The organism is Sphingomonas faeni (genome assembly GCF_040407565.1).
In the GTDB taxonomy this organism is placed as follows: Bacteria; Pseudomonadota; Alphaproteobacteria; order Sphingomonadales; family Sphingomonadaceae; genus Sphingomonas; species Sphingomonas faeni_F.
This window is the reverse complement of record NZ_JAPZPR010000001.1, coordinates 115,344-576,716: the sequence shown is the minus strand read 5'-3', so window position 1 is coordinate 576,716 and position 461,373 is coordinate 115,344. Positions and strand designations below refer to the sequence as shown.

The following is a 461,373-nucleotide window of genomic DNA, read 5'->3' as shown; positions in this document are numbered from 1 at the left end:
ACGTCGAGCAGGATCGCGTCCCAATCCCCCTCCGCGATCGCCGCGGCGACGTCGCCCTCGATGATGCGGGTTCGCGGATCGGTCAGGCTGTCGCCGTGGAACGACGCCATCGACCCGCGCGCCCATTCGATGACCGCGGGGACGATCTCCGCAACCGCTACACGTGCGTCGGGGCCGAGCCGCGCGAGTGCCGCGCGCAGGGTGAAACCCATGCCGAGCCCGCCGATCAACATCCGCACGCCGGGCCGACAACCGATCCGGTCGCACGCCTGCTCCGCCAGCGCCTCTTCCGACCCGCTCAGCCGACTGTTCATCAACTCGTTCGCGCCGAGCATGATCGAGAACTCCGCGCCACGTTGCAGCAACCGGAGTTCACCCCCGCCCGGCACCTGCGCCGTCCCAAGAAGCACGCGCGAAATCATGCCGACCACGCCGCGATGTCGTCCTGCTCGCCGATCAAGGCCAGCCCGTGCGCGATCGAGGTCAGCTCGCCACCGCTCATGATCGCCGCCTCGCCGAACCGCTCGACGAAGATCCGCCGGATACGCGGGATCAGCGACGACCCGCCCGTCAGGAACACCCGGTCGATATCGCCGCCCCCGACGTTCGCCACCGCCAGCGCCCGATCAACCGCCGCCTCGATCCGCACGACGTCGTCGGCGATCCAGCCCTCGAACTGCGCGCGCGTCACGTCCGCCTCGATCTCCAGCCCCGCACCCGCGAAGTGGAAATGCGCATCCTCGCCGCTCGACAGCGCGCGCTTGAGCGACCCGACCGCATCGTACAGCGGATAGCCGAGTTCGTTCTCGATCACCGCGATCATCCGCCCGATCGCGTCGGGGTCGACCGCGGTCTTCTGCAACCGCTCGAGCTCGGTCATCGTCTTGCGGTTGCGCATTAACGCCAGCCGCGACCAGTCCGCGAAATCGGCGAAATAGGCGCGCGGAATCTCCAGCTCCTTGTCGAACGACTTGTACGCGCCGCCCTTGCCGAGCATCGGCAGCACCAGCCGGTCCAGGATCCGATAATCGAACCGATCGCCCGCGATCCCGACGCCCGCATGCCCGAGCGGCGTGCACCGTCGCGCAGCACCCGGCTCGGCGACGCGCACCACCGAAAAGTCGCTCGTACCGCCGCCGAAGTCCGCCACGAGGATCGTTGCCGGCTCGGTCAGCCGCGTCGCGTAGCTGTACGCGGCGCCGAGCGGTTCGTAGACGTAATGGATCTCCGCGCCGAAGCCCTTGAACATCGCGTCGTAGCGGGTGCGCGCCAACGCTTCGTCGGGTCGCGCGCCGGCATATTCGACCGGCCGCCCGACGACGATCCGGTGCGGCCGCGTGTCGAGCTTGCCGCCCGCGTGCGCGATCAGCTTTTCGAGGAACAGCTGCCCCATTTCCTCGAACCGGTAACGCTTGTCGAAGACCGACGCCTGCTCAAACGTCTTCATCGCCGCGACCGACTTGAACGACTGGATGAACCGGCTGTCCAGCGGGTACTCCATATATTCGGCGATCGCCCACGGCCCCGCGTCCGACGCGAGGCCCTTGCCGCTGTCGTCCTGCCAGAAGCACAACGCCGAGCGGAACACCGGGCTCGTCTCTGCGGGAGCGGCGAAGGTCACGAGTTCGGGCGTCCCGCCGCGCGTCCCCAGCGCCACGACGCTGTTGGTCGTGCCGAAATCCAGCCCCAAAGCGGGGCCGCCAGCGTTCGTGTGCATCGCATGTTCTCCGTGAACGCGCGCCTATGGCGATACGGGGTGCGTGATGGCAACCCCGTGCAGGCAAAGTGCGACCACGGACGCGACCATAATCAGCAGCCCCGGCCGTCTGGTCTGAGGGATCAGGACAGATCGACATCCAATCCCACTGCGTCTGCACAACTCTTCTCTCCCCTCCCTAAAAGGGAGGGGTCGGGGTTGGGTCGGGTTCCGGATCATGGAACGGTTGCGGCCAGAGCCGGCCTACCCACCCCCAAGCCCCTCCCTTTCAGGGAGGGGAGAGATCGATGGCGATCTGCCCTAAAGTCGCTTGAGCCGCACCAACGCCGCATCGAGCGCGGAGAGGAAGCTCGACCGGTCGGTCTTGGAGAACGGCGCCGGCCCGCCGATGATGTCGCCGCCCGCGCGCAGGTCCGCCATGATCGCACGCGTAGCGATCGCGCCGCCGATCGAACTGGTGGTGAACGGCTTGCCGGTGTTGGCGAGCACGGTCGCGCCCGCCTTCACACAGCGGTCGGCGAGCAGGATGTCGGCGGTGATCACGACCGACTTCGCATCGGCCTGTTCGGCGATCCAGTCGTCGGCGGCGTCGAACCCGTCGCTGACCACGACGCGCGCGATCAGCGGGTGGACGGGGATGCGGAAATGGCTGTTGGCGACGATCGTCACGGGGACTTCGTGGCGCCACGCGACCTTGTAGATCTCGTCTTTGACGGGGCATGCGTCGGCATCGACGAGTATGCGGATCGGGGTGTCAGTCATTCACAATCCTCCCCCGCCAGGGGGGGGTGGCAGGCGTAGCCTGACGGAGGGGGAGGCACCCACCACATCTGTCGCGTATCCTCCCCCTCCGTCACCTTCGGCGACACCTCCCCCTTGCGGGGGAGGATCGTTCCAACTCAGCTACGCTCGCGGTTACCACGGTACGGCGGCTTCCGCGTCGGAGCCGGGCCGCCACGCGGAGCGGCGCGGTGCAGCGTCGAGCGGGGGCCGCTCGCATTGCTGCGACCACCGCCGCCGCCATCATGCCGCGCGCCGCTCTCCGGCGCACCCTGCATTGCCTCGATCGCCACGCCGCTCTCTTCCTCACCAGCTTGCGCCGTACGCTGGATCGCCGCCGAGAACCGCGACGCAACCGCGCGCGGAATCTCGAAAGCCGTCTCGTTCGGACCGATCCGGATCGCACCGATCTCCGACTTGGTGATGTGCCCGCGACGGCAGATCAGCGGCAGGATCCAGCGCGGATCGGCGTTTTGGCGACGACCGATGTCCATGCGGAACCACACCGTGTCCTCGAAGCCGGCGCGCGGCCCCTGCGAACGCTCGTCCTGAGTCGGCTGCTTGCTCTGGTCGATCAGGTCCTCGGCCTGCGGCATCGTCGCACGGTGCATGTGCACCAGCGCGGCGGCGATGTCCTCCGGGGTCTTCTCGGCCATCAGGCGGACGGCGAGTGCGCGATCCTCCTCCTCGACCTCGACCGGCTGCAACAGCATGCCGATCAGCCGCTCGTGATCATTCTTGCGGATGTCCTCCGCGGTCGGGGCGTTGACCCACTCCGCGTTGATCTTCGCACCACGGAGCATCATTTCGACGCGACGACGACGCGGGAACGGCACGATCAGGACGGCGGTGCCCTTCTTGCCCGCACGACCGGTACGACCCGAGCGATGCTGGAGCGTCTCGGCATCGCGCGGCAGTTCGACGTGAACGACGAGGCTCAGCGTCGGCAGATCGATGCCGCGAGCCGCGACGTCGGTTGCGACGCAGACGCGCGCACGACGGTCGCGCAAAGCCTGAAGCGCCGCGTTACGCTCGTTCTGCGAATGCTCACCCGACAGCGCGACGGCGGCAAAGCCACGCTCGACCAGGCTCGCATGCAGGTGACGCACGTTGTCACGCGTGGCGCAGAACAGCATCGCCGTCTCCGCCTCGTGGAAGCGCAGCAGGTTGATCACCGCATGCTCGATCTCGGACGGCGAGACCGTGACGGCCTGGTACGAGATATCGCCATGACCGCGATCCTCGCCAACGGTCGAGATCCGCAGCGCATCCTTCTGGTAGCGTTTGGCGAGCGCGACGATCGGCCGCGGCATCGTCGCCGAGAACAGCAGCGTGCGACGTGCTTCAGGCGACGCGTCGAGGATCTGCTCAAGGTCCTCGCGGAAACCCATGTCGAGCATCTCGTCGGCTTCGTCGAGCACGGCGACCTTGAGAGCCGACAGGTCGAGCGCGCCACGCTCGAGGTGATCGCGCAGACGGCCCGGCGTGCCGACGACGATATGCGCGCCGTGGGCGAGCGAACGACGCTCCTTCGAGGCGTCCATGCCGCCGACGCAGGTCGAAATGCGCGCACCGGCCTTGGCATAAAGCCACATCAGCTCGCGGCTGACCTGGAGCGCGAGCTCGCGAGTCGGCGCGATGCAGAGGACGAGCGGCTTGTGCGGCGCGGGCAGGCGCTGGACGCCGTCCTCGCCGGCTTCACCAAGCAGTTCGCCGGCCATTGCCAGGCCGAACGCCACGGTCTTGCCCGAGCCGGTCTGCGCCGACACGACGAGATCGCGACCGATCGCATTGTCCTCGATCACATGAGCCTGGACGGGGGTGAGCGCGGTATAGCCGCGCGCTTCGAGCGCCTCGGAAAGAAGCGACGGAATATTTGTAAAAGGCATGTACGTCCTAATTGGTGGCCGGCTTACGCAACGGCAAGGCACTGGCGTGGTGGTCCCTACAGGACTTGACCCGCGGCCCACCCGCTCGCCCATGCCCATTGGAAGTTGTAGCCGCCGAGCCACCCTGTGACATCGACCGCTTCGCCGACTGCATACAGCATTGGTACGCGTTTGGCTTGCATTGTTTGCGAAGAGAGTTCCGCGGTGCTGATTCCGCCCGCGGTGACCTCGGCCTTGGCATAGCCTTCGGAGCCGTTTGGCGTGAATTGCCAATGGCTTAGCGCGCGTTCAGCGTCTTGAAGCTTGCGATCGGTGAGCGTGGAAATCTCGCCGACCAGGCCCAAACGCTCGCTCAAAGTCTCCGCGAGTCGGTCCGGGAGCGTGTTGCCGAGCAGTTTCCGGAGAGTCGCGCGCGGCGTGGTACGCTTGGCGGCGGGGAGCCAACCGGACTCGTGATCGGGGAGGAAATCAATGCCGACGGGCTGGCCGTTGCGCCAATAGGACGACACCTGGAGGATCGCGGGGCCGGACAGGCCACGGTGCGTGAACAGCGCGGCCTCGCGGAATGCGGTCTTGCCGGCGGTCGCGACGACCTCGGCAGCGACTCCGGACAGTTCGCGGAACAGCGTCTCGTCGCCGCCGAGTGTCAGCGGGACGAGTGCGGGGCGGGGCTCGACGACCTTCAGCCCGAACTGCCGCGCGAGGTCATAGGCGAACCCGGTCGCGCCCATCTTCGGGATCGACGGGCCGCCGGTGGCGATGACGAGCGCAGGCGCGGTGACGGTGCGGCCGTCTAGCGACACGCGGTAGCGACCGTCTGCGTGGTCGACTCCGGTGACCGCGCGGCCGAGCGACAAATCGACTCGCCCCTTGTCGCATTCGTCGAGCAGCATCTCGACGATCTGGCGTGCCGAGCCGTCGCAGAAGAGCTGCCCGAGCGTCTTCTCGTGCCACGCGATGCCGTAGGATTCGACGAGCGCGAGGAAATCCTGTGCGGTGTAGCGGCCGAGTGCGGACTTGGCGAAATGCGGGTTGGCGGAGATGTAGCGGTCGGCAGCGGTGTGGACGTTGGTGAAATTGCACCGTCCGCCACCAGAGATCAGGATCTTCTTGCCCGCCTGGTCGGCGTGATCGACGAGCAGGATTTTTCGCCCGCGCTGGCCTGCGACGGCGGCACACATGAGACCGGCTGCGCCGGCGCCGAGGATTATCGCGTCGTATTCGGACAAGTGTGGCTCCGTGCGGCTTCGGTCAGCAGCCGCCAATTAAGAGTGTTTCCCCGCGAAGGCGGGGAACCAGACTGGGCTCCCGCCTTCGCGGGAGGACAAGGGGTGGCCGCTGTAGCGTGTTCGGGATTGGCCACAAAGGTAGTGATCTGCAATCAGCGAAACATCCCGATCCGCCGGCTAACACCCCCCCGGCGAAGGCCGGGGCCCAATTGGGAGACGGCAATGGCCTAGGTCGCGGACCGTTACTCCGACCTTTCCAATTGGGCCCCGGCCTTCGCCGGGGGGGTGCCATATGAGCGGGGGTGGTGCCTATCGCGGCAATGTCTCTCACGGTGGTGCTGTTCGAAATGGCGCCATGCGGGGGCGCGGAAGCGTCCGACGGCGTGGAGGAGCGCGATAACGCCCCTTCTGCTCCCTCTCCCCTTCGGGGAGAGGGTCGGGGTGAGGGGTAGCCAAGCGGTACACCACCCAGAACAGCCCCTCACCCAACCCTCTCCCCGTAGGGAAGAAGGCTAAGCCCGCACAAATTACCGCAGCTTGGCGATATTCAACGAGTCTTCCTTCGCCCGCACCTTCACCGACTCCTCGCTCCGCGTCAGCGCCTTCGCGATCGCCTTCAACGCCATGCCCTTCTTGGCAAGCGTGTGCAGCTTCTGGATCTCGTCCTGCGTCCACGCCTGACGGTGCCGTTCGAATTTCGCTTCAGCCATCAGCCGTCATCCTTGTCGATCGCCAGAACCTCGATCGCGTCCGCCTTGCCAGCAAACGCGACCATCTCGCCAACCGCAGCCCCCATCAGCGCGCGCGCCAACGGTGCCGAGAACGCCAGCCGATCCTCGCCGGGCTCCGCCTCGTCACCACCGACGATCGCGATCACGCGCTCAACCCCGTTCATCCGAACGCGGACACGCGAACCGATCCCGACCTCATCCTCTTCCGGCGAAGGCGCGAGTTCGGCGGTCGTTTGGCGCGTGTGCCAATAGCGCAGGTCGCGCAGAAGCAACTTCCGCGCCTCCTCGTCCGTCTCCGCCGCAACCGCAGCCTCGATCTCGGTCACCCGCTCGCCAAGCAACCGCAGCCCCCGCGCCGTGACCAGATTAGGCCCCGGCGCGATCGGCTGTTCGAACTTCGGCTCGAGATGTTCCTCGTCACTCTCGCGACGGAAGGCAACGCTCATGCCCTTACTTCAGGCACGCGACGATTCCGGCGATCGCCGCCAACGTGCCATCGACGTTCTTCACCTTCACGACGTCGAGCCCAAGCTGCTCCGCCGGATAATCATTCCCGCCTGGGAAGATCGCGTCGCCGATGAACATCATCTTGTCGAGCGCGATGCCGCTCGCCTCGTTAAGCTTCTTCAGGCCATACGCCTTGTCGACACCCTCACGCGTAATGTCGATCGAGGTCGCGCCGCCCATGTTGATCGACAGCCCCGGCAGGCGCTTCTGCAAATCCGCCTGGATCACTTTCCGCTTGGCGAAATCCGGATCCCAGCTGTGCTTGGCGTCGATCGGCGCTTCCTGCCCCAAGGCAGAGAACGTGATCTGGCTGCCACGATCCTCGATCCGCTCGCCCCAGGTCTTCTCCGGCACGAACCCGGTAGCTTCCAACGACTCGTCGAACGCCTTGAGGATCTTCTGCTTCTCGTCGTCCTCGAACAGCTCGGCATACACCGCGCGCCATTCGCCATCGAACCGGTACAGCTTGGTCCCCGTCGTCGGCATCAGCCACAGCTTGGTACGATCGGCACGCTCGGGCAAGCGCGACGCGACCTGCTTCTCGAACTGTGGCCAGTCGCCGCCCGAGATCACCGCGACATGCGCGACGTCTAGCAGGTTCGCCAGAGCCTCGCCCATCGGCTCCTGCAAGGGCTGCTTGCTCTCGGCCAGCGTTCCATCGAGGTCGAAGGCAACCAACTCTTTCATGCGGAAACTCCAGTAAGGATAAACGTGTCGATCGCGTGGGCGACGCCGTCGGCATCGTTCGCGCTGGTAATCTCGTGCGCGACGTCGCGGACAGTCTGCGGTGCGTTGCCCATCGCGATCGCCAGCTTGGCGCGCTTGAGCATCGCGATGTCGTTGGCCTGATCGCCGATAGCCGCGGTCTGCGTCAAGCTGATGCCGAACGCGTCCGCCAGTTCCTCGATCCCGCTGCCCTTGTTCCCGGCCACCGGCGTGATGTCGAGATAATAGGTCTGCGACTGGACGATCGTCGCCTTGGTATCGAACTTCGCCGCGACCTTCGCGTGCAGGTCGCGCAACAGGTCTTCGTCGTCGCTGACGAACGTCACCTTGTCCGCCTTGGCGAGCAAGTCGGTGAAGTCGGAGACGATCACCGGATCCTGCGCGGAGGCCTTCTTCTCGCTGCCGACATGGCCGCCCTGGTCGGTGCTCGCGTACCAGACGTCGTCCGCGAAGAACCACGTGTCGACCGGCGCGTCACCGATGATCTCCATCGCGCCGCGGACGACGTCGACGTCGATCATGTGGTGCTCGATCACGGTGCCGTCGCGCTTGAACACGATCCCGCCGTTGAACGCGCCCATCGGCTCGTCGATGCCGAGCAATTCCGCGATCGGCATCATCCCCGAGCGCGGCCGCGCGCTAATGATCGTGAAGCCGAGGCCGGCCGCCTTCAGTCGCTTGACCGCGTCGACTGTGGCGGGCGTGACCTTCTTCTCCTTGTCGACGAGCGTACCGTCGACATCGGAAACGAGGAGCTTGATCGCCCCGCTCATGCCACCGCTCACTGGGGCATCTCGACATGACCGCCAAAGCCATAGCGCATCGCCGACAACAGCTTGTCGCCGAACGTGTGGTCCACGCGGCTGCGATAGCGTGCATACAGCGCCGCGCTCAGCACGTTGGCCGGCACCTTCTCTTCCATCGCCGCGTCGATCGTCCACTGGCCCTCGCCCGAGTCCGCGACGCTGCCGCTGAAGCCTTCGAGCGTGCCGTCCTTCGCCAACGCGATCGCCGACAGGTCGAGCAGCCACGACGAGATCACGCTGCCGCGACGCCAGACTTCGGCGACGTCGGTCAGGTTAATGTCGAAGCGCTCCTCCTCGACGACATGCTCGCCGGACTTGCCCTTGAGGATGTCGAAGCCCTCGGCATAGGCCTGCATCAGGCCGTATTCGATGCCGTTATGGACCATCTTGACGAAGTGGCCGGCGCCCGAGGGGCCTGCGTGGATATAGCCCTTCTCGGCGCGCGGATCGGCCTGGCCTTCGACGCGGCCCGGCGTGCGGACGATCGTTCCCATGCCGGGCGCCAGCGTCTCGAAGATCGGATCGAGCAGGTCGACGGTTTCCTTGTCGCCGCCGATCATCATGCAATAGCCGCGCTCGAGGCCCCACACCCCGCCCGACGTGCCGACGTCGACATAGTGGATGCCCTTCTCGGCCAGTTCCTTCGCGCGGCGGACGTCGTCCTTATAGAAGCTGTTGCCGCCATCGATGATGATATCGCCCGAATTCGACTTCGCGGCGATCGCCTGGACGGTGCTCTCGGTCGGCTCGCCCGCCGGGACCATCACCCACCAGATCGCCGGGGTGTCGAGCTTGGCGTGCATGTCGTCGAGCGAGTCCGCACCGATCGCGCCATCGGCGGCGAGCTTCTTCACGGCTTCGGCGTCGCGGTCGAACGCGACGACTTCGTGGCCGTTCTTCATCAACCGGCGCGCGATGTTGCCGCCCATCCGGCCGAGGCCGATCAGTCCGATCTTCATGGGGAATTCCTTGCTTACCCCCTCTCCCCGCCGGGGAGAGGGTTGGGGTGAGGGGCAGTTGGGGAGGGTAGCGCTCGCGGCGCCCCTCACCCGGGCCCTCTCCCCAACGGGGAGAGGGAGCAGAAGTTTACGCCGTCGCGGGCTGCTTCTGCGCGATCGAGCCGAGCAGGTCGTCGAACGCCTTGACGAACGACGCGACGCCCTCCTCGACCAGCTTGCCGGTCACGCCGTTCAGGTCGAGGCCCAGCCGCTCGGCTTCGGCCAGAATGTGCTTGGCGCCCTCGACATCCTGCGTGATCGTCTCCGCCGCGGTGCCATGGTCGCGAAACGCGTCCATCGTCTTCGGCGGCATCGTGTTGACCGTATCCTTGCCGATCAGCGTGTCGATGTAGAGCGTGTCGGGATAGCTCGGGTCCTTCACGCCGGTCGACGCCCACAACAGCCGCTGCGGCTGCGCGCCCTTGGCGGCAAGCGCCTGCCAGCGATCCGACTTCAGGAAGTCGAGATACCATTGATATGCCATCTTGGCGTTGGCAATCGCGACCTTGCCGCGCACCGCCTTCAGCGCTTCGGCCTCGGCATCGCCCTTCTCCAGACGCGCATCAATCTCCTTGTCGATCGACGAATCGATCCGGCTGACGAAGAAGCTCGCGACGCTGGCGATCTTGTCGATCGGCTGCCCCTGCTTGACGCGCTCTTCCAGCCCCGCCGCATACGCCTCGGCAACGCGAATGTACGCGTCGAGCGCGAACAGCAGCGTGACGTTGACGTTGATCCCGCTCGCGATCGTCGACGAGATCGCCGGACCGCCCGCGAGCGTCCCCGGGATCTTGATCATCAGGTTCGGCCGGTCGACCATCCCCCACAGCTTCTTCGCCTCGGCGATCGTCGCATCGGTATCGTCCGAGATGTACGGCGACACCTCAAGGCTGACATAGCCGTCCTTCGCGTCGAGCTTGTCGTAGACCGGCTTCAACGTCTCCGCCGCCGCCTTGATGTCCTGGATCGCCAGATGCTCGTAGCGGTCGATCGTCGCCGCGCCGGCATGCTGCTTGTCATACTCGGCCAACGTCGAGTCATAGGCATCGCCGTGACCCATCGCCTTTTCGAAAATCGACGGGTTCGACGTGACGCCGGTCAGGCCGTCCTCGTCGACCAGCTTCTGGAGGCCACCGGCCTCCAGGAACTTCCGGTCGACGAAATCGAGCCATACCGCCTGGCCGAAGCCTTCGAGATCGTTGAGCGCACCCATCACTTGGTCTCCATCACTTGGCGGGCGACCTTGACGACATTGTCGACGGTGAACCCGAACTTGTCCTGCAGCTTGGCGAGCGGTGCCGAAGCCCCGAAGGTCGACATCGTCACGGTCGCGCCGTCGAGCCCGACATAGCGGTCCCAACCGATCGACCCGGCCATCTCGACCGCAACGCGCGCCCGCACTTCGCGCGGCAACACACTTTCCTTGTACGCGGCGTCCTGCAGTTCGTAGCGATACCAGCTCGGCATCGACACGACCCGGCTCTTCACGCCGTCCGCGGTCAGCTTCTCGTGCGCCTCGACGACCAGCGACACTTCGCTGCCGGTCGCGATCAGGATCACGTCGGGCGTGCCATCACTGTCAGCCAGCACATAGCCACCCTTCTCGAGCCCATCGGCGCTTGCGTACTTGGTCCGGTCGAGCGTCGGCAGAGCCTGGCGCGACATGATCAGCGCGGCTGGCGTGCTAGCGTCCTTGAGGACCGCCTTCCATGCCGCGACGACTTCGTTCGCGTCACTTGGACGGATCGTGTCGAGGCCGGGGATCGCACGCAGCGTGGCGAGATGCTCGATCGGCTGGTGCGTCGGGCCGTCCTCGCCGACACCGATCGAGTCGTGCGTGAACACCCAGATCGCGCCGACCTCCATGATCGCCGACAGGCGCACCGGCGCGCGCATGTAGTCGGCGAACACCAGGAAGGTGGAGCCGTACGAACGCAAATGCGACAGCGCCATGCCGTTGACGATCGCGCCCATGCCGTGTTCGCGGATGCCGAAGTGGAAGTTCCGGCCGGCGTAGTTCTCCGCCTCGAACGAGGGCTGACCCTTGATGTCGGTCTTCGTCGACGGCGCGAGATCGGCCGAACCACCGATCAGCCACGGCACCTTGGCGGCGATCGCGTTGAGCACCTTGCCGCCCGAATCACGGCTGGCGACGCCTTTGGCGTCCGCCTCGAAGGTCGGGATGTCGGCATCCCAGCCCTCGGGCAGCTCGTCCTTGAGCAGCAGATCGAGTTCCGCGGAAAGCTCTGGATAGGCACCGCGATACTTGTCGGTCAGCGCGACCCACTCGTCACGCAGCTTCGCGCCACGCTCGGCGATCGCACCGTTGAAATGCTCGATCACGCCGTCGGGCACGTAGAACGACTTGTCCTCGGGCCAGCCGTAAGCCTGCTTGGTGAGACGGATATTCTCCTCGCCGAGCGGCTCACCGTGCGCCTTCTCGCTGCCCGCCTTGGGGCTGCCGTAACCGATCACCGAATGCACGACGATGAAGGTCGGCTTGTCGTTGGTCGCCTTGAACGTCTCGATCGCGCGACTCAGCGCGGCGGTGTCGTTCGCGTCGTCGATGTGGATGACGTTCCAGCCATACGCATCGAAGCGCAGGCCGACATCCTCGTCGAATGCGAGATCGGTCGCGCCCTCGATCGAGATGTGGTTGCTGTCGTAGATCCAGCACAGGTTGCTGAGCTTGAGGTGCCCGGCGAGGCTCGCAGCCTCGGCCGAGACGCCCTCCATCATGTCGCCGTCGCCACAGATCGTGTAGACGTCATGGTCGAACAGCGTGAAGCCATCCTTGTTGTAGCGCGCCGCGAGCCAACGCTCGGCAATCGCCATGCCGACCGAGTTGCCGCAACCTTGGCCGAGCGGCCCCGTCGTGGTCTCGACGCCCGTCGTGTGGCGATATTCGGGGTGACCCGGCGTCTTCGAGGACAGCTGGCGGAACTGCTCGATATCGGCGAGGCTGACGGCCTCCTTGCCGGTCTTGTTGCCGTCCGCGTCGATCTCCTCGATCTTGGCGAGGTGAATCAGCGAATAGAGCAGCATCGACGCATGGCCGACCGACAGCACGAAACGGTCGCGATTGGGCCAGTCGGCATGCTTGGGATCATAGCGCAGGAACTTCGACCAGAGCGTGTAGCCGACCGGCGCGAGCGCCATCGGCGTGCCGGGATGGCCCGAATTGGCCTTCTGCACCGCGTCCATCGACAGCGTGCGGATGGTATCGATCGCCAGACGCTCGGGGGAGCCGTCCTCGTGCAGCATAGGGTCCGCCTTGGTGGGGGCGGTTGCGGTATCGGTCATGAAAGAAGCCTCGCTCTAGACGGTGACCGAACGCCGCGCATCCGATCTGGTTGCCAACATAGGATGCCTTTAGTCGGATGCACCCATCCGTTCCAGTCGCGTAACGACGCCGTTCGTTGCAATATATGCGGCATTGACCTCGTCGAGGAACAGTCCGTGGCCGAGAATGCCAGGGATCGCGGCAAGGGTCGCGGCGGTTGCGCGGGGGTCTTCGAGGGTCGCGAAGTGGCAGTCGACGACGAGATTGCCTTGGTCCGTCCGGTAGTTGTCGCGGACCGTTGGGGCGGCGCCGAGGTCGGTGAGAACGCGCATGACGTAGGCGATGGCGAATGGGAGTACCTCGACGGGCAGCTTCGCCGCGCCGATCCGGTCGACGCGCTTGGAGCCGTCGGCGATCACGACCATCCGTGCCGAGGCTGCGGCGACGATCTTTTCGCGCAGCATCGCCCCGCCTGCGCCCTTGATGGCGAAACACCGCGAGTCGATCTCGTCCGCGCCGTCGATCGTTAGGTCGACTTGGGCGATGGTGGCGAAGTCGAGGATCTCGATGCCGAGTTCGCGGGCGAGTTTGCCGGAGGCTTCGGAGGTGACGACGGCGCGGATTTGCAGGCCCTCAGCGACTCGTTCGCCGAGCGCCTGGATTGCGAACGCCGCGGTCGAGCCAGTCCCGAGTCCGACCAGCATCCCGTCCCGAACTTCCGCCACAGCCGCAACGGCAGCCGCCTTCTTGTCATCATCGATCGAGGCCATCAGCCCACCCCATCCGTCATGCCGGGCTCGTTCCGGCGACCACTGCTCAACGCCCTGGCGATAATTTGGTTTGGAGGACTCCCGCACAAAGCACCACCCCGGCGGAGGCCGGGGCCCAGTTGGAAAGGTCGCAGTAACGACGGACCGCCCTCCGTTAACGGCGCCTCCCAACTGGGCCCCGGCCTCCGCCGGGGTGGTGTAATGGTTGGGGCGCCCGCCCGCTCCTTGTTCTCCCGCGAAGGCGGGAGCCCAGTCTGGGTCCCCGCCTTCGCGGGAGAACAATCTTCGGCATCGAAGCGCAACGAACGCGAAAAACACCCCCAAACAATCAAACAGGTTACTCTTTCTTCCCTATTTCTCACCCCCGCTTTTCAACTGACATACTTCTGGTACATCCTCGTGGTTTAGGCCGACCAACAGCTGCCACCACCGATCGCGAGCGGATACCAAACTTGATAGCCACACGATTTTCTGCGCGGCAGTGCGCCATCCTGCTGGTGCCCGCACTGGCGCTCGCCGCCTGCTCCGGCGGCGGCGACAAAGCCCAAGGCAAGGCGGGCCGCGGTGGCCAGCCCGGCCAAGGCACCCCCACCGTCGGCTACGTCGTCGTCCAGCCGACCAGCGTCGCGATGACCACCGAACTCAGCGGCCGCACCACCGCGTTCGAAAGCTCGGACGTCCGGCCCCAGGTCACCGGCATCATCCGCCGCCGCTTCTTCACCGAGGGTACGCTCGTCAAGAAGGGCCAGCCGCTCTACGAGATCGACCCGCGCCTCTATCGCGCTGCCGCCAACGAAGCGCAGGCCAACCTCCAGAGCGCACGCGCCAACCAGCAGGCGCAGACCATCCTCGCACAGCGCTACAAGCCGCTCGCCGAGATGGAGGCGATCAGCAAGCAGGATTACACCAACGCGGTTGCCACCTCGCGCCAGGCCACCGCCTCGGTCGCGCAGACCCGCGCCGCGCTGGAGACGGCGCAGATCAACCTCAAGTTCACGACCGTCCCCGCGCCGATCACCGGCCGCATCGGCCGTTCGCTGTTCACCGTCGGCGCGTTGGTCTCAGCGACGCAGACCGATCCGCTAGCGCAGATCCAGCGACTCGATCCGATGTTCGTCGACATCCAGCAATCGTCCGGCGACCTGCTCGCGCTGCGTCGCTCGCTCGGCCAGAACGGCATCGTCGCGACCCGCGCCGAAGTCCGCCTCACGCTCGAGGACGGCAGCGAATACGGTGCGACCGGCACCGTCGAGTTCGCCGAAGCGCTGGTCAATACCGAGACCGGCACCGTGACGCTGCGCGCGCGCTTCCCCAATCCGCAGGGCCTGCTGCTCCCCGGCATGTTCGTCCAGGCGAAGTTCGCACAGGCGATCAACCAGCGCGCGTTCCTCGTGCCGCAGGCGGGCGTGTCGCGCGACGCCAAGGGCAATGCGACGGTCTATGTCGTCGGTGCGAACAACAAGGCGGTGCAAAAGAAGATCAAGGCGGACCGCACGCAGGGCGCGTTCTGGGTGGTCACCAGCGGGCTCAACCCCGGCGACAAGATCATCACGCAGGGCCTGTCGAAGATCGCACCGAACCAGGGCGTGAAGCCGGTGCCGGAAAACACCGCGCAGAAGATCGAAGCGCCCAAGGGGGACTCCTCGGGTGGCGACTCCAGCCAGAAAAAGGCCGGCTAAGCCCTTATGTTATCCCGTGTCTTCATCGATCGCCCGATCTTCGCCTGGGTGCTCGCGATCATCGTGATGCTTGGCGGCATCGGCGCGATCATGAGCCTGCCGATCGCGCAGTACCCCGACGTCGCGCCGCCGCAGGTGACCGTCCGCGCATCCTTCCCGGGTGCCAACGCGCAGACGATCCAGAACAGCGTCACGCAGGTCGTCGAGCAGTCGCTGACGGGTATCGACGGGCTGATCTATTTCAGCTCGTCCTCGTCGTCGCGCGGCTCGGTGAACATCACGGTGACGTTCGAGAAGGGCACCGATCCCGATATCGCGCAGGTCCAGGTCCAGAACCAGGTCCAGCAGACGCTGTCCCGCCTGCCGCAACAGGTCCAGCAGCAGGGCCTCGTCGTCCGCAAGTCGAATCCGGACAACCTCCTGATCGTCGGCGTCTATGACGAGACCGACAAGCTCACCAACCAGGACGTCTCGGACTATCTCGTCTCCAACCTGCAGGACCCGCTCGGCCGTATTCCGGGGATCGGCGACAGCAACGTGTTCGGCGCGCAATACGCGATGCGGATCTGGCTGAACCCGAACAAGCTCGCCAGCTACCAGCTGATTCCGAGCGACGTGACGACCGCGATCCAGGCGCAGAACACCGAAGTCGCGGCCGGCGAACTCGGCGGCCAGCCCCAGCCCGACACGCAGATGCTCAACGCGACCGTCACCGCGCAGTCGCGCCTCCAGACGCCCGAGCAGTTCGCCAACATCATCCTGAAGACCACCAACGACAGCGCCGTGGTCAAGCTGCGCGATGTCGCCCGGATCGAGCTGGGCGCGGAGAACTACAACGCGCGCAGCCGCGTCAACGCGCATCCCGGCGCCGGTATCGCGGTGCTGCTCGCGCCCGGCGCCGACGCGCTCAAGACCGCCGAACTGGTCAAGGCGTTCGTCGCCAAGTCCGCCAAGAGCTTCCCGCCCGGCCTGAAATTCGCCTACGCCAACGACACCACCGACTTCATCAAGCTGTCGATCGACGAGGTCGTGAAGACGCTGATCGAGGCCGTCATCCTCGTCGTCATCGTCATGTTCGTGTTCCTGCAAAGCTGGCGCGCGACGCTGATCCCGACGATCGCCGTCCCGGTCGTGCTGCTCGGCACGTTCGGCGTGTTCTATCTCGCCGGCTTCTCGATCAACACGTTGACGCTGTTCGGGCTCGTGCTCGCGATCGGCCTGCTGGTCGACGACGCGATCGTCGTGGTCGAGAACGTCGAGCGCCTGATGGAGGAAAATCCCGAGATGACGCCTCGGGAGGCGACGATCGAATCGATGAACGAGATCACCGTCGCGCTGGTCGCGATCGCGCTGGTGCTGTCGGCGGTGTTCCTGCCGATGGCGTTCTTCGGTGGATCGACCGGCGTGATCTACCGCCAGTTCTCGCTGACGATGGTGTCGGCGATGGTCCTGTCGGTGCTGGTCGCGCTGATCCTCTCCCCCGCCCTGACTGCGACGCTGCTCAAGCAGAAGAAGAAGGACGCGGACGGCAACACCGAGAAGAGCTGGGGCGAGCGCAAATTCCCCAAGGTCGCGCATTTCTTCACGCGCGCGGGCGACAAGTTCAACGACGGGTTCGAGAAGGGCACGCAGAAATACACCAGTGCGGTCCAGTCGGTGATCGACCGCAAATGGCTGTTCCTGCTCATTTACGCGGTGATCGTCGCGGTGCTCGCGGTGCTGTTCCTGCGGCTGCCGACGGGCTTCCTGCCGACCGAGGACCAAGGCTCGGGTATCGTCCAGTTCCAGCTTCCCGCAGGCGCCACGCAAGGCCGTACCTTCGCGCTGCAGAAGCAGATCGAGCAATATTACTACACCAACGAGAAGGCCAACGTCCGCACGATGTTCACCGTCAGCGGTGGCGGCGGCGGCGGCGCAAGCGGTCAGAATACGGGGCAAGGCTTCATCGCGTTCGCGCCTTGGGACGATCGCAAGGGCAAGGAAAACACCGCGGAGGCGATCACCGGTCGCGCATCGAAGGCGTTCGCCGGGTTCCGCGACGCGCAGGTCTATTCGCTGGTGCCACCGGCGGTCCGCGGTCTTGGTTCGTCGAACGGCTTCACGATGGAGTTGCAGAACGCCGGCGGGCTTAGCCAGATCGAGTTCAACGCCGCGCGCGACAAGCTGCTCGCGCTCGCCCGCGCCGACTCGTCACTGACCGCGATCCGCCTGACCGAACTGCCCGACGTCGCCACGTTGCGCGTCGATGCCGACCAGCAGAAGCTGTCCACGCTCGGCCTCACCCACGCGAACGTGAACTCGACGCTGTCGACCGCCTGGGGCGGGCAATACGTCAACGACTTTATCGACCGCGGCCGTGTGAAGCGCGTCTATGTCCAGGGCGACGCGCAGTTCCGCGCGCAGCCGTCCGACCTCAGCCAGTGGTTCGTGCGTGGATCGAATGGCCAGATGGCGCCGTTCTCGTCGTTCGCGAAGACCAGCTGGGGCCAGGCACCGACGACGCTGTCGCGCTTCAACGGCATCGCCTCGTACGAGATCCAGGGCTCGGGCGCGCCGGGCGTCAGCTCGGGCGATGCGATGAACCGGATCGCCGAGCTTGCTGGGCAGATCCCCGGCACGTCGGTCGCATGGTCCGGCCTGTCGTATCAGGAACGCCTGTCCTCGGGTCAGGCACCGATCCTCTACGGCCTGTCGCTGCTGGTCGTGTTCCTGTGCCTCGCCGCGCTGTACGAGAGCTGGTCGATCCCGATCGCGGTGCTACTCGTGATCCCGCTCGGCCTCGTCGGCGCGATCCTCGCGGTGACGCTCCGCGGGCTGATCAACGACGTCTATCTCCAGATCGGCCTGCTGACGACGATGGGGCTGGCCGCGAAGAACGCGATCCTGATGATCGAGTTCGCCGAGCAGGAGGAGAAGAAGGGCAAGCGCGTCATCGAGGCGGCCCTGTCCGCGGCGAAGATCCGATTGCGCCCGATCCTGATGACGTCGTTCGCGTTCATCCTCGGCGTGTTGCCGCTGGCGCTGTCGACCGGTGCGGGCGCGAACAGCCGCATCGCGATCGGGACGGCCGTGGTCGGCGGCATGCTGACTGCGACGATCCTCGCGATCTTCTACATACCGTTGTTCTTCGTCCTCGTCCGCCGTGGCGCGCGCGACGGCATCGCCAAGCTGCGGGGCAAGCCGACCGGCTTCCAGGGTCATGATGACCATGACGGCGATCATAACGAACCGCTCGGACCACCCGAACCACAGGGCCCTCACCGGCCGGAGCCCGCATGATGCGCTCGCTAGTCCTGATCCTCGCCGCCTCGACCGCACTCGCCGGCTGCTCGCTCGCGCCCAAATACGCACGGACCGAACTCCCCGTGCCGCCGTCGCTCCCGGTCGGCGACGCGTATCTGCGGCAATCCGAAGCGACGCTTCCCGCGATCACCTACCGCGACGTCTTCAAGGACCCGCGCCTCCAGCAGATCATCGTCCAGGCGCTAGCCAACAACCGCGATCTCCGCGTTGCCGCCGCCAACATCGCGTCGACCCGCGCGCAATACCGCATCCAGCGCGCCGACCTGTTGCCGCAGGTCGATGCCAGCGGCCGCTACAGTTATTCGGGTGGCGGCAACGGCACACGCAACACCGTCACGAGTGGCGGAACAGGCGGCAATACCGGGACCGGAACGGGCACCGGTACCGGGACTGGTGGAACGGGTACCGGGACCGGGGGAACCGGTACGGGTACGGGCGGCGTCGGAACCGGCACCGGTTCGACCGGATCGGTGGTCAGTTCCTCCAGCTCGAACAGCTCCTTCTCGGTCGACCTCGGCACGACGGCGTTCGAGCTCGACCTGTTCGGCCGCATCCGCTCGCTCACCAGCGCCGCGCTCGACCGCTATTTCGCGACCGAAGCCGCCGCGCGCGCCACTCGCCTGACACTCGTCGGCGACATCGCCGATGCGTGGCTCACCTATGCGTCGGACCAGAGCCTGCTCAAGATCGCGCAGGACACGGTGACGAGTTCGCAGCGCAGCGTCACGCTGACCAACGCGCGGCTGCGCGGCGGCGTCGCGCCGCGCACCGATCTTCGGCAGGCGCAGCAGATCCTGTTCACCGCGCAGTCCGACCTCGCGCAACAGCGCACCGCGCTCGCGCAGGACGTCAACGCGCTGCAACTGCTCGTCGGCGCGCCGGTCGACGCCAGCCTGTTGCCCACGTCGATCGAGCAGGCGCTACCGACCGTCGCCACGCTGCCGGCCGGGCTCGACAGCAGCATCCTCCTGCGCCGTCCGGACGTCGTCGAGTCCGAATACCAGCTCCGCGCCACCAATGCCGAGATCGGCGCAGCGCGCGCGGAACTGTTCCCGAAGATCTCGCTGACCGGCATCCTCGGCTTCGCCAGCACGTCGCTGACCTCGCTGTTCAGCGGCGGCGCGTTCAATTATTCGGTCGCGCCCTCGGTCAGCTATCCGATCTTCCGCGCAGGGGCCGGGATCGCCGGGGTCGCCTATTCGAAGGCGCAACGCGACGCCGCGCTCGCGACCTACGAGAAGACGATCCAGACCGCGTTCCAGGAGACCGCCGACGCGCTGGCGCGCCAAGGCACGATCGCCGACCAGTTGAAGGCGAACCAGAACTTCTCGGCTGCGGCGCAAGACACGTACCGCCTCACTGACGCGCGTTATCGCGGCGGCATCGACACGTTCCTGAGCTCGCTCGACGCACAGCGCTCGCTCTACACCGCGCAACGCAACCTCGTCGCGACGCAGCTCGTCGGCGCGAGCAACCGCGTAACGCTGTACCGCGTGCTGGGCGGCGATTCGACGCTGGAGGCCACCGCGGATGGACCGCGCCCGGTCAGCGCGAACGGTACGCCAAGAGCAGAGACGAACTAAGCCAAACCGCCACGTCCGGCGAGGTTTGCCGTACCGGCGGCGATTTTTTCGTCAGGCTCCAGTATCTTACGATATCTGCAAGATATTGAAGCCAGAACGGGTGCATGTATGCGCCTCTTCCCGTTGCCGATCGCCGTGCCCGCGATAGATCTCCCTCGCCTGCCCTGTTCGGGTTGGGTGCAAGCTCCCGCGATCAGATGGCGGAGGTGCTGGAACGTACGCTGACGCAATTGGCGGCGGTATGGCCGCTTGCCATCGCGGTGCAGATGCTGGCCTGCGCCGTACCGTTGCTGGTCGGCATCGCTGGCCCGCACACCGGGCCGCTCCATGCGTTGTTTCCCTCGATCGGGCTTCATGCAGCGATCCTTGCAGTCCTGTCGGTGGCGATCGCCAGCACGCTGCGGCTCGGGGCGTCACGCGGATGGCGCGCCTATCGCCGCAACCGTATCGTGATGCCGTGCGTCGCGGCGATCGCCGCGGTCCTGGTGTCGCTGTTGTGGCAGATCGCGCATCTGCCGGCGGACCCGTCGCACCTTGCCAGTGTCGTCGCGCTGGCAGGCGCGTTCGTCGTCACCGCCGCCGCCGTCCAACCGCTCCGGGCCGCGACGTTCGGCTTCGGTGTGGGCGCCGTCGCGATGGTCGCAATTCTGTCGGGTATCGGCCTGCCGTTCGGCGTAGCGATCCTGGCGCTCGGCTGCCTCGGGATCGTCACCGAGCGGTTCGCCCGGATCGATCATCAGCTGGATCTCGATCGGGCCGAACAGGCGCGCGAGGGACGGCTTGCAGTTCGCATGATCGCCGAGTTCGAAGCCCATGGCGCGGGCTGGTTCTGGGAAGCCGATCGCCAAGGCCGCCTGACCTATCTTTCCGCCAAGGTCGCGGGGGAACTGGGGATCGCCGACGACGTGATCGGCCGCCCGCTGATCGAGCTGTTCCGGATGGACAGCGATGCGCCCGGCACCGAGCGTACGCTCGCCTTCCATATCGCGTCGCGCACCTCGTTCGCGGACTATTCGGTCTGCGCCGCCGCCGACGCGTCCTGCGAACGCTGGTGGTCGATCTCCGGGCGCCCCGTGGTCGACGAACTCGGCAGGTTCCAGGGATTCATCGGTTCGGGCAGCGACCTCACCGAAAAGCGCAAGTCCGAGGCGGAGATTACCCGGCTCGCGCTGTTCGACGGCCTGACCGGGCTTGCCAACCGCCAGCGGATGCGGCTTTCGCTCGACAAGACGCTGGCGCAGAATACCGGGCCGTACCGGGCGACCTCGCTGTTCCTGATGGATCTCGATCGGTTCAAGGCGGTCAACGACACGCTCGGCCACCAGGCCGGCGACGCGCTGCTGCAGCAGGTGGCGCAGCGGCTGCAGCGCGGTATCGCCGATGCGGGACTGGTCGGGCGACTGGGCGGCGACGAATTCCAGGTCGTGCTACCGGGAATTGACAATCGGGAGATGCTTGCCGCGCTCGCCCGCGAGGTGATCGCGTCGCTGTCCGAACCCTATTTCATCAGCGGGACGTCGGTCACGATCGGTTGCTCGATCGGGATCGCGATCGCCCCCGACGACGGCGCCACGTCGGAGACGCTGGTGCGCAACGCCGATCTTGCTCTGTATGCCGCCAAGGCCGACGGCCGCGGCGTGCATCGTTTCTACTCGGATTCGATGCTGACCGGCGCGCGGACGCGCAAGCTGCTCGAAGACGATCTACGCACCGCGGTCGCGACCGGCGCGTTCCACCTCTGCTACCAGCCCGTGGTCAGCACCAAGACGACGCGGATCGTCGGTTATGAAGCGCTGATCCGCTGGGATCATCCGACCCGCGGCCTCGTCTCGCCCGCCGACTTCATCCCGGTCGCGGAGGAATGCGGGCTGATCGAGTCGATCGGCGAATGGGTGCTGCGGACCGCGTGCAACGAGGCCGCGCGCTGGCCCGGCAACGTCCGCGTCGCGGTCAACGTCTCGCCGATCCAGTTCGCCAACCCGGTGCTGCCGGCGCTCGTCACCAGCGCGCTGGCGCAGTCGGGGATCGCCCCCGGTCGGCTGGAGCTGGAGATCACCGAGGGCGTGTTCCTCGACGAGACGACGTCGTCGGAGCAGATGTTCAAGGCGCTGAAAGGCGTCGGCGTCCGCCTCGCGCTCGACGATTTTGGCACCGGCTATTCGTCGCTTGGCTACTTACGCAACGCGCCGTTCGACAAGATCAAGATCGATCAGTCGTTCGTGAAGGGCGCTGCCGAGGCCGGCAACCGCAACGCCGCGATCATCAAGGCGATCGTCACGCTGGCCGACACGCTCGGCATGGAGACGACCGCGGAAGGCGTCGAGATTCAGGACGAGATCGACCTCGTCCGCGAACTCGGGTGCAGCCACATCCAGGGCTATGTCTATGGTCGACCGGTGCGCGCCGACGAGGCCTTGCGACAATTGGGCGTCGAGGACGGCGTCGCCACCGCCAGCGGCTTCAAGGTCAGCCGCGCGCCGCGCACCAAGATGCTGCGCTCGGCGCGTATCCTGATCGACGGCGTCCGCGGCGACGTGCGCATCCGCGACATCTCGACCTCCGGCGCGATGCTCGACGGCCTCACGATCGACGGCAATCCCGACGGAGTCGAGATGCAAATCGAGTTGATCGAGGACCAGATGACCCCTGCCCGCGTCCGCTGGGCGCGCGGCGGCAAGGCCGGGATCGAGTTCCACGAGGCGTTCAGCCTGGAGCGGCTGAACCAGGGGTATGCCTCCCGCATCCGCCGCACCGGCTGATCCGATAGCCGAGGGGGGAGCAATCCGCTTCGCCCCCTGCTGGCGCCGGGCCCCAGTTGCGCAGCACCAGCGCGCATCATCCGCGGTGCGCGTCTTCGTTCCAAACAGGTCCTGATGGTACAGTATCTGTAGCAGTGGCTGGAACCAACCACCCTCGCTTGCCGTCTTTCCTCCATGGCTCACCGCTCCCCGATCAAAGCGCTCGCGTTCGACGTGTTCGGCACCGTGGTCGATTGGCGTTCGGGCATTGCGCGCGACGCCGCCCCCGTCCTCGCGCGCCTGCACCGAAGCGACATCGATCCGCATGCGTTCGCCGACGGCTGGCGCAAACGCTATCAGCCGGCGCTCGAAGAGGTCCGTAGCGGCCGTCGGGCGTTCGTCGTCCTCGATACGCTGCACCGCGAAGCGCTGGAAGACCTGCTCCGCCACCACGCCATCGATCCCGGCGAATTCGACGAAGAGACGCTGGTTCACCTTACCCATGCCTGGCATCGGCTGGATCCGTGGGCGGATTCAGTCGAGGGTCTCACCCGCCTGAAGACCTGTTACCCGGTCGTCACGCTCAGCAACGGCAACATCGCCCTGATGCTCGCAATGGCTCGCCGTGCGCAGTTGCCGTGGGACGCCATTCTCGGCGCCGAAGTCAGCGGCGTCTACAAGCCGCTCCCCGAATCCTACCGTGCCACCGCCCGCATGCTCGCCGTCGAACCCGCCGAACTCTGTCTCGTCGCGGCGCACCACAGCGATCTCGCCGCGGCGCGGGCCGCCGGTCTGCAAACCGCCTATGTCGACCGGCCGCAGGAATATGGCGGCCGCCCCGCGCCCGACGCGAGCGCGGCGCAGGACTGGGATTTCAGCGTCGCCAGCCTGACCCAACTGGCCGACGAATTGTGCCGATGACCCGCCGACCCGACGCCGAACCGGTAGCAACGGGCTTCACCGCGCCGTATCGCGTGCCTGCCGAGGTAAAATTCGGCCCGGTGTGCGACCCGGCAGGATATTGATATGACTTCAGACACGGCCGAAGCCGATTTCCTGACCGGCGGCGGCGAGATGGCCGCGATGATGCGCACGCATGACTGGTCGCGCTCGCCGCTCGGCCCGATCGAGGGCTGGCCGCAATCGCTGCGGTCGATCGTGTCGCTGATGCTCGCCTCCGAATTCGCGATGTGCGTCGCCTGGGGGCCGGAACTCGGCTTCCTCTACAACGATCATTACGCGCGCATTCTGCATGACAAGCATCCTGCCGCGCTCGGCGGCAAGCTCGACGTCGTCTGGGCCGAACTCTGGTCGGATATCGGCCCGCTGGTCGACCGCGCACTGGCCGGCAAGGCGTCGTATTTCGAGAATCTGCCGCTCGTCACCGACAGGAAGGGCTATGACGAGCAGACCTGGTTCACCTTCTCATACTCACCGGTCCGCGATGAAAGCGGCGCGGTGGCGGGCATGTTCTGCTCGACCTACGAAAGCACCGAGAGCGTCGTGGCCGAACGCGCGCTGCGCGACGAGCGCGAGCGGATGGGCCAGATGTTCGCGCAGGCACCGACCTTCATGGCAATGTTGCGCGGTCCCGAGCATCGGTTCGAGCTGACCAATCCCGGCTACGACAAGCTGATCGGCCACCGCGAGGTACTGGGTCGCACCGTGGCGGAGGCGCTACCCGACGCGGTCGAACAGGGGTTTCTCGACCTGCTTGACGGAGTATTCACCAGCGGAGAGGCGTTTACGGCGCAGGGCATGCTCTTTGCGGTCCGGGCCGAATCCGACGGACCGATCGACAATCGCTACGTCGATTTCGTCTATCAGCCGATCCGCGACGCGAGCGGTGCGGTCGTCGGGATCTTCGTCGAAGGCGCCGATGTCACCGATCGCAAGATGCTCGAACGTGATCTGCAATCGCTCAACGCCGACCTCGAACAGCGCGTCGCCGATCGCACGCGCGAACTGGTCGAGGCGCAGGAAGCGCTTCGCCAGGCACAGAAAATGGAGGCGGTAGGCCAGCTTACCGGCGGCATCGCGCATGACTTCAACAATCTGCTGCAGGGCATCACCGGCAGCCTGGAGATCGTCCAGCGCCGTGTCGCACAGGGGCGGGTGGGCGAGTTGGACCGCTTCATCACCGGCGCAACCGCCGCCGCCAACCGTGCCGCGTCGCTGACCCACCGGCTGCTCGCCTTTGCGCGTCGCCAGCCGCTCGATCCCCGCCCGGTCAAGGTCAACCCGTTGGTCGCCTCGCTGGAGGATTTGCTGCGCCGTACGATCGGCGAGCAGATCGAACTGGAAATGGTGCTCGCGACCGGTCTCTGGACCACGTTGTGCGATCCCAACCAGCTCGAAAATTCGCTGCTCAACCTCGTCATCAACGCGCGTGACGCGATGCCGCACGGCGGCAAGCTGACGATCGAAACCGACAACGCGCTGCTCGACGACCATTTCGCCGCCAGTCAACGCGACGTCCGGCCGGGTCACTATGTCTGCATTTCCGTCTCGGACACCGGCACCGGCATGTCGGCCGCCACGATCGCCAAGGCGTTCGAACCATTCTTCACCACTAAGCCGATCGGGCAAGGCACGGGGCTTGGCCTGTCGATGATCTACGGCTTTGCGCGGCAGTCCGAAGGCTATGCGAGGATCTACAGCGAGGTCGGCCAGGGTACGACGATCAAGCTGTACCTGCCGCGCCACTACGGTGCTGCGGAGCAGGACGAGGCGCTGCCTGGCCTGACCCAGGCGCATGCGACCGACGACGGCGAGATCGTGCTGGTGGTCGAAGACGATTCAGTCGTTCGCGCGCTGATCGTCGAGGTGCTGGGCGAACTCGGCTATCAGGCGGTCGAGGCGCATGACGGTCCGGCCGGACTCGACCGCCTGCGGACGATGGAGCGCGTGGATCTGCTCGTCACCGACATCGGCCTGCCCGGCCTGAACGGGCGGCAAGTCGCCGACGCCGGTCGTGCGCTGCGCCCAGATCTGCGCGTGCTGTTCATGACGGGCTATGCGGAGAACGCCGCGCTGGCATCGGGTTTCCTGGAGCCGGGGATGTCGATGATCACCAAGCCGTTCGCGATGGAGGCGTTGGCGACGCAGATCCGGACGATCATCGAGGGCTGAGGCGGACAGGACGCGCCAACCAATCGCCACCACCCCGGCGAAGGCCGGGGCCCAGTTGGAAAGGTCGCAGTAACGACACGCATCGCTCAGTTGGCAACGTCCCCCAACTGGGCCCCGGCCTTCGCCGGGGTGGTGAGGTTTTGGCGGGGTGGCTAGGTCCTGGCGGGGCGGTGAGGTTTTGGCGGGGTGGTGCTCTCGTTTTGGAAGTGGAAGAACGCCCCATCCCGTTCCCCCGCGAAGGCGGGGGTCCAGGAACCAAGCAGGACGACGTTCGTGGTTCCTGGGCCCCCGCCTTCGCGGGGGAACTAGAGCGGCCCCCCATATCCAGTGCCCCACTCCGACACCTTCCTCGAAGCAACATTTGCCATCTTCCGCCCTTAAATAATTTTTCGTTCCCGCTTCGCCCCCTTGCGCTTCGCGAACCCCGCAGAAGTCCACGCGTCGCGAATATCCCGCTCGCCCAACCCCGCGATGAACGCGACGAACCGAGCCCCCGATCACCCCCGCACCCCCTTGCGTCTCTTCGCGCTTTGGCACAATCTCTTGGGGTTGCGTTCGGGGGCGGACCCAATCGCTGGTAGAACAACCCTCGCATAGCCATATGCGATATGACCATAAGCGCGCCTTCCACCGCCGCGATGGTCACTTTTTGTTCTCCCGTTCGGGGCCGTCCGATGGTAGCATGGCGACATGACGCCGATTCGAACGAATACAGAACACTAGGAGCGGTTTCGATGGATTTCAGAGACAGCAGCCGGGATAGCGACATGACCACAGACACGATCGAACAGACCACCGCCACGCCCGCCGCCGAGGCTCCGAAGGCCCCGCGCCAGGCGCAGGACAGCCACTCCGTGCGCGCGCAGATCTACCCGGTCGAGGTCGATCACAGCCGCGACGCGCTGCTGACCGAATTCGGCAAGGACACGCTCAAGGATCGCTACCTCCTCCCGGGCGAAAGCTACCAGGACCTGTTCGTCCGCGTCGCCTCCGCGTACGCCGACGACGCTGGCCACGCGCAGCGCCTCTACGACGCGATCTCGAAGCTCTGGTTCATGCCCGCCACCCCCGTTCTCTCGAACGGCGGCACCGGCCGCGGCCTGCCGATCTCGTGCTACCTCAACTCGGTCCCCGACAGCCTCGGCGGCATCGTCGACACCTGGAACGAGAATGTCTGGCTCGCCTCGCGCGGCGGCGGCATCGGCACCTATTGGGGCAACGTCCGGGGCATCGGCGAGCCGGTCGGCCTCAACGGCAAGACCAGCGGCATCATCCCGTTCGTCCGCGTCATGGATTCGCTGACGCTCGCGATCAGCCAGGGCTCGCTTCGCCGTGGTTCGGCCGCGGTCTATCTCGACGTCTCGCACCCCGAGATCGAGGAATTCCTCGAAATCCGCAAACCCTCGGGCGATTTCAACCGCAAGGCGCTCAACCTCCATCACGGCGTGCTGATCACCGACGACTTCATGGAAGCCGTCCGCAACGGCGACGAATGGCACCTGCGCTCGCCGAAGGACCAGGCGATCCGCGCCACCGTCGACGCGCGCTCACTGTTCCAGAAGCTCGTCGAGACCCGCCTCCAGACCGGTGAGCCGTACATCGTCTTCGCCGATCACGTGAACAAGGCGATGCCGAAGCATCACCGCGAGCTCGGCCTCAAGGTCTCGACCTCGAACCTGTGCTCCGAGATCACGCTGCCGACCGGCAAGGATCACCTCGGCAACGAGCGGACCGCGGTCTGCTGCCTGTCGTCGCTGAACCTCGAGACATGGGATCAGTGGAAGGACGAGAAGGGCCTGATCGAGGACGTCATGCGCTTCCTCGACAACGTCCTGCAGGATTACATCGACCGCCACGAGCCCGGCATGGAGCGCGCTGCGTATTCCGCGGGCCGCGAGCGCTCGGTCGGGCTCGGCGTGATGGGTTTCCACAGCTTCCTCCAGGCACGCGGCATCCCGTTCGAGGGCGCGATGGCGAAGTCGTGGAACCTGCGCATGTTCAAGCACATCAGCAGCCAGGCCAACGAAGCCTCGATGCAGCTCGCGATCGAGCGCGGCCCCTGCCCCGATGCCGCCGACGTCGGCGCGATGGAGCGGTTCAGCTGCAAGATGGCGATCGCGCCCACGGCGTCGATCTCGATCATCTGCGGCGGCACGTCGGCGTGCATCGAGCCGATCCCGGCGAACATCTACACGCACAAGACGCTGTCCGGCAGCTTCTCGATCAAGAACCCGTATCTCGAGAAGCTGCTGAGCGAGAAGTCGAAGAACAGCGACGCGGTGTGGAACTCGATCCTCGAGCAGGGCGGTTCGGTCCAGCATCTCGACTTCCTCTCGGTCGAGGAAAAGGATTGCTACAAGACGTCGTTCGAGATCGACCAGCGCTGGCTGCTCGAACTCGCCGCCGATCGCACGCCCTATATCGACCAGGCGCAGTCGCTCAACCTGTTCATCCCCGCCGACGTCGAGAAGTGGGACCTGCTGATGCTCCACTTCCGCGCATGGGAACTCGGCATCAAGTCGCTCTACTACCTCCGCTCGAAGTCGGTCCAGCGCGCGGGCTTCGCCGGCGGCGTCGAGGCGGACAACACCATCGACCTGCGCCAGATCGACGTCGAGTCGAAGGATTACGATGAGTGCCTTGCCTGCCAGTGAGGTAAAACGGGCGAGGTGATGCAAGGTGCGCCACTCTCACCCTCCCATTGCCGATGCAATGGGCCCCTCCCTCTCCCAGAGGGAGAGGTGTGAAGCCCCTCTCCCTCTGGGAGAGGGAGGGAGCGGCGAAGCCGCGGAAGGGTGAGGATGGCCATGCGTCTCTACGACAATAAGCAGTCCGGCACCGTGCTCCGCGCGCGAGCCCTTCGCCGCAACGCGAGCGCCCCTGAAAAGCGCCTGCTTCGTGGCCTGCGTGAAGCGTTCCCCGACCTGAAATGGCGCCACCAGGCACAGGTCGGTCCGTTCTACGCCGACATCCTGTGCTTCACCGCCAAGCTCATCATCGAAGTCGATGGCGACACGCACGCACAAGCCGACGACTACGACACCCGCCGCACGCAGTTCCTCAAGCACGAGGGCTACAATGTCCTCCGCTTCGGAAACCCAGACGTCATGACCAACTTGGAAGGCATCCTAACCCAGATCTCCTTCTCCCTCCGGGAGAAGGAACGGGCCCGCGCGGCGCAGCCTTGTGGGAAGGTTGAGGGCGACCAATACGACCACGCAAAAGAAAAGAGCGCCCTGGTATGACCCAGAACGCCCTCACCCTTCCGGTCCTGCGGACCTACCTCCCTCTCCCAAAGGGAGAGGGATTTAGCGCCTCACTCTTCTTCTTCGAACGTCACCGCCACGTCGGCGTTGGCGGAAAGCCGGACCTTGCCGTCCTCGATATCCGCGACCAGCCCGAGCGAGATGAAGTGATGATGCCCTTCATGGCTGCCCGTGCCCTCGACGACCTGCGGACCCGAGTCCTTCTTGGTCAGCTTGATGCGGTTGCCTTCGACCTTGTCGACGGTGCCGACATGGACGCCGTCCGCGCCGATGACTTCGGCATGTTCCTGGATCTTGGTTGCATCGACCATGGTCGTTCTCCTGTGTTGGGTTCGGGTGCTGAACGCGCGCCGGGCGAGTTGGTCGCATGACGTATGGTTCAGCTATCATGTTCGTGGTCGCAGGCGTGCTCGGAATCGTCGGCACCGCGATGCTGCTCCGTTTGCGCAGCCCGAGCATCACCGAGCAACAGACCTACGCGTTCCGCATGATCGGCATCATGCTCACCTCCGGCGCGATCGTCCTCGCCATGTCCGCCGCCGCGATGTGGCAGTGGAGCACGGAAACATGACCGCGTTCGTCGATTGTCCTTCACGCGACCGCGGCCATCCCGCGCGCCTCCACGAGGAAGCCCCGACATGGAAAGCATAGCAAAGCTCATGATGGGCATCGGCGGCACGATCGCCCTGCTCGGCGGCGTGGCGATCCTCGTCTTCGGCGACCGGATGCGCGAACGCGACGCGCAGGCCGGGCGCGTCAACGCCGCCTACCCCACGCGCGAAAGCCAGCGCCGCACCGCCTTCATCATCGCCGCCATCGGCGCGATCGCTCTTATCCTTCTCTTCGTTTTTTAGTCCGAAAGGCTTACCCCATGTCCCTCCTTCACGCCTCCAAGCAGTACAAGCCCTTCGAATACCCCTGGGCGTTCGAGTTCTGGAAGCGCCAGCAGCAGCTTCACTGGCTCCCCGAGGAAGTGCCCCTGGGCGAGGATTGCCGCGATTGGGCGCAGAAGCTCAGCGACCACGAGCGCAACCTGCTCACGCAGATCTTCCGCTTCTTCACGCAGGCCGACGTCGAGGTGCAGGATTGCTACCACGAAAAGTATGGCCGCGTGTTCAAGCCGACCGAGATCAAGATGATGCTGACCTCGTTCAGCAACATGGAGACGGTCCACATCGCCGCCTACAGCCATCTGCTCGACACCATCGGCATGCCCGAGAGCGAGTACGGCGCCTTCCTCGAATATGCCGAGATGAAGGAAAAGCATGACTACATGCAGCAGTTCACCGTCGACAACGACGAGGACATCGCGCGCACGCTCGCCATGTTCGGTGGCTTCACCGAGGGCGTCCAGCTGTTCGCGTCGTTCGCGATGCTGATGAACTTCCCGCGCTTCAACAAGATGAAGGGCATGGGCCAGATCGTCACCTGGTCGATCCGCGACGAGAGCCTCCACTGCGAGGGCATCATCAAGATGTTCCACACCTTCTGTCAGGAGCGCCAGTGCCTGACCAAGGCGGTCAAGGACGACATCGCGGACGTCTGCCAGACGACGATCCGCCTCGAGGACAATTTCATCGATCTCGCCTTCGAGATGGGCCCGGTCAACGGCATGACCCCCAAGGAGATCAAGAAGTACATCCGCTTCATCGCCGACTGGCGCATGACGCAGCTTGGCCTGAAGCCGATCTACATGATCGACGAGCACCCGCTGCCCTGGCTCGCCCCGATGCTCAACGGCGTCGAGCACGCCAACTTCTTCGAACAGCGCGCCACCGAATATTCGAAGGCCGCAACCAAGGGCCAGTGGAACGACGTCTGGGACTCGTTCGACAAGCGCCAGACCGCGAAGAAGGGGCCTGCGGCGAATGTGGACCTGAGTGAGGTTCGGGACATGTTCAGCGACTCGGTTGCAGCAGAGTAAGTCGCACCGCGCGAGGGTTTAGCGAAAGCTAAACCCCGCTCCCCGCGGCGCGACCGGCCGGCGGCGCTACAGGCGCCGTCCGACGGCATGGGCTTTGCCCATGCCCGCCATGAAGCTTAATACTCGTAAATCGTTGGGGACTGGAAAGTCATGGATGACCAGATCCCCATCGAGATCCGCCAGACGGCAATCTTCACCCGCTGGTTTACAGATGTCCGCGACATCCGCGCCAAGGCCCGGATTACCGTACGCATCCGCCGCCTCTCGCTCGGCCAGTTCGGGGACATTAAATCGCTCGGTGGCGGCATCGGCGAACTCCGCATCGACTACGGTCCTGGTTACCGCGTCTATATCGCGCGACGCGGCGCCACCCTGGTTCTCCTACTGACGGGAGGTGACAAATCCCAGCAAAGCGCGGATATTGAGCGTGCACGCGATATCGCCAAGGCTTGGGAGTCCAAATGATGGCCGTCGAAACGACAGGCTGGAACGCCACCGACCACCTCGACAGCGATGCCGCGATCCTCGCCTATCTCGATGCGGTTTTCGAAGATGGCGACCCAGTGTTGATCGCCGCTGCGCTCGCCGACGTGGCAAAGGTCCGCGGTATCGCCGAACAGCCCACGCCCCAACCCGATATCGCGCTAGACTCGGTCATCCGAACGCTAAAGGCTCTCGGCCTCGAACTGACCGCAAAAGCAGCGTAATCCCATACCAGATGCGGCCTCGACCTGTTACCGCTGGAGATGGTCGCCGGTGCAAACCTCGATAGAGTCAAGCTCGTACGCCGCCGTGGTTAGTGACGACCGCCTGCAGCTCGTATTTCGGACAGCGCTGCGGCGGTCTGGTGCGCCGCCGATCTCATCGCACACGCCACCGTCATGACGCGGCCAATCGCCGATCCCGCGTATTTCGCGCTCGACCGCACAGCAGCGGCTTGACTCGCTGAAGTCACTGACGGCACCACGTCCATGGGAGAACGCAACGATGCCAGACGTCTACAAAATCTTCATCGGAGGTGGCGGCGACGACTGGTTCAGTCACATCGTCGAAAGCTATGCGGAGCAATACCGCAAGAGCAATCCGACGTATCAATGTCCGTATTTCAGCTGGACTGCCGGTAGCGGAATCGTTTCTACGCTAGAAAACGCTGCAAAGGGCAGCTTCATCACAGTGATCGGTCATAGCTACGGCGCTGATACCGCATTTTCCGCAATCCAGCGTGGGCGCCCGGTCAACACGTTGATCAGCATCGATCCGGTCGGCCGGTTTCGACCTGCTTGGACAACAATCAGCGGACGCTGCCTCACCTGGCTAAACGTTCGAGCGGAACCGTCCGAAGGGAACCGCTCGACCGACGATACGATCGCAAGCCTTGGCGGCAAATACCCGCCCCCACCCGCATCGGGCCAACCGGGCGCTCCCACCTATGCCTTGACGGCGGACGCGACCCATGGTGCGTTCTCGCAAATGATGCGAACTTCCACCTCGAACGGTATCAGCGGAAAGTCGCTGCTCGGCGGCCATGGCGTCTAGTCGCATGGCGCGTGTCGCACGTATCGTAGCTGTAGCGCTGGCATTGCTGGCGGCGGCGCTGGTGATAGCAATCGCCTTGCTGTTCCCTTGGGGACCCATTTCCGGACTGACAGTAGAGAACGCTCGTCGCACTACCGCACCGCCACGGATCGTGGTCATCTTCTCGACACCGACCCCGGTCGAGGCGATACTGAAGCGCAAGCGTGCCGGGTTCATCAGAGCAAAGTTGTCGGACTGCCGCAGCGGCGACACCTTGGCGAGCGAGGTCGCGGCCCAGCGGGCAGGCTATCTTCGCGACGATGGTCGCGTTCAACGCCGGCCCCGCCCCTCTTCGCCGGCCAGCTACGTGGCGATCTTCGACGACGTTGCCGATCGACGAGGGCAATTATGCTTCTCGCTTGATGGCGGCAGCATGTGGGCCGGCAAACTCTGGTCGGACCAGATACCGCTGGCGCTTACACCGGGCTGATCGCGCACCACCCGGACCGTTTGCCACCGCCATAGTGACGCGCGAGTCCGTGGCGGACCAGCATCGCCCCCAATGACTCCCCGCCCCGCTCGACGATACGCAGCTTGCGGCCGTAGCGGTCGACGTCGCGCTTGATCGGGGTCAGCGTGAAGGGGCCGGCGTTGAGCAGCGCCTGCATCTTCACCGTCGCCGCCTGCCCCAGGCGCGCTTCGCGGGCGCAGCGCGGCGGGTGGGTTTCCGGCGTGTCGATGTCGGCGATGCGGATCTTGGTGCCCGCCATCCAGAACGTGTCGCCGTCGACCATGCAGTCGATCCGCTTGGCGTGGCCGCAGATCGTGAAGCGCGCGGACACCGCCTTGCCGCCCGACAGCGCGGACGCCGCCGCCGCAACGGTCGTCGCCGCACTGGCGACGCCCGCCGCGGTCGCCAGCGCGCCGGTGGCAGTGGTGGGGGCACCGGCCGTGGTCGCCGATCCGGCAGCCGCGGCCGACGCCTCCGCCTTGGCCGCATCCGCCCCCCAACCCCAGCCACCCGGCACGCGCAGATGCCCGGCGGGCCAGGCGATGCCGAACCCGGTCGGCCATTCGATCTTCAATCCAGGCGGCACCAGCGCCGACCAGTCGATCTGGCGGATCACCGGCATCATCAGCCCGAGCAGCACGCCGTAGAAGACCAGGCGGAGCTGCAGCAGCACGCCCGGCGCGGCACTCCGCCCCGCCCCGCCGCGACCACGCGTGGCGCCTGCGCGGTCGCCACTCAGCAACCGCATGAAATCAAACACATACTCCATCGTCCGTCGCGCGTACGCGCGCGCGCGACGATGTCACCTCGTGATAGCGGCAGTTGCGGTAGCCGGAGTCGGAAACAAGGCGAACGCATCGTGAACATCGACAGGACGCGTATCCCGGACGCGATCGCCCGGAAGTGTCACTGCGGGGTTGTCGCAGCACACTGGGCTCACGCTCGCGATTGCCACCCCGACCAGACGTCCAGCCAGGCCATAGCGGCCTGAACGATCGCCCGTTCCTAAAGCACCACCGCGATGCGTCCCGGTCGATGCATAGTTTGGAGGACAAGGGCGAAACCACGGTCCTACAGTGGCCAGGCCGTGATCGGATGCATCGTGAACCAGCATCGATTAGCATCCCGAACGGCCGGTCGCGGCGCGCCCCGCGATCTGCACGACCGCGCCGGCATTCGAACTTCGTCCACTCTCGCGCGCCGTCCAGGCTCGGTCGAATCCGCGATGAAACGCGCGCTGACCAATCGATTGCGAGCCGTGAAACCGGGACGCTCTCAGACGCACGAAGGGCGGGAAATGGCCCTAGCCACTCCCCGCCCCCGTTACGCGTCCAGCTTTTACCTCGCGTGAGGCAAAGGCTTAGAAGTGCGTGATGACGCCGAGCATCGGACGCAGGCTCTGCGCGTCGCCGAAGGTGTTGACCTCGGCGCGGATGCGGAAGCCGGCGTTGCCGGTGATGCCCTTCAGGCCGATGCTCTGCGGACCGACTTCTGCGCCGATGCCGTAGGTGATCGCGCTGTAATCACGACCGGTGTCTGCGACCATGTTCGAACGACCCGAGAAATGGTCGAAATTGACCCACTGGTAGCCGACCTTGCCGTAGATGATGCCGCTGTCGCCAGCGCGGAAGCCGAACCGGCCTGCTGCGCCATATTCCCAATCGATGTTGCCTTCGATGCCCTTGATCGCGTTGCCTTCTGCACCGATGAACACGGGGCCGAGCGGGATGTTGACGCCGACGACGCCCTGCACCAGCGAACCCGATGGCTTGTAGTTGTTACGGAGCGTGCCGTTGGCGTTCACAGCCTGCGGGATGCCGTGGCCGCGCTCGTTGTCGAACTGCTCCCAACCGCCCATGATGCCGAAATACGGCTCGATGCCGAACGCCTTCGAGCCGTCCGGTGCGGCGGCTTCGCCCATTGCCGCGCTGTTGTCGGCAGGAGCAGGCGCCGGTGCCGACATGTCCTGCGCGAATGCGGGAACTGCGAGCGTTGCGGCGGCGAGGGCGACTGCCAGGGAAAGCTTACGCATGAAGATTTGACCTTATATCGTGTGTTGCGTGGGCCCCCGACTGCACGGTGCGTCGGCTTGGTCCAGGCAAGTCGAAACCGGTTGGCGGGCGGTTTGTTGCATAAAAAAGATACGTGCCGTGGAACTCTACCGAAGTGTTGCGTTGCAGCAACGGTTCCTGACGTTTGGATGAACGAAGCGCGGCAATTCAAGGGCATTGATGGCGAAATTGCAGCGGAATATCGGCGCAATGCATTCCGCGTCCGCGTTAAGCACGAATGTTCACGCGACCCGAACGGAGTCCGTGCAACCATCGATCATGGGATTTTCGCGACTGTTCCGAAGCCGGTGGGCGGCGCTGTTCTGGGCGGCCGGAATCGTGTGGACGGCGTATGACGTCGCGTCGGACTCGCCGGAGCCCGCGCCGAAACCGGGCGCCAAGGCAATTGTCGGGCAAGACGCCACGGGCGCCGAGTTCGACGCCAACGATCTCGCTGTACTTGCCAATATCGGTAACTGACGGCACCGCGACCCGCTCGCTTGCCCCCGGCGACAGCTCGGTCGCCCGATCGAGCCTGGTCCGTCACGTCTCCGCCGATCGTCCTTCAACAGACGATCGGCGGGAGTACGACGCGTCAGTGCTCAGGGCTTCAGCGCGATGTCGTCCGCATCGTCGAGATCGTCGTCATCGATGCTGCCATCGTCCAGCTCGTCCTGAACGTCGTCCTCGTCCATGTCGGCTTCGTCCATCGTGACGGACGAGTCGGTCTCGCCGACGTCTTCCGAGTCCATCTTGGTCTCGTCGATCGACTCGTCGTCGACGTCGTTCTCGCCGAGATCGGGGTCGAGATCGGTCAGGATGATGCCGTCGGTCGGGCCGCTACGCGTGGCTTCGAGAATTTCCGCGCGCTGGCTCTCGTCATAGCCTTCTTCGTCATAGCCGTCGTCGCCCGAACCGGCACTCGGCACCTGATGTCCGCCCATGGTCACACTCCCTCGTTCCAGGACGCCCGCGATATGCAGGCTTACCGGAAGCGAACGGTGGACGTGCGCGGTGGTTCCTTCAAGCGCGGACCGGCGCCGTCGACGCCGGCCGGAACAGCCGGCCGCGTTCGGTCACGAGAATGGCGACCAGCGCCGCCAACCCTGCGAGCAGGAACCCGCCGACCAGTGGCACCGTCGTGCCGTTGAAGGCCTGCCCGATCAGCGCGCCGAACACCGCACCGACGGTGACGCTCAGGAATCCCTGCACGCTCGACGCAGTCCCGGCGATCCGCCCCATATTCTCCATCGCCATCGCCGAGAAGTTCGACGTCGCGAGCCCGAAACAGCCGAGCGTCAGCGCCTGGAATACGGCGAAACTGACCAGCGTCTCGAACCCGATCTCGATCGCGAACAGATGGACCAGCGACACCAGGATCAGCACCGACAGCGCGCCGTGGCTGATCAACCGAGTCCCCAGCCGCATCACGATCCGCGAGTTGAGCAGGTTGCACGCCGCCATCGTCACCGACGTCGTCGCGAAGATCAGCGCGAGCAGCGTCGGCTTGTGGAACACGTCCGCCATGATCTGCTGGATCGAATTGAGATACCCGTACAGCGCGCCCATCAGCGCGGTCGAGGCGAGCGTGTAGCCGAGCGAATTGCGATCGCCGAGCGTCTGCCGCCAGTCGCTCAGGATCCGCCCCGGCGTGATCGGCAGGACGTTCTCGGGTGCGAGCGTCTCGGGCATCCGCAGGTAGAACCAGACCAGCACGCCCAGCGTCAGCACCGCGACCGTCCAGAAGATCGCGCGCCAGTCGCCGAACTGGAGCACCGTCCAGCCGAACGTCGGCGCCAGGATCGGCACGATCATGAACACCATGAACGCGATCGACATCACCCGCGCCATCGCCCGCCCGTGATAGCAATCGCGGACCAGCGCGATCGTCGCGACCCGCGCGGCCGCGATCACCGCCCCGCCGGCGACGCGCGCCGCGAGCAACATCGCGAAACTGCCCGCAGTCGCGCACAGGATGTTGGCGATCACGTACAGGCCGAGCGACCACAGCAACACCGTGCGCCGCCCGAACCGGTCAGCCAGCGGCCCGTGGACCAATTGCGCGACACCGAACCCGACGACGAACGCGGTGACGACATATTGCCGGCTGTTGTCGCTGACGACACCGAGCGAGTCGCCGATCGCCGGCAATGCTGGCAGCATGGAGTCGATGCCGAGTGCGGTCAGCGACATCAGCGAGGCGACGAGCGCGACGAATTCGACAAAGCCGATCGGCGCGCCGCGCATCGCCGGCGCGTCGGATTGGGGATCCTGGATAGACATGATGCCAGCGCCCTTACCCGCTCGGGCCGTCGCGCGAAACCCGCTAACCGGCGCTTACCGTAGGGGATTGCCCGATCGCACCGTCAGCCCTATCTGTATTGTGGATGCAATACACCCGGGAGATCCTCATGTTCCGCCCCCTGTTTCTGGTCACCGTCGGCATTCTTGCGCTGTCCGGCTGCAATCGCTCGAACGAGGGCGCGTCGGTCTCGATCAACGCCGATGGCGGCAACGTGCTTGGCGCGATCAACGGCGAGACCGGCGAGATGAAGATCGACGTGCCCGGCTTCCAGGGTTCGGTGAAGCTGCCGAAGATCAAGATCGACACGGGCAATTTCGATCTCAACGGCGTGCGGCTATATCCGGGGTCGTCGATCAAGACGCTCAACATCGTCGGCGACGACAAGGCGGGCGGGTTGCGCGTCGCCTTCGCCAGCCCAGCCACCCCCACGATCGTCCGCGACTGGTTCGCCCAGCGGCTCGCCAAGGTCGGCTATCAGGTGCATGCTGAAGGCGCGAACCTGATCGGCACCACCGACGAGAACAAACCCTTCCGCCTGGAGCTCGCCCCCGACGGCAAGGACAAGGCGACCGGCACGATCGTCATCAGCGGCTGAGGCTCAACCTTCCGTCATGCCAGGCCGGCGGACTGCAATCCTCCCCCGCCAGGGGGAGGTGGCTGGCGCTTGCCAGACGGAGGGGGAGGCATGCGCAACGTGTGCACCGTGTCCTCCCCCTCCGTCACCTGCGGTGCCACCTCCCCCTTGCGGGGGAGGATCGAAATCTCGCCCTGCACTAACCCAGGCATTTGGCACCGCCTCGCCAATCCCCTATATCGGGCGTCCCCCAATCCGGACACGAACCCCATGCTCGACACCCCCGCCGCCCAGGTCCCGACGCTCAGCCTCGCCACGCAGGACACCGACCCCGATGGTTTCGCCGCCGCGTTCGGCGAATCGTTCGAGCGCTACGGGTTCGCGATCGTCGCCGATCACGGCATCCCCGCCGACCTGATCGAGCGCGCCTGGACCGAGACCAAGCTGTTGTTCGACCTCCCCGAGGACGAGAAGCGCGGCTACCACATCCCCGGCGGCGGCGGCGCGCGCGGCTACACGCCGTTCAAGACCGAGATCGCCAAGGACGCCAAGGTCGTCGACCTCAAGGAATTCTGGCACGTCGGCCGCGAGCTCCCCGAGGGGCATCGTTACGCGGACACGATGGCGCCGAACGTCTGGCCGACGCGGCCCGAGGGTTTCAAGCCGGTCTTCCTCGAACTGTTCGCCGCGTTCGACCGCGCCGGCGACAAGCTGCTCTCGGCGATCGCCCGCCACCTGAAGCTCAAGCCCGACTGGTTCGATCCAGCGGTGAAGGACGGCAACAGCATCCTTCGTTTGCTGCATTACCCCCCGATCCCCGCCGATGCGGAAGGCGTCCGCGCCGGCGCACATGAGGATATCAACCTCATCACGCTGCTGCTCGGTGCTGAGGAAGCCGGCCTCGAACTGCTCGACCGCGCCAACGGCCGCTGGCTGTCGATCAAGCCGCCCGAGGGCGCGATGGTCGTCAATGTCGGCGACATGCTCCAGCGGCTGACCAACAACGTGCTGCCCTCGACCACGCACCGCGTCGTCAACCCGCCACCCGAGCGCCGCGGTCATTCGCGCTATTCGATGCCGTTCTTCCTGCACCCCGCGCCGGACTTCCTGATCGAGACGCTGCCGGGCACGATCACGCCGGACAATGCGAACCGCTATCCGACCCCGATCACCGCGCATGATTATTTGTACGAGCGCCTCGTCGAGATCGGGCTGATCAAGAAGTAGGAGGGCTTCAACCGCGCTTATACTTCCTCTCGAATCGAAGAAGCATGTTTCCCCGCGAAGGCGGGGACCCAGACTGGGCTTCCGCCTTCGCGGGAGAACAAGGACGCGTTGGCCCTGACCATTGCACCACCCCGGCGGAGGCCGGGGCCCAGTTGGAAAGGTGGTCGTGACGACGCGCACCGCTATGTTATCGCCGTCCCCCAACTGGGCCCCGGCCTCCGCCGGGGTGGTGTATCTCTCGGGAAAGATAGAGCGCGGGTCATCCCCCACCGCTTTTCTCCCCACCTGATACCCAACAACCACGCTTCGCCCATTGGTGCGCGCCCCCGCATCCGCTAGACCGCGCGCGATGCCCCATCTCTATCTCGTCGACGGCTCCGGCTATATCTTCCGCGCCTATCACCGGCTGCCGCCGCTCACCAACAAGCATGGCGAGCCGGTCGGCGCGGTGTATGGCTATACGACGATGCTGTGGAAGCTCGCAGACGAGGTCCACGCCGCCGACGGCCCCACGCACATGGCGGTCATCCTCGACAAGTCGTCGAAGACCTTCCGCAACGATCTCTACGACAAGTACAAGGCGCAGCGTCCGCCGCCGCCCGAGGATCTCGTCCCCCAGTTCCCGATGATCCGCGACGCCACGCGCGCCTTCTCGCTGCCGTGCATCGAGACCGAAGGACTCGAAGCCGACGACATCATCGCGTGCTACGCAAAGGCCGCGCTCGCGCAAGGTTGGGAAGTCACGATCGTCAGTTCCGACAAGGATCTGATGCAGCTGATCGAGCCCGGCCTCGACATGTACGACACGATGAACAACCGCCGGCTCGGCGCGGAGCATGTCGCGGAGAAATTCCACGGCGTTTCGCCCGCGCAGCTCGGCGACGTGCTCGCGCTGATGGGCGACAGCGTCGACAACGTCCCCGGCGTCCCCGGCGTCGGCCCCAAGACCGCGGCAAAACTGATCCTCGAACACGGCGATCTCGAATCCGTGCTGGCGGCTGCCGACGGCATGAAGAAGGGCAAGCTGCGCGACAATCTGATCGAGCACGCCGAGATGGCGCGCCTGTCGAAGGTCCTCGTCACGCTCAAATGCGACGTCGCGCTGCCCGAGCCGCTCGAAGATCTCGAACTCAAGGGTATCCCCGACGCGCCCTTGCGTGCGTTCCTCGAACATCACGGCTTCAAGTCGCTGATCGCCAAGCTCTCCGCGGTCGCCGAAGCCCCCGTCGCGGAACCGGCAAGCACCGCCGAGTTCGACGAGGACGAGCCCTGCAAGCACGACGACTATGAAACCGTCGTCGACGAAGCCGCGCTCGATCGCTGGATCACGGTGGCGAAACACCAGGGCTGGATCGCGATCGACACCGAGACCACCGGGATCGACGCGACACGCGCCGATCTCGTCGGCGTGAGCATGGCGTTGCATCCGAACCTCGCCTGCTACGTACCTATCGCGCATGGCGGGACGGATTTGCTCGCGGAAAACCCGGTCCAGCTCGACCGTGCGCTCGTGCTAGAGAAACTGAAGCCGTTGCTAGAGGATCCGAGCGTCCTGAAGATCGGCCACAACCTCAAATACGACATGATCGTCCTCGGCCGCGCCTATGCGTCGACCGGCGGCGTGCAGATCGCGCCGTTCGACGACACGATCGTGATGAGCTTCGATCTCGACGCCGGGCTGCACGGTCACGGCATGGACGAACTCGCCGCCACGCATCTCTCGCACAGCTGCATCGCGTTCAAGGACATCGTCGGCACCGGCAAAACGCAGCGGACCTTCAACGAAATCGACCTGAAGGCCGCCACGCGCTACGCCGCCGAGGACGCCGACGTTACGCTGCGGCTGTGGCGCCGGTTCAAGCGCCGCCTGCCCGCGGAGGGCTCGACGCGCGTGTACGAAATGGTCGACCGCCCGCTCGTCCCTGTCATCGCGCAGATGGAGATGCACGGGATCAAGGTCGACGCCGCCAAACTGTCGAAACTCTCGACCGAGTTCGCCGGCCAGATGGCGAGCCTCGAAACCGAAATCCACGCGCTCGCCGGCGCGCCGTTCACGATCGGCAGCCCCAAGCAATTGGGCGACGTGCTGTTCGAGAAGATGGGCATCAAGGGCGGCCGCAAAGGCAAGTCCGGCGTCTATTCGACCGACGTCAACGAACTCGAGCGGATCGCGGCGGACAAGGACTCGCCCGGAGCAGTGATCGCGAGGAAGGTCCTCGACTGGCGGCAATTGTCGAAGCTGAAATCGACCTACACCGATGCGTTGCAGGCGCAGATCAACCCGGCGACGGGCCGCGTGCACACGTCCTACTCGCTGACCGGTGCGCAGACCGGGCGGCTGTCGTCGACCGATCCCAATCTCCAGAACATCCCGATCCGTACCGAGATCGGCCGCCAGATCCGCGACGCGTTCGTGGCCGAGCCCGGCAACGTCATCCTCGCCGCCGATTACTCGCAGATCGAACTGCGGCTGGCGGCGCATATGGCGAACGTCCCCGCGCTGAAGGCCGCGTTCGCGAACGGCGACGACATCCACAGCCTCACCGCGCAGGAGCTGTTCGGCGAGGTCAACCGCGACACCCGCGGCCGCGCGAAGACGATCAACTTCGCGATCCTCTACGGCATCTCGCGCTGGGGCCTCGCCGGTCGCCTCGACGTTTCGGCGGACGAGGCACAGGCGATGATCGACCGCTATTTCGACCGCTTCCCCGGTATCTCCAACTATATCGTCGAGACCACCGAAAGCGTCCGCGCGAGCGGCTTCACCACCACGCTGTTCGGGCGCAAAACCCACTTCCCGCGCATCCGCTCGAAGATCCAGCACGAACGCCAGGGCGCGGAGCGCGCGGCGATCAATGCGCCGATCCAGGGGACGAGCGCCGACATCATCAAGCGCGCGATGGTGCGGATGGGGCCGGCGCTGCTCGAAGCGGGTCTGCCCAATGTCCGCATGCTCCTCCAGGTCCACGACGAACTCGTGTTCGAACTGCCGGAAGGTGACGTCGCCGCGGCCAAGCCCGTTATCGAACGCGTCATGGCCAACGCCGCGCAACCTGCGGTTACGCTCGACGTACCCCTCGGTATCGAGATCGGCACCGGCGTCAGCTGGGGCGCGGCGCATTGATCCAGTCGATGCCCGAAAACCTTCCCCCCTCCCTGGAAGGGAGGGGCCGGGGGTGGGTCGGCTCGAGGCAGGCGCAACCGAACCTCACGGGCCAGCCCACCCCCTACCCCTCCCTTCCAGGGAGGGGGGAAGAGTGACCGAGGCCACGCAGGATATCGACACGCTCGCCAAGGGCGGTCGGACCAACATTGCCGGCTTCGTCCTCCGCCTCGCCGCGCGTATCCCGTTCCTGTTCATCGCCGGCCGCATCTACGGCCCTGACCTCGTCGGCCGGTTCGCGATCGCGGTCGTGGTCGTCGAACTCGCCGCACTCCTCGCAACGCTCGGCCTGAAGCGTGGTCTCGCCCAAGCGCTCAGCAGCGCCGACCGCCCGCACGCCAACGTCGTGTGGGACGCGATGGCAGTCGCGTTCATCGCGTCGCTCATCGCCAGCGCGGTACTCTGTACGTTCCCGCAGATCATGTATCCGAACAGCGCGATCACCGGGCTCGACCGGTTCCTGCCGCTGATCATCGTCGCGATCGCCTGGTCGGACGTCAGCCTCGCCGCGCTCGCCTACCGCCTCAACGTCAAGGCCGCCGTCACCGCCCGCGCAGTCGTCGAGCCCTGGACGATATCGATCGCCGCCTGGGCGTTCTCCTATTTCACGATCCGCGACGGCCTCGTGCTCAGCTACGTCGCGTCGATGACCGCGGCGCTGATCGCCAGCCTTGTGCCGTTCCTGCGTAGCTACGGCATCCCCCGTGGCTGGTCGCCGCATTTACGCCCGCTCTACGCGCTCGCCCGCGCGAACGTGCCGCTCGCCGGCGCCGACATCCTCGAATGGGGCAGCCGCAACGTCGACCGCTTCATCCTCGGCGTGATGTTCGAGCCCAAGGTCGTCGGCATCTATTACATGGCGCAACAGGTCGCGAGCCTGCCGCAGAAATTGAAGACCAGCTTCGACCCGATCCTCGGACCCGTCATCACCCACAGCCTCGCGATCAACGACCGTGCGGCCATCGCCAACCAGGTGCGGCAAGTCGCGTTCTGGATCATGGCCGCGCAAGGGGGCCTCGCACTAATGGGCTCGATCCCCGGCGAAGCGGTGATGGGCGTGGTCGGCCCGCAGTTCGTCGCCGGCACCGCCGCCCTCGCGTTCCTGCTGACCGCCGAAGTGCTCGCCTCGACCGGCGCGGTCAGCGAATCCGCGCTTGTCTACATCGCCCGCCACCGCAACCTGATGATCTCGGCGGCGATGCTCGCATTCCAAGTCGGCCTCAGCTTCGCACTGATCTTCACGATCCGAGCGCTAGGCTATCCGGTCAATTACCAAGCGGCCGGCCCGGCGATCGCGCTGATGCTGTCGGTAGGCCTAACCTCGATCATCAAGTCGAAGCTGCTTGGCCATCTGCTCGGCGCGAACGTGTCGCCGTGGCGCTGGCCGCTGGTATGGGCTGCGCTCGCCGCGATCGTCGTCGGGGCGGGGTTCACCGCACTCCCCAAGCGTTACGAATGGGTCGAACTCGCGATTGGCGAACCCGCGATCGCCGCGACCTATCTCTACATCCTGTGGAAATACGCGTTCGGCCCCGCCGACCGCGCGCTGTTCGCCAAGAAGCCGAAAGCCGATGACGCCGCCCTGCCCAACGCGGGCGCGCCGGTCGCCTAGAGCATCCCGTACAGCAGCGTGCCGTTCAGCCCGATGATCACCGCGGCGATCACCCAGGCGAGGATCTTCAGCCAGACCGGGCTGACTAGGTCGCCCATGATCGTGCGGTCGCCGGTGAACTTGACGAGCGGCACGACCGCGAACGGGAGTTGCAGGCTGAGCACGACCTGGCTGAGCACCAGCAGCTTCGTCGCGCCAGCATCGCCCGATGCACCGACCACAAACACTGCCGGGATGATCGCGAGCGCCCGTGTCACCAGCCGCCGCGCCCAGACCGGCATGCGCAGGTTGAGGAAACCCTCCATTACGATCTGGCCGGCGAGCGTGCCGGTCACCGTCGAGTTCTGCCCCGACGCGAGCAGCGCGACCGCGAACAGCACACTCGCCGCGCCCATGCCGAGCATCGGGGCGAGTAGCTCGTACGCCTGGTCGATCTCGGCGACATCGGTGCGGCCAGCGACGTGGAAGGTCGCCGCCGCGAGGATCAGGATCGCCGCGTTGATGAAGAACGCCAGCCCCAGCGCCACGGTGCCGTCGATCGTCGCCATCGTGATCGCGTCGCGCTTGCCGGCGGTGTCCTTGGCGAACGCGCGCGTCTGGACGATCGACGAGTGCAGGTACAGATTGTGCGGCATCACGGTCGCGCCGAGGATGCCGATCGCGATGTAGAGCATCGCCGGGTTGGTGACGATCTGCGTCGTCGGCACGAGCCCGCCGAGCACGCCCGCCCATTCGGGTCGCGCCAGGAACAGTTCGAAGATGAAGCAGCCGGCGATGATCACGAGCAACGCGACGACGAACGCCTCCAGCTTGCGGAAGCCGAAGCGTTGCAGCGCAAGGATCAGGAACACGTCCAGCGCGGTCAGGACGACGCCGTAGACCAACGGCAGCCCGAACAGCAGCTTCAGCGCGATCGCGGTGCCGAGCACTTCGGCGAGGTCGCAGGCAATGATCGCGATCTCGCACAGGAACCAGAGCGCGACCGAGACCGGCTTCGAATACTGCGCGCGGCAGGCCTGGGCGAGGTCTAGCCCTGCGACGATGCCGAGGCGCGCGGAGAGCGCTTGCAGGACCATCGCCATCAGGTTCGACAGCAGGACGACGGACAGCAACGTGTAACTAAACGCGGAGCCGCCGGCAATGTCGGTCGCCCAGTTGCCGGGGTCCATATAACCGACTGCGACGAGATAGCCGGGGCCCACGAACGCGAACAGGCGACGCCAGAACGACGCGCCTTCGGGGACGACGACGGTGCGGTGACTCTCGGCGAGCGAGTTGGCGAAGCCGGACGCGGGGAGATTGGGGGCTGACATCGGGGGGTGCTTTGCCGGAACGAGGGAGAGGCGACAAGGCGTGGCTGGCGAGACGGGTGACAATGCACTCACCTCCGTCCCGTCACTCCAGCGATAACTGGGGCATTCCGGTTGGCGGGTGTAGCCATTCGAATGGAGATGCCGGCTTTCGCCGAGCCGACGTGTGCGTGCGTACACAACGAATATGGGAAGCGCCTCCCCTCCCTGGAAGGGAGGGGCTGGGGGTGGGTCGCCCCGCTTGAGCCATCACCGTCGAACACGTGGAAACCGACCCACCCCCGCCCCCTCCCTTCCAGGGAGGGGAGCAAGGAAGGTCAGACGACCTTCATGTCCGCCTGATAATGATGCCACGCGAAGATCGCCGCCGCGCCGCGGTGCGGGCGCCAGGCCTCCGCCACCTCGCGCGTCAGTTTCTCGTTCGGGCGGGTTTCGTGACCGAGAATGCGTCCGACTTCGATCTGGATCGCGAGGTCGCCCGCCGGCCAGATATCCGTCCGCCCTTCCGCGAACAGTAGGTAGATTTCCGCCGACCAGCGACCGATGCCCTTCACGCGGACCAGCGCGGCGATCGCCTCCTCGTCGTCCTCGGGCAGGTTGGTGAGGTCGAGCCGGCCGCTCGTCACCTCGTCGGCGAGGCTGCGGGCATAGCCGAGCTTCTGACGCGACAGGCCTGCGCTCTTCAACAGCTCGTCGCTGGCGGCGGCGATCTTAGCCGGGTCGCCCGCCCCGCCGACCACCGCGTCGAGCTTGTTCCAGACCGCCGCGGCCGAGGCGACGCTCACCTGCTGCCCGACGATCGTCCGCAGCAACGTCGCAAACCCGCGCTCGCTGATCCGCGGCGCAGGGTGCCCCGCATTGCCGACCGCGACCGCGAAAGCCGGTTCGATTTCGCACAACGCCGCCATCGCTGTTTTGAGTTGCTCTGCGCTCAGGCCCATGATGCTTGATCCCAGCGCCGCGCAACGGCATGAGCACACGAAGATTTTTCGGAGAATGACATGCCCAAGCTTATCGTCGTGACGCGCGAAGGGGAAGAACGCGAGATCATCGGCGAGGCGGGCCTTTCGGTGATGGAAATCATCCGCGACGCCGGGATCGACGAGATCCTGGCGCTGTGCGGCGGCTGTTGCTCGTGCGCCACCTGCCACGTCCATGTCGACCCGGACTTTGCGGCCAAACTGAAGCCGATGGGGCCGGACGAGGATGATCTGCTTGATTCGACGAGTGATCGTGATGAGTTTTCGCGCCTGTCTTGCCAGATCGAACTGACTGACGGGCTGGATGGCCTGAAGGTAAAGATCGCAGCGGAAGACTAATCCCCTCGCCCCTCCGGGGAGAGGAAGGGAGGAGCCGTAGGCGACGGAAGGGAGAGGGGCTGTTGGGATCGAAGTCCCTAGCCTCACGCCCCTCTCCCTTCCCACCGCAAAGGCGGCGGGCCCCTTCCCTCTCCCCGTAGGGGCGAGGGAGTTCAGGTCACCGCGTCGTTATGGCGTAGAGCGCGATCGCCGCGGCGTTCGAGACGTTCAGGCTCTCCACCTTCTCCGAGATCGGCAGTTTCGCCAACTCGTCGCAATGCTGCTCGGTATTCTGGCGCATGCCCTCGCCCTCGGCGCCGAGCACGATCGCGATCCGCTGCGTGCCCATCGCTTCCGACAACGTCTGCGTCGCGTGACCCGTAAGCCCGATCCGCCAGAACCCCGCCGCAGCGATCTCTTCCAGAGCACGCGCCAAATTCACCACCCGGATCCAAGGCACCGACTCAAGCGCACCAGACGCCGCCCGTGCGATCGTCCCCGACTCAGGCGGTGCATTCCGGTCCGGCGTAATGATCCCCAGCGCATCGAACGCCGCCGCCGAGCGCAGGATCGCACCGACGTTATGCGGATCGGTCACGCCGTCGAGGATCACCAGCGGCCGGTTGTCGTCCTTGCCGTGCTCGAGCAGGTCGGCGAGCCACATGTCCTCGAGCGGCTCGACCTCGATCACCACGCCCTGGTGTGGCGCGTCGCCCGGCACCAGCCGCGCCAGATCCATCGCCTCGGCATAGGTCACCGGCACATCGGCCGGCAGGTCGAACCCGGCCAGCGCCTCGCGCGTGCCGAGGATTTTGCGCACCGTGCGCTCCGGATTGGCGAGCGCCGCGCCCACCGCGTGCTTGCCCCAGAAGCGGGGGCGGCCTGCCGGTGCCTTGCTCGGCCTGTGTCCCTTGCGTGCCATATTCGCTCTCTATCGTAGCCAGTGTAAGTGGGGTGTGTATGCCGCGTCCTTGTCGGCATTCCGCTCCCGCGGCAACTATGAACCACGAAACTTCGCAAAACCCGCGTTGACAGGCGGGGCGCGCTTCGCCATTGAGCCGCCTCGCTTGAAAGAGCGGCGCTTGCAAAAGCGGCCTGGACAGGTGGCCGAGTGGTTAAAGGCAGCAGACTGTAAATCTGCCGGAGTTTCTCCTACGTAGGTTCGAACCCTACCCTGTCCACCACCGCCCCAGCGCGGTGATGGATCATCCCAAATTCAAAGCATTGATCGACAACCTTCTTTTCCGACCGCGGAAGGAAGTCCGCGTGACATCGGCTCGCGGGAGGCTAGGATCGCCGCGACCGTAACGATTTCGGAAACCGCGTGACCTCAGATCCTGCCGTACAGCCGCCCGTTCAAGCACCCGTCATCCAGGATCTGGCCGACTCGATCCTCGACACGCTGGTCCACCGCATCGGCAAGGATGCGCAGGCCGCCCGCACCCACGACTGGCTCGCCGCGACGATCCTGACCGTCCGCAACGACATCGTCGAACGCTGGATGGCGTCGACCAAGGCGGCGCACGCGGCCGGCGCCAAGCGGGTCTATTATCTCAGCCTCGAATTCCTGATCGGCCGGCTGCTCCGCGACGCGGTGACCAACCTCCAGCGCAACGACGAAGTCACGCAGGCGCTGAAGCTCCACGGCGTCGACCTCGCCGAACTCGAAGAGATCGAACCCGACGCGGCGCTCGGCAATGGCGGTCTCGGCCGGCTCGCCGCCTGCTTCATGGAGAGCATGGCGAGCCTTGCGCTGCCCGCCTACGGCTACGGCATCCGCTATGTGAACGGCATGTTCCGCCAGCGGATCGACGATGGCTGGCAGGTCGAGATGCCCGAGAACTGGCTCGCGCACGGCAACCCCTGGGAGTTCGAACGCCGCGAGAGCGCCTATTTCGTCGGCTTCGGCGGTGAAGTGACGGTGGCGAATAACGGGCAAGTTCATTGGAGCCCGTCCGAGGCAGTCGAGGCCACCGCCGTCGACACCCCCGTCGTCGGCTGGCGCGGCAAGCACGTCAACACGCTCCGCCTGTGGACTGCCCGCGCGTTCGATCCGATCAAGCTCGATCGCTTCAACGCCGGCGATTTCACCGGCGCGCTCGCCGACCAGTTGCGCGCGGAAACGCTGACCCGCGTTCTCTACCCCAACGACTCCACCGCCGCCGGTCAGGAGCTCCGCCTGCGCCAGGAGTATTTCTTCTCGTCCGCGTCGATCCAGGACATCGTCCGCCGCCACGTCCAGTATTTCGGCGACATCCGCACGCTGCCCGACAAGGCCGCGATCCAGCTCAACGACACGCACCCCGCGGTGTCGGTCGCCGAACTCATGCGGCTGCTGATCGACCACCACGAATTCGCGTTCGACGAGGCGTGGAAGATCACGCGCGCCACCTTCGGCTACACTAACCACACGCTGCTGCCCGAGGCGCTGGAGAGCTGGCCGCTGCCGCTGTTCGAACGCCTGCTGCCTCGGCACATGCAGATCGTCTACGCGATCAACGCCAAGCTTCTGCGGGAAGCGCGCGGCACGGATGGCATAGATGATCGCGCGATCGCCGCGATCAGCCTGATCGACGAGGGCGGAGAGCGGCGCGTGCGGATGGCGAACCTCGCCTTTGCCGGTTCGCACAGCGTCAACGGCGTCGCCGCGCTCCATACGCAGCTGATGAAGAAAACGGTCTTCGCCGATCTCCACAAACTCTACCCGACGCGGATCAACAACAAGACCAACGGCATCACACCGCGTCGTTGGCTCCAGCAGTGCAACCCCGGCCTCACCGCGCTGATCCGCGATGCGATCGGCGACGGCTTCCTCGACGACGCCGAAAAGCTGGTCGATCTGGATGTTTTCGCCGACGATTCCGGTTTCAGGGAGCGCTTTGCGAGCGTGAAGCGTTCGAACAAGGTGGCACTGGCTAATCATATCAAGGAGACGATGGGGCTCCGCGTCGATCCGGATGCGATGTTCGACGTCCAGATCAAGCGCATCCACGAGTATAAGCGCCAGCTACTCAACATCATCGAGACGGTCGCGCTCTACGACCAGATCCGTAGCCATCCCGAACGAGACTGGACGCCCCGCGTGAAGCTGTTCGCGGGCAAGGCGGCTTCGAGCTATCACAACGCCAAACTCGTCATCAAGCTGGCGAACGACGTTGCGCGCCGGATCAACGCGGACCCTTCCGTCGGTGGCCTGCTCAAGGTCGCGTTCCTGCCCAACTACAACGTGTCGCTGGCGGAGAAGATCATCCCCGCCGCCGATCTCAGCGAACAGATCTCGACCGCCGGCCTCGAAGCGTCGGGCACCGGCAACATGAAGTTCGCGATGAACGGCGCGCTGACGATCGGCACGCTCGACGGCGCGAATATCGAGATCAAGGATCGCGTCGGCGACGACAACATCTTCATCTTTGGCATGACTGCAGACGAGGTCGAGGCGAAGCGCGCCAATGGCTATGATCCGCGCAGCGTCATCGACGGCTCGAACGAACTGCGCCAGGCGGTCTCCGCGATCGCGTCCGGCGTGTTCTCCCCCGACGACAAGACGCGCTACGCCGGCTTGATGGGCGGGTTGTACGAGGGCGACTGGTTCATGCTCGCCGCCGATTTCGACAGCTATGCCACCGCCCAGCGTGCGGTCGACACACGCTGGAACGACCGCGACGCATGGGTCGCCTCGACCGTCCGCAATGTCGCGCGCGTCGGCTGGTTCTCGTCCGACCGCACGATCCGCGAGTACGCACGCGAGATCTGGACGGTGATGTGAAGCCACCCGAAGGCGCCATCGTTGCCCTGCTGGAGGGCCGTCACGACGATCCGTTCTCGCTGCTCGGCGTCCACAGCGGCCCGACCGGCGTGTTCGCGCGCGTCTGGCTGCCGGGCGCGGATACGGCGGAGGCGCACGCACTCGACGGCACCGCGCTCGGCACCCTCCCCCGGATCGACGATCGCGGCCTGTTCGAGGGCCCGATCGACGGCACGCAACAGCCGGTGAAATACCACGCCGAGGCGGGCGACACGTCGTGGTGGGTCACCGACCCCTATAGCTTCGGCCCCGTCCTCGGCCCGATCGACGACCTGCTGATGGCGGAGGGCACGCACCGCCGCCTCCACGACAAGATGGGCGCGCACCTGATCGAGCACGAAGGCGCGCACGGCGTCCACTTCGCGCTATGGGCCCCCAATGCGCAGCGCGTCTCGGTGGTCGGCGACTTCAACGACTGGGACGGCCGCCGCCACGCGATGCGCAAGCGTGGCGACGTCGGCGTGTGGGAGATCTTCATCCCCGACATCGCCGAATACCGCGCCTACAAGTTCGAGATCGTAGGCCCCGACGGCCAGCTACAACCGCTCAAGGCCGACCCGTTCGCCTTCGCCAGCGAACTACGCCCCGCCAACACCTCGATCACGCGGAAACTCGCGCACGACTGGGCCGACACCGATCACCGCAAGCATTGGGCGTCGGTCGATCCGCGTCGCGTGCCGATCAGTATCTATGAGGTGCACGCCGGATCGTGGGACCGCGACGCCGACGGCTGGTTCCTGACCTGGGACGCGCTCGCCGATCGCCTGATCCCGTACGTGGTCGAGATGGGCTTCACGCACATCGAATTCCTGCCGATCAGCGAACACCCGTACGACCCGAGTTGGGGCTACCAGACCACCGGTCTCTACGCGCCGTCTGCCCGCTTCGGCGACGTCGATGGCTTCGCACGGTTCGTCGATGGCGCGCATCTCGCCGGGATCGGCGTGCTGCTCGACTGGGTGCCCGCGCACTTCCCGACCGACGCGTTCGGGCTGGCCAAGTTCGACGGCACCGCGCTGTACGAACACGAAGACCCGCGGCTAGGCTTCCACCCCGACTGGAACACCGCGATCTATAATTTCGGGCGTCGCGAAGTGGCGTCGTTCCTCGTCAACAACGCGCTGTTCTGGGCCGAGCGCTATCATATCGACGGCCTGCGCGTGGATGCGGTCGCGTCGATGCTGTACCGCGATTACTCGCGCAAAGCCGACGAATGGATCCCCAACGCGGACGGCGGCCGCGAGAACTGGGAGGCTGTCGCGTTCCTCCGCGACATGAACCGCGAGATCTACGGCCAGCACCCCGGCGTCTTCACGATCGCCGAGGAATCGACCTCGTGGCCGGGCGTCTCCGCACCGGTAAGCGACGACGGCAAGAGCGGCGGCTTGGGGTTCGGGTTCAAGTGGAACATGGGCTTCATGCACGACACGCTCCAGTACATGGCGCGCGATCCGCTGCACCGGAAGCACCACCACGGCGAGATCAATTTCGGCCTCGTCTACGCGTTCAGCGAGAATTTCGTCCTGCCCTTGAGCCATGACGAAGTGGTCCACGGCAAGGGCTCGCTGCTCACCAAGATGCCCGGCGACGACTGGCAGCAATTCGCAAACTTACGCGCCTATTACGCGTTCATGTGGGGCTATCCGGGCAAGAAGCTGCTCTTCATGGGGCAGGAATTCGCGCAGCGCCGCGAATGGTCCGAAGCGCGCGCGCTCGACTGGGACCTGCGCAACGCGCGCAGTCATGAGGGCATCCGCAATCTCGTCCGCGACCTCAACACCGTCTACCGCGAGAAGCCGGCGCTGCATGCGCGCGACTGCGAGGCGGAGGGTTTCGAATGGCTGGTCGCCGACGATGCCGCCAATTCGGTGTTCGCGTGGTTGCGCAAGGCCCCCGGCGCGAAGCCGATCGCGATCGTCGCCAACATGACGCCGATCGCCCGCGCGCCCTACCGCGTGCCGCTGCCGCTCGACGGCCGCTGGTGCGAGATCATCAACAGCGACGCGCACGATTATTGGGGCAGCGGGCTCGGCAATCTCGGCGGCGTCGTCGCTAAGGACGGTGCGGCCTGGGTCACCCTGCCCCCGCTGGCGACGATCATGCTCGAATACGAAGGCTGATCGAGTTCGAAGACCGATCCGGCGCAACGACGGAACAACCGGCGGGTGACGGCGCGTTATACTGCTGAATATTAGGGAGAGACTGACATGGTGGAACGGCGGGGACAGCCATTGGCGCGCGACGCGATGGCGTATGTGCTGGCCGGCGGCCGCGGCAGTCGCCTGATGGAGCTGACCGATACGCGCGCGAAACCCGCGGTGTATTTCGGTGGCAAGGCGCGCATCATCGATTTCGCGCTGTCCAACGCAATCAACTCCGGCATCCGCCGGATCGGCGTCGCGACGCAGTACAAGGCGCATTCGCTGATCCGCCACCTGCAGAGCGGCTGGAACTTCCTGCGCTCGGAGCGCAACGAGAGCTTCGACATCCTGCCCGCGTCGCAGCGTATCAGCGAGTTCCAATGGTACGAGGGCACCGCCGACGCGGTCTACCAGAACATCGACATCATCGAGAGCCACGCGCCCGAATACATGGTCATCCTGGCGGGCGACCACATCTACAAGATGGATTACGAGCTGATCCTGCAACAGCATTGCGAGACCGGCGCGGACGTCACCATCGCCTGCCTCGAAGTGCCGCGAATGGAGGCAGTCGGCTTCGGCGTGATGGCCGTGGACGAGCACGACAACGTCACCGCGTTCGTCGAGAAGCCCGCAGATCCGCCCGCGATCCCCGGCAACCCGGACATCGCGCTGGCATCGATGGGGATCTACGTCTTCACGACCAAGCTGCTGTTCGAAGAGCTTCGTCGCGACGCCGCAACCCCCGGATCGTCGCGCGACTTCGGCAAGGATATCATCCCGTACCTCGTCAAGCACGGCAAGGCGGTCGCCCACCGCTTCTCCGACAGCTGCGTCCGCTCGGGGCTCGAGGTCGAGGCCTATTGGCGCGATGTCGGCACGGTCGACGCGTATTGGGAGGCGAACATCGACCTCACCGATGTCGTGCCCAAGCTCGACCTCTACGACCGCAGCTGGCCGCTCTGGACTTATTCGGAGGTCACGCCGCCGGCGAAGTTCGTCCACGCCGACGACGGCCGCCGCGGCGAGGCGGTGTCGTCGCTGGTATCGGGCGACTGCATCATCTCCGGCTCATCGATCCACCGCAGCCTGATCTTCACCGGCACCCGCGCGCACAGCTACTCGATGCTGGATCAGGCGGTGATCCTGCCGCACTGCGAGATCGGTCGCGGTGCACGCCTGTCGAAGGTGGTGGTCGATCGCGGTGTCGTGATCCCCGACGGGCTGGTGGTCGGCGAGGATGCGGAGGCGGATGCACAGCGCTTCCGCCGAACGGACAACGGCGTCGTGCTGGTGACCAAAGCCATGATCGACCGGCTCACCGCGTGACGCACTTGGCGATACCTGCCCCCCTCCCTGGAAGGGAGGGGTTGGGGGTGGGTCGGCCCGTTGGCAGTCGGCTCGCACGCCCCACACCGACCCACCCCCGGCCCCTCCCTTCCAGGGAGGGGAGCAGCCACCCCATACCAACCGGAGCGCCCCGATGATGCGCGTCCTCTCTGTCGCCTCCGAAGCCTACCCCCTCATAAAAACCGGCGGTCTCGCAGACGTCGTCGGCGCGCTCCCGGCCGCGCTCGCGCCGCATAACGTGGCGCTGACCACGTTCCTCCCAGGCTACCCCGCGCTCGCCGCCGTCACCAAGCGCGCGAAAGTCGTCCACCGCTACACCGACCTGCTCGGCACCGAAGCCCGTATCCTCAAAACCAAAATCGGCGACCACGCGCTGCTGGTCCTCGACGCCCCCGCGCTGTTCGCCCGAGGCGGCGGCCCGTACGGCGATGCGACCGGCGCGGACTGGTCCGACAACTGGCGCCGCTTCGCCGCGTTCAGCCGCGCCGCCGCCGACCTCGCCTCGGGCGCAATACCCGGTTACGATTTCGACATTCTCCACGCGCACGACTGGCAGGCGGCGATGGCCCCCGCCTATCTCCGCTACGCCCCCGGCCCCGCCAAACCCGCCAAGACGGTCGTCACGATCCACAACATCGCGTTCCAGGGGCGCTACGGCCACGACATCTTCGCCGACCTCGCGCTCCCCGACGAAGCCTTCGCACTCGACGGCGTCGAATATTACGGCGGTGTCGGTTTCCTGAAAGCCGGTCTCGAAGCCGCCGACGCGATCACCACCGTCAGCCCGACCTACGCCGCCGAAATCCGCCGCCGCGAATTCGGCATGGGCCTCGAAGGGCTCATCAACGACCGGGCCGGCCGCGTGACCGGGATCGTCAACGGCATCGACCCCGCCGTCTGGAACCCGGAGACCGACGCGTCCCTCCCCGCCCGCTACACGGCGCGAACGCTAGCCCGCCGCCGGACCAACAAACGCGCGATCGAAACCCTGTTCGGTCTCGATACCGAAGACGGTCCGCTCTTCACCGTCATTAGCCGCCTCACCGGACAAAAGGGCATGGACGTGCTCGCTGGCGCGCTCGACGAACTCGTCTTACTCGGCGGCCGTCTGGCGCTGCTGGGTTCAGGCGACACAGCGCTCGAACGCGCATTCCTCGAGGCTGCAGAACGCCACCCCGGCCGCATCGGCGCACGCATCGGCTATGACGAACCCGTCTCGCACCTGCTGCAAGGTGGCGCCGACGCAATCCTGATCCCGTCGCGGTTCGAACCGTGCGGCCTGACGCAACTCTACGGCCTCGCTTACGGCTGCATTCCGGTCGTCGCGCGAACCGGCGGGCTTTCCGACACCGTGATCGACGCCAACGAAGCAGCAATCGCCGCAGGCGTCGCCACCGGCGTCCAGCACGACGGCGTCACGCCCGAAACGCTCAGCCACGCGCTGCGCCGAACGACGGCCCTCTATGCACGCCCCGATCGCTGGTCCATGTTGCAGCGCAACGCGATGCGCGCGGACTTCTCGTGGGACGAGAGCGGCCGCCGCTACGCAGACCTTTACGCAAGCCTGACGGGGACCGCATGATCCGCACCGTATCGACCACGCCCTACACCGATCAGAAGCCCGGCACGTCGGGCCTGCGCAAGAAGGTGAAGGTCTTCCAGCAGCCCAACTACGCCGAGAATTTCGTCCAGAGCGTGTTCGACGTCGTCGCGGACAAGTCCGGCGCGACGCTGGTCATCGGTGGCGACGGCCGCTTTCTCAACCGCGAAGTCATCCAGGTCGCGATCCGCATGGCAGCGGCGAACGGCTTCGGCCGCGTGATCGTCGGCCGCGGCGGCATCCTCTCGACCCCCGCCGCCAGCCACATGATCCGCAAGCGTGGCGCGATCGGTGGCCTCGTCCTCTCGGCAAGCCACAACCCCGGCGGTCCCGACGAGGATTTCGGGATCAAGTACAACATCGCCAATGGCGGTCCCGCGCCCGAAGTCGTCACCGACGCGATCAATGCGCGCACGCTCGAGATCGACCGCTGGCTGACCATCGACGCCGACGACATCGACCTCGACACCGACGGCGAAGTCACGGTCGGCGATATGCCCGTCGAGGTGGTCGACCCGGTCGAGGATTATGCCGCGCTCATGGAGACGCTGTTCGACTTCGACGCGATCCGTGCGGCAAAGCTGACGATGGCATTCGACGCGATGAGCGCCGTCACCGGGCCGTACGCCACCGAGATCCTCGAACGCCGCCTCGGCTTCGCGCCCGGCACGGTGCGCAATGGCCAGCCTCTCCCCGACTTCGGCGGTCACCACCCTGATCCCAACCTCGTCCACGCGCACGAATTGTACAAGACGATGATGGCACCCGACGCGCCGGATTTCGGCGCAGCGTCGGACGGCGACGGCGACCGCAACCTGATCATCGGCAGGCACCGCTTCGTCACCCCGTCGGACAGCCTCGCGATGCTGGCTGCCAACGCGCACCTCGCGCCCGGCTACGCAGGCGGTCTCAAGGGCATCGCGCGCTCGATGCCGACCAGCGCCGCCGCCGACCGCGTCGCGCAAGCGCTCGGCATCCCAGCCTACGAAACTCCGACCGGCTGGAAATTCTTCGGCAATCTGCTCGACGCCGGCATGGCGACGATCTGCGGCGAGGAAAGCGCGGGCACCGGCTCCGACCATGTCCGCGAGAAGGACGGCCTGTGGGCAGTCCTCCTGTGGCTCAACATCCTCGCAGTCCGCGGCGAAAGCGTCGACACGATCGCGCGCGATCACTGGGCGAAGTTCGGCCGCAACTATTACGCGCGCCACGATTACGAAGGCGTCGAAACCCCGCGCGCCGACGCGTTGATGGCGGCGTTGCGCGCCAGCCTCGCCACCCTCCCCGGCCAGCAATTCGGCGACCTCACCGTCGAGACCGCGGACGAGTTCGCCTATACCGACCCGACCGACGGCTCGATCAGCCGCAACCAGGGCGTCCGCATCCTGTTCGAAGGCGGCAGCCGCGTCGTGTTCCGCCTCTCGGGCACCGGCACCACCGGCGCGACGCTGCGCGTGTATCTCGAACGCTACGAGCCCGTCGGCGGCAACCTCGACCGCGACACCGGAGAGATGCTCGCCAGCATAGTCTCCGCGGCGGAAACGATCGCAGGCATCGCCGTGCATACCGGCCGCACCGCTCCGGACGTGGTGACGTGATGCGCCGCGCTGCCCTGCTCGCGCTGTCGACGCTGCTCGTCGCAGCCTCGCCCGTTCCGCAGTCGCCTGCCCAGCTCTTCGGCCCGCTCTATAGAGCGGTGCAGATGCGCGGGCTGTTCCCGGATTCGAAGACCTTCGCCGACGCGACGCCAAAGCGACCGGCGAAGGCGATCCTGGCCGACTACGCCAAATGCCGTTGCGACGCCGAGCCGGCGCTGCGGCAGTTCGTCGCGGCGAACTTCACGATCCCGACGACGCCCGCCGCGCCACCGTCTGCCGAACGTCTCACGCTCACGGCGCATATCGATGCGCTGTGGCCGCAACTCACGCGCACCCAAACGAGCGTTCCCGCCGGCTCCTCCGCCCTCTCGTTGCCGAAACGCTACGTTGTCCCCGGCGGCCGTTTCCGCGAGATGTATTACTGGGACAGCTATTTCACGCTACTCGGCGTCCAGCGTTCCGGCCGGCAGGACCTCGTCGAGGACATGATCGTCGACTTCGGTAGCCTGATCGATCGCTACGGGCACATCCCGAACGGCACGCGCACCTATTATCTAAGCCGATCGCAACCGCCGTTCTTCTACCTGATCGCCGGTCTCTCACGCGATCCGAAAACTCTCGCCACCCGCACTCGGCAGCTTCGCGCCGAACACGCGTTCTGGATGGCGGGCGCGGATGCACTCAAGCCCGGCCAGCAGTCCCGCCGTGCCGTCCGCCTGCCTGACGGCGCGCTGCTCAATCGCTACTGGGACGACCGCGACGACCCCCGCGACGAGAGCTACCGCGAGGACGCCGCGCTCGCCGACCGTACGCCGTCGCGTAATCGCGGCGAACTTTTCCGCGACCTGCGAGCCGCCGCCGAAAGCGGCTGGGATTTCTCGTCGCGCTGGCTCGCTGACGGTCGCACGCTCGCGACCATCCGCACGACGCGGTTCGCACCGGTCGATCTCAACAGCCTGATGGTCGGCTTGGAACAGGCGATCGCCGCCAACTGCCGGACACTCGGCGACACGTCTTGCGCAACGTCCTACACCTCCCAGGCGACCGCCCGCGCCACCGCGATCCGCCAGCATCTGTGGAACGGCCACTTCTTCGCCGACTACGACCTCGACACCAACCGCGCGAACGCCTTCGCGAGCGCCGCGATGGCGTTCCCCCTGTTCGCCAAGGTTGCCACGCCCGACCAGGCCAAGGCGACCGCCACCGCCCTACGCCCATTCATCGGCGAAGGCGGCCTGCGCACCACCCTGATCGGCAGCGGCCAGCAATGGGATGACCCCAATGGCTGGGCGCCGCTCCAGTGGATCGGGATCGAAGGCCTGCGGAACTACGGTGAAACCGGTCTGGCCGAGCAGATCACAAAGGCCTGGATCGCGTCGGTCGAGCGCGAATATCAGGCGAGCGGCAAACTCCTCGAGAAATACGACGTCGTCGAACGCAAGCCGGGCGGCGGTGGCGAATATCCCAACCAGGATGGCTTCGGCTGGACCAATGGGGTGACACGAGCGCTGATGGCGGGTCGGCCGTGACGCTCCGTCGGCGCCGCAGCGCGCTCTACATGCCTGCCTCGAACGCGCGGGCGATCGCCAAGGCGCGGATGCTCGATTGCGACGTCGTCATCCTCGATCTGGAGGACGCGGTCGCGCCGGATGAAAAAACGGCTGCCCGCGACCGGGTGGTCGAGACGGTCCGCGAAGGAGGGTTCGGCAAGCGCGAACTGGTCGTGCGGGTCAACGGCCTGGATACTCCCTGGTATGCCGAGGATGTCGCCGCGATACGCGCGATAGGTATCGCCGCGGTCCTCGTCCCCAAGGTCTCGTCTGTCGCCGATCTGCGCGCGGTCCGGGCATCGCTCGGCGAAGACGGCCCGCCGATCTGGGCGATGATCGAGACCTGCGCCGCGATCCTGGCGCTTCCCGCCCTATCCGCAACGGCTGCCGAAACACGCCTCACGGCGCTGATCGCCGGGACCAACGATCTTGCCAAGGAGATGCGTTGCCGGCTCGGCGCCGATCGCATGCCGCTGATCCCGGCGCTCACATCCACGATCATGGCTGCCCGCGCCGCCGGCATCGTCGCGCTCGACGGCGTCTGCAACGCGCTGGACGACCCGACCCGGTTCGCGGCGGAGTGCGACCAGGGCGTCACGCTGGGGTTCGACGGGAAGACTCTGATCCACCCTTCCCAGATCGATGCGGCGAATGCCGGTTTCGGGCCGAGCGAGGAAGAGCTGGCATGGGCGCGCCAGATTGTCGCTGCATTCGCGAAACCGGAAAATGCCGACAAGGGTGCCATCCGCCTCAATGGCCAGATGGTAGAGCGCCTGCATCTAGCGGAGGCTGAAGCGACGCTGGCCTGCTGACGCGCCGACAAGCATGATTCGCAAATACCGTCCGTCATCCTGACGAAAGTCAGAATCCAGGGTAACGAGTGCCACGCTTGTGGCTCTGGATCTCGACTTCCGTCAGGATGACGGTTCGCTCCGACCATGCGCCCCAGCTTTACTCGGCTTTTTTCCGCCGGGTCTCCCAACCCTTCTTCGCAGCCGCAGACTTCGCCGCCGCGCTACGCCCAGCCGCCTGCTTCCCGACCTGATGCGAAGACGCGTGCGTATCCGGCTTGTCACGACCCGAGCCGGACAAATTACCCCCGCCCGAATCCTTGTTCACCGCAGCCCAGGCCCGTGCCTCGGCTTCCTTCTCGGGAACGCCGCGCTCTTCGTAGCCGTCCGCGATATGCGCGGCCTTGCGCTTCTGCTTGTTGGTGTACGCGCTCTTGTCGCCCTGTGGCATCGCGGCTCTCCTTCTCGGACAGCCTTAACGCTCAGGCCGACGCCGCGTTCAGAGCGAAGGGGCGTTCACCGACCGATCCAGTCCGCCACTTCCGTCGCAACCTGGTTCGCCGCCTGGTTGATCCCGGCCGCCGCCGAGGGCGCATCGATCGCCGAGACCGGCACGCGCGCCTCGAAGCGGCGCTTCTCGACCGTCGTCTTGCCGACGCGGGTCAGCGACGCATCGAACGTCACGACCGCTTCACGCGTCGTCGCATCGAGACCGAACGACCGCAGCTCGCCACCGAGCAACCCGCCCGGATCGCCGATCGACTGTGCCGTCGACAGCACCACCAGCCCGGTACGCGCCGCGACCGTATCCGACACCAGCCGCGAGAACAGCCGCGCCGGTGGCTCGGCCCACTGCGCGTCGGTCACGTACGCGATCGAGGTCGGCGTCGCCTGCACCGGTACGCGCGCGGTCGCCAGCGACTGCGGCACGACCGGGACCTGGATCGTGATCGACTTCGCGGTCGCCGAATCCTGGTTCTGGCCGACCGGCACCGACGATGCGCTCGTCAGCGTCAACAGCGTGGGGGGCGGTTTCGCGCCGAAGCTGATGCATCCGGCGAGGGGCAGCATCGCGATCAGGATGAGCGGTGTCTTCATGGCGTGCCTCACTTACCCTTGTAATCCGGGAGCTTCTGCTGCCCGATCAGCGAACTCGCACCCTGCTGGTCGACCTTCTCGGCGACCGACGACAGCGCTGCCGCAGTCGTCCGAAGATCGCGAACCAGACGGTTGGCCTCGGGGATCGTCGTCTTGGAGAAGGCCTGCAAGCCTGGTCGAGCATCGCCGATCGCGGCGTTCAACGTCTCCGCGCTCTGCTGTGCGGAGGTGATCGCCTTGTTCAGGTTCGCCATCGCCGGCTTCACGTCCTCGGACAGCACGCCGTTGGTGGTCTTGGCGAGCACACCGAACTGCTGCGCGGCATCGCCCGCCTGCTGGATCGCAACCCGCGTCTGCGCAAGCGTCGCGGCGATCTCGGGACCGCGATCCGCGAGCGCATCGGTCAGGCGATTGGTGTTCTCGAGGATACCCGCGATCGACGCCTGGTTACGGTCGGTCAGCAAGCCCGTCAGGCGCTCGGTCAGCGTCGACAGACGCTCGAGCAACTGCGGTGCCGAGTTCAGGATAGCGCCCAGGCCACCAAGCTTGGTCGGGATCACCGGCACGCCGTACGGGCATTCGGTCGGCGTCTTCGTGTCGGGGCAACCGATCGCCGGCGCACCCTTGCGCGCGCCATCAAGCGAGATCTGGCTGACGCCCGTGAAGCCGACGCCCGAGATCGACGCGGTCGTGCCCTGCAGCACCGGCGTCTCGTCGTTGACGCTGATCCGGACGCGGACGAACTGCGGATCGTTCTTCCACAGTGAAATCGTCTTCACCTGCCCCGACGGGACGCCGGAGAACACCACGGCGGAGCCGCGCGCCAGCCCATCGACCGACTGGCGGAAGAAGATGTCGTATTCCTTCTCCTCCTTGCCGCCGATCCGCGCGATCCACACGGTGAACAGCGCCAGCAGGGCCAGCAGGATCAGCACGACGGCGCCGACTAGGACGTGGTTCGAACGGGTTTCCATCAGCGCGTCCTTGCTTCTTTCTCGGCGTATGTCGCGTCGGCGTCGTCCGGCGCGGACTGCTTGGACTGGACTTCAGTAGGATGTCGGGCTGCTTCTTCGTCGGCGCGCTCGTGCGCCTCCTGAGTCGCGACCGCGGCACGACCGCGTGGCCCCTTGAAATACTCTTCGATCCACGGATGATCGAGCGCGATCAGTTCGTCGATCGTGCCGACCGCGATAACCTTCTTATCGGCCAGCACCGCGACCCGGTCGCAGATCGCGTACAGCGTATCGAGATCATGCGTGATCAGGAACACCGTCAGCCCGAGCGTCTTCTGCAACGACTGCGTGAGCCCGTCGAACGCCGCAGCACCGATCGGATCGAGCCCCGCGGTCGGCTCATCAAGGAACAGCAACTCCGGGTCGAGCGCCAGCGCACGAGCAAGACCCGCACGCTTCTTCATGCCACCCGACAGCTCGGCCGGAAACTTGTTCGCGGCATCGGCGGGCAAGCCCGTCATCACCACCTTGTACGACGCGATCTCCGCGAGCAGCGCCGGCGACAAATCCGGATAGAATTCGCGCAACGGCACTTCGACGTTCTCGGCCACCGTCAGCGTCGAGAACAGCGCACCGCCCTGGAACAGCACGCCCCAGCGCTTGCGGATCTCGGTCGCCTCGGTTTCTTCGCGGCCGATATTGGGCTCGCCGAACACCGTGATCTCACCCGCGACCGGCGTCTGCAGCCCGATGATCGAGCGCATCAGCACCGACTTGCCGGTACCCGACCCGCCGACCACGCCGAGGATCTCGCCACGCCGCACGTCGAGGTCGAGCCCCTCGTGCACCACCGAATCGCCGAACGCGTTCTTCAGCCCCTTCACGGAGATGATGAAATCGTCTGTCTTGTTGTCCGTCTTGCGGGGCATCAGTCCCAACCCAACCAGGTGAAGAACACCGCGAAGAACGCGTCGAGCACGATCACCAGGAAGATCCCCTGGACGACCGCCGAGGTGGTGCGCAGCCCGACCTGCTCGGCATCCGATTCGACCTGCATCCCTTGGAAGCAGCCGGCGATCGCAATGATCGCGCCGAACACCGGCGCCTTGATCAACGAGATATAGAGATCGGTGATCGGCACGACTTCGCGGATGCGCGCGATGAACGTCACCGGCGGGATCCCGAGCTGCACCCAGCACAGCAGCCCGCCGCCGATGATCGCGATGATCGACGCATAGAAGCCGAGCAACGGCATCATCACGATCGCGGCGAGCACGCGGGGCAGCACCAGCGCCTCCATCGGCGACACGCCGATCGTCCGCATCGCGTCGATCTCTTCGGTGAGCTTCATCGTGCCCAACTGCGCCGCGAACGCCGAACCCGAGCGCCCCGCGACCATGATCGCGGTCATCAGCAGGCCGAGTTCGCGGATCGTCAGGCGACCGACGAGGTTGATCGTGAACACCTCCGCGCCGAACTGCCGCAGCTGGACCGCGCCCTGTTGCGCGATGACCATGCCGATCAGGAAGCTCATCAGCCCGACGATGCCGAGCGCGGCGACGCCGACGACCTCGAACCGCTGGACCACGGCGTTGAACCGGAAGCGGCGCGGGTGGCGGATGACGCTGCCGAATGCGATCGTCGTCGCGCCGAGAAACCCGAGCAGGCCGAGCATCGTCTTGCCCGACAACACGACCGCGTCGCCGATCTCGCCGGCCACGCGGGAGACCGCGCCGACCTTCGCAGGCCTGGCGGCGATCGGCTGGTCGGAGGCGACGACCTGGTCGAACAGCGCCTGGTCGTTCTTGTCGAGCCCATCGATCGTCGCATCGTTGCGTGCCGCGAACCGGTGGACGACCCAAGCGCCGATCGTGTCGATCCGGTCGACGCCGCTCAGGTCGACATGCTTCACCGACGCCGCGTCGATCGCCTCGAGCCGATCGGGCAGATTGCCGATCTTCGCGAGCGACAGATCGCCGGTAAAGCGAAGCGTGCCGGTATCGGCACCGTCCTGCTGGAAATCGGCCATCGCGCTCATCGGGGGCACCTTTGCGGCAAAGTGACTGGATCGGCAAGATGAATGCGGCGTAAGTCGCGACGATGACCGAATTGCCTTCCGCCTCCCCGTCCATCCGTCTCGCGATCTACGACATGGACAAGACGATCACGCACGCGCCGACCTGGACGCCGTTCCTGCTCCACACCGCGAAGAAAAGCGGCGCACCGTGGCGGCTGGCGCTCGTCCCGTTCGCCGGAGTCGCCGCGCTCGGCTATGTCGGCAAGCTGATCAGCCGCGGTCGGCTCAAATACCTGATGCAGCGGATGATGCTCGGCAAGCGCATGACCCCCGCCGAAGAACGCCGCGCGGCCGAAGCCTTCGCCGACCGCGTGATGCGCGACGGCGTCTTCACCAGCGCCCGCGCGCAGATCGAGGCCGACCGCGCCGCCGGCTACCGGCTGGTCATGGCGACCGCATCGTACCGATTCTACGTCGAGGCGATCGCGCGACGATTGGGTTTCGACGCGGTGATCGGCACCGAGAGCGTGCGCGACCGCGACGGCGTACTGCTCGCCGGCATCGAAGGCGAGAATTGCTACGGCCCGGCCAAACTACGGATGATCCAGTCCTGGATGGACCGCGAAGGCATCCCCCGAGACGGCGCGCACGTCCGTTTCTATTCCGACCACGTCTCGGACGCCCCGACCTTCGAATGGGCCGACGAACCCTTCGCGGTGAATGCGCATGGACCGTTGCGGCTGTTGGCGAAGGCCAAGGGTTGGCCGATGCCGGATTGGGAACGGTAGCTCTGCCGTGCGGCGAGTGACGAGGTAAGAAAGCTCGGCCGCAAACTAGGCCCACATCCGGACGCGCGGAATAGCAAGCGCGGCTCTCAAGAACAGCCATTCTTTCCGGGATAACGATTCCCTTTTTCGATCCACAGACGTCGGTTCTGTCAAGGAGCATCTGGAACAGCTTCTCCGAAAGACGATGCTCCTGAGGTCTGTCAGCGTGGTCGGCTTAGCTACTGCTTTGGGATAGGTTTACAATCGGACAGGTCGCTGCACCGACTACCCATCACGTCGGGCGTGTTCTAAAGTCGGGGGGGGGGGGGACAGGGGAAGCAACAATGCTGCGGAAGCAACAATGCTGCGACAGTTCGGGGAAGAAATATGGACGGCTACCGGGCCGACCGTTTCTGTTGCAGGGTTTTCATACCCAACGCGGATGATCGTCATCCGGCTAACAAACAGCGAATTATTCGTCTGGTCCCCCACGGCACTATCCGGCGAACTCAGAGCAGCGATCGATAGCCTTGGGCGAGTGCGTCACATCATAGCGCCGAATACCTTGCATCATATGTTCGTTGACGAGTGGCAAACGGCGTACCCGGCAGCAAAATCCTATGCGGTACCAGCCTTGCGCGCCAAGCGGCCCGACTTGAATTGGGATTGCGCCCTAGAGGATACACCCCCGCCGGAATGGTCAAGTGAGATCGATCAGGTGGTAGTTGGGGGAAACAGGATCACGACAGAGGTCGTATTCTTCCATCGTCCAAGCCGAACAGCAATCTTTACCGACCTCATCCAAAATTTTGAGCCGGGCTGGTTCAAGGGGTGGCGAGCCATCGTTGCAAAGCTCGATTTACTTACCGCTATCCGGCCAACCGTTCCGCGGAAGTTTCGAATGACGTTTCGCGATCGAGACGATGCCCGAAACGCGGTGCAGCGGATTTTGTCATGGAATACAGTTTCGGTGCTGACGGCTCATGGCGCGCCAATCACGCATGATGGTTGCGATGCGATCGCTCATGCTTTCGAGTGGCTGCTCCGCAAATGATACGCTCTGGCGATCCCAGTCAGGGTCGCTGTCATTGTTTCGATCCTACCGTCCTTTTCGGGAATGATGGGTCGATCCCTTTTTAACGCGAAATACGTATTACTCCATGATTTGCCAGCTTGGATGGGTCAGAGGTGATGCAGCGACGTACGATCCTTAGATCGTGACCAAACCGCAGTATTCAGCCATCTCTGCTGCACGGTATTGGCGCGCACGAGGACTCAACAAGCGCAGCGCGCGGGAGCTAAGCTATCCACAATTCTATACGTTGGTGGGACGCGTCATTACAGCCCATCTGGAAGCTCGCGCTCGGTGGCAGGCGTACCAGCGCGCATGGGATGCCCTTGGCGGAAGGAGTGTGAAGCGATGAAGATTTGGTTGGCACTGTTGAGCTTTATGGCGGTTGGCGCCGATAAAGCACCGAACACGGGCAAGACGGTTTTCTTGTGCTCGCTTGGGCAGAAGCAGGTGTCAGTACACGCGCTTGGCAATCAGCTCGTGTACAAGTTCGGAACCAAAGCAAAAGCGGAATTGACGATATTCGGCAGCGTTGCGCGCCATAACGTGTTTTTTCGGACCGCGCGATACGCCAACATCGAGAACCAGCTACGCTTTATCAATGGACGCTTTAGCTACATCGTGTTCAGCGTCGGCGGAAACCCGTCTGTAGGCGCGCAGGCAGTGTCGGGTCTGACGGTAATGAATGGCACTAAGCCTGTGTCGCAGTTGACCTGCCGCCGTTGGACGGAACTGGACAGCAGCATTTTCAACTCCTCGGCGCTCCCAAATGATGACGAAGAATTTTCTGCTTTATAGCCATAGCGCTAGCTCGATACGCAAATAAAATAGGGTTGCAGCCGCCAGTTTACGGCAGTGCAGCGCAAACTGACGACGTGGCTCTACAAAGCTTATCGTTTGTACCATACACAGGACGATGAGAACTGGTGCATTCCCACAGAACTCTAACTTATGCACGGTGGTTGGATTTAGTCAGGTGGCATGATTTCGCTAAATAACTTGCTCACCGCCAGCCTGATACCGACTACCAGTCTATACTCGGAAACACTTGGCGCCCCGAATGACATCGGACAACCCTACACCGTCCCCATCACAACAGCACATCGACGCTGTGGATCACCAGCCCGACCAGTCCGCCGACGATCGTCCCGTTCACGCGGATATATTGCAGATCGCGGCCGACGGCGTTTTCCAGGCGGCGGGTGATCGTGTCGGCGTCCCAGCTGCGGACCGTTTCCGAGACCAGCTTGACGATGCCGTCGCCGTAGTCCGCCGCCGCGCCGACCGCCGCACGCCGCACGAACCGGTTGATCGTCCGCGACATGCGCGGATCGTGCTGCAACGTCTCGCCCAGTTGGCGGAGGATGTCGCCGAGCTTGCCGGCCATCGCCCGCTCGGGGTCGCGCGCGATCGCCAGAAGCGCGCCGCGTGCCTGCTCCCACAGCCCGTCGAGCCAGCGTTGCATCGCCGGATTGTCGAGCAGGTCGTTCTTCATCGTCTCGACGCGCTCGCGCATCCGGCGGTCATATTGCAGGTCCCAGGCGAGCCGATCGAGCCCCTCTTCTGCCTTCAGGCGCAGCGGATGCTCGGGGTCTTCCGCCATCTCCGCGAGCAGCTTGTCGAAGCCGCTGATGAGCTTGTCCGCGACGGTCGAGTCGAGCCCGGTCCAGCGCAGGATCGAGCCGGCCTTGTCATGGACCATCGCGCGGACGAGGTGGTCGTTCGCGGCCAGCGTCTTGGCCGTCCAGCGGATCGCGCTTTCGAGCAGCGGCGCGTGGCGGCGCTCGGCGATCGCGGCCTTGAGCAACTGGCCGAGGATCGGCGACACCTCCGTCGCGCGCAGGCGGGCGCCGATCCCGGCCTTGACCATCCCGCCGAGCCGCGCCGGATCGAGACCTTCTAGCACTTGCGCGACCAGCTTCGACGCGCCCTGGCGGAAGCGCCCCCCTGCCCCCTCCGGCGGATCGGTCAGCCAGCGGGCGATCGCACCCGCCACGTCGAGGCGGCGGGTTCGCCTGGCGATGACGACGGGGATCAGGAAATTCGCGCGGAGGAACTGCGCGAGCGTGTCGCCGATGCGGTCCTTGTTGCGCGGCACGATCGCGGTGTGCGGGATCGGCAGGCCGAGCGGATGGCGGAACAGCGCGGTCACCGCGAACCAGTCCGCGAGGCCGCCGACCATCGCCGCCTCGGCGAACGCGCGGACGAACGCGAAGGCGGGGTGGACCGGAACGAGCGCGCGGCTGACGAAGAACGTCGCGGCCATGAACACCAGCAGGCCGGTTGCGACGATCCGCATCCGGACGAGCGCTGGCGGGGGGGCTTCGCCGACTGGGCGCGTGCGGGGTAAAAGCGTCATACCCGAAACAATCCCCCAGCGCGCCGAATGTTCATGCGCGTGGGGCGGTTCGGATACTCGAGTGTCGCGAAGCGCGCCGTTCGTGTCTCACTCGGCGGGCTGCGTGCCGTCCCCCTGATCGCGGCCATGACCGAGCTTGCCGGTCGCCGGCCCGAGCAACGGCCCCGGATTGGGACCGGCGATCCCGATCACGTCGTCGCCATTGTCGCCCGGGCGATAGGTGAGCAGACGACGACCGAGCCGCGGCCCGACATAGCGCTCGATCCCCACCGCGAGGCTGAACGCCGCGGGGATGATCAGCAGGGTCAGCAGCGTCGACAGCGCGAGGCCGCCGATCACGACCGTGCCCATCGGCGCGCGCGACGACGAATCGCCGCTGAGCGACATCGCGGTCGGCACCATGCCGGCGACCATCGCGACCGTGGTCATCACGATCGGCTGCGCGCGCTTGTGCCCGGCGTCGATGATCGCGGTGAACGCATCGACGCCCTTGCTCATCTCGTCGAGCGCGAAATCGATCAACAGGATCGAGTTCTTGGCGACGATTCCGAGCAGCATCAGCAGACCGATATAGACCGGCAGCGACAGCGGCTGGCCGGTCGCCCACAGCGCGAGCAACCCGCCGAGTGGCGCGAGCAGCAGCGAGCCCATGTTGACGAACGGCGGCAGCACGCGGCGGTAGAGCAGCACCAGCACCGCGAACACGAGGAACGTCCCCGAGATTACCGCGGTGATGAAGTTGACGATCATCTCGGCCTGCCACTTGCTCTGGCCGAGCGTGAGTTCGCTGACGCCGACCGGCAGGTTTTTCATCGCGGGCAGTGCATGGACCTGCTTCATCGCGTTCGAGATGACGACGCCGGGCGCGAGATCGGCGCCCAGCGTGATCTGGCGCTGCTGGTTGACGCGGTCGATCTTGGTCGGCCCAGAGCCCAGACCGATATCCGCGACCAGGTTGAGCGGTACCGAGCCACCCGACGCGGTCGCGACAGGCAGGTTCTGGATCGTCGACAGGCTGGTCCGCGCCGACTGGTCGAGCGCGACGCGGATCGGGATCTGCCGATCGGAGAGCGAGAAGCGTGCGGAGTTCTGGTCGATATCGCCGAGCGTCGCGATCCGGATCGCCGACGATAGCGCCTGCGTCGTCACGCCGAGATTGGCGGCAAGATCGAAGCGGGGGCGAATGACGATCTCGGGACGCTGCATCCCACCCGAGACGCGCGGCGCGGTCAGCGACTTGAGCGATCCCATCTCGCCCACGATCTTGTCCGCCGCCTCCTGTAGCCTGGCGGGATCGCTGCCGCCCAGGACGATCGTCACGTCACGCCCGCTGCCGCCCCAGCCGGACTGCGAGCGGAACGAGACGCGCGCGTCGGGGATCGCGGTCAGTTGCGGCGCCAGGCGGCGTTCGAAGTCGACCGACTTCTCCTTGCGGTCCTCGCGCAGATTGGCGGTCACGGTGCCGCTGCCGACACGCGTGCGGGCATACACCGTGCTGACCACGGGTTGCTGGCCGAGCAGGGCGCTGACCCGTGAGACCACCGCATCGGTCTGCGCCAGCGTGGTGCCGGGCACCATCTCGATCTGCGCGGTCGCGTCGTCCTCGTCGCGGGTCGGCTGGAACTGCGAGGGGATGACGGTGAACATGAACAGCGTAAGTGCGAACGCAAGCACGCCCGCACCGATCGCCCACATGCGGTGATCCACCACGCGGTTGAACATTTTCCGGATGCCGCCGCGCGCGCGCCAGGCCGCGGCCTTGCGGCTGTCGAGCGTCCAGTGGAGCGTGCGGACGTACCAGTCCATGACCTTGCCCTCGCCGTGACTGGCATGGCCGAACGACTTGAGGAAATATGCCGCGATCATCGGCGTGACGAGACGCGCGACTGCAAGGCTCATCAGCACCGCGGCGACCACGGTAAGACCGAAATTCTTGAAGAACTGCCCGGCGATACCCGGCATCAGCGCGACCGGCAGGAACACCGCGACGATCGCCATCGTCGTCGCCAGCACGGCGAGACCGATCTCGTCGGCGGCGTCGATCGACGCCTGATAGGCGGACTTGCCCATTCGCATATGCCGGACGATGTTCTCGATCTCGACGATCGCGTCATCCACCAGCACGCCTGCGACCAGACTGAGCGCTAACAGCGTCATCCCGTTCAGGTCGAAGCCGAGCAGGTCCATGAACCAGAAGGCGGGAATCGCCGACAGCGGAATCGCCAGCGCGGAAATAGCGGTCGCACGCCAGTCACGCAGGAAGATGAACACGACGATGACGGCGAGGATCGCGCCCTCGATCATCGCGTGGATCGCGCTTTCATACTGCGCTTCGGTATAGTCGGTGCTGGTATAGCGCTGGACGAACTTGACCGACGGATTGCGCTTTTCCAGCGCGCGCAGCTTCTCGACCGCGGCGTGATAGACGGTGACGTCGGACGCACCCTTGGCACGCTGGAAATCGAAGGTGATCGCCTGGCGCCCGTCGACGGTCGCGCGGCTGCGCTGCTCGGCGTAAAGGTCGCGGACCTGCGCGATGTCCGCCAGGCGCACGGTGCGGCCGTTGCCCACGTTGATCTGGGTCTGGCCGAGGTCGGCCGCGTCGCGGGCATTGCCGAGCACGCGGATCGACTGTTCGGAGCCGGCGATTTCTGCACGACCGCCGGCCGCGTTCAGATTGACCTGGCGCAACTGCGCGTTGACCTGGCTGGCGGTCAGGCCCTGGCTCTGGAGCTTGAGCGGATCGAGGATCACGCGGATCTCGCGGCTGACGCCACCGTTGCGGCTGATCGTCGCCATGCCGGGAATCGACAACAGGTCCTTGGTGACGGTGTCGTCGATATACCAGGAGAGCTGTTCGACGGTCATGTCGCTGGTGATCGCCGCGAAGCTCGCGACGTCGTTGCCGCTGGTGTTCGCTCGGTACACCTGCGGCTCGAGGATTCCCTCGGGCAGGTCGCTGCGGATCTGCGCGATCGCGTCGCGCACGTCGTTGACCGCGCGGTCGATCGGCGTGCCGATCGTGAGCTGGATCACCGTTTCCGAATTGCCTTCGGTAACAGTCGAGTTGATTTCGTCGATGCCCTGAAGCGAGCGCACAGCCGCCTCGACGCGTTGCGTGACCTGCGTCTCCATCTCGGTCGGCGCGGCGCCCGGCTGGTTGACGACGACGACCGCGATCGGGAAATCGATGTCGGGATCGCGGTTCACGTCCATCCGCATGAAGCTGACGACGCCCGCAAGCATCAAGGCCAAGAACAGGACGATCGGCGGAACCGGGTTGCGGATCGACCAGGCCGAGATGTTGCGGAAGTTCATGAGCTCAGCTCGCCTTCTTGGTGATCGGCTTGACCGTCTGTCCGGGCGCGAGGAAGCCGCCCGCGGACTGTACGACGCGCTCCGAGCCGTCGAGGCCGCCGATGATCGTCACGCCGGCGTCGGACACTTGGCCGATCTTCACGTTGCGCCGCACGATCTTGTCGCCCGGACCGACGATATAGACATAATTGCCCTTCTCGTCGCTCTGCAGCGCGGAATCAGGAAGCAGTGGTGCCTGCGTCACGCCGCCGACGATGGTCGCCGCGGCGAACCCACCGGGGCGCAGAGCCGGATCGTACTTGACCGCGATGCGCGCGATACCCTGGCGGGTCTGCGGATCGATCACGGGCGAAACCTGCCATACCTCGCCGGGATAGCCCTGCGTGGTACCGACCGGCACGACGGTCGCGCGGGCGCCGACATGCAGCCCGGTCAGATCGGCTTCGCTCAACTGCGCGCGCATCTCCATCTGGCCGCCCATCGCCATGCGGAACAGGACGCCCGCCGATGGCCCGACGATCTGGCCGGCCTCGACGCCGCGGGTCAACACCAGTCCGGCGGCGGGGGCGCGGATATCGAGCCGGCCGTTGCGCGCGCGCGCCTCGCCGAGCGTCGCCTGTGCCACCTTCACGCGCGCCGCCGCGGCATCGCGAGTCGCCGCCTTGCGCTGGAGATCGGCCTTCGAGATGAAGCCGCGATCGACGAGTTGCTTCGCGCGATCGAGTTCGGCCTGCGCGATCGTCTCGTCCGAACGCGCGACGCTGATCGAGGCGGCGAGCGACGCCGCCGTCTCGTTTTGGACCGAGCGATCGACCGTCGCGAGCACCTGGCCAGCACCGACCCACGTACCGGGTTCGACCAGTACGCGCGTGATCATACCGCCCTCACCCGCGACGCCGACCGGCATTTCGCGTCGCGCCGCCAGCGTGCCCGTGGCGGAGATCGTCCGGTCGACCGATTGACGGCCCGGCACGACGACCGACACGGTCGGCAACTGCGCGCCCGGCGACGCCGCCGCGACGTCCTTCTTGCCGGACTTAAGAGCATAGACCGCCACCGCGATCGCCAGCACGACAAGAATGATAATGATGATGTTGCGGCGGCGATGCGAAGGCGCGGTGTAATCCGGCAACGCCAGCTGCTCTTCACCCTCGCCGCCGACCATCTTCGTCTCGTAATTCATGCGCGTCACAATCCCAAATCCGACCGGTCTTGTCTCGACCCGCACCATCGTTCGCAAGCTGTATTATCTGAATAAGTCACCGCGCTCAAGCCCCCCGACGAACGCAGGGCGAATACATGCTTCGAATTCGATCCATCCGCAATGGCGTTCAGCTTGCGTTGCGGCGCCCACCGTCACACGCAGACGCATCGTTTCTGGGAGACCCACGCAATGAACACCACCTCGCTACTGATTGCTATCGCCGTACTGCCCCTCGCCACGGCGGCGACCGCTCAGATGACGCCGACGACCGTCGAGCCGATGGTCCCCGCCGCTGGCACCGTGCTGGACGTGACCGCTGAGGGTCGCACAACCCGCGTACCTGATCTGGCGACGATCCGGGCCGGCGTCGTCTCGCAGTCGCCGACCGCGGCCGCCGCGCTGTCGGACAATGCGCAGCGGATGGCGAAAGTCCTCGCGGCGCTGAAACGCGCGGGCGTCGCGCCCCGCGACATCGCGACGTCGTCGGTCGGCCTCGCGCCACAATATCGCTATGCCGACAACCAGCCGCCGGTCATCACCGGCTACCAGGCGACCAATACCGTTTCGATCAGGTTCCGCGATGTCGCGAAGTCCGGCACGATCCTCGACGCGCTGGTGGCGCAGGGTGCGAACCAAATCGACGGGCCGAACCTGTCGATCGACCAGCCCGATGCCGTGCTCGACGAAGCCCGGACCGATGCGATCGCGCAGGCCAAGCGTCGCGCCGATCTGTACGCGAAGGCCGCTGGCTTGCGAGTCTCGCGGATCGTCTCGATCGCCGAATCGGGGCAGGACACGGGTGGCTCGCCGCAACCGATGATGATGATGCGCGCATCGATGGCCAAGGACAGCACGCAGATCGCGCCTGGCGAAAAGGATGTCACCGTAACGGTGTCGGTGCGCTTCTTGTTGAATTGACAAAAAAAGGGCCGCCCGGTTGCCCGGGCGGCCCCTCTTCAACTTCGCGTGACGAAGCGAACCTTAGCGAACGCTACCGCGACGCACGAGGTTCACGATCGCGAGCAGGACGATGGCGCCCAGCAGCGACACTATGAACGAGGTCAGCGTGAGCGGGGCGTTGTTGATCGAACCACCCGACAGGATCAGGCCGCCGATGAACGCGCCGACGATGCCGACGATGATGTTCAGGAAAATGCCCTGCTGCGCGTCGGTGCGCATGATCATGCTAGCGATCCAGCCGATGACGCCGCCGATGATCAGCCAAAGAATGAGACCCATGATATTTTCCCTCCGTTGAACCCGTATCCGGGCGATGGCGGAAAGACGTGCGAGCGGCGTTTTTTGTTCCGCTCGCGTTTTGAGTTTTAGATCTCAGTATTTTTGCTGGCGTTCGTACAACGACTTGTAGTGCTGGATCCGGGTCACGCGCAGCCCCGGCATCCCCGACCGATCGATCGCGCGCTGCCAGCTCGCGAATTCCTCGACGGTCAGGCCATAGCGGGCGCAGACGTCGTCGACGCTCAGCAAACCGCCATTCACGGCGGCGACCACCTCGGCCTTGCGCCGTACCACCCACCGGGTCGTGCTGGGCGGTGGCAGGGTATCGAGCGTCAACTGCTCGCCGAGCGGCCCGATGACTTTGCCGGGACGGATTTTCTGGTTCTCGATCATTTGAAACCTCTGATCGGGGCGGGGGGCCCCCTCACGATACGCACACACGACCTGTACGCACAGGTCTTGAAGATCGGCTGAAACGCCGCGGTAAACAGCATCTTCATTCGTCCTTCCACCGGGTTAAAGCTGTCGCCATCGGCCCGTTGAACGCACCGTGCAGCGGCGCGAACAATTTTGGGTCGATCGCCGACCTTGCGAAGCTGGCCTGCACCACCGCGGTCGGGCTCGCTGCCTGCCGGGCGGCGATACCGACGATCAGGACCGCGAGATCACCCGGAAGGACGGTGACCTCGGCATCGCGATCGAAACGGGGAAAACTCAGGTCCAACGGGGTACTCGCGACAACTCTTGGGATGGCCGGTATAGCGCGAGGGGGTGAAGGGACCGTAAAACCCGGCGAAAGAGTTCGTGAACTTGTCGCTTTTTTCCAATCGTCGGTCGCGTTTTCTGCTCGACTCGTCCTGATCCACGTCAACCCGCGCATCTTTTTGCAACGTCGCCCCGTCGCGCCTATGTGACCTCCATGGAACAGCGTGATTTTCAGCTCGGCCCCGATCTGGCCGGGAAGCGCATCGTCGTGGCGATGTCCGGTGGCGTCGACAGCTCGGTCGTCGCCGCGCTCGCGCATGCCACCGGTGCCGAGACGATCGGCGTGACCTTGCAGCTGTACGATCACGGCGAGGCGGTCGGCCGCGCGGGATCGTGCTGCGCCGGCCGCGACATTCGCGACGCCCGCGCGGTGTGCGACCGGCTGGGCATCGCGCATTACGTGTTCGATCACGAAACCAGCTTCCGTGAGCAGGTGGTCGACAAGTTCGCCGACGAATACCTCGCCGGCCGCACGCCGATCCCTTGCGTCCAGTGCAACATGGGCCCGAAGTTCACCGACCTGCTGAAGCTCGCGCGCGATCTCGGCGCGGACTGCCTCGCGACCGGGCATTATGTCCGACGGGTCGAGGGCACGCACGGAGCCGAACTGCACCGCGGTGCCGATCCGGCGCGGGACCAGAGCTATTTCCTGTTCGCGACCACGCAGAGCCAGTTGGATTACCTCCGCTTTCCGTTGGGTGGCCTGCCCAAGGCGCGGGTGCGCGAGATTGCGGCGGAACTCGGCCTCGGCGTCGCGGCCAAGCCGGACAGCCAGGATATCTGCTTCGTGCCGGATGGCGATTACGCCGGGCTCGTGAAAAAGCTACGGCCCGAGGCGGCGGAGACCGCGGGGGATATCGTCGATCTCGGCGGCACGAAGCTCGGCGAGCATCGCGGGCTGATCCACTTTACCGTCGGCCAACGCCGCGGGCTGGAGATCGGCGGCAGTCCCGAGCCGCTCTATGTCGTGCGCGTCGAGCCGGAGACGAAGCGAGTCGTCGTCGGCCCCCGTCGCGCACTCGCCGTCGAGGCGGCGCGGATGACGGACATCAACTGGTTGGGCGGCGATTTCACCGGGCCGCTGACGGCCAAGGTACGGTCGATGGCAAAGCCCGTCCCTGCCCGTCTGATCGGCGACCGCGTGGTGTTCGATGCGCCGGAATACGGCGTCGCGCCGGGGCAGGCTGCTGTGTTATATGCAGGCGAGCGCGTGCTTGGCGGCGGCTGGATTGCGGACACCGAGGCGGCACTGGTCGCCGCCTGACGCGTTCAGGGCGGATGGATATCGAAGATCTACGCCGCCAGATGGAAGCCGCCGCCGCGGCGATGGATTTCGAGACCGCGGGAAAGTTGCGCGATCAGATCAGCGTGTTGCGGGGCGGTGGCGAAGTGGCGGACACTGCTGGTCTGACCCGCCAGCAGCCGGGGGCGATGGGGCTTGGCACAAGCCAGCAACGCATGACGCCGCCGCCGGGTTGGGTGAAACCGAAGAAACCCGATCCGATGACCAAGGGGCGGAAGCGGTAAGGCTACCCCGTCATCCTGACGAAAGTCAGGATCCAGGATATCAAACGATGACGTTCGTCGCTCTGGATCCTGACTTTCGTCAGGATGACGGAGGTATTTTGGCTGCGTTTACGGCAGCAGGAACGTGCCTTCGATCGTCGTCACGCACGATCCGCCCAGCACCACCCGGTCGCCCTCAAGACGACACGTCAGCTTCCCGCCACGCGCACTCGCCTGATACGCGGTAAAGCTGTTCCCCAAGGTCGGCGCCCAATACGGCACCATCACCGCATGCGCGGAACCCGTCACCGGATCCTCGTCGATCGCATAGTACGGCGTGAAGACGCGACTGACGATGTCGGTCGCTTCGCCGCGCGCGGCGACGATCGCGACGATCGGGAATGCCGACAGCGCGGCGAAATCCGGCTTGAGATTGCGCACGACGGCCTCGTCCTCGACGATCACGAGCGCATAGCCCTTGTCGTGCCACAGGGTTTCGACGGGCTCGGCGACATTCAGCGCCGCGACGATCTCCGGGATCGACTTCGGGCTTGGTCCCCATGCCGGCAACTTGAGCGTGTAGCCGCTGCCCGCCCGCGCGACCTCCAGTATCCCAGCCTGCCGCGTCCGGAACCGCACACGGTCAAGCGCGGTGTCCGATGACAGCACGAAATGCCCGCTCGCCAGCGTCGCATGACCGCACAGCGCGACCTCTGCGCCCGGCGTGAACCAGCGCAGGTCGAAATCGACGCCCTCGTCATCAGACGCGACGATGAACGCGGTCTCGCTCAGGTTGTTCTCCTGCGCGATGTTGAGCAGCACGGCGTCGTCGAGCCAGGTCGACAGCGGCATCACCGCCGCCTGGTTGCCGCCGAACGGCGTGTCGGAAAACGCATCGATCTGCGCGAACGGTATTCTCATGCCTTAAGCCCCTTAGACGCGCGTGCCGAACCCTGGTTCAAACCCGCTTGCCGAACCAATGCGGCGTCACGTCCGCTTCGACCAGCGGATTGTCGGTGTCGACATGTCCCTCGGGATCGAGATGGATCAACACCTCGACCTTGGGGAAGGCGGTGCGCAGGTTGCGCTCGACCGCTTCGACGATGTCGTGCGCGTTGGCCACCGTCAGGTCGCGCGAGACTTCCATGTGGAACTGCGCGAAGTCGTGGCTCCCCGAGCGCCGTGTGCGGAAATCGTGGATGCCGCGGATGCCGGGCTGGCGCGCGGCGACGTCGAGGAATTGCGTGCGCAGATCCTCCGGCCATTCCTTGTCCATCAGCTGGTCGATCGCGTTCGACGACGCCTGGAACGCGCCCCAAGCCAGCCACAACGCGATGACGATGCCGAAGATCGGATCCGCCCCGCTCCACCCCACATATTGATCGAGCACCAGCGCGACGATCACCGAACCGTTGAGCAGCACGTCGGATTGATAGTGCACGTTGTCCGCGAGGATCGCGACCGAACCCGTCTGGCGGATGATGCGACGCTGATAGGATAGCAGGAACACCGTGGCGACGATCGCGATCACCGACACCCCGATACCGAAATCGGCGCCGGTGGTCGGCTGCGGGTCACCGAACGCGAGGATCGCGCGCCAGGCGATGCCGACCGCCGACGCGGTGATCAGCATGACCTGGAACAGCGCCGCGAGCGCCTCAGCCTTGCCATGGCCGAAGCGATGGTCGTGATCCGCCGGCGTCGCCGCGAGCCGCACACCGTACAGCGTAACCAGCGACGCGAGCAGGTCGAGCGCGGTATCGGCGAGCGAACCGAGCATCGCGACCGAGCCCGTCGACCACGCCGCAAAGCCCTTCAACAGCAACAGGAAACACGCCATCGCAACGCTGGCGAGCGCCGCGCGGGTTGCCAGGGGTATGACCTTGCGGCGTTCGTCCTGTGTCATGGGAACAACAGCCCTTCGTTCCAGTTGCCGCTTTCGCGCGTGAACAGCCGCCGTTCGTGGAGCCGATGCGCACGGTCCTGCCAGAACTCGATCCGCGTCGGCGTCACGCGGTAGCCACCCCAATGCGGCGGCCTTGGCACGTCCTGCCCGTCGAACTTCGCGGTCATTTCGGCAAAGCGCTGCTCGAAGGTTTCGCGAGTGTCGAGCGGGCGCGACTGCTCCGATGCCCACGCACCCAGCTGCGAATCACGACCGCGCGACGCAAAATAGGCATCCGATTCGGCGTCGGTCACGTGCGTCACCGGGCCCTCGATGCGGATCTGACGGCGCAGCGACTTCCAGTGGAACAGCAGCGCACCCTGCGGATTGGCCGCCAGTTCGCCCGCCTTGCGGCTTTCGCGGTTGGTGTAGATCACGAAGCCATCGGGGCCGTGGCCCTTCAGCAGCACCATGCGCACCGACGGTCGCCCCTCGGCATCGGCCGTCGCGAGCGCGACTGCGTTCGGGTCGTTCGGCTCGGACTGCTTGGCTTCGGCGTACCAGCTGTCGAACAGCGTGAAGGGATCGTCTGACATGGCGCGCGCCATAGCGGGATTTGGCGCGGAACGAAACTTTGGAACGACTCGACCTCGCCGATGATTGATCCAGGTAATCGAATCGTTTCCGCAACGAAGGAACACGCAAGGTGGCAGCGCGCGCGTATTGGCAGGGGCAGATCCGTCTGGCTCTCGTCTCGATCCCGGTCGAGATCTATTCCGCGACCAAGTCCGGTGCGGCGGTGTCGTTCAAGCAGATTCACGAGCCTTCTGGGCAGCCGATCCATTACGACAAGGTCGTTACTGGCGTCGGCCCGGTCGACGCCGACGAGATCATGAAGGGGTATGAGGTCTCGAAGGGCGAATATGTCCTGTTGGAGCAGGACGAGATCGATGCGGTGAAGCTCGAATCGAAGAAGACGCTGGAGCTGACCCAGTTCGTCGATGCGAGCGAGATCGACGTGCTCTATTACGAGAAGCCGTATTTCGTGGTGCCCGCGGATGATCTCGCGGAGGAGGCTTTCATCGTTCTGCGCGAGGCGCTGAAGCGGACGAAGAAGGTCGGGCTCGGCCAGCTTGCGATGCGCGGGCGCGAATATGTCGTCAGCCTGAAGCCGTGTGGGCGCGGGATGGTGCTGGAGACGCTGCGCTACGCCGACGAGGTGCACAAGGCGCAGGGGTATTTCCGCGAGATCCCCGACGACAAGCCTTCCGAGGAACTGCTGGAACTCGCGGAGGCGCTGATCGAGAAGCGCAGCGCTGACTTCCATCCGCAGGAGTTCCACGATCGCTATGTCGATGCGCTGAAGGACCTGATCGAACGCAAGCGCAAGGCGAACGGGAAGAAGATCATCGAGGACAAGGACACCGGCGGGAAGACCGGGTCGAACGTGGTCGATCTGATGGCGGCGTTGAAGAAGTCGATGGAGAAGAGTGGGGGTGCGGAGAAGGCGCCGGCGAAGAAAGCCCCCGCCAAGCGCGCACCGGCAAAAACCGCTGCCAAAGCTCCCGCGAAGAAACGTGCGTAACCCCCTCCCTTGTTCCCCCGCGAAGGCGGGGGCCCAGACTGGACTCCCGCCTTCGCGGGAGAACAAACTTCTTCAAGCGACCGAACCCTGCCCCGTCATCCCAGCGAAAGCTGGGATCTCCCGGTTGCAGCCCACCCCCTCGCCGCGCGAGGTCCCGGCTTTCGCCGGGATGACGAAGACGGGACGCTATTGATGGCCACGCCCCCGGATCCCCTCGCCCTCTACAATTCCAAGCGGAACTTCACCAAGACCGCCGAACCCGCGGGCACGCTAGCCCCCGACAACGGCAATTCGTTCATGGTCCAAAAGCACGACGCCACCCGCCTCCACTGGGACTTCCGCCTCGAAATCGACGGCGTCCTGAAAAGCTGGGCGGTTACCCGCGGCCCCAGCCTCGACCCCAACGAGAAGCGCCTCGCCGTCCGCACCGAGGACCACCCGCTCAGCTACGCCACCTTCGAAGGCACGATCCCCGCGGGCGAATATGGCGGCGGCACGGTGATGCTGTGGGACCGCGGCACATGGTCGCCGATCAAGGGCAAGTCGGCCAAGGACCTCGACAAGGGCCACCTCCACTTCGTCCTCGATGGCGAGCGGATGAAGGGTGAATGGCTGCTGATCCGCCTGAAGCCCCGCGCGAAGGAGAAGCGCGAGAACTGGCTGCTCAGGAAGATCGACGATGCGGCAGCCGGCGGCACCGACACGCTGGTTGAAGAAGCGCTGACCAGCGTCTCGACCGGCCGCACGATGATCGAGATCGAAGAGGGCAAATCCTCCCCGGCACGGGGAGGGGGACCAGCGAAGCTGGTGGAGGGGGCGGCCCGCAAGAGTACCGCCAGCCGTAAAGGTATCGCCAGCAACAAGCCCCCCTCCACCCCCGCGAAAGGTCGCGGCGGTCCCCCTCCCCGTGCCGGGGAGGAATTTCAGGACCTCCAACTCTGCACCTTGGTCGACGCCGTCCCCACCGGCTCCGCATGGCTCCACGAAGTCAAATACGACGGCTACCGCGCGCTATTCTCCGTCGCCGGCGGCAAGGCGAAAGTCTTCACCCGCACCGGCCTCGACTGGACCGACAAGTTCGCCGCGATCGCCGAGGCCGCCGCAAAACTCCCCGTAAAATCCGCGCTGATCGACGGCGAAATCGTCGCGTTCAAGGACGGCCACCCCGATTTCTCGACGCTGAAGGACGCGATCTCCGCGGGCGGCGACATGACGCTGTTCGCGTTCGACCTGCTCGCGCTCGACGGCGAAGACCTGACCGGCCTCTCCAACCTCGACCGCAAGGCACGGCTGCAACCGCTGATCCCCGAGGACGAAGACCGCCTCCGCTACTCCGACCACGTCATCGGCGCGGGCGAGCAACTGTTCGAGACGATGTGCCGCGAAGGCCTCGAAGGCATCGTCTCGAAACGCGCCGACGCACCCTATGCGGGCAAGCGGACCAAGGCATGGCTCAAGGTCAAATGCACGCACCGCCAGGAATTCGTGATCGTCGGCTGGCTGCCCTCCGACAAGAAGCGCGGGTTCAAGTCGCTGTTGCTCGGCGTCCGCGAGGGCAAAGGGTATCGCTATGCGGGGAAGGTCGGCACCGGGTTCGACCAGGCGTTGATGGACGAGATCCGCGACAAGCTCGACGCACTCGATCGCAAGACGCCGACGGTCGAGGCGCCCAAGGCGGCGGTCCGCGGCGCGAAATGGGTGACGCCGAAACTGGTCGCGGAAGTTGCGTTTGCCGAGGTCACCCCCGACGGCGTACTCCGCCATTCGAGCTTCATCGGCCTGCGCGAGGACAAGGCTGCGAAGGACGTCGTCGCCGAAACGCCCGCGCCACTGCCCGATGTGGAGGAGAGCGCCGCGCCAGCAACCAGTATCAAGGTCAGCAGCCGCGACCGCGTGATCTTCGACCAGTCGGACGTCACTAAGGGCGATCTCGCGGACTATTACGTCGCGGTCTCGGGGATCATGCTGCCGGTCGCGGGCAATCGCCCGATCAGCCTGGTCCGATGCCCCCAGGGCCGGTCGCGCGCGTGCTTCTTCCAGAAACACGACGCGGGGAGCTTCGGCGACGCGGTGCACAACGTGCCGATCCGCAAGAAGGACGGCTCGACCGAGGACTATCTTTACGTCGACGACGCGGACGGGCTGGTCGCGTGCGTGCAGATGGGGACGATCGAGTTCCACGGCTGGGGCTCGTCGAACTCCGCCTTGGAGAAGCCCGACCGACTGATATTCGATCTCGATCCCGACGAAGGCCTCGACTTCGGCGACACCAAAAAGGCGGCCGAGCATCTTAAGAACCAGCTCGCCGAACTGGGACTGGTCAGCTTCCCGATGCTGTCCGGTGGCAAGGGCGTCCACGTGGTCGTGCCGCTGACTCCGGAGGCGGAATGGCCGGCGGTGAAGGACTTCGCGGATCGTTTCGCGCGGGCGATGGCGGGGGCGGATCCCGAGCGCTTCGTGGCAACGATGGCGAAGGCCAAGCGCAAGGGGCGGATCTTCATCGACTGGCTCCGCAACCAGCGCGGGGCGACCGCGGTGATGCCGTACTCGGCGCGGGCTCGGGCTGGGGCGCCGGTGGCGGCGCCAGTGTCGTGGACTGAGTTGCGGGATATCGAGACTGCGGCGCGGTGGGGCGTGAAGGATGGGGCCGAGTTGATCGAGCGGGCTGGGTCGCGGGCGCTTGCGGGGTGGGGGGTGGCGGATCAGGTTTTGCCAGATTTGTGAGCTGCCCCCTACTTTAGCTGCGACCCCGGCGGAGGCCGGGGCCCAATTGGAAAGGTGGTGGTAACGGAGCGATGCCCTCCATTATCGCCATCCCCCAATTGGGCCCCGGCCTTCGCCGGGGTGGTGGTTTGTGGAGGCGGCAGCTGGCCCCCTTACTGTTCCCTCGCGAACGCGGGGGTCCAGGATAACTGAACGCAGCGCCTGGGATTCCTGGCCCCCCGCGTTCGCGAGGGAACTGCAGTAAGGTATAGCCCCCGCGACAATTTATGTTGCACCGCCGCGTCGAAAGGTGAAACACCACCGCCTGTATTCGGGGGCTTGAGGCATTGAACACGGCGGACACGGCGACGCACACCGCGCCCCTTTTCGACGCGACGGTTCATGCCGAGCGCTGGATCGCCGACTATTGCGCGCGCAGCACCAGTGCCGACGTGCTCTGCGAAGATGCCGACCCCGCCTGGGCGGCGATGTTCGCAGAACTCGCGATGGTCGCCTCGGACGACCTCGGCCACATCCGCGAACGCGTCCAGCGGCATGCGGTCGACATCGGCACCGGCTTCCGCATCGCCGACGAACCCGATGAGCGCCCCTGGCCCGTCTCGCCCGTACCCTTGCTGATCGAGGCCGGCGAATGGGCGGGGATCGAGCGCGGCGTGATCCAGCGCGCGACGTTGATGGAGACGGTGATCGCCGACCTCTACGGCGAGGGAAAGCTGGTCGCCGATGGCAACATCCCCGCCGCGCTCGTCACCGGCAGTCCGTTCTTCCTGCGGCCGATGGTCGGGCTCGACCCGCCCGGCGGCCGCCATCTCGATTTCATCGCGATCGATCTCGGCCGCGGCCCGACCGGTGAGTGGCGCGTGCTCGCCGATCACCTCCGCGCACCCGCCGGCGCCGGCTATGCGCTGGAGAACCGGATCGCGGTCAGCCGTACGCTCGGCGGGTTGCAGGATCGGCTCAACGTCCAGCGGCACGCGCCGTTCTTTGCCGCCTTCCGCGCCGGCATCGCGGCGATGTGCAAGCGAACCGACCCGCGGATCGGGCTGCTTACACCCGGCCGGTTCAACCCGAGCTATCCCGAACAGGCGCATCTCGCGCGGTATCTCGGGCTGTTGCTGGTCGAGGGCGCCGATCTCGCCGCGCTCGAGGACAAGGTGTATGTCCGCACCATTGGCGGGCTTAAGCGGATCGATGCGTTGTGGCGGCGGCTCGACCCGCGGCTGCTCGATCCGCTGGCGTTCGACACGCATTCGCAGATCGGCGTGCCCGGGCTGATCGATGCTTACGCCGCCGGCCACGTCGTGCTGTCGAACGCGCCGGGCTCGGCCGTGCTGGAGGCGCCCGCGTTCTCGGCATTCCTGCCACAGCTCGCGAAGTCGCTGCTCGGCGAAGATTTGCTCCTCCCCAATATCGCGACGTGGTGGTGTGGGCAGGACGGCGCGCGCGCGCAGGTCGAAGCCAATTTCGATCGCCTGCTGATCGGTCCGGCGTTCCACTCGCGTCCGCTCGGCATGACCGGCGGCCCGATCGCTGGCGCCGACATCGCCGGCGAAGACAGGACGCGCCTGCTCGCCGACATGGCGAATCGGCCGCAGGATTACGTGGGGCAAGAGCTGGTCCAGCTCTCGACGATGCCGGTCGTGGTCGGCGATGCACTCGTCCCTCGCCCGTTTACTCTGCGCGTCTTCGCAGCGCGTAACGGCGACGGCGAATGGACCGTCCTCCCCGGCGGGTTTGCGCGGATCGGCGAGCATCCCGACGCGCGGGCGGCGGTGATGGGCGAAGGCATCTGGTCCGCCGACGTCTGCATCTATGGCGCCGAGCCAGTCGCGCCCGTGTCGCTGCTGACCGCCGCGGACTCGCTCCAGGTCCGCCGCAATCCGGGGACGTTGCCGAGCCGGGTAGCGGACAATTTCTACTGGCTCGGGCGCTATCTGGAGCGCGGCGAAGCGCTGCTCGGCGCGATCCGGGTGATGCTCGGCAATTCGATCGACGTCGACGGCGGCGCTGTTTTGTCCCCTACCACGGTCGGCAAGCTGGTAGGGTTGATCGTCGGGGCGGGCAGCGCGCCACATCCGCCGAGCTTGCGCCGCGCCGACCTGACCGCGCTCGCCCGCACCGCGATGGAGGACGAGCGCTGGCAGTCGATCCTGACGCTCAACCGCCACGCGCGCGAGATCGGCGAAGGCTCGCGCGATCGGTTGTCGGCGGACATGGTGCGGCTGCTTGAGGCGCCCTTCCCGACGCATCGCGGAATGCTGGAACGGGCTGGCTCGCTGCAACGGCGCTATGCCGCGATCGCCGGGTTGTCGGCGGAGCATATGGGGCGGACGGCGGCGTGGCGCTTTCACGATCTCGGGCGGCGGATCGAGCGGGCGATGGCGATGGCGCGCGCGATCCGATTGTTCGGGATGCCGGGCGCGTCGCCGGACGATCTGTCGGTGCTGCTCGACCTGGCCGATAGCCAGATCAGTTATCGGCAGCGCTATCCGACGGGGATCGCGCGGGTGCCGGTGATAGATCTGGTGGCGCTCGATCCGGGCAATCCGCGCAGCCTCGCGTTTTCGGCGGAGCGGATTGCGGCGCGGTTGGCGGAGTTGCCGGTGCTGAGCGACGACGAGATGGCGGAGCCGCAACAGGCTCAAGCGACCGGGTTGCAGGCGATCGTGATGACGTCGACCGCGGCGGAGCTGGATGCGGAGACGCTGGGGGATATCGAGCGGCGGCTCGGCGCAGTGTCGGATGCGCTGGCGCGGCGGTATTTCTTGCAGGGTGCGGAGCCGTTGCGGACTAGTGGGCTGACGTTGGCGTGAGGGGCGTGACCGTGCGCAACCTACTCCCTCTCCCCTCCGGGGAGAGGGTCGGGGTGAGGGGCAGCCAAGCAATGCTGTGCCCGGAACAGCCCCTCACCCCAGCCCTCTCCCCGGAGGGGAGAGGGGGCAAGAAAAGCGCTTCCCTCTCGTCGATGGGCAGCGGGTTCCGTTCATGATCTACGATATTCGCCACGTCACGACGTTCGATTACGGCGCGAGCGTGAAGTTTGCGCGGTGCAATCTGCGGTTGAAGCCGATCGACTGGCCGGGGCAGCATCTCGATAGCTATGCGCTGTCGGTGCATCCGGCCGGGCGTACCAGCGCGGCGCGGGCAGAGGCGGGGCTGGCCAACGTGACGCGATTGGTCGTCGACAGCCCGGTTCGCCACCTGACGATCGAGAGCAGGTCGCGGATGACGGTGGATCGGCTCGTGCCGGTGCCCGACGCGAGCGATCCGACGCTTGGGGAGATCGCGGCGATGGCGCGGGCCAGCACCGACCTCTCCGCGGCGAGTCCGGCGAACTACATCTATCCCTCGCCGCTGATCCCGCTCGACCAGGCGATCGCCGACTATTGCGCGGTCGATCTCGATCCTTCGCGCGGCGCACTGGAGGCGGGGATCGCGCTCGCGCGACGGATCCAGGTGGAGTTCGAATTCGACGCCGACGCGACGCTGGTCGATACGCCGCCGCACGAGGCGTTCCTCCAGCGCAAGGGCGTGTGCCAGGATTTCGCGCAGATCATGATCACAGGCTTGCGAGCGGCGGGGCTGCCGGCGGCGTATGCGTCCGGGTATATCCGGACGATCCCGCCCGAGGGCCAGCCGCGGCTGGTCGGGGCGGATGCGACGCATGCGTGGGTGCTGCTGTGGTGCGGACCGGTGCGCGGCTGGGTCGGGGTCGATCCGACCAACGGGATCTGGATGGCAAGCGATCACATCGTGATGGCGGTGGGCCGCGATTATGCGGAGATCGCGCCCGTCGACGGAGTCGTCCTGGGGTCGGGCGCGCAACACATGGACGTCAGTGTCGATGTGGCGCCCTCATACGGTCCGTAGCGATTGCAAATACGAGGCCCTGCCAAATCGGAGAAGCGCCACAAGGCAATCAACGCCAAAAACAACAAAGCCGGCCCCTTTCGGAACCGGCTCGTCGTCAACTGATTTGGCCACTCCTTTCGGAGTCGGCCAGGAAATCAGTTGCTGTCGGAGTTGTCGTCCTTGACGATCGCAACGATGCCGATAGCAGCAACGCCTGCTGCGATCAGGATCGCGAAGATGCCGCCGCCGCCGGCGAGTTCGCTCTTGTCCGTCGTCACCGAACCGGCGCGCACGGAAACAGGAGCAGCCGTCGCTGCAACCGAAGTGGTCATCATGGCAAGTGCAAGCGCACCGCCGGTAAGTGCCTTAAGCTTCATATACATCTCCAGAGTTATTCCCACGTCCGTGCATTGCAACGCAACATTTGTCAATTCGTTCCGCGACTAAAGCGTATCCAATCGGACAGTGTTGCTTTCGTATCACGCTGTGCCTTCGACCATCTCGGCGAGGTCGAGCCAGCGTAATTCGGCGGCTTCCTTTTCCGCGCGTGCAGTCTCGATCGCCTTGGTCAGCCTAGCAAACGTCGCATGGTCACGCATGTACAGGTCGGGCTTGGCGAGCTTCACCGCATCGCTGGCCATCTGCTTGTCGAGCTCCTCGATCCGCTTCGGCAGCAACTCGTAATCGCGCTGGTCCTTGTACGTCAGCTTTGCACGAGGCGCCGCAGCGACCGGAGCCGTCGCCGCGACCTTCTTCGACGCCCGCTTGCCAGTCGTCGTCGAGACGCGGCGCTTTTCCCAATCCTCGTAGCCGCCCGCGACCACGTCGACCGTGCCCGAGCCATCAAGCCCGAGCGTGATCGTCACGGTTCTGTCGAGGAAGTCGCGGTCGTGGCTGACGATCAGCACGGTGCCGTCGTAATCGCCAATCACCTCCTGCAACAGGTCGAGCGTCTCGAGATCGAGATCGTTGGTCGGCTCGTCGAGCACCAGCAGGTTCGACGGCTTGGCGAACTCGCGCGCCAACAGGAGTCGCGAGCGCTCGCCGCCTGACAGCGAACCGATCTTCGCATCGACCATGTTAGGGTCGAACAGGAAGTCCTTCAGGTAGCCGTGGATGTGCTTGCGCACCCCGAGCACGTCGATCCATTCGCCGCCGTCGACGACGACTTCGCGGACCGTCTTCTCTGGTGCCATCAGGCTGCGCTGCTGGTCGATCACCACCGCATCCAGGGTCTGGGCGAGCTTGATCGTTCCGCTGTCCGGCTGGATCTCGCCGGTCAGCAGCTTGAGCAAGGTCGACTTGCCCGCGCCGTTGCGGCCGACGATGCCTATGCGGTCGCCTCGCGTCACACGAAGCGTCAAGTCGCCGATGATCGTGCGGTCGCCGTACACCTTGGTGACGTTCTTCGCGTCGATCACGACCTTCGACTTGGTGTCGTCGCTCGCGGTCGTCAGGTTCGCCGAGCCCTGCGGCCCGATCATCGACGCGCGTTCGGCGCGCATCTCGTGCAGCTTGGTGAGGCGGCCCTGGTTGCGCTTGCGCCGCCCGGTGACGCCGCGGAGCAGCCAATGCTCCTCCAGCTTCAGCCGCGCATCGAGCTTCTCGGCCTGGCGCTGTTCCTCGGCATAGACCTGCTCGGTCCACGCCTCGAACCCGCCAAAGCCGATCTCGGCACGTCGGATCGCACCGCGATCGAGCCACAGCGTCTGCTTGGTCAGGCGGGTCAGGAACGTACGGTCATGGCTGATGACGACGAAGGCGCCGCGGAAGCGTTTGAGCCAGTCCTCGATCCATTCGATCGCGCCGATGTCGAGATGGTTGGTCGGCTCGTCGAGCAGCAGCACATCGGGGTCCTGCGACAGCGCCCGGACGATCGCCGCGCGACGCCGCTCGCCACCCGAGGCGGAGGCCGCCTCGCGCGACAGGTCGATGCCGAGCTGGTCGGCGATCGAATCCGCCTCGTAGTTCACCGGCGCATCGTCGCCCGCCATCACGTAATCGCGCAGCGTCGCGAAGCCGCGCAGATCGGGCTCCTGCTCAAGGATGACGACGCGCGTGCCGGGGACGATCGTCCTGCGTCCCTCGTCCGCCTGGACGCTGCCGCCGAGCAGCTTGAGCAAGGTCGTCTTGCCGGCGCCGTTGCGGCCGATCAGCGCGAGCCGGTCGCGCGGTCCGATATGGATGTCGAGATTGCGAAAGAGCCATCCCGAGCCCTGGACGAGTCCGAGGCCTTCGAATGCTAAGATTGGTGCTGCCATGTTCGCGCCACGTAGGGGTGCGAAGTGATGCAGGCAAGTTACACCGTCATGGTAACGTGCCTCAGTACCGGGGGCCGCCCCATTCACAGGCTGTTCAATGCCGGGCCGCTATGCCACGCCCATGAAGATGCTGCTTTTCCTTGCAACCCTGGCCGCGGCGCCCGTGCTGATCGGTGCCGCTCCTATGGGAGCGGGCGCCGAACAACGCCGCAGCGATCAGATGTCCGCGTTCGAGGGGCGCAAGACGGGTCGCCTGCTGTCGGTCCGCGAGATCGAGGCGCGCGTGCGTCCGACCATGGGAGACGCGCAGTATCTCGGCTTCGACTATGATTCGGGCAGTGCCATTTACACGCTCAAATACCTGCGCAATGGAACCGTCATCTGGGTCGACGTAGATGGCCGTACCGGCCAGATCGTCGGCCGCACGGGTCGCTGAAAACCCCAATAGAGAGGAGAATCATGCGCGTTCTGATCGTCGAGGACGAGCCGAATCTCGGCCAGCAATTGAAGAACACCCTCGAAGGTGCCGGCTATGCCATCGACCTCGCCGTTGATGGCGAAGAGGGGCATTTCCTCGGCTCGACCGAGAATTACGACGCGGTCGTGCTCGATCTCGGCCTGCCCGAGATCGACGGTTTGACCGTGCTCGATCGTTGGCGGAAAGAGGGCAAGGTCATGCCCGTCCTTGTCCTGACCGCGCGCGACAGCTGGTCGGACAAGGTCGCGGGCCTCGATGCGGGCGCCGACGACTACGTCGCCAAGCCGTTCCAGAGCGAGGAACTGATCGCGCGTCTGCGGGCGCTGATCCGCCGTGCGTCGGGCAATGCGTCGTCCGAGCTGACCGCGGGCGACATTCGCCTCGACACGCGCAGCGGCAAGGTGACGCGCGCCGGCGAGCCGGTGAAGCTGACTGCGCAGGAATACAAGCTGCTGAGCTACCTGCTGCACCACAAGGGCAAGGTGGTCAGCCGTACCGAGCTGATCGAGCATATCTACGATCAGGATTTCGATCGCGATTCGAACACGATCGAGGTCTTCGTGACGCGCATCCGCAAAAAGCTTGGCCAGGACGTGATCACGACGATCCGCGGCCTCGGCTACAGCCTCGAAGATCCGGACGCCTGATCGTCTGACGATGGATACTGCACCGCCGACAGATGTACCGATCCGCGTACCGGCGGCCGTGAAAGGATCGCTGTCGCGGCGGATGATCCTGATCGCCGCGGTGTGGATCGTCGTGCTGCTCAGCGGCGGCGGGTTCGCGCTCGACCGCGTTCTGTCGCAGGCAGTGACACGCAATTTCGACGATCAGCTCGAATACGTCCTGCGCTCGCTGCTGAACTCCTCCGAGATCGGCCCCGATGGCGAAGTGATCTTCACGCGCGACGCCGCCGCCGACCAGCGCTTCGTCGAGCCCTATTCGGGGCTGTACTGGCAAGTCTCCGGCAAGGGTCGCGAGGATTTCCCGTCGCGTTCGCTCTGGGATCGGCGGCTCGCGTTCGGCGGGACGCATGACGACCGCAATGCGCATTTCTACGACAGCACACAATTCCCGGACGAAAAACTGCGGATCGTCGAGCGCGACGCGGTCATCCCCGGCTCCAAGGTGCATTGGCGGTTCCAGGTCGCGCAAAGCCGCGACGGTCTCGACGCGCAGATCACCACCCTGCGCCGCACGCTCGTCCGCAGTTTCGCACTGCTCGCGCTCGGACTGATCGTGATGGCCGCGCTGCAGACCTTCTACGGACTCTGGCCCCTGCGCCGCGTCCGCGAGGAAATCGCCCGGATGCGCGCCGGCCAGTCGAACCGCGTGTCGAGCGCGATGCCCGTCGAGGTCGCGCCGATGGTCGAGGAACTGAACGCGCTGATCGAGCATAACGAGCGCCAGGCGGAGGAGGCGCGGCGCCACGCCGGCAACCTCGCGCATGCGCTCAAGACGCCGCTGACGGTGATCATGAACGCCGCCACCGCGCAGTCCGACGACCTCGCCGATACGGTGATACGCGAGGCGCGGACGATGCGGCGGCAGGTCGACCATCATCTTGCTCGGGCGCGGGCGGTCGGGCGCCGCGGGTCTGCGCATAGCCGTGCCGACGTGTGGCCGAGCCTCGAATCGGTCGAGCGCGCCGTCGGGCGTCTCTATCGCCACGTCCGCATCGACGTGACCGGCCCGCGCGGGCTCCAGGTCCACGTCGAGCGGCAGGATCTCGACGAGATGCTCGGCAATCTGATCGAGAACGCCGCGAAATACGGCGGCGGCAGCGTGTTCGTGACGGTCGGCGCGCAATCGGGTTTCGTCGAGTTCCTGGTCGAGGACGACGGCGTCGGGATTCCGGAAGAGGAACGGGTGCGGATTTTCGACCGGGGCGTACGGCTGGATACGGGCAAGCCGGGGACTGGGCTCGGCTTGGCGATCGTGCGCGACGTGGCGGAGATCTACGAAGGGACCGTTGCGCTCGAAGAAAGCGAGGACCTCGGTGGATTGCTTGTGCGGTTGCGGTTGCCGGCAGCGAACTGAGGTCGCTTCAATCCTCCCCCGCAAGGGGGAGGTGGCTGGCCCTTGCCAGACGGAGGGGGAGGCAGGCGCCACGCTTGCTCCGCGCCCTCCCCCTCAGTCGCCTACGGCGCCACCTCCCCCTGGCGGGGGAGGATCAGGATCGCATCACCCCCGAGGCCGCGCCTGCCGATACGTCCCCAGCACCCGCAGCCATTTCGAGTGGAACCCCAGTTCCTCCAGCGCATGATCGAGATTCGCGTCGCCCGGCTTCCCGACCACGTCCGCGTAGAACTCCGTCGCGGAGAAGCTAGCGTTGCGCTGGTAGCTCTCGAGCTTGGTGATGTTGACGCCGTTGGTCGCGAACCCGCCAACCGCCTTGTACAGCGCGGCGGGCACGTTCTTCACCTCGAAGATCAGCGTCGTCATCCAATCCCCGCCGACCGGGTCCTGCGCCGCGGGCGGCTTGCCGCCACGCGCCAGCACCACGAACCGCGTCGTGTTGTGGTCCGCATCGGCGATGTCGGTCGCCAGCAACTCAAGCCCGTAAAGCCGGGCGGCGGCAGGCGGTGCGAGTGCAGCGATCGCCGGGTCGCCTAGCTCCGCCACCACCGCAGCAGCGCCTGCGGTGTCGGGATAGCTCACAGGCTCGATACCATGCGCCTTCAACCAATGCCGGCATTGGCCCAAGGCCTGCGGATGGCTCATCGCCTGGCGAATACCGTCGCGGGGTCCCGCCCCCATCAGCGCGTGACGGATCGGCAGGAAATGCTCGCCGGTGATGACCAGCCCCGATTCGGGCAGCAGGAAATGGATGTCGGCGACGCGGCCGTGCAACGAATTCTCGATCGGGATGATCGCGCAGTCGGCACGGCCGTCCTTCACCGCGTCGATCGCATCGGAGAAATCGAAACAGGGGAGCGGCAGGCCATCGGGGAATGCCTCGACCGCCGCGACATGGCTGTTGGCACCCGGCGCACCCTGGAACGCGACGGCACGCGCGGGCTCGGCGGCGGCGGCCTCGGTCATCCGCGCGACGATCGGGCGGGCGGGTACGGCGAAGTTTTCCATGAGCCGGGCGCCTAGAGAGCGGAGAGGCCATGTTCAAGCGCGGCTTGCGGTGCGCGCTCGCGTTTTCTATGGCTATCCCAAACAGAACAGGGCGGATGCGCAAGATGGACAATCGGACCAATACGATCGCCGGCTGGGTGCTCGCAGGCTGTGGTGCGGCGCTCGGGCTGTCGATCGTCGGCGGGATGATGTTCCACGGCGAGCGCCCCGAGAAGATGGGCTATGCGATCGAGGGCGTCGTCGCCGAGGGCGGCGAGGGCGCGGCCGCCGAAGTGCCGATCGCCTCGTTGCTGCCGACCGCCGACGCCGCCAAGGGCGCCGAAGTGTTCAAGAAGTGCGCCGCCTGCCATACCATCAACCAGGGCGGCGCGAACGGCGTCGGCCCGAACCTGTACGGCACGGTCGGCGAGGAGATCGCCAAGGGCAAGGCCGGGTACGCCTTCTCGTCGGCGCTGGCCGGGGTCGGCGGCAAGTGGGACTTCGACAAGCTGAACGCGTGGCTGACCTCGCCGCGCAAGTTCGCGCCGGGGACGAAGATGACGTTCGCCGGGCTCGGCAACGCGCAGGACCGGGCGAACGTGATCCTGTATCTGAACCAGCAGGGTTCGAACCTGCCGTTGCCGGCGGCGCCTGCGGCTGGCGCTGCTCCTGCGGCTAAGGATGCGGCGGCGAAGGATCAGCCGGCGACGGCGAATGCGGCGGAAGCTGCTGCTACGAAGGGCGCGCCGACCGCGGACATCGCGAACACCGGGACCCCCGCCTCGGGTGCACCGTCGGTGGATCCCGAAGCAGCACGCAAGGGCGCCCGCTCGGAGAAGTAACCTTCCTACTCCCTCTCCCCTCCGGGGAGAGGGTCGGGGTGAGGGGCTGCCAAGCAGTACAGCGCCTGGAACAGCCCCTCACCCCAGCCCTCTCTTCGCAAGGGAGAGAGGGAGCAGAATTGCCGTTATGGCTAGAATGGTCGGCGAGGCTCATCCTCTTCGTCAGGTCTTCCCCCGCCCCGGGGGGGCTGAAAACGGCGGAAGAAGACGGAACAAGGGTGCCGCTTACCGCCCCCCCCGTCATCCCGGCGGAAGCCGGGACCCACGGTTGCGGTCCGCGTCATAAGCGGGCGCTCCGTGTCCATGGGTCCCGGCGTGCGCCGGGATGACGGATTTGAGGTGGTTGTTAGAAAAAGGGAAAAGCTCAGCCCTCGGCCGCTTCCTTCTCGGCCCGCTCGCGGTAGAACGACTGCACCGCGTCCCAGGCCTCGTCCGCGGTCTCGACGTAGCGGAAAATCCCGAGGTCCTTCTCGCTGACGACGCCTTCCTCGACCAGCGCGTCGAAGTTCACGACCCGCTCCCAGAAAGCCCGCCCGAACAGCAGCACCGGGATCGGCTGGATCTTCCCCGTCTGGATCAGCGTCAGCAGCTCGAACAGTTCGTCGAACGTCCCGAACCCACCCGGAAACGCAGCGAGCGCGCGCGCGTGGAGCAGGAAGTGCATCTTGCGCAGCGCGAAATAGTGGAACTGCACCGACAGCGACGGCGTGACGTACGGGTTCGGCGCCTGCTCGTGCGGCAGGACGATGTTCAGCCCGATCGACTCGGCGCCGACGTCGTCCGCGCCGCGATTGGCGGCTTCCATGATCGACGGACCGCCCCCCGAACACACCACGAACTGCCGCCAGCCACGCTCGTCGCGCGGCAGCACGCTGACCTTCGCGGCCAGCTCGCGCGCGACGTCGTAATATTTCGACTTCTCGACCAGCCGCTCGGCGATCTTCTTCGACTTCTCGTCCGTGGCGAGCGTCAGCAACGCCTGCGCCTTCGATGGCTCGGGAATGCGCGCGGAGCCGTAGAACACGAACGTCGAGCCGATCTTCGCCTCGTCGAGGACGAGTTCGGTCTTCAGCAGTTCGAGCTGGAACCGCACCGGCCGCAGGTCTTCGCGCAACAGGAAATCCATGTCCTGGAAGGCGAGCCGGTAATGCGGGTGCTGCGTCTGGGGGGTGGAAACGGAGTCGCGGGCGGACTCGGCATCCTGGCTGGCGTTCGGAAAAACGCGCGATGGTACTCGTGTATCGGTCATTCAGGCGAGATTAGAGGAAACGCGAGAGGAGGGCTAGAGCGGTGCGCTAGCGGCAGAAATTGGCATGATCGTCTTCGAGGTGGAGGTGGTTGCGGTGCGCGGCGTTGTAGTCCGGGCTGAGCACCGTGCCGAACCGCTTGCACGCCGACGCGCGGATCGTCTGGAGGAATTGCCGGACCTGCGGGTCGGGCGAGTTCCAGTCGTTGAGCACCGTGATTCGCCGGCCGTCCTTCAGTACGAACCCGCCGATATCGATCGCGTTGGCGATCGCGTGGCCCGAGCGGCGGACAGGACCCCGCGTGGAGCCAACGACGTTGCGACATGCGTAGCTCCCCATGCTGTCGACCCGCGCGAGTTCGCTGCCGAGCATCTGGTACGCGGCCGGCGCAACCGCGTTACGCGTCCAGCCGATGAACGCGCGCGCTTCGCCGCAGCGGACCGCGGTGAGGTTGGCGACGGGCACGCCGATATCGACGAGCTTCACAGTGCCGGCGAGGCCGCAACCGGGCCCGGTCTCGCGGTCGGGGAGGACCTGGAACGACACGTGCAACTCGCGCAGGTCGGCAAGGCAGTGCGCGGTCTCGCGGTTGCTCGGGACGGAGAGATTGGGGCGGGTCGTGGTCGGCACCGTGGGGCGATCTGCACGTCCGCAGGCGGCGAGCGCGAGGATGACGAGAAGGGGATAAAATACGCGATACATGCCCGTATAATCCCTGCCTTGGCCCTGCTTGTCACCCTTTCTCCGTTCGTGCTGAGCGAAGTTGAAGCACTTGGCTGTATGGGAAGGTACCCTTCGGCTTCGCTCAGGGCGAACGGACAAGGGAAGGTTGACACCCCCGCGAACGCCGTTAGGGCCGGCGACGGGCCACGCGGTCCCAACGCCGCGCGTGCTCTCTGTGAGGAGAGATACATGACTGATACGACCTACGCACCCGCTACAGGTGCGCCTGCGCTGCCTGCTACGAAGCCGGCACGTCCCTTTTTCAGCTCCGGTCCTTGCGCGAAACCTCCGGGTTGGTCCGCGGACAAGCTCGCTACCGCATCGCTCGGTCGCTCGCATCGCTCGAAGATCGGCAAGACCCGCCTTCAGTACAGCATCGACCTGATGCGCGAACTGTTGAAGCTCCCCGATACGCACCGCATCGGCATCGTCCCCGGCTCCGACACCGGCGCGTATGAGATGGCGATGTGGACGATGCTGGGCGCCAAGCCGGTCACCGCGCTGGCGTGGGAAAGCTTCGGCGAAGGCTGGGTCACTGATGCCGTGAAGCAGCTCAAGATCGACCCCACGGTGGTGCGCGCCGATTACGGCCAGCTGCCCGATCTGGGTTCGGTCGACTGGTCGAACGACGTGCTGTTCACCTGGAACGGCACCACCAGTGGCGTGCGCGTGCCGAACGCGGACTGGATCCCGGACGACCGTGAAGGCCTATCCTTCGCCGATGCGACCTCCGGAGTGTTCGCGTACGACATCGACTGGACGAAGATCGATGTCGCGACTTTCTCGTGGCAGAAAGTGCTCGGCGGCGAGGGCGCGCACGGCGTGCTGATCCTCGGGCCGCGCGCGGTCGAGCGGTTGGAGAGCTACACGCCGGCGTGGCCGTTGCCGAAGGTGTTCCGCCTCGTCTCGAAGGGCAAGCTCACCGAGGGCGTGTTCAAGGGCGAGACGATCAACACGCCGTCGATGCTGGCCGTCGAGGACGCGATCTTCAGCCTCGAATGGGCGAAGTCGCTCGGGCAGGACGGGCTGATCAAGCGTTCGGATGCGAACGCGGCGGCTTTGGACAAGATCGTGGCGGAGCGCGACTGGCTCGGCCATCTTGCGATTGATCCGGCGACGCGGTCGAAGACCAGCGTGTGCCTGACGGTCGAGGGTGCCGACGAGGCGCTGATCAAGGCGATGGCCTCGGCGCTCGAAAACGCTGGCGCGGCGTACGACGTGGCGGGTTACCGCGACGCGCCTCCGGGCCTGCGCATCTGGTGCGGCGCGACCGTCGACACCGCCGATATCGAAGCGCTCGGCCCCTGGCTCGACTGGGCCTACGCGACCGCCAAGGCCGCTTAATTTTCTCGCTCCCTCTCCCCTCCGGGGAGAGGGCTGGGGTGAGGGGCTGCCACGCACGCCACCTCCCCGTACCACCCCTCACCCCGACCCTCTCCCCGGAGGGGAGAGGGAGAAGAAAGAAATCCCATGCCAAAAGTCCTCATCTCCGACAAAATGGATCCCCGCGCGGCGCAGATCTTCCGCGAGCGCGGCGTCGAGGTCGACGAGATCACCGGCAAGACGCCCGCCGAACTGATCGCGATCATCGGCGAGTATGACGGCCTCGCGATCCGCAGTTCGACCAAGGTTACCAAGGAAATCCTCGAGCACGCCACCAACCTGAAGGTCGTCGGCCGCGCCGGCATCGGCGTCGACAACGTCGACATCCCCGCCGCCTCGGCGAAGGGCGTGGTCGTGATGAACACGCCGTTCGGCAACTCGATCACCACCGCCGAGCACGCGATCGCGCTGATGTTTGCGCTCGCCCGGCAACTCCCGGAAGCTGACGCTTCGACGCAGGCCGGCAAGTGGGAGAAGAACCGCTTCATGGGCGTCGAGCTGACGTCGAAGACGCTCGGCCTGATCGGTGCAGGCAATATTGGTTCGATCGTCGCCGACCGTGCGCGCGGCCTTAAGATGAAGGTCGTCGCGTTCGATCCGTTCCTGACGCCCGAGCGCGCGATCGAGATCGGCGTCGAGAAGGTCACGCTCGACGAACTGCTCGCGCGCGCCGACTTCATCACGCTGCACACCCCGCTGACCGACCAGACGCGCAACATCCTCTCGGCCGAGGCGCTCGCCAAGACCAAGAAGGGTGTCCGCATCATCAACTGCGCGCGCGGCGGCCTGATCGACGAGGTCGCGTTGAAGGCGGCGCTTGATTCGGGGCAGGTCGGCGGCGCCGCGCTCGACGTGTTCGTCGAGGAGCCCGCCAAGACTTCGCCGCTGTTCAACACGCCGAACTTCGTCAGCACGCCGCATCTCGGCGCGTCGACGACCGAGGCACAGGTCAACGTCGCGATCCAGGTCGCCGAGCAGATGGCCGATTTCCTGATGTCGGGCGGCGTCACCAATGCGCTCAACATGCCGTCGCTGTCGGCGGAGGAGGCGCCGAAGCTCAAGCCGTACATGGCGCTGGCGGAGAAGCTGGGGTCGCTGGTCGGGCAGCTCACCACCGGCGCGGTGTCACGGATTTCGGTGCATACCGAGGGCGCGGCGGCCGATCTGAACGCGAAGCCGATCGTGAGTGCGGTGCTGGCGGGCTATCTCCAGACGCAGACGGCGACCGTCAACATGGTCAACGCGCCGGTGCTGGCGCGTGAGCGTGGTCTTGAGGTGCGTGAAGTGCGTACCGAGCGTGAGGCGGATTACCATACGCTGCTGCGCGTTTCGGTGAAGACCGAGGATGGCGAGCGGTCTGTCGCCGGCACGCTATTCGGTGATTCGGCACCTCGGTTGGTTGAGCTGCTGGGGATCAAGATCGAGGCCGATCTGGCGGGGCCGATGCTGTACGTCGTCAACGAGGATGCGCCGGGGTTCATCGGTCGTCTCGGGACTGCGCTTGGCGAGGCTGGGGTGAATATCGGGACGTTCCACCTCGGGCGTCGCTCGGCGGGTGGCGAGGCTGTGCTTCTCCTCTCGGTCGACGAAGCCGTGACGCCCGACCTGCTGACCAAGGTCCGCGCGCTCCCCGGCGTAAAGACCGCAATGGGCCTGAACTTCTAACAAGACTCCCTCTCCCCTTGGGGAGAGGGTAGGGGAGAGGGGCAGTACCGGGCGGCGGCGTTTGGGGCGGCCCCTCTCCCCGGCCCTCTCCCCAAAGGGGAGAGGGAGTCGTGCCCAAAACCTATGACAGCATGTTGGGCCGGGCGAAGGCGATGCGGTCCGGGCAGACCGGGCCAGAAATGCGGTTCTGGTACGAAGTTCGCGCCAAGCGCTTCCAAGGGGTGAAGTTCACCCGCCAGGTCGTGATCGGCGCGTTTATCGCCGATTTCGTCGCGCGTTCGCACATGCTGGTCGTCGAGCTTGACGGCGATACGCACACCGACCAAGCACGCGACGCCCGCAGGACGGCGTGGCTGGAAGAGCAGGGATATCGGGTGATCCGTTTCGCCAATACCGATGTGATGACCAATCTCGAAGGCGTGTTGCAGGTGTTGGGCGATGCACTTGTGACACGCATGGACCTGATACGATGACCGCACTCCTCCCCGAAGGTTTCCGAGATCGCCTCCCCCCGGTCGCCGATTCGGCAGCGGCACTTGAAGCCCGCGTGCTCGAAGCCGCGCGTCTCCATGGCTACGAGCGCGTCGATCCGCCGCTCGCCGAATTCGCCGACGGGCTCGAGATGCGCCTCAAAGCGGGTGGCCTCCACGACGCAGTGCGCTTCGTCGATCCGGTGTCGCAGCGCACGCTCGCGATCCGGCCGGACATTACCGCGCAGGTCGCGCGGATCGCCGCCACTCGGATGGGGCACCACCCTCGGCCGGTTCGGCTGAGCTATGCGGGGTCGGTGCTTAAGCTGCGGGCGTCACAGCTCGCGCCCGCGCGTGAGACCCGGCAGATTGGCTGCGAGTTGATCGGCTTGGACTCGGTCGCCGCCGCGCAGGAACTCGTCGCGGTCGCGGTCGACATGATCGCGGCCGCCGACGTTACCGGTGCGTCGATTGACTTCACGCTGCCCGACCTAGTGCCGACGCTCGCCGCTGGGCCGTTGCCGGTCGCGGATGACCTCGTCGCAACCTTGCGCGATCGGCTCGATGCGAAGGACGCCGGTGCCGTCGCGGCACTCGCGCCCGCCTACCTCCCGCTGATCGAAGCCGCAGGGCCGTTCGACCAGGCGATGGACCGCCTTCGCGCGTTCGACACGACCGGCGCGCTCGCCTCCCGCCTCGACGGCCTTGCGCGAATTGCTGAAGCGATTGACGGCCGCGTTGCGCTGACGCTCGACCCGACCGAGCGGCACGGCTTCGAATACCAGACCTGGCTCGGCTTCTCGCTCTTCGCCGACGGCAGCGCACGCGAAGTCGGCCGCGGTGGCACCTACACCATCGTTCACGAAACCGGCGCCGAGGAAGCGGCGACGGGCTTCTCGCTGTTCGCCGACGCCTTGGTCGAGCGGGTTGCCACCGTCGATCGCCGTCGCCTCTTCCTTCCGTTCGGCACGCCAGCCACCGAAGGCGCCGCCATGCGCGCGCAAGGCTGGATTACCGTCGCCGCGCTCGAAGCCGGCGACACCCCCGAAGCACAAGTCTGCACGCATCTATGGGTGGCGGGCGAGCCCCGCGCGCTGTAGGCGCTGCGCGTAATTTCAGGAGATAGAGTTTGGCCAACGTAGCAGTCATCGGCGCGCAATGGGGCGACGAAGGCAAGGGCAAGATCGTCGACTGGCTCGCCGAGCGCGCCGACATGGTCGTGCGGTTCCAGGGCGGCCACAATGCCGGCCACACGCTGGTCGTCGGCGACAACGTGTACAAGTTGTCGCTGCTGCCGTCGGGCATCGTGCGCGGGACGCCGTCGTTCATCGGCAACGGCGTGGTGCTCGATCCCTGGGCGCTGAAGGACGAGATCGCGCGGTTGGGTGCACAGGGCGTCGTCGCGACCCCGGAGACGCTGCGGATCGCCGACACCTGCGCGCTGATCCTCCCGTTCCACCGCGATCTCGACGGCCTGCGCGAGGACGCAAGCGGCGCGGGCAAGATCGGCACGACCCGCCGCGGCATCGGGCCTGCGTATGAGGACAAGGTCGGTCGCCGCGCGATCCGCGTCTGCGACCTCGCGCATCTCGACGATCTCGGGCCGCAGCTCGATCGCCTCACCGCGCATCACGATGCGCTGCGTGCCGGCTTCGGCGAGCCGCCGATCGATCGCGCGCGCCTGATCGCCGAATTGCGCGAGATTGCCGGTTTCGTCCTCCCATTCGCCAAGCCCGTCTGGCGCGACCTCAACGCCGCGCGTTCGGCCGGCAAGCGCATCCTGTTCGAGGGCGCGCAGGGCGTGCTGCTCGACGTCGACCACGGCACGTATCCGTTCGTTACCTCGTCCAACACCATCGCAGGCGCCGCGGCGGGCGGGTCGGGCCTCGGGCCATCGGCGGTCGGCTTCGTGCTCGGCATCGCCAAGGCGTACACGACACGCGTTGGCTCGGGGCCTTTCCCGACCGAGCTCGAGAACGAGACCGGCGAGCGCCTTGGCGTGCGCGGGCATGAGTTCGGCACCGTCACCGGGCGTAAGCGCCGCTGCGGCTGGTTCGACGCGGTACTGGTGCGTCAGGCGGCGGCGGTCGGTGGCATTACCGGGATCGCACTCACCAAGATCGACGTGCTCGACGGGTTCGAGACCGTGTCGATCTGCACCGGCTACAAGTTGCGCGGCGAGACGCTCGATTATTTCCCGGCGCATGCGGCGGATCAGGCGCTGGTCGAGCCGATCTACGAGACGATGGAAGGCTGGCAGGAAACGACTGCGGGTGCACGCAGCTGGGCCGACCTTCCCGCACAGGCGATCAAGTACATCCGCCGGATCGAGGAGCTGATCCGCTGCCCGGTGACGCTGGTGTCGACCAGCCCGCAGCGTGCCGACACGATCCTCGTCCGCGATCCATTCTCGGACTGATACGAAAAAAGCCGGGCGATCACTCGCCCGGCTTTTCAGTTACTCTATGACGGTGGGATCAGCGCGGAGTGGTCGTGCCGGTCGTCCCGCCCGTGGTCGAGCCCATCGTCCCAGTGGTCGTGCCACCCATCGTGCCCGTGGTGCCCATGGTTCCGGTTGAGCCACCCATCGTGCCGGTGGTGCCCATCGTACCAGTCGTGCCGCCCATCGTGTCGGCGCCCATCGTGCTACCGGTCGTGCCCGACATCGTGCTGCCCGTCGTGCCGGTGCCGCTCATGGTGCCCGACGTCGTGCCACGCGTACGGCTGCGAGCCTTGGTGCCACGCTGCGTGCGCGTTGTGGTCGAACGGGTGCTGGTCGAGGGGTTGGCCTGATTCATCGTGCCGGTCGACATGCCGCCGGTCGTGCTGCCTGCGGTCGAACCGCCCACGGTGCCGCCGCTCATCGTGCCACCCGTGGTGCCGCCCATCGAGCCGCCGGTGCCCGTCTGTGCCAGTGCCACGCCTGGAATAATCAACGCTGCCGCTGCGATCGAAGTCAGAATACGCATTTCGCTCTCCTATGTTATTGAAGAGCAAGCGCTTAAGTCCTGCTTATGTTCCGACGTCAGCCGCACTGGCCCCGATGCAGCAGCGCCTGGTCGGCGAGCACCAGCGCCACCATCGCCTCGACCACGGGGACACCGCGAATGCCCACGCAAGGGTCGTGACGCCCCTTGGTGGCGATCGTCGCGGCCTCGCCGGTCGGGCTGATCGTCTCGACCGGGGTTAGGATCGAGCTGGTCGGCTTGAACGCGACGCGGAGCCGGATCGGCTGGCCTGTGGCGATGCCTCCAGCAATGCCGCCCGCATGGTTGGCGAGAAACTCCGGGCCATCGACACCGGGACGCATCGGGTCGGCATTCGCCTCACCCGACAGTGCGGCAGCGGCGAACCCGTCGCCGATCTCGATGCCCTTGACCGCATTAATGCTCATGCAGGCGGAGGCGAGTTCGGAATCAAGCTTGGCATAGAGCGGCGCCCCCCAGCCGGCGGAGACGCCGGTCGCCTCGCACGCGATCACCGCGCCGAGGGACGACCCGGATTTTCGTGCCGCGTCGACGAGCGCCTCCCAGCGAAGCGCGGCCTTGGCGTCGGGACAGAAAAACGGGTTTTGGTCGATCTGTGCATCGTCGAAGTTTCCCGGATCGATCGCATCGCCACCGATCGCCTCGACCCACGCGCGGACACGGACCTGCGGGACAACAAGCCGCGCTAACGCACCAGCGGCAACACGCGCCGCCGTCTCGCGCGCCGACGAGCGACCACCACCACGAAAATCGCGAAACCCGTATTTCGCATCGTATGCATAGTCGGCATGGCCGGGGCGATAGGCCGTGGCGACGTCCGAATAGTCCTTCGAACGCTGGTCGACATTCTCGATCATCAGGCTGATCGGCGTGCCCGTCGTGCGCCCCTCGAAAACCCCCGAGAGAATGCGCACCGTATCCGGCTCGCGCCGCTGCGTCGTGAAGCGCGAGGTGCCGGGGCGGCGCTTGTCGAGCCAAGGCTGGATGTCGGCTTCGGTCAGCGGAATGCCAGGTGGGCACCCGTCGACGATCGCCCCCAGCGCAGGCCCATGCGATTCGCCCCAGGTCGTGAAGCGGAACAGCCGTCCAAACGTATTGAAGCTCATGCGGCGTTGCGGTTCGTGCGTGTCATGTCACCACGACCGGCAATCAGGCCCTGGACCGAGATATCCTCGTCGAGCTCGTCCCAGTGCAAACCGCTCGGACTGATCCAGACCTTGCCGCGATCGGCGGGCGAGCCGTGCAGCAATCGCGGATACCAGGCGAGTGGCACACCCAGCGTGCGGCCATCGTCGAGCCGGACCCACATCTGGTCCTCGTCGAATTCAACGCTCGTCGGGCGTACCGAAATGCTCATGCCATGCGCTCACGATCTCTGGCCTGCGACGACCTATCTGCTCGGTGAGCCATCGCAGGGTGCGTGCATCCAGTCCACGGTTATCGGCCATCGCCACTTCGGGATAAAGCCAAAATTTCGCATCGCCCTCGCCGCGCTTTGCGACGTGGACGTGCATAGGCTCGCGCGGATCGCCTTCGCTGGAGTAGAAATGGAAGCGAAACCCGCGATCGGAGAAGATCACGGGCATCGCTAAACTTTATGCCAAAGCGATATCAGGCGCGTCTTCGGCTTTCATGCCGATCACGTTGTAGCCGGCGTCGACGTGGTGCGTCTCGCCCGTCACGCCCGAAGCTAGGTCGCTCAGCAGGTACAACCCAGCGCCGCCGACGTCGTCGATCGTCACGTTGCGCTTCAGCGGCGAGTTCAGTTCGTTCCACTTCAGGATCAGCCGGAAATCGCCGATCCCGCTCGCTGCCAGCGTCTTGATAGGCCCCGCCGAGATCGCGTTCACACGGATGTTGTCGCGACCCAGATCGACCGCGAGATACTGCACGCTCGTCTCCAGCGCCGCCTTCGCCACACCCATCACGTTGTAATGCGGGATGACCTTCTCGGCGCCGTAATAGCTGAGCGTCAGCATCGCGCCGCCCTCGGTCATCATCTTGGCAGCACGCTGCGCCACCGCGACGAACGAATACACCGAGATGTTCATCGTCATCAGGAAATTGTCGAGGCTGGTATCGACGAACCGCCCGCGCAGCTCGTTCTTGTCCGAAAAGCCGATCGCGTGGACGACGAAGTCGATCGTCGGCCATTCCTCGGCCAGCTTGTCGAAGGTCGCATCGAGCGCGCCCATGTCCGAAACGTCGCAGTCGAACAGCCGCGCTACGCCAAGCTGCTCGGCGAGCGGGCGGACGCGCTTCTCCATCGTCTCGCCCTGGTAGCTGAACGCGAGCTCGGCGCCCGCCTCGGACAGCTTCTTGGCGATCCCCCAGGCCAGCGACTTGTCGTTCGCCAAGCCCATGATCAGCCCACGCTTGCCCGCCATCAAACCGTTCACGCCGTCCCCGCCTATACCTGCATATCCGTAGCAGGCTGCTCTAGCGTTGTTTCGGGTGGTTCCGCCAGTGCTGCGTTGAGATGCGCGCCGAATACGAGCCCGAGCCCGATGACATAGAAAAATAACAGCATGATGACGACGCCCGCCAAGCTGCCATAGGTGAGGTCGTAGCCGCCGAGCCGCGACAGGATCACCGGCAGCAGCGCGGTCGCGCTGACCCACCAGGCGGTGGTGAACAGCGCGCCCGGCCATTTGCGGCACTTCGAATAGCGATAGCGCGACGGCGTCACCGAATAGAACAGCAGGTACAGCGCGCCGAACATAAGCAGGCCGGGAATGAGTCGCGACAGCCCCACCCAGCCGGCGGCGTCCTGCGCGAAGGGGACGAGGCGGTAGATGAACTGCTCGGCCGCCGTCAGAATACCCTGGACGAGGAACGACAGCAGCGCGATCACCACCGACAGGATGATCACCGCGGACGATCCAAGCCGCGATTTCCAGAACGGCGCGGTCGCCTTGATCCCGTACGCGCGGTGGAAGATGTCGCGGATCGTCTCGACGAAGCTGCCGACCGTCCACAACCCGACGAGTGCGCCCAGCCACAGCAGCGACCCGGTCCGCGCGGCGAGCACATCGGCGATCGGCTTGCGCAACAGGTCGCCGACATTGGGCGGCAGGACGTTGAGGAACGACTCGACCGCGCGAACGGTCTCGACGCTCTGCCCGAAGATCGACAGGATCGCCGCCGCGACGATGAAAAACGGAAACACCGTCATCAACGCGAGATAGGCGAGGTTCCCCGCGTGGATGAACCCGTCGTTGAACACGCCGACGGCAGCACGTTTGAAAACTTCGAACGCGTAGCTGCCCGGCCTGACCTTCGCCATACCGCGGGTGAGACGGGCGCGCGTCGCACCATGATCGTGCGCGCGCGCTTCGGGCGTTAGGGTATTATCATTCACAAGGCGTTCAGACGCCCATGGCCCCCCGCGGGTTCCCCGCTTCGCGACCATCCCAGCTTTCGACGAACGCGGTCAGCGCCGCATCGCTCGCGGGAATGTCGATCATGAGGGTGACCAACTGGTCGCCCCGCGTGCCGCCCTTCTTGTGAAAACCCTTGCCCTTGAGGCGCAGCGTCTTGCCCGAGGTCGTACCCTTGGGGATGGTCAGCATCACCGGCTTGTCGACCGTCGGCGCCTTGACCGAACCACCCAGCACAGCTTCGGCAAGCGTGATCGGCAGGTCGAGGCGGACGTCATCGCCGTCGCGCGTGAAGAACTTGTGCGGCTGGACCTCGATCGTCAGGAGCGCATCGCCCGCGCCGCCCGGACCCTGCTCGCCCTTGCCGGCCAATTTCATCTGCGTGCCGGTCTCGACCCCGGCGGGCAGCTTGAGGTCAAGCGTCTTGCCGTCCGCCAGCGTCACGCGCTGCGGCTCCAGCGTCGCCGCCTCGACGAACGGGACCTGCAGGCGATACGCGGCATTCTCGCCCTTGGGCTGCGGGCGCCGACCGAAGCCGCCGGAGAACCCGCCGCCGCCGCCCCGCTGCGCGCCGCCGAACAGCCCTTCGAAGATGTCGCTCATGTCGGCCCCGCCCGCGCCGCTCTCATAGCCTTCGCTGCGGAAGCCTCCGCCGGGCTGCGGCCGCCCGCCGCCGCCACCGCCGAACCCGAACGGCGATGCGGGATTGCCGTCCCCGTCGATCTCGCCGCGATCGAACCGCGCGCGCTTGTCCTTGTCGTTCAGCAGGTCGTACGCGTTGGTGACCGTGCTGAACCGCTCCGACGCCTTCGGATTGTCCTTGTTGCGATCGGGATGAAGCTCTTTGGCGAGCTTGCGGTACGCCTTCTTGATGTCGGCTTCGGTCGCGTCGCGCGCTACACCCAGAGTCTTGTACGGATCGGCCACTTACGTCCCCATTCTAACTTGCGCGTCTATGTGGGGCGAGCGCCCGCCCAACGCAATTGCGCGCGAGGTTTTGCGGAGCGCCGATCCGCCCCCGTCAGAGCGACTTGCCTGCCCTGCCCGCCAGATCGACAATGAACTGCCAGGCCACGCGACCCGATCGGCTGCCGCGGCGCGTGGCCCACCCGATCGCCTCGTGCGGATCGAACGTCAGGCCATGCGCCTGTGCATAGGCGGCGACGATCGCAACGTAGCCGTCCTGGTCGAGCGCATGAAAACCGAGGCTGAGGCCGAAACGATCCGCCAGCGCGAGGTGGTCGTCGATCGAGTCGCGTGGATTGATCGCGCTGTCCTGCTCGGCGATGTCGCGCGGCGCAAGATGACGACGATTGGCAGTGACCGCCAGCCGGACATTGGCGGGCCGCGGCTCAGCCCCACCTTCCAGCATCGAACGCAGCGTACGTGCCTCCGCAGGCTCGTCGAACCCGAGATCGTCGACGAACAGAACGAACGCGCGATCCACCGGAGCCAGCGCCGCGAACAGCGCCGGCAGGCCACCGAGATCGGACACGTCGACCAGCCCGAGATTGCCGCCGTCCGCCTGCACAGACGCAACCGCGCTCTTGACCAGCGCCGACTTGCCGGTGCCGCGCGCACCCCAGAGAAGCACGTCCTGCGATGCATGCCCGTCCGCCAGGCGACGCAGGTTGGCGACCAGCACGGCCTTTTGTCGATCGAGGCCGATCAGCATCGCCAGCGGCAGCGGCGCGAAGGCGCGGGCGGGCCGGAGCGCGTCACCACGCCAGACATAAGCGGGATGCGCCCGCGGATCGGCGGCAGGCGGCGGCGGCGGGAAAAGGCGCTCCAGCGCGGCAGCGATACGGTCCAGCGGGTCGATCATGGCAGGGCTTCTGGCGCGCGCCCGCCATCCAGGCAAGCAGGCAGTCGGCCAGCGCCTCCTGGTCTGGCTTCTATCCGAGTTGCCGCAGATGCGCGGCGATCGTCGCGTTCGCTGGTGCCAGCCGCGTGGCCTTGACGAGCAACTGGCGCGCGCCGTCGATATGTCCCTGGGCCGCAAGCGCGACGCCGTAGGCATCCGCCGCCGCCGGGTTCATCGGTGACAGGTAATAGGCCGCGCGGCCGTAGCGGACCGCGATCTCGCCGTCGTCGCTACCCGCATAGGCGAGCGCCAGATCGGTCAGCACGCCGCCGTCGCGATTGCCGACGCGGCGGCGGACGCCTTCCAGCGTCTCGATCGCACGATTCCAATCGCCCGACGCGACCTGCCAATGCCCCAGCAGCCGCTGGCCGGCGAGGCTCTGCGGGTTCTGCGACAGATATACGGCGAGCGATGCCGAGGCGTCCCGCGCCCGCCCTGCCCGCCCCAGCGCATCGACAAGACGCAACATCGTCGGCTCGTCGAACGACAGATCCGCCGCCCGCGCGTAGACGTCCGCGGCTTCCGCATAGCGCCCGGCGGCGGCGAGCGTGTCGCCGAGCGCGAGTTGAGCCGCGGGAGCGCCCGGGCCGGCAACCGCCAGCGACCGTGCGCGCGCGATGGCGCCAGCATTATCGCCGGCGGCAACCTGCCCGCGGATCACGCCAAGGACATAGGTCGGGTCACCCGCCGCGGCATCCGCCCCAGCCATGAGCGCGCCGACCGCGTCGTCGGTAGCGAAGATCGTCGCCGACGCCGCGGGACCAGCGGCGGCGCGGTCGAGGAACTGCGCGGCGAGCACACGATCGCCGACCGCTTCGAACGCCCGCGCGATCAGGGTCAGCGAATAGCTGTCGGCATCGGCCCGCAACCCGATCGGGCGCAATAGATCCAAGGCACCTTGAGCATCGCCCGAGCGGAGCAACGCCGCACCGAGCAGCCGTCGCGCCGTCACGTTCAGCGGTTGGGCGTCGACCATCTGGCGCCACGACGCGACCGCCTGCTCGGATTTCCCCTCGGCATAATCCAGGCTTCCCGACACCAGAAGCGTACCCGGCAAGCCGGCGACCGCGCCGCCGGTCCGCAGCAACAGCGCGCGCGACAGCTCGGTCCGCCCGGCCCGCGCGGCAAGCACTGCCTGGAGATACAGTGCCTGCGCGCTGCCGGGCCGTGCCTGCAGCGCACGACGCGTGGCGGCGAGCATGTCGGCGTTGCGCCCCGCCTCGCCCAGCGTCGCGGCATATTCGATCAGCGCCGGGTGATAATAAGCATCGCTCGCCAGCGCCGCCTCGAACCAGGGAAGCGCGGCGACCAGCCCGTAGCGGCTGCGCACCACTTCGCCCTGCAGTGTCAGCGCGGCCGGTTCGCGCGGTGCGAGTTGCGCAGCCCGCGCCGCCGCGTCGCTGGCGCCGCCGATATTCCCTGCAGTCAGCCGGATCCGGCCGAGATCGGTCCAACCCGCGGCGTCATTGGGGGCACGGTCGAGCAATGCACCAAGCACCGCCTGCGCCTGCACGCCGTCGCCCTGCGCGGCAAGTGCGCGCGCTCGGATCCGCGCGGCATAGCCAGCATAGCGCGGCAGGGCCTTGGCAGCCGCATCGATTGCCCCGTCCGGATCGCCCTGCAACAGCCGCGCATGCGCCTGGAGTTGGTGGAGTCGATCCACCGACAGTCCCGCATCGACGGCGCGCGTGAGTTCAGCCTCGGCGGCCAGCCCGTCACCTAGCTCGAGATAGGCGCGCGCCAACACCGCGTGCGCGATGCCAAGCGTCGGCGCCGCCGTAATCGCAGCCTGCGCATTGTTTCGCGCGGCGCTGTAGTTGCCCGCCTCCAGCGTCGTCAGCGCACCTTTAATGGAACGCCGTGCGTCGGGACGTGGCGATCGCTGGCTCAGCGCGATCGCCCCGGTCACGACGATCAGGCACAGCAGGCAGATCGCGAGCAGGCGGCCACGGTTGCCCGCCAGCAGGGCCGGCATCTTGAACCGCCGGCGCCGGCGCCGGCGCAACATCGGATAGCGCGCGCTCCGTTGCGCAGCGTCAGACATGCCGGTCACGAGGCATGCAGATCGTAGCTCTTGAGCAGATCGTACAGCGTCGGCCGGCTGATCCCAAGCAAGCGCGAGGCGCCCGAGATGTTGCCGTCGGCGCGCGCCAGTGCCTGGCGAATGGCCTTCCGATCGGCGAGTTCGCGGGCCGCACGCAGGTTGAGCGCGGCGGTCTCCTCGGCCTTGCCGTCGAGATCGAGGTCGGCGGCGGTGACCAGCTTGCCGTCGGCCATAATCACCGCGCGCTTGATGCGGTTTTCCAGTTCGCGGACGTTGCCCGGCCAGCCCCACCCGTCGATCGCAGCGCGCGCGTCGGGAGCGAGGCCGGTGACTGCTGGGTTCATCGACACTGCGTAGCGCGTCACGAAGTGGCGCGCGAGCAATACCGCGTCGCCGGTCCGCTCGGCGAGCGCCGGGATGCGCACCACGATCTCGGCGAGGCGGTAATACAGGTCCTCGCGGAACCGTCCGTCGGCGACCATCGCGTCGACATTCTGGTGGGTGGCGCAGACGATCCGGGTGTCGACCGGGATCGCTTTCCGCCCGCCGACGCGTTCGATCACGCGCTCCTGGAGGAAGCGGAGCAATTTGACCTGGAGCGCGAGCGGCACGTCGCCGATCTCGTCGAGGAACAGCGTGCCCCCGGCGGCCTGTTCGATCTTGCCCTCGGTGGTCTTTACAGCCCCCGTAAACGCGCCCTTCTCGTGGCCGAACAATTCGCTTTCGAGCAGCGTCTCCGGGATCGCGGCGCAGTTGATCGCGACGAAATTGCCACGCGATCGCGGCGATGCGTCATGCAACCCGCGGGCGAGCAGTTCCTTGCCGGTACCGCTCGCGCCGAGCAGCATCACCGAGACGTTGGCGGGCGCGACCCGTTCCAGCATGCGCGTGACGACGGCCATCTCGGGCGACGCCGTGACCAAGCCGCCGAACCCGCCTGCACCCACGCGTGCGGCCAGCCGCCGGTTCTCGGCCTCCAGCGCGTGGACGTGGAACGCGCGGCTGACGATCAGCCCGAGCGCGTCGATGTCGATCGGCTTGGCATAGAAATCCCAGGCCCCGTCGGCGATCGCCTGCAACGCGCTTTCGCGCGCGCCGTGGCCCGAGGCGACGATCACCTTGGTATCGGGCTTCATCGCCAGGATGTCGCGGAGCGTCGCAAAGCCTTCGGTGACGCCGTCGGGATCGGGCGGCAGACCGAGATCGAGCGTGACGACCGCGGGCTCGTGCAAGCGGACCGCGTCGAGCGCCTGCGTCCGATCCGCCGCGACGACGATCTCATAGCCCTCATACGCCCAGCGAAGCTGGCGTTGCAGCCCGGTATCGTCCTCGACGATCAGCAGGACCGGCCGGTCCTTTTTCGGCATTTCGGTCATGCAGCAATATCCATCTCGGTGGCGATCGGCAGCAGGATGCGGAACCGCGTCCCCCGGCCTTCACTACTCGTCACGTCCAGCGCGCCGCCCATCGCGTGGACGAGCTGCCGCGTCTCGAAGGCGCCGATCCCGAAGCCGGTCGGCTTGGACGAAACGAACGGACGGAACAGCTGATCGCGCACGAAAGCGGGCGTCATCCCGCAGCCGGAATCGATCACGTCGATCGCCACCCGGTCACCCAGCCGCTTGACCGACAACAGGATCGGATCGTCTGCCATGCTTGCCTCGATCCCGTTCTGGACGAGATGCCCCAGCACTTGTTCGAGCCGTGCGCCATGCGCCTGTGCGAACAGCGGCGACGTTGCGGCGCTCCCGTGCGCGACGATCGGATGCTGTCCTCGCCGGGCAGTGGCGACGCGGGCGACCAGCGCCGCGACATCGACCGGCATCAGCGGTTCGGACGGCGCCGCATGGTGCTGCGACAGACGGGCGAGCAGCACGTTCATGCGATCGGAGGAGTCCTTGAGCGTGGCGACCATGTCGACGCGGAAATCGGGATTGTCGGCATGGCGCTCGGCATTGCGTGCCACGAGGGTCAGCTGGCTGACGAGGTTCTTGATGTCGTGCAGGATGAACGCGAAGCGGCGGTTGAACTCGTCGAACCGCGCCGCATCGGCCAGCGCCGCGTGCGCGCGATCCTCCGCCAGATAGCTCGCGGCTTGTCGTCCGGCGACGCGGAGCAGGTCGAAATCCTCCCAATCGAGCGCTCGATCGACCGGGGGCCGCGCGAGGACGATCGCACCGACCAGGCTGCCGCCGTGGAGCAGCGGCACGATCGCCCAGGCCTCGGGACAGGTCCGCAGCCACGCGGGGACGCTGGCGAATTCCTCGTCGCCCCCGCGACCGGCCCGGACCGGATCGAGTTCGACGATCCGGGCACCGCCAGCCAGATAGCGGGCCAGCACCTCGCCGCCGCCCTCGACCGCGCCCGTCCAGTTCCAGGTTGCACCGCATTCGAGCGATCCGCCCTGCGCCACCAGAAGGAGACCACCGGGCGAATCGGTGAGATCCGCGACTGCCTTCACGACACGGGTATCAAGCGATTCCGCGTTGTCGTCCGGGGCGGCGCTCGGCTTGCCCAGCGTATCGGTGAACCGCTGCCACTCGGCGCGATAGTCGTAGCGGTGGCGGAACAGGTGCTTGGCGACCTTCACCTTGGTCCAGGCGCGGAGCCACGGCGTCGACAACAGGGTGAGCACTGCGGCGGTCGCGCCGAACACGATCGCGGTCTGCGCGATCCGCGCATAGGGCCCGGCATAGCTCTCCGCGAGACTGGTCGCGAGAATGGTCAGGCCGACATACAGGACGAACCCGACCGCCGAGAGCGCGCGTACCGCGATCGGTCGAGACAGCGCCAACGTCCAGTCGCCGCTGCGGTGGACGGCGACGACCAGCAGCGCGGCACAGCCGATCATCGTGACGCCGCGCAGCACCGCCAGCGACGGCGCCCACTGAATCTCGAAATAGCGCGCGGTGAACAGCAGCAGGTCGATACTCCACATCGCCGCCAGCGCCAGGACGACCAGCCGGATCCCGCCGCGCGACGCGGGCGCCGCCTGATAGAGATGATGGATCAGGACCAGCGCGCTGACCGCTGCCATCATCCGGAACACCAGCCGCGCGGAACCGATCGCCGTCAGCGCCTCATGCTCCATTGGCACGCCCTGCACGACCGCAAGCAACGCGCTGGCGGCCGCGATTGCCATGACGACGAAATAGACAGCACCGAGCGCATAATTCCCCGCCCGGTCGCGCCGGACCAGCGCCAGCATGAAGCCAAGCCAGGCGATGTTGCGCGCGCTTTCGGCGATCCGCGGCGCGACGTCCTGCGAATCGAGGCCCGCCACCGCGAGCGCCCAAAGGCTGGTCGCGACGAGCGCGGTGACGAACGCACCGTGCGGCCATAGCCCCTCCCCGCGCCGCACCTGCGACAGACCGAGCGCGCCGAACAGCAGGGCGGCGAGCGCATGGCTCCAGAGGATGAGTGTTGCCGTCACCGTTCGCTCAGCGCGCGCCGGCCGGCCACAGCACCACGCGCAGCGTTTGCAGCAGGATCAGCATGTCCAGGAACGGTGAATAATTCTTCGCGTAATACAGGTCGTATTCGAGCTTGTGCCGGGCATCCTCGATCGACGCGCCGTAGGGATAGTTGATCTGCGCCCAGCCGGTAATGCCGGGCTTCACCATGTGCCGCTCGGCATAGAAAGGCAGCTGCTCCTCGAGCTGATCGACGAACTGCGGGCGTTCGGGGCGCGGGCCGACGAAGCTCATCTCGCCCTTCAGAACGGTCCAGGTCTGCGGCAGCTCGTCGATCCGCACCTTGCGGATGAACCGGCCGATGCGGGTGATCCGCGGATCGTCTTCCGCCGCCCAGACCGCCTTGCCCGACACCTCGGCGTCCTGCCGCATCGAGCGCAGCTTCAGGATATCGAACCCCTGATTGTACAGCCCGACGCGGCGTTGGCGGTAGAATGCGGGGCCCTTCGATTCGAGCTTGATCGCGATCGCCGTCAACAGGATCACCGGCAGGGTGATCGCCAAAAGCAGCCCGCTCGCCAGGATATCGAACGCGCGCTTGAAAACGCTCGACAGCATCCGGCTCGAGGCAAAGCCATCCGAAAAGATAAGCCACGACGGATTGACGCTTTTGAGGTCGATCCGCCCCGTCTCGCGCTCGAGAAATGACGATATCTCGCTGACCTGCACACCCGTCGTGCGCACCCGCAGCAAGTCCTTCATCGGCAGCGCGTTGCGGCGTTCGTCGAGCGCGAGGATCACTTCGCTCGCATTCTGATCGACGATGTGTGCCGCCAAATTAGGGATGTCGCCGCGCGGCGTGGCGTTGGCGACGACCGGATCCGCCTCGCCCATCGACACGAACCCGGCGACGACGAAATTGATGCCGGGCTGTTCGGACAGTTCGAGGATGCGCGCCGCCCGCTTGCCGGCCCCCAGCACGACGATCCGACGCTTGAACGTCTCGCCGCCGAGCGTCTTGCCGAGCAATGCGCGGACGGTGACGAGCAACAGCGTCGCGATGATCGTGGAATAGAGGAGGTTCGAACGCCAGAAGCTGAGCGCGGGCACCAGAAAGAAGATCAGCGACAGGAACATGACGCCAAGCGCCAGCGCCACCGCGAGACGCGCGGCGGCGAAGCGGAGCGACAGGAACGACGCGACTCCGTACGCACCGACCGCGACCAGCGACACCTGCAAGGCCATCGCGAACGTCAGCAACTGGGCGAAGCGGGTATCGATCGGCTCGACGACCATGCCGATCTGGTGCGCACGCACGACCCAGCCGAGCTCCGCGGACACGAGCAGCAGGACGAGATCGACCAGTCCGAGCAACAGCACCGCGTGCGGCACATAGTGTTTGAAGAGCCGTATCATGCCACGCTATCCCGACACAGGGTTGTAAATGCCACCGACACCCGCGTGACGGTTTCGCAGCAAAACACCAAAAAAGCCTGAAGACCGCCGCCGAGTTAGCATAATTCGCCGATTGGCACGCGAGCCTACCGCGCTATAGATCGCGGTCCCAGGAGGCTTCATGACCGCACGTTCGATCATTCCCGTAATACTCTCAGGCGGTTCCGGCACACGCCTCTGGCCGATGTCGCGGCCCGAAATGCCCAAACAGATGCTCGCGCTGACCGCGAACGAGACGATGCTCCAGCTTACTGCAGGTCGCGCGCAGGGCGAACGCTATGCCCCGCCGATCGTGGTGGCCAACGCACGCCATGCCGATCTGGTCGAACAGCAGCTTGCCGACGCCGGCGCGACTCCGCAGGCGCTGATCCTCGAACCCGCCGGGCGGAACACCGCCCCGGCGATCGCGCTCGCGGCCATCGCTGCAGGTGGCGGCGGCGATGCATTGCTGGTGATGCCGTCCGATCACGTCATCGGCGATCTCGCGGCCTTCCACGCGGCGATCGAAGCGGCGATGCCGCTGGTCAAGCAGGGCTGGCTCGTGACCTTCGGAATCGCCCCCGACGCGCCCGAGACCGGCTATGGCTGGATCCAGATCGGCGACGAACTCCAGCCCGGCGTCCACCGGGTCGCGCGGTTCGTCGAGAAGCCCCCGCTCGACAAGGCCGAGGCGATGCTCGCGAGCGGCGATCATGCCTGGAACGGCGGCATCTTCCTGTTCCTCGCCGACGCATATCTGGAGGCGCTGGCGCAGTTCGATCCCGGCATTCTCATCGCGACGCGCGAAGCGATGGACAAGGCGCGGGTCGAGGGCGCGCGAATCTATCCCGACGCCGTCGCCTTCGCCGCGTCGCCCGACGATTCGATCGATTACGCGGTCATGGAAAAGGCCGATCGGGTCGCGGTGGTCCCGGTCGACATGGGCTGGAACGACGTCGGCAGCTGGGACGCACTGCACGCGATCAGCGATGTCGACAGCGATGGCAACGCGCATCGCAGCCAAGGAGACGGCGGCGTGCTCGCGATCGACACCAAGAACTGCTTCGTGCGCAGCGACGGCATCCGTGTTTCGCTGGTCGGGGTCGAGGATTTGATCGTGGTGGCCAGCGGCAACGACGTGCTGATCATGCCGCGCGGCCGCAGCCAGGAGGTCAAGAAGCTGATCGAGGCGATGAAGGCGAAGGGCTGACGCCTGCGCCTGGGACCACGACCGCGCCGGTTTTGGACAAGCCGATCCGGCGCTTGCGAACCTTGGCGAGCGCCGCGAGTGGAGCAACCGGCAGACGGTAGCGGCTACCGACCTCTCATGGCCGGTTGCGTCGTTTCGGCACTTTCGAGAGCAGCGTGAGCAGGGTCGGCAGATCGTCCGTGATCATCGTGTCGGTCGGGGTTTGCCACGAGGTTCGCAGGGTCTCCCCCACCTCGTCCAATCGCACGTCGCGCGAGCGTCTCAATTTCTCGTCTCGCACTGCTACCCTCGATACGCCTACGGAATACCCGGCGGGTCCTGGGGGACGAGGACACCGCCGGGCTTATCGAAAGAAACCGGTGGCGGCACCGCTGGTTCCCTCGACCGGACGGAATACCATGTGAAACTTACGGGGCTTTCCCCACTGGCGTCGGGAGATCGGGTTCGCCTAGTATGATGTTCATCATCCGGGAGTTTTCGTCATGGATCGTCGCCACTTCCTCGCATCCGGGGGCGTCGCCGCACTCGCCACCACGCTGCTTCCATCGGGCGGTTTGGCGCAAGCTCTCGCGCAACCGGCGGGCGATACCGGGCTGAACGCCGAATTCGAGCGGATATTCCAGCGCAGCGTAGCGCGGTCGCCCGAGCTTGCCACGTCACTGGGTCTCGACAAGGGGCCGCTCGCGGGTTTGAAAAGCCAGCTTTCGCCACGCACGCCCGACAAGCGCGCGCGCGATGTTGCGGAAACGAAGGCGGCGTTGGCGAGCCTTGCACGCTACGACGGCGCGGCGCTGTCGCCAGCCGCCAAGCTGAACCTCGAAGTGGTGCGCTACTCGCTGAACACGCAGATCGCCGCGCCCGAAAAATTCGGCATGGACAGTCCGATCCGCCCCTACCGCATCTTCCAGCAGGGCGGCGCCTATTTCCAGGTGCCCGATTTCCTCAACACCGCGCACACGATCGCTGCGACGGCGGATGCTGAGGCGTATCTGGCGCGGCTCGACCAGTTCGGTACGGTGCTCGACCAGGAAAGCGCGATGCAGCAGGCGGAGGCAACGCGCGGCCTGCTCGCGCCCGGCTGGTCGCTCGATCTGACGCTCGGCCAGATGCGAAAATTGCGGGGTCAGCCAGCGGCGACGTCGAGCATCGTCCAGTCGCTGGTAAAGCGGGCCGCCGCCAAGGGCCTCACCGGCGACTGGCAGGCACGTGCGGCGAAGATCGTCGACGACAAGGTGTATCCCGCGCTCGACCGCCAGATCGCGCTGATCGAGCGGCTGAAGCCGACCACCAAGCCCGGCGACGGGATCTGGCGCGTGCCGAACGGCGACGCGATCTATGCGATGGCGCTCAACCAGGCGACGACCACGACGATGAGCCCCGACGAGGTCCACCGCATCGGCCTCGCGCAGGTCGCCGAGATCACCGCGCAGCTCGACACGATCCTGAAGTCGCAGGGCTACACGACGGGCACGGTCGGCGAACGGCTCGCCAAGCTGAACGTCATGCCCGATCAGCTCTATGCCAATACGGCTGAGGGCCGGACCGAGCTGATCGCCGGACTGAACGACGGCATCAAGGCGATGTACACCAAGCTGCCGCAAGCCTTTTCGGAGGTGCCGACGCAGCCGCTGGAGATCCGCGCGGTGCCGGTCGAGATCCAGGACGGCGCGTCGAACGGCTACTACAACCGCGCCTCGCTGGATGGCAGCCGCCCGGCGATCTACTTCGTCAATCTAAAGGACGTCGGCGACTGGCCGAAATACACGCTGCCGTCGCTCACCTATCACGAGGGCGTGCCGGGGCATCACCTCCAGATCAGCCTCGCGCAGGAATCCAAGGACATTCCGACGCTGCGGAAGATCGGCTTCTTCTCGGCCTATTCGGAAGGCTGGGCGCTGTATGCCGAACAGTTGGCAGACGAACTCGGCGCCTATGCGACGCCGCTCGAGCGCGCGGGGTATCTCCAGTCGTTCCTGTTCCGCGCGACGCGACTGGTGGTCGATACCGGCATCCATGCAAAGCGCTGGAGTCGCGAGAAGGCGACCGACTACATGGTCGCGACGACCGGCTTCGCACGGCCCCGGACGCAGCGCGAGATCGAACGCTATTGCACGCAGGCCGGGCAGGCGTGCAGCTACAAGGTCGGCCACATGGCTTGGACGCGCGCGCGGGTGAAGGTGAAGACGGCGCTGGGCGACAAGTTCGACCTGAAGCAGTTCCACGACATCCTGAAGGAAGGCGCGATGCCGCTGACCATCTTGGAACGCCGCGTGGACGAACGGATCGCGGTGATGAAGGCGCGGGGATAAGCGAGATCCGCCGGTTTTCGCGAGATCGGGAACCGGCGGCGGCCAGTGCTAATCGTGAGCGAGCTTGAGCCGAAAGGGCAAACTCAAGTCGTTATCGCTCGCCTGATCCAGCGTATCAACGAAAAACGGTCTGCAAATAGTCGTCATTAACCCGCCGCAACCCCTCCCTTGCCACCAGCATGTGCGGTTCTTTCAACCCCCACACCAATCCTGCCCGCCGCAGAATCAGGAGCACCCACCAACCCGGATCATGCTGGCCCGGTTCGATGCCCAGCCCAGCAGATTCGGGCCAAGCGTGATGATTTCCATGCCACGCTTCTCCAAAGGTAATGAGCGCCGCAGCGGGCAGGTCGTGCCCCTGAACGGCAACACTATCGACACTCCAACCTTGTGGTCCACTGCGATGCGTGATGTGGCCGACCAGCCAATGGCCGGTCACGCCGACCGCAATACGCACCGGCACCCCCCAGATCAGCCACGGCAGCCCGCCAACCAAAAAGAACAGCAGCGCCCATGGAAGCTGTTGCGCCATCCATGTGCGTTCGAGGAACCGCAGCACGCGATCCTCGCGTAGATGCGGATCGAGTTCGAACCGAGGCGGATGATCAAGGTCAAGACGACAGTGCATCTGCCACCAGGCGTCGCGGAGAAACGATGCACGATGTGCGTGCAGATCGTGGCATTCCGCCTGTCGCTGCGCCCAATCGCGCGTGTCGTGCAATCGTACCATGCCGAGCGGTCCTGCCATGCCGACGAGCGTGCCGAGATAGGCGAGGATGCGCTCAAACCAGCGCGGTGCATCGAGACTCCGGTGGATCAGCAGCCGGTGTAGCCCAATCGAATGGCCGAGACAAAGCGTGACGGCCGAAGTGACTAGCCAGAGCAGCACTGCACCGGGCGTGACGTATAACGGCGCCAGCAGCAGCGCAGATCCCGTCATACCAGTAATCCACAGCGAGCGCACCGGAGACCATTTCACTTTGCCGTGCCGCGCATCGGTCAACGGGAATGGAATGATGCGCGCGGTAGACAGGCAAACCATCGAACGTCCTTTCGGCAATTAGGTATATTCCTAAATATCGATTTCGGTTTGTCAATGCTTAGCTTACCGCCTAAATGATCAAGGATGCAGCGTGTCTTTGAAGCTCTCTCGTCGTCGGTACGGCGCAAGATTCTTGCCTATCTGGCTCATGCCGAACTGAGCGCGGGCGAAATCGCTTCGCGCTTCTCCATGTCGAAACCCTCGATCTCGCAGCATTTGTCGATTCTAGAATCCGCAGGGCTAGTAGTTAGCGAGAAGCGCGGCCAATTCGTTTTCTATCGCCTTGTACCGGAAAGCGTTGCCAACACGCTCAATGGCTTCGTGCAGGAAGTCTGCCCCGTGGCACGTCCGCTAAAACGCGAGAGCGCAACACTAGCTCGCAAGGCTGGGGACGAACCCTGATTATATCCCCGCCTGCCGTTCGTGCTGCGAAATACACAATCTTGCGTAATCCGAGGCGGAGTGCTCGATCACAGTCAGTTTCCGAAATGACGTAGCGCTTCCCATGCATGGCGGGTCTTCTTACCCGCCGCGCTTCAGCGTCAACCCCGCCTACTTGCCGCTCGCGCCGAGCGTTTGCGCCGCCACGCGGACCGTCGCCGTCTGCACGATGTCCGCTGCCGAGGTCGCCAGCATGACCTTGTAGTCGCCGCCGGCGATCTTCCAGCCGCCGCTGGCGACGTCGAACGTCGCGAGCAGGCGCGGGTCGATCGTTACCGACACCGTCTGGCTCTTGCCCGGTGCGAGATCGACCTTGCGGAACGCGCCGAGCCGCTTGGGCGCTTCCCAGCCCGCGCCGGACACATAGACCTGCGCGACCGCCTTGCCCTGTACCGCACCGGTGTTCTGGACGGTGAAGTCCGCCTTGATGCCCTTGCCGGCGGGTGCCGCGGTCAGGCCTCTCATTGCGAAGTTCGTGTAGGACAGGCCGTAGCCGAACGGAAACAGCGGCTTCGCGCCGGTCTTGTCGAACCATTTATAGCCGACCGCGGCGCCCTCGATGTCGTAATTGCCCATCGGATGCGAATCGCGGTCGAGCTTGGGATCGCCCTCGAGCTTGGGCCGTGGGGTCTGCGCGAGCGACGCCGGGAACGTCGCCGGCAAGTGGCCCGACGGATTGACCTCACCGGTCAGCACGCGCGCGATCGCCTCGCCGCCTGCCGTACCAGGGTACCACGCCTCCAGCACCGCGCCGACCTTGCCGAGCCACGGCATCACCACCGGACCGCCGGTTTCGAGCGCCACCACCGTCTTCGCGTTCGCGCGCGCGACCGCGTCGATCAGCGCGTTCTGGTTGTCGGGCAGGTTCAGGTCGGGAACGTCAAATGACTCGCCCGTCCACTGCTCGCCGAAGACGACGACGACATCCGCCGTGCGCGCCGCCGCAGCCGCCGCCTTCACGTCCTTGCCGTCGAGGTAGGTGACGGTCGCGCCGGTCCGCGCCTGCAACGCCTTCATCGGTGACGAGGCATGGTAGGTCTTGGGGCCAGGGAAGCCGCTCGGGAATTCGTCGGGTACGACCAAGCCGTTGGTCGGCGCATTGTGCGAATAGACCTGGCTCGACCCACCGCCCGACAGCACGCCGACATCGGCATGCGCGCCGATCAGCAGAATCGACTTGGCCGACTTGGCGAGCGGCAGCAGCCCCGCGGTGTTCTTGAGGAGGACGATGCCCTCCTCCGCATCCGCGCGGGTCACCGCGGCATGCGCGGCATAATCGATCTTGGTTGCCTGATCGCCGTTCACGACGGTGTCGAACGCGCCGACCGACACCATCCCCCACAGCACGCGGCGCGCCATGTCGGTCGCGCGCGCTTCGCTGACATGGCCGTTGTTGACCGCCTCGCGCAGCGCATCGGCAAAATACGCCGAGCGATCGAACGCCCAGCCCGACTGCTGGTCGAGCCCGGCATTGGCGGCTTCGCTGGTCGAATGCGTCGCGCCCCAGTCGGACATGACATAGCCCTTGAAACCCCAGTCGCGCTTCAGGACTTTGTTGAGCAACCAGTCGTTCTCGCACGCATAATGGCCGTTCACGCGGTTGTACGAGCACATCACCGAGCCGGGCTGGCCGACCTCGTTGGCGATCTCGAACGCGAGCAGATCGGACTGGCGTGCCGCCTGTTCACCGATCTTGTGATCGATGTTGTTGCGGTTCGTCTCCTGGCCGTTGAACGCGTAGTGCTTCATCGTCGAGACGACGTGCTGTGACTGGATTCCCTTGATCTCGTGCCCGGTGATGACGCCCGCCAGCAGCGGATCCTCGCCGGCATATTCGAAGTTGCGCCCGTTGCGCGGCTCGCGCGTGAGATTCATGCCGCCCGCGAGCTGCACGTTGAAACCCGACAGGAACGCCTCCCGGCCGATCATCGCGCCGCCGGCCTGCGCCATCTCGGGGTTCCAGGTCGCCGCGGTCGCGATCCCCGACGGCAGCGAGGTGCGGAGGCGCGGCGTCGGCCCGCGTTGGCTGGCAACGCCGACGCCGGCATCGGTCTCCCACTGGTTGGGGATGCCGAGCCGCGGGATACCGGGGACGATCCCGGCGGACGCGGGCAGGCCGTCCTTGGGATAGACCCAGTTCTTGACCGGCGTCTTGAGCCAGTCGGCGTTGGTCGCGAAATAGCCGAAGGTGAGCTGCAATTTCTCGTCGAGCGTCATTTCCTTCAGGAGCAGGTCGACGCGCGCATCTGCGCTCAGCGTGGTCTTCATCCACGGTTGCGCCTTGGGCGCCTCCATCCGTGGCGCCGCCGCACCTGGCGCATTGTTCGTCGTCTGCGCAGCAATCGGCGCCGATAGCGCGCAAGCACACCCCGCCAGCGATCGAAGCAACAAAGCGCGGTTTCGGCGTGCGATCATCGGGCATCTTTCTGTTGGCAGCAAAGCATACCGGTGTGTGTCGTGTCTCTCCGCGCCGCGCAACTGCGCAGCGGCGAAGGCGTCCGCCAAGCCGCGCTTCATCGGACGGCAAAGGAGCTATCGGTCGTCAGCCGAGCAATCGCGCCATCCACGCCGCCGCTTCGCTCCAGGCGACCTTGCGCTCTTCGAGCCACGCATCGTGATAATAAGTGCAGCCATAGCGGTCACCGCCATCGCACAACAGCGTGACGATGCTGCCCGTCTCGCCCGCCGCCGCCATCTCCTCGATTAGTTGTGCACAGGCCCAGAGGTTGGTGCCGGTCGAACCACCGACGCGACGGCCGAGCCGGTCGGACAGCGCGCGCATCGCACCGATGCTGTCGGCATCCTCGACCGCGATCATCCGGTCGATGACGCTCGGCACGAAGCTCGGCTCGACGCGCGGCCGCCCAATCCCCTCGATCCGCGACGCGCACCCCTCGGGCAACGCGACCACCGAGCGGTCCTCGAAATGGCGGTGAAACACCGAGTGCATTGGGTCCGCGACGCAGAGTTTCGTGTCGTGCCGGCAATAGCGGATGAACCGCCCGATCGTCGCCGAGGTGCCGCCGGTCCCCGCGCCGCAGACGATCCAGGACGGGCACGGATGCTCCTCCTCGGCCATCTGCGCGAAGATGCTTTCGGCGATGTTGTTGTTGCCGCGCCAGTCGGTCGCGCGCTCGGCATAGGTGAACTGGTCGAGATAATGCCCGCCGGTTTCGGCCGCGAGCCGGTGCGACACCGCGTAGACGGTGCGCGGATCGTCGACCATGTGGATCTCGCCGCCGTGAAAGCGGATCGCGTCGAGCTTCGGCTTGGCGGTCGTCGCCGGGACCACCGCGATGAACCGCAGTCCCAGCATCCTGGCGAAATACGCCTCCGACACCGCGGTCGATCCCGACGAGGATTCGATCACCGTCGTCTCCGGCCCGATCCATTCGTTGCACAGCGCGTACAGGAACAGCGACCGCGCAAGCCGATGCTTGAGGCTGCCGGTCGGGTGCGAACTCTCGTCCTTCAGATACAGCACGATGCCGGGGTACCGCGGCAGGTCGACGCGGATCAGATGCGTGTCGGCGGACCGGTTATAGTCCGCCTCGATCCGCCGCACCGCCTCCGACAACCAGCGTCGGTCGACGCGCTTCGTCACCCTTGCAGCCCGTGGCGGACCAGCATCGCGGTAGGCTCGGGATCACGCCCGCGGAATGCACGGAAGCTCTCCGCCGCCGGCCGCGTCGCGCCACGCGCGAGCACTTCCTCGCGGAACCGGTCGCCGGTCTTGCGATCGACCAACCCCGCTTCCGCGAACGCCTCGAAGCCGTCGGCCGCCAGCAGTTCAGCGTAGAGATAGCTGTAATAGCCCGACGCATAGCCCCCTGCGAAAATGTGGCTGAACGCGTGCGGGAAGCGGTGCCATGCAGGCGGGCGGATCACCGCCACCTCGTCGCGCACCGCCTCGATCACCTCGATCGGATCGCTGCCCATCGTGCCGAGATGCAGGAGCAAGTCGAACAGCGCGAACTCGACCTGGCGCAAGATGAACATCCCCGCCTGGAAATGCCGCGCCTTCACCATCCGCTCGAACAGGTCGGCGGGCAGCGTCTCGCCCGTCTTGTAATGCCCCGACATGCCGGTCAGCACGTCCTTGTCCCAGGCGAAATCCTCCATCAGCTGGCTCGGCAGCTCGATCGCGTCCCATTCGAAGCCGTTGGTGCCGGCGATGCTCGGCCGGTTCACCTTGGTGAAGAGCAGGTGGATGCAGTGGCCGGTCTCGTGCAGCAAGGTCGTCACGTCGTTGTGGCTCAGCAGCGACGGCGTCTCACCGCCATCCGGCGCGAAATTGCAGACGAGATACGCGACCGGCACCGTCACGGTATTGCCGTCGTGCAGCCGCGGCCGCGCCTGCGCCATCCACGCGCCGCCACGCTTGCCGGTCCGCGCGTGGAGATCGAGATAGAGCCCGGCGAACACCGTCCCGCTCTCGTCCACCACGTCGAAGAACCGCGCATCGTCATGATACAGCGACACGTCGGCGCGCTCGACGAGCTTGATGCCGAACAAGCGCTGCATCAGAGTCTGCCAGCCCTCCATCACGCGCTCGACCGGGAAATACGCCTTCACCACCTGCGCATCGACCGCATAGCGATCCTGCCGCAGCCGGTTCGACACGAAGCCCGCATCCCACGGCTCGAAATCGGCGATCCCGAGCTGCTCGGCGGCAAACGTCTTCAGCTCGGCAAGGTCGCGCTCAGCCGCCGGCTTCGCACGCCGCGCCAGATCGCGCAGGAACGCGATCACCTCGGCACCATTCGGCGCCATCTTGGTCTCCAGCGACCACGCGACCGGATCGGTGAAGCCGAGCAGCTTCGCGCCCTCGTGCCGCAGTTCGAGGATCCGCGCGATCCGCGCGCTGTTGTCGAACTCGCCCGCGTTCGGCCCCTGGTCCGACGCACGCGTCGCGAACGCGCGGTACATGCGCGCGCGCAACTCGCGGTTCTCGGCGAAGGTCAGCACCGCGTTGACGCTCGGCTGTTGCAGCGTGACGAGCCAGCCCTCCTGCCCCTTCGCCTTGGCGGCATCCGCGAACATCGCCTTGTCCGCATCCGAGATCCCCGCGAGGTCAGCCTCGTGCGTCACCAGCTCCGACCAAGCATCGGTCGCATCGAGTACAGCGCTGCCGAACTCGTTCGACAACCCCGAAAGCTCGACCGAAATCTCGCTGAACCGATCGCGCGCCTCGGGCTCCAGCGCGACACCCGACAACGTGAAGTCGCGGATCGCCTGCTCGACCGCGACCCGGTCTTCGACGGGCAGGTCGGCAAACTCGGGCGACACGCTCAACGCCACGAACACCTCGTACAGGTCGCGGTTCTGCCCGACCTTCATGTCGTTCTCGACGAGCCGCTTCTGCCCCTCGGAATACGCCGCGCGCAGCTCGGGCGTGTCCGCAACGCCATGCAGATGCGACACCGCCGACCAGATCGCGCCGATCTCGGTATTCGCGCGCTCGTACGGCAGCCACGCACCCGCGAAATCGGTCGGCCGCGCGGTCGTCAGAGCCTCGACCATCGCCTCATGCCGCGCGATCGCCTCGTCGAGCGCAGGCGCGATCTGGTCGGGCGACAGTTCGGCGAAACGGGGCAGCGACAGCGTATCGAGAAGCGGGTTCGTCGGGGCAGTCATGGATAATCCTTCAGCATTCGACGACGTTGACGGCCAGGCCACCAAGCGACGTCTCCTTATATTGCGAGCGCATGTCCTCACCGGTCTGGCGCATCGTCTCGATCACCGCATCGAGGCTGACGATATGGCGACCGTCCCCGCGCAGCGCCAGATACGCGGCGTTGATCGCCTTGATCGCGCCCATCGTATTACGCTCGATGCAGGGAATCTGGACCAGCCCGCCGATTGGATCGCAGGTCAGGCCGAGGTTGTGCTCCATGCCGATCTCGGCCGCATTCTCGATCTGCGCATTGGTCCCGCCCAGCGCCGCGACCAGCGCCCCCGCCGCCATCGAGCACGCGACGCCGACCTCGCCCTGGCACCCCATCTCCGCCGCCGAGATCGACGCGCGCTTCTTGTAGAGGAACCCGATTGCGGCCGCGGTCAGCAGGAAGTCGTGCGCGCCCTTCGCCGTCGGGCCCTTCGTAAACGTCTCGTAAAACCGCAGCACCGCCGGCAACACGCCCGCCGCGCCATTGGTCGGCGCGGTCACGACGCGGCCCCCCGCGGCATTCTCCTCGTTCACCGCCAGCGCGTACAGGCTCACCCACTCGAACACCGCGGAGGGATCGGCCGCGGTATCGCGCGCCTGCAACCCCTCGAACAGCGCCTTCGCCCGACGCGGCACCTTCAGCCCACCCGGCAGGATACCGCCCTGCCGACACCCGCGATCGATCGAAGCGAACATGGCCGCGCGGACGGCATCGAGGAACGCATCGGTCTCGCTCTCCGGCCGCCAAGCGATCTCGTTCTCGCGGACGATATCGGCGATCGTCATCCCCGTCGCATCGCCGGTCGCGAGCAGCCCCGCCCCCGACGAAAACGGCCGCGGCAATAGGATGTTGGCCTTGACCGGCCCCGACCCCGCCTCGACGATCGCCCCGCCACCGATCGAGAAATAGGTCCGCTCGACGCTGTGTCCGTCACCGAACGACGCGGTGAAGGTCACCGCGTTGGGATGCCCCGGCAGGAACGTCTTCGAATGAAATAGGAGGTGCTGGCTCTCCTCAAACCCGATCTCGACCCGCTCCGCCAGCATCAGCCGTCCGCTCGACCGGATCGCCGCCAGCCGCACCGGGATCAGGTCGGGATCGATCGTCTCGGGCTGCGCGCCACTCAGGCCCAACATAACCGCACTGTCGGTCGCATGCCCGCGCCCGGTCAGCGCCAGCGAACCGTACAGGTCGACGCGCACCGCCACCGGCTTATCGTCGGCGACCAGATCCGCGAACAACCACGCCGCACGCATCGGCCCGACGGTATGCGAACTCGACGGCCCAATCCCGATCGTGAACAGGTCGAGTATGCTGATCGCCTGATGGCAATCGGGGCGGGCACGCGTTTGTTCGTCCGCACGATCGAGCGTCAACGGAGTCACGCGGAGGCACCCGTGCTTGGTTGGGCATCATGGTGGACGACCGCAGCGCCCGCGCCGGCGCGCCTCGCGAAAACGTCCATCGGGCTCATGTCTTTCATACCATCGGCGATCATGACGATGCTCTTAGCCACATCGTTCGAAGACCGCATGCACATTGCGCGATCCGGGCGCGATCCGGGCGCGATCCGGGCGCGATCCGGGCGCGATCCGGGCGCGATCCCGACGCGACGCAGGCGTGATCCTGATCATCGTGCAGAAGCGAATTCGTGCGGACTGGACGTCGGGCGTTGCTGCAGACTTTCCGGCGGGCGGGGGTGCCGAAACGGCTCGCGCGAGAAAAGGGAATAACGCGTGCGAGCCGCAGTCCAGCACCTCGGTACGGTCTTGGGACGTACGCTAGGCTCAGGCGGCATGCACCCCATAACGGATTGGATCAAGTGAATATTTGAACATGAAGTATGCCGGCTCGCCTGGGTGACGAGCCGCATGGATTGGCAAACCGACATACCCCCTCATCAACCCGCGACGCTGCAGAACGGGCGCAATCCCTGGCGGCCCCTGTGACATGATCCGATCGTCATCCCGGTACTCGGCGCAGTGCTCGGCGCAGTCCTCTCGGCGGTCCGCGTCGCGGCTCAGATCAGCGCGTCCAGCAGGCCGATCAGGGGGCGGTCGGCGGGCGGCATCGGCAAGGCATGCATGTCCGCCGGCCGAACCCACCGCAACGCGGTTGCCTCGATCGCGCGGGGTACGCCGCTCCATTTGCGCGTGATATAGAGCAGCAACAACAGGTGGCGGTCGCCCAGCGGCGCGCTCGCGAACGCAGCAGGCGCGAGACAGGCATGCGGGACCGCGATCGCGAGTTCCTCGCCGAGCTCCCTGATCAACGCGGCCTCGGGAGTCTCGCCAGGTTCGACCTTGCCGCCCGGAAACTCCCACAATCCCGCCAGCGACTTGCCCTCCGGACGCTGCTGGAGCAGCACGCGGCCCTCCAGGTCGACCAGCGCCGCCGCCACGACGGGTAGCAGCAGGGGCGCGGCCGGAATGGTTCGATCGTTGGTCATTCTTTAATTCCGCCCGACTAGAGTGCCGGCCATGAGGCCAAAATTTTCCGTGACGACCACGGTCGCCAGAACGATGTCCCGAACGATCTTTCGTGTCTGGCGCGACACGCGCGGCGCGACCGCGATCGAATACGGTCTCATCATCGCGCTCGTGGTGCTGGCGCTGATCGTCGGCCTGACCGCACTCGCCAACACGACGGTGGGGATGTGGGGCAACGTCAATGACAAGGTCGCCGCCGCACGCTGAACATATCGATAAACCGCGTGGCCCTTAAACCTTTCTCAACTCACCGCTTCTAAACGTCGAACTGCTGATCCGGCCCGTCCGGTCCAGCCGGGTGACACTGAAGCAATCCAATGATGGAGACCGGAATGAAGACGATTCGCAACTTTTTCAAGAATTCCAAGGGCGCAACCGCAATCGAGTACGGCCTGATCGCCGCGCTGATCGCCGTTGCCGCTATCGCCGCAATGCAGGGCCTGGGCACCAGCCTGAACAAGACGTTCAACAACGTCAGCTCGCAGATGAAGGCCGGCTGATCGTTAGCGCGCCGCAAGGCGCGCAACGTGACGACAGGGCGGCGAAACTCCGGTTTCGCCGCCCTTTTTCGTGCCCGCAGTAGAACGGGATTTTACAGGCGACCCATTTTGAGAAACTTAGCCTGACGATCCTTGCGCAGATCCGCCGGCGACAACGCCACGAGCGCCGCGAGCGACTCGTCCAACGCTGCCCCAAGCGACTCGATCGCGCGCGCCCGATCGCGGTGTGCGCCACCCAGCGGCTCCGCAACGATACCGTCGATCACCCCGAACGCCTTCAGGTCCTGCGCGGTGATGCGCATCGCTTCGGCAGCCTCGGGCGCCTTGTCTGCCGTGCGCCACAGGATCGAGGCGCAGCCTTCTGGGCTGATCACCGAATAGACCGCGTGTTCGAACATCAGCACGCGATTACCCGCCGCGAGCGCGACCGCGCCGCCCGAGCCCCCCTCGCCGACGATCGCCGCGACGATCGGCACGCCGGCGTTGAGGCACGCTTCGGTCGAACGGGCGATAGCCTCGGCCTGGCCGCGCTCTTCGGCCTGGATGCCGGGAAATGCGCCCGAGGTGTCGACCAGCGTCACGATCGGCAGGCCGAACCGGTTGGCGAGTTCGACCAGGCGGATCGCCTTGCGATAGCCCTCGGGCTTGCCCATCCCGAAATTGTGGCGAAGGCGGCTCGCGGTGTCGTCGCCCTTCTCGTGGCCGAGCACCATGATTTTCCGCCCGCGGAAGGTTGCGAAGCCGCCGAGGATAGCCTGGTCGTCACCGAATGCGCGGTCGCCCGCGAGCGGTACGAACTCGTCGAACAGCGCGGCGACGTAATCCTTGAAATGCGGACGCTCCGGGTGACGCGCGACCTGCGTCTTCTGCCACGGTGTCAGCCGCGCGAAGGTATCCTTCAGCAGCTTGTCGGACTTGGCCTGCAGACGGGCGATGTCGGCGGCAAGGTCGACGCTGCCTTCGGCGGCGGTGTCGCGGAGTTCGTCGATCCGGCCCTGAAGTTCGGCGATCGGTTTCTCGAAGTCGAGGAAGCTTGGCATAGGCGGCGGTTACGGTGCGGGCGGGCTCGCGTCAACGCGGCGGCAGGTCTGACAGCGGATGACGCGTGTTGACGAGTTCGACGAGCCGGCTCGAATCGACGTGCGTGTAGATTTCCGTCGTGGCGATATCGGCATGGCCGAGCATCGACTGGAGCGCGCGCAAATCTGCCCCCCCCGCCAGCAGATGCGTGGCGAAGGCGTGGCGCAGGACGTGCGGGCTGACTCGGTCGGGCGGGATACCGGCCTCGGCAGCGAGCGCCTTCACGATCTGGTACAGGCGGATGCGCGAGAGATGACTCTTGCCGGACGGAAACAGCCAGAGCCGATCCGCCGCGACGTGCGTCCGCCAGACCGCCACCGCCGCGCGTGCGCGATCGGAGATCGGAACGAGCCGCTCGCGCCCGCCCTTGCCGCGTAGGATCAGGAAGGGCCGGTCGGGGTGGACCGCGTTGCGCGGCAGGCTCACCAGTTCGGTCGCGCGCAGGCCCGAGCCATATAGGAGTTCGAACAGTGCGGACAGCCGCAGGTCGTTGGGATCGAGCGGATCGCGCGCCGCGCGCGTCGCGATTTCGGCGAAGAGGCGGTCGACATCGGCATGGCTGAGGATCCTGGGCAGCGCGCGCGCGGTGCCTGGACGCGGAAGCGCCTGCCCCGGATCGTCGGCGCGGTGGCGTTCATCGGCCAGGAACGCGAAGAAACGCCGGAGCGACGCCGACTTACGCCCGACGGTCGATCGCGACAGCGCGGACCAGCCATTGGCAAGAATCGCCAGCGCGTCCGCATCCGCCTCGACCAGACCCCCATCGAGGATTTGCGACGCAAGCGTCAGATCGCTCCGATACGCGGCGACGGTATTGGCCGCCGCCCCGGCTTCCGCAGTCATCATTTCCAGGAACCGATCGATCAGCGCGCGATCGCCAGCATGGCTCACGCGCGCGCGATCGCCTCGGCCGCGAGCATGCGGGCGTCGCCATCGAGCCCGACCGCGCGCAACGCGCCGACGATCCGGTACAGCGCCTCAGGGGGTATGTCCTTCCAACCCGACGCCTGCATGCCGACAGCGGCGAGCAGCACCACGGTGCCCGACTGCCCGGTCCGCGCGGCGCGATCGAGCGCGCGCGTCCAGGCATTCGCCGCGCCGATCCGCACGTCGAGCGCCGCCGCTGCGCGTTCTATGTCACCAGAAGCAAGGCGACCGAGCCCGGCGAGTCCCGCGAACAGCATGCGTTGCTTCAGCGCTGAATCGCCCTCGCCGCCCGAATAGGCGGCGAGATCGGCATAGCTCATCCGCCGATAGGCGTCGGGATCGCTGAGCATGATCATCGCCCACGCGTCGCCGCCGGCAGGAACCGTGCCGAGCCACCGTGCCGCCGTGCGATCGAGCCCCGCGGCCAGCATCGCGGCGACCAGATGATCGGCCTCGTCCTTGCCCGTAGCAGGATTCATCCGGGCCGCCGCGCGCGCGGTGAGCACCAGCCGCGCATAGGCGGGTCTGGCCGCCGGACCGCCCCAGAGCTGGCGAAGCGCAGTCATACGGGCCTCGGCGTTGCGATCGGCATAAGCGGTCTGAAGATCGTTGGCGGTGGCGCTCACCGCGCTCGACGTGTCCTCGTCCTCCGCCGCGGCGGCGTAGAGATCGACCAGCGCGGCGCTGGAGAGCACCCCCTGTGCGGCCGCCGCCTCGGCAGGCGCCAGCCGATCGCCGAGCGTCACCGATGGCGACAGGGCCTGCCAGTATTTCACCTGCCGGCCCGCGCTCGCATAGAGTTCGTCGGGTACGGCTACTCCGGTCGCCATCGCCAGCCCGAACCGCCACGCGGTCAGCTGATCGACGCCGTCCCACTCGATCGTGACGGCCTGGCGACCCTGTGCGCCGGCGCCGACCACCTTCTGCGCGAGCAGCAGATCGACGCCGCTCGCGACATTGCGGCGCTTGGCGGTCGCGATCAGCGGACTCGCCTGCGCCGGGTTGCCCGACAGACCCGCACACATCGCCTGCGCCATCGTCCAGCCGCGCGCCGGAGCGTACCGCATCGCCCCCGTCACCAGCGGGCAGAGCCCAGCCGGATCGCCGGTCGCGAGCGAGGCGTTCATCGCGACCTGATAGAGCTTCGGCGTGTAATTGTCGGTATCGACGCCCTGCACGACCGCGCGCGCGGAGACCGATTCGCCCATCCGCAGCAACAGCCAGGCTCGCTCGGCGGCGAAATCCGCGCCGTTGGTGTGGCTGGGTGTATCGACCCGCGACACCAGCGCGCGCCGCAGCAGGATCGACATCCAGCGCGACGGCAGAGGCGCGGTCAGCCGGCGCATCAGCGTCTCGACATACTGGCCATCGGCCTCGCCGAACGCATCCGTTTCCAGCCCGCCCTCACTCGCGGTGACCGGTCCGACCGTCTCGAGCGAACGCCGCGCGGATTCGGGCATCTCGTACCGCGCGAGCACGGTCGGGTCGATCGCCGCCGGGGTGGCGACCGGCGTCGGGGTCGGCACCCCGTCGGGCGTCGCCGACGGCAGCGGCTGGATCATCGCGCTCGGCGGCAGCGCTTGCGACGGTGACGTCGTCGGGCGCGCCGGTTGCGGACCCGACGCAGGCGTCGTCGGGCGCGGCACAGCGGGAGCCGGCGCGGGGGTCGGTTCGCCGAAGCCCGGCGGCAGGATCGATTCGGGACGATCCTGGCCGATTGCCGGGGCCAGCGCTCCCAGCGCTCCGACGGCAACCGCCGCCGTCAGTGTGGCCTTAAGAGAGGTTCGCAAGCGTCACGGCCTTCTCGACGCGGCTCTGCGGACGCTCGGTCGCGCGACCGGCCAGCAGGAACAGGCCGCCGACCACGACCACAAGAACGACGACGACCGAAACGATGAAACGGGACATACGACGTAACCTTGCAGTGAATAGAACAAACCGGGCGCCAAGAGCTTTTGCCCTCGCGCGGAGCCGCTGTATAGCGCGGGCTACGATGTTGCAAAGCCACAACCCTTCAGGCGGACCTGCCGGCGGCCGCCGCCCCGCCCCGATCGATCGCCCGATCGTGCTCGTCGGGCTGATGGGCGTCGGCAAGACCACCGTCGGCCGCCGTCTCGCGCTGCGCATGAACCTGCCGTTCGTCGATGCCGATCACGAGATCGAGGCCGCGTCGGGCATGAGCGTCGCCGAGATCTTCGCCAAATACGGTGAGGACTATTTCCGCGATGGCGAGCGCCGCGTGATCGCGCGGCTGATCGACGGCACGCCCAAGATCATCGCGACCGGCGGCGGCGCGTTCATCAACGACGACACGCGGGCGCTGATCCTGCGCGATGCGGTGTCGGTGTGGCTTAGCGCGCACCCCGACATCCTGGTCGAGCGCGTGGGCCGGCGCGACACGCGGCCTTTGCTGCGTAACCGCGACGCGGGGAAAGTGCTCGCCGAACTGGCGCGCGTGCGCAACCCGATCTACGCGCAGGCGCACATCCATATTGTCAGCAACAAGACGCCGCACGAAGCGACCGTCGCCGCTATCCTGAGAGCGCTTGGCCGATGAAGACCGTTATCGTTGAACTGGGTGCGCGGACCTATCCGATCCATATCGAAGCTGGCATTCTCGCGCGGGCTGGCGAGTTCCTTGCGCCGCTCGCGAAGGGCCGGCGGGTGGCGATCGTCACCGACGAGAATTTGTCGTTTCACCTCGCGACGTTGCAGACCTCGCTGACCGCTGCGGGGATTGCATCCGAGGCGATCGTTCTGGCACCCGGCGAGGGCAGCAAGAGCTGGGCGACGCTGGAGATGCTGTGCGACCGGTTGCTCGAACTCGGCGTCGAGCGCGGCGATCACGTCGTGGCGCTGGGTGGCGGCGTGATGGGGGACCTGGTCGGGTTCGCCTGCTCGATCCTCAAGCGCGGGTGTAACTTCGTCCAGATCCCGACGAGCCTGCTCGCGCAGGTCGACAGCTCGGTCGGCGGCAAGACCGCGATCAACACGAAGGCCGGCAAGAATTTGATCGGCGCGTTCCATCAGCCGGTGATGGTGCTGATCGACCCGCAGGTGCTCGACACGCTGCCGATCCGCGAACTCCGCGCGGGCTATGCCGAGGTCGTGAAATACGGCCTGATCGACGACTTCGCGTTCTTCGAATGGTGCGAGGCGAATGGCGCCGCGTTACTCGCGGGCGACATAGGCCTGCGCGAATACGCGATCGCGCACAGCGTTTCAGCCAAGGCGCGGATCGTCGCGGCGGACGAACATGAGACTAACGGAACGCGGGCCCTGCTCAATCTCGGGCACACATTCGGGCATGCACTGGAAGCGGAGACCGGGTTCTCGCAGGCGTTGATCCACGGCGAGGGCGTCGCGGCAGGCTGTTCGCTCGCCTTCGGGTTCTCGGCATCGCAGGGCATCTGCTCGGGTCAGGATGCCGAGCGCGTAGCGGCGCATTGGCGGGACGTCGGGCTGCCGGATAGTCTGGCGGCTACGAAGATCGGCGCGAGCGGTGCGCGGCTTGTCGATCATATGCGCCATGACAAGAAAATGGCGGCGGGCACCCTGCCCTTCCTGCTCGCGCGGGGGATCGGCCAGACGTATCTCGACAAGACCGTCGACCTCGCCGACGTCGAGACCTTCCTCGACGCGCAGCCCCGCTGATGCCGAACGGTGTCGCCAAGCAGAACCTGCCGACCAAGGTTTGCCCAGCGTGCGAGCGGCCGTTCACGTGGCGGAAGAAATGGGCGCGCGACTGGGACAGCGTGATCTACTGCTCCGATGCGTGCCGGAAGAAGCGATGATTCTTCGATCCTCCCCCGCAAGGGGGAGGTGGCTGGCCCTTGCCAGACGGAGGGGGAGGCAAGTGAAAACTGCTGTTGCGCGTTCCTCCCCCTCCGTCACCTGCGGTGACACCTCCCCCTGGCGGGGGAGGATTACGGAGGTCAGGGGCGAGCCGCGCTCCAAGCCAGCCACAACCAGCCTCCGATCAACAGTGCGCCACCGATCGGCGTGATCGCTCCGAACCAGCGCGGCGCGCCCAGCGCCATCGCGTACAGGGTCAGCGCAAAAATCGCGGCGCCAACCACGAACAACCAAGCCGGCCCCCGCGCCTCCATCCGGATCGCGACCAGTGCCGCGACGACGTGGACGAGCTGATACTGCGCGCCGGTCTTCAACCACTCCGCCGCCGACCCACTCGCGCCATGCGCCCCGAAAGCCCCAGCCGCGACCGCGATCGCGCCTGACAGAGCGGCAAGAATGGCAATAATCATTGCGTATCATTCCCCCAGGGAAAGCGTTTCGCGGTCTCGGCCCGCGCCGCGCGCATGTCGCCGGAATCGATCTGCAACTGCAACCGCTCCTTGTCCCGCGCGCGGTATTGCTCCTCCGCGCGATCGATATCGGCCGGTGCGATCTCGAGCCCGCGCATGACCAGGCGCGCCATCTTCACCGCGGACTCCATCACTTCGCGCACAACCGCGGTCGCCGACGTGTTCTTCAGCTTCACCAGCGCGCGGCGATCGAACGCGCGGACATAGATCGCGGCGTCCGGGAACGCCTCGTGCACGCCCTCGATCGTGTCGGGATCGAGTTGGTCGCCGTCCATGCAGAAGCAGATGATCTCCGCCTCCGACGCGCCCGCTTGCCGCAACAGGTCGAGCCGCGTGCCGTCGCCGTAATAGACCTTCGCGCCGAACTCGCCGGCGATGTCGATCATCTCGATATCGGTGTCGATCAGCGTGACCGGGATATCCTGCGCGAGCAGCATCTGGCCGACCGTCTGGCCAAACCGCCCATAGCCGACGATGATCGCATTCGCGCCGTCGACCTTGGGGCCATCGCGCTCCTGCCCCTCGGCGATCGGCTCAGTCCGGAAGCGCCGCGTGATCCCCATCAGGAACGGCGTCGTCGCCATCGACAGCGTGATGATCGCGCCGAACAGGCTGGCCGCCTGCGGTTCGATCAGCAGCCCTGCCTGCGCCTGCGCGAACAGCACGAAGCCGAACTCGCCGCCCTGGCTGAGCAACAGGCCGAGCGCGAACGCCTGCCGCCACGTCATCTTGAACGCCATGCCGATCAGCATGATGACACTGGTCTTGGTCGCGATCAGCGCGGCCGCCATCGCCATCACGAAGAGCGGGCGTTCGGCGATCGCGCCCAAGTCGAGCACCATGCCGACCGCGAGAAAAAACAACCCGAGCAGGATCGAGCGGAACGGCTCAACGTCTGCTTCGAGTTCATGCCGATACGGGCTGTCCGCGAGCATCACGCCGGCGATGAACGCGCCGAGCGCGGTCGACAGCCCGAGCCATTCCATGATCGCGGCGCTGGCAATGACCGTAAAGAGGCCGGCAAACACGAACATCTCGCGCTCGCCCAGATTGCCGATCAGCCGGAAGAACGGGCGCAACAGGAAGCGCCCTGCGACGACGAGCCCGACCACCGCGAGCACGGTGTAGATCGCGAGCAGCCAGCCGGGAGGTGCGTTGGCGTCCGCGGGATTGCGGCTCATCGCCGCGACGATCGTGATCAAGGGTACGATCGAGAGGTCCTGAAACAGCAGGATCGAGAAGGCCCGCTCGCCGAACGGCGTCCGCATCCGCCCCGACGAGCGCAGCATCGGCAGCACCTGCGCGGTCGACGACAGCGCGAGCGGCAGGCCGAGCGCGAGCGCGGCGGGGAGCGAGAACTTCGCGCCGACCCAGACGATCGCGGTGATCGCGAGGCCGCAAATCGCGACCTGGAGCAGGCCGAGACCGAAGATTTCCTCCTTCATCTTCCACAGGCGTGACGGGTTCAATTCGAGGCCGACGATGAACAGCAGCAGCGTGATGCCGAGTTCCGCGAACCCGAGCTTCGACTCAGCATCGCCGACTAGGCCGAGCACATGCGGCCCGACGACCGCGCCCGCGACCAGATACCCCAGCGTCGCACCTAGCCCGAGACGCCGGAACAGCAGCACGAACATCAGCCCGAACCCGAGCAGTACGACGCCGTCGCGGAGCAGCGACGGCGACGTGCCCTCTGCCATCAGACTTTCGCCTTTGCAGCGGTATCGGCAGCTTCGGCCGCCGCTTCGAACGCCAGCCGGATCGAGGGGTGGCGCGCGGTATAGTCGAGCGCGGGGGTAAAGATATCCATCCCCGGCCAATCGGGCGCATCGCCCTCGCGTGCAAGCCATGCCGTCAACGCGTCGCGGGCTGCGGCGAGTTCCGCGGGGGTGCGGCCGAGGATGTTCGACGCCAGCAGCGACGACGAAGCCTGGCCAAGCGCACAGGCACGGACCAGCAGGCCGATCTCGCTGACTTTGCCCTCATCGTCGACCGCGACATCGATCGTCACGCGGCTTCCGCAGATCGGCGAGCGCTTCTCCGCGGTCGCCATCGGCTCGAGCAGGCGTTCGTGGTGCGGGATCGTCGCGGCGAGGCGCAGGATCTCGGCATTGTAGAGGGGCGCGCTCATGTCGTCGGCTCGCTTGCGTTATCGGAAGGGGAAGGCGGCGTGCTCGCGCCAAAGACGGGTTTGCCGCGACGACGACGGTCGACGAAATCGGCAATGCTGGCGCTGGTGGCGTTGAGCAGCGGGTAGGTGCGCGATCCCGTCATCCAGGTTGGACGATGCGAGCGTCCGCCGCCCATCGTGTCGAGGACGAGCGTGGCGAGCAGGAAGACGAGGCTGGCGAGGATCAGGCCCTTCAAAGCCCCGAACCCGAACCCAAGCGCACGGTCGACCGGGCCGAGGATCGAGGTCCGCGTCCGCGCACCGATGGCGTTGGCGACCAGTCGACCGCCGATATAGGTCACGCCGGTAATGATCGCGAACGCGAGCACGGCTGCCCCACCGACCGTGCCGATCATCGGCGATAGGGCGGCAGCGAGCGGGATGTGGAACAGCTTGAGCATCGCCACCATCGCCACCCAGGCGAACATCGACAGCACTTCGGTCACGAACCCGCGTACCAACCCGAGCACCGCGGAGCCGGCGACGGCAATCAGGACGACGATGTCTAAGGCGGTCAGGTTCATGCCGTCTGGAATAGGGACGCGCGGCGCGAACCGCTAGTGCGAGTGATGTTTCGGCCGTATCCGCCGTCGTCATTTGGCGCAGACGGGGCGCCGTACCGACGGTCCGCGCGTGCCGGCCTTGCGAGGTCTTGGCTCCCGACGTCGCAGGGATAACGCGGCAAGCGGCGTCGGCGTCGGACGCGTTACGTCGACGAGAAGTGAACCAGGACGCGGTGGTCCGGCAGGATCAGCGCGAATCCGGTCGAGTAGAGGTCGGAGGCGAACGGCCTCCCGGCGGAGACGGGATGCTCGAAGACATAGTCCGATCCGTGCCTGAACCTGGCGAGGTTCACGTCGGCCAACAGCCAGGCTGGCGGCGCGCTCACCGTGATCGGCCGGCCCGCGTCGTCTGCTCGCAGCGCGCGCGAAACCGCGGTGAAATCCGCCTCCGAATAACGCACCACCGCCCAAATCGTCGTGTCCGAAGGCCCGGGAACGGCGTCCGTGCCGATCTTGGCAACCGACCATTTCGCTTCGATCGGTGTGGGTTGCAGCGTCACGAATTTGCGCAAGGTGGCAATGTCGGTCTGCGGTCCTTCAACCATGTCTGCCTTGCTCCCTGAACAGCTGACTGCACTTATCATGGCCAGCACGCCCATGACCACTACGCGCGCAAGCGCGTTCACAGCTTGTTCCTCAGCCGCCGGTTATCGGCGGGGTGCCGCTGCCGTAAAACGGGGACCATGGATACCGTGAACGAGGTTGTAGGCGGGCCCGACCATGCGACACGTCGGGTAAGGGTTGCGGCGTTCATGTATTGCTTCGCCAGCCCGGTTATCTCGAACACGCCATTTTCGTCATCGGGTATGCCGGTGGCGATATCGGCTGCACCGGGATTGAAGTTGTAGCGATCCTCGGCGTGGATGACGAGTGTCAGCGTGAAATGCGGCGTGCCCGACTTAACGTCCGGCTCCACCGCGACATCGCCGCTGATCCAGATCGAATGAGCGCCGATCGCCTTTTGCCAGTTCTCCGTCGCGGGGTAGGGAAAACCACCGGTCGTGCCGCCGCAGCCGATCGCGCTCCCGGTAAAACTGAAGCTGCCGCCGTCGGCCGCCGCCCCGGCGCGATGGAGATCGTACGCCGCGGCCATCGCTTCGAGGATTGCCGACCGGAGCGTGGTCCGGCCCGAGGCGTCGTTCGCCACGTAGCGTTCGTAGCTGAAGGTTCGCGCGGCCCCCCGTCCGGTAAGGAAATGTCGATAGGCCGCCAGTGCGTCGGGAATGTCGTTCTTAGGCGCGAACGGCACGCCTTGCGCTGCTTCGGCAAGCTCGAGTCGGCCCTGCCAGGTCGCGTAATGCCGACGGTCCGCAGGTGTTGGACTGCGCGGCGGGAAGCGGCCGAGGAAGCCGTTGTCGTGCCGTATTTCCGGCCGGCGCGGAGACCCCACGAAATATACGGCGTACGTCATGTTCCAGCTCTCAACCGTAACGCGCAGACATATTGCAGCACGGCTATCACTACGCAAACGAATCTGTTGCCGGTAGCTTGGCCACGGTCGGGCTATCGTGTGTGACGAACCGATGCCCGTCGCCGCCGATCAGGCACCTGACAGCCGCTTTGCCCGCTTGAGGTAAAGACCGGAACCGATCGGCATGAGGCACGACCCGCCGTCACCCCCGCCCCATCATGTGATCGACGAACGAGGTGAGCGTCTTGAAGCCCGACAGCGTCATGCCGCTCTTTTCCCCGGTCATCGAGGCTGGCACCAATGCGCGTTCGAAGCCGAGCTTGCTCGCTTCCTTCAACCGCAGCGCGCCGTGCGCGACGGGACGGATTTCCCCCGACAGCGCGACTTCGCCGAACGCCACCGCATCGACCGGCACCGGGCGCTCCGACATCGCCGAGATCAGCGCCGCCGCCACCGCCAGATCGGCCGCCGGGTCCTGCACGCGGTAACCCCCGGCGATGTTGAGATAGACTTCGGCGTTCGAGAAGCTCAGCCCGCACCGTGCCTCCAGCACCGCGAGGATCATCGCCAGACGCCCCGAATCCCAGCCGACTACCGCACGCCTCGGCGTTGCACCCGATGCAAGCCGCACAGTCAGCGCCTGAATCTCGACCAGCACCGGCCTTGTCCCCTCCAGCGCCGGAAACACCGTTGCCCCCGTCATCGCATCGTCGCGGTGCGTCAGGAACAGCGACGACGGATTGCCGACCTCCGCCAGCCCTTCGGTCTGCATCGAGAACACGCCGATCTCGTCGGTCCCGCCGAAGCGGTTCTTGATCGCGCGGAGGATGCGGTACTGGTGGCTGCGCTCACCCTCGAACGACAGCACCGTGTCGACCATATGCTCGAGCACGCGCGGGCCCGCGATCGAGCCGTCCTTGGTGACGTGCCCGACCAGAACGACGGCGGTCCCGCGCTCCTTGGCGAACCGGATCAGTTCCTGCGCCGACGCGCGCACCTGGCTGACGGTGCCGGGCGCACCTTCGATCAGGTCGGAGTGCATCGTCTGGATCGAATCGATCACGAGCATCGCTGGTGGCCGCGTCTGCAACGTCGTCAGGATGTCGCGCGTCGAGGTCGCCGCTGCGAGCTGCACCGGCGCGTTTCCGAGGCCTAGCCGCCGCGCGCGCAGACGGACCTGATCCGCCGCTTCCTCGCCGGAGACATACGCGACCGACTGTCCCGCCAGCGCCATCTTCGCCGCCGCCTGCAACAGCAGCGTCGACTTGCCGATCCCGGGATCGCCGCCGATCAGCGTCGCCGAGCCCTCGACGAACCCGCCCCCCAGCGCACGATCGAGTTCCGCGATCCCGGTCGCCATACGGTCGGGCAGCTTGATCTCGGCATCGAGCCCGACGAGATGGATCGCGCGGCCACCGGTCTGCAGATTATGCTTCGAATGGAACGGGGTGGCGGCGGTGTTCGCCTCCTCGACCAGCGTGTTCCACTCGCTGCAATCGGCGCATTGCCCGGCCCAGCGGTGCGACACCGATCCGCAGGCCTGACATACGTAACGCTTCTGGGGTTTTGCCATGCCGCTGATGTACGAGAACGATACGGGAACATCAATGACTGGTGCGCGAGACAAGTTGCGGATTTAGTGGCGCTTGGCGGCGCGCGGCGTTATCCGCGCGACGATGAATGCCACCGACCTGCGCGTTGCCCTGTTCAGCGGCAACTATAACTATGTTCGTGACGGCGCGAACCAGACGCTGAACTTGCTTGTCGGCCACCTGCTATCGAAGGGCGTGACGGTCCGCGTCTATTCGCCAACGAATACACATCCCGCATTCCCGCCGATTGGCGATCTGGTTTCCGTACCATCGCTGCCGCTGCCTGCGGGACGCGGCGAGTACAAGATGGCACGCGGGCTGCCGGCCGCAATCCGGCGCGACCTGGACGCGTTCGCGCCGAACATCATCCACGTATCCGCGCCCGATTTCCTGGGTCACCGCGCGGTCAGCTATGGCCGTCGCCGTGGTCTCACGACGATCGCGTCGTTTCACACCCGGTTCGAGACGTATTTCCGCTACTACAAGATGGCGTTCTTCGAGCCCGTGATGGTGAGGATCCTCACGCGCTTTTACAACCGGGTCGACGAAGTGCTGGTGCCGGGGCGCGGCATGGCGGAGATCGTGCGCGACTGGGGCGTGACGACGCCGACCGCGATCTGGTCGCGCGGCGTGAACCACGATCGCTTCACGCCGACACGCCGCGATCTCGAATGGCGACGTGCGCACGGGATAGCGGACGGCGAGGTTGCGGTCGGGTTTCTTGGGCGACTGGTGAAGGAAAAGGGGCTCGACGTCTTCGCCGACGTGATCCGCGAGCTGGAGCAGCGCGGCGTGCCCCACAAGGTGCTGGTGATCGGCAAGGGGCCGGCGCGCGAATGGTTTGCGAGCCGGGTGCCGGGTGCGGTGTTCGCGGGGTTTCAGTCTGGCGACGATCTCGGCCGCGCAGTCGCGTCGATGGACGTGTTCTTCAATCCGAGCGTGACCGAGACGTTCGGCAACGTGACGCTGGAAGCCATGGCGGCAGGTGTGCCGGTGGTCGCAGCGCGCGCTTCGGGTGCGGTCGGACTGGTCGACGATGGCGTGACGGGGTTCCTGGTGCCGCCGACGGATATCGGCGGGTATGCGGATGCGATCGGGCGGATCGTTTCGGAGCCGGGCCTGCGCGAGACTATGGGGTGGGCCGGGCACGACAAGGCTGCCGGGTATCTTTGGGATACGATCAACCAGACCGTGCTGGATACGTATCTCCAGGTGATGGCGCGGCGGGGGGCTTAGGCCGGGATTCAGCGTACCGGCCGGGCGATCCTCCCCCGCAAGGGGGAGGTGTCACCGAAGGCGACGGAGGGGGAGGATACGAAACAGCGGTTTCGCTTACCTCCCCCTCCGTCAGGCTGCCGCCTGCCACCTCCCCCTGGCGGGGGAGGATTGATTCAAGCCGTCGCCCAGTCGAACGTCAGCGGTGCCTCGCGGAAGGCGAAGCGGTCTAGATGGCTCGATACCACCTCGCGCATCCGGTCGACGTCCTCACCCTCAGGTACGGTCAGCGCGACATCGAGCGTTTCGCTGTCCGCGCGCATCTCCAGCACGGCGCCGTTCGGGAAGGCGATGCGGCCCTCTTCCTCCGAGAAGGTGACCTCCATCTTGTGACTCCAGTGCTTGGCGAGCTGCTGGAGATACTTGCTCGCCGAATGCGTCGGCACGCGCGCGACCGAGACGCTCACTTGAGCCGCTCGATCTTCTGCGCGGCCTCGTCGAGCAACGCCGCGACTTCGTGCAGCGTATCCTCGTTGACGTCCTCGCGCATCAGCCGGTGCTGGAGCACGTGCCGCAGATTACCCATCGCCCGCCGGATCGGCGCGCCATCGGTCCGCTCGGACTCCGCCCCGACCGCGGCCAGCCGCGCGAACAGCCCGTCCACCACGACCGCATTCTCGGCCAGATGCGCGCGCCCCTCGTCGCTCGCCGCAAAGCGCTTCTTCGCGCCTTCCGACTGCTGCTCCTCGATCAGCCCCATCTCGTCGAGCATGCTGAGCGTCGGATAGACGACGCCCGGGCTCGGTGCATAGCCGCCCCCGGTCAGACCCTCGATCTCGCGGATCAAGTCGTAGCCGTGCCGCGGTGCGTCCGCGATCAGCTTCAGCATGACGAGCTTCAGCTCGCCGCCATCGAACAGCCGCCGCCGACCACCAGGGCCGCCGCGTCCGTGTCCGTGGCCGTGTCGACCATGACCTTCGTGACCCGGCCGACCCCGGCCTTCGCCATCGGCCCGCGGGCCACCGGTCCAGGCTCCATATCCCATACCAAAACGCATTTGAGTGTTATCCGATATATCTTCATTCATGAGTTGCGATATATCGCAGACTGTTTCGAGTTCAAGAGGTGCCGGCAAATTTCATGTTTCCTCCCTCTGTCATCCCCGCGGAGGCGGGGACCCAGACCCTCGGACCACGCGAGTTGCATTGCCGTCAGCCAATATGGATCCCCGCCTGCGCGGGGATGACGATGCATGTGACGCTGACGATGCTTGTGACGACGACGATGCTTGTGAGGAGGACGTTACGTCTAAGAATGGCGAGCGCGCTTGGATGGCGGACGGATGGGCAAACCGGCCCCCCGCCCCTATCTTGCCGGGATGGCCGATCTCTTCGCGGGCTTCGAACCCGCCGCCCCCACCGAAACGCATCCCGAAAACGCGCCGCTCGCCGACCGCCTGCGCCCGCGCACGCTGGACGAGGTGGTCGGGCAGGATCACATCACCGGCCCCGAAGGCGCGATCGGCAGGATGGTTTCGGCCGGCCGCCTGTCCTCGATCATCCTGTGGGGCCCGCCCGGCACCGGCAAGACGACGATCGCGCGCTTGCTCGCCGACGCGGTCGACCTGCGGTTCGTCGCGATCTCCGCGGTGTTCTCGGGCGTCGCGGATCTCAAGAAGTCGTTCGCCGAAGCACGCGAGCACGCCAATATCGGCAAGCGCACCTTGTTGTTCGTGGACGAGATACACCGCTTCAACCGCGCGCAACAGGACGGCTTCCTGCCCTATGTCGAGGACGGCACGGTGACCTTGGTCGGCGCGACCACCGAGAACCCCTCGTTCGAACTCAACGCCGCCTTGCTCAGCCGCGCACAGGTGCTGATCCTCGAACGCCTCGGTCGCGGCGCGCTCGAACAGCTGCTCGACCGCGCCGAGACGGAGATGGAGCGTCCCCTGCCCCTCACCCCGCCCGCCAAGGATGCGCTGATCGCCAGCGCGGATGGCGACGGCCGCTTCCTGCTCAACCAGGCGGAGACGCTGTTCTCGGTCAACCTGCCAGAGCCGCTCGACCCCGCAGGTCTCTCGAACTTCCTGCAACGCCGCGTCGCGGTGTACGACAAGGATCGCGAGGGGCATTACAACCTCATCTCCGCGCTCCACAAATCGATCCGCGGGTCGGACCCTCAGGCTGCACTCTATTATCTCGCGCGGATGCTCACGGCGGGCGAGGAACCGCTGTTCCTGCTCCGTCGCCTGACGCGTGCCGCGGTCGAGGATATCGGGCTCGCCGACCCGCAGGCGCTGGTCCAGTGCATCGCCGCGAAGGACACCTACGACTTTCTCGGCAGCCCCGAAGGCGAACTCGCGATCGCGCAGGCGTGCGTCTATCTCGCCACCGCGCCCAAATCGAACGCGGTCTACAAGGCGCAGAAGGCGGCATGGAAATCGGCGCGCGAGACGGGCTCGCTGATGCCGCCAGCGTCGATCCGCAACGCACCGACCAAGCTCATGCGCGATATCGGCTACGGCAAGGGCTATGCCTATGATCACGACGCGGAGGATGCGTTCTCCGGATCGGATTACTGGCCAGACGAGATGAGCCCGCAGACCTTCTATACCCCGACCGAACGCGGCTTCGAGAAGCGCCTCTCGGAACGACTCGCCTATTGGGACGGCCTGCGCGCGGAAAAGAGGTCGTGAAGGATTGGGCTGCGGTCGCTGAGTATGCGCTGTCGCTGCCCGAGACCGAGGCGTCGACCTCCTACGGCCAGCCCGCGATCAAGACTCGCGGGAAAATGTTCGTCAGCGCCGGCCATGTCGATGGCAGCTTCCACGTCCGCAGCCCGCATGACGAGAAGGCCGTCCTGATCGCGACCGATCCCGACAGTTTCTGGCAGACGGCGCATTACGAGACCTGGCCCGGCCTGCTGGTCCGCTACGGCGCGCATGATGCCGAGCGCGTTGCCCGCGTGATCGCCCGCGCGCGGTGGGATCAGGCATCGGCCAAGCAGCGGAAGGCGTATGGCGATCGCCCCTGACCGCTTTAGCTATTTCGCCGCGATCGACTGGTCGGGCGCGGTCGGTCCCCGGCAATCCGGGATCGCCGTAGCGATCTGCGCGCGTGGATCCGCTGCGCCGACGCTGGTCGCAGCCGAAGACGGCTGGTCGCGCACCGCCGCGCTCGACTGGCTGGCGAATGCGATGCCGCCGGATACGCTGGTCGGGCTCGATCTCGGGCCGTCGCTGCCATTCGTCGATTGCAGCGCCTTCTTTCCGGGGTGGGCGGAAAGTCCGGCCGATGCCCGCGCGCTCTGGGCGCTGGTCGAGCGGATCTGCGCGGACGATCCGCATCTGGGGGCGAGCAGCTTCGTCGACCATGACGAGGTCGCGCGGCATCTGCGGCGTCACGGCGGACGCAAGGGCGAGTTCTTCGAAGGGTCCGGCCGCCTCCGCTCGACCGAGGAGGAACAGCGCCGGCAAGGGCTCAGCCCGACCAGCAATCTCAATCTCGTCGGCGCGGCGCAGGTCGGCAAGTCGAGCCTGACCGGCATGCGCGTGCTGCACAGGCTAGCCGGCCACGTGCCGGTATGGCCGTTCGATCCGGTGCCGTCGCATGGTCCGCTGATCGTGGAGATCTACACCACGATCGCCGCACGCGCCGCCGGCATCCGCAAGGGGCTCAGCAAGATCCGCGACGCCAGCGCGCTCGACGCGGCGCTGGCCGCGATCGGCAGCGAGACGCACGCACCGCTCGCGCGCTACGACGATCACGCCACCGACGCGATCCTCACCGCCGCCTGGTTGCGCGCGAACGCACACCGCCCGGAACTCTGGACACCAACCACGATGACGCCGCATATTGCACGCACCGAGGGCTGGACCTTCGGCGTATCTTGAAGCATTGGGCGATCACGCCCGACGCGCACCGGGCCGGTTTAGCTCAGTTGGTAGAGCGCCAGTTTTGTAAACTGGATGTCGCGGGTTCGATTCCTGCAACCGGCACCACCCTGAACCTGCAGTTGAAACTGCGCGGCGTTGCCGGGCGATCGTCACGCTGCGCTCGCCGAAACCGGGGTGAGGGAATATTTCCGAGGCGGCGCGTCGTTCGCGCTGACCCCGATGGCGCATTCACTCGTTAGGCGAGCATGACACCAAGAATATTGTCCGTCCGTGCGTTTCCCCTGCTGATCATGTTGTCGACCGGGACCGCCCAAGCCCAAACCGCAACGATCGGAACTGTCGCGCGACCGGCGGATACCGTAGTCGCGATCGACCAACGCGACGTTACGAACCCCGGCCTCCGGACGCTCTACGCCAAGTCGAAATGGCGGGCGCTCTGGTCGGCCGATAGCACGGCGGCGCTGGAATCCGCGCTGGCGGACCGAGGTCGTCACGGTCTCGATCGCCTCACGTTCGAGATCGCGGCATCACCTGGGGCGAGCGCGGCGGCGATGGACGTAGCGCGCTCGCAGGCCGCGCTTGACTATGCCGAGGCGCTCGCCAACGGGCGGGTCGATCCGGCGTCGCTGCACGAGGTCTACACCGTCCCCCGCCCGAAGACCGATGTGGTCGCCGGGCTCGGCGGCGCGCTTGCGACCGGGCGACTGGACGAATGGCTGCAGTCCCTGGCGCCGCAAGACGCGGAATATCGCACCTTGTCGGACGCGTATGTGCGCCTGAGCCGGGCGGCCGCGGCGGCGGGGCCGGTATCGCCGATCGCGGGCGGCCTCATCCGGGTCGGCGATCGCGATGCGCGCGTCGCCGTGATCGCGGACCAACTGATGGAAAGCGGGTACCTGCCCGCGACCACGGCCGCTACTTCAGCAGATGCAGCGCAGGCCTCGGTGTCGCCATCGCCCCAACCCCTGATCTACACGCAAGCCCTGGCCGACGCGCTGAAGGGTCTGCAGAAGGACTACGGTATCGCCGCGGATGGCGTGGTCGGTCCGGAGACGCTCAAGGTCCTCAACCTCGGTGCCGGCGATCGGGCGCGGGCGCTTGCCGTGGCGCTCGAACGGCGCCGCTGGCTCGCGCGTACGCCGCCCGCGACGCGGATCGACGTCAACACCGCGGCGGCACAGTTGCGCTATTATCGCAACGGCACGATGGCGGACGAGCGCAAGGTGGTGGTCGGTGAACCCGGACACGAGACGCCGGCGCTCGGCTCGCCGATCTTCAGGCTGGTCGCCAATCCGACCTGGACCGTGCCGAAATCTATCCAGAACGGCGAGATGGCGAACGTCGACGACGCCTACCTGCAGGCGCACAACATGGTCCTGCGCGACGGTTGGATCGTCCAGCAACCGGGCCCCGACAATGCGCTGGGCCTCGTCAAGTTCGACATGGCCAACGATCAGGCGATCTATCTGCACGACACCTCTGCGCCGGCCTTGTTCGACCGCAGCCAGCGCCATCTGAGCCACGGGTGCGTTCGCGTCGAGGACGCACTTGGCTTTGCTCAGATGCTGGCGGACGACGAAGGCGTTGCCGACGCATGGCAGGCCGCGCAGGCGAGCGGCGAGACGACCTTCGTGCCGTTGCCGAACCGTATTCCGGTCCGGCTTCTGTACCACAATGTCTATGTCGGCGAAGATGGTACGGTCGCATTCCGGACCGATCCCTACGGCTGGAACGATGCGGTTGCCGAGCAGCTGGGTTTTGCCAAGGCGTCGGCACGCCGGGCGGAAGCGCTGGCGATAGACGTCGGTCCGTAACGCCGATTCTGCCGGAGTAGCGGCGTCCCGACCGGGGGTCACGGGGAGGGAATTAGCGAGGGGCAGCGCCAATTTCCCGAAATACCCGATCGATCACAGCGCATTACGACATGAATCAGCGGTGGGCACTGGCATCTGTCGCGAACCCGGATACAAGTCGGACGATGACCTATGGTGGCGTCGCGCGGAAAGCTTCGATCGGACTGCTGGGATTGCTGCTGCTCGCCGCGATCGGGCTCGCGACATGGGAGCCGCTGCTGGCCACGTCCTCGCCGGGGCCACCGCCGCAGCGATACGACAGCGTGATCGCGCGCGACACGTTCGGGGTGCCGCATATCTTCGGCAAGACCGATGCCGATGTCGGATACGGGATCGCCTACGCGCATGCCGAGGACGATTTCTCGACGCTGCAGGATGTGCTGGCCATGACGCGGGGCCGGCTTGGCGCGATCTCCGGTCAGGACGGCGCGAAGTCTGATTATGTCCTGCATCTGCTCGGTGCGCGCGAAACGGTCGATCGCGATTATCTGAAGCAACCCGCCGACGTGCGGGCGCTGCTCGATGGCTATGCGTCGGGCATGAACCGCTACGCCGCCCGCCATCCGGGCGAAGTGAAGCTCGCCAAGCTCTTTCCCGTCGACGGCAAGGACGTCGCGGTCGGCTTCGTGTTGCGGTCGCCGTTCTTCTTCGGTCTGGACCAGGTGCTGGGGGCCTTGTCCGGCGACAAGCCCCTGCCGCCGGAAACCGCCGGTGCCGAACCCGACGCGCCGGACCTGAGTCCGGTCGGCCCCCACGGCAACCAGAACGGATCGAACGCGTTCGCGGTCGCCCCCAAGCGATCGGCGGATGGTTTCACGCGGCTCATCTCCAACGCGCACCAACCGTGGCGCGGCGGCGTCGCCTGGTACGAGCTCGTCGTCCATTCGGGCACCGGCTGGAATTTCGCGGGGGCGACCTTTCCTGGCGCGCCGTTCCCCCTGCTCGGACATAATCGCACGCTCGGCTGGACGAACACCGTCAACCGGCCCGACCTGACCGACGTCTACAAGCTGGTGGTCAGTACCGATGGCACCCGCTACCGGTTCGACCACGCTTGGCGCCCGCTCGAGCGGAGGCGCGTCTGGCTGCCGGTGAAGCTGTGGGGCCCGTTCGTCCTCCCTGTTCCCAAGACCGTTCTCCGCGCGGTCCAGGGGCCCGTGATCGCGACCAAGGCGGGCTCATATGCGATCCGCTATGCCGGCGCCGATCAGGTGCGGATGGTCGAGGAATATTACCGACTCAGCCATGCGACCGATTTCGCGGCGTGGCGGCGCGTGCTCGCGATGCAGGCGATCCCGGCGACCAACTTCGTCTACGCCGATGCAGGCGGCACGATCGCGCTGGTCTATAATGCGAGCTTCCCCAACCGGAAGCCGGGCTATGATTATCGGCACATTCTGCCGGGTGACACGTCGCGGGATCTCGCACCGGGAACGGTGCCGTGGGCGCGGGTACCGCAGAACGTGAACCCGGCCTCGGGCTTTCTGATGAACGCGAACAACACGCCGTTCCAGGCGGCGGGGACCGGCTCCGAACTGCGCCCAAGTGATTATTCGCCGTTGCTGGGGATAGAGACCGACACCACCAACCGGGGGCGCCGCGCGCTGGAACTCATGGGCGCCAACCCGTCGATCAGCGCGACAGACCTGGACCGGATCAAGTTCGATACCGGCGTCAGCCGCGCGAGCTGGGCGGGCCGCTGGTACGCCGACATCGCCGCCGTAGACCCGCGCGGCGATGCGACGTTGATGAAGGCGCAGGCGCTCATGAAGACATGGGACTGGAATTTCGACGGGCGCGGCGGTGCCGATGCGTTGGCCGTGCTCTTGATGCGGGCCGGGCAGAAATGGCACTATCAGCGCCTGGCCGAACTCGATCCGCGCGACGAACTCCAGAACGCCGCAACCTATCTCCAGACGCATTTCGGGAAGCTCGATCCCGCGCTCGGTACCGTGTTGCGGTTGCGCCAGGGGAGCGTCGACCTGCCGATGGACGGCGGTCCCGATACGTTGCGCGCCGCATCGCTGTGGGACGAAGCTCCAGACGGGCGGCTGGTCGTCCGCCACGGCGACAGCTTCGTCATGGTCATGGCATGGGACAAGGCCGGCCGTGTCGCCTCGCAGTCGATCCAGCCATACGGGGCCGCGATCACGCGGCCGGCGTCCCCGCATTACGCCGATCAGGCGCCGTTGTTCGTCCGGCATCGGCTCAAGCCCGTGTGGTTCGAACCGGCGCAACTGCGCCGCCATGTCGAGCGCGTCTATCGGCCTTAACCTCGGGCTGCGCCGTTCACGATCGTCTCCCCGGCTGACTTCGGGGAGTACGGCCGGTAGCTTCGACCGAGGTTCGTCCGAAGCGACTGGCCGGCGGCCGGTTCCAGTCTTTGTCATCGGACCTGCCGGCTGGTGTTTTGGACCTAGGCGCCGCACGTCGTAGCTTGGCGGAGCGACCAATCGGGCGCAGACTATTGCGATGCTGTTTCCGATCCTGCTCCTGCTCGCTCAGGTAGCCGTCACCCCGACACCCCCGCTGACCGCGGCGACGTCGCCTGCGAAGACTGCGGCAAGCTGGCCTGCGCGCGATGCGCAATTCACGCTGCGCAAGTTTCGCTTTCGCTCGGGCGAGAGCCTCCCCGAACTGCGCATCAACTACACCATGCTCGGCCAGCCGCATCGCGATGCGAAGGGCGAGATCGACAATGCGGTGATGATCCTGCACGGCACAGGTGGCACCGGCCGTCAGTTCCTCAGCGCGCAGTTCGCCGACGAACTCTACGGCCCGGGACAACCGCTGGATATCGCCCGCTACTGGATCATTCTCCCGGATGGCATCGGCCACGGAAAATCGTCAAAACCGTCCGATGGACTGCACATGCGGTTTCCCCATTACGACTATGACGACATGGTCGAGGCGCAGTACCGGCTTCTGTCCGAAGGGCTCGGCATCCGGCGCATGCGGCTGGTGATGGGCACGTCGATGGGCTGCATGCACAGCCTCGTCTGGGGCGAGACGCACCCCGCTTTCGTGCGGGCGATGATGCCGCTCGCGTGCGAACCCGTCGAGATCGCCGGTCTCAACCGGATGTGGCGGCAACTGGCGATCGACGGGATCGAGGCCGACCCCGCCTGGGCAGGCGGCGAATATCGAAGCCCCCCCGTCCAGGGTCTGCGAACCGCCGCCAGCCTGTTGTTCGTCGCTGGGGCCGCGCCGCTGTATTTTCAGGCGCAATACCCGCGTCGCGAAGACGCCGAGGCGTTCGCCCGCCAGCGCGTCGCGGCGTCGATCGCGCAGACCGATGCCAATGATCTGATCTACCAGATCAATGCGTCACGAACGTACGCGCCGTGGTCGAAGCTCGACGCGATCACCGTGCCGACGATGTGGATCAACTCGGCCGACGACTTCATCAACCCGCGCAACCTCGACCTTCCGAACCGCGCGGTCGCGCGGATGAAGGATGCGCGGTTTCGATTGATCCCGGAAAGCGACGACACGCGCGGGCACGGCACGCACACCGCAGCCCGATTCTGGAAGCAGGATCTTGCCGACCTGCTGCAGCGGACCCGATGATCCGGAACGGACCAGCGGTGATCGGTCCGTGGTTCGCGGCAGTTCTCACGGAGCGGGTTCGACAGGGTTCGACACCGTGAGCAAAATCCTCATACCGATCGCGTTGCTGCTTCTCGCCTGTATAGCACCAGCGGCGCCGGTGGCCGCGCGGGATCCCACCGCGGCGAGCCTGGCGCGCTGTCTCGACGACCCCGCCAAGGCCTCGACCGGGGCACAGACCGACTGTGAGGCGACCGCCACCAAAGCCTATGATCGCCGCATGAACACGGCATTTGCCGCGCTGGCGACACGGCTACCCCCGGAGGCTCGGGCGCGGCTTCGGCAAGCGCAACGCGCGTGGCTTGTCTTCCGCGACGCAGAAGCAAACGCCCGTAGCGCGCTGTATGCCACTCGGCAGGGCACGATGTACGTGCCAATGGAAGCAAATGCCGAGACTCGGCTCACGCGCGACCGGGCCCTCCAGTTGGAAGCGTATCTCCGCACGCTGGCTATAGATTCCTGATACAGGTTCCCGAGACGGTCTTGGGCGGATCGACCTTGGCGAAGGTCTGGCGATGGCGCTTCCGCCCGTGAAAGCGGGGCATCGCCGTAGACTTGGTCGATCAGGCGATCCCCATACGGCTACGCGCACCTGCGCCGACGATCGTCACAAACCGGGACATTGCCCCCGCCTCACGCCGCGATACGCCGCACTTTCGCCAGTGTCGCCGCGATCGGTCGCAACACGGATTCCGGCAAGGGCAGATCGCCGCTGTCGATCGGGTCGTGATAGGGCACGATCGGTCGCCCGACGAGATACCCTTGGGCGGCGTCGCAGCCGATATCGCGGAGCAGATCGAGTTGCTCCCTGGTCTCGACCCCCTCGGCATGAGTCAGGACGCCGAGCTCCTTGCCGATGCTTACGGTGCCCCGCAGCACCGCCATGCTCTGCCGATCGGTGCCCGCACGCACCACGAAACTCCGATCGATCTTGATTCGGTCGAACTGGAAATCACGGAGATGCGCGAGCGACGACTGGCCCGTGCCGAAATCGTCGAGCGCGACCTTGATCCCGATCTTGCGGATCCGGCGCACCATCGCCGCGGTCCGCGCCGCGTCGTCGATCAGCGCGGTCTCGGTGATCTCGACCTCGATCCGCTCCGGCGCGATCCCGTGGACCATGATCGCCTGGGTCAGGTGCTGGAGCAGCGCCTCCGACTTCAGCTGCGCCGCCGAGATGTTGATCGCGACCTGGAGATGCGGCGACCATCCCGCCAGCTGGCGGCACGCGTCCATGATGACCCACCGCCCGATTTCCTCGATCAGGCCACATTCCTCGGCGATCGGAATGAACACATCGGGCGCAACCCAGCCGCGCACGCGGTGGTTCCAGCGGATCAGTGCCTCATACCCGGTCGTCGCGCCGTTCGACAATTGGATCACCGGCTGGAACGCCAGCGCGAAGCCGCCATGCTGCACCGCATCGTACAGATCGTCGATCATGTGTTGCCGTTCGGCGAGGCGTTCGGCGAGGCCGGGAAGATAGGGTTGCGCCCGCCGGCGCCCGAGCCGCTTGGCTTCGTACAGCGCCATGTCGGCGCGCTTCATCAGGTCTTCCGGCGTCAGGTCATCGGCGAAGCACGAGATGCCGATGCTGCAGCTTGGCAGCAACCGGCGCCCATCCATGTCGACCGGCGTGCTCAGTCGACTGACGATCGCGTCGGCCAACGCAACCGCCGCGTCGCCGGTCTGCACCGCGATGATCGCGATCTCGTCACCCCCCATGCGGGCGACGAAGCTGTCGCTCGGCAGCATCTGCGAAAGCTCGGCCGCGACATGCACCAGCAGACGGTCACCGACCGCGTGGCCGAAGGCGTCGTTGATCCGCTTGAAATCGTCGAGATCGATGAGCAGCAACGAAAACGGGACGCCGGTCGCGATCCGCGCCGTCTTCTCCTCGCGCAGCGACCGCCGATTGCCGAGCCCGGTCAGCGGATCGTGATAGGCCTGATGCCGCAGCTTGCCGAGCGCCCGCCGTTCGGCGCTCACGTCGTTGAACGTCAGCACGATACCCTGGCGCAGCACCGATCGGCAGCGCATCTGATAGGTGCGGCCGTCTTCCATGTCGCATTCGCGATCGAACCCGGCATCGACCGCGACCCACTGCTTCATCGCGCCGCCGACCAGCGCACGCTTGTCGGGTGTCCAGTCGCGGTGACGCGCGACCGCATCGAGAAACGCGTCGATCGTCAGACCGGGGGCGATCGCGTCGGCGGGCGTGTCGAACAGTTCGAGAAAGCGCCGGTTGAAATGACGCAGCCGCCCGCCGCGATCGATGAAGACGAGGCCGTCCGAGATGCTTTCCATGACCGCCCGCAACGCGCGCGCTTCGTCCTCGCGGGTCGACTTGAATCGTGAGAAGGTCAGCAGGCTGCCGAGACAGGTCACCGAGACGGCGAAGGTCATGCACGCGGCGACCAGCCCCGGCGACAGCACGCGTCCCTTGATCTCGTTGACGCTGGCGATGACAATGTCACCCGACAGCGAGACGAAATGGGTCAGCGTCACCGCGAGCGCGAACAGCAGGCATCCGGCAGGACGCGATCGCGACCAGCCAGGTTTGCCCTGCCACGACGACAGCACGAGCATCCCCAGCACCAGGCCGGCGGCATTGGTCTGCCAGGAAAAGAAATGGGCGCAGTCCATCATGCCGGTCAGCCCGACCGCGTGCATGCACCAGATGCCCGCTCCCGCCACTGCAGCCGAGGCGATCCGCCCCCGCCGCGTAGGCGCGCGGGTCACTGCGACGATCGGCAGGCCCACCGCCACCACGCCGACGATCGCCGAGAATATCGTCGTCAGCGCATCGTATCGGAGCAGCAGATCGGGACGGTAGGCGAGGATCGCGATGAAATGGGTCGCCCACACGCCTAGCCCCGCGGCGAGCGCGAGCGCAACATGCCGCCAGCCAATCGGCTCGTGCTCCTCGGCTTGCGCCAACTCGGTAGCCAGTAGCGCGACCGACCAGCCCGCCGTCAGACAAATCCCGACCGCGACCGCGACCAGATAGCCGGAATGCTGGAAATGGAGATTGAAAAAAATGGGCACGATCTTCGCTCTGACGGTTTTTTATCCCGTCGCATGAAGACGTTAAGGAATCGCACCCATTTTGGGTCTGTTGTGGTTGCGTTAGAAGCCCGCGGCCCTGAGCTGCGATTGCAGGTTCAGCCGGTTGCTCTCGGAGATCGGCGGCAGCGACTTTGCGGGCTTCCCCTTGCGCAAGCGGTCGCGGTCGCTTTCCGACGGTTCGGCGAGGCGGACGCGCACTGCGGCGGAACCGCCGGCGCGCATCCCGAGTCGCTCGGCGGCACCGCGCGACAGGTCGATGATCCGGGCGCCCCCGGCGAACGGCCCGCGGTCGTTGATCCGTACGACGATACGCCGTCCGGTCTCCAGCGCCGTCACCTCGACATAGCTCGGCAACGGCAACGTCGTATGCGCCGCGGTGAGCCAGTCGGCGCGAAAACGCTCGCCGCTGGCGGTTCGCTTGCCGGATTCGTTACCGTACCAGCTCGCATAGCCCAGCACGTCATAGGTGGGATCGGCCGCGGGTACGTAGGTCGTGCCGCGGACGCGGTATGGGCCACCGAGCCTTACGGGTGCGTCGCTGACCGGGCGGAACGAACCGCCTGCACAGCCGCTCATCGCGAGCAGCAGGACTAGAGCGATACCGCTGGCGGCGCGCGACGAGTTCGGCATGAAATCTCCCGATGGGGCAAGGGCGTGCGGCACCGATCTCACCGCCGCTGATAGAAGATGTGTGACTCCACCGTCGCGACCTTTACCAGCGACGACCGCCAATAGGGCACCATCCAGTCGGTATGATAGTGGGTCGCGCGCCCGACGCGGGCATAGACATAGCCACCGAGCGCACGGCGGGCCGCGAGACGCGCCTGCTCCCAGCCGACACGCTCGGGCCGGCGTGTCCGCGATCCGTCGCACGAGAACGAGAATTGGCAACCGGTCACGCGTTGCGCACCTTGATAGACGACGCCGCAGACGGTCTTGGGAAAGCCGCGGGCGCGGACCCGGTTGAGCACCACCTGGATGACCGCACGCTGCCCGTTTCGATCGTCGCCCGCCTCGTACAGCGCCACCGTCGCGAGGCATTCGGTGGCCTGCAGCCGCGCGGCCGGGCCGCCACGGAACCGGAAGGGTTCGGCGGGGACGCGCTTCCCCGTCGCGATCGGCACGAGCGCGTTCGAGATTCGCGCCTGCTCCATCGTCAATGGCCGCGACGGCGCGCGGTGGGCGGGGCCGATCGGTAGCCGTATCAGCGAGCCGCAGACCGACGCGACCGCTACCGAGACTCCGAGCAGGAGCAGCCAATGCTCCGACGACGGCCGGCGCGCCTGTCCGCGTGCCCGTCCGCGGGAGCGCCGGCGCGAGGGAGAGGATCGAGCGCGGCTAATCGACATCGCCCGCTCTTACCGGGGGAATATTGCACGGGGAAACGGTCAGTCCCTTCCGCGGTCGGAGACGGCGCGGTCACGCTTCCAGGCTGCAATCGCCCGATCATAGCTCGCGCGCAACGAGTCGCGTGCGGTGGTGGCCTCCGTCAATTCGGTCGCCTGCCTGGCTTCGAGGTCGCGGCGGCGACGGGCGAGTTCGGCCTCCTCGCGATCAAGGCGCTTCGTTGCCTCGCGCTGTTCCGTCTCGATCGCCGATAGCGCGTCCTCGGCATCGTCGAGTTCGTGCCGACCGGGCCGCGGAACAGGTTTCGGCTTGGGCTTGGGCTTGGGCTCGGGCTTGGGCTTGGGCTCGGGCTCGGGCGGCTGTGGCTCCGAAGAATCGGCCAAGTCTGCGGTCGTGCTCGTGCGTGTCCGACGCCGGGGAGCCTCGGGCACCGCGGCCAGTTGCTCGGCATCGGTTCCCCGCGATCGCCGGATGATCGTACCGGGCGATGCCATCGGTTCGGCGATCAGCGCCGCGTCGGTGACGACCTCGGCGATCCCACGCGCGAACAGGTCCTTGTCGCTCCCCCACGCTGCGAGCGCCGCCTTCTGGCTGGGCGCCGCGACATAGGCGTCGTGGAAACCGGCCACCGTCCGGTACACTTTGAGCTTTGCCGCGCGCGCCATGGTCCCACGCTATCGTCTGCCCCCGCAAACGGGAAGGTCGAACGCATCGCGACACTCCCGATCGACCTTCCCGCGCCACGCAAGCCACTCTGGCCGCTGATATTTTTACCTACGTCGCTAGTCCTTTCCGATCACGCGGGCTGCAGCATCGGCGGCTAAAGACGACCATCAACCAAGAGGGCGAAGGCCGTGATCGATGACGAAAACGTTCGCGCCGCGAACGATGTAGACGAGCGAACCTATCTGCAAATGCGCGCGCAGTGGCATCGAAATCGGGCCGACGGGACGTCCGATAGCTCGGCGCGCCTCCTGCACACCAAATTTGCAACACTGTATGAAGCACGCGCACAATCCTGAAATGGTACAGTAGTTTCAGCTGCTTAATGCGAAAATACCAGGAACCGGATGGCCGTTTCGAAGTTTATGCGTCCAGTCCGATCGCACGGTCGCCCTGGGTTCACCACCGGAGCTTCAATGCCAGATAATCTGGAGGGTTCCATCGCTGGCACGCGTGTCGGCGATCGACGTTCCTTGGGCCGACCACGGCCTGCCGGCATCCGGCGGGCAGCTTCTGAAGTCTGAACGCCATGCTCCGAACATGATCGGTGACCGGCGCTCACGCCATCCGGCGAGACAATCGTTTGTTAGAAGGACACGACCATGAACAAGGACGAATTCCAGGGCGGTGCCCGTTATGTCGGCGGCAAGGTCGAGAAGGCAGTCGGCGACACCGTGAATAGCCGTGACTGGCAGGTCGACGGCGTCGTTGATCAGGTCGCGGGCGGCGCGCAGAACCTGTACGGCCGGGCGAAATCGGCGATCGACGATATCGTCGACGGCGCGCCCGAACTGGCCGACAAGATCAGCAGCGAAGCGCGGGACGCCAGCGAACGCGCCGCCGAAGCTGCACGACGCGGCGCGCGATCGGCGCAGGAATCGGCAAAGGATGCCCCGGTATTGTGGGCACTCGGCGCGGCGGCGATCGGCTACGGCATCGCCTGGCTCGTTCACGGCCAACGCGACTAAACCCTTGGCCGACGTTCTCCCCCTGAAGTCGCTTCGCGATTCCGCGGATCTGCGCCATCTGCGCCAGATCATCACCGGACTCGACGAAGGCGTCATCCTGGTCGATCCCGACCAGTCCATCCTGTGGGCCAACGATGCGGCGCTCGGGATGCACGGGGTGGAGTCCGTCGGCGCATTGGGCGCCACGGTCGACGAATATCGGCAACGCTTCCAGCTGCGCTACCGCAACAATCACCGGCTCGAAGACAATGACTATCCGATCGAGCGCGTCGTATCGGGCGAGCGGTTCTCGCAGGTCGTCGTCGAGGTGGCCGTCGCCGGCGAGGACGCGCCCCGCTGGGTACATCAGGTCCGTAGTCTCGTGCTGACCGACGATCAGGACGAGCCCGAATGTCTCGTCATGATCATCCAGGACGTCTCGGCGCAATTCGAGGCGGAGGATCGGTTCGAACAGTCGTTCAACGCCAACCCGGCGCCTGCCGTCATCTGCCGGTTGTGCGACCTGCGGTTCGTGAAGGTGAACCAGGGGTTCATCGACATGACTGGCCATGATCGTCAGGCGGTGCTGTCGCGGACGGTGTACGACATCGACGTGCTGGCCCGCGCGGAGAAGCGCGACCTCGCAAAGGAACGGCTGTGCGAAGGTCGCACCATTCCGCAGATGGAAGCGGAACTCGATCTGCCCGCGGGCGGGACCAAGCTGGTCATCGTCGCCGGTCAGCCGATCGACATGGGCGATCAGCCCTGCATGCTGTTCACGTTTGCCGATCTGGAACCGCGGCGCAAAGCCGAAGGCGAACTTCGCCAGAGTGAGGAACGGTTCACCCGGACCTTCTCGCTGGCGCCGGTCGCGCTGGCGATCGGCACGCTCGACGGTCATCGGCTGTGCGACGTGAACGAGGCATTCGCGGACCTGACAGGGTACGCGCCGGCCGAGATCGTCGGGCGGCCGCTCGACGAAGCGGAGCTGTGGGAAACCCCTGCGCTGCGCCACGCGATCGAGGCCGAGATCGAGGCGGGCGTGGCGATCCGCGACCGCGAGGTTCGGATCCGGGTCAAGGACGGCGAGGTGATCGACTGCATCGTCTCGACCGAGCCGATCAGCCTCGGCGGCGAGGCCTGCGTGCTGTGGGCGATGCGTGACATCAGCACGCGCAAGGCGTCCGAACGCGAACTCGTCCACGCGATCGAGGCGGTGATGAAGGACACCAGTTGGCTGAGCCGCTCGATCATGGAAAAGCTCGCGCGTATCCGGGCCCCACAGCTGGAGCCGCAGGGAGTCGGGCTCGACGAACTGACCCCGCGCGAGCGCGAGGTGCTGGCGCTGATCTGTCGCGGGCTTGACGACAAGTCGATCGCCCGGACGCTCGACGTGTCGGGCAACACCGTGCGCAACCATGTCGCACGGATCTATTCGAAGATCGGTGTCAACCGCCGCAACGCCGCAGCCGCATGGGCACGTGCACGCGGATTCGACGGCGATTCAATACCCGTGCCGCACCATGACGGCCAGTTTTCCAGGGAAACCGCAGCATGACGCGTAACCGCGACGACGAACGCGTCGGGAATGCCGACGATGGCCGCTCGCGCCAGGCCAAGGGCTCGGTCCTGGAAGCGATCGGCAAGATCATCGGCGATCCAGCCGTGGAGACGCGTGGCCAGCGCGAGACCGAAGCCGGTGTCCGACAGGCCAAGCGCGAACGCCCTTCGCTCGATCGGGCGGCCGAACGGAAGGCCGGCGGCCCTCCCATACCCCCGATCAACCCACCCATCGATAGCGACGGCAAAGACTGACGCCGCCGCTCGAAGACCTACCGATAACAGGAGTGAATATGGCTACCCACATGACACCCGGCGTTTTGCCGGTCGACGACATCCGCCACCCAAAGACGGCGACCCGCATTTCCTGGGGCGCGATCTTCGCGGGCGTCGTGCTCGCGATTGCGGTTCAGCTGGTGCTCGGCATCCTCGGCACCGGCATCGGCCTCAGCCTGGTCGATCCGGTCGAGGGAACGACGCCCGGTGCGGCAGGATTCGGCATCGGTGCCGGGATTTACTGGATCATCACCACCGTCATCGCGCTCGGCGCAGGCGGCTATGCCGCGGCACGCGTTGCCGGCGTGCATGACCGGTTCGACGGGCTTGTCCATGGTCTGGTGGTATGGGGCGTCACGCTGATCCTCACGCTGTACCTGCTCACCTCCGCGGTCGGCGGCATCATCGGCGGCGCCTTCCGTACCGTCGGGTCGGTGGCCAGCGCAGCCGGTACCGGCATCGGTGCAGCGGCACCCAAGGTTGCGGACGTCGCCAATGTCGATGTCGGCGATGTGCGCCAGGAAGCCTCCGCCTATCTGTCGGACGCGCCGTCGGATCCCGCCCAGATGACGCCCGAGCAGGCTCAGAAGGAAATCGCCAAGGAATTGCCCGCGCTTGCTCGCGGTGGCCAGGACGGCGCCCGTGCTGAAAGCCGCATCGTCGATATCGTCGCGGCCCAGCGCAAGATCAGCCGTCCCGAGGCACAGGCCCAGGTGACCCGTGCCAAGGCGCAGTTCGTCGAGACCAAGAACAAGACGATCGCGACCGCGAAGTCGGCTGCCGATTCGGCTGCTGGTGCCGCTGCCGGAACGTCGTTCATGGTGGTCATCGCGTTGCTGATCGGTGCTGCAGCAGCAGGCTTCGGCGCCACCGCCGCCACCCGCCGCCGGGTCTGATCCTCGGACAGCGACCCGCACAGCGAACCGCCGGTCTGCCGACGATAGCGAACTCCACCGGACGGTCACAGACCGCCCGGTGGACTCCGGCCATTATTCCAGGCTGCCCCCCCACCCCGGTTCGCATGCTTCGAGCCCGTACGGTGCAGCATACCCTATCGAGAAGACGACGATGACCGACTCCCAGGACAACCGTCAGGATAATCGAGAGCCGCTGCGTACGGCGATCGAGCAGGCTTTGCGCGTGGCCGACAAACTGGGCGATCAACTCGTCGCCGCGCTGTTGTCGCATGCACTGGACGCAGTCGATCGGCCGCTTGCCAACTGCTCCTCAGAACAGCCGCTTTAACAATCCGACGTTGGTCTTGCCGAGTTCGATCACCTCGTCGCCGCGACCGCTTATGATCGCCTTCGCCATGTAGAGCGTGAAGCCCTTCATCTGCTCGAGCGTGATCTTCGGCGGCATCGACAATTCGGTCCGCGCCGTGACCGCATCGAGCAGCGCCGGCCCCGGATGCGCCAGCACCTCTCGTACGCCTGCCTCGACATCGCCCGGATCGGTGACCCGCACGCCGTGCAACCCGATCGCCCGCGCCATTGCGGCGAAATCGGGATTGTCGAGCGCGACGCCCGTCTCGATCAGGCCCGCCGCCTTCATCTCCATCTCGACGAAGCCGAGCGTGCCGTTGTTGAAGACGATGATCTTCACCGGCAGGCCCAATTGGCGCACCGTCAGCAATTCGCCCATCAACATCGCCAGCCCGCCATCGCCCGACAGCGTCACCACCTGCCGCGCGGGATAAGCGGACTGCACGCCGATCGCCTGCGGCAACGCGTTGGCCATCGATCCGTGGTTGAACGACCCGATCAACCGACGGCGACCGTTCATCGCCAGATAGCGCGCGGCCCAGACGGTCGGCGTCCCGACGTCGCAAGCGAACACCGCATCGTCGTCCGCCAGTTCGCTGACGACCCGCGCGACATGCTGCGGATGGATCACGCCACTGCCTGGCGTACCCTGCGCGAGATCGTCGAGCCCCTTGCGCGCCTCCGCATAATTCTCGCGCGCGGATTTCAGGAACGCGCCGTCGCGTCCACCGATCAGCCGAGGAGTGAGCACCGCGAGCGTCGCGCCGACGTCACCGACCAGGCCGATATCGATCGCCGTCCGCCGCCCGAGATTTTCGGGAATCAGGTCGATCTGCGCGACCTTCGCCTTTTCGGGGTAGAATTGCCGGTAGGGGAAATCGGTGCCGAGCATCAGCAGCACGTCGCACGCCATCATCGCGTCATAGCCGCTGGAAAAGCCGATCAGTCCGGTCATGCCGACGTCATAGGGATTGTCGTATTCGACGAACTCCTTGCCGCCGAGCGCATGGACGATCGGCGCCTGCAGGACTTCGGCGAGGCGGACCAGTTCGGCATGCGCGGTCCGGCACCCTCTCCCGGCAAGTATCGTCACCTTGCCCGCGCCGTTGAGCAGCGCGGCGAGCGAATCGATATCCGCATCCGCCGGGATCGTCACCGGCGACGGCGGCAGCAGCGCGGCCGCCGATCGCGCGCGCTGGCCGGTGGTGGTGCGCAACGCCACGTCACCGGGCATCGCCACGACGGAAACGCCGCGGTGACCGACCGCCGCCCGGATCGCGGTGTCGAGCGTCCGCGGCATCTGATCGGCATCCGAGATCGTCTCGCAATACACGCTGCATTCGCGGAACAGCGCCTCGGGTCGCGTTTCCTGGAAATAGTTCGAGCCCACCTCGCCGCTCGGCACCTGCGCGGCGATCGCCAGCACCGGCACGCGCGTGCGGTGGCAGTCGTACAGCCCATTGATCAGGTGCATGTTGCCCGGACCACACGACCCCGCACAGACCGCCAGCTTGCCGGTCAGTTGCGCCTCCGCACCCGCGGCGAACGCCGCCGCCTCCTCGTTTCGGACATGTACCCATTCGATCTTGCCCTGCCGGCGCAGGCTGTCGGTCAGCCCGTTGAGGCTGTCGCCGACGACCCCGTAGATCCGCTCGACACCCGCTAGGTGCAGCGTTTCGGCGAACAGGTCGGCGATGGTGGTCTTGGACATGAGGCGGCTCCGAATGGCGTTGGTCGATCCCTCGACGAGCAAGGTACGGGACGCAAACGCCTTGCCGTCAGGTCGGGATGCATGATTTGCAGCCACGGATCGGGCTTTCGCCTAGCCGGGCGGTCGGGCGTCGCCATCGACACGCAGCTGCAAAGCGCGCATTCCGCGCCGGCATGCAACATCGAACCGCGCTTTCAGACACGCCTTGCGCGGTATCACGATGCCGCTGGGCACAGTCCGATCCGCTGCTCGCCGCCTATCATGACGTGGAATGGGGCGTGCCGGAGCGAGACTCGCGGGCGCTTTGGGAAAAGCTGATGCTCGACGGGTTCCAGGCCGGGCTCGCCTGGATCACGATCCTGCGCAAGCGCGATGCGTTTCGCACGGCATTCGCAGGGTTCGAGCCGGAGACGGTCGCACGGTTCGGCGCCTCCGAGGTGACTGCAATGCTCGACAACGCCGGCATCGTGCGGTCGCGTGCCAAGATCGAGGCGACGATCGGCAATGCCCGCGCCTATCTGGCGATGCGTGACGCCGGCGAGGATTTCGCCGATTTCGCCTGGGGCTTCGTCGACGACACGACGATCGTCGGCGACGGCAGGAAACACCTGACCCGCTCGCCCGCATCCGAAGCGCTATCGGCAGCGCTCAAGCGACGCGGGTTCAAGTTCGTCGGCCCGGTGATCGTCTATGCCTGGATGCAGGCGTGCGGACTGGTCGACGACCACGAGACCCTCTGCTTCAAGCGGGCTGACGCGGACACCGATCCGAAACCGCATGGTCCTCGATACTGATCGACGTTGTGACGATCTCCAGGACATTTCCGTGAGGACATCGCGTTGACGGGTGCCACCAAAGGCATGCGGAGAGAGATGAAAATGGCCGTTAAATTTGCAGGAACGATGAACGCGATCAATCGCGGCATCGATGCGACCAAGCCCGCCAAGGGTGCGAACATGGTCGAGGACTGGGAAGCGGCATTGGCTGAAATCGATACGCCGGGTGCGAAGGGCATCCTTCGCGACCTCGGATCGCTGCGCAAGCAACTCGAGCGCGACGAACCCGATGCGGACCGGGTCCATGCCCTGCTCCACCGCCTCGGCACGGCGACGACCAAGATCGCGGACAAGGCCGACACGTCGCAAGACAAGCTGAAGGCACTGGGCGAGGCACTCACCGAAGCTGGCGAGGATGCGCCGGACGAGGAAGAGGATGTCGCTGCTGCCGCCAGCCCGAAGCGCGCGCGTAAGAAGACCTGAATGAAAAACGGACCGGCGATCATGAGATTGCCGGTCCGTTTTATCAGTAGGTTACGAAAGGATCAGCCGGTGACGGCTTCCGCCTCCGGGTTGACCTTCGACGTAGCCATCGCGGTCAGCTTGTCGTCGGTCGCATATTCCTCGTCGAGCGTTTCCTTCAGGATCGCCGCGATCTCGCTGCGACCGAGCTGGTTCGCCCAGGCGATCAGCGTGCCGTAGCGGGTGATCTCGTAATGCTCGACCGCCTGCGCCGACGCGATCAGCGCCGCGTCGAGCACCGCCTTGTCGGCGATCTCGCCGGCGACCTCGTTGGCTTCCTTGATGATGCCGTCGATCGCCGGGCAGGTGACTGCCTTGGCCTTCTCGCCCAGCAATTCGAAGATGCGCTCGAGCCGAACGATCTGCCCTTCGGTTTCACGCAGGTGCGTCTCGAAGCCCGCCTTCAACGCAGGCGCAGTCGCCTTGTCGGTCATCTTCGGCAGCGCCTTGGTGATCTGGTGCTCTGCATAATACACGTCCTGCAACTGGTGCAGGAAAAGGTCTTCGAACGTCGCGATATCCTTGGAAAACAAGCCCATGATAGTCCTCGCATAGCTGGTAGCCGCGAAGCGAACTGCTCCGGCGACGAGGAAACGTCCCGGCCTGGGCGGAAGTTTCGTTGCGCGACCTTGCGGATAACGGTGCGGTGCGAAAGGATGCCAGGCGAACGGATCGGATCGATCGGCCCGCAGAGGCCGGGTCCGATCGATGGCAGAGAGGATATCGGCATGAGCGATGCGCCGCTGACGGGACTCCGCGTGATCGAGATCGCCGGGATCGGCCCCGGTCCGTTCTGCGGCATGATGCTGGCGGATCACGGCGCGGACGTCATCCGGATCGAGCGACCAGGGCCGCAGCAGCGGATTCCCCCGTCGCGCGATCCACTACTGCGCTCGCGTCGCACGATCGCGCTGGACCTGAAACAGCCGCTGGCGATCGCTGCGGTGCGCCGGATCGCCCAGAGCTGCGACGGCCTGATCGAGGGGTTTCGCCCGGGCGTCATGGAACGGCTCGGGCTTGGACCCGACGAGCTGCTGCGCGACAATCCCCGCCTAGTCTACGGCCGGATGACCGGGTGGGGACAGACCGGTCCACTGGCCGACACGCCCGGCCATGACATCAACTACATCGCGATTTCGGGCGCGCTCCATGCCTTTGGCCGGGCCGGCGAGAAACCGACTCCGCCGATCAACATGGTCGGCGATTTTGGCGGCGGCGGGATGATGCTCGCGTTCGGGATGGTCTGCGCGCTGCTGCACGCGCAGCGCACCGGCGAAGGACAGGTCGTCGACGCGGCGATGAGCGACGGGTCGGCGACCTTGATGAGTATGATCTGGGGCTTTCGCGGCAACGGCCTGTGGAATGCCGAGCGGGGCGGCAACATGCTCGATACCGGCGCGCACTACTACGACACCTACGAAACGGCGGACGGCAAGTGGATCTCGCTCGGGGCGATCGAGCCGCAGTTCTACGCTACGCTTCGTCGCATCATGGCGCTCGACGAGGCCTGCTGGGATGCGCAGCACGATCCCGCGGCATGGCCGGCACTGAAGACGGCGCTGGAGGCAAAATTCCGGACGCAGACACGTGACGCCTGGGTCGCGGCATTCGCAGGCCAGGAGGTCTGCTTCGCACCGGTACTCGATTTCGACGAGGCGGTCGCAAATCCGCACAACGCGGATCGGGGCGTGTTCCTCGACGTAGGCGGAGTTGTTCAACCCGGACCTGCTCCGCGCTACTCCGCAAGCGCGACCGTGGCCCCGTTCGTTTCCGACCACGCCGTACTCGGCGATCTCGGCTTCGACGCCGACGAGATCGCAGCGCTGGGCCTGTGAGGGACCTGTAGGCCGACCACGTTGCCGGGACCGACGATGAACCGTCGATCCCGGAGCCTCGAGAATCAGCCCTTCAGCTTGGCCGCCGTCTCGGCGATCCGCTTGCCCTGGTAGCGCGCACCGTCGAGTTCCTCCTTGCTCGGCTGCCGGCTGCCGTCACCGTCCGACAAGGTCGACGCGCCGTACGGGGTGCCGCCCTTGACCGCATCAAGGCCCATCTGCGCCTGGTAGCCATAGTCGAGCCCGACGATCGTCATCCCGTGATGCAGCAGGTTGGTGATGATCGAGAACAACGTCGTTTCCTGACCGCCATGCTGGCTGGCGGTCGAGGTGAACGCACCGCCGACCTTGCCGATCAGCGCGCCCGAGAACCATTGGCCGCCGGTCGTATCCCAGAACTGCGCCATCTGCGCGGGCATCCGGCCGAAGCGGGTCGGCGCACCGACGATGATCGCGTCATACTGCTCGAGCGCGGCGGGGCCTTCGATCTCGGCGTGCGCGGTGTCGGTCTTGAAGTGCGCGGCCTCGATCACCGCCTGCGGGGCGGTTTCTGCGACGCGACGAATGTCCACCTCGGCCCCACCGGCGCGCGCGCCCTCGGCGACGGCATCCGCCATCTGCTCGATATGGCCGTAGGACGAGTAATAGAGCACGAGAACCTTGGTCATATGTGTTTCCTTTAAGTTCCCCTCCCGCTTGCGGGAGGGGTTAGGGGAGGGCAGTTCCGGGCGGGATCGCGGGAGGAAGCCCCTCCCCCGACCCCTGCCGCAAGCGGGAAGGGTGTCTTACTCCGAGTCTACCAGAACGATCTCGGCGTCCTCTTGAGCCGTGATCGTCACCGTCTGGCCGCCCAGCAGCGCCGCTCCGTCGCGCGCACCGAAGGCGTCGTCGCCGATCGTGATCGCACCGGTCGCCGGCACCAGATACACGTGCCGCCCCTCGCCGACCGCATAGTCGACGCTGTCGCCCGCCTTGAGCGTCGCCGCCAGCACCCGCGCATTCGCCCGGATCGGCAACGCATCGCCGTCGCCCTCGAACCCGCTCGCCAGCGTCACGAACTGCCCCGAACGCTCGCCCTTAGGAAACGGCTTGGCACCCCAGCTCGGCGCGCCGCCCTTGCGCGACGGCTCGATCCAGATCTGGAAGATCGTCGTCGTCTCCGCCTCAAGGTTATACTCGGCATGCCGCACGCCGGTCCCCGCGCTCATCACCTGCACGTCGCCAGCCTCGGTACGACCCTTGTTGCCGAGCGAGTCCTGGTGCGTGATCGCACCGCTGCGGACATAGGTGATGATCTCCATGTCCTGATGCGGATGCGGCGGGAACCCTGAGTTGGCAGCGATCTGGTCGTCGTTCCACACGCGGATCGCGCCCCAGCCCATCCGGGCCGGATCGTAATAGCTCGCGAACGAGAAATGATGCCGCGCATTCAGCCAGCCATGATCGGCATGGCCAAGGGTGTCGAAGGGGCGGCGTTCGACTTTCGAAAGGGTCGTGGTCGTCATGATAGGTCTCCACTGGTTGAACCCAAGATAGGCGTTGCGATTACGCCGTAAATAGAAACGCTGGAAACCGATCGTTTCGGTGGCTAACATACTCCTTCTTACCCCCCTCCCTGAAAGGGAGGGGTTGGGGGTGGGTCGGCCGCTTGGCGAACGCATCATTCCCTCGATAGCGACCCACCCCCAGCCCCTCCCTTCCAGGGAGGGGGGAAGACCTGGAGACCCACATGCGCCTGCCCGATCTCGAAGCCTGGGCGATCTTCGCCAGTGTCGTCGAGCACCGCTCGTTCAGCGCCGCCGCCGACGCAGTCGGGCTCAGCAAGGCGACCGTCTCCAAGGCGATCACCCGCCTCGAAGCGCATCTCGGCCAGTCGCTCTTCCACCGCACCTCGCGCCGCCTCGCGCTTACCGAAGCCGGCAAGCCGCTCGCCGAGCACGCCGCGCGTATCCTCGCCGAAGCCCGCGCCGCCGAAGAATCCGCGCACGACGCCGCCAGCGCGCATACCGGCCGCGTCCGCCTCGCCGCCCCGATGAGCTTCGGCGTCACCAACGTCGCGCCGATCCTCGCCGAGTTCCTCGTCGCGCACCCGGGTATCGAGGTCGATTTCCACCTGTCCGACGCGCGCGTCGACATCGTCGCGGAAGGGTTCGACGTCGCGCTGCGGATCGCCGAGCTGCCCGACAGCTCGCTCCGTGCCCGCCGCCTGTGCAGCATCCAGGCGCACACCGTCGCCGCACCGAGCTACCTCGCCAAACACGGCACCCCGACGCACCCGGCACAGCTCGGCGAGCACCAGTTGGTCGGTTATTCGAACGTCGTCGGCCCGTGGCGCTTCCACGGCCCCGGCGGCGCCGATGTCTCGGTCCGCCTGCAAGGCCAGCTCACTGCCAACAGCGGCGAGGCGATCGTCCCCGCGCTGATCGCCGGGCTCGGCATCGCGCGCCTGCCCGACTTCATCGTCGACCGGCATATCGCGTCCGGCGAGCTCGTCATCATCCTGGAGGACTGGGCGCCCGCGAAGATCGGGCTCCATCTCCTCACCCCGCCGAGCCCCCTCCGCCCGGCGCGCGTCGAGGCCCTGATAGACTTCCTCGCCGCACGCCTCCGCGATCCGAACGCAGGGCAAGCCTGACGCGGCGACCTTGCGCAAAACCGGGTCGGATGCCATGTAAGAGGCTGGATAGACGCTCGAGTTTGCACCCCAGCGCGATCCCAACGACACCCGATACCGGGATGAGGACTTTGAGCAGCGGCCGCGCTCAGTCGGTAGTATGTGTATCGATTTTACGTAATTTCCGCGTGGCTGACCCGATAATCCGGTCATGGATTCTCGTCGTCTTCGGCCTGTGTCGGGACAGCGGACCATGCCGAAACGAAAAGGCATGACCATGCGGCCAGACGCTAACGACACGATCTCCCCAGAAACCAAGACCGGCGTGACCCGCCGCAACCTGCTCGGCTCGGCGATCGTCGCCGGCGGTGCAGCCGCGCTGCCGATCGCGCACGCCGACGCCGCGACCACCACGCGGACCGTCGACGTCCTGCTGATCGGCGGCGGCATCATGAGCGCGACGCTCGCCGTCCTGTTGCGCGAGCTCGAGCCGACCTGGACGATCGAGATGGTCGAACGCCTCGACAAGGTCGCGGACGAGAGCTCCAACGGCTGGAACAACGCCGGCACCGGCCACTCCGCGCTGTGCGAACTCAACTACACGCCGGTCAACAAGGCCGACGGCAAGGTCGAGATCGCCAAGGCGGTCGAGATCAACGAGCAGTTCCAGGTCACGCGCCAGTTCCTCAGCCACCAGGTCGATACCGGCATCCTCGCCAACCCGCGCTCGTTCATCAATTCCACGCCGCACATGAATCTGGTGTGGGGCGATGCCAACGTCGCCTTCCTGCAAAAGCGCCACGCCGCGCTCCAGGCGAGCCCGCTCTTCTCGGGGATGGAATTCACCACCGACCCTAAGCAGATCTCGCAGTGGGTGCCGGTGATGATGGAAGGCCGCGCGCCCGGCACGAAACTCGCCGCGACACGCTCGCCGCTCGGCACCGATTGCGACTGGGGCGAAGTCACGCGCCAGTACATCGCCTCGCTCGCCAAGCAGGACAATTTCACGCTGACCACGGGCCATGAGGTCCGCTCGCTCGAACGCGAGACGATCGGCGGCAAGAAGGCACGCTGGCGCGTCACCGCGCGCGACATGAAGACCGACGAGAAGCAGGTCATCAAGGCGCGCTTCGTATTCGCGGGTGCCGGCGGCGGCGCGCTGCCGATCCTCCAGAAGTCCGGCATCCCCGAGGCCGAGGACTATGCCGGCTTCCCGGTCGGCGGCTCGTTCCTCGTCGCGGACAAGCCCGCAATCACCCACCGCCATCTTGCGAAGGTCTACGGCAAGGCGGCGGTCGGCTCGCCGCCGATGTCCGTGCCGCATCTCGACACGCGCTTCCTCGACGGCAAGCAGGCGCTGTTGTTCGGCCCGTTCGCGACTTTCTCGACCAAGTTCCTCAAGGAAGGCTCGTATTTCGATCTTCCGGCGTCGGTCACGCTCGACAATTTCCGGCCGATGCTCGCGGTCGGCTGGGACGATTTCGACCTCGTCGAATATCTCGCGGGCCAGCTCATCATGTCGGACAGCGACCGGATGGATGCCCTGCGCGAGTATTTCCCGGGTGCGAAGGACGGCGACTGGCGCCTGTGGCAGGCTGGTCAGCGCGTCCAGATCATCAAGCGCGATCCCGGAAAGGGCGGCGTGCTGCGCCTCGGCACCGAGATCGTCGCGTCGAAGGACGGCTCGATCGCCGCGCTGCTCGGCGCTTCGCCGGGTGCCTCGACCGCGCCGTCGATCATGCTCAACCTGCTGAAGAAGGTGTTCCCGAACCACCTCGCCACCGCCGGCTGGCAGGCGAAGATCCGCGAGATCGTGCCGACCTACGGCGTGATGCTCAACGAGACCCCCGACGTCCTCGCAGAGCATTGGGCCTCGACCGCGGACACGCTGCAACTTGCGGTGCCTTCGCCGACGATCAAGGTGTCGGCCGGGGCGAGCCCTGCGGCGATGCGCGTCAAGCCGGACCGGAGCCCCGACCTGGCACTGTGAGGACGGCAACCGACCGACACTCTCCGGGCGGCGTCGTACGGTGCGGCTCGCACGGACCTCAATACGGCGCCAGTCCGACGCCGAAGTCTCGCGCTTGCCCAGGCCCCGGGGTCGATACTGCGATCCGGCATAGCCCGGGCGCGAACCTCGTCCAGGGACAATGAATTGTAAGGAAGAGAAGCAGTTAATCGGAATCCGGGCGATCGCTCCACCCACGCTTAAATCGAAATTAACCTTTTGCCTTCAGATGTTGTGTGGTTAATGAATCGAAGTCGAGCTGCTGGCATGGGGTGCCGAGTGGTCTCGCGAACAGGGGACGACGCATGCGGGTGCTGCTGATCGAGGACGAGCCGACGACGGCCAAGGCTATCGAGCTGATGCTGACGACCGAAGGGTTCAACGTCTATATCACCGATCTCGGGGAAGAAGGCCTCGATCTGGGCAAGCTGTATGATTACGACATCATTCTGCTCGATCTGAACCTTCCCGACATGCACGGCTACGACGTGCTCAAGCGCCTGCGGGTCGCGCGCGTGTCGACGCCGGTGCTGATCCTGTCGGGCGTCAACGAGATGGACTCCAAGGTGCGCAGCTTCGGGTTCGGCGCGGACGATTACGTCACCAAGCCGTTCCACCGCGAGGAACTGGTCGCGCGCATCCACGCCGTCGTCCGCCGTTCGAAAGGCCACAGCCAGTCGGTCATCCGCACCGGCAAGCTGGCGGTCAATCTCGACGCGAAGACGGTCGAAGTCGATGGCAGCCGGGTCCATCTGACCGGCAAGGAATATGCGATGCTGGAGCTGTTGTCGCTCCGCAAGGGCACCACCTTGACCAAGGAAATGTTCCTCAACCACCTCTACGGCGGGATGGACGAGCCCGAATTGAAGATCATCGACGTGTTCATCTGCAAGCTCCGCAAGAAGCTCAGCCTGGCATGCGATGGCGAGAATTACATCGAGACCGTCTGGGGTCGCGGCTATGTGCTGCGCGAACCTGACGAGGTGCTCGAAGCCCAGGTCGCGTAACTCCCCTGTATTTTTCGGGAGCATGAAGGCCGCGGTACCGGGGGGTGCCGCGGTCTTTCTTGTGCGTGGGAGGTTTTATCCTCCCCCGCCAGGGGGAGGTGGCTGGCGCTTGCCAGTCGGAGGGGGAGGACACGGAACAGATGTGGCGCCGGCCTCCCCCTCCGTCACCTTCGGTGCCACCTCCCCCTTGCGGGGGAGGATCAAAGATCGGACCTACTTCTTCCGCCGCCAGCGCCGGAACAGCCCGCGCTTGCTGAGCGACTCGAACATCTCCTCCGGCCCTTCCGGATCAAGCACCTCGTTGTCTGCGAGCCATTCCTCGACCGAAGTCAGATCGGGAACCTCGTAGGGCTGGACCGTCTTTCCCTCTCCGCGCAGCCGCTCGAAGGTCGCAATCAGCGATCCCGTCTCGGCGATCAGATCGGTCACGACCGAGACCTCGACCCCCAGATGCTCGGCGATCAGCCCATCCCGGATCGCGGCTATACCCCGCGACGTCGCCTCATCGTTTGCGCGGATTGCAAGATCGCATTCGGTGTCGAGCCGGAGCGAGCGGTTGTTCATGTTCGACGAGCCAAGCCGGAACACGTCGTCGTCGGCGATCAGGATCTTCGCGTGGCAGTAGATCGCCTCGCCGCGCTTGGTGAACGGATGATACATGCGCAGCCGCTGGTGTTTGTCACGCCGGTGCAGCGCCTCCATCAGCCGCGCACGTGCGGTATCCATCGCAATCGGCTCGAGCCAGCCCTGCGCCGTCGTCGGGTTGATGATGACGATCTCGGGACCGTCCGCCTCGTCGAGCCGCTTGGCGATGGCCTCGGCGATCCTGCGCGAGGCGAAATACTGGCTCTCGATATACAGGTGTTTCTTCACGCGCGCGATCTGGCCGAGGAACAGTGCCTCGCTCTCATGCACGGGGACCTGATCGGGCATTTCGGGCTCGCTGCGCGCGATCGCGACGTCGACGTCGCGGAAATCGACGTCAAGCCCCTCGGGCCAGAATTTGCCCCCCGGTTCGCCCGCCGCCAGCTTCATCCCGCCCGCCAGATGCCACCGGCGGCGGAACAGCTCGCCCAGCGCGTGCGCGACGGGCCCCTGCACCGCGCTGATCGCGTCGTGCCACGGCTTGTACGGCTTGCCCGATGGCTGGACCCGGTGCGGCTCGTCGTCGCGGTGCTCGCGCGTATCCCAGCGGTCGCCGGTCATGTCGATCCCGCCGCAGAACGCCAGCGCATCATCGATGATGACGATCTTCTGGTGATGCGACGCCGCGGTCGGATGATGCCCGTCGAGCTTGGTGTGAATACGCTTGTGCCGCATCCATTTCATCATCGTGATGATCGTCGAACCGCGGAACAGCGACTTGATCGCGCCGGTATCCCAGCGCAGCACGAAGATCTCCAGGCCCGGCTCGCGCTCGACCAGCCACAGCATGAACTCACCGAGCGTCTTGGGCTCGCCGGGCCGGTCGACGCCGGGTTCGAGTTGGATGCGCGCGTCGAAGTCCCAGCCGATCAGCAGGATACGACGCTTGGCGCCCATCATCGCAACGCGCGCGGTCCGGAAATAGTCCGCGGCATCGACGATCACCGCCATCTGCTCGGCGCGCTCGACCTTCCAGCATTCCGTCCCGACCTGCATTCGCGTCCCTTCGTTTGCCCAACGCTACAGGGGTTTGCCCGTCGGCAGTATGCGCGGACACGCATTTGGTTGCGCCCGCGCCCTGTATCGTCGCCCTCGCCACGCCTATCTAACGCGTAAATGGTCGCCCCTCCTACCCAGCCGCCCGCCCAGCGCAAGGTGATCCATGTCGACATGGACGCCTTCTATGCGTCGGTCGAGCAGCGAGACGACCCCTCGTTGAAGGGAAAACCCGTCGCCGTCGGCGGGTCGCGGGCGCGTGGCGTGGTGGCGGCGGCGAGCTATGAGGCGCGCGCGTTCGGGGTACGCAGCGCGATGCCGTCGGTCACCGCGATCCGCCGCTGTCCCGACCTCGTCTTCGTGCCGCCGCGGTTCGACGTGTACCGCGAAGTCTCCGACCGGATCCGCGCGATCTTCGCCGACTACACCGATCTGATCGAGCCGCTGTCGCTCGACGAAGCGTATCTCGACGTCACCGAGGACATTCGCGGCCTCGGCACCGCGTCGGCGATCGCCGAGGAAATCCGCGCGCGGATCAAGGCGGATACCGGGCTGACCGCGTCGGCCGGGGTCAGCTACAACAAGTTCATCGCCAAGCTCGCCTCGGACCAGAACAAGCCCGACGGGATCTGCATCATCACGCCAAGGCGCGGTGCGGCGTTCGTCCAGTCGCTGCCGGTCAAGCGCTTCCACGGTGTCGGACCGGTGACCGCGCAGAAGATGGAGCGGCTCGGCATCCTCACCGGCGCGGACCTGTTCGAGCGGAGCCTCGCCTTCCTCCAGGCCAATTTCGGCAGCTATGCGGACTATCTCTACGGCGCGGCGCGCGGGATCGATCATCGTCCGGTAAGGGTCAACCGCGCCGCCAAGTCGGTCGGCGCGGAGCGGACGTTCGAGACCAATCTCTCTGCCGCGGAAGATCTGCGCGCAGCGCTGCACCGGGTCGCGGACGCGGCGTGGGTGCGGATCGAGCGGCACGGCACGCGCGGCCGGACGGTGACGCTGAAGCTGCGCCACGCCGATTTCCGGACGATCACGCGCGCGCGCTCGTCTCAGGCGGCGGTGACGGACAAGGCGGCGTTCCTGGCGGCCGGCCTGGAGTTGCTGATGATGCAGTTGCCGGTACCCGACGGGGTGCGGTTGCTGGGTCTGACGCTTTCGGGGATCATGGGCGACGACGACGAGGTTCAGCCGAGCCTGTTGTGAAAGCGGCGACGCGCGTTGCTAGGCCGCTTGCGCCACCCCGGCGTCGCAGGCATCCAGCGTCAGGATCGCGACCGCGCCGAGCCCCGGTCCGTCGCTCTCCACCCGTAGCGTGCCATTCATCGCGTTGACCGAATTCGCGCACCAATGCAGCCCCAATCCGCCCGACTTGTGCGTGCGCGTGGAGAAGCCGCGCTGGAACAGCGTAGTGCCGACATCGGCGGCAAAGCCTTCGCCGTCGTCGCGGATCGCGATCGTCACACGCCCGTCGCCCTGCGTGATCGCCGCCGAGATCGATCCCGTTCCCAGCCCGCGCGCGGCAATCGATTCCACCGCATTGCCGAACAGATTGCCGATCACCTGGCTCAGGATCACGCGGCTGCCGAGTACATAGACCGACCCGGCGGGGAAGCTGAACGCGATCGACGCGCCTTGCGCATAACGGACGATCGTCGCGTTGCGGGCGATGATGTCGGTGACGTCGCACACGTCGAGCCGAGGTCGCTCGTGCGCGGCTTGCTGCTGCCGGCCGATGATTTCCAGCACGTGCGCCATCGCCTCGCGACCGATGGTGAGCTCGTCGCGCATCGCCGCCCGGCTAGCCGCTTCGGCCGCGACCGAGGCGGTGACGAAGGCAGTGAGTTTCAGCCGGCGCATGTCCGGCAGGTCGCTGCGCGCGAGTTCGCGGATCGCACGGTCGAGCGCGATGCGGTCGATCGGCGGCGCCTGCGCGATTCCCTGGCTGAGGATCGTGCTGATCGGGTTCAGCGCGTTGCGGACGTTGTGCATGACTGCGACCGCGCTCTCGCTGCGCCCGAGATCGAACGACTGGACCTCGATCTGTTCGCGCAGATCCTGCAACTGCCGCAGCATCGCGTTGAAGCTGCGGCCAAGCGAGCCGATTTCGTCGCGCCGGCCATCCTCCTCGAGCAGCGCGAGCGAGCCAGAGGCACGGACCCGCTGCATCTGGCGTTCGACGCGGTGCAGCGGGCCCAGCACGAGGCGCGCGATCATTCGCCGCAACGCGATCAGGACGAGCAGCAGCAGCACCGTCGAACCCGCCACCGCGAACATGAGCATGCGGCGACCGAGCAGCGACACCTCGCGCGGTACGGTGACCCGGGTCGTCGCGACCGCATGGCCATCCGCCCCGATCATCGGCACCGCGATCGTCATCTGCGTCGCGGTGGAGGTCACCGTCTGGGTGTCGCCGTCCGCTGCGACGTCGACCCGAGCGTCGAGCCCGAGCATATCGGACACCCGCTGCGAGGTGATGACACGCGCGAGCAGCACGTAGCCACGCGGACTGCCGGTCCCGTCGGATCGACGAACCTGCGCGATGCCGATCGCGGCGACGCTGTCACCCAAGCGAGCATAGAAATGTCGCGACCGACGATCGGCCAACACGCGGGTCGGATCGATCCGGCCGATCGTCGCGAGCAGCCGCTGGCGCTTGGCGGCATTCTCCAGACCATTCACCGGATCGCTCCAGCGGGCAATCACTACGCGCCCCTGCGGCGTGACGTAGGCGATGCCGTCGACGCCGATATTCGCCATCGCGGACGAGGAGACGCTCGCGCGTTCGAACCGGGAGTCGGGATGCGCCATGTACGCATAGCTGTCGTTCCAGTCGCCGTAATCGCGCACGGTGCCGGCGATCTTGTCCGCATAGTCGGCCAGAACCTGGCGGGTGCGATCGACATGGCCCGCGATCGCCTTGTCCTCCAGCTTGGTGAAGCTGGGCGTGATGATCGCGGCGAGCAGGAGCGAGATCGCAATCGCCGCGACGATGCCGACCGCGGTCATGATCAGTATCAACTTTGCTCCCAGCGACGCCGAGCTTCGCATCCGCCCCCATCGTCGCGCGAGGCTGGCAGGCAGCGCGATCACCCCCGGACCCCGAGCCCCAGTCGCCCGAGCGGCGCGGAATCTCCGGCAATATCGTCCTTGCCGTCCAGGATGCCGGCACGCGCCATGTCGAGCGCGATGTCGGCGGTCACCGGCCGCGAGAAGAAATAGCCCTGGAGATGACTGGCGCCGGCAAGACGCAGCGCCTGGACCTGTGCCTCCGTCTCGACCCCCTCGGCGATCACGCCCAGCCCGAGCGCGCGGCCCAGGTGGATGATCGAGTGGACGATCGCCGCGCTCTCGCGCTCGCGCCCCATGCCGTCGATGAACGAGCGGTCGATCTTCAGGCAGTCGAGCGCGAACTTGCGGATATTGTAGAGGCTCGAATAGCCCGTCCCGAAATCATCGAGCGCGATCCGGAAACCCATCTGGCGCAACTTGTAAAGCGTATCCGCCGCCCGCTCGGCATCGTCGAAGATCGCGGTTTCGGTGATCTCGATCTGCACGCGCGCAGGCTCGATCCCGGCGCGCTGGACGCTCTGCATGATATGACCGACGAAGTTGTGACGGCGAAACTGGCGCGGCGAGAAATTCACCGAGACATATTGTCCGGGCCATTGTTTCAACACCTCGAGCGCCTCGCGCAGCACCCAGTCGCCGAGTTCGTGGATGAGGTTCGATTCCTCCGCGATCGGGATGAAGGTCGCCGGACTCATCAGCCCGTATTCCTGCGTGTTCCAGCGGACCAGCGCCTCGAACCCGACCACATCGATCGCATCGCGCGAGACGATCGGCTGATAGACCAGGCTGAGTTCGCCCTTCGCGATCGCCTGGCTGAGGCCCCCCTCGACCCGCCGGCGGAACCGGATCCCTTCGTCCATGCTCTCGTCGAAGACACGAACGATGCCCCGGCCGCCGCGCTTGGCGTCGTTGAGCGCCAGATCGGAACGCCGCAGCACGTCGACCGGGTCGTATCCCCGCCCCCCTTCGGTGACCACCAGCCCCGCGGACGCACCGCCCTGTACCGAATTGCCGAACACCTGGACGCTGACCGAACAGGCCACGACGATCCGGTCGCAGGCCATCACCGCGGCGGCCTCGCTCTCGGCATCGAACATGATCCCGAATTCGTCGCCACCGAGTCGCGCGACCAGCGCATCGTCGGGTGCCGAGCGGTGAAGAATCGCGCAGACTTCGCGGATCAGCGCGTCGCCTGCCAGATGACCAAGCGTGTCGTTGACCAGCTTGAACCGATCGAGGTCGACCATGACGGTCGCGAACAGCCCCCCTACGCGCGTGCGTTCGGCGAGCGCACGCAGGAATGCGAGCCGGTTGGGCGCATCGGTCAGCGAATCGTGCGTGGCGATGTGGATCGCGCGGCTTTCGTTCGCGGCCAGCTCGGCGGCCTGCTCGCCGAGCTGGACGACCTGCGCCGCGAGCGTATCGCGCACGGCAACCAGTTCGCGATCGACCTGCCAGCGCCGAACGAGCGCGGAGGCGATTTGCGTGATCTCGGCGACCTCGAACGGCTTGGCGATGTAGAAGATCTTGTCGACAGGCCCGGCGACCTTGCCGATCTCGACCGGCGAGAAATCGGAAAAGCCGGTGACGATGACGAGATTGATCTCCGGATCGAGCGCGCGGATACGCTTCGCGGTTTCGCGGCCATCGAGACCGGGCGGCATACGAACATCGATGAACGCCACGGCGAACGGATCACCGTCCACCTGCGACCGCGCGACCGCCGCCACCGCGTCCAGCCCCTGATCGACATAGGTCAGATCGAACTCGGGGCGATCGTCGATCTCGGCTAGCCTGGTGCCGAACAGTTCCGCCGCCATCGCATCCAGCGCGTCGCCACTGCCCGAACGCTGCCGGGCAAAGCTGCGCCGGTAGCTGTCGTGCATCGCCGGCTCGTCATCCACGATGAGAATACGCATCCGATACCGCTCCCTGTAGGCGACAGCATCCGCGGTTCGTGCGGGTGCGCTGCATTGCCGTTCGCTGTCGGTATCGAGCGGTAACCGGACGCCGTTAAGACGGCGTAAATGACGTTTCGAGCTGGTGTCCCAAGGCCTGCGCGCCCAGCACGATCGCACCGAGCGGGCCGGCATTGTTGCCGAGCGCGGGCGGGACGATGAAGGTGTCGGTCAACGCTACTTCGGGTAGCGTGATATACCCGCCGAGGCTGCGCGTCATCGCCGCCCGCACGCGCGGGAACAGGTGCGACGCCCCCATCACGCCGCCGCCCATGACGATCCGGCGCGGGATCCCGGTCAGCACCAAAGTGTGGCACAATTGGCCGAGCGCATCGGCGACGCCGTCCCATACCGGATGGTCGGCCGGCGCCTCGTCGGCGGGATGGCCGATCCGCGCGGCGATCGCGGGGCCCGCCACGAGGCCCTCGATGCAGGCGCCGTGGAACGGACAGTTGCCGACCCATTCGTCGCCGTGGAAACGTGCCGGGCGGATATGGCCGAGTTCGGAATGCGTCAGCCCGTCGACCGGACGGTTGTTCGCAATCATGCCGGCACCCACGCCAGTCCCGACGGTGACATAGGCGATGTCGGGCAACCCCTTGGCCGCGCCCCAGCGCGCCTCCGCGAGCGCGGCGCCGACGACGTCGCTATGAAACCCGGTCGGCACGCCGTAGCGGCGCTGGAGCCGGCCAGCGATGTCGGTGCCTGCCCAGCCGGGCTTGGGCGTCGTGGTGATGTGACCATAATCGTGCGAATGACGATCGATCGAGACCGGCCCGAAGCTGGCGATGCCGATCGCGACGAACCCGCTCCACCGATCCAGCACCGCCTCGATCGCCGCCAGCGTCTCTTCGGGACGCGTCGTGGGAATCCGCACGGTTTCCTCGATCTGGTCGGGTCCGCGCGCCAGGATGCAGATGCATTTCGTTCCGCCAAGCTCGATGCCTGCCACGAGCGGTGCTTCCGTCATCCTCAACTCCCAATTTGCTTTCCGAATTCCTCCCCCGCTTCCCTTGCCGATGCCGATCCGTCAAGGGCCGCGCGCGGAAGGGAGTGATCCCCGATCACGGTGAACGATGATTTCGCATTTGGCCGATCGTCGTCGCTGTGCGTTATGGTGGCTCTGGTACGGCGAGACTCGACCCGAACGGTCGGGCATCGCTCGCCCCCTGCAGATCACTCAAGCGGATAGGATAGTCCCATGGCCAAGAAACCCGCAAAGCTTCCCAAGGCGCTCAGCGCGACCGACGTATCGGTCGAGGCACAGCCGCAGTACAAGGTCGAGTACCGCGAAATCCAGCCGTTCGGCACGCTCAAGCGTCTGCCGATCGCGCTGGAGGACAACGCCCGCGCGCAGAGCGTCAGCATCCTCAATCAGGTGCTCGCGGACACGATGACGATCCGCGACATGTACAAGAAGCATCACTGGCAGATGTCGGGTGCGACCTTCTATCAACTGCACCTTCTGCTCGACAAGCATTACGAGGAGCAGGCCGCGCTCGTCGATCTTATCGCCGAGCGGATCATGGCGCTCGGCGGCATCTCGATCGCGATGGCGCACGACGTCGCCGAGATGACGACGATCCCCCGCCCGCCAAAGGGTCGCGAGGACGTTCCGACGCAGCTCGCCCGCCTGCTCGAGGCGCACGAGATCATCCTGCGCCAGGCGCATGAGGGCGCCGAAGCCGCCGATGAATCGGGCGACGACGGCACCAACGATCTGCTGGTAAGCAACATCGTCCGCACGCACGAGCCACAGGTGTGGTTCCTCGCCGAGCATCTTGCGGAAACCGAACTGGTCCGCAGCGACAAGTAACGAAAAAGGCCCGCTCCCCTTCCGGGGGCGGGCCTTTCGCTATCCTGCAGTTGCGCAGACCGGGTCAGCGGGTCGCGTTGTACTTCAACTGGTCGTCGGTAAGCTGGAAGCCGACCAACGCCTCGAAGCTCGCGCGCAGCACGGCCTGCCGTACTTCAGGCGTGCTCAACGGATCGACCGCCGCGTCCTGATCGCCGGCCTTGCGCTTGCGGGTCAGCTTCTCGCGAACATCGTCGGGCAGCGTCGCTGCCGAGCGTGTCACCGTCGACGATGCGGTGCCCGATGCGGTGGCCAGCGCCTGGCCTGCATCGAAATGCAGTGCGATCCGACCGACGCGCTTGGCGACGACGGCGCTGCCACCGCGAACCACGGTCATGAAATACGGCAGCGTCACGTCGCGCGGCCCCTCGGTGCGGCTGCGGCGCGCGCGCACGTCGAAGGTGATATTGGTGAGGACCTGATCGGTCGCGTCGGCGCAGGTCGAGCGGACGTTGGTCATCAGCGCGACGACGTCGATCGCCGACTGGTCGCGGCTGGTGATTGGATCGAACAGCGTGATGTCGCCGGTCGCGGCAGGGATCGCGACGGGCGGGCAGACCGAGCGGACTGCGGAGATGCCGCCGGTCGCGTCGACTTCGCCCTTGCCGGCGCACCCGCCCAAGAGGATCGCAACTGCCGAAACGGCGAGGATGGGGGCTTTCACGGCGACGCTTACCTTCTCGAACGAGCGAAAGGGCCACCGCATGTCGCAAGCGGCCCCTGTCGCCGCGCACCATAGGAACCGGCTATCGTCCAGGCAAGCAATCGCGTAGAGGCAGGCGCATCATGAGCCCAATCGACAAGCCGCCGCTCGAACTGCTGATCGCAGCACCCCGAGGCTTTTGCGCCGGCGTGGACCGCGCCATCCGGATCGTCGAACTGGCGATCGAGAAGCATGGCGCGCCGGTCTATGTCCGCCACGAGATCGTCCACAACAAGTTCGTCGTCGACACGCTGAAGGCGCAGGGCGCGGTGTTCGTCGAGGAGCTGGACGAAGTGCCAGACGGCGCCCCGGTCGTATTCTCCGCGCACGGCGTACCCAAGTCGGTGCCGCTCGACGCGCAAAATCGCGGGCTCGAGTATCTCGACGCGACCTGTCCGCTGGTGTCGAAAGTGCACCGCCAAGCCGAGCGCCTGGTCGGCGCGGGCCGGCATATCGTGTTCATCGGTCATGCCGGGCATCCCGAGGTGATCGGCACGTTCGGGCAGGTGCCGGAAGGCGCGATGTCGCTGATCGAAACGGTCGAGGATGCCGAGGTCTTCGCCCCCGCCGATCCGAGCAACCTCGCCTTCCTGACGCAGACGACGCTGTCGGTGGACGACACCGCCGCCGTCGTCGCGACGTTGCAGCGACGCTTTCCCCAGATGCTGCCGCCGCGCGGCGAGGACATCTGCTACGCGACGTCGAACCGCCAGACCGCGGTCAAGGCGATCGCGCACAGCTGCGATGCGATGCTGGTGATCGGTGCGCCGAACTCGTCCAACTCCGTCCGGCTGGTCGAGGTCGCCGAGCGCGAGGGGACGCCGGCGATGCTGATCCAGCGGGCGAGCGAACTCGACTGGGACTTCCTGACAGGCGTCGGCACGCTGGGGATCACCGCTGGCGCCTCCGCCCCCGAACTGCTGGTCCGTGAACTGGTCGACCGGCTGTCCGAGCGCTTCACGGTGTCGGAGCGCGAGGTCGAGACGAACCGCGAGACGATCGCGTTCAAACTGCCCCGCGGGCTGGAGGCCGCCGCTTAGCATGGCGGTGTATACGCAGGTTTCGGCGGAAGCGCTGGGCGACTTCCTCGCGCGCTTCGATCACGGCAGCCTGCTCTCGGCCAAGGGCATCGCCGAAGGGGTGCAGAACAGCAACTACCTTGTCGACACCACCGCCGACCGCTTCATCCTGACGCTGTACGAGGAGCGCACGTCGACCGACGACCTGCCGTTCTTCCTCGCGATGCTCGATCATCTCGCCGACGACGGCAACCCGGTGCCGCGCGCGCTGCCCGATCGCGACGGTGCGGCGATCCAGCAGCTCGCCGGACGGTCGGCGTGCCTGATCGAGTTCCTCACCGGCGTCTCGGTCTCGCATCCGACGCCCGCGCAAGCCCGTGCGGCGGGTGCGGCGTTGGGACAGTTGCACGAGAGTCTCGCCGGGTTCACGCAGACCCGTGCGAACCCGCTCGGCGCGGATACGTGGCGGCCGTTCCTCGAACGCTGCGGTCGCGACATCGATACGATATCGCCGGGCCTGTTCGACCGGACCGAGGCGGCGCTGACCGCTGTGCTGGCGGAATGGCCGCGCGACCTGCCGATGGCGGCGATTCATTCGGACTTGTTCCCCGACAACGTGCTGATGCTCGGCGACCGCGTGACCGGTGTGATCGACTTCTATTTCGCCTGCACCGATATCCGCGCCTACGACCTGGCGGTGATGCACACGTCGTGGGCGTTCGACGGCGATGGCACGACCTACGATCCGGCGATCGGGAAGGCGCTGATCGACGGCTATGCGAGCCGCTTCCCGCTATCCGAGGCGGAACGTGCAGCGCTGCCGATCCTCGCGCGTGGCGCGTGCCTGCGGTTCCTGCTGACGCGTGCGTGGGACTGGCTCAACACGCCCGCCGATGCGCTGGTGACGCGCAAGGATCCGCTCGCCTATTGGCGGCGGCTCGAGACCTATCTCAAGGACGATCTGTTCGCATGACCGACGACGCCGAAGCTCCCACCATGACCAAGGTCGAAATCTTTACCGACGGCGCGTGCAAGGGCAATCCCGGTCCGGGCGGCTGGGGCGCGGTGATCCGGATGGGCGCGCACGAAAAGGAACTGTCGGGCGGCGAAACCCCGACGACCAACAACCGCATGGAGATGACCGCAGCGATCGAGGCGCTCAACGCGCTGACCCGGCCGTGCGCGGTGACGCTGTATACCGACAGCAAGTACGTGATGGACGGTCTTACCAAATGGGTGAAGGGCTGGCAGCGCAACGGCTGGAAGACCGCCGACAAGAAGCCGGTCAAGAACGCCGAACTCTGGCACGCGCTGCTTGCCGCGGTCGGTCGCCACCAGATCGTCTGGCAATGGGTCAAGGGCCATGCCGGCCATCCGGAAAACGAACGCGCCGACAAGCTCGCAAGCGACGCCGCGGTCGCAGCCGGGCGGCGCTGATTTCACGATGACCGGGGAGCGGCGCCCCGCCCCCCGGCGTCGATCACTTGGCAGGCATCGCCTTCATGCCTGGCATCTTCGCCATCCTGGCGTCGTCGCAGCAGTCCTTCTTGCCGTCCTTGCAGCAATCAGCACCGTCCTTGCAGCACGCCATCGTGGCACAGCAGGGTGCAGCGGCGAGCGCAGCGGTCGACACGGTAAGCGCCAGGGCGGCGGCGATCAGCTTGAGAGTCATGGTCTGGATCTTTCTGGAAATGTGATGCGGTAAACGTCTGCGTCACATCTCTCGCGGCGGCGGCGGCGATGGGCCCGACGCGAAGCCGGTCAGCGTCAGCGGCGCAAGCGGCCAGGCCGACATCGTCGGCACATGGCCCCCGCCGCACTGGTCCAGCGCGGCTGTTTCCACTGCGATGCAATTGACGCCGCACATGCTGGCAGCGACTTTTCTGGCCGAACCGGGCTCGACCGGCGCCGCCGCGTGGTCGCAGTCGGCCATCGTCGACGCGGCAGGAGCGGCCGCGCTGGCAACCGATTCGCAGAGCGGACCGACGCGCATGAACAGCAAGACTGCAAAGATCGCGACGAGCATGGTGCGCAGTGTACGCGCAAGGGACCTGCGAAAACCTGTCATAGTAACAACGACCTAGGCCTCATTGGCGCCGTCGCCAAGCGCCGATTACGCGCCGACCACGTCGCCGAACTGCGTGTCGGGATGGACCGAATCGCGCCATGACTGATCGCGGTTCAGCGTCACGTTGATGATGACGACCCCGGCGTGCGACGGCCTTGGTGGGCGCGGCAGGCGGATGACGCGACGGCTCGAGCGATAGGCGGCAAGCGTCGTGTCCTTCGCGCGGCGGGCGGCGTCGCTCGCATGCCAGCCGACCACCGCCACCGCGACATGCGCCGCGTCGGTCAGCGCGGTCGCCGACTTCTGCCCCCGCTCGCGCATCCGCGCCCAGGATTGCTGCAGCCAGGACGGTTGGTCGAACGCCGACACGTCAGCCGAGCGCCACGCCACGCGAAACCCTTCGGGCACGCTGGTCCAGCTATCGGCTGCTTCAGAGCCGGCCGCCAACCGCGCGGAGCGGATCAGGTCGTGCCGGCAACGCTGGCACCGGCTGAACAGAAATCCCTGATTTTCCAGGACGAGCGGCGCGGCGACGTGCCCCGAGGCGTGACAGAGCAGGTTCATGATGTCCCTCCTTGATAATCGACGTGTTGAGATGCAGCGCGGCAAGCACGATCAGGTCGCCCGGCCCCTGTTCGAGGACCTGATCGAGGTTCCACACTTCGAAATGCCGGCCCATGCCGACCAGCAACGCGCGTTGGCGGACCCCGCGCCGCGCCCGCATCCACGATGCGATCCGCAGCTTCCCCTTGCCGTCCATCTGCGCCGGCGCGACGAACCCGAGCCGACGCCGCAACAGCGTATCGCGCGCCCCCCGCTCCCAGTCGGCACCAACCGCGCGTTCCGCGAGCGTAGCATGCTCCTCGGCAACGCTGTGGCGATCGTAGACGAGCATGCACGGATCCTCCGCGTGCAGCCCGATGAACAGTTCGTCGCGCGCGGATCGCGCTTGGATCGCAACACAGAAATGATCGGGGAGTGCCAACTCGCCGCGCGCGCTGATCGTAGAAACCGCGCTGCCTACAAACAGGTTTTCCATAGGGCTCCACCATCATCCACACCGTGGTAGCGAGCAGTATCGGCGCCGCATTCGCTTATGGAATACGGGCTCAAGTGCTTGCCTACATGGAGTTTTATGGCGCGTTAACCAGATCTAAAAACTAACATTTCTCTATTTCTGCCGATGCAGTCAAATTCGTTGAATTCTTGCCGCGATCTCGGCAGAATTATTCAATGAAACGGCAGAATCGGACGCCAGATTGGCATACGAAACCTTGTCCATATCCAAAATGGACGATTGCGCGGGAGCGCGGCAACAGCGGTGTCGGCACGATGCACCTGCTCTGTTCGCCGACAAGGGCGCAACGACTCGGGTCTGGCGGTCGCGACGCTGATCGACCCGGTCGGTATCGTCAGGCGTCTTCGATCGATGCGGTCGGGCCGTTCTTGATGATCGACTCGATCGCGTTCTTCGCGCCTGCCCTGCTCGAATAGCCTTCGGTCCAGAACATCACTTCGCTATTGTACTTGAACTTGGCGACATACTCGCCGGCCTTGTTCCGCTCGATCACGAACTTGTGCGCCATCCCGGATACTCCTCGTCGAAAACCCTCATCGAAAGCGGTTCGAGGCTAGCTCAAAATCGGCGAGGCGAATAGCGGCCGGGATCGATCGCCGCGACCGCCGGATCTGGCGCGGTCCCGAGGAGTTCGCCGGCCGCGAGCAAGGCGGCGGCGGGTGCGGTCTGGATGCCGAAACCGCCCTGCCCCGCGCACCAGAAGAATGCCGGCACACGGGGATCGAAGCCGTAGATCGGCAGGCGATCGGGCGCGAACGTACGCAGCCCCGCCCAACGCCGTTCGACCGCGTCGACGCGCCAGTCGACAACGCGCTCGAACCTGTCGATCGCCAGCGCCACGTCGATCTCCTCGGGCGCGGCGTCGCACGGCGCGGTCGGGATCTCGTCATGCGGCGTCAGCCAGATACGGCCACCGGGTTCGGGTTTGAAATAGAAGCGACCCGCGACATCGGCGACATGCGGCAGGTCCGAGGGTGCGCCGGGATCGGTCCGCACCTGCGCCATCGTCCGGCGATACGCCTGCAACCCGAGCGGACGCACCCCCGCTCGGGCGGCGACGACATCGCTCCAGGCACCGGCCGCATTCACGAGCAGACGAGCCCGGTATCCGCCGGCGGCGGTGTCGATGGTCCAACGGCCGTCGGCGTGCGTGGCCGCGATCAACGCAGCGCCGGTGATGAAGTCGGCGCCGGCATTTCGAGCCATGGCGATGCTCCAGGCGTGGAGGGCCGCAACGTCGATATAGGCGCTGCTGGGCTCGTGCACGGCGAGGGTCCAATCCGCGCGCAGGCCCGGCACGAACGCGGCGGGATCGACGCGGTGAAGCATGACGTCGCTCCCGGCGAACGTAGCAAGCAATGCCTCGATCGCGGCTTCGTCCTCGGCCCGTCCGATGTGCAGCGAACCAAGCGGCGACAGATGGCCGCCGGCATGGAGAAACGGGCCCGACGCGGTGGTGAGCGGCTGGATATCCGGACCGCCATAGGTTTCCGACCAGAAGGCTGCCGAGCGCCCGGTGGCATGATACCCAAACGCATCCTCGGCTTCGAGCACGACGACCCGGGCATGCGGCGCAACTACTGCGGCCAGGCTGGCACCCGCCATGCCGGCGCCGACTATCGCGACATCGTATGTGGTCGTCATCGTCGCGTCGGCAGGCACGCCGCAAGGAAGGATGCGATCGCCGACATGGCACGCCCCCGGACGCCGTCGGCCTCGCGCAGGATCTCGTGCGCGGATTCGCGGCCGAATCGCATCACCTGCACGTTCGGCAACCGCGCGGCGAGGCGGAGCGCGGCACGCGAATCGACGAGCTTATCGGTCTCGGCGATCAACATGAGGATCGGCGTGTCGATCGATTCGACGGCCGGATCGATCGCCAGCGCGGCGGCACCGGCAAAACCCTGGGCAAGCCACGACCAGCTCGGCGGTCCGAGGCGAAGTTCCGGATTTCGCGCCTGCCACCAGCGCTCGTCGCGATAGCGATCGACGTCATGCGTCAGCAGCGCCTGTCGCGAGGCGACCGATCCGGGGCGCTCGTTGGTCCGCCATGCCGCGCGGGCAGGGTCGCCGTGGCGCGCCATCCATGCCGCGATCCGGCCGCTAAAGGCTGAACCCAGCGGGGATTTAAGGCCGATCATCGGCGCGACGAGAATCGCCGCATCTGGGCGGATCGTCCGATTCGCCAGCGCGCGCATCACCATCATGCCGCCCATCGAATGGCCCATGATGACGCTGGGACCAACCGCACCGACATCTTCGGCCTGCCACGCCGACCAGAACGCGGCGAGGTCGGAATCGAACACGCCGAAGTCGCTGGCATGGCCGACATTGGGATTGCTCGAAAGCCGGCCCGAGCCGCCCTGGCCACGCCAGTCGAAGGCCGTCACCGACCACCCCATCGTGCGCAATTCCGCCAATGTTTCCAGATATTTCTCGAAGATATCGCCGCGACCGGTCTGGAACAGCAGGCGTCCGCGTGGCGCCTCAGCCGGCCAGTCGAAGCGGCGCAGCTTCCAGCCATCGGGTGCCGTCCAATAGCCGATACGCGCATCGGCCGGGATCGTCCGGCGAAACGCGGCGGGGCCGACCGGGTGCCCTGCCTCGGATGGCGCGCCGGGGGCATCGGAAGGCGATGCAGGAATACGCTTACCGGGGACGGTTACTTTTTCGAAAGCCATCTCGGTTAGGACCTAGCCGATGGGGTGGAACATTGCTCTTCCAATTTTGATTCTTTCGCTCGGAGGCCTGCTGGTCTCCGCGGGCATCGAAGATGCACGAACGCGTGAGATCGCCAATTGGAAGACGGCGACCGTCGCGTTGCTGGCGCCGCTGTGGTGGTATGCGAGCGGGCTGGCGATCTGGCCCGACATGGCGTTGCAGATCGGCGGTGCGCTTGCGGTGTTCGCGGTGTTCCTGGTCGCCTTCCACATAGGCGCGATGGGCGGCGGCGACGTGAAGCTGATCGTCGCGCTCGCCTTGTGGCTGCCGTTCCCGGCGTTCCTGTCGATGCTGATGGTAATGTCGATCGCTGGCGGACTCGTCACGATCGTCATGATGATCGAGCGCGCCTACAAGAAGAGCTCCGGCCAGATCGAGGTTCCCTACGGCGTCGCAATAGCAATCGCCGGACTTCTCGCTCTGCGCGAACCACTCCTTAATCAGTTTCAGTGATGATTAATGCCGGAACACACTCCCGGCGCCTGAAAGGCACGATGTAGTCATGGATAGTCGCAAGATCGTATTGCTGGTTGGTGCGCTGATAGTTGCAGCCATCACGGCATTCTTTGCCAGAACCTTGATCGCCGGGAGTTCGGCGCCGCAAGCCGGTGCCGTCGCCATGGCCGCGCCGGTCGTCGACGGTCCCGAAGTGCTGGTGGCCACGCGCTCGCTGCCGGTCGGCACGATCCTCGATGCCACCGCGCTGAAGTTCCAGCCCTGGCCGAAGGAACTGGTCGACAACGCCTATTACCTCCGGGACAAGACCAACCTCCAGTCGCTGCAGGGCACGGTGGTGCGCAGCATCATCACCGCCGGACAGCCGGTGACGCAGGGGTCGCTGGTGAAACCCGGCGATCGTGGGTTCCTGGCGGCGGCACTCGGGCCAGGCATGCGCGCCGTGACCGTGCCGGTGTCGGCGCAGGCGGCGGTCGCGGGCTTCGTGTTCCCGGGCGATCGGATCGACCTCGTTCTCACACAGACCGTGGCGGGGGGCGGCGACGGCCAGCCGCTCAAGGTGTCCGAGACGATCATGCGCAACATTCGCGTGCTCGCCACCGACCAGCGCACCGACAATCTCGTCGGCGAAGACGGCAAGACGCAGGTCCGCACCTTCTCGAACGTGACGATCGAGGCGACGCCGAAAATGGCGGAGCAGGTCGCCGTCGCGCAGACGCTCGGGTCGCTATCGCTGTCGCTGCGCTCGATCGCCGACAATTCAGCCGAGCTCGAGGAAGCGATCGCGTCGGGCGCGGTGAAGGTGCCCGACGGCAACGATCCGAAGGCGGAGAAGGCGATGATGGTGCGGCTCGCGAGCCAGCCGTCCGCCGGTGCGTCGAGCTACCAGACCGGTGCCGACGTCTCGCGCTACCAGCGCAGCACGGTGCCCGGCAAGACCGTCGAAGGCGGCGGCCAGGCGATGCAGGGCGTGCCGGTTGCACCGGCCGCAGGGGGTGGTGCCGTCGCGGTGCAGGGCCCGGTCGTGCGGGTTGCACGCGGCAATTCATTGACCGTCGTTCCGGTCGGGGGGAAGAATTAAGATGCGTATCTCCACCACGCTTCTCGGCATGCCCCTGGGCTGGCCGATCGCGGTCGCCCTGGTCGCCGCGAGCGCCGCCCCGTCCGTTCCCGCCCTTGCGCAGCGCGCCCGGTCCGCCAGCCGCAGCGTCGCGGTGCCGTCGGGGTCGCCGGTGGTGCAGATCAATACCGGTCGCGGCCGGCTGGTGACGCTAGCCCGGCCGATGACCGACCTGTTCGTGGCGGACGACTCGATCGCCGACGTCCAGGTCCGCTCGCCGACCCAGCTCTACGTGTTCGGCAAGAAGACCGGCGAGACGACCATCTCGGCAACCACGAAGGGCGGCGGCGTCGTCTATGCGGCCACCGTCCGCGTCGGCAACAATTTCGACTCGGTCCAGCAGATGCTGGCGCTCGCGATGCCGGAAGCTCAGGTCGTCGCGACGCCGATGAACGGCCTGATCCTGCTCACCGGCACGGTTGCCGCGCCGGAGGACGCCGCCGAGGCGGAACGTCTGGTGCAGGGCTATGTCGGCGAGTCGACCAAGGTCCTGTCGCGTCTCAAGACCGCGACGCCACTGCAGGTGAACCTGCAGGTCCGCGTCGCCGAGGTGAGCCGCACGTTCATCAAGAACATCGGCGTCAACCTGCTGACCCGCGACCGGGGTGGCTCGGGCTTCCAGTTCGGCAGCACCTCGGGCACACCCGGCACGATCACCTACGACCCGACGACCGGCGTGAAGACGTCGACCTATGCCGCCGGGGCGCAACGCACGACGCTCGGGATCGCCGGCCGGCTGCTGGGGACGGACCTGCTTGCCGCGATCGACCTCGGCGAGACGACCGGCCAGGTCACGACGCTGGCCAATCCGAACCTGACCGCGCTTTCGGGCGAGACGGGTACGTTCCTGGCGGGCGGCGAGGTTCCGATCCCGCTGGCGCAGGCGCTCGGCACGATCTCGGTCGAATACAAGCAGTACGGCGTCAGCCTGGCCTACACGCCGACGGTGCTGTCGGACGGGCGGATCTCGCTTCGCGTGCGGCCCGAAGTCTCGCAGCTCGACTATTCGAATGCGATCACGATGAACAACACGCGCGTTCCCGGCCTGACCACCCGGCGAACCGAAACGACCGTCGAGCTCGGCTCCGGCCAGAGCATGATGATCAGCGGCCTGCTGTCGAACAACCACAACAATTCCTACGACAAGACGCCCGGCCTTGCGAACCTGCCGATCATCGGCGCGCTGTTCCGCTCCAACGCGTTCCAGCGCAACGAGACCGAACTGGTGATCGTCATCACGCCGTATCTCGTGAAGCCGGTCAACAATGCGAGCGACATCGCACTGCCGACCGATGGGGTGCGTGCGCCGTCCGATCTCGACCGGGTGCTGCTGGGTACGCTGAACGCGGGCAACGGCGGACCGCGGCCGGTGCCGACCGTCGCGCCACCGACCTATGCCCAGCCCTCGATCGGCGCCGCGGCGCCGGTCCTGACGGTGCCGCGCAGCGATGCGCGCCGCAACGAGGACGACGCACGACCCGCCGCGCCCGACAAGGGCAAGAACAGCGACGGAAAGAAGGGCAAGAAGCCCGCCGTGCCCGCCCCCGGCTTTTCGAACTGAACACGTCATGCGCCTCACGCATCAAGGATTTCCGATGATCAACAAATCGATCCTAGCGTCCCTCGTCCCCGCGTTGCTGCTCGGCGGCTGCGTCGGGACCGAGAATCGCGGTCTCGAATCGGTCCACCAGCCGGTCGTGAGCCGTGCCGACTATGCGCTGGACCTCGGTGTGACGGGCGGCGCGTTGGCGCGTGGCGAGCAGCAGCGGCTGGCCGAATGGATGACGACGATGCGGCTGGGGTACGGCGACCGTGTCGCGATCGACGATCCTGCAGCGGAAGGGCCGCGCGCACGCGCCGACGTCTCCGCCGTCGTCGCACGGTATGGCTTGTTGCTGGCCACCGACGCCCCGGTCACGCCCGCGCCGATCACGCCGGGATCGATCCGCGTGGTCGTCAGCCGGATGCGCGCGGACGTGCCACGCTGCCCCGACTGGTCACGCGACGGCAGCAACGAATTCGAATCGAACACCTCGTCCAATTATGGCTGCGCGACCAACCGCAACCTGGCAGCGATGATCGCCAATCCGGCCGATCTGGTACGCGGTGCGCCGGGTACCGAGACCAGCGACACCGCGCTCTCGTACAAGGCGATCGACGCCTATCGCAAAAAACCGCCGGGCGGCGGCGGTGGCGGCGCCGTTGCGGCCCCGAGCGCCTCGGGAGGGAAGTGATGAACGCACCCTGGAAACCAGCCGGCATCGCCCACCGCGAACCGTTCACCGCCTATGTCTGCGACGAAACGACCGCCGAAGCACTCCGCCCGATCGCGAGCGAACTCGGCTGGTCGGTCGAAAAGATCCACAAGGGCGGCCTGCGCAACGCGATCCAGTCGCTGTCGGTGTCGGCCAGCCCGCAGATCCTGTTCGTCGATCTCGCCGAATCGGGCGATCCGCTCAATGACATCAACGCGCTCGCCGAAGTGTGCGAGCCCGGCACCGTGGTGATCGCCGCGGGGCAGGTGAACGACGTCCGGCTGTACCGCGACCTGGTCGCCAGCGGGATCCAGGATTACCTGCTCAAGCCGCTTCATCCCGACATGCTGCGCGAGGCGTTCGTGCATGCGCAGACGATCCTGAACGCGCCAAAGCACGTCGAAATCTCGCCCGACCGTCCGCATTGCTCGGTCGCGGTGATCGGCACCCGGGGCGGCGTCGGCGCATCGACGATGGCGACCTCGCTCGCGTGGCTGCTGGCCGACAAGGAGAAGCGATCGACCGCCTTGCTCGACCTCGACGTGCATTTCGGTACCGGTGCGCTCAGCCTCGATCTGGAACCGGGCCGCGGCCTGACCGACGCGATCGAGAATCCCAGCCGCATCGACGGACTGTTCATCGAACGCGCGATGGTGAAGGCGTCGGAAAAGCTGTCCGTGCTGTCGGCCGAGGCGCCGATCAACGCGCCGCTGATCACCGACGGCTCTGCCTTCTACCAGCTGCAGGAGGAGATGCGATCGGCGTTCGAATGCACCGTCATCGATCTACCGCGGGCGATGCTGATCCAGCATCCGCACCTGATCAGCGACGTCCGGCTGGTGGTGATCGTCACCGATCTGACGCTGGCGGCTGCACGCGATACGATCCGCATCCTGTCATGGCTTAAGACGAACGCGCCGCAGATCCAGGTCTATGTCCTCGCCAATCGCATCCATGCGGGCGGCCAGCTCGAGATAAACCGCAAGGATTTCGAGGGTTCGATCGAGCGCAGGATCGATTATCTGGTGCCGTTCGATCAGAAGCTGGCGGCACAGGCGGCCAAGCTTGGCAAGCCGATCGTCGAGGCGGGCAAGAATTCGAAGACGATCGCGCCGATCGTCGCGCTGGCGACGCAGCTTGCCTGCGCGGTGGCGGAAAGCGGCCCCGATGGCGTGAAGGCGATCAAGGGCCGATCGCTGATGGGCAAGTTCGGCGAGTTGAAGGGGTTGATCCCGAAGCGCGCGCCCAAGCCGGTGCAAACGAAATGACCAGTTGTGCCCCGGCCCTGCCGGTCGCCGCGATCGAAAGGCGGTAAGCCGTGATGGAGATCTTGCCGCTGCTGCTCGTGATGACCGGTGCCTGCGTCGTGCTGGGCATGCTGGTGTTCGCGTTTGCCGTACCGTCCGGCGGGCGCGTCAAATCGCGCCGGATCGCATCCCTCCGCGAACGCCACGGCGATGCGATGGTCGTCGCCGAAGCGCAGTTGCGCCGCATCTCGAACACGCGCGATACCAAAATGGACGTCGCGTTCGGTCGCATCCTGCCCAACCCGGCGTTGCTCGCCAAACGGCTGGCGATGACCGGCAAGACGTGGACGGTCGGCCAATACGGCATGGCGACGGCGGGCCTGACGCTGGTGGTCGCGCTGCTGATGTTGCTGAAGGGCATGCCGATCGCGCTCGCAGTGCTGTTCGGTCTGTTCGTCGGAATCGGCCTGCCGCACCTCGTGGTCGGCAAGACCATCCAGCGACGGATCGGCAAGTTCACCGCCAAATTTCCCGACGCGATCGACCTGCTGGTGCGCGGGCTCCGGTCCGGCTTGCCGATCAGCGAGACGATCGGCGTCGTCGGCCAGGAGGTGGACGGTCCGGTCGGCGAGGAATTTCGTTCGGTCAGCGACAAGATGAAGATCGGCCGGACGATGGACGCCGCGCTGCAGGAGACCGCGGACCGGCTCGGCACGCCGGAATTCCAGTTCTTCGTCATCACCATCGCGATCCAGCGCGAGACCGGCGGCAACCTGGCCGAGACGCTGGCGAACCTCGCGCACGTGCTGCGGATGCGCGGCCAGATGAAGCTGAAGATCAAGGCGATGTCGTCGGAGTCGAAGGCGTCCGCGTACATCATCGGTGCGCTGCCGTTCATCGTGTTCGGGCTGATCTGGTTCATCAACGGCAAGTACATGCAGAATTTCTTCATCGACGAACGCCTGATGGTGATCGGCATGGGCGGCATGGTGTGGATGGCGATCGGCGCCTTCATCATGGCCAAGATGATCAATTTCGAGATCTGAGGGACATTTGCGATGGGCGAGACCGCCGGACCTACCCTGCTCGGATTCGACGTACTCTGGGTCGCGACCATTCTCTCGGGCATCGCTGCGTTCGCGGTGATGATCGCGATCTACGCGGTGACGACCGTCCACGATCCGATGGCCAAGCGCGTCAAGGCGCTCAACGACCGTCGCGAACAACTCAAGGCGGGCATCACCGCCTCCACCAAGCGTCGCGCGAAGCTCGTCCAGCGCAATGACACCGCCGACAGGATGCGCGGCATCCTGTCGACGCTGAAGGTGCTGCAGGATAGCCAGGTCAAGGCGGTCCAGGTGAAATTGATGCAGGCCGGCATCCGCTCGAAGGAGTGGGCGCCAGCGGTGATCTTCGGCCGGCTCGTGCTGCCGATCATACTCGGCAGCGCGATGCTCTACTGGGTCTACGGCACCGATGGCTTCGCGACGTGGTCGCCGTTGAAGAAATACGGGCTCGTCGCGATGACCTTCATCCTGAGCTACAAGGCGCCGGATTTGTATCTCGATAACAAGATCACCAAGCGGTCGGATGCGATCCGCAAGGGCCTTCCCGACGCGCTCGACCTGCTCGTGATCTGCGCCGAGGCCGGGCTGACCGTCGACGCCGCGTTCCACCGCGTCGCGCGCGAGTTGAGCCGCGCCTATCCCGAGCTGGGCGAGGAGTTCACGCTGACCGCGATCGAACTGGGCTTCCTGACCGACCGCCGCAGCGCGTTTGAGAATTTCGCGTTGCGCGTGAAGCTGGACGCAGTGAAGGGCGTCGTGACGACGATGATCCAGACCGAGAAATACGGCACGCCGCTCGCCTCTGCCCTGCGCGTGCTGTCGGGCGAATTCCGCAACGAACGGATGATGCGCGCCGAGGAAAAAGCCGCAAGACTGCCGGCGATCATGACCGTGCCGCTGATCCTCTTCATCCTGCCGGTGCTGTTCGTCGTCATTCTCGGCCCTGCCGCCTGCTCAATCTCCGACGCGCTGCTGAAGGGCTGAGGCAACCGCTGGGCGAACCAATCGTTGTGCCCCCGTAACAGGAGGGTTTTTCGATGCCGTTGTTTTCCACACCTACGCAGTTCGCGGCGCTTGCGCTGGTTTTCGTTGCCGGCTGGCTGTTCGGATTGGCAAGCCATCCGGGCGGGAAGAAGTGGAAGGCGCGGTATCTCGCCGAGCGGGACGCGCATGCTGCGGTGAAGAAGGATGGCGATATTCGGGCGGCGGCCGCGGAGAAGCGGGCGGTCGAGGCCGAGCGGGAAAATGCCCGGTTGGTGAAGGAGGTCGAGGCGGCGCGGGTTGCGGCGCCGGTGGTCCAGCAGCGCGTGGTCGACGATCGCCCAGTAGCGGTTCCGGTTGCGTATCAGAGTGCGGCTTCGGCGGCGCGGCCGGCTTATGCCCGGCCGGCGTATAATGCCGATGGGACCAAGCGGGGTTGGTTCGATTTCGATCAGCGTCGGTGAGGTTTGGGGGCTGGGCTAGGTCGGCCCCTGCCCCTTGTTCTCCCGCGAAGGTGGGAGCCCAGTCCGGGTCCCCGCCTTCGCGGGGAGACATTGTTGGTTTACGATAACCCAACCAGTTAGCCACCACCCCGGCGGAGGCCGGGGCCCAGTTGGGAATGCCGAGTAACTGGGGACGGTCCTTCGTTACATCGGACGTTCCAACTGGGCCCCGGCCTTCGCCGGGGTGGCAGCCCCTATCGGGGTGGTGCTACTTTTGAGCGAGCGTTACTTCTTCGATAGTGCCGCTTGTGCCGCCGCCAGGCGGGCGATTGGAACGCGGTAAGGGCTGGCCGAGACGTAATCCAACCCGACCTTTTCGCAGAACGCGATGCTCGCCGGATCGCCACCGTGCTCGCCGCAGATGCCGAGCTTGATGCCCGCCCGCGTCTTGCGGCCGCGTTCGGCGGCGATCTCGATCAGTTCGCCGACGCCTTCGACGTCGATGCTGACGAACGGGTCCTTCGCGTAGATGCCCTGCTCGACATACGCGCCGAGGAAGCGCGAGGCGTCGTCTCGGCTGACACCCAAGGTGGTCTGAGTCAGGTCGTTGGTGCCGAACGAGAAGAACTCGCCGACTTCCGCGATCTCACCGGCGCGAAGTGCGGCGCGGGGGAGTTCGATCATCGTGCCGACGAGATACTCGATCGTACGGCCCTTTTCGGCGAACACGGCCTGCGCTGCCTTGTCGACGACCGCCTTCATCAGCTCCAGCTCGCGGCGGGTGGCGACGAGCGGGATCATGACTTCGGGGATCGGGGCCGCGCCGGACTTCTCGGCGACGTCGACCGCCGCCTCGAAGATCGCGCGGGCCTGCATCTCGTAGATCTCGGGATAGGTCACGCCGAGTCGGCAGCCGCGATGGCCGAGCATCGGGTTGAACTCGTGCAACTCCGCCGCGCGGCGCTTGAGCGTGTCGACGTCGACGCCCGCTGCGGTCGCGACTTCGGCGAATTCGGATTCCTCGTGCGGCAGGAATTCGTGGAGCGGCGGATCGAGCAGGCGGATCGTCACCGGCAGGCCCGCCATGACCTCGAGGATTTCGGTGAAATCCTTGCGCTGTTCGGGGAGCAGCTTCTCCAGTGCGACGCGGCGGCCCTTCTCGTCGCTCGCCAGAATCATCTGGCGGACGTTGGTGATGCGGCTGCTCTCGAAGAACATGTGCTCGGTGCGGCAGAGACCGACACCCTCGGCGCCGAACTCGCGCGCGACGCGGCAATCTTCCGGCGTCTCGGCGTTGGCGCGGACTTTCAGGCGGCGGACCTCGTCGGCCCATACCATCAGCGTGGCGAAATCGCCCGACAGCTCGGGCTGCACGGTTGCGACCGCGCCGATCATCACTTCGCCGGTGGTGCCGTCGATGGTGAGCAGGTCGCCCTCCTTCACCTCGCGGCCGCCGCAGCGCATAATCTTCGCCTTGGCGTCGATGGAGAGCGTGCCGGCGCCGGAAACGCAGGGGCGGCCCATACCGCGGGCCACCACTGCCGCGTGGCTCGTCATCCCGCCGCGCGCGGTCAGGATGCCCTTGGCGGCGTGCATGCCGTGGATGTCGTCGGGCGAGGTCTCGGTCCGGACGAGGATCACGGCGACGCCATCCGCCGCTTTCTTCTCGGCGGCATCGGCGTCGAACACGACCGCACCCGAGGCTGCGCCCGGCGATGCGGGGAGGCCCTTGGTCAGCACGTCGCGGTGCGCCTTGGGGTCGAGCGTCGGGTGGAGGAGCTGATCGAGCGCCATCGGCTCGATGCGCAGGATCGCTTCCTCGCGGGTGATCAGACCCTCGTTCGCCATGTCGACGGCGATCTTGAGCGCGGCCTTGGCAGTACGCTTGCCGGCGCGGGTCTGGAGCATCCAGAGCTTGGTCTTCTCGACCGTGAACTCGATGTCCTGCATGTCGCGATAGTGGTTTTCGAGCGTGTCGAACACGTCGGCGAGCTGGTGGTAGACCTCGGGCATCGCCTCTTCCATCGAGGCGGGCTTGGCGCCGGCGTCTTCACGCGCGGTCTTGGTCAGATACTGCGGGGTGCGGATGCCGGCGACGACGTCCTCGCCCTGCGCGTTGATCAGGAACTCGCCGTAATAGGCGCGGTCGCCCTTCGACGGGTCGCGCGTGAACGCGACGCCGGTCGCCGAGGTGTCGCCCATGTTGCCGAACACCATCGCCTGGATGTTGACCGCGGTGCCCCAGCCGCCGGGGATGTCGTTGAGGCGGCGATAGACTTTCGCACGCTCCGACTGCCACGAACCGAACACCGCGCCGACCGCGCCCCAGAGCTGGTCGTGGACGTCCTGCGGGAAGGGCTTGCCCCAGAGCTTCTCGACGAGGCCCTTATACTCCGCGACGAGTTTCCGGAGATCGTCGGCGGAGAGTTCGGTGTCGAGCGTGAAGCCCTGGTCTTCCTTGGCGATCTCCAGCGCTTCCTCGAACGCGCCGTGATCGAGTTCGAGCACCACGTCGGCGTACATCTGGATGAAACGGCGATAGCTGTCCCACGCGAACCGCGCGTCCTCGGACTTGGCGGAGAGGCCTTCGACGGTCTGGTCGTTGAGGCCGAGGTTGAGGACGGTGTCCATCATCCCCGGCATCGACGCGCGGGCGCCCGAGCGGACCGAGACGAGCAGCGGGTCGGCGGGGTCGCCGAACTTTTTGCCGGTGACGCCCTCGATGTGCGCGAGGCCGGTGGCGACCTCGTCGCGCAGGCCTTGCGGGAACTGGCCGCCCTCGTCGTAATAGACCGCGCAGAAATCGGTCGAGATCGTGAAGCCCGGCGGGACCGGCAGGCCGATCGACGCCATCTCGGCGAGGTTCGCGCCCTTGCCGCCGAGCAGGTTCTTGTCGCCCTTGCCGCCATCCGAAACACCGCCGCCGAAGCGATACACATATTGGGTCATGGTCGGTCCTCTAAGTGCCTGTTTTTATACGTTGGGCGGGAGCGAAGTTCACAAAGTTCACACGCTGGCGCGATGTGTGTACTTCCTCCAGTCAGCCCTCGATCTTCGAAAAATCTGCGACATTGTGCACTGCGGCACGGACTCGCTCAAGTAGCGCGAGACGGGCGGAGCGCTTGGTGGGATCGGAATCATTGACGATAACGCTATCAAAGAACGCGTCGATCGGCGCGCGGAGGCTTGCAAGGGCAGCCATCGCGGCGGCGAAGTCTTCGCGCGCGATCGCGGCGGTGGCGCGGGGTTCGGCGGAGTCGAGCGCGGTCATCAGCGCGGTCTCTGCCGGTTCGGGCGTGTAGGACAGCATCTTCTCCCTCTCCCCTGCGGGGAGAGGGTCGGGGTGAGGGGCAGTACCGGGCGCTGCACTGCTTGGCAGCCCCTCACCCCTACCCTCTCCGCGCCCATCTCTTTGGGGGGGAGAGGGAGCATAAGGCGCTTCCTTCTTCAGGATATTGGCGGCGCGCTTGTAGCCGGCGAGCAGGTTCGCACCGTCCTCGGTGGTCACGAACGCCTGGAGCGCGTGGACGCGCGCGAGCAGCCGGACGAGATCGTCCTCGCCACCGAGCGCGAACACCGCGTCGATCAGGTCGTGACGGACGCCGGCTTCGCGTTGCTGGACTTTGAGGCGGTCGGCGAAGAATGCAGCGGTTGCCGTAGGTAACTCGTCGTTACCTTTTAGACTATCCAAAGCCTTACCCAGGTCGACAAAGCGCCGAGATCTTTTTGGTTTTGGAGCCAACTCTCGTAACGGACCACGCATCAACTCAAACTTATTTTTAACAGCAAAGCGCGATATCTTCGCAAGCTGCTTTAGAAAATCTATCTGCGACTCAAGTTCATCACCGTATCTCTCGGTTTCTTTAACCGTTTGCTCCAACATATTAATTTGGGAAACGATGACCGGGAGTTTTACCGGAAGTCTAATCGCATTTTTGTTAATTAGACTAATAACAGACAGCGCGGCACGCCGAAGAGCAAAAGGATCCTTTGACCCTGTAGGAAATTCCTTAATTACAAAGAAGGAAACAAGCGTATCCAGCTTGTCCGCTAAGCTTACGGCCACCGTTACCGGGTCGGTGGGGACGTCGTCGCCTTGGCCTACCGGCTTGTAGTGGTCGCGGATGGCGGTGGCGACGGACGGGTGCTCGCCCTGCGCGGCGGCGTAGTAGCCGCCCATCAGGCCTTGGAGCTCGGGGAACTCGCCGACCATGCCGGTGACGAGGTCTGCCTTTGCGAGGCGGGCTGCGCGTTCTGCTAGGTCGGCCAATTCACTGCTCCCCTCCCGCTTGCGGGAGGGGTCGGGGGAGGGGTTGGCCTCAAGCGCGGCGGTGGTGGTTGTGTCAGGCCCTCCCCCGACCCCTCCCGCGAGCGGGAGGGGAGCAGGGGCAGAAGTGACGATGCCCTCTTCTACCAGCCAGCGGGCGAGCTTCGCGACGCGGTCGACCTTGTCGGCTACGGTGCCGAGCTTTTCGTGGAAGACGATCTTCGATAGCTTCTCCGCCTGCTCTTCGAGCGGGACCTTGAGATCGGTGTCGTAGAAGAATTTCGCGTCCGACAATCGCGCGGCGAGGACCTTGCGATTGCCCTCGACGATCTTCGCGCCGCAGTCGTGCGCGGCGATGTTAGCGGTACAGACGAACGCGTTCGCCAATTTTCCTTCCGCGCCGCGGCAGACGAAATATTTCTGGTTCACGCGGGCAGTCAGCTGGATGACCTCGGGCGGGACGTCGAGAAATGCGGGGTCGAACTGGCCTAACAGCGGAATCGGCCATTCCGTCAGGCCTGCGTTCTCCGCGACGAGGCCCTCGTCCTCGATCAGTTCGAGGCCGGCTTGGGCGGCGGCTTCGCGCGCTTGGTCGCGGATCAGCGTGGCGCGTTCGTCGTGGTCGACGATGACGTGGCAGGCGCGCAGTTTCTCGACATAGTCGTGCGCGCCGCCGATCGTGATCTGGTACGGGTGGTGGAAGCGGTGGCCGAGCGTGGCGGCACCGCTGGCGATGCCGGCGATCTCGAACGGCACGATCTCTTCGCCGAGCAGCGCGACGATGCCTTGCAGCGGGCGGACCCAGCGGAGCGACTCGGTGCTGGCGGAGGCGTCGCCCCAGCGCATCGACTTCGGCCACGGGAACGCGCGGACGATCGCGGGGATCGCCTCGGCGAGCACGGCGGCGGTGGCGCGGCCGGGCTTCTCGGTGACCGCGAACAGCGTGCCGTTGCGGTCTATGAGCTGCTCGCGGGTTAGGCCGGTCTTGCGGAGGAACCCTTCGAGTGCCTGGGGGGGGGCGGAGGTCTTGGGGCCCTTGGTTTCCTCGGAGACGGCGGCGGTCTCAAGCGGCAGGTCGCGCGCGATCAGCGTCAGGCGGCGCGGGGTCGCGTAGGTGACGATGGCGCCGGTGGCGATCCCGGCCTTGGCGAGCTCGGCGGTGAACAGCTTCGACAAATCTTCGCGCGCACGCGCTTGCATGCGTGCCGGGATTTCTTCGGAGCGGAGTTCTAGGAGGAAATCAGTCACGCGGAACGCTCCATCTTCGCGCCATCGCGCCTTTGCGTGAACAAGATTTTCTCACGCGAAGGCGCAAAGGCGCGAAGAGATAAGAAGGATTGATTTAGGCCTGCGGCGCGGGGGCGCGTCATGCCGCCCATCCGTGCTTGTCCATCCAGGCGGCGCAGGCGCCTTTGGCCAAGTCTCGGACACGGCCCATATAAGCTTGGCGTTCGGCTACCGAGATTACGCCGCGGGCCTGGAGCAGGTTGAAGATGTGGCTGGCTTTGATCGCTTGCTCGTAGGCTGGGATCGGGAGCTTGGCGGACAGCGAGTTCTCGCATTCCGCTACGTGCTTGCGGAACTGGTCGAACAGGGAGTCCGTGTCGGCGATCTCGAAGTTCCACTTCGACATCTCCTGCTCATTCTCCAGGAACACGTCGCCGTAGGTCACGCCGGCATCGTTGAACGCGAGGTCGTACACCGAGTCCTTGTCCTGGATGTACATTGCCAGGCGCTCCAACCCGTAGGTGAGTTCGCCGGCGACGGGCTTCATGTCGAAGCCGCCCATCTGCTGGAAATAGGTGAACTGAGTCACCTCCATGCCGTCGCACCAGACCTCCCAGCCGAGACCCCAGGCACCGAGCGTCGGGCTTTCCCAGTCGTCCTCGACGAAGCGGATGTCGTGCTTCAGCATGTCGATGCCGATCGCCGCGAGGCTGCCGAGGTAGAGTTCCTGGAGGTTCGCGGGACTCGGTTTCAGGATGACCTGATACTGGTAGTAATGCTGGAGCCGGTTGGGGTTCTCGCCATAGCGGCCGTCGGTGGGGCGGCGACAGGGCTGCACGAACGCGGCGTTCCACGGTTTCGGCCCGAGCGCGCGGAGCGTGGTGGCGGTGTGGAAGGTGCCCGCGCCCATTTCCATGTCGTAGGGCTGCAGGATCAGGCATCCGTGTTCGCTCCAGTAATCGTGGAGCGTGAGGATCATGCGCTGGAAGCTAAGAGGCTTTAACGTTGGCTGGATCTGGGGCTGGGTCACGCGCGGGCTTTGGCGGATGGGGGTGCGGGAGGCAAGTGGTGCGTTGCGGCCGGGCGTCCTACATGGGCTGCACCAACGATAAGGATGCCATCACCTTGAAGCTGTTTTCGAAGATCGTTTCGTTCCGATCCGCGCTCTCTGCCATCGCCATGGCGTTCGCCCTGCCCGCCTGTGCGCAGGTCGCGCCGAAGCCTGTGCAAGCCGCGAACGATGCCGATCCGGCGCTCTGGGTGGTGAAGGACAAGGACACGACGATCTACCTGTTCGGGACGATCCATGTGCTGAAGCCGGGCATGACGTGGTTCGACGAGGCGGTAAAGACCGCGTTCGATCGCTCGCAACAGGTGGTGCTGGAGCTGGTGATGCCGGATCCCGCGAAGATGCAGTCGCTGGTGATGGCGACGGGGGTGTCGAAGGACGGCCCGACGCTGACCGAGCAGCTGCCGGCGGACAAGCGTGCGGCGTATGCGAAGGCGGTGACCGACCTGGGCTTGCCGGCGAATGCGTTCGATCGGTTCAAGCCTTGGCTGGCGGCGACCAACCTGTCGATCGCTCCGCTGTCGAAGCTTGGGTACGACTCGGCTAACGGGCCGGAGCAGGTGATCACGGCGGCGGCGAAGGCTGCGGGGAAGCCCGTGATCGGGCTGGAAACGGCGGAGCAGCAGCTCGGGTATTTCGGAGGGCTGTCGCAGAAGGCGCAGATCCAGTTTCTGGGGAGCACGATCGACGAGCTACCTAAGCTGGAGAGCACGATGGCGACTATGGTGGACGAGTGGGCGAAGGGGGATCCTGAAGCCCTCGCCAAGGAGATGAACGATAGTTTGAAGGACTCGCCCGAGGTCGCGAAGGTGTTGCTTGTGGATCGTAACGCGCGGTGGGCGGAGTGGGTCGCCAACCGGATGAAGTCGCCGGGGACGGTGTTCATCGCGGTCGGTGCCGGGCACCTCGCGGGCAAGGATAGCGTCCAGGCGCAACTGGCGAAGCTTGGCGTGAAGGCTGAGCGGGTCAGGTATTGATGCCCGAGTCCCTCTCCCCTCGGGGAGAGGGAGGGAGGAGCCCTTGCGACGGAAGGGTGAGGGGGAGTTGGGATAAAACGTCCCGAGCCTCACCACCCCTCACCCTCCCACCCGCAAGCGCACGCGGGCCCCTCCCTCTCCCCGGAGGGGCGAGGATTCGGGTTTAGTTGATTCTAACGCCGCTTTCCGCTATGCGCCCGCGCTTCCGGTCCATGGTCATCCCTGGAGGCGTGGGCGGGAAGGACAACAAACGAGTTTCGGAGAATACAGATGAGCGACCAGTTGACGCTCGCAGCCGAGACGCGTGACCGGGTTGGCAAGGGAGCCTCCCGGGCGCTGCGTCGTGATGGCCGCGTGCCTGCCGTGATCTACGGCCTGAACCAGGAACCAACCTCGGTTCACCTCGAGGAAAAGGCGCTGATGAAGGCGCTGATGACCGGCCACTTCATGAATTCCGTCGTGATGGTCAACGGCGTGCGCACGCTGCCGAAGGACGTGTCGTTCCACCCGGTTTCGGATCGTCCGATCCATGTCGATTTCCTGCGCATCGGCGAGCATTCGACCGTCACCGTCGCGGTGCCGATCGCGTTCACCGACGAGGACGACGCACCAGGCATCAAGAAGGGCAAGGGCGTCCTCAACATCACGCGCCACGAGATCGAGCTGGTCGTCGACGCTTCGGACATCCCGAGCGAGATCACGATTTCGCTCGCCGGTCTGGAGATCGGTGATTCGATCCACATCAGCGACGTGAAGCTGCCCAAGGGCGCGACGCCCGCGATCGACGACCGCGACTTCGCGATCGCCACGATCGTGCCGCCGACCGTGCCGACCGTCGAGGACGAGATCCTCGAGGCCGAGGTTGCCGAAGCTCAGGCAGCCGAGGCTGCTGCCGAGGAAGAACCGGTCGTCGAGCCTAACGACGATGACAACGATGACGACAAGATCACGCCGCAGAAGAAGGACTAACCTCCTTCGTCTTCGGATGATCTGGCGGGCGGGAAAGCTAGGGCTTTCCCGCCCGTTTCGTTTTATCTGCTGTTCCCTCGCGAACGCGGGGGTCCAGGATCAAGCAGCGGTGTCGCCCGTTACCCTGGGCTCCTGCGTTCGCAGGAGAACACGGTTAATTGGCCGACGCGGTCTTTTGGAGAATCACACGTGCAGATCTGGGCGGGACTCGGCAATCCGGGGGCGCAATATGCGATGCACCGGCACAATGTCGGGTTCATGGTCGCCGACGCGATCGCCGAGGTGCACGGCTTCGGCGCGGTCAAGAAGCAGTTCCAGGGCTGGACCCAGGAGGGGCGGATCGGCTCGACCAGGATCCTGCTGCTCAAGCCTGCGACCTTCATGAACGAGAGCGGCCGCGCGATCGGCGAGGCGCTGCGGTTCTACAAGCTCGGCGTCGAGGCGCTGACGGTGTTCCACGACGAACTCGACATCGCGCCGTTCCGCGTGAAGGTGAAGACCGGCGGCGGGACCGCGGGGCATAATGGCTTGCGCTCGACCGACCAGCATCTGGGACCGGAGTTTCGCCGCGTGCGGCTGGGGATCGGGCATCCGGGGCACAAGGATCGCGTGACTGGATACGTGCTGGGCAATTATGCGAAGGCCGAGATCGAGCCGCTCTCCGACATGCTCGGCGCGGTCGCGGCGGAGGCCAAGTGGCTGGCGGAAGGCGACGACGTCCGCTTCATGAACGATGTCGCGTTGAGGATGCAGCCATGACTACCCGCTCTTTGTTTGCCACGCGGTTCTACGAGGCCGATCTCGGCGACGACGATCTGGTCGAGGAACTCGAGGACGCCGCGCTCGAACTGGCGAAGGCGGATCGCGCCGGGGTCGCGTGGTCGAAGGCGCATGGGTATCGCGGGTATACGTCGTATGCGTCGCTGAACGACCTGCCGCTGCGCGATCCGCGGTTCGGGGATCTGGTGCGGGTGCTGAACAAGCATGTCGCGCATTTCGCGAAGGACTGTGCGTTCGATCTGGGCGGGCGGAAGTTGAAGCTCGATAGCCTTTGGGTGAACGTCCTGAAGCCTGGGGGCGCGCATTCTGGGCATATCCATCCGCATAGCGTCGTGTCGGGGACCATGTACGTGGCGATTCCGGAGGGGGCTGGGGCGTTGAAGCTGGAGGATCCGCGGTTGCCGATGATGATGGCGGCGCCGACCCGGCTGGAGGATGCGGCGGAGTATCTGCGGACGTTCGTTTATGCCGAGCCTAAACCGGGGAGTGTTTTTCTCTGGGAGAGCTGGTTGCGGCATGAGGTCGTGCCGAATGCTGCCAAGGGCGAGCGGATCAGTATTAGTTTCAATTATCGGTGGTGATGGGGGCGGCTGAGACAGCTCGGCATGCAAAATACCACCCCGGCGCAGGCCGGCGCCCAATTGGGAAACGTAGCTAACGAAGGGCCGCCCTTCATCAGATTGGCCTTCCCACTTGGGCCCCGGCCTTCGCCGGGGTGGTAGTGTTCGTGGAAGCGTTCGGCACCTTCTTACCCCCTCCCCTTAAGGGGAGGGTTGGGGTGGGGCTTGGCCGCAAATGCATGTACTCGTGGCACTGCCCCACCCCGACCCTCCCCTGAAGGGGAGGGAGTTTGGGGCGGCACTCGTTGAGACCCGCCCCCTGCTAGATCAGGCCGTCTTCATCGAGGCCATGTCGATGACAAAGCGGTACTTCACGTCGCTCTTCACCATGCGCTGATACGAGGGCTCGATCTCGTCCATGCGGATCATCTCGATGTCCGACACGAGGCCATGCTCGTTGCAGAAATCGAGCATCTCCTGCGTCTCGGCGATGCCGCCGATCAGCGAGCCGGCGATCGCGCGGCGCTTGAAGATGAGGTTGCCGACCGAGGGCGACGGATGCGCGTGCTCGGGGACGCCGACCAAGGTCATCGTGCCGTCGCGCTTGAGCAAAGCGGTGAACGTGTCGAGGTTGTGGCTGGCCGCGACGGTGTTCAGGATGAAGTCGAAGCTGTTGGCGTGCTCGGCCATCGCGGCTTCGTCCTTCGACACGATCAGGTCCTTCGCGCCGAGACGCTTGGCGTCGTCGCGCTTGTTCGGCGAGGTCGAGAAGACATAGACCTCAGCACCCATCGCGTTGGCGATCTTGACGCCCATGTGGCCGGGCCCGCCGAGACCGACGATGCCGACCTTCTGGCCGGGGCCGACCTTCCAGTGCTTGAGCGGCGAATAGGTGGTGATGCCGGCGCAGAGCAGCGGCGCGACCGCGGCGAGGTCGGCTTCGGGATGCGAAACCTTCAGCACGAAGCCTTCGTCGACGACGATCTTGTCCGAATAGCCGCCGAAGGTGTGGCCGCCGAGCACGGGATCGGGGCCGTTATACGTGCCGACGAAGCCGGTGGTCTCGCAATATTGCTCCTCGCCGTCCTTGCACGACGGGCACTCGCCGCAGCTGTCGACCATGCAGCCGACGCCGACGACGTCGCCGACCTTGAACTTGGTGACGTCGCTGCCGACCGCGGTGACGTGGCCGACGATCTCGTGGCCGGGGACGCAGGGGTAGAGCGTGCCTTCCCACTCGCCCTTGGCGGTGTGAAGGTCGGAATGGCAGACGCCGCAGAACGCGATGTCGATCGCGACGTCGGTCTTGCCGGGTTCGCGGCGCTCGAAGCTGAACGGTGCGAGCGGGGTTTCGGGGGATTGCGCGGCGTAGCCGTTGGCGGTCGTGGTCATGGAATTCCTGGAATATCTGGAGAGACAGCTATCATAACCGTCGGGCTCCCAGTTCTCTACCGAGCGGTATGATTATTTTGCTGCACTGCGGCAATCGAGTGGGTCGATTAGGCCAGCTCTTACTAATCCTCCCCCGCCAGGGGGAGGTGGCGCGAAGCGACGGAGGGGGAGGAACACGGAACAGCGGTTGCGCCGGCCTCCCCCTCCGTCAGGCAAGTGCCTGCCACCTCCCCCTTGCGGGTTAGGATCAGCGCGCACGTTGGGCGAATGCTGGCCTTCCGGACCGCCCTGCCCTAAAGCGCCCGCACATTCTTATACCAAGGGCATATCATGGGTTTTCGCTGCGGCATCGTGGGGCTGCCGAACGTCGGCAAGTCCACTCTCTTCAACGCGCTGACCGAGACGGCCGCGGCGCAGGCGGCGAACTATCCGTTCTGCACGATCGAGCCGAACGTCGGTAACGTCGGCGTGCCCGACAAGCGTCTCGACGCGCTCGCGAAGATCGCCGGATCGCAGAAGATCATCGAGACGCAGCTCGGCTTCGTCGACATCGCCGGCCTCGTGCGCGGCGCGTCGAAGGGCGAAGGGCTCGGCAACCAGTTCCTCGGCAACATCCGCGAGGTCGACGCGATCGTCCACGTGCTGCGCTGCTTCGAGGACGGCGACGTGACGCATGTCGACAACAAGGTCGATCCGATCGCCGACGCCGAGACGGTCGACACCGAGCTGATGCTGAGCGACCTCGAAAGCCTCGAGAAGCGCGTGCCGAACCTCGCCAAGAAGGGCATGCAGGGCGACAAGGAAGCCAAGATCGGCGCCGCCGTGCTCGGCCAGGCGCTCGAGCTGCTTCGTGAAGGCAAGCCCGCGCGGCTGACCGTGCCGAAGGACGAGGACGAGGCGCGCGTGTTCGCGCAGGCGCAGTTGCTGACGGCCAAGCCCGTGCTGTACGTGTGCAACGTCGACGAGGGCGATGCGGCGAACGGCAATGCGCTGTCGGCGCGGGTGTTCGAGAAGGCGAAGGCCGAGGGCGCCGAGGCGGTCGTGGTGTCGGCGGCGATCGAGGCGGAGATCGCGACGATGCCCGCCGAGGATCGCGGCGAGTTTCTCGGCGAACTGGGGCTGGAGGAGACCGGCCTCGCGCGCGTCATCACCGCCGGGTACAAGCTGCTGCACCTGCTGACGTTCTTCACGGTCGGCCCGAAGGAAGCGCGCGCCTGGACCGTCCACGAAGGCGCGACCGCCCCGCAGGCGGCGGGCGAGATTCACGGCGATTTCGAAAAGGGCTTCATCCGCGCCGAGACGATCGCGTTCGACGACTTCATCGCGCTGGGTGGCGAATCCAAGGCACGCGAGGCGGGCAAGCTGCGCGCGGAAGGCAAGGCCTACGTCGTCCACGACGGCGACGTGATGCACTTCCTGCATAGCTGATCGACAGGCGCGAGGCCTAGTGGCGATAGCCCTCGCAGGCGACCCCGTCACCGTCGCCGTCCATGCCCTCACGGTAGCCGGGCGAGCCGCGGTGCAGCGGTGTCGCCCCGGCCGCGCGCGCTTCGCGGCAGCCGGCGTAATAGACCGAATTGTCCGTCCCCACCCGGCGGGAAACCTGGTGCGTATCTCCGTAGGGAGATCGGACGACGTTATAGGGTGCGGTCGCCTCGGCGGAGCGCGGCGATCCGATGCGAGGCGCCGAGGCCGGTCGCTCTGGCGCCATAGCAGCGATTGCCGCGACGGGCACCGCTGGCTCGGGCATGGCAGCGACCGGTTCGGGTGCGGTAGCGGTCCAGACACCGGCGAACATCAGCATCGAAGCCGCGGCGGTCGCGAGGATGAACGGTCGTCCCATGAAACCCAGGTTAGATGCAGACCGATGACAAAAGCTTAACGCAACCGCTGCTTTCTCTTGGCCGCCGCACCGCGTAAGGACCCGCGCGAACCTGCTCGGGACGACCAGTCATGAAGAGACGTATTGCGGCGACCCTGTTCGCGCTGATGCTCACCGGGTGCGCCTATCCTGCCACGCCCCCTTCCCTCGCACCGATCACCGCTCCCGCACCGATCGCCGTGGCAGCCGCGACGATGCCGGGCGAGACGCGCGCGCCGGTCACGATCCTCGTGTCGATCGACGGCTTCCGACCGGATTATCTCGATCGCGGCGTGACGCCTAATCTCAACCGGTTGCGGGCCGCGGGCGTCTTCGCGAGTATGCGGCCTTCGTTCCCGAGCATCACTTTCCCCAATCACTGGACGCTCGTCACCGGGCTTCGTCCCGATCGCAACGGAATCGTCGGCAACAGGATGGAGGATCCGGCGCGGCCGGGCGAGACCTTCACGATGGCGACCGACGATCCGTTCTGGTGGAGCGAGAGCTCGCCGATCTGGGTCGACGCCGAGAAGGCGGGGATCCGGACGGCGACGATGTTCTGGCCGGGCGCCAACGTCGCGGTCGGCGGCACGCTGAAGCCCAACAGCCACGGTGCGGTCGACGGCGGCACGCGGCCCGAGGACTGGCAGCAGTTCAACCAGCAGGTGAGCGGCACGCAGCGGGTGAACGTCGTGCTCGACTGGATGCGGCGACCTGCGACGATACGGCCCAAGCTGGTGACGCTGTATTTCGATACGGTCGACACGGCTGGCCATGACGGCGGCCCGGCCAGCGCGGGGGTCACGCAGGCGGTGGCGAATGTCGATGCGAGCATCGGCATGCTGGTCGACGGCCTTGCCGCCCTCGGCCAGCCGGCCAACCTCGTGATCGTCGCGGATCACGGCATGGCGGCGACCAGCAGCACGCGGGTCGTTGCGCTCGATACGGTCGCGGACAAGGCGGACTACCGGACCGTCGAGACCGGCCCCTATGCCAGCCTGTTCGCGGTGCCGGGGCATGAAGCAGCGCTCGAGGCGCGGTTGCTGCAGCGCCACGATCACTTGCAATGCTGGCGCAAAAGCGAGATCCCGGCGCGCTTCCATTATGGGCGCAACCCGCGCGTGCCGAGCTATTTGTGTCTTGCCGATGTCGGCTGGAAGGTCGAGCCAAGCGCACCGACCAAGGCATCGACCGGCGGTATGCACGGCTACGACAACATGGCGCCGGAGATGCGTGCGCTGTTCATCGCCAACGGTCCCTCCTTCGCGCGCGGCAAGACGATCGCGAGCTTCGACAATGTCGCGATCGAACCACTGTTGCGCGATCTGGTCGGATTGCCCAGAGAAGCAGGGCTCGACGGCGACGATGCTCCCTTCAAGAAGGTGATGATGCCATGACGACGCCGAACATTCAGTATTTCGAGGATATCGCGGTCGGTAGCAAGGCGTCGTTCGGTCGCTATCAGGTGACGCGCGAAGAGGTCATGCGGTTTGCCGCGAAATACGATCCGCAGCCCTTCCATCTCTCCGACGAAGCCGCCGCGCAGACGCATTTCGGTCGGTTGTCCGCCAGCGGCTGGAACACCTGCGCGATGGTAATGTCGATGGTCGTCGCCAATCTGCGCGACAATCAACAGGCTGGCCTCGGATCGCCGGGGCTCGACGAACTGAAATGGGTCAAACCGGTGTATCCCGGCGACACGCTGCGCTGCGAGACCGAGATCCTGGAAAAGCGCGTATCTGCCAAACGGCCGGACATGGGGATATTCAAGAGCCGGATGAACGTCTTCAATCAGGACGATGTGCTGGTGATGACGTTCATCTCGAACGGTTTGGTGTCGACGCGCCCAAACGACACGCCGGACACCCGACCCGATTGAGACCGCCGGTTATTTCGGCGTCGGAATCACGCCACCGCGGTTTCCGCCCCCACGGTTTCCGCCGCCCCCACGAAAACCGCCGCGGCCACCGCCATTGCCGCCGCCGCGGTTCTGACGGAACTCCTGACGGTCCTGGCGCGCCTGACCGCGATATTCCTGGCGCGCGTCACGACGTTCGCCGCGATATTGGTCCGGCGTGATCTGGCCGTTGCGGAACTGCCGGCGATCGTCGCGGCGATCCTGACGGAAATCGCGATTGGCCTCGCGGCGGTCGCCGCGATATTCGCGCGCGGCGGGATTGTTGCCGCGGGCGAAATTGCCCCAATTGCCATTGCCGCGGTAATTGCCGCGACGACCCTGCCAGTAGCGCTGCTGGTTGCCGTTCCAGCGGAATGGCCGGCGATACTGATCGTATACGTACACGCCCGAACCGGGGTAATAATAGCCGTTGTTCCAGCCATAATACGACCCCAGCCCGCCATAGCCGGCGAAGCCGTCATAGCCCGCTCCGTAATAGCCGTCGCCATAGCCACCGCCGTAATAGGGGTCGCTGGCGTAGCCGACACTAGCCCCGCCATAGCCATAGCCATCGGTACAGCCCGCTACGCCTAGTCCCAGACCGAGAGCGAGGCCGATAATCCCGAAGCGCTTCATAAACATGAGGAAATCTCCCGTACGTGGAGAGCGGACACAACGCGCCGCCATTCATCGCACAACGGAGTCCTTATGTCGCAAGTTCCATGAATGGGGTCTGACGGGTTTTGGGGCTGTCGCGAGCGCCTGTGCGGGTGAGGTGCCCCCTGTTTACTGTTCCGTCGCGCACGCGGGGGAACGAGGCCGGAGGGCTTTCGCGGCAAGCGCGCGGTCAGTGCCCGGGAAAGTGGATCAGGGCGGTTGCTTCGATGCCGTCGGTGCGGAGCGCGTCTGCACCGCCCAGGTCCGGCAGGTCGACCAGGAACTGGGCTTGCGTGACCACCGCGCCGGCTTTGTGGAGCAGTCGGACGGCGGCGCGGGCGGTGCCGCCGGTGGCGATCAGGTCGTCGACCAGCAGGACGCGCGCACCGGGCGCGAAGGCGTCGGCGTGGATCGCAATACGGTCGGTGCCGTATTCGAGCGCGTAGTCCTCGGCGATGGTCGCGCCGGGCAGCTTGCCGTCCTTGCGGATCAGCAGGACGCCGGCCTTTAGCGGTGCGGCGAGCGCGGCGGCGAACAGGAAGCCGCGAGCTTCGATGCCGGCGACGAGATCGACCGGGCCGGAAACCGCCGCGACCATCCGCTCGATCGCGGTCGCCCAACCCTGCGGGTCGAGCAGCAGCGTGGTGATGTCGCGGAACTGGATGCCAGGCTTGGGGAAGTCCGGGATGGTGCGGATCAGGGCTTTGAGATCGGCGTTGCGCTCGTTGGTATCGGACATGGGCGTTCCCTTTTCGCACGGAGCGGCGGCCGTATCGCGACGCTGCACTACGGCCAAAACGAAAGCGGCGGATCAGGCTATTTGCCCGTCCGCCGCTCCTTCTATCCATGCGCCCTTACCGCGGGCGCACCGCAATCATCAATGCTTAACGTCGCGCCAGACGTTCTGGTAGGCGCCCCAGGCGAGGCCGCAGAAGATCAGGATGAAGATGATCGACGCGAACCCGGCGGCATGACGGGCCTCGAGATTGGGCTCGGCGGTCCAGGTCAGGAACGCCGCGACGTCGGTCGACATCTGCTCCTTCGTCGCCTTGGTCCCGTCCGCGTAAGCGACCTGGCCATCCGACGTTAGCGGTGGCGGCATCGCGATGTTGAGGTTCGCGAAATACGGATTGTAGTGGAGCCCGGTCGGCGTCTTGATATCCGGGAATTCCTTCAGCAGCGCGGCGGGCTGCGTCGTGTAGCCAGTCAGCAGCGAATGGACATACGCGGTGCCGTCCTCGCGCGCCTTGGTGATCAGCGAGAGATCGGGCGGCAGCGCGTTGTTGTTCGCGGCGCGCGCGGCGATCTCGTTGGCGAACGGCGACGGGAAACGATCCGACGGGATGTTCTTGCGTGTCGCGGGCTCGCCGGTTTCCGGGTTGATCGACGGCTGCTCGATCACCCATTGGTTGGCGATCGCCTTAACCTCGGGGTCGGTATAGCCAATTTTGGTCAGGTCGCGGAACGACACGAGCCGCAGCGAGTGGCAGGCCGAGCAGACCTCCTTGTAGACCTGGAACCCGCGCTGGAGCTGGCGACGGTCGAACTTGCCGAACACGCCGTTGGAGGCGAGCTCGAGTTCCTTGGGGTGCTTGTGCGCGACGCTTTCCGCGGTCGGCGCGACGGGGTCGGTGATGACCCCCGACACGCTGCCGAAGAGCGCGATGCCGAGCACCAGCACGAAGGCCGCGCCGACGATGGATGCGATGAGACGAACCATGTGTGTGTCCTCGAGTTCGTATCAGTGCGCGGCGTGCGGCGCGGAGGGCGCACCATGCGACGTGGGCGCCGTCGACAGAGCGGTGTGGGCCGGGCTGGTGCCGCCATGCTTCGACAGCACGGCCTCGGTGATCGAGTTGGGCAGCGGCCGTGGACGCTCCGAGCGCGAGATGAGCGGCAGGATGATCAGGAAGTGCGCGAAGTAATACGCCGCGCAGATCTGGCTGAGGATCACGTAGAACGCGTTCGCTGGAGCGCCACCGCAATAGCCGAGCACGAAGATGTCCGCGACCAGCACCCAGAACGCGATCCGCGCCTTGGGACGATAGTTCATCGAGCGGACCGGCGAGCTGTCCAGCCAAGGCAGGAAGAACAGCAGCAGGATCGAGCCGAACATCGCCAGCACGCCCCAGAGCTTGGCCGGCAGGATGAAGTCCGCGGTGAAGGCGCGCAGGATCGCGTAGAACGGCCAGAAATACCATTCGGGGACAATGTGCGCGGGCGTCGAGAGCGGGTTCGCCGGGATATAGTTATCCGGGTGGCCGAGATAGTTCGGGAAGAAGAACAGCAGACTGGCGAAGATCAGCATGAAGATGCCGAGCCCGAAGCCATCCTTGGCGGTGTAATAGGGGTGGAACGGGACGGTGTCCTGCTCGCCCTTCACGTCGACGCCGGTCGGGTTGTTCGAGCCCGGGATGTGCAGCGCCCAGATGTGCAGGATGATGACGCCCGCGATCACGAACGGCAGCAGGTAATGCAGCGAGAAGAAGCGGTTGAGCGCGGCATTGTCGGGCGCGAATCCGCCGAGCAGCCAGATGCGGATGGTGTCGCCGACCAGCGGGATCGCCGAGAAGAACCCGGTGATGACCTGCGCACCCCAGAAGCTCATCTGGCCCCAGGGAAGGACGTAACCCATGAACGCAGTCGCCATCATCAGCAGGAAGATGACGACGCCGAGCAGCCAGACCATCTCGCGCGGTGCCTTGTACGAGCCATAATACAGCCCGCGGAAGATGTGCGTGTAGACGACGATGAAGAACATCGAGGCGCCGTTGGCGTGGGCGTAGCGCAGGAACCAGCCGGCGTTGACGTCACGCATGATGCTCTCGACCGAGTCGAACGCGACCGCGCCGTTGGCGGCGTAGTGCATCGCCAGCACGATGCCGGTGATGATCTGGATCGCCAGTGCAGCGCCGGCGAGCACGCCGAAGTTCCAGAAATAGTTGAGGTTGCGCGGGACGGGATAGCCGCCGCCGAGTGAATTATAGACGAGCCGGGGAACGGGAAGCCGCTCATCCAGCCACCGCGTCAGCGGCAGCTTCGGTTCGTATTGCTTGGCCCAGGGAAAGCTCATGGTCGTTCCTCAGCCTACCGTGACGACGGTGTCGGAGTTGAAGGCGTAGTCCGGAACGTGGAGGTTCGACGGAGCGGGGCCTTTGCGGATGCGGGCGGCGGTGTCGTAGGCCGAGCCGTGGCACGGGCAGAAATAGCCGCCGAACGGGCCTTTGTTTTCGCCCTCGCCCGCGCCGAGCGGAACGCAGCCGAGATGCGTGCAGACGCCCAGCGTGATCAGCCAGTTCTTCTTGCCCGCCTTGGTGCGCTGCTCGAGCGTCTGCGGATCGCGCAACGTTGAAATATCGACCGCGTCGGCTTCCGAGATTTCCTTGGGCGTCAGGTTGCGCACGAACAGCGGCTGCTTGCGGAAGCTGGTCTTGATCGCCTGACCGGGGAGGATCTTCGACAGGTCGATCTCGGTGGTCGACTGTGCGAGCACGTCTGCGCTCGGGTTCATCTGGTTGATCAGCGGCAGGACGATCGCGACCGCGCCGACACCGGCGAACGAGACGGCGGCGATATTGATGAAATCACGGCGGCGAGGATCATGGGCCTCTTCGTGAAACGGCTCTGGCGATTCGCCGGGAGGAACCATGTCGTCGACTGTCGCCATTCATCTCGCCCTTGCACGTTATTTTTTTCGTGGCCTGGCGGGGTTTTCGGTTTCGACGAACCGTTGCCCACCCTGCCCGACCGTCCCCACGGAGGCTGGCCTTTGATAGACGGCGGGGGCCGGGTTTGCCAACTGCATTTTGCTCTGGGTTACCACCTGGCCCCCGGCGCGCTAAGGGATCGGGCATGAGAATTGCCCTCTATCAGCCCGATATCGCCGGAAATGTCGGCGCGATCCTGCGGACCGCCGCGTGCATGGGGATCGGCGTCGACCTGATCGAACCGATGGGATTCACCTGGAGCGAGAAGGCGGTGGCGCGCTCGGGGATGGATTATGTCGGCGTGGTCGACGTGGTGCGGCATGTCGATTGGGAGGCGTTCCTGGCGCAGGTGAGCGGGCGGATCGTGTTGCTGACCACGAAGGGCGCGGTTCGACTGGATGTTGCCGAGTTTCGCGAGGACGATGTGTTGCTGATGGGCAGCGAGGGGGCCGGGGTGCCGGAGGAGGTCCACGCGCGCGCCGATGTGCGCGTGCTGATCCCGATGCGGCCTGGGTTGCGGTCGATGAACATTTCCGTGGCGACGGGGATCGTCGCGGCGGAGGCTTTGCGGCAGACGGGCGGCTGGCCCGACTAGAGTCCTCCCCCGCCAGGGGGAGGTGGCAGGCGCAAGCCTGACGGAGGGGGAGGTAAGAGGTCACCCCTGTTTCGCGTCCGCCCCCTCCGTCGCTCCGCGCCACCTCCCCCTTGCGGGGGAGGATCGCCAGGGCGGATGTCGATCCAGGCTAGCACCCCCTCCCCGTTCCGGGGAGGATTTGGTAGAGACTCGCGCATGATCGATCTCGACCCCCAGCAAGCCGCCGCCCGCCACTGGTTTGAATCGCTGCGCGATCGCATCTGCGCGGAGTTCGAGGCGATCGAGCGGGAGGCGGGTTCAAACGCAAGCTTCGAATACACGCCGTGGGACCGAATCGATCCGTCGGGCGAACCCGGCGGCGGCGGCGTCCGCGGAGTCATGAAGGGCAAGGTCTTCGAGAAAGTCGGTGTCAACGTCTCGACCGTCGGCGGCACGTTCGAGGGCGACTTCGCCAAGTCGATCCACGGGGCGGGCGAAGACCCGCGTTTCTTCGCGACCGGGATCAGCCTGGTCGCGCACATGACCAACCCGCACGTACCGGCGGTGCACATGAACTGCCGCTTCCTCAACACCACCAAGCGCTGGTTCGGCGGCGGCGGCGATCTCAACCCACCCTTGCCGATCGAGGAGGATACGGCCGACTTTCACGCAACCATGAAGGCGGCGTGCGACGCGCATGACCCGGCGCATTACGAGCGGTTCCGGGAATGGGCGGAGACCTATTTCTACATTCCGCACCGAAAGGTCAGCCGCGGCGTGGGCGGGATTTTCTTCGATCATCTCGACGGCGATTTCGAGACCAACTTCGCGTTCACGCGCGACGTCGGCGAAGCGTTCCTAGACTCCTATCCGCGGATCGTCCGTCGCCGGATGGACACGCCGTTCGATGCCGCCGACGAAGCGAAGATGCTCGAATGGCGCGGCCGCTATGCCGAGTTCAATCTCGTTTATGATCGCGGCACGCTGTTCGGCCTCAAGACCGGCGGCAACATCGACGCGATCCTGATGAGCCTGCCACCGCGCGCGACATGGTCGTAAGATGGCGCTGATCCCGGTCGCGGACGACACGCTCGCCACGATCGTCACCACGCTGGAGATGCGCCAGCGTCCACCGCTACGGCCGAGCCCGGGGTCGCGGCTACGGCTGGTGCGCTGGGAGAAGCCGGCGCTGGAGAAATACCGCGCACTGTTCCGCCGCGTGGGGAGCCCGTGGCTATGGTTCTCGCGACTGGTGATGGCCGACGACGCGTTGACCGCGATCGTCCACGACCCCGGCATCGCGGTGTACGCGGTCATCGACCCGGCGGGGATCGAAGTGGGCATGCTCGAACTCGACTTCCGTACCGCTGCCGCATGCGAGATCTCGTATTTCGGGCTGATTCCCGAACTCGCCGGACAGGGACATGGCCGCTGGTTGATGGCCGAAGCGTGCGCGCGAGCCTGGGCCAAGGGGATCGAGCGGGTGTGGCTGCATACCTGCACGCTCGACCATCCGAGCGCGCTCGGGTTCTACCGCGCGCAGGGGTTCACCGCGATCAAGCGAACGATCGAAACCTTCCCCGACCCGCGGACTTCCGGACTGCTACCGCCCGAAACGGCGCCGCAAATCCCCTATCTGGCCAGCCGCCGGTAGGCAGAGATCGCGATCAGCGCCATCGCGATCCCCGATGCCATCGCCGCCGCCGCCGCGCCCGCATCGACGATCGCCAGCGCGACCGGGTTCGACTCGCCGCCGTCGCGCAATGCCTTGTCGGCCATCATGAACGGCGCACCGACCAGCCAGCCGCTGATATAGCTGAACGCCGCCAGCGCCATCAGCGGTAAACCCGACCCACGACTGAGCGTCAGGCTGCGGCGAATTGCCCCCAGCGCGCCCAGCGGCGCTTCGGCGAACAGCGCCGGCCCGGTCAGCATCGTCCGGCCGAGGATATACAGGCCGGGAATCGCGTAGAGCAACAGCCCCGCGCCCGCCGGCAGCGACACGATCACCATCGCCAGCAGGAAGCGCGGAAACAGCTTGAGGCAGCGTGACAACGCCCCGCGCAGATCGAGCTTATCGCGGTCGAGATACAGCGCGTAGAACAGCGACGTCCCGAAAAAGCTCGTCACATAGGCGAGCAGGTACCAGCCGCCATGCGCCGACGCCCAGGTCTGCACCGCGTCGGCCCAGGCCATCGCCTGCGCCTCGTTCTCGCCTGCGCCCGCCACCGGCATCGGCGGATCGGGCACCACCAACGCCAGCGCGAACGCCGGCAGGAACAGGAACGGCGCGGCGATCCGCAGCAGCAGGTCGCGGTCGCGCTTGAACAGGCTCCAGGCGTCGGTGAGGACAGTCGCAAAATCGAGCTTCATAGGGGGTCGGGGCTCTCTCGGACGGCGACGTACAGCTGCGTGGTGAAGACGGCGGCGAGCACGGTGAAGGCGGTGGAAACGATCGTGGCGAAGATACCGGAGAGGTAGGTCGCGAGCGCCAGCCCGTCGGCGCCAAGTGCCAGGCGGAACACGACCCCGGTGACCGACTGCGCCGCCCAGGTCGTGACCAGCAGAACGATCGCAAACAGGATGAGGACGCCGATGATCCGCCAGGTAAGCCCCTTCGTCAGCCGCACCGATCGTCGCAACGCGCCGAGCCCGCGACGTTCGTTGAGGATAACGGGATTGAGCAGGATAAGCCGCGCCCCGATCCAGATCAGCGCCAGCAGATACACCAGGGCGTAGAGTCCGATGAACGCGACCGCGCCGCCACTCGGTGGCGTCATGCCTCCGGCGCTCCCGCGCATGGCGGCGGGGAAGTCAAAGCCCGACTGGATGAGCACGAAGATCGGTGGGAGCACCACGATCATCGCGACGATCGTCAGCAGGACTGTGATCCCGATCGCCGGCAACACGCGCGCGCTGGCCTGACGGCGCGCTTGGGCCGCATTGGTCGCGGGATCGGTGGCGATCGCAACGATCGCGAGTTGCGACCAGATCATCAGCACGAGCACGGCGATCGACAGCACGCTGCCGAACAGTGCGAACAGCGCGCTCCCCGGCGTCGAGAACGTGACGAAGCCGTCACGAACGACGGCCGGTAGCACTATGCCGAGCAGCGCGATCGGCGCGATCATGCCGGTGCGCCCGTTGAGCACCTCGACCGTGCGGTCCCAAACCGTTCCCATTTTCACCATGCGTCACGCTCCCCCAGTTCGACGTTCCGCGGGTTAGCCCAAGCCCCTGCGCTTGGCCACAGGTTGCAAGTGCGTGCGCGGGTGCGCAATTGGGAGCGGTGACGATCCCCCTTCCCAATGACATCGAGTGGCGAACCAGCGCCGGCCTCACCCCCTATGCCGACGCGCTGGCGGAGATGGAGGCGCGCGCGGCGGCGGTCGGCGCGGGCGAGGCGCGCGAACTTCTGTGGTTGCTCGAACACCCGCCGGTCTACACCGCGGGCACCAGCGCCGAGGCGGGCGACCTGATAGACGCGCGCTTCCCGGTCATCGCGACGGGCCGCGGCGGCAAATACACCTATCATGGCCCCGGCCAGCGGATCGGCTATGTCGTGCTCGACCTGACGAAACGCGGCCGCGACGTGCGCCGCTACGTCCACGCGCTAGAATCCTGGGTGATCGCAGCACTCGGCGAACTCGACGTCGAGGCGTTCGCGGTCGATGGCCGGGTCGGTATCTGGACCCTGGATAACGGACGAGAGGCCAAGATCGGCGCGATCGGCGTGCGGGTGAAGCGCTGGGTGACGCTCCACGGCTTTTCGGTCAACGTGGCCCCCGATCTCGCCCATTTTGGCGGCATCGTCCCCTGCGGCCTGCCCGAATACGGCGTTACCAGCTTGCAATCGCTCGGCATTTCCGCGGATCTTGCAACTTTCGACGCCGCGCTGGCGTTGACGGCCGATGCTTTCCTTGAAACAGTTTCTTGTCCTTGAGAAAACGAGGCTTGAGGGCAAAGCGTTATCGGATTAATGTCCACTACGATTTGGGTATTAAGGGCGAGCAGCCAGCCAAATCCTCTATCTAGGGAGCTTCCACATGCGTGCACTCATTTCCAAGGTCCTGACCGGTTCGCTGATCGCCAGCGCAGCACTCGCCGTTTCGGCATGCGGTCCCAAGACCGAGACGACGACCGACAACACGATGGTCACCGACATGAATGCCAGCGAAGGCATGGACACGATGACCGACAACATGACCGCAGTCGACGGCGCGTCGAACGGTGGCATGATGGCCAACGACACCATGATGGCGAACGACACGATGATGTCGAACGACACCATGATGACCAACAACGCCATGTAATTTCCTCGGGAACCAGGCGTTCACGCGCGTGGTCCCCGACAGGAATTCAAGTGTTGCGAAGGGCCGTCCGGGCGACCGGGCGGCCCTTTGTCGTTCGGGCGATCCCCTGCCTATGAAAGCCGCCAGTCAGTCTCCATTTCCGCGCGGATACAAAGGGCACCGCCAGGTCGTTTCGGATGCGACCAAATTCGACACTCTTGCTCTGGACGAGAGGCCCCTTTGGCACCGGGGAAAAGGTTAAAATCGCTTGGGAGTTTGGCGGAAACGCTTTAGATTCGTTCACTTGAAGTGCCTTGGGGAGGTTGGAATGAAGGTGTTGCGTACCGCGCTCGCGCTATGCGTGGCGTCGAGCGGGCTCGCTGGGGCGCAGTCGGCGTCGGCGCAGTTCTTTTTGCAGTCGCGCGATTTTTCGGGAGCGGCGGTGACCGGCGACGAGTCCGATCTCGGCCAGCCCCTGCCGGGCGCGACGCCGGCGGAAACGCGGGCCGCACTCGTGTGGCACATGCGCGCGGCGCTGAACGTCGCGGCACTGCAATGTCAGTTCGAACCGACCTTGCTGACCGTACCGAACTACAATTCGACGATCGCCGATCACAGCGAAGAGCTCAAGACGGCGTTCGACACGCTCACCAAATACTTCATTCGCGTCAACAAGGCGGGGGGCCCCAAGGCCGGCCAGACCGCGCTCGACCAGTTCGGTACGCGGACTTATTCGAGCTTTGCCACGGTCGCCGCGCAATATGGCTTCTGCCAGACCGCTGCCTCGATCGGCCGCGACGCGGTGTTTGCGCCGCGTGGGCATTTCTTCGAGGTCGCGCTGGCCCGCTCGCGCGAGTTGCGCAACAGCCTGATCCCATGGGGCGAGCAGCGCTTCCCCCGCTATATCGGTCGCGACCGTGCAGCGATGCCGCGGCTCGACCCGATCTGCTGGGACAAGAAAGGCGAATGGGTCTTCAAGAAGTGCGGCGCGCAGAATTGGCCGCCCGCGGGCGTCGGCATCGCGGGGCAGTAACCGTGCAGCAACGATAGCGTCGCTTCCTATTTCACCCCGGCGAAGGCCGGAGTGGCTCGGCTAGGCATACGCAGTCTTGAACCAGTATCCCGGCTTATACCGGGATAGCGAAACGCTCCTCAGCGCAGTCCGAGCAGCTTGTGCGTCTGCAGCGACAAACGCCACTGCGGTCGCGCCAACACCAATTCCACGCATGCTTCGCGGTTCGCCTCTGCCTGCGGATCGTCGAGCGGCTGGAGCAGCAGGTTCGCGAACGCCCAGGTCTCGATGTCATCGATATCGGTGCCGAGTTGCGGCCAGACCAGCTTCAGCTCGTCCCCGGTCCGCTGGACGACGACGCTGCCCGCCTTCGGGCTGATGCAGACCCAGTCGATCCCGGGATGCGCGACGATCGTCCCGTTGCTCTCCATCGCGATCCGGAAGCCCTCGGCGTGGAGCGCATCGATGATCGCGTCGTCGATCTGGAGCATCGGCTCACCACCGGTCAGAACCACGAACCGGTCGCGCGTGCCCTCGCCCCAGAAACCGGCGACCGCCGATGCCAAAGCCTGCGCATCGACGAACTTGCCGCCGCCGAGCCCATCGGTACCGACGAACTCGGTATCGCAGAACTTGCACACCGCGGTCGCGCGATCCTGCTCGCGGCCCGACCACAAATTGCAGCCGGCGAACCGCACGAACACCGCGCGGCGACCGGCATTCACGCCCTCGCCCTGCAGCGTCAGGAACATCTCCTTGACGGCGTAGCTCATCGCGTCAGGCCGGCTTCACGGCGTAGCGCGTCGGGTCGGCGATCCCCGCTTCGTCGAAGCCCTTCGCACGAAGGCGGCAACTGTCGCACTCGCCACAATGCAGCGAGCCGGGCGCCGGGTCGTAGCACGACCAGCTGAGCCCGAGATCGAGCCCGAGGCGCGTGCCTTCGCGGACGATATCGGCTTTCGTCATATGCTGCAGCGGCGCCTGGATGCGGAACGGATCGCCCTCGACGCCCGCCTTGGTGGCGAGCTCGGCGAGGCCTTCGAACGCGGCGATGAATTCGGGGCGGCAATCGGGATAACCCGAATAATCGAGCGCGTTGACGCCGATATAGATGTCGCGCGCGCCCGCCGCTTCGGCCCAGCCGAGCGCCAGACTCAGGAAGATGGTGTTGCGCGCGGGTACGTAGGTGACGGGAATGCCGCCCCCATCCTCGGTGCCGACGCCGTCCTTGGGTACGTCGATGTCGGCGGTCAGCGCGGAGCCGCCGAACGCGGACAGGTCCATCGGCAGGACGATGTGGCGTTCGGCACCGAGCGCGTCGGCGATCCGGCGCGCGGCGGCGAGTTCGACGCGGTGGCGCTGGTTATAGTCGAACGACAGCGCGAGCACGCGTTGTCCGGATTCGCGCGCCATGGCCGCGGATACCATCGAGTCTAGCCCGCCCGACAGAAGGGCGACCGCAAAGGGAGCAGGAGATGTCATGATGCGGAGTCCGCTAGGCCAGCAGCGCATAAAAAGAAAGGGCCGCCCGGTGGAGCGACCCTTAAGGTCGGCGCGAACCCGCGCCACAAGGGAGAAAAAAACGTGCTGAATAAGAGCACGTGACCAAGGTTAGTGGGGAGGCGTAAAGATCGCGTTAACACTCCTCCCTCTCCCTTTCGGGGAGAGGGAGGGAGCAGCCGCTTGGCTGCGGAAGGGTGAGGGGTAATTGGGATCGATGTCCCGAGCCTCCTGCCCCCCACCCTCCCACGACTGCGTCGCAGGCCCCTTCTTCTCCCCGGAAGGACGAGGGTATCAACCTTCCACCGGCACCGGGAACTTCTTCGCGCAGAACGCGCAATCGACGATGATGAACCCTGTCTCGTCCGCCATCGACTGCCGTTCCTCCAACGGGAATTTCGAGATCACGCCCCTGATATAGTCGGGATCACACCGGCAGCCGCGCGTGATCGGAATGTCGGCGAGGATGCGGACGTCCTCTTCCTCGTTGAACAGACGCCACACCAAGGTTTCCAGCGGCAACGTCACGTCGGTCAGTTCGTCCACACCGATCGTCGAACCGAGCGTCGCAACGTGCTCCCACTCGGGATGATCGAGCTTTGTATGCAAACGCTCACGCCCGTCTTCGCCCTCGGGAAGGTGCTGGAGGAACAAACCGCCCGAGACGCAACGGCCATCGGGACCCTTCGCCATGCCAGTGCGGATCATCGTCGGGATCTGCTCGGATTGCGTGAAATAGCTCTGCGCAGCCTGCGACAGCGTGTCGCCGTCGAGCGGGACGATGCCCTGATAGCGCTCGTTGCTGCTCGCCATGTCGAACGTGATCGCGAGATAGCCGGCACCGAACAGCGCGAACAGCGACGGTTCGGCGGGGGCTTCGGCAAGCCTTTCGGCGTCGTACTCGATATACCCGCGCACTTCGCCGCCACGGTAATCGCAGACCAGCAACTGAACGACGCCGTTGTCGGTGCGCGTCTGCATCGTCAGCTGGCCGCTGGCGTCCTTGAGCGTCGAGCCGATCAGCGCGGCGAGCGTCAGCGCTTCGGCGAGCAGTTTCTCGATCGCGGGCGGATAGGCGTGCGCGGCGAGCACTTCGTCGAGCGCGGTGCCGAGCCGGGCGATCCGACCGCGGGCACTGCGCGCGGGGATCGCGAAGGCCAGCGCGCGGTCGAGATCGGTCATGTTGGGGTCGTTCACCATCGTTCCTTCGTCATCCTCGCGCAGGCGGGGATCCATAATGGCAAACGACCGTGAAAGCCGAGCCGGTAGCGGTTATGGGTTCCCGCCTCCGCGGGAATGACGAAAATGGGGTGCGAACCCCGTGGCTTCAACCAATCTGCCCGAAGCACCAGCGCAGCACCGACTTCTGCGCGTGCAGACGGTTCTCCGCTTCGGCCCAGATCAGCGACTGCGGGCCATCGATCACTTCGGGCGTGACTTCCTCGCCGCGGTGCGCAGGCAGGCAGTGGAGGAACTTCGCGTCGGGCTTGGCCATCGCCATCAACGCAGCGTCGACCTGATACGGGGTGAGCGCCTTCAGCTTGGTGTCGGCATGCGCCTGCCCCATCGAGATCCAGGTGTCCGTGACGACGATATCCGCACCCTCGACCGCCTCGCGCGGCGTCGCGACGACCTTCGCGCGGCCCTTGCCGAGCGCGACGTCGGCGTCGGTCGGCTGATACCCCTGCGGACACGCTGCGACGATGTCGAACTGCATCAACCCGGCCGCCTCGACGATCGACGCGAGCACGTTGTTGCCATCCCCCAGCCACGCGACCTTGAGGCCAGGCAGCGCTTTGCCGCTCTCGATGATCGTCAGCAGGTCAGCCATGATCTGGCAGGGGTGCGACGCGTCGGTCAGGCCGTTGATGACCGGCACCGAGGCATAGTGCGCCATCTCTTCGATCTTCGCGTGATCGTCGGTGCGGATCATGATCGCGTCGACATAGCCGGACAGGATGCGCGCGGTGTCGGCGATCGACTCGCCGCGGCCAAGCTGCATCGAGCCCGCATCGGACACGATCGAGGTGCCGCCGAGCTGGCGGATCGCCATGTCGAACGAGAACCGCGTGCGGGTGGAATTCTTCTCGAACACCATCGCCAGTGTGTGGCCCGTGAGTGGCGCGTCGGCGTCGGCACGGCCCCTGGGGAAGCCGACGCGCGCCGCCTTGCGGTCGAGTGCGTCGGCAAGCATCGCGGCGATGCCGTCGACTCCGGCGTCGGTGAGATTCAGGAAATGACGGATGGTCAAAGCATCGGCTCCAGTCATGCAGGCCGTATTCGGTAAAACCGTTCGTCCTGAGTAGGGGCTGAGCGAAGCCGAAGACCCGTATCGAAGGACCTCGTACCGAAGGTCGCGCCCGCTATCGGCGGGCCCTTCGATACGCCATTTCGGCTTCGCTCAATGGCTACTCAGGATGAGCGGCAGATTTCAATCGTCGGCGGCAGGCACGTACACGCGCGCTGCGGTCGACAGCTTGTCGATGCACTGGGCGATGTGGCTCTCGTCGATCACCAGCGGCGGCAGTATTCGGACGACGTTCTCGCCCGCCGACACCAGCAGCAGATTGTGGTTGTCGCGCGCGAACGCGACGAACGCGCGGCTGTCGCTCTTGAGTTTCAGCCCGAGCATCAGCCCGGTGCCGCGGACGCTATCGAACAGGTGATCGTGGTTCGGGATCATCTGCTCGAGCCCCTGCCGCAACCGATCGCCCATCGCCGTGACGTTGTCGAGGAATCCGTCTTCCAGGATCACGTCGAGGATCGCCTCGCCCGCCGCCATCGCCAGCGGGTTGCCGCCATAGGTCGAGCCGTGCGTGCCCGCAACCATGCCCTTGGCCGCTTCCTCGGTCGCGAGGCATGCGCCGAGCGGGAAGCCGCCGCCGATGCCCTTGGCGACCGACATGATGTCGGGCGTGATGCCGAACAGCTCATGCGCGAAGAACTTGCCGGTGCGCCCATAGCCGCACTGGACCTCGTCGAGCACCAGCAACAGGCCATGCTCGTCGCAAGCCTTGCGCAAACCGGTCAGAAACTCGTGGCTCGCCTGGCGGATACCGCCCTCGCCCTGGATCGGCTCGACGAGGAAGCCCGCCGTGTTGTCATCGATCAGCGCCAGCGCGCCTTCGAGATCATTGAACTTGGCGTAGGCAAAACCAGGCAGCAGCGGCTCGAACCCATCGCGCATCTTCGCCTGATTGGTCGCCGAGATCGCGCCGAGCGTGCGCCCGTGGAACGCCGTGTCGAACGTGATCAGCGTGTTCCGCTGCGGGTTGCCGTTGGCGAAGTGATAGCGCCGCGCGGTCTTGATCGCGCACTCGACCGCTTCCGCACCCGAATTGGTGAAGAACACGGTGTCCGCGAAACTGTTGTCCACGAGGCGCTGCGCGAGATGCTCGCCCTGCGGCGATCCATACAGGTTCGACACGTGCATCAGCGTCGCGGCCTGCTCGGCGATCGCCTTGGTCAGATGCGGGTGGCCATGGCCGAGCGCGTTGACCGCGATGCCGCTGGCGAAATCGAGATATTGCTGGCCGTCCTCGCCGAAGAGGTACGCGCCCTCGCCTCGGACCGGACGCACGCCACACCGCGGGTAGACGGGCATGAGCGGGGTGATGGTCACAAGCGCTTCCTTTTCCGAAACGAGAAAGGCGACCCACTGGCCGCCCGAGGCGACCTCATATCGGTAGCGCGGCGGGTGCGTCAATCGCGTCCGACGCTGGACGCCGGTCGAATGGGCGCGCCCACCGGTTCTAGACGTTGCTGAGACTGGCCAAATGGGCCTGCTGATCCATTACCGCGCCCACGAACGCGAGCGCCAGCTCCGCCACCAGGAGGATACCGCCCAGCACGCCGGCGATGACCGAGACTCCGCCTGCCGCGGCGATCTCCGCGTCGCCGCCACCCGCTGCGCGAATCTTCGCGATCTCGGTAACCGCATCCTGCGCGATCGTCGATTTGGCTATCATCGCAATGAAGATTGCCGCGCCACCGCCGGCCGAAACGGAAAAGAAATACCCGACCACCAGCGGCAGGATGATCAGGACGGCGCCAACCGCCCATTGCTTCCGGTACAGAAACCACGCGAACCCGAAAAACAGCGCGGGCCAGCACCAGGTGAGCACGAGCCCCCCGCCGGCTTTCACCATCTTGTCACGTGCCTTTTCCCATGCACTGGCGAAACGGTGCGCATTTGGCCCGATGAAACGCGCGACGTCGTCCCAGTCCGAATTGGCCCATGAAGCGATAAGCGCTTCCTTACGAAGTGTACGTGTCTGGTTCATGCGTCGATCGCTTCCTCGTCCATACGGCCGGCGTTTTCCTGGATGAAGGCAAAGCGGTGGGCGGGGTTGTTGCCCATCAGGCGGTCGACGAGGTCCTTCACCTGTGCGCGCTCTTCGTACTCTTGCGGGAGCGTGATGCGAAGCATGCCGCGCGTCGCCGGGTCCATCGTGGTTTCGCGGAGCTGGCTCGGGTTCATCTCGCCGAGCCCCTTGAAGCGGCCGACGTCGACCTTCTTGCCCTTGAACACGGTGCGCTCGAGTTCGGCGCGGTGCGCGTCGTCCCGCGCGTAGACGCTCTTGGTGCCGACGGTCAGGCGATAGAGCGGCGGCTGCGCGAGGTAGAGGTGTCCGCGGCGGACGAGTTCGGGCATCTCCTGGAAGAAGAACGTCATCAGCAGCGTCGCGATGTGCGCGCCGTCGACGTCGGCGTCGGTCATGATGACGATGCGTTCGTAGCGGAGCGTGTCCGGTGTGCAGTCCTTCCGCGTGCCGCAGCCCAGCGCGAGCGTCAGGTCGGCGATTTCCTGGTTGGCGAAGATCTTGGCGCTGGTGGCGGATGCGACATTGAGGATCTTGCCGCGGATCGGCAGGATCGCCTGCGTCTTCCGGTCGCGCGCCTGCTTCGCCGAGCCACCTGCCGAATCACCCTCGACGATGAAGAGTTCGGTGCCTTCGGGCGAGTTGGCGGAGCAGTCAGTGAGCTTGCCCGGCAGCCGGAGTTTCCGCGCGGACGTCGCCGTCTTGCGCTTGACGTCGCGTTCCTGCTTGCGGCGCAGGCGTTCGTCCATCCGCTCGAGCACATAGTTCAGCAGCGCCTTGCCGCGCTCCATGTTGTGGCTGAGAAAATGGTCGAAATGATCGCGGACCGCCTTCTCGACGAGCCCGGCGGCTTCGGGGCTGGTGAGGCGATCTTTGGTCTGGCTCTGGAATTGCGGCTCGCGAATGAAGACCGACAACATCAGCTCGCTGCCGACCATGACGTCGTCTGCGCTGATATCCTTGGTTTTCTTGTTGCCGACGAGATCACCGAACGCACGAAGCCCGCGGACCAGCGCCTGGCGCAGGCCCTGCTCGTGCGTGCCGCCGTCGGGGGTCGGGATGGTGTTGCAATACCAGCTGTACGAGCCGTCGCTCCACAACGGCCATGCGACCGCCCATTCGACGCGGCCCTGCGTTTCGCCGTTCGCGCTCGGGAAATCCTGCGAGCCGGAGAAGAAGTCCGACGTCGCGCATTCGCGGCCGGCGATCTGGTCGCGGAGGTGATCGGCGAGGCCACCCGGGAACTGGAACACCGCCTGCGCAGGCGTGTCGTCGCCAATCAGGTCGGGCGCACAGTGCCAGCGGATCTCGACGCCGGCGAACAGATACGCCTTCGAGCGGACGAGCTTGTAGAGGCGCTGCGGCTTGAAGTTCAGTTCGCTGCCGAAGATTTCGGTATCGGGCGTGAACGCGACGCTGGTGCCGCGCCGGTTGGGCGTGGCCCCAAGATGCTCGATCGGCCCGAGTGTCAGCCCCTTGGCGAAGCGCTGTCGGTAGAGCTGACGATCGCGCGCGACCTCGACAACGGTATCCGACGACAAGGCGTTGACCACGCTGATGCCCACCCCATGCAGGCCGCCCGACGTCGCATAGGCCTTGCCCGCGAACTTGCCGCCCGAATGGAGCGTCGAGAGGATCACCTCCAGCGCAGACTTGTCGGGGAACTTGGGATGCGGATCTACGGGGATGCCACGGCCGTTGTCGACGATCGTCAGGCGGTTGTTCGCCTCCAGTGTGACCTCGATCCGCGTGGCGTGGCCGGCAACCGCCTCGTCCATCGCGTTGTCGAGCACTTCGGCGGCAAGATGATGCAGTGCGCGCTCGTCGGTGCCGCCGACATACATGCCGGGACGGCGGCGGACGGGTTCGAGGCCTTCGAGCACCTCGATCGACGACGCGTCATAGGTGTTGGCGGCGGTTTTGCCGGCGCCGGGCGTCGAGGGGGACGCGAACAGATCTTCAGCCATGACCCAAGCCTAGACGTTGGCTTGCGACAAAGCCACAGCCTCTGTTTGTTCCCCCTGTGACCTGAAAGTCACATTGATGCAGATTGTTGTGACACGGGGATAATTTTCCCCGACCCAGCCGTATATGAAAAACCTGTCATGTATTTTCCGGGAGTGATTATGACCAAGACGATGATGGTGGCGCTCGCAGGCGTTGCCGCACTGGGTTTCACGGCGCCCGTCGCCGCACAGACGATGACCGAAGACGCACCGTTCAGCGGCCTCTATGTCGGCGGCACGTTCGGCTATGACGTGCAGCCGAACGACGTCGGCGAGACGATCGAGTTCGATCGCAATCTGGACGGCGTCTTCCGCGACACCATCTCGACTGCGACCGTCGCCAACGCGTTCTCGCCCGGCTTCTGCAACGGTCGCGCCACCAGCAACCTGGCGCCCGCAGCTAGCGGTCGCGGCTGCAAGAACGACAAGGACGGCATCGCCTATTATGGTCGCGTCGGCGCGGACTATCAGCGCGGCAACATCGTCGTCGGTGTCGTCGGCGAGTTCGGCAAGAGCGAGATCACCGACAGTGTCTCGGCGTTCAGCACCACGCCGGCCTTCTACACGATGACCCGCGATCTGAAGTGGGAAGCATCGGCCCGCGGTCGTCTCGGCTATGCGGCGAACACGACGCTGTTCTACGGCACGTTCGGCGTCGGCTATGCCAACATCGACAACAGCTTCACGACCGGCAACACCGCCAACACCTTCACCACCAACGGTGGTAGCAAGGAATGGGGCATCGTCGGCGGTGGCGGCATCGAGCAGAAGCTCGGCAAGAACTTCTCGGTCGGTCTCGAATATCTGTACCACCAGTATCAGGACACCGACTACCGCGTACGCGCAGCGGGCGGTCCTGCTGGCGGTCCCTTCACACGCGGCAACGCATCGGGCACCGACTTCCGCCGCAACTTCGATTATTTCCGCTGGCACAGCCTGCGCGCAACGGCTGCGTTCCGGTTCTGAGGCGAAGGGCGGCCTGCGCCAAGCCGGCGCAGGACTCGCCCCAGCCCGGCCGGCGCGGCTTGCCGCGTCCGACGACATGGGCTTTGCCCATGGCTAGCTGACATAGAAAAGGCCGCTTCCCCACACAGGGAAGCGGCCTTTTCTATATCACGACCGATGTACCACCCCCCTCGTCATCCTGACGAAAGTCAGGACCCAGAGCCAAACAGGGTAGCGTCTCGGTATCCCCGGTCCTGACTTTCGTCAGGATGACGGACGGGGTTTGCGACCCGCCCGCATCAAGACAGACTCAGCGAGGACGCGGTCCGCCGAACGGCAGCGGCGGCGTCGGGCGACGGTCGCGGCGGGGCAACTGCGCCTGATACGCATGCCCGCAGTGATCGACGCAATACGGGAACCCCGGGTTCACCGCCTTGCCGCAGAAATGAAAGTCGGGCTCGCCGGGATGGCCGAGCGGCCATTTGCAGATGCGATCGTTCAGTTCGAGCAGGCTCGTCTTGTTCGCCATCTCGGCGGACGGCTTGGCGGGCACGAGTCGACGCGGTGGGGCGGGCGTGCTCGGAGGCTGCTGCTCGCCGGGTGCCTGGCGGAGGAAGCCGCCGGGGCCGACCGAGCGCAGGATCGGCTGCGGCGCGCGGACCGGGGCGGCAACCGGCGTGACGTCGTCCTCGTCCTCATCCTCCTCCGGGTCGTCAGCGTGCTCGGCCGGCTCGTCCGCGACCGGCTCGGGCGCAACCGGGGACTTCGCGGCGGCACTCGGCGGCGCAACAACGGGTGGCGCGGTCGGCGCGGGCTCAGGCGAGACGAACACCGGCTCCTCCGCCGCAGCAGCCACCGGGGGTGCCGGAGTCGCTGCCGCCGCAGTGGCAGCCGCCGCCTTCGCCTCGGGATCGTTCGGCTTCACCGGCGACGGGCGCGCCTGCAGTTCGAGGCGGTGTGCCTTGCCGATGACGGCGTTGCGGCTCACGCCACCCAGTGCTTCGGCGATCTGGCTGGCGGTCTGGCCAGCCTCCCACATCGTCTTGAGCGTCTCGATGCGCTCGTCGGTCCAGGACATGCTCGTTCCTTAGTCTCGGTCGGTCGGCCAATCGTCAAGCCGGCTTGCGGGCAGCAGCGGCAGGGATTACCCGCAACTCCCATGAGCAGCCAGCCCCCAATCGGTGAAATCCAGTCGGCGGTACACTCCGCCCCCGGCGTTCCCGTCATAAAGAGCGTGAACTGGGAGGGACTGCGAACCCTCTATATCAAGGAGGTGCGCCGGTTCTTCAAGGTGCAGCTTCAGACGGTTTGGGCGCCGGCGATCACCACCCTCCTGTTTCTGATCGTGTTCACCATCGCGACCGGCGCGAAAAGCCCGGTTCCAGTCGACGGCCAGATCGTCGCGTTCGCCGATTTCATCGCACCGGGGCTGATCATCGCACAGGGCATGATGGGCCCGGCGTTCGCCAATGCCAGCTTCTCGCTGCTGGTCGGCAAGATGCAGGGGACGATCGTCGACTATCTCCAGCCACCGCTGTCGACGGGTGAGTTGCTGGCGGCGCTGGTCGGTGGCGCGGTGACTCGCGCGGTCATCGTCGGGATCGTCGTCTGGGCGGCGATGGCGCTGTATCCCGGCGTCCACGTGACGCCGCACGCCCCGCTGGCGATCATCTGGTTTGGGTTGCTCGGCGCGGTGTTCCTCGCGTTGCTCGGCGTGCTGACCTCGATCTGGGCGGACAAGTTCGATCATGCCGCGGCCGTCACCAACTTCGTGATCGCGCCGCTGTCGCTGCTGTCGGGGACCTTCTACTCGGTCGACAAGCTCGCCCCGGCGTTCCGCGCGTTCAGCCATGCCAACCCGTTCTTCTACATCATCTCGGGCTTCCGCTACGGGTTCCTCGGGATTGCCGACTCGCCGGTGATGATCGGCGGGATCGTCATCCTGGTGATCGACGTGGTGCTGGCGACACTCTGCTACCGGTTGCTGACGAGCGGTTGGAAGCTGAAGAACTAATGCGTGGTCTGGCGCTCCGGCTGCTCGCGATCTTCATGACCTTGCTGCCGGTCGGGCTGGCGGCACAGCCGGTCCAGCCCGACCCAGCCGTGCGTGCCAAGGCCGACGCGCTGGTTGCGATCCTCGATGGTCGTGGGACATACGAGACGTATTTCGCGGCGAACTTCCGCGACAAGGTCCCGGCGGCGCAGTTCACGGCGATCGCCGCACAGCTGAAGGCGTCGCTCGGCGACCCGCAGAGGGTCGAGGCGTTGACCGCGACGTCGGCGTGGTCGGCGGACCTGACCATCGGCTATGCGCGCGGTACGGCGAGCGTCCGTTTGGTGATCGATCCCGCCCCGCCGCACGCCGCGAGCGGATTATTGATCACCGGCACCGCTCCGCGCGACGACAGCCTCGCCAAGCTCGAATCCGAGTTTCGTGCGCTGCCGGGGGCTAGCGGTTTCGGGCTGTATGCGCTGGGTCAGGGAAAGCCCGAGCCGATCCTCGAATACCGTGCCGATGTCGCTGCACCGCTCGGGTCGGCGTTCAAACTCTGGGTGCTGGCGGAATTGGCGCGGCAGGTGGCAGCAGGCGAGCGGCATTGGGAGGACGTCGTGAAGGTCGGGGCGCCGTCCTTGCCGTCGGGCGTGTTGCAGACCTGGCCCGCCGGGTCGCCGGTGACGGTGCAGACACTGGCGACGATGATGATCTCGATCAGCGACAACACCGCGACGGATACGCTGCTGACGACGCTCGGGCGCGCGAAGGTGGATGCTGTGGCGGAGACGGCGGGTGGCAGCGTGCCGGTGATGACGACGCGGGAGATGTTTGCACTGAAGGGCGATGCGGCACTGACGAAGGCTTGGGCGGTTGGGTCGGTGAACGAGCGGCGGGCGCTGCTGGTGAACAATGCGGTGAAGATTTCCACCGCCAAGCTGGACCCGACCGTGTTTGCGGGCAAGCCGGTGGCGACCGACAGCGTCGAATGGTTTGCGAGTCCCTTGGCGATGGCGGGGCTGCTGGACCGCCTGCGGGGGGCGGACGTCACGACCCGCGCGGTCATGGCGGTGAATGCCGGAGTCGATCCGGCGATCGCCAAGCGGTTCGCGTATGTCGGCTTCAAGGGCGGCGGCGAGCCCGGGGTGCTGACGCTGAACTATCTGGTGCAGGCGAAGGACGGGCGCTGGTATGCGGCGACCGGGAACTGGCATCGGGCTGATGACGCCGTGAACGAGGTTCGGTTCGCAGGGCTGATGGGGCGGGCACTGGCGTTGTTGGCGGCGCGTTAGGCTATCAAAGAGTACCCTTCGCTTTGCCACCACCCCGGCGGAGGCCGGGGCCCAGTTGGGGAACGTAGCCAACTGAGGACGGAGCGCTGTTACGACCACCTTTCCACCTGGGCCCCGGCCTTCGCCGGGGTGGTGTTATTAGTGGCGATCGCGGCAGGGATCAGGCCCGCCCAGCCGCCTGCCAGCTATCCGCGCAGAGCCCGTAGATCAGGCTGTCGCGCAACCCCAGATGCGTTTCCCATTCATCCCGCAACAACCGCTCACGACGAAAACCCAACCGCTCCAGCAAGGTGATCGACGCCGCGTTCTCGGTATCCGCGTCGGCGAACACGCGTTTGCGGCCCTCCGCGAACAACCGGTCGATCACTGCCGACACCGCCTCGCGCGCAATTCCCCGCCCCCAGGCCTCGCGCGCCAGGATGAACCCGATCTCGGTCACCCCTGCCCCATCGGCCTCGCTCCCCGAGACCCAGCCGATCGCGCGGTCGTCGCCGGTGCGGGTGATCGCCCAGGTACGCTGGTTGCCCGGCGCGGCTTCCTCGGCGAGGTAGGTGCGGACGTCGTCCACGCTCCCAAGCGGACCGTCCGCGGAATACGCCATCAGCTCCGCGTCGGCGAGCATCGGATGCAACGCGGTCGCGTCGCCCTCGACGAGTGGCCGCAGGCGCAGTCGACGCGTCTTCAGCACTGGCGATACGCCAGCGCGCCGTGGTCTGCGCCCGGGTTGCCTCACGCTGTCAGGGCATCCACGAGCGCGCGGACTTTCTTCTGGCGCCACTGCGGAAGCGGGGCGACGAGCCAATACCCCCCCCTCGAGGGCTGCGACTCGCCGATTAGCCGCACGCGAGCCTGCGCGAGATCGCGACGGGCAAGCAGTTCGGGTACGGTCGCGCGGCCCAATCCTGCCGCTGCAGCGTCGATCGCGAGGCCGGCGTCGGTGACGCGGACCAGCGCCGGCCCGTCCTCGCCGGACCAGGCAATGGCCGAGTCCCCCTCCATGCCGGGCGCGGCGATCGTGACCATGCCCTCGGATTCAAGCGCCTCGCCCTCATGTTCGCCAGGCCCATCGCCCCAGCGAATCGCGAGGTCGAGATTGGCTTCGGTGAAGTCGACATTTTCGTCTGCGGTGATCAGCACGAAGCGGAGTTCTGCATCCGCCTCGGCGATCTGCGCTAGCCGCGGCATCAGCCATTTCTCGGTCAGGTCGCGCGGTGCGGCGATCGTCAGCGATTTCGACGACTGACCGGCCTGCATTGCGCGAACCGCTTCCTCGAACTGCAGGAAGCCGCCACGCAGCGCCCCTAGGCCCGCCTCGGCCTCGGGTGTCAGTTCCAGCCCGCGCGTGGTACGGCGGAACAGCACGACGCCGAGCGTATCCTCCAGCGCACGAATCTGCTGCCCGACCGCCGCCGGCGTCACCGCCAGCTCGTCCGCAGCACGCGTGAACGACAGATGCCGCGCCGCCGCGTCGAGCACGCGCAGACCGTTAAGCGGGAGATGCGTGCGCTTCAATTCAGCACCGCGGGGGCAAACAGCGAGAAGCGGGGGATCTCGACCGCGAACACGGCGCCGTCTTCGCGGACCATCTGGTAGCTCCCCTGCATCGCGCCCGACGGAGTCGCGAGCGGGCAGCCCGAGACGTAATCGAAGCTCGCACCCGGCTCGATCACCGGCTGTTCGCCGACCACGCCCTCGCCCTCGACCGAGTGACGCGCGCCGCGGCCGTCGGTGATCACCCAGTGGCGGGTGAGCAGCTGGACGGTTTCGGTGCCCTCGTTCTCAAGGCGGATGTGATACGCCCAGAACCAGCGGCCCCGCTCGGGCTCGGACTGTTCGGGCAAATAGCTGACCGACACGCGCACCGTCACCCCATCGGTCGTCGCCGCGTTGGGGAACAGCGCCTTCACAGGCCCGCCTGCCTCAAAGCCTGGTCGAGGTCGTCGATCACGTCCTGCGCATCCTCGAGCCCGACGTTGATCCGCAGCAGCCCCTCGGTCACGCCCATCTCGATCTGCTTGTCGGGCGAGACGCTGGCGTGCGTGGTCGAAGCGGGGTGCGTCATCAGCGAGCGCGAGTCGCCGATGTTGTTCGAGATGTCGACCAGTTCGAGCGCGTCGAGCAGTGCGTGCGCCTGTTCGCGCCCCTCGACCTCGAACGCGAAGATCGGCCCGCACGCGTCCATCTGGCGCTTGGCCAGTTCGTGCTGCGGGTGGCTCGGCAGGAAGGGGTGCAGCACGCGGGGCACGCGGCCTTCGAGGAATTCGCCGACCTTCATCGCGTTCTCCGACTGGCGGTGGATGCGCAGGTCGAGCGTCTCGAGGCCCTTGAGCACCACCCACGCGTTGAACGGCGACAGCGTCGGGCCGGTGTTGCGCGTGAACGGCAACAACGTGTTGGTGATGAAGTCCTCGGTCCCGCAGACCGCGCCGGCGAGCACGCGGCCCTGCCCGTCCATCATCTTGGTCGCGCTGTACGCAGTGACGTCCGCGCCGAACTCCATCGGCCGCTGCAGGGCCGGCGTCGCGAACGCGTTGTCGACGACTGTCGTGATCCCGCGTTCGCGCGCGATGTCGCAGATCGCCTTGAGGTCGGCGATGTCCATCGTCGGGTTGGCGGGCGTCTCGAAGAAGAACACCTTCGTCTCGGGGCGGACCGCGTCGAGGAACGCCTGCGGATCGCGCGCATCGACGATCGTCGTGGCGATCCCGAACTTCGGCAAAAGCGTGTCCGTGAGCCAGCGGCACGACCCGAACGCCGCACGGCCGCCGACGAGGTGATCGCCGGTCTGGAGCTGGCACAGCAGCGACGCGGTCATCGCCGCCATGCCCGTCGCCATCGTCCGGCACGCCTCGGCGCCCTCCAGCAGCGCGATCCGCTCCTCGAGCATCTGCACCGTCGGGTTCTGGAGGCGGGAATAGGTCATCCCCTCCTGCTCGCCGGCAAAGCGCGCTGCGGCGTCGCCGGCCTTGTCGTAGCAATAGCCCGAGGTGAGGAACAACGCCTCCGACGTCTCGCCATATTCGCTGCGGGCGGTGCCGCCGCGGATGGCGCGCGTCGCGGGACGCCAATTCTGGGTGATCGAACGATCCTGGCCGGTCTTGCGCTTCATGCCGCCGCTTTGCCGGGGGGGAGCCGCGATGACAAGCCTTGCGGGTATCGACGGTCTTGTCGAGCGGCTTCGAATGACGGCAGAAGGACCTTAGTTGGCGCCCCTCCCTGACAGGGAGGGGTTGGGGGTGGGTCGGTCTGTTGGCTGGCGTCTCGCTCCCCAAGGGGCCGACCCACCCCCGGCCCCTCCCTGCCAGGGAGGGGGGAAGGATCCTCAATGGTTCGACGTCCTTTATCAGCCGCGCTCTGCCTCGGCATCTTCGCCCAAGCCCTGTTCTGCTGGCGACTGGCGAGCCCGCACACTCTGGTGTTCGACGAGGTGCATTACGTCCCGGCGGCGCGCGCGCTGCTGGCGCTGTCGAACCCGGTGAACATCGAGCATCCGCTGCTGGGCAAGATCCTGATCGCGCTGGGGATCGCGCTGTTCGGGGATGGCCCGATCGGGTGGCGGATCGCCTCGACGATCGCGGGGACGGCGACCGTGCTCGGCATCTTCGCGATCCTGTGGCTGATGCTGGGACGGCTGCGGCCGGCGCTGGTCGGCGCCATCGTCGTGCTCGTCAACTTCACGGTGTTCGTCCAGGCGCGGATCGCGATGCTGGACGGCTTCATGGCCGCGTTCGTGGTCTGCGCGGTGGCGGCGCTGGCCTGGGCGATGCGGGGCACCGGCGGGCAGGTCTGGCGGCGTTGGCTGCTCGGCAGCGTGCTGCTGGGGCTTGCGGTCGGGGTAAAATGGACCGCCGCGCCGTATGTCGCCTATGCGGGCGTGGCGTTCCTGATCTTGCGGCGAGACCATCCGAACCGCTGGCCGGGGTTGCAGCCGCTGGCAGCGCTGGCGATCCTCGGCGGGGTCAGCATCGCGACCTATTTCGCGACGTTCGCGCCGGCGTTCTTCTACGCGACCGATCCGTTGACGCTCACCCGCCTGGTACCGTTCCAGTTCGAGATGCTCGCACGACAGACGCAGGTCTTGCCGCAGCACACCTACCAGTCCAGCTGGTGGACGTGGCCGCTGATGATCCGGCCGATCTGGTATCTGTACGAACCGGTCGACGGGGCCCAGCGCGGCGTGCTGATGCTGGGCAATCCGGCGGTGATGTGGGGTGGTCTGGTCGCCGTCGCGCTGTGCCTGTGGGGGGCGGTGCGCGAGCGAAGTGCAACGCTCGGCGTGGCGGCGGGGTTGTGGATCGGCTCCTATGCGATGTGGGCGATCATCCCGAAATCGATCGGCTTCTTTTATTATTATTATCTGTCGAGCATCTGGCTCGCGGTCGCGATCGCGGTCGCGCTCGACCACTATGGCCGCAGCCCGCGCCGCAGCCAGCGCCGCACCTGGGACGAGGCGTTTCTCGGGATCGCCGCCGGGTTGTTCGTATATTTCTACCCGATCCTGTCGGCAGCGGCGTTGCCCGGGCCACGTGCGTTCGTCAAATGGATGTGGTTCTCTACTTGGCCCTGAGGTTCGGCCCTGCCCCGCTCAGTACCGGCCCCAGGTAAATTTCGACGACAGCGCGTAGTTCCACACCGCGCCGACGAGCACGCCGATCAGCGCGGAGGCCGCCCAGGCACCGTCCCGCATCTCGTACAGGAACGCGGCGATCCCGACGTTCGCGACCGCGCCGACCGAACAGATCACCGCGAACGACACCCACCCGTCCGCCAGCTGCCGCCAGCCCTTCAAGCGTCGATCGCGGTAGGTCAGCGTGTTGTTGAGGAAGAAGTTGAAGGTGAGTGCAGCCAGCGTCGCGACGATTTCGGACAGCACGAACTGGACGCCCAGCCCGACGAACATCGCCGTCAGCACGCCCATGTGGATGCCGACGCCGAGCACGCCGATCGCCGAGAACATCGCAAACCGCACCGGCACGAACCGCCCGAACATCCGATCGTAGAGCGCGATCAGATATTCCATCGCGACGACATGATCGAGCTTGCTCTCGCCCTCGGAGCGGATGCGGAAGGTGTAGGGCAGTTCGGCGAAGCGCAGCGGGATCGGCGATGCGGTCAGCAGGTCGAGCAGGATCTTGAAGCCGATCGCCGACAGCTCGGGCGCGAGCCGGCGGGCAATATCGGTGCGGATCATGAAGAAGCCACTCATCGGATCGCTGAGGTCGGCCTTCAGCACGCGCCGCGACAGCCGGGTCGCCAGCGCCGACTTGGCGACGCGGTCCCGGTCCCAGTCGCCGGTGCCGCCACCGTCGACGAAGCGCGAGCCGATGACCACGTCCAGATCGTCGCGCCGCAGCAGATCGAGCATCGCAGGCAGCAGCGTCTCGTCATGCTGCAGATCGCCGTCGATCACTGCGACGATCGGCGCGGCGGTGGCGCACATCCCCTCGATACAGGCCGACGACAGCCCGCGCCGGCCGATCCGCTGGATCACGCGGACACGACTGTCGAGCCGGCCGATCTCGCGCGCGGCCTCGGCGGTGCCGTCGGGACTGTCGTCGTCGACGAAGATCGCCTCCCAGTGGCGTCCCGCCAGCGCCTGATCGAGCTTGGCGATCAGCGTCGGGACGTTGGCGCGTTCGTTGAACGTCGGAATGACGACCGCGAGTTCGAGCAGATCAGGCGTCAACCGAGGTGTGCCAGCACCGCATCGCCCATCGCGCGAGTCGACAGCGTGCCGCCAAGATCGGGCGTCCGCGCGCCGCCGAGAATCGCTTCGGCGACCGCCGCCTCGATCCGGTCCGCGGCGTCGGGCAGGTCGAGCGAGTGGCGCAGCATCATCGCCGCGGACAGGATCGCGGCGCACGGATTGGCCTTGCCCTGCCCGGCAATGTCGGGTGCACTGCCGTGGATCGGCTCGTACATGCCGCGACCAGTGCCATCGAGCGCGGCGGACGGCAGCATGCCGATCGAGCCGGCGCACATCGACGCCTCATCGGACAGGATGTCGCCGAACAGATTGCCGGTGACGATCACGTCGAACTGGCCGGGGTTGCGCACCATCTGCATCGCCGCGTTGTCGACATACATGTGGCTGAGTGCGACGTCGGGATAGTCTGCCGAAACCTCGATCACGACGTCGCGCCACAGCTGCGAGGTCTCGAGGACGTTCGCCTTGTCGACCGAGAGCAGCTTGCCTTTCCGGGTGCGCGCGGTCTCGAATCCGACACGAGCGATGCGCGCGATCTCGCGCTCGTCATAGCGCATCTCGTCATGGCCTTCGCGCAGGCCGTCGGCCGTAGTGCGGAAGCCCTTTGCGCCGAAATACACGTCGCCGGTGAGTTCGCGGATGATGACCATGTCGATCTCGCGGGCGATCTCGGGACGCAGCGCGGAAGCGTCCTCCAGGCCGGCGAACAGCTTGGCAGGCCGCAGGTTCGCGAACAGGCCCAGTTCCTTGCGCAGACCGAGAATGGCCTGCTCGGGGCGGAACTGGCGTTCGAGCGCATCGCAGTCCGGATCGCCGACCGCGCCGAACAGCACGGCGTCCGCGCGACGGGCGAGGTCGAGTGTCTCGGGAGGCAGTGGATGACCGACCGCCTTGTACGCGGCGCCGCCGACGAGGCCCTCTTCATAGCCGAGGTCGAGACCGAGCGTATCGAGCACCCGCCGCGCTTCCGCGGTGACTTCGGGTCCGATGCCGTCGCCGGCCAGTATCGCGATCAAGGGCATGTGCGTTCCTCCTGCGCGGCCCTTGCCGGGCGAGGCGCGCTCACGCAACCGCCCTTTTGAGCCGATCGACCAGCCTGTCGCGTGCCGCCAACGGATCGGCGCGACGATCGACGAGAATATCACGGGCCAGGAAATGGCCGGTCAGACGCAGGCCGTCGAAGATGTCGGACCAGTCCGCCTCGCCGCCAGTTTTGAGGAAGGGCGGCAATCTGAGCAACTTGGCCTCGTAGCCGAACGCCGCGCCGCGCGAGACGGCCGCGCCGCTCTTGGGAGACACGAACCCGAGATCGTCGTCCGCGCCGCTCGCTACGCAGCGATCGAGGTCGAGGCCGAAACCGAGTTCCGCCAGCACCAGCAGTTCATACCGCACTAGTGCCGCCGCCCAGCCCCGCGCCGACGGCGCCGCCTCGATCGCCCCGAGCACGCCGTCCAGCGCGTCATGGATATACGGATAGGGCTGCGCCTCGGGCAGCGCCGCAGCAGTCAGCGCGGTCGCCCATTCGAGCGCTCCCGCCGCGAGCGGTTCGCCGTGAAGCGCGGCTCGACTGTGGACCAGCTCGGCGGTCAGCGACGCGAGTTGCTCACCGGTGCGCGCACGCCATTCGCCCTGGATCACGTTCGCCTGGAGCAACACCGGGCGCATCGCCCGCGACCGGCCACCACGGACATAGCCCGGCTGAATGCCGTCGTGGCGGGTCAGCGCGCGAACGATCGCGCCGTGCTCGCCATGCTGGCGGACGGCGACGACGATGGCGGTGGCGCGCAGATGCATCCGCTCTCCTAGCCCGCCCGGACGGATAGCGGGAGGGGCACGCGGTGGCGGTCCGTGCGTTTCAGCGCGTGATCGTCCGCGTGAAGCGCTTGATGGCCGGATGCGTGACAGCCCGCTTCGCAATCGTCAGCCCGCGCTCGAACACGTTCAATGCCGAGACCGTCACCCGGTTCGCGATCGTCGGCCGCAGCAGCAGCACATCGATGCAGGCGATGCCCCCGGTTGCGAACTGCCGCTTGTGCTGGCCTTCGCCCTCGGTGAAATCGAACCGCACGAAGCGGCGTTCTGCGAAAAGCTGGCGCAGCGCCTCGGCCAGCAGCACGACACCGGGCGACAGATCGGTTTGCGCGGGATCGTGCCCGACAAAGGCATAGCGCAGCGAGCCGCCATCGCCGGTGCAGCACAGATACGCGATCGGCACATCCCGGACGAACATCAGCCATGCCCGCAACCGATCCGTCGCCGCGAACGGCAGCAGATCGGCAAGGTCGTCCGGCAGTCCGGCATCGAGCAGCCGTTCCTGATACGTCGTCGCCGAGATCGCGCGCGCCAACCGATGGAACACGGCAAGCTCACCGGGCGTGCGATAGGCCCGGATGTCGAGCGTGCCGCCGTTCGCCGCCGCGACCTTGCGCGTCTTGCGCGTGATGCCGGATCGCGCGTTGGCGGACATCCCCGCCAGCCATTTTGCCTCTCCTGCGGTGAGATCGACATGGTAGCGAACATACCGCTGGCGGACCGCCGTCAGCAGGCGATGATCGTCGAAACCCGGCTCCCCCGCCTCGGCCGGGTGGGCATCCGGCAATGAGGTCAGCAGATAGCCGTCCGCGTCGTCCGGCAGGCGCGGCAGCGACGCACGGACGACCACGAGCGCATCTTCGAGCGAATAGGGTATGCGCACCAGCCGCCGGTCGATCTGCACCAGCGTCCGCGCGCCGACCTGAAGTTTGAGCGCGAGCGTTTGCGGAGGAAGGGCAACCGCCATCAGTGGCGCCGGGATCGCGGCCGTTCCGAAATCCAGTTCGACCAGAGCTGTTCGGCCTGCCGCCATCGGGTCCGCAAAGGATCGGGTCCGAGCGGCGTGTCGTCGCGATCCAGCGCCAGCGTCGGGCCATCGGCGAAATGGGTGGTCGGCAGCACGTCGCGCATTTCCGCGAGCATGTCGCACAGCGCCTGGAAGCGGCGGACATGCACCGCATTCGCGCGCGTGCCGCGACGGTTGGCCAGCTCGAAGCCGTGGCTGACGATGGTCACGGCCGCATGCCCCGATGCTGCAGCGTGCTCGAGCGCGTCATAGCTTTCACCGGCGGACAGCGCGCACAGCTGGAAGGTGCGGACCCGACCCCGCACGTCCTCGATCACCGTGACCGGCACCTCGATGATCCCGGCCGGCTCGGAGTGCGCACCTTTGCCGCCGCGCCGAACCGGAGCGATCTGGCGCGCGGGCAGCGAGATTCGACTCAGCCCGTCCGAGCCATTGTGGCTGCTGTCGTACGCGAACCCGAGCGATGCCAGCGCTGCAAGCGTATCGTCGTTCGCGGCATAGCTGCCGGCGCGAAACGCGATGGGCTTGGGCGCGCCGGCGTCGACGAGCAACTCGGTCGCACGAACGAGCAACGCTACCTGCTCGTCATACGCGTAATCGAAGAGCTCGAACCGATCATGCGCGACGCCGCGATCCCCGGCACGCGCCGTCGTCCAATTGGGGTGGAGGTGGAGCTGCACTTCCTGTCCGGCCTCGAGGATCGTCTCGACCATGCGACGAACGGGTGCGAGGCCGAAGGTGATCGCGGGCATAGGGTCGACGAAGAAACACGCCTTGAGATCGTGACGCGCGAGTTTGGCCAGTTGATAGCCGAGCCCGACGCCCGCCGGCTCCAGCGATCGCGCGTAAATCCCCTCGCAATCGAGCCCGGCGACGTGATGCCGCCATGCGAATTCGGTATCGACGGTAAGAAACACGGGCGTGGGCACAGATAAGGTCTTATCAAGAGGTCGTGAACTTTGCGTTTCGTTTTCTTCCAACCGCAAATGACACCCGGCCACCCAAACCGTGCGCTTGCAACTATCGCGAGTGGTAGAAGTCGTAGACCTGTTGCGCGACGCCCGCAGACACGCCGGGTGCCTGTTGCAGGTCCTGCAAACTCGCATTGCGCACCGCGCGGCCGGTGCCGAAGTGCATCAGCAACGCCTTTTTCCGTGCGGGGCCGATGCCGGGGACCTCGTCGAGCGGGCTGGCGCCGATCGCCTTGCTGCGCTTGTCGCGGTGGACGCCGATTGCGAAACGATGGACCTCGTCGCGCAGGCGCTGGAGGTAGAACAGCACCGGCGCATTGACCGGAAGCTGGAACTCGCGGCCGTCGAGCATGTGGAACACCTCTCGCCCATCGCGGCCGTGTTCCGGTCCCTTGGCGATCCCGACCAGGCACACGTCCTCGACGCCGATCTCCTCGAGCGCGGCCTTCACCGTGTTGAGCTGCCCCTTGCCGCCGTCGATCAGGACGAGATCCGGCCAGTCGCCCGAATCGCGATCGGGGTCCTCGGCCTGCGCGCGCGAGAACCGGCGCGTGAAGACCTCGCGCATCATCGCGAAATCGTCGCCCGGGGCGGTATCCTTGTTCTTGATGTTGAACTTTCGATACTGGCCCTTCCGGAAGCCCTCGGGACCCGCGACGACCATCGCGCCGGTCGCGGCGGTGCCCTGGATGTGGCTGTTGTCGTAGATCTCGATGCGCTCAGGTGGCTCGGCGAGGTCGAACAGGTCGGCGACCTCGCGCAGCAGCTTGGCCTGCGTGGTCGATTCGGCCTGGCGGCGTTCGATCGCCTCGATCGCGTTACGCTTGGCCTGATCCATCAGGCGGCGGCGGTCGCCGCGCTGCGGGACCTGCAGCGCGATCTTGTAGCCGGCGCGTTCGCCTAATGCTTCAGCGAGCAGTGCGCCTTCCGTCAGTTCGCGGTCGAGCAGGATCTGCTTGGGCGGCGGGACCTCCTCGTAGAACTGGCCGAGGAAGCTGGTCAGCACCTCGTCCTCGGGGACGTCGTTGGTGTGCTGCGGGAAGAAGCTGCGATGACCCCAGTTCTGGCCGCCGCGAATGAAGAACGCCTGGATGCCGATCAGGCCGTCCTTGCACGCCATTGCGAAGATGTCGGCGTCGCCCACACCCTCCGCGTTGATCGCCTGCGTGCCCTGGATGAAGGTGAGCGCGCGGAGACGATCGCGGAGCAGCGCCGCGAGTTCGAAGTCCATGTTCTCCGCGGCGGCCTGCATCTGCGCGCCGAGCTTGGCCTGCACGCCGGTCGATTTGCCGCCGAGGAACGCCTTCGCATCTTCGGTCAGTTCCCGGTACGCGGCCTCGTCGATCCGGCCGACGCAAGGGGCTGAGCAGCGCTTGATCTGATACAGCAGGCACGGCCGGTCGCGGGTCTTGAAGAAGCTGTCGGTGCAACTGCGCAGGAGGAACAGCTTCTGGAGCGCGTTGAGCGTGTTGTTGACCGACCCGGCGCTGGCGAACGGGCCGTAGTAATTGCCCTTCGCCCGGCGCGCGCCGCGGTGCTTCTGGACGCGCGGGAAGGCGTGGTCGTCGCGCAGGAGGATGAACGGGAAGCTCTTATCGTCGCGCAACAGCACGTTGTAGGCGGGGCGATACCGCTTGATGAGCTGCGATTCGAGCAGCAGCGCCTCGGCTTCGTTGTTGGTCGTGACGATCGTCATCGACCGGGTCTGCGACACCATCCGCTGGAGGCGCTTCGTCAGCCGCTCGACCTGGACGTAGTTCGCGACGCGGTTCCGAAGCGCACGCGCCTTGCCGACGTAGAGCACGTCGCCCCGCGCGTCCTGCATCCGGTAGACGCCGGGGCGGATCGGCAGCGTGTCGAGCACGTTCCGGATCGCGGCTACGCCTGCTGCGAGGTCGGGCGCTTCACCGCCACCGCGGACAGCGAATGTGGATTTGTCTTCGTTGAACCGGTCGGGGGAATTGGGGGAGGACATCGTTGGGGAATCTAGGGAGTGCGAGGGGGTTATGCCAGCGGAAGGCAGTGATGTTCACGCGATGGCGCGATGGCGCGAAGAGAAGGTTGTTTTCGCGCAGAGGCGCAGAGGACGCTGAGAGAAGGGTCGATCGGAATTAGCGTCCGTTCTCAGATCGCCGAAGGCTCAAGATCCTCTTAGCAATCCGAACATCAGTCCAAAGCGCAACTCCTCCGCGCTCTCTGCGCCTCTGCGCGAACCAATCTTCCTTCTCTTCGCGCCTTTGCGCCTTCGCGTGAAACAACCTTCTCGACGTCCACGGGCGAAGGCAGAGGTCAGGTTTGAGCGAAGACCTTGGTGCCGACGATGCCGACTACGGTCAGCGCCATGAAGCAGGCCTGGATGCCGCTGACCTTGTCGCCGAACAGGATGACGCCGCCGATGATGACGCCGATCGCGCCCGCGCCGGTCCAGATCGCGTAAGCGGTGCCGGCGGGGAGGCCGCGCATCGCGAGCGCGAGCAGGCCCATGTTGACGAAGCTGAGGATGATCGGGACGCTGGAGGCCTGCCACGTGGCGACGGTGGCCGCCCATTTTAGACTAAGCGCCCAGCAGATTTCGGTGACGACGGCGACGGCGAGGATGAGCCAGGACATAGGTGTTCTCCAACGGGCTCAGATTGGAGACTCGGCCGCCGGAAACCCGGGAAGAGACGGCCGTCTGTGCAAAACAGGAAAAGCGCCAAGCGAACTACCGTTCCCTCGCGGAGGCGGGGGTCCAGGGTTGCAGGCGCTGTCCTATGAGATCCTGGGCCCCCGCCTTCGCGGGGGAACGGCAGCGCTTCGAGCGCTGCCCCCGGTTAGTTCAGGCGGCTGAGGCCCGAGATCGAGCGGTCCACCATCATGCGATCGGCGGCTGCGTCGTGATGCTCGGCGATGAGGATACCGGCAGCCTTCGCCGCAGCATCCGCCGCCCGCGCACGGACTTCGGCGATTGCGGCGCGTTCGGCGGCAGCGATCTTGTCCTCGGCCATCTTGGCGCGGCGGGTCATGAGGTCTTCGGCGCCCGCCTTGGCCTTGGCGATGATCGCCGCGGCTTCGTGGTGGGCGTGGGCCTTCATGGCTTCGGCTTCGACGTGCGCGGTCTTGGCCTTCGCCTCGTACTCGGTGCGAATCGCTTCGGCTTCGGCACGGAGCGCCTTGGCTTCGTCGAGCTGTGTGCGGATGCCGGCGATGCGCGTGTCGAGCATCTTGCCGATCATCCCCGGAACCTTCTTCCAGATCATCAGCAGGATGACGACGATCATCGCCACCGCGACCCAACCGGTCGAGGTCAGGCCGAGCGCGGTCGGGTCGGGCACATGCTCGACGCCGCCGGGCGCGGCCGTGTGACCCTGGAGGCCCTGGTTGTCGATCGCACCCTCGGGCGCCATGCCCTCGCCGTGGATGACCTTTGCGGCCGAATCTGGATTAGCCATGCGCCGTCGTCCTGCGTACCGCGTCGGTCGCCGCGTCCAGGCTGACCTGGAGGCCGGCTACCTTGGCGGCCAATTGCTGTGCTGCTTCGGCGGCGACACCCTGCAAGTTCGAGAGCGCCTCGGCCTTAGCGTTCGCGACCGCCAGATCGTGATGACCCAGCCGCTCGGCAAGGTCGGCGTCGGCCGCATGGACCTGCTGCTCGAATGCGGTCGCCGCACGCTTGGCTGCTGCCGCGGTCTCCGCCTGCGCCGCAACGCGGGCCGCGTCCCTTTCGGCCTGCCAGTTCGCCTGGACCGTATCGGCCTGCGCACGGGCGGCGACCGCTGCCGCCAGATCGCCGGCGATCTTGCCTTCGCGCGAGTCCACATTGGACACGATCTTTGGCACCATTCCCTTGCCGATCCCGAAATACAGGATGCCGAAGGTAAGGAGCAGCCAGAAGATCTGCGAGGCGTAGGTAGCGGCTATCTGGGCAATCTGGGGCATTGGTCTGTCCTGCGTTAATCCGGCCGGGCGCGGTTGCCCGGCCAAATCAGCGAGTGGTTAGGCGACGAACACCAGGATGATCATGGTGACGAAGGCGAGCAGACCGAGAAGCTCGGCTGCTGCGAAACCGATGAACAGACGGCCCTGCTGGCTGTCAGCTGCGCCCGGGTTACGGAGAGCGCCGGCGAGGAACTGAGCGAACACGTTGCCCACGCCGAGTGCTGCGAGGCCCATGCCGATCGCTGCGAGGCCGGCACCGATCATCTTTGCTGCTTGTGCGTCCATGGTAAATTCCCTTTGAAAATCAGTTGGTAAATAGAAAACTTAGTGAAGGTTTACGGCGTCGTTCAGATAGACCGACGTCAGCAACGCGAACACATATGCCTGGATCGCGGCAACCAGCAGCTCGAGTAGCGTGATGCCGATCATCAACAGCATGCTCGGCGCGGTCACCAGACCGATATACATCCCGCCCAGGTTCAGGCCGTTGATCACGAACGCGGCCAGCACCTTGAGCAGGATATGCCCCGCGGTCATCGCCACGAACAGTCGCAGACCGAGCGAGAACGGACGCACCAGGAACGACATCAGCTCGACCACGAAGATCAGCGGGATCATCAGCGCGGGCGTGCCGCTCGGCACGAACAGCGAGAAGAAGTGGAAGCCGTGCTTGCCGAAACCGACGAGCAGCACGATCGCGAAGCTGATCAGCGCCAGCACGCCGGTGACGGTCATGTGGCTGGTCACGGTGAACGGGTGCACGCCGGGGACGATCCCGAACGGCAGGAGCCCGATGATGTTCGCGAACAGGATGAACATGAACAGCGAGAAGACATAGGGCACGAAGCGCTTGCCGCCGGGGCCGACATTCTGCTCGAGCATGCCCGAGATGAAGCCGGTGAAGCCCTCGACCGCCATCTGCCAGCGACCGGGGACGAGCTCGCGCTTCATGCCACCGATCATGAACGCCCAAAGCGCGACCAGCGTCACCACCATCCACAATGCGGAGTTGGTGAACGACAGGTCATAGCCACCAACGATCCAGTGCGAGCCGAACGCCGGCTCGATCAGGAACTGGTGCATCGGATCGATCTTGCCGCCCTGTTCTGCCGCCACGTGGAATCCCTGCCGTCTTGATACGACAAACGCCCGGTTACTCCGGGCGTTCGCCTGAAATTCGAATGATCTGCCTGAACGCGACCGCTATCCCGAGGAACAGCAGCACGATCAGTCCCCAAGGGCCAGTGCCGAACCAATGGTCTATCAACCATCCGATCAGCGCACTGCCGACGAGACTCCCGATCAGAGCGGAAATGACGCGATTGCCTTGCGAGTACCCCCGCTCGGCATCCGCCCCCTTCTGCCCCTTTGCGAGCGTTTCCCGATGCTGCGCCTCTCGCAATCGCTCATCGAGCGCGGAAAGTCGCGGATCTTCAACACCCTGGGGGTCCTGTCCGGGTTCGATCTCCGCCACGCACGTTCCTCCACCTGATTTCGCATCGGGGAGGAAGCAAGCAGCGACGAGCGATCCCGCCAAGGCGCGGTCCGTTTAGAAAAGGGGGGGGTGCAAGTCAACCGGTGTGACAGGAGCGTCATCAATGGGGCTGCGGATGGGATTGGGCCAACCCTACTTCTTCCCCCCTCCCTGGAAGGGAGGGGCCGGGGGTGGGTTGGCCGGTTGGCTGCCGTTACGGTCCCCAAGCGGCCTACCCACCCCCAACCCCTCCCTAGTCAGGGAGGGGAGCACTTCAGATTAAACGCAGCGCGAATCGCGTTCGGGCGCACCGGCGGTGCGGGTCTTCCAGACACCGTTCGGCGTCTTGTACTTTTCGCCGGGGTTGGTCTGCAGGATCAGGTTGCAGCCGCTCGTGAAGGCGAGTTGCTCGACCGTCGCGCCGCTCGCCTGCGCTTTTGCCGTGTACGCCGACTTGCGCTGGATATTGATGTTGTTGACCAGCGCGCGCAGATCGCCGCTTGCCGCCCCGACGAGGCCAAGATAGCCGTCCGGCTGCTCGCCGACCTCGCCGCCCGCACGCGCCGCGGCATAGGCCGGATCGCGCTGCGCCGACGCCGCCACCGAAAGGCCGCCGAGAACCGCCGCTGCGGCAATCATGGCAATGACCTTCTTCATATCAAAATATCCCCGGATTCTGCTGGATCAACGATTTCGCCTCGCCATCGAGACGATAGACCACTTCCTGCGTGACGTTGATGTTGAGGTTGATCTCGATCGGCTTGTCGGGCGCCGACACGTTGATGCAGCCCGGCAGGGCGGCCGTCAGCCCGATAATCGCGATCGTCCTCGTCATCCTGCGCAAGATCGGCCTTTGCTCCAGCTTCTTCAATCCTGTTTCGGTCATGGCACGATCCTGCTTGCGGGAGGCTGAATGGTTGGAAGTTTGGGCGTCGGGTTGGGGGGCGGGGGCGCGGCCTGCTGTTGCAGCAACGCGGGGAGGTTGCGCTGGATCAGCCGCTTCGGATCATAGAAGCTCTGCGCCGAATCCAGCAGCCCGCGGAACGGCGCCTTGATCCGGATATTGAAGATGAACGGCAGTTTTTGCAGGCGACGGACGATGAAGTTCGCCTTTGCCCCTTCCCCCTGGCTGATCCCGGCGAAGCGGACGTCGGTAACCATCTCGCCCGCGAGCGGCCCGTTCATGCCGACCCGCAACGACTGGTAGCGCAGCGACTTCAGCGCCTGGAACGCGATGTTCGCCCAGACGCCGAGATCCTTCTGGCTTAGATCGCCGACATAGGCGAGCGTGCCGCCGCCCGGCCGGACGCGCAGGTCGCCGCCCTCGATCCGGCCGCCGGTCTCGTCGAAGATCATCGGCAGCACGCCGTCGAAGATCCCGGTCGCATCAAGATTCTTGAAATCGAACTGTTGCAGGAACTGGTCGGCGGCCATGTTCGCGACGTGGAACGTCATCCGCCGCTCGGACTGCGCGGAGAAATCGAGCAGCGTCGGGTCGAGCGTCAGCGATCCCCCCGCGAACGGCCACCGCCCGCCCTCAACGCGCACGCGCGCACCCGGGAGCGTCTGGTAGCGGATCGTGCCGTCGTTGACCGGGATACCGGGGTTGAGCGTGCGGATCGTCGCCACCTGCCCCGGCGCGCTTTGGAGATTGAGCAGGTCGGTGAAGCGGATCTCGGTAGCGATCCCCGTGACGGGGCCAAATGCGGCGGCAAGATCGGTGCCGGCGGTACGGAATACCCCATTGCTCGTCACGCCATCGGGGTTCCAGGCGATATGCCCCTCGCCGCTGACCGATCCGTTGACGTCGGCGATCACGCCGAAGGTCAACGGGGTCAGCGCGTCGGGTTGCAGCTTGTCCTTGGCGAACGCGATCGCGGGTACGGCGAGGTCGGCCTTGCCTGCGCCGGCGCCGAGCGCGTGGGTCAGTGTGACGTCGGCGACCTTGGTGTTGGTGGTCGGTTCGAACAGCGTGCCCGCCGCGGTGATCGTGCCGTTGACCAACTGAAGCGTTACGGAGCGCGCGGGGAGCGGCTTGAACCGAGGAGTCGGCGCGGCATCGGAAACCCCCATCGCGCCGGTGAGGTTGAGCGCGCCATTGACGAGCGTCCAGTCGCCGGCGGCCTCCCCGAGCAGCAGCGGCACGTTGGCGATCTGTCCCGAGCCACCCGTGAACGCACCGGCCACGCCTCGCCCGTTCATGCGGCCCGTGACAGTGGCGAAATCGAGTCGCGTGCCACGTTCCGGCGCGCCGATCCGGGTCTGCACGCCGTCGATCGCAAAGCCGCGATCCGCCAGCCGCACGGTCGCTCCGGCGGTCGCGAGCGTGATCGCGGTGGTGCCGAGTCGCCCTCCCAACTTGGCCGCAGCGATCTTCGCGCCGCCGCTGACCCGAGCACCGTTGATCTGCACCAGCGCGCCGTCGACAGGGCACAAGGTCAGCCGCGACGGATCGAGCACCAACCCGGATATCGCCAGGCGCTGGACTGCCAAAGGCACGCAACCGGTGTTGACGACCAGACGTCCGCGACCGTCCCAAAGCACCGCAACCGGCATCGACAGACCGTCGACCCGGTTGGCGGAACCGCCCGAACCGATCGGTCCCCCGAGCGTGACACGCGTCGCGATCGAGGTTGCCCCGCCCGGCGTCGCGCTGAAGGTGACGGGCGTCAGCGCCAGTCGCGCGTCTCCCGCCGCATAGGGCGCGATGGTGGCGAGGCCGCGAATCGCTGCGCCTGGTTTCGCCTGCACCAGCGACACGCGCGCCTCGGGCAAGCCGCCGCCGCGCATCGCAAGAACCGTGTCGAGCCGCACGCCACCATTCGGCCAGCCAAACGCAACCCCGCTCCCGCCGCCAAGCGCCACGCGCGCACCACTGGCGGAGGCGAGCGCGAGACGGGACAGCATCGCCTTGCCGCGTCCGCCATCGATCCGCACGCGAAGGTCGGCGTCAGCGGCAAATCCGCGGCCGGCCTTCTGGACCGCCTGCGTTACCGCCTTAGCAAACGGCGCGACGGGCGTCCCGGCGCCCGCATCACCGATGCCCGCCAGCCCCGCGAGTCGCTTCTGCGCCACCGCCGCCCCGCTCGCCTGGACTCGCCCATCGAACGCGATCTGCTGGCCGATCCGGTAGGCGCCCGCGAGCGAAACCCGACGCGCGCCGCCCTCGGTGGTGCGAACGGTATCGGCAGCGATGTTCGCCTTGCCGCCGGTCGCCGCCGCACTTCCGGTGAAGTCGATCGTGCCCCCGGCACCAGCCAAAGTCACACCCGGCGTCCGTGCTGCGCCCGTCTTGAGCGTCGCCTTACCCTGCCAACGATCGAGCGCCGCCGAAAGGCCGACGTCCAGATCGGCCACGATCCGCTCCACTTGCGTCGTCCCGCAGGCGAGCCGCGACACGCGCACCGGCCCCGTGATCGTCGGTTTCGCCGCGTCGATCCGCAACTTCACCGTCGCCGCGAGCCGATCGATCACGCACCCGCCGACATCGAGCCGCTCGCTGATCGCTGCCAGCGTACCGCGGAACCCGTCGTCGAGCTTGCCGGAGCCAGCCAGTTTCAAACCGACGATCCCTTGCGGTGTCTCCAGCCGCATCCGACCATCGGCGACCGATACGTCGAGCGCGGGCAACGCGAACGGCTTCCCCGACGGCGCCGGCAGCAGTTTGTCGATCGCACCGAGCGAGACCTTGCCATCCACCAGTCGCCCGCGCAGCCGGACCTTCCCTGCGTGCACGCCCTCCAGATACGGCCCCGACAGTCCGACCCCAGTCCGCGTCTCGACCCAATCGGCGACCAGATCGGGATGCGCCGGATCGCCGATCACGACGTTGGTCAATCGCTGGCCACCCAGCGCGAGGTCGGCGATGTCGTAGCGTGCTGGCACGCCGGCCTTGGCGAGTTCACGGTCGATGAACCCCTCGGCGATCGGTTTTCGCACCAGCCACAAGACGACCAGCCCCGCGATCAGGAGCAGCGCCACCACCAGCGCAACGCGGCGGGCAGTCGCAGGACGGCGAGGGTCGGCCCCTGTCTCGCTCGTCTCACTCACCTACTTACTCCGCCACGCTTTCAAGACCTGCATAGGCGGGAGCGAGGCTCTCATGCAATTGCGCGTGGATGTGCTAGCATATCAAAATGGCCGATCCGGACGAAGACGCTGACGTCCGGGGGGACGATCTGAAGGGCCATCGCGGTCGCCTCCGCAAACGCCTGTTCGAAGGCGGCAGCGATGCGCTGCTCGACCATGAACTCATCGAATACCTGCTCGCGATCGCGATCCCCCGCGGCGATACCAAGGCGCTCGCCAAGGCGCTGATGCGCGAGTTCGGCGGGATCGGCGGGGTGCTGACCGCGGATGCCGAAGCGCTCGGCCGGGTAAAGGGCATGGGCGAGATCTCGACCGCGGCGATCAAGATCGCACACGCCGCCGCGATCCGCCTGCTCCAGTCGCACGTCAGCGACCGCCCGGTGCTCGCCAACTGGCAGGCGCTGCTCGATTATCTCCGGGCCGATATGGCGCACCACGCGATCGAGCGCTTTCGCGTGCTGCATCTCAATACAAAGAACATGTTGATTCGCGACGAGGTGATGAGCAAGGGCTCGATCGACCAGGCCGCCGTATACGTCCGCGAAGTCATCCGCCGCGCGATCGACCTAGGCTCCGCATCGATCATCCTCGTCCACAACCACCCAAGCGGGGATCCTTCCCCGAGCCGCGCGGACATCGACATCACGCGGACGATTGCAGAGGCGGGCAAGCGGCTCGGCATCACCGTCCACGACCATATCGTGATGGGTACCGCCGGCCATGTAAGCCTGCGCGCCCAGGGGTTGATCTGACGCAATAAGATAAGCGTGTAAGTTCCCGCAAAACCCGGGCCGTTTCACGCGCACCTTCGTTGTCTCATCGAAGGAATTGCATGTGGACAACAAGTTACACGACGAAGCCTCGACCGTGACGGCGGATCATGGCCAGGTACTGGTCGATGGGCCGGACGGCGTTGCGGTATCGCTGACGCCGGACGCAGCCGTAGAGACGTCCGATCGGCTGCTCGAGGCCGCCGTCGAAGCGCAGGGCCAGATTTTGACCGAGACGCTGGCAGAGAAGGAACGGGCCGCGCGCAAGTCCGGCTGACCGCGACTTCGTCCTATGGGGTCGACGGGTCAAAGGTCGCGGGAGGTCGATGCCCTTTGACCCGTTCGCGAGGTCAGCCCTGCGACAGGAAGCTGGTGACTTCGGTCTTGGTCAGCGACTTGCTCTTGTCGGTATCGGCCTGCGCGAAGGCGGCGGAGACCCATTTCTTGGTCTCGGGCGCGTCCGGCTTGGTCGACGGATCGGTCTTGGACTTCAACGCGACCATCCAGCCGCCGAATTCGGTCGCGCTGAGTTTGCCGTCGCCGTTCTTGTCGTAGGTCGGGAACTCGGTGTCGACGACCTGTGCGACCTGGCTGCCGGTAGCTGGCTGCTCGCGTGCGGCGGGTTGCATCGGGACGGCATCGGTTGGCGTACCAGATGGGGCGGCCTGTCCGACAGCAGCACCGCTCGGCGCCGAAGTCTGCGGGGATGTCGTGGTCGACTGCGCCAATACGGGTGCAGCAACCAGGGCCGCGCCGGCCAGCATAGCATATTTCAACATTGCGTCTCTCCGGTAGTGTTCTACGCGTCTACTAAGCGATTTTGTGACCATGCCCGATATATACTCGGCATAGCGAACCGCTTCCCCATTCTATACGCGCCACGTCGCCCGATTTATACCTCGCGACGGGTGTTTGAACCTTCTCCTGCGTCCTGCTACCGCGTTTCGCATGCAACCGCGGGCCGAACGGCACGCGACGCGCCCTACCCTTCACGCTCCCGAGGAAACCCGATGGTCCCCCGCTATTCCCGCCCCGACATGGTCGCGATCTGGACGCCCGAAGCGCGCTTCAAGATCTGGTTCGAGATCGAGGCGCACGCCACCGACGCGCTCGCCGAACTCGGCGTGGTCCCCAAGGAAGCCGCCGCCGCGATCTGGGAAAAGGGCGCGTTCGAGGTCGATCGGATCGACGAGATCGAGCGCGAGACCAAGCACGACGTGATCGCCTTCCTGACCAACGTCGCCGAGCATGTCGGCCCCGAGGCGCGCTTCATGCATCAGGGAATGACCTCGTCCGACGTGCTCGACACGTGCTTGGCGGTGCAGTTGGCTAAGGCGAGCGACATCCTGATCGCCGATCTCGACGCACTGCTGGTGGTGCTCGAACGCCGTGCGCGCGAGCACAAGATGACGCCGACGATCGGCCGCAGCCACGGCATCCACGCCGAGCCGGTGACGTTCGGGCTGAAGCTGGCGCAGGCGCATGCCGAGTTCGCGCGCAACCGCGCGCGGCTGGTGGCGGCGCGCGAGGACGTCGCGACCTGCGCGATCTCGGGCGCGGTGGGGACGTTCGCGAACATCGATCCGTTCGTGGAAGAGTATGTCGCGGGCAAGCTCGGCCTGTCGGTCGAGCCCGTCTCGACGCAGGTGATACCGCGCGATCGCCATGCAATGTTCTTTGCGACGCTGGGCGTGATCGCCAGCTCGATCGAGCGGCTCGCGACCGAGGTCCGCCATCTCCAACGTACCGAAGTGCTCGAAGTCGAAGAGTTCTTCTCGCCCGGCCAGAAGGGGTCGTCGGCGATGCCGCACAAGCGCAACCCCGTGCTGACCGAGAACCTCACCGGTCTCGCGCGAATGGTCCGCGGGTATGTGACGCCGGCAATGGAAAACGTCGCGCTCTGGCATGAGCGCGACATCTCGCACTCGTCGGTCGAGCGGTATATCGGTCCCGATGCGACGATCACGCTCGACTTCGCGCTCGCGCGGCTGACCGGGGTGATGGACAAGCTGGTCGTGTACCCCGAGCGGATGTTGAAGAACCTCAACAAGATGGGCGGTCTCGTCCATTCGCAGCGTGTGCTGCTGGCGCTGACGCAGGCGGGGGTGAGCCGCGAGGACGCGTATCGGCTGGTCCAGCGCAATGCGATGAAGGTGTGGGATTCGGACGGTGCCCTGTCGCTGCTCGAACTGCTCAAGGCTGATCCCGAAGTGACGCTGAGCGATGCCGAACTCGAGGACAAGTTCGACCTCGGCTATCACCTGAAGCACGTCGACACGATCTTCACCCGCGTCTTCGGCGCAGCCTGACTCCCCTCGTCATCCTGACGAAAGTCAGGATCCAGAGTAACCAAACGCTGTCCTGCTTGGCTCTGGATCCTGACTTTCGTCAGGATGACGGATGAAGCTGGACAGTGACCAATCACGAGATCGCGCCAAAGTGCACGCAACGCAATTGCGATTACGCGTTACAAAATTGCGACAGCACGCAACTAAGACCATATCCCGCTTGCCGGATATTGTTCCGGCATCGGAGACCTACCCATGCGCATGTTCGAAACCGTGACCAGCACCATGCTGGCGATCGCGGCTCAAGCGCTGGTGGTCGGGGTGGTCATCACCGCCTTCTGATCCATCGGCCCGCCCGCCCCCTTCCGAGGGGGCGCGGCTAGGCCGTGAATTCGGCGCAATAGCGAAGAGTGCAGGTCCGAACCGGATCAATACCTCGCCATACGCAGTCGAATCGGTTGCGCACCCGATAGCGGTTGCGATGATGTGCCTCCACTATTCCTGTCGGCCCGGCGGAGACTTGCCCGGCGAACATCAGGGAAACCGGTTATGAGGCTGCATCAGGCTTTGCTTACGTCGGCGCTCTTCGCGCTGCCCGCTCAAGCTCAGGACGAAATACCACTCTCGCGACCCTCGCTCGAAGCTGCACTGCCCGAAGACGTGCGCTTGCTGCTGGCAAGCGCAACCAGTGCGCAGTCGCTCTTTCCAGTAAATGGATCGGAGCCTTTTGCAGGCACCGTTTTGAAGGCGGACGTCATCAGTTTCTCCACAGGCAGCGAATTGGTTCTCCAGAACTCAACTGCACCCTTCATAATTATCGCAGCACGTGACGTGAAATTTCCCGATTCCGAATCGAGCTATCGGGTCAGATTCGTGGATGCGCCAGCGGCGGATGGCGTCGACGGACCGGATGGTTCGGTAGGCTCTAACGGCCAAGGCGAGGAGAATTTTACCGGCAGGTCGGGCGCCGCTGGCGCCACTGGGCAATCAGGGGGTGCGGGAGTCGCGCGTGCGTTACCGCACGTCTACTTGATCGTGGATCACTTTTCGATTGGTAACAATGCGAAGCCGCGACTGATCAATCTATCACTCAAACTACGTGGCGTGACCGGTGGCGATGGTGGCCGCGGAGGCGCTGGCGGAGATGGCGGTGATGGCGCGCAGGGCCATAAAGGATCGGACGGGCTTTTCGACTGCAAGCATGGCGGCGGTGATGGCGGCCGCGGCGGCGATGGCGGCATCGGTGGAGCGGGCGGGGAAGGCGGCAAAGGAGGCGATGGCGCTTCACTAAGCTTCGTATCGACTCCTCTTGGCGTCAGCCAGTTCGGTTACGCTTCTATTCTCAACCAGGGCGGCACGGGTGGCGGCGGCGGGATCGGCGGGCGGGCGGGCCGCCCCGGTTATGGCGGCCCTGGTGGCCATGGCAGCATACATTGCGGCGGGGGTCACGGCGGCGGAGCCGGAACCCGACCCATAAGCGGTGCGGCCGCCACCGACGGCCCCCGCGGTCAAAAAGGCACGGTCGAATTGATCAGCGTGCCGACAGTCCCGGTCACGTGAACAACAGCGCGGGGGAGGCAGACACGGTTCCTCCTTCCCGGGTGAGACCAATCATTCCCCCGCGAACACGCCCTTCAGCTTGGCGAAGAAGCCCTGACTCGCCGGGCACTCGTCGCCCGTCTCCGTCTCGCGGAACATCTCGAGCAGTTCCTTCTGGCGGTTGCTGAGACGCGTGGGGGTTTCGACGTCGATCTGGACGACGAGGTCACCGTGGCCACGGCCTTGCAATACCGGCATGCCGGCGCCGCGCTGGCGGAGTTGCTTGCCCGACTGGATGCCGGCGGGGATCTTCACTTCGTGCGTGCGACCGTCGAGGCCGGGGATCGACAGCGACCCGCCAAGCGACGCGACCGTGAAGCTGATCGGCGCGCGCGCGAACAACGTCGTGCCTTCGCGCTCGAACAGATTGTGCTTGGTCACGTGGAGGAAGATGTAGAGATCGCCGGACGGTGCGCCGCGGGCGCCTGCCTCGCCTTCGCCTGACATGCGGATGCGCGTGCCTTCGTCGACGCCGGGAGGTACGTTGATCGACAGCGTCTTGGTCTTCTCGACGCGACCTTCGCCGCGGCAATCGGGGCATGGGTCGGCGATGACTTCGCCCGCGCCGTTGCAGACCGGGCAGGCGCGTTCGACCACGAAGAAGCCCTGCTGCGCGCGGACTTTCCCATGACCGCCGCAATGCTGGCAGGTCTTAGCCCGCGTACCGGCCTTGGCACCCGAGCCGTCGCAGGTGTCGCAGAGCGCGGAGACGTCGATCGTGATCTCGGTCGTCTTGCCGTGAAACGCTTCCTCCAGGCTGACTTCCATGTCGTAGCGCAGGTCCGCGCCGCGTCGTGCCGCCGAGCGACCGCCGCCGCGCTGTGCGCCGCCCATGAATTCGCCGAAGACGCTTTCGAAGATATCGCTGAAGCCGCCGAAGTCCTGCGCGCCGCCGCCGTGACCGCCACTGCCTCCGTTCTGGAACGCGGCATGGCCGAAGCGATCATAGGCCGCGCGCTTCTGCGGGTCCTTGAGGCACTCGTACGCCTCGCTGACCGCCTTGAACTGCGCTTCGGAATCCTTGCAGCCCGCATTCTTGTCCGGGTGATACTTCATCGCGAGCTTGCGGTAGGACGACTTGATCGTCCCCGCATCCGCGGTCCGCTCGCATTCGAGCAGTTCGTAATAATCTGTCTGGGTACTCATACCGGCCCTCTTAGCCCTCTCCCCTCCGGGGAGAGGGTTTGGGTGAGGGGCAGTTCCGGGCGGCAGCGCTCGTGGCGGCCCCTCACCCCGGCCCTCTCCCCGGAGGGGAGAGGGAGTTTCGGTTACGCCTTCGGGTTGTCGTCGACTTCCGAGAACTCGGCATCGACGACGTCGTCGTCCTTCTTCGCCGCGTCGCCATCAGCCGACGGCGAAGCGTCCGCCTGGGCCTGCTTCTCGTAGATCGCCTGGCCGAGCTTCATCGCGACCTGGGCGAGCGCGGTGCTCTTCTCGGTCATCGCGTCCGCATCGCCGCTCTCGACCGCAGCCTTGGTCGCGTCGATCGCAGCCTGGATCTCGGTCTTCAGCGACTCGTCGACCTTGTCGCCATTGTCGGCAAGCTGACGCTCGGTGGTGTGGACCAGCGACTCGGCGTTGTTCTTCGCCTCGGCGCCCGCACGACGCTTCTTGTCCTCCTCGGCGAAGGTCTCGGCGTCGCGAACCATCTGGTCGATGTCGTTGTCCGAAAGGCCACCCGACGCCTGGATGCGGATCTGCTGCTCCTTGCCGGTGCCCTTGTCCTTGGCCGAGACGCTGACGAGGCCGTTGGCATCGATGTCGAACGTGACTTCGATCTGCGGCACGCCGCGCGGTGCAGGCGGGATGCCGACGAGATCGAAATTGCCGAGCATCTTGTTGTCGGCGGCCATCTCGCGCTCGCCCTGGAACACGCGGATCGTCACCGCGCCCTGGTTGTCGTCGGCGGTCGAATAGGTCTGCGACTTCTTGGTCGGGATCGTCGTGTTGCGATCGATCATCCGGGTGAACACGCCACCCAGCGTCTCGATGCCGAGCGACAGCGGCGTCACGTCGAGCAACAGCACGTCCTTGACGTCGCCCTGAAGCACGCCGGCCTGGATCGCGGCGCCCATGGCGACGACCTCGTCCGGGTTGACGCCGGTATGCGGCTCCTTGCCGAAGAACTGTTTCACGACTTCACGGACACGCGGCATGCGCGTCATGCCGCCGACCAGCACGACTTCCGAGATGTCCTCGGGCTTCAGGCCGCCATCTGCGAGCGCCTTGCGGCAAGGCTCGAGCGTCCGCTTGACCAGATCCTCGACCATCCGCTCCAGGTCGGCGCGGGTGATCGACTTCACCAGATGCTTCGGGCCGTTCTGGTCCGCGGTGATGAAGGGCAGGTTGACCTCGGTCGACTGCGCCGAGCTGAGCTCGATCTTCGCCTTCTCGGCGGCTTCCTTCAGACGCTGCAGCGCGAGCTTGTCCTTGGCGAGGTCGATGCCCTCGGCCTTCTTGAACTCGTCGGCGAGATACTGGACGATCTTGTTGTCGAAATCCTCACCGCCGAGGAAGGTGTCGCCGTTCGTGGCCTTTACCTCGAACACGCCGTCGCCGATTTCCAGCACCGAGATGTCGAACGTGCCGCCACCGAGATCGTAGACCGCGATCGTCTTGCCGTCCTGCTTGTCGAGGCCGTAGGCCAGCGCCGCCGCGGTCGGCTCGTTGATGATGCGCAGCACTTCGAGGCCGGCGATCTGGCCGGCGTCCTTGGTCGCCTGGCGCTGTGCGTCGTTGAAGTACGCGGGAACGGTGATGACCGCCTGCGTGACCGTCTCGCCGAGATACGACTCCGCGGTTTCCTTCATCTTCTGCAGCGTGAACGCCGAGATCTGCGACGGCGAGTAATCCTTGCCGCCGGCCGAGACCCACGCGTCGCCATTCGGTCCGCGCGAGATCTTGTACGGGACCAGCTCGGTGTCCTTCTTGGTGATCGGATCGTCGAAGCGACGGCCGATCAGGCGCTTCACCGCAAAGATGGTGTTGTCGCCGTTCGTCACTGCCTGGCGCTTGGCCGGCTGGCCGACCAGTCGCTCGCCATCCTTGGCGAACGCGACGATCGACGGCGTGGTGCGCGCGCCCTCGGAATTCTCGATGACCTTGGGCTTGCCGCCTTCCATGACGGAAACGCAGCTGTTGGTCGTGCCGAGATCGATACCGATTACTTTAGCCATGAGTTCTGATTAGCCCCTCACTTGAAACGAAAATACGAAACCGGTTCCACCCCGTTACGGCAGTGGAACCTTTCTGATGATGGGCGCGATATAGGTGGCCTCGCGCTTGCCGCAAGATTGTACCCGTCATAGGATGCGCAAGAGGCAGGGCCCGGGGAAAAGTAACCTATGCGTATCGTTTTCGGACTGGGTGTTGCCGCGATGGCACTGGCGTCGTGCGCGCCGCCGAAGGAGTTGTCGGTCGACGGCGCCTGGGTTCGGCTCGGCGCGGTCACCGGGCGGCCTGCGGCGGCGTACTTCACGGTACATGGCGGGCCGACGCCCGCGACGCTGATCTCGGTCACGACCGACGTCGCGATCAAGTCGGAAATGCACGAGACGATGGACAAGGGCGGCATGTCGACGATGACGCCGCTCGCGAAGGTCGAGATTCCGGCGAATACGGATGTGGCATTCGCGCCGGGTGGGCGGCACGTGATGCTGTTCGACATGAACTCGGGGATCAAGCCCGCCGATCGCGTGACGCTCACGTTCGCGTTTGCAGATGGGACGCGGATCATAAACAACGCGACCGTGGTCGCGGCGGGAACCCCGGTAGGGAAGTGACCGGAGCAGGCTCAAGGCGCGGGCTTACCGAGGGAGAGGCGGCGCTCGCGGCATCGGTGTTCGGGGGCGCGATCGAGTATTCCGAGGTGAGCCTGTCACGCAGCAAATGGGCGTTCTTCCAGCCGCGCGACACGGTGATGGCGCCCCGTGGCTGCATCCACTTTCACCCCAGGGGCGATCTGTGGTGCGACGACTTCGCGCACGCGAACCTGACGTTGCAGGGGCTGTTCATCCACGAGATGACTCACATCTGGCAACACCAGCGCGGCGTGTTCCTGCCGTTGGCGCGCCATCCGTGGTGCCGGTACGACTATGCGTTCCGACCGGGTGTGGCACTGCATCGCTATGGGATCGAACAGCAGGGCGAGATCGTGCGCCACGCATTCCTGCTGCGCGCGGGCGCGACGGTCGCGGGCGCCCCGCCGCTCGCGCAGTACGAGACGGTGCTGCCGTTTACGCCTGCGCGTCCTGCCAACACACCCCGCCATCCTGACACACCACGTCATCCTGACGAAAGTCAGGACCCAGAGTAACTCAGCGCGACGGCTGTGGCTCTGGATCCTGACTTTCGTCAGGATGACGGAGTATTAGAGGACGCGTCTGACTTCAGAGCCAGCTACGACCATCCGGCCCAGCACACCCGTAAGGCGGCAACTGCCCCGGAAACCGCGCCTGCATCTTGTGGCAGCCCCAGGCGCGCATCGGCCCCGGTGCATAGCCGTTCAGCGCAATGCCGACCTCGTCATACGGGCTCGAGCCGCGCGCGACGTACATGTACCAGCGACCGCCGAACATCACCGCAGCCGCGATAAGCACGACACAAACGACCTGGACGATTTTCTGCATTGGGGGCCCTTTTTGTAAAGAAGGGCGCCCGTTGCCGCCAACATGGATCAATTTCAACCACCGATCTGGTAGATCGAAACGCTCCCGATCGGCAGAGATCCGCCGCTTACAGCGCGTCGAAATCGATAGGTCGTGTTCTATCAAGCGCTTGCGGCGCTTCGGGCATCGGATATTTCAGTCCGGTCGCGCAGTTGAAAAGAACGACCTTGTCGTCCTCGTCGACCAACCCGGTGTTCAACGCCTGATGATACGCCGCCAGCGTCGCGCCGCCCTCGGGACACAGCAGCAGCCCATCCTGCTTCGCCGCCGCATCGACCGCCTTCAGGATCGCCGGATCGCCGACCGCGAGCGCCTGCCCGCCGCTCTCGCGTACCGCGCGGAGGATCAGGAAGTCGCCGACCGCCTTCGGCACGCGAATGCCCGCCGCGACGGTGCTCGCATCCTCCCAACGCTCGGCATGCTCCTCGCCCGCTTCGAACGCGCGGACGATCGGCGCGCACCCGCTTGCCTGCACCGCGAACATCTTCGGGCGCTCCGAGCCGATCCAGCCGAGCTTCTCGAGTTCGTCGAACGCCTTCCACATCCCGATCAGCCCGGTGCCGCCGCCGGTCGGGTAGAAGATCGCATCCGGCAGTTTCCAGTCAAACTGCGCGGCGAGTTCGAGCCCCATCGTCTTCTTGCCCTCGATTCTGTAGGGCTCCTTCAACGTCGAGAAATCGAACCAGCGGCCTTCCGCGGCGCCCTTGCCGACGATCGCGCCGCAATCGTCGATTAGGCCGTTGACCCGCCAAACCCGCGCGCCCTGCATCGCGATCTCGCGGACGTTGATCTCGGGGGTGTCGTCGGGGCAAAACACGATCGTCTCGATCCCGCACCGCGTCGCGTAGGCCGCCAGCGCGGCGCCCGCATTGCCGTTAGTCGGCATCGCGATCTTCGTGACGCCCAGTTCCTTCGCCATCGCGACGGCCATGACGAGACCTCGAGCTTTGAAGCTACCGGTCGGGAGGCGGCCTTCGTCCTTCACGAGCACGTTGGGGCCGCCTGACTTGGTCAGCGGCACAAGCGGCGTCTCGATCTCGCCAAGGCTGACGATGTTGGACGTGTGACGCACGGGAAGCAGTTCGCGCCACCGCCACAGGTCGGTCGGCCGCGCCTCGATCGTGTCGCGCGAAATCGTCGATCGCACCGCGTCGAGGTCGTAGCGGACAAGCAACGGTCGTCCGGCGCGCGACAGCCCATGAAGCTGGTCCGCCTCATACCGCTCGCCGGTGATCGAGCATTCGAGATGCGTAACGAAGGTCTGGCGATCGGTCGTGAGGTTCTGGTTCATGGACTGACTTTCAAATCCTCCCCTGCAAGGGGAGGGGGACCAGCGCAGCTGGTGGAGGGGGCGTGCCGCGTTCGAAACGCTCGACGCAGGCCCCCGGCCGCAGATGGTACGCGGGAGGTGAGCCCCCTCCACCACCACGCAAGCGCGTGGCGGTCCCCCTCCCCGTTCCGGGGCGGATTCAGCCCGCCTTGGCGACGCCGACCATCGCGGGACGCAGCAGACGGTCCTTGATCATGTAGCCCGCCTGCATTTCCTGGACGATCGTCCCGGCAGGCTGGTCGCTCGGCACTTCGAGCATCGCCTGGTGCTTGTTCGGATCGAGCATCTGGCCCTCCGCCGCGATCTTGGTGATGCCGTGGCGCTGGAACACGCTTTCGAGCTCGCGACCGGTCGCTTCGAGGCCAGTGACGAGGCCCTTCATCTTGTCGTCCGCACGCAAATCGGCCGGGATAGCCGAAAGGCCCCGCGACAGGTTGTCGGCAACCGACAGCACGTCGCGCGCGAATGCGGTCGCGGCATAGGCGCGGGCGTCCTGCGCTTCCTTTTCGGCGCGGCGGCGGACGTTCTGGATCTCGGCCTGCGCGTAGAGGACGTTCTGCTTGGCCTCGGCGAGCTGGTTTTCCAGCTCCGCGACGCGGTCGTTCGACGCCACTTCGGGCGCGGCTTCGGCGGTCTCTTCGCGCAGGTCGGCAGGGGCGTTCTGGTCGGTCTCGGACATGGTTTTCCCTATAATTTGGGCCGGCTCAACCCATCAACCGGGCGAGCGTTGCAGCCGTGAAATCCACCATGGGCACGACGCGCGCATAGTTCAACCGCGTCGGGCCGATGACACCGACCACGCCGACCACCCGGCCGTCCAATCCGCGGAAGGGTCTGGCGATCACCGAAGACCCTGACAATGCAAACAATTTGGTCTCCGCACCGATGAAAATCCGGGTCGAATCACCGGCCCGCGCACTGTCCAAAAGCGATGCGACTTCCTGCTTTCCCTCCAGATCGTCGAGCAGGTCGCGGACCCGGTCGAGATCGGCGGCGGCGGCGGCATCGATCAGCCGCCCCTGCCCGCGCACGATCAGCACCGGGCGACGATCCGCATCCTCGCTCCACACCGCGATGCCGCGCTCGACCAACGTCCGCGCGGCGCCGTCGAGTGCCGCCTGCCCATCCGCCAGTTCGCGCTCGATCCGGGTCCGTGCATCTGCCAGCGTCAGGCCGCCGAGCGTCGCCGACATGTAGTTGCCCGCCTCGACCAGCGCCGACGGCGACATGCCCTTCGGCAGCGCGATCACGCGGTTCTCGACCGAGCCGTCCTCGCTGACCAGCACCGCGAGCGCCTGCTCGGGCGACAGCGCGACGAACGCGATCTGGCGCAGCTTCAGTTCGCGTTTCGGCACCATGACCAGCCCAGCGCATGCCGACAGCCCCGACAGCGCGAGCGTGGTGGCGGCCAGCGCCTCCTCGACCGGGCCGCCAACACCGGCGCGTGCCTCGATCGTCTGGCGTTCCTCGAAGGACGGCTCCATCGCCTGCATCATGCCGTCGACGAACAGCCGCAAGCCCCTGTCGGTCGGCATGCGGCCGGCGCTGGTATGCGGGCTGGCGAGCAGGCCGAGACCTTCCAACTCGCCCATCACGCCGCGAATCGAGGCGGGCGAGAGGCTGAGGCCGGCAAGCTGCGCGATCGTCTTCGACCCGACAGGCGTACCGCTGGCGAGATAGCTGTCGACCACCGCACGAAAAATGTCGCGCGCGCGATCGGTCAGTTCGGTGACGGGGGGCGTGGCCATCGCTTTGATCTAGGGCGGATCGCGCGTCCTACAAAGGGGAATGCGCGCCGCCACCACCCGCCCCACACGCCGTCATCATGACGAAAGTCAGGATCCAGAGCCATGGAGGACAGCACTCGGCTACTCTGGATCCTGACTTTCGTCAGGATGACGGGGTCTTTCGTCAGGATGACGGGGAAGGCTGGCGAGCGACCAAACGAAAGGCTAGGCAGCGGGCAACCACTCACTCCCGTTAGGATAAGACTATGCGCCCATCCGGCCGCGCCCCAGACCAGATGCGTGCGATCACGATCGAGCCGCGCTTCACCAAGCATGCCGAAGGTTCGGTCCTGATCGGCTTCGGCGACACGAAAGTGCTCGTCACCGCCAGCGTCGAGGAGAAGGTGCCGCCGTTCATGCGCGGCAAGGGCGAAGGCTGGGTGACCGCCGAATACGGCATGCTCCCGCGCGCCACCAACACGCGCAACAACCGCGAGGCCGCCAAGGGCAAGCAGTCGGGGCGCACGCAGGAAATCCAGCGGCTGATCGGGCGTAGCCTTCGCGCGGTCGTCGACCTGAAGCTGCTCGGCGAGCGCCAGATCGTGATCGACTGCGACGTGATCCAGGCGGATGGCGGCACGCGCACCGCGTCGATCTCGGGCGGCTGGGTCGCACTCCGGCTCGCGATCGACGGTCTGCTCGCGAGCGGCAAGCTGACCGCCGACCCGCTGACTCAGAAGGTCGCGGCGATCAGCTGCGGCATCTACCAGGGCAACCCGGTGCTCGACCTCGACTATATCGAGGATTCGGGCGCGGATGCGGATGCGAACTTCGTGCTGCTCGAAAACGGCAACATCGCCGAGGCGCAGGCGACCGCCGAGGGCGCGACGTACGACGAGGAGGAGCTGCTCCGTCTGCTCCGCCTCGCGCGGATCGGCTGCACGGACATCTTTGCGGCGCAGGCGAAAGCGGTCGCCAAGTGAGCGGCGAAGGGAAGGAGCCGCAGGCGATCCGTAAGCTGCAACCCGGCAAGCTGGTCATCGCTAGCCACAACAAGGGCAAGGTCCGCGAGATCGCGGCGTTGCTCGAAGGGCGTGGGCTGGAGGTCGTCTCGGCCGCCGAGCTAGACCTGCCCGAGCCGATCGAGACGGGCACCACCTTCTTCGCGAATGCCGAACTCAAGGCGCGCTCGGCGGCCGACCTGTCGGGCTATCCCGCGCTCGCGGACGATAGCGGGCTTTGCGTCGACGCACTGAACGGCGATCCAGGCGTCTACACGGCGGATTGGGCGGAAACGCCGACCGGTCGCAACTGGATGATGGCGATGCAGAAGGTCGAGGACGCGGTCGTCGCCAAGGGTCCGGAAGCAACGCGCGGCGCGCATTTCGTCAGCGTGCTGGCGCTGGCGTGGCCCGATGGTCACGTCGAGTGGTTCGAAGGCCGTGCCGAGGGCACGCTGACCTGGCCGCCGCGCGGCAATGTCGGATTCGGCTACGACCCGGTGTTCGTGCCGCTGGGCTACGACCAGACCTACGCCGAACTCCCCCACGAAACGAAGAACGCGATCAGCCACCGGAACGAGGCGTTCAAGCTGCTCGAAGCCGCGGTGTTCTGAAAAGCTGGCGGCGGGGATCCTGCCTCCAGCTTCTCGTCATCCTGACGAAAGTCAGGACCCAGAGCCATTAAGGGCACCGCCCGTTACTCTGGATCCTGACTTTCGTCAGGATGACGGTGGAGATGTGGTTCAGACTGCTAACGCCTGCTTCACCGGCCACGTCACCGCGGGCAGCGCCTCGAACGCAGGTTTCGCCAGCAGATAGCCCTGAATATACCGCACGCCGAGACCCCGCAGCGCCTCGAACTCGCCGAGCGTCTCGACCCCCTCGGCGATCACCGTGATTCCCAGCGCCGTACACATCCGCAGCATCCCCTCGACGATCATCCGCCGCGGCAGGCTCGTGTCGATGTCGCGGATCAGTTCCATGTCGAGCTTGATGATGTCCGGCTGGAACCGCGCGAGTAGGTTCAGCCCCGCATGTCCCGCGCCGAAATCGTCGAGCGCGGTGCCGAACCCCATCTTCTGGTAGGTCGCGATGATGTTCGCAACGTGCGCGGGGTCGAGCATCTCCTCGTTCTCGGTGAACTCGAAGATCAGGCGATCGGTCGGCATACCGACGGCAGCCGCAGTCTTCAGCGTCAACTGGATGCACGCCGCCGGCGAATAGACCGCGTTGGGGAGGAAATTGATCGACAGCCGCGCGGGCGTATCGAGCAGCCCGGCCTTCACCGACGCCTCGATCGCACGCACCCGGCATTGCTGGTCGAACGCATAGATGGTCGCGGCGTCGACCTGGCCCAGCACGCTTGCCGCCGACTGCCCCTCGGGACCACGGACCAAGGCCTCGTACGCGAACACCGTCTCGGTCTCGATATCGACGATCGGCTGGAATGCCATCGAGAAGGCGAACGTCAGGCCCTTGCCGTCACGGCATCCGGCACAACCGCCTTGGCGAGGCGAAACGGGCTCAGTTAGTGAATTCATTAAAGCAGGTTAGCCGCGAACCGTTTAATAAAGTGCGACCAAATTGACGAATGATCCCACCCAACTTGATATCGATCAGTACGCCTTTTCGCCGAACACATTTCCCGGCGGCGCGTAGCGACATACCAGATAATCGTCCGTCCTGTTGCTCGCCATCGCGCAGCCGACCTGGGTCGAGCCGCGCCAGACGATCTGCGTGTAATGCGCGACATCTTCATAGTTGCCGGTACGGCTGAACGTCGGAGTCGGCAGGTTGACGAAATCGCGCTGCTCCGCGACCCAGTGCCCCATCATCTCGCGGTATTCATAGGCATAGCGCGTGCCGGTCCACAGGTTCTCGCCTTCGCGGGTCATGCCCTGCGGTTGCGGCGCGTGCGCGAACTTGCCGGTCCGCGCCATCTGCTCGGCATAGGCACGCGCAGTCGTCGCCAGCGTATCGCTCCACGTAAGCGGCGCCACGCCGACCGCGGCGCGCGCGGCATTATGGCCGTCGATCATCGCCGTCTTGAGCAGACTCGCCCCACGCGGCGCAGGCGTCTGCGTCTCGCGGCGCTCGACCACCCGCTCGGGGCCTTGTGCGCACCCCGCCACGGCCAATGCTGCCGCGACCGCCAAACTCCACCGACCCGTCATTGCGCTTCCTTCCGCCGCCGCGTGCGACCATATGCGCGAGATAATGCCCGTCTTCGAAACACCAAGCCCCCGGCCCGATCCCCCAGGCGACCTCGCGCTCTACGTCCACTGGCCCTTCTGCGTGTCGAAATGCCCGTATTGCGACTTCAACAGCCATGTCCGCGACGAGGTCGATCAGGCCGCGTGGCGCGCCGCGCTCCTGACCGACCTCGCGCACGAAGCGAGCGTCCTGCCCGGGCGCAAGCTCCAGTCGATCTTCTTCGGCGGCGGCACGCCCTCGCTGATGCCCCCCGCGACCGTCGCGGCGGTGCTCGATGCGGCGGAGAAGGCCTGGGGTTTCGCGGATGGGATCGAGATCACGCTGGAGGCGAACCCCTCCTCGGTCGAGGCGGCGCGGTTCGCCGATCTGGCGAGCGCCGGGGTGAACCGCGTTTCGCTCGGACTGCAATCGCTGGACGATACGGCGTTGAAGTTCCTCGGCCGCGCGCATGACGTGAACGAGGGACAGGCCGCGCTCGCCACCGCGCAGAGCGTGTTTCCCCGCGTCAGTTTCGACCTGATCTATGCGCTGCCCGGCCAGCGGCTCGACGACTGGCGCGCAGAACTGGCGCGCGCGTTGAGCCTCGGGACGGAACATCTTTCGCTGTATCAGCTGACGATCGAAGCCGGCACGCGGTTCGCGACCGAGGCTCTGGCGGGACGGATCGTGATCCCCGACGGTGATTCGGCCGCCGACCTCTTCGAGGCGACGCGCGCCGATACCGCCGCGGCAGGATTGCCCGCATACGAGACCTCGAACCATGCGCGGCCAGGGGCGGAGAGCCGCCACAACCTCGCGTACTGGCGGTATCAGGACTACGCAGGGATCGGGCCGGGCGCGCACGGGAGGCGCGGCGGGCTGGCAACGGTGCGGCGGAAGAAGCCGGAGAACTGGCTGGCCGCGATCGAACGCAACGGCCACGGAATGGAAATCGAGGATCCGTTGACGCCGTCGACGCGAGCGACCGAGGCTTTGTTGATGGGGTTGCGGTTGGCGGAAGGCGTGGATCTGGACCGGATCACCGCGCTGAACGCGGGCGTGGTACCGGTCGATCTGGCGGCGGTGGCTCGGTTGGAAACACTCGGGCTGATCGTGCACTCGCCGGGCCGGTTGCGCGTCACCGAGGCGGGCGCGTTGCTCCTCGACGCGATCCTGCCCGAGATCGTTACCGCCTAGGCTTGTTCACCCGCGAAGGCGGGTGAACACGCTTACTGCCCGAACCCGGTCGGCGCAGGCGACACCACCGTGGTCGTGCCGCCACGAATTTCCTTCACCTCCAGCGCGCGCTCGGCGACGTTGTCCTTGCCGAAGCGGAAGGCGCCGTCGATGCCGGCGAACCCATCGCCGTCGCGCAGGCGATTGACCGGGAACGGCGTACCCGGCTTCCAGTCGCGCGCGATCCGGACGGTGAGCAGAACCGAATCATAGCCGAGGCTCGACAGGCGATATGGCCCCGCGCCGAACCGCGCGCGATATTTGGCGGCGTATTGGCGATACAGCGTGTCCGACACGCTCGCATACCAGGCCCCGTTGAGCGCAGGCTTGGCGGCGATCCCCGCATCCGAATTCCACAGCTCCGTGCCTAGGATCCGCGTCGAAGCGCCGCCGCCGCGTTTGACCAGCGCCGCCGCCGAGGCCGCATTGCTGCCGCTGTCGGCGATCAAAACCGCGTCGTAGGGCGCCTTGGCCGCAAGCCGCGTCACCGCCGCCGATACCCCACCGGGACCCCGCGCGTAGGTCTGGAGCGAGACGACCTGGCCGCCTGCGCTCTCGACCGCGCGGAGGAACGCGGTCGACGCGCGCTCGCCATACAGCCCGTTGGGGACGAGCCCGGCAAAGTTGGTGACGCCGCGCTCCTTGGCGAAATCGACGACGCGCGCGACCGACTGGGTCGGCACATAGCCCATCAGATACGCGCCGTTGCCCGCCACGCCGAGATCGTTGGAGAAGCTCAGCACCGGCACGCCCGCCGCCTTCGCGATCGGTGCGACCGCGCGGACGTCGTCGGCGAGCAGCGGCCCGAGGATCAGCTGCGCGCCCTCGGCGATCGCGCGCTGCGCGGCGGCGGCAGCACCGGTCGCGGTGTCGTAGTTGGTGATCCGGACGCGCTGGTTCTGCGTGTCGAGCAGCGCCAGCATCGTCGCGTTGGCGATCGAGGTACCGACGCCGGCGTTGCTGCCCGACAGCGGCACGAGCAGCGCGACGCGATTGCGCTCGGCATCGCGCGGGATGCCGGTCTCGACGCCGATATTGGGACGATCGGCGGGACGCGTGGTCGGGCGCTGCTGCGATGGCTCGACGGGACCGCGCGGGACGATCGTCTGGCACGCGCCGAGCAGGCACGCCGCGGCAAGCGTCGCCCATCGCCCGAATGTGCCCATCGAAAGCGTGCCGGATTGCCCAATCGTCGTCGCGTCTGCCATGACCATCCCCATGAACCCTGAAACTCTTCTCGATCCCGGCCTCTACATCGTCGCGACCCCGATCGGCAATCTTGGCGATCTGTCGCCGCGCGCCGCCGACATCCTGCGAAGGGCCGACGTGATCGCGGTCGAGGACAGCCGCGTGACCGCCGGCCTGCTCCGCCACATCGGCACGAAGACTCCGATGGTGCCGTATCATGATCACAGCGCGGAGGGCGTGCGCCCGGCGCTGATCGCGCGGATGGCGACGCAGGCGGTGGCCTTGGTGTCGGATGCTGGGACGCCGCTGATTTCGGATCCCGGTTTCAAACTGGTGCGCGACGCGCGGGCGGCGGGGCATCTGGTGGTGACGATTCCGGGGCCGTGCGCGGCGGTGGCGGCGCTGACGCTGGCGGGGCTGCCGACCGACCGGTTCCTGTTCGTCGGGTTCCTGCCGTCGAAGATGCACGCGCGGGCTGAGGCAATCGCGGAGGTGGCGACGATCCGCGCGACGCTGGTAATGTATGAATCGGGGCCGCGGCTCGGCGCATGCCTCGCGGCGCTGGCGGAAGGGCTCGGCGACCGCGAGGCGGCGGTGACGCGCGAGATCAGCAAGAAGTTCGAGGAGGCGGTGACGGGGACGCTCTCGACGCTCGCCGCGCGCTATGCGGATGCGCCGCCGCGGGGGGAGATCGTCATCGTCGTCGCGCCACCGGGCGAGGCGCCGCCGGCGAGTGCGGAGGATGGGGATGCGGCGCTGATCGAGGCGTTGACCCGCCTGTCGACCGGCCAGGCTGCGAGCGAGGTGGCGAAGAAGCTCGGGCTCGATCGCAAGGCGCTGTATGCGCGGGCGCTGGAATTGAAGCCCAAGCCCTGATCTCCCCTCCCGCTTGCGGGAGGGGTCGGGGGAGGGCATGCCACGGACGTGCCGCCCCCGCCCTCCCCTAACCCCTCCCGTAAGCGGAAGGGGAACACGCAGGACCGAAAGGCTGCGGAGGCGACCGGACGTCGCGGCGAGCGCTTGGCTGGGTGGTGGCTGCGGCTGAAGGGGTGGAGCATCCTCGATCGCCGAGTCCGCACGCCCGCCGGCGAGGTCGACCTCGTCGCGCGAAAGGGAAACTTGATCGCCTTCGTCGAGGTAAAAACCCGCGCGACGGCCGCCGAACTCGACTTCGCGATCGACGAACGCCGCCTCGCGCGCGTCGCAGCGGCCGCAGAGTATCTGATGCCGCGCTACGCCGGACCCGGCGACGATATCCGCGTCGACGTCATCCTGCTCGCCCCCGGCACCCGCCCGCGCCATATCGAGAATGCCTGGATCGGGTGATGCCTCGACCATTCGTGGCGAAACCTCGCAAACCTTCCGTCATCCTGACGAAAGTCAGGATCCAGAGCCACGAAGCGATGCCCCTGACCATCCTGGATCCTGACTTTCGTCAGGATGACGGGGGTAAGCGTGCCACGTCACCCGATGACTTAACGCACGCCCGCGCCTACATGCGCTCGACCGAACAGAAGGAAGACGCATGAGCCTCACCGTCGCCGTCCAGATGGACCCGCTCGACAGCATCAACATCGCCGGCGATTCGACGTTCGCGCTGATGCTGTCGGCGCAGGACCGTGGCCATATGCTCTTCCACTACTCCGCCGAGGACCTGAACTACCGCGACGGCAAGGTCTGGGCGAAGGCGCATCCGGTCACCGTGCAGCGCGTCGTCGGCGATCACTTCAGCGTCGGCGAACCCGTGAGCCTCGATCTCGGCGACGAGGCGGATGTCGTCCTCATGCGCCAGGATCCCCCGTTCGACCTCGGCTACATCACCGCGACACACCTGCTCGCGCGGATCGCCGACAAGACGCTTGTCGTGAACGATCCCGCGCAGGTGCGGAATGCGCCCGAGAAGGTGTTCGTCCTTGATTACCCGCAGTTCATGCCGCCGACTTTGGTCACGCGCTCGCTGGACGAAGCGCGGAAATTCCTCGCCGAGCACGGCGCGATCGTCATCAAGCCGCTGCACGGCAATGGCGGCAAGGCGATCTTCAAGGTCGAGTCGGACGGCGCGAACCTGTCGGCGCTGATGGAGGTCTTCAACATGACGTGGCGCGAGCCGCACATGGTGCAGGCGTTCCTCCCCGACGTCGCGAAGGGCGACAAGCGCATCGTGCTGATCGACGGCGAAGTCGCGGGTGCGATCAACCGCCTGCCGGGCGAAGGCGAAATCCGCTCGAACCTCGCGGTCGGCGGGTCGGCGGAGAAGTCGGTGCTGACCGACAAGGAGCGCGAGATCTGCGCGGTGCTCGGGCCGGAACTGAAGAAGCGCGGGCTGCTGTTCGTCGGGATCGACGTGATCGGGGGGACTTGGCTGACCGAGATCAACGTGACCTCGCCGACCGGAATCGTCGCGATCTCGAACTTCGATGGGACCGATGTCGCGGGCATGATCTGGGATGCGATCGAGGCGAAGGTGGCGGCTCGGTAGGCATCGAACACCACCCCGGCGGAGGCCGGGGTCCAATTGGAAAGGTTGCAGTAACGGCGCGCCGTCCTCCGTCATAACCGTCCCCCAATTGGGCCCCGGCCTTCGCCGGGGTGGTATGATGCCGCGGAACCCATCCGGCGTCCCGGCAGTATCTGACATCCATGACCGCCTTCATCCTCGATCTCATCGCCTGGGGCGGATATTTCGGTATCTTCCTGTTGATGGCGCTCGAGAATATCGTCCCGCCCGTCCCGTCCGAAGTCATCATGGGGCTTGGCGGCATGGCGGTGGCGCGCGGCGACATGAGCGTCGTGCCGCTGATCGCCTGGGGCACCGCGGGCTCCGTGGTCGGCAACTACTTCTGGTATTATATCGGCCGCAACATCGGCTACCAACGCTTCCGCCCGTTCATCGAGCGCAGCGGCCGCTGGCTGACGATGGAATGGTCCGACGTTGAGAAGATCCACCGCTTCTTCATGAAGCGCGGCGGCTGGGTGATCTTCGTGTTCCGGTTCATGCCGACCTTCCGCACCGTCATCTCGCTGCCTGCGGGAATGACCCGCATGCCGATCTGGCAGTTCGTCATCTGGACCGCCGCGGGCAGCGCGATCTGGAACACCGTGCTGGCCTATGCAGGCATCATGCTCGGCTCGCATTTCGAAGAACTCGATCGGTATGTCGGGCCGGTCGCAGTGGCGACGTTCGCCGTCATCATCGTCGGCTATGTGTGGCGGGTCGTCACGTGGAAGCCGAAGGATTAGGCGCGCGGATGGGCGTTTCGATACACGTCCATCAGGTGCGCGGCATCGACCTGCGTATAGACCTGCGTCGAACTCAAGCTCGCATGGCCGAGCAGTTCCTGCAGCGCACGCAGATCCGCCCCGCGACCCAGCAGATGCGTCGCGAAACTATGCCGCAGCGCATGCGGCGTCGTCCGCTCCCCCAGCCCGAGCCGCGCGCGCGCCGCCTGCACCGAGCGGCGGATCATCACCGGCGACAGCGGTCCGCCCTTGGCCCCCCGGAATAGCGGCGCGGCACGCACGACCGGCCACGGCGTCTGCACGACATAGGCGTCGATCGCCGCGCGCACTTGCGGCAAGACTGGCACGATCCGCGTCTTGGCCCGCTTGCCCGTCACGCGGATCGTCTCGCCTACCGGCAGGACGTCACCCGTCAACGCCACCGCCTCGCCGATGCGCAGGCCGGCGCCGTAGAGCAGCAGCAACACCGCCCAATCGCGCGCGCCGATCCACGGCTCCGCGGCGACGTCAGCCACCTCCTCCGCGAGCGCGATCGCCTCGGCCGGCGAGATCGGCCGCGGTACCCCCGCCTTGACGCGCGGCCCCCGCATCCGAGGCTGCTCCGCGCCCGCATTGGCCCAAGCGAGAAAGCCGCGCACCGCCGACAATTCGCGTGCCGCCGACGCATTGCCCAAGCCGGACTCGCGACGCTGCGCCAGATACGCCCGCAGGTCCGCCGCGGTCACCCGCGCCAGCGCCGCACGGTCGATCCGCTCGCCCCAGTGACCGCCCAGAAACGCCGTCAGTCGCTCGGCTGAGGCCCGGTACGCACGCACCGTATGGACCGAACGCCGACGGTCGCGCGCAAGGTGTTCGGCCCACAGCATCGCGGGCGGCAGGAGCGTTGTCTGCGTCACGGCGTGGACAGTAACGCATTCGGCAGGCAAAGAAAATTAACCCCGAACCGATATCAAGAATCGCATGTCGCCAGCCGATCTCGTCACCAATGCGTTTACGGATGAAGCGCGGCGCTTGGCGGCGCTGGACGCGCTGGCGCTGCTCGACACCGAACCCGAGCGTGAATTCGACGCGCTGGTCGCGGTGGCCGCGGAAATGCTCGGTTGCCCGATCGCCCTGTTGTCGTTCATCGACGGCAATCGGATCTGGATCAAGGCAGCGGATGGCTGCGAGCGCGGCGAGATCTTTCGCGACATCGGCATGTGCAACGTCACGATCCGCGGGGAGGGACCGCTGGTGATCGACGATCTGGCGCTCGATCCGCGGTTCGACGAAAACCCGTTGGTCAGGGCCGCCGAGGGCGCGCGGTTCTATGCCGGCGCGCCGGTCTTCGCGATCGACGATCGGGGCGATCGCCAGCCGGTCGGCTCGCTGTGCGTCATCGATACGGCGCCGCGCACGCTGGACGCCGCCGGCCAGCGCGCACTGGCACACCTCGCGACTTTGACCGAGGCGATGATCGCCGCTCGCGCCGCAGCCCACACGGCGATCGAGATCGCGACGACCGCCGATCGGCAAGCCGCGACCCTTGCACGCCAGGATCGTATCTTCCGCCAGGCCGAGCGGATGGCGGCGATGGGATCGTGGCGCGTGTCGCTCGACGGCGACGACACGCTGCAATGGTCGGACGGCGTCTATCATATCCACGGACTTCCGGTCGGCGACCAGCCCTCGATGTCCGTCGCGATGGCGTTTTATCCGCCACACGCGCGCGACCAGATCACGGCGGGGCTGAACACCACGATCGAGACCGGTACGCCGTTCGACCTGGAGGTCGACTTCGAGACCGCACAAGGCGAGGCACGCCGTGTTCGCGTCTTCGGCGAGAGCGAAACGGTCGATGGAAAGGTGATAGCACTGGTCGGCGTGTTCCAGGACGTCACAGAGCGGCACGCGCTCGAAACCACGCTGCGTCGCTCCGCCGACACCGACTCGCTGACCGGCATCGCCAATCGTGCGGCGTTCGACCGCATGCTCGACGCTGCGATGACCAGGTCGCACGCCGACCGGACGCCCTTGTTGCTGGCCTTGGTCGATCTCGACGGCTTCAAGGCGATCAACGATACCCTCGGCCATACCGCGGGCGACGACGTCCTGCGCGGCGTCGGGCGAGTGCTGCAGTTACCGTGGCTCAGGGGCAGCTTCGCGGCGCGACTTGGCGGCGACGAGTTCGGAATCATCATCGAGGATACCGACTTGACCGCGAACCCGCGTCATATCCGCGAGCGGCTCGAGGACGCGCTGCGCTTTCCGATCGCACTCAACGGGTTGGCGATGGTCAGCGCCGGCACTGTCGGCATCACCGCGCTGGAACCGGACTGTCATTCGATCCGCGATTTCTTCCATCTCGCGGACACCGTGCTTTACAAGGCAAAGCGGACACGGGTCGGCGAGCGAAGGCGTTCGGCTACCCGCAACGCAGCCTGACACGGGCGGGCGAGCTTAGGCGGTTCACGCAAGCGCGATCTGCCCCCATATACGAACACGATGTCGTCCCGCGCCCGTGTCCTGATCCTAAACGCCGCCCTCGGGCCGCTCGACTACCGCGTGCCTGCTGGCATGGAGGTCGGACCGGGCTCGATCGTGGTCGCGCCGCTGGGGCCACGGCAGTTGCTCGGCGTGGTGTGGGAGGCTGAGCGGATGCCGTCCGACGCCGAGGTCGGCGACAACCGGTTGCGCAACCTGCTCGCGGTCGCCGACGTCCCGCCGCTGGGGGCACCGCTACGGCGGCTGGTGGAGTGGACCGCGGATTATTACCTCGCACCGGCGGCGTCGGTGTTGCGGATGACGCTGGCGTCGACGTCGGCGCTGGAGGGCGCGCGGACCGCGGTTGAATATCGCGCGACCGGCGTCGTGCCGCCCCGACTCACCCCGCAGCGCGAGCAGGCGCTGGAGCGGATCGGCGATCGTCAGGGGCTTATCCGTGAACTCGCCACGACCGCGAACGTCAGCGACGCGGTGATCCGCGGGCTGGTGAAGGTCGGCGCGATCGAGGCCGTCGAGGTCAGCCTGGACAGCCCCTACCCCATCCCGGATCCGGCGCATCACGAGCCGGTCCTGTCGGAGGATCAGCGCGCGGCGGCGGACGCGCTGGTCGCGGGGGTGGCGGAGCATGTGTTCCACCCGACCTTGCTCGACGGCGTGACCGGTTCGGGCAAGACCGAGGTCTATTTCGAGGCGGTCGCACAGGCGATCCGCGACGGGCGCCAAACACTCGTCCTGCTCCCCGAGATCGCGCTGACCGAACCGTTCCTGAAGCGCTTCCACGATCGGTTCGGGTGCGAGCCGATCGCGTGGCATTCGGGGCTGCGCTCGACCCAGCGGCGGCGGGCTTGGCGGGCGATTGCCAGTGGTGAGGCATTGGTGACGGTGGGCGCGCGGTCGGCGCTGTTCCTGCCGTACCGCGATCTCGGGCTGATCGTCGTTGACGAGGCGCACGAGACGAGCTTCAAGCAGGAAGAGGGCGTGCACTATCATGCGCGCGACGTCGCCGTGATGCGGGGCAAGTTCGAGGGCTGCCCGGTCATCCTCGCCTCCGCCACGCCGGCAATCGAGACGCGGCAACAGGTGGTGACCGGGCGGTATGCGGAGCTGAAGCTGCCCGGTCGGTTCGGCGCGGCGGAGATGCCGACGATCGAGCCGATCGACCTGATCAAGGAACCGCCCGAGCGCGGTCGCTGGCTCGCCCCGCGGCTCGTCAAGGCGATGCAGGAAACGCTGGAGCGGCGCGAGCAGTCGCTGCTGTTCCTCAACCGCCGCGGCTATGCGCCGCTGACCTTGTGCCGGACGTGCGGGCACCGGTTCCAGTGCCCGAACTGCACCGCATGGATGGTCGAGCATCGGCTGACGCGGCGGCTCGCCTGTCACCATTGCGGACACATCGAGCCGACCCCGCGCGTGTGTCCCGAGTGCAAGGGCGAGGATACGCTGGTCGCCTGCGGGCCCGGCGTCGAACGCATCGCGGACGAAGTGACGGCGCTGTTCCCCGAGGCGAAGACCGCGGTTGTCACGTCGGACACGATCTGGTCGCCGGCGAAGGCGGCGGAGTTCGTCGGGCGGATGGAGGCGGGCGATATCGACATCGTCGTCGGCACGCAACTGGTGACGAAGGGCTATCACTTCCCCAACCTTACTTTGGTCGGCGTGGTCGATGCGGACTTGGGACTCGACGGCGGCGACCTGCGCGCGGCGGAACGCACGTTCCAGCAGATCCGGCAGGTGTCGGGCCGTGCGGGGCGCGGCGAGAAGCCGGGGCATGTGTTCATCCAGACGCACAGCCCCGGGGCGCAGGTCATGCAGGCGCTCATCACCGGCGATGCGGATGCGTTCTACGCGGCGGAGACCGATGCGCGGAAGGATGCGGGGGCGCCGCCGTTCGGGCGCTATGCTGCGATCGTGGTATCGTCTGAGGACCAGGGGTGCGCGCACGATACGGCGAAGCTGGTGGGGCGGAGTGCGCCCGAGGTCGAGGGGATGCACGTCTACGGCCCCGCGCCGGCGCCGCTGGCGATGTTGCGCGGGCGGCATCGGTATCGGCTGCTGGTCCATGCGCGGCGGGCGCTGGATGTGCAGGACGTCATCCGGGATTGGCTGGGGAAGCTGGACTGGCCGTCGAAGGTGCGAGTGACGGTGGACGTCGACCCGTATAATTTCTTGTAGCGTTGGCCGTCACGCTCCACCCCTCCCGTCATCCTGACGAAAGTCAGGATCCAGGGTAACAGAGGGTGGCGTTGCGTGGCTCTGGGTCCTGACTTTCGTCAGGATGACGATACTGGGCGGCGGCCACCGCTAAATCTCGTGTTCAGGCGGCGCCGATATTTCTCCGGTCGCTTACTCGCCCGCGTGTTCGGCGAGGACAGTCAGACCCTTGGCGTTGACCTCGGCGAAACCGCCCTTGATCGCGATGACCTCGGGGGTGCCGTTCTGCGTGCGGAAGATCTGCACGCCGCCGTCGCGGACCGTCGACATGAAGGGCGCGTGGCCTTCGAGGACGCCGAAATCGCCTTCGGTGCCGGGGACGACGACCATGTAGACCTCCTCCGAGCGGACGAGCTTTTCTGGCGTGACGAATTCGAAATGCAGCATGTCTTGGTCTCACTCCCATCCCGCATGCGGGAGGGGCCGGGGGTGGGCTCGCGCTAACAGCGTCGCGCGACGTGGAGAGCGGGTGCCCACCCCCCAGCCCCCTCCCGCTAGCGGGAGGGGGAGCAGTTAGAAGTTACGCCTCGGAAGCCATCTTCTCGGCCTTGGCGACGGCTTCGTCGATGCCGCCGACCATGTAGAACGCCGCCTCTGGCAGGTGATCATATTCGCCCTCGACCACCGCCTTGAACGACCGGACCGTATCCTCGAGCTGGACGAACTTGCCGCTGATGCCGGTGAAGACCTCGGCGACGTGGAACGGCTGGCTCAGGAACTTCTGGATCTTCCGCGCCCGCTGGACGGTGAGCTTATCCTCTTCGCTCAGCTCGTCCATCCCGAGAATCGCGATGATGTCCTGCAGCGACTTGTACTTCTGCAAGGTCGACTGAACGGCACGCGCGGTGTCGTAATGCTCCTGGCCGACGACGCGTGGCTCGAGCAGACGCGAGGTCGAATCGAGCGGATCGACTGCCGGGTAGATGCCCAGCTCCGAGATCGCACGGTTGAGGTTGGTCGTCGCATCGAGATGCGCGAACGACGTCGCAGGTGCCGGATCGGTGAGATCGTCTGCGGGAACGTACACCGCCTGCACCGAGGTGATCGACCCCTTGTTGGTCGACGTGATGCGCTCCTGCAGCGCGCCCATGTCGGTCGACAGCGTCGGCTGATAGCCCACGGCCGACGGGATACGACCGAGCAGGGCCGAAACCTCGGCGCCTGCCTGCGTAAAGCGGAAGATGTTGTCGACGAAGAACAGCACGTCCTGGCCTTCGACGTCGCGGAAATACTCGGCGATCGTCAGGCCCGACAGCGCGACGCGGGCACGCGCGCCTGGCGGCTCGTTCATCTGGCCGAACACGAGCGCGACCTTCGAGCCTTCCGACTGCGGATTGCCATCGGCATCCTTGGCGATGACGCCCGCGTCGAGAAATTCGTGGTACAGATCGTTACCCTCGCGGGTACGCTCGCCGACGCCCGCGAACACCGAGGTGCCGCCATGACCCTTGGCGATGTTGTTGATCAGCTCCTGGATCAGCACGGTCTTGCCGACGCCGGCGCCGCCGAACAGGCCGATCTTGCCGCCCTTGGCATACGGCGCGAGCAGATCGATGACCTTGATGCCGGTGACCAAGATTGCGCTCTCGGTCGACTGGTCGACGAACAACGGCGCCGAGGCGTGGATCGGGGCGGTCGTTTCTGCGCCGACCGGGCCACGCTCGTCGATCGGCTCGCCGATGACGTTGAGGATGCGGCCGAGCGTCTTCGGGCCGACCGGCACGCGGATCTGCGAGCCGGTGTCGGTGACGGTCTGGCCGCGGGTCAAACCCTCGGTGGCGTCCATCGCGATCGTGCGAACGGTGTTCTCGCCGAGATGCTGCGCGACTTCGAGGACGAGCCGGTTGCCGTTGTTGTCGGTTTCGAGCGCCGACAGAATGGCGGGCAAATTGTCGGGGAAATGCACGTCGACGACGGCACCGATCACCTGCGAAATGCGGCCGGTGTTGTTCGTGGCCTTCGAGCTGCCCTCGGTCGGGCGGATGTCTTCAGCGGCGGTTGCCATCACACTATCCTTGGGTCTTGTTGTTGGCCGGGCTGGTAGCCGGAGAACGGGTAAAAGTCACGTCCACGCGGCGAGGCGTGGTGTTGGTAGCAGGGACGATCGCAACCTTGGCGGGCGCCGCATCGAGCGGCTGGCCAAGGCGGATCGCCCGCAAGAGGTCGGGCGACGCCTTGATCTTGAAGCGGCCGAGAAACTCGCCGACGGTCTGCGCGAGCCGCATCCGTGCAGTGGTCGCATCGACCGGGTCGGTCAGCGTCATCGTATAGGCCACGGTATCGATCGCCGCAGCGGTCTTGCCGGTAACAGCGACCGAGGTCGTGTTGGGCTTGGCCGCGTTGGAATTGGAGAACATCCGCGGCTGGCCGGTCGCGGTGAAGCCACCGTCCTTTGCCGCATAGTCGCCCAGCGCGAAGCCCGCCTGGTTGATCGCGCCGATCGTCTCCTGCGGGGAGGCGAACAGGCGGTCCCAGCCCGACAGCATCGCGACGGAGGCGGTCTGCGCCGCCTCCTGCTCGCGCACCGACGGTGCCGGCTTGCCGCAGCCAGCCAGCATCACAGTCAGGGTCAGGGCGACCGCGACCTTCATTTCAGCGCTTCGGCACCCGAGATGATCTCGACCAGTTCGGTCGTGATCGCGGCCTGACGCGTGCGGTTATACTGGATCGACAGACGCGTGATCATGTCGCCGGCATTGCGCGTGGCGTTATCCATCGCGTTCATGCGCGAGCCCTGCTCCGACGCAGCATTTTCGAGCAGCGCGCGGAAAATCTGGATCGCGACGTTGCGCGGCAGGAGATCGGCGAGGATCGCTTCCTCGTCAGGCTCATACTCGACCACGGCCTCTGCTGGCGCACCCGGCTTGGCTTCCGCGCCGGGGATCGTCGACAGCGGGATCGGGATGATCTGGATGCCGGTCGGGACCTGCACCAAGGCCGATACGAACTTCGCGTAGAACAGGTGCGCGACGTCGAACTGGCCTTCGCCGAAGCGCTTGATCAGGTCTTCGGAAATTTTTTGCGCGTCGCTGAACGCGAGACGCTTGATCTGGCCCATCTCGTGATCGGCGAGGATGTCGTTCGGGAAGAAGCGCTTGATCACGCGCCCCTTCTTGCCGGCGACGTAGAACTTAACGGTCTTGCCCGCCGCGATCAGCTCCTCGGCCTTGCGACGTGCCGCACGGACGATGTTGGTGTTGAAGGCGCCCGCGAGGCCACGCTCCGACGTCGCGATGACGATCAGGTGGACCTGGTCCTTGCCGGTGCCCGCGAGCAACGGCGAGGCGCCCGGCGCGATGCCGACACGCCCCGCGAGGCTCGCCATCACCGCTTCGAGACGCTCGGCATACGGACGCCCGGCGACCGCCGCGTCCTGCGCACGGCGCAGCTTCGCAGCGGCGACCATCTTCATCGCCTTGGTGATCTTCTGCGTCGACTTCACCGAGCCGATGCGGATCTTGAGGGCCTTAAGTGATGCCATCTTCTCTTCCTGCTCCCTCGCTCCTCACAGAGGAGGGTCGGATTACACGCTCTGCTCCCTCTCCCCTGCGGGGAGAGGGTCGGGGTGAGGGGCAGTTGCAAAGCGCAACGCCCGGTACAACCCCTCAACCCAACCCTCTCCCCGCAGGGGAGAGGAAGCTAATCAAGCAAACGTCTTCGCGAACGCTTCGAGCGCTGCCTTCAGCTTGTCCTTCGCCTCGTTACCCAGGTCGCGGGTATCGCGGATCAGCTTCAGCACGTCGGCATGGTTCGCGCGCATGTCGGCCAGCAGCGCCTGCTCATAGCGGGTCACGTCAGCGACCGGCACCTTGTCGAGATAGCCGCTGGTGCCGGCGAAGATCGACACCGTCTGCTCCTCGAACGGCAGCGGCGAGAACTGTGCCTGCTTCAGCAGCTCGGTCAAACGAGCACCGCGGTTGAGCAGCTTCTGCGTCGACGCATCGAGATCCGACCCGAACTGCGCGAACGCCGCCATCTCGCGGTACTGCGCCAGCTCGAGCTTGATCGAGCCCGACACCTTCTTCATCGCCTTGGTCTGCGCGGCCGAACCGACGCGGCTCACCGACAGGCCGACGTTGATCGCCGGACGCACGCCCGAGAAGAACAGGTCGGTCTCGAGGAAGATCTGGCCGTCGGTGATCGAGATCACGTTGGTCGGGATGTACGCCGAAACGTCGCCCGCCTGCGTCTCGATGATCGGCAGCGCGGTCAGCGAGCCGCCGCCGTTCGCGTCCGACATCTTCGCCGCACGCTCGAGCAGGCGGCTGTGGAGATAGAACACGTCGCCCGGATACGCTTCACGGCCAGGAGGACGGCGCAGCAGCAGCGACATCTGGCGATACGCGACCGCCTGCTTCGACAGATCGTCGTAGCAGATCAGCGCGTGCATGCCGCGATCGCGGAAATACTCGCCCATCGCGACGCCGGTGTACGGCGCGAGATACTGAAGCGGTGCGGGGTCCGACGCGGTCGCGGCGATCACGATGGTGTATTCCATCGCGCCGTTCTCTTCGAGCGTCTTGACGAGCTGTGCGACCGTCGAGCGCTTCTGGCCGATCGCGACATAGACGCAATACAGCTTCTTCGACTCGTCGTCGCCGGCGTTGGCGATCTTCTGGTTGATGAACGCGTCGATCGCGACGGCGGACTTGCCGGTCTGGCGATCGCCGATGATCAGCTCGCGCTGGCCGCGGCCGACGGGAACGAGTGCGTCGATCGCCTTCAGACCGGTCTGGACCGGCTCGCTGACGGACTGGCGCGGGATGATGCCCGGTGCCTTCACTTCGACGCGGCTGCGCTCGGTGGTGTGGATCGGGCCCTTGCCGTCGATCGGGTTGCCGAGACCATCGACCACGCGGCCGAGCAGCTCCTTGCCGATCGGCACGTCGACGATCGTGCCGGTGCGCTTGACGATGTCGCCTTCCTTGATCTCGGAATCGCTCCCGAAGATCACGACGCCGACGTTATCGGCCTCGAGGTTGAGCGCCATGCCCTGCACGCCGTTCGAGAATTCGACCATCTCGCCGGCCTGGACGTTGTCGAGGCCGAAGATGCGCGCGATGCCGTCGCCGACGCTCAGCACCTGGCCGGTCTCGCTGACCTGGGCCTCGGTGCCGAAATTGGCGATCTGATCCTTGATGATCTTCGAGATTTCTGCGGCGCGGATATCCATTAGCTTAGCCCTTCATCGCGTGCGCGAGAGTGTTGAGACGCGTCTTGATCGACGAATCGATCATCTGGCTGCCGACGCGGACGACGAGTCCACCCAGCAACGATGGGTCGACGCTGAGGTCGACGGAAACTTCACGGCCGACGCGCTGGCGGAGCTGATGCTTCAGCTCGATCACCTGCTCGTCGGTCAGCGGATGCGCGGACGTCACCTCGGCGGCGATCTCGCCGCGATGCTGCGCGGCAAGTGTCCGGAACGCCTTGATGATCTTCGGCAGCGCGCCCAGCCGGTGGTTCTCGGCAAGCACGCCGAGGAAGCTCTTGGTGGTCGCATCGACGCCGAGCTCGTCGGCAACCGCAGAGACTGCCTTTACGGCAGCGCCACGCGAGACCATCGGGCTGACGGTCAGATTGCGAAAGTCCTCGGACTGCGCGAGTGCGTCGCGCACGTTCGCCAGGCTCGACTCGACCGCGTCGATCGTCTTCGCGTCACGCGCGAGTTCGAACAGGGCCAGCGCATAACGCCCGCCTAAGCTCGCTTGAATACCGCCGGATGTCTCCACGGAACCTCTATCCTCGCCTGCAACGAATAACCGACCCAAAGGAAGAGAGGGCGCGAAAGCACCTCTCCTGGGACGCGGCGCGGTTAGCATCGGGTTGTCGGATTGGCAACCCGGCGGGAGGGTCAGGGGGACGGGTTTGTGACTGTTTTGTCATTCACTCTCCGTCACCCCGGGCTTGTTCCGGGGTCCACCGCTCCGCTAACCCTACGGCTTGTTGCCGATGCGGCACGGTGGATGCCGGAACCAGTCCGGCATGACGGATAGGGAAACAGAATGACCGGCACGATGGAAACGATGACGATGTCCGACGGCGCGACCGTCGCGGTCTATCACGCACAGCCGACCGGCGAGCGCCGCGGCGGCGTCGTGCTGGTGCAGGAGATCTTCGGCGTCACCGACCACATCCGCGACCTGTGCGACGAATACGCCGCCGAGGGCTACGAGGTTCTAGCGCCGGCCCTGTTCGACCGCGAGCACCCCGGCTTCGAGGCGGACTATTCGGGCGAAGGCCTCGCGCGCGGCGTCGAACTCGCGCGGCAGCTCCATCCGTTCGAGCTTTCGCTGAAGGACGTCCAGACCTGCATCGACACGCTCACCCCCGCCGGGCCGGTGTTCGTGGTCGGCTATTGCTATGGCGGCTCGGTCGCGTGGTTCGCCGCGACCAAACTGCACGGCTTGGCAGCGGCCAGTGGCTATTACGGGAGCATGATCCCGGCCGCGGCGGACGAGGAACCGAAGGTGCCGGTGATCCTCCACTTCGGTCGCCACGACCACGGTATCCCAATGGACGGCGTCGAGCAGGTCATCGCCAAGGATTGGCCGAATGCGACGGTGTATGTCTACGAGGCGGGGCACGGGTTCAATTCGGATCGGCGGAAGGATTACCACGAGCCGAGTGCTGAGCTTGCCAAGCAGCGCACGCTGCACCTCTTCCGGGCCAACGGCGGCTGAGTCTCCCTTCCCAAATACTAACGCCACCCCGACGAAGGCCGGGGCCCAGTTGGGGGACGTTGCTAACGAAGGACGGCCCTTCGTTATTGCCACCTTTCCAACTGGGCCCCGGCCTTCGCCGGGGTGGTGCCTTGGCAGAAGTCCTCATCCAAGATCGCGCTAAAGACGTGGAGGCACCCCCTGCTTCCTTGTTCTCCCGCGAAGGCGGGAGCCCAGTCTGGGTCCCCGCCTTCGCGGGGAAACAACCCTCTGTCGCTCTCCCGAGATTACTCTCTTGGAAAATCGGCCCCCAGACTATCCGCCTTATGCGCCTCAATCTCCTTCAGCCGCTCGGCGAGCTTCGTCGTCACCGCATCATACCCCCAGGCCCCGAGAACCAGATGCCGTGGCGGGTTCGCATCCTCAGTCAGCGCGATCATCGCCTCGCCCGCGCGTACCGGGTCACCCGCCTGCGTCCCGCTCACCTCCCGCGTCCCGTCCAGGCGCTTGCCGGCCGTATCCGCATAGTCCGCAATCTTCACCGGCGTCTGCTTCAGCGACCGCCCAGCCCAATCCGTCCGGAACGGCCCCGGCTCGACACAGGTCACGTCGATCCCAAGCGGCTTTACCTCGGCCAGCAACGCATCCGACCAACCCTCGACCGCATGCTTCGACGCGGCATAATAGCCCGATCCCGGAAACCCGACCTGACCGGCAACCGACGTAATGTTGATGATGTTGCCGCTCTTCTGCCCCCGCATGATCGGCAGCACCGCCCGCGTCAGCGCGAACAACCCGAACACGTTCGCATCAAACTGCGCGCGGATTTCGGAGTCGACGCCCTCCTCGACCGACGCCTGATAGCCGTAGCCCGCATTGTTCACGAGCACGTCGATCCGCCCGAACTTGGCCTTGGCCTGCGCCACGGCATCGTCGATCTGCGCCTGCTCCGTCACGTCGAGTGACAGCGCAAGCGCACGATCCTCCGCGCCCTCCGCCACGTCGGCGACGCGGTCGGCATCCCGTGCAGTCACCACCGCCCGCCAGCCGCGCGCGAGGACGAGCTTCGCGAGTTCGCGACCGAAACCGGTCGAGCAGCCAGAGATGAACCAGACGGGGGTGTCGGAGGCCATGAGACATCTTTCGTTATGGGGTATGCACAAGAGAACGGCCGGGTCGGCGATTGGCTCCGCTTTGACCGCAAGCCACGGGATGCGCGCGCCGCGCGACCGGCTATACCGATCCCATGACCACCGTCCCTGCCCCCGACACCGACACCGCCTGGACCGCGTTCGAGCGCCGCGACCGCGCGTGGGACGGCCGGTTTATCGTCGGCGTGAAGACCACCGGCATCTACTGCAAGCCAAGCTGCCCCGCGCGCCACCCCAAGCGCGAGAACGTCACCTTCCACCCCGACGCAGCCAGCGCCCGCGCCGCCGGCTTCCGCGCATGCCTGCGCTGCACCCCGGACGACGTCGGCCGCGACCGCATCGCCGTCGCCGCCGCGGTCGCCCTTCTCGAAGCCGCCGAAGACCGCCTCTCGCTGGATCATGTCGCCGCCAAAGTCGGCTACGCGCCGCACCATTTCCACCGCCTGTTCAAGCGCGCCACCGGCATCACCCCCGCAGCCTATGCGCGCGCTTTGCGAGCCGGCCGCGCGGCCAACGCTCTATCGGAGGACTCGACCGTGACCGAAGCGATCTACGACGCCGGCTATTCCGCCCCCAGCCGCTTCTACGAGGCCGACGCCAAACGCCTCGGCATGCCCCCCAGCGCCTGGGCGCGGGGTGGCGAAGGCGTCACCATCCGCTGGACCACAGCCGACACGAGCCTGGGCGCGCTGTTCGTCGCCGCGACCGACAAGGGCCTGTGTCGCGTGTCGTTCGACGAAGACGCCGACGAACTCCGCCGCCGCTTCCCAAACGCAACGATCGAGCCGGGCGACGAAGCCCTCGCGGACCTGGCGGCGCACGTCGTCGCGGCCGTCGAATCCCCCGACCGCGACCAAGACCTCCCGCTGGACGTCCGCGGCACCGCCTTCCAGGAAGCGATCTGGCAAGCGCTGCGCACCATCCCGATCGGCGAAACCCGCACCTACAGCGAACTCGCCGCGCTGGCCGGCCGCCCCGCCGCGGTCCGCGCAGCCGGCACCGCATGCGGTCAGAACCCGGTATCGATCGTCATCCCCTGCCACCGCGCGCAGCGGATCGGCGGCGCACTAGGCGGCTATGCCTACGGGCTGGACCGCAAGCGCGCACTACTCGCCTCCGAGGCTCAGCGCGCCGACTTGCAGGAATAGACGAGCTTCTCGTTCGGCAGCGGCGGCAATACCGCACGCACCGCCGCCTGCTGCCCCGCAAGCCGGCCCAACGCGGCCTCATCCATGTTGCACACGTTCGGCACGACGCCCCGCGCAGTCCGCGCCGCTTCCATCCCCGCCGCCGACATCAGATAGCGCGTGTTCGAATACACGCGCGTCGCCGGATCGAACGACAGCACGGACACGGTCTGCTCGGCATCGGGCACCAGCACGCGGTCCCAGCGACCATTCGCGCCGATATATTGCGTCTTGCCATTCACACACCCCTTCGCACCCCAGTCGATCGGCACGTCCTCGCTCGACGAGATCGTGATCCGGCTGCGCTCCGGGATCAGCGTGCACATCAGCTTGCCGAGCGCCGCATCGGGCGTCGATATCCGCGTCTTGGGCAGCGCGGACAGCGGCACGTCGACCTCACCCGAAGGCCGCAGCACGAACACCACGATCGCGACCAGCACGCTCAGCCCACCGATACCCAGCGCCCAAACTGCCTGCCGCCGCTGGCCACGCGATTCGAGCAACCCCGCGCTCCCGATCACCAGCGCCCCTGCCACCAGCAGCAGCCCAGCAAGCGCCATCACGTTCTCCCGCGCCCGCCCCGCCTCGGTCCGCGCCTTCTCCAGCGCGACCTCGCGGGTCATCGCATCCTGCGTCGCGGCATCGCGCTTGGCGGAGGCCGCATCGGCGGACGCCTTCGCATCCGCGTCGGCGTCCTGCCGCAAGCGATCCTCGATCGACGTGCAGCCCGTCCCGATCGACGCATAAGGCTGTTTCGCATCGTGGAGGAAGCCCGCCAGCTCGGTATCCGCGATCGCGAACCCGAACGTCGAATCCCCCTCTTCGCCGCGCGTGATCGCCGAATTCACTCCGATCACCCGCCCGCAACGATCGAGCAGAGGACCACCCGAATTACCCCGCGCAATACTCGCCGTATGCAGCAGCACCTCGACGCTACTCAGCACGCGCCGCCCGGAGAGCACGCCCTCCGAGCGCACCGGCGTCATCGGCCGGATATAATCCGCCGCCGACCGCGCGGTCGCCAGGTCGACGTTGCCGGGGAAGCCGAGCGACACCACCGGATCGCCCTCGGTCATCGGCCCGGTATAGAGTGCGCTCGGCGGCAGGCGCGCGCCGGTGAACTCGATCAGCGCCAGGTCGCGCTGCGAATCATACGCGATCACCTTGCCCTGGTAGGATTTGCTGCCCTCGGTCGGGACGATGCCGACCACGACGTTGTCGGGATAACGCTCGGCGAGATCGACGACGTGCGCGTTGGTGACGATCCGGTTCGGCGCGATCGCGAAGCCGCTGCCATGGCCGAAGCCGACCACCTGGTCGTCAACCACCGCGATCGTCACGACGCGCACCACGCCGCGCCCGGTGGCGGCGATATCGTCCGCAGACGCGGAACTCGCCAACCCGAAAGTCAGCGCGAGGAGGAGTAGCAGGCGGATCATGCGCCGGTCTTCGGGGAGTTATCGATAGCGATCAACCCTCCCCGCGACTGAGCGAAGCACCGTGTTTCCTCCGTGGGCGGTTTGGTTAGCGAATTATCAAGCCTTCGCGCCTAACCCATGGGACAATCATCCAGGGGTTTGGGCATGAGCGCATTCGGGCGTCGTAGTGGCATGAGCGGGGGGCAGACCGGGGCGCAAGCGGCGCGTCCGGCATTCGGCGTCGCGCGTCCGATGCAGGGGGGCGGTCCGGCACCGCGTCCCGAGCCCGAAAGTGGGTCGCAGTTTCCGCCGCTCGAATCGATGCCGATGCCCGGCGAGAATGACGGCGTCGGGCTCGGGACGATGCCCGCCGGCCAGATCGATGCGATGCAGCGGCTGTCCGATCGCCAGAATGCGAGTGGCGAGGCCGGCAACAGTCGGACCGAGGGCTTCGAACAGTCGATCCACAAGATCAAGGAACAGGTCCTCCCGCGCCTCCTCGAACGCGTCGATCCGGAGGCTGCGGCGACGCTCAACAAGGACGAACTGGCGGAGGAGTTCCGCCCTATCATCGGCGAGGTGCTCGCCGAGCTGAAGCTGACGCTCAACCGCCGCGAACAGTTCGCGCTCGAAAAAGTGCTGGTCGACGAGCTGCTCGGGCTCGGGCCGTTGGAAGAGCTGCTGGCGGATCCGAACATCACCGACATCATGGTGAACGGTCCCGACCAGACCTATGTCGAGCGGAAGGGCAAGCTCGAGCTCGCGCCGATCCAGTTCCGCGACGAGGAGCATCTGTTCCAGATCGCACAGCGGATCGTCAATTCGGTCGGCCGCCGCGTCGACCAGACCTCGCCGCTCGCCGATGCGCGCCTCAAGGACGGCTCGCGCGTCAACGTGATCGTGCCGCCGCTGTCGCTTCGTGGCACCGCGATCTCGATTCGTAAATTTTCTGCCAAGCCGATCACCCTCGACATGATGGCCGGGTTCGGCTCGATGTCGCCGAAGATGGCCACCGCGCTGAAGATCGCAGGGGCCTCGCGGTTCAACGTGGTGATCTCGGGCGGTACCGGCTCGGGCAAGACGACGATGCTCAACGCGCTGTCGAAGATGATCGACCCCGGCGAGCGCGTGCTGACCATCGAGGACGCGGCCGAGCTTCGCCTGCAACAGCCGCACTGGCTCCCGCTCGAAACGCGCCCGGCCAATCTCGAGGGACAGGGCGAGATTTCGATCCGCGATCTCGTGAAGAACGCGCTGCGTATGCGCCCGGACCGGATCATCCTGGGCGAAATTCGTGGCTCCGAGTGTTTCGACATGCTCGCGGCCATGAACACCGGTCACGACGGCTCGATGTGCACGCTCCACGCCAACTCTCCCCGCGAAGCCTTGGCGCGTATGGAGAACATGGTGATGATGTCCGACATCAAGGTGCCCAAGGAAGCGATCTCGCGCCAGATCGCGGACTCGGTCGAGCTGATCATCCAGGTGAAGCGCCTGCGCGACGGCTCGCGCCGCGTCACCAACATCACCGAGGTGATCGGCATGGAAGGCCCGGTGATCGTCACGCAGGAGCTCTTCAAGTTCGAATATCTCGACGAGAGCGCCGACGGGAAGATCCTGGGCGAGTACCGGTCGATGGGGCTCAGGCCCTATACGCTGGAGAAGGCCAAGCAGTTCGGGTTCGACCAGGCGTATCTTGAGGCGTGCCTGTAAGCGCGGCCGCTACCTGATTGCACTCGAACATACCGAATACCACGCCGCAGGTGACGGAGGGGGAGGACGCGGTACGCCGGTTCGCACTTCCTCCCCCTCCGTCCGACGAGCGCCAGCTACCTCCCCTTGGCGGGGTAGGATTGCCGACCTACTTTTGCGCGTAAGAAAACGAGGAGACTGTTTCCCCATGAGGCGCGCGCGGACTGCCACCAGGCACGAGCACGCCGTTACGGCGGTAGGGTAACCACCTTCCGCGCAAAGCCGGCCCGCTTGTACGCTGCCGCCGAACCGCTAGGGACAGCCGAACATGCGCCGCGCCCTATTCGCCCTCGTCCCGTTGCTCGCGGTCCTCGTCGTCTCCGCGCGCGCGCCAGTCGCGTCCGTCGCCACCATCCCTCCAGCCGCCCGAGACCGCGGCACCTACGCCCTCGCGACCGACGCCGAGGCACGCTGGGTGCCGTTCGACATCACCCCAGGCAACCAGATCCGCTTCGCGATGCAACTCGACGGCCGTGACGTCAGCGCGATCCTCGATACGGGCGTCAGCTACACGTTGCTCGCAAAAGCCTCCCCCGCGCTCGACCGAACCAAGCTGGTCGCGGGCGGCAGCGCCACCGCAATAGGCGGATCGGTCGCACTCGGCTGGATGCCGACCCGCACGATACAGTTAGGCGGCCTCTCGCGCATCGGCGGCGGCGTCACGGTCGCCGACCTCCCCGCGATCGCTACCGGCAGCGCCGCCGCAGTCGACGTGCTCGTCGGCGCCGACATGCTCGCCGGCCACGCGCTCGACATCGACTACGCCGCGCATCGCTTCCGCCTGATCCGCACGGGCCGCCTCCCGTTCAGGGGCGAGACCGCCCCGTTGCGGGTCTCGTCGGAACGCAGCGTCTACGAAAGCGCGATCACGCTCGGAGGCCGGCGACTGGTACCGATCGTGGTCGACACCGGCGACGGCTCCGCAATCACTGTGACCGCGGCGGGCTGGCAGGCCGCCAACCTCCAAGGGCTGCGATCGACGACCACGATTTCGTTCGGGCTCGCCGGCCCCGCCGTCAGCGGCCTGGCGATCGTCCCCGAACTCCACGTCGGCGAGATGCTCGCCCGCGCCGCCGAAGTCCGCATCGAACCCGCGGGCGGCTTCTCCCAGGCGATCGGCACCAACGGCCGGATCGGGTCGGGCTTTCTTCAGAACTACCGCGTCCTGCTCGATCCCGGCGCGCGCCGCATGGTGCTCAGCCGTGGACCCAAGGCCGATATGCCGCCGCTCCGCTCGACCAGCGGGCTGCTCGTCGGCATCGAGAAGGACCGGTTGAAGGTGCTCCACGTCATGCGCGGCGGCCCGGCCGTGGCGGCCGGCTGGAAGGAGGGCGAGACGATCTGCATGATCGATGGCGCACCAATCCCCGCCGACTATCCGACTAACCCGCTCGCTGGATGGTCGGCCGGCACCCCCGGTCGGGTGGTCCGGCTGGGCCTGTGCGACGGACCGACCCGCAATCTGACACTCGAAAGCTTCTACTGATGCTGCGTAATCATTGGGTGCGGGCGCTGATCCTGCTGCTGGTCGCGCTGGCGATCCGCGCCTGGGATTTCGGCAACCCTGTCATCAAGGTCGACGAGCAATATTATCTGCTCGGCGGCGACCTGATGCTGCGCGGGGCAGTGCCGTTCCTCGACATCTGGGACCGCAAGCCGCTCGGCCTGTTCGTGCTGTTCGCCGGCATCCGCCTGTTGCCCGGCAACGGCATCCTCGCCTATCAACTCGCCGCGACCCTGTGCGCCTGGGTAACCGCGATCGTCGTCGGACGCGCTGCCAGGACGATCGGCGCGAACGATCGCGCCGCACTCGCGGCGGGGGCAGTCTATCTCGCCAGCATCTCGCTGGTCGGCGGCGGCGGCGGGCAGGCGCCGGTCTTCTACAATCTGCCGATGGCGATCGCCGGGTTGCTGACCCTGCAGTTACCCGCGAAAGCGGCGGCGGGCCGGACCGGCGCAATCGTCGCGAGCGGTATCGCCGCCTGCCTGCTCGCCGGGATCGCGATCCAGCTCAAATACACGCCGATGTTCGAAGGCGCCTTCTTCGGGCTCGCGCATATCTGGTTTTTCCGGCGGTCGGGCGGATCCTGGGTGATGCTCGTCCCCGCAGCCGCGATCTGGGCTCTGATGGGCCTCGCGCCGACGCTGGCCGCGATCGGCTGGTATCTCGCCAAGGGGCCGGCGGCGTTCGACGCATTCTGGTTCGCCAATTTCGCCTCGATCACCCTGCGTCGCGGCTATCCGGCGGGACAGCTCGCGATGCGACTCCTGGGAATCGCAGGGCAGCTTTCACCGCTGCTGATCGCCGCGATCCTGACGTGCCGGGCCCGACCGAGGGACGGCGTGCCCGGCGCCACGAGGGTGACCGCCTTCGCATGGCTCGGCGCGGCGCTTGTCGGCTTCTTGGCGATCGGTACGTTTTTCGATCATTACGCGTTGCCGCTGGTCGCCCCGCTCGCGATCCTCGCCGCGCCGACGCTCGGACGGTCGGTACGCATGCTGGCCCTCGCGCTCGCGGTTCCCGCCGTCATCCTGATCGTCGAGCGCATCGTCAATCGCAGCGACGTCGCCGGCGCCTACCGCGTCGCGCACATCGTCGCGGCAAACAGCGGCACCGAATGCCCGTACGTCTTCATCGGCGACACGATCACCTACCACCTTGCGCACGCCTGCGTGCCGACGCCCTACGCCTTCCCCAACATGCTCGCCTATGCGACCGAACAGGGCGCGACGGGGATCGACGAAGCCGCCGAAGTACGCCGCGTCCTGGCCGCTCGCCCGCCGGTCATCGTCACCTCGGACCGGCGCTTGTCGATCTGGAACCCCGGCAGCCTGCACGCGGTCAAGGCCAGCCTCGCGCGCGACTACCGCCCGGTCTTCACCACCCCGCGCAACACGTGGCACACCGTCGTCTATCTGCGGAACGACCGTCCACTCAGACCTTGAACGCCAGCCCCAGCGTTACCGCCAGAGCGATCAGCGACAGCATCTGTACCGTCGGCCAGTCCACCCAGCCGACCGAATCCGGATCGTGCCGCCGTCGCCGACGCCGTTCGCCCAGTCCGGCGACGACGGCGAGCGCGGCCAGCCCGCCGCTCGCACTCCACAACCAAGTCGCCATCGGTCAGCCGAGCTTCTCGACCTTTTCCTGCAACTTGGCGAGTTCGGTGCGCAAGGCGGCGATCTCGTCGTCCTTGCTCGCGGCCGGCACGGGGGCGGCCGGCTTCAGCGCCTGCGCCGCGACGTCGAACATCTCGAGATTGCGCTTGGCAATATCGGCGAACGGCGAATTCGCGAACGCGCCCTCGACCGCGGACTTGAACTGGTCGTGATTGCGACGGAAGCTGTCCATCGACGCCTCGAGATACCCCGGCACCATCGTCTGCATCGAATCGCCGTACATCGAGATCAGCTGGCGGAGGAAGTTCACCGGCATCATCGTCTCGCCACGGCTCTCCTCTTCCATGATGATCTGTGTTAAGACGTTGTGCGTGATGTCCTCGTCGGTCTTCGCGTCGACCACCTTGAAGTCGCGCCCCTCGCGGGTCATCGTCGCGAGATGATCGAGCGTGATGTAGGATGAGGACTCGGTGTTATAGAGCCGCCTGTTGGCGTACTTCTTGATAATGACGATTCCGTCGGCCGCCGGTTGCTTCTTCATGGATCCCCCGTCTTATGTTTGAAACGGAGGCTACAGTCTTTGATGACGCACCGCAACAAGGACCGAGGCCCTTACCCTTGTTCCTGTCCGTGCTGCGCAGCGAGACCGCAGCATCGCCCGAACGGATGGCCCGCGCACTAGCCGGACTACGCGCGTATCAGGCCGCCCCACGAGAGGAGCGCTCCGATCCGATGCCCGCGATCCACCGTGCCGGGCGGGTTTCCTTACGCGATTACGGTGGCACCGGACGCCCCGTGGTGTTCGTCCCGTCGCTGATAAACCCCCCTGAAATCCTTGACCACTCGTCCGAGTCTTCGCTGGTGCAATGGATTGCGGCGCAGGGGTTTCATACCTGGCTGCTCGACTGGGGATCGCCCGGCAGCGCGGACCGCGACCTCGATCTCGCGGCACATGTCGAGCGGTTGCTGGTGCCGCTGCTCAGAACGCTGCCCGAGCCGCCGGTCCTCGTCGGCTATTGTCTCGGCGGCACGCTGGCAATCGGGGCTGCCGCCATCACCCCCACAGCCGGCGTCGCGACGATCGCCGCCCCCTGGCACTTCGAGGGCTATGGCGATGGCCGGCCCGCGCTCGCCGCGACCTGGGCCGCGGTGCGACCCGCCGCGGCGATGCTCGGCCTGCTCCCGATGGAAGTGCTTCAGGCCGGCTTCTGGCAACTCGACCCTGCGCGCACGGTCGCCAAATACGAAGTCTTCGCCGATCTTGCCCCAGACAGCGACGCAGCGCGCGCGTTCGTCCGACTCGAGGACTGGGCGAACGCGGGTGCCCCCCTACCCTACGCCGCCGCCGCGTCGCTGTTCGAGGACTGCATCGCCAACGACCTGCCCGGCAAAGGCCGCTGGGTCATCGCCGGCACCCCGGTCGATCCGCTCACACTAGCCTGCCCCACCGTAGAGTTCGTATCGCTAAGCGACCGCATCGTCCCCGCCGCCACCGCGATCGGCCTCGCCGATCGCCGGGATCTCGGCATGGGCCATGTCGGCATGATCGTCGGACGCAGCGCCCGCGCACGCCTGTGGGAACCGCTCGCCAACTGGATCGCCGCGCTCGACTGACCTACATGGGGTCCAAACACAGAGGACCCCGACATGACCGACCAGCTTCCCACCGACGTCGTCATCACCGCCGCCAAGCGCACCCCCGTCGGCAGCTTCCTCGGCGCGTTCGCTGCCACGCCCGCGCACGAACTCGGCCGCATCGCGATCGAAGCCGCACTCGAACAGGCGGGCGTCGCCGGCGAAGACGTCTCCGAAGTCATCCTCGGTCAGGTCCTCACCGCTGCGCAAGGCCAGAACCCAGCCCGCCAGGCCTCGATGGCCGCCGGCGTGCCGAAGGAGATCCCAGCCTGGGGCGTCAATCAGGTCTGCGGTTCGGGCCTCCGCGCGGTCGCACTTGCGGCCCAGGCGATCCAGACCGGCGACGCGACCATTGTCGTAGCGGGCGGCCAGGAATCGATGTCGCTCTCCGCGCACGCGCAATCGATCCGCGGCGGCCAGAAAATGGGCAATCTCAGCCTCGTCGACACGATGGTCAGCGACGGCCTGACCGACGTCTTCAACGGCTATCACATGGGCATCACCGCCGAGAACCTCGCCGAGCAATACCAGGTTACGCGCGGCGAGCAGGACGCCTTCTCCGTCGCCTCGCAGAACAAAGCCGAGGCCGCGCGCGGCTCGGGCCGCTTCAAGGACGAGATCGCCCCCGTCACGATCAAGGGCCGCAAGGGTGACACGGTGGTAGCCGACGACGAGTACATTCGCGCCGGCGCAACGATCGAGAGCGTCTCGGGCGTGAAGCCCGCGTTCAAGAAAGACGGCACCGTTACTGCCGCCAACGCGAGCGGCCTCAACGACGGTGCCGCCGCACTGGTCATGATGCGCCGCGACGAAGCCGAACGCCGCGGCTCGACCATCCTCGCGACGATCAAGAGCTGGGCCTCGGCCGGCGTCGACCCGTCGATCATGGGCATCGGCCCCGTCCCCGCCACCCGGCGCGCTTTGGAGAAAGCCGGCTGGACGCTAGCCGACCTCGACCTGATCGAAGCCAACGAAGCCTTCGCTGCCCAGGCCCTGTCGGTCGGCAAGGAACTCGGCTGGGACGCATCGAAGGTAAACGTCAACGGCGGCGCGATCGCGATCGGCCACCCGATCGGCGCCAGCGGCGCCCGCGTCCTGACGACGCTGATCTACGAGATGCAGAAGCGCGATGCGAAAAAGGGGCTCGCGACGCTGTGCATCGGCGGCGGGATGGGCATCGCCATGTGTATCGAGCGGTAAGGTTCGCTCCTCGACCGGCCGTTCGTCACGACGCGGCCGGTCAGGACCATGACCGGGAATAGCGCGCGCCCATCCCGGTCAGCAGTTCATATTGCGACATGCCCGACAGCGCCGCGGCGTCGGGCAGTGCGAAATCAAGTGCGATCCACGCGCCTTCCTCGATATCCGCGACCGCGGTGACGTCGATCGCGAGCAGGTCCATCGACACCCGGCCGATCACCGGCACAGGCTTGCCGCCTGCCAACGCGCTGCCACGGTCCGAGAACCCGCGGAAATAGCCGTCGGCGTAACCGAGGTTGATGATCGCGATCTCCGTATCGGAGGACGCGGTCCAGGTTGCGTTGTAGCCGACGGACTCGCCGGCCACGACGCGACGCCGCTGCAGAATCTGCGCCTCGGGGGTTACGACGGGCTGGATCGCTCCGGTCAGTTCGGCGCGGGGAATGCCGCCGTACACTGCCAATCCGGGCCGGGTCAGATCGAACGCAAAGCCATCGAGCGTGATACCGGCGGAATTGGCGAGGCTCATCCGCCGTGCCGACGTCGTTCCGGCGAGCGTGGCGAAGGCGCTCCGCTGCCGCGCGTTCATGGCCGAATCCTCGTCCGCGCAGGCGAGGTGGCTCATCAGCGTTTCCAGGGCGAGGCCGTCGAGCAATCCGGCGGCGACGTCGTCTTTGGCGATGCCAAGGCGGTTCATGCCGGTGTCGACCATCACATCGCACGGTCCGCCGCCTGCGGCTTTCCAGCGCGCGACTTGCACGGCGGTGTTCAGCACGGGCCGCGCAAAGCCCGCGGCGGCGGCGGGCATGTCCTCGTCGCGCACGCCGTGGAGCACGGACACGGTCAAGTCCAGCGGGGCGAGTTCGGCCGCCTCCTGCCAGTTCGACACGAAGAAATCGCGGCAGCCTGCATCGGCCAGTCGGCGCGCGACCTCGAGTGCACCCAGACCGTAGCCGTTTGCCTTGACCGCCGCGCCGCATGCCGCGGCACCGCTCATCCGATCGAGCGTACGCCAGTTCTGGGCGAGGGCGTCGCCGTCGAGGCGCAGGCGGAGCGGGGCGGGTATGTCGATCACTGGGCGCGGGATAGTGCGCCGGGCCGGGCGCGTCGACCGTCTATGCGGTTTCGATGCGCCCGACCGGCACGAGCAGGCGGCAGCCTCCATCCTCCAGCAGGGCGACGCGAACCCCGAACACCTGCGCGAGCGTGTCGGGCGTGAGGACGTCGGCGACCGGACCGAACGCGACCACCCTGCCGTCCGCGATCAGCAGCGCGTCGTCCGCCGCGCGCTGCGCCTGGACGAGGTCGTGGAGCACGATCACCACCCCGGCCCCGCCGCCCGCATAGGTGCGCAGGCGAGCGAGCAGGTCGATCTGGTGCGAGGGATCGAGGCTGGCGAGCGGTTCGTCGGCGAGCAACCAGCGCGGTTCTCCGGCGAAGACGCGGGCGAGCAGAACGCGGGCGCGCTCGCCGCCCGACAGTTCGCCGACCGGACGATCAGCCAGGTGAATCGTCTCGGTGTCGTGCATCGCCCGGTCGACGATCGCGCGGTCTTCCGCGGACGGCGCGGCATGTGCGCCGAGATGCGGCATGCGGCCGAGCGCCACGACGTCCCGCGCGACGATGTTCCAATGGACCGTCGCGTCCTGCGGAAGGTAGCCGATCGCGCGGGCTCTCGCGCGTGGATCCATAGCCCGGACGTCCTGTGTGTCGAGCCGGACGCTGCCCCCGCTACGATCGACCAGTGCCGCCGCGGCCTTGACGAGCGTACTCTTGCCAGCGCCGTTGGGGCCGAGGATCGCAGTGACGCGACCGGGCTTGAGATGCGCGGACACATCGTGGAGGACGGTGCGCTTGCCCAGCTTCACGGCCAGCCCGTCGATGATCAAATCCATGCGCGGCCTCGTTCCTTGACCAGCAACCCGAGGAAGAACGGCGCACCGATCAGCGCCATCGCGACGCCGAGCCGGACTTCGCCGGCACCGGGTGCCAGCCGGACCAGGCTGTCGGCGGCGAGCACGAGCGCCGCGCCGCCGAATGCCGAGGGCAGCAACAGCGCGCCGGGGCGGTGACCGAAGATCGGGCGCAACAGATGCGGCACGACCAGTCCGACGAAGCCGATCACGCCGGTCGTCGCGACGCCCGCGCCGACGACGAGGCCGGTGCCGAGCACCACCAGCAGGCGGACGCGGCCCATCCGGATGCCGAGCGACCGCGCCGCCGCCTCGCCCAGCGACAGCGCGTCGAGCGAGCGGCCGGTGACCATCAGCAGCACCGCGCCGAGCAGCATCGGCGGCAGCGCGAGGTTCACGTCGTCCCACCCGCGATCGGTCAGCGCGCCCATGATCCAGTCGATCACCTCGGCGACCGCATAGGGGTTCGGGGCGATCGAGATCAGGAACGCGGTCAGCGCGCCGGCGAGGCTGGCGAGCACCGTGCCGGCGAGGATGAAGGTGATCGCGCTCGGCGACCGCCACGTCAGCGCGGCGAGCAACGCGACCGCGCTGCCGGCCCCGACCATCGCCGCGGCGAAGATCGCGGGGCCGGACCCGACCCCGAACAGAATCGCGGCGACCGCGCCGAGCGCTGCGACCGAGGACACGCCGACGATCGCAGGGTCGGCCAGCGGGTTGCGCAGATAGCCCTGCAGGACCGCGCCCGAGAGCCCCAGCGTCGCGCCGAGCGCAAGGCCGAGGACGGCGCGCGGCAGGCGGAGTTCGAGGATGATCCACCAGCGCGGGTCGCTGGAGAACCAGGCGGACAGCGGCACCCACACTTTGCCGCAGCCGAGCGAGAAGCCGAACAGGGCGACGACGAGGAAGCCGAGGGCGACGAGTTTGTGCGTGCGGGTCATCACAGGTCCACCCCATACAGACCGAACACCACCCCGGCGAAGGCCGGGGCCCAGTTGGGGGACGATCGTGACTGGGGGCAGCGCTGTATCATTCCGGCCTTTCCAACTGGGCCCCGGCCTCCGCCGGGGTGGTATGCATCCGTTGTCACAGCCCCGCCCTTATAAATGCGAGCCGTTCCAGCGCCGGCGGAATCGTCGGCCCGCCGCAGTTGATCAGCACGCGTGGGAAGACGGCTTGCGGCGTACGCGGGAGCAGGCGGTGGCGGAGCGCGATGCCGCGGCTGGCGCGTTCGGAAGCGATCACAACAGCCGGCGGCCGCGTCACGATCGTCTCGGCGGACAGCGTCCCCGTATGCGACAGTCCGTACGTCGCGGCGGCGTTCCGGAACCCGACGCGCGTCATCATCTCGTTCAGCAACGTGCTCCCCCCGGTCGCGAGATCGCCGCTGATGTAGAGCAACGCGCTAGGCGATGGACCGGTCTTGCGGCTCCAGCGCGTCACCGCGCGATCGATCTCGGCGTTGATCCGCATACCGCCAGCCGGCGCGCCGACCGCATCGGCGATCTGCGTCACCTGCGCCTGGCTCTCCGCGATCGAATCGGGAATGCCGAGCAGCAGCGTCTTCAGCCCCGCCCGCGCATAGGCCGCCTGCGTCGCGGGCGGCGTATACGTGCTGGCGATCACCAGATCGGGGTGCAGCGCGATCACCTCCTCCGCAGTCCCCGCGGTCGCGCGAAACCGGCGCGCGACGTCGAGCGGGATCGAGGTCGCCGACGGATCCTGCGAATAGTGGCTGATCGCCGCGATCCGCGACGCGGGCAGGATGCGGACCAGTACCGCGTCCACGCACGGATTGGTCGAGACGATCCCCCCGCCGCCGCTCGGCGGCGATGCGCAGCCCCCGAGCAGAAGGACGAGAAGGATCGCCCCGCGCCTCACTTCAACCGCAACCGCACGCCGCCATAGGCCGCGCGGCCATAGGTGCCGTAGCCGGTGATCGTCTGGTAGCTTGCGTCGGTGACGTTATCGACGCGGCCATAGACCGCGAACCGCTCGCCGATCGGCAGTTCGGCGCGGATGCCGCCGATCGCGTACCCGTCGATCCGCGTGGTGTTGCCGGCGTCGTTGAAGCTGTCGCCGACCATCGTCACGGTCCCGCCGACCGCGAGCCCGAAGGCGAAGCGATAGTCTGCGTTGACGCTGGCGGTCTGCTTGGGGCGACGCGCCAGATCGTTGCCGAAATTCGCGCCGACCGAGCGGTTCTCGGTATCGATATAGCTGTAGTTGGCGGTCAGCGTCAGCGCGTCGACCGGACGCAGCGCGAGCGACACCTCGACCCCGTCCGCCTCGGCCCGCGCGACATTGTCGTAGACGCCGAACGGGCGATCGACGCACTCCGCCCCGATGCAGTCGCGGAAGTCGATCTGGTTGCGCGTGCGGCGGTTGAAATAGGTGACGCCTACGCGCGCCCGGTCGCCGAGCAAGGTCTGCTCGACGCCGACGTCGAAGTTGCGCGCGGTCTCCGGATCGAGGTCGGGGTTCCCGTAGTCGGAGAACAGCTGGTACAGCGTCGGTGCCTTGAACCCCTCGCCATAGCTCGCGCGGAACGTGGTGCCGGTCCGCAACGCCAGTGCCGCATTCGCGCCGAACGTCGTGCGGTTGCCGAAATCCTCGTGATCGTCGTTGCGGACGCCGCCGGTCAGCGTGAGGATATCGACCGGCTTGACGATCAACTGCCCGTACACGCTGGTGATGCCGGTATCGGCATAGCTGAAGCCGTCATTGTAGCGGCTGTTCTCGCGCTCGACGCCGGCGACCACGCGGACCCGATCGAGCGGGCGGAAGTCGCCCTGATACTCGTAGCGCTCGCTGCGGCCGCGACCGATGAACGACACGTCGCCGCCCGGCTGCAAATAATTGTCGCGGTTGATGTCGGCGATCGTGAACGCGACGCGGTTGTTGAACCGGCCATCGGCAAAGTTCGCGTGCAGCCCCGCATAGCCATAGACTTCCTGCGTGGTGCCATAGGCAGGACTGTCCGCGACCACGAACGTCTTCGGGTCGAACCCATCGTCGATGTCGACGCGGCTGTCCGCGAAATAGCCGCGCAGGTCGAGGCCGATACCCGGTGCGAACTCGACACCCAGCCGCCCGGTCGCGCCGTACTGGCGATACCCGTCGCGCTCGGTGCCGCTCGCCGCCGACGAGATGCCGTCGCTGCGCAGATACCCGCCGGTCAGCGAGCCTGACACCGGGCCGCTCTTGCCCGAGACGCCTCCGCTCGCGAACACGCTGTCGGCATAGCCATATTCGGCGTTCGCGCGTGCCTGCACGCCTTCGGTCGGCGTCGCGGTGATGATGTTGACGACGCCGCCGATCGCCTGGCTGCCCCACGGTACCGAGTTCGGCCCGCGCAACACCTCGATCCGCTCGACCGAGCTCGATAGCAAGTTGCCGAAATCGAACCCACCGCCGGTCGACGAGGGATCGTTGACGCGCACGCCGTCGATCACGACCAGGGTCTGGTCCGATTCCGCGCCGCGGATCCGCACGCTGGTCAGCGCACCGATCGTGCCGTTGCGCGTGACCGTCACGCCCGGCGTGGTCGCCAGCAGGTCGGACACGATCGTGGTCTGGCGGCGCTCGATCTCGGCACGGTCGATCACCGTCACCGCCTGACCGACTTCGCTCGCGGGCTGCGCGACGCGAGAGGCGGTGACGACCAGTTCGGGCGTGTCGCTATCGGGAATGTCCTGTGCGTAGGCGGGCGACGCGATCGCTGCGGCGCTCAGGAAAAGGAAGAATTTCGTCATCGGGCACGTCCTGACCAGAACCGCCTGCGACCATTCGCAGTACGGCCAGACGTCTCTCGCTCGAGGATGCCCCAACACGACGGAGCTACTCGTCCGCGCCGGAGCACCCGCCCGCGCAGTGGATCGACCGTGAGAGGCAGGTCTCCTGGCTTCCGGGTCTTCGCGCCCACCCCGCCTTCCCAAGTCGAAACCCAGTGGCATATCGGGGTGGCCGCTATCCGGTCACAGTTGCGGGGACAGCGCCGGTCTTGCGGACCTGGTCATGACGACCCTCCCGCGCACCGGCTTCCCTTTTGATCCCGTCGCCGGGAACCCTTCACGAGTCCGCCATTAGTCGCGCGTCCTGCACGGGTCAACGCGAGGCCTACTTATCCTCCCCCGCCAGGGGGAGGTGGCGCCGAAGGTGACGGAGGGGGAGGACACAGAACGTCGGTTACCCCTTTCCTCCCCCTCCGTCTGGCGAGTGCCAGCCACCTCCCCCTGGCGGGGGAGGATTCACCGCCCGCCGTACCGCAGCCCCACCCAGATCGTCCGCGGGGTCGCGCGCTCGACGATGTTCGCCCCGCTGATTCCCGCCTCGACGCGCTCGTTCAACATATTTTCCGCGCGCAGTTCGGCGACCAGCGACCGCAGGATCGGGAGTGCCGCATAGCCGTCGAGCGTGGTCGCGGGCGCGAGCACCCGCGTGTTCTGGTCGTCGTCGAATTGCCGGCCGATATGCCGCACCGTCAGCGACAGCGCCGCCGCATCGTGCCGCCAGTCGACCGTCCCCGATACCGCATCGCGCGGAGTCTGCGCAGGTCGCAAGCCGTCGAGCGCGGCAGTGATCCCCGATCCCTCTACCGTCGAATTGGTATGCGACCACGACGCCTGCATACCGAACGGCCCAGGTCGATACGCCGCATCCAGTTCGAATCCCTGCGCGCGGATCGCATCGAGGTTCTGGCGGACGCGGTAGGTCGTTACCCCCGGCAACACCTGCGGCGGATTGGTCGTCGTGACGTTGGCGATCGCTACCTTCAGCCGGTTGTAGAAATAGGTCGCGGCGATGCTCACGCCCGGCGCCGGCGTCAGCGTGACGCCGCCCTCGACCCCGGTCAGCCGCTCGGGCGACAGCCCCGCATTCGCCGCAGTCGCGTCATTGCCGACGCGGAACGGGCGATAGAGTTCGTTGAGCGTCGGCAACCGCCACCCGCGATACCCTGCCGCGCGCAGCGTGATCGCCTCGACCGGCTGGTATGCCACGCCCGCCCGCCCGGTGGTCTCGCTGCCGTCGCGATCGGCGTAGCGCAGATCGGTCAACGCCGCGCCGCCGGTGGTTGGCCGTTCGGACAGATAGCCGCCGTCGATCGACCACCAGTCCACGCGCGCGCCAAGACTGAACGTGAAGTCCCCCGCGACCACGCTGCCATCGGCGAAGACGCCCGTCGTCGTCGTGCTGCCACCCGCTTCGCGCCGGCGCGTCGGTACCGCCGAGACGAACGTGTACAGCTCCTGCGTCTTGCCGCTGACATCGCGCACGTCCGCACCCAGCCGCAGCGTGATGCTCTTACCCAGCGGCGGCAGGATCTCGATCCGCCCGCCCAGCCCCGTCGCGGGGGTATTATACTGGTTCAGCGACTGGATCGCGGTCGTCCGCGCGGCATTGATGCTGTTGAAGCTGCTCGCGAACGCCCGCGTCTGCACATAGGCGAGCGCGGAATAGCTCCAGTTGCCGCGCCCGATCAGCCGGATGCTGGCATCGGCGCCCTCGCTCTTGTTGCCCGTGAACGCCGACCCGCGATCGCGCCGGTCGGTGAACGCGCTCGCGTTCATCTGCAGTTCGGTCTTCGCGCCGATCCCGACCACGGTGCGCAGCGCACCCGACGCCTGTTCGTACGGCGCGGCGCGATCGACGATCCCGCGGCTCGCCTCGACGGTCGGCGTAAAGCCGTCGCCGCGCGCATACGCCGCCGAGAGCGTGGCGAACCCCGCCCCCCGCACCAAGGCCGCCGAGCCCTGCGTGTCGACGGAATCGCGGCTGCCATAGGCGACGCTGCCCTGGAACGGCGATACTGCATCGGGCGTCGCGCTCTCAAGCTCGACGGTCCCGGCCAGCGCGCCCGGCCCCTGATACCCGCTACCGCCACCACGCGTCACGCGGATGCGCCCGAGCCGCCCGGTCGCATAGGCCGGGAACGCCACCCACCCGCCGAACGGATCCGCCTGCGGCACGCCGTCGAAGATCAGCAGCGCCCGGCTCGACGCATTCCCACCGATGCCGCGCAGCGAAATCCCCTGGCTGGTCGGGTTGGCGCTGCGCGAGTCCGATCGTCGAAACTGCTGCAGCCCGGCGACGTCGGCGAGCACGCTTTCCAGCCGGTTGCTGGCATTCGCTTCGATCCGGTCGCGGTCGATCGTGACGATATCATACGCCCGGTCACCCGGCGCATCTGCCAGTCCCCGGCCGGTGACCACGATATCGGCCGTATCTCCGGCAGCGGTGGCGGTCGATTGCGCCGCCGCGCCGCCAGACGAAACGAGCAGGACGGCGAACGCGCAAAGCGGTGTACGAATCATCGCGGTCGCATGGCAGCTTTTCGTGCGACCCGAAACACGGGCCTGGCGTATGATCGTAGCGCGACATCACGGCGGTCCGTGCACGAGCCCGATAGGCCCCCCTGGCGTGGCCATCCGGTCAGGCATCGCGCGGCAAAGCCGATTGCGTGCGCCGGTATCGGCAAGGCCGCGAGGCGCCCTATATAAGCGGGGTCAACCTGCCGGTCGACGGCGGCCGGGCCGCATCGAACGGCCAACCGGCGCGCTCCTGCGCCCTTGAGGATAGCATGACCGATTACAGGAAAACCGACGCGGCGATCGCCGCGCTCAATCCCGAACAATTCCACGTGACCCAGCAAAGCGGCACGGAGCGGCCGGGCACCGGCGCGTATCTTCATACCAAGGAGCCGGGTCTGTACGTCGACATCGTCTCGGGCGAGCCGCTGTTCGCCTCGGCCGACAAGTTCGATTCGCATTGCGGCTGGCCGAGCTTCACCAAGCCGATCTCCCCCGCCAACGTCGCCGAACTCCATGATCGCAGCCACGGCATGACGCGCACCGAGATCCGCTCGGCGGGCGCGGACAGTCATCTGGGCCATGTCTTCCCGGACGGCCCGACCGATCGCGGTGGCCTGCGCTACTGCATCAACTCCGCCTCGCTGCGCTTCGTGCCGCGCGACGCGATGGAGGCTGAAGGCTATGCCGATTACATCCCCCAGGTGGACGACGCGGGCTGACACCAGAGCGCAAACGCGGGCGGTACGGTGCCAACCGTGCCGCCTCCAGCATTCGGGCTCACACCCGTTCGGGTACCGGGGCGAGCGCCTTGAGCGGCTGAGAAACGTCGCCGAGAACCGCCAGATCGGCCGCGATCCGCCCCGCGACCAGCGCCTTGCCCTGGACGAAATCGCGGACGAGATTGACGGCGTCGACGGCGATCACCCGCCCGCGCTTGCGGTAGATCACCGAGAACGCGCGCGACGCCGGATCGCCGCGGACCACCAGATCGTCATGGCCTGCCGATAATCCAACGGTCTGCAGCTTCAGATCATACTGGTTCGACCAGAACCATGGCACCGCGGCATAGGGCGTGCCGGCGCCGACGATCGATTGCGCGACGACGACCGCCTGGTCGTTCGCGTTCTGCACCGATTCGAGCCGGATCGTCGCACCGTGCGCAAAGTCGTTGGCGTGCAGCGCGCAATCGCCGATCGCGTGGATGTCGGGCAGGCTCGTGCGGCACAGCGGATCGACCGCGACGCCGTTGCCGCCCTCTGCGCCCGCCTCGATCAGCGGACCGACCGCCGGCACGATGCCGATCCCGACGATCACCAGATCGGCCGGCAGCACCGCGCCATCGGCCAGACGGACACCACATACGCGTCCGTCACGCTCCTCGATACACGCCACCTGGGTTTGCAGGCGGATATCGACGCCGTGCGCGCGGTGCTCGGCTTCGTAGAAGCGTGACAGGGGTTCGCCCGCGACCCGCGCGAGCACGCGGTCCTGCGCTTCGACGACAGTCACCGCCTTGCCGAGCGTGGTCAGCACCGCCGCCGCCTCCAGCCCGATATAGCCGCCGCCGATTACAACCACCCGGTCCACCGCCGGCAGTTCGGCGATGATCCGGTCGACATCAGCCCGGCTGCGAACCGAATGGACGCCGTCCAGGTCGTGCCCTGCGCAGGTCAGGCGGCGGGCATGGCCACCGGTCGCCCATACCAGCGTACCGTAGTCGAGCGTGAAACCGTTCGCCCCCTCGATCCGGTGCGCAACCGGATCGACCCGATCGACGCGTTGGCCGAGCAGCAGTTCCACGGCGCGGTCGCCCCAGAACGACGCCGGCCGGATCAGGATGCGCTCGAACGGCTTGGCGCTCGAGAGATATTCCTTCGACAGCGGGGGCCGCTCGTACGGAAGGTCGCGTTCCTCGCCGACGATCGCGATCGAGCCCGCAAATCCGCGCTGGCGCAACGCGATCGCACAGTGCGCACCGGCATGCCCGCTGCCGACGATCACGACGTCGAACCGACGACCCATTCGATACTCCCTCGCGTCGCTGCACCATGCTTCGGTCTGCCTTACCGCAAAAGATGCCGCTCGTGCCGATCGTTTTGCATCGCGCGCGCTAGACAAGCATGATCGCTATATCGCCCGCGCTCTCCGTGGCGGGCGCCGTCACTTGGGAGGGGGCGGCCGAACGTGGATGTCGGCCGCCGACGGGACGACGCGACGCGGCGACGATCGTGACCTGCCGGCGTGGGACCAGAGAGAGACGCCGATGATCGCCACAGCGGCGACGACCAGCGCATAGCCGAGCGCCTCCCCCATCCCGCGAACCGGATCGTCGGTATCCCAGAACGCGTCCAGCGGGTCGCGATCCTCCTGCGATCCCGTCGTCATCGCCGGCCGCCATTGGCGGGAGCACGGTCGTTCTCGACCATCATCTCGACCGGCGTGTCGCTGATCGGGCCTGGCGATTGATCGCCGTCATGATGGGCGAACAGCCACCGTCCGAGCAGGCCCGCAAGCGCGGCGCCGAGCAACGGTGCGATCCAGAACAGCCAGAGCTGCGACAGCGCCCAGCCGCCCATGAACAGCGCCGGCCCCGTGCTGCGCGCCGGATTGACCGACGTATTGTCGATCGGGATCGACACGAGGTGGATGAGCGTCAGCGCCAGGCCGATCGACAGCGGCGCGAACGCACCCGCCGAGCGCGGATCCGTCGCACCGAGGATGACGAAGAGGAACCCGCCGGTCAGCACCGCCTCGGCGATGAACGCGGTCGCAGCGCTGTAGCCGCCGGGCGAATGCGCGCCGAAGCCGTTGGCCGCAAAACCGCTCGCGACCAGATCGAACCCGCCATGGCCCGATGCCAGCGTCGCGAGCAACGCGCTGGCGAGGATCCCGCCGACGACCTGCGCGACGACATAGCCCGGCAGGTCGCGTGCCGGAAATCGGCCGGCGACCGCGAGGCCGAGGCTGACCGCCGGGTTGAAGTGGCCGCCCGAGATGAACCCGACCGCGAACGCCATCGTGAACACCGTCAACCCGAACGCCAGCGCTACCCCCGCCATGCCGATCGAGCCCGGCACGCCGGCGCCCGCCGCGAGCACGGCTGCACCGCATCCTCCGAGCACCAGCCAGAAGGTGCCGATCACCTCGGCGACGAGACGCCGCGCCGTCGCGACGGGACGCGGGCGGGAAGGTTGCGCCCCGGTAAAGCGAGCGGACACCGGCGACGGGTCATCGATCCTCTGGTCATCGATCATCGGGTGAGCCTTGCAGACCGAACGAAGCGGCGTTCGGCGATCAACTGGAATGGAACGTGACGATGGGAAGGGCGACCTCCGGCCACCCTTCCCCCGCTTCCGGCGTCAGGCGGTCACTCGCCCCGCAGCGTGTTGAGCAAGGCGATGCCGAGCACGCCGGCGATCGCGGCCGCCGCGAACGGGCGTTCGCGCGCGAACTGACGGACCGTGTCGATCAGCGGACGGATGCCGTCCTCGACCGCTTCGACCGCATCGCCGACTGCCTTCTGCACCGTCCCGCCGACCTGATCGGCCACGCCGTCGGCCTGCAGCGACCGGTCGCCGATCGCACCGCCGACGGTTTCCTTGATCTTGCCGCCGAACGTGCCGGCCGTACCTTCGAGACTATCGATGTCCATGGTGTATCTCCTTGCTTGTGGAATTAGTTGAACGGCGTGTCGGAGGTCGACGACGTCTGGGACGGGGCCGGATCGGACTGCTGCGTATGCAGACCCCCTTCGGTCGGGCGATCGGTCGGACGATCTGCCAGACGATCGTCAGCCTTCGGCTCACGCCTGGTCGAGTCGAGCAAGGTCTTGACCGCCTGCCCGGCCGCGTCGCGACCCCCCAGACCGAACGCCAGCGCGAAGGCGACCGCGATCGCGCCGAGGATCAGGCCGAACGCCAGGTTGATGATGTCGTCCGCCAGCCCCATGAAGCGCAGGCCGATCGCCGTGCCGAGCACGATGATCGCGATCCGCACCACCGGCGCGGCGACGCGCGTGCCGGCATCGCCGTTGCGCTCGATCGCATGCGCGATCAGCCGGGCGATCGTTACCGATGCGAAGATGATGATCGCGCCGAACACGACCTGCCCGAACAGCGTCAGCACCTCCGCCATGATCTGCGAGCCATAGGCGAAGTTCAGCTGCCGGAAGGCCTCCATCAGCCCGAAGATCAGGATCGCCACGAACGCACCCGTGCCGACCGCCTTCGACGGCACGATCGCCATCGTGGTTTCGCCTACGGTCGTCTCGCCCGTGTCGGTCGAGGATCCAAACAGGCCCAGCGACCGCACCGTACGATCGAACCCGGCGGTGGCGAGGAACTGGGTCAGCAGGCGCGAGGCGAACTTGGCCAGTACATAGGCGACCGCGAGGATCATCGCGGCGGCGATGACGTGCGGGATCGCGTCGAGGATGATCCGCAACATCGCCGTGGCGGGCTGCGAGATCGCCGCGATGTTCAGCGTGTCGAGCGCCGCGATCGAGACCGGGATGATGATGAGTGCGAAGACGATCGCCCCGATCGTGCGGGGCAGCATCGTCGGGTCGCTCGGCACCGTGCCACCGACGCGAGTCGAGAACTGCTCGACATGACTGGCGGTGACGACCGCTTCGACTGCCTTGCGCGCGACCTTGGCCAGCACATAGCCCAGAAAGAAGATCAGCCCGGCGCCGATGATCCGCGGCACGGCCTGGCCGAACCCGCGCAGCATGTCGCCCAGCGGCCCGCTGGCACCGGTCAACCCCAAGGGCTGGGTCGCGAGAAACAGCGCGATTAGCAGTACGATCCAATACGCCGCGTCGCCAACCTGTACGCCGATCGTCGACGGATGCCGGATGTCGGCGCCCGGCTCGTTGGCGTGGCGCGCGAGCGGCGTGCGGTTGATCAGCTTGGCGACGCCCCATTTGACGCCCCGCGCGATCGCCCAGCCGATCCCGAGGATGACGAGGGCCGCCAATACGCGCGGCCCCCATATCTCGACAAAGCCCCAGGCCTGCGACCCAAAATCGCGCGTGTTCGACACGATCATGCCTCCCGCGTCGTCTATACCTTCCATCGAACTCATCCCTGTCGTTATTCGGTATTTACCGTGTCTTGCTGTTTGCCGGCGCCCGGCGCGCTGCGTCGCCGCGCCTCAGAGCGGCGAAGCGGGATCCGTCAGAATGCCGCAACCTGCCGCAGCCTTGCCGACTTCGAGCGGCACCTTGGGATCCTTCACCTGCCCCGCCACCCGAATGAAATCGCCGACCGTCAGGCGTCCGGGCGTGGTGTCGCCGTCACGCGAGGCGCGGGCGGCGCGACCGAGCTGCTGCAGCTGGCCGATCGACAGATTGGCTTCCAGCCGATCCCCGACGCACTGCGACTGCGCGGGCTGGAACCCGTAGCCCTCGAGCGACGTGGCGATCTTGGCCGACGGATTGACGCAGCCAGCGACGGCCAGGATGCCGATCGCCCCTGCCAAGAGTCCAAGCGAGCGATTTGCAGATATATTGATCATGAATACTATGTCCTTGGCTGTTCGACTTCGTGCGCAGGTCGTGCTCGGCCCTGCGACAAATGACCGTGAAGTATTCAACGCCGCTCGCAGTTTTGGTATCCGAGGTATGTTTGCACCAGAATGGGTATAATATGCTCAATTATCACGTTTTTTTGGCCAACAGGATGGCGTGGTAGCGGGCTGCGCGGTGCGTCAGCCTACCCGATCATGACACCGTCCCATTTTCGTCCAGTGGGAGGGATGGCGCGCGACACGGATCGCCCCGCTACCGGCCGGGATACGGCGACTGGCGCGGCTGCCGATCGCAAAGGTTTCGATCGCGATCCGCCGCTGCCGACCCGCAGCGACTGGTCGCCGCCGTCGATCAACTGCCCCAGGCGTGTCCGGCCGCGACGGACCCAGCTTTTGTAGGTGTTGACGGGGATGTCGAGCGCGGCGGCGCCGTCTTCCACCGATACCCCTTCGCTCGCCATCATGACGGCGCGTCGATGACCGCGGTTGAGATGGTCGAGCGCGGACAGGGCTTCTTTCAGTTCGAGTGCCATATGCTGCGCAGGCGCGCTGGCCTGAAGCTGTTCGACAATGTCGTCGGCCACGTCGACGTCATGCCGCCGACGTCGCACGGACGTGAGGAACGTGTGCCGCATGACGGTGCGCGCCCATGCGACGAAGTTGCTGCCGGCCGCAAACCGGTGACGCGCACGCCAGCATTTGAGACAGGTGTCCTGCATCAGATCATCGGCGTCGGCGCTCGATGCCGAAAGCCGTGCCGCGTAACGCCGGAGCGCTGACGCGTTATGTGCCAGCAGATCGGCAAAGCTCGCCTCGTCCATGCTCTGGATCGAAGGCCGCGGATTTTGAATACCGGACATGTCGCCGCTTTTCCGGCGCTCCGACGATCGGCTCGGGCGGTCTCGCTCTTGCTGATTGCGGTCCACGACCCCGTCCTGCCCCTCGGCCCCGGCTATCGCGGAGACGGTCGCGGAGCTCGGCCAAGGTGCGGACGCCTGACGCATCCGCACCACGACCCGATCCTACTTCTTCTTGCCGTTCTCACCCGATGCCTGGGACACCGCGGTGCCGGCCGACTTCACGTCCTTGCCGACGCCGTTGACGGTGTGGCAGCCGGCGAGGGCCAGGCCGGTTGCGACCAGGGCGAGCGTTGCTGCGTGCTTCATGATTGTTCTCTTTCGTTCGGTTGGAAGTATCGTTGACGATGGATTGTCCCGGCCGGCGAACGTCGCCGACGCATCAGGGAGGACGGAGCACGACACCGCCGTTCGCGGGCGCTCATCCGGCCGAAGTGTGCGCGTCAATCCTTCGTCGCACCCTTGATGGCATCTTTTGCCTTACCGATAGTCGCCTGCGCCTTGCCTGCAGTCTTCTCGGCCTTGCCTTCGGCCTCGGTTGCGATGTTCCCGGTCAGTTTTCCGATCGCTTCCTTGACCGAACCCTTGGACTCTTTTGCGAGACCTTCCACGCGATTCTTGTCCATGATCGTCTCCACAACGAGATTTGACGGTATACTGAACCGTCGCTCATCTGGCACTTCGGAAACCGGTCGGGTAGATCGTAAACTACTATGCGGGACGGTATTTATGCGCCAGCAGGTTGGAACGAGTTCGCGATCACGCGGAACGGATCGCCACGGAATCGCCGTCGAACCCGCGCTCGCGTGACCAGGCCACCGCGGCATTGCGACGGTTGACGCCAATCTTGCCGTAGATCCGCGCGACATGGTTGCGCACCGTATTGCCCGATACGTCGAGTTCGCGGGCGATCAGCTTGTCGTCGAGCCCGCGACAGATCAGCGCGAGGACTTCGCGCTCGCGCCGCGTCAGATCCTGCAGGTCGGCGGATGGCTGCTGGCGCTGCGGCGAACGCACGTTGGCGAGCTTTTCCATGATCGATCGACTGAACCAGGTCGTGTCCTTCATGACCGCCTCGATCGCCTCGACCAGTTCGATCTCGGAATGCTTGCGCGCGGTGATGTCCTGCAGCACCCAGAGTATGCACTCCGCGTTCGCCAGATGGATCGTCTCGGTCGAGATCACGACGTCGAGGATACCGCCGTCCTTGCCGACGATCCGCGTTTCGAAATTCTCGAACGCGCCGCCCGTTTCGAGTCGCGCCTCGATCTCGCGGCGTGCCTCGGCGGTTTCCCACAACGCGACGTCCCCCAGCTTGCGACCGATGATCTCGTCGGCCGCATAACCGGTAAGCCGCGTGAAGGCGGCATTGGTGTCGCACAGCACATGGCCGTCCGCTTCGCCGACCGCCATCGCGACGGGCGCGCGCCTGAACGTCTTGGTGAAGCGCTCCTCGCTTTGCCGGAGTGACGTCTCCGCCTTTCGCCGTGGCTCGAGATCGGCGAACGTGAACAGCATGCAGGGCTCTTCGCCCAGATCGATCGGCTGGCCGGCGACGATGACGAGCTTGGCCCCGCCGTCGGGCAGCGACAGTTCCGCCTCCATCTGCGGGATCGTGCGGCGCTCGACGAGGCGTTCCTTGGCGAGGTCCTTGCGATCGGCCTTTTCGAGCACGTCGACGTCATAGGCGCTCTTGCCGAGCACCTGATCCTTCTCGTAGCCGGTCATGTCGAGGAACCCCTGGTTGACCTTCACGTAGCGAAGGTCGCTCAAGCGGCAGATCACCGCCGGGGCCGGGTTGGCATTGAACGACTGCTCGAACCGCTCCTCGGCTTCGAAGCGCAACGAGACGTCCTGCAGCACGAGCACGAGGCATTCGGGATCGCCGGCCGCGTCGACGAGCACCAGGCTGCGGACCTGATGCACCCATTGCGGCTCGGCGCACCCGACCGGTGCCACCTCGACGACGACCTCGCTGAACGCCTCGCCGACGATGACGCGCTCGACCGGGTAGCTGTCGGGCGAGAGCGGGTGGTTGTTGCGATAGCGGAGCTGGAATCGCTCGCGGTACGTCGCCACCGTATCGCCCAGCGCGTCGAGATGTTCGACACCGTGCATGCGCAGCGCGGCCTCGTTCGCCCACAACAGGGTCTGGTCGGGATCGATCAGGATCACGCCTTCGCTGAGCCCCGCGATGATCTGCTGCAAATGTCGCAGATCGGCGGAGTCGCGTAGCGACTTCTGGATCGGGATGACCGCGGGTGTCGCACCGCCGGGCGTGCCGACGGCGTCGCGCGCGGTCAATTCGGTCGATACGCTGCCCATGCTCAGGCCTCTTTGCCAGGTCGAAATTCCCCACGCGGAACGGGCCGCAAGAGCGAAGAGTTCCTGGTATTTCGGCACGCGTTATGAGCAGGAAGTACCATAATGGGGCATGTCGATCCCTGTGCCGGTCAGCGGGAGTTAAGCATTCTAACTCATACACATGAGTAGAATTCGACGGTAGGAATCGGGTCCTTGAGGCGGTAGGTGATGACACTATCACTGCGCAACCGCGCGGCCGTCTCGGAACCGGCTGATTCCATCAAACCGTAGTCGAGAGGGGCAGGCGCGTGAGAGATTTGGACGAACAATCACGCATCGTGCATGAACTGCTGCGCGACGACGACGGCACCGATCCTTTTTCGTCGGCCGTACGCGCGACGCGGATGCCGATGCTGATCACCGATCCTACGCAGCCCGACAATCCGATCGTGTTCGTGAACGGCGCGTTTTCCAGGCTCACCGGCTTCTCGCGCGACGAGATCCTCGGGCGCAATTGCCGGTTCCTCCAGGGCCCGGAAACCGACTTGCTACAGGTCGATCGTGTCCGAACCGCGGTACGCCGTCGCGAGGCCGTCGAAGTCGAACTGCTCAACTATCGCAAGGACGGAACCCGGTTCTGGAACCGTCTGCTCGTCTCGCCGGTGTTCGACGACGACGGCGTACTGACCTATTTCTTCGCGTCGCAATTCGACGTGACGCTGGAAAAGGAACGGCTCGTCCGGCTCGAAACGGACCGGGCCGAACTCGAGGTGGAGGTCGGCAAGCGGACTGCCGATCTGGCGCAGGCGGAGCAGCGCCTGGCGTTCGCGCTCGAGGCCGGCCGTCTCGGATCATGGAGCGTCGACCTCGCCACCGACCAGATGGTGTGTACCGAGCGCAGCAAGAAGAATTTCGGACGACCGCTCGATCGGCCGTTCACGTATCGGGACTTATGCGAATCGGTCCATCCCGCCGACCGCTTGATGCGCGATCTGGCCGTCAAGGCGGCGATCGCGGACGGCAAGCCGTACGACGCCGAGTACCGGATCATCACGCCTGCCGGCGAAGAGCGCTGGATCCATGCGCGTGGCCAGGCCTATCATCGTGCCGACGGAACCCCCTTGTCGCTGGTCGGCACGTCGCAGGATATCACCGAGCGCAAACGGGGGGACGAGCACCGCGCGCTCCTTGCCAATGAACTCAGCCACCGGGTCAAGAATACGCTCGCGACCCTGCAGGCCGTGATCGCGCAGACCCTCAGGACCGCGACGTCGATGGAGGACGCGTCGGACACCCTGGCTGCCAGGATCCAGGCGATGGCGGCCGCCAATGATCTGTTGGTCAACGAACGCTGGGAGAGCGCCTCGATCCGCGATCTCGTCGTACGGACGCTGGCACCGTTCGGGCCGGAGGACAGCGCACGGTTCGCCGTCGACGGACCCAATGTCAGGATACCGCCACGGGTCGCGGTCGCGCTGTCGCTCGCGCTTCACGAACTGGCGACGAACGCATCCAAATACGGTGCGCTGTCGAACCCGCAGGGTCAGATCCACCTCAACTGGTCGGTCGTGGACAGCGTGCGCGACGGTCGCCTTCACGTATCGTGGGAAGAGATCGGCGGCCCCCCGGTGACGCCGCCGACGCGAACAGGCTTTGGCTCGCGCTTGATCGAGCGCGTCCTGGCGAGCGAAATCGGCGGCTCGGCGCAGATCGAATACCGCCCGACCGGCGTCGTCTTCAAAGCGGTCGCGCCGCTACCCGACGCTTCCAACGACGATACCAGCACCGGCGACGATCAGCGATCCGGCTAGCGCGAACTGATCGCGGACGCCGGCCGATACGGCCCAATGCATGAACGGATCGGTCGTTACGGCCTGGCCAACAAAAAAGCCCTGGCAGCTCGACGAGCTACCAGGGCTTTCTATGGTGGGCGTGGCAAGGATTGAACTTGCGACCCCTGCGATGTCAACACTAGGCTGTGGAGCTAAAACCGCGCTTTTCCGCCGTTTTCCGTAGATAGCCCACCCAGAACAAACAGAAAACATCAGGCCGAATTTGGGCTTTTTACCGCGGATTTACCGCACCGATATCTCACGTTTATCGAAGGCCAAGGCTTCCATGCTTGACCTTGCCAGCCCGACCGAATGACTGGCGGGCGCGGCTCCGAGCCCGTTCTGCCGCCAGGTCCGCGCGACAAAGGTGATAGACGTCGGTCGGCATGCGAACGCAAGAGTCGAAGTGCCTACCCCGGTCTGGCGCAGTATCCTGCGCTTCCGGTCCCGGATCTCGAAGACGCGATGGTCGCTCCAAACCAGAGCCTGCCGGAAATCCACCGTCAAAGGTCAGGACGGGGATCGTCATCCTTCGGCTCCCAGGCCAGACCGACGCGATGCCCGTCCATGGCGCCAAAACCCATGCTTCGCAATTGCCTGGCCGAGAAGAGCCAAGCCACGTCGGTCGCGAACAATACAACCCCCTCGACGACGCCGATGAACCGGCCCCGCTCTCGGGGCCTGCGACCGACCACGACTATGACCTACGTCGGTCCGACGACATGTCTCGAGCCATACTCCTACAGCCCCCTCTGACCCTGCTTGCCCCGCAAGAGAGTAAGCGGCATCGCGTCATACCCCGGAGGGAAAGGCGGGGCCAGATCATACGGGTCCGGCACGTGGATGCCCGACAGGATCGATTATTGCGGAGGCTTCGGCTTGGGGCGTTGCCGCGGGCCGCGGGCTCGCGCTACAGCATAGGTGGATGAGGTTCGCCAAATATCTGCAAGGGTTCGAGCCCGCAGAAGGTCTGCTTGACCTCATGCACACGACTCCCGTCGGCGTGGGTACGCTAATCCTCGTCGAGGGAAGCTTGCGCCCTCGGGCATGCACAGAATACGGCGAGGATCTGGTCTACCTGTTCTACGGCCGTCCTGCTTTCAAGCCGCTCCCGGGCCTCCATGCCAACGGCATGGATGAGATGATGCCGATGTGCCTGGTCATCGACCCGGCATTGTTGGGCAACGCGATTCGGATACTGCCGTTCGACAGCGGTGGCTACGGTCGGTACGCGGCCCAAATCGGTCCCCTCCTGACCCGATCTGACTTCGAACTTGGATCCGGGCAAGGAACGCCCATGCGGCTGGTCAGGGCGTTCTTCGAGACCAACGGTAACTATTTTCGGCAGCGCATGACCGTCGAAGCGACCACGATTCCCGTCTCGCACGGCGAAGCGCGGGCCTACGCCAGGCTCGGAGGCGATACCGCGCTTGCTGCTGACGACGACCGCCGATCGACGATAGAGGTGCAGATCGATCGCTCGGTTCCGCTGTCGTCAGCCCTCCGGGCAGTGGTCGGCCCACCGTCGCTGCTGTCCGATCCGGAGGTGACGGCGACGCTCGCCACTATGCCGTCCGTTACGCAGATCACTTACGAGACGTTCGGTCGCCAGCAGCCGTCGGCTTACACGGCGCTGCTCTACGACCACGTTCGCCGCTATCTAGTCGATCAGGGAGCGATGACGTGAGCGCCGCCGGGTCCCGCGAGCTGATCGGCCTCGTCGACACCAGCGGCATCTCCGTCGGCTTCTTGGTGCCGGTATTTGCGGGAGGTGGTGGAAACGCCCCCGTCGTCCAGGTGTTAGATTCCAGCGGCAGGGTCGTCGGCTTCGAGCCCTACGAGGTGCCGGAGGCGCCGAGGCTGCCTTCGCCGCCCCGCAATGCGTCGATCGGCGCTCCAGGCCTCCACGCCTTCGCTTTCGCGCGCGACGATGTGGTGCTGCTTTCCGGCAACGATGGGTTCGACCAGCTTGCAGGAAGGATAGACGATCCGCTTCTCCTCAACCGCCCGATGCTCGGCATGGAGCTGGCCGATCTGCTTGGAAGACGGGATCTGCGCGAAGAATTCGCATTGCAGGTCCATTCCGACATGGCGCGCACCTCCGTCGACGCGGCAGACCGGTGGCGAGACCTCAGCGTTCTGACGACGGACCTGAGGCGCGAGCTCATCGCCGATGAAGCGGGCGAAGACAGGTACTTCAGCACGGTCGTGACCCGGGTGCGCGACGGGAAGATCTTGCTTTTCGGCCTTCCGGAACACATGCCCGGCATGAAGGACGATATGCGCCGCGCCGTATTGGCTGTGGTCGGACGCCTCGCGCGGCTCTACCCTTCACCGCGGCAGGGCTGGCGGATCGTCTTCGAACGTCCTCGTTCGCCTGCCGCTAGCAGAAGGCCGGACGCCGCATTGCTCGTCGCAACCCGGGACGGAGATCGGGGCGGGCTCAGGGGGCCTTGGCCCCCGGTGCCTGATATCGTCGTGCATCACGATGTCCGCGACCTCTTCTCGAGCAATCCGGAAGCGTTCACGCGCTCGCTTATAAACGAAGACGCTCCGCTGTTCGTGGTGCACGACGCCGATGATCGCGAAGCCGCGCCGAAGGCTGAACGGGATTGGTCCTGCCCCTACGTCCATGGGATCGGCGTCGGGAGTCCCCGCGCGTGCACACTGGCCGGAAACGACGATCTGCATCAGGCGACGACGTTTATCCCGGTCACGGGCATACACGGTGCCTCGGGCTCCGAGCGCAACCTTGTCAATGCGATCCGCCTCGCGATAGCCGTCGAGGTCGAGCAGCGTCGGCGCGGACGTGGACCTACCGGTCCCCGTACGCTGCTGCGATCAAGGGCGGCGAGACCTGCGGGGTCAAGTTACTCTTGGGCAGGACTCTATGACAAAGCGTGCGCCATGGGACTGGCTCCATGGTCCGCTCTTCGGATCATGCCGGCGACCAGTACCTTCCGCCATCCGGATCCCGTCGCCGAGGCGTTGCTGGGAGAGGTGGGTTCGCTCAACGGCGGATTGATCGACGAGACGCTTGGTACGATGCCGCACACTCTGGGGCTACTCGTCGACAGCAGTCCGCGCTCGCGGGAAGACGAGGTGAGACACAAGCGGTCCGTGACACGGCTCCTTGCACAGCAGCAGTGGGGGGTGACCGATCAGGACTTTCGACGGGCAGAGGCCTGTATATCCATCCGCGGGCGGCTCGCCGAGTTCGAGATCTTGACCGCACCGACGGCCGCCGAATTGGGCAATCGCGATCGTGATCGTGATCGGAAGGATCTGTTCCAGCTCGACATTCGTCAGATCCGGACGATCATGGTCACGTGCGCGGCGAGTCCGACCGCGGTGCTCGAGGAGCTTGCCGATACCGGAGCGCTGCAAGTGGACGTGCGTGACCTCGTCGACTTCGATGCGGCGCATTCCAATGCCATTACCATCCTTGGCTCGCAACTTAGACGCATGGTGACGGGGCTGCCGTCACGCACCCGCACGGAATTCATCGCGTTCGCGGCGATGCAGGCGTTCATGGCCGACCGCGTCTCCGGCGCGGACGCGTCAAACCTCCTCGCCATGCTCGAAGGCGCGCGACGGGGGAAGGATTTTCACCTTCTGCTCCGATCGCTCAAAGGTTCGGAAGAGGCGACAATGTTCGAGGTGCGCACGTTCGAGACGATCGGGAATCGCGTTTCCGAACCGCCTCTCGGCAAGGTCGACCGTTTCAGGATGTCCTTGGCCCCGGAAGGGGTCAGCATCGTCCTCCCCGCCCCCGCTGAGCCGCAGAATACCTGATGCTCGGCAATGGACGCCCAGGCCTGTAGCGGGGTCGCTCGATGCAGCTGCACCGCCCCGACGGAACGGCATGGGCGGAGTTAAGGAGTTGAGAAGTTGATACTCGGGTCGCGCTCATCGGTGGAACCGGCAAGCCAGCGCCGTACGTCAGGTGTTTGCTCCCCCGATCGGCCCCTCGGCATACGCTTGCGGCCCACGGTTGGCATAAAGCACCGCAGCGTCTGCTACTTGTTCGGCCAGGCGCTGACACGCCGCGGCGCCGAGCGTGCGACGGAGTCCAGGAGCCAAGACCTCCAGCGTCGCGTAGAATTCTGACAGGCTGGTGCTCATGCCATGCTGGAGTAAGTTGCCGGCGGTCAGCGCCATACTTTCATCCGCAAAGGCTTTCGTCGGATGGGCATTCGGGCCGTCGTCGAACCTCACAGAATTCGCCAGTGCCTCCCCGATGGTCTGTGATGGGGTCGCGGCAGCGCAGGCGCCAAGCGCAGCCCGCATTTCGCGGGGATAGGCTTCAACTGCGAGCTTGGCGACGAAGCCGGGTGCCAAGCTCCGCGTCGATCGCAGCTCGGCCGCCAGTGCCTCTTGTTCCGAGGGCGACAGGAAGTCGTACAGCGCGGTGGCCAACGCATGGCGGGCGCGCGGATCCCTGGTCTGTCGGCACAGGGCTAGCAACGGCTCGACGACAGCCCCGTTGAGCAGTGGACGAGCGATGACCGCCCAGTCCGCCGCCGCCCAAACGTCGGTCGCTGCTGACAGTCGATCCGCAGCATGGCCGAGGAGCGCGGATCGGTAGTTCGGGTAGGCATCGGCTATGAAGGCGAGCGCGGTCGCCATCGTGCGAATGTCGGTCAAGCCGGTAACACGCTCGATTAGGGGGGCAGCATCGGCCTCCTCGAAATAACGCGAAAGGCGAGCGACATGCTCGAGCTGCTCCCGGTTCAGATCGTTGAGCCGCGGGTTGACCAGTCCTCGCACGGCGTCAGCTGCAGCTTGGTAGGGGTAGCGAGCCAATACGGCCGCACTGACCCGCATTGCGCCTGCCCGATCCCGGACGTGCTCGCCGTCGTGAAGGAGACAGGAGGCAACATCCCGGACTGCGTCCTCGAGTGACGCGTAAGGCGTATTGAAACCGAGCGGAACGGCGATCTTCAGGCGGGCGTCGGGAGGCAGGTAGGGCCAACACTGCTCGATCCAGCGTGACAGCTTGCCTGGGATCGTACCGTCATTGCCGACAAGCGATCGAACAGCACTTACCAGGCTGTCGCTCGGCATGTCGCGAGGGCCGTCACGAAACATGCTGAGCAGTTCGAGTGGGATATTTCCCGCGGCGCGGGAGAGGTCGCCAATCCGCCCGGATGTCGCAGACTCTCGGAGGATTGCCGTGGTTATCAGCCAGGCGAGACCAGGCGCTGCATGTTCCAGAAGTGCAGCGAGGCCTGTCGTCCGATCGAAGCTCGAGCCCTTGTCGAGCGCCGCCAGCATCATTCGTTGCGTATGCTCGCCAAGCTTCGCCGTGATCGCGCGCAAGCGCGCGGCGCCAAGCTGGCCGAAGCCGATCGCCGTACCGGCACGAACGAAGGCCTGCTCAGCCCTCATGCGCTGCTCATCGGTTAGGTGTCGCAGGAGATGACCGAGCCCGTCGGCCTTGCGCCAATCGGTGTCGGGCAGTCGGAGAAGCGTCTCGAGCGTCGTCTTGAACAGCGCTTCCGGCCGCTCATCGCCGACGCGTGCACAGAGGCGCGACAGCAGCAACGCCCGGTGGCCGAGGTCCGGCTCGTGCTCGGCCATGCCGAGAATGTCGACGAGGGTCATTAATGGCAAGGGCCGATCGAGCCGCTCGAACGTTTCCAGAACCGCGTCGATTCGTGACAGGGGCGAGCCGCGCATGAGCCGCGCGAGGTCGCTATCGGAAGCGAGCACGAATATCGTCCGTGCCTCGATCGAATAGGCCCCGGTCTCGCTCAGCAGGTCCGTCAGCTCGTCGTTTGTCCGTCGAACCGGAATGGCGTGGGCTGCCATCAGGACGAGTCCCGCATTCCAACCGGCGCGATCGGACGCGACGGGAGCGGTGACGAACCGGTCGACGTCGTCTTTAATGACCGCTTTGTGCATGGCGTAGGCCGCAGCGAAGAAGCGCGCCTGCACTATCGGCGGCAGGCGACTCAGATGCTGGCGCAGATCCTGCCATTCAGCTTCGTTCAACGCTGGGAGCAGTATATCAAGAAACTCGCTGTCACCAAGCCAAGCGAATGTTCCGCCCTTGGCGGCTTCGCCGAGGACCTCCGACCAGAGATCGGGCCGCGTTTCCGCCGATACCAGCGGCAGAAGCTCCGCCATCTGCCAAGCCTTGAAGCCACCCGCGGCGACCGTGGCATTGGTCAGAGCCTCCTCGGGCGTCATGAGATGAGCGCGCACGAGACTCGCCTGTATCCCGATCGGTGTCTGGCTTGCCTGCGCGGCCATCGTGGCCATGACGCAGGAGGCAGCGGCAAGATTGCCAAGGGCCGAGATTCGTTCGGCCGCCGAGGTTGCCGAGCGCAGCCGCTCGGCCTCAAGTTCTTCGCAGCGACGGAGCGCGCTCAGGAAGGATGATGTCGCCTGGTTGCGACGGGCGCGGACGAGCCAGGATGGCTCACCGTCATCCCCCTGCTCAAACAGCAGCGCAAGGAGGAGCTCTGAGCGACCAGACATCTCCATGTGCCAAGGCAGATAGGCGTCGAAATAGCCGGCATCGTCGACGTCAGCCCAACGACCGGTCGGACTTCCCGTCAGCAACCGGTCGATAAGCTCGCCATGGAGTTGCGCCAGGGTGTCCGGCAGTCCCCCGGGAACAGGTGCCACGCGGACACGCGAAGGCCCGAAGGCGGTCCGCGCATAGCCGAGCAGCAAGTCGTGAAGCCGGTACAGTCGGTAGACCGTATGCTCGACCCGGCTTAGGAGTCCGCGCCTGGCAAGCCGGTCGAGGATGCGAGCGGCATCTACGATGTTAGGCGCGCCGATGATGGTCCGGATCGTCTCCCCGTCGAAGATCGCTCCGTCGTGAACCACTGCCAAGCGATAGAAGACGCGGCGCAGCTCGGTGTCGAGCGATCGAACGCTGATGCCAAGGCACGCCTCAAGACTGACGGTGCGCCGGCTGTCATCGCTGCGCAGTCTACCGTTACCGTCATCGAGGTCGAGCGCTGCGAGTTGCAGGCTCTCCTGATGCAGGTCGGCCGTCAAACTAGCGACATCCCGGCCATCACGAAGCAAGGCGCCAGCCAGCACGAGCGCCAGTGCAAGACGGCCGACTGTAGCGATGAGCGTTTCCGCCTCGCACTGCTCCCCGCTCTCGAAAATTGTTCCGGCACGCCGGCTCAGCACCTCGAGTGCTTCGGTCGCGCTGAGTTCGCCTACCTCGAGGCTCTCATGGATGCAGCCGGGAAGCGGGCTTCGACTAGTGACGATGAGACCACAGCCAGCCGGCGGCCGCATGAGGTCTAGGTCGCCTGGCTCCCAAAGGTCATCGACGACGATCAACATGCGCCGTCGCCCCATCGAACTGCGCCAGAGCGCGGCAAGAGCCTGCTCATCGGCCGCGGGTGGTGGAGGGGTGCCTAGCGCTGTTAGCCACGCAGCCAGATGACCGCCGACCTCGGCGTCGCGGCCGAGCGTTGCCCACAAGACGCCGTCGCGGTAAAGCCCCCGGACCGTTGGATGGTTTGCGATCGCCGTAGCGAGCTCGGTTTTGCCCGCGCCGCCCATCCCACAGAGCAGGAGCCGGTTCGAGCCGCACAGCGTGTCGACTGTTTCAGCGGTCAACGATCGGCGATCGACGTACAGGTCGTTAACCGAGGGAGCCATCTGAGGATTCTGTCGGACGCCGTAGCCGCCGGACTGCACCAGCCGCCGGGCGTCGGCGTAGCTGACCGGCAACGTCGACGCGGCTTCGAATGCCCGCTCAAAATCGACGCGCCGCAGCTCGCGCACCTTGCCCGCAGCGGACTTCAGCACTTTCACAAACAGAGCGGAAAGCGCGCGCTCGCCGTCCGAGGCCAACAGGCCTCGAGCAGCCGCAATACCGACAAGGCGATCGCGTACGCGCGCTTCGACCGCATCGCTGTCCGCGGCATCGCAGATCCAGTTGATCCGCCTCAGAAGTTTTGTCCGCAGCTCGTCGGGCGCAGCCGAACGGATGAAGGCGACCAATTCCCTCGGCAACGTCAGGCCAAGGAGAAGCCGACGGAGCGGCTCGACGTCAGCGCCTGCCGCTGCTGCTGGCCAATAGGTAATACCGCCGACCTTGCCGGGCAATGATGCGCCCTGCTCACAGGCGGCCGTCGCCGTCGTTAGATAATTCAACTCAACGTGGAGGTCCGGGTTTTCGATCGCGAACTGCCAAAGCGAAGTAATCGCTTTTAGCGCGCTTTCGGTTCGAAGCGTGACGCGGCCCGCTTCGGCCTTGGCCTGCGTCATCTGAAGCGCCGACTCCATCAGTCGGGCATAATCCTCGGCGACTTCGAGCAGGAGCGTCGCCTCCGGCTCCAGCGCGATCCACGCTTCAAGCGTCAGATATAGCTGATGGGCATAGCCTTTGAGGCTCGCGTTAGCTTGGCGGCGCAACTGCTCGTCAGGAATTTGGAGCTCGGACACATGGCAGCTTCTAGCGCCAACGACTGGACGTTCATAGCGGACCAACTGCGTGCAGGGCCCGCGCTGCCGACCACTCTGAATTGCTTGAAGGACTGGACGGCCGGCCTTTCAAAAGGCGAAATTTGTCGATCGGCGTCGAAAGCGCCCCCTTTATCATCGAAGTGACTCCTTGTGTTTACTGGATGCACGAGGTTTGAAGGGTTCTGATCGGCGCCGATCTGGCCCCCCGGTAGTGTAAGGCTTTAGAGCGGTTCGGCAGCTTGGCGGGTATCTACCGGGGTCCCGTTTTCGGCGCAGATCCACAGCGCGAGGGAGCCGGGTAACGCGCAATCGCCGCCCGGACATTATCGTGACTGGCGCCGGACTCCCGTGGAAGTCGCGATCGAGATGAAGCACGACGAGAAGGCGTCATGCGCTGCCTGCGCGCCCTACCGAACCGCTTGACGCCGAGCCGGGGCTCCGCGCCCGCGACCAGACTTCGACGACGAAGGCGTTCGACCGAGGACGATCCGCAATTTATACTCGAAAGCACGAATCTGGGTGCCTGCCTCACTTTTGTGCCAGCTCCTCAGCTTCAGGCCCCCGGACCGCGAAGACTGGTTAGTCGTTCCATTCGCAGACCGGTCCGAAATTCACCGTCATCGGTTCGGACGGGGCATCGCAATTTCTGGGCCCCGGCCGGAACGACGCGCCGCCCATTCACGGCGGCGATGATCTTCAGCGAAAGGCATCTGTCCCTCGACGCTGACGAGAAGAAGGCCTTTGCAGAGACCTTCATGGCGCTGAAGGAACGCGGCCTCACGCCGAGCAGCTGCTTCGCTGACCGCGAGCCAATTCCGCATATGGAAAGGGGTGATTGCCGACGTGCACCGGCAGTCGCCTTCGATCGTCTGACGACCATCAGGCGGCGTCGTGCTCCGCCTGATGGTCCTTAATCCGGGGGTCATCGTCTAGCAGCTTGCAATCGCTCGCCCCGGTACCCGTGACCTCGATACGAAGCGGCTTCATGGTTGGTTCGTACCCTCAATCCGCCCAAAGGCGACCTGTTTCGGCATCGAAGTTCAGCATGTCCGGCGTGCAGCTCAACGTGCCGATCTTCCCCTTGTCACCGGACGCCGACGTCACCCGGACGTTGTCGCCGAACACCGGGTTCGACAATACGTCGCTGACGCGCTTGCCCTCGACGCCCTTCAAAACGATCGGCGAGTTCTGGAAGTACAACCGACCTTCATTCCAGGAACCGCCATCGGCTAGTTTCAGCCAGCCGAAGACCTGCCCCTCCTTCCAGTACAACTGAAAGGACCCCTCTTCCTGTGGCCCTCCGCCGATGTCGACGATCCGGTCGGCCTCGATGGCCAGCTTGGAAAGGACCCCGATCATGTCGTGCCCCGCTGCCAACAGCGCGTTCACGATGACCGCATCGATCTGCCCGGTGGCACCAACCTCGTCGAGCGCGCCGGCCAGGCGTGCCCGCGAACTCTGCTCATCGTTCCATGCCTCAAAGACCTCGGTGGCATCTACGCCGTTGTGTGCTTCGAACCGCGAAAGCTGAGGCCTAAGATTCTCGCCGAGCGTCTCGACCAGGACCTCCATGCAGACTTCGCCATGATCGGAACCCGACGGCGTCGGCGTCACGGAAGCCAGCCGGTACGGAATGCCTCGACGGCGGCCCTTCGCGACTTCCTTGCGCGCTGCGGCGTTCACGTCGGCAAGCATCTCAATGATCGTAATCCGCTGAGCGTGCATCCTGCCGATGGTATCGGCCATCTGAAACGCGATGTTGGTCAACGTCGTCAGATCGGTTGCGTCCTCACCCCACCAGATGTGATCGACGTCCACCGTGACGGCGCGATCGATCCTGATGCCAACCCGAAGCTCTTGGCCTACGTTGGCATGACTCTTCGTATCGACGAGCCGGTAGTCTGCCGGCACCGGCGCGGTGTCCATGCCGTGGTCGGTCTTGAGAAGCTTCGAGATCATGAGTGCGACGAGTTGCAGGTCGTCCGCGGGATTGTATTTTGCTTTCATGAGGGTCTCCTCGATGCGCGATTGAGTGCATCCATTTTCCTCCGCGATATTGCGGACCACCTCTTCACCAATCATGAAAATCATCGGTTAAACCGTCAGTGCGCAGGAGTACGCCGGCGTTTCGCCGAATGCGGGGCGACGGACTGGCACGCAGTCAGGCCCTGCTCTTTCAAACTCACCGCGTTGCTGCGGCGGCTCGAACTGATAGGTTCACGCTCAGCGACACGCGGGTGGTTGATCGGAATGGAATGGCCAAGGCTCCCAACGGCGATCCTGTCGTCTCCGCAAAGGTGCGTTGAGAGCCGGACGCCAACGGTGGTCGCTTTCCCATTCCATGATGCAGGCGCGGCTCAAGACCGATCGTCGATGGTACGCAGGCAACATCCGTCGTTCGATCTTTTGCGCGATCACGGCTTTCTCAGCCGATCAATGCGTGGAAACTCACCAGCCGGTCTCGGCTTTTGGTGCTGTACGACGACTCGGGAACGCGGTGATCTACGTTACGAGGATGATCGACGTCATGAGGCGCAGATCCTCATCCCATGGTCTCAGTAGCGGATCGCGGCCCGACCCGCCGTGACGACAGAGATCTCTTCGAGTACGAACTGCTGTTCGAAATTGAAGCTGACGTCGAGGAAGACGTAGTTCGCTCCCTCCGGCGCCTTCGTGGATCCATAGCGTATCGCATCGTATCCTGCGGACAGAGCGCAATCCGCAACGAACCTGGAGAAAACGTATTGCGAACGCATCCAGCCGGCGGTGGTCCGGGGAGCGGCCATCAACGCCGAATTGGAGATGGCGGCCAGTATCTCAAACGACGTGCGTTCCTCGTCGATGTCTACGAGATCGAGAATCCTGAGCGGTCTGATCGCCCGCAGGGCTGCGACCAGGCAGATGTCACCCTCCCCCGCGACCTCCGCTGACGCCGTGACCGCGTCGCTGGCCGCGTAAAGCATTGGCGAACCGGCGTGGTTGAACCGCCCCTCCGCCACGAATTGGGGCGGTGGTGCGCCAAACGTACCGATCGCGGCGGAATCCTGTCGAAGCTCGAGCACGCTTGCTTCCACACGCGCGCGGTAGAGGATTGCGTCCAGCATTACCGACGGCGTTCCCGAGATGTGGCTACGCACGGTTTTCAGAACGCGACGCGCCAAGGGGTGCTCGAGCAGAAGGAAGGGGGTTCGCTCCCCCAGAGTTATCAGTTCGACGACTTCCCTCTCGAGCTCGGCGACCCCGGTGAAACGGTGTTCGTAGATCCAGACGTGCCAGCGGATGTACGTGCCGCAACGCGGACATTGCACGAAACGCCGCAAGGTCGAGAGTTCGGCGGGGCTGTACGATCCGACCAACCGGAGATTATCGACGAGCCAGTCTATCTCCATCGCCTGTGTCTGGAACTCGATGGACCGGAACGTGATGCCTGGCCAGCGCTCGCGGAAATTTTCGTAACAAGTGTCACAGCAACCGATGCTCGAGCCGAAATCGGAATCGATCTCGTCACCCACGATCTCGTTGAACACGCCAAGGTCGTGACCCGCCACGGGGAGGAACGGGCCGATGCCAAGTTCGGGAACGATGGCAGGTACCGGGAACGGTCTCGTGATCGTTCGCAGGCCCGTCACGAGGCCGACCTCGACGACATGTCGAGTTGCATCAGACCTCCGAGACGGCATTTCGTCGTTATCACGCACGTTGGCAGCGTCTATCAAAAGGGCGCTAGGCCGATCGGTCATCGCGCTTCGGCGGCCATCGCCGTGTGTCACTTCGAAAGCCCCACATCGATATCGGTTCAAGGCCGCTCGCTGCGAAGTCGCCCCACGATGAGGCATCAGGAACCCGCCAAGACCTTAAGGCTCGAGTCTACGCAACGGAGATAATCCGGATGACTCAGTTTCGACCAGGGCTCCAATCGACTACCGTGGATCAATTCGTCGATCAGTATCCGAGCCTTCTTGTAATCTGCGAACAGGGCCGTGCCGCCGGGCAGATGAGGCAGCGCGGGATCCCGGTCCTGAACGAGCCAGTCCCTGACGCATGTCATCGCCTTCTCCGGCTTGCCGTCATGCGCGCTGAGATCCTGGCCGCTGAGGTCGGACGTCGACATGTCGTACTGATGCTTCTTCTCGTCGAGCACCAGTAGCCGCTTGCGGCGCTGACGCGGCGGCCCCGTCCACTTGATGCCGAGGGATATGCCGAGCTCAAGCGGCATATTGAATCGAGGCATCTTGGTGCCCGCATCCAGCGTGACGGCTGACAGATCGTGAATGCCCCAGTCGCAGCCGACGATCAATTTCGTGATCTTATCGATCCGACTCTGCCCCGAATCGCTGACGTCCTGCGCAGTGCGCGGCATGAATCCGCAAGCTTTCACGGCGAACACGATGGCGCGGAAGACGTCTAGGAATTCGGCATCGAACGGGCAGTTGATGAAGACGTCGTTGTTCAGCGCGCTATTCGCCAACGAAATGATTCTTCATCGCGATCTCGCGCATCGCATCCTCGAGCTGCCTCGACCGATCGTCCTCCACGAACGTCGGTCGAATTCTGAGACCGCGGTAAAGGAACATCCCCGTTCCACCGTCGGCCGCCAGTCCGGCAGGCTTCCTGCGCTTGGCGAAAAGCCTCCGCTTCGACAGGTTTCTCCGTTTTCCGGAAGAAAGGATACCGGTTGAACGTGCATGGACCATCAATCGATTATGGGATCGTCCGCAAAAGTCCGCAAACGTTATTTGGCCTGTTCGACGGCGCGCCGAGCCGGATCGCCGATTTTTGGCGTCCTCGACGGTTCTCAGACCTCGACGCGAAGTCGGCCCTGCCGCTTAAATGGCTTCAGTGCGTTCTAAGACCGTAATCAGTCAGTTCGTCATCCCCACAGCGTCCGCGCATGCCAAGTTCTGCGTCCCACCGTACTCGACAGGACCGGAAAGCCGTCAGTTCGGATGACCGGCAAGTTCGGTACGCTTGCAGACCATGACTCAACGGCGTGTTCGCTGCAGCAGCGCTTTCCTTCGTTCGCTGCACCATGCCCCCCTCGGCCGCATGCCAAGCAGTGGCACAGACATTCCACTCATCGGGCCATGACGGCGACGACGCTCCTAACAAATCCGCAAGGTTTACAGCCGAAGGACCTCGTATCGCTACGGAGGGTTGCGCAGTGTTTCATCGACTTCGAAAGGTCGCGGCTGGTCTGGTAGTTGCTGTAGCAACGGGTGTCACGGCGTGGACTTCGGCTAAATCAGCTCTGCCCCAGCCGCCAGTTCCCGGGGCTGAGGCCATCTTGTCGTATCTCGTCAGTGGTCGTGATCCGCTTGCCGTCGCGACGGCGATCCTGTCCGCGGTCAGCGCCGGCTGGTCGTTCTGGGAGATGTTCCAACCTCAACCTGCGTCGATCAACGAGCTGAAGGGTGAGACCAGCATTCTGCAAGGTCAGCTCGAAGGCGTACTCGTCGCAGGCGACCGTCACGCGGCATCCTCAGCCGAAGGACTGGAATCCATCGCGATTATGGTCCGTCGCCTAGTGGAGCAAGGGGCGAGGGCGGAACAAGCCGAACTCGCCGGGAGGACGACAGGTGAACTTATGGCTTCGGACGATCATGACGATCGTCAGATCGGTCAGGACGTTCTGACCAGCTCCCCGCAAGACGCTGCCGAACAGTTGCTCCGCAGAGCGGAACTCGAACGAACGAGGCAGAACGAACGATTTCGTCAGGCCGCCCGGCTTTTGGCACCTCTCCAGCCATCACGGGCCATTGCTGCCTACGAGCAAGCGGTTGGCGTCGAGGCCTCGGACTCCGCGTCCTGGCTGGAGATGGGGCGTCTTCAATCTCAGGCCGGCCTGCGTGTCGCCGCTGCCGCAAACTTGGCACGGGCAGCGGAAACGGAAGCCGATCCTAGAGAGAAATCGTGCATAGACTCGGAGATCGCCGCCCTCCTCATCACCGAACGGAAATTCGACGAAGCGAGCCAGCGCTTGCTCAACGCCATCCGGATGAACAACGAATTGATCGAGGACGAGGGACGGACCTACCTTCTTCTCCACGATAGATCGGTGTTCCAGATGCGATTCGGCGATCTTGCGCTGACCCGGGGTGACGCGGCGGACGCTGAGCGCTTCTTTAAGTCTTCCGTCGACCTTCGTGAACAGCTGCGCTCTGCATTTCCCGATGACGACGATGATCGCCGCGAGCTGGCGACGGCGAAGGCAAAGTTGGGCCGCGTCGCCTTTCTGAGAGGCGACTTCAATCGCGCGGCGGACGTCTACTCCGAAGCGCTTTTGGCCTTCCGAGAGCTTCTCAAACGAACACCGACCAACGAACTGCGCCGCAATGTCGCGATTAGCCTGAAGTTCCTCGGCAAAGCCGAATGGGGGAAAGGTAATAGATCCAAGGCCATCAACCACTCGATAGAATCCACCGCCATATTCGGAGCCTTGGTGCAGGTCGATGGCGGGGCGGGTGGCTGGGCCAGCGATTTCGCCGAGAGCGTGCACGATCTCGCGAAGATGACCGTCGCGACAAGTGATTTTGCGGGAGGAGCGCAACATCTGCGCCGGGCGGTTTCGGTGCTTGAGCCGATAGCCGCGGCGATGCCGCACGAACGAGGCATATATTCGGATCTGACGGCGGCGATTGGATTTCTGGGGAACATCGAAATCGCGTCTGACGAAGTCGACGCAGGATCGGCGAACATCGTCAGGGCGTTCAAGATGCGCGTCGAAACTTACGACGCCGACCGAAGCTCTCTGTCAGCCTTGAGCAGCCTAGCAACGGGACGCGCCGACCTCGCCATCATGGAGCTTCAGACGGATCCTCATCGTGCCTACACACAGATATTGGAAGCGATCTCGATATTCGAAGAGCTCGCGGAGCAGGCTCCAGACAGGCCGAACTTAGCTCTGGGGCTTCCGTCGGCTCAAAAGACGAAGGCTCGGATAGAAGAATACTGGCCTCAAGTCATGTCTAACTAAATTTGGTACTCAGTCCCTTTTGCCGACTTGCGGCCATGCCGGGCAACGGGCGCGATCGATAATGTCCCATCTGGTCGTTGCTCGTCCTGTTGGGAGCTGCCTTCCCCATGACTCCACCGGTCTCGACGATGGCGATCTACGTGCGCAGACACCGAACTTGTCGGCCGCGGCATCTCGTTCAAGCCAGAAAACTGCGCGGCCTAGACTACAGATGCGTCAGACTATCGACGGCGATCCCGACGGGGTAACCTTCCACCGACCGCAGCAGGCTGCCTTGGATCTGGAAGGCGACACCGTTCTGAACCGTGAGTCGGGAAAGCGCGTTCAGCGTTAGCGGAAGCAGTATGCCGCCCATCCCTTCGGCACGGGCGTACCAGCTACCGTCCACGAGAAACGCCGTGCCCATCAGCGTTCCGGAACTCGCCAGTTCACCGGCATGCACGATTTTCTCGGCATCCGTCAGGAGGGTTAGCCCCTGCCCCTTCGTCTTGATGCGGTTCGAAGCCGACGGAATTTCGGCTTCGTCCTCATCAGGGCGGAGTACGAGGTCATAGTGCTCGGCAAGTATCGTCACGCTGACGATTCCGGCCAGATCGATCGCGTCGGCACCGATGCGCTTGGCGACGCGAGCGAGGTCGCGCACGAGATCCCTGAGGTATTTCGCGGTGTCCGCAGGGCCGTGATCCACGAGCGAGCGGTAGGTAACGTCGACGTTGTTTATGAAAACGGGAACGAGATCGGGGTGATCGTGGGCGAGGTCGTACATCTCCTTCGCCATCGCGAGATAAGCCCACCAGCTTCCAACGCCCGTCTTGACGACGACGAGCCGGGCGCCCGACACCCCGATCTGGTCTCGAACAAACCGCGAGAAGGCGCGATCCATAACCGTCAGGACGGTGGCGACGTAGCGGGCCTCGACTGCGCGGTCGACGACGATGGATATCTTGAGCCGGTCGCGTTCGACGATTTCCAGTTCGGCCACGCTCGTCCCCCCAGGTCACCGCATTGGTGGCACCGATGGCCGAGGGAGGCCAGCGCCGGTCAACCGGGCGATGTTAGCGGGCACTTAGCCATTGAGTCGAAGCTCGACGGAACCGCACCAGGCATACACCTTCCCGTGATGACGTCCCGCAGATCTCTCGTTGCCGCGCGCAGGTCCATAGGCCGGTTGCCGGGCGTCATCGGAATCCGGGTTTCGTAAGCCGTGGAGTAACACTCGCTCGCAGTGGTGAAACGCGACAGAATACAATGGTAATGGATCATTCTCATGTCTTTTCTGCATCGGCTGGGTTGGGAAAGCCTCCGTCGTTCCGCCATCGGAAGCTCTGCGGCAACGAGGGACGTGCACGTTGGTTCGGCAGGACGACGTACAGTCGCAGCCGATCAAACGCAGGCCACTTCCCACTTCGCCGTTGATGGCCATCCTGATAATCTCCGGCTACGTTCGACCGAGAATCTGTAGGAGCGCTGCAATGTCCACGATCGGAGCTACAGGAACAAAGCCTTGGCTTGACGGGCCCACGGGTGCCGCCCTCGGCTGCATGATTCTCATCGCGTGTGTGGTAAACGCCGTCAGCGAGATGACCGGGTTCGGCTTCGCCGGCGCTGGTTATTTCATGAGCGGGCTGATCGGAGCAGGTTGTATGTTAGCTCTGCTATGGAAGACTTGCCAGGATCACCCCGACTCCGCATGGCATCCCCTCTCGGCATGGCCGCTTGCTGCCGCAATGATCTGGTACAGCATGTTCACCGGCTTTAACTACATGGCCGCACGGACCAACCCCGTCCTGTTTGAGGCCGCGAACGGCCTCGGGCTTAGCGTCGAGGCGAGATTTCTACCGTTCTACGCGTCGCTCTGGTTCAAGCTCGGCGGCTTCGGACTGATCGCGTCGCTGCGGCTACTCCAGTACGCATGGGAGCGTAGATACCGATACTGACCGCCGAAGGCTTCGACGGCCCGCAACTGACGGGATTGCCCCGATTTGCTCGCTAGGACAGCGGCGAATCTTGGCGTGTATCGGTTTGGCGGGCGGTGAATGCCGACACGCTCGACAGGACTCACTTGAAGACGACCTGCGTTTCCGAAAATGGCCTCGCTCCGATTGCCAACAATTCGTCGTCAGCGAACCATTTTCGCCATACTCGTCCCTCGTCTACGGCGAAAGCATGTCGAGGATCGTGGTCTCGGCGTACTCGAATCTCGGTCCCTTTCAAGGCAGCCTAAGGACTCTTCGCTTGCGGCCCAGACGATTTGGACGCAATCGGCTTGTAGTAGGTCCCTGTCAGAGTTCCCAACGCCTCCATGTCCGACGATGTTAAACTGTACAGGGAACGTGCGGAGACGGAGCGTGCGGAGGCAAGCGCCGCTCTGCTCCCCAACGTTCGGGATCGCGCGATCCGCTCCGCTGAACGATGGGAGGAAATGGCCCGCCGCGCCGAACGGATTCAGGAGCTGTCCGTCGGACGAAAAGGTTGAACCGCGCAATCGAGTACTCGATCATGTCAATTGTCTGACGTGCATCTGGATTTGCAGGCCTCGCGGTCGCGCAACCGACCGTAATTTTCCAACTAGGGATTGATGAACCCTGGTTTCGTTGATCAATGCGCGAAAGTTCGCATGGGAAACGGTCCCGTCAATCGTCGCTGCTCGTCCAAATCCCTATGCGTGGCGATCATCGCCATGAGTTGCGGCCCCATATGCCGATCGATGTCGTTGCGTATGCAATTCGTCAGGGAAGATCGCACCTTCAATGACAGTGGACGGCAGGCCTCGCTCAGACGACTGGGCCCGCGCCAGAGTCGGCCTGATTCAGCACCGCGAACCATGGTGGGCGCTTGATCTCGAACTCGGCTTGCCCAATGTCGAATCTGGTCATCCCGCGGACCGCTCCAGCAGTCACCTCGAGCGCAGTGCGATAGAACGCGAGTGCGACGTGTCGACTAATCCGCTCGCCCTGGCCGTAGCGCATGTTCGCCGAGTCCTTCCAACGTGGGAGCCGGTTAAGCAGACGGCGATCGAATGGCGGTGCCGGATCGATCTCGTCGAACAGAGCGAAGAGGTCGTGCGTCTGGCTGAACCTGCCGTGTCGTTGTTGGGCAAGCGCCTTCAAGGCCTTCTCGCAAGCAAGCTGAAGCTCCCACGCCGCGTACTGCATTCCCTGGGGGTCAGGCTGGAGAAGCATGTTGGCAGCCGCCTTGAGGCGGGGGAGCATCCCTGCCCGCAGCCCGTCCAGAACATCGTCGCCGCTCTGCACGCCGATGAGGCCGGTTCGGATGAAGCGCAGACGGCCCGCAGTCACGGTCGCCTCGTTCAAGGCAAGGGCGCGCTCGTTTGGCGTGAGATTGAGTGCCGAACTGACCCATGAAAGGGGATCCTCGTCGTCACGCACTCCGTCAGGCGCACTCATCCAAACCGTCTCGCCTCGAACTCCGGGCCGCGTTCGGATCGTTGGCACCTCGATGTCGAACGGAGAGCCCGCGATCTCCACGACGCCGGATATCCGCTCGTCGAGGCGACGATCGAGGGCATCGCCGAAGCGGTCACGATACCAGTTCTCCGCTCTCGCGTAGAGGATCGCGAAGCTTTCGCTTCCAATTTCCGCTACGGACAACGCGGCGGTTCGGGATCGTTCCCCGCTTTCGTCCACCCTGCAGCCGAGAACGAATTCGACCGTGGCTTCCAACGGCCGCAACAGAAACTCGGTGTCTCGTTTCGCTAGAACACGGTCGATGCGCGGCAGCACGCTGACCATGTAGTCGCCCATATTCTTGAATGTTCCTTCATCTTGCATACCGCCCACGCGCCATCCCTGCTCGCCGTCCTTGGATGAAACGGCGACCCGATCGAGGTGTAATGGAAATTCCGCACATAGCGAACCCTCCGACATGGGGCGGACGCGTAACCCGTAATCGCCTCTCGGATCGTCGAATCATCCAGAGCGTGACAATGATCCACGAGTTCACCATTCTGTCATTCGAGAGACGAAGCCCGAACGGGTGAAGTCGGCGGGAGGAATGAATGATCCCTGGACGATTGGCGAGCGGCCCGGCGTTTACCGGACGCTGCGGCCTTAAAGCCCGCATGCGAGCGGAAATGGGAAGACGGATGCGGCCTGCATGACCGACTTGATCGATTTCGAGAGCAACTTGCGTCAACTGAAGGACTTTCAGCAGCGTGTGCTGCTCGTCCCGGCGCAATGGCGGGCTTTCGTACCCGCCGAGCCGTTGGCTTGGGACAGGGTCCGGTTCACGCCTGAGAACAAGGCGGGAGTGCCCGCTCAGCGGGGCATCTACGCCTTCGTCGTCCAGTTCCAGGACGACCGCGAGGCGCCGCTTGCATTGCCCACGCACGGCTACGTGATGTACGCAGGCATCACCGGGGAGAAGGCGGAGGATCGGACGTTGTTCGACCGCTACGGTGACTACGTGAGGGATCAACGCCGGCCTAAGCGAATGTCGATCTGGTCGATGCTCAACAAGTGGAAGGACGACATGTTCTTTCACTTCGCGCCCGTAAGCCCCAACTTCGACCTCGGGGCTGCAGAGACCGCTCTGAATGACGCGATAATTCCACCTTACGTGACGAACGACTTCTCCGCTGAAGTGCGGCAGCTGGTCCGCGTCCTTCGAGCTAATTAGGAACCGAGATGGTCAGGCACTTTCTTCCGGCACTCAGGGGCGTTTTCGGCGACTGGGCATACTATTCCTGCCTGATGAGCCTTCGGGAGCTATCCGCCAGGGTCAGCTTCGCCGATCAGATACATCACAGCAAGGCACTGTCGGAACTCATCCAGCGCAAACTCAAGGACGAGCGCGCCGACGATATATCTAAATATCTCAAGTCTAACCCGGAGCGCTTCTTCAATTCTCTCGTTGTTGCCGTCTACGGAGGAGACCCCGCCTGGCACGAACTGGACGAGATCAAGCCCCAGCACCAGGACTTCAAGGTCAGCGACGTTTCGAAGGACGCCATTGCGAGCCTCGGCTTCCTCAGTCTCACGGGCGATGAACGGCTGTTCGCGCTCGACGGCCAGCATCGGCTCGCGGGCATTCAGAAGGCCGTGCTCGCGGACGAGAAGATCGCCGAAGACGAGGTGTCGGTCATCTTTGTTTCCCATCGGAACGACACTGTCGGTATGCGGCGAACAAGAGCGCTCTTCACGACGCTAAACAAGACGGCAAAACCGGTCAACAAGAGCGAGATCATCGCGCTTGACGAGTCCGACGTGATGGCCATCACCGTCCGCCGGCTCATCGAGAGCAATCCAAGCTTCAGCGACAAACGCATTCTGGTCATCGATTCACCGAATCTGCCTGTCACCAACACATCGCATCTGACCACCATTCAGAACCTTTACGACGTACTTACCATTCTGTTTTCGAAGGTGATGCAGCAGCAATCCATCAAGTCCCTTTCATTCCAGCGCCCCAAGGATGATGAACTTGAGGAATACTATAACTACGCTATCGGATATTTTTCCCTATTAGAAAAATCGGTTCCGGAACTCGCAGCCTTTTTCAAGGCTTCAAACGGGGCGAACGTGGTCGCCGCACAGCGGACCGATGTTGGCGGCAGCGTCCTGTTCAGACCAGTCGGCATGACGATGTTCGCGCACATCGCCGAGACGCTGGTGAAGAGCATGGATTTGCCGGATGCTATCAAGCTCATGGGTCGGTTGCCTCGCGATCTCAACAAGGCACCCTACAAGGACCTGCTGTGGGATAGATCGTCGGGAACCCTGAACCTCAAGCGCGAGCCGCTGGTCAGACGACTTCTTCTCTACACGCTTGGATACGCCAACCGCAGCGTGACTGCGGCCAGCCTGCGCGCCGAGATCTCCAAGGCAACCGGCGAAGCTGCCTACACGATCAAGCTGCCGGTCAAGATCAAGTGACGGACACTTCTCTTCGAACGATAGAATGTCGCAACGGTCGTAGGTCGCCGGATGCGTGAGGTCCGCATGTTCGGCTCGATGTGGGTGAGGTGAAGCAGCGCGCTCGATATACGGTCACCGGCCGCCTCGCCGCCTGGCACGCCATTGCCCGACCGACGCGAACGCCACGGTCCGCGTTCCGTCGCTTAGCCCTTCGCCAGCCATGACGGCGCCGATCCCGCTGTGCGCAACCGGACCCGTACCCGACATGGGAGTTGCCGCCCGATATTTATCGGGCTGTTGTCGATCCACAGCTTCCGAGCGGGCGATGTACCGCGAGGCCGAGCTTACCGAATACTGTTTCTGTTACAGTTTGGCTCAAAGCGAGGGGCTGCTGCCGGTGGCCTTCGCCACCGGCGTTGCCGATATGCAGAGGCGATATCCGCGAAGCGGCCACGGACGAGAAGCCCGACACACGGGTAGGAGGTCTGCTCCACGTCTAACATGCCGAGCAACGGTCCGACCCGACGGAGGCGTGTGCCCTTCTGGTTCAGATGAGGAATGTGTCCGACACGGTGAACGCGACATTCCGGGCGGCGCTGTTCCAGGTCTCCCGACCGATCATCGACGCCGACCCGCACATATCACCCCTGCGATTCCGGGTACATTTTCTACTACAACTATCTAGCTAAACCATGGCGGGATCCCGCCCAAACGGCCATCACCACGGGATGATTCCCATTCACGATGGGTCCGGGTAGATTATCGGACCCAGGAGCAGCAAGATGCGCATTATTCAAGCACTCACCCGAGCAGATGCCCGACGAAAAAGGATCGATGACTGGATCAAGGTCTTCGCAGAAGCCGAAGCCGCGGCGGCTGCTAGACCGGACGCAAAGAGGTACGCATTCCTCGTCACCTACAGAGTCGGGAACGAAGACGACGAACATGGAACCGAGGCGCAGAGGCGGGCCGCGGTGATCGAGTTGATCCGATCACTGGGATCGGCCGAGGAGCACGCGATGACCTCCTCGTGGGTGCTTAGGCTTCACATCTTGTCCGCGTCCACCGTACTGAAGCTCCTTTGCGGACCGCTGTCCGTCGCTTTCGATGGTCTCCATGTGGCTCAGATCTCGTACTCGAACAGAAAGATCTTCGGTCGCGTGGATCTCGAATCTTGACGATCCGAGTTTCGTCTTCGGCATCGCGTTGTCGTCGCGCTCGACCAATCGATTAGCCATGCCAGACTGCTTCGGTTCGCCGCGATCCCAGCTCTCGCTGCCGTCTCTGAGTTGCCAAGGCGTTACAGCGCCGCGGCGGGGTGCGGGAGCATGACGCTTTCCAGTCTTCCGGCCGCGTCCTCCCGCCGGAGCGGCGAACGGGACGGCGCCTCTGAATCCGGTGCTTCCGCATCCTAAATTTTTAATCCCGCCGCTCTGTCGGCGAATCGAGGACGATCAGAATGCCTACCGAAGCTGCATTCGCGACCTTGGTGACCCTCGTCGTAGGCGTGATCACGTCTGCCATCGCATCGGTCACGCTGATCACTACGAAGGAGAACCGGATAAGCGAGTTCCGGCAGGCGTGGATCGATAACCAGCGCGCGGACCTCGCGATTGCGATCGCGACTGCCAACTCGTACTTTCATATACGGGACGTCGAACGCAGGGCGGTCTGTCTTAACGATTTCTTCGCGGCGCGGACCCGCATCGCCCTGCGCGATAAGCCCCAAGATTCCGAGTGGACTAAAACGCTCGTGGCTCTCGACAAGCTCGGGAAGATCATGATGGGCGGCGTCCCCAACACGTTCGAGTTACTGCAGGCGACGGCCTTTGTGACCAACGAGTCGCGCGTTCCACTCAAAATGCATTGGCAGACGGTAAAGTCCGGCGAGCGGTTCTACCGTTGCTTCAAGGTCACGTTCGTCGCGGCGTTATCGGTATCGACGATCGGTATCATCGGCCTGTTCGCGTTTGGACAACCTCTGACGGCGAACGAAGTTGAGAAGGTGGCGTCCGTCTCGCTTACGCTGAACGTTCGCTAGCCTGTGAGAGGGCGTCTAAGCGGGACCGCCCTTTCGCAGCAGGAATATTTAAAGCTGGCGGGTAGAATGACCTTTCAGCGTACCAGACCCTCATCTCACATCGTTGATCCGTACGTGAACGTCAGATCAGGCAACACCGATTGGGAACCTCGGCTTAGGTGTTTAGTCCGGCATCTGGTGGATCGGATTGACGATGAACCTATCTGGCTCTGACGTCCAGATTTTGGCGATGTATTCGTAGGGTGTGAGTCCGTTGAGCGTCTTGAGCCGGCGGGCAAAGTTATAGGCAGCCATGAAGTCAGCGAGGTGCGTCCGTAGCTGGTCATGGCTCTCGTAGTGGAAGCGTTTGACGGTCGCCTCCTTGATGGTGCGGTTCATCCGCTCGACCTGACCATTAGTCCAAGGGTGGTTCGGCTTGGTGAGCCGGTGCTCGATGTCGTTCGCTTCGCAGATCATATCGAAGCGCATCTGACGCGACCAGGCGGTGTTACGGTTGCGCGGCTGGTCGGCGAACTGGATGCCATTGTCGGTCAGGATTGTGTGGATGCGGTAGGGCACCGCTTTCAGCAGGTGTTCGAGAAACTCCCACGCCGTTCGCCGATCAGCCTTGTCGACCAACTGGGTGACGGCGAACTTGCTGGTGCGGTCGATGCCGACGAACAGGTAGAGCTTGCCTTCGGCGGTCTGCACCTCGGCAATATCCACGTGGAAGAAGCCGATCGGGTAGCGCTTGAAGCGCTGTCGCTTCGGCTTGTCCCCCTCGATGTCCGGCAGACGGGATATGCCATGACGCTGGAGGCAGCGGTGCAGCGCTGAGCGCGTCAGCTGCGGGATCGAGGGCTGCAACGCGTAGAGGCAATCGTCGAGCGGCAGTAATGTGTGACGCCGGAACGCGACGACGGCCGCCTCCTCAGCTTGGGTCAGGGTCGTTGAATGAGGGGCCTTCGGCCCGGTCTTTTGATCCTCGACCGTCGCCCGCTTACGCCACTTCGCTACCGTCTTAGGATTGATCCCAAGCTCTCGGCTCAGCGCCGAGAGCGAAGCTTGCGATCGCTGTATTGCTGCTCTGACGGCGTGCGTGGTCGTGGCGCTCCCGTGACGTACCTGTCCCATACGGCTTCCTTCCATTCTAACGAAAGGATCGCACCATTAAACCGTGGGATCAAACACCTAGCGAAGGTGACCGAGCCGCGCTAGCTTCACTCCCGCACGCCTTGGCATGACTTGGGAAGACGTGGGTCTTGAAGCGAAAGCTTCCAGACGCGTTCTCGTGTTCAATCGTTTTGCCGTTGCCGATTGAACGTGACTTTGACGACGTTCAACGTCGTTCTAACTGGGATCGGGGTCGGGGCCGAACGTTATCCCAGATCTCGCGTGTTCCCGGGGCCAAGCTTCGAGGGCAGCGCACCCCCGGCAGCGCCACAACATCAAACAGCTCCTGAATTGGACCCTCGAACCTGATCCAGCCATCGATTGACCCGTTTTCCAAATTGACGACCAGAACGCCGCACCAGGCGCTTTCGCCCCGAGACGCGAGCTCGTGGTCGAGTTGAAGGCCATCGAACCGGGCATCCCGCGGTTTCGATACCGTGAGCAAAGCGTGGGTTCCAACCAGATCGAGGCCTCGCGCGAATCCGGGAAGAAACGCGACGTCCCGGCGGACTCCTGTTGCGAGTTCAACTGTGGCGAGCGCTCCGCGTCCGGCCTCGAGAAACCACAAGGCTCCGTCGTACAGGCGAGGGCTATGCGGCATCGACAATCCGCTGACGAGCGACCGGCCGGTGCGGCATTCCATGATGACCCCCCCGGCATTCCGTTGGGCACGCCAGCCATCGACTTCATCGGTCGTCGATACCATGCTGACGCAGGCAAGGGCCCCATCGACCAGCGCCATCCCGTTCAGATGACAACGATCGCCCCTGTCCGAACCGTTCAGGAATCCGGGCATCCAGACGGGGGAGAAGCTGAAACGGTCGTCGACGGTAGCGATGCAGTTGAATCTTGTCGCTACGAACAATGGCCGTCCTGAAACGTCCACTGAAAGTTCATGGGCGTCGACGTCGTTCGTCGTCCAGCTGAGTCGGGGCACGAGAACCGCGTCGTTGCGACCGTCGGCTCGCTCGCCCGGCAGCAGCATGTCTTCGAACCGGATGATCTGCGTCCCTGTAGCCAGGTGGAGACGCCCCTTGTTCCAATGAATTCCCATCGCGCGCTCGAAGTGCTGCTGGTCGATAGCGACGCGATCTTCGGGATCGACCCCTACCAGAAACAGCTGACCGCTCTGATACGAGGTGAAGGCAAGCGACATGCGCAACCGTACGAGGAGTTCCGCGAGTCCCTTGGAGACGTTGATCGTCGTGCGCTCGCGTGCGGCCACCTGCGCTTGCAAGGAAGGGGGCGGGTTTGGCGACGTCATCGCGATGGCGGCCCGGCGCGGCGAAGCGGCGGCGACATCGGCGACACCGTTCCAGGCACTGGCGTAACCGGAACCTCGTCAACGGTGCGCTGGGGAGCTTCAGGTTCTGCAGCCGCGATGCGCGCTTCGTTCGCGGCAGGTGGGGCCGGTATCGCCCGCTGCCCGGCGGCAGGCAGCATGACGCCGTCGAACAAGCGGACCAGCGGCTCCCACGGAAGCGCTCCTCGGTTCGCTACTTCGCGGAAATGGTCGGCTGGGTCGTAGCGTGGAAGAGCTTCGACGATGTCGCCAGCGTCGAGTCTGCCGATGTAGCGTAGAACAAGAGCCGCGCTGAGATAGGCATCGTGCTGGGCACTGAGTTCCGCGAGTTCGGCATCGCGCAGAGTCTCTTCCGCGATCAGCACGTCGAGCGTCGAGCGCTCCCCGGCGCGGTATTCTATCGTCATTCCACGGAACGCCGTGGATGCCGCCTCGACCTGTCGATGCTGACGGAGGACGTTGCCTCGCAGCGTCACCATCTGATTCCACGAATCCGTCACCGACTGCAGCATCGCCCGTCGCGCCACCTCGATCTGGGATCGATCGCTCGTGTTCGTCTCCTGTGCCTGCCGGACGAGGGATCGCGTGAGTCCGCTGGTGAACAGGGGTTGGCTGAGCACGAGCTGCCCGGCGAACGAACGGTTGCGGTTTGCGCGGTTCAGCGGATCCAGGTCGGTCGAATAGCTCCCCGACCCTCGCAACGACAGGGTCGGCCCTGCGGACACCCGCGCCTCTTGAAGTCGCGCTCGCGATTGCTGTTCGTTGTAGAGCGCTTGTTGAAGTTCCGGACTGTTGTCCGCGGCGATGCCCCAACTCTCCTGCGCGCTGGCAGGTAGATTGGGTAGCGGCGGCTCCGGCACAAGTGTCCCAGGGTTGCGCCCGACGACGCTCGCGTAGGCTATGCGGCTTGCTCTCGACTGGTCCTCGGCGGTGGCGACGTTCGCTTCCTCCGCAGCCACCTGCGCATTCGCCTGCGCCAGATCGGTCTGCGTCAGTTCGCCGGCCTGCGTGCGCGCCCGCACCTCGTCGAGCGTTGATCTTACCGCTGCTAGGTTCGTCCTCCTGATCTCCAAGGCGCCCAGATCACGACGAAGATCGACGAACGCCTGGATCACGCGGAATACGATGTCCCCTTCGGTCGCGCGTAACGCCTCTCGTCCGGCACGGACGCGGTAGCGCGCAGCGCGCGTCTCCAGGGTAAGGCGCCCCCCGGTATACAGGGGTTGGTTCACGACCAGTTGCGCACCGACGCTATCCGTCCGATCACGCGACGAGGGGACCGGAACGCCACGGACCTCGCCTCGTGTCAGTCTGTCGTCCGCATATTGCGCGTTCGCGTCGAGCTGTATCGTGGGTCCGAACTGAGAACGGCTCTGAACGTAGGTCTCGTCTATGGCTCGGAGTTGCGCGCGTTGCGACTGAAGGGTGGGATTTGTCTGATATGCGAGGGCGATCGCCTCCGCGAGCGTCTCGGCGGGCGCGGCAAACGGCCCGACCGTCTGTGCGATTGCTGAAGGCGCGATCAAGGTCTGTGCAAAGCCGACCAGCAGCAACGCATTTCGCCCAGCCGCACGCAGGCACGGACTCGACCATCGGGACTGGAGAAAATGCACGCCTAGAGGGGCCGCACGAACCCGTTGCCGGGATCGCATCCCAGCCGCTGCGCAGCCGCCATCGCGTCCTGTAAGCCGCCGACGCTGAAGACGCGGGGCTTGTCGTCGGGGCGCGAGCGGATCGTCACTGTCGTCGCCCCCGTGACAGTCGCAACCGGAAGGATGACGAGACCCTGCGTCGGGTTCGTCATGCTCGTTCCCGCCAGCGTAGCTCCAGTTCCTATGACCGCCGGGTAGACCGAGGTCCACGGACGCGCCGGTCCATCATCGACGCGGAAATCGGCGGCAAGAGTGTTGCGCGACCGTGGGAATGCGAAGGCGAGCGTTCCACGTGCGTAGCTGACCGACGGTTTTCGCGCAGCGCCCTGGTATACGCGGCAGACGGTCCGGTTCGTGAACCTGTCCAGCACGGTATCGACGTGCCATGCCGGAACCAGATATCGGTTCTTCACGGTCTGGCCGCCGTTGCCGAACGGCCATAGGCTGCTGGCCAGGACTACGAGCAGGGCGGTGTTCACGGCGCTCGCCCGGTCAGTTCACGGTCTCTGGGGTGACGTCTTCCCAGATGGCAACCTCGCGAACCCCTGACGCGTTGACCCGGTGATACTTGAACGGTTCGCCCGGAAAGATGTTGGCCGCGAAGTCCGCCATGACCTCGTCCTGTGCGCCGAACGGCGCGACCATCTCTATCAGCCAAGGGATGTCGCCGCCTAACCACTCATCGGCGCGCAGCTTGTAGCCGCCCGACTTCAGTCGGGCATCCGTTTCGGGAGACACCCGCGCGAACATGACGACGGCCGCCGGCGACTGGGGCCCATAGAACATGCGGAACGTGCGGTGCAGTATAGGAGGCATGCAGAACCATTCGAGGTCTCCGACGAACAACTGCTTGTGGACTGGCGATTGGGTGAGCAGCCAAGTGATCTCGCCGAGCATCTCCGCGACCGTCTTCTCGGCCGCCGAATGCTTTGCGATGGGAGGAACGCTGGACACGTTTAGCAGGACCCTTTCGTTACGCCGTTCTTCAGCCCGCACGCGCGGTAAGCGACGATGCCGGCACCGTTGCATAGCCGCTCGTGGACGCCGCTGCGAGCGGCATGTCGTTGGCCGCCCCACGATTCCAGATTGCCGCTGCGCCGCCGGCATCGCCGTGCATCGCCGCCATGTTTTGCCGTAACAGCATGAGCCGCTGCAGTTGCGAGGCGTCGCCGGACGGCGTGCCGGCGAGGCTCGACGCGTTCGCGCCGGATCTTCCGCTCCCGACCAACTGGGGCGATGCGAGCGACGCAAGATCCTGCCCCACGGCGGTCGGGTCGCGCCACCACTGGGATGCCGTCGTCGTCGCAGCGTCGGCAGCAACGACCTGTCCGGACTGACCTGAAAGGCCGCCGCGCATCCTCCCGACCACGGCCAACTCTGCGGAGGTCGACAGATCAGAGCTCGACGCCGGTCCGTTCGGTTTCGCCTCGTTGCCGCTACCGGACGGAGTGGCGCGGATGATCGTCGTCTGTGCCGCAGGTGTGCGCGTGGGTGCGGGATCGGCGTTCGTGTCGCCGTCCGCGAACCCCAACGCGACATCATAGGTCGCGCGACTGGAGCCATCCGTGAACGTCACCTTGCCGACGCCGAGAACCTCGTTGGCGTTCGCACTACCGAACGCGGAACGCGACGACTGATGAGCGAGGTCGAACTGTTTTACGCCGGCCTGCGCAAGCGATTGGATTTCACCGACATCCGAACGACCGTTGGCGTTCTTGTCACGCCAGATCAGGAAGTTGGCGAACCCGGCGTCGGCGGCGTCGAGCAGTCCGTCCTTGTTCGTGTCGTAGGCTCCCATTCCTTGGAATGCGCTCTTGGCGTTGGCCACCTTGCCTGTGAAGTCTACCTCCTTTGCGACGTCGACCTGTCCGTTCCCATCGGCGTCGTACGCAAGGACGCCGTCGGTGCCCTTCACCCAGCCGATCTGTACTGGAACTCCAGTGCGGGAGACGTCAGCTAGCGCGGTCGACTTCGTCGGATCCATCAGGTCCGCACCAGACCGATCGAAGTCGACGACGACCGCCTGCATCCGCGTCGCTGTGGTACGAAGGCTACGGCCGAACAGCGTCGTCCAATCATCGCCGTGGGCAACGGACGTCCGGATTGTCTGTAGCAGATCACCTCCCTGCATTCCGTGTGCCAGCAAATTCTGACGCGCGGCCTTTAAGGTTGGATCGAGCACATTCGCCCACCGAGCCGCCGAGGCGGGATCGATGGCTGCGTTCACGAGGCCTCCGACTTGGACCTGTGGAAGCGCGTCGACCGCACCACCGATCAGAGCCGCGGTTGTGACCCCTTTGCCCAAGGTGCTGGTAGACTGCCCGTTGGCGAGTCTACCGAACGACGCCACTTCCCCGAGCCCTTTCATACCAAGTATCGAAGACGCGGCATCGTCGCCCAGAGCTCGCCGCGCGAGCGCGACGTCATAGGCGGTGCCTGTCGACCCATCGATCCGCGTGAAGAGCGTGGTGTTGTGGACGATCGTGTCGATGCTGTCCTTTCCATCGAAACCGGTCGGCTTGCCCTTCAGATCTATCGAGGCGACGCCGACTTCAAGAAGCGAGACGACCTCACCGATCTCCTGCTGTCCGTCCTGGTTGATGTCGGTCCATACGACCAGTTTCGCAAAGTCCGTGTCACGGGCATCGAGCGCTCCATCGGCATTGCCATCCCATCCGGCTAGCCCCTCGAGGTCGGTCTTGGCGCCGGCTTTGTCATGTCTGAAAGATATGTCGCCCGTATTGTCTACCCGTCCGTCGCCGTTTCGATCGTAGGCCAGTATGCCATTGGTTGGCCCGACCCACGATGTCCGAAGTACATTGCCAGACGCGTCCCGCGTCACGATGTCCGATTGCGCGACGGGCGTGATCTCGAGTCCGTCGTTGGACAGGTCGAGCACGATAGGCGGTATGTAGCCTCCGCCGTAACCGCCATATCCTCCGTATCCGCCCGGTGGAGTGCTATCGTCAAAATAGTTGATGGTCCACGCGATGTTGGCCTTCGTCAGATCGGTTGTCGCGCCACCGGCTTCGATGGAAAAATTGGTGTTCCAATAGGTCGTACCGTTCGTCGTTCCGACATACTTCACCCCGCCTCCAACGATCTGCATCGTATCGGTCACCTGGGACGCGGTCAGGTTCGGATTATCCGGGTTCTTGACGCCGATGATCAGATCGTTTCCGATTACCTCGTATAGCACGTCGTCCGCCGCGACGGTCGAACCGAACACAATCGTGTTCTGACCTCCATTGTCGATGACGTAGTCGCGCCCGTTACCGCGCTCGTAAAGGAACTGATCGTCGCCGACCGACGTCACGATCGTGTCGTCGCCAAGACCAGCATATATGACGCTGCCTTGATAAGAGTACGATCCGTTGGCTCCGTAGATCGAATCCGCACCGTTGTAGCCAAAGATCAGGTTGCTAGTGCTACTGTCTCCAGAAAGGCCTTCCCCACCATCACTGCCGGCATATACGGCAGTGATCTGGGTAAGATCAACGTGTCCGGCACCGCCCATTTCGAGCGTTTTTATGACGTTGTTACCTACGGTGGCGAAGTTGGAGGATACGGACATGTACCCTGCCTCGCCGCGAATGCCGACTTGCAGCGTGCCGCCTGCATTCCCTACCCAAATGTCATCGAATGAAATATCTGATGTAAGTCTAAGGGTATTTGACGCAGCGCTGGTGTCGCTTATCGCATAAGTGCCAAAGCTATGCCCGAACACGTAGGTATCAGAGCCGTCCCCTCCGGCAAATGTATCAGCACCGGCCCCGCCGTTCCATGTCACGTCGAGCAGCGATCCCAGACTGGAAAAGCTGTCATCCGAAGCCGTTCCGACAATTTGCTCAACCGATAAAAGCGTCTGATATCCGGACGATCCGTCAACATCGAAATAGCTTACTGACGAGGCGTACTCGTTCATGTAAACGGTTATAGCCGGGGCGGTGTAAGTATATGAGGAGCCACCATACTCGTAGGTCGATGTTCCAGATACGAACGATGTTGCAGAGTAGTCGACAGTATCGAAACCCTCCCCGCCGTCATAAGAATCAGCTCCCGACGTCGCTCCGATGCGATCGTCACCGGCGCCAGATTTGATGACATTCCCATTGACGTCTCCAGCGAGTTCATCTCCGTAATCAGAGCCAGATAGGTTTTGGATATTCGCGAAGGCGTCTTCCGTCGCATCACCGCCGACTGCCAACTCTCCGGCGAAGTCTACATACACACCTTCTGTTGACGACGCATAGGAAGCGGTGTTGACGCCGCCTCCGCCGTTCATCTGGTCTGCGCCGCCGCCCCCTTCAAGCGTATCATCACCACCGCCTCCGGTAAGGACATCGTTTCCGGCCAACCCCTTAAGCGTGCTACCGAAATTTGTTCCAGTCAGATGATCGTCGTAGTTCGATCCAGATATGTTCTCAATGGATGCCCATTGATCACCATACACGTTGCTGATTACTGGCGCGACGTACCCTCCCCCGCCAACCGTCCAGTACGCGGTGCCATCCTGATCATTGATATTGATCTGCCCGCCGTTATCAATAGTCAGGGTAGCCCCGGAATGGCCGCCGCTGTACGATTGCCATTTTATGCTGTTTCCTCGGTATAAAACAAGATTACCATCTGCATTGAGCGCTAGCCGATCTGCGCCATCGTTACGTGTATTGGACGTCCACAGCACCGCATTTCCCGGTCCGTAGAGGACGATGTTTTGATCATTTTGAAAAGTGAAGCGGTATTGGCCGTCCGGGGAATAGATTGCCTGATTTCGATAGAATGTGTACCCCGCCTGCACTGTAGTTAGAACGTTGCTTGGCCCTTGTGCGCTAATATCTGCGGTCACGCCGGTTGAGAACCTCTCGAACGACACCGTATCGTTGCCATTACCCCCGTTCAGCACGTCGTACGTAGAGCCGCCGTCTTCGTCGGTTATTAGTATGTCGTTGCCATCGCCTCCAAGAAGGGAGTCAGAACCGCTTCCGCCGATCAACACGTCAGCACCCGAACCGCCATCGATGTAATCGTCGCCCGCGCCACCGGCGAGATATTCGCGTCCGGAACCGCCTATGATCTGGTCATTCCCGTCGCCGCCAAGAAGCACGTTCGCGCCAGCGCCGCCGAAAATCTGATCGTCACCTGCTTGGCCATCGATCCAGTCGCCGCCTGACCCTGCCGCCAGATAATCATTAGCGTTGCCACCGACGATGATGTCACTGCCACCATCGTTGCCCGAGTAGTAACCGTAGTAACCTGACGCGTATCCAGGCGTACCCGCATATACAGTTACCGACCCGCTGCCCGGCGCGGCAATCTCTATGTCGCTACCAGTCGATCTTATTCCTACTGATTGTTCAACATATCCAACTTGAGCTCCAAATGAAGCTATGTTTAGATTGGCCCCATCCACAGACGACTGCGGTATCAGCGAAAATAGATTGGCGGAATTGGCCGAATTACCTGTAATGGAAAGCGTGCCGCCACTCAGATTTAGGGTCAGATCTTCATAGGAAACACGACTTCCAGAGGCGGATACCCCAAAGCTGTTTAAGAATCCCTGCATCCCGCCATAGAAGTCGGATGGCTTGAATGTGGTCACACCAATTTCAACGGCGCGACCAAGCGTGACGATCCAAGAGGCGGAAAATGCAGACTGGGGATCGTTTTGGATCATTTCGTTTATGACCGAGCGATTTCGTAGATAATTGCCGTAATCGGCAGCCACCTGCAAATCTCCCAGAAGGGTCGTGATGTCGGCATGAGCCACTCCGGCTATTGCCCTTTTCAAGAACAAATCGCCACCGATGACCTGTGTTTGGGGCAGAGCCCACAGAACACCCTTTGAAACCGCTTGGTCAGCGCTCGTGACGTTAATCTGCGAGCCGCCCAGTTTCACGTAGACCTGTTGCCCGGCATAACCGTAGCTTTGAGTCGGAGAGTAGGCATTTGCCACGTAAGCTGTACCGCTTGTGCCGACGATCTGTGCGATGATCCCGTTCAACGTGTCCCGTGCAGCCTCCGCCATCGTCGTTGCGAACCCAAGGTCGCCGCCATTCGCTGACAGCGTCGCCCCCAAGCCGTAACGGGCGAAGGGCAGCAGCAACGTAGTCTCGGCGCTCGCACTGGGAATCCGCGGCTTGTGATGCCCGAAAAGGTTTCCGATTAGGGTGCCAAGCACGAACCCCACGAACGCACCGACTCCCGGCGCGATGACGTTGCCGAGCGAACTGAGGACTTTCCCAGCGATGAACGCGCCTACGGACGATCCGATTGACGAGAGGACTGCGCCGGCGCTGGTCGTGGGGGAAATTACCAAAGACCCTAGCTGAGCACCGAAGAACGATCCTATCGACGGACCGAAAACCGAATCGAACGAAGCGTTGGGTCCAAATACCGATGAAAGGGAAAAATGATCGAACGCCGCTTGGCCTGAGAATATATTGTTTAATACTTCATTGTATATCGGATTAACCGCAGATCCTGCAACCTGATTAAATAACTCTGCGCCAAAGCCGTGCAATCCGAACGCCCGTCCGAGCTCCATTGTCGTATACGACGATAGCGCCCCAATCCCGGTAGCCTTCAGGTTGCTGTAAAGTGTCTGATCGAAATCGGAAAACGCAGCGTCGAAACTGGTACTTAGATCAACGTTACTACCAGCTAGTCCTACTACGTTACCAAGAGCCTGGCCAATCGACCCAAGTACGGTAGATGTCGCTATATCCGCAATGACGCCCGAGTCATGAAACAGATAGTTGGCAAGGCTGGAGCCAATAATACGCCCGACACCTCCATATATGTCACTGAGCCTCGTGGCTTGACCTGTGTCGTCGTCAACGACGTAGAAATTTCCGTCGGCGTCCTTTATGACCTTGCCGCTTGCCGACGGATCCAACCCCAATCTGTGCTGCAAATCTGAAAAGCGCTTCAAGTCTGCGCCGTTTTGCGGATCTATCACGTCTCCGTTCTCGTCACGAAAGCGTAGGCGACCGTGCGGTAGTCGAACACCGCGCCCATCTGTCTGCTGCGCAAAGTATTCCGCTAGCTCGGCTCCGTCATTATATGCTTGGTCCCGAACCGTAGCAGCGCTTTCCCGTGTAGGTCTCCCATTTGGGAGAGATTCGTCAGCCGCATGCCCAAATTCGTGATGTATAACATCGTCAAGAGTATACTTCTTCCATCCGGTTGATGATAGGTACTCGACGTTACCATTCGACAATGCGTTCGCGAACCATGGAAGTATAACTATTCTATTATAGTAAGCATCATACTCTGCCTCCGAATCAAGCTTCTTATAACGCACCTTTTGGCCGTTAACATCCCTTGTAAGATTTCCAACAGGATCGGCATATTCGCTAGCTATCACGACAACTACATTGCCATTCTTAGCAAAAGGCACACCGAGACCATCAATGAATGTGCTGTTGTTTGATCGATTATAACCTGGGTCGGTTTTTGAATGACGAGACAACCAAGTGTCTATCTGCTTGTCTATGTCCTTTAATACCGAATTGTACTTGACACGGTATTTCGATCCCAAAATTCGATCATGCTGGGCGATGACATTTAAAATCGATTGCTGAATGGAGTTGGAAAGCGCGCTGCTGACACTGCCGGTGTTCGCTTGATAGATCGTACCATTAGAAATTGCGGGCATCAGAACGCTCCTTCACGGAAGTACGTCAAAAGTAATCTCTCGGCATTGCGGCGACTGGCAGAGTCCAAGCTGTCATCCGTCAAGCCTTTCCAATATTGGTTTCGACCAATATTATGACTTACTGCGACCGCAACGACCTCGCCGCGTTGGCGAACGATTACCAACCCCTTGATATCCTCGGCCGTGGAAGATCGAGTATACAAGTCGATTTCAGCCGCGTCGGCGGCAAGGCACACGGACTGCCTGCACGTCAGCCCGTTAATCGCTTCATGCGGCCAGCCGTACAGACCCATAGGAGAGATCGGCGCCTTCGTGCCCTTACGCTTGACCTGCAGGCATCCAGGACGATGTCCATCGATTCGGATCGGGCACGCCTTGGACTGAAAGGTTGGCCCGATGACATACTCTTTGATTACGACGGGGCTGACTTGCTTGTCAGCGAAAGCACTTGGAATGGCAGCTATCACGGCAACTGTCGCCGCGGTCAAAACTACTACTACTGAATGACATTTCGCTAGACCAGAGGTCATTGCCGGCGCCTCGAAACACTCACAACTCGACAGTTGCGGCCGGACGATCTAGGCATCGAATCAGGTATGACGATCATGCTACTCTTGCCGCCGACGGTAACGGCAGGCGCGTAGATCGATGTGACACCCTGTCCTCGATGCTTGAAGTTTCGCTCCGTTTCCTCATCGCTAGCATCGCATCGGATGGTTCCATGATTGAAACCCCCTAGCGGCACCTTTGGATGTTTCTCGTCGAGAACCGGACTGGTCGGGGCAGCCTTGTCTTGGCTAGCCCACTCTACCGCGTTCGCCGACGCCGGGCTAATGATAGAGGCGAACATGGCACTCAGTTGAACTCCCACGCCAAACCACCTGGAGCCCGTGAACGGCAAAAAGCGACTGGATTTGAGTTCGGGGTAACTGGGTGAGACGATAGCGAGCCTGATCGAGAGGCATCCGCCATCAACCTTTCTCGGATCACGAAATGCCGACACGCTCAAGTCACCCCTCCCTTGAGAATTACCCTCATCGAGAAAGATACAAGAATACGAGGTTATCGGGTGCTGCACAATCGCCAAAGCATGATCGTGCGTTTCTCTCGGCGAATTCTCCCAGCATCAGGGAGAGAAGGCGCCGCCCGAAGTGATACCGTCGTCGCGGGCCACCCTCACGTTCTGGCAGTCATATCCACGACTGACCTAAACGATAGAACTTCACCATTTCGCCTTCGCAATAAGCTTTGCGTCCACATTCGAGGATATCAAGGAAGGCGCCTGCAACGTTCGGCTCGGTCGGGAAGGCAAAAGTGCGAAGCCCAATACCCGGCAGCCCGTTGCGTTCGATTACCTTTGTACAATGCTGCTTATAGGAACGTTACATTCCCACTTTGCAATACACCGGCATAAAATGAGCGATTTGCCCAGAACCGGGGCGTATATGACGGCTTTGGCCGTTCCGAATGCCATCAGCTGGTTAGGGCAGCGATATTCCGGCCCCTCGATTCCAGGGGCCATCTGCCAACCGACTCGATGGCGACCTTATCGTTCGCGTCCCGCTTCGCTGACGCTACGCTGGAGCGGCGACCAAAGGAAGTCGATCACCCGGCGGCGGCCGGTCACGATCTCAGCAGTCACCGCCATACCGGGTGAAATCGTTGCTGACCGACCGTCCACTATAAGCGAGCGGCGGAGCAAACTTACCCGAACAGGAAACACCAGCCCCCTGTGCTCGTCCACGGTGGCGTCGGGTGAGATCCTCTCGACACGTCCCGGTAGAACACCATAGCGCGTAAAGGGATAGGCCTCTAGTTTTACCGCAGCGGCCATTCCTGCGCGGACCCCGCCAGCGTCACGGTTCAGCAGAAGCGCTTCGACGACCAGCTGTTCGTCATCGGGAACGATCGTGATCAATGGCTTGCCTACTTCGGGCACTTCTCCAATGCTCGTGACAGTGATCTCTTGCACGATACCCGAAACGGGCGCGGTGAGCCGCTGCAGGCCCCGTTTTCGGTTCGCTTCACGGACGACGTTGCCCCGCGTAGCCACCACCCCCTCGGCCTCCGCGCGCTCCTGTGACGCGCGACTGATGAATTCTTCTCGGGTTTGAGCCCCCTCCCCGCGGATCGCCGCTATCTGCGCACGCGCTTCGGCGACCTTGGCGATCTGACCCTGCAGGTCCTGCTCCGCCGAAACGTACGCCTGCTGCTGCTGGAGTAGTTTCTGCCGCGCTCCGAAGCCCTGCGCCTCCAGTCCCTTTTGCAGATCGAGCGCTTCGCGCAGGAGCGGCAAGGTACGTTGAAGCTTTCCGATCTCCGCCTGCGCGCCGTCCAGGGCCGCTTCGGCCCCTATCCCACGCTGTTTGATAGACTCCAGCTTGGCGCGATACTCGTCGATCCGTGCAGCGACCAGCTGGCGCTCCGCTTCCACTGCGGCGGGTTCTGCACCAGACGGGGGTGTCACCACAGCGCCCCTGCCCGTGATGTAGTCGATCAGTGCGCTGTCGCGCGCTCGTGTGAGACCGGCGGTCGATAGTTCCGACCGAGCCGTGTCCGCCTCGGCCTCCGCTATCGTGGGATCCAGTTCGATCAGGGTCTGCCCTGCCGTGACGTGCTGCCCCTCGCGCACCTCGATGGATCGGATCACGCCTTGTTCCGCGGCCTCAACCGAACGAAGCCGACCCTCCGGCACCAAGCGGCCTTCCGCGACCGCGACGGTGTCGACATGCGCGAGGAAAGCCCAGAGCATCGCTACCGCCGCTGCCCCGATGATGGTCCATATGATCGTCCGACCAATCGGCGAAGGCGGTCGTTCCGTCACCTCGAGCGCGGCCGGAAGGAATTCCGTGTCCTGCCATTGCGTCCGCCCTGCTCGGCGCGCGCGGTTTTCCTCCCGCCAAGCGTGGAGTGCAACGCGCAGATGTCGCAACACGCTCATGCGACCACGCCGTGCATCTGCAAGTTCCACAGTTGCGCGTAACGACCGCCGGCCGCGATCAGCGTCTTATGGTCGCCCTCCTCGGTGATCTCGCCGTTCTCCATGGTCACGATGCGGTCGGCCGCACGGATCGCCGACAGGCGATGCGCGATTATCATGACGGTGCGCCCGGAGACGATGGACCGCATGTTGGCTTGGATCACCGCCTCGCTTTCGGCATCGAGTGCGCTCGTCGCCTCGTCGAGGATGAGGATGCGGGGATTGGTGATGAGAGCCCTGGCGATTGCGATCCGCTGTCGCTGCCCGCCCGAAAGGTTCGCGCCACGCTCCTCGATCAGAGAATCGTAGCCCTCGGGCAGTTCCAGGATGAAATCGTGTGCTCCGGCCATCTTGGCCGCCGACATCACCGCCTCGGCAGGCAGGCTTGGGTCGGCGAGTGCGATGTTCTCGCGAATGGTGCGGTTGAAGAGGAGGTTCTCCTGCAGCACGACCCCGACCTGACGCCGAAGCCATGCCGGATCCACCAGGGAGAGATCGACGCCGTCGACCAGCACTCTTCCGCTCTCGGGAACGTATAGGCGCTGGACGAGCTTGGTGAGCGTCGATTTTCCCGATCCCGACGGCCCCACGATTCCGAGCACCTCACCCGGCGCGACGTCGAGGCTGACGCGTCGCAGCGCCTCGCGCGCACCGGCCCGATAGCGGAAGGTGATGTCGTCGAAGCGGACCGCGCCCTGAACGTTCGGCAGCGCGGATCGCGAAGGGGAGAACTCTGCTTCGATCGGCGTGTTGAGGATGTCTCCCAGACGCGCGAGACCGACGCGTGCTTCCTGGAACTGCTGCCAAAGTCCGGCGAGACGCAGCACCGGTTCGGATACGCGGCCGGCGAGCATGTTGAACGCCACGAGTTCGCCGACGGTCATCTTCCCTTCGATCGCGAGCTTGGCGCCGAAGAAGAGGATGAGCGCGGTCGTCACCTTGTTGACGAACTGTATCGCCTGCCCGCCCCAGATGTTCAGTCGAGCGGCCCGGAATCCGGTCTGGACGTATCCCGCAAGCATGGTCTCCCAACGGCGCTGCATCTGCGGTTCGACCGCAGCGGCCTTGAGCGTCTGGATGCCCGAGATGCTCTCCACCAGAAAAGCCTGGGTCTCAGCGCCGCGCCTGAACCGTTCGTCGATCCGTCTTTTGAGAGGCGGCGTCAGAAGAACGCAGATCAGGACGTAGAGGGCGATCGCCGCCACGACGATGATGAGGAGGGTAGTCGAATAGAACCACATCACGGCCAGGAAGATGAACGTGAAGAGGAGGTCGATGATCAGGGTCACCGACGAGGACGTCAGGAACTCGCGGATGGTGTCGAGTTCCCGGACGCGCGCCACCGAGTCGCCCACGCGCCTTGATTCGAAGTAGGACAGCGGCAGCCCGAGCAGATGACGGTACAGCTTCGCGCCGAGTTCGACGTCGACGCGGCTGGTCGTATGCGTGAAGAGGTACGCTCTCAGTCCGCCTAGAAGCGTCTCGAAGGTGATTATGCTGATCAGCGCCACAGCGAGCACGTTGAGCGTCGTGACGCCCTTATGGACCAGCACCTTGTCGATCACGACCTGGAAGATGAGCGGCGTGGCCAGCGCGAATATCTGGAGCACGAGCGAAGCTGCCAGCACTTCGCCGATCAGCCCTCGATACTTGACCAACGCGGGGATGAACCACGTTACGTCGAACTTGCCGAGCACGCCGGATTCCGCGCGAGTGGTGAGCAGCACGGCCTCACCGGTCCAGCGACGCTCCAGTTCATCGAGCGACAGTTGTTCCGGAGCTCCACTGGGCGGCTGAATGAGCGCGGCACCATCCCTCACGCCGGCGATGACGAAATATTCTCCGGCATGGTCGAGAGCGATGAGCGGAAGCGGCGTAGCCGCCAGCTTGGAGAGAGGGATCGTCTTCACGCGCGCTCGCGCGCCAAGTCGTCGGGCGAGCCTTACCAAATCGGTAGGGGACGGCGAAGCCGACCCGACTGCATGCCGAAGCTGTGCCAAATCCGTCGGAATCTGGAGGAAGGCAAGGATCAGCGAAAGAGCTGTTAATCCGCTGTCGTTTGCCGGCGTCGGACCGGAACTCTCCATCCTCTACCCCTCCGCCAACGGCTGATACCGCTTTGAATCGACCGGCTGGCGACTGTGTTCAGCAGTAGTTCGCTCGACAGTCCAGGTCTATAGTGGAACACGAGCATCTCGAGTGACGCCTGGTCCGATGGCAAGCCTTCTAGCTCCAAGCCACTTTCAAATTGACGACTCTTGAAAAATTCCTGCCCTCCCGGTCCGTCTCGCGCGATCAGAACGGCGAACCGCGCCGCCGCACTATGCGAGAGGGACCACAGGTTCCTGACCTACCTTCTGCAACGTCTTCACCTGCAGATGCGCGCCGATGAGATCGCTGAATCCCAGACGCTCTTTCGGGTGGTGCGAGCGGACGTGGCCTCGGGTTCGCCATTGGATGCGGTCGCTTGCTTGAGTTGGTTGAGAGAGCGGATCTGAAAATGTTGGTCGGCTAAGTCGTACGATTGTCCCACGTCGTGCTCAGACGAATGTGAGCGTGTGAAGGATACGCGATAAACCCGAGAAGGCTGTTGGTTGGCGACCCATCGCGCGCGGTTGCCGAAGGGACAGCCGACGTTTGTAAGGCCGACTTCGCAAAAAAGATCTCACGCGTTCAGATCGAGCATGAGGCGGCGTGTCCGTGCGCCGGGCGCATAACATCGTCCTACTTTACCCGATGACGACGTCCTTGCTTACCGGCTGCTGCTCCATTGACGCAAAACACCCTTTCGGTCCCGAAGACTGCCATCTCCTTCACCCGCGATGCCTAGTCGGAGCCGAGGATTGCGGAGCGGTCACTCATCGTCCCCGTTCATCCTTCTGAACCTTCTACTGATCCGCCATGGGGCAGCACCGATCGTTCGCGCAGCGTGGCATATCGAGCGGCCAGGTTAAGATGGATCGCCTTCACCGCGGGATCGGTGGCCGCCGCCGCCAGGTCCAGTTCCTGGCCTACCCTTCGCGCACAATACTGCTCGTTATCTTCGATGGTCATCGGCCCGCCCTTCTCAACCGGCACGACAGCGCGCAGTCCTGAAATTGCACGGCATGTTCCGCGCTCGAGAGCTCGACTACCACTTCGGGGCCAACAAGCATCCGCAAGGGAAACAGATTGCACCGGAATGGACGTTGTTAGCCCCGCGATCGTCTATGACAAGCGGATCGGTCACGATCTCACCTGCGGGAAAAGCCCGGCCGAGCAAGAGGCGTGGCGACCAGTGTTCCGTGACATCCGGCGATCGTTCCTCTGAGGCGCCCAGCCGCGTACATGTACTGACGATCCGATATTCCGGCAGTTCGAAACGTGATGATCGATCGCGCCCAACGACGTGCCATCCAAACCACGATCGCCGCGTGACGGCGTTCGCCTCGAACCGTGACAGGATCAGGCCAAACCCATTGGGTTCAGAATGGGCCGTGATCGCCTTGCAAGGCGACGGACGCTGAATAGTGTTCCGCATGAAGCAGCGCCGCCCAATTACCTTCGACATGGAAATGGCGTTCGCCGGCGCGCTATGCGCTGCCGCTGCTCTCGCCGGACTGGAAACCGCTTACACAGTGATGATGGCGATACGCTGACAACCGACGCCGCAAGGATGGTTAGCAATACAGGGCGATCGGCAACGGATACGGACACAGAGTCCCATCGCTCGAGTTCATGCGGACGATGCCGGCCAACTGGATCCAGACTGGATCGATCACCACCAATAGCGACCTCACGGGTAGGACACTCCCGTCCGCCTGCTACTCAGTTATCTCTTGAGGAGAGGCCCTTCGCGTTCAGCACCCTTAGCACGGTGCCGTGGAAAGTGTTCGTGAGCCCGTGATTTTCCTTGAACTCGCGCTGCTAGGGTTCCGTCAAGATCGCAGGATCGATGCCCGCCCGTTCTGCCAGATCGGGACCCGCAAAACTTCGCCGTCGGCGTACGTTGACTTCCAGAATCATCGACCATGACGGCTTCTATCCGGACCGACCTTGTTCGGCCTCGATCTTGCCCGTCGTAACGAGTTCGAGGTCGGCGAGGATAGTTGCGCGGGATGCCGTCGAAAGCGGATCGACGATCTTTTGGGCTGCCAAATCCAGCTTCATTTCGATGTCGATGGAGTCTTTTTCTGGTTCGGGGCCCTCTCGAGATCAGACCGTTGATCCGTACGCAAACGTCAGATCGGCGAGCACCGGTTGCGAGCTTGTGCTCAAATCGTTACTGATCTGTCCTGTGCCCCGGTCGTTGCCAAACATGGACAAAGCCGCAGCGAAGTTCTCGGAAGACGCTACAAGCCAAGTGGCAAGCTCCGATCCCGGTGCCTGAACCGTTCCTGCGCCGTAGAACGGCAACGCGTCGCTCGGCGAACCATAGTCGGCAAAGGGCTCCGGTGATGGAAATGGTACGACGGCAGGGAGCGAGGTCATGTCATGCAGGAAAGCGTGTCTTGCGGCCGCATTGGTCCCACTGGCCTGGTTCGTCGTCGCGTCCGCCGGTGAATCGCCGTGAGACGGTAGGGTTGCCAATGGGGCAGCCCCCTCCAAAGGCAGATACCCGATCGAGGACTGTGGCAGGACGGTCTCGCCACCCCCGAACCCGAGTAACGGTGAGGTTTCGACCGCGGATGCTGCCGATGAGGCTTTCGCAGCAAGCATCGTCGATCCTTGATCTGCGGCGACGTCTGCAGGCATTGGTTCGCTTGGTCTGAATGCGAGCGCGGCATCGCCCAACGTTCGCTTCATTCCATTGGCATAGGTGAACGTCGCGGTGGCCGTCAGCAGGTTGTCGCCAGGCTTCGACCTATCCCCCGTTGCCCTCCCGTCGAGCGAAAACGATTGGATGCCGAGTTCAGCCAAGGTCTTGAGTTCGCCGACGTCGGTCGCACCGTTGCTGTTGGAATCGGTCCAGACCCTCAACTCGCCAAAGCGCGCGTCGGTCTTGTCGATCACCTTGTCGCCGTTGCTGTCGAGCTTCGCCAGTCCGGCCAGACTGCTTCCCGCCGTCGGATCCTCGGCAAGGAAGCTCAGCTCGGCACCGCTTGCGATGCGCCCGTCACCGTCACGGTCGATGACCAGAAATCCATCGTTTCGGCCCGCCCAGCCCTGACGATCGGGAGAGCCGTCGCCGTTCATGTCGAACCATCCGCGCGACTTGCCCGCTCCCTTAAGCGTCACCCCGTCCCCGTCCAGGTCGAGGACGATCGCGGAAAGCATGCCCACCGTCGAATGCTTGAAGGTCAGTTCCACGGCACCTGAAAGGCCACCAGCGCGAACGTCGCTGGCATCGTTGCCGTGCTTCGGCACGACCCCCAAGCGTCCGTCCTTCACGGATATCCGGTACTTGCCGGCCTTGCGCGATTGGGTCTGAGCGACGAAATCGATCGCGGGAAGGCCATCGCGTGGTGCCGATACGTACGTCAGCGCCGCATCGATGAGATCCATCGTCGTACCTGTCGTGCGCGTGTAGCTGCCCTTGGCGACGATCGCGACTTCGCCCGGACCATTGGCGCCCGCGTAGGCGACCGCGCTCAGGTTAAGCGAACGGACGCCCGCAGTCGCGAGCGTCAGTATCTCGCTCGTCCCCGCGACGCCGTTACCGTTCTTGTCCTGCCAGATGCGGAAGTCGCCCCAGCGCGCGTCCGTACTGGAAAGAATGCCGTCCTTGGTAGAGTCGAACGCCTTCAAACCCTGAAGGTCCGACGTCGCACCCGGCACATCGCCAAGGAAGCTGAACTCGCCGGCATTAGTCACGGTACCGTTGCCGTCGCGGTCGAGAAAGAGAAAGCCTTCGGTACTGCCGATCCAGCTGGTCGCATCCGCAAGGCCATCGCCATCGAGATCGTAGCGCACGCCGGAGGTGTCGCGGGATAGCGTCTGCACACCCTTTCCGTCGAGATCCAGAATGACAGGCGCCGCCAGCGATACGGTGTGGCCGTCCGCAAGCCTTACCTGCCGGGTTCCCGCCAGCGCGTCGATCAGGTCCGTCTGCCCGATCGAATTCATACCGTTCATTCTCATCATCCCCCTACCGACCTCAGACGAAGCTCGCGTCCGCCGACGTGAAGTTCGCCAACGCCACGCTCTTCAGCGTGATCGTGTTCGTCGAGTCATACGTGATCAGAAGGTCGCTGCCGACCTGTTTCGTTGCGCCGAGCAGATGGCTCCAATCGGCGAAGACCGATTTGTCGAACTGGAGGACGTCATGCGATGTCCCGGTCGCGGTGAAGCTCGCGATCGTGTCCATGCCGAACCCCGCGCGATAGACGAAGGTGTCGATGCCAGCCGCACCGGTCAGCGTGTCGTTACCTGCACCGCCGATGATGACGTCGCCCGCCGACCCCGCCGTGATCTTGTCGGCGCCCGCAAGCCCGTCGATCTGCGCCTTCTTGCCCGCGGTCCCGGTCAGAGTGTCTGCCCCGCTGGTACCGTTGGTCTGATGGAGCGTGATGTTTAGGCTTGCGGTGGCGGTCGAGGTACCGCCGTTCCCATCGGAGATCGTGTAGGTGAAGGACCCCGGACCGACATAGGTCCCGGACGGCGTGAAAACGGCATTGCCCGACGTGAGGGCCACGCTCCCGTTCACGGCGCCCTGTACGCTCGACAGCACCTGAACGTCAGTGCTGTCCGGATCCGTTGCTCCCGCCGTCAGCGTTGCGCCGGTTATCGTGAGTGCAGTCCAGTTGTCGGTCGTATAGCCGGACTTCGCTGCTGCCGTCGGTACGTCGTTCGTGCCCGTCACGGTCACCGTCACGGCCTGCGTCATCACCGCGCCGCGATTGTCGGTGATCTGCACCGTGTAGGTGAGGGTCGCCGTCTTGCCCTTTCCGAGATAGTCGAACGCTGAGTCGGGAGCAGCGAAGTTCCAGGGCAGCGATCCAGCGGTTGCACCAGCTTGCTCGGTAAGCGCGCCAAGCCCCAACCAGGTCAGCATCGTAGCGTTCGCCGGCAGGCCCGTCGCAGTCCCGCTCGACGCCACACCGGTGATCGTCGCGATGTGCGTGTCGCCGCTCTCATCGGTGAACCTGATCGCACCGGTCGCCGTGTCGTTCGCAGTAGAACCAAGCGTCGCGGTCCGTTCAGTCACTGCCCCGGTGGTAGTGGAGCCGGTCGCCAGTACCGCCGCGTCGTTGGTGCCGGCCGCCGTGATCGTCACGGTCTGGGTGACGGTCGCGTTCTTGCTGTCCTTCACGGTTACTACGTAGCTCAGCGTCGCGACCTGTCCGGCGCCCAGATAGTCGAACGTCTTGTCCGGTGCCGAGAAGGTCCAGGTCGCTGCACCCGGCGTCGTGCCGGACGGTTCGGTTACACTACCTGCCTTGAGGTATGCGAGAAGCGTAGCATTGGCCGGCAGCCCCGCCGTGATGCCGCTCGCAGCGACACTGGATATGGTGATCGTGTGGGTGTCGGGCACGTCCGCATCGGTGAACCGCAGCGAGCCGCTAGCCGTATCTGACGTCGTCGAACCGTAAACGCCCGATATCTCGGAGACCGCCCCTACAGCCGTGGTGGCTGCATCCATCGCAGGACCGTGGTTCGCCGAGGCGCTGGTGGTCACTGCGATGGACCGCGTGGTCGTCACGGTGCCGTCGCTGGTAGCAACGCCGATCGTGTCCGAGCCGGTCGCGGTGGACGTGTAGGTCAGCGTGGCCAAGGTCGCATTGACCTGCGCGACCGTGCCGCTGATCTTCAGCGACTTGCTGGCCGACCCCGTCACCGTCGCGCCGTTGGTGGCGGTGGCCGCGATCGTACCGAGCGTCGTCGTCAGCGTCGCCGTCTCGGAACCCGCATTCGCGTCAGGATCACCGATCGACAGGCCCGTGATCCGCGTCGCGGTCGACGTGCGCGCGATCTGCGCGCCCGGCACGACCACGACCGGCGCATCGTTGGTGCCCGTAACAGCGATGGTCACGTTCTGACTGACGCTCCCGCCTCTGCCGTCCGAGATCTGGACGGCATAGATGAACGTCGCCGTCTGCCCTGCGCCAAGATAGTCGAACGCGGCATCCGGTGCTGCGAAGCTCCAGGGCTGGCTCCCTGCCGTGCTGCCGTTCGGCTCTGTGTCTGCGCCAACCGCCAGCCACGCAAGGATCGCCGCATTGCTGGGGAGGCCGGTCGTGACTCCGCTGGCAGCAACGCTCGCGATGATCGCTGCGTGCGTGTCGGTAATGTCCGGATCGGTGAAGCGGATGATGCCCGACGCAGTATCGTTCGTGTTGGATCCGGTGGTGTTGGCCAGTTCGGTCACCGATGCGCTTGCGCCGGTGCCTGTGGCGACCGTAGGACCGTCGTTCGCTCCGGTTACGGTGACCGTCATTGGTTGCGTGAGAGTTCCCCCCTGTCCGTCCGATACCTGAACCGCGTAGGTGAGCGTAACGGTCTCGCCTTGAGCGAGATAATCGAACGTCCTGTCCGCCGCGGCGAAGTTCCAGCCGAGGGAGCCTGCCGTGGAACCCGAAGGTTCAGAGAGAGCTCCGAGTGAGACCATGGCAAGAAGCGCGCCGTTCGCCGGCAGTCCCGAAGTCGTGCCGCTTGCACTGACGCTTGCTACGCTGGCAGCATGCGTGTCGCCTAGATCCGCATCGGTGAAACGGATAGTTCCCGATGCTGTGTCGCTCGTCGTCGAACCGGTGGTGTTCGCGAGTTCGGTGATCGCCCCGCTCGCGCTGGTTCCGTTCGCGATCAAAGGCACGTCGTCGGTGCCGGTGATAGTGATCGTGACGTTCTGAGTGACGTTTCCGCCTCTGCCGTCATCGACCTTTACCGCGTAGACGAGCGTAGCGACCTGCCCGGCACGCAGGTAATCGAAAGCGCTGTCGGTCGCCGAGAAGCTCCACGGCAGTGATCCAGCCGCACCGGAGCTCTGCTCGACGAGCGCGCCCTTTGCAAACCAGCCCAGCAAGGTTGCGTTCGCTGGCAGCCCCGAAGTTACTCCGGAGACGGTTACGCCAGTTACCATTGCAGTGTGCAGATCGCTCCGATCCACATCGGCGAAGCGGATCGTGCCGGACGCAGTGTCGGACGCGGTGGACCCTGTGGTCAGGCTCAGTTCGCTGATCGCACCGGCGGCATTCGTGCCAGCAGCGATCGTCGGGACGTCCTGGGTCCCGGTCACGGTCAGGACGACCGCCTGGCTGGCCAGCCCGCCCTGCCCGTCGGCGATTTGCACCGTGTAGGTGAGCGTCACCGTCTCGTCCGCGGCGAGGTAATCGAAGGTGCTGTCCGCTGCGCCGAAGTTCCACCCGATCGATCCTGGGGTGGCAGAGCTCTGTTCGGTGACCCCGCCCAGGCTCAGTAGCGCCTGTAGAGCCGCGTTAGACGGCAGCCCCCCGGTTACACCGGTCGCGCTGACCATTGCTATGCTTGCACTGTGCGCATCGCCGACGTCGAGATCGGTGAAGCGGATCGTGCCGGTGGCGCCGTCCGTGAGGGTCGAGCCGATGGCACCCGTCCGCTCGGTGATTGCACCCGATGCGCTCGTGCCGCTCGCGATGATCGGTGCGTCGTTGGTGCCGGTAATCGTGATCGTCACCGGCTGCTCGAGCACGCCGCCATGCCCGTCCGTAATCTGGAAGGCGTAGGTCAACGTTACACTTTGTCCTGCGCGCAGATAATCGAACGTCGAGTCTGCGGCAGAGAACTGCCACGCCAGCGAGGCCGCCGCGCCGCTCGCTTGTTCCGCGACAGCGTTTCTGCTCATCCAGCCGAGAACGGTCGCGTTGCCGGGGAGGCCGGTTGCCGACCCGGAGATCGTGACGCCGCCGATCACAGCGGAATGCACGTCGGCGATATCCGCATCGACGAAGCGGATCGTTCCTGTCGCACCGTCTATCGCGGTCAGGCCCGAGCTGTTCGTCCGTTCGGTCAGTGCCGCGTTCGCGGTGGTATCGGTCGCCACGGTAGGCAGATCGTTCGTACCGGTTACAGTGACCGTCACGGTCTGCGCGACGCTGCCGCCCTTACCGTCGGTGATCTGGATCCCGTAGGACAGCGTGGCGATCTGGCCGTCGGCCAGATAGTCGAACGCCGCGTCGGGTGCGGAGAAGCTCCACGGCAGCGATCCCGCCGTCGTCCCGCTCTGCTCGGACAGTGTGCTCCCGACGAACCAGTTCATCAGCGTCGCGTTCGAAGGAAGCCCTGCCGTGTCGCCCGACACCGTGACGCCTGTGATGGTCGCGGCATGTACGTCCGTCCGATCGAGGTCGGTGAAGCGTATGACGCCCGAGGCCGTGTCGACCGCGGTCGATCCGGTCATGCGATCACGCTCAACGATAGCGCCTGTCACGGCGGTTCCGGCGGCAAGGATTGGGGCGTCCTCACTGCCGACGACAGTGACCGTCACCGGCTGATCGAGCGTCCCGCCCTGGCCATCGGTCACCTGTAGCAGATAGGTGAGCGTCACGCTCTCCCCCGCAGCAAGATAGTCGAACCTATTGTCAGCAGCGGCAAAGCTCCAATCGATCCCGCCGTCCTGTTGGGCTGACGTTTCAGTCAGCGCCCCGAGGCTCAGCAACTGTCGCAGGACCTCTGTCGCCGGTAGCCCCGTGGTTGCGCCACTGGCCACAACGCTGCCGATGCCGACTGCATGAACGTCACCAAGGTCCGCATCGTTGAAGCGGACAGTACCGGAGACCATGTCCTTTGCGGTCGATCCGGAAACGCCTGCGCGTTCGGTGATCGTTCCGGCCGGGCTCGTACCGACCGCAACCAGCGGCAAGTCATTAGTGCCAGTCACGGTGACCGAGACTGGTTGATCGACCGTGCCGCCATGGCCGTCCGAGATCCGTACGGTGTAGACGAGGGTCGCGGTCTCTCCCGAGCGGAGATAGTCGAAGGCGCTGTCGGGCGCGGCGAAACTCCATGGTGCGGAACCCGCGGTCGCTCCGTCCTGCTCGACAAGAGCCGCCTGCGTGAACCAGTCCAGCATGGTCGTGCCCGAAGGCAGACCGTCGCTTCGACCAGATACCGTCATTCCGACGACGCCTGCGGTGTGCGTGGCGCGGATATCGGAATCGGCGAAGCGGATCGTGCCCGTCAGCGCCACTGCAGCGGTCGAGCCGGTGGTCGCATCGCGTTCCGTGAGCGAGGCCGTAGCGCTCGTTCCGGCAGCGATGGTCGGTGCGTCGCCGCTGCCGGTCACCGTGATGGTGATCGGCTGCATGGCGATGCCACCCTGACCATCCGTGATCGCAGCGGCATAGGTGAGGGTAACCGTCTCGCCATCGGCCAGGTAATCGAATTCGCGATCGGCTGCTGCGAAGGTCCAACCCACTCTGCCCGACGTCGAGCCCGACGGCTCGTCAACGGATGAGAATGCCAACATCGCGAGTAGCCGCTCGGTCGGTGGCAAGCCCCGCGTTGCTCCGCTGATACCCACGCCGCCGACCGAAGCTGCATGTACGTCTACGAGGTCGAGATCGACGAAGCGGATCGTCCCGGTCGCCGTGTCCAGCGCGGTCGAGCCGTATGTGCCTACACGTTCGGCCACGCTGCCGGTCGCGGAGGTGTCCGCCGCAATCACCGGCGCGTCGTTGGTGCCGGTCACCGTCACAACGACGGTCTGGTCGACGCTGCCGCCGTGATCGTCGGCTACTCGGATCACATAGTGGAGTTCTGCGGTCCGTCCGGTGGAGAGGTAGTCGAACGTACCGTCCGGAGCTGCGAAGCTCCAATCCACGCTGCCCGAAGCACTGTCGACCTGTTCGACGAGGGCACTCGTCGAAAGCCAGGACAGCAGCGTAGCGGCTGCTGGCAGACCGTCCGTGGCGCCGACAACCGTAACGCCGGTGACATCGGCAGCATGACGGTCGCTACGATCCAGATCGACGAAGCGCAGGGTGCCGGAAGCATGATCGATACTTGTCGATCCGCCGGTATCCGGACGCTCTGTGATCGATCCGCTAGCGGTGGTGCCCTGCGCAATCGTCGGCAGGTCGTTGGTCCCAGTGACCGTAATGGTCAGGGGCTGGGCCGCAACGGCACCCTGTCTGTCCGATATCTCCGCCTGATACGTCAGGGTCACCGTCTCGCCAGCTGCGAGATAGTCGAAGGCAGCATCAGGCGCACCGAACGACCAGGCGACCGAACCGGCATCCGTCGCGTTCGGTTCCTGCACCGCACCGATCGAGAGCCAGTTCCGCAAGTCAGCAGCCGGCGGCAGGCGATCGACGTTCCCGCTCGCCGATACCGTTCCGACGGTCGTAGCGTGAAGGTCGCTCGCGTCGACGTCGGTGAACCGCAGCGTTCCGCCGGTCTGAATGACGACGTTCGATCCGGACGATCCGGCCTGTTCCACGACAGCACCACGCGCGCTCGTGCCCTCGACCATGAACGGCGCATCGTTGACGGGTGTGACGGTCAGCGTGAAGCGATCCGACGCGGACATCTGTCCATCGCTTCCGAGCACCTCGATCTCGAGACTGCCATTCCAGTCGGCCGGTGGAGAACCACTGAGCCTGACACCATCGAATACGAGCCAGCTGGGGAGCGCTTCGCCGGACGCGAGCCGCGCGCTGATCGTCAGTGCATCGCCATCGACGTCGGTGAAGGTGCCGGCGGGGATGACGATGTCGATCCTGCCGTCTTCGGCAGTCGTTACGTCTGGCAGTGCCACCGCGAGCACTGGCGCATCATTGCGCGCCGCAATCACCAGATCGAAGGCGTCACGCACGACCAGCTTTCCGTCGCTGGCCGTGACCGCGAGCGCAAAGCTACCGTTGACGTCGGCGGGCGCCTGTCCCGACAGCATCGTCCCGTCAAACCGCAGCCACGTCGGTAGTGGACTGCCGTCTGCGAGGGTGACGGTGAAGACGAGCGTGTCGCCGTCAACGTCGGCGAACGCCTCTGTCGCCAGGTGGAAGGCGAACGGAGTATCCTCGGCCCCCGCAAGGTCCGCAAGCGACGTCACGAGCACCGGCGCGTCGTTGATCGGTGCGATCGAGACGACGACCTGGCGAACGGTCTGAGCCGTACCGTCGTCGGCAGCGAGTTCCAGGACCAGCGGACCGTTGTAGTTGGCGGGCGGATTGCCCGACAGCGTACGGGTCTGGCGATCGAAGTGCAGCCAAGTGGGCAGTGCCGAGCCACCGACGCCGCGAAGTTCGACCACCAAGGCGTCGCCATCGGCATCGGTGACCAGCCCGCTTGGCAGTACTGCTTTGAAGGGCTGATCCTCAATACCGGTAAGGACCGGCACCGCGCCTATGACGGGCGCGTCGTTGACGGTCACGATCCCGATCGTGACCCTTGCGGTCGACGTCAGACCGGTCGAATCTGCGATCTCGTAGTCGAACCATGCGGGACCAGCGGCGTCCGCGATCGGCGTGACGACGAGTTGCCCGATACCGTTGTCGACGACTGCGACGTTGTACGCGCCGACAATCCGCTTGAGCACGATCGCCTGCCGATCGACGTCGAAATCGTTGGCCAGGATCTGGGTCGTGAAGATGGTGAGCGCTGTGTCCTCGATCATCACGAGGGCATCGTCGTTCGCTACCGGACGATCGGCGACCGGCAACACGTTGATCGTGACCGTCGTTGGAATGGCGAACCCGCTTTCGTTGGTGATCGCGTAACCGAGCGTGATCTGACCGAAGAAGTCGTGACCCGGCGTGAAACGATAACGGCCGTCGTCCAGCTTCGTCACTCCGTCGCCGGTCAGGCCGAGGAAGGTGAGCGTGGTGCCTTCGGGGACGTAGTCGTTCGCGACGAGCACCGCCGGATCGATGTCGAGATAGCCGTCCTCGAGCAGCTCGAACCCATGGTCCGAGACCGCGATAGGAAGGTCGAACTGGGGTTTGATGATCAGTGAGGCGTAACCGACGCTGGTCGCACCGTGTGCATCAGTGACGCGGTAATGGAAGCCGGCGTTGCCGTAATAGCCCTGCCGCCCGGTGAACACGGCAGTGTCCCCGTTCTGCACGACGGTGCCGTTGTCGCCATCGAAGATCTCGACGATGCCGAACGTGTCGCCTTCGACGTCCCGGTCGTTGGCGATCAGATCGGACAGCTTCACGACGAGCGGCTGGTCCTGCTCACCGAAATAGATGCCGTCGGGGTTCGCGATCGGCGCGTCGTTGACGGGCGCGACCGCGAAGGTCACCTGGCCGCTGCTGGTACGCCGACCGTCGCTGATAGCGTAGCCGAACGAGACCCGGCCGTTGACGTTCTCGTCCGGCACGAACTGGAAGCGGCCGCCTGGAAGCGTCAGGATCCGGCCTCCGGTAGCGGTCGGCGACAGCGATACTAACTGGATTGCATCGCCATCGAGATCGCTGTCGTTCCCAAGCAGGTCCGCAGCGGTGAAGATGTACGGCGTGTCCTCTACCGTGACGATCGTGTCGTCGACGAGTGTCGGCGCACGGTCGGTCGAGGCGATGTCGATCTCGACATGACCGATACTGGTGCCGTCGTTGTCGTCGGTGACGGTATAGTCGAACGTGGCGCGACCATCCCAGCCAAGCTTCGGCGTAAAGACGATATTGGTACCATCGAACGTCACGCCGCCGTTTACAGCATCAAGTACGCCGACGAAGCGGATCGGGTCGCCATCGACGTCGCTGTCGTTCGCGAGAAGATCGGCGATGGTGAGTACCAGAGGCGTGGCCTCCACGCCGTAGAAATGATCGGTGCGTGCGATCGGAGCGTCGAAGCGCGAGAGCACGGTGAGCGCCACCTGCCCAGACGTCTCTCCCTGCCGGTCGTCGGTAAGGGTATAGACGAAGCCGTCCGCGCCCGAGAAGCCGCCGTTCGGGGTGTAGGTCACCATCGCGAGATTGCCATCGACGCTAGCGGTCGAGAGTGCGCTGGAAACCGTGCCTGCGACCGTGCTCGTCCAACGGACAGCATACTCGCCGCGTACGCCGAGCGGCACGGTTGCGGTGATCCGTCCGGTGACGGAATCCAGCACCATCCATTCGGGCAGCGCACTGCCGTCGGCAAGCTTCGCCGTCCAGATCGCGCCATCATGCGCTAGACCCGCGGGAGCGTCGAAGCTCGCGACCGCGAGTGCGATCGTTATCTGGCCATTCGTCGTCGTGCCGAGCGCTGTGATCCGCATCCGGTCGCCATCGTCGTCGCGGTCGTTCGCCATCAGATCGGCTACCCGGAAACTGACCGTATCAGCTTCACGCAGCGTGTAGGCGTCACCGAAGGCATCGGGGCGCTCGGCCACGGGAGTTACGTCGAACACGATGGTGGCGGGCTTGGAAGAAACACCCCCCTTCTCGTCATTCGCGTCGTAGCCGATGGCGATCGCGCCGTTAAAGTCGTCGGGCGCGTTTAGTGTGATCCGTTCCGCTGCGGTCGCAGCGGATGCACCAATCGGCACGAGCGTGTACGTCGGATCGACGGCCACTTCGGTAATGATCGACATCGTCGGCACCGTGGAACCGTTGCCGATAACGTCGAGCCGGACCGGCACCGCACCAATGAAACTGGAGGGCGGAGTCCCCGTGAAGCCGAGCGTTACGGGATCGAAGCCCAGCCACGTCGGAAGCGGCGCGCGGCTCTCGCGTGCAGCGGTGACAGCCGCGGTACCGAGGTCGAGCGAGAACATGCCCTGTGCTGCGAAATATGGATTGCCAGCCAGTGCTGCATTGATCGCGGGGTTGAGCGGTTTCGTCGGATCGATCAAGAACTCCAGCGTGAACCCGCGCTTGGAGGCGTCGTAGACGTTCTGCCCGAGCAGTTCGGGAGCAGGCGTAAAGGTGACCTGCAGTCGTGCGAGCGGAGCATCGGCATCCGGTGCGAACCCGCTGAGGGAGACCTGCCGCGTGGCGGCGTCGAATGAGAGCCAGTCGGGCAACGGACGGCCGCCCGTCAGCGTCGCGTCGATAGATCCCTGCGCCATGTCGAAGAGCGCGACGCCGCTGTCATACGCGACCCGCGCCGTCGCCAGCCGACTGGGGTCGAGCGTCACCGTGTCGGCGTACGTCACCGTGGATACTGAGGCGTTGCTTGGATCGTGCCAAGCGAAGGCCAGCCTGACCTCGATCGGTCCGGTTACGTCCGTGGGCGGGGTTCCGGCGAACGTTCGGGAGGCAGCGTCAAAGCTCAGCCAGGTCGGCAGGGCCGAGCCGTCGGCCAGCGTCGCCACGACGGTCGTCCCTGCACGGAAAGCCTCTGCACCGAACTCGAAGCTTTCTGCGAACGGTGTCCGCACCTGGAAGCCGGCGAGCACGTCCTCGCGGACCGACAGGCCACCGGCGAGCGCGGACGCCTGAGCCGGACCAAACCCGTAGTGCTGAACATAGGTCGCGCCGTTCGAGGGATCGTGAAGGAATACCGCAACGTCGAAGACGCGGGCGCCTTCGGGCGGGCTTCCCGTGAATGTCATCGTCGTCGCATCGAAATGCAACCAGGTCGGCAACACCTCGTTATTCCCCGCCTTCGCCTCAACGGTATAGCCCGACGAGATGTACCGGGTCGCCAGCTCTCCGAGAACATGGGCGTCACGGAAGAACAGTACGTCGCCCTGCAGGTCCAGATCGTTGCCGAACGCCTCGCCTGGAATGACGTAGAGTGCCCCGTCTTCCATTCCGGTGACCAGATCGTCGCGCAGCACCGGTCCATCGTTGCGCGGCATCACGGTGATTGCGACGTAGGCGGTCGCGGTCCCCCCTCGTCCGTCGCTAATCGTATAGGTGAAGCCCGCCCCGCCATTATAATCCGCGCGGGGACGGAATTCGATCATGCCGTCGTCGCGCAGACGCACCTTGCCGTTGTCGCCGAAGCGCGAGAGCCCCGTAAGCACCAGCGTGTCGCCGTTCTCGTCGGTATCGTTCGCGAGCAGCGACTTGGGGTCGATGACCAGGATCTGGTCCTCGAGCGTGCGCAGACCGTAATCGCCATTGGCGACCGGGGCGTCGTTGAGCGGCCGAACCTTGACGGCATAGTCCAACGTCGCGCTGGCACCGCGCGCATCGATCACGTCGAAGCTGATCCGGCCAGCACCGAGAGCGCCGGGTGTGTAGGCGATGGTACGCGTCGCCTCGTCCCACACGGCGGTGCCGTTGTTCGTAGCGCGACCGTCGGCGGCATAGTGGAGACCGACGAACGTGAAGGCGTCACCTTCGACATCATAGACGTTGGCCATGAGATCGGCGACGGACAGCGTCGTGACGGTCTCGAGGCGGATGGAGCGCTTGGCATCGCCGATCCGCGGCGCATCGTTGACGGGAGCGATGTAGAGCTCGACCTTCGCGGTCGAGGTCGCACCTTGACTGTCGGCGACAGTGTATTGGAACCCGGCGAAACCGAAATAGTCCGGCGCTACCTTGAATTCGATATACTGACCCGACAGCTTCCAGGTGACGTTTGTCGCCGGACCCTGATAGTTGAACTTGTCCCAATACGGATAGAGATCGTTGCCGTTCGCATCCTTGAGCGGCATCGCCCCGATGATCGTGAGTGGTTCAAACTCGCGGTCGCCATCGACATCATAGTCGTTCGCGAGCAGGGAATCGATCCGAATGCGGAGCACCGTATCCTCGATACCGGCGATCAAAGCGTCGTCGACGCCTACCGGCGCGTCGTTGACGGCCGCAAGGTCGACCTCGACACGTGCGGTCGTCTCACGCCCGAAATCGTCGCGGACCGTATAGTCGAAGAAGGCGTCGCCATTGTAGTTGGCGTCACCGAGGAAGCGGATCTGCCCGTCGAGACCGATCGAAACCGCACCATGATTCGCATTGCCGACCGAGACCAACGTCAGCAGGCCGTCATAGCCCGCTGAGAAGTCGTTGGCGACGAGCGTCGATGGGTTGATCGTAGCGACGACGTCCTCGCTGCCGAAGAGATACACGTCGTCCTGTGCATTGAGGCGTCCGGCGCGCACAAGCGCTTCCATCCGGTCGCGATCCCATGTCACGCCATTGCCAAAGACGATCTGTTCAATGCCGCTCGAAGCACCGTTGAAATGGTCCTTGATGCGCACGCTGTCGGTGATGAAGCCGCCGTCGTTCTCCAGTTCGACGACGAGGTCGTTGCCCTCCCTGATCAACGACACGTCCTTAGGGGCTACGCCCTGAAGCATGACGAGCCGGTCTTCATCGGCAACATCGCCCGCTTCGACGATCGTGTCCGCATCGCGATCGAAGCCGAACAGGTATGTATCCGAGCCAGAGCCACCGGCGATCCGGTCGTCGCCGTGACCGCCGTCGAACGTGTCCGACCCGGCTCCGCCGGTTAGCGTATCAGCGAAGATCGATCCGGTAACCTGCTCGATCGCGACCAGGCGATCGCCCAGTGCCTCGCCCGCCAAGCCCCGTCCGGTGCCCAGATCAACCGATACGGCTGCGTCGGCAGCGGAATAATCGGCGATGTCGAAGCCGCCGCGTCCGTCGATCAGATCCGCTCCGAGCCCGCCACGCAGTCGGTTGTCGCTTGAGTCGCCCCGAATGACGTCGTCATGGTACGACCCCTGGACAATCTCGATACCCGAGAACGTATCGCCTTGCGCGTCGCCGCTGCCGGCCGATCCGTCGGCGAGATCGATCGTGACGCCTTCTGCAGACAGCGAATAGTCGGCGATGTCGACGCCGTCGCCGCCCAGCAGCCTGTCGGCACCACGCCCACCGACGAGGACATCGTCGCCGGCTCCGCCGTCAAGCGTGTCGTCACCGCGTCCACCCTGAAGGGTGTTCGCTCCCGCATCGCCAGTCAGAACGTCAGCGAAGTCCGTGCCGACGAGGTTCTCGATGCCGACCAGCACGTCGCCCTCGGCATCGCCGCCATGCGCGGTGCCGTCGGCAAGAGAGACCTGAACGCCGGCTGGGCTCGTGCCGTCGACCGAGAACCAGGTCGCGGTATCGATGCCATCGCCGCCGTCGAGCAGGTCGGCGCCCGCACCGCCGTCGAGCGTGTCGTTACCCGCACCGCCGATCAAAGTGTCGTTTCCGCCTCGACCGGCGAGCTGGTCGTTGCCGTCACCGCCCTCCAGTCGGTTCGCCTGGGCATTGCCGCCCAGGATGTCGCCGAACCGGGTGCCGACGAGGGCCTCGATCCCGACATAGGTGTCGCCCTGCGCCACACCGCCCTGACCGACACGTGACTCGAGGTCGGCCCTGATGCCCACGGTCGAGCCGGTGAAGGTTACCGTATCGTAGCCTGCACCGCCGTTGATCGCATCCGCACCTGCTCCGCCGTCGATCAGATCGTCGCCGTCGCCAGCTTCGATCACGTCGTCGCCATCGCCCGCTTCGATCACGTCATTGCCCGCGAACGCACGGATCCAGTCGTCGCTCTTGCCGGTCCGGATGGTATCGGCAGCGGCAGTACCCTCGATATAGTCGATCTTGCCCGAGCCAAGCAGCGTTCCGGTATAGAAGCTATCGACGCTCGCCGTTGCGAAGCCCGTGTCTTCCAGACCCTGCTCGTCTGCGATGCGATATTCGATCGTCAGGTCACCGACAAAGTCCGCCGACAGGCGAACGACAACGAACTGTTCGCCGCGGAACGTGACGAGTTCAGCGGTGCCAATCTCCACACGCTGTCCCTGCGCCAGCGCAGTGGGATCCAGCACTGCGCTGATACCAGCAAAGCTCGGCCGTGCGCGGTTCGGCGCGTCCAGATCGTCATCACGAACGCCGTCCCCGTCATGGTCGGCCTGCTCGATGTCGTAATCGTTGAACAGCAGGTCCGCAGCGCGGATCACCATCGGCACGCCGTACGGAGTCGTGAACCCCTGGTCGTCGACCACCGTCGGATCGTCATTGGACGGGATGATCACGATGTCGACGCTGGCGCTTGCGTATCCGTCGACGCCATCGGTGATGGTGTAGGAGAACCCTGACGACTGCGACGCATCGCGATTGGGCGTGAAGAGGATGTTGCCCTTGCCGTCCAGTTCCAGCGTGCCGTTCAGGCCGCGGATGGCGGCGAAGTCCACGAGCGTCAGCGGGTTGCGATCGATATCGTCGTCGTTGCCGAGCAGCGCGGAGATCGGGATCAGCGTCGGCACGTCCTCGTAGACGAAGACCTGATCATCGCGTGCGACGGGCGGGCCATCGTTGACGTTGTCGAAGTGCAGCGTGACGCGCCCGCCGTTCACCGCACCTTCGGGATCGGTGACCGTATAGGCGAAGGTGGCGTCACCCCAAAAGTCCTTGTCCGGCGTGAACGTGATCACGCCGTCGTGGACGCGGATGTCGCCGTTGATCGCCTGGCCTGCCTGCTCGAAATGCAATGCATAGCCTTCGGGATCGAAGTCGTTCTTCAGAAGCTCGATGATCGCGATGTCGATCGCCGTGTCCTCCTGCCCGCGCAGGAAGTAGAAGGCGGGGTCGTCGTAGCTGTCGTTTCCGGCCACAGGACGGTCGTTGACCGGCTGATACGCGATCGTCGCCCGCGCCCAGCCGTAGCCGCCGTGGTCGTCGGTAATCTGATAGTCGAACCAGGCATCGCCGTTGAAGTCCGCATAAGGCTCGAACAGCACGGTACCGTTCTCGAGCAAACGCGCATTGCCGCCGTGCGTCCCGCCCACGGCGGTCAGACGCATCGTCTCGCCGTCATGCTCGATGTCGTTGGCGAGCAGGCGCTCGGCCGACAGAACGATCGGATTGTCTTCCAGGATCGGTCCGCCCGCCTGGGTCAGCGTGAATCGATCGTCATGGGCTTCGGGCGGATCGTTGACCGGCGTGACGGTAAGGAACACGCGTCCGGTTGCAGTCGCACCCGATGGATCAGAGACCGTGTAGTCGAAGTAGGTGTCACCCCAGTAATAGTCGCGTGGACGCACTTGGATGCGACCATCCGCGGTGATCGAGACAACCGCGTTCGCGCTCGAGCCGAGGCCCGTCACCGTCAGCCGGTCGCCATCGATGTCGCGATCGTTCGCGATCAGGGTTGCAGGATCGATGGTGAACGCGGTGCCTTCGGCCGTTACGAAACCGCCGTCGCTGACCGTGCTCGGCGCATCGTTGACTGGCGTCACGTCAATGTAGACCTTCGCCTCGGCACGCCCGCCTTCAGGCGTGTTAGCGACGTAGCTGAAGGACGCGCGACCGTTGAAGTTCGCATCAGGCGTGAAGCCGATGCTGCCGTCGCTCGCGAGTGTCGCCATTCCGCCGACAGCGCCATAAACCTGACCGATCAGCATTCGGTCGCCGTCGATATCGTTCGACAGCAGCCGCTCGACGCGGATCGTGAGACCATCGTCCTCCGCTACTGTGAAGCCGGTGTCGTCGATCGCGGTCGCGACCGGCCGGACACGAACGTCGACCGCCCCCGCTGCGAAGCCGTTGCGGCCGTCGGACAAAGTGTAGCGGAACTGGGTCGGACCGTAGAAGCCCCCGGTGGCCGTGAAGACCACGTTCCCCTGGGCGTCGAGAGTAGCGGCGCCGTGATCGCCTCCGTCCACCGAGACGATCCGGATCGGGTCGCCGTCGGCATCGAAGTCGTTGCGCGTGAGATCGCTTGCTCGGATCGTGAGCGCCTGTCCCGTGGTGACCGAGAAGAAGCCGTCCCGCGCTGCGACGGGTGCTCGGTTGGCTAGCAGTTCACTTAGCTTGGAGCGCGACCACGTCACGCCGTCTGCGAAGCTGTACGTCTCGGCTCCGCGGCCATCGGCCGCAAGCGCGTCGACCACGGTAACGCTGTCGTCGAGCGACGAGGCGAAACGGAACACGACGGTTTCACTACCTCGGAACAGCCGCTCGACGGAAACATCCGTGGACGTGAGGCCGACGAACTGGACGATGTCGGTCGCACCCGAGGCGTCCGAGTCCACGATCGTGTCGCGCCCGTCACCGCGCGCGAAGACGTAGCGATCGCCGCCGGCGCCGCCCTTCAGCGTGTCATCGCCCTTACCGCCTGCAAGACGGTCGGCACCGTCGAAGCCGGAGATCGCGTCGCTGCCCGTGCTCGCGATGTCGACCAGTGCGCGGGCCCGCATTGCGTCACGGTTCCACACCGTACCGTCGGCAAAGCGGAGAACGAGGCTCTGCCCGTCGCCGTTGCGCGAGGCAAGTGCGCCGCGCAGCACCAGTCGGTCGCCGTCGTTTGCAAAGGTGACGATGAGATCGTCGCTGTCGACGCCGGCGCGCACCGCAGACGCAACATCCGCAACCACCAGTCCATCAAGACGGACGACGTCGTTGCCACCGTTAAGGCCATCGACCCGATCGTCGCCATCACCGCGGCGATAGACGTACGTATCGTCGTTGCCTTCTCCGCGGACGAGGTCGTCGCCCTTTCCGGGAGTGATCGTGTCGTTCGCCGGCGTGCCCACGACAGTGTCGTTACCGTCCGTGGAACCCGCAGCGAGCACCGCCTGCGCGATGTCCGCAACCGACAACGTCGAGCCCGTGTCCGTGAGCAGGATCTGCTCGACGCCGCGATTTCCCGCGAGCGCATCGAGGATGACGATCTCGTCCCCGCCGTTCGCGAAGCGGATCACGACATCGTCGCTGCCCACACCGCGCCTGGAGAAGCGGAGATCGCCAGCAGAATAGCCCGAGATCTCGAGACGGTCGCCGATGCTGGCTGCGTCGTCACGAATCGTGTCGCGACCATCACCCTTGGCAAAGCGGTAGACGTCCTCGCCCCCGCCGCCGACGAGCAGATCGTCGCCCAAACCACCCGAGAGGATATTGGCGGCGTCGTCGCCGTGGATCACGTCGTCGCCGATCGATGCGGCATGCGCGATCAGATCCGCCACTGTCCACTGACTGCCGTCCGCGAAGCGGACTAGCTCGATCCGGCCGGCACCCAGCGCGTTGTCGATCGTGATCCGGTCATCCCCGGTCGCCGCGGCAAGCGTGAAGCGCGTGCCATCGTTGCTTTGACGCACGCGGGTGGTCCCTGGCGCGAATCCAGCGCCGAGCGAAAGCACGTCATTGCCGCCCCCGGTGTCGACGATCGTGTCCTGCCCGTCACCGACCGCGAAACGATATTCGTCATTCCCGAGCCCGCCTTCGAGCCGGTCGACGCCAGCCCCGCCGGCAAGCGTGTCGTCCCCGTCGCGCGCGATCAGTCGGTCATCTCCGGCTCCGCCCGTCATCGCGTCGGTGCCGTTGGTGCCATAGATCAGATCGTCGCCATCAGTCGGCGCCATCGCCATCGCAACCATCGTCTCGGCGGTCCACACCGTGCCGTCGGCAAAGGCAATCTGCTGTATCGGCATGGTGGGGGATGCGGTGCTGCCGAGGTCGATCCGGTCACCTGTCCCGACGATCTCAAGCGCGATCGTCTCGCGTCCGCGCACGATGCGCACGTCGAAGGGGTTTATGCCCGCGGCGAACTCGACCCGGTTCGCGCCAGCAGTATCGACGATGGTGTCTTGTCCGTCACCGCGGGCGAAGCGGTATACATCGTCACCCTCCCCACCTTCGAGCCGATCGTCACCGATACCGCCAACCAACACGTCAGCAAGCGCGGTACCTGTGAGGCGGTCGTTGCCCGCAAGGCCGGTCAAAACGATGCCCGTCGTGGCGCCTGGGGCGACGAAGCCTACGATCTGATCGTTGCCATCGGTCGCCTGCATCGACCGGGTGACGAGATCGCTCCAATTCCAAGACGTGCCGTCCGCGAATGCGATCGTCTCGATGGCACCGCCCGGAAGCAGAGCCTGCGACAGCAGGATGCGGCCGCCATTGTCAGCGATGCGGAACTCCAGCGCATCGCTACCGCTACGCACGACGGAGACATCGGCTTGCGCGATGCCCGCACCGAATTCCAAGCGGTCCTGTCCACCCGCATCAAGAATCACATCATGGCCAGCGCCCCGCGCGAACCGATAGGTATCGTCGCCCGTACCGCCATAGAGCCGGTCATCGCCGGTACCGCCGTCGAACAGGTCGCCTTCGAAGCCGGCATCAACATCCGCCCCGCCCCGGACGACGTCGTCGCCGGCTCCCCCCGCCAACACGTCGTGGCCACGGCCGCCCTCGATCAGGTCGTTGCCCGCGCCGCCAGAGATCTGGTCGTCGTCGAACCCGCCATCGAGGGAGTCGTCGCCGTCACCGCCCGACAGACGGTCGCTTCCGGCATAGCCGAAGATGGTGTCGTTGCCGCCGTTACCGAGGATTCGATCGTTGCCTGCGGTTCCGCCGAGCGTCGCGCCAGCATCGCCGTCGCTGATCGATACCGAATTGTCCAACCCGATCCGGACGCCGTCGAAATTGGCCGCAGTCAGGTCGGTTACAGCTACGCCGACCAGACGCAGAGTGGGATGGTCGTTGCCTTCGGTATCGCGGACAAGAAGAAGGGTGTCCGATCCGCTCTGTACGAGCTTGACCCGGCCGTCCTCGAATGGGTCCGGATTGCCCTCGGCGAAGCGGATGACGTCGCCGCCAGCACCGACCTGGAAGTCGGTGATGACATCGGTCGCGCGATCCGGTCCGATGCCTCCAGCAGGAACATAGGCGTAGACGTCACGACCCGTACCACCGGTGAAGACGTCGACTGCGAGGTCGTCGCCGATCCCAGCGAAGACATCGTCGCCAGCACCACCGTCGAGTGCGTCGGCACCCTCGCCGCCGGCAAGGTAGTCATCGCCCGAGTTGCCTGCCAGCGAGTCGTCGTTGCCGCTGCCCTGCAGATAGAGGCCGCTCGTCGCGACGTCAGGTACGAGCATTGCAGCGACTGCTGCGAGATCGAGCGTAATGCCCGAGTCCACGATGGTCACCGCTTCCACCACGTTGCCGCCGTTTGCGAACGCACCCGCAACGGTCACCCGGTCGCGGCTGCCCGAAAAGCGGATTACGAGGTCGTCGCCAAGCCGAGCGAAGCGAACCTCGCCGGTGGCGTAGCCCTCGATTTGCAGAACATCGACGGCCGTATCGCCGCGGTCCTCGATCCGGTCATCGCCGTCGCCGGCTCGGAAAACGTATGTGTCTGCCCCGGTTCCGCCGATCAGCAGATCGCGGCCCTTGCCCCCGACGAGGACGTCGTCGCCTGCGCCGCCGTCGATCCGGTCATCGCCGATGCCGCCGTCGATTTGGTCGTTGCCAGCGAGACCGAGCAGGACGTCGCGTCCGGCACCGCCGCCGATCCTGTCGTCGCCCGCAGTCCCCGTATAGCTGTCGTCACCGATGGTGCCCGATAGCGCGCGGGCAACGAGATCACTCGTGCTCCATACGGTACCGTTCGCGAAACGAACCGACTCGATTCCACCGCTCGGCGTATCGATCCCGTTGCTGATGGCAACCACGCCACCGCCGACGAGATGGAGGACGAGCCGTGCACCCTGACGCTCTACCGTCACATCACCGGGAGCGATCCCCGCCGTGAAGACGAGGGTATCGTTACCGCCCTCATCCTGAATCTCGTCCTGGCCGTCTCCGATCCCGATCCGGTAGACATCGTCGCCGAGGCCGCCAGCCAACACATCATCGCCGCGCCCGCCGTCGAGTGTATCGTCACCCGCGCCGCCGACCAGCCGGTCGTTTCCACGGCCCCCTTCGAGGAGATCGTTCCCGCCATTGCCGATGAGCGTATCGTCGCCGGCCAGGCCGGCGAGAGCATCGTCCGCATCGCTTCCGTTGAGCGTGTCCGCAGACCCACTTCCTGCGCGTGTCAGCGCGGCGATCGCCTCGCCGCCAAGCACGGTACCGTCGGCGAAACGCATCTCTTCGATCGCGCGACTGCCGTAGTCGTTGAAGTGCCCCTGAACGAGGAGCCTGTCTCCTGTCGCGATGAGTACGATGAGCAGATCGCCCGCGCCGTTACGCGCGACGGAAATGTCAGCAGCCGAGATCCCAGCTGCGAATACGATGCGGTCGTAGCCCTGGGTCTCTACGATGCGGTCCTGGCCGGAGCCGCTCGCGAAACCGTACGTGTCGTCGCCGTAGCCACCAACGAGCTGGTCGTCCCCTGTGCCTCCGTCAAGCTGATCGTTGCCGTTTCCGCCGTCCAAGCGATCGTTGCCGATGCCGCCATCGAGTTGGTCGTCACCCTCACCGCCGTAGAGCTGATCGTCACCGAGGCCGCCGACGAGCACATCCGCGCCGCCCAGGCCGAAGAGCTGATCGTCGCCGCCGCCGGTACCCGTCGTCTCGACGAGATGAGTCAGACGGACGTTATCGAGGGACGCACCCGTATTGTCCTCATAGCCCGTGCCTCGGAAGGAGAGGATGTTGTCACCCTCGACCGAGACGACCTGCAACGTGGCATGAAGCATCGCGGTCGTGCTGTCCGCGAAACTTGCGATCACCGTGCCGTTCCAGAGCACCTCCATCCCGCCGCTCTCGGGATATGTGCGGTTGGCGTGGTCGAACTGAAGAAGCAGCGTTTCGCCGGCCGCAAGTCCGGCGACCGTCTGCGAGATCACCATGTTGCTGCCGTAGCCGCCGCCGGAATCGAGATCGACCCAGCTGGCGCCGTCGCTCGCGGCAACGCCGCCGTTGCCGCTGTCGACCAGCTCCCAGCCCTGACTGTTTTCGCGCGTCCATCCCGGGATCTTTTCGGCGCTGCGGCCGCCCCAGCCCTGGTACTGGAAAGCGTCACCGGCATCTTCGAAGCTGCCGTTGACAAGCAGATTCGGCCCGACAGGCTGAAGTAGACGGTCGCCATCGCCGCTGATGACGTCATCGCCCTGGGTGCCCGTCAATCGGTCGTCCCCAGCGGTACCGGTCATGGTCGCACCCTGCGTAGGTGCATTGATCAGGACGTTCCCTGGCACCACGGCACGGTTCAGGAGCTCGCGCCCAGACCAGACGGTGCCGTCGGCGAACTTGACCGTACCGATCACATAGCCGTTGCTGCCATAACGGACCGTGATCCGGTCCTCGGTACCCGCCACGCGCAGAATGAGATTGTCGTACGAGTAGTAGGACGGACGTTCGACGACGATCTGGTCGGCGGTGATCCCGCTGGTGAATTCGATCGTGTCGCCATCGCCGTAATAATAGTAATACTGGTTGATCACGTCCTGACCGAAACCAGGCGCGAACACATAGGTGTCGACCCCGCTACCGCCGTCCAGCTGATCGTCACCGGTACCACCAATCAGGACGTCGCTACCGTAGCCACCGCTCAGTACGTCGTCACCAGCGCCACCCGACAGAGTATCTCGGCCATCCGTTCCGGTAAGGACGTCGTCACCGTTTCCGCCTTCCAGGTCCACGCTAGGCTGGATGTCGAGGACCGGTGCCTCCACGGCACGCGCGAGCAGATCGGCCAGAGTCCATGTGCTGCCGTCCGCGAAACGGACCTCGTATGCCGTGGCATCCGCGCCCAACGACGACAGGCTACGAGCCACCACCGATGGGAAGTCGCCGCCCCCGCCGGAACCGCCGCCACGCGCACCCTCGAGCACGAGCGTGTCGTTGGTGCCAACTATCCGAAGACGCAGATCGCCGCGATAGGACGCGGGATCATAGTCCACGACCACATCGCTAGCCGCGATAGTTCCATCGAACTCGATGATGCTTGTTTCGGACGAAGCATCGCCATCCGCATTGACGAACGCACGGACTGCGCTCGATCGGAAGTTCTCCCCGCCGCCGGACGGAAAGCCGCCGCCGCCGCCGCCGTCTTGAATGACGTCATGGCCGAATCCACGCGAAAAGCGGTAGGTGTCGCTGCCGTAGCCGCCCGAAAGCTGGTCGTCGCCCCGGCCGCCGGTCAGAACGTCATCGCCATCACCAGAACGCAGTCTGTCGTTCCCGTCACCACCGTCAATCTGGACGTCCGAGTTCACGAAGGCATTAATGTCGTCGTCGCCTGCGGTGCCGACATACCGTGTCGAGGTCGCTGTCTGCGAGACGTCCTGGTTCGGCGCCGCCATCGCAGCCAGATCATCGTAGCTCCACACCGTCCCGTCGGCGAAGCGGATCTCGTAACCGGCCTGCCAGCCGAACAGACGCAACTGGTCCGCGCCGCCTGAAGCTTCGAGCGTAAAGTAGCCGTCGGTGGCGTTCGCACGCACACTGAAATCGGACGGATTGTAGCCCGCTTCGAAGACGATCGCGTCGCGTTCGCCAGGGTTGCCGAAGGCGTAGACACGATCCTGACCGAATCCTGGCGCGAAACGGTAGATATCGTCGCCCGCATCGCCTTCGAGCAGGTCGTTGCCAGCTCCTCCGATCAAGACGTCGTCGCCATCGCCGCCGATCAGTATGTCGTTACCGGCACCTCCTGCCAGGATGTCATCTCCGTCGGCACCGTCGAGAAGATCGTCACCGGCAGAACCGGACAAGGAATCCGCGACGCCAACTCCGCGCAGAACCGCGAACGGAGCATCGACCAGACGCGCGGCGAGGTCGTCGCCGGTCCAACTCGTGCCGTCTGCGAAACGAACGGCTGAGATCAGGCTCAGCGCGGTTTCACCGCCGTCGAACATGATACGATCGTCCGTGCCGTCTACGCGAAGGTAGATCGATCCGTCCCCGCCGCGTTCGACGCGAACGTCGGTCGTCCCGATCGTTTCGTCGAAAGCGATCACGTCGCCGGGGCCTGCATAGCTGCCGCCGCCGGGTACGTAATCCGCCGCGATTGTGTCCTGGCCGAACCCGCGCGAGAAGCGATAGGTGTCCTGCCCCTCGCCCCCGACGAGATAATCGTCACCCGCGCCTCCGATCAGGGTGTCGTCGCCGCTCTGACCGAAGAGCGAGTCCGACCCTGCGGAACCTACGAGCGTGTTATCTCCGGCATCGCCGAACTGGTATTGGTCGGGCGACTGGTAGCTGGTCCGCGACGCGATCTCGTTGGCGTCCCACACGGTGCCGTCGGCGAACTGCATGGATGGCAGCGAGTAATAATATCCGTTGTCGACCGTGATCCGATCCGCACCGCTGCCGATGATGATCTGGAACCGATTGTAGCCGTATTCCGATACGAGCTGAACGTCTTCGGGTGCGATCCCCTCGCCGAATACGATGCGGTCGTCGAAGAGTTCATATCCGACCGTCGCGATCGAATCATGGCCATCGCCGAGGGCGAACCGATAGGTATCAGCGCCGTTCCCGCCGTCGAGCAGGTCGTTGCCGGTGCCGCCCGTAAGATCATCGTTACCTGCGCCGCCAATCAGCTGGTCGTTGCCTGCGCCACCGACGAGCTTGTCATCGCCGGCAAGCCCGGAGATCAGATCGTCGCCAGTCCCTCCGGTTAACTCATCGGGATTGCCGACGGCCACCAGATCCACGCCCGACTGGATCGTCGCAGCGGCCCGCATGTCGGCCAGGCTCCAGAAGCTGCCGTCGGCGAAGCGAGCCCCGTCGATCACCGCGTCGTTCTGCGCGTTCACCAGCGTAAGCACGTCTCCGCTGCCCACACGACGAATGATCATATCATTGCCGATTCGCGACCGTTCGATCACCAGATCGCCCTGGGCCACGCCGTCATCGAACGTGAGCAGGTTGTGCTCGTCGTTTCCACCGCCGCTGGTGTCGAACAGACTGTCCTGTCCCCAACCCGCGGCGAAGCGATAGGTGTCGTTCCCTGCACCGCCCGAAAGGAAGTCGCTGCCGGCGCCCCCGTTCAGAACGTCGTCTCCGCCATTGCCCTCGAGCGCGTCGTCGCCAACACCGCCGCTCAGTTGGTCGTTGCCTCTGTCCCCGTACAACGTGTCGTTACCGACACCTCCGGCAAGCACTGCATCATCGACCAGCGGCTGGTCTATGAACGAGGTCTCGACCGGGACGGCGATCTGCGCGAGATCGGCCGCGGTCCATACGGTACCATCGGCGAAGCGCACGCCAGCGAAGTTCGCGGCACCGCTCAGTCCGTTTTCAACGGTGATGCGGTCGCCGTTGCTCCGCGATCGCAGCCGTAGATCCTGATAATCGGCCTCGACGACGATGTCGGTGGGATCGACGTCCATCCCGAACTCGATCCAGTCGGGTCCGTAACCGCTGCCCGCCCAGGAGTAGTTGTACGGATTGATCCGATCCTGGCCCCAGCCAGCAGCGAAGCGGTATACGTCAGCGCCACGACCGCCATCGAGATAGTCGTTGCCCTGACCGCCGACCAGGATGTCGTCGCCGTCACCTGCATAGATCGTGTCATCGCCAGCGCCGGCAAGGATCTCGTCTGCACCACCGCTGCCGCTAATCTGATCTTCGCCGTCGCTCCCGACGAGCGGCCCAGACGCACTGGTCCCGTCGAGCGACAGTCCTCCGGTGCCGATCGGCACTGCACGCGCAATCAGTGCGGAGTTGTCCAGCGCCGTTCCGTCCGCGAAGGTGACCAACCCGATCATGCTCGCGTTCGTGGTGATCCGGTCGTTCGTACCAGTGAAGCGAAGCACCATTCGGTCGTAGCCGTCGAACTCGACCACGAGATCCGCAACGCTGATGCCTTCACCGAAGACGATCGTACCATCTGCGCCACTATTTGAAGGCCCGTCGGCCCGAAGCATGGGCCCGTTGTTGCCACCCTGCCCAATGACGTCGTGCCCGAAGCCTGCGGCGAAGCGGTAGGTGTCCGAGCCGCCGCCGCCCAGCAACTGGTCGTTCCCTGTTCCGCCATCCAGAATGTCGTTGGACGAGGAACCGAGCAGCGTGTCGTTGCCTGCACCACCGATCAGCTCGGCGCCGCTCGGGAAGGACGAGGCGTCGATCGTATCGTCGCCGGCACCCCCCGCGAGCGCGCCCTGCGCCTGGCCCACTTCGGTCAATCCGGGCGTCTGCCCGGCCGCGACACGCGCCATGGCATCGGCGTAGGTTATGAGCGATCCGTCGGCGAAACGCAGCTCTTCGATCCGCAGGCTCTCTTCGTTCGCGCCGCCTTCGATCGTGATCCGGTCGCTGCCGTTGCCGACCCTTATGATGAGGTCTCGGCCTGCTACGGAGAAGCGCAGGTCGGACGCCGCGATCCCGGCGCCGAACTCGATCGCGTCATACCCTCCGGAGTAGTAGTTATAGGACGAATCGATGTCGCGTATCGTATCCTGTCCGTCGCCAAGGCCGAACACGTAGACGTCGTTGTCGCTTCCGCCTTCCAGACGGTCGTTGCCAGTCCCGCCGATGAGACGGTCGGCACCGAAGAAGCCCGAAAGGACGTCGTTCCCGGCACCACCGGTGAGGACTCCAGCACCAGCGTCATCGGCAACATAGTCGTCGCCTTCGCCGCCGCTCGATAGCTGACCGACGATCTGGGCATAACTCAGCCGCGATCCGTCGGCGAAGCGCAGTTCCTCGACGCGGTAGCTGTCGTTGCGGAACCCGTTCTGGATCGTGATGCGGTCGTCACCTCCCGATAGGGAGATGATCAGATCGTTTCCGGACACCGAGAAGCGCACGTCGGCCGCGACGATGCCCGCACCGAACTCGATCGCGTCGTAGCCGCCCGAATAATAGTTGTAGGCGGAATCCACGTCGCGGATCGTGTCCTGGCCGTCGCCGCGCGCGAACACGTAGACGTCGTCGTCGCTGCCGCCTTCCAGACGATCGTTGCCAGTTCCACCGATGAGCCGGTCGGCACCGAAGTAGCCCGAAAGAGCATCGTCGCCGGCCCCGCCCGTGAGGACGCCCGCACCGCTATCGTCGGTGAGACTGTCGTTGCCCGAGGACCCTACGGTCAACTGCGTGACGATCTGCGCATACGTCATCACCGAGCCATCGGCGAAGCGCAGCTCCTCGATACGGTAGCGGTCGTTGCGGAAGCCGTTCTGGATCGTGATCCGATCGTCGCTTCCGAACAGAGCTATGACCAGATCGCTGCCAGCGACCTCGAAGCGAAGGTCGGTCGCGCCGATGCCCGCGCCGAGCTCGATCGCGTCGTAGCCGCCAGAGTAATAGTTGTAGGCGGAGTCGATGTCGCGGATCGTGTCCTGCCCGTTGCCGCGACCGAACACGTAGACGTCGTTGTCGCTGCCGCCCTCAAGCCGATCGTTGCCGGCGGCACCGACGAGCCGGTCGGATCCGAACGAACCGACGATCGTGTCATTTCCCCAGCTGCCGGTCAGCGTATCGGCACCCGAGGTGCCGCTGAGCGTCTGGTCGGAGACGACGATGTGCGCGCCGCCTGCGAAGTTCTCGTCGGTGAGCGAACTCGCCCGCACGTTCCTGAGCCGCAGTAGGGCACGCGCGTCATCGAGCGAGACGGTGCCACGCTCGGCGAAGTACACCACGGTATCTGCGCCAACCTGACGCGCCACGACGTCGCCTACGAGACCCTGCGCGATGGCGATGTCGAGAGCGTCGCCGGTCGCGCCGGACGCGAAGTTCACGATCGTATCGACGCCGTCACCCCAGCGTGCCGCGGAGACGAACACGTCATACTCGTTCTGCGCCGCCGCACCGATGAGCTGCCTCGAGAACAGACCCGATCCGATCTGACCGACCTGTCCGACATCCGTCGCCGCGCTCGGCGTCGAGGTATCGACTGCGAGGATACGCACACGCTGATCGTTGCTCGCACCACCCGTGCCCGCACCGAAGCCGAACCAGACCTGCGTCGCGCCGCCGAACAGCAGTCCTTCGGCATCATAGCTCTTGCTGGAGACGGACGCCCCGTCGAACGAGTAGGACAAGGTCTGAGACCCGGCGTCCCAACGGATCACGACGTCGTGCCAACGGGCGTCCTCGATGTTGCCGTGCTCGTGGAACGGATCGAACGTGGTATCGTCGAACTCACCGTTACGGACGATCTGCGAGAAGTCGCCAGGCTGACCACCGTTCTGATAGGTGTCGAAGACCACACCGAACGAGCCCGGCACGAGCGCGCCCATGCCGCCGCCGCCGCCGCCCGTGATCGCACTCGGACCTTGGGCCTGAAGCGCGAAGGATAGGCCATCCGCGCCCCCGTCGTTCCCACCGAAGAACATCTGCGTGGTCCAGGTGACGTTCTGACTAAGGTCGATGCCCCCCCACACCGCGCCAACGGCGTAGCCGTAATCGGGAGTCAGTTGATATTCGCCGTCGATGACGTGGCTGGCGTTGCCGACCGTCGCGAGGCCATCGACTGGGAGGCTCGTGGTAACGCCGGTCCCTATGCCGATCGTGGTGTTGCCGCCACCCGTGCCGCCTGAGTCGCCGCCGCCGGCCCCGCCGCCAGCGAAGATCGGATCGGTGAAAGGATCCCCCGCCGCCGTCGGATGAAGTCGTGCCGCCGCTGTCGCGGCGTCGACCACGAGCGTGCGCAGCACAGCCGCGTTCAGCGTCGTGCCATCGACGAACTGGATCTGATCGATCGGGGCGAGGCCCGCAACCGCGCCGCCTGCGATCGTGATGCGGTCGTCCGAGCCGACGAACCCGAGCACGAGGTCGCTGCCGACCCTCGTCACGACCAGCGCTGCTTTGGTCAACCCGCCCGATAGCTTGAGAACGTCGAACGACCCCGCGGAATCGGATTCGCGGATCGTGTCGTGTCCGTCGCCCGACGTGAACTGATAGGTCGTATCGCCTTCGCTGCCGACCAGGAGATCGTCGCCGCGACCACCTGAGATCGTGACCGCAACGTCGCCGATGCCAGACAGGTCGATCGTGTCGTCGCCAGCACCGCCGGTTCCGAGCCGTTGATAGATATCGGCGAGTTGCCAAACAGTTCCGTCAGCGAACTGGACCTGCTCGATCGACAGGTCACGCCCGCCCGGATTGGGCGCGAGGAAATCCTTGAGCAGCACGCGATCGCCGCTCGTTCCGAGCACAAGCGCTACATCGTTTCCACCGGCGGTCTGTACCTTGATCTCGGATGCGGTGATGCCGGGGCCGAAGCGGACGCGATCAGGCGTATCGTTGCTGCCGCCAAGGTCAACGATGACGTCCTGCCCGTCGCCGCGCTCGAAATAATACGTATCACCGCCGTCGCCGCCCTTGAGCAGGTCATCACCCCTGCCGCCCGTCAAGACATCAGCGCCGCGTCCGCCCTCCAATACGTCGTTGCCCAGTCCGCCAAAGATTTCGGCACCGGTCCATGTTCCAATTTGCGATTTGGCAGCTGGAACGACGATGTGATCGTCGCCATCGGTCGCAGCGACCGCAAGCGCGTACGACTGGAAGGACCGGGTCCGGCCATCGGCGAAGCGCACGCTCGCGACAACGGGATCGATGCTGCCAGCGGGATCGACCAGTACTACACGATCGTTCGTACCCGAGATGCCGAGAACCAGATTACCATCGACGTCGCGGTGGGCGAAGATGTCCTCGACCGAGATGCCTGCGCCGAACGATAGCGTCGCCAGGCCGTCGGCCCCGTTGCCCGCATCGATCCGGTCGATGCCATCGCCGCGATTGAAGACATAGGTATCAGCACCGCCGTTGCCGATCAGCACGTCGTCACCGCGGCCGCCCGCCAGGACTTCGCCCGCACCGCTGCCAACGATCCGATCATCGCCGTCATGGCTAGCTGCGTCGGCGCGCGCAAAGAGCGCGGCGCGCGTAATGGTCGTGCCGTCGCCGAACACGACGCTATCCACGCCTTGGCCGTTGCCGTCGTAGCGCAGCACGACCTGATCGCCCGCGGCGCCGAACGCCAACACGAGTTCGGCGCGATCGGGGGCGGCGCGTGACACCACCATCTCATCGGGACGGTAGCCGGTGACCTTCAACGTATCGGTGCCGCCCGCGTCGTCGATCACGTCGCGGCCATCGCCGATCTGGAAGAGGTAGGTATCGTCGCCTGCGCCGCCGCGAACCTGATCGTCGCCCTTGAGGCCGCGGATCGTGTCGGCGCCATCACTGCCGAGAATGACGTCGGCACCATCGGTCGACTGATCGTCGATCGCCCGTTGAACGAGTGCCGTCTTGGTCCAGACGGTACCGTCGCCGAATTCGATAGTCGGGACCGCGCCGGTGCCGAGTGCCCCTGCGACGGTCAGCTGGTCGCCCGTCGAGAGCATGTCGATGACGAGGTCTTGGCTGTCGAGCGATGCCAGACGGACGCGGACGCCGCTAGCAGGCACGTCTGCCAGTCGGACCGTGGCGTTCGCGACGCCCGAAGGCATCTCGACCCGGTCGAGCCCGTCGCCTGCGTTGACGACCAGGCGGCTACCTTCGGCAAGCTGGATGCGGTCGTTGCCGCGTCCGGTCGACAGTTCGATATTGGCGCCGAAATCGCGCAGATCGACGATATCCTGCCCCTCATGCGAGGCCGCAGCATAGAGTTGACGACGTACGTCGACGATCGAAAGCGATGTACCGTCCGCAAAGACGAAGCTCTCGACCGGCGCATTCTTGTACCCACCGAGGATCACGAGCTTGTCGGTGCCGGTGGCGAGCGTCACCAACAGATCGTCACCGACCTGGGTGAAGGTGACGCGATCCGAAGTTATGGTATCCCCGAACACGATCCGATCGATCCCGCCGGAATCGCGGACGCTGTCGCTGCCGTCACCAATGCCAAACCGATACGTGTCGTTTCCGTAGCCGCCCGCCATCGCGTCGGAGCCTGCGCGCCCGGCGATGGTATCGTCACGATCGTCAAAGCCGACCAGGTCGTCGTCACCGTCAGTTCCGGTCAGCAACCGGTCGAGGACCGAGGTGAGCGTCACGGTCCGGCCATCGTCGCCGGTGAAGATCGTGGACTGGTCGAGCTTGAGCGTCGATCCGTCGGCGAACAGAAACTCCTCGACCCGCGTCGAGGCGAGCCCGCCGACGATCGTCAGCGCATCGGCACCGTTGCCGAGGTCGACGATCAGGTCCACGCCGTCCCGGCGGAACCGCACGTCGTCGCGCGCCACGGACTCGCCGAACACGACCTTGTCGATCACGCCAGGACGATCGGCCTTCTCTTCGATCCGATCGAAATCATAGCCTGCGCTGAAGGCATACGTGTCCGCGGCATTTCCGCCCACGAGGCGATCGTCGCCCTGCCGCCCGTCGAGGACGTTTGGCTGGTCGAGAATGCCGGAGATGACGTTGTCGGCGCTGTTGCCGCCTTCGATCGCGAGCTTCTGCTCGATGTCGCGGATCGTCCAGACGGTGCCGTCGTAGAAACGGAACTGTTCCACCGCGTTCTCGACGCTGCCGAACTGGTCGCGCACGCGCAAGGAATCCGCGAAGGCAACGCCGTTCTCGCTGCGGATGGTGATGACGAGATCGTTGCCGCTCTTGGCGAACACGATGTTGTCGATCGTGATGCCTGCCCCGAGCTCGATCGCATCGGCGACCGGAACGCGCATGCCCGGACGATCGTCCCAATATGCACGGACGCGCTTGTCGACGATCACGTCGTCGCCATAGCCTATGTCGAACTTGTACGTGTCGCCGCCATCGCCACCGATCAGAAGGTCGTTGCCGCCCCGCCCGTCGATCGTCTCGCCGAAATCGGAGCCGCGAATGACGTCGTCGGCATTGGTGCCGACCAGATCGAGGTCTTCCGGGTTGACGTCGGTGAACAGGACCGTGCGGTCGCCGAACTGCAGATACTCGACCGCGAAATGCTGTCCGCCGTCCCGGACGTATTGGTTCTGAAGTACCAGTCGCTCGCCTGTGCCCTTCAGCGTGATGACTAGGTCGAGCGCGGTGCGTGAGAAGGTGACGTCAGTCGAGGCGAGACCCGCGAAAGCAACGCTGTCGTCGCCGTCTGCGTCGATGATCGTATCGGAGCCGCTACCGAGCCCGAAAGCATACCGGTCGTTGCCGCTGAGGCCTTCGAGCAGGTCGTTGCCGGCGCCGCCGTCGATCTGGTCGCTGATGCCTTCGAAGCCGTAGATGTGATCGTCGCCTGCGGTAGCGGCGACGTCGACGTAGTGCTGAAGCAGCTGCAGATAGGACCAGGTCGTGCCATCGCCGAACTTCACGGTCTCGACGAGGTTGATGTAGCCGACGAGCAGAATTTCCTTGAGGAAATCCTTCATGATCACCTGATCGCTCGTGCCCTTCACCTGCATCGTCAGCGTGTCTGACGGGCCCTCGCGCAGGTAGTCGAAGTCAGTCCAGCGCAGATCGTCGGTGAACGTGAGTAGATCGTCCTTCGGTCCGAACAGCGAGGATGAATAGTCGGCGTCCTCGATCACGTCCTGGCCGTAGCCACGGCCGTAGACATAGGTGTCGAAACCGGCACCGCCGGTCAGATAATCGTCGCCTCGTCCCCCATCCAGCGTGTTGGCGTTGAGCATCCCGTAGATCGCGTCGTCACCGTCGGTCTTGGCGTTGGCCAGCACCTTGGCGACGATCTGCTCGAAATCCAGACTGGTGCCGTCTTCGAAGATCAGGCGCTCGATGAGATTGGGCGCGACGTAGTCGAGACCCGCATCGCCCCCCAGTAGGTCCTTGAAAGCACCGAGGTTCAGTCGGACACCGCCGAACTGCCCGACGATCTCGATCGTGTCGCTCGTCTCGCGGCCCTGCTTGTCCAGGACGACGATTTTGAGGTTGTCGCTCGCGCCGTCGCGGATCAGACGGAGGTCGTTCGCAGAGATGTCGCCGTTGAAGCGGAGGAAATCGAGTCCAGCCTTGATCGGCCCGAACGAAAATTTACCTTGGTCGTCGATGACGTCCTGTCCGTCGCCGCGCTCGAAGACGTAGATGTCACCACCCGCGCCGCCCGATAGATAGTCGTTGCCCTTGCCGCCCCATAGGATGTCGGCGGAGCCGGAACCGATATAAGGGTCGTTGTAGTTGCCCGCCGCGCGATCGCGGTCGACGACCTCGAGCGACATCCGGGTGCGATCCCAGATGATGCCGTCGGCAAAGACGATCGTGTCGATGCCCGACTGGAACTGCTTGCCATTCAGCAGATAGTCGTTGAGTTCGCCGAGGAACTGATCGCGGATGCGGACGCTGTCAATGCGCCCCTTGATGGTAAGAATCAGGTCTTCGCCATCGCGAACCGCCGTCACGTCGGCCGCCTTCACGTCGGTGAGACGTAGCTCGTCGACGTCACCCAGATCGACGTCGACGATCTGGTCCTGACCCGACTGACGACCTACGAAATAATAGTCGGACCCGCGGTTGCCGACATAGGTCTGGTCGCCACCGGTCATGTAGAAGAAATCGGTGCCGTCGGTGCCGGACACCGTCGTATCAGACGATGTATGCGTGCGGATACGCGTCTCGTCGATCGACAGAGCATGTGCTGCCGCGAAGATGTCGAGCGGGATGCCGACCGTCTCGAACGCCGGCAGCATCATCTGGAAGATGTAGGCCTGATCGATCGCGACCGTGCCGCCCCACAGGTTGCCATCACCCTTCATCTGATAGTCGGGATAGACCTGCCAAAGGATCTCGTTCCAATCGGTCAGATAGTTTAACGCGGCATCGTCGACGTTGGTCTTCGGCGCCCCGGCAAAGATAGCCTCGAACACGGGCGCAAGCTCGCGGTCCGTGGTCGCGTGCCAGCTGCTGGTCGTCACGTCGTAGGCGATGCCCTTCGCGAAACCGCTTAACCCTCCTTCAAGCGCAAGCCGGACAGCCGCGCGACGACTGCTGACGATGTATTCCGCCATCGCCGCGCCGATCAGATCGATCATCGGCTTGATCGCGGACACGTATTCGGTGCCCGGTACGCCGGTTTCGATGCCCGGAAGCACGGAATAGCTGAGATGACCGGTCGCGTCGTTCGCGGTTGCGGTCAACATTTCCGGATGAAAGTCGATACCGCCCAGGCTCGTCGCGAAATGGAACTGTGCCGGCGTCAGCAGTTCGACGCGATAGGTCGAGTCGTCGGTTGAACCGACTTCGTCGAGATGATCGAAATCGATCGCGTAGTTCCGCAAGGCAAATTCGCGATAGTCACCGGTTTTCGCCTGAAGCTCCAGCGCACGGTCGAGGTTGCGCGACCAGACGTAGAAGCTGCCGTCGCGATCGGTGACCTGCACGGTGTAGTCGACCGCGATGCCATCAGTGAACCGAACGCCGATCTGCTTCACCGGGATACTGGCGTACGGGTTGTAGCCGATCGCCTCGACGCGCCATTCCTGCCCCGCGGCATGCGCCTGTGCGAGGATATCTGCACGGGTCGGGGCTGCTATCGCTAGGCCCCCGGCGCCCGTCACCGCAGCACCGCTTGCGAGCCGCCAGCTGCCGTCTGCCTGCTTGACGCCGTAGTCGAGCACCACTGCACGACCATCGACGATCCTTACGAGATACGGCGCGTCGTCACGGAACGTGGGAGCCTCGCCCCGGTCGACCGGGGACCAACCCTGCTCTAGCCGCCAGCCGCCGCCCATGGCGATCAGCTGCTCCATCGTCGCGCGAGCGACCGGTTGGCCTTGGCCGTCGGTGATCGCCGCCCCGGATTCACGCGTCCACCAGCCGCCAGCCGCGTCCTCGTGATACACGCCGCGATCGAGCAGCACGGCGTTGCCGGAGACGTCCGTACCAACAAGGACTGCAGTCAGTTCGCGTGTCGTCTCGAGCGTTTCCCCCCATTCGCCGATGACGCTGCCTACCTGCTGGACCAGCGTCTTGAGGTTCGGGGCAGTCATGGCCGCGGCGACCTTGGCCACTCGATCGCCGAAGCCGATGTCGTTGGCCATCGCGACCGACAGATCGGCGATCGAGCCGAACCCCTTGCTGTCGAGCGCCAGCCCCTTCTGCCAGTCGGCTTGACCGCCTTCGCCCGCGAATTTGGTGTCGATGTCGTTCGCCGCCAGGATCGCCTCGAACAGTTGCGTCGTGGCGCCGCTTGCGAAGGTGACCGTCGACCGTCCAGTGAGCTGAGCACCCTGCGGCGTCGTCGTCGACAGCGGATCTTTCGCAAGGGAGATCGAGACGATGCCGAGCTGGTCAAGCGTCTTCAGTTCGCCGGCGTCTGTGACACCGTCCTGATCGTAATCCTGCCAGATCTTGAGTTCGGACCATATCGCATCGGCGACAGTGATCCGGCCATCGCCGTTGCTGTCGTACTGTCCGAGATCCGCGAAGCCGCCGCCGAAGCGTGCGCCGAACATCTCAGAGACGTCGTCGATGCGGTCGTTGCGGTTGATGTCGCGGACGAGGAATCCGTCGTCGCCCCTGATCCAGCCGGTATGCTCGGCGAACTTGTCGCCATCGACGTCGAAATAGACCTCGCTATCGGCCTGATCGGTTGTCTCGATGCCGTCGCCATCCAGATCGATGACGAGTGGATCCTTGCCGTCTGCCCAACCCGTTGCCTTCGCCGCTCGGCTGAGGGCCGTGAACATGCTCAGAATGGAATCGAACGAGGCAAGCAGCTGCGCTTCGAGCGCGAAGACCTGCGATCCCGCTATCGGAGGGAGCGCAGCGACGAGCTGAAGGAAGCCGATCAGCGGATTGCCCTTCTTGAACACCATGTTCATGGTGCCCTGAGGCTTGCCGCTGTCGCCGTTCACACGACCGAGATCGTAGGTTTCGTAACCCCAATATGTCGCATTGAAGTCGAAGTTTTTTATCCGCATCACACCGGTGATGTCGGTCGAATTGCCAACACCTGCGGGCGCGGAGAAGATGCCCGGCTTGCCCGTGACCGCCTTGAAGAATCCATCGAAGATGTCGCCGACGAGCAGATCCTTGCCGTCCATCTTGTAGGTGAGGAACGGCATCAGGTAGTCGAAGTAAACCTTGTTGCCGCTCGCGTAGGCGGCTGTCTGCGCCGCGCCGCTCACAGCCGAGGCGACCTGCAGGCTGCCTGTCATTGCTCCGAGCGCAAAACCGACGATCGAAGCCGCCGCGTCGCCGCCGGTCATGGGAATGCCGAAGAACTTCAGCACGTCGTAGTGCTGCGCGTCCTCGATCGTGGTGTTGGCGTAGAACCAGAAGTTGTCGGCGTTGGCCGACACGTCGGCAGCGCGGTTGCCGTCGGCATCTACTCCGCTGGCGAAATCGCCCCAGAGTTGGCCCTTGTCCGACGTGTTGAAGATCCAGTCGCGACCAAGACCGCCGGCTGTGATCGCCTTCTCCCCGCCAGAGGCATAGATCCAGTCGTTGCCCTCGCCGCCATCCAGCGTGAGTTGCAGGTTTTCGGTAGCCCCCGCCGTACCCGCCTTGACGTATTTTGCTCCGTCAAAGACGAGGATGTCGCTACCCTTGCCACCGGATATTTCGCCGTAACCGGAATGGACAGCGTAATCACCCGAGAAGTAAAAACGGTCGTCTGCCTCAGTAAGTATGACATTTTCAACGCCCCGGACGTTGAGCGCATCGCCAAGACTCTTGGCACCGATTTCCTCTGTAGCCAACGACGTTTTGAGCGCGAGAGCGCCAAGCGGACCGGCAAGTGTTACCAACGCGGTTGTAAGCGCTTCCCCGAACTTGCCAGCGCCCCAAGTATACCCGTCGTACCATCCCACGCCGCTCTTACCCAGGACGCCTGGACGAGATACATATTGCACGGTGTCGTAATCGCTTTTGCTGCGATTGCCCTCTTTCGCATTATCGAGATCAATTTGTATGCTGGACTTCAGAATGCTGCCGGTAAGCGTTCCATCGACATAACCGTCGAGGTCTGCGCTGCTAACGCTCAGCTTGTCGGCATAACTTGTGAGCACGATCTGCTCGATGCCCTGCATGCGATCAACATGCGCTGCGCCATCAGAGCTGTCTTCGCGGACCGTTAGCTGAAGATCGGTCTTTCGATCATTGCCGGCAGACGCAACTGCCGCCAACGTCGCATCGAGGCCAGTGAGCCAGTCATTTAGGCGAAGGTCTACCGTATCGACACCTTCTCCTCCGACGAAGAAATTATGCCCCTCCCCGCCGGCAAACGTGTCGTCTCCCTTGCCTCCAACGAGAAGATCGTCGCCCCGACCTCCCTTGAGCACGTCCCTGCCCGCACCGCCGATGATGAAATCATTATCGTCACTACCGTCGACGACGTTCTCTCCATCTCCCAAAATGAAAAGTGCGACCTCTGAGTCACTGATCGCTCGACTGCCGCCCGGTACTGTATCGCGGTATGCATCATCGGTCGTTTGGATCGTGACACGTCCAGTAATTTCCGAGGGCTTGTCGATCCCATAGAGAAACATTGATGCCGCACGAATTGGCGAGTTCCACTCAATTCCATCCGCGCCACCTCCAAACGGACCGTAAATCGTAATGGGGAACCCTACATCACCACCCAAATTTTTGATCAACCCAGAGAGGCCGACGACCTCCATGTCCTTATGATCTTTACCAGCATCCCAAGTCGCCTTCGATACATCGATCGAAAGCGCGGTGTGGGCGTCATTGAGGCGGAGGACGCCGTTGCCGAATGCCTCATCCTCAACATCGGCAAAAGCCAGCCGACCAGCATATTGAACGGCAATCCCCCCTATAAAGGCGGACGCAATTTTGAATTGTTCTGACGCATCGTCGAGCGACAACGCTTTGCCAAGTTGCACCGCATCGTGGAACATCGCCACAATTGCCTGATCGCCGAACGGCTTTGCCTCGTCATCACCATCGGTGATCGCCGAGTAGGCGATCGCGGCGCGAAGTTGATCGTCTTCTTCGTAAAACCCACCGCCTTCGTTTTCATTGGATCCCGAAGTCACTGTGCGCCCGAGCGCCTTGCCAATGCGCGCGTCATAAGTAGCATCTATGATCGCCGCTGCGGCCGATCGCCAAACAGGATCAACATTCGTCGCGGTAGCGTACTTTAATAGTACCAGCAAAGCCTGACTATGTTTGTCAGTAGCGCTTCCGTTCTCAAGTGCTCCATACAGATATATCGGATCATTTTCGACCGCACTCTCGGTAATCACCGTTTTGAGATAAGACGTGTAGCCGAATTCAGCCAAACTAGCGGCAGCAGGGTTTTCGGTAATGATGGCAATGACCGCCGCAACCAACGAGGCGACGAGTTGGTAATCGCCACTGCGCAGCTTTTCCAAAAGCTCGCCTTCGACGTGTTCAGCCGTAAAGTTTGTGACGTTCGGCGCATGCAGCCCAGCTGCAGCAAAAGCCTCGGGACTAGCCTGTGCTGAATCCTTAAACTTGCCTACCAGTTCAACAAATTGAGCTCTGAATTCGTCACCGACGTTATTAAGAATCTCCTGTAGTATTTCCGAGCTCTTACCCCCCTCAACCAGCTCTTTAAGAAACTTAATTGCTTCGGCATAGGCGCCCGCCGCAAACGGCATGTGGTCGTAGCCATGCCCTTCAACACCTGAGAGGGTGCTAATCAATCCCGCCAGCCCGCCGCCCAAAGAGTGCCCGACAGCGACCACATTACCGGGCGTAGCGACGGCGTGAACTAGATGGCCAGTTACTTTTTCGTAGAACTCGATCGCAAGCTTGCTCTGCGATTTTTGCGTGGTTCCGGTGTCGTCAAGCCATACACTAGTCCCAAAGTCAGTACCGAAAACGTGATCAAGCAATCGCTGAAAACCGAGAGTTGTTAGGACAATATCGGTATCACCGGCACCTAAACCGTAACCAGTATTTGCGTCAGCGATAAGATTATCCGTGCCACGATAGGATAGGACAATTTCCCCGTTCCAATCGTAGGCAACCGCATAGAAATCGGACTGAAAAGGTTCACTATTAGGGTCATCCGATGAGTGACTTCTGATGACTGCATTGCCGATCTTCGTGCCGATAACGTCAGATCCATCCACCTTCAAACCAGGATGGTATCCACGATTGTACGAGTCCAGGGCAAGTACAGCAAGAAAGAGATCTCGGTTCATTTATCGTAACCCTGCAAGAAAGCGCCCGTACCCAACACATCTTTTAGATCGTTCGTCGTGACAATGCCCCCACTGTCACCACTCAGACTTTTCTTGCTTCTTTTATAATCTGAGAGCCACGGTAACTTTTGAGTAATAGTTGAACTTGGCAATTCATCCGTTATTTCAATGAATATACTGCTGATACCCAAAGCATGTGGCTCTACCTCATATATGGAGGATGGCCTATTCGGATCGGCAAACTCTACAAATGTAGGCCACATCTTTTTTGACTCTTTATAAGTTTTAGATGAACTGCCAGTATCTATAAACTCAGGTAGCTTATATCGGCCCTTCAAGTTCAACATAGCCTGCCGGCGTGAGACAATTTCATCAAGAAATTGACTATTTTTACTAGAACCCCCAAGGGTACTTTTTGCCGCAGCTTGAGAAACATAAGGCCCAAGGGCCGGACCAGTTATGTATTTCGCGTATTCCGGATTTTCAGGTCGTGACAGCAACGCATAAACGGTTTTGCCAGAAGGCAAATCCATTATGACCGCCTCACCCTCAAGTGCGTCCCTGATCGTTTTTCCGGACGAACTCATGATCGACGACACATATTCTGAATGAATTTGGCGCACTGACGAGTAGGCTCTATCTCCCTGCGGCGTCACCACGTGGATCGTCATCTTGTAACGGTAATCGGGCAAGTCTCCGCCGCAGCCGGATAGCCCCGCCAGCATCACTCCGGTTAACATTGCGAACCGCATCAGCCCCCGCATATCCACGCCCCCATGCCGATTCCCCAATCGGTTTAGTGAACCATATCAAGGTCACGCCCAATGACAATGATAGTAATATGACACAGATTACGCTGTTGGCATTCAGCGTCACATAGCGGGGAAAGCAGTGTTGATGGATTGCTCCCCCTTGGCGACGACCTTTGCGTACAACCTGGACCGCGGCAACCGTAGCAACGAAAGGAATATGGTTCGTTTCCGACGCTTTTTCCGTTCAGAACATTTCGGAGAAAGCCTTGCGACGTTCAACGTACCTCTCTTATGGTGCAGCTGCAAATTCGTCATGAAAGAAGGGCGCTCACCTATGAGTAACAATGATCTGGCCGCTAAGGGCGAAACCGATCCCGAAATGCATGTCGGCGACGTCAACGGATCGGAACAACCGCAACAGCATCCCGATCCGGAAATTGCGCGGAAGCTCGCTCAGGTCAGGAGTCATATTCGCGAGAGTTTCGGTAACGTGGTCATGACCATGATGATGCTGCCCCGCTACCGACACAACTCGCTCGCCGACCTGCATCATCTCGTTCTAGAGCCGCTAATCCGGGATCGAGTGGCTATCGCCTATCCTGGTAAGACAGAGGACAAATTCGCCGCAGACATGGCTGGCCTAGCAATCTGGGCGAGCGTTTCGGACGAAGTAGATGCCAAGATTCGCGAACAGATCAGCGCTGGCGTTTTCCCGGTTCGACTGCAAGCGGACGACTGGACCTCGGGCGAGAACAACTGGCTCCTCGACGTGATAGCGCCCGATGCAAAGACCACGGCAGCCGTGATCGCTAATTTCCGTCAGCTAGTCAAAGACGGCGATCTCAGGCTCCATCCCCTCGTCACCCGACTTGTTGATCGGGAGACGCTCGCCAAGATGGGAGCGAAGCGAGCTGGTACGGGCGAGGATAACGCTGTCCCTGGCGAAGCCGAAACCGTCGCATAACGAAGACGGACGCCGACCCTTCGGCGCCCCTCCCGTTAGCGGAAACCGCTTACCGCTCGTGCCCGGCCTGGGCCACCGAGGTTTGCACCGGACTCAATAGATAAGAGATTATCCGGCGTGAACCGGTACGGATGTCAGCAACGACGCCTAGTCCCGAAGCAAGGGGGGTACGTTTGCCATCGATGATCAGGTCGGCGCGCGACAAGCGAATCTGCGCCACATAGGTTGCGCCGAGCTTTGGGTCAGGCACCGCGTCTCGGCTGATCGAGACGACCGTGCCCGGTATGCTGCCGTAGCGCGTGAACGGGAACGCCTCGATCTTGACAGTGACAGGCTGCCCCTCGTGAACGAAACCCGCCTCCTTGTTGAGTACTCGGGCCTCGACCTCAAGACCGCCATCACCGGGAACGATGACCATCAGCGTCCTGGCCGCCTCGACGACGCCGCCTACGGTGTGGAGCGCTAGCTGCTGCACCGTGCCGCTCGCCGGCGCACGCAGGGTTTGCAGGCCAGACCGGCGAGTTGCCTTGGTCACCTCCTCACGACGTAGGATCGCTTCGCCTTCCGCCTTGGCGAGATCGGCCAACGCGACGCGGCGCGCCTCCTCGCGAGTCTGGTCGATCTGCCGGCCCAACTTGACGGCGTCGGATTGGCCGCGTGCCTGCTGCGCGGCCGCGACATCGCGGTCACCCGCTTCACCGCGCCGCTGACGCTGCAACTCCAATAGTCGCAAACCGGGTGCATAGCCCTTCGCGTCGAGCCGCTGCATCGCCTCCACCTCATGGTCGAGGATCGGCACCGTCTCGTCGAGCTTGTCCCGCTGCGCGCGTGCGGCATCCGCTTCGGACAGCGCCGAGGAGCGTGCAGCGGCAAGACTGGCCGTGGTCGCGGTGATTGAACCGACCTGCGCGGCGATCAACCGGCGCTGCGTCGCCGCAACATCGATCGGCGTGCCTTCTGGAGGCGTGAAGTGTAGCCCCAGCCCAGACAGCGCATCGGCGATCGCGCGATTGCGCGCGACGTCTAGCTCTGCCGCCATCAGACCCTTGCGAGCCTGTTGAAGATCTGCGCCCGAAAGGGTCGTATCCAGTTCGACCAGCAACTGCCCTTTCTTGACGCGGTCGCCGTCATGGACATGGATCGCGCGCACGACGCCCGTCCCGGCCGACTGGACGATCTTGACGCTCCCCGAGGGAATCAACTTTCCCTGCGCGGACGCGACGACATCGACCCGGCCTATCACGAGCCACGCGATAGTCAGAACCATGCCGACTATGAAAACCCACGCGGTGATCCGTCCGGTCGGCGATACCGGCGTCTCGATCACCTCAAGCGCTGCTGGCAGAAACGTCGTGTCGGTGCTGCGCGGCTGGTTCTTCCGCCTTTCCTTGTCCGCCTTCAGTGCTTCGCGCATGACGCGCCAGTTGTGACCGAGCGCGCTCATGCGATGCCTGCCATTGCCAGACCGGTCTGGCGGCGGTGGAGATCGGCATAGCGCCCGCCGGCTCGCAGCAACTCCTCGTGACTGCCACGTTCGACGATGCGTCCGCGCTCGAGCGCGATCAGGTGGTCGCACTGGCGCACGGCCGAAAGCCTGTGCGCGATGATCAGCACGGTGCGCCCGGCCGACATGGCCTTCAGGTTAGTTTGGATGATCTCCTCGCTCTCCGCATCGAGCGCCGATGTTGCTTCATCAAGGATGAGTATCCGCGGCGAGGTCACCAATGCACGCGCGATAGCCAGGCGTTGGCGCTGCCCACCCGACAGATTGGAGCCACGCTCCTCCACTGGCGTATCATAGCCCTGCGGCAGCCGGACGATGAACTCGTGCGCACCTGCCAGCTCTGCTGCATTGACGACCTGATCGAGCGGCATGGCGGGGTTCGACAAGGCGATGTTCTCGCGGATCGACCTGTTGAACAGCAGGTTCTCCTGCAGCACGACGCCGATCTGACGCCGCAGCCAAGCGGGATCGATCTGCGCGATGTCCACCCCGTCGATCATGATCTTTCCGGCCTGTGCCACGTAGAGCCGCTGGAGGAGCTTGGTCAGCGTCGATTTCCCCGACCCTGAGGACCCGACGATGCCGAGCGACGTCCCCGCCGCGATTTTAAGCTCGATGTCGTCGAGCGTCCACGGCCCCTCTAGACCGTACCGGAACTTCACGCCCTCGAACGCGATGTTTCCCTTGATCGCGGGGAGCGCGGTACGGCTGCCGGCGCCGGGTTCGACCGGCTGATTGAGTACATCCCCCAGCCGCGCGATGGCGATCCGGACCTGCTGGAAGTCCTGCCAGAGCTGAGCCATCCGGATGACGGGGCCCGACACACGCTGCGCGAACATGTTGAAGGCGACGAGACCTCCGACCGTCATCTGACGGTGGATCACCGCCTGCGCACCGAAGTACAGGATCGCAGCGAGGTTGATCTTCGAGATCAGCTGGATCAGCTGGCTGCCGGTGTTGCCGAGGTTGATGACGCGCTGGCTGGCCGAGCTGTAGCCGGCGAGCTGCCGCTCCCAGCGATCACGCCACTGTGGTTCGACGGCGCCGGCTTTGACGGTCTGAATGCCTCCAATGCTTTCGATCAGCAGAGCGTTGTTGGCGGCACCGCGCTCGAACTTCTCCTCGATACGGGCTTGCAAGGGCTTGGTCACGAACAAGGCGACGAGGATGTAGCAGGGGATCGTCAGTACCGAGATGATGAACAGCTTGGTCGAGTACATCCACATCACCGCCAGGAAGATTACGGTGAATGCAGGGTCGACGAGTACCGACAACGACGCGTTCGTAAGGAATTCGCGGATCGTCTCGAGCTGTCGGACGCGCATCGCGATGTCGCCGACCCGACGGGCCTCGAAATAGCCGATCGGCAGCCCGAGGAGATGCCGGAACAGCTTGGCACCAAGCTCGACATCGATCTTCTGGCTTGTCTGCGCATAGAGGCCGGTACGCAGCCAGCCAAGGACCGTCTCCCAGACCGACACGGCGACGTAGCCGATCGCCAGCACTTTAAGCGTGTCCAGCGTATCGTGGACCAGTACCTTGTCGACGACGTTCTGAAAGAACAACGGTGCCGCCAGCCCCAGCAGGTTGAGAGCGAGAGTAATAAGCAGCACCTCGCCGATAAGGCGGCGATACTTGACGATCTGCGGAATGAACCAGCTGACGTCGAAGCGCTTGTTGCCGCTCGCCACGCCCTCTCGGGTGGTGACCATCACGATTTCGCCGGACCAGACCGCTTCCATCTGCTCTCGCGTCAGCTTGCGCACAGGCAGTCCCGCCATGCCGGGTTCGGGCACCGCCAGCTGCACTAGCGCCTCGTCCCCTGCGACACGTCCGAGGAGAAACCAGCCGCTCGGTCCGTTGGCAAGCGCTGGCAACGGAGTGCGATCCAGCTTGTCCCAGCTGGTCCGCGTCACGCGCGCCTTCACGCCTTCCTGCTGCTTGGCGAGGCGGATCAGATCGTTCGCGTCGAGCGCACGATGATGGCCGATCTCGTGGCGTAGCTGCGTGGGGTCCACGGCGATCCGATGCATCGCGAGCAAGGCTGCGAGCGCGATCGCCCCGGTGTCGTCGGTGACGCTGCCGACGATCACTTCGGGATCCGGGTCTTCGTTCATGGTTTGCGAACCGTGGTGGCGGCGCGGGGAGCGCCGATGGTGCCGGAAAGTGGCAAGTTAGGCGAGTGGCCGGTCGGTTCTAGTTCGCGCACCGTTCGCGCCGGGGCCAGCGCCGGTGGGGTCGTGCCGATGGCGGGTTGTTCGATACCTCCCTGTTCGGGAATACGCCGATCGAAAGCGTCGATCGATCTCAGTGCACCATCCCATGGTCGCGCGCCGCGGGCGACCGCTTCACGAAGGTTTTCTGCTGGGCCGTAGAGCGGCGTACCGGTCATAAGGCTTCGAGCCTCGAGAACGCCCATACGTCGGAGTAAAGTCGCTTGGGCTACGTACGCGTCGCGCTGGGAGGCAACGAGAGCGATTTCAGCATCGCGCAATGCGGCGTGAGCGAACAGCACGTCGAAGGTCGATCGCAACCCGGCGCGATACTCCTCGAATGTTCCCTCGTCGTATACCCGTGCGGACCCTAGCTGCGACGTTTGAATTGACTGGTTGCGCTGAGCGATCGCCACGGCGTTCCATGACGCGACCATTGCCTGAACCATCTGGCGTCGCGTCGCCTCGATCCCAATTCGATCCGCGGCATTCCGGTCTCGCGCTTGAGCCACCAGCGCACCGACCCGTCCGCCGTTGACCAGCGGCACAGTCAGTACTGCTTGACCAGCAAACCCGTGGTCCGCGTCTCTCGCTCGAAGCGGCGATGCCTGTCCCGAAAGGGTAGCCGTCCCACGCAACGAAAGCCGCGGCTGTCCTTCTGCCGCCGCGGCCGCGATCCGGCTACGCGACGCACGCTCGCTAGCGATTGCTTGATCGAGTTCCGGGTTGAGCCGGGCGGCCACCACGAACGCGCGTTCGATTGACGACGGAAATTGCGGCAGATTAGGCTCCGGAGCCAGGACGCCTGGATCGCGACCGACCAGCGCGGCAAATGCCGCGCGATCCTGCTGCAACTGTTCGCTCGTAGTGTTGAACTGTGCCGCAGCGACATCATACTGCGTCTCGGTCTGCGCAATGTCTGTTCGCGTCAGTTCCCCGGCTTCCTGCCGAGCGCGGACCTCGTCCAACGTCGTGGTGAGCTGCTTGAGGTTCGCCTCGCGCAAAGCCAACACGCGTGTGTCGCGTCGGATGTCGGCATAGACTGTGATGACCTGGAGGAAGAGGTCGCCCTCGGTTCCGCGTAGCTGTGCCCTGCCAGCGTCTATGGTGTGGGTAGCGATCTCACGATCGGCCGCCGCCCGTCCTCCGGTCAGCAACGGCTGATCGACGATCAGCTCCGCGCTCAGGCTGTTGTCCACGACGTTCGGCGACAGCAGCCGATCCGCCAGAGAACGGCGGGACTCGGTGAGGTCGCCCGGATCGGTTCTGGTGTATCCACCGGTAAGCTGCAGCTGGCTTGTCGCCCGGGTTTCTGCAAGCGCAAGCGCGTAGTCTTCATCGGTCGAGCGCAGCGCATAGCGTTGCGCCTGTAGTGACGGCGCAGAACGATATGCCGTGTCGAGCGCCTGAACCAGGGTTTCGGTCGGCGTAGGCTCAGGGGCGACAACGAATGTGGGCGGTGCCCAACGTTCCGCGACGCGGGTCGCCCCGTCCGCCCGCCGCGGATACGCGAGCCGTCGGGACGCAGAGCGCGGTGCTGTCACGGCGGGTAGGACGATCGAAGGCGCAGCCCTTGGAGCGCCTTGCGTGACCAACGCCGCCATGGCCATTCCCGCCAAAGCAATCACCCGACGAACCGAACGTCAGGAGTGCACCCCTGCGTCAACGCCACCGACCGCAATCCCTTGAGTCCGAGGAGACGGATGGTCCGCACACGCCGGTCGCGACGAGGCTGGATCGCAATGGTGTTCGCGTCGGCGATGCGGCGCCATGGAACGCGGACAACCCCCTGTCCGGGATTGGCCATGCCACCTCGATCGTAGGGCGTTCCCAGGCTCGTCAGTTCCGGGAGGTCGTCAAGCGAGGCGCGTGGCGGGCCGCCATCGATTCTGTAGACGGCCTCACTCACGTCCCAATCGCGGTCGAAGCGAAAGCCTATCGCTCCACCTTCATAGAAGGCTCGACTCTTGGGCGCCCGTAGACGGCAGACGACGTTTCCGGAGAAGGCGTTGCGGGCGACGTCGAGTTCCCAGTCGCCGACAGCCGATCGATGGTGCGCTTCGATCGATTGACGAGCGAGCGCAGCCGTCGGAGCTTGTGCAACGGAGAAGATCACCGGCAGCATCAGAACGCCGATCAAACGCGGTGCGCCGATCATTGGCCGGGTGATGGTGCGTCAAGCATGGTGCCTGGCTCGGCGTCCGTTTCATCACGGCAGACCAGGACGATCGGCTCTTCGCGTGCCGCTTCAACCGCGCGCGTTGCACCATCAGGGCATCGGTAGGTGACCCGGCAAATTGGTCTACGCCCTAGGTCGTACAAACCAAAGCTCGTCTCCGAACAGAAGGCTTCGCACCGGTCACCGCCCGTGCCGCAGATTTGCTGCAATCGTTGGGATATGTCGAGCTTCGCCTTCGTGCCTAGCGTCCCGAACTCACCCGAGATAATTGCAATGCCGTGCCCCGGCGTAGCAGCCGCCTGCACCGGCGATGTCGAAAGAACAACGAGAGCGGCCCACATCGAGGCAGCTTGGATACGCAGCACGCTTCATCTCCCCCCGGAACGTCAGGAATGCGTATTCGCAAGATATGGAGACCACAAGCCTTTAGAACACCAACCTGAACTCCTGCTCCGGAAAACCTATCCGGGCGACAGGTTGCCCCACCTGCGGAGGGGCTTATCAGCGCGGTGCTCTACCGATGAGCGGCATGCTGGCATGCAGAATCATCGACCTACAACTCCGTTGGAAACCGGGTCGGATTTGGATACATTCTTTATGGAAGCCGCTGTCGCTTTGCCGTCAGCGGGACACCCTATTTTGGGCCTCCCTGCTCTCGGCCAGGCAAGTTACCAAGGACCGACACGTCCACCGGCGTCCCCTCTCCGCTACGCATGTCGCTATGACTGATTGGCCGATGGCTGACCCTTGACGGTCGTCGAGCCCCGTTTCCCGACGACCGATCCTACGACTGCGTCACTCCTGGGCGTTGTCCTCGATGAACTTGATGTACTTGCCGATCTGGTTGACCGCCTGGTCGAGCATCGGGCGAAGATGCTCGCCCTGGGCGATCAGCGTATCCAGCTTGATCTGCTTCAGTCCGGTCAGGAGGTCGTTAAGCGCCTTGATCGGAGTGTTCTGCTCGCGGTGCGAGTCGGCTTCCCGGCCTAGACGCCATACAGGAGTCGCATCCTCCGGGGTGGCGATGCTCAGCCGGCGCGCGAGATTGGTCGTGCCGGACTTGGCGTCGTAGCGGGCGATCTTCTGCCAGAGGCGGATGTCTTCGGCCTTCTGCAGGACGTTCTCGTTGATGGCGTCCGGATCGTCGCCGGTGGTCTCCCTCGGTTTCGAGAACGCCCACTGGAACAACGCCTCCTCGCCTTCTTCCGACAGTTCGAGACGATCAGCCGTGAATCCGAACTCGTCGCGTGCATGCTTGCTCGCGAGGATGTTGTCGAAGAAGTACTGGTCGCCATCGCCGAGCTTGTTGCCCGCGGCCTCGATCCGCTCCTCGTAGTTCAACCGGAAGTGGCTGAAGGCCGATACGGCTTGGATGTCCTTGCGGATCTGATCCGGCTTCAGCGGGAGCTCCGTTGCGATCTGGTCGAGAATCGACTGCTCGAGGCGAAGCGGCTCGTCCTCACCGTGCTTGTCGTAGTAGGCGCTCTCGTACAGCGAGATGATGTACAGGTTGGTGGCGTAAGGCCCCCATCCCTTTGCGGGCATCACGTGACGCACGCCGAGAAGACGGGGCAGCTTGACCCGCAACTGCGCGGCGTCGCTCGCGATGACCGGATAGACAGTGACGGTCCGCGTGTCGGCGATCAGCTGCTTGATCTTTCCGATCAGCACCTTCTGGGGATTCACCTGCGACTGGGGAGCGCCTGCCTTGACGAGACGGTCCAGGCGCTTCTCCTCCTTTTCGAGGCGATCAGGCAGTTTCTTGAGAAGGGATACCCGAGTGTTTCCCTCCACGACGATGTGACCCTTGCCGCTCGGATGCTCCCAGACGAGAATCTGGTCGACCGGCGTCCAACCCTGTTCGATGATGGACGCTTCGAGATCGGCCGCCTTGTACTTGTCGTAGACCTCGACGACGAGGCGCGCCTGAAGGGTGGGGTCGAAGATCGCGTCGGGATCCGCGTAGCCAGGGGCCGGTTTCGGCGCGATGCGCGGATTGTTGGGATCGAGCGCGATCTGATCCAGCGGGAGTTCGAACGGCTTGCCCATGTCGAGCTGCCGGGGCTGCAAGGCGGTTGCCTTTTTCATGCTACGGTCCTTTCGGTATTTCCCGGCAGCGCCAGGGTGAGATGATACAGCCCTTCGTCCGACAGCAGCCTGTCTGCACGAAGAAGGTGGGTCATTGGAAGACGCGGTGGTGCCAGTCTTGCTCGGATTGCCTCCAACTGCGCCAACTGCGCGGCCGGTTCGACCAGTCGAAGCTCGTCGCGCATGGTCGCAAGCCAGACCTCGAGGTCGCCCCATGTCCCGGCATCGAGAAGCAGGCCTTCCGCACCGCCGAACGGTAGCGGGGTCTTGATCGCCATCGAGAAGGCGGCGGGATCCGAAGCATACGCGCGCTCGAGCGCACCACGGTTGTGGCAGTCCGCCAGGAACGCGGACAGCATGCCCGGCAAGGCCGGTCGGTAGCGTAGCGTCACGTAGTGCAACCACGTCGTGCTATGGTTCCGCGCATAGCCCCGGTTGCCCTGCGCCGGCCCCGGTGCCCGCGTGAGCTCCTCGTGGGCGAAGTAGGCGGCCGTCAGCACGCCGGTCAGCTGCCGCCTGAGGCGCTGATCCGTGGCGGACAGCCCAAGCCCCGGTCCGAGCACGTCGAGGAATTCGGTCGGGTCCGAGCGCTGGGCGCCCATCAGGCTGAACCGGTTGTACACGGCGCGGAACACCGTGGAGTTCTGAGGCGTCTCGACGAACACCCCCCAGCGGGCTTCCGAGTCGAAGCGCTCGGCCTCGCCGAAGTAGGGAAGCCCGTAGAACATGAGGCGCGGCGGTTCGTCCGGACTGCATGCGGCGATTGCTGCCATCGCGTCGCTGCGGGAGCGTCCGTCGACCCGGTGGCCGGCGAGGAGCTCCGCCGCTATCGCAAGCATCTCGCCGTTGTCCGCGAAGTCGATGTCGCGCAATTCCGGCAGCAGACGGTCGTCGATCTCCTGATAGAGCCAGCGCTGGTCGAAGCGATAGACGAGGTCCGGGTTGTTGGCCTGGACCACGAAGGCTCTGGTCTTTCCGGGCGAGTATCGGACGCACCGGCCGGCCGCCTGCATCAGCTTGATGACGCTCTCGGTCCGGTAGGTGATCACGACCGCATCGATCTGCGGATCGTCGTAACCCTCGAGGAGCATCTGGGCGGAAATGACTATCCCGCGCGATTTGGCGCCGAAGAGTGCGAGGAAGTCCTCGGTTTCGAGCCCATGGGAATTGTGCCCGCCGCCGACGAAACCGACGTCCGCCGGCTTGAGCGGATGCGCCGGAGCGGAATCGATCGCGACCACCAGGCGTTCGTGCAGTTCCCGCATCTGCTCCAGGCGGGTGACGAGCACCATGGTCTTGATGAACCGGTCCGCGCTCTCGGTGACGAGCATGTCGACGAGGTTGCCCATCGTTTCGTCCGACAGGGAGAAGTCGGGCACGTCGAACGGTTCGAACTGCGGAGTTATGATCACCCCGCGTTCGGCGAGCTCCCTGTAGGTGATGGTGAACGCGATCTCGTCGATGCCGATCGGCACGAGGTCCGGCCGGTTGGGCGTTGCAGTGAGCAGCAGCACCGGGAAGGCGTGCTTCGCGTCGAAGATCGGCTGATACGTCGCCGCTGCAGCATGATGCGCTTCGTCGACGACGACGAGCGCGAGACCGCTACCGTCCGCCAACACCGTCGCGGCGTCGCCGACCATCGTGAACGCGACCCTCGATGCCAGCGCGGCGGCGCCCGGTGGAAGCGCATCGGGGTGTTCCTCGATGAGCTTGGTCAACTCGCGGTGAGCCTGCGAACGGAGCGACCGCCGGTGGGTGATCCAGACGGCGCGGGACTTAGTGGACGTTTCGCGCGCGAGAATCTCCAGAATGATGCGAAACGCCGTGCGCGTCTTTCCCGCTCCTGTCGGCAGGACGAGACCGATGTTACCTCCGGGACGACGCCGGATGGCGTCCAGGCACTGTGCGACCGCATCGTTCTGAAAGGACCAGTCGGGACCCGGGCGTACGGGGTAGTCCGAAGCCTCCGGCTTGAGTTCCCGTACGCCTACCGACATCGAAAGCGCCAACCGCACGGCCGCTGGCGGCATCGCCAGCTTGTCGGCGAGCACGGCGACGTCCAGCGGCCCGCCGCCGTTGGCGGCCAACGCCCGCGCAGCCGCATCGCCGAGCCTGGCACGATCGTTTGCCCGCTGATCGACGCTGCGCGGACCCAGGGTTTCGGCTGCGAGCCTGAGCGCCTCGAAGGTCTGCTCGTTCAGCCCACGGGTCGCATCGTCGGACAGAGCGGCGTGGATGCGGTTGGCGTGCAGTGTCGCACCGCCGACATCGCGCAGCACGTCGTTGAGCGCCTTGGTGACGGCCGAGACGCTACCGGCTTCGAAGTACAGAGGTACCAGCAGGTCGTCCACGACCGCTTGAACCTCGGGTGTGCCCACACCGTAACGCGCCATGCTAAAACCTCCGTCTATCGTGCGCCTTGTAATGGCACGTATTACAAAACGCAATTGTTATGGAACGGATGATCCATTCGTTCCGAATTGCGCGTAAAAGAGGTTGCGGCTAGGTTGCGGACGTGCTTAACCGCAATCTGTCCACTGCATCGTCAGGGGGTGATGTGTTTTCGAGTCGCCTAGAACGGCGAAACCCCGCGAGGGCCTCCTTATGGAGGTTGTCGCGGGGCTCTGGGGTCCGACTCCATGTACCCGGAAGGGGCATAGACGGTCATCGGCTCACGCGGAGTAGATAGAATGGCGACCGTTAGGAATCAACTACCGAATATCCACACTTTCGCGAGCGTGATTCCGCCGGCGCGCGCGACCGTCTTCCTGCGTGCCGCGGGCGGCAATCCCGAGCGCGCCTTGGCTCTGCATGATTGGAACGAAGCCGTCGGGGCGGCCTTCTACCCCTCCCTACAAAAGGTCGAACTCGGCCTTCGGGCAAAGGTCGGGGCGGCGATGGAGGCGACGTGGGGATCGGACTGGTTCGCGGACCCCGATTTTCTGCGGATCAACGACTACGCTGTCCACAAGGAGGTCGCCACGGCGATCGGCCGCCTGAAGGCGCGCGAAGCCAACGTGGATGCCGACGGTTTGTCGGATAAGGCTTCCTTTGGCCTGTGGGTCGGGTTGCTGCGCCCGATCTTCAATCCGCCGGTTTGGATGACGCAGCTTCGCACGTCGTTTCCCGCCCTTCCCGCGACGGTGGGCCGTCATGAACTCGCGTCGCTGGCATCGCATGCCGCGAACCTGCGCAACCGCATCGATCATCACGAAACGTTGATCGGCCTCGACCTGTCGGCCGACCATGCCGACGTGATGACCCTCCTCGGCTGGATCGACCGCCCCCTTGCCGCCCGCGCCCGGACGACCTGCACCGTGCGGCAGCTGCTGCGCGCCAAGCCCTAGGCCGTGGTCGCGGCAGGCACCCTATGGTCGCGCGCCGAGACCATTCTGGCCTTCGACGTCGCCATGACGAACGGCAGGGTCGATTCCCACGATGAGGTTGCCCGCGATCTTTCCCGGCTTCTTCGCGAAGCCGGGGATCACACCGTCGCGGCGCGCCACCGCAACCTACACGGCGTGACGTGCAAGGTGCGCCGACTGGCGGAACTCATTCAGGGGCGCGCGCCTCGCGGGGGAGCCCGGCTGGAGAGGGCCGTTTGCGAAGAGTTCGCCGGTCGGCCCAACGCCCTTGCCGCAGCCGTCGCCGAAGCCAAGGCCGAACTTGCCGCACGTGCGCTCCTGGAACCGTCCCGCGGTCCGGCGCCGGCCTTCGGCGATATCGTCGTCGTCCGTCGCGACGGTCCGACATACGTCTACCTCGCCCGCTTGCATGGCGTCGTCCTGGAGGACGGAAGACTGCTGGCGAAGATCGGTCGGAGTTCGAATGTCGCACGCCGCATGAGCGAGCTGGATGGCGGCCTGCCCGGCCCGCTCGGCATCCGATGGAAACCCGTCGCGGCATGGCGGTACCGCGACGCAGACAACGCGCACGCCGCCGAACAGGCCTTGCTGGCGCGATGCGCAGCCGCCGGTTGCTCGGCGGGGGGAGAGTTCATCGCCGTGGATCAAGGTGGACTGGACGACATCGTCGACACCGGCCCCCGGTTCACCGGACGATGCGACCGGCCGCCGTCGCCCAACGGCCGAGCTCGGCGAGTGTCGCGCGTGGTACGAAGGCGAGATCGCGCTCGACGGACAGGTTGAGCGCGCCCCTCAACATCGCCAACTCGGCCAGATCGAAACTGCCCAACTCGGGCACCCCGACGCCGATGTCCGCCAGCCCATAGGCGATGCCGGTGTTGCCGGGATCGAGCTCGCCGACAAGCCAGACGCCGGGCCCGTCCGGCTGGAACAGGCGCGCGATCGGTATGATCGACTCGTCGTCCAGAGCCTTCGCACCCGCTTCGAGCAGCCGCATGCGCTCGGCCTGCGTGAACCAAATCTCCATCTTTTTTCTCCGGATCACCATGATCCAGAAATCGGCACCGTTCGTGCCCTCACTGCCGCGACGACATCCGTCGATCGGCCGGCGCTTCAGATCCGCAGATCGTCCATCCGGGCGACGATCTCGGTCCAGGGGATCGGTCCGGTGTCATGACACCACGAGAGCCTAACCGTGCCGGCGACCTCGTCGGGGTCGAGCCCCATCGCCAGCATGACGTGACTAGGCTCGTACCGGGCCGACGTGCACGCCGACCCGTTCGACAGCGCGACGAGCCCCTTCAGCGCGACCATGACCGCCTCGGAGTCCACACCGGGAATGGCGAAGCTCAGGATGTTCGCGAGCGGATCCGATCCACCGTGGACGGTCGGCGCCAGAGGGGCGAGCGCCGTGAGGGCTTCGCTCCTGACGGCGGCGCAACGGGCCGTTCGCGCCGGCTCCTCGGCAATCGCGATTTCGGCGGCGAGACCGAAGCCCGCGATCAGCGGCACCGGCTGGGTGCCCGGCCGTATCCCGAACTCCTGCCCCCCGCCGACCATCAGCGGCGTGAGCGGCGGCCGCCTCATTCCCCGCCGTCTCGCGACCAGGGCACCCACGCCCTTCGGTCCGAAGACCTTGTGCCCACTGAGGCTCACGAGGTCGATCCGCGCATCCCGCAGCTCGCTCGTGCGACGGCCGAAGGTCTGGGCCGCGTCGACGTGCAGATAGGGTCCGTCCTGAGCCAGTCCGGCGGCGATCGCCCCGATGGGCTGGATCGCGCCGGTCTCGTTGTTGGCGTGCATGACGCTGACCGCCAGCGTATCCTGGCGTACGGCGGCCAGCACGGCATCGGCGGACACTTCGCCGGCGCGGTTCGGCGCGATGCGGGTTATGGTGAAACCCCTCGCCTCCAGCCGTGCCAGTGGTTCGAGGACCGCCTTGTGCTCGACCGCGGTGGAGACGATGTGGCGGCATCCGGTCGCTTCGCCGTGATCGGCGAGGCCGAGAATGGCTATGTTGTCGCTCTCGGTCGCACCGCTCGTGAATACGATCTCGTCGGACGCCGCGGCCACGCAGGCGGCGATCTGATCCCTGGCGCGAGAGACGTGCCGCGAGGCGTCGAGCCCGAACTCGTGCGTCCGGCTCCCGGCGTTCCCGTACTCGAGCGTCATGAGCCGTAGAACCAGTTCGCCGACCCTGGGGTCGGTCGCCGTCGTGGCCGCGTTATCTAGGTAGATAGACTGAGACGAACTATGCATGATACGGGTCCGAAGTTCGCTTCGCTCATTGACGAAGTGCCGGTATTCGGCTTACATAGCGGTCATGGTACAAGTGCGATAGGGCGAACATGGATCCCGCTTTCGAATACGCCTTTCCGGCGATCCGCGGCGTGCAGGCCAAGCGGCAATTCTACGTGTCGATGTGCCCGTTGCGTCTGATCCCGAGACTCTTCCTCTTCAATGAGGCGGAGATGGTGCCCGAGCTGCGGGCGCAGCGCCAGCTGAACAAGCAACGCCTGCCGGAGATCGCGCGCTACATCGCCGAGAACCGGGACAGCTACGTCTTCTCCGCGATCACCGCCTCGGTCGATGCCGACGTGCGCTTTGACCCGCACGAAGGCTCGACGGATCTGGGCGTGCTTCACGTGCCAATGGACGCGCGCTTCATCATCAACGACGGCCAGCACCGGCGTGCGGCGATCGAGATGGCGCTTGCGCAGTGCCCCGACCTCGGAGACGAGAGCATCTCGGTCGTGTTCTTCATGGACCGCGGGCTCGAACGCTGCCAGCAGATGTTCGCCGATCTCAACCGCTACGCGATCAGACCGTCCACGTCGCTCAACGTTCTATACGACCAGCGCGATCGCAAGGCGCGACTGGCCAAGCTCGTCGTCGAGCGCCTGCCGGGCATGAAGCCCCTGGTGAACCTCGAGCGCTCGAATCTCGCCAAGGGATCAAAGCATCTGCTGACGCTGAGCGCCCTGTTCACCGCGACGAACACGCTGCTGGAGAACCAGGATCTGGGCGATGATGAGGAGGAGGTCGTCGTATCCTTCTGGTCGGCCGTGCTGGGCGAGCTCGATGGCTGGCGTGACGTCGGCGAAGGGCGGATGACGGCTGGGACCTTCCGCGAGACCAATCTGCACGGGCAGGCTGTCGTTCTCGATGCGCTGGGTCGGGTCGGCAACTCGCTGCTCGGCGACCCGCGACCCTGGGTGGAGAAGCTCAAGGGCTTGGGAGCGATCCGCTGGCGTCGGGACGATCCCCAGTGGGAAGGTCGGGCCATGATCGGCGGCGTCGTCAACAAGGGTCGTCAGAGCGTCATCATGACTGCGGCCGTCATCAAAACCAGGCTTGGCCTTCCGCTTGGCGCCGACGAGCGTCGGGCCGAACACGCATTGAATCGAGGCGATCTTGTTGCTTGACCCAACCCCTGCCCCCCGCGTCGGGGCGTTCGCCGATCTCGGCTTCAAGGCCACCGTCGCACGGCTGATCGAGGAGATCGCCGATCTGTACCAGGCCGATGCCATCCCCTGGGTCATCGGCTACAGCGGCGGAAAGGATTCCACCGCCACGCTGCAGCTCGTGTGGATGGCGTTGTCGCGGCTTCCCGTCGAAGCGAGGTCGAAGCCGGTATACGTCATCAGCACGGATACGATGGTGGAGAACCCGGTCGTCGCCGCCTGGGTCGCGCGGTCGCTCGACCACATGGCCAAGGCCGCGATCGAAGCCGGCCTCCCCTTAACCGCCCACCGCCTCACCCCCAAGGCCACCGACACCTTCTGGGTGAACCTGATCGGCCGCGGCTATCCCGCGCCGCGACCGAAGTTCCGCTGGTGCACCGAACGCCTGAAGATCAACCCGTCGAATCAGTTCATCTCCGACGTGGTCAAGGCCAACGGCGAGGCCATCGTCGTTCTGGGCATGCGCAAGACCGAAAGTCAGGCCAGGGCCAAGGTCATGGAGCGCCTCGAAGGTGGACGCGCCCGCGATCTTCTTTCGCCGAATGCCAGCCTGCAGAACTCGTTCGTCTACACGCCGGTCGAGAACTGGACGAACGACGACGTCTGGACGTTCCTGATGCAGGTTCGCAACCCCTGGGGGTTCGCGAACAAGGATCTGCTGACGATGTACCAGGGGGCGTCCGCCGACGGCGAATGCCCCCTGGTGATCGACTCGTCGACCCCGAGCTGCGGCGACAGCCGGTTCGGATGCTGGGTCTGCACGCTGGTCGAACGCGATCGTTCGATGACCGCGATGATCCAGAACGACCAGGAGAAGGAGTGGATGCTCCCGCTCCTCGAGTTGCGTAACGAACTGGACGAGGACGACCGCCACCTTCGGGACTTCAGGCGGATGAACGGATCGGTCCAACTCTACAAGGACCGCGTCATCCCAGGACCGTACACGCAGGCGGCCCGCGAGCACTGGCTCGCGAAGGTGCTCCAGGCCCAGCATCACATCCGCGTTCACGGACCTCCCGAAATGGAGGAGTTCGAGTTGCTCACGATGGCGGAGTTGACCGAGATCCGCCGGCTATGGGTCATCGAGAAGCACGAGCTGGAGGACAGTCTTCCCGGAATTTACGAACGCGAGACGGGCGTCGCATTCCCGGGTGGGCGCCTCGACGACAACATGGCGCTCGGTGCGGAGGAGATGGCGCTGCTGCGCGAGATCTGCGACGATGATCTCCACTTCCAATTGACGCGCGAACTGCTCGACGTGGAACGTCAGCATAGGACCATGGGACGACGCCACGGGCTGTTCAAGGCACTCGACAAAGCGTTCCGGCGCGGTGCGCACGACAGCGCCGAGGAGGCGGAGGGCCGCGCATTGGATCGTCGCGACATCCTCGACGACGCGCGCGCCGAAGCCGGGGAACTGCCGCTGCCGTTCATGGTGGGGCTGTCGAGCGCGAATGGGACCATCCAGTGATACTGGACGAACTCGTCCTGCATGACTTCGGCGTCTACGGCGGACGTCAGTCGCTAACGCTCACGCCGAGTTCGCCGGACCAGCCGATCGTACTCGTCGGCGGCCTGAACGGCGGCGGCAAGACGACGATACTCGAGGCCCTGCAACTGTGCCTCTTCGGTGGAGCGGCCCCGTCGGCGGCCAGGTCCGTCGGCGGCTACGAGGAACATCTGCGGCGGCGCATCCACCGTGGAACAGGCGTCCAGGAGGCCGGGGTGGAACTGGCGTTCCGTCACACGTCGAACGGCGTCGAGCAATCGTACCGCGTCGTGCGGTCATGGACCATCGGACGCGGCGGTTCGTGCCGCGAGACGCTGGAGATACTGCGTGACGGAAAGCTCGACAGGCTCGCGACCGACAATTGGGCGGAGCAGGTCGAGGAGTTCATGCCCGCGCGCATCGCCAGCCTGTTCCTGTTCGACGGCGAGAAGGTGGAGAGCTATGCGGATCCGGAAGAGGCGCCGGCTCTGATAGCGACGGCGGTTCACAATCTGCTCGGACTGGACATCGTCGAACGCCTGGCGACCGACCTGTCGGCGCTGGAGCGTCGGAAGCGCGTCGACGCAAGCGGTTTGCAGGTCGTCACGCCAGCGGACGAGGCACGGGTCGAGTTGGAAGGACGTCGCGAACAGCGGCTCGCACTTCAGCGCGAGCTGGCGGCGGGCAACGACGCCCTCGACCGTGCCAATCGCGACCTGCGGGCGGCCGACGAGCGTTTCAAACGTGAGGGCGGCGACCTGTACGAAAGACGGCAGATGCTCGAGGCGAACGCTGAGACGGCTGCACGCCAGCGGACGGACGAGGAGCGGCAGTTGCGGGAGTTGGCCGCGGGAGCAGCCCCCTTGGTGATGGTCCAGGAACTGCTGGCGGCCGTCGCCGAACGGGATCGTCACGAGCACGAGACGGCAAGTGCTGCCGGTTTGGCCGCGATCCTGGAGGACGAGCATTCCGCCATCCTCGAACTTCTGCATGTTGCGGCACTCGCGCCGACCGCTCGGTCCGAGATCGAGGCAGTTCTCGCAAGCCGTCGTGAACAGCACGCGCGGACCGGAGCACGCAACGTTCACCTGGCGCTGTCGTCCGATGCGAAGCTCGCCTTGAACGGCCTTACCGGTGATGCGATCGGTGAACTTCGCGGAGACGTCGAAGCAGCGGTGGCGCGGGCGCTGGATGCTCGGCGTGCTGACGCGGATGCCGGCGCGGCGCTCGCAGCGATACCGAGCGCGGGCGATCTCGAAGAACTGTCGGCGACGCGGATTGCGCTGCAATCGGAGGTTACCAGGCTCGAACGGGCGAAATCCGCTTTCGAGACCGCGCTTGCGGATGCTGATCGCGACATCGCCCAACTGCGCGAACGAGAGGCCCGATTGGCCGAGGCCGATGCTCTGGAGCGGTTCAAGGGGGAGGATGCCGACCGCGTGCTGCTGCACTCGGCACGGGTGCGCGGCACCCTGCTCCGCTTCCGCGAAGCCGTCATCGCGCGGCACGTGTCGCGGATCGAGGCTCTGGTGCTCGAAAGCTTCCAGCGGTTGGTTCGCAAGCCGGGGCTGATAAGCGGGCTCGCGATCGACCCCGTCACCTTCGCGTTGCAGCTGACGGCCGGCGATGGCCATGTGATGGCGCCGAGCCAATTGTCGGCAGGCGAACGCCAGCTGCTTGCCGTGGCCATCCTCTGGGGCTTGGCGAAGGCGTCGGGACGGCCCCTTCCCACCGTCATCGACACCCCGCTGGGGCGCCTCGACTCCCATCATCGTTCGCGACTGGTGGAGCGGTACTTCCCGCACGCCAGTCATCAGGTGATCCTGCTGTCGACCGACGAGGAGATCTCCGGACCTTACCACGCCGCCCTGCTTCCACGGATCGGCCGAAGCTACCGACTGGAGTTCGACGAGGCCACGCGTCGGACGGTGATCGAGGACGGCTACCTCCAGGGAGATGCCCGCCGTGTCGCTTGAACATATTCGTCTATCGAAGCAGGCTCGGGAGCAGTTGATCCGGCTGAAGAGGCATACAGGGATCGAGCACTGGAACGTGCTATGTCGCTGGGCCTTCTGCCGATCACTTGCGGAGCCGAACGTGCCTCCACCGTCACGGATACCGGCGGACAGCAACGTCGAGATGTCGTGGCGGGTCTTCGGCGGGCGAAACCATGAGATCTATCTCGCCCTGCTGAAGGAACGCTGTCTACGCGATGGCTTCGAACTCGACGGGGAGACGCTGGATGGGCAGTTCCGCCTGCATCTGCATCGTGGCATCGCATACCTCGCCGGCGACAAGCGCATCCGCGACGGCGTCGCGGCGTTCGTCGGAACGGCATCGGACTGAAGGGCGCAGGCGTGGAGATTCCCCGCCATCGTACGGCCCTGATCAGGAACGATCTGTCGCGCCCTCTCAGGATCGCGCTGGCTGACGGGCTGCTCGGTGATGACCGGACGTTTCTCGATTATGGATGCGGACGCGGCGGAGATGTAAGGCGTCTCGCCGACGTCGGCATCGAGAGCGTGGGATGGGATCCCGTCCATGCGCCCGAGGGACCAAGGCGGCGCTCCTCGGTCGTTAATCTGGGATACGTGGTGAACGTCATCGAGCGGATCGATGAGCGGCGGGATACGCTTAGACAGGCCTGGACGCTGGCCGAGGAGGTGCTGGTGGTTTCGGCGCGTCTGGTGGATGAGCGACCGGACCGTCCGGCGTCGACGCTGGAGGACGGCGTGGTGACGCGTCTCGGGACGTTCCAGAAGTTCTTCGAACAGTCCGAATTGAAGGCGTGGATCGATCAGGTGCTCGACGTGCAGAGCGTCGCCGCGGCGCCTGGTGTCTTCTACGTCTTCCGACGGGACGACGCGCGCGCGGGGTTCCTGGCAAGCCGTTTCCGGCGGTCGGGTGCCGGCCCCCGCATCGGTGTTTCGGAGCGGTTGACCCTGCAGCACCGCGACCTTCTCGATGCGCTTGCCGCATTTCTGATCGAGCGTGGAAGGCTGCCGATGGCCGACGAGCTGCCGAACCATGACCGTCTCGTGGAAGCGCTGGGCAGCGTCAAGCGGGCCTATCGCCTGCTTGTCTCCATCAGCGATCCAGACGGGTGGGAGGAGGTTCGCAAGGCGCGCGCCGAGGATCTTCTGGTGTATTTCGCACTCGCCAAGTTCGAGGGGCGGCCGCGACTGAGCGAGCTGCCGTTGGACATGCAACGCGATGTGAAGGCGTTCTTCGGCAGCTACGCCGCAGCTTGCGATGTAGCCGACGACCTACTCTTCTCGCTCGGCCAACCAGAACGCCTCGCTGCGGCGCTTGCGGCGACGCCGATTGGGAAGCTTCTGCCGACGGCACTCTACGTCCACGTCGACGCCGTTGCCGAGTTGCCGGTCCTGCTGCGACTGTACGAGGGATGCGGTCGCGCTGTTCTGGGATCTGTCGATGGTGCCACGCTCGTCAAACTGCGGCGCGACGAGCCCAAACTGTCGTACCTGTGCTACCCGGGGTTCGAACGCGTGGCTCACCCCCCGCTCGCTGAATCCGTGTCGATGCATCTGCAGACGTTCAAGGTTCGGACGCGACGATACGACCAGTCGGCCAACCCGCCGATTTTGCATCGCAAGGAAACCTTCGTGGGGTCGTCGCACCCTCTTCGTTCGCGCTTCGAGAGGCTGACGCGGGCCGAGGAGAAGGCTGGTCTGTTCGCCGACACCGCTCGGATCGGCAACCTATCGGGATGGCGGACCGCACTCGACGAAACCGGTGTAGACATCATTGGCCACCGCGTCGTACGTCGAGCAGCCGGACGATCCGGGGCACGTGAGGAGTAACCATGTTTAGCCGGTGGTCCGTAGATGTCGGCCTTGACTAGCACCCGCTGACGGCCGCCGGTCGGTTTCACTTTCCCGAAATCTGTCCCCGACTTAAAGTCCTGAAATTGCCAATTTCAATAGGAAAGACCGGGAAAGATGCTAATTGGCCACCCGACAAAATATGTCCTTTGACACCAAAACTCGACCACTAGCAGCCCGGGCACCTAGCGGCGCGTCATTATTCTGTGACAGGAGTTTTGGCCTAGAACGCTGCATTTTTGACACTGCATTGTCTTCGCCCTCGCGCGCCTCGCCTGCTTTCTCGAAAAGGATCGAGAAACGGGAATCCGGTCAAGGCGACGGCTGGCGGAGTTCGCAGAGCCCGCGTCAATGAAGCGGGGCTGGAAAGCCAGCATCGACCACGATACCAAGATTGGATGGCACCACGAGAATTTAATCTAAAACCACAGGCATCGCTAACCAGCAATGATTTCGCGGATATGCCACTTTGGGCCGGGTATTACGAACCCGATGACGTGAATGCGATAGTTCGCTGGGGGGTTCCGGAGGCACAAGTTCGCGCGGCGCTCAACCGTGTTAATTGGGAAGATGATCATTTCTTTCCCCTTCCGGTAGAAGCCGTCAAATCCCATTGGGGTCGAGGCAAACTTTATGCAGTCACCGCGACCTTTCCGGATGATACCCAGCATTCTGGATACGTAGGCGAAGGGCGCGATTACTTGGTGGTATTCATCGAAGGGAAGCAGCGCGTTCTCAGTGCTCTTTTGCCTGATATCAACCACGGTCTGCCGCTACCCATCCGCGTGAATAACCGCGTGACAGGGGAGCAATGGACCTTCTCAGCGGCGTGAGGACAGCCGGTCGCATGTAGCCGACCGTCCGCTCCCGGCGTCAGTTCTTATGCGGGCACCACGTCGAAGCGGCGAGATGGCTTCTCGCAACGGATCGCGTTTCGAGAATATCGGTCTTGGCAATTATTCATCGGCAGTGACCCGCGTCACCACCAGTTCGTCCGCTGACAACTCATGCCAGCTTGTCGGATCGGCGGGGTCGGTGAACGTCACGAACATCGGCCAGGTCCTGATAACGTCGTCGCGATGATAGGGACCGTCGCTGATGTCGCCGCGCAGGACCTGACGGGGCAGATCGCGCTCCGTTTGAAGGGCGACCGTCGGTTCGTATTTCCCCTTGCCGCTCTCAGACTCGCGCTTGGTGGCCAAGATGGTTGCGACCGCCTCGGGTGGAACATCGTAGATCGGAAGGGCGTAGACAGTGGCTCGCCCGGGTGCGGCAATGGCGACCGGATTATGGTTCGTATGATCCACATGCTGTTTGCGCAGTCCCTCAAGGGCGAAGTCCGATTCATACTTCACCTGGGTAACGGACGAGAACGTCCGCCCGTCCGCATATATCGTAAGACGATACCGGTAGTCGTCGGGTGAATCGATCGAGGCGCACGCCTTCAGCGTTACAAAAAACATCATGCTGACCAGCAGGAACAGAAGCGCCCCGAATACCTCAAAGCTGCCTGCCCACTTCATGGCGATGACTGTAGGGCTTAAAAGCGTGACGAATCGTTAAGCACCGCGGTCCAGACCTGCGGCTGGAGCATAGACGACGAAGCGCCGGGAGTACGGGGGGGCGTAACTGGCGTTTTCACTATTCCAAAAAGGGATCGAAATTCGGGAATGGCCTTACGGCCCCGATTTCAGGAGGGGCAAATGAACACAGACCCATGAAGAGTCCATCAGAACACTTCTTTGAAAATCTCGCACGCACGCATATTTGATTCCCCGGTTATCTGGCTGTCAGCCGCAGGATGCATACATATCCCCGAAGACTGTGTGCCATTGGCCAAAAACACATAGCTTTCGACTATCTGTCCGTCGGCGGACCTAGCAGTAAGAGAAATAATGTAGCCGCCTGACTTGATGGCGGCGGTCAGGGTTACTGGCACCTGAGCAATTTCAAGGCCGGGTATTGTAGTAAAGAGGCACGGCTGATCAATACATCCAAAATCGATAAAACCATGTTGCTCCCGGTAATAACGGCGGATCTGAAGCCGGTGTACCGGCTCGATCTCGGTGACGCCGCTGCACCGCAGTGTCCTGCCGCGGATCGACAGTGGACAGGGCGCGGTCCCGACGTAGGACCCCGGCCCTACGCGATAAGCACCGGTGACTTTGACCGCTCCGCCGGACAGCCGATTAAACAGGCGGTTCAGCGACAACACACTGATCCGGCGCGATTGATCTTGGTCTAATAACTGTCGCGTATTTGATATTAGCGGCCTTACCCCCTTCTGCTTCACCCTCTGAGTTTGTGTCGTAATTGGCGAACTGTCAGATTTGCTGGCCTGAGCACTAGCCACGCCGGAAATGCCGACTGCGAAGATAGAAGGTAAAACGAACCGGAACCATGACAAATCGTATCCCCCGTTAAGAGGCCGCAGCACATGCTCGGGGAGCTGCGTGGTTGCGGGCTCGAAGATTATGAGCCGCGACAATAGAGGCAATCAACACATTCTCGCAAACGAACGGCAGGCGAGAACGGATCGGCGTTCTCAGAATCGATGGTGTTTTGGGAATCGAGTGGGCGGCCCCTACTCGCTGCCGTCGGGACGAAGATCGTCATCCGAGACCTCATAGGCGAGGATGTCGCCTGGCTCGCAGTCAAGATACCGACAGATCGCGGCGAGGGTGGCGAAACGCACGCCCTTGACCTTGCCCGACTTGAGCAACGACAGATTCGATTCCGTAATGCCGATCGCCTCTGCAAGTGCCTTTGAGCGCACCTTGCGGCGGGCCAACATCACGTCGAGATTAACGATGACGGGCATCAGACGAAGTCGGCCAAATCGCGTTCGGCCCGGATACCCGCCTCTAGCGCCCAAGCGGTAGCGTATGCTGCCATCGCCAGCAGCAGCGCCGGCCCGGCGACGGTCAGATCGAGCGCGATAAACCAAGACGCACCGCTCGGTGTGCCTGGGAACAGCAGCATCGCCCGCAAACTGTCGGTCAGCGGCTGCGCAATTGCCCAGAGGACCGCCGAGAGCGCGCCCCGCTTGAGCCAAGGCAAAGCGCGCGCCAGCACGGGCTGGCCGCGTCCTCCAAGCCGCCGCAATGTCAGTCCGACGGCCACGAACAGGAAGACCAGAAAGCCCTCGTCGAACAGGACCAGACCAGCCAGCCCCGCGCGCACGGGTGGCCGGGCGACATAGCCGGCGAAGCGCGCACGCGCCGCGGCGTCGCCGGAAACCGAGGCTCGTTCCGCGTTCGGCAGCAAGCCGCTGAGATCGGTATCCCGATGACACCCCCGCTCGTCGCTGCACGATAACGACCACCCCGGCATGATCGCCTGAGACGCGGCAGCCACGCCCCACATCGTCGCCACCAGCAGGAACACGACCCCGGCAATACGGCAGATGCGCGCCTTTCCAGCCGGAAGAGAATAGCTGTCGTTCACAGTTTTCTTTCTGTTTGACGAATATATTTTGCCAGAATACACCATCCGCATCGGCTGCGCGACAGCTGTTCGCAAAGGGGTCACATGATGTTCTGGAAAAGCAGCGCCATCGGCGCCACTATGGCGCTCGCCTCCACGTCGGCCATGGCGCAGGTTGCTACCTTGCAGCGAGACCGGCCATCGCAATGGGCCGGGTCGGAGGTTGCCGTTGGCGTGCTTCATCATGGCTCGAACTTTCACCCGCTGGGGGAAAAGCTGATATTCGATCTGCCCAAGCTGCCCGCCGGCCAGATATACGAAGGCAGCGAGGAGGATGGCACAGTCGACGTTCAGCTGGTCTACCGCAGCGCGCCTTTGCGGTTCGCCCTGAAACCACGGCTGACCGGGAAATTGCAGGTCAATACCGCTGGCCGCACCAGCTTCGCCAGTCTTGGAGCCGAGTGGCGTCAGCACATCCTACAGGGGCGGATCTATGCGCAGGTCGGGATTGGACTGACCGTTCACGACGGCTATCGCTTTACGCCTGATCCGTTCGAACCCGGCTTGCCGATTAGCGAGGCCAAGCGTCGCTATGGCATCTACCGGACGCGCACGTCATTCGGGTCGCAGATCCTGTTCAACCCGAACGCCTCGTTAGGAGTGCGCTTGAACCCGCGCTGGGCGGTTGAAGCGACGTGGGAACATTTCAGCCATCACCAATGGTTCTCCGACCAGAACCCCGGCATCGACAACTTTGGCTTACGTCTGGTGCACACATTCGGGCCGCACAGATGATCGTTCTTGCAATCGCGCTCATGGGACAGACGGTCTCTCCGCCGACCGAAGTAGCCGAAATTATCGTGACTGCGCGGCGCACGGAGCAGCTCAAGCGGCTCCGTATGACAACCAACTCGACCGCGCGACCGGCGTCACCCGGTGCATCTTCAAGCGTCGCAGCGGTGACCCCGCACTGGACGCAACCGTCTGCACCGCCGTCCTTGCTTGCGTTCCGCAGGTAGAGACGATGGACGAAATGCGTAGTTGTATCACGCCAACGATGGATGTCTTGGTTGCAAAGAATGTACCATGGAGCGCTAAGGCAACGGAAGGCCGTCGGTAGTGTGTGACTGGCTAGATCGTTTCCCGAAAACGAACGCAGACTGTGCGGAAACTCGGTGGCTGATTCCATCGTGTCGCTTACCAGCGTATGCTGTGATCATGGCGTACATCGAGGGTCATGCGCGCGATTAGGCGCTGCTGCTGCCGGCATCGGTCGAGGATTATGTGGCGGCGGATAGTCCGGTTCGGTTCATCGACGCCTTTGTCGATGACCTTGATCTGGGTGAGGCCGGTTTCCATCGCTCGCGGCCGAAGGCGACGGGGCGGCCGGGCTATGCCCCGGGCGACATGCTCAAGCTGTACCTGTACGGCTATCTCAACCGGGTGCGGTCGAGCCGACGGTTGGAAGCGGAGGCGATGCGCAACCTTGAGCTGATCTGGCTGCTGCGCGGGCTGCGGCCGGACTACAAGACCATCGCCGATTTCCGTCGCGACAACCGGAGCGCCTTCAAGGCGGTGTTCCGCGCCTTCGTCATCCTGTGCCGCAAGCTCGACCTGTTCGGCCGCGAGCTGCTGGCGGTGGACGGCACCCGGCTGAAGGCGGTGAACAATCCGGGACGGAACTTCTCCCGCGACAAGCTGGCCAGGTATATCGCCGCGGCCGACGAGCGGCTTGAGGGGTATCTGGTCGAGCTGGATGCCATCGACCGCGGTGAGGACGGCCATGGGCTTGGTCGCGGCGAGGCACTGGCGGCGAAGATCGCCAGGGTGCGTGAGCGGCGGCAGGCGCAGGCGGCGATGCTGGAGCAGCTGACCGCCAGCGGCGAGAGCCAGATCTCGCTGACCGATCGCGATGCGCGCGCGATGGTCGCGGGTCAAAAGACCACGGTCGGCTACAACGCGCAGGTGGCGGTCGATGCGAAGCACAAGCTGATCGTCGAGCAGCACGTCACCAACGCCGCGACCGACATGGGTCTGCTCGCATCCACCGCCGGCGCGGCGAAGGAAGCTCTTGGCGTCGACCGGATCGCTGCCGTGGCGGACATGGGCTATTACAAAGGCGAGGACATCGAGGCATGCGAGGCGGCTGGCATAACGCCTTATGTCGCCCGGCCCGAGCGTGGCAGCGCGATTGCCAACGGCCGCTTTCCCAAGGAGCGCTTCGCTTACGACCCGGCAGCCGATGCCTATCGTTGCCCCGGTGGCCAGCTTCTCGATACCCGCTACCGCTCGGTGACGCGGGGCCATGTCTCGATCCAGTACTCCAGCCCCGCCGCCTGTGCCGCCTGCGCGATCAAGGCACGCTGCACCGGTAGCCGCTGGCGACGCATCAACCGTTGGGAGAACGAGGCGGTGCTCGAGCGCATGGCGAAACGGCTCGCGGCCCGGCCCGGCGTCCTCGCCATACGGCGCGAAACGGTCGAACACCCGTTCGGCTCGATCAAACAGTGGATGAACCAAGGCGTGTTCCTAATGCGCGGGCTGGAGAAGGTCCGCGCCGAGTTCAGCCTGACCGCGCTCGCCTACAATCTCAGGCGGGCCATCACCATCATCGGCATCCCGGGGCTTATCCAGGCAGTGAGGGCCTGATCCACACTGCAAATTGCGCCGACACAGCCCAAGCATGCTCCCCATCGAGCCATTGCGGCACCGGCACAGCCGAAGAACCAAATTTTATCGCCTCTCGATCCGCCCCGTAGAAAAGAACGTCAGGTTGGCACCATGCCAGCGAGTTTTCGCACGGTCTGGATCGTTTGCGGGAATGCCCTGATCGTCCCGACTGCCGCTCATTCTCGTGATAGTCGGCCCTTACGATCGACCGTCCACGCGTTCACGCGATCCTCACTAATAAATGTAACCGGTGTGGGCTCGCCGATAGTGCTGGCGGGCAGCAATACTAATTTCCCTGCAGGGGCGAGGCCATGGATCGGGATTATGCAGCACTGGAGCGCGTTTCGATGCGGCGCCGCTCGGTGCTAGCAACCGCGCCTACCTTATTGGCAGCGTCGCTACTTGGCGGGTGTGGCGCGATGTTTCCTAAACGAGAGAGTCTACGTTTTCGCGTCACGGTTACGACCGATACGCCGTCCGGGTCCGTCAGCGGATCATCGGTTCTCGAAAACCGTAACGAAGCGGGGGCGGGTGGCTCGTTAAGAATGGTACAAAATCCAAAGGCGGAGTGCTTTGGAGAGGCAGTCGTAGTCGACCTGGGTGAGGGGCGTGTGATCTTTGCAGTACGCGAAGACGCGTATGTGACCCGACGAATGTACGAGATGGTTGAGCAAATGTTGGCCTATCCAGCGCCAGAGTTACAGCCGCCTTTGCCATCGCATCCTTCTCGCGGTGACTGGGGCACGGCCTATCCCGAGGCAAGACGTGTTAAACCCGCTGCACGCGTTCATAGGACCGATTATCCCTTATTTGTAACGTTCGCAGATCTGCATGACCATACGACGATCAAAGAAGTCGATCCTGACGACCTTGGCGCGACCTTTGGTCCAGGGTATCGGCTAGACCGCGTTACTGTTCAGGTCACGGACGACCCGGTGACAGACGGCATTGTCACGCAATGGCTACCTTGGCTGACGCCGCTCAATCAACCGTTCCCTTTCAAGGACCTCCACAAAGCGGCCGATCCCGTCGCTCACCTCGGCAAGCACGCTTTCAAGTATATGAGCTATTAGAACTGGCGTGAGGGGCGATGGTAGCTGCTCGCAGTCATTCCCGAAATGCGATCGATTCCGAGAACCCCTGTGGCGTCTCCCTGGCCGTTCCTTTGCGAGAGACGAACGTGCTCGCTCAGCTTCCATGCAGCTCACGGACCGCGCCCTCCATCGAGCAATCGGAGCGTGTCGCGGTCGGGAACGAAGCGTACGCCCGTTGCCTCGAACAAGCCCGCCCAGAAAGATCGGGGATCAGGCACGCCGTGGTCAATGAACTCTCTCACCTGACTGCTGACGATCGGCCCTGCGGCTTGCGAGAAGGTGGCGAGCCAATCGGCCTCGGTAATCACTCCGTCCGCCCGATTGGCGTCCAATAGCTTACGAACGAAGGTCAGGGCATCGGCGGAGGCATCCTCCCGCTTTAGGGCCGCCTCTGCCGCAAGAACGAGCAGCGCGCCGCAGGCGTACTGCGCCTTGTAGTCGCCCCGGCTTTCGGCACTCGACAGCGGCTTGCCCGCCCCGTTGAGCTTGAGGCAGTCGTCCATTTCCTGCTGGAGCTTGGGATGCGGATCGTAGTCTTGGACGAGATGCTGGGTTGCCCTGATGCCCAGCACATCAGCGCTACCTTCCGTAATCCACCCCTCCTCTGGCTTTGAATATTGAAGCGTCTGACCAATCCAGAAGTGAGAGGTTTCGTGGCCGAAGAACGCCCGTAGCGTGGCGAAAGTTTTAGGGTCAGCCTCAAGCATCTTTCGACCAGAGACACCCATGACGACTAGCCGGTCCATCACACTGCCACCGATCGACATGCCTGGCCGTTCAGCGCCCTCCCATGCAATCAAGGCGGTCGGCTTACTGCCTGAAGGAACGCCAAGGCGCTCAGTATAATACTCCATTAGGCGGGGCAGGAATGCGTCGAGCTGGCCGCGCACCCAGACCGGAAGGCCAGGATCAACTATCTCGGCAAAATGGTCAGTAGCGACTAAAGGGCCGGAGCCGACGTACACGTAGGTGTCAGGACCGGAGAGCGGTATTGTGGCCGCATCCTCGACAACACGGCCCCGGACTAGCAGCCGATTGCCCTTGTCCCTTACTGTGAGCGTGGCGGGCGCGTCCGCGATCGCGTCCCAATCGGGGCTGGCGGACAGCGCCTTGGCCGCGGCGACGGAGGCGAGCGGCGAAACCACAAAATGATGCGTGTAAAAAGCGAGGCCACCATCATAAAAGGTCAGCGCTGGTGCATAGTCGGATCGCAGCGGTCGCGAGAACGGCGTGACGCGAATGCGTACGTGACGCAGGGGGCGTCCGTCGCTGCGGTAAAGCGCATCGAAATTGCCGAGGCGAGACAAGGCTACACCCGGAGTGACGACGTTGAAGCTGGCCAAGCGCCATTGCACTTTGTCGATGCTGTCCTTCGAGCGTTGGAAGAACCATACCGGCGCGGACTTGCGGAACGTGTAGTCTGCGGTCCATCCTTCACGGCCGTGCTTTAGCACGATGCTTACAGCCGGGCGCTCCGGAGGTGCAGCTTGCGTCGTCTCGGTTGTGAAAAGGAGGATTGCACACGCAATCAACTGGGCAATCGGGAACCGCATATGTCTCATTCCCCTCAACGCGCCTCATTTTTATATTGCGGTCCTTCCGGGCAGCGCGCCAGTGCTGAATAGCTGCCGATCATCCGTATCCTCGCTGACCTTTCCCAAAACTCGATGCCGAATTGGGAAAGGTTCTCATGGCCGGCCACCATCGGCTACATGCCTTGGTATGAAGGCATATCCTGCAAACCGCCTAACCCTTCGTCTCCTAACGTCGATCCTGTCGATTGTCGGATTCTCCGCCTGTTCGGTCGCGTTATCTGCTGAAAACATCCCGCCCCCCGCCACAGGTCGCGTAGTGGCAATCACCTTCGATGACCTTCCCTACGCAAGCGAAGGGTCGGGCATATCGACGAAGGCCGCGATCGATGCGCAGCACCGCATCGTTCACACGTTACGACAAGCTCATGTGCCAGCAACCGGCTTCGCCAACGAGGATAAGGTGGTGGCGCTGGGACCTGTCGGACCACGGCTGCTTGCCGAATGGAACAAGGGGCTGCTTGCGCTCGGTAATCACGGTTACAGCCACTTCGACAGCAACGATCTCAACACTGAAAGTATCGAGCGGGAGGTCGTGAGGGGAGAAGCTACCATCCGCCCAATGGCCGCGTCGGTCGGTCGCGCGATTCCGTTCTTCCGCTTCCCTTACAATCATATCGGCGACACCGAAGCCAAACGTGCCGCGATTGAAAAATTCCTTGCCGATCACGGATACACATTGGCCGCGTCAACCATCGACACGTCCGATTATTTCTTCAACAACGCCTATGAACGTGCTTTCGCCAAGCGCGACAAAGCCATGATGCGGCGGATCAAGCACGCCTATCTCGATCATAGCCGGATTCAGATTGCCTATTATGGCGAACTGGTCCGGAAAGTTATTGGACGTGAAGTTCCCGCGATCATGCTCCTGCACGCAAACAGGCTCAACTCCGCGACGATAGGGCAGCTTCTCGCCTTGTTCCGTTCAGCCGGCTACGGTTTCGTATCGCTGACTGAGGCGCAACGCGATCCGGCCTATTCCACGCCCGTCGCTGCGACGAAGTTCGGCCCTATGTGGGCGTATCGATGGGCGCGGGCACGGCATGTGAAGGTCGATGGGCGACTAGAGCAGGAGCCGCCCACCTGGATCGGAGCATATGCCAGCGGGACCCCGTAACTCCGTCACCGCAACCCTGTTCGCCGCCAGCCAAAGCGGGTGTCAAAGCACGCCGAGGTTTTGTAGCCATTGTCTAACCTGTCCCGGCCATTCCTTGGTGATCGGATCGGCGGTTGGACGCATTCCGAAGGCGTGACCGCCTTTGGCGTAGAGGCGCATATCAACTGGAACACCAGCGTCGGTTAACGCAAGCGCATAGGCCATTCCTTGACGGACGTTATCCGTCGAATCGTTCATGGCGTGGATAATAAGCGTCGGTGGGGCCTTTGGGCTGATCTTCACCCAAGGTTGCAGCTCAAGGTTGTTCTTCCCTTTGCTGTTGTCGAGCATCCGCGCCGTATAGGCCACGATCGCAAAGTCCGGCCGTGGCGATTGTTGATCGGCCGCATCGGCTAACGGGTAAGTGCGCTCGTCCGTATTGCTCATATTTGCTACGAGATATGCGCCCGCAGAGAAGCCAATCACGCCGATCTTGTGCGGGTCAATTTTGTAGGTTGTGGCCCGCTGCCGCAACAACCCCATAGCGCGCTGGGCGTCTTCCAGGCCCAACACCACCTTCGGTCGCTGCTGCTTTCCGTTCTCTTTCGGCCACACCTGCGGTGTCCGATATTTCAGCATGACGCAGGTTATGCCCTGTTGCAGAACCCAGTCGCAAATTTCGGTGCCTTCGAGGTCGGTCGCAACTGCGTAGAACCCCCCGCCCGGGAGCACCATCATCGTGGAGCCGGTGTCCCGCCCCTTGGGCTTGTAGATGGTCATGGTCGGTCGGGTGACATAGCTTGCCCAATGCCACATTTTCCCGCCGACAAGCGGTGAACCGTTGCCGGTAGCCTCGGGATGATCGCCCGTGTCGGGCTTCGCTAAAGCGACGTTCGCAGGCCAGAGCGGCACTTGCGTACCGCCGGAGGCTGGTTGCCACACCCCCTCGCGTTCTACCTTCGGAACCTCAATCTTGGCTGGGGAACTGCCGGCCACGTTGGCTTGGGCATAAGCTGCCCCGGCAATGCTGATCGCAAGGACAGAAGGCACAATGAATCGGAACCGCGACAAACCGTATCTCCTGTTGTGAGGGCACCGCCCATGTTCAAGGATCGGCGTGAGTGCAGAAACGGAGATTAGCAGCCGGTACGAGAGGCGCAATCTACACCTTCCCGAAAAGGAACGGCCAGCGAGACGTGACCTGCTCCCCGTTTTCAGGCCGCTGATAAATTAGCTTCGGTTTCCATATGCCCCTGGCGGGGGCGGTTCGTAAACTCGGCGGGTGCCATCCCGCCAAGACTGCTGTGCGGACGCACGGTGTTGTAGTCCGTCCGCCATGCCTCGATGATCCGTCTCGCCGCAGCCAGCGAGGGGAACAGGTGTTCGTTCAGACACTCGTCGCGCAAGCGACCATTGAACGATTCCACAAAGCCATTCTGCTGCGGCTTCCCCGGGGCGATGTAGTGCCACTCGACCCCGGTGTCCTGACACCAGGCGAGGACGGCATGACTGGTCAGCTCGGTGCCGTTGTCGCTGACCACCTTGCACGGCAGCCCGCGACGCTCGGCGATGGCGCTCAGCTCGCGAACGACCCGCCGACCCGACAGCGAGGTGTCGACAATGCATCCCAGGCATTCCCGGCTGTAGTCGTCGATGACGTTGAGCATGCGGAACCGCCGGCCGCAGGCCAACGAGTCCGATACGAAGTCGAGCGACCAGCGCTGGTTGGGTTCTTGCGGGATCGCCATCGGCGCCCGCGTGCCCAGCGCGCGCTTGCGACCGCCACGCTTGCGCACCGTCAGTCGCTCCTCGCGATACAGCCGATACACCTTCTTCAGGTTCATGCCCTTGCCCTCCCGCTTGAGCAGGATCGCCAGCCGTCGATAGCCGAAGCGACGACGTTCGTTCGCGATCTTGCGCATCCGTTCGCGGACAGCATCGTCCTTCCCGCGAAGCGGCTCATATTGCCACGCCGACCGGTTGACCCCGATCAGCCTGCAGGCGCGACGCTCGGAGAAGCTGTGGTCGGCCATCAGCTTCTCCACCGCAGCGTAGCGATCTCCAGACCGGGTCAGTTTTTTCCCAGCAGATCCTTCAGCGCCGACACGTCGAGCATCGACTCCGCCAGCAGCTTCTTCAGCCGGCGGTTCTCGTCCTCGAGCGCCCGCAACCGCGCCGCCTCCGACACGGTCATCCCGCCGTACTTCGCCTTCCAGTTGTAGAACGTCGCGTCACTGATCCCATGCTTCCGGCACAAGTCGGCGGTCTTCACGCCGGCCTCATGCTCGCGCAGCACGCCAATGATCTGATCCTCGGTAAATCGGCCTCGCCGCATCACTCGTCTCCATCTGACGAGCTAAGTTGCCAATGGCATGAATTCTGGAGAGCAGGTCAGACGGCACGGTTGTTCTCGATTTCGATCGAGTTTCGGGAATTACGCTGATCTGGAGCGTTGGTCCGGCCTGAACGCGAAGGGCTAGGCAGATATTCATAACCGTCGGCTAATCCCACGCTGCCGATCGCGGCGGGAGATGTAAAAGATGGTGGTCTGTAAATGGCTCGTGACGGTCGCCGCGCTGATGCTATCAGCGTGCGGAAGCGCTCTTCCTGATTACCGCTATAAAATGACGGTTCACATCGTGGCGCCTGACGGTGACCGGGCCTATTCGTCGGTACGTGGCATCCATTCAGAATACGTCTCCTCAATGATGAGTTCGTCGGGGCGAACCATCAAAGATACGTTCCAAGGCGAGGCCATAATCATCGACCTTCCCAGCGGTCGGACGGTCTATGCGCTACTGTCGCGGCCCGACGACCCCGACTACGCCACCTATGTAACCGGCCCAGCGCTAGGGCCTCACATTCCACGCGCAAATGGCGGAGATGTAAGTCTAACAAGTGCAAAAGGCGCGTTCCTCACCGAAATCGTGTCACGTCGCGAGGCTATGCTAGCGTTAAAGGGCGTCTACAATCTTCCCCGCACCGTGAACCACAACCCATCGCATCGAGACGATTACAAGCCTGAACCGATGTGGCCGCTGTTTGTGACGTTTGACGATCCCGCGCGGCCGGCCTCTGTCCGTGAAGTGTCCCCGGAGAGCATTGGCGTAAAGCAAATCACAATCGAGATTACCGATGAACCGGTAACCGAGCTTGTTCAGCAAAAACTCCCTTGGCTGGCAGATTATGGCAGAAAACATGGATCGCTAATTCCAAATCCGCCAAGGTATTTAGAAGACTCAACGCTTATTCAACGTGTTTCTCCGACAGACTTTAGCTCAGAATTGTATAAGTAAACATAAGTCAGTAGAGATACATTTGAGAACATATAAATCAACGCTAGCGCTGCCTAGTATTGATGCCTGTAACGTTTTTTTAGAAACGAACGGCGGTCGGGACAGCAGCGCATTCCCGAAAACGATGGGGAGAAGAGACGATGGGGCTGGGGTCGGGGGGCTTTCAAGATCGGTTGCGTGGTGCGTCCGGCTTTCCGGTCGCGACGGCCTGTCGTCTTGCCGAAGGCGGCCGGAAAGCAGATGGCGTATGACGCGGCGGGGGGCTGTCGCTCTACTGATAGGCGCGGGAGCGGCTGCCTTGAGTGGCTGTAGCCTGTTCGATACGCGCGCCAGCTACCGATTCCGGATGACGGTGGAGGTCGCTACGCCGCAGGGCATCAGGCAGGGCAGCTCCGTCTACGAAGTCCGGGTGGTTAAGAACGGAAGCAAGGTACTGCCAGACGAACGCTCGGGCGGGTCGCGGCTCTTTGGCGAAGCGGTTGCTATAGATGTGCCAGGCCGTGAAACTATCTTCGTCTTATTAAAGCCATCCGCTGAGGCTCGCGGTGCCCTAGCCCAGGTAGTGACGCAGGCACTAAGACCTAATATCCCGCAGAACGGAATCGATCAGGTCATTGTGGCTGTACGCTCAATCGCGGACGCCTCCGACCCGCTCATCACGGACCTTCCCCGTCAGGATTGGCCGTTGATGGTGATATTTCGCGATCCACACGATCCACTGACGGTCGAGGAAATCAAGTCCGAAGTTGCCGGCGTGCGGGGGATCACAGTTCAGGTTACTGCCGATCCTGTTACCCAAAAATTGGATAAACGGTTGCCTTGGCTTCGGGACAATAGCGACTCCCGGCTCGACCGCAGCGGGACGACGCTTCAACCTACTTTTGCCCAGACACTTAGCCACGACGACTTCAAATCAGGTGCAGACTGATGCCGAATGATCCTTCTGTCGACTAAATCTACGCCCTTCTGGCGTCTGATTCCTACAATCGTGGTTATGGTTCAGGCATCACGCCTATGCTGCACACGACCGATTGCGAACACGCGTCGAGTTTTCTCGATTAGGAAGACCGCGTGGGAACGCTGCGGCAGGACGGTGATGCCGTCACCGGTGTGAGCGCCACTTTCTCAAAATCTGTTCCCGATTTACTTTTCTCGAAATTGCCTGCCAGAGACGGGAAAACGGGAATAGTGCAGCTTGCTCAAATGGCTGGCGGCGGGATCGCGCGCGGACCGACCGCACGAGTGAGAGAAGACCGGTTCCTCTCGACTGCTGACGCGCAGCCCGGCTGTCGTTTGTCACAGAGGGCAGGTTTCAGTGTCCAAGGATAAAATAGATACGGCACGCAAGCTGCTCGCGCAGGAGATAGGCCACGAAGGTCGCAAGGCTGCTACATATCGGACTCTCCACCTTCTACCGGCACTTCTCGGCAAGCGAAAAACGGACGTAAAAGAAGTGGTGTGACATTTGATCTTTGGCAGCGTGCGCCGATCTAAGCAGACTTCAATTAGATCCTATCCCGCGGTATTAGCGCTCTCGGTTTGAGAAACTCGTCCGACGCCGGCACTTCATTCTTCCTGATCCTCAACTCCGGATTCGCGGGAAACGAGCGACGCAGCGTCTGATTGAGGTAGCGAACGAGCCAAAGGTACTTTGGGAGGACGGATGGACTCGAATTGTATTTGCGGGCCTCGGCGACGATGAATTCACGGATTTCCACTAGCGCCTTCAGTACGACTTCCGAACCGTTCACGACCCGTGCGCTATTGATGAAATCAACGAACCAAACGCCGTCGTCGCCCTGTCGGATGTGGTCGCGCAGATCTCCAATCAGGGTTCGGCGCTCGGCAACCGGTCTGGAGCGTATATGCGCGCTCAGGTCGGCGATGACGGATGGGTCTATGACGATGCGTGGCGAACCCGCCAGAGTAGATTCCAGACGATATGCTCTTACGAAGGCGGGACCGAACGCCCGTCGATCGGCCATAGAAACGTTCCCGACAGTGGTGCCGCCGCGGATGAGCACACCGGCCCCGATGAGCATCCACTGTGCGGTGGCGAGTTCCTGGATCTCCTCGAGAAGCGCGTCATAGATCGACTCGGAACCGACAACTCGCGCCCTGATGACGCTGTCGGAGAACTGAAGTGCGGTAGTGCCGCTGCCTTCGGCATCGAGGGGGAGACCAGCTGTCTTGGCGATCAAGTCCAATATGTGGTCGACCTCGGCAGCCGGCGCCTCGTGGACCAAGTCGGCAAAGCCCAGGATGTCCAGGAACGTCACGACGGACCGTCTGTAGATCATGTCAATGGTCTCGATCAGCTGAGCGACTTGCCGGCAGGACGGACGGTCCGCTCTTGATATCTGCCGGGGTGTTCGTTCGCGGCTGCGTCAAGGAACGAAGACCTTCACGGCGAGATCGATCATCGTCGCGGTACGCGCTTTCGCGGCGGCCGCGTCCCACACGGTCATGTCGCCGATGTCGCGGTTCATCCTGATCTTCGACTTCTTGAGCATGGCCAGTTTGCCGGTGAACGTCTTGTTGCCGGCCTTGCTGTTCTCCAGAGGGCCGAAGATGGTCAAATTGCCGAGAGTGTCCTTGAGAGGCTCGAGCGCGGCTATCTTCTCTCCCGCCTTCGCGGACCTGGGGTAGATGTGTTCGATGGTCGTGTTGCCGAAATCGATGACGGTCGTCTTGTCCTTGCATTTCGGAACGCCGGCTGCCCCGTCGTCGACCCAGTCTCGGTAGTCCTCGAGCGCGAGCAGCATGTAGCGGATCGAAGAATTGCCGCCCCGGGTCGTGTATTGCGTCTCCTTCAGCTTTGCGCGGAACAGCGATTCCGGTACGTTCTTGGCGAGAAGTTCGGTCAGTTGATCCCTAAGGGTCTTCAATTTGTAGGTCGTCGGTGCGTCGCGGATGGCCTTCGCGTTCCGATGATAGATTTCCGTCATCGGACTGATGTGGGCGTTGCCGATCGTCTTGTAGCGGAAGACGAACCGTTCGATCATGGACACCGCTTCGGCGAACCGGGGAGGTGTCAGTTTCGTGAGCGCGAGCAGCAGCGGCATCGCGTTGGTATGGCGCAGATGGGTGACGAGCATGCCGAGCCGATCGCGGTCCCATTGCGTAACCTTGGGATCCGACTTCATGGGCCATTCCCCCTCGCCCATCGTCTCGAGGGAGGCAAAGGCTTCGCTCATCCCCTTCATCTCCCTGAGGATGGCGTTGCCCTGGGCAACCGTCAGGGCCTCGTCGTCCTGCAACTTGAAGCGAACGCGCATGTAGTCGTCGGCGAGGGCCGACGAGGAAGGCCGTTTGCCCTCGTTGCTCGAGAAGTACCACCGCAGGTAGTCGTCCACGTCGCCTGGTTCGAATCGTAGTACTTCGTCCCATCGCTTGGCGACCTTGTCCTGCGTCGCGAGCAGCGAGGGAGTGTCGAGCAGTTCCATGGTTCGGGCACGAAGAAGGTCGCCGTCCGTCAGTTGAACGCCCCGGTCGTTGAGCACCTGAAATATCTGATAGGCTTCCCGTTTGCTGTCCGCGGCCATGAAAATGACGCTGCAATCGAACTCGAGAACCTCGTTGACGAGTATCCTGACCCGTTCGGCCCCCGCAGTGTCTCCGCCTTCGAAGATGGTGTCGTCGATGAACGCCCCCATCAGCGTCCAGGCCGTCTCCAGCCTTTCGTGAGATGCACGCTCGCTGTCCAAAGGCTCACCATCCAGCAGGGCTTGGAAGAAGCTGCCGTCGGCTTCCGACAGGATCAGCTTCGGCACGTCCTTGTAGCTCATGCCGAAATTGTCGCGGTAGGACAGGTATAGCCGCTGGAGATGCTTCAAGGTTTCGCTGAGGAACTTGCTTGCCAGCAAGTCCTCGTCGGTCTGCTCGTCGTCGGCGGTCGTTCCGGCGATGACCTGCGCGATCTTCTGACTGAGACGCGCGGCCAGCAGAACGAAGGACGCCAGACGCTGCTGCCCGTCGATCACCTCGTACTGAGTGCGGTTCGAGTCCGGCACGTCGGTCTTCACCGCCACTATGCCGCCGAAGAAGTGGCTGCTCCGACCGCCCGTCTCGCGCGCCTTCAGACAGCGTGCGATGTCGGACAGGAAATCGATAACGGCCGGGTCTTCCCATGCGTAGCCACGCTGATATTTGGGCACGCGGAAGCTGTGGTTCTGCTCGAAAAGGACCTTGATCCCGTGCTGCGTCGGCTTGATGCCCATGTTACCGGCCCCTTGAGTACCTCATCCGACTGGTACGACGCCAACCCGATTCGTTTCGGCGGCACACTACATCGCAAACCCGCCGCGAAAAGCATTGGACCCAATTCGGACCATTACGTTCGATGGGATGCGACACATGAAGTTTCCAGAAACAGTCTCGCATCAACGCGCCATCAGTGGCGAGGGCCGATGTCGAACGCCTCTGGGCCGACTCTGACCTTCGCCAATCGACGGATTCGACGCCCCGCACGGCCTGACCGGTCCGCATCAAGGTTCCCTCCCCTGATCACCCTGCCGATCTGATGAGGCTGATCGGGTTCGTGAAGAGATCCTACGGGCCCCGTCCGTCTGCTCGTTACGAGCTGACACCAGCTTCGAGTTGACATTCCGCTTTTGTCGGAACCGCGATCGCAGCGCCGTGGCCCGACTACATCTTGAACTCGTCCAACCCAACCTTCGAGGCCGCGTCAATGCGGCGTTCGACGAGAATGCGACCACCTTGCGACGACGGTCTGGCAATCAGCAGGTCGCAAGGCCAGCCCACGTCGTTGGGGAATTGTCGTATCGCCTCTTCGATGCACAATTGAGCCCATTCATCGGCGGTGAAGACGCCCTGCCCCTGCAGTCGACTTGCATGAATTTGGGCGATGCCAGTCAGGACTCCGGGATTGGTCCCGATCGCGGCGATCGGCCCTGCGATCCGCGATCGACTTCCGGACGAAAAGTCATAAGCCCACAGCCTGCCGGCCGAACCAGCGTTCGTCTCGGCGACGAGGATGGTACCGTTCGTGCCCGCCGGTGGCACGACGTTCGCGAAATGCCCGGGTCGATACGTCCGATACATCGCGTACAGCGCCAGTTCGGTTAATTGCGCCGGTAATTTGCGCTCGCTTCGTAGTTGCGCGATCAGGCCGCTCTGGTGAGCTCCGTTTCCAGCCTGTCCGAAAATTACTTCGTCGCTCCACGAATGTACCTTGTTCACGGTCAAGGGGAACGTCGATCCGCGTCGCGTATCGCTCGCGAGGAATAGGATGTCGTCCCGAACAAGCGCGAAGACGGCCGTCATGCATGTCCTTTCGAAGTATCCATGCACCTCTTGCGGGCTTGGCTGGACGGTTCCGGCTATGCCTGAACGCGCGCTCCGCCCTTCGCCGCGCCCTGTACCGTATGGCGAGCAGCCTACAGCATTCTATCCACGTCGCGGCAAGCGAATTACCGGTTCCCCTGCACCGTGAATTGGATCATCGTCACCGCAAGGTCGCGTCATGCGAACCGACGGGAGTGTGACATGGTTCACCATCGACCGGGTCAGCATCGTCAACCGCGTCGGCGTCAGTCGGGAACCCAACATCGGCTCCCAACTGGGACCGGTGCACAATGCGTCCCATCGGCGTTCGATTTGGACGTAGTCCGAGGGGACGACGATGCGTCCTTCCCGTTGGGGTCGTCGTGATCGGATGTTCGGCGGACTGTCCGGCCATCGGCTATGGCGTCAAGAGTCCCGCGTTCATTGGCGCTACATCGGGGGATAAGCCGTCGGTGGTGCCGGCCCAGCGCCGTCTTCTCGACCACAAGAGCACCTCCCAGCGCGCGCAGGCCACCTCGAGTATGGACGTCACTTATCTTGGGCGTCGCAACTCCACCCGTATCGAGACCTACGCTGCTGGTTCCTGGATCCGCCTGCAGAACGCCGACGCCCGGCGGAGCCGCGACCTGGAACGACACGAGGCGGAACTTCCGTTCGTTGCTACGCCGAAAGCTATTCAGAAGGCCGTCGCTTGATGGATCCGCGCGCATCTCTCCTCGGCGGCGTTCGCGACCGATTGGCGCTCTTCGACGACTCTAGACGATCACGATCACCCAACTTTGCCCCGTCATGCAGCGTGTTCCAATTCACCGGACTGGACGAATTGCTGGTATCCCGCCTGATCGCGTGGTTGCTGACGCCAGACGGCTCACACGCCCAGGGACCTCGTTTCCTGAACGCCTTCTGCGATCGGCATCGGATCGCCAGGCCGCCGCAGCGCCGACTACGGGTCGAACTCGAGGTGCCGACCAACCTGATCGACCGGATCCGCCGCCGGATCGACATCTGCGTTCTCGACGATGCCTGGTCGCTGGGCATCGAGAACAAACCGGTGGCGGGATTTCAGGATCGTGAGCTCGCGGATTATCTGGATCAGCTGCGCCGCCGGTCCCCGGCGTGCGCCACGCTGGTAGTGCTGAAGGGCTGGGAGGGCGGACTTCCTGCCGATCAGATGAAGGAGCCCGGCATGGAGGAGGCGCTGAAGGATGGTTCCCTCGTCAACGCCGACTATGGCGACGTCCAACTCTGGCTCGCCGAATGTGCTGGACTATCCGAAGCTTCATACGTGTCCAGTCTGATCGACGATCTGAGGGGCTCTCTGCAACGTTGGCTTTCGGGAGGAATGAACATGGAGAGGCAGCGGATCGTGGTGGGGTCCATAATGGACGATGATGTTCAGCGTGACGCGGCGTTGGAGCTGCTGGCCTCGACGGACCACCTCCTGGCGTCGCTCTCGGATAGGTTCGTTCGTGATCTCGAGCGTGAACTCGCTGCGACGAAGTTCAGCATACTGCCGAGTGCATCCCCGTCCCGGATCGACCTGCCGCGAAAGGCGTATCTCGATCTGGAACTGGACGAAGCGCTTCCCTTCAAGCTCTCCATCGCGTTCGACAAGGGCAACCTTCGCTTGCCCTACATCGGCTTGCGGCCGCGTCGCGACACTACCGCGACCGGGAGGGCGTACTCCCGTCTTCGCAGGGAACTCGCGCTCGTGGGGATGCCGTCACAGTCGAGCTATCTGGAATGGTGGTTCTGGTGGACCTACGCGAGCCGGCAGCAGTTCGGGTTCGAGGCCGAGGACACCGTTGCTGTCTGGCGGTCGCTCGGAAACGGCGAGTTCGCGAAACGCGCAGTGAACATGGTGGAGGACATTCACGACCGTTTAGGCAGAGTGGGCGCGCTCAACTGGGCCGTGTTCTCCAAGGCGGGTTCGGGTTCGCAATGACGATTCGTGGGAGCGAGTGCGGGCCTCGGCGCCGATGAGGGAACCTCCGGCTGCGGAGGCCTTCGCCGAGGCCGCCATAGAATGCGACATCGTGATGAAGGGCGGGATCACGTCCGGGGTGGTATACCCTTACGCGATCATCGAGCTCGCCCACCGCTACCGCTTCCGCTCGATCGGCGGCACGTCGGCGGGAGCGATCGCTGCGGCGTTCGCAGCCGCCGCGGAGTATTCCAGGTCGGTTCGCGGGGATCCCGCCGGGTTCGTGCGTCTCCAACGGCGATGCGAGGAACTGCCCGACCGGCTCGTCCATCTCTTCCAACCCCGGCCGCGCTTCTCGTCGCTGATGGCGCACTTTCTGCGCTCGCAACGGTGGGGGCGGTCGTCGATCATCTGGGCGCTTCCCCTCGCTTTCCCTCTCAGTTCGATGATCGGGGCGGCTTTCGGCGCCCTGACTATGCGGGTGCTCGACGGCGCCATTCCCGGCATGGCGCTCGGCGCGGTCGTAGGTCTTCTGGTGTTCGTCATCGTGAGAACGATGCGGCTCCTTCTCGTTGATTTCCCGGCCAGCGGTTTCGGTGTGTGCACCGGACTGTCCGAACCGGATGGACATGGTCCGGCCATCACCGATTGGATACACGAGGCACTTCAGTTCATAGCCTTCGGCGACGATTTGCGGCGCGAGCCGCTGACCTTCGGCGATCTCGTTGGCGCGGACTCCGCGAACCCGATCGTCGATCTCCGCATGATCACGACCAACCTGTCCATGCAGCGACCCCATACTCTCCCCAGACTTGGGCTCGAAGCGGGGATCGACATCGCCGAGTGGAAGGAACTGTTTCCGCCCGACGTGATCGCGCATATCGTCTCGACTTCCCGACCCGCCAAGCACTTTGCCGATCTGCTCTCCGTGCCGAGCCCCGCCGACCTCCCGGTGGTGGTCGCGACCCGGATGAGCCTGAGCTTCCCGTTCCTGTTTACCGCCATCCCGCTTCACGTGCTCGACTTCGCCTCGGCGACGTTGGCAAGAGCGACGGGAATGGAGCGCATGCCTCGGCGAACGAGGATGCTGCTGGCGGACGGAGGCATCAGCAGCAACTTCCCGATCCACATGTTCGACGCCCTTCTACCAGAGCGTCCGACATTCGCTCTTTCGTTGGACCGCCTGCCCGACGGCCCCCTCGGCGATGAACGCGTGTTCATTCCGAACGCCGCCGGGCAAGGTGTGGGACTGCCGATCAGTTCGATTGCGGGGGTAGCGGGCTATGCCACCAGCATCCTCGCATCGGCGAAGGACTGGCAGGACCAGTTGCTCTCCACGATGCCCGGCCAGCGCGAGCGCATCGCGCATGTTCTACTGACCGATGACGAGGGTGGCCTCAATCTGACGATGCCCCCGGAACGATCGCGTGCGCTGATGGAACGTGGTCGGGAGGTCGGACGACGTTTCGCAGAGGGGGCGCTCGACTTTGACGAGCATCGATGGCGGCGGGCCCTCGTCGTGTACGATCAACTCGAGGACGCCGTGATCGCGACCGGGAGAACCTGGTCGGGAGGGTTCGGGGACTGGTTCTCCGAATACATGATCGATCCCGAGAGCTATGAAATCCCCAAAGGTGATCGTGCCCGCATTCACGAACGCCTCGAAGCGTTCGCATCACTGATGGAACGGTTCGAGCCCCTCATTGCCGGGAAGCGGCGTAAACTGCCGAATCCACGGGGCCGGCTTCGCATCGATCCCGACTATTAGCTTTCGGTGAAGGTGCGCTGTCCGTCCGGCTGCGGATCGGTTCGACGATCATGGGACGTCGGCTTGCCTGATCGCCAGCGACGACTCAGAGAAACGAAGCGTGCGGAAGACTGAATACGATCACGACGATCAGCGAGAGCATCATCAAACCGACGGCGCCTCGAGCGATGCGCGCAGCGGTCGATCGATCGTTCGTCGTCAGTACTACGGCGGTGGCGATGATGAGGACGTTTATGAGCAAGGCGGTGCTCAGATTTAACCCGATGTTAAGTGCCGCGACCATTTTCCACTCTCCATGCCTAATCAAAGTTTTCTTTCAGCCGCGCAGTTCATCACTGCGCTCATCGCGATCGCCGTCGCGCTCACCGGTTGGGTCACGCTCATCCTGACGAACCGCAGAATGCGTGCGGAAAGGGCCATCCCGGTCATTCGAGCGGTGAAGGGCACTCCCGCGGGCGGATGCGAGATCGTCATCGAGAACGTCGGGCTTGGCGTGGCGATAGACGTCGTCGTCGCATTCGCTAATGACGCGAAGGTCGTCGCCGGAGGCCTGCGCACCGGGGATCACGTCGTCATCAGGCTGCCCGATGTCGGTTGCGTCGACATACGCTTTCACGATGCCGTCGGAGTCGAACGGACCGTGAGTTACGTGATAAACGCGAGCGGCGACGGACCGTTCGTCGCACCGCCGCAGGCGTCGCACTGCCTGAGACGTCTGCTGACTAGAGCGGGTGTGATCGGCACTGCCTGACGCCGTCCGAGCCACGCCGTCTCAATGCGGTGAGGATCGCCGCGATTTCGAGACAGCGTGTCGACGAATTTGCGAATGCTCCGACCGAACGACGTTCTACGTCGGCAATTCTCGCAACTGCCTGATGCCGTCCAGAACCACCCGCGTCGCAACGCAGTCGTCCTCGTTGTAGTCGACGATGCGCTGGAGAACGGCTCGATCTCCGGTCTCGATCCAACGGTCGAACCATTCGATCGAGGCGGCGCCCGACGGATCGGTGTCTCGCCAGGCGAACCCGAGAAACTTCGCCAGCGTCTTGATCGAGTGGTTCCGCGTCGGCCATTCCGTCGCCTTGGTCACGACGTCGCAGTAGAGGTCGATGGAGCGCGGCGGAGTGTACAGTTGCTCCACGTCTTCTACCGAGCAGACGTCCGGATAGCGGCGCTGCAACTTGCGGTACGCGGTCCGCTCGTACTTGGAGTAATAGTAGATCGTCGCCTCTGGATGCGCGGCCACGTGCGCCATGGCCTCGGCGAACGCCTTTCGCTCCGCATCGGCCGACGCCTCCTCCGCGGTGAACGCGTAGAACCGTTCGGTAGCCGGGTCGCCGTCGTGGCGGTGGAGGAAGCCGTGCAGGTAGACGCAGTCCCGCATCGGATCCGCCTCGATGTCGAAGAATATCTCGTGACCGATACCAGGCAGGTCGACCGGCGACTTCAGATACCCCGATGCCCCCGGCGTCGTCAGCAGCTTTGCGCGCGCGACGAAGGTGCGCAGCCGTTCCTGCCCGACGCCGCGAAAGACAGTGCCGCGGCCGTCCATGCAGCTGTCGGGATCGAGCTCGGCCAGTTCCGATACGCGTCCGACGACCGGCGCGATCACGTCGCGGGCCGCCCGTCCGAGAGCGGGAACAAGCGTTAGGTCGTCCAGCGCCTCCAGTTCCGCGGTGCAGACCGCTCGCCAATGACAAAGGCCGCATGACGCCGCAAGCGCGCCGAGCGTGCTGTCCGGCGCCGCCAGAATGGACCGGACGGCATCGCGCGTCTGCTCGTACAGGTCCCACCACGTCGATGGCGTCCGGGGTCCACGCGCGGTCGAAAGATCGTATTCCACCCTCCTACCCCGGACGTCCCAGATCTCAGCGATCCGACCCGCGGATCGACCGAGCCGCTCCAGAACGTCGCAGTAGAGCGCGACCTGCACGGCGTAGGACGCCTTCGGCCGCCCCTCGCCCTCCTCGTCATCAGCCCCCTCGTCGCCTCGGCCGGACTTGATGTCCGCGGCGACGTAAGCGTCGCCCCGTCGGACGAGAAGGTCGGGATCGCCGAGCAGGTCTCCGGAACTGATCCGGCCACCGTGGATGAGGGGAGCACCCCTATCCATGGCCTGCAAGGTCAATCTCTCCCGCTCCTCGCCGGGCAGTCCGGCGAGGAACTCGCAGTCGTCCACGAGGCCAGCGACGACGTCCGCCTCGTGCGATGCGCCGCGACGCCACAGCATGCGGATGAACGGGCTCAGTTCGGCCCGCTCGTCCTTGCTGCGATGCGCGTCGAGATCCACCCGCCGAGGACAGGCGATGTGGTCGTAGAGTTGCGAGGCGGTGATCATGACGCGGGGCCTTCTACGAAGCGAACAGGGGTTTTGATCTCCTAAAATGAGCAATACCCGATTTTTGATCTTTTCAAAAGGATTATTAGCTCGTATTGCTCTCCTGCCGAGAACACTATCACTCCGGCTCGCTCGGTGGCCAACCAAAGGTCTGCGGAACGGCAGCCGACTGTCGGGCGACAGCCATCGTCCAATTGGGAGAACGAGCGTGATCAATGGCAAGGAAGCCGCCGTCATCGACGACATGGCGATGCGCAGCGCCTGGCGGGATCTGGCGGTCAACTGGGAACTGGATTGGCGCGAGCGCCGCATGCTTCTGCCCTCCGGGGGCGAGGACCAGCCCTTCCCGCCCGCCGATACCGAGCGGCGCATGCGGATCCTCATAGAGATCGGGCATCGTCTTCGTTTCGAAGACGATGCGGCGCTCTGCGAGTGGCTGCGGATGCCCACCGAGCTTTGGTACTGGTATTCGCCGCTCGAGGTGATGGGTGGGCCGCTTCCCGATCTGCGTCGGCTGCGCCAGTTCATCGAATCGGGCCTCGGCGCATGAACGGTAGCAACGAGATGCCGCTGACGGCGGTTCTGGCCCGGTGGGATGCCATCGTCATCCGCTGGGACCTCGATCCGGAGGAGAGGTCTGCGCTCGTCGGAGGGTTCCGCGACGGCCCCGTCGACGACGTGGAGACCTACGAGCTGATCTGCGGGGAGCGTCGGATGCGTCTCATCGTCGATCTCGAACCGGTGCTCAACAAGGTCATCGGCGACGAGGAGCGCATCCGCGGCTGGCTCCGCGCGTCCAACTCGAACCTGGGCGGTCGCTCGCCGATCGGCGTCATGGCGAGTTCGCCGGAATGGATGAGCTGGATCATTGCCCACCTGGGACTGGCTGCGTGACCGTGGCCGGCGATCCGTCGGCGCGCTGCCTGGACGTCGCGATCAACCGCCATCTCGTCCAGACCGAAGTTGCCCGCCTCCGGCTCTACAGGCTGAAGCTCCAGATCACGGTGGGACGAGTGTCGCCTCTCGCCATCGACCTCGCAGCCCACGGCGGCTTCCAGCTCGACGACGTCGCTCGCTGCCTGCAACCGCCGTCGTCATGGCCGTGGCGCGATGTCATGGGCGGACGAGGCTGCGCAACGAACCGCCGCTGGCGGCCGGTCGGCACGCACACCGGCATCAAGGGCATGACCGCTTCCGTGCCTGGTGCCTGGCCACGTCTCGGTCCCGGCGCCGCACTCATGCTTCATGCCGCAGATCGACGGGGCGAACTCGCCTATGCGGTCTCCGGGAATGCCCTCGAGGCCGTGACGCGGATGGGGGATTGCATCCTGCAGACCGACCAGGGGATCGCCCGGGTCCTGCTGGACGACGTGCTGCCGGAGACGTTGGTCGCCGCCCTTCCCGGCCGCAGTCTCGATGACATGTTCGATCACCCCGTGCTCTCCGGCCGCGGGTACGTGATCGAACGCGTCCGGCAGCCCGAGCCGTCCGCGGCTCACGTCGTCACGTTCAGGACGGGCCTGCTTCCGCATTCGATGCCGTGGGCCGCCGAGCTCGATGCGGAATTGATGAAATCGTCTCGGGCAACGCAATCGTGAAGGGGAAGGTCATCATGGTTCAGGATTCGGTTCGCCACGAGATCGTCGGCGACCAAGTGCGCACCCATCGTGAACTGCGGGCTGACGACACGTATCTCGGCACCCGTATGCCCACGCCTGCGATGTACGCCTCGCCGGAATGGGCGGGCTGGGTCATCCGCCATTTCGGACTTCCGGCATGAACGACGCTTCGGTTAATTCGAGGTTGGTGGCCGAGAACGCGATCGACCGGTTCCGCGACTTCGAGGCGATGGAACGCAACCGACTGTACCGTCTCCACCTCCAGACGACGGTCAACAAGGTGTCGCAACTGGCGACCGACCTCGCCGGGCACGGTGGCCTGACGCTCTGCGACGTCGCGCACCGGCTGCCGCTGCCCGACGCGTGGCCGTGGCGGATCGGCGAAGGCCGGATCATGGTGACGTCGAGAAGATGGCGGCCCATCGGTTCGGCCGTGCGCCTGAAGGGCGGCGTCAGCTCGTCGGGTCTCCGGTCCTGGCCGCGGCTCGGACCTTTCGCGGCAAACATAAGACCTTACGGCGATGATAATGGCGAACTCGCCTTTGCAGCCGTGGACGACGTTCTCGAGGCTGTCGCAAGGCTGGGATCGTGCATCGTCCAGACCTTCCGGGGATCGGGAAGACTGCTGCTGTCCGAGACGCTGCCGGAGACCTTCGTCGTCACGTTGCCGGGACGACCGCTCGACGAGCTCGTGCAGCATCCCGTGCTGTCCGGCCGGGGATACGTCATCGTCGATGTGGAGAAGGCGGAGTACGATCAGGCTCATGTGGTGACGTTCACCAACGAACTGCGTCCCTACACCATGCCGTGGGCGCAGCTGATCGATCAGGAGATCGAGCGGCCGCTGGGGAGCGCAGGCGCGTGACGGTGGATGGTCTGGAACTCGCTGGCCAACCGCGTGACCCCTCCCTGCTGATGACGGAACAGGTACTGTCGACGGTGGACCTTCTACGGCGCAGTCTTGATGGAGGTGCCGCGCCGATGGCGGTGGTCTATCTCGAAGGAGCCCGCGGCTGCCTTCATCATGCACGGGAGTCGATGCTCCATTACATGCGCCAGGTCGGTGAAGATTGGTCGATGCGTCTGCCCGGAGGCGCGACGATCGTCGGGGAGACGGGACGGCGTCTATGCAGGGTGGAAACGCCTCCGGATTGGCAGGACGAGGTGCTGCCCACGTCGCCCGACCTTGGTTCGGACCTCTTTGCCTCCCCGGAGATGCGCGCTGGTGCCAAGGGCCGGCTCTTCTGCGCCATGCTCGCCGCCGCGCTTGCCGATCACGCGTGGCTGCATCTGCCCACCGGCAGATCCTGGGCCACGGATCGCTCCGGAGCCGTCGCGTTGGTTGGTGCTCTCGCTGGCGGCCGTCCGATCGATCTCCTGACGGTGGATCAACTCTCCGGCTCTCTCGACGAGACGATCGTGCGGCAGATCGCCGGGCTGGGTTGGAGACGGTTGCGTTCGCCGCGACTGGAGTGCTCCTAGGCTTTCGCATGCCTTGATGGTCGCCCTCCACTTACCTTCGATGACAACGATCATGACAGCATCCTATCGCCGGATGCGGCGAACGCCGCCAAGCAGTAATTCCCGATTGAGCATCCCAACGGGAAAGCCCCGTTCGCCTCGCTGGCTGTTCCTTTGCAGGAAAAGGGTCAAGGCTTTAGCCTTGCTCCCAGCGTACTCACACTCTTGAGTCTGAACTGAAGGAGCCGCACCGCTCAGGCGTTGCGACCCCCGTTTCACCAGTTCGGTCCAGCGTTGGCCGGATCAGTACAGCCAAGGCTCGATAAATGTGCGAACTCGCCGGACCTGCTGTTCAGTGTCGAGCTTGGGCATCCGCTTCAGATGCAGCCTCAACTCGGGTTCAAATTCGAACCAAAGCACTCTCTTGTCCCGCAACTGCGTCAGCAGATCGAACGCATCGTTTAGATCGGAAGGATATTCCGCGAATGCGCGATCGTTCAAGCCGAAGCAGTGGCCGATTGCCTTCTTCCAGTCATTCATTAAAATTCCTTCATTTGAGGAACCGAAGAGCGCGACACCGCATATCGCTGCCGTTCTCTTTGGCGATATGCATTTACAGTTCTCGATTCCGCACATCCGGCAACGCGCCGCGATTTCAACGCTTTCAAGCCAATCGATCGGGACTCGCCTTGGAAAGCGACAGGTAGATTCGTTCGGCAATATCGAAGGCAATGCGATGCTTGCCATGAGGTTCGGTAGAAACAAACTTACCGATTTCATTTGGTGAGAACGAAAAATTTTCAGGCAGCTTGAGCCGACGTTTCGCGGCTCCGTCTGCCGCATTGCATTGATCGCAAAGAACCGTGGGCTGAAAGCGTGCGATCCCTATGCCGTCGAAGCTGCGTGCATGGTCATGATGCGTATGGAGCGCTGCCATCCAATCCTCGAAGCGGTTGGGCAGGCGCGGAAAGCGCATAGTCCAGCGCAGAATCTGATACTTCGAACGCCTGCAACTTGGACAAATCCAGTCTGGGCCGACCTCCGCCCAAAGCTGATGACAATGCGCTCCCTTAAATGCAGCGAAATCGTCTGCGGATGGAACCTTAGTTATTTTAGGTTTTTTCATGTCGTCGGACTATCACGTAACAGCTGCAACAGACTTACATAGAATCTTGTCCCTTCCTGCACGGCGCAGGTAGCAAGAACGCCGAGGGCTGCCAAAGTGGCTACCGGAGCGTGGCTGATTAGGGAAAGCAAAATCCCAATCGGCCGCGTAGCCGATCTATGATGTTGGCCGTTTAGGGATGTCATGACACACACATTCCATGGAGACCGGCCCGTCGGGGCACCAGGCGACGATCGGTTCGGCTTGGCCGCAGTCGCGGAGCGTATCGCCAGCGCAATCCGCGAGCAGTCTGCGGGTCATGGACTGGTACTCGGCATTGAGGGCGCTTGGGGTTCGGGCAAGTCGAGCCTGGTTGCGTTAGTAAAGCAACGGCTTAGCGAGCCTGCGGATGGCAACGTGGCAATTATCGACTTCGCCCCCTGGCTAGTCGGTGATCGCGACCAACTTCTCGTCTCTTTGTTTGAAGAGCTGTCGCGCTCGATCGATGCGATCGCGCAGGCAGCAGGCGACGCAACGGGTACGAGCGTTTCCGCTGCGCGTAGCGCGGCCGAGCAATTGCGGCGCTACGCCACATATCTCGGCCCGGCAGGGAAACTTGTTGGCGTTGCGGGGCTCGCCCTCCCCGGTTTCGGCGCGGCAGGCAAAATAATGGAAGGGCTCGCTGCCGCGGCTTCTGAGAACGTGAAAGGCCCGGGTTTGGCGGCGCGCAAGGCCTCGATCGAGCGCGCCTTGGCTGACCTAGACTGCCGCATCGTCGTACTCGTTGATGATGTCGACAGGCTTGATCCGACTGAAGTGGCAGAGTTGCTGCGGTTGGTGAGGTCGGTCGCCGACTTCCCGAACGTGACCTATTTGCTCTGCTATGACGGCGCTCGCCTGGCGGCAGCAATTTCAACGGCAGTGGGTGTTGCGGATGGGCGCGCTTATCTCGAGAAAATCGTCCAGCTCGAGCTGACGATTCCTCGGCCCGAGACATTCGCGTTGAGACGAATGTTTTCGGATGGGCTCGCTACCTTTGCGGCCTGCGAGGGCGAGGCGGGACAGCGGCTTGCGCATGTGATCGACCGCTTGGGCAATCGCTTCTTCGATACTCCACGTACAGTTAACCGCGTTTTGGACGCGTTGCGCTTCTATTGGCCAGCCCTCGAAGGCCAGGTCGATCTTCCTGATCTGGTGTGGCTGCGCATCCTAGCTGCCGGCGCACCGGCAACTTTCCGTTGGGTGGAGGAATATATCGACGTACATTCTGCGGTCGCGACCGGGCGCGCGACCGTTGACACGGAGGAGCGCGCAGATTTCGGTAGGCGCCTCGATACCGCGCTCGCAGCGGACGGTTTGACATGGGAGGTACTGAGGCGAGAACTCCATCTCGTGCTGCCGGGAATGGGCTGGGGTGGCCGCGACGACCAGCGTGGTGATGGGCGGATTTTTGCCAATACGGGGCAGGGAAACGGTGACGCGGCGCGGCGACTGGCCAGTCCTGATCATGCGCGTTTATTCTTTGCGTTGGCGAGGCTGCCAGGTTCGGTCGATCTTGCCGACATTGAAGCGCTTCTCGGTGCCGCGCTGACGTCCAGGGAAGCAGCGATTGCGATGCTGGATGGAATGGCAGGCGAGCGCGGTCCAACTGGGGATACGAAGGCCGAACGCATGCTCGACCAACTGCGAAATTTGCCAATCGAACGCTTTGCTGCCTCCAATCCAGAGAACTTGGGCTTTGCCGTCGTTGGGATAGCGGACCAACTGGTCGGCGCCGCTGACGAGCAATGGGGGCAACCTCGGCCGTGGATGTATGCCAAAAAGGTGCTCGCGGTGCTGGGACGATCGATGGAGGCGGACCGATGGCTTCGTTTTACCCAAGAGTTGTTCGCGCACGATCCGAGCATAGACTTTCTCACGCACGTCCTGCGGGACGATACGTTCGATCACGGCATCTACGGCGACCGCGCCGATCCGGATGACGCGACCGGTGATCGAACGCATTTCGCGGTAATGAGAGACGCACTGTTTGCTCGGTACCGCGAGCTTGGGGTTGGTGGCCTGCTCAATATAAATCGGCCGGCATCAGCGCTCTATGCTTGGTCGCAGGCGGGCGGACGTGATGAAGTCGTCGCTTTAGTAGCAGAGCACACGGCCGACGATGATAGCGCCTTGATAGCCTTTCTGATAGGACTTGCAGGCAACAATAGCTCCGTCGACCCCGAGGGCGTCGCTTGCTTTTTCACCGACGTTCCTAGCGTTCTCGAGCGAGTAGGTGGTCTTGCGGCAAACGGAAATGGCGGTGCGGCGGACGTCGTTAGAGCAATATCGTCAAGCCTGCGTTTTAGAAACGCCTCGATCGCAGACTGGATCGCAGCTCACAGAGCTGACCGCGATGAGTAAACGTCTGCAATATCGCGAGTACCAGGTCGTCCAACACGTCGCAGAAGTCAGGCTAATTCGCGTGCCGGAAGATTGGTCCCCTTCCTTTCAGGCTTCATCCTCTGTTACCCCAGCCGTCGGCAGAGGCCGCCTGCGCTCGCCGCCGGAATCGAAGCGTATCGTTATCGAGCATTATAAATGCCGGCATGGGATGTGGTTGTTCGAACATCCCTGAGATTCGATCCTTTGCGATAAGCAGGCGACGCGAAGGGCGACGAACTAAGCAGTGTCAAAATGCGGCGTTCTGCGTCAAAAATCCTGTCACGGATTGATTACCCGCCGCGTGGTGCCCGGCTGCTAGCGGTCGGGTTTTGGTGTCAAAGGACACGGGGCGTGATCATGGCGGTAGACTCCACAGACCTCCGATCGAGTGTCGCTCGGCGCAAGCAGCGCGCCGCACAGTACTTGATCATTCAGCGTCTTCCGGCGATCTGCCGACGCAGCCGTTCGACGTGCTTGCGCTCCTCTTCGACTTCGCTCTCCAAGCGGTCCGCACGGATGATGGCCTCGGCGGCCTTCGACCTCAGGACGACGATGCTCTGAGTCGCTTCCGCCAAATCGGTCCTGAGCCTCTTGAGCGTGGCGGTCGTCGTGTCGGCGACACCATGCGACGACCGGGCCGCCTTGATGCGCGCGGCCAGCTGCGGGAATCTGCATTTCGCTCCCGATATCGCCTTGCGACTGAGCTGGGCTTCCTGGGCGACGTTGTCCTGCGTGACCGGTACTCGTCCGTCACCTTCGACGATCTCGTGGAATTCCGGATCGACCAGGTCATTGTTGTCGGGGTCCTGCGCCAGCAGGCGCTCGAACGCGGCGACGTAGCGCGGATATGTCTTCGACCCGTAGCCCTCCGGCTTTGAACTCTTCGTCGTAGTCACTGCCATGCTCTTCATCCTTTTTCGATCGATGCAGCTGATGCAGGCCCAGCCGCCGAGCCCGATGGTGAGACGGCAAGCGCCTCTCGCTCGAGTTTCGCCCTTGCGGACCGCTGGCGCTTCGCCTCGCGTTCGCTTGGAGAAAGCCTCAGTATCGACGGCACCGGCTGCTTGAGCGCCCGCAGGATCTGCGCCGCCTGCTGCGCGCGCTTCTGAATGACCCGGAACTGAAGGCTTCGATCGGAGGCGATCCACGAGCTCTGATTCGATATGTAGCGCTTGCGCCAGAACCCCGCATGCTCCGCGCTCACCGAGAAATTCGAGCAACCGGTGCAGAGCGATGGTGTTCGGGTGATGTGGTTGGGCTTTGAGTTCCTCCAGCTTGTCGTCCCCGACACTTCGTGGCACCGCGCCTCGTCGGGATTGGCACCGATCAGACAGCGCCCATGTTCCGCGTGGAAGATGCGGATGTCGCGATCGAGACAGAAGCTCTCCATATCCTGATAGGCTTCCTCGAACGGCAGATCGTCGACCAACTTGGCCCACTGTTCCTGATGTTCGGTCAGCAGATCGTCCAACCGCCCGAAGGATCCTCCGGCGCCGTGACGCTGTTCGTAGAAGTATCTCGCGGTCTCCTGCATGTGCACGCTGTCCTGCGCCGCGAGCATCGAAGGATCAGTCGGCATGTAGCTATTCTCGGTCACCGCCACCGACATGTGCTTGAAATGGTGCGCGAGCGGCGGAATCATCCTGTCGTCGACCTTCATCATGTATAGCGCAAACGTCTTGCGCCATTGGTGCGTGCGGATGCAGCCGCCATTGTATTTGACGTACGGACCCAGCTTCCGGTCGGACACGATCTGATCCTCAAGGGAGGCGAGATCGCATTCGTCTGCTATGAATGCCTTGAGGGATGCACGGAGCGATCCGCCACGGATGGGACGCACGGCCTTGGAGGAACGGGGAAGTCCACGGCCCTTAAATCCCATCAGCAGATGCCCGCGCACGTGCGCGTCGTCCGCCAATCCACGCCATGGCAGAGTGAGCCGTTCCAGAACGCGGATTGCCCGAAGCACCGTCGGCTCGACGTCGCTGCCCTTCGGGCGCGCACCGATGAGCCAGGTCTCGTCCTTGGGCGTCCTCTCGTTCTTGAAGAGCCGACCATGCATGAAGAAGTGATCGTTCAGCCCCGTCTTAGAGGTCGAGACGGAAACGCAGTGGGGCAGATCGTCTCCGATCTCCTTCTCTTCGTGAAAGCCGTCGAACAGAGGCAGCGCCTTGGGCGCCACGGTCGGGCTGGCGGTCAGACTGCAGAGCTCGCTGATCCGCACGCCGGTACCGCAGAAGATCACCAGGACCGCTGCGTCACGTACCAGCATCACCAGGTCACGAAGCTGATCACCCCCTCCACTCTCGTCGGGTCCGAGGACGATCGGATCCCGCCAGGGCTTTCCCTTGACGTCCGAGAACCTGAAGCCCTCCATGATGGCTTTGAGGCGGCGGCGTTCGTCGGTCGGTGGTTGCCGATCAAGCCGAAGCATAGCGTCCAGGTACTCGGTCTGCAGTCGGATGACGTCGTCAGCGGCGGTCATGATGAGGGTGATCGCTCTGTTCATGATCTTGAGGGCGACCGGTGCGGGCAGCGGCGGAATGAGATCGGTCGCGATCGCGGACGCTTCGGCGGCGACGTCCTTGATGGACTTCTGGGCGAACGGGTTGAACAGAAGCCGCGGAACGCCCGCCGCCTCCAATGCCTCTCCATGCTCGAAGAGCTGCCTCCAGACGCGAAGCCGGTTGTATGCCGCGACGCGTGTGAAGCCATCTTCGTCGTTGCCAGCTTTCGATGCGGCTGCGTCCTTCTTGGCACTGGTTGCTGGATCGTCGACTGCATCCAGATATCTCCTGTCACCATAGTCCAAGTCGAGCTGTCCATCTTCAGACGTTTCTAGTTCGATGCCGTCTCCAAACTCCTCCTCGTACCAGTCAGGGTCGGAGAGCTTGATGTGGAGGTTCTTCTTGAAGAAGGCGAAGGCCCCCTCGTCCAATTGCGAAAACGATGTGTAGGCATACTGCGTCATGAAGCGCAGCAGATGCCGGATGCCCGAGCTGAACGTGCTCGCAGTGGTATGCTTCAGTTCGACATAGCCATCGCGTGGGAGAAAAAGACGCGCGGCCAGCATCTTCGCCCCATGGATCAGGACGGGGTCGGCTTTGACGGTCCAGTGGATCGCGAAGTCGGCGGCGATCTTCCCGCCGCTTTCACCGTCCAGCCGCCAGATGTCGTGGGACCATCTGCTATCTGACGAGACCGCGGGATCGGAAGCGACGATGTCGGGCAGCCGTGGCGAATTGTCCATCTCGGTACGCAGGTCCGTGATCTCGGACATCTGTTTTCCTTTCCGTATTTCGATTTCGGATCCGATCTTCCGGATCGTCATGACTGCTGGCGTCGGCTGGCCCTAAGGAACTACGGAGTGGCCTGGGTCATGCACGACCGCGCTCTTCCGCATTGCCGTTCGGGGTGAGACTTCGACGTCAGTCGACTTCCGGAAGCGGTGGAATCGACACGCTGCCCGCGGCCAGTCGGACGTCGAGCGGAAACTTGTTGCCGATGATGAGGAGCCGCTGCTTCACCGGCCCCCATCTCCATAGCCATGCCTCGCCGAGCGTCGTCATGGCCTCGTCGATTCTGCGCAGCAGCTCGATGTGGTATCGGTATGCGTGCGGCGAGGTCAGATCGACGAGGGCGAATTCGCACATCGGGCAACGACCGTATGCCGTGCAGAGCGCGCCTTTTCGCTCGCCCCTGACCGGACTGTCGTAGGGATCGGCGCATCCGAACCCCGGCGTGGCGGCCCCCAGATCGACGTTCAGCCTATCCCTTTCGGTCGCGTCCACGATCCCGCCCGTTTCCAGGAACCGCCACCACTGGTTTATGCCGCCGGCAAGCATCTCCTCGTCACGCCGTTGCATCGCCGCGGACTCGTAGAATTCCTTGGTTGTGTCGGGGGATTCGTGTCCTGCGACCTGCTGGGTAGCCATCAGGTTGCCGCCGGTCAGCTCGTGGACGAGGTCGAGGGTCGTGGGGCGAATCTGCTTGAGCGTAAAGTAGTCCAGCCCGTGCTTTGCGCAGAAGCGCTTCAACGCTTCGCGCCAGGCTTTGTCGGACATTTCGAGTGGAATGCCGTATCCGACGCCGCGACTGTAGCGGATGAAGACCCGGTCCGCGAATGCCGGTCGGCGTACGATCCTCCGTACCCGTTCGGTCCGGCTCTCGAGAAACTTGAGCAGCCGATGGGGATTGTCGTAGTCGTCGGTTACCACGACGGAATTGCGATGACGGCCGTGCTTCCGAGGCTTGTACGGAAAGAGCCTGATGCGTTGCCTACCGGCGAACCAGTCATCCTCGTAATCGCTATGCGTCATGTTGAGCACCACGCCGGGATTGAACGCGAACAGGATCGTCAGGATAAGGACGAACGGAAGGAGTTCGTCGATGTTCGGAAACAGGATGTCGAGCGCGTCTTCATAAAGCGTCTCGCTGATGGCCTTGCCGTAGCTGACCTTCCTCGTGATAGTCTCGTAAGAGGGCGGGCGATCACCAAATCCCGCGAGCAGGAACGCGGCGCATCGTATCACGTCGCCGCGAATGCCCGCCGGCGTGACGGCGTCTCCAGCCTCAATCACGGCTTTTAGCAACTTCTCGGTCTTCTCGCGGCGGCCCATTACTTCCTCGCACGCCGCCGCGCACGACACGAAGAGAAGTTCGAGCGATGCATCGTCGAGTATCTCGGTATGGTTTATGGATCGGTGCGAATCCCGATAGATGTTCTCGAGCAGCTTCAGATCCGGTGACAATCGTGCGGACCATTCCTTGTCCGCCATCAGCTGTTTGAGAATGAGCTGAATATCCTGGATCCTGATCTTCCGCGTGATTTCGGATGGCGCCCAGCCGACCGAATTCTCGTCGTCGAGCCAGACCTTGAAATCCTTCAGCGTCTGCTCCGTGATGTCGCCGATATCAAGTCCCACGATGCTGGTTTCGCGCAGAAAGCGCAGAAAGCCGGATTTGATTGTCTGGTCGATGTAGTAGCGTCGATCCGCGGCCTCTACGCCGAGACAGTGCATGACGTAGCCGAAGGCGAATGCGTCACGAAGCCCGGGATGGCCGTCCAGGTGCGTGATGTCGATCGGCCCCTTGGATATGACGCCGAAGTGTTTTGGGAACGTGGCCATCAGCCGGCCGTCGACCCGCGACAGGAACCGGGCCGCGATATCCTGACGAGTTTCCGATTGCCGCCCCTTATTGGCGAGCGCACGTCTCTCGCCTGCGGAAAGCTTCAACATTTCCCGATCTCCAGGCTATCTCGGATCAATTCGCTACGGCGGCGTCGCCGCGCCAGGCGTGGCGCAGTCCGTGGAACGTCTCCGCGACCATTTCGAGTGCTTCCGCCCCCAGATGGTCTATGACGTTCAGGTATATCCCCGTCGTGGTGGAGACCTGGGCGTGACCGAGCGCCTTCTGCACGCGGATCCAAGGTCTTACGCGGCCTCGCTTCTCCAAGGACCGAAAGAGCAGCACCGCGAAGCTGTGCCTGGTGTCGTGGAATGTGTGCTTGGGAACGTAGATCGCGCTCTCCTGGGGGGTGCCCTTCGCCCTGATCTTGCGCCGGTGGATCTTCAACGTCAGGCAGGCAGTGTGGAATTCGTCTTGGATGGTCGAGGGTTGGGTCGGCTTGCCTGCATTGTGGGTAGCACCGGCGTGATTGAGAAATAGTTGAGTGAAGGCCTTTCGGTCGCCCTTCAGCCAGGACTTACCGCCTTGTTCGATAGCCGCTATCCGCTCCCCGACGACGTAGAGGCGAAGTTCCTCCATCAGCCACGCCGGCACGTTGATCTCGCGCTTGACGAGCCCCTTCGTGATTTCGATGTCGAACGACGACATCACGAACGGGCGGTTTGGGTCGAACTCGAATTCGCTGAACCAGAGATGGTGGAGGTTCAGGATCTCGTCGATCCTCATCCCGGTCTCGTATCCCAGTTCGAAGACGAGTCGGGTCCGCGAGCTTTGGGTCTTGCCTTCGCTCGGTAGCGGTCCGAGTTCGGCGGCGAGTTTCACGGCGACTTCCGGTGAGATCGGGTGCGGGTCCTGATCGTACTTGGAGCGGCTCCTGTTGCGATACGACTTCGCGATGTTGGGATTGGTCAGCCGCATGTTCGCTAGACGCTTGGCCGCGTCCGGTTCGGGAACGCGTTCGACCAGTTTGCGACCGAGTGCCCAGCGGTAGAACTCCGCGACGTTGGACGAGCGCCGATTGATGGTTGACGAATTTAGGAAGTCCGACGTTTTTTCGCTGAGCGACATTTTCATGTCGATCAGCCAGTCCGCCATCATGCTGTCATCGGCACAGTCCCAAGGCACGTCCCCTGTGATGATGGTTCCCCACCAGTCCTTCAAGTCGGCGGCGGCGGCGCTCGCCGAGTTGGCCTTCGTCCACCGCCCCTCTTTGAACGCGCCGGGTGCGGCGTACTTGTCGGTGAGGAACAGCAGGACTGGTTTGACGACTTCCTGCTGCCCGACGTCGAACACGAACGGGAAGCTGGTTGGTAGAACGTTTGGCTTCTTCGGCACGGGGCGTGGAACGTTGGCGATCGGCAGGCTCTCGTCGAGGTCGAATCTAGCTATGGTCAGAGGCATTTTTCATCCCTTTCAGACGGATCACTGGCTCTCCGGAAGGGGGTCGCACCCTGCGGGACATGGCATATTCGAGAGGGGACAAATCGCTGGCCGGACATAATCGCCGTTATATTGGGTGGAGAGTTTGTCCCCGCCGGAATATGAGCCCGCACTGAGGGCGAATGCCCTCTGCGCGGGCTCATATTCCGAATCGGTGTAATCCCGTTTTTGGTCACCATAGGGTACATCAACGGCCTTCTACGTTGCCGAGCAGCGGCGCCTTTTCGGGACATCCGGCGGCACGGCGCTGCTTGATCGGGGCTCGAGTGACATCCGAAGGCGTGATCGACAGACATCGGAATTCCTTGATCGACCAACGCGTCACCGTTCCCTAAAGACCGCCGAACATTGGCGGGCATGATAACGGATACCTGCTGCTCGTTTAGGTCCGGTTACCGGTCCAAGGCACGAGGACATCCAAGCTGGCGATTGCGCCGCGCCCGACCGCGTTCGAAACGCCGGCGTTGGGGGATCTGGTCGATGCGGAACGAACGATCAGAGGGTCGGCCAGACCCGATGAATTCTGCAAATCCGGCTTTGGACTGATGCCAATCCACCTGATCAAAACTAAGGCGCCGGGATACCTCGGATGATGATCGTAGGCTGATCAGGTGCGACGCGGCGTCGAGCGGCTCGGAACGTGGCGATTTATTCTGAATTTGCTCGACCATGGTACGCCGCCAACGACACCTGACGTACGTCAACCTTCGACAGCCTTCCGGCAAGAAGCGCATCGCCATTCCGCCGCGTGTTCATCACCCCTCGTCTAGCACAGCGTCCAGTGCGAGCTCGGGTACCCTGAACTCGCGGAACGCGACTCCGAACTCCTGCTCGAACATGATGTCGACGATCTTCGGGCCATCGAAGAGGATGATGGGTACGGCACCGGGACGCCGCTGAGCATCGAGAGCCTCCTGCGTGAAGCGGGACGTCGTGAAGAAGTAGCCTTGCTCGTGCAGTCCGGAAGTCGCGCCTCGGAATGCGTCGATATCGGCGCGCCCTACCGGCTTGGTCCGGTAGCGCTTGCACTGGAACGCGACGCTGACGGTGGTCAAGCCGATGGCGATAAGTCCGTGGCCGTCGATGCCGCCGTCCTTGGACTTCCTCGTCACGGCGACATCCAGAAACCCGTACGCCCGCAGGAGACGTTCCGCGAAGCGTTCGAACGCGTCCGGCGCGAGATCGAGCAGAGAATTGAGGATTCGCGTGCGAACATGCTGCTCGTGGTCTGCCTTCAGCACGAGCATCTTGGCGATCAGCGAAGGTTCGGCAGCGAGATCAGCAGGTAGCCGTGCTTCAACCTTGTCCAGCGGGTAGTAGCGTCCATCGTTGGTCGCGCCGAACAGCTTTTCAGGTAACGCGCTTGCGAAGTTGACGCCCTCGCAACGGCGACGGATCGCGTTCCTGACGACTGATACCGGATCGTCCGTGTTGAAGCCATAAAGGCCACGCTCGATGACGGCCGCGTACGCCTCCGAAGGCGACAGCGGTCTTGCCCGGTCCCGCATGACGGACAGCACCGCACCGACGATGGTCAGGTTTCTACGCATGCCGGTGCAACTCTATGACGCTTGCGGGATGTGACGTGCCTTGCGCGACGTGCATGATTTCCCTCCGGTGCCGGCGCAGACGGATGGCTTGCGGCGTCCGGAGCGATGTTGATGAATTGGTTCCAGACATCTTTGCGGGTTTGAACATGCGAACCGTGTATGTGGCCGCTTCAGACATCCCGACCGAAAACGCTATCATGTTGGCTTGTCGCCCCATAGCATCCCGGTTTGTGGAATCACTGACGCGTAGACCGAATTTCGTCACCTGCCCCCCGAGGCCTGAAATGAGATTCACGGGGTGAGGCAAACTGTTGTCCACCGCAAGGTTACGCCACGACGACCCCTGACGGCGCATGTTGCCAAACTGCGTTATCTACCGCTCGCTCGGGGCGTTCGCGACCGGTCGTCGGCAGGCACTCCTCGCCATCATCGCGCACGTTTCGCGAACCTCGGCAATTGCCAAAGGCCGATCCAGTTCATTCTTCCCTCAGCGCATCCCATACGTCCGTCCGACCTAAACCGATCAAGACCACTTCGTCGCTCCGTGGCCTCCATCGACGAGTTCGATCACGAGCAAGGCCGCCTATTGGAAAGGCGCCTCGACAGGTGCCGAACCAAACTGGCCAGCCGATACGTATTGCACGGTTTTCTTACAGGACGTCGATCTGAAGCCGAGCCGTGAAAACGAGCGGTTATTCCTATGTTACGCGAGAAGTCGGTTTGGACCACTTGCGGGGTTCTGATCCCTCCCGTTCTGCCAAACGGTCTCCCAGGTCGCGCTTCGAGCTGACGACAGCCGGCTGGCGATCCGTTCGAGACGCTTCGTGTCGGTCACCAGGCTGCCGATCGACACGGCGCTTCCGCCGATTGGGACATGCACGTGGATCAGGGCGCAGATGCCTTCGATCAGGACGACCTCGAGGTTCGGCGGCAGATGGCCCTGCGGCAGTAGAACGCCGCGATCGAAGAGTCTGCGGTGCGATCTCCTGACGGGACGCGGTGTCGCCCTGGGCATGATGAGCGTCGTGGCGGTATCGGAATATCCGGAGGCACGAAGCCCCTCCCGCATCTCCTGCAGTGACGACCCCAGCCGGAGCGTGCGTGCCCATTTGCTGCCTGAGGGTCGTAGCCATAGGATCTGAGCCGCCTTCCTGTCCGAGGTCCGGACCGACGCCAGACTGTTGACGAGCGCCTCCATGTTGCGCTCCAGATACGTGGCTCCAAGCGTCGGCCGAAAGCCGTCGCCGGCCGTCACGTTCGCGATCGCATCACGCCACGCATCGGTGGTACTGCCACTCTTCAGCAAAGCCTCCAGCCTGCGGTCGCCGGTGAAGCGTTCATAGTCCGTGATGACGGCCGCCGCACCTTCGGGACCGTCGAGTGACTGCCAAGCGGCGGCGGCGGCGATCGTCAGCTTCTGGAAGCGCACCGCTTCGTCGCCGAGTTCGGGGAATGCGGGCCGCACTACGTTCCGCCGTGCGTCGAACGTGAGTTTCGATTTGAGCGTCTGATATCCATAGGTTCCGCCTTCGACCTCGGAGATCGAGTAGATGTTGACGGAATCGGCGTCGGGAAGGCGGCGTACGCGCCGGGCGTAGTCGCGAAAGTTCGCCTCGAACGCATCGCGGGCGAATGCTTCGGGCAGTTCGCGCGCCGAAGGCACCTCCTGGAGGCGGACGAGATAATCGACCGATCTATTCCTGGACCGCTGGACCATGTTCCGGCTGACGAGATCGAACCACACCTGATCTATCAATGGCGAGACCTCGACTATCCGAGGGACGCCGCCTTCTGGAATCGCTCGGAAGAGCTCGCGGCCGCTGGGCGCAAGCCTGACGTTCTCGCCATCGACTTCGACGAAGGCGCGGCGTTCGAGATCGATGAGGACCGTCTGAATCTCGCCGACGGTGAACCCGAACCAGGTACGAAGCCTGCTGACGGGGACGTCGTCGATGATGGCAAGCATCCGAAGGAGGAACTCGTCGACGACGGGCAACTGGCGATCGTTCGTGATCATTGCACGGATGGTGAAGCGTCGACACGCCATCTGGAAATCGACCTCGTCGACCTCCGGCAACGGTTCGCTGTTCTTGTCGCTCATCGGATGTCCTTCACTGGCACGACGTTGGCGACGGACGGGGCCAGGCCCCGGATTTCGGAGAGGACGTCGCGCATCGGCGAATGGCAGCGTCGATCCTCCCACATCCGGGTGTGGCCAAAGATGTACAGTCGCTCCTTCGCTCGGGAAATGGCGACGTTGCAACGGTTTGGCGAGCGGACGTGGCCCGCGCCGTATTCGCCGTTCGCTCGCACCAAAGTCAGGATGACTATGGCGTTCTCCTTCCCCTGGTAGGCATCGACCGTGTCGATGGTGACCGCCCGACGGAACGCGTCGCTGAAATGACGCTGAGACCAGGCCTTCTCGATCTGCCTCTTCTGCTCGCCGTACATGCAGATGATGCCGATGGACGGTTCGGCGCGCTTGGTGAGCTCGCTCTCGAGCTTGACCTCGCGCGCGAGCCTTTCGAGGAGCGCCATGACGCCCTCGATCTCCGCCTCGTTCCAGAAGTCCCGGCGGTTGTTCTTCGAATGCTCCTCGGCACCGGGGGCCTTGGCCGTGTCGTACCAGACGATGGGTACCGACAGATCGGCAGGCAGGTCCTCGAACGCGGCGTCCGGCACCCTGTCCTCCGAGGGGTTCAGCACGACGCCATGCGGAGCGTAGAAGACGCGCGATACGATCCCGCAGATCCCGGGATCCATGCGGTACTGTTCATCGAGAACGACGGCGTTCCGAGCGCCGTACCGTGATTCGAAGGCCCGCTCGAAGTCGGACCGCACGATCTCCCGACGGGCGATCCCCCGGAGTTCCTCGACAAGCCCCTCCTCGACCTCGCGGTTCACCATGGGCTTGAGCTGTCGCTGGTCGCCGACCAGAACCACGCGGTTGCCGAGCTGGATCGGCACGGCGAGTTCGCCGTGCGTGCACCTGGCGGCCTCGTCGACTATGACCCAATCGAAGGAACCCTGCTCGAGCTTGATCTGCGACTGGCCCAGACCGACGCACGTGCCGGCGACGACCGATCGGGTCTTCGCCAGGAACTCGTCGAAATTGCGGTGGCCGGTACCGAGGCTCTCGGTCCATTCGCGCGACAGGGCGAGAATGCGCCGCAGCGTGGCGAGGTCCCCGGGGCTCGCCTTCGGATGCCGGGTCATCAGTTCGGCGTAGCCGTGCTCGATGAGGGCGGCCGGAACTTCGGTCTCCAAGTCGACCGTTCTTCCGAGTATGTCGGCGGCGCTCGCCGCGAACGCCCGCTCTAGCGTCTGAAGGCGGGACGCGGACCGTCGGCGTTCGTCGGCGCTGGCGTCCTCGGCCTCCGCCGAGACGCGGGCGAGCTGCAGGGAGCGTTCCAGGGCCCCCAGCCGCCGGTCGAGATCCACGACTTCGTGCGCCATCGTCCGGCTGATGCCGGCGGCGCCGGCCGCCGCCGCGACGCGCGTCTTCAAACCGTTTTCGAAGCGCAGCCGATAACGGTCCCGCAGCGATCTCGCCTGGTATGGACGGATTCTGTCCGTCGCGCCGCGCGATCCAACCCGAAGGATGTCGGCCTGTCCGCCTTGCTTACGGAAGGTCTTCAGAAGTCCCTCGAGCACGTTGTTCACGGCTTCGTGCGATTGGCTGGCGATCAGGACGCGTCGCGCGCCCCCCTTCGTCAGCAGCCAGTGCGTCAGCGAGGCGATGAACAGCGTCTTGCCGGAACCGGGGGGCCCCTGCAGTAGGCCCATGGGACCTGTTTTGATGATCCGTCTGAAGGCCTCCCGCTGTCCGGCGTTCAGACCGTAGCGTCGCAGGTCGGCTTCGGTCACGTCGAGGTCGAAGTCGATCTGTGGCGCGTCGATACGCGGATCGAAGAAGTCGACGAGGTTCGGGACGACGCCTTGCCGGCTCGTGATCCGCTCTACCGCGCGACGTCTCCGCTCCTTGGAGATCCGGTCCCTCTTGTCGATCAGGGTGACGGTCTGTCCATCGGCAATGAAGCTTCGAAGATCCCGGATCGCAAGATCGCGACCATCGCACTTGGGTACGTCCAGCACGCCGATCTTGCGTCCTCGACCGGCATCGAGGCGTACTTCGACGATGTCGTCGTCCTCGAACTCCAGAGGCTGCGCGGACTCGTAGCGGTAGACCGCGGAGCCGCCGCTCTCGCCGACGCGTCCGTCGAGCCGGACCCGCGGAACGCAGTCCTCCTCGAGTTCGGCGGACCGCAGCCATAGGCGGGAGATGTCGAGCTTGCGTTCGAAGGTCGGAACGGCGGCTGGTTCCTCGATCGTATCGCCGTCGTCGGCCCCACCCTCTCCGAAGTCGGCGATCTCGCCTCCGCCCTCGGCCATATCGGTCTCGGGATCCATGACGGCCGCACCCGCCGCCCTGTCGGCCACCGTCTCCGGTGGCGCGACCTGCCGCAGATGGTTGGCCAGTTCGGCGATGCCCGACTCGAGGCCCGGCGCCGTAGTGATCAGCAAGGGCACCGATGCGCCCTGACCAAGATCCCGAAGCATTGCTTCCGAGACCTCGCACGTCTCCACCTCACCGCCGCGCATCGTGATGACGAGCCGGTGGCGGACGCCTGTGAGGAAGAACGTTTCGCCGGTACCGTTGACGTAGGAACGGACCCAGAGGCGTCCGTCGTCCCCGTCGATCTGCAACGCGCGAAGGTTCGACGCCGTCAGGTGGAACGTGCCGCTCTTGGGCCCCTCGATCCTTCGACGCGCCACCCGCAGCGCCTCGATCACCGGCTCCAGCGTCTCGATCGAGTTGCGCGCCAGTTCCGCGTCCAGGGCGGACAGCACCATGAGGGCTTCGTCGGAGGCGTGCGGAGCCAGAAGATCGGCGGCGATCCGACATACCGCGAAGCGATCGACCTGCTCGGCGGAACGCCGCTCGTGGTCCGCTGGGGCCCAGCGGGCGCTGTGGAGCCGACCGATGCCCGTCTGCGAGATGTCAAAGACGTCGATTAGGACAATGCGCGACCGCTCCTGCACGATCACGTTGCCCGGATGCAGATCGCCATGCGTCAGTTGGCGAGCGTGAAGCGCCGTCACCGCTTCTGCGAGATGGTCGAGGATGCTCACGGTCTCGGCGAGGTCGAGGGCGGACAGCGCGCCGAGGTCGACCCCGGGAACATGCTCCGTCACGACGAAGGGGCCGACGAGCGACAGGCCGAACGATCTTACGGGTGCGATCGCAGGCATGCCCACGGCATGCAGCGCTGCGGCCGCGTCGAACATCGCCAGAAGCGCGAGATCACGCTCGGCGTCACCCCGCGCGACGCCGTTCCAGACCTTCACGACGCAAGTGATCCCATGCCCGTCGATCGTCTCGTAGCGGCTACTGCGTCCCTTCGCGCTCGGAGCGGTGGTCGGCGGCCACGCAACGTAAGGGATGATTTCGCTCTCGTATGCGTCCAAGCGGGATTGATCGACCAAAGGACCCGACGGCGTACGGAGCTCGCCGATCGCGTCGGCCAAAACGGTCGCGTCGGCGTAGCGCGTTCCAGGCTTGGCGAGGGCACGTTCGGCGACTTCCTCCCAGCCATCGGGCAGATCACCGTTCACGGCGCCGTCGCCGATCTCCTTCATGATGACGCCCAGACTGCGGACGTCGCGTTCCTTCGCCGTCGCGACGTCGCCGCCCCAATCCGGCTCCGGCTCGGCGTACGTCGCCAGCGGCATGAGCCAGTCCGAGACGGACTGGTCGTCCGGAAGGCGGGCCGACGCGAATCCGGTCAACGACATGCTGGTCGGCGTGCCGAGCCACACGCAATCCGACCCGATGTCACGGTGCGCGATGTCGTTGCCGTGGAGTTCCGCTCCCATCGAGACGAGGCAGTGCACGATGTCGATGCGTTGCTCGCCGGTCAGGTCCGTGTTTCGCTCGAGATAGCGGCGCAGGGTGGTCCAGTTCGTCGGAAGCGAGAGCAACTGCGGATGCTGGGTCAGCACCTCCTCGGGCGGCGTGCCCGCGAGTTTGAGGATGCCGCGTTCGCCCATCCAGCTGCCGCGCTCGCCGAGAAGCGCCTGGACCCGCATGTCCCGTTCCGCAACGAGGCGCCGCGCCGCGGGCTCGTTGAGCCCGACGGGCAGCTGGTCGAAGCGCCATAGGCGCAGCAGGGCCTTGACCCTGTCTTCGCGCATCAGTTCCGCACGGTGCTCGCGCCACACGCCTTTGCCGTGGACGTAGAAGTCTTCGTCGGTGACGACGTAGCCGTCCCAGCTCATCTTCAGGGGTTCGAAGTATCGGCTTTCGCCGAGGAGCTTCTCGAACTCCTTGACGAACGTGCTCGGTTTGAACGGGGTCAGTTTGACGTCGCCGAGCAGGTCGCGCCGCCTTTGAGGTTTCGCGAGTGAACAGGCCTCCTCCAGAGACAGCACCTGCTCTCGCTCGGCGTCGTTGAGGTGTTCGCTGGTCGCGGTGGCAGTCAGCACCACCCGCGAGTCGACGTAGCTCCTCGCAAGCTTCGGGATCGCGTTGGCGATTATGCCCTTTATCTTCCTCGCCTTCTCGGCGCCGAGAATGACTGGCGATCGGCCGCGATAGGCACCGTTCACGAGCCAATTGTCGCCGTTGGCGGTGAGGACGCCGTTCCAATCCTTCAATTCCAGAAGCACGACGCGGTCGTCCATGACCACCATCACGTCGATTTCGATCGGCGAGCTGTTCTTCGGAAACGCCGACAGCGAGACGTACATCAGCCAGTTTATCGGGAACGCGTCGGCGAGTGCCTGGACGCCCTTGACCTCACGCTGCTGAATGCCGCCGCTGCTCAGGTATCGTATTTTGCAGCCCACACGGCCCCCGGGGATTGATGAGG

384 protein-coding genes, 2 tRNA genes, 1 pseudogene and 1 riboswitch (2 of these 388 running past the window's edge) are annotated in these 461,373 nt (G+C 64.8%); of the genes and pseudogenes, 167 read left to right on the top strand and 220 right to left on the bottom strand.

Translation table 11 applies throughout. From position 1 onward, the window contains the following. The 13 genes from O6Y00_RS02445 to rpiA form a co-directional block, all read right to left on the bottom strand. Nucleotides 1–422 carry the 5' portion of a hypothetical protein gene (locus tag O6Y00_RS02445; RefSeq protein ID WP_353441391.1) on the bottom strand. Its footprint begins 241 nt before the window's first position, so only the first 422 of its 663 coding nucleotides appear in the window; the start codon lies at nt 420–422; its stop codon lies off the left edge, out of view. Further along, nucleotides 419–1,717 carry an Hsp70 family protein gene (locus O6Y00_RS02440; RefSeq protein WP_353441048.1) on the bottom strand — a complete coding sequence of 433 codons (1,299 nt, stop codon included), beginning with the start codon at nt 1,715–1,717 and terminating at the stop codon, nt 419–421. Before O6Y00_RS02440 ends, O6Y00_RS02445 begins: the two co-directional genes overlap by 4 nt. Before the next feature lie 300 nt (nt 1,718–2,017). Next, nucleotides 2,018–2,479: a YaiI/YqxD family protein gene (locus O6Y00_RS02435; RefSeq protein WP_353441047.1), complete on the bottom strand. Its 462-nt coding sequence runs from the start codon at nt 2,477–2,479 to the stop codon at nt 2,018–2,020. A gap of 137 nt (nt 2,480–2,616) precedes the next feature. Beyond that, on the bottom strand, nt 2,617–4,386 hold the full coding sequence (locus tag O6Y00_RS02430; RefSeq protein WP_353441046.1) for a DEAD/DEAH box helicase: 1,770 nt from the start codon (nt 4,384–4,386) through the stop codon (nt 2,617–2,619). A 56-nt stretch (nt 4,387–4,442) separates the two neighbouring features. Then, nucleotides 4,443–5,615 (bottom strand): NAD(P)/FAD-dependent oxidoreductase, encoded by a 1,173-nt coding sequence (locus O6Y00_RS02425; RefSeq protein WP_353441045.1) that lies wholly within the window; start codon nt 5,613–5,615, stop codon nt 4,443–4,445. Between the two features lie 527 nt (nt 5,616–6,142). Continuing rightward, a complete protein-coding gene (locus O6Y00_RS02420) occupies nt 6,143–6,325 on the bottom strand; it encodes a hypothetical protein (RefSeq protein WP_055881387.1) in 183 nt (60 codons plus the stop codon). Next, the gene (locus tag O6Y00_RS02415; protein ID WP_353441044.1) at nt 6,325–6,792 is read right to left on the bottom strand and encodes a GreA/GreB family elongation factor; all 468 of its coding nucleotides are present in this window, start codon (nt 6,790–6,792) and stop codon (nt 6,325–6,327) included. Before O6Y00_RS02415 ends, O6Y00_RS02420 begins: the two co-directional genes overlap by 1 nt. A gap of 4 nt (nt 6,793–6,796) precedes the next feature. Continuing rightward, on the bottom strand, nt 6,797–7,540 hold the full coding sequence (locus O6Y00_RS02410) for an HAD-IIB family hydrolase (protein WP_060527242.1): 744 nt from the start codon (nt 7,538–7,540) through the stop codon (nt 6,797–6,799). Continuing rightward, nucleotides 7,537–8,352 (bottom strand): HAD family hydrolase, encoded by an 816-nt coding sequence (locus tag O6Y00_RS02405; protein ID WP_353441043.1) that lies wholly within the window; start codon nt 8,350–8,352, stop codon nt 7,537–7,539. Before O6Y00_RS02405 ends, O6Y00_RS02410 begins: the two co-directional genes overlap by 4 nt. 8 nt (nt 8,353–8,360) lie before the next feature. After that, a complete protein-coding gene (gene gnd / locus O6Y00_RS02400; protein WP_056060803.1) occupies nt 8,361–9,344 on the bottom strand; it encodes a phosphogluconate dehydrogenase (NAD(+)-dependent, decarboxylating) in 984 nt (327 codons plus the stop codon). Nucleotides 9,345–9,471: 127 nt separating this feature from the next. Further along, nucleotides 9,472–10,596, bottom strand: a complete 1,125-nt coding sequence (gene tal / locus O6Y00_RS02395) for a transaldolase (RefSeq protein ID WP_353441042.1) — start codon at nt 10,594–10,596, stop codon at nt 9,472–9,474. Beyond that, on the bottom strand, nt 10,596–12,686 hold the full coding sequence (gene tkt, locus O6Y00_RS02390) for a transketolase (protein WP_060527246.1): 2,091 nt from the start codon (nt 12,684–12,686) through the stop codon (nt 10,596–10,598). The genes tal and tkt overlap by 1 nt, the downstream gene beginning before the upstream one ends. Nucleotides 12,687–12,755: 69 nt before the next feature. Then, the gene (gene rpiA, locus O6Y00_RS02385; protein ID WP_353441041.1) at nt 12,756–13,436 is read right to left on the bottom strand and encodes a ribose-5-phosphate isomerase RpiA; all 681 of its coding nucleotides are present in this window, start codon (nt 13,434–13,436) and stop codon (nt 12,756–12,758) included. A 455-nt stretch (nt 13,437–13,891) separates the two neighbouring features. On the opposite strand from rpiA, the gene O6Y00_RS02380 reads away from it, so the two are divergent. From O6Y00_RS02380 to O6Y00_RS02345, 8 genes are all read left to right on the top strand, one after another. After that, the gene (locus O6Y00_RS02380; RefSeq protein ID WP_435368585.1) at nt 13,892–15,115 is read left to right on the top strand and encodes an efflux RND transporter periplasmic adaptor subunit; all 1,224 of its coding nucleotides are present in this window, start codon (nt 13,892–13,894) and stop codon (nt 15,113–15,115) included. Nucleotides 15,116–15,121: 6 nt separating this feature from the next. Then, the gene (locus O6Y00_RS02375) at nt 15,122–18,394 is read left to right on the top strand and encodes a multidrug efflux RND transporter permease subunit (protein WP_353441039.1); all 3,273 of its coding nucleotides are present in this window, start codon (nt 15,122–15,124) and stop codon (nt 18,392–18,394) included. Then, nucleotides 18,391–20,001 (top strand): efflux transporter outer membrane subunit, encoded by a 1,611-nt coding sequence (locus O6Y00_RS02370; RefSeq protein ID WP_353441038.1) that lies wholly within the window; start codon nt 18,391–18,393, stop codon nt 19,999–20,001. The genes O6Y00_RS02375 and O6Y00_RS02370 overlap by 4 nt, the downstream gene beginning before the upstream one ends. Nucleotides 20,002–20,105: 104 nt before the next feature. Beyond that, nucleotides 20,106–22,760, top strand: a complete 2,655-nt coding sequence (locus tag O6Y00_RS02365) for an EAL domain-containing protein (RefSeq protein ID WP_353441037.1) — start codon at nt 20,106–20,108, stop codon at nt 22,758–22,760. Between the two features lie 174 nt (nt 22,761–22,934). Beyond that, entirely contained in the window at nt 22,935–23,660 is a 726-nt protein-coding gene (locus O6Y00_RS02360; protein WP_353441036.1) for a haloacid dehalogenase type II, read from the top strand. 105 nt (nt 23,661–23,765) lie between these two features. Beyond that, entirely contained in the window at nt 23,766–25,871 is a 2,106-nt protein-coding gene (locus tag O6Y00_RS02355; protein WP_353441035.1) for an ATP-binding protein, read from the top strand. Nucleotides 25,872–26,638: 767 nt separating this feature from the next. Beyond that, nucleotides 26,639–28,525 (top strand): ribonucleoside-diphosphate reductase subunit alpha, encoded by a 1,887-nt coding sequence (locus O6Y00_RS02350; RefSeq protein ID WP_435368571.1) that lies wholly within the window; start codon nt 26,639–26,641, stop codon nt 28,523–28,525. Between the two features lie 153 nt (nt 28,526–28,678). Continuing rightward, a complete protein-coding gene (locus tag O6Y00_RS02345) occupies nt 28,679–29,116 on the top strand; it encodes an endonuclease domain-containing protein (protein WP_353441033.1) in 438 nt (145 codons plus the stop codon). Nucleotides 29,117–29,187: 71 nt separating this feature from the next. Here O6Y00_RS02345 and O6Y00_RS02340 read toward each other — a convergent pair whose 3' ends face one another. Then, a complete protein-coding gene (locus O6Y00_RS02340) occupies nt 29,188–29,448 on the bottom strand; it encodes a DUF2171 domain-containing protein (RefSeq protein WP_353441032.1) in 261 nt (86 codons plus the stop codon). A gap of 56 nt (nt 29,449–29,504) precedes the next feature. Between O6Y00_RS02340 and O6Y00_RS02335 the strand changes: the two genes are divergently transcribed. The 7 genes from O6Y00_RS02335 to O6Y00_RS02305 all read left to right on the top strand — a co-directional run bounded on the left by O6Y00_RS02335 (nt 29,505) and on the right by O6Y00_RS02305 (nt 33,066). Then, a complete protein-coding gene (locus O6Y00_RS02335) occupies nt 29,505–29,708 on the top strand; it encodes a hypothetical protein (RefSeq protein ID WP_132736349.1) in 204 nt (67 codons plus the stop codon). An 88-nt stretch (nt 29,709–29,796) separates the two neighbouring features. Then, a complete protein-coding gene (locus O6Y00_RS02330; protein WP_353441031.1) occupies nt 29,797–29,991 on the top strand; it encodes a hypothetical protein in 195 nt (64 codons plus the stop codon). Between the two features lie 17 nt (nt 29,992–30,008). Then, nucleotides 30,009–31,061, top strand: a complete 1,053-nt coding sequence (locus tag O6Y00_RS02325; protein WP_056060836.1) for a ribonucleotide-diphosphate reductase subunit beta — start codon at nt 30,009–30,011, stop codon at nt 31,059–31,061. 150 nt (nt 31,062–31,211) lie between these two features. Beyond that, on the top strand, nt 31,212–31,526 hold the full coding sequence (locus tag O6Y00_RS02320) for a type II toxin-antitoxin system RelE/ParE family toxin (RefSeq protein ID WP_353441030.1): 315 nt from the start codon (nt 31,212–31,214) through the stop codon (nt 31,524–31,526). Then, on the top strand, nt 31,523–31,768 hold the full coding sequence (locus O6Y00_RS02315; protein WP_353441029.1) for a DNA-binding protein: 246 nt from the start codon (nt 31,523–31,525) through the stop codon (nt 31,766–31,768). The genes O6Y00_RS02320 and O6Y00_RS02315 overlap by 4 nt, the downstream gene beginning before the upstream one ends. A 280-nt stretch (nt 31,769–32,048) precedes the next feature. Continuing rightward, nucleotides 32,049–32,597 carry a hypothetical protein gene (locus tag O6Y00_RS02310; RefSeq protein ID WP_060527256.1) on the top strand — a complete coding sequence of 183 codons (549 nt, stop codon included), beginning with the start codon at nt 32,049–32,051 and terminating at the stop codon, nt 32,595–32,597. A 4-nt stretch (nt 32,598–32,601) separates the two neighbouring features. Then, nucleotides 32,602–33,066, top strand: a complete 465-nt coding sequence (locus O6Y00_RS02305) for a hypothetical protein (RefSeq protein ID WP_353441028.1) — start codon at nt 32,602–32,604, stop codon at nt 33,064–33,066. Here the strand turns inward: O6Y00_RS02305 and O6Y00_RS02300 are convergent. Together O6Y00_RS02300 and O6Y00_RS02295 are read right to left on the bottom strand one after the other, a co-directional pair. Then, nucleotides 33,053–33,835 (bottom strand): thermonuclease family protein, encoded by a 783-nt coding sequence (locus O6Y00_RS02300; protein WP_353441027.1) that lies wholly within the window; start codon nt 33,833–33,835, stop codon nt 33,053–33,055. The two genes, O6Y00_RS02305 and O6Y00_RS02300, sit on opposite strands and share 14 nt — an antisense overlap. Before the next feature lie 612 nt (nt 33,836–34,447). Next, nucleotides 34,448–35,119, bottom strand: coding sequence for an opacity protein (locus tag O6Y00_RS02295; RefSeq protein ID WP_353441026.1), 672 nt, complete (start codon nt 35,117–35,119; stop codon nt 34,448–34,450). A 199-nt stretch (nt 35,120–35,318) separates the two neighbouring features. On the opposite strand from O6Y00_RS02295, the gene O6Y00_RS02290 reads away from it, so the two are divergent. Continuing rightward, complete coding sequence (locus O6Y00_RS02290) at nt 35,319–35,618, top strand: hypothetical protein (protein WP_353441025.1); 300 nt, start codon at nt 35,319–35,321, stop codon at nt 35,616–35,618. Between the two features lie 122 nt (nt 35,619–35,740). Here O6Y00_RS02290 and O6Y00_RS02285 read toward each other — a convergent pair whose 3' ends face one another. After that, complete coding sequence (locus O6Y00_RS02285) at nt 35,741–36,082, bottom strand: DNA primase (protein ID WP_353441024.1); 342 nt, start codon at nt 36,080–36,082, stop codon at nt 35,741–35,743. Between the two features lie 79 nt (nt 36,083–36,161). Further along, nucleotides 36,162–37,421 (bottom strand): multidrug effflux MFS transporter, encoded by a 1,260-nt coding sequence (locus O6Y00_RS02280; RefSeq protein ID WP_353441023.1) that lies wholly within the window; start codon nt 37,419–37,421, stop codon nt 36,162–36,164. A 104-nt stretch (nt 37,422–37,525) separates the two neighbouring features. On the opposite strand from O6Y00_RS02280, the gene O6Y00_RS02275 reads away from it, so the two are divergent. The 4 genes from O6Y00_RS02275 to O6Y00_RS02260 all read left to right on the top strand — a co-directional run bounded on the left by O6Y00_RS02275 (nt 37,526) and on the right by O6Y00_RS02260 (nt 44,019). Beyond that, nucleotides 37,526–38,038 (top strand): hypothetical protein, encoded by a 513-nt coding sequence (locus tag O6Y00_RS02275; protein ID WP_353441022.1) that lies wholly within the window; start codon nt 37,526–37,528, stop codon nt 38,036–38,038. Nucleotides 38,039–38,287: 249 nt separating this feature from the next. Continuing rightward, complete coding sequence (locus O6Y00_RS02270; protein ID WP_353441021.1) at nt 38,288–39,244, top strand: isopenicillin N synthase family dioxygenase; 957 nt, start codon at nt 38,288–38,290, stop codon at nt 39,242–39,244. A 349-nt stretch (nt 39,245–39,593) separates the two neighbouring features. Beyond that, nucleotides 39,594–42,368 carry a DNA polymerase I gene (gene polA / locus O6Y00_RS02265; RefSeq protein WP_353441020.1) on the top strand — a complete coding sequence of 925 codons (2,775 nt, stop codon included), beginning with the start codon at nt 39,594–39,596 and terminating at the stop codon, nt 42,366–42,368. Between the two features lie 133 nt (nt 42,369–42,501). Further along, a complete protein-coding gene (locus tag O6Y00_RS02260) occupies nt 42,502–44,019 on the top strand; it encodes a lipopolysaccharide biosynthesis protein (RefSeq protein ID WP_353441019.1) in 1,518 nt (505 codons plus the stop codon). Here O6Y00_RS02260 and O6Y00_RS02255 read toward each other — a convergent pair. Both O6Y00_RS02255 and O6Y00_RS02250 read right to left on the bottom strand, forming a co-directional pair. Beyond that, on the bottom strand, nt 44,016–45,332 hold the full coding sequence (locus O6Y00_RS02255; RefSeq protein ID WP_353441018.1) for an Nramp family divalent metal transporter: 1,317 nt from the start codon (nt 45,330–45,332) through the stop codon (nt 44,016–44,018). The genes O6Y00_RS02260 and O6Y00_RS02255 overlap by 4 nt on opposite strands. Before the next feature lie 314 nt (nt 45,333–45,646). Next, nucleotides 45,647–46,270 carry a DNA-3-methyladenine glycosylase family protein gene (locus tag O6Y00_RS02250; RefSeq protein WP_353441017.1) on the bottom strand — a complete coding sequence of 208 codons (624 nt, stop codon included), beginning with the start codon at nt 46,268–46,270 and terminating at the stop codon, nt 45,647–45,649. A gap of 60 nt (nt 46,271–46,330) precedes the next feature. On the opposite strand from O6Y00_RS02250, the gene O6Y00_RS02245 reads away from it, so the two are divergent. Continuing rightward, on the top strand, nt 46,331–46,648 hold the full coding sequence (locus O6Y00_RS02245; RefSeq protein ID WP_353441016.1) for a 2Fe-2S iron-sulfur cluster-binding protein: 318 nt from the start codon (nt 46,331–46,333) through the stop codon (nt 46,646–46,648). A gap of 157 nt (nt 46,649–46,805) precedes the next feature. On the opposite strand, the gene rlmB is transcribed toward O6Y00_RS02245, so the two are convergent. Then, the gene (gene rlmB / locus O6Y00_RS02240) at nt 46,806–47,549 is read right to left on the bottom strand and encodes a 23S rRNA (guanosine(2251)-2'-O)-methyltransferase RlmB (protein ID WP_056055070.1); all 744 of its coding nucleotides are present in this window, start codon (nt 47,547–47,549) and stop codon (nt 46,806–46,808) included. A 175-nt stretch (nt 47,550–47,724) separates the two neighbouring features. On the opposite strand from rlmB, the gene O6Y00_RS02235 reads away from it, so the two are divergent. The 8 genes from O6Y00_RS02235 (at nt 47,725) to O6Y00_RS02200 (ending at nt 59,483) form a co-directional block, all read left to right on the top strand. Continuing rightward, nucleotides 47,725–47,811: transfer RNA gene (locus O6Y00_RS02235), tRNA-Tyr, on the top strand. Between the two features lie 185 nt (nt 47,812–47,996). Then, entirely contained in the window at nt 47,997–50,393 is a 2,397-nt protein-coding gene (locus O6Y00_RS02230; RefSeq protein ID WP_353441390.1) for a glycogen/starch/alpha-glucan phosphorylase, read from the top strand. After that, nucleotides 50,390–52,552, top strand: a complete 2,163-nt coding sequence (gene glgB, locus O6Y00_RS02225; RefSeq protein ID WP_353441015.1) for a 1,4-alpha-glucan branching protein GlgB — start codon at nt 50,390–50,392, stop codon at nt 52,550–52,552. Before O6Y00_RS02230 ends, glgB begins: the two co-directional genes overlap by 4 nt. A 90-nt stretch (nt 52,553–52,642) precedes the next feature. Next, on the top strand, nt 52,643–53,902 hold the full coding sequence (gene glgC / locus O6Y00_RS02220) for a glucose-1-phosphate adenylyltransferase (protein ID WP_435368584.1): 1,260 nt from the start codon (nt 52,643–52,645) through the stop codon (nt 53,900–53,902). A 154-nt stretch (nt 53,903–54,056) separates the two neighbouring features. Next, complete coding sequence (gene glgA, locus O6Y00_RS02215) at nt 54,057–55,505, top strand: glycogen synthase GlgA (protein ID WP_353441013.1); 1,449 nt, start codon at nt 54,057–54,059, stop codon at nt 55,503–55,505. Then, nucleotides 55,502–57,121, top strand: coding sequence for an alpha-D-glucose phosphate-specific phosphoglucomutase (locus O6Y00_RS02210; RefSeq protein WP_353441012.1), 1,620 nt, complete (start codon nt 55,502–55,504; stop codon nt 57,119–57,121). The genes glgA and O6Y00_RS02210 overlap by 4 nt, the downstream gene beginning before the upstream one ends. Continuing rightward, on the top strand, nt 57,121–58,650 hold the full coding sequence (gene treA, locus O6Y00_RS02205; RefSeq protein WP_353441011.1) for an alpha,alpha-trehalase TreA: 1,530 nt from the start codon (nt 57,121–57,123) through the stop codon (nt 58,648–58,650). The genes O6Y00_RS02210 and treA overlap by 1 nt, the downstream gene beginning before the upstream one ends. After that, nucleotides 58,647–59,483 (top strand): HpcH/HpaI aldolase/citrate lyase family protein, encoded by an 837-nt coding sequence (locus O6Y00_RS02200; RefSeq protein ID WP_353441010.1) that lies wholly within the window; start codon nt 58,647–58,649, stop codon nt 59,481–59,483. Before treA ends, O6Y00_RS02200 begins: the two co-directional genes overlap by 4 nt. Nucleotides 59,484–59,622: 139 nt before the next feature. On the opposite strand, the gene O6Y00_RS02195 is transcribed toward O6Y00_RS02200, so the two are convergent. From O6Y00_RS02195 to O6Y00_RS02175, 5 genes are all read right to left on the bottom strand, one after another. After that, nucleotides 59,623–59,913 (bottom strand): plasmid stabilization protein, encoded by a 291-nt coding sequence (locus O6Y00_RS02195; RefSeq protein WP_353441009.1) that lies wholly within the window; start codon nt 59,911–59,913, stop codon nt 59,623–59,625. A gap of 65 nt (nt 59,914–59,978) precedes the next feature. Then, the gene (locus tag O6Y00_RS02190; protein ID WP_353441008.1) at nt 59,979–60,560 is read right to left on the bottom strand and encodes an ABC-type transport auxiliary lipoprotein family protein; all 582 of its coding nucleotides are present in this window, start codon (nt 60,558–60,560) and stop codon (nt 59,979–59,981) included. An 8-nt stretch (nt 60,561–60,568) separates the two neighbouring features. Further along, a complete protein-coding gene (locus tag O6Y00_RS02185) occupies nt 60,569–61,534 on the bottom strand; it encodes an MlaD family protein (protein ID WP_056484780.1) in 966 nt (321 codons plus the stop codon). After that, nucleotides 61,534–62,442 (bottom strand): ABC transporter ATP-binding protein, encoded by a 909-nt coding sequence (locus tag O6Y00_RS02180; protein WP_353441007.1) that lies wholly within the window; start codon nt 62,440–62,442, stop codon nt 61,534–61,536. The genes O6Y00_RS02185 and O6Y00_RS02180 overlap by 1 nt, the downstream gene beginning before the upstream one ends. Continuing rightward, nucleotides 62,442–63,551, bottom strand: a complete 1,110-nt coding sequence (locus O6Y00_RS02175; protein WP_353441006.1) for an ABC transporter permease — start codon at nt 63,549–63,551, stop codon at nt 62,442–62,444. The genes O6Y00_RS02180 and O6Y00_RS02175 overlap by 1 nt, the downstream gene beginning before the upstream one ends. Before the next feature lie 62 nt (nt 63,552–63,613). Between O6Y00_RS02175 and O6Y00_RS02170 the strand changes: the two genes are divergently transcribed. The 3 genes from O6Y00_RS02170 (at nt 63,614) to O6Y00_RS02160 (ending at nt 66,167) form a co-directional block, all read left to right on the top strand. Then, the gene (locus O6Y00_RS02170; RefSeq protein ID WP_353441005.1) at nt 63,614–64,318 is read left to right on the top strand and encodes an HAD family hydrolase; all 705 of its coding nucleotides are present in this window, start codon (nt 63,614–63,616) and stop codon (nt 64,316–64,318) included. A 340-nt stretch (nt 64,319–64,658) separates the two neighbouring features. Beyond that, nucleotides 64,659–65,351 carry a DUF4336 domain-containing protein gene (locus tag O6Y00_RS02165; RefSeq protein WP_353441004.1) on the top strand — a complete coding sequence of 231 codons (693 nt, stop codon included), beginning with the start codon at nt 64,659–64,661 and terminating at the stop codon, nt 65,349–65,351. A 366-nt stretch (nt 65,352–65,717) separates the two neighbouring features. Beyond that, the gene (locus O6Y00_RS02160; RefSeq protein ID WP_353441003.1) at nt 65,718–66,167 is read left to right on the top strand and encodes a hypothetical protein; all 450 of its coding nucleotides are present in this window, start codon (nt 65,718–65,720) and stop codon (nt 66,165–66,167) included. A 292-nt stretch (nt 66,168–66,459) separates the two neighbouring features. Here O6Y00_RS02160 and O6Y00_RS02155 read toward each other — a convergent pair whose 3' ends face one another. The 3 genes from O6Y00_RS02155 to O6Y00_RS02145 all read right to left on the bottom strand — a co-directional run bounded on the left by O6Y00_RS02155 (nt 66,460) and on the right by O6Y00_RS02145 (nt 72,229). Then, nucleotides 66,460–67,728 (bottom strand): DUF445 domain-containing protein, encoded by a 1,269-nt coding sequence (locus tag O6Y00_RS02155; RefSeq protein ID WP_353441002.1) that lies wholly within the window; start codon nt 67,726–67,728, stop codon nt 66,460–66,462. Between the two features lie 87 nt (nt 67,729–67,815). Next, complete coding sequence (locus O6Y00_RS02150; protein WP_353441001.1) at nt 67,816–71,046, bottom strand: efflux RND transporter permease subunit; 3,231 nt, start codon at nt 71,044–71,046, stop codon at nt 67,816–67,818. 4 nt (nt 71,047–71,050) lie between these two features. Further along, on the bottom strand, nt 71,051–72,229 hold the full coding sequence (locus tag O6Y00_RS02145) for an efflux RND transporter periplasmic adaptor subunit (protein ID WP_353441000.1): 1,179 nt from the start codon (nt 72,227–72,229) through the stop codon (nt 71,051–71,053). Between the two features lie 210 nt (nt 72,230–72,439). On the opposite strand from O6Y00_RS02145, the gene O6Y00_RS02140 reads away from it, so the two are divergent. Beyond that, complete coding sequence (locus O6Y00_RS02140) at nt 72,440–73,168, top strand: SIMPL domain-containing protein (protein ID WP_353440999.1); 729 nt, start codon at nt 72,440–72,442, stop codon at nt 73,166–73,168. Between the two features lie 63 nt (nt 73,169–73,231). Here O6Y00_RS02140 and O6Y00_RS02135 read toward each other — a convergent pair whose 3' ends face one another. From O6Y00_RS02135 to O6Y00_RS02125, 3 genes are all read right to left on the bottom strand, one after another. Next, entirely contained in the window at nt 73,232–73,489 is a 258-nt protein-coding gene (locus tag O6Y00_RS02135; RefSeq protein WP_056484797.1) for a GlsB/YeaQ/YmgE family stress response membrane protein, read from the bottom strand. Nucleotides 73,490–73,582: 93 nt separating this feature from the next. Continuing rightward, nucleotides 73,583–73,882, bottom strand: coding sequence for a DUF1153 domain-containing protein (locus tag O6Y00_RS02130; protein ID WP_056412261.1), 300 nt, complete (start codon nt 73,880–73,882; stop codon nt 73,583–73,585). A gap of 103 nt (nt 73,883–73,985) precedes the next feature. Then, the gene (locus O6Y00_RS02125; RefSeq protein WP_353440998.1) at nt 73,986–74,213 is read right to left on the bottom strand and encodes a hypothetical protein; all 228 of its coding nucleotides are present in this window, start codon (nt 74,211–74,213) and stop codon (nt 73,986–73,988) included. A gap of 195 nt (nt 74,214–74,408) precedes the next feature. Between O6Y00_RS02125 and mnmA the strand changes: the two genes are divergently transcribed. Beyond that, nucleotides 74,409–75,518, top strand: coding sequence for a tRNA 2-thiouridine(34) synthase MnmA (gene mnmA, locus O6Y00_RS02120; protein WP_353440997.1), 1,110 nt, complete (start codon nt 74,409–74,411; stop codon nt 75,516–75,518). A 14-nt stretch (nt 75,519–75,532) separates the two neighbouring features. Continuing rightward, a complete protein-coding gene (locus O6Y00_RS02115; protein ID WP_056061094.1) occupies nt 75,533–75,781 on the top strand; it encodes a UvrB/UvrC motif-containing protein in 249 nt (82 codons plus the stop codon). Nucleotides 75,782–75,889: 108 nt separating this feature from the next. On the opposite strand, the gene O6Y00_RS02110 is transcribed toward O6Y00_RS02115, so the two are convergent. Genes O6Y00_RS02110 through pdxH form a run of 3 tightly spaced genes read right to left on the bottom strand, consistent with a single transcriptional unit; the run spans nt 75,890 to nt 78,241 of the window. Next, a complete protein-coding gene (locus O6Y00_RS02110) occupies nt 75,890–76,681 on the bottom strand; it encodes a PhzF family phenazine biosynthesis protein (RefSeq protein ID WP_353440996.1) in 792 nt (263 codons plus the stop codon). A 37-nt stretch (nt 76,682–76,718) separates the two neighbouring features. Further along, nucleotides 76,719–77,666 carry a cation diffusion facilitator family transporter gene (locus tag O6Y00_RS02105; protein ID WP_353440995.1) on the bottom strand — a complete coding sequence of 316 codons (948 nt, stop codon included), beginning with the start codon at nt 77,664–77,666 and terminating at the stop codon, nt 76,719–76,721. Further along, a complete protein-coding gene (gene pdxH, locus O6Y00_RS02100; RefSeq protein WP_353440994.1) occupies nt 77,663–78,241 on the bottom strand; it encodes a pyridoxamine 5'-phosphate oxidase in 579 nt (192 codons plus the stop codon). The genes O6Y00_RS02105 and pdxH overlap by 4 nt, the downstream gene beginning before the upstream one ends. A 110-nt stretch (nt 78,242–78,351) precedes the next feature. On the opposite strand from pdxH, the gene O6Y00_RS02095 reads away from it, so the two are divergent. The 4 genes from O6Y00_RS02095 (at nt 78,352) to O6Y00_RS02080 (ending at nt 85,824) form a co-directional block, all read left to right on the top strand. Beyond that, on the top strand, nt 78,352–79,230 hold the full coding sequence (locus tag O6Y00_RS02095) for a Ku protein (RefSeq protein ID WP_353440993.1): 879 nt from the start codon (nt 78,352–78,354) through the stop codon (nt 79,228–79,230). A gap of 192 nt (nt 79,231–79,422) precedes the next feature. Continuing rightward, complete coding sequence (ligD, locus tag O6Y00_RS02090) at nt 79,423–81,954, top strand: DNA ligase D (protein ID WP_353440992.1); 2,532 nt, start codon at nt 79,423–79,425, stop codon at nt 81,952–81,954. A 326-nt stretch (nt 81,955–82,280) separates the two neighbouring features. Continuing rightward, entirely contained in the window at nt 82,281–84,767 is a 2,487-nt protein-coding gene (locus tag O6Y00_RS02085; protein ID WP_353440991.1) for a circularly permuted type 2 ATP-grasp protein, read from the top strand. A 172-nt stretch (nt 84,768–84,939) separates the two neighbouring features. Further along, nucleotides 84,940–85,824 carry a transglutaminase family protein gene (locus O6Y00_RS02080; protein WP_353440990.1) on the top strand — a complete coding sequence of 295 codons (885 nt, stop codon included), beginning with the start codon at nt 84,940–84,942 and terminating at the stop codon, nt 85,822–85,824. Between the two features lie 137 nt (nt 85,825–85,961). Here the strand turns inward: O6Y00_RS02080 and O6Y00_RS02075 are convergent, their stop codons facing one another. Both O6Y00_RS02075 and O6Y00_RS02070 read right to left on the bottom strand, forming a co-directional pair. Then, complete coding sequence (locus O6Y00_RS02075) at nt 85,962–86,183, bottom strand: hypothetical protein (RefSeq protein ID WP_353440989.1); 222 nt, start codon at nt 86,181–86,183, stop codon at nt 85,962–85,964. Between the two features lie 102 nt (nt 86,184–86,285). Beyond that, nucleotides 86,286–88,067 (bottom strand): ABC-F family ATP-binding cassette domain-containing protein, encoded by a 1,782-nt coding sequence (locus O6Y00_RS02070; protein ID WP_353440988.1) that lies wholly within the window; start codon nt 88,065–88,067, stop codon nt 86,286–86,288. Between the two features lie 121 nt (nt 88,068–88,188). Here O6Y00_RS02070 and O6Y00_RS02065 point away from each other — a divergent pair, with 121 nt between their 5' ends. From O6Y00_RS02065 to O6Y00_RS02055, 3 genes are read left to right on the top strand one after another with little or no spacing between them, the layout of a single operon-like run. Next, nucleotides 88,189–88,503, top strand: coding sequence for a hypothetical protein (locus O6Y00_RS02065; RefSeq protein WP_353440987.1), 315 nt, complete (start codon nt 88,189–88,191; stop codon nt 88,501–88,503). Nucleotides 88,504–88,526: 23 nt separating this feature from the next. Next, on the top strand, nt 88,527–89,192 hold the full coding sequence (locus tag O6Y00_RS02060) for a response regulator transcription factor (RefSeq protein WP_055881618.1): 666 nt from the start codon (nt 88,527–88,529) through the stop codon (nt 89,190–89,192). Between the two features lie 10 nt (nt 89,193–89,202). Continuing rightward, nucleotides 89,203–90,585 carry a sensor histidine kinase gene (locus O6Y00_RS02055; RefSeq protein ID WP_353440986.1) on the top strand — a complete coding sequence of 461 codons (1,383 nt, stop codon included), beginning with the start codon at nt 89,203–89,205 and terminating at the stop codon, nt 90,583–90,585. Between the two features lie 144 nt (nt 90,586–90,729). Here the strand turns inward: O6Y00_RS02055 and O6Y00_RS02050 are convergent, their stop codons facing one another. Further along, a complete protein-coding gene (locus tag O6Y00_RS02050; RefSeq protein WP_353440985.1) occupies nt 90,730–91,632 on the bottom strand; it encodes a prephenate dehydratase in 903 nt (300 codons plus the stop codon). A 104-nt stretch (nt 91,633–91,736) separates the two neighbouring features. Between O6Y00_RS02050 and O6Y00_RS02045 the strand changes: the two genes are divergently transcribed. Further along, a complete protein-coding gene (locus tag O6Y00_RS02045; RefSeq protein WP_353440984.1) occupies nt 91,737–92,453 on the top strand; it encodes a c-type cytochrome in 717 nt (238 codons plus the stop codon). 364 nt (nt 92,454–92,817) lie between these two features. Here O6Y00_RS02045 and O6Y00_RS02040 read toward each other — a convergent pair whose 3' ends face one another. Both O6Y00_RS02040 and O6Y00_RS02035 read right to left on the bottom strand, forming a co-directional pair. Then, nucleotides 92,818–93,702, bottom strand: coding sequence for a TIGR00730 family Rossman fold protein (locus tag O6Y00_RS02040; protein ID WP_353440983.1), 885 nt, complete (start codon nt 93,700–93,702; stop codon nt 92,818–92,820). Nucleotides 93,703–93,748: 46 nt separating this feature from the next. Further along, nucleotides 93,749–94,402, bottom strand: a complete 654-nt coding sequence (locus tag O6Y00_RS02035; protein ID WP_353440982.1) for an extensin family protein — start codon at nt 94,400–94,402, stop codon at nt 93,749–93,751. 210 nt (nt 94,403–94,612) lie between these two features. Here O6Y00_RS02035 and O6Y00_RS02030 point away from each other — a divergent pair, with 210 nt between their 5' ends. From O6Y00_RS02030 to O6Y00_RS02010, 5 genes are all read left to right on the top strand, one after another. Continuing rightward, nucleotides 94,613–95,767: a phosphoserine transaminase gene (locus O6Y00_RS02030; RefSeq protein ID WP_353440981.1), complete on the top strand. Its 1,155-nt coding sequence runs from the start codon at nt 94,613–94,615 to the stop codon at nt 95,765–95,767. 126 nt (nt 95,768–95,893) lie between these two features. Next, nucleotides 95,894–97,471: a phosphoglycerate dehydrogenase gene (serA, locus tag O6Y00_RS02025; RefSeq protein WP_353440980.1), complete on the top strand. Its 1,578-nt coding sequence runs from the start codon at nt 95,894–95,896 to the stop codon at nt 97,469–97,471. Nucleotides 97,472–97,623: 152 nt separating this feature from the next. After that, on the top strand, nt 97,624–97,944 hold the full coding sequence (locus O6Y00_RS02020; RefSeq protein WP_056485277.1) for an endonuclease domain-containing protein: 321 nt from the start codon (nt 97,624–97,626) through the stop codon (nt 97,942–97,944). Next, nucleotides 97,941–99,041: an ATP phosphoribosyltransferase regulatory subunit gene (locus O6Y00_RS02015; RefSeq protein WP_353440978.1), complete on the top strand. Its 1,101-nt coding sequence runs from the start codon at nt 97,941–97,943 to the stop codon at nt 99,039–99,041. The genes O6Y00_RS02020 and O6Y00_RS02015 overlap by 4 nt, the downstream gene beginning before the upstream one ends. Before the next feature lie 29 nt (nt 99,042–99,070). Continuing rightward, complete coding sequence (locus O6Y00_RS02010; RefSeq protein WP_056061123.1) at nt 99,071–100,360, top strand: adenylosuccinate synthase; 1,290 nt, start codon at nt 99,071–99,073, stop codon at nt 100,358–100,360. A gap of 58 nt (nt 100,361–100,418) precedes the next feature. Here O6Y00_RS02010 and O6Y00_RS02005 read toward each other — a convergent pair whose 3' ends face one another. The 12 genes from O6Y00_RS02005 to O6Y00_RS01950 form a co-directional block, all read right to left on the bottom strand. Further along, entirely contained in the window at nt 100,419–100,910 is a 492-nt protein-coding gene (locus O6Y00_RS02005; RefSeq protein WP_353440977.1) for a hypothetical protein, read from the bottom strand. A 56-nt stretch (nt 100,911–100,966) separates the two neighbouring features. Continuing rightward, nucleotides 100,967–102,034: a chorismate synthase gene (gene aroC, locus O6Y00_RS02000; protein WP_353440976.1), complete on the bottom strand. Its 1,068-nt coding sequence runs from the start codon at nt 102,032–102,034 to the stop codon at nt 100,967–100,969. Next, nucleotides 102,031–102,285 (bottom strand): DUF2442 domain-containing protein, encoded by a 255-nt coding sequence (locus tag O6Y00_RS01995; protein WP_208622480.1) that lies wholly within the window; start codon nt 102,283–102,285, stop codon nt 102,031–102,033. Before O6Y00_RS01995 ends, aroC begins: the two co-directional genes overlap by 4 nt. Beyond that, nucleotides 102,254–102,514 carry a DUF4160 domain-containing protein gene (locus tag O6Y00_RS01990; RefSeq protein ID WP_353440975.1) on the bottom strand — a complete coding sequence of 87 codons (261 nt, stop codon included), beginning with the start codon at nt 102,512–102,514 and terminating at the stop codon, nt 102,254–102,256. The genes O6Y00_RS01995 and O6Y00_RS01990 overlap by 32 nt, the downstream gene beginning before the upstream one ends. 9 nt (nt 102,515–102,523) lie before the next feature. Next, a complete protein-coding gene (gene fabI, locus O6Y00_RS01985; protein WP_107964572.1) occupies nt 102,524–103,327 on the bottom strand; it encodes an enoyl-ACP reductase FabI in 804 nt (267 codons plus the stop codon). Nucleotides 103,328–103,338: 11 nt separating this feature from the next. After that, nucleotides 103,339–104,214 carry a YihY/virulence factor BrkB family protein gene (locus O6Y00_RS01980; RefSeq protein ID WP_374956454.1) on the bottom strand — a complete coding sequence of 292 codons (876 nt, stop codon included), beginning with the start codon at nt 104,212–104,214 and terminating at the stop codon, nt 103,339–103,341. A gap of 82 nt (nt 104,215–104,296) precedes the next feature. Then, nucleotides 104,297–105,235, bottom strand: coding sequence for a DnaJ C-terminal domain-containing protein (locus O6Y00_RS01975; RefSeq protein ID WP_353440973.1), 939 nt, complete (start codon nt 105,233–105,235; stop codon nt 104,297–104,299). A 94-nt stretch (nt 105,236–105,329) separates the two neighbouring features. Beyond that, the gene (locus O6Y00_RS01970) at nt 105,330–106,133 is read right to left on the bottom strand and encodes a DUF815 domain-containing protein (protein ID WP_353440972.1); all 804 of its coding nucleotides are present in this window, start codon (nt 106,131–106,133) and stop codon (nt 105,330–105,332) included. A gap of 70 nt (nt 106,134–106,203) precedes the next feature. Continuing rightward, nucleotides 106,204–108,216, bottom strand: coding sequence for a tetratricopeptide repeat protein (locus O6Y00_RS01965; RefSeq protein WP_353440971.1), 2,013 nt, complete (start codon nt 108,214–108,216; stop codon nt 106,204–106,206). A gap of 5 nt (nt 108,217–108,221) precedes the next feature. Continuing rightward, nucleotides 108,222–109,592, bottom strand: coding sequence for a PEP-CTERM-box response regulator transcription factor (gene prsR / locus O6Y00_RS01960; protein WP_353440970.1), 1,371 nt, complete (start codon nt 109,590–109,592; stop codon nt 108,222–108,224). Then, complete coding sequence (prsK, locus tag O6Y00_RS01955) at nt 109,589–111,649, bottom strand: XrtA/PEP-CTERM system histidine kinase PrsK (protein ID WP_353440969.1); 2,061 nt, start codon at nt 111,647–111,649, stop codon at nt 109,589–109,591. The genes prsR and prsK overlap by 4 nt, the downstream gene beginning before the upstream one ends. Nucleotides 111,650–111,656: 7 nt before the next feature. Then, nucleotides 111,657–113,045 carry a TIGR03013 family XrtA/PEP-CTERM system glycosyltransferase gene (locus tag O6Y00_RS01950; RefSeq protein WP_353440968.1) on the bottom strand — a complete coding sequence of 463 codons (1,389 nt, stop codon included), beginning with the start codon at nt 113,043–113,045 and terminating at the stop codon, nt 111,657–111,659. Between the two features lie 160 nt (nt 113,046–113,205). Between O6Y00_RS01950 and O6Y00_RS01945 the strand changes: the two genes are divergently transcribed. Next, nucleotides 113,206–114,273, top strand: a complete 1,068-nt coding sequence (locus O6Y00_RS01945; protein ID WP_353440967.1) for a mannose-1-phosphate guanylyltransferase/mannose-6-phosphate isomerase — start codon at nt 113,206–113,208, stop codon at nt 114,271–114,273. 482 nt (nt 114,274–114,755) lie between these two features. Further along, nucleotides 114,756–116,582, top strand: coding sequence for a DUF885 domain-containing protein (locus O6Y00_RS01940; RefSeq protein ID WP_353440966.1), 1,827 nt, complete (start codon nt 114,756–114,758; stop codon nt 116,580–116,582). A 115-nt stretch (nt 116,583–116,697) separates the two neighbouring features. Here the strand turns inward: O6Y00_RS01940 and O6Y00_RS01935 are convergent, their stop codons facing one another. Next, the gene (locus O6Y00_RS01935; RefSeq protein ID WP_353440965.1) at nt 116,698–117,585 is read right to left on the bottom strand and encodes an acyl-CoA desaturase; all 888 of its coding nucleotides are present in this window, start codon (nt 117,583–117,585) and stop codon (nt 116,698–116,700) included. Nucleotides 117,586–117,708: 123 nt separating this feature from the next. On the opposite strand from O6Y00_RS01935, the gene O6Y00_RS01930 reads away from it, so the two are divergent. Then, complete coding sequence (locus O6Y00_RS01930) at nt 117,709–118,026, top strand: metalloregulator ArsR/SmtB family transcription factor (RefSeq protein ID WP_353440964.1); 318 nt, start codon at nt 117,709–117,711, stop codon at nt 118,024–118,026. A 150-nt stretch (nt 118,027–118,176) separates the two neighbouring features. On the opposite strand, the gene O6Y00_RS01925 is transcribed toward O6Y00_RS01930, so the two are convergent. The 5 genes from O6Y00_RS01925 to O6Y00_RS01905 form a co-directional block, all read right to left on the bottom strand. Then, a complete protein-coding gene (locus O6Y00_RS01925) occupies nt 118,177–120,480 on the bottom strand; it encodes a glycoside hydrolase family 3 C-terminal domain-containing protein (protein WP_353440963.1) in 2,304 nt (767 codons plus the stop codon). Between the two features lie 127 nt (nt 120,481–120,607). After that, on the bottom strand, nt 120,608–121,669 hold the full coding sequence (locus tag O6Y00_RS01920; RefSeq protein WP_353440962.1) for a PLP-dependent cysteine synthase family protein: 1,062 nt from the start codon (nt 121,667–121,669) through the stop codon (nt 120,608–120,610). After that, the gene (locus tag O6Y00_RS01915) at nt 121,666–123,702 is read right to left on the bottom strand and encodes a M3 family metallopeptidase (RefSeq protein ID WP_353440961.1); all 2,037 of its coding nucleotides are present in this window, start codon (nt 123,700–123,702) and stop codon (nt 121,666–121,668) included. Before O6Y00_RS01915 ends, O6Y00_RS01920 begins: the two co-directional genes overlap by 4 nt. Nucleotides 123,703–123,712: 10 nt before the next feature. Further along, complete coding sequence (locus O6Y00_RS01910; RefSeq protein WP_353441389.1) at nt 123,713–125,110, bottom strand: L-serine ammonia-lyase; 1,398 nt, start codon at nt 125,108–125,110, stop codon at nt 123,713–123,715. 644 nt (nt 125,111–125,754) lie between these two features. Next, entirely contained in the window at nt 125,755–126,183 is a 429-nt protein-coding gene (locus tag O6Y00_RS01905; RefSeq protein ID WP_353440960.1) for a (deoxy)nucleoside triphosphate pyrophosphohydrolase, read from the bottom strand. A 73-nt stretch (nt 126,184–126,256) separates the two neighbouring features. On the opposite strand from O6Y00_RS01905, the gene O6Y00_RS01900 reads away from it, so the two are divergent. Together O6Y00_RS01900 and O6Y00_RS01895 are read left to right on the top strand one after the other, a co-directional pair. Continuing rightward, nucleotides 126,257–126,430 (top strand): Flp family type IVb pilin, encoded by a 174-nt coding sequence (locus O6Y00_RS01900; protein ID WP_353440959.1) that lies wholly within the window; start codon nt 126,257–126,259, stop codon nt 126,428–126,430. 125 nt (nt 126,431–126,555) lie between these two features. Next, nucleotides 126,556–126,723, top strand: coding sequence for a Flp family type IVb pilin (locus O6Y00_RS01895; protein ID WP_353440958.1), 168 nt, complete (start codon nt 126,556–126,558; stop codon nt 126,721–126,723). A gap of 92 nt (nt 126,724–126,815) precedes the next feature. On the opposite strand, the gene O6Y00_RS01890 is transcribed toward O6Y00_RS01895, so the two are convergent. The 4 genes from O6Y00_RS01890 to O6Y00_RS01875 are packed head-to-tail and all read right to left on the bottom strand — an operon-like array spanning nt 126,816 to nt 130,638. After that, the gene (locus tag O6Y00_RS01890; protein ID WP_353440957.1) at nt 126,816–127,763 is read right to left on the bottom strand and encodes an acetyl-CoA carboxylase carboxyltransferase subunit alpha; all 948 of its coding nucleotides are present in this window, start codon (nt 127,761–127,763) and stop codon (nt 126,816–126,818) included. A 31-nt stretch (nt 127,764–127,794) separates the two neighbouring features. Continuing rightward, nucleotides 127,795–128,649 (bottom strand): tyrosine-type recombinase/integrase, encoded by an 855-nt coding sequence (locus O6Y00_RS01885; RefSeq protein ID WP_353441388.1) that lies wholly within the window; start codon nt 128,647–128,649, stop codon nt 127,795–127,797. Nucleotides 128,650–128,690: 41 nt separating this feature from the next. Next, entirely contained in the window at nt 128,691–130,520 is a 1,830-nt protein-coding gene (locus tag O6Y00_RS01880) for a hypothetical protein (RefSeq protein ID WP_353440956.1), read from the bottom strand. Continuing rightward, a complete protein-coding gene (locus O6Y00_RS01875) occupies nt 130,504–130,638 on the bottom strand; it encodes a hypothetical protein (protein ID WP_267904487.1) in 135 nt (44 codons plus the stop codon). The genes O6Y00_RS01880 and O6Y00_RS01875 overlap by 17 nt, the downstream gene beginning before the upstream one ends. Nucleotides 130,639–130,723: 85 nt before the next feature. On the opposite strand from O6Y00_RS01875, the gene O6Y00_RS01870 reads away from it, so the two are divergent. The 3 genes from O6Y00_RS01870 to O6Y00_RS01860 are packed head-to-tail and all read left to right on the top strand — an operon-like array spanning nt 130,724 to nt 132,524. Beyond that, a complete protein-coding gene (locus O6Y00_RS01870) occupies nt 130,724–131,287 on the top strand; it encodes a shikimate kinase (RefSeq protein ID WP_353440955.1) in 564 nt (187 codons plus the stop codon). After that, nucleotides 131,284–132,384 carry a 3-dehydroquinate synthase gene (aroB, locus tag O6Y00_RS01865; RefSeq protein ID WP_353440954.1) on the top strand — a complete coding sequence of 367 codons (1,101 nt, stop codon included), beginning with the start codon at nt 131,284–131,286 and terminating at the stop codon, nt 132,382–132,384. Before O6Y00_RS01870 ends, aroB begins: the two co-directional genes overlap by 4 nt. Next, entirely contained in the window at nt 132,384–132,524 is a 141-nt protein-coding gene (locus O6Y00_RS01860; protein ID WP_082444318.1) for a DUF2256 domain-containing protein, read from the top strand. The genes aroB and O6Y00_RS01860 overlap by 1 nt, the downstream gene beginning before the upstream one ends. Before the next feature lie 141 nt (nt 132,525–132,665). On the opposite strand, the gene O6Y00_RS01855 is transcribed toward O6Y00_RS01860, so the two are convergent. The 7 genes from O6Y00_RS01855 to radA all read right to left on the bottom strand — a co-directional run bounded on the left by O6Y00_RS01855 (nt 132,666) and on the right by radA (nt 138,772). Then, nucleotides 132,666–132,995: a DUF423 domain-containing protein gene (locus O6Y00_RS01855; RefSeq protein WP_353440952.1), complete on the bottom strand. Its 330-nt coding sequence runs from the start codon at nt 132,993–132,995 to the stop codon at nt 132,666–132,668. Further along, nucleotides 132,992–134,755 (bottom strand): cation:proton antiporter domain-containing protein, encoded by a 1,764-nt coding sequence (locus O6Y00_RS01850; RefSeq protein ID WP_353440951.1) that lies wholly within the window; start codon nt 134,753–134,755, stop codon nt 132,992–132,994. Before O6Y00_RS01850 ends, O6Y00_RS01855 begins: the two co-directional genes overlap by 4 nt. Continuing rightward, nucleotides 134,755–135,186, bottom strand: coding sequence for an iron-sulfur cluster assembly scaffold protein (locus O6Y00_RS01845; RefSeq protein WP_353440950.1), 432 nt, complete (start codon nt 135,184–135,186; stop codon nt 134,755–134,757). The genes O6Y00_RS01850 and O6Y00_RS01845 overlap by 1 nt, the downstream gene beginning before the upstream one ends. Further along, a complete protein-coding gene (locus O6Y00_RS01840; RefSeq protein WP_353440949.1) occupies nt 135,183–135,749 on the bottom strand; it encodes a CvpA family protein in 567 nt (188 codons plus the stop codon). Before O6Y00_RS01840 ends, O6Y00_RS01845 begins: the two co-directional genes overlap by 4 nt. 182 nt (nt 135,750–135,931) lie before the next feature. Further along, nucleotides 135,932–136,414: a hypothetical protein gene (locus O6Y00_RS01835; RefSeq protein WP_353440948.1), complete on the bottom strand. Its 483-nt coding sequence runs from the start codon at nt 136,412–136,414 to the stop codon at nt 135,932–135,934. Continuing rightward, on the bottom strand, nt 136,411–137,199 hold the full coding sequence (locus tag O6Y00_RS01830) for a hypothetical protein (protein WP_353440947.1): 789 nt from the start codon (nt 137,197–137,199) through the stop codon (nt 136,411–136,413). The genes O6Y00_RS01835 and O6Y00_RS01830 overlap by 4 nt, the downstream gene beginning before the upstream one ends. 202 nt (nt 137,200–137,401) lie before the next feature. Continuing rightward, complete coding sequence (gene radA / locus O6Y00_RS01825; RefSeq protein ID WP_353440946.1) at nt 137,402–138,772, bottom strand: DNA repair protein RadA; 1,371 nt, start codon at nt 138,770–138,772, stop codon at nt 137,402–137,404. Between the two features lie 103 nt (nt 138,773–138,875). On the opposite strand from radA, the gene O6Y00_RS01820 reads away from it, so the two are divergent. After that, nucleotides 138,876–140,027: a glycosyltransferase family 4 protein gene (locus O6Y00_RS01820; protein WP_353440945.1), complete on the top strand. Its 1,152-nt coding sequence runs from the start codon at nt 138,876–138,878 to the stop codon at nt 140,025–140,027. A 155-nt stretch (nt 140,028–140,182) separates the two neighbouring features. Here O6Y00_RS01820 and O6Y00_RS01815 read toward each other — a convergent pair whose 3' ends face one another. Then, on the bottom strand, nt 140,183–140,473 hold the full coding sequence (locus O6Y00_RS01815) for a DUF2218 domain-containing protein (protein ID WP_056486225.1): 291 nt from the start codon (nt 140,471–140,473) through the stop codon (nt 140,183–140,185). Then, nucleotides 140,470–141,063 carry a PadR family transcriptional regulator gene (locus O6Y00_RS01810; RefSeq protein ID WP_353440944.1) on the bottom strand — a complete coding sequence of 198 codons (594 nt, stop codon included), beginning with the start codon at nt 141,061–141,063 and terminating at the stop codon, nt 140,470–140,472. The genes O6Y00_RS01815 and O6Y00_RS01810 overlap by 4 nt, the downstream gene beginning before the upstream one ends. A 321-nt stretch (nt 141,064–141,384) precedes the next feature. Here O6Y00_RS01810 and O6Y00_RS01805 point away from each other — a divergent pair, with 321 nt between their 5' ends. From O6Y00_RS01805 to O6Y00_RS01770, 8 genes are all read left to right on the top strand, one after another. Continuing rightward, nucleotides 141,385–142,704, top strand: coding sequence for a replication-associated recombination protein A (locus O6Y00_RS01805; protein ID WP_353441387.1), 1,320 nt, complete (start codon nt 141,385–141,387; stop codon nt 142,702–142,704). Beyond that, entirely contained in the window at nt 142,701–143,042 is a 342-nt protein-coding gene (locus tag O6Y00_RS01800) for an MmcQ/YjbR family DNA-binding protein (RefSeq protein ID WP_353440943.1), read from the top strand. The genes O6Y00_RS01805 and O6Y00_RS01800 overlap by 4 nt, the downstream gene beginning before the upstream one ends. Further along, on the top strand, nt 143,026–143,901 hold the full coding sequence (locus tag O6Y00_RS01795; protein WP_353440942.1) for a hypothetical protein: 876 nt from the start codon (nt 143,026–143,028) through the stop codon (nt 143,899–143,901). Before O6Y00_RS01800 ends, O6Y00_RS01795 begins: the two co-directional genes overlap by 17 nt. A 32-nt stretch (nt 143,902–143,933) precedes the next feature. Continuing rightward, a tRNA-Thr gene (locus O6Y00_RS01790) sits at nt 143,934–144,009 on the top strand. 185 nt (nt 144,010–144,194) lie between these two features. Next, nucleotides 144,195–145,718, top strand: coding sequence for a L,D-transpeptidase family protein (locus O6Y00_RS01785; protein WP_353440941.1), 1,524 nt, complete (start codon nt 144,195–144,197; stop codon nt 145,716–145,718). A 164-nt stretch (nt 145,719–145,882) separates the two neighbouring features. Continuing rightward, complete coding sequence (locus tag O6Y00_RS01780; protein WP_353440940.1) at nt 145,883–148,030, top strand: penicillin acylase family protein; 2,148 nt, start codon at nt 145,883–145,885, stop codon at nt 148,028–148,030. 199 nt (nt 148,031–148,229) lie between these two features. After that, a complete protein-coding gene (locus O6Y00_RS01775; RefSeq protein ID WP_353440939.1) occupies nt 148,230–149,327 on the top strand; it encodes an alpha/beta fold hydrolase in 1,098 nt (365 codons plus the stop codon). A gap of 76 nt (nt 149,328–149,403) precedes the next feature. Then, nucleotides 149,404–149,829: a lysozyme inhibitor LprI family protein gene (locus O6Y00_RS01770; protein WP_353440938.1), complete on the top strand. Its 426-nt coding sequence runs from the start codon at nt 149,404–149,406 to the stop codon at nt 149,827–149,829. Between the two features lie 170 nt (nt 149,830–149,999). On the opposite strand, the gene O6Y00_RS01765 is transcribed toward O6Y00_RS01770, so the two are convergent. The 4 genes from O6Y00_RS01765 to O6Y00_RS01750 form a co-directional block, all read right to left on the bottom strand. Further along, entirely contained in the window at nt 150,000–152,414 is a 2,415-nt protein-coding gene (locus O6Y00_RS01765) for a bifunctional diguanylate cyclase/phosphodiesterase (RefSeq protein WP_353440937.1), read from the bottom strand. Nucleotides 152,415–152,495: 81 nt separating this feature from the next. Beyond that, nucleotides 152,496–153,065, bottom strand: coding sequence for a septal ring lytic transglycosylase RlpA family protein (locus tag O6Y00_RS01760; protein ID WP_353440936.1), 570 nt, complete (start codon nt 153,063–153,065; stop codon nt 152,496–152,498). A gap of 38 nt (nt 153,066–153,103) precedes the next feature. Further along, nucleotides 153,104–153,784, bottom strand: coding sequence for a cell wall hydrolase (locus tag O6Y00_RS01755; protein WP_353440935.1), 681 nt, complete (start codon nt 153,782–153,784; stop codon nt 153,104–153,106). Between the two features lie 39 nt (nt 153,785–153,823). After that, nucleotides 153,824–154,447 (bottom strand): hypothetical protein, encoded by a 624-nt coding sequence (locus O6Y00_RS01750; protein WP_353440934.1) that lies wholly within the window; start codon nt 154,445–154,447, stop codon nt 153,824–153,826. 189 nt (nt 154,448–154,636) lie between these two features. Here O6Y00_RS01750 and O6Y00_RS01745 point away from each other — a divergent pair, with 189 nt between their 5' ends. The 6 genes from O6Y00_RS01745 to O6Y00_RS01720 all read left to right on the top strand — a co-directional run bounded on the left by O6Y00_RS01745 (nt 154,637) and on the right by O6Y00_RS01720 (nt 158,533). Further along, nucleotides 154,637–154,804: a hypothetical protein gene (locus tag O6Y00_RS01745; protein WP_353440933.1), complete on the top strand. Its 168-nt coding sequence runs from the start codon at nt 154,637–154,639 to the stop codon at nt 154,802–154,804. Between the two features lie 303 nt (nt 154,805–155,107). Then, the gene (locus O6Y00_RS01740; protein ID WP_353440932.1) at nt 155,108–155,473 is read left to right on the top strand and encodes a CsbD family protein; all 366 of its coding nucleotides are present in this window, start codon (nt 155,108–155,110) and stop codon (nt 155,471–155,473) included. A 4-nt stretch (nt 155,474–155,477) separates the two neighbouring features. Next, nucleotides 155,478–157,010 carry a PAS domain S-box protein gene (locus O6Y00_RS01735; RefSeq protein ID WP_353440931.1) on the top strand — a complete coding sequence of 511 codons (1,533 nt, stop codon included), beginning with the start codon at nt 155,478–155,480 and terminating at the stop codon, nt 157,008–157,010. After that, nucleotides 157,007–157,267 carry a hypothetical protein gene (locus O6Y00_RS01730; protein ID WP_353440930.1) on the top strand — a complete coding sequence of 87 codons (261 nt, stop codon included), beginning with the start codon at nt 157,007–157,009 and terminating at the stop codon, nt 157,265–157,267. Before O6Y00_RS01735 ends, O6Y00_RS01730 begins: the two co-directional genes overlap by 4 nt. A gap of 38 nt (nt 157,268–157,305) precedes the next feature. Then, the gene (locus O6Y00_RS01725; protein ID WP_353440929.1) at nt 157,306–158,184 is read left to right on the top strand and encodes a hypothetical protein; all 879 of its coding nucleotides are present in this window, start codon (nt 157,306–157,308) and stop codon (nt 158,182–158,184) included. 172 nt (nt 158,185–158,356) lie between these two features. Beyond that, a complete protein-coding gene (locus O6Y00_RS01720; protein ID WP_353440928.1) occupies nt 158,357–158,533 on the top strand; it encodes a hypothetical protein in 177 nt (58 codons plus the stop codon). On the opposite strand, the gene poxB is transcribed toward O6Y00_RS01720, so the two are convergent. Next, entirely contained in the window at nt 158,516–160,264 is a 1,749-nt protein-coding gene (poxB, locus tag O6Y00_RS01715) for a ubiquinone-dependent pyruvate dehydrogenase (protein WP_353440927.1), read from the bottom strand. The genes O6Y00_RS01720 and poxB overlap by 18 nt on opposite strands. A 173-nt stretch (nt 160,265–160,437) precedes the next feature. Between poxB and O6Y00_RS01710 the strand changes: the two genes are divergently transcribed. Next, a complete protein-coding gene (locus O6Y00_RS01710; protein ID WP_353440926.1) occupies nt 160,438–161,058 on the top strand; it encodes a DNA-3-methyladenine glycosylase I in 621 nt (206 codons plus the stop codon). Between the two features lie 84 nt (nt 161,059–161,142). Further along, entirely contained in the window at nt 161,143–161,523 is a 381-nt protein-coding gene (locus tag O6Y00_RS01705) for a hypothetical protein (RefSeq protein ID WP_353440925.1), read from the top strand. Between the two features lie 62 nt (nt 161,524–161,585). Here O6Y00_RS01705 and O6Y00_RS01700 read toward each other — a convergent pair whose 3' ends face one another. Then, entirely contained in the window at nt 161,586–162,101 is a 516-nt protein-coding gene (locus O6Y00_RS01700; RefSeq protein WP_353440924.1) for a ferritin-like domain-containing protein, read from the bottom strand. 189 nt (nt 162,102–162,290) lie between these two features. On the opposite strand from O6Y00_RS01700, the gene O6Y00_RS01695 reads away from it, so the two are divergent. Beyond that, nucleotides 162,291–163,397: a CaiB/BaiF CoA transferase family protein gene (locus tag O6Y00_RS01695; protein ID WP_353440923.1), complete on the top strand. Its 1,107-nt coding sequence runs from the start codon at nt 162,291–162,293 to the stop codon at nt 163,395–163,397. Between the two features lie 65 nt (nt 163,398–163,462). Here the strand turns inward: O6Y00_RS01695 and wrbA are convergent, their stop codons facing one another. Continuing rightward, nucleotides 163,463–164,065: an NAD(P)H:quinone oxidoreductase gene (wrbA, locus tag O6Y00_RS01690; protein ID WP_353440922.1), complete on the bottom strand. Its 603-nt coding sequence runs from the start codon at nt 164,063–164,065 to the stop codon at nt 163,463–163,465. A gap of 117 nt (nt 164,066–164,182) precedes the next feature. Continuing rightward, complete coding sequence (locus O6Y00_RS01685; RefSeq protein WP_353440921.1) at nt 164,183–164,902, bottom strand: pirin family protein; 720 nt, start codon at nt 164,900–164,902, stop codon at nt 164,183–164,185. A 224-nt stretch (nt 164,903–165,126) separates the two neighbouring features. Here O6Y00_RS01685 and O6Y00_RS01680 point away from each other — a divergent pair, with 224 nt between their 5' ends. From O6Y00_RS01680 to ctrA, 3 genes are all read left to right on the top strand, one after another. Next, nucleotides 165,127–166,032 carry a LysR family transcriptional regulator gene (locus tag O6Y00_RS01680; RefSeq protein WP_353440920.1) on the top strand — a complete coding sequence of 302 codons (906 nt, stop codon included), beginning with the start codon at nt 165,127–165,129 and terminating at the stop codon, nt 166,030–166,032. Between the two features lie 250 nt (nt 166,033–166,282). After that, nucleotides 166,283–168,001, top strand: coding sequence for a malate dehydrogenase (quinone) (gene mqo / locus O6Y00_RS01675; RefSeq protein WP_353440919.1), 1,719 nt, complete (start codon nt 166,283–166,285; stop codon nt 167,999–168,001). 323 nt (nt 168,002–168,324) lie between these two features. Continuing rightward, entirely contained in the window at nt 168,325–169,026 is a 702-nt protein-coding gene (gene ctrA / locus O6Y00_RS01670; RefSeq protein WP_055872989.1) for a response regulator transcription factor CtrA, read from the top strand. Nucleotides 169,027–169,239: 213 nt separating this feature from the next. Here ctrA and O6Y00_RS01665 read toward each other — a convergent pair whose 3' ends face one another. Beyond that, nucleotides 169,240–170,667, bottom strand: coding sequence for a phospholipase D-like domain-containing protein (locus O6Y00_RS01665; protein ID WP_353440918.1), 1,428 nt, complete (start codon nt 170,665–170,667; stop codon nt 169,240–169,242). 120 nt (nt 170,668–170,787) lie between these two features. Between O6Y00_RS01665 and dinB the strand changes: the two genes are divergently transcribed. Beyond that, nucleotides 170,788–171,873, top strand: coding sequence for a DNA polymerase IV (dinB, locus tag O6Y00_RS01660; RefSeq protein ID WP_353440917.1), 1,086 nt, complete (start codon nt 170,788–170,790; stop codon nt 171,871–171,873). A gap of 18 nt (nt 171,874–171,891) precedes the next feature. Here the strand turns inward: dinB and O6Y00_RS01655 are convergent, their stop codons facing one another. The 3 genes from O6Y00_RS01655 to O6Y00_RS01645 form a co-directional block, all read right to left on the bottom strand. Further along, nucleotides 171,892–173,688 carry a CHASE4 domain-containing protein gene (locus tag O6Y00_RS01655; RefSeq protein WP_353440916.1) on the bottom strand — a complete coding sequence of 599 codons (1,797 nt, stop codon included), beginning with the start codon at nt 173,686–173,688 and terminating at the stop codon, nt 171,892–171,894. A gap of 68 nt (nt 173,689–173,756) precedes the next feature. Continuing rightward, entirely contained in the window at nt 173,757–175,658 is a 1,902-nt protein-coding gene (locus O6Y00_RS01650; RefSeq protein ID WP_353440915.1) for a putative bifunctional diguanylate cyclase/phosphodiesterase, read from the bottom strand. A gap of 94 nt (nt 175,659–175,752) precedes the next feature. After that, on the bottom strand, nt 175,753–176,667 hold the full coding sequence (locus O6Y00_RS01645; protein ID WP_353440914.1) for an ROK family protein: 915 nt from the start codon (nt 176,665–176,667) through the stop codon (nt 175,753–175,755). 231 nt (nt 176,668–176,898) lie between these two features. Between O6Y00_RS01645 and O6Y00_RS01640 the strand changes: the two genes are divergently transcribed. Continuing rightward, the gene (locus O6Y00_RS01640; protein ID WP_353440913.1) at nt 176,899–177,513 is read left to right on the top strand and encodes a Dps family protein; all 615 of its coding nucleotides are present in this window, start codon (nt 176,899–176,901) and stop codon (nt 177,511–177,513) included. 64 nt (nt 177,514–177,577) lie between these two features. On the opposite strand, the gene O6Y00_RS01635 is transcribed toward O6Y00_RS01640, so the two are convergent. Beyond that, a complete protein-coding gene (locus O6Y00_RS01635; RefSeq protein WP_435368583.1) occupies nt 177,578–178,180 on the bottom strand; it encodes a hypothetical protein in 603 nt (200 codons plus the stop codon). Nucleotides 178,181–178,338: 158 nt separating this feature from the next. Here O6Y00_RS01635 and ispH point away from each other — a divergent pair, with 158 nt between their 5' ends. The 3 genes from ispH to rnhA are packed head-to-tail and all read left to right on the top strand — an operon-like array spanning nt 178,339 to nt 180,711. Continuing rightward, nucleotides 178,339–179,295 carry a 4-hydroxy-3-methylbut-2-enyl diphosphate reductase gene (gene ispH / locus O6Y00_RS01630; protein WP_353440911.1) on the top strand — a complete coding sequence of 319 codons (957 nt, stop codon included), beginning with the start codon at nt 178,339–178,341 and terminating at the stop codon, nt 179,293–179,295. A 1-nt stretch (nt 179,296) separates the two neighbouring features. Next, nucleotides 179,297–180,247 carry a homoserine kinase gene (gene thrB, locus O6Y00_RS01625; RefSeq protein ID WP_353440910.1) on the top strand — a complete coding sequence of 317 codons (951 nt, stop codon included), beginning with the start codon at nt 179,297–179,299 and terminating at the stop codon, nt 180,245–180,247. Next, nucleotides 180,244–180,711: a ribonuclease HI gene (rnhA, locus tag O6Y00_RS01620; protein WP_353440909.1), complete on the top strand. Its 468-nt coding sequence runs from the start codon at nt 180,244–180,246 to the stop codon at nt 180,709–180,711. Before thrB ends, rnhA begins: the two co-directional genes overlap by 4 nt. Before the next feature lie 43 nt (nt 180,712–180,754). On the opposite strand, the gene O6Y00_RS01615 is transcribed toward rnhA, so the two are convergent. From O6Y00_RS01615 to O6Y00_RS01585, 7 genes are all read right to left on the bottom strand, one after another. After that, nucleotides 180,755–180,946 (bottom strand): hypothetical protein, encoded by a 192-nt coding sequence (locus tag O6Y00_RS01615; RefSeq protein WP_353440908.1) that lies wholly within the window; start codon nt 180,944–180,946, stop codon nt 180,755–180,757. Between the two features lie 42 nt (nt 180,947–180,988). Beyond that, on the bottom strand, nt 180,989–181,300 hold the full coding sequence (locus O6Y00_RS01610; RefSeq protein ID WP_353440907.1) for a hypothetical protein: 312 nt from the start codon (nt 181,298–181,300) through the stop codon (nt 180,989–180,991). An 87-nt stretch (nt 181,301–181,387) separates the two neighbouring features. Further along, nucleotides 181,388–181,789 (bottom strand): hypothetical protein, encoded by a 402-nt coding sequence (locus O6Y00_RS01605; protein WP_353440906.1) that lies wholly within the window; start codon nt 181,787–181,789, stop codon nt 181,388–181,390. Next, complete coding sequence (locus O6Y00_RS01600) at nt 181,773–182,381, bottom strand: hypothetical protein (protein ID WP_353440905.1); 609 nt, start codon at nt 182,379–182,381, stop codon at nt 181,773–181,775. The genes O6Y00_RS01605 and O6Y00_RS01600 overlap by 17 nt, the downstream gene beginning before the upstream one ends. Before the next feature lie 373 nt (nt 182,382–182,754). Further along, nucleotides 182,755–182,928, bottom strand: a complete 174-nt coding sequence (locus O6Y00_RS01595) for a YegP family protein (protein WP_353440904.1) — start codon at nt 182,926–182,928, stop codon at nt 182,755–182,757. Between the two features lie 50 nt (nt 182,929–182,978). Continuing rightward, nucleotides 182,979–184,064: an NAD(P)/FAD-dependent oxidoreductase gene (locus tag O6Y00_RS01590; protein WP_353440903.1), complete on the bottom strand. Its 1,086-nt coding sequence runs from the start codon at nt 184,062–184,064 to the stop codon at nt 182,979–182,981. Beyond that, a complete protein-coding gene (locus O6Y00_RS01585) occupies nt 184,061–185,101 on the bottom strand; it encodes an alpha/beta hydrolase (protein ID WP_353440902.1) in 1,041 nt (346 codons plus the stop codon). The genes O6Y00_RS01590 and O6Y00_RS01585 overlap by 4 nt, the downstream gene beginning before the upstream one ends. 19 nt (nt 185,102–185,120) lie before the next feature. Between O6Y00_RS01585 and O6Y00_RS01580 the strand changes: the two genes are divergently transcribed. From O6Y00_RS01580 to O6Y00_RS01545, 8 genes are read left to right on the top strand one after another with little or no spacing between them, the layout of a single operon-like run. Further along, a complete protein-coding gene (locus tag O6Y00_RS01580) occupies nt 185,121–185,594 on the top strand; it encodes an A24 family peptidase (RefSeq protein ID WP_353440901.1) in 474 nt (157 codons plus the stop codon). Nucleotides 185,595–185,643: 49 nt separating this feature from the next. Further along, entirely contained in the window at nt 185,644–186,678 is a 1,035-nt protein-coding gene (gene cpaB / locus O6Y00_RS01575; RefSeq protein ID WP_353440900.1) for a Flp pilus assembly protein CpaB, read from the top strand. Nucleotide 186,679: 1 nt separating this feature from the next. Next, the gene (locus O6Y00_RS01570) at nt 186,680–188,278 is read left to right on the top strand and encodes a type II and III secretion system protein family protein (RefSeq protein WP_353440899.1); all 1,599 of its coding nucleotides are present in this window, start codon (nt 186,680–186,682) and stop codon (nt 188,276–188,278) included. A gap of 34 nt (nt 188,279–188,312) precedes the next feature. Beyond that, on the top strand, nt 188,313–188,951 hold the full coding sequence (locus tag O6Y00_RS01565) for a CpaD family pilus assembly protein (protein ID WP_353440898.1): 639 nt from the start codon (nt 188,313–188,315) through the stop codon (nt 188,949–188,951). Then, the gene (locus tag O6Y00_RS01560; RefSeq protein ID WP_353440897.1) at nt 188,951–190,240 is read left to right on the top strand and encodes an AAA family ATPase; all 1,290 of its coding nucleotides are present in this window, start codon (nt 188,951–188,953) and stop codon (nt 190,238–190,240) included. The genes O6Y00_RS01565 and O6Y00_RS01560 overlap by 1 nt, the downstream gene beginning before the upstream one ends. Nucleotides 190,241–190,293: 53 nt before the next feature. Further along, a complete protein-coding gene (locus O6Y00_RS01555; protein WP_353441386.1) occupies nt 190,294–191,265 on the top strand; it encodes a type II secretion system F family protein in 972 nt (323 codons plus the stop codon). A gap of 12 nt (nt 191,266–191,277) precedes the next feature. Beyond that, the gene (locus O6Y00_RS01550; RefSeq protein WP_353440896.1) at nt 191,278–192,270 is read left to right on the top strand and encodes a type II secretion system F family protein; all 993 of its coding nucleotides are present in this window, start codon (nt 191,278–191,280) and stop codon (nt 192,268–192,270) included. 53 nt (nt 192,271–192,323) lie between these two features. Then, nucleotides 192,324–192,731, top strand: a complete 408-nt coding sequence (locus O6Y00_RS01545) for a hypothetical protein (protein WP_353440895.1) — start codon at nt 192,324–192,326, stop codon at nt 192,729–192,731. Nucleotides 192,732–192,995: 264 nt separating this feature from the next. Here the strand turns inward: O6Y00_RS01545 and ppdK are convergent, their stop codons facing one another. The 3 genes from ppdK to O6Y00_RS01530 all read right to left on the bottom strand — a co-directional run bounded on the left by ppdK (nt 192,996) and on the right by O6Y00_RS01530 (nt 199,183). Then, nucleotides 192,996–195,659: a pyruvate, phosphate dikinase gene (gene ppdK, locus O6Y00_RS01540; protein WP_353440894.1), complete on the bottom strand. Its 2,664-nt coding sequence runs from the start codon at nt 195,657–195,659 to the stop codon at nt 192,996–192,998. A gap of 91 nt (nt 195,660–195,750) precedes the next feature. Beyond that, nucleotides 195,751–198,225 (bottom strand): glycine--tRNA ligase subunit beta, encoded by a 2,475-nt coding sequence (glyS, locus tag O6Y00_RS01535; RefSeq protein ID WP_353440893.1) that lies wholly within the window; start codon nt 198,223–198,225, stop codon nt 195,751–195,753. Between the two features lie 118 nt (nt 198,226–198,343). Beyond that, complete coding sequence (locus O6Y00_RS01530; protein ID WP_056047263.1) at nt 198,344–199,183, bottom strand: glycine--tRNA ligase subunit alpha; 840 nt, start codon at nt 199,181–199,183, stop codon at nt 198,344–198,346. Nucleotides 199,184–199,383: 200 nt separating this feature from the next. On the opposite strand from O6Y00_RS01530, the gene O6Y00_RS01525 reads away from it, so the two are divergent. The 4 genes from O6Y00_RS01525 (at nt 199,384) to O6Y00_RS01510 (ending at nt 202,580) form a co-directional block, all read left to right on the top strand. Next, nucleotides 199,384–200,250, top strand: a complete 867-nt coding sequence (locus O6Y00_RS01525; RefSeq protein ID WP_435368582.1) for a TraB/GumN family protein — start codon at nt 199,384–199,386, stop codon at nt 200,248–200,250. A 270-nt stretch (nt 200,251–200,520) separates the two neighbouring features. After that, nucleotides 200,521–201,219: a 50S ribosomal protein L25/general stress protein Ctc gene (locus O6Y00_RS01520; protein ID WP_353440891.1), complete on the top strand. Its 699-nt coding sequence runs from the start codon at nt 200,521–200,523 to the stop codon at nt 201,217–201,219. 189 nt (nt 201,220–201,408) lie between these two features. After that, nucleotides 201,409–201,978 carry an aminoacyl-tRNA hydrolase gene (gene pth / locus O6Y00_RS01515; RefSeq protein WP_120301056.1) on the top strand — a complete coding sequence of 190 codons (570 nt, stop codon included), beginning with the start codon at nt 201,409–201,411 and terminating at the stop codon, nt 201,976–201,978. Beyond that, nucleotides 201,975–202,580: a TIGR02466 family protein gene (locus O6Y00_RS01510; protein ID WP_353440890.1), complete on the top strand. Its 606-nt coding sequence runs from the start codon at nt 201,975–201,977 to the stop codon at nt 202,578–202,580. The genes pth and O6Y00_RS01510 overlap by 4 nt, the downstream gene beginning before the upstream one ends. Before the next feature lie 306 nt (nt 202,581–202,886). Here the strand turns inward: O6Y00_RS01510 and O6Y00_RS01505 are convergent, their stop codons facing one another. Next, a complete protein-coding gene (locus O6Y00_RS01505; RefSeq protein ID WP_353440889.1) occupies nt 202,887–203,951 on the bottom strand; it encodes an NAD(P)-dependent alcohol dehydrogenase in 1,065 nt (354 codons plus the stop codon). Between the two features lie 330 nt (nt 203,952–204,281). Between O6Y00_RS01505 and ychF the strand changes: the two genes are divergently transcribed. Then, nucleotides 204,282–205,379 (top strand): redox-regulated ATPase YchF, encoded by a 1,098-nt coding sequence (ychF, locus tag O6Y00_RS01500; protein ID WP_056047251.1) that lies wholly within the window; start codon nt 204,282–204,284, stop codon nt 205,377–205,379. A 16-nt stretch (nt 205,380–205,395) separates the two neighbouring features. Here ychF and O6Y00_RS01495 read toward each other — a convergent pair whose 3' ends face one another. Further along, nucleotides 205,396–205,794 carry an excalibur calcium-binding domain-containing protein gene (locus tag O6Y00_RS01495; protein WP_353440888.1) on the bottom strand — a complete coding sequence of 133 codons (399 nt, stop codon included), beginning with the start codon at nt 205,792–205,794 and terminating at the stop codon, nt 205,396–205,398. Between the two features lie 110 nt (nt 205,795–205,904). On the opposite strand from O6Y00_RS01495, the gene O6Y00_RS01490 reads away from it, so the two are divergent. Together O6Y00_RS01490 and O6Y00_RS01485 are read left to right on the top strand one after the other, a co-directional pair. After that, nucleotides 205,905–207,209: an ectonucleotide pyrophosphatase/phosphodiesterase gene (locus tag O6Y00_RS01490; RefSeq protein ID WP_353440887.1), complete on the top strand. Its 1,305-nt coding sequence runs from the start codon at nt 205,905–205,907 to the stop codon at nt 207,207–207,209. Nucleotides 207,210–207,220: 11 nt separating this feature from the next. Continuing rightward, entirely contained in the window at nt 207,221–207,691 is a 471-nt protein-coding gene (locus O6Y00_RS01485; protein ID WP_353441385.1) for a MaoC family dehydratase, read from the top strand. Nucleotides 207,692–207,700: 9 nt separating this feature from the next. On the opposite strand, the gene O6Y00_RS01480 is transcribed toward O6Y00_RS01485, so the two are convergent. The 5 genes from O6Y00_RS01480 to petA form a co-directional block, all read right to left on the bottom strand. Further along, complete coding sequence (locus O6Y00_RS01480) at nt 207,701–208,351, bottom strand: hypothetical protein (RefSeq protein ID WP_353440886.1); 651 nt, start codon at nt 208,349–208,351, stop codon at nt 207,701–207,703. Nucleotides 208,352–208,556: 205 nt separating this feature from the next. Further along, nucleotides 208,557–209,105, bottom strand: a complete 549-nt coding sequence (locus O6Y00_RS01475) for an adenine phosphoribosyltransferase (RefSeq protein WP_353440885.1) — start codon at nt 209,103–209,105, stop codon at nt 208,557–208,559. Between the two features lie 138 nt (nt 209,106–209,243). Then, complete coding sequence (locus O6Y00_RS01470) at nt 209,244–210,086, bottom strand: cytochrome c1 (protein ID WP_353440884.1); 843 nt, start codon at nt 210,084–210,086, stop codon at nt 209,244–209,246. Nucleotides 210,087–210,107: 21 nt separating this feature from the next. Next, complete coding sequence (locus O6Y00_RS01465; protein ID WP_353440883.1) at nt 210,108–211,439, bottom strand: cytochrome b; 1,332 nt, start codon at nt 211,437–211,439, stop codon at nt 210,108–210,110. Between the two features lie 9 nt (nt 211,440–211,448). Continuing rightward, the gene (petA, locus tag O6Y00_RS01460; protein WP_056489394.1) at nt 211,449–212,015 is read right to left on the bottom strand and encodes a ubiquinol-cytochrome c reductase iron-sulfur subunit; all 567 of its coding nucleotides are present in this window, start codon (nt 212,013–212,015) and stop codon (nt 211,449–211,451) included. Between the two features lie 203 nt (nt 212,016–212,218). Between petA and O6Y00_RS01455 the strand changes: the two genes are divergently transcribed. From O6Y00_RS01455 to O6Y00_RS01445, 3 genes are all read left to right on the top strand, one after another. Next, the gene (locus O6Y00_RS01455) at nt 212,219–212,668 is read left to right on the top strand and encodes a tRNA (cytidine(34)-2'-O)-methyltransferase (protein WP_353440882.1); all 450 of its coding nucleotides are present in this window, start codon (nt 212,219–212,221) and stop codon (nt 212,666–212,668) included. Between the two features lie 195 nt (nt 212,669–212,863). Further along, nucleotides 212,864–213,706 (top strand): oxygen-dependent coproporphyrinogen oxidase, encoded by an 843-nt coding sequence (gene hemF / locus O6Y00_RS01450; RefSeq protein ID WP_353440881.1) that lies wholly within the window; start codon nt 212,864–212,866, stop codon nt 213,704–213,706. A 1-nt stretch (nt 213,707) separates the two neighbouring features. Further along, entirely contained in the window at nt 213,708–214,301 is a 594-nt protein-coding gene (locus O6Y00_RS01445; protein WP_353440880.1) for a GNAT family N-acetyltransferase, read from the top strand. Here O6Y00_RS01445 and O6Y00_RS01440 read toward each other — a convergent pair. Beyond that, complete coding sequence (locus O6Y00_RS01440) at nt 214,280–215,020, bottom strand: hypothetical protein (protein WP_353440879.1); 741 nt, start codon at nt 215,018–215,020, stop codon at nt 214,280–214,282. The genes O6Y00_RS01445 and O6Y00_RS01440 overlap by 22 nt on opposite strands. Continuing rightward, nucleotides 215,017–215,838, bottom strand: coding sequence for a hypothetical protein (locus O6Y00_RS01435; protein ID WP_353440878.1), 822 nt, complete (start codon nt 215,836–215,838; stop codon nt 215,017–215,019). The genes O6Y00_RS01440 and O6Y00_RS01435 overlap by 4 nt, the downstream gene beginning before the upstream one ends. A gap of 98 nt (nt 215,839–215,936) precedes the next feature. Here O6Y00_RS01435 and lipB point away from each other — a divergent pair, with 98 nt between their 5' ends. The 3 genes from lipB (at nt 215,937) to O6Y00_RS01420 (ending at nt 217,972) form a co-directional block, all read left to right on the top strand. After that, entirely contained in the window at nt 215,937–216,590 is a 654-nt protein-coding gene (gene lipB / locus O6Y00_RS01430) for a lipoyl(octanoyl) transferase LipB (protein WP_353440877.1), read from the top strand. Nucleotides 216,591–216,693: 103 nt separating this feature from the next. Beyond that, nucleotides 216,694–216,960, top strand: a complete 267-nt coding sequence (locus O6Y00_RS01425) for a hypothetical protein (protein ID WP_353440876.1) — start codon at nt 216,694–216,696, stop codon at nt 216,958–216,960. Between the two features lie 307 nt (nt 216,961–217,267). Further along, nucleotides 217,268–217,972: a hypothetical protein gene (locus O6Y00_RS01420; RefSeq protein WP_353440875.1), complete on the top strand. Its 705-nt coding sequence runs from the start codon at nt 217,268–217,270 to the stop codon at nt 217,970–217,972. Nucleotides 217,973–218,091: 119 nt separating this feature from the next. Here O6Y00_RS01420 and queE read toward each other — a convergent pair whose 3' ends face one another. From queE to parE, 7 genes are all read right to left on the bottom strand, one after another. Next, a complete protein-coding gene (gene queE, locus O6Y00_RS01415; RefSeq protein WP_353440874.1) occupies nt 218,092–218,724 on the bottom strand; it encodes a 7-carboxy-7-deazaguanine synthase in 633 nt (210 codons plus the stop codon). Nucleotides 218,725–218,728: 4 nt separating this feature from the next. Beyond that, the gene (gene queC, locus O6Y00_RS01410) at nt 218,729–219,433 is read right to left on the bottom strand and encodes a 7-cyano-7-deazaguanine synthase QueC (protein ID WP_353440873.1); all 705 of its coding nucleotides are present in this window, start codon (nt 219,431–219,433) and stop codon (nt 218,729–218,731) included. Between the two features lie 312 nt (nt 219,434–219,745). Then, entirely contained in the window at nt 219,746–220,651 is a 906-nt protein-coding gene (locus O6Y00_RS01405; protein WP_435368581.1) for an Hsp33 family molecular chaperone HslO, read from the bottom strand. A gap of 127 nt (nt 220,652–220,778) precedes the next feature. After that, nucleotides 220,779–221,696: an ornithine carbamoyltransferase gene (gene argF / locus O6Y00_RS01400; protein WP_353441383.1), complete on the bottom strand. Its 918-nt coding sequence runs from the start codon at nt 221,694–221,696 to the stop codon at nt 220,779–220,781. Nucleotides 221,697–221,882: 186 nt separating this feature from the next. Beyond that, a complete protein-coding gene (locus O6Y00_RS01395; protein WP_353440872.1) occupies nt 221,883–223,073 on the bottom strand; it encodes an aspartate aminotransferase family protein in 1,191 nt (396 codons plus the stop codon). Nucleotides 223,074–223,203: 130 nt separating this feature from the next. Next, nucleotides 223,204–223,734: a DUF2628 domain-containing protein gene (locus O6Y00_RS01390; protein WP_353440871.1), complete on the bottom strand. Its 531-nt coding sequence runs from the start codon at nt 223,732–223,734 to the stop codon at nt 223,204–223,206. Continuing rightward, the gene (gene parE, locus O6Y00_RS01385; protein WP_353440870.1) at nt 223,731–225,740 is read right to left on the bottom strand and encodes a DNA topoisomerase IV subunit B; all 2,010 of its coding nucleotides are present in this window, start codon (nt 225,738–225,740) and stop codon (nt 223,731–223,733) included. The genes O6Y00_RS01390 and parE overlap by 4 nt, the downstream gene beginning before the upstream one ends. 159 nt (nt 225,741–225,899) lie before the next feature. On the opposite strand from parE, the gene O6Y00_RS01380 reads away from it, so the two are divergent. Then, nucleotides 225,900–226,745 carry an outer membrane protein gene (locus O6Y00_RS01380; RefSeq protein ID WP_353440869.1) on the top strand — a complete coding sequence of 282 codons (846 nt, stop codon included), beginning with the start codon at nt 225,900–225,902 and terminating at the stop codon, nt 226,743–226,745. 289 nt (nt 226,746–227,034) lie between these two features. Here the strand turns inward: O6Y00_RS01380 and O6Y00_RS01375 are convergent, their stop codons facing one another. Beyond that, nucleotides 227,035–227,802, bottom strand: coding sequence for a GcrA family cell cycle regulator (locus O6Y00_RS01375; RefSeq protein WP_353440868.1), 768 nt, complete (start codon nt 227,800–227,802; stop codon nt 227,035–227,037). Between the two features lie 81 nt (nt 227,803–227,883). On the opposite strand from O6Y00_RS01375, the gene O6Y00_RS01370 reads away from it, so the two are divergent. Beyond that, nucleotides 227,884–228,738: an ABC transporter permease gene (locus O6Y00_RS01370; RefSeq protein WP_353440867.1), complete on the top strand. Its 855-nt coding sequence runs from the start codon at nt 227,884–227,886 to the stop codon at nt 228,736–228,738. After that, nucleotides 228,738–230,009 carry a serine hydrolase gene (locus O6Y00_RS01365; RefSeq protein WP_353440866.1) on the top strand — a complete coding sequence of 424 codons (1,272 nt, stop codon included), beginning with the start codon at nt 228,738–228,740 and terminating at the stop codon, nt 230,007–230,009. The genes O6Y00_RS01370 and O6Y00_RS01365 overlap by 1 nt, the downstream gene beginning before the upstream one ends. A gap of 160 nt (nt 230,010–230,169) precedes the next feature. Here O6Y00_RS01365 and O6Y00_RS01360 read toward each other — a convergent pair whose 3' ends face one another. Genes O6Y00_RS01360 through O6Y00_RS01345 form a run of 4 tightly spaced genes read right to left on the bottom strand, consistent with a single transcriptional unit; the run spans nt 230,170 to nt 233,118 of the window. After that, on the bottom strand, nt 230,170–230,697 hold the full coding sequence (locus tag O6Y00_RS01360) for a GNAT family N-acetyltransferase (protein WP_353440865.1): 528 nt from the start codon (nt 230,695–230,697) through the stop codon (nt 230,170–230,172). A gap of 41 nt (nt 230,698–230,738) precedes the next feature. Next, complete coding sequence (locus O6Y00_RS01355) at nt 230,739–231,521, bottom strand: LysR family transcriptional regulator (protein WP_353440864.1); 783 nt, start codon at nt 231,519–231,521, stop codon at nt 230,739–230,741. Beyond that, the gene (gene apaG / locus O6Y00_RS01350) at nt 231,518–231,916 is read right to left on the bottom strand and encodes a Co2+/Mg2+ efflux protein ApaG (RefSeq protein ID WP_056488567.1); all 399 of its coding nucleotides are present in this window, start codon (nt 231,914–231,916) and stop codon (nt 231,518–231,520) included. Before apaG ends, O6Y00_RS01355 begins: the two co-directional genes overlap by 4 nt. Continuing rightward, nucleotides 231,913–233,118 carry a trans-sulfuration enzyme family protein gene (locus tag O6Y00_RS01345; protein ID WP_060527159.1) on the bottom strand — a complete coding sequence of 402 codons (1,206 nt, stop codon included), beginning with the start codon at nt 233,116–233,118 and terminating at the stop codon, nt 231,913–231,915. The genes apaG and O6Y00_RS01345 overlap by 4 nt, the downstream gene beginning before the upstream one ends. Nucleotides 233,119–233,334: 216 nt before the next feature. Here O6Y00_RS01345 and O6Y00_RS01340 point away from each other — a divergent pair, with 216 nt between their 5' ends. Beyond that, nucleotides 233,335–234,576, top strand: a complete 1,242-nt coding sequence (locus O6Y00_RS01340; protein WP_353440863.1) for a phospholipid carrier-dependent glycosyltransferase — start codon at nt 233,335–233,337, stop codon at nt 234,574–234,576. Between the two features lie 18 nt (nt 234,577–234,594). Here the strand turns inward: O6Y00_RS01340 and O6Y00_RS01335 are convergent, their stop codons facing one another. The 15 genes from O6Y00_RS01335 to O6Y00_RS01265 form a co-directional block, all read right to left on the bottom strand. Continuing rightward, nucleotides 234,595–235,695 carry a glycosyltransferase family 2 protein gene (locus O6Y00_RS01335; protein WP_353440862.1) on the bottom strand — a complete coding sequence of 367 codons (1,101 nt, stop codon included), beginning with the start codon at nt 235,693–235,695 and terminating at the stop codon, nt 234,595–234,597. Further along, the gene (leuB, locus tag O6Y00_RS01330) at nt 235,692–236,738 is read right to left on the bottom strand and encodes a 3-isopropylmalate dehydrogenase (protein ID WP_353440861.1); all 1,047 of its coding nucleotides are present in this window, start codon (nt 236,736–236,738) and stop codon (nt 235,692–235,694) included. The genes O6Y00_RS01335 and leuB overlap by 4 nt, the downstream gene beginning before the upstream one ends. 40 nt (nt 236,739–236,778) lie before the next feature. Next, a complete protein-coding gene (recO, locus tag O6Y00_RS01325) occupies nt 236,779–237,510 on the bottom strand; it encodes a DNA repair protein RecO (RefSeq protein WP_353440860.1) in 732 nt (243 codons plus the stop codon). A 61-nt stretch (nt 237,511–237,571) separates the two neighbouring features. Continuing rightward, the gene (locus O6Y00_RS01320; protein ID WP_353440859.1) at nt 237,572–238,561 is read right to left on the bottom strand and encodes a GNAT family N-acetyltransferase; all 990 of its coding nucleotides are present in this window, start codon (nt 238,559–238,561) and stop codon (nt 237,572–237,574) included. Further along, nucleotides 238,495–239,472 (bottom strand): polysaccharide deacetylase, encoded by a 978-nt coding sequence (locus O6Y00_RS01315; RefSeq protein WP_353440858.1) that lies wholly within the window; start codon nt 239,470–239,472, stop codon nt 238,495–238,497. The genes O6Y00_RS01320 and O6Y00_RS01315 overlap by 67 nt, the downstream gene beginning before the upstream one ends. Nucleotides 239,473–239,575: 103 nt before the next feature. Then, nucleotides 239,576–241,501: an excinuclease ABC subunit UvrC gene (uvrC, locus tag O6Y00_RS01310; RefSeq protein WP_056055419.1), complete on the bottom strand. Its 1,926-nt coding sequence runs from the start codon at nt 241,499–241,501 to the stop codon at nt 239,576–239,578. Between the two features lie 314 nt (nt 241,502–241,815). Beyond that, nucleotides 241,816–242,136 (bottom strand): DMT family transporter, encoded by a 321-nt coding sequence (locus O6Y00_RS01305; RefSeq protein ID WP_056488555.1) that lies wholly within the window; start codon nt 242,134–242,136, stop codon nt 241,816–241,818. A gap of 203 nt (nt 242,137–242,339) precedes the next feature. Next, complete coding sequence (locus O6Y00_RS01300) at nt 242,340–242,912, bottom strand: F0F1 ATP synthase subunit B family protein (RefSeq protein ID WP_235518928.1); 573 nt, start codon at nt 242,910–242,912, stop codon at nt 242,340–242,342. Between the two features lie 37 nt (nt 242,913–242,949). Beyond that, nucleotides 242,950–243,444, bottom strand: a complete 495-nt coding sequence (locus O6Y00_RS01295) for a F0F1 ATP synthase subunit B family protein (RefSeq protein ID WP_353440857.1) — start codon at nt 243,442–243,444, stop codon at nt 242,950–242,952. A gap of 57 nt (nt 243,445–243,501) precedes the next feature. Beyond that, nucleotides 243,502–243,729, bottom strand: a complete 228-nt coding sequence (locus tag O6Y00_RS01290; protein ID WP_055873230.1) for a F0F1 ATP synthase subunit C — start codon at nt 243,727–243,729, stop codon at nt 243,502–243,504. Nucleotides 243,730–243,768: 39 nt separating this feature from the next. Further along, nucleotides 243,769–244,527, bottom strand: coding sequence for a F0F1 ATP synthase subunit A (locus O6Y00_RS01285; RefSeq protein ID WP_060527334.1), 759 nt, complete (start codon nt 244,525–244,527; stop codon nt 243,769–243,771). Nucleotides 244,528–244,597: 70 nt separating this feature from the next. After that, nucleotides 244,598–244,918: an AtpZ/AtpI family protein gene (locus tag O6Y00_RS01280; RefSeq protein WP_056488546.1), complete on the bottom strand. Its 321-nt coding sequence runs from the start codon at nt 244,916–244,918 to the stop codon at nt 244,598–244,600. A gap of 279 nt (nt 244,919–245,197) precedes the next feature. Further along, a complete protein-coding gene (locus tag O6Y00_RS01275; protein ID WP_056055405.1) occupies nt 245,198–245,575 on the bottom strand; it encodes a YdbL family protein in 378 nt (125 codons plus the stop codon). 1 nt (nt 245,576) lies between these two features. Then, the gene (locus O6Y00_RS01270) at nt 245,577–245,804 is read right to left on the bottom strand and encodes a YnbE family lipoprotein (protein WP_060527168.1); all 228 of its coding nucleotides are present in this window, start codon (nt 245,802–245,804) and stop codon (nt 245,577–245,579) included. Further along, nucleotides 245,801–248,968 carry a YdbH domain-containing protein gene (locus tag O6Y00_RS01265; RefSeq protein ID WP_353440856.1) on the bottom strand — a complete coding sequence of 1,056 codons (3,168 nt, stop codon included), beginning with the start codon at nt 248,966–248,968 and terminating at the stop codon, nt 245,801–245,803. The genes O6Y00_RS01270 and O6Y00_RS01265 overlap by 4 nt, the downstream gene beginning before the upstream one ends. Before the next feature lie 86 nt (nt 248,969–249,054). Between O6Y00_RS01265 and radC the strand changes: the two genes are divergently transcribed. Continuing rightward, nucleotides 249,055–249,759, top strand: coding sequence for a RadC family protein (gene radC / locus O6Y00_RS01260; protein ID WP_056488537.1), 705 nt, complete (start codon nt 249,055–249,057; stop codon nt 249,757–249,759). 82 nt (nt 249,760–249,841) lie between these two features. After that, nucleotides 249,842–250,054, top strand: coding sequence for a hypothetical protein (locus tag O6Y00_RS01255; RefSeq protein ID WP_353440855.1), 213 nt, complete (start codon nt 249,842–249,844; stop codon nt 250,052–250,054). A 73-nt stretch (nt 250,055–250,127) separates the two neighbouring features. Here O6Y00_RS01255 and O6Y00_RS01250 read toward each other — a convergent pair whose 3' ends face one another. Beyond that, nucleotides 250,128–250,556: an EF-hand domain-containing protein gene (locus O6Y00_RS01250; protein ID WP_353440854.1), complete on the bottom strand. Its 429-nt coding sequence runs from the start codon at nt 250,554–250,556 to the stop codon at nt 250,128–250,130. 231 nt (nt 250,557–250,787) lie between these two features. Here O6Y00_RS01250 and purB point away from each other — a divergent pair, with 231 nt between their 5' ends. Further along, nucleotides 250,788–252,086, top strand: a complete 1,299-nt coding sequence (purB, locus tag O6Y00_RS01245; RefSeq protein WP_353440853.1) for an adenylosuccinate lyase — start codon at nt 250,788–250,790, stop codon at nt 252,084–252,086. A gap of 528 nt (nt 252,087–252,614) precedes the next feature. After that, nucleotides 252,615–253,625, top strand: coding sequence for a hypothetical protein (locus tag O6Y00_RS01240; protein ID WP_353440852.1), 1,011 nt, complete (start codon nt 252,615–252,617; stop codon nt 253,623–253,625). A gap of 51 nt (nt 253,626–253,676) precedes the next feature. Here the strand turns inward: O6Y00_RS01240 and dnaJ are convergent, their stop codons facing one another. Further along, nucleotides 253,677–254,810 (bottom strand): molecular chaperone DnaJ, encoded by a 1,134-nt coding sequence (gene dnaJ, locus O6Y00_RS01235; protein ID WP_353440851.1) that lies wholly within the window; start codon nt 254,808–254,810, stop codon nt 253,677–253,679. Nucleotides 254,811–254,932: 122 nt separating this feature from the next. After that, nucleotides 254,933–256,840: a molecular chaperone DnaK gene (dnaK, locus tag O6Y00_RS01230; RefSeq protein WP_056055380.1), complete on the bottom strand. Its 1,908-nt coding sequence runs from the start codon at nt 256,838–256,840 to the stop codon at nt 254,933–254,935. Nucleotides 256,841–257,008: 168 nt separating this feature from the next. Here dnaK and O6Y00_RS01225 point away from each other — a divergent pair, with 168 nt between their 5' ends. Next, entirely contained in the window at nt 257,009–257,446 is a 438-nt protein-coding gene (locus O6Y00_RS01225) for a copper chaperone PCu(A)C (RefSeq protein WP_353440850.1), read from the top strand. Continuing rightward, nucleotides 257,443–257,979 carry a vgr related protein gene (locus O6Y00_RS01220; protein WP_353440849.1) on the top strand — a complete coding sequence of 179 codons (537 nt, stop codon included), beginning with the start codon at nt 257,443–257,445 and terminating at the stop codon, nt 257,977–257,979. The genes O6Y00_RS01225 and O6Y00_RS01220 overlap by 4 nt, the downstream gene beginning before the upstream one ends. A 73-nt stretch (nt 257,980–258,052) precedes the next feature. Here the strand turns inward: O6Y00_RS01220 and O6Y00_RS01215 are convergent, their stop codons facing one another. The 4 genes from O6Y00_RS01215 to hrcA all read right to left on the bottom strand — a co-directional run bounded on the left by O6Y00_RS01215 (nt 258,053) and on the right by hrcA (nt 261,409). Beyond that, nucleotides 258,053–258,292, bottom strand: coding sequence for a hypothetical protein (locus tag O6Y00_RS01215; protein ID WP_056065145.1), 240 nt, complete (start codon nt 258,290–258,292; stop codon nt 258,053–258,055). A 106-nt stretch (nt 258,293–258,398) separates the two neighbouring features. Continuing rightward, nucleotides 258,399–259,622, bottom strand: a complete 1,224-nt coding sequence (locus tag O6Y00_RS01210) for a threonine synthase (protein ID WP_353440848.1) — start codon at nt 259,620–259,622, stop codon at nt 258,399–258,401. A 178-nt stretch (nt 259,623–259,800) separates the two neighbouring features. Next, nucleotides 259,801–260,340, bottom strand: coding sequence for a nucleotide exchange factor GrpE (gene grpE, locus O6Y00_RS01205; RefSeq protein ID WP_353440847.1), 540 nt, complete (start codon nt 260,338–260,340; stop codon nt 259,801–259,803). 25 nt (nt 260,341–260,365) lie between these two features. Further along, nucleotides 260,366–261,409, bottom strand: a complete 1,044-nt coding sequence (hrcA, locus tag O6Y00_RS01200) for a heat-inducible transcriptional repressor HrcA (protein WP_353440846.1) — start codon at nt 261,407–261,409, stop codon at nt 260,366–260,368. A 245-nt stretch (nt 261,410–261,654) separates the two neighbouring features. Between hrcA and rph the strand changes: the two genes are divergently transcribed. Together rph and rdgB are read left to right on the top strand one after the other, a co-directional pair. After that, complete coding sequence (rph, locus tag O6Y00_RS01195; protein WP_353440845.1) at nt 261,655–262,371, top strand: ribonuclease PH; 717 nt, start codon at nt 261,655–261,657, stop codon at nt 262,369–262,371. After that, complete coding sequence (gene rdgB, locus O6Y00_RS01190) at nt 262,368–263,003, top strand: RdgB/HAM1 family non-canonical purine NTP pyrophosphatase (RefSeq protein ID WP_353440844.1); 636 nt, start codon at nt 262,368–262,370, stop codon at nt 263,001–263,003. The genes rph and rdgB overlap by 4 nt, the downstream gene beginning before the upstream one ends. Nucleotides 263,004–263,132: 129 nt before the next feature. On the opposite strand, the gene O6Y00_RS01185 is transcribed toward rdgB, so the two are convergent. Together O6Y00_RS01185 and O6Y00_RS01180 are read right to left on the bottom strand one after the other, a co-directional pair. Beyond that, nucleotides 263,133–263,843: an EAL domain-containing protein gene (locus O6Y00_RS01185; RefSeq protein ID WP_353440843.1), complete on the bottom strand. Its 711-nt coding sequence runs from the start codon at nt 263,841–263,843 to the stop codon at nt 263,133–263,135. Between the two features lie 162 nt (nt 263,844–264,005). Continuing rightward, nucleotides 264,006–264,563, bottom strand: a complete 558-nt coding sequence (locus O6Y00_RS01180) for a CAP domain-containing protein (protein ID WP_353440842.1) — start codon at nt 264,561–264,563, stop codon at nt 264,006–264,008. Between the two features lie 31 nt (nt 264,564–264,594). Between O6Y00_RS01180 and hemW the strand changes: the two genes are divergently transcribed. Continuing rightward, entirely contained in the window at nt 264,595–265,779 is a 1,185-nt protein-coding gene (hemW, locus tag O6Y00_RS01175) for a radical SAM family heme chaperone HemW (protein ID WP_435368570.1), read from the top strand. A 32-nt stretch (nt 265,780–265,811) separates the two neighbouring features. Here the strand turns inward: hemW and O6Y00_RS01170 are convergent, their stop codons facing one another. Beyond that, complete coding sequence (locus tag O6Y00_RS01170; RefSeq protein ID WP_435368569.1) at nt 265,812–267,026, bottom strand: penicillin-binding protein activator; 1,215 nt, start codon at nt 267,024–267,026, stop codon at nt 265,812–265,814. 10 nt (nt 267,027–267,036) lie between these two features. Between O6Y00_RS01170 and rsmI the strand changes: the two genes are divergently transcribed. The 4 genes from rsmI (at nt 267,037) to O6Y00_RS01150 (ending at nt 270,246) form a co-directional block, all read left to right on the top strand. Beyond that, nucleotides 267,037–267,882, top strand: coding sequence for a 16S rRNA (cytidine(1402)-2'-O)-methyltransferase (gene rsmI, locus O6Y00_RS01165; protein WP_353440841.1), 846 nt, complete (start codon nt 267,037–267,039; stop codon nt 267,880–267,882). Nucleotides 267,883–267,930: 48 nt separating this feature from the next. After that, nucleotides 267,931–268,332, top strand: coding sequence for a YraN family protein (locus tag O6Y00_RS01160; RefSeq protein WP_353440840.1), 402 nt, complete (start codon nt 267,931–267,933; stop codon nt 268,330–268,332). Nucleotides 268,333–268,531: 199 nt separating this feature from the next. Further along, a complete protein-coding gene (gene gshB, locus O6Y00_RS01155) occupies nt 268,532–269,485 on the top strand; it encodes a glutathione synthase (RefSeq protein WP_353440839.1) in 954 nt (317 codons plus the stop codon). Nucleotides 269,486–269,646: 161 nt separating this feature from the next. Further along, on the top strand, nt 269,647–270,246 hold the full coding sequence (locus O6Y00_RS01150) for a DedA family protein (RefSeq protein ID WP_353440838.1): 600 nt from the start codon (nt 269,647–269,649) through the stop codon (nt 270,244–270,246). Here O6Y00_RS01150 and O6Y00_RS01145 read toward each other — a convergent pair. After that, complete coding sequence (locus tag O6Y00_RS01145) at nt 270,243–271,112, bottom strand: tyrosine recombinase XerC (protein ID WP_353441380.1); 870 nt, start codon at nt 271,110–271,112, stop codon at nt 270,243–270,245. The two genes, O6Y00_RS01150 and O6Y00_RS01145, sit on opposite strands and share 4 nt — an antisense overlap. A gap of 94 nt (nt 271,113–271,206) precedes the next feature. Between O6Y00_RS01145 and O6Y00_RS01140 the strand changes: the two genes are divergently transcribed. Both O6Y00_RS01140 and O6Y00_RS01135 read left to right on the top strand, forming a co-directional pair. Beyond that, nucleotides 271,207–272,670 carry a sensor domain-containing diguanylate cyclase gene (locus O6Y00_RS01140; RefSeq protein WP_353440837.1) on the top strand — a complete coding sequence of 488 codons (1,464 nt, stop codon included), beginning with the start codon at nt 271,207–271,209 and terminating at the stop codon, nt 272,668–272,670. Between the two features lie 60 nt (nt 272,671–272,730). Further along, a complete protein-coding gene (locus O6Y00_RS01135) occupies nt 272,731–274,902 on the top strand; it encodes a primosomal protein N' (RefSeq protein ID WP_353440836.1) in 2,172 nt (723 codons plus the stop codon). 171 nt (nt 274,903–275,073) lie between these two features. On the opposite strand, the gene O6Y00_RS01130 is transcribed toward O6Y00_RS01135, so the two are convergent. The 6 genes from O6Y00_RS01130 to O6Y00_RS01105 all read right to left on the bottom strand — a co-directional run bounded on the left by O6Y00_RS01130 (nt 275,074) and on the right by O6Y00_RS01105 (nt 280,673). Beyond that, on the bottom strand, nt 275,074–275,328 hold the full coding sequence (locus O6Y00_RS01130; RefSeq protein WP_353440835.1) for an ATP synthase F1 subunit epsilon: 255 nt from the start codon (nt 275,326–275,328) through the stop codon (nt 275,074–275,076). A gap of 133 nt (nt 275,329–275,461) precedes the next feature. Continuing rightward, nucleotides 275,462–276,946: a F0F1 ATP synthase subunit beta gene (gene atpD / locus O6Y00_RS01125; RefSeq protein ID WP_056055325.1), complete on the bottom strand. Its 1,485-nt coding sequence runs from the start codon at nt 276,944–276,946 to the stop codon at nt 275,462–275,464. Nucleotides 276,947–276,950: 4 nt separating this feature from the next. Continuing rightward, on the bottom strand, nt 276,951–277,532 hold the full coding sequence (locus O6Y00_RS01120; protein WP_353440834.1) for a hypothetical protein: 582 nt from the start codon (nt 277,530–277,532) through the stop codon (nt 276,951–276,953). Then, complete coding sequence (locus tag O6Y00_RS01115; protein ID WP_353440833.1) at nt 277,529–278,422, bottom strand: F0F1 ATP synthase subunit gamma; 894 nt, start codon at nt 278,420–278,422, stop codon at nt 277,529–277,531. The genes O6Y00_RS01120 and O6Y00_RS01115 overlap by 4 nt, the downstream gene beginning before the upstream one ends. A 162-nt stretch (nt 278,423–278,584) precedes the next feature. Beyond that, the gene (gene atpA / locus O6Y00_RS01110; RefSeq protein WP_055873607.1) at nt 278,585–280,114 is read right to left on the bottom strand and encodes a F0F1 ATP synthase subunit alpha; all 1,530 of its coding nucleotides are present in this window, start codon (nt 280,112–280,114) and stop codon (nt 278,585–278,587) included. Nucleotides 280,115–280,118: 4 nt separating this feature from the next. Further along, nucleotides 280,119–280,673, bottom strand: coding sequence for a F0F1 ATP synthase subunit delta (locus O6Y00_RS01105; RefSeq protein WP_060527190.1), 555 nt, complete (start codon nt 280,671–280,673; stop codon nt 280,119–280,121). A gap of 273 nt (nt 280,674–280,946) precedes the next feature. On the opposite strand from O6Y00_RS01105, the gene O6Y00_RS01100 reads away from it, so the two are divergent. Further along, nucleotides 280,947–281,624 carry a dienelactone hydrolase family protein gene (locus tag O6Y00_RS01100; protein ID WP_353440832.1) on the top strand — a complete coding sequence of 226 codons (678 nt, stop codon included), beginning with the start codon at nt 280,947–280,949 and terminating at the stop codon, nt 281,622–281,624. Nucleotides 281,625–281,890: 266 nt separating this feature from the next. On the opposite strand, the gene O6Y00_RS01095 is transcribed toward O6Y00_RS01100, so the two are convergent. Beyond that, nucleotides 281,891–282,736, bottom strand: coding sequence for an oxidoreductase (locus tag O6Y00_RS01095; RefSeq protein ID WP_353440831.1), 846 nt, complete (start codon nt 282,734–282,736; stop codon nt 281,891–281,893). A gap of 113 nt (nt 282,737–282,849) precedes the next feature. Between O6Y00_RS01095 and ada the strand changes: the two genes are divergently transcribed. Beyond that, entirely contained in the window at nt 282,850–283,902 is a 1,053-nt protein-coding gene (gene ada, locus O6Y00_RS01090; RefSeq protein ID WP_353440830.1) for a bifunctional DNA-binding transcriptional regulator/O6-methylguanine-DNA methyltransferase Ada, read from the top strand. Here ada and O6Y00_RS01085 read toward each other — a convergent pair. After that, entirely contained in the window at nt 283,878–285,380 is a 1,503-nt protein-coding gene (locus O6Y00_RS01085) for a S1C family serine protease (RefSeq protein ID WP_353440829.1), read from the bottom strand. The two genes, ada and O6Y00_RS01085, sit on opposite strands and share 25 nt — an antisense overlap. 144 nt (nt 285,381–285,524) lie before the next feature. Here O6Y00_RS01085 and O6Y00_RS01080 point away from each other — a divergent pair, with 144 nt between their 5' ends. From O6Y00_RS01080 to O6Y00_RS01070, 3 genes are all read left to right on the top strand, one after another. Next, the gene (locus O6Y00_RS01080; protein WP_353440828.1) at nt 285,525–287,072 is read left to right on the top strand and encodes a CpaF family protein; all 1,548 of its coding nucleotides are present in this window, start codon (nt 285,525–285,527) and stop codon (nt 287,070–287,072) included. Nucleotides 287,073–287,379: 307 nt separating this feature from the next. Next, nucleotides 287,380–288,597 carry a hypothetical protein gene (locus tag O6Y00_RS01075; protein ID WP_353440827.1) on the top strand — a complete coding sequence of 406 codons (1,218 nt, stop codon included), beginning with the start codon at nt 287,380–287,382 and terminating at the stop codon, nt 288,595–288,597. Further along, entirely contained in the window at nt 288,597–290,057 is a 1,461-nt protein-coding gene (locus O6Y00_RS01070; RefSeq protein ID WP_353440826.1) for a hypothetical protein, read from the top strand. Before O6Y00_RS01075 ends, O6Y00_RS01070 begins: the two co-directional genes overlap by 1 nt. Here the strand turns inward: O6Y00_RS01070 and O6Y00_RS01065 are convergent. Next, the gene (locus tag O6Y00_RS01065; RefSeq protein ID WP_353440825.1) at nt 290,047–290,232 is read right to left on the bottom strand and encodes a hypothetical protein; all 186 of its coding nucleotides are present in this window, start codon (nt 290,230–290,232) and stop codon (nt 290,047–290,049) included. The two genes, O6Y00_RS01070 and O6Y00_RS01065, sit on opposite strands and share 11 nt — an antisense overlap. 3 nt (nt 290,233–290,235) lie before the next feature. Next, nucleotides 290,236–290,772, bottom strand: a complete 537-nt coding sequence (gene phaR / locus O6Y00_RS01060; RefSeq protein ID WP_353440824.1) for a polyhydroxyalkanoate synthesis repressor PhaR — start codon at nt 290,770–290,772, stop codon at nt 290,236–290,238. A 77-nt stretch (nt 290,773–290,849) separates the two neighbouring features. Here phaR and O6Y00_RS01055 point away from each other — a divergent pair, with 77 nt between their 5' ends. Further along, entirely contained in the window at nt 290,850–291,845 is a 996-nt protein-coding gene (locus tag O6Y00_RS01055) for an alpha/beta fold hydrolase (protein WP_353440823.1), read from the top strand. A 33-nt stretch (nt 291,846–291,878) separates the two neighbouring features. Next, nucleotides 291,879–293,066 carry an acetyl-CoA C-acetyltransferase gene (locus O6Y00_RS01050; RefSeq protein ID WP_353440822.1) on the top strand — a complete coding sequence of 396 codons (1,188 nt, stop codon included), beginning with the start codon at nt 291,879–291,881 and terminating at the stop codon, nt 293,064–293,066. 40 nt (nt 293,067–293,106) lie between these two features. On the opposite strand, the gene alr is transcribed toward O6Y00_RS01050, so the two are convergent. The 6 genes from alr to O6Y00_RS01020 form a co-directional block, all read right to left on the bottom strand. Then, complete coding sequence (gene alr, locus O6Y00_RS01045) at nt 293,107–294,132, bottom strand: alanine racemase (RefSeq protein ID WP_353441379.1); 1,026 nt, start codon at nt 294,130–294,132, stop codon at nt 293,107–293,109. Between the two features lie 49 nt (nt 294,133–294,181). Further along, on the bottom strand, nt 294,182–294,961 hold the full coding sequence (locus O6Y00_RS01040; RefSeq protein ID WP_353440821.1) for an ABC transporter ATP-binding protein: 780 nt from the start codon (nt 294,959–294,961) through the stop codon (nt 294,182–294,184). After that, nucleotides 294,952–295,920 carry a FecCD family ABC transporter permease gene (locus O6Y00_RS01035; protein WP_353440820.1) on the bottom strand — a complete coding sequence of 323 codons (969 nt, stop codon included), beginning with the start codon at nt 295,918–295,920 and terminating at the stop codon, nt 294,952–294,954. The genes O6Y00_RS01040 and O6Y00_RS01035 overlap by 10 nt, the downstream gene beginning before the upstream one ends. A gap of 145 nt (nt 295,921–296,065) precedes the next feature. Beyond that, nucleotides 296,066–296,860 (bottom strand): ABC transporter substrate-binding protein, encoded by a 795-nt coding sequence (locus O6Y00_RS01030; RefSeq protein ID WP_353440819.1) that lies wholly within the window; start codon nt 296,858–296,860, stop codon nt 296,066–296,068. Further along, the gene (locus tag O6Y00_RS01025) at nt 296,857–298,734 is read right to left on the bottom strand and encodes a TonB-dependent receptor plug domain-containing protein (protein ID WP_353440818.1); all 1,878 of its coding nucleotides are present in this window, start codon (nt 298,732–298,734) and stop codon (nt 296,857–296,859) included. Before O6Y00_RS01025 ends, O6Y00_RS01030 begins: the two co-directional genes overlap by 4 nt. A 118-nt stretch (nt 298,735–298,852) precedes the next feature. Next, a riboswitch (cobalamin riboswitch) is annotated at nt 298,853–299,066 on the bottom strand. 163 nt (nt 299,067–299,229) lie between these two features. Further along, on the bottom strand, nt 299,230–301,293 hold the full coding sequence (locus O6Y00_RS01020; RefSeq protein ID WP_353440817.1) for a TonB-dependent receptor: 2,064 nt from the start codon (nt 301,291–301,293) through the stop codon (nt 299,230–299,232). 266 nt (nt 301,294–301,559) lie between these two features. Between O6Y00_RS01020 and msrB the strand changes: the two genes are divergently transcribed. Further along, entirely contained in the window at nt 301,560–302,009 is a 450-nt protein-coding gene (gene msrB / locus O6Y00_RS01015; protein WP_353440816.1) for a peptide-methionine (R)-S-oxide reductase MsrB, read from the top strand. 58 nt (nt 302,010–302,067) lie between these two features. Here the strand turns inward: msrB and O6Y00_RS01010 are convergent, their stop codons facing one another. The 10 genes from O6Y00_RS01010 to O6Y00_RS00965 form a co-directional block, all read right to left on the bottom strand. Next, nucleotides 302,068–303,312, bottom strand: coding sequence for an NAD(P)/FAD-dependent oxidoreductase (locus O6Y00_RS01010; RefSeq protein ID WP_353440815.1), 1,245 nt, complete (start codon nt 303,310–303,312; stop codon nt 302,068–302,070). A gap of 138 nt (nt 303,313–303,450) precedes the next feature. After that, nucleotides 303,451–303,675: a hypothetical protein gene (locus O6Y00_RS01005; protein ID WP_353440814.1), complete on the bottom strand. Its 225-nt coding sequence runs from the start codon at nt 303,673–303,675 to the stop codon at nt 303,451–303,453. Further along, nucleotides 303,672–304,544 carry an aquaporin Z gene (gene aqpZ, locus O6Y00_RS01000; RefSeq protein ID WP_353440813.1) on the bottom strand — a complete coding sequence of 291 codons (873 nt, stop codon included), beginning with the start codon at nt 304,542–304,544 and terminating at the stop codon, nt 303,672–303,674. Before aqpZ ends, O6Y00_RS01005 begins: the two co-directional genes overlap by 4 nt. 113 nt (nt 304,545–304,657) lie before the next feature. Next, nucleotides 304,658–304,942 (bottom strand): CsbD family protein, encoded by a 285-nt coding sequence (locus tag O6Y00_RS00995; protein ID WP_353440812.1) that lies wholly within the window; start codon nt 304,940–304,942, stop codon nt 304,658–304,660. A gap of 23 nt (nt 304,943–304,965) precedes the next feature. After that, a complete protein-coding gene (locus O6Y00_RS00990) occupies nt 304,966–306,366 on the bottom strand; it encodes a mechanosensitive ion channel (RefSeq protein WP_353440811.1) in 1,401 nt (466 codons plus the stop codon). Nucleotides 306,367–306,444: 78 nt separating this feature from the next. Continuing rightward, nucleotides 306,445–306,807 (bottom strand): hypothetical protein, encoded by a 363-nt coding sequence (locus O6Y00_RS00985; protein WP_353440810.1) that lies wholly within the window; start codon nt 306,805–306,807, stop codon nt 306,445–306,447. Nucleotides 306,808–307,004: 197 nt separating this feature from the next. Next, nucleotides 307,005–307,679 (bottom strand): RNA polymerase sigma factor, encoded by a 675-nt coding sequence (locus O6Y00_RS00980; RefSeq protein WP_353440809.1) that lies wholly within the window; start codon nt 307,677–307,679, stop codon nt 307,005–307,007. 162 nt (nt 307,680–307,841) lie between these two features. After that, the gene (locus O6Y00_RS00975) at nt 307,842–307,985 is read right to left on the bottom strand and encodes an entericidin A/B family lipoprotein (RefSeq protein ID WP_353440808.1); all 144 of its coding nucleotides are present in this window, start codon (nt 307,983–307,985) and stop codon (nt 307,842–307,844) included. A 134-nt stretch (nt 307,986–308,119) separates the two neighbouring features. Next, entirely contained in the window at nt 308,120–308,302 is a 183-nt protein-coding gene (locus O6Y00_RS00970; RefSeq protein WP_353440807.1) for a CsbD family protein, read from the bottom strand. A 133-nt stretch (nt 308,303–308,435) separates the two neighbouring features. After that, a complete protein-coding gene (locus tag O6Y00_RS00965) occupies nt 308,436–310,001 on the bottom strand; it encodes a helix-turn-helix transcriptional regulator (RefSeq protein WP_353440806.1) in 1,566 nt (521 codons plus the stop codon). A 296-nt stretch (nt 310,002–310,297) separates the two neighbouring features. On the opposite strand from O6Y00_RS00965, the gene O6Y00_RS00960 reads away from it, so the two are divergent. The 3 genes from O6Y00_RS00960 (at nt 310,298) to O6Y00_RS00950 (ending at nt 315,607) form a co-directional block, all read left to right on the top strand. Next, nucleotides 310,298–311,791 (top strand): PAS domain-containing protein, encoded by a 1,494-nt coding sequence (locus O6Y00_RS00960; RefSeq protein ID WP_435368568.1) that lies wholly within the window; start codon nt 310,298–310,300, stop codon nt 311,789–311,791. A gap of 946 nt (nt 311,792–312,737) precedes the next feature. Beyond that, nucleotides 312,738–313,499 carry a hypothetical protein gene (locus O6Y00_RS00955; protein ID WP_353440804.1) on the top strand — a complete coding sequence of 254 codons (762 nt, stop codon included), beginning with the start codon at nt 312,738–312,740 and terminating at the stop codon, nt 313,497–313,499. After that, nucleotides 313,496–315,607 (top strand): hypothetical protein, encoded by a 2,112-nt coding sequence (locus O6Y00_RS00950; protein ID WP_353440803.1) that lies wholly within the window; start codon nt 313,496–313,498, stop codon nt 315,605–315,607. Before O6Y00_RS00955 ends, O6Y00_RS00950 begins: the two co-directional genes overlap by 4 nt. Nucleotides 315,608–315,754: 147 nt before the next feature. Here O6Y00_RS00950 and O6Y00_RS00945 read toward each other — a convergent pair whose 3' ends face one another. The 4 genes from O6Y00_RS00945 to O6Y00_RS00930 form a co-directional block, all read right to left on the bottom strand. Next, nucleotides 315,755–320,284, bottom strand: a complete 4,530-nt coding sequence (locus tag O6Y00_RS00945) for an NB-ARC domain-containing protein (RefSeq protein ID WP_353440802.1) — start codon at nt 320,282–320,284, stop codon at nt 315,755–315,757. A 978-nt stretch (nt 320,285–321,262) separates the two neighbouring features. Further along, the gene (locus O6Y00_RS00940) at nt 321,263–322,351 is read right to left on the bottom strand and encodes a hypothetical protein (protein ID WP_353440801.1); all 1,089 of its coding nucleotides are present in this window, start codon (nt 322,349–322,351) and stop codon (nt 321,263–321,265) included. Between the two features lie 464 nt (nt 322,352–322,815). Further along, a complete protein-coding gene (locus tag O6Y00_RS00935; RefSeq protein WP_353440800.1) occupies nt 322,816–324,000 on the bottom strand; it encodes an RES family NAD+ phosphorylase in 1,185 nt (394 codons plus the stop codon). 95 nt (nt 324,001–324,095) lie between these two features. Then, on the bottom strand, nt 324,096–324,728 hold the full coding sequence (locus O6Y00_RS00930; RefSeq protein ID WP_353440799.1) for a hypothetical protein: 633 nt from the start codon (nt 324,726–324,728) through the stop codon (nt 324,096–324,098). Nucleotides 324,729–325,544: 816 nt separating this feature from the next. Here O6Y00_RS00930 and O6Y00_RS00925 point away from each other — a divergent pair. Then, complete coding sequence (locus O6Y00_RS00925; RefSeq protein WP_353440798.1) at nt 325,545–327,233, top strand: tetratricopeptide repeat protein; 1,689 nt, start codon at nt 325,545–325,547, stop codon at nt 327,231–327,233. Between the two features lie 205 nt (nt 327,234–327,438). On the opposite strand, the gene O6Y00_RS00920 is transcribed toward O6Y00_RS00925, so the two are convergent. Further along, nucleotides 327,439–328,215, bottom strand: a complete 777-nt coding sequence (locus tag O6Y00_RS00920; RefSeq protein ID WP_353440797.1) for a hypothetical protein — start codon at nt 328,213–328,215, stop codon at nt 327,439–327,441. Between the two features lie 559 nt (nt 328,216–328,774). Here O6Y00_RS00920 and O6Y00_RS00915 point away from each other — a divergent pair. Then, a complete protein-coding gene (locus O6Y00_RS00915) occupies nt 328,775–329,170 on the top strand; it encodes a hypothetical protein (protein WP_353440796.1) in 396 nt (131 codons plus the stop codon). A gap of 837 nt (nt 329,171–330,007) precedes the next feature. Here O6Y00_RS00915 and O6Y00_RS00910 read toward each other — a convergent pair. After that, nucleotides 330,008–331,024: a HEPN domain-containing protein gene (locus O6Y00_RS00910; protein WP_353441378.1), complete on the bottom strand. Its 1,017-nt coding sequence runs from the start codon at nt 331,022–331,024 to the stop codon at nt 330,008–330,010. Nucleotides 331,025–331,349: 325 nt separating this feature from the next. Here O6Y00_RS00910 and O6Y00_RS00905 point away from each other — a divergent pair, with 325 nt between their 5' ends. From O6Y00_RS00905 to O6Y00_RS00890, 4 genes are all read left to right on the top strand, one after another. Continuing rightward, on the top strand, nt 331,350–331,871 hold the full coding sequence (locus tag O6Y00_RS00905; protein ID WP_353440795.1) for a hypothetical protein: 522 nt from the start codon (nt 331,350–331,352) through the stop codon (nt 331,869–331,871). An 8-nt stretch (nt 331,872–331,879) separates the two neighbouring features. Then, the gene (locus O6Y00_RS00900) at nt 331,880–333,127 is read left to right on the top strand and encodes a DGQHR domain-containing protein (protein ID WP_353440794.1); all 1,248 of its coding nucleotides are present in this window, start codon (nt 331,880–331,882) and stop codon (nt 333,125–333,127) included. A gap of 764 nt (nt 333,128–333,891) precedes the next feature. Further along, nucleotides 333,892–334,287, top strand: a complete 396-nt coding sequence (locus O6Y00_RS00895; RefSeq protein WP_353440793.1) for a hypothetical protein — start codon at nt 333,892–333,894, stop codon at nt 334,285–334,287. A 281-nt stretch (nt 334,288–334,568) separates the two neighbouring features. Continuing rightward, nucleotides 334,569–335,150, top strand: a complete 582-nt coding sequence (locus tag O6Y00_RS00890; RefSeq protein WP_353440792.1) for a hypothetical protein — start codon at nt 334,569–334,571, stop codon at nt 335,148–335,150. A gap of 162 nt (nt 335,151–335,312) precedes the next feature. On the opposite strand, the gene O6Y00_RS00885 is transcribed toward O6Y00_RS00890, so the two are convergent. From O6Y00_RS00885 to O6Y00_RS00840, 10 genes are all read right to left on the bottom strand, one after another. Continuing rightward, complete coding sequence (locus O6Y00_RS00885) at nt 335,313–336,263, bottom strand: IS481 family transposase (protein ID WP_353440791.1); 951 nt, start codon at nt 336,261–336,263, stop codon at nt 335,313–335,315. 205 nt (nt 336,264–336,468) lie between these two features. Then, on the bottom strand, nt 336,469–337,566 hold the full coding sequence (locus O6Y00_RS00880) for a TIGR03032 family protein (RefSeq protein ID WP_353440790.1): 1,098 nt from the start codon (nt 337,564–337,566) through the stop codon (nt 336,469–336,471). Then, nucleotides 337,563–339,257: a TolC family outer membrane protein gene (locus O6Y00_RS00875; protein WP_353440789.1), complete on the bottom strand. Its 1,695-nt coding sequence runs from the start codon at nt 339,255–339,257 to the stop codon at nt 337,563–337,565. The genes O6Y00_RS00880 and O6Y00_RS00875 overlap by 4 nt, the downstream gene beginning before the upstream one ends. Then, entirely contained in the window at nt 339,221–339,736 is a 516-nt protein-coding gene (locus O6Y00_RS00870) for a hypothetical protein (protein ID WP_353440788.1), read from the bottom strand. Before O6Y00_RS00870 ends, O6Y00_RS00875 begins: the two co-directional genes overlap by 37 nt. 13 nt (nt 339,737–339,749) lie before the next feature. Further along, entirely contained in the window at nt 339,750–340,154 is a 405-nt protein-coding gene (locus O6Y00_RS00865; RefSeq protein ID WP_353440787.1) for a toxin-activating lysine-acyltransferase, read from the bottom strand. Nucleotides 340,155–340,242: 88 nt separating this feature from the next. Then, complete coding sequence (locus O6Y00_RS00860) at nt 340,243–346,917, bottom strand: beta strand repeat-containing protein (RefSeq protein ID WP_353440786.1); 6,675 nt, start codon at nt 346,915–346,917, stop codon at nt 340,243–340,245. Next, nucleotides 346,917–347,447: a hypothetical protein gene (locus O6Y00_RS00855; RefSeq protein WP_353440785.1), complete on the bottom strand. Its 531-nt coding sequence runs from the start codon at nt 347,445–347,447 to the stop codon at nt 346,917–346,919. Before O6Y00_RS00855 ends, O6Y00_RS00860 begins: the two co-directional genes overlap by 1 nt. A gap of 1,016 nt (nt 347,448–348,463) precedes the next feature. Beyond that, a complete protein-coding gene (locus O6Y00_RS00850; protein ID WP_353440784.1) occupies nt 348,464–349,858 on the bottom strand; it encodes an HlyD family type I secretion periplasmic adaptor subunit in 1,395 nt (464 codons plus the stop codon). Then, nucleotides 349,855–351,984 (bottom strand): type I secretion system permease/ATPase, encoded by a 2,130-nt coding sequence (locus O6Y00_RS00845; protein ID WP_353440783.1) that lies wholly within the window; start codon nt 351,982–351,984, stop codon nt 349,855–349,857. Before O6Y00_RS00845 ends, O6Y00_RS00850 begins: the two co-directional genes overlap by 4 nt. A 784-nt stretch (nt 351,985–352,768) precedes the next feature. Next, a complete protein-coding gene (locus O6Y00_RS00840) occupies nt 352,769–352,951 on the bottom strand; it encodes a hypothetical protein (protein ID WP_353440782.1) in 183 nt (60 codons plus the stop codon). A 127-nt stretch (nt 352,952–353,078) separates the two neighbouring features. On the opposite strand from O6Y00_RS00840, the gene O6Y00_RS00835 reads away from it, so the two are divergent. Next, nucleotides 353,079–353,207: a hypothetical protein gene (locus O6Y00_RS00835; protein WP_353440781.1), complete on the top strand. Its 129-nt coding sequence runs from the start codon at nt 353,079–353,081 to the stop codon at nt 353,205–353,207. Between the two features lie 710 nt (nt 353,208–353,917). Here O6Y00_RS00835 and O6Y00_RS00830 read toward each other — a convergent pair. The 4 genes and pseudogenes from O6Y00_RS00830 to O6Y00_RS00815 all read right to left on the bottom strand — a co-directional run. Next, nucleotides 353,918–354,046, bottom strand: coding sequence for a hypothetical protein (locus O6Y00_RS00830; protein ID WP_353440780.1), 129 nt, complete (start codon nt 354,044–354,046; stop codon nt 353,918–353,920). 45 nt (nt 354,047–354,091) lie between these two features. Then, nucleotides 354,092–355,951: a hypothetical protein gene (locus tag O6Y00_RS00825; protein WP_353440779.1), complete on the bottom strand. Its 1,860-nt coding sequence runs from the start codon at nt 355,949–355,951 to the stop codon at nt 354,092–354,094. 22 nt (nt 355,952–355,973) lie between these two features. Beyond that, complete coding sequence (locus O6Y00_RS00820; RefSeq protein ID WP_353441377.1) at nt 355,974–391,229, bottom strand: tandem-95 repeat protein; 35,256 nt, start codon at nt 391,227–391,229, stop codon at nt 355,974–355,976. Between the two features lie 186 nt (nt 391,230–391,415). Then, nucleotides 391,416–391,688 (bottom strand): annotated as a pseudogene (locus tag O6Y00_RS00815) (hypothetical protein); the annotation flags it as partial. A gap of 138 nt (nt 391,689–391,826) precedes the next feature. Here O6Y00_RS00815 and O6Y00_RS00810 point away from each other — a divergent pair. Next, on the top strand, nt 391,827–392,009 hold the full coding sequence (locus tag O6Y00_RS00810; protein WP_353440778.1) for a hypothetical protein: 183 nt from the start codon (nt 391,827–391,829) through the stop codon (nt 392,007–392,009). Nucleotides 392,010–393,331: 1,322 nt separating this feature from the next. On the opposite strand, the gene O6Y00_RS00805 is transcribed toward O6Y00_RS00810, so the two are convergent. Further along, on the bottom strand, nt 393,332–394,099 hold the full coding sequence (locus O6Y00_RS00805) for a hypothetical protein (RefSeq protein ID WP_353440777.1): 768 nt from the start codon (nt 394,097–394,099) through the stop codon (nt 393,332–393,334). Between the two features lie 148 nt (nt 394,100–394,247). On the opposite strand from O6Y00_RS00805, the gene O6Y00_RS00800 reads away from it, so the two are divergent. Then, nucleotides 394,248–395,051, top strand: a complete 804-nt coding sequence (locus O6Y00_RS00800) for a toxin-activating lysine-acyltransferase (protein WP_353440776.1) — start codon at nt 394,248–394,250, stop codon at nt 395,049–395,051. 49 nt (nt 395,052–395,100) lie between these two features. Here O6Y00_RS00800 and O6Y00_RS00795 read toward each other — a convergent pair whose 3' ends face one another. From O6Y00_RS00795 to O6Y00_RS00765, 7 genes are all read right to left on the bottom strand, one after another. Then, on the bottom strand, nt 395,101–396,495 hold the full coding sequence (locus O6Y00_RS00795) for an HlyD family type I secretion periplasmic adaptor subunit (protein WP_353440775.1): 1,395 nt from the start codon (nt 396,493–396,495) through the stop codon (nt 395,101–395,103). Further along, nucleotides 396,492–398,672: a type I secretion system permease/ATPase gene (locus tag O6Y00_RS00790; RefSeq protein WP_353440774.1), complete on the bottom strand. Its 2,181-nt coding sequence runs from the start codon at nt 398,670–398,672 to the stop codon at nt 396,492–396,494. The genes O6Y00_RS00795 and O6Y00_RS00790 overlap by 4 nt, the downstream gene beginning before the upstream one ends. Then, nucleotides 398,669–400,378, bottom strand: a complete 1,710-nt coding sequence (locus O6Y00_RS00785) for a TolC family protein (RefSeq protein ID WP_353440773.1) — start codon at nt 400,376–400,378, stop codon at nt 398,669–398,671. Before O6Y00_RS00785 ends, O6Y00_RS00790 begins: the two co-directional genes overlap by 4 nt. A gap of 14 nt (nt 400,379–400,392) precedes the next feature. After that, nucleotides 400,393–400,926, bottom strand: coding sequence for a hypothetical protein (locus O6Y00_RS00780; RefSeq protein ID WP_353440772.1), 534 nt, complete (start codon nt 400,924–400,926; stop codon nt 400,393–400,395). Continuing rightward, complete coding sequence (locus O6Y00_RS00775) at nt 400,923–401,312, bottom strand: hypothetical protein (protein WP_353440771.1); 390 nt, start codon at nt 401,310–401,312, stop codon at nt 400,923–400,925. The genes O6Y00_RS00780 and O6Y00_RS00775 overlap by 4 nt, the downstream gene beginning before the upstream one ends. A gap of 430 nt (nt 401,313–401,742) precedes the next feature. Further along, nucleotides 401,743–403,035 (bottom strand): hypothetical protein, encoded by a 1,293-nt coding sequence (locus O6Y00_RS00770; RefSeq protein ID WP_353440770.1) that lies wholly within the window; start codon nt 403,033–403,035, stop codon nt 401,743–401,745. Continuing rightward, nucleotides 403,032–405,428: a DEAD/DEAH box helicase gene (locus O6Y00_RS00765; RefSeq protein WP_353440769.1), complete on the bottom strand. Its 2,397-nt coding sequence runs from the start codon at nt 405,426–405,428 to the stop codon at nt 403,032–403,034. Before O6Y00_RS00765 ends, O6Y00_RS00770 begins: the two co-directional genes overlap by 4 nt. Nucleotides 405,429–405,725: 297 nt before the next feature. On the opposite strand from O6Y00_RS00765, the gene O6Y00_RS00760 reads away from it, so the two are divergent. Then, nucleotides 405,726–406,382 carry a hypothetical protein gene (locus O6Y00_RS00760; protein WP_353440768.1) on the top strand — a complete coding sequence of 219 codons (657 nt, stop codon included), beginning with the start codon at nt 405,726–405,728 and terminating at the stop codon, nt 406,380–406,382. A gap of 21 nt (nt 406,383–406,403) precedes the next feature. On the opposite strand, the gene O6Y00_RS00755 is transcribed toward O6Y00_RS00760, so the two are convergent. After that, a complete protein-coding gene (locus O6Y00_RS00755; protein WP_353441410.1) occupies nt 406,404–406,541 on the bottom strand; it encodes a hypothetical protein in 138 nt (45 codons plus the stop codon). A gap of 336 nt (nt 406,542–406,877) precedes the next feature. On the opposite strand from O6Y00_RS00755, the gene O6Y00_RS00750 reads away from it, so the two are divergent. After that, on the top strand, nt 406,878–407,183 hold the full coding sequence (locus tag O6Y00_RS00750) for a hypothetical protein (protein ID WP_353441376.1): 306 nt from the start codon (nt 406,878–406,880) through the stop codon (nt 407,181–407,183). On the opposite strand, the gene O6Y00_RS00745 is transcribed toward O6Y00_RS00750, so the two are convergent. Further along, nucleotides 407,086–407,427 (bottom strand): DUF2958 domain-containing protein, encoded by a 342-nt coding sequence (locus O6Y00_RS00745; protein WP_353440767.1) that lies wholly within the window; start codon nt 407,425–407,427, stop codon nt 407,086–407,088. The genes O6Y00_RS00750 and O6Y00_RS00745 overlap by 98 nt on opposite strands. An 86-nt stretch (nt 407,428–407,513) precedes the next feature. Continuing rightward, nucleotides 407,514–408,659 (bottom strand): aminotransferase class V-fold PLP-dependent enzyme, encoded by a 1,146-nt coding sequence (locus tag O6Y00_RS00740; protein WP_353440766.1) that lies wholly within the window; start codon nt 408,657–408,659, stop codon nt 407,514–407,516. Between the two features lie 89 nt (nt 408,660–408,748). Between O6Y00_RS00740 and dndB the strand changes: the two genes are divergently transcribed. The 6 genes from dndB to O6Y00_RS00710 all read left to right on the top strand — a co-directional run bounded on the left by dndB (nt 408,749) and on the right by O6Y00_RS00710 (nt 416,031). Continuing rightward, nucleotides 408,749–409,825, top strand: coding sequence for a DNA sulfur modification protein DndB (gene dndB, locus O6Y00_RS00735; RefSeq protein WP_353440765.1), 1,077 nt, complete (start codon nt 408,749–408,751; stop codon nt 409,823–409,825). Beyond that, nucleotides 409,818–411,335, top strand: coding sequence for a DNA phosphorothioation system sulfurtransferase DndC (gene dndC / locus O6Y00_RS00730; RefSeq protein ID WP_353440764.1), 1,518 nt, complete (start codon nt 409,818–409,820; stop codon nt 411,333–411,335). Before dndB ends, dndC begins: the two co-directional genes overlap by 8 nt. Beyond that, complete coding sequence (gene dndD / locus O6Y00_RS00725; RefSeq protein ID WP_353440763.1) at nt 411,332–413,329, top strand: DNA sulfur modification protein DndD; 1,998 nt, start codon at nt 411,332–411,334, stop codon at nt 413,327–413,329. The genes dndC and dndD overlap by 4 nt, the downstream gene beginning before the upstream one ends. Further along, on the top strand, nt 413,310–413,699 hold the full coding sequence (gene dndE, locus O6Y00_RS00720) for a DNA sulfur modification protein DndE (protein ID WP_353440762.1): 390 nt from the start codon (nt 413,310–413,312) through the stop codon (nt 413,697–413,699). The genes dndD and dndE overlap by 20 nt, the downstream gene beginning before the upstream one ends. An 11-nt stretch (nt 413,700–413,710) precedes the next feature. Beyond that, entirely contained in the window at nt 413,711–415,177 is a 1,467-nt protein-coding gene (locus tag O6Y00_RS00715; protein WP_353440761.1) for a DNA phosphorothioation-associated putative methyltransferase, read from the top strand. Nucleotides 415,178–415,596: 419 nt separating this feature from the next. Then, complete coding sequence (locus tag O6Y00_RS00710; protein ID WP_353440760.1) at nt 415,597–416,031, top strand: hypothetical protein; 435 nt, start codon at nt 415,597–415,599, stop codon at nt 416,029–416,031. A gap of 123 nt (nt 416,032–416,154) precedes the next feature. On the opposite strand, the gene O6Y00_RS00705 is transcribed toward O6Y00_RS00710, so the two are convergent. The 4 genes from O6Y00_RS00705 to O6Y00_RS00690 form a co-directional block, all read right to left on the bottom strand. Then, nucleotides 416,155–416,721, bottom strand: a complete 567-nt coding sequence (locus O6Y00_RS00705; RefSeq protein ID WP_353440759.1) for a hypothetical protein — start codon at nt 416,719–416,721, stop codon at nt 416,155–416,157. 206 nt (nt 416,722–416,927) lie between these two features. Beyond that, entirely contained in the window at nt 416,928–417,410 is a 483-nt protein-coding gene (locus O6Y00_RS00700; RefSeq protein WP_353440758.1) for a hypothetical protein, read from the bottom strand. 372 nt (nt 417,411–417,782) lie between these two features. Further along, the gene (locus O6Y00_RS00695) at nt 417,783–418,019 is read right to left on the bottom strand and encodes a helix-turn-helix domain-containing protein (RefSeq protein WP_353440757.1); all 237 of its coding nucleotides are present in this window, start codon (nt 418,017–418,019) and stop codon (nt 417,783–417,785) included. Next, nucleotides 418,019–418,696: a hypothetical protein gene (locus O6Y00_RS00690; protein WP_353440756.1), complete on the bottom strand. Its 678-nt coding sequence runs from the start codon at nt 418,694–418,696 to the stop codon at nt 418,019–418,021. Before O6Y00_RS00690 ends, O6Y00_RS00695 begins: the two co-directional genes overlap by 1 nt. 33 nt (nt 418,697–418,729) lie before the next feature. Between O6Y00_RS00690 and O6Y00_RS00685 the strand changes: the two genes are divergently transcribed. Further along, complete coding sequence (locus tag O6Y00_RS00685; protein WP_353440755.1) at nt 418,730–419,419, top strand: acyloxyacyl hydrolase; 690 nt, start codon at nt 418,730–418,732, stop codon at nt 419,417–419,419. Nucleotides 419,420–419,821: 402 nt separating this feature from the next. On the opposite strand, the gene O6Y00_RS00680 is transcribed toward O6Y00_RS00685, so the two are convergent. Next, complete coding sequence (locus O6Y00_RS00680; protein ID WP_353441409.1) at nt 419,822–419,983, bottom strand: hypothetical protein; 162 nt, start codon at nt 419,981–419,983, stop codon at nt 419,822–419,824. On the opposite strand from O6Y00_RS00680, the gene O6Y00_RS00675 reads away from it, so the two are divergent. Beyond that, nucleotides 419,909–421,273 carry an IS1182 family transposase gene (locus O6Y00_RS00675; protein WP_353440754.1) on the top strand — a complete coding sequence of 455 codons (1,365 nt, stop codon included), beginning with the start codon at nt 419,909–419,911 and terminating at the stop codon, nt 421,271–421,273. The genes O6Y00_RS00680 and O6Y00_RS00675 overlap by 75 nt on opposite strands. 332 nt (nt 421,274–421,605) lie before the next feature. Continuing rightward, a complete protein-coding gene (locus O6Y00_RS00670; protein ID WP_353440753.1) occupies nt 421,606–422,367 on the top strand; it encodes a hypothetical protein in 762 nt (253 codons plus the stop codon). Nucleotides 422,368–422,498: 131 nt separating this feature from the next. On the opposite strand, the gene O6Y00_RS00665 is transcribed toward O6Y00_RS00670, so the two are convergent. Further along, nucleotides 422,499–423,941, bottom strand: a complete 1,443-nt coding sequence (locus O6Y00_RS00665; RefSeq protein ID WP_353440752.1) for a hypothetical protein — start codon at nt 423,939–423,941, stop codon at nt 422,499–422,501. Nucleotides 423,942–424,239: 298 nt separating this feature from the next. Between O6Y00_RS00665 and O6Y00_RS00660 the strand changes: the two genes are divergently transcribed. After that, nucleotides 424,240–425,100, top strand: coding sequence for a polysaccharide deacetylase family protein (locus tag O6Y00_RS00660; RefSeq protein WP_353440751.1), 861 nt, complete (start codon nt 424,240–424,242; stop codon nt 425,098–425,100). Nucleotides 425,101–425,142: 42 nt separating this feature from the next. Here the strand turns inward: O6Y00_RS00660 and O6Y00_RS00655 are convergent, their stop codons facing one another. Next, on the bottom strand, nt 425,143–426,150 hold the full coding sequence (locus tag O6Y00_RS00655; RefSeq protein WP_353440750.1) for an alpha/beta hydrolase: 1,008 nt from the start codon (nt 426,148–426,150) through the stop codon (nt 425,143–425,145). Nucleotides 426,151–426,293: 143 nt separating this feature from the next. Next, a protein-coding gene (locus tag O6Y00_RS00650; RefSeq protein ID WP_353440749.1) for an IS3 family transposase occupies nt 426,294–427,414 on the bottom strand; the annotation gives its coding sequence in 2 pieces (ribosomal slippage) (nt 426,294–427,165 and nt 427,165–427,414; 1,122 coding nt in all). Between the two features lie 205 nt (nt 427,415–427,619). On the opposite strand from O6Y00_RS00650, the gene O6Y00_RS00645 reads away from it, so the two are divergent. Both O6Y00_RS00645 and O6Y00_RS00640 read left to right on the top strand, forming a co-directional pair. Then, on the top strand, nt 427,620–428,375 hold the full coding sequence (locus O6Y00_RS00645) for a hypothetical protein (RefSeq protein ID WP_353440748.1): 756 nt from the start codon (nt 427,620–427,622) through the stop codon (nt 428,373–428,375). A gap of 346 nt (nt 428,376–428,721) precedes the next feature. Next, entirely contained in the window at nt 428,722–429,303 is a 582-nt protein-coding gene (locus O6Y00_RS00640) for a hypothetical protein (RefSeq protein ID WP_353440747.1), read from the top strand. Nucleotides 429,304–429,880: 577 nt separating this feature from the next. On the opposite strand, the gene O6Y00_RS00635 is transcribed toward O6Y00_RS00640, so the two are convergent. The 3 genes from O6Y00_RS00635 to O6Y00_RS00625 all read right to left on the bottom strand — a co-directional run bounded on the left by O6Y00_RS00635 (nt 429,881) and on the right by O6Y00_RS00625 (nt 433,583). Then, entirely contained in the window at nt 429,881–430,654 is a 774-nt protein-coding gene (locus O6Y00_RS00635; protein WP_353440746.1) for a hypothetical protein, read from the bottom strand. A 108-nt stretch (nt 430,655–430,762) separates the two neighbouring features. Further along, nucleotides 430,763–432,595 carry a DUF262 domain-containing protein gene (locus tag O6Y00_RS00630; RefSeq protein ID WP_353440745.1) on the bottom strand — a complete coding sequence of 611 codons (1,833 nt, stop codon included), beginning with the start codon at nt 432,593–432,595 and terminating at the stop codon, nt 430,763–430,765. A 427-nt stretch (nt 432,596–433,022) separates the two neighbouring features. Beyond that, nucleotides 433,023–433,583, bottom strand: coding sequence for a hypothetical protein (locus O6Y00_RS00625; RefSeq protein WP_353440744.1), 561 nt, complete (start codon nt 433,581–433,583; stop codon nt 433,023–433,025). A 461-nt stretch (nt 433,584–434,044) separates the two neighbouring features. On the opposite strand from O6Y00_RS00625, the gene O6Y00_RS00620 reads away from it, so the two are divergent. The 3 genes from O6Y00_RS00620 to O6Y00_RS00610 are packed head-to-tail and all read left to right on the top strand — an operon-like array spanning nt 434,045 to nt 437,374. Continuing rightward, nucleotides 434,045–434,377, top strand: a complete 333-nt coding sequence (locus O6Y00_RS00620; protein WP_353440743.1) for a hypothetical protein — start codon at nt 434,045–434,047, stop codon at nt 434,375–434,377. Further along, a complete protein-coding gene (locus O6Y00_RS00615) occupies nt 434,377–435,627 on the top strand; it encodes a PD-(D/E)XK nuclease family protein (protein ID WP_353440742.1) in 1,251 nt (416 codons plus the stop codon). Before O6Y00_RS00620 ends, O6Y00_RS00615 begins: the two co-directional genes overlap by 1 nt. Before the next feature lie 34 nt (nt 435,628–435,661). Beyond that, nucleotides 435,662–437,374: a patatin-like phospholipase family protein gene (locus O6Y00_RS00610; protein WP_353440741.1), complete on the top strand. Its 1,713-nt coding sequence runs from the start codon at nt 435,662–435,664 to the stop codon at nt 437,372–437,374. A gap of 85 nt (nt 437,375–437,459) precedes the next feature. On the opposite strand, the gene O6Y00_RS00605 is transcribed toward O6Y00_RS00610, so the two are convergent. Further along, nucleotides 437,460–437,657 (bottom strand): hypothetical protein, encoded by a 198-nt coding sequence (locus O6Y00_RS00605; protein ID WP_353440740.1) that lies wholly within the window; start codon nt 437,655–437,657, stop codon nt 437,460–437,462. A gap of 12 nt (nt 437,658–437,669) precedes the next feature. Between O6Y00_RS00605 and O6Y00_RS00600 the strand changes: the two genes are divergently transcribed. Beyond that, nucleotides 437,670–438,125, top strand: a complete 456-nt coding sequence (locus tag O6Y00_RS00600; RefSeq protein ID WP_353440739.1) for a hypothetical protein — start codon at nt 437,670–437,672, stop codon at nt 438,123–438,125. A gap of 96 nt (nt 438,126–438,221) precedes the next feature. On the opposite strand, the gene O6Y00_RS00595 is transcribed toward O6Y00_RS00600, so the two are convergent. After that, nucleotides 438,222–439,712: a TM0106 family RecB-like putative nuclease gene (locus O6Y00_RS00595; RefSeq protein ID WP_353440738.1), complete on the bottom strand. Its 1,491-nt coding sequence runs from the start codon at nt 439,710–439,712 to the stop codon at nt 438,222–438,224. A 208-nt stretch (nt 439,713–439,920) separates the two neighbouring features. On the opposite strand from O6Y00_RS00595, the gene O6Y00_RS00590 reads away from it, so the two are divergent. The 6 genes from O6Y00_RS00590 to O6Y00_RS00565 are packed head-to-tail and all read left to right on the top strand — an operon-like array spanning nt 439,921 to nt 442,813. Next, a complete protein-coding gene (locus tag O6Y00_RS00590) occupies nt 439,921–440,262 on the top strand; it encodes a hypothetical protein (RefSeq protein WP_353440737.1) in 342 nt (113 codons plus the stop codon). Further along, on the top strand, nt 440,259–440,606 hold the full coding sequence (locus O6Y00_RS00585) for an antitoxin Xre/MbcA/ParS toxin-binding domain-containing protein (protein WP_353440736.1): 348 nt from the start codon (nt 440,259–440,261) through the stop codon (nt 440,604–440,606). The genes O6Y00_RS00590 and O6Y00_RS00585 overlap by 4 nt, the downstream gene beginning before the upstream one ends. Beyond that, on the top strand, nt 440,603–441,310 hold the full coding sequence (locus O6Y00_RS00580) for a hypothetical protein (protein WP_353440735.1): 708 nt from the start codon (nt 440,603–440,605) through the stop codon (nt 441,308–441,310). Before O6Y00_RS00585 ends, O6Y00_RS00580 begins: the two co-directional genes overlap by 4 nt. Nucleotides 441,311–441,324: 14 nt before the next feature. Continuing rightward, nucleotides 441,325–441,492: a hypothetical protein gene (locus O6Y00_RS00575; RefSeq protein WP_353440734.1), complete on the top strand. Its 168-nt coding sequence runs from the start codon at nt 441,325–441,327 to the stop codon at nt 441,490–441,492. Next, nucleotides 441,489–442,196, top strand: a complete 708-nt coding sequence (locus tag O6Y00_RS00570; RefSeq protein WP_353440733.1) for a hypothetical protein — start codon at nt 441,489–441,491, stop codon at nt 442,194–442,196. Before O6Y00_RS00575 ends, O6Y00_RS00570 begins: the two co-directional genes overlap by 4 nt. Next, nucleotides 442,193–442,813: a hypothetical protein gene (locus O6Y00_RS00565; RefSeq protein WP_353440732.1), complete on the top strand. Its 621-nt coding sequence runs from the start codon at nt 442,193–442,195 to the stop codon at nt 442,811–442,813. Before O6Y00_RS00570 ends, O6Y00_RS00565 begins: the two co-directional genes overlap by 4 nt. A gap of 282 nt (nt 442,814–443,095) precedes the next feature. On the opposite strand, the gene O6Y00_RS00560 is transcribed toward O6Y00_RS00565, so the two are convergent. Both O6Y00_RS00560 and O6Y00_RS00555 read right to left on the bottom strand, forming a co-directional pair. Continuing rightward, nucleotides 443,096–443,332 (bottom strand): hypothetical protein, encoded by a 237-nt coding sequence (locus O6Y00_RS00560; protein ID WP_353440731.1) that lies wholly within the window; start codon nt 443,330–443,332, stop codon nt 443,096–443,098. Between the two features lie 124 nt (nt 443,333–443,456). Next, a complete protein-coding gene (locus O6Y00_RS00555) occupies nt 443,457–443,918 on the bottom strand; it encodes a hypothetical protein (RefSeq protein ID WP_353440730.1) in 462 nt (153 codons plus the stop codon). Nucleotides 443,919–444,101: 183 nt separating this feature from the next. Between O6Y00_RS00555 and O6Y00_RS00550 the strand changes: the two genes are divergently transcribed. Then, nucleotides 444,102–446,300 carry a KAP family P-loop NTPase fold protein gene (locus tag O6Y00_RS00550; protein ID WP_353440729.1) on the top strand — a complete coding sequence of 733 codons (2,199 nt, stop codon included), beginning with the start codon at nt 444,102–444,104 and terminating at the stop codon, nt 446,298–446,300. A 452-nt stretch (nt 446,301–446,752) separates the two neighbouring features. On the opposite strand, the gene O6Y00_RS00545 is transcribed toward O6Y00_RS00550, so the two are convergent. The 7 genes from O6Y00_RS00545 to O6Y00_RS00515 all read right to left on the bottom strand — a co-directional run. Continuing rightward, nucleotides 446,753–447,223, bottom strand: a complete 471-nt coding sequence (locus tag O6Y00_RS00545; RefSeq protein WP_353440728.1) for a hypothetical protein — start codon at nt 447,221–447,223, stop codon at nt 446,753–446,755. 5 nt (nt 447,224–447,228) lie between these two features. Further along, the gene (locus O6Y00_RS00540; protein WP_353440727.1) at nt 447,229–449,601 is read right to left on the bottom strand and encodes a hypothetical protein; all 2,373 of its coding nucleotides are present in this window, start codon (nt 449,599–449,601) and stop codon (nt 447,229–447,231) included. Nucleotides 449,602–449,749: 148 nt separating this feature from the next. After that, nucleotides 449,750–451,561 (bottom strand): hypothetical protein, encoded by a 1,812-nt coding sequence (locus O6Y00_RS00535; RefSeq protein WP_353440726.1) that lies wholly within the window; start codon nt 451,559–451,561, stop codon nt 449,750–449,752. A 25-nt stretch (nt 451,562–451,586) separates the two neighbouring features. Beyond that, complete coding sequence (locus O6Y00_RS00530) at nt 451,587–452,804, bottom strand: tyrosine-type recombinase/integrase (protein WP_353440725.1); 1,218 nt, start codon at nt 452,802–452,804, stop codon at nt 451,587–451,589. A 902-nt stretch (nt 452,805–453,706) separates the two neighbouring features. Then, nucleotides 453,707–454,501, bottom strand: coding sequence for a restriction endonuclease (locus O6Y00_RS00525; protein ID WP_353440724.1), 795 nt, complete (start codon nt 454,499–454,501; stop codon nt 453,707–453,709). Nucleotides 454,502–455,204: 703 nt separating this feature from the next. Beyond that, the gene (locus O6Y00_RS00520; protein ID WP_353440723.1) at nt 455,205–456,602 is read right to left on the bottom strand and encodes a hypothetical protein; all 1,398 of its coding nucleotides are present in this window, start codon (nt 456,600–456,602) and stop codon (nt 455,205–455,207) included. Further along, nucleotides 456,599–461,373, bottom strand: the 3' portion of a protein-coding gene (locus O6Y00_RS00515; protein ID WP_353440722.1) for an AAA domain-containing protein. It continues 34 nt past the right edge of the window; 4,775 of the gene's 4,809 nt are visible here — the last part of the coding sequence; its start codon lies off the right edge, out of view; the stop codon is at nt 456,599–456,601. Before O6Y00_RS00515 ends, O6Y00_RS00520 begins: the two co-directional genes overlap by 4 nt.

Coding starts and splice junctions, on each gene's coding strand:
- O6Y00_RS01565 (WP_353440898.1), top strand. CDS start 188,313: ATGATCAACAAATCGATCCTAGCGTCCCTCGTCCCCGCGTTGCTGCTC.
- O6Y00_RS01780 (WP_353440940.1), top strand. CDS start 145,883: ATGACCTATGGTGGCGTCGCGCGGAAAGCTTCGATCGGACTGCTGGGA.
- O6Y00_RS00585 (WP_353440736.1), top strand. CDS start 440,259: ATGAACGGTAGCAACGAGATGCCGCTGACGGCGGTTCTGGCCCGGTGG.
- O6Y00_RS02300 (WP_353441027.1), bottom strand. CDS start 33,835: ATGCGGTTGCTGAGTGGCGACCGCGCAGGCGCCACGCGTGGTCGCGGC.
- ychF (WP_056047251.1), top strand. CDS start 204,282: ATGGGTTTTCGCTGCGGCATCGTGGGGCTGCCGAACGTCGGCAAGTCC.
- O6Y00_RS01185 (WP_353440843.1), bottom strand. CDS start 263,843: ATGGCATTCCAGCCGATCGTCGATATCGAGACCGAGACGGTGTTCGCG.
- radA (WP_353440946.1), bottom strand. CDS start 138,772: ATGGCAAAACCCCAGAAGCGTTACGTATGTCAGGCCTGCGGATCGGTG.
- queC (WP_353440873.1), bottom strand. CDS start 219,433: ATGACATCTCCTGCTCCCTTTGCGGTCGCCCTTCTGTCGGGCGGGCTA.
- O6Y00_RS01215 (WP_056065145.1), bottom strand. CDS start 258,292: ATGCAGAAAATCGTCCAGGTCGTTTGTGTCGTGCTTATCGCGGCTGCG.
- O6Y00_RS02280 (WP_353441023.1), bottom strand. CDS start 37,421: ATGTCTATCCAGGATCCCCAATCCGACGCGCCGGCGATGCGCGGCGCG.
- O6Y00_RS02045 (WP_353440984.1), top strand. CDS start 91,737: ATGGACAATCGGACCAATACGATCGCCGGCTGGGTGCTCGCAGGCTGT.
- O6Y00_RS00840 (WP_353440782.1), bottom strand. CDS start 352,951: ATGACCATCGAAGATAACGAGCAGTATTGTGCGCGAAGGGTAGGCCAG.
- O6Y00_RS00910 (WP_353441378.1), bottom strand. CDS start 331,024: ATGCAAGATGAAGGAACATTCAAGAATATGGGCGACTACATGGTCAGC.
- O6Y00_RS01005 (WP_353440814.1), bottom strand. CDS start 303,675: ATGACGACGGGATCGCAGGAGGATCGCGACCCGCTGGACGCGTTCTGG.
- O6Y00_RS01180 (WP_353440842.1), bottom strand. CDS start 264,563: ATGACGGGTCGGTGGAGTTTGGCGGTCGCGGCAGCATTGGCCGTGGCG.
- aqpZ (WP_353440813.1), bottom strand. CDS start 304,544: ATGATCGATGACCAGAGGATCGATGACCCGTCGCCGGTGTCCGCTCGC.
- glgA (WP_353441013.1), top strand. CDS start 54,057: ATGATGCGCGTCCTCTCTGTCGCCTCCGAAGCCTACCCCCTCATAAAA.
- O6Y00_RS02420 (WP_055881387.1), bottom strand. CDS start 6,325: ATGGCTGAAGCGAAATTCGAACGGCACCGTCAGGCGTGGACGCAGGAC.
- O6Y00_RS02290 (WP_353441025.1), top strand. CDS start 35,319: ATGGCGAAATTGCAGCGGAATATCGGCGCAATGCATTCCGCGTCCGCG.
- O6Y00_RS02320 (WP_353441030.1), top strand. CDS start 31,212: ATGGATGACCAGATCCCCATCGAGATCCGCCAGACGGCAATCTTCACC.
- poxB (WP_353440927.1), bottom strand. CDS start 160,264: ATGTCCAAGACCACCATCGCCGACCTGTTCGCCGAAACGCTGCACCTA.
- O6Y00_RS01820 (WP_353440945.1), top strand. CDS start 138,876: ATGAATGCCACCGACCTGCGCGTTGCCCTGTTCAGCGGCAACTATAAC.
- O6Y00_RS01340 (WP_353440863.1), top strand. CDS start 233,335: ATGGTTCGACGTCCTTTATCAGCCGCGCTCTGCCTCGGCATCTTCGCC.
- O6Y00_RS01530 (WP_056047263.1), bottom strand. CDS start 199,183: ATGATCCTCACGCTCCACGATTACTGGAGCGAACACGGATGCCTGATC.
- rnhA (WP_353440909.1), top strand. CDS start 180,244: ATGACCGACGACGCCGAAGCTCCCACCATGACCAAGGTCGAAATCTTT.
- O6Y00_RS01425 (WP_353440876.1), top strand. CDS start 216,694: ATGCGTGCACTCATTTCCAAGGTCCTGACCGGTTCGCTGATCGCCAGC.
- O6Y00_RS00630 (WP_353440745.1), bottom strand. CDS start 432,595: ATGGGCATCAAGCCGACGCAGCACGGGATCAAGGTCCTTTTCGAGCAG.
- O6Y00_RS01380 (WP_353440869.1), top strand. CDS start 225,900: ATGACCAAGACGATGATGGTGGCGCTCGCAGGCGTTGCCGCACTGGGT.
- uvrC (WP_056055419.1), bottom strand. CDS start 241,501: ATGTCCTCCCCCAATTCCCCCGACCGGTTCAACGAAGACAAATCCACA.
- O6Y00_RS02350 (WP_435368571.1), top strand. CDS start 26,639: ATGACCACAGACACGATCGAACAGACCACCGCCACGCCCGCCGCCGAG.
- O6Y00_RS02115 (WP_056061094.1), top strand. CDS start 75,533: ATGGATATCGAAGATCTACGCCGCCAGATGGAAGCCGCCGCCGCGGCG.
- O6Y00_RS00860 (WP_353440786.1), bottom strand. CDS start 346,917: ATGCCCGCAATTTCTAATGGTACGATCTATCAAGCGAACACCGGCAGT.
- O6Y00_RS01490 (WP_353440887.1), top strand. CDS start 205,905: ATGAAGAGACGTATTGCGGCGACCCTGTTCGCGCTGATGCTCACCGGG.
- O6Y00_RS01990 (WP_353440975.1), bottom strand. CDS start 102,514: ATGCCCGTGATCTTCTCCGATCGCGGGTTTCGCTTCCATTTCTACTCC.
- O6Y00_RS02105 (WP_353440995.1), bottom strand. CDS start 77,666: ATGACACAGGACGAACGCCGCAAGGTCATACCCCTGGCAACCCGCGCG.
- O6Y00_RS01925 (WP_353440963.1), bottom strand. CDS start 120,480: ATGATCGCACGCCGAAACCGCGCTTTGTTGCTTCGATCGCTGGCGGGG.
- ctrA (WP_055872989.1), top strand. CDS start 168,325: ATGCGGGTGCTGCTGATCGAGGACGAGCCGACGACGGCCAAGGCTATC.
- rsmI (WP_353440841.1), top strand. CDS start 267,037: ATGAACCCTGAAACTCTTCTCGATCCCGGCCTCTACATCGTCGCGACC.
- O6Y00_RS01860 (WP_082444318.1), top strand. CDS start 132,384: ATGCCGAACGGTGTCGCCAAGCAGAACCTGCCGACCAAGGTTTGCCCA.
- O6Y00_RS02145 (WP_353441000.1), bottom strand. CDS start 72,229: ATGAATTACGAGACGAAGATGGTCGGCGGCGAGGGTGAAGAGCAGCTG.
- O6Y00_RS01855 (WP_353440952.1), bottom strand. CDS start 132,995: ATGATTATTGCCATTCTTGCCGCTCTGTCAGGCGCGATCGCGGTCGCG.
- gnd (WP_056060803.1), bottom strand. CDS start 9,344: ATGAAGATCGGACTGATCGGCCTCGGCCGGATGGGCGGCAACATCGCG.
- O6Y00_RS01025 (WP_353440818.1), bottom strand. CDS start 298,734: ATGACGAAATTCTTCCTTTTCCTGAGCGCCGCAGCGATCGCGTCGCCC.
- O6Y00_RS01170 (WP_435368569.1), bottom strand. CDS start 267,026: ATGGCAGACGCGACGACGATTGGGCAATCCGGCACGCTTTCGATGGGC.
- purB (WP_353440853.1), top strand. CDS start 250,788: ATGGTCCCCCGCTATTCCCGCCCCGACATGGTCGCGATCTGGACGCCC.
- hrcA (WP_353440846.1), bottom strand. CDS start 261,409: ATGGCCACGCCCCCCGTCACCGAACTGACCGATCGCGCGCGCGACATT.
- O6Y00_RS00575 (WP_353440734.1), top strand. CDS start 441,325: ATGGTTCAGGATTCGGTTCGCCACGAGATCGTCGGCGACCAAGTGCGC.
- O6Y00_RS00890 (WP_353440792.1), top strand. CDS start 334,569: ATGCCTACCGAAGCTGCATTCGCGACCTTGGTGACCCTCGTCGTAGGC.
- O6Y00_RS00690 (WP_353440756.1), bottom strand. CDS start 418,696: ATGCGGATGGTGTATTCTGGCAAAATATATTCGTCAAACAGAAAGAAA.
- O6Y00_RS00555 (WP_353440730.1), bottom strand. CDS start 443,918: ATGAAAAAACCTAAAATAACTAAGGTTCCATCCGCAGACGATTTCGCT.
- O6Y00_RS00750 (WP_353441376.1), top strand. CDS start 406,878: ATGAGCGAGCTGGATGGCGGCCTGCCCGGCCCGCTCGGCATCCGATGG.
- O6Y00_RS02310 (WP_060527256.1), top strand. CDS start 32,049: ATGCCAGACGTCTACAAAATCTTCATCGGAGGTGGCGGCGACGACTGG.
- O6Y00_RS01840 (WP_353440949.1), bottom strand. CDS start 135,749: ATGAACCTGACCGCCTTAGACATCGTCGTCCTGATTGCCGTCGCCGGC.
- O6Y00_RS00640 (WP_353440747.1), top strand. CDS start 428,722: ATGACGGTGGAGGTCGCTACGCCGCAGGGCATCAGGCAGGGCAGCTCC.
- O6Y00_RS01475 (WP_353440885.1), bottom strand. CDS start 209,105: ATGTCCGATACCAACGAGCGCAACGCCGATCTCAAAGCCCTGATCCGC.
- tkt (WP_060527246.1), bottom strand. CDS start 12,686: ATGACCGATACCGCAACCGCCCCCACCAAGGCGGACCCTATGCTGCAC.
- O6Y00_RS02015 (WP_353440978.1), top strand. CDS start 97,941: ATGACCGCACTCCTCCCCGAAGGTTTCCGAGATCGCCTCCCCCCGGTC.
- O6Y00_RS02415 (WP_353441044.1), bottom strand. CDS start 6,792: ATGAGCGTTGCCTTCCGTCGCGAGAGTGACGAGGAACATCTCGAGCCG.
- O6Y00_RS02170 (WP_353441005.1), top strand. CDS start 63,614: ATGACCGAATTGCCTTCCGCCTCCCCGTCCATCCGTCTCGCGATCTAC.
- O6Y00_RS02315 (WP_353441029.1), top strand. CDS start 31,523: ATGATGGCCGTCGAAACGACAGGCTGGAACGCCACCGACCACCTCGAC.
- O6Y00_RS00805 (WP_353440777.1), bottom strand. CDS start 394,099: ATGCGGGGGCTGATGCGGTTCGCAATGTTAACCGGAGTGATGCTGGCG.
- O6Y00_RS01345 (WP_060527159.1), bottom strand. CDS start 233,118: ATGAAGCGCAAGACCGGCCAGGATCGTTCGATCACCCAGAATTGGCGT.
- O6Y00_RS00540 (WP_353440727.1), bottom strand. CDS start 449,601: ATGTCCGAGATCACGGACCTGCGTACCGAGATGGACAATTCGCCACGG.
- O6Y00_RS01130 (WP_353440835.1), bottom strand. CDS start 275,328: ATGCTGCATTTCGAATTCGTCACGCCAGAAAAGCTCGTCCGCTCGGAG.
- O6Y00_RS01740 (WP_353440932.1), top strand. CDS start 155,108: ATGAACAAGGACGAATTCCAGGGCGGTGCCCGTTATGTCGGCGGCAAG.
- O6Y00_RS02360 (WP_353441036.1), top strand. CDS start 22,935: ATGGCTCACCGCTCCCCGATCAAAGCGCTCGCGTTCGACGTGTTCGGC.
- O6Y00_RS00525 (WP_353440724.1), bottom strand. CDS start 454,501: ATGCGTAGAAACCTGACCATCGTCGGTGCGGTGCTGTCCGTCATGCGG.
- O6Y00_RS01570 (WP_353440899.1), top strand. CDS start 186,680: ATGCGTATCTCCACCACGCTTCTCGGCATGCCCCTGGGCTGGCCGATC.
- O6Y00_RS02065 (WP_353440987.1), top strand. CDS start 88,189: ATGAAGATGCTGCTTTTCCTTGCAACCCTGGCCGCGGCGCCCGTGCTG.
- O6Y00_RS00995 (WP_353440812.1), bottom strand. CDS start 304,942: ATGGACATCGATAGTCTCGAAGGTACGGCCGGCACGTTCGGCGGCAAG.
- O6Y00_RS02180 (WP_353441007.1), bottom strand. CDS start 62,442: ATGCCCCGCAAGACGGACAACAAGACAGACGATTTCATCATCTCCGTG.
- O6Y00_RS02020 (WP_056485277.1), top strand. CDS start 97,624: ATGCGGTCCGGGCAGACCGGGCCAGAAATGCGGTTCTGGTACGAAGTT.
- O6Y00_RS02070 (WP_353440988.1), bottom strand. CDS start 88,067: ATGGCAGCACCAATCTTAGCATTCGAAGGCCTCGGACTCGTCCAGGGC.
- O6Y00_RS01795 (WP_353440942.1), top strand. CDS start 143,026: ATGGCGATCGCCCCTGACCGCTTTAGCTATTTCGCCGCGATCGACTGG.
- O6Y00_RS01100 (WP_353440832.1), top strand. CDS start 280,947: ATGACCGGCACGATGGAAACGATGACGATGTCCGACGGCGCGACCGTC.
- O6Y00_RS02190 (WP_353441008.1), bottom strand. CDS start 60,560: ATGAAGACACCGCTCATCCTGATCGCGATGCTGCCCCTCGCCGGATGC.
- O6Y00_RS01525 (WP_435368582.1), top strand. CDS start 199,384: ATGGCGTTCGCCCTGCCCGCCTGTGCGCAGGTCGCGCCGAAGCCTGTG.
- O6Y00_RS01120 (WP_353440834.1), bottom strand. CDS start 277,532: ATGAAGGTCGCGGTCGCCCTGACCCTGACTGTGATGCTGGCTGGCTGC.
- O6Y00_RS01300 (WP_235518928.1), bottom strand. CDS start 242,912: ATGGCGCCCGAGGGTGCGATCGACAACCAGGGCCTCCAGGGTCACACG.
- rlmB (WP_056055070.1), bottom strand. CDS start 47,549: ATGGCACGCAAGGGACACAGGCCGAGCAAGGCACCGGCAGGCCGCCCC.
- O6Y00_RS00570 (WP_353440733.1), top strand. CDS start 441,489: ATGAACGACGCTTCGGTTAATTCGAGGTTGGTGGCCGAGAACGCGATC.
- mnmA (WP_353440997.1), top strand. CDS start 74,409: ATGGAACAGCGTGATTTTCAGCTCGGCCCCGATCTGGCCGGGAAGCGC.
- O6Y00_RS02155 (WP_353441002.1), bottom strand. CDS start 67,728: ATGACGCTTTTACCCCGCACGCGCCCAGTCGGCGAAGCCCCCCCGCCA.
- O6Y00_RS00790 (WP_353440774.1), bottom strand. CDS start 398,672: ATGAACGAAGACCCGGATCCCGAAGTGATCGTCGGCAGCGTCACCGAC.
- O6Y00_RS02305 (WP_353441028.1), top strand. CDS start 32,602: ATGGCGCGTGTCGCACGTATCGTAGCTGTAGCGCTGGCATTGCTGGCG.
- O6Y00_RS01075 (WP_353440827.1), top strand. CDS start 287,380: ATGCGCCGCGCCCTATTCGCCCTCGTCCCGTTGCTCGCGGTCCTCGTC.
- O6Y00_RS00760 (WP_353440768.1), top strand. CDS start 405,726: ATGGCGACCGTTAGGAATCAACTACCGAATATCCACACTTTCGCGAGC.
- O6Y00_RS02055 (WP_353440986.1), top strand. CDS start 89,203: ATGGATACTGCACCGCCGACAGATGTACCGATCCGCGTACCGGCGGCC.
- hemF (WP_353440881.1), top strand. CDS start 212,864: ATGATCGATCTCGACCCCCAGCAAGCCGCCGCCCGCCACTGGTTTGAA.
- O6Y00_RS01240 (WP_353440852.1), top strand. CDS start 252,615: ATGAGGCTGCATCAGGCTTTGCTTACGTCGGCGCTCTTCGCGCTGCCC.
- O6Y00_RS01210 (WP_353440848.1), bottom strand. CDS start 259,622: ATGAACCAGAACCTCACGACCGATCGCCAGACCTTCGTTACGCATCTC.
- O6Y00_RS00680 (WP_353441409.1), bottom strand. CDS start 419,983: ATGGAAACCGGCCTCACCCAGATCAAGGTCATCGACAAAGGCGTCGAT.
- O6Y00_RS01930 (WP_353440964.1), top strand. CDS start 117,709: ATGCAGCGTGTCTTTGAAGCTCTCTCGTCGTCGGTACGGCGCAAGATT.
- O6Y00_RS02195 (WP_353441009.1), bottom strand. CDS start 59,913: ATGCCACAGGGCGACAAGAGCGCGTACACCAACAAGCAGAAGCGCAAG.
- tal (WP_353441042.1), bottom strand. CDS start 10,596: ATGGGTGCGCTCAACGATCTCGAAGGCTTCGGCCAGGCGGTATGGCTC.
- O6Y00_RS00560 (WP_353440731.1), bottom strand. CDS start 443,332: ATGAATGACTGGAAGAAGGCAATCGGCCACTGCTTCGGCTTGAACGAT.
- atpA (WP_055873607.1), bottom strand. CDS start 280,114: ATGGATATCCGCGCCGCAGAAATCTCGAAGATCATCAAGGATCAGATC.
- O6Y00_RS01595 (WP_353440904.1), bottom strand. CDS start 182,928: ATGGCGCACAAGTTCGTGATCGAGCGGAACAAGGCCGGCGAGTATGTC.
- leuB (WP_353440861.1), bottom strand. CDS start 236,738: ATGCCCTTGATCGCGATACTGGCCGGCGACGGCATCGGACCCGAAGTC.
- prsR (WP_353440970.1), bottom strand. CDS start 109,592: ATGACCGAAATGCCGAAAAAGGACCGGCCGGTCCTGCTGATCGTCGAG.
- O6Y00_RS01495 (WP_353440888.1), bottom strand. CDS start 205,794: ATGGGACGACCGTTCATCCTCGCGACCGCCGCGGCTTCGATGCTGATG.
- ada (WP_353440830.1), top strand. CDS start 282,850: ATGACCACCGTCCCTGCCCCCGACACCGACACCGCCTGGACCGCGTTC.
- O6Y00_RS01555 (WP_353441386.1), top strand. CDS start 190,294: ATGGAGATCTTGCCGCTGCTGCTCGTGATGACCGGTGCCTGCGTCGTG.
- O6Y00_RS01420 (WP_353440875.1), top strand. CDS start 217,268: ATGAAGGTGTTGCGTACCGCGCTCGCGCTATGCGTGGCGTCGAGCGGG.
- O6Y00_RS02075 (WP_353440989.1), bottom strand. CDS start 86,183: ATGAAGCTTAAGGCACTTACCGGCGGTGCGCTTGCACTTGCCATGATG.
- dnaK (WP_056055380.1), bottom strand. CDS start 256,840: ATGGCTAAAGTAATCGGTATCGATCTCGGCACGACCAACAGCTGCGTT.
- O6Y00_RS00595 (WP_353440738.1), bottom strand. CDS start 439,712: ATGATCACCGCCTCGCAACTCTACGACCACATCGCCTGTCCTCGGCGG.
- O6Y00_RS00705 (WP_353440759.1), bottom strand. CDS start 416,721: ATGAAGTGGGCAGGCAGCTTTGAGGTATTCGGGGCGCTTCTGTTCCTG.
- O6Y00_RS01645 (WP_353440914.1), bottom strand. CDS start 176,667: ATGACGGAAGCACCGCTCGTGGCAGGCATCGAGCTTGGCGGAACGAAA.
- O6Y00_RS00905 (WP_353440795.1), top strand. CDS start 331,350: ATGACCGACTTGATCGATTTCGAGAGCAACTTGCGTCAACTGAAGGAC.
- O6Y00_RS01290 (WP_055873230.1), bottom strand. CDS start 243,729: ATGGACGCACAAGCAGCAAAGATGATCGGTGCCGGCCTCGCAGCGATC.
- aroB (WP_353440954.1), top strand. CDS start 131,284: ATGAAGACCGTTATCGTTGAACTGGGTGCGCGGACCTATCCGATCCAT.
- O6Y00_RS00645 (WP_353440748.1), top strand. CDS start 427,620: ATGGTGGTCTGTAAATGGCTCGTGACGGTCGCCGCGCTGATGCTATCA.
- O6Y00_RS01285 (WP_060527334.1), bottom strand. CDS start 244,527: ATGCACCAGTTCCTGATCGAGCCGGCGTTCGGCTCGCACTGGATCGTT.
- gshB (WP_353440839.1), top strand. CDS start 268,532: ATGAGCCTCACCGTCGCCGTCCAGATGGACCCGCTCGACAGCATCAAC.
- O6Y00_RS01390 (WP_353440871.1), bottom strand. CDS start 223,734: ATGAACCAGACACGTACACTTCGTAAGGAAGCGCTTATCGCTTCATGG.
- O6Y00_RS00770 (WP_353440770.1), bottom strand. CDS start 403,035: ATGAAAAAGGCAACCGCCTTGCAGCCCCGGCAGCTCGACATGGGCAAG.
- O6Y00_RS01970 (WP_353440972.1), bottom strand. CDS start 106,133: ATGATCGACCCGCTGGACCGTATCGCTGCCGCGCTGGAGCGCCTTTTC.
- O6Y00_RS00830 (WP_353440780.1), bottom strand. CDS start 354,046: ATGAAGCTGGATTTGGCAGCCCAAAAGATCGTCGATCCGCTTTCGACG.
- O6Y00_RS02340 (WP_353441032.1), bottom strand. CDS start 29,448: ATGGTCGATGCAACCAAGATCCAGGAACATGCCGAAGTCATCGGCGCG.
- O6Y00_RS02345 (WP_353441033.1), top strand. CDS start 28,679: ATGCGTCTCTACGACAATAAGCAGTCCGGCACCGTGCTCCGCGCGCGA.
- O6Y00_RS01885 (WP_353441388.1), bottom strand. CDS start 128,649: ATGATGACTGCGGAAGCCGGGGCGGCGGCCAATACCGTCGCCGCGTAT.
- pdxH (WP_353440994.1), bottom strand. CDS start 78,241: ATGTCAGACGATCCCTTCACGCTGTTCGACAGCTGGTACGCCGAAGCC.
- O6Y00_RS01750 (WP_353440934.1), bottom strand. CDS start 154,447: ATGGCGCGCGCGGCAAAGCTCAAAGTGTACCGGACGGTGGCCGGTTTC.
- O6Y00_RS02365 (WP_353441037.1), top strand. CDS start 20,106: ATGTATGCGCCTCTTCCCGTTGCCGATCGCCGTGCCCGCGATAGATCT.
- O6Y00_RS01435 (WP_353440878.1), bottom strand. CDS start 215,838: ATGGTGAAAATGGGAACGGTTTGGGACCGCACGGTCGAGGTGCTCAAC.
- O6Y00_RS02135 (WP_056484797.1), bottom strand. CDS start 73,489: ATGGGTCTCATTCTTTGGCTGATCATCGGCGGCGTCATCGGCTGGATC.
- O6Y00_RS01140 (WP_353440837.1), top strand. CDS start 271,207: ATGTCGCCAGCCGATCTCGTCACCAATGCGTTTACGGATGAAGCGCGG.
- O6Y00_RS02255 (WP_353441018.1), bottom strand. CDS start 45,332: ATGTCAGCCCCCAATCTCCCCGCGTCCGGCTTCGCCAACTCGCTCGCC.
- O6Y00_RS01600 (WP_353440905.1), bottom strand. CDS start 182,381: ATGGAAAACCTGTTTGTAGGCAGCGCGGTTTCTACGATCAGCGCGCGC.
- atpD (WP_056055325.1), bottom strand. CDS start 276,946: ATGGCAACCGCCGCTGAAGACATCCGCCCGACCGAGGGCAGCTCGAAG.
- O6Y00_RS01585 (WP_353440902.1), bottom strand. CDS start 185,101: ATGGCTTTCGAAAAAGTAACCGTCCCCGGTAAGCGTATTCCTGCATCG.
- O6Y00_RS00695 (WP_353440757.1), bottom strand. CDS start 418,019: ATGCCCGTCATCGTTAATCTCGACGTGATGTTGGCCCGCCGCAAGGTG.
- dndE (WP_353440762.1), top strand. CDS start 413,310: ATGCCCGCCGTGTCGCTTGAACATATTCGTCTATCGAAGCAGGCTCGG.
- O6Y00_RS00980 (WP_353440809.1), bottom strand. CDS start 307,679: ATGTCCGGTATTCAAAATCCGCGGCCTTCGATCCAGAGCATGGACGAG.
- O6Y00_RS02250 (WP_353441017.1), bottom strand. CDS start 46,270: ATGGGCCTGAGCGCAGAGCAACTCAAAACAGCGATGGCGGCGTTGTGC.
- O6Y00_RS01850 (WP_353440951.1), bottom strand. CDS start 134,755: ATGGCAGAGGGCACGTCGCCGTCGCTGCTCCGCGACGGCGTCGTACTG.
- O6Y00_RS00940 (WP_353440801.1), bottom strand. CDS start 322,351: ATGATTTTCATGATTGGTGAAGAGGTGGTCCGCAATATCGCGGAGGAA.
- O6Y00_RS01405 (WP_435368581.1), bottom strand. CDS start 220,651: ATGGTGAACGACCCCAACATGACCGATCTCGACCGCGCGCTGGCCTTC.
- O6Y00_RS00535 (WP_353440726.1), bottom strand. CDS start 451,561: ATGTTGAAGCTTTCCGCAGGCGAGAGACGTGCGCTCGCCAATAAGGGG.
- O6Y00_RS00545 (WP_353440728.1), bottom strand. CDS start 447,223: ATGGCAGTGACTACGACGAAGAGTTCAAAGCCGGAGGGCTACGGGTCG.
- O6Y00_RS01700 (WP_353440924.1), bottom strand. CDS start 162,101: ATGGGCTTGTTTTCCAAGGATATCGCGACGTTCGAAGACCTTTTCCTG.
- rph (WP_353440845.1), top strand. CDS start 261,655: ATGCGCCCATCCGGCCGCGCCCCAGACCAGATGCGTGCGATCACGATC.
- O6Y00_RS00665 (WP_353440752.1), bottom strand. CDS start 423,941: ATGCGGTTCCCGATTGCCCAGTTGATTGCGTGTGCAATCCTCCTTTTC.
- O6Y00_RS01640 (WP_353440913.1), top strand. CDS start 176,899: ATGGCCAAGAAACCCGCAAAGCTTCCCAAGGCGCTCAGCGCGACCGAC.
- O6Y00_RS00550 (WP_353440729.1), top strand. CDS start 444,102: ATGACACACACATTCCATGGAGACCGGCCCGTCGGGGCACCAGGCGAC.
- O6Y00_RS01905 (WP_353440960.1), bottom strand. CDS start 126,183: ATGACCAACGATCGAACCATTCCGGCCGCGCCCCTGCTGCTACCCGTC.
- O6Y00_RS00965 (WP_353440806.1), bottom strand. CDS start 310,001: ATGGGCAGCGTATCGACCGAATTGACCGCGCGCGACGCCGTCGGCACG.
- O6Y00_RS01950 (WP_353440968.1), bottom strand. CDS start 113,045: ATGATACGGCTCTTCAAACACTATGTGCCGCACGCGGTGCTGTTGCTC.
- O6Y00_RS02060 (WP_055881618.1), top strand. CDS start 88,527: ATGCGCGTTCTGATCGTCGAGGACGAGCCGAATCTCGGCCAGCAATTG.
- O6Y00_RS01505 (WP_353440889.1), bottom strand. CDS start 203,951: ATGACCACGACCGCCAACGGCTACGCCGCGCAATCCCCCGAAACCCCG.
- O6Y00_RS02040 (WP_353440983.1), bottom strand. CDS start 93,702: ATGACCGATACACGAGTACCATCGCGCGTTTTTCCGAACGCCAGCCAG.
- O6Y00_RS00810 (WP_353440778.1), top strand. CDS start 391,827: ATGATCTTTACCAGCATCCCAAGTCGCCTTCGATACATCGATCGAAAG.
- ligD (WP_353440992.1), top strand. CDS start 79,423: ATGGCCACGCCCCCGGATCCCCTCGCCCTCTACAATTCCAAGCGGAAC.
- O6Y00_RS02370 (WP_353441038.1), top strand. CDS start 18,391: ATGATGCGCTCGCTAGTCCTGATCCTCGCCGCCTCGACCGCACTCGCC.
- O6Y00_RS01070 (WP_353440826.1), top strand. CDS start 288,597: ATGCTGCGTAATCATTGGGTGCGGGCGCTGATCCTGCTGCTGGTCGCG.
- O6Y00_RS01870 (WP_353440955.1), top strand. CDS start 130,724: ATGTTGCAAAGCCACAACCCTTCAGGCGGACCTGCCGGCGGCCGCCGC.
- O6Y00_RS01685 (WP_353440921.1), bottom strand. CDS start 164,902: ATGACGACCACGACCCTTTCGAAAGTCGAACGCCGCCCCTTCGACACC.
- O6Y00_RS01900 (WP_353440959.1), top strand. CDS start 126,257: ATGTCCCGAACGATCTTTCGTGTCTGGCGCGACACGCGCGGCGCGACC.
- dnaJ (WP_353440851.1), bottom strand. CDS start 254,810: ATGAGTACCCAGACAGATTATTACGAACTGCTCGAATGCGAGCGGACC.
- O6Y00_RS01365 (WP_353440866.1), top strand. CDS start 228,738: ATGCGTGGTCTGGCGCTCCGGCTGCTCGCGATCTTCATGACCTTGCTG.
- thrB (WP_353440910.1), top strand. CDS start 179,297: ATGGCGGTGTATACGCAGGTTTCGGCGGAAGCGCTGGGCGACTTCCTC.
- O6Y00_RS01440 (WP_353440879.1), bottom strand. CDS start 215,020: ATGAAGCTCGATTTTGCGACTGTCCTCACCGACGCCTGGAGCCTGTTC.
- O6Y00_RS01590 (WP_353440903.1), bottom strand. CDS start 184,064: ATGACGACCACATACGATGTCGCGATAGTCGGCGCCGGCATGGCGGGT.
- queE (WP_353440874.1), bottom strand. CDS start 218,724: ATGAGCTACGCCGTCAAGGAGATGTTCCTGACGCTGCAGGGCGAGGGC.
- ppdK (WP_353440894.1), bottom strand. CDS start 195,659: ATGACCCAATATGTGTATCGCTTCGGCGGCGGTGTTTCGGATGGCGGC.
- O6Y00_RS01150 (WP_353440838.1), top strand. CDS start 269,647: ATGACCGCCTTCATCCTCGATCTCATCGCCTGGGGCGGATATTTCGGT.
- O6Y00_RS00600 (WP_353440739.1), top strand. CDS start 437,670: ATGCCTAATCAAAGTTTTCTTTCAGCCGCGCAGTTCATCACTGCGCTC.
- O6Y00_RS01470 (WP_353440884.1), bottom strand. CDS start 210,086: ATGGTTCGTCTCATCGCATCCATCGTCGGCGCGGCCTTCGTGCTGGTG.
- O6Y00_RS00915 (WP_353440796.1), top strand. CDS start 328,775: ATGATTCTCATCGCGTGTGTGGTAAACGCCGTCAGCGAGATGACCGGG.
- O6Y00_RS01050 (WP_353440822.1), top strand. CDS start 291,879: ATGACCGACCAGCTTCCCACCGACGTCGTCATCACCGCCGCCAAGCGC.
- cpaB (WP_353440900.1), top strand. CDS start 185,644: ATGGATAGTCGCAAGATCGTATTGCTGGTTGGTGCGCTGATAGTTGCA.
- O6Y00_RS01270 (WP_060527168.1), bottom strand. CDS start 245,804: ATGACCGAAACAGGATTGAAGAAGCTGGAGCAAAGGCCGATCTTGCGC.
- O6Y00_RS00985 (WP_353440810.1), bottom strand. CDS start 306,807: ATGATCAATATATCTGCAAATCGCTCGCTTGGACTCTTGGCAGGGGCG.
- O6Y00_RS01465 (WP_353440883.1), bottom strand. CDS start 211,439: ATGAGCTTTCCCTGGGCCAAGCAATACGAACCGAAGCTGCCGCTGACG.
- O6Y00_RS01710 (WP_353440926.1), top strand. CDS start 160,438: ATGCAACATCGAACCGCGCTTTCAGACACGCCTTGCGCGGTATCACGA.
- O6Y00_RS01250 (WP_353440854.1), bottom strand. CDS start 250,556: ATGTTGAAATATGCTATGCTGGCCGGCGCGGCCCTGGTTGCTGCACCC.
- O6Y00_RS01455 (WP_353440882.1), top strand. CDS start 212,219: ATGAGAATTGCCCTCTATCAGCCCGATATCGCCGGAAATGTCGGCGCG.
- treA (WP_353441011.1), top strand. CDS start 57,121: ATGCGCCGCGCTGCCCTGCTCGCGCTGTCGACGCTGCTCGTCGCAGCC.
- O6Y00_RS02030 (WP_353440981.1), top strand. CDS start 94,613: ATGACTGATACGACCTACGCACCCGCTACAGGTGCGCCTGCGCTGCCT.
- O6Y00_RS02275 (WP_353441022.1), top strand. CDS start 37,526: ATGCAATACACCCGGGAGATCCTCATGTTCCGCCCCCTGTTTCTGGTC.
- O6Y00_RS00615 (WP_353440742.1), top strand. CDS start 434,377: ATGGATCCGCGCGCATCTCTCCTCGGCGGCGTTCGCGACCGATTGGCG.
- O6Y00_RS01705 (WP_353440925.1), top strand. CDS start 161,143: ATGGCCGTTAAATTTGCAGGAACGATGAACGCGATCAATCGCGGCATC.
- O6Y00_RS00610 (WP_353440741.1), top strand. CDS start 435,662: ATGAGGGAACCTCCGGCTGCGGAGGCCTTCGCCGAGGCCGCCATAGAA.
- O6Y00_RS01020 (WP_353440817.1), bottom strand. CDS start 301,293: ATGATTCGTACACCGCTTTGCGCGTTCGCCGTCCTGCTCGTTTCGTCT.
- O6Y00_RS02245 (WP_353441016.1), top strand. CDS start 46,331: ATGCCCAAGCTTATCGTCGTGACGCGCGAAGGGGAAGAACGCGAGATC.
- O6Y00_RS01560 (WP_353440897.1), top strand. CDS start 188,951: ATGAACGCACCCTGGAAACCAGCCGGCATCGCCCACCGCGAACCGTTC.
- O6Y00_RS01755 (WP_353440935.1), bottom strand. CDS start 153,784: ATGTCGATTAGCCGCGCTCGATCCTCTCCCTCGCGCCGGCGCTCCCGC.
- O6Y00_RS01680 (WP_353440920.1), top strand. CDS start 165,127: ATGCGCCTGCCCGATCTCGAAGCCTGGGCGATCTTCGCCAGTGTCGTC.
- O6Y00_RS01145 (WP_353441380.1), bottom strand. CDS start 271,112: ATGCTGTGGGCCGAACACCTTGCGCGCGACCGTCGGCGTTCGGTCCAT.
- O6Y00_RS00990 (WP_353440811.1), bottom strand. CDS start 306,366: ATGGAAGGTATAGACGACGCGGGAGGCATGATCGTGTCGAACACGCGC.
- O6Y00_RS01320 (WP_353440859.1), bottom strand. CDS start 238,561: ATGGCGGCAGGCCGAACAGCTCTGGTCGAACTGGATTTCGGAACGGCC.
- O6Y00_RS01940 (WP_353440966.1), top strand. CDS start 114,756: ATGGATCGTCGCCACTTCCTCGCATCCGGGGGCGTCGCCGCACTCGCC.
- O6Y00_RS01095 (WP_353440831.1), bottom strand. CDS start 282,736: ATGGCCTCCGACACCCCCGTCTGGTTCATCTCTGGCTGCTCGACCGGT.
- O6Y00_RS01730 (WP_353440930.1), top strand. CDS start 157,007: ATGACGCGTAACCGCGACGACGAACGCGTCGGGAATGCCGACGATGGC.
- O6Y00_RS01615 (WP_353440908.1), bottom strand. CDS start 180,946: ATGACTCTCAAGCTGATCGCCGCCGCCCTGGCGCTTACCGTGTCGACC.
- O6Y00_RS00670 (WP_353440753.1), top strand. CDS start 421,606: ATGGATCGGGATTATGCAGCACTGGAGCGCGTTTCGATGCGGCGCCGC.
- O6Y00_RS01445 (WP_353440880.1), top strand. CDS start 213,708: ATGGCGCTGATCCCGGTCGCGGACGACACGCTCGCCACGATCGTCACC.
- O6Y00_RS01895 (WP_353440958.1), top strand. CDS start 126,556: ATGAAGACGATTCGCAACTTTTTCAAGAATTCCAAGGGCGCAACCGCA.
- petA (WP_056489394.1), bottom strand. CDS start 212,015: ATGGTTCCTCCCGGCGAATCGCCAGAGCCGTTTCACGAAGAGGCCCAT.
- grpE (WP_353440847.1), bottom strand. CDS start 260,340: ATGTCCGAGACCGACCAGAACGCCCCTGCCGACCTGCGCGAAGAGACC.
- O6Y00_RS01785 (WP_353440941.1), top strand. CDS start 144,195: ATGTTGTCGACCGGGACCGCCCAAGCCCAAACCGCAACGATCGGAACT.
- O6Y00_RS02355 (WP_353441035.1), top strand. CDS start 23,766: ATGACTTCAGACACGGCCGAAGCCGATTTCCTGACCGGCGGCGGCGAG.
- O6Y00_RS01580 (WP_353440901.1), top strand. CDS start 185,121: ATGGGGTGGAACATTGCTCTTCCAATTTTGATTCTTTCGCTCGGAGGC.
- O6Y00_RS00850 (WP_353440784.1), bottom strand. CDS start 349,858: ATGAGCGTGTTGCGACATCTGCGCGTTGCACTCCACGCTTGGCGGGAG.
- O6Y00_RS01550 (WP_353440896.1), top strand. CDS start 191,278: ATGGGCGAGACCGCCGGACCTACCCTGCTCGGATTCGACGTACTCTGG.
- O6Y00_RS00685 (WP_353440755.1), top strand. CDS start 418,730: ATGATGTTCTGGAAAAGCAGCGCCATCGGCGCCACTATGGCGCTCGCC.
- O6Y00_RS01520 (WP_353440891.1), top strand. CDS start 200,521: ATGAGCGACCAGTTGACGCTCGCAGCCGAGACGCGTGACCGGGTTGGC.
- O6Y00_RS02035 (WP_353440982.1), bottom strand. CDS start 94,402: ATGTATCGCGTATTTTATCCCCTTCTCGTCATCCTCGCGCTCGCCGCC.
- O6Y00_RS01275 (WP_056055405.1), bottom strand. CDS start 245,575: ATGAAGAAGGTCATTGCCATGATTGCCGCAGCGGCGGTTCTCGGCGGC.
- O6Y00_RS02160 (WP_353441003.1), top strand. CDS start 65,718: ATGAAGATTTGGTTGGCACTGTTGAGCTTTATGGCGGTTGGCGCCGAT.
- O6Y00_RS01945 (WP_353440967.1), top strand. CDS start 113,206: ATGACCGCACGTTCGATCATTCCCGTAATACTCTCAGGCGGTTCCGGC.
- O6Y00_RS01035 (WP_353440820.1), bottom strand. CDS start 295,920: ATGACCCGCACGCACAAACTCGTCGCCCTCGGCTTCCTCGTCGTCGCC.
- O6Y00_RS01510 (WP_353440890.1), top strand. CDS start 201,975: ATGACTACCCGCTCTTTGTTTGCCACGCGGTTCTACGAGGCCGATCTC.
- O6Y00_RS01375 (WP_353440868.1), bottom strand. CDS start 227,802: ATGTCCTGGACCGACGAGCGCATCGAGACGCTCAAGACGATGTGGGAG.
- O6Y00_RS01965 (WP_353440971.1), bottom strand. CDS start 108,216: ATGTCTGACGCTGCGCAACGGAGCGCGCGCTATCCGATGTTGCGCCGG.
- O6Y00_RS01295 (WP_353440857.1), bottom strand. CDS start 243,444: ATGCCCCAGATTGCCCAGATAGCCGCTACCTACGCCTCGCAGATCTTC.
- O6Y00_RS02175 (WP_353441006.1), bottom strand. CDS start 63,551: ATGAGCGCGATGGCCGATTTCCAGCAGGACGGTGCCGATACCGGCACG.
- O6Y00_RS00745 (WP_353440767.1), bottom strand. CDS start 407,427: ATGGAGATTTGGTTCACGCAGGCCGAGCGCATGCGGCTGCTCGAAGCG.
- O6Y00_RS01695 (WP_353440923.1), top strand. CDS start 162,291: ATGAGCGATGCGCCGCTGACGGGACTCCGCGTGATCGAGATCGCCGGG.
- O6Y00_RS01665 (WP_353440918.1), bottom strand. CDS start 170,667: ATGCAGGTCGGGACGGAATGCTGGAAGGTCGAGCGCGCCGAGCAGATG.
- O6Y00_RS00825 (WP_353440779.1), bottom strand. CDS start 355,951: ATGAACGGTATGAATTCGATCGGGCAGACGGACCTGATCGACGCGCTG.
- O6Y00_RS00955 (WP_353440804.1), top strand. CDS start 312,738: ATGAGGTTCGCCAAATATCTGCAAGGGTTCGAGCCCGCAGAAGGTCTG.
- aroC (WP_353440976.1), bottom strand. CDS start 102,034: ATGAGCTTCAATACGTTTGGACGGCTGTTCCGCTTCACGACCTGGGGC.
- O6Y00_RS01115 (WP_353440833.1), bottom strand. CDS start 278,422: ATGGCATCACTTAAGGCCCTCAAGATCCGCATCGGCTCGGTGAAGTCG.
- O6Y00_RS01830 (WP_353440947.1), bottom strand. CDS start 137,199: ATGACGTACGCCGTATATTTCGTGGGGTCTCCGCGCCGGCCGGAAATA.
- O6Y00_RS00875 (WP_353440789.1), bottom strand. CDS start 339,257: ATGCGATCCCGGCAACGGGTTCGTGCGGCCCCTCTAGGCGTGCATTTT.
- O6Y00_RS01890 (WP_353440957.1), bottom strand. CDS start 127,763: ATGCCAAGCTTCCTCGACTTCGAGAAACCGATCGCCGAACTTCAGGGC.
- O6Y00_RS00820 (WP_353441377.1), bottom strand. CDS start 391,229: ATGCAGGGCATCGAGCAGATCGTGCTCACAAGTTATGCCGACAAGCTG.
- O6Y00_RS01610 (WP_353440907.1), bottom strand. CDS start 181,300: ATGCTCGTCGCGATCTTTGCAGTCTTGCTGTTCATGCGCGTCGGTCCG.
- O6Y00_RS01370 (WP_353440867.1), top strand. CDS start 227,884: ATGAGCAGCCAGCCCCCAATCGGTGAAATCCAGTCGGCGGTACACTCC.
- O6Y00_RS01065 (WP_353440825.1), bottom strand. CDS start 290,232: ATGGCGACTTGGTTGTGGAGTGCGAGCGGCGGGCTGGCCGCGCTCGCC.
- O6Y00_RS00785 (WP_353440773.1), bottom strand. CDS start 400,378: ATGGCCATGGCGGCGTTGGTCACGCAAGGCGCTCCAAGGGCTGCGCCT.
- polA (WP_353441020.1), top strand. CDS start 39,594: ATGCCCCATCTCTATCTCGTCGACGGCTCCGGCTATATCTTCCGCGCC.
- O6Y00_RS00855 (WP_353440785.1), bottom strand. CDS start 347,447: ATGACCTCTGGTCTAGCGAAATGTCATTCAGTAGTAGTAGTTTTGACC.
- O6Y00_RS01805 (WP_353441387.1), top strand. CDS start 141,385: ATGGCCGATCTCTTCGCGGGCTTCGAACCCGCCGCCCCCACCGAAACG.
- O6Y00_RS02270 (WP_353441021.1), top strand. CDS start 38,288: ATGCTCGACACCCCCGCCGCCCAGGTCCCGACGCTCAGCCTCGCCACG.
- O6Y00_RS02140 (WP_353440999.1), top strand. CDS start 72,440: ATGAACACCACCTCGCTACTGATTGCTATCGCCGTACTGCCCCTCGCC.
- O6Y00_RS00740 (WP_353440766.1), bottom strand. CDS start 408,659: ATGCATAGTTCGTCTCAGTCTATCTACCTAGATAACGCGGCCACGACG.
- O6Y00_RS01225 (WP_353440850.1), top strand. CDS start 257,009: ATGCGTATCGTTTTCGGACTGGGTGTTGCCGCGATGGCACTGGCGTCG.
- O6Y00_RS01040 (WP_353440821.1), bottom strand. CDS start 294,961: ATGGATTTGATCATCGACGGGCTGGCCGTGAAGCTGGGCAAGCGCACC.
- O6Y00_RS00935 (WP_353440800.1), bottom strand. CDS start 324,000: ATGACCGATCGGCCTAGCGCCCTTTTGATAGACGCTGCCAACGTGCGT.
- O6Y00_RS01775 (WP_353440939.1), top strand. CDS start 148,230: ATGCTGTTTCCGATCCTGCTCCTGCTCGCTCAGGTAGCCGTCACCCCG.
- O6Y00_RS02130 (WP_056412261.1), bottom strand. CDS start 73,882: ATGATCGAGAACCAGAAAATCCGTCCCGGCAAAGTCATCGGGCCGCTC.
- O6Y00_RS00970 (WP_353440807.1), bottom strand. CDS start 308,302: ATGGACAAGAATCGCGTGGAAGGTCTCGCAAAAGAGTCCAAGGGTTCG.
- O6Y00_RS00520 (WP_353440723.1), bottom strand. CDS start 456,602: ATGAGCGACAAGAACAGCGAACCGTTGCCGGAGGTCGACGAGGTCGAT.
- O6Y00_RS01845 (WP_353440950.1), bottom strand. CDS start 135,186: ATGAGCGCGCCCCTCTACAATGCCGAGATCCTGCGCCTCGCCGCGACG.
- serA (WP_353440980.1), top strand. CDS start 95,894: ATGCCAAAAGTCCTCATCTCCGACAAAATGGATCCCCGCGCGGCGCAG.
- O6Y00_RS00835 (WP_353440781.1), top strand. CDS start 353,079: ATGGACGTTGTTAGCCCCGCGATCGTCTATGACAAGCGGATCGGTCAC.
- mqo (WP_353440919.1), top strand. CDS start 166,283: ATGACCATGCGGCCAGACGCTAACGACACGATCTCCCCAGAAACCAAG.
- O6Y00_RS02325 (WP_056060836.1), top strand. CDS start 30,009: ATGTCCCTCCTTCACGCCTCCAAGCAGTACAAGCCCTTCGAATACCCC.
- O6Y00_RS01080 (WP_353440828.1), top strand. CDS start 285,525: ATGAGCGCATTCGGGCGTCGTAGTGGCATGAGCGGGGGGCAGACCGGG.
- O6Y00_RS01875 (WP_267904487.1), bottom strand. CDS start 130,638: ATGTCCCGTTTCATCGTTTCGGTCGTCGTCGTTCTTGTGGTCGTGGTC.
- O6Y00_RS00605 (WP_353440740.1), bottom strand. CDS start 437,657: ATGGTCGCGGCACTTAACATCGGGTTAAATCTGAGCACCGCCTTGCTC.
- O6Y00_RS01135 (WP_353440836.1), top strand. CDS start 272,731: ATGTCGTCCCGCGCCCGTGTCCTGATCCTAAACGCCGCCCTCGGGCCG.
- O6Y00_RS01725 (WP_353440929.1), top strand. CDS start 157,306: ATGGCTACCCACATGACACCCGGCGTTTTGCCGGTCGACGACATCCGC.
- O6Y00_RS00865 (WP_353440787.1), bottom strand. CDS start 340,154: ATGCTCGGCGAGATCACTTGGCTGCTCACCCAATCGCCAGTCCACAAG.
- O6Y00_RS01305 (WP_056488555.1), bottom strand. CDS start 242,136: ATGTCCTGGCTCATCCTCGCCGTCGCCGTCGTCACCGAAATCTGCTGG.
- O6Y00_RS01810 (WP_353440944.1), bottom strand. CDS start 141,063: ATGCGTTTTGGTATGGGATATGGAGCCTGGACCGGTGGCCCGCGGGCC.
- O6Y00_RS00885 (WP_353440791.1), bottom strand. CDS start 336,263: ATGGGACAGGTACGTCACGGGAGCGCCACGACCACGCACGCCGTCAGA.
- O6Y00_RS01995 (WP_208622480.1), bottom strand. CDS start 102,285: ATGAGCATTTCGGTACGCCCGACGAGCGTTGAATTCGACGAGGACCAG.
- O6Y00_RS02165 (WP_353441004.1), top strand. CDS start 64,659: ATGCTGCGACAGTTCGGGGAAGAAATATGGACGGCTACCGGGCCGACC.
- O6Y00_RS02110 (WP_353440996.1), bottom strand. CDS start 76,681: ATGAGAATACCGTTCGCGCAGATCGATGCGTTTTCCGACACGCCGTTC.
- O6Y00_RS02150 (WP_353441001.1), bottom strand. CDS start 71,046: ATGAACTTCCGCAACATCTCGGCCTGGTCGATCCGCAACCCGGTTCCG.
- O6Y00_RS00975 (WP_353440808.1), bottom strand. CDS start 307,985: ATGAAGCACGCAGCAACGCTCGCCCTGGTCGCAACCGGCCTGGCCCTC.
- O6Y00_RS00845 (WP_353440783.1), bottom strand. CDS start 351,984: ATGGAGAGTTCCGGTCCGACGCCGGCAAACGACAGCGGATTAACAGCT.
- recO (WP_353440860.1), bottom strand. CDS start 237,510: ATGCATCTGCGCGCCACCGCCATCGTCGTCGCCGTCCGCCAGCATGGC.
- O6Y00_RS00795 (WP_353440775.1), bottom strand. CDS start 396,495: ATGAGCGCGCTCGGTCACAACTGGCGCGTCATGCGCGAAGCACTGAAG.
- O6Y00_RS02430 (WP_353441046.1), bottom strand. CDS start 4,386: ATGCCTTTTACAAATATTCCGTCGCTTCTTTCCGAGGCGCTCGAAGCG.
- O6Y00_RS01650 (WP_353440915.1), bottom strand. CDS start 175,658: ATGCGTATTCTCATCGTGGATGACGAGCCGGCGATGCACGACAGCTAC.
- O6Y00_RS01720 (WP_353440928.1), top strand. CDS start 158,357: ATGACCGACTCCCAGGACAACCGTCAGGATAATCGAGAGCCGCTGCGT.
- O6Y00_RS02285 (WP_353441024.1), bottom strand. CDS start 36,082: ATGGGCGGACATCAGGTGCCGAGTGCCGGTTCGGGCGACGACGGCTAT.
- O6Y00_RS02410 (WP_060527242.1), bottom strand. CDS start 7,540: ATGAAAGAGTTGGTTGCCTTCGACCTCGATGGAACGCTGGCCGAGAGC.
- O6Y00_RS01915 (WP_353440961.1), bottom strand. CDS start 123,702: ATGACTGCCCCGACGAACCCGCTTCTCGATACGCTGTCGCTGCCCCGT.
- rpiA (WP_353441041.1), bottom strand. CDS start 13,436: ATGGCCTCGATCGATGATGACAAGAAGGCGGCTGCCGTTGCGGCTGTG.
- O6Y00_RS00710 (WP_353440760.1), top strand. CDS start 415,597: ATGGCACCACGAGAATTTAATCTAAAACCACAGGCATCGCTAACCAGC.
- O6Y00_RS00895 (WP_353440793.1), top strand. CDS start 333,892: ATGCGCATTATTCAAGCACTCACCCGAGCAGATGCCCGACGAAAAAGG.
- O6Y00_RS00765 (WP_353440769.1), bottom strand. CDS start 405,428: ATGGCGCGTTACGGTGTGGGCACACCCGAGGTTCAAGCGGTCGTGGAC.
- O6Y00_RS02375 (WP_353441039.1), top strand. CDS start 15,122: ATGTTATCCCGTGTCTTCATCGATCGCCCGATCTTCGCCTGGGTGCTC.
- O6Y00_RS02080 (WP_353440990.1), top strand. CDS start 84,940: ATGATCTACGATATTCGCCACGTCACGACGTTCGATTACGGCGCGAGC.
- O6Y00_RS02295 (WP_353441026.1), bottom strand. CDS start 35,119: ATGCGTAAGCTTTCCCTGGCAGTCGCCCTCGCCGCCGCAACGCTCGCA.
- O6Y00_RS02050 (WP_353440985.1), bottom strand. CDS start 91,632: ATGGAAAACTTCGCCGTACCCGCCCGCCCGATCGTCGCGCGGATGACC.
- O6Y00_RS00880 (WP_353440790.1), bottom strand. CDS start 337,566: ATGACGTCGCCAAACCCGCCCCCTTCCTTGCAAGCGCAGGTGGCCGCA.
- O6Y00_RS02435 (WP_353441047.1), bottom strand. CDS start 2,479: ATGACTGACACCCCGATCCGCATACTCGTCGATGCCGACGCATGCCCC.
- O6Y00_RS02330 (WP_353441031.1), top strand. CDS start 29,797: ATGATGGGCATCGGCGGCACGATCGCCCTGCTCGGCGGCGTGGCGATC.
- O6Y00_RS01545 (WP_353440895.1), top strand. CDS start 192,324: ATGCCGTTGTTTTCCACACCTACGCAGTTCGCGGCGCTTGCGCTGGTT.
- O6Y00_RS02005 (WP_353440977.1), bottom strand. CDS start 100,910: ATGCGTATTCTGACTTCGATCGCAGCGGCAGCGTTGATTATTCCAGGC.
- radC (WP_056488537.1), top strand. CDS start 249,055: ATGGCCGATCCGGACGAAGACGCTGACGTCCGGGGGGACGATCTGAAG.
- O6Y00_RS02405 (WP_353441043.1), bottom strand. CDS start 8,352: ATGAGCGGGGCGATCAAGCTCCTCGTTTCCGATGTCGACGGTACGCTC.
- dinB (WP_353440917.1), top strand. CDS start 170,788: ATGGTCGCCCCTCCTACCCAGCCGCCCGCCCAGCGCAAGGTGATCCAT.
- O6Y00_RS01085 (WP_353440829.1), bottom strand. CDS start 285,380: ATGATCCGCCTGCTACTCCTCCTCGCGCTGACTTTCGGGTTGGCGAGT.
- O6Y00_RS02185 (WP_056484780.1), bottom strand. CDS start 61,534: ATGGAAACCCGTTCGAACCACGTCCTAGTCGGCGCCGTCGTGCTGATC.
- O6Y00_RS02335 (WP_132736349.1), top strand. CDS start 29,505: ATGACGTATGGTTCAGCTATCATGTTCGTGGTCGCAGGCGTGCTCGGA.
- O6Y00_RS01480 (WP_353440886.1), bottom strand. CDS start 208,351: ATGTTTATGAAGCGCTTCGGGATTATCGGCCTCGCTCTCGGTCTGGGA.
- ispH (WP_353440911.1), top strand. CDS start 178,339: ATGAGCCCAATCGACAAGCCGCCGCTCGAACTGCTGATCGCAGCACCC.
- phaR (WP_353440824.1), bottom strand. CDS start 290,772: ATGAAGAAGCAACCGGCGGCCGACGGAATCGTCATTATCAAGAAGTAC.
- O6Y00_RS00780 (WP_353440772.1), bottom strand. CDS start 400,926: ATGATCGGCGCACCGCGTTTGATCGGCGTTCTGATGCTGCCGGTGATC.
- O6Y00_RS01980 (WP_374956454.1), bottom strand. CDS start 104,214: ATGGCGAAGGTCAGGCCGGGCAGCTACGCGTTCGAAGTTTTCAAACGT.
- O6Y00_RS02210 (WP_353441012.1), top strand. CDS start 55,502: ATGATCCGCACCGTATCGACCACGCCCTACACCGATCAGAAGCCCGGC.
- msrB (WP_353440816.1), top strand. CDS start 301,560: ATGACCGATTACAGGAAAACCGACGCGGCGATCGCCGCGCTCAATCCC.
- hemW (WP_435368570.1), top strand. CDS start 264,595: ATGCGCGAGATAATGCCCGTCTTCGAAACACCAAGCCCCCGGCCCGAT.
- wrbA (WP_353440922.1), bottom strand. CDS start 164,065: ATGACCAAGGTTCTCGTGCTCTATTACTCGTCCTACGGCCATATCGAG.
- O6Y00_RS00900 (WP_353440794.1), top strand. CDS start 331,880: ATGGTCAGGCACTTTCTTCCGGCACTCAGGGGCGTTTTCGGCGACTGG.
- dndB (WP_353440765.1), top strand. CDS start 408,749: ATGGATCCCGCTTTCGAATACGCCTTTCCGGCGATCCGCGGCGTGCAG.
- O6Y00_RS02440 (WP_353441048.1), bottom strand. CDS start 1,717: ATGCACACGAACGCTGGCGGCCCCGCTTTGGGGCTGGATTTCGGCACG.
- O6Y00_RS01010 (WP_353440815.1), bottom strand. CDS start 303,312: ATGGGTCGTCGGTTCGACGTCGTGATCGTCGGCAGCGGGCATGCCGGT.
- parE (WP_353440870.1), bottom strand. CDS start 225,740: ATGGCTGAAGATCTGTTCGCGTCCCCCTCGACGCCCGGCGCCGGCAAA.
- O6Y00_RS01760 (WP_353440936.1), bottom strand. CDS start 153,065: ATGCCGAACTCGTCGCGCGCCGCCAGCGGTATCGCTCTAGTCCTGCTG.